This window comes from Streptomyces sp. NPDC104226, assembly GCF_055584085.1.
In genome coordinates this window covers 222018-599936 of record NZ_JBVJMS010000006.1, presented here as the reverse complement: position 1 = coordinate 599936, position 377919 = coordinate 222018, and the positions used below count along the sequence as shown (strand labels likewise).

The 377919-nt window shown below is 72.4% G+C and carries 322 protein-coding genes, 6 tRNA genes, 1 rRNA gene, 1 other RNA gene, 5 pseudogenes and 1 riboswitch (1 of these 336 cut by a window edge); of the genes and pseudogenes, 181 read left to right on the top strand and 154 right to left on the bottom strand.

Features of this window, described 5'->3' with window-relative positions; genetic code table 11:
- Positions 1–68, top strand: a 5S ribosomal RNA gene (rrf, locus tag ACZ60J_RS22005); the annotation flags it as partial.
- A 53-nt stretch (positions 69–121) separates the two neighbouring features.
- Here rrf and ACZ60J_RS22000 read toward each other — a convergent pair.
- From ACZ60J_RS22000 to ACZ60J_RS21970, 7 genes are all read right to left on the bottom strand, one after another.
- A complete protein-coding gene (locus ACZ60J_RS22000; protein WP_469684072.1) occupies positions 122–952 on the bottom strand; it encodes an alpha/beta fold hydrolase in 831 nt (276 codons plus the stop codon).
- 54 nt (positions 953–1006) lie between these two features.
- Positions 1007–2629 carry a hypothetical protein gene (locus ACZ60J_RS21995; RefSeq protein ID WP_469684070.1) on the bottom strand — a complete coding sequence of 541 codons (1623 nt, stop codon included), beginning with the start codon at positions 2627–2629 and terminating at the stop codon, positions 1007–1009.
- A 152-nt stretch (positions 2630–2781) separates the two neighbouring features.
- Positions 2782–4092, bottom strand: coding sequence for a DUF58 domain-containing protein (locus ACZ60J_RS21990; RefSeq protein ID WP_469684068.1), 1311 nt, complete (start codon positions 4090–4092; stop codon positions 2782–2784).
- Entirely contained in the window at positions 4092–5054 is a 963-nt protein-coding gene (locus ACZ60J_RS21985; RefSeq protein ID WP_469684066.1) for an AAA family ATPase, read from the bottom strand. The genes ACZ60J_RS21990 and ACZ60J_RS21985 overlap by 1 nt, the downstream gene beginning before the upstream one ends.
- Positions 5051–6772, bottom strand: coding sequence for a DUF4350 domain-containing protein (locus tag ACZ60J_RS21980; protein WP_469684064.1), 1722 nt, complete (start codon positions 6770–6772; stop codon positions 5051–5053). The genes ACZ60J_RS21985 and ACZ60J_RS21980 overlap by 4 nt, the downstream gene beginning before the upstream one ends.
- Complete coding sequence (locus tag ACZ60J_RS21975; RefSeq protein WP_469684062.1) at positions 6769–7431, bottom strand: DUF4129 domain-containing protein; 663 nt, start codon at positions 7429–7431, stop codon at positions 6769–6771. The genes ACZ60J_RS21980 and ACZ60J_RS21975 overlap by 4 nt, the downstream gene beginning before the upstream one ends.
- Before the next feature lie 7 nt (positions 7432–7438).
- On the bottom strand, positions 7439–8659 hold the full coding sequence (locus ACZ60J_RS21970) for a glycerophosphoryl diester phosphodiesterase membrane domain-containing protein (protein ID WP_469684060.1): 1221 nt from the start codon (positions 8657–8659) through the stop codon (positions 7439–7441).
- Positions 8660–8912: 253 nt separating this feature from the next.
- Here ACZ60J_RS21970 and mtrA point away from each other — a divergent pair, with 253 nt between their 5' ends.
- The 6 genes from mtrA to ACZ60J_RS21940 all read left to right on the top strand — a co-directional run bounded on the left by mtrA (position 8913) and on the right by ACZ60J_RS21940 (position 16439).
- Entirely contained in the window at positions 8913–9602 is a 690-nt protein-coding gene (mtrA, locus tag ACZ60J_RS21965) for a two-component system response regulator MtrA (RefSeq protein WP_274552971.1), read from the top strand.
- A gap of 1 nt (position 9603) precedes the next feature.
- Entirely contained in the window at positions 9604–11688 is a 2085-nt protein-coding gene (gene mtrB / locus ACZ60J_RS21960; RefSeq protein ID WP_469684058.1) for an MtrAB system histidine kinase MtrB, read from the top strand.
- Entirely contained in the window at positions 11678–13522 is a 1845-nt protein-coding gene (locus ACZ60J_RS21955) for an LpqB family beta-propeller domain-containing protein (protein WP_469684056.1), read from the top strand. Before mtrB ends, ACZ60J_RS21955 begins: the two co-directional genes overlap by 11 nt.
- Positions 13523–13603: 81 nt before the next feature.
- A complete protein-coding gene (locus tag ACZ60J_RS21950) occupies positions 13604–14380 on the top strand; it encodes a ComF family protein (RefSeq protein ID WP_469684124.1) in 777 nt (258 codons plus the stop codon).
- Positions 14381–14739: 359 nt separating this feature from the next.
- Positions 14740–15441, top strand: a complete 702-nt coding sequence (gene hpf, locus ACZ60J_RS21945; protein ID WP_469684055.1) for a ribosome hibernation-promoting factor, HPF/YfiA family — start codon at positions 14740–14742, stop codon at positions 15439–15441.
- A gap of 269 nt (positions 15442–15710) precedes the next feature.
- The gene (locus tag ACZ60J_RS21940) at positions 15711–16439 is read left to right on the top strand and encodes a response regulator (RefSeq protein WP_469684053.1); all 729 of its coding nucleotides are present in this window, start codon (positions 15711–15713) and stop codon (positions 16437–16439) included.
- A gap of 219 nt (positions 16440–16658) precedes the next feature.
- On the opposite strand, the gene ACZ60J_RS21935 is transcribed toward ACZ60J_RS21940, so the two are convergent.
- Both ACZ60J_RS21935 and ACZ60J_RS21930 read right to left on the bottom strand, forming a co-directional pair.
- Positions 16659–17837: a winged helix-turn-helix domain-containing protein gene (locus ACZ60J_RS21935; protein ID WP_469684051.1), complete on the bottom strand. Its 1179-nt coding sequence runs from the start codon at positions 17835–17837 to the stop codon at positions 16659–16661.
- 9 nt (positions 17838–17846) lie between these two features.
- Positions 17847–18428: a GNAT family N-acetyltransferase gene (locus ACZ60J_RS21930; protein WP_469684050.1), complete on the bottom strand. Its 582-nt coding sequence runs from the start codon at positions 18426–18428 to the stop codon at positions 17847–17849.
- A 250-nt stretch (positions 18429–18678) separates the two neighbouring features.
- On the opposite strand from ACZ60J_RS21930, the gene secA reads away from it, so the two are divergent.
- A complete protein-coding gene (secA, locus tag ACZ60J_RS21925) occupies positions 18679–21459 on the top strand; it encodes a preprotein translocase subunit SecA (RefSeq protein ID WP_469684048.1) in 2781 nt (926 codons plus the stop codon).
- Between the two features lie 118 nt (positions 21460–21577).
- Here secA and ACZ60J_RS21920 read toward each other — a convergent pair whose 3' ends face one another.
- Positions 21578–22222, bottom strand: a complete 645-nt coding sequence (locus ACZ60J_RS21920) for an Rv3235 family protein (RefSeq protein ID WP_469684046.1) — start codon at positions 22220–22222, stop codon at positions 21578–21580.
- A 407-nt stretch (positions 22223–22629) separates the two neighbouring features.
- Between ACZ60J_RS21920 and ACZ60J_RS21915 the strand changes: the two genes are divergently transcribed.
- The 3 genes from ACZ60J_RS21915 to ACZ60J_RS21905 all read left to right on the top strand — a co-directional run bounded on the left by ACZ60J_RS21915 (position 22630) and on the right by ACZ60J_RS21905 (position 29186).
- A complete protein-coding gene (locus ACZ60J_RS21915; protein ID WP_266878012.1) occupies positions 22630–23130 on the top strand; it encodes a DUF6912 family protein in 501 nt (166 codons plus the stop codon).
- Positions 23127–23816: an HAD family hydrolase gene (locus ACZ60J_RS21910; RefSeq protein ID WP_469684044.1), complete on the top strand. Its 690-nt coding sequence runs from the start codon at positions 23127–23129 to the stop codon at positions 23814–23816. Before ACZ60J_RS21915 ends, ACZ60J_RS21910 begins: the two co-directional genes overlap by 4 nt.
- A gap of 396 nt (positions 23817–24212) precedes the next feature.
- A complete protein-coding gene (locus ACZ60J_RS21905; RefSeq protein ID WP_469684042.1) occupies positions 24213–29186 on the top strand; it encodes an NAD-glutamate dehydrogenase in 4974 nt (1657 codons plus the stop codon).
- An 88-nt stretch (positions 29187–29274) separates the two neighbouring features.
- Here ACZ60J_RS21905 and ACZ60J_RS21900 read toward each other — a convergent pair whose 3' ends face one another.
- A complete protein-coding gene (locus ACZ60J_RS21900; RefSeq protein WP_469684041.1) occupies positions 29275–30087 on the bottom strand; it encodes an ABC transporter ATP-binding protein in 813 nt (270 codons plus the stop codon).
- Positions 30080–30994: an ABC transporter permease gene (locus ACZ60J_RS21895; RefSeq protein WP_469684122.1), complete on the bottom strand. Its 915-nt coding sequence runs from the start codon at positions 30992–30994 to the stop codon at positions 30080–30082. Before ACZ60J_RS21895 ends, ACZ60J_RS21900 begins: the two co-directional genes overlap by 8 nt.
- Before the next feature lie 134 nt (positions 30995–31128).
- On the opposite strand from ACZ60J_RS21895, the gene ACZ60J_RS21890 reads away from it, so the two are divergent.
- Positions 31129–31761 carry a TetR/AcrR family transcriptional regulator gene (locus tag ACZ60J_RS21890; RefSeq protein ID WP_469684040.1) on the top strand — a complete coding sequence of 211 codons (633 nt, stop codon included), beginning with the start codon at positions 31129–31131 and terminating at the stop codon, positions 31759–31761.
- A gap of 123 nt (positions 31762–31884) precedes the next feature.
- Here the strand turns inward: ACZ60J_RS21890 and ACZ60J_RS21885 are convergent, their stop codons facing one another.
- The 5 genes from ACZ60J_RS21885 to ACZ60J_RS21865 all read right to left on the bottom strand — a co-directional run bounded on the left by ACZ60J_RS21885 (position 31885) and on the right by ACZ60J_RS21865 (position 41988).
- Positions 31885–34134: a bifunctional glycosyltransferase/CDP-glycerol:glycerophosphate glycerophosphotransferase gene (locus tag ACZ60J_RS21885; protein WP_469684038.1), complete on the bottom strand. Its 2250-nt coding sequence runs from the start codon at positions 34132–34134 to the stop codon at positions 31885–31887.
- A 128-nt stretch (positions 34135–34262) separates the two neighbouring features.
- Positions 34263–35129 (bottom strand): carbohydrate ABC transporter permease, encoded by an 867-nt coding sequence (locus tag ACZ60J_RS21880; RefSeq protein ID WP_469684036.1) that lies wholly within the window; start codon positions 35127–35129, stop codon positions 34263–34265.
- Positions 35126–36496 (bottom strand): carbohydrate ABC transporter permease, encoded by a 1371-nt coding sequence (locus tag ACZ60J_RS21875; RefSeq protein WP_469684034.1) that lies wholly within the window; start codon positions 36494–36496, stop codon positions 35126–35128. Before ACZ60J_RS21875 ends, ACZ60J_RS21880 begins: the two co-directional genes overlap by 4 nt.
- A 4-nt stretch (positions 36497–36500) precedes the next feature.
- Positions 36501–37943, bottom strand: coding sequence for an ABC transporter substrate-binding protein (locus tag ACZ60J_RS21870; protein ID WP_469684032.1), 1443 nt, complete (start codon positions 37941–37943; stop codon positions 36501–36503).
- A 196-nt stretch (positions 37944–38139) separates the two neighbouring features.
- Positions 38140–41988 carry an FHA domain-containing protein gene (locus ACZ60J_RS21865; RefSeq protein WP_469684030.1) on the bottom strand — a complete coding sequence of 1283 codons (3849 nt, stop codon included), beginning with the start codon at positions 41986–41988 and terminating at the stop codon, positions 38140–38142.
- 427 nt (positions 41989–42415) lie between these two features.
- Here ACZ60J_RS21865 and ACZ60J_RS21860 point away from each other — a divergent pair, with 427 nt between their 5' ends.
- Together ACZ60J_RS21860 and ACZ60J_RS21855 are read left to right on the top strand one after the other, a co-directional pair.
- Positions 42416–44203, top strand: coding sequence for a serine/threonine-protein kinase (locus tag ACZ60J_RS21860; protein ID WP_469684028.1), 1788 nt, complete (start codon positions 42416–42418; stop codon positions 44201–44203).
- Between the two features lie 196 nt (positions 44204–44399).
- On the top strand, positions 44400–45647 hold the full coding sequence (locus tag ACZ60J_RS21855) for a serine/threonine-protein kinase (protein ID WP_469684026.1): 1248 nt from the start codon (positions 44400–44402) through the stop codon (positions 45645–45647).
- A 168-nt stretch (positions 45648–45815) separates the two neighbouring features.
- Here ACZ60J_RS21855 and ACZ60J_RS21850 read toward each other — a convergent pair whose 3' ends face one another.
- Positions 45816–46883 carry an isopenicillin N synthase family dioxygenase gene (locus ACZ60J_RS21850; RefSeq protein ID WP_469684024.1) on the bottom strand — a complete coding sequence of 356 codons (1068 nt, stop codon included), beginning with the start codon at positions 46881–46883 and terminating at the stop codon, positions 45816–45818.
- Between the two features lie 330 nt (positions 46884–47213).
- Between ACZ60J_RS21850 and prfB the strand changes: the two genes are divergently transcribed.
- Positions 47214–48323 (top strand): peptide chain release factor 2, encoded by a 1110-nt coding sequence (prfB, locus tag ACZ60J_RS21845; protein ID WP_469684022.1) that lies wholly within the window; start codon positions 47214–47216, stop codon positions 48321–48323.
- A gap of 111 nt (positions 48324–48434) precedes the next feature.
- On the opposite strand, the gene ACZ60J_RS21840 is transcribed toward prfB, so the two are convergent.
- Positions 48435–48629, bottom strand: coding sequence for a hypothetical protein (locus ACZ60J_RS21840; protein ID WP_469684020.1), 195 nt, complete (start codon positions 48627–48629; stop codon positions 48435–48437).
- 225 nt (positions 48630–48854) lie between these two features.
- Here ACZ60J_RS21840 and ftsE point away from each other — a divergent pair, with 225 nt between their 5' ends.
- The 5 genes from ftsE to ssrA all read left to right on the top strand — a co-directional run bounded on the left by ftsE (position 48855) and on the right by ssrA (position 52806).
- Complete coding sequence (gene ftsE / locus ACZ60J_RS21835; RefSeq protein WP_250741064.1) at positions 48855–49544, top strand: cell division ATP-binding protein FtsE; 690 nt, start codon at positions 48855–48857, stop codon at positions 49542–49544.
- A 17-nt stretch (positions 49545–49561) separates the two neighbouring features.
- Positions 49562–50485, top strand: a complete 924-nt coding sequence (ftsX, locus tag ACZ60J_RS21830; protein ID WP_274552953.1) for a permease-like cell division protein FtsX — start codon at positions 49562–49564, stop codon at positions 50483–50485.
- A 67-nt stretch (positions 50486–50552) separates the two neighbouring features.
- Complete coding sequence (locus ACZ60J_RS21825) at positions 50553–51785, top strand: S41 family peptidase (RefSeq protein WP_469684017.1); 1233 nt, start codon at positions 50553–50555, stop codon at positions 51783–51785.
- Positions 51786–51803: 18 nt separating this feature from the next.
- The gene (gene smpB / locus ACZ60J_RS21820; RefSeq protein WP_399384519.1) at positions 51804–52289 is read left to right on the top strand and encodes an SsrA-binding protein SmpB; all 486 of its coding nucleotides are present in this window, start codon (positions 51804–51806) and stop codon (positions 52287–52289) included.
- Positions 52290–52417: 128 nt separating this feature from the next.
- Positions 52418–52806, top strand: a transfer-messenger RNA (tmRNA) gene (ssrA, locus tag ACZ60J_RS21815).
- A gap of 58 nt (positions 52807–52864) precedes the next feature.
- Here ssrA and ACZ60J_RS21810 read toward each other — a convergent pair.
- Genes ACZ60J_RS21810 through ACZ60J_RS21800 form a run of 3 tightly spaced genes read right to left on the bottom strand, consistent with a single transcriptional unit; the run spans position 52865 to position 54728 of the window.
- Positions 52865–53122: a Txe/YoeB family addiction module toxin gene (locus tag ACZ60J_RS21810; protein WP_330330711.1), complete on the bottom strand. Its 258-nt coding sequence runs from the start codon at positions 53120–53122 to the stop codon at positions 52865–52867.
- On the bottom strand, positions 53119–53394 hold the full coding sequence (locus tag ACZ60J_RS21805; RefSeq protein WP_469684015.1) for a type II toxin-antitoxin system Phd/YefM family antitoxin: 276 nt from the start codon (positions 53392–53394) through the stop codon (positions 53119–53121). The genes ACZ60J_RS21810 and ACZ60J_RS21805 overlap by 4 nt, the downstream gene beginning before the upstream one ends.
- A 29-nt stretch (positions 53395–53423) precedes the next feature.
- Complete coding sequence (locus ACZ60J_RS21800; RefSeq protein ID WP_469684013.1) at positions 53424–54728, bottom strand: MFS transporter; 1305 nt, start codon at positions 54726–54728, stop codon at positions 53424–53426.
- Positions 54729–54812: 84 nt separating this feature from the next.
- On the opposite strand from ACZ60J_RS21800, the gene ACZ60J_RS21795 reads away from it, so the two are divergent.
- From ACZ60J_RS21795 to ACZ60J_RS21760, 8 genes are all read left to right on the top strand, one after another.
- Positions 54813–55805 (top strand): LysR family transcriptional regulator, encoded by a 993-nt coding sequence (locus ACZ60J_RS21795; protein WP_469684011.1) that lies wholly within the window; start codon positions 54813–54815, stop codon positions 55803–55805.
- Positions 55806–55918: 113 nt separating this feature from the next.
- Entirely contained in the window at positions 55919–57289 is a 1371-nt protein-coding gene (locus ACZ60J_RS21790; protein WP_469684009.1) for a nitrate/nitrite transporter, read from the top strand.
- Positions 57290–57483: 194 nt separating this feature from the next.
- A complete protein-coding gene (locus ACZ60J_RS21785; protein ID WP_469684007.1) occupies positions 57484–58644 on the top strand; it encodes a uroporphyrinogen-III synthase in 1161 nt (386 codons plus the stop codon).
- A gap of 83 nt (positions 58645–58727) precedes the next feature.
- The gene (locus ACZ60J_RS21780; protein ID WP_469684005.1) at positions 58728–59270 is read left to right on the top strand and encodes a GNAT family N-acetyltransferase; all 543 of its coding nucleotides are present in this window, start codon (positions 58728–58730) and stop codon (positions 59268–59270) included.
- Positions 59271–59380: 110 nt separating this feature from the next.
- Positions 59381–59950 carry a CGNR zinc finger domain-containing protein gene (locus ACZ60J_RS21775; protein WP_469684120.1) on the top strand — a complete coding sequence of 190 codons (570 nt, stop codon included), beginning with the start codon at positions 59381–59383 and terminating at the stop codon, positions 59948–59950.
- A gap of 127 nt (positions 59951–60077) precedes the next feature.
- Positions 60078–62408, top strand: a complete 2331-nt coding sequence (locus ACZ60J_RS21770) for a HelD family protein (protein WP_469684003.1) — start codon at positions 60078–60080, stop codon at positions 62406–62408.
- Positions 62409–62868: 460 nt separating this feature from the next.
- Positions 62869–64293, top strand: coding sequence for an NAD-dependent malic enzyme (locus tag ACZ60J_RS21765; protein WP_469684001.1), 1425 nt, complete (start codon positions 62869–62871; stop codon positions 64291–64293).
- 330 nt (positions 64294–64623) lie between these two features.
- The gene (locus tag ACZ60J_RS21760; protein WP_007264399.1) at positions 64624–64905 is read left to right on the top strand and encodes an HU family DNA-binding protein; all 282 of its coding nucleotides are present in this window, start codon (positions 64624–64626) and stop codon (positions 64903–64905) included.
- Positions 64906–65105: 200 nt separating this feature from the next.
- On the opposite strand, the gene murA is transcribed toward ACZ60J_RS21760, so the two are convergent.
- The gene (murA, locus tag ACZ60J_RS21755) at positions 65106–66449 is read right to left on the bottom strand and encodes a UDP-N-acetylglucosamine 1-carboxyvinyltransferase (RefSeq protein ID WP_469683999.1); all 1344 of its coding nucleotides are present in this window, start codon (positions 66447–66449) and stop codon (positions 65106–65108) included.
- A 273-nt stretch (positions 66450–66722) separates the two neighbouring features.
- Here murA and ACZ60J_RS21750 point away from each other — a divergent pair, with 273 nt between their 5' ends.
- The 12 genes from ACZ60J_RS21750 to ACZ60J_RS21695 all read left to right on the top strand — a co-directional run bounded on the left by ACZ60J_RS21750 (position 66723) and on the right by ACZ60J_RS21695 (position 81829).
- On the top strand, positions 66723–67283 hold the full coding sequence (locus ACZ60J_RS21750; RefSeq protein WP_469683997.1) for a YqgE/AlgH family protein: 561 nt from the start codon (positions 66723–66725) through the stop codon (positions 67281–67283).
- Between the two features lie 61 nt (positions 67284–67344).
- Positions 67345–67632: a DUF3039 domain-containing protein gene (locus tag ACZ60J_RS21745; RefSeq protein ID WP_243337322.1), complete on the top strand. Its 288-nt coding sequence runs from the start codon at positions 67345–67347 to the stop codon at positions 67630–67632.
- A gap of 187 nt (positions 67633–67819) precedes the next feature.
- Positions 67820–69469, top strand: a complete 1650-nt coding sequence (locus ACZ60J_RS21740) for a beta-N-acetylhexosaminidase (RefSeq protein ID WP_469683995.1) — start codon at positions 67820–67822, stop codon at positions 69467–69469.
- Between the two features lie 199 nt (positions 69470–69668).
- On the top strand, positions 69669–70601 hold the full coding sequence (locus ACZ60J_RS21735) for an FAD binding domain-containing protein (protein WP_382976312.1): 933 nt from the start codon (positions 69669–69671) through the stop codon (positions 70599–70601).
- Positions 70598–72739, top strand: coding sequence for a (2Fe-2S)-binding protein (locus tag ACZ60J_RS21730; protein WP_469683993.1), 2142 nt, complete (start codon positions 70598–70600; stop codon positions 72737–72739). Before ACZ60J_RS21735 ends, ACZ60J_RS21730 begins: the two co-directional genes overlap by 4 nt.
- 26 nt (positions 72740–72765) lie before the next feature.
- Positions 72766–75069: a xanthine dehydrogenase family protein molybdopterin-binding subunit gene (locus tag ACZ60J_RS21725; protein WP_469684118.1), complete on the top strand. Its 2304-nt coding sequence runs from the start codon at positions 72766–72768 to the stop codon at positions 75067–75069.
- Between the two features lie 153 nt (positions 75070–75222).
- Positions 75223–75723: a hypothetical protein gene (locus tag ACZ60J_RS21720; protein WP_469683991.1), complete on the top strand. Its 501-nt coding sequence runs from the start codon at positions 75223–75225 to the stop codon at positions 75721–75723.
- Positions 75723–77192 (top strand): WXG100 family type VII secretion target, encoded by a 1470-nt coding sequence (locus ACZ60J_RS21715; protein WP_469683989.1) that lies wholly within the window; start codon positions 75723–75725, stop codon positions 77190–77192. Before ACZ60J_RS21720 ends, ACZ60J_RS21715 begins: the two co-directional genes overlap by 1 nt.
- Positions 77193–77213: 21 nt before the next feature.
- On the top strand, positions 77214–78389 hold the full coding sequence (gene mycP / locus ACZ60J_RS21710; RefSeq protein WP_469683987.1) for a type VII secretion-associated serine protease mycosin: 1176 nt from the start codon (positions 77214–77216) through the stop codon (positions 78387–78389).
- A 44-nt stretch (positions 78390–78433) separates the two neighbouring features.
- Complete coding sequence (locus ACZ60J_RS21705) at positions 78434–78817, top strand: hypothetical protein (protein ID WP_469683985.1); 384 nt, start codon at positions 78434–78436, stop codon at positions 78815–78817.
- A gap of 16 nt (positions 78818–78833) precedes the next feature.
- Positions 78834–81131, top strand: a complete 2298-nt coding sequence (locus tag ACZ60J_RS21700) for a hypothetical protein (protein ID WP_469683983.1) — start codon at positions 78834–78836, stop codon at positions 81129–81131.
- On the top strand, positions 81131–81829 hold the full coding sequence (locus ACZ60J_RS21695) for a hypothetical protein (protein WP_469683981.1): 699 nt from the start codon (positions 81131–81133) through the stop codon (positions 81827–81829). Before ACZ60J_RS21700 ends, ACZ60J_RS21695 begins: the two co-directional genes overlap by 1 nt.
- 100 nt (positions 81830–81929) lie before the next feature.
- Here the strand turns inward: ACZ60J_RS21695 and ACZ60J_RS21690 are convergent, their stop codons facing one another.
- Both ACZ60J_RS21690 and ACZ60J_RS21685 read right to left on the bottom strand, forming a co-directional pair.
- Complete coding sequence (locus ACZ60J_RS21690; protein ID WP_469683979.1) at positions 81930–82184, bottom strand: hypothetical protein; 255 nt, start codon at positions 82182–82184, stop codon at positions 81930–81932.
- Between the two features lie 180 nt (positions 82185–82364).
- Positions 82365–82439 (bottom strand) — tRNA-Cys (locus tag ACZ60J_RS21685).
- Between the two features lie 204 nt (positions 82440–82643).
- Here ACZ60J_RS21685 and ACZ60J_RS21680 point away from each other — a divergent pair.
- The 6 genes from ACZ60J_RS21680 to ACZ60J_RS21655 all read left to right on the top strand — a co-directional run bounded on the left by ACZ60J_RS21680 (position 82644) and on the right by ACZ60J_RS21655 (position 89254).
- Positions 82644–84104 (top strand): MFS transporter, encoded by a 1461-nt coding sequence (locus ACZ60J_RS21680; protein WP_469683977.1) that lies wholly within the window; start codon positions 82644–82646, stop codon positions 84102–84104.
- Positions 84105–84498: 394 nt separating this feature from the next.
- The gene (locus ACZ60J_RS21675; RefSeq protein ID WP_469683975.1) at positions 84499–84699 is read left to right on the top strand and encodes a hypothetical protein; all 201 of its coding nucleotides are present in this window, start codon (positions 84499–84501) and stop codon (positions 84697–84699) included.
- Positions 84700–84941: 242 nt separating this feature from the next.
- Entirely contained in the window at positions 84942–85331 is a 390-nt protein-coding gene (locus ACZ60J_RS21670; RefSeq protein ID WP_469683973.1) for a type II toxin-antitoxin system death-on-curing family toxin, read from the top strand.
- Between the two features lie 201 nt (positions 85332–85532).
- Positions 85533–87317: a DEAD/DEAH box helicase gene (locus ACZ60J_RS21665; protein ID WP_469683971.1), complete on the top strand. Its 1785-nt coding sequence runs from the start codon at positions 85533–85535 to the stop codon at positions 87315–87317.
- Positions 87318–87711: 394 nt separating this feature from the next.
- Complete coding sequence (locus ACZ60J_RS21660; protein WP_054222485.1) at positions 87712–88353, top strand: IclR family transcriptional regulator; 642 nt, start codon at positions 87712–87714, stop codon at positions 88351–88353.
- Between the two features lie 103 nt (positions 88354–88456).
- The gene (locus tag ACZ60J_RS21655) at positions 88457–89254 is read left to right on the top strand and encodes a S16 family serine protease (protein WP_469683969.1); all 798 of its coding nucleotides are present in this window, start codon (positions 88457–88459) and stop codon (positions 89252–89254) included.
- Here ACZ60J_RS21655 and ACZ60J_RS21650 read toward each other — a convergent pair.
- From ACZ60J_RS21650 to ACZ60J_RS21615, 8 genes are all read right to left on the bottom strand, one after another.
- A complete protein-coding gene (locus ACZ60J_RS21650) occupies positions 89184–90488 on the bottom strand; it encodes an MFS transporter (RefSeq protein ID WP_469683967.1) in 1305 nt (434 codons plus the stop codon). The genes ACZ60J_RS21655 and ACZ60J_RS21650 overlap by 71 nt on opposite strands.
- Positions 90485–90739 (bottom strand): hypothetical protein, encoded by a 255-nt coding sequence (locus ACZ60J_RS21645; protein ID WP_469683966.1) that lies wholly within the window; start codon positions 90737–90739, stop codon positions 90485–90487. The genes ACZ60J_RS21650 and ACZ60J_RS21645 overlap by 4 nt, the downstream gene beginning before the upstream one ends.
- A gap of 65 nt (positions 90740–90804) precedes the next feature.
- Entirely contained in the window at positions 90805–91383 is a 579-nt protein-coding gene (locus tag ACZ60J_RS21640; RefSeq protein WP_469683964.1) for an ArsR/SmtB family transcription factor, read from the bottom strand.
- Positions 91384–91472: 89 nt separating this feature from the next.
- Positions 91473–92459, bottom strand: coding sequence for a glycine betaine ABC transporter substrate-binding protein (locus tag ACZ60J_RS21635; RefSeq protein ID WP_469683962.1), 987 nt, complete (start codon positions 92457–92459; stop codon positions 91473–91475).
- A complete protein-coding gene (locus ACZ60J_RS21630) occupies positions 92460–93326 on the bottom strand; it encodes an ABC transporter permease (RefSeq protein ID WP_469683961.1) in 867 nt (288 codons plus the stop codon).
- Positions 93323–94534 (bottom strand): betaine/proline/choline family ABC transporter ATP-binding protein, encoded by a 1212-nt coding sequence (locus ACZ60J_RS21625; protein ID WP_469684116.1) that lies wholly within the window; start codon positions 94532–94534, stop codon positions 93323–93325. The genes ACZ60J_RS21630 and ACZ60J_RS21625 overlap by 4 nt, the downstream gene beginning before the upstream one ends.
- 91 nt (positions 94535–94625) lie before the next feature.
- Positions 94626–95273, bottom strand: coding sequence for an ABC transporter permease (locus tag ACZ60J_RS21620; RefSeq protein WP_469683960.1), 648 nt, complete (start codon positions 95271–95273; stop codon positions 94626–94628).
- 42 nt (positions 95274–95315) lie between these two features.
- Complete coding sequence (locus ACZ60J_RS21615; RefSeq protein ID WP_112448141.1) at positions 95316–95786, bottom strand: Lrp/AsnC family transcriptional regulator; 471 nt, start codon at positions 95784–95786, stop codon at positions 95316–95318.
- A 133-nt stretch (positions 95787–95919) separates the two neighbouring features.
- On the opposite strand from ACZ60J_RS21615, the gene hppD reads away from it, so the two are divergent.
- Positions 95920–97071, top strand: a complete 1152-nt coding sequence (hppD, locus tag ACZ60J_RS21610) for a 4-hydroxyphenylpyruvate dioxygenase (protein WP_469683959.1) — start codon at positions 95920–95922, stop codon at positions 97069–97071.
- Between the two features lie 161 nt (positions 97072–97232).
- Here the strand turns inward: hppD and ACZ60J_RS21605 are convergent, their stop codons facing one another.
- Entirely contained in the window at positions 97233–98726 is a 1494-nt protein-coding gene (locus ACZ60J_RS21605) for a tetratricopeptide repeat protein (RefSeq protein WP_469683957.1), read from the bottom strand.
- A 96-nt stretch (positions 98727–98822) separates the two neighbouring features.
- On the opposite strand from ACZ60J_RS21605, the gene ACZ60J_RS21600 reads away from it, so the two are divergent.
- Entirely contained in the window at positions 98823–100253 is a 1431-nt protein-coding gene (locus ACZ60J_RS21600) for an FAD-binding oxidoreductase (protein ID WP_469683955.1), read from the top strand.
- 28 nt (positions 100254–100281) lie between these two features.
- On the opposite strand, the gene ACZ60J_RS21595 is transcribed toward ACZ60J_RS21600, so the two are convergent.
- The gene (locus ACZ60J_RS21595; RefSeq protein ID WP_469683954.1) at positions 100282–100761 is read right to left on the bottom strand and encodes an SsgA family sporulation/cell division regulator; all 480 of its coding nucleotides are present in this window, start codon (positions 100759–100761) and stop codon (positions 100282–100284) included.
- Between the two features lie 357 nt (positions 100762–101118).
- On the opposite strand from ACZ60J_RS21595, the gene ACZ60J_RS21590 reads away from it, so the two are divergent.
- Together ACZ60J_RS21590 and ACZ60J_RS21585 are read left to right on the top strand one after the other, a co-directional pair.
- Positions 101119–102726, top strand: coding sequence for an RDD family protein (locus ACZ60J_RS21590; protein WP_469683952.1), 1608 nt, complete (start codon positions 101119–101121; stop codon positions 102724–102726).
- Positions 102727–102804: 78 nt separating this feature from the next.
- Positions 102805–103575, top strand: a complete 771-nt coding sequence (locus tag ACZ60J_RS21585; RefSeq protein WP_469683950.1) for an RDD family protein — start codon at positions 102805–102807, stop codon at positions 103573–103575.
- 95 nt (positions 103576–103670) lie between these two features.
- Here the strand turns inward: ACZ60J_RS21585 and ACZ60J_RS21580 are convergent, their stop codons facing one another.
- Complete coding sequence (locus ACZ60J_RS21580; RefSeq protein WP_469683948.1) at positions 103671–103934, bottom strand: hypothetical protein; 264 nt, start codon at positions 103932–103934, stop codon at positions 103671–103673.
- Between the two features lie 460 nt (positions 103935–104394).
- Between ACZ60J_RS21580 and ACZ60J_RS21575 the strand changes: the two genes are divergently transcribed.
- Both ACZ60J_RS21575 and ACZ60J_RS21570 read left to right on the top strand, forming a co-directional pair.
- A complete protein-coding gene (locus tag ACZ60J_RS21575) occupies positions 104395–106800 on the top strand; it encodes an immune inhibitor A domain-containing protein (protein ID WP_469683946.1) in 2406 nt (801 codons plus the stop codon).
- Between the two features lie 111 nt (positions 106801–106911).
- Complete coding sequence (locus tag ACZ60J_RS21570; RefSeq protein WP_469683944.1) at positions 106912–107259, top strand: hypothetical protein; 348 nt, start codon at positions 106912–106914, stop codon at positions 107257–107259.
- A 26-nt stretch (positions 107260–107285) separates the two neighbouring features.
- Here ACZ60J_RS21570 and ACZ60J_RS21565 read toward each other — a convergent pair whose 3' ends face one another.
- Together ACZ60J_RS21565 and ACZ60J_RS21560 are read right to left on the bottom strand one after the other, a co-directional pair.
- On the bottom strand, positions 107286–107885 hold the full coding sequence (locus tag ACZ60J_RS21565) for an isochorismatase family protein (protein WP_469683943.1): 600 nt from the start codon (positions 107883–107885) through the stop codon (positions 107286–107288).
- Positions 107886–108135: 250 nt separating this feature from the next.
- Entirely contained in the window at positions 108136–109464 is a 1329-nt protein-coding gene (locus ACZ60J_RS21560; RefSeq protein WP_469683941.1) for a nicotinate phosphoribosyltransferase, read from the bottom strand.
- Positions 109465–109545: 81 nt separating this feature from the next.
- On the opposite strand from ACZ60J_RS21560, the gene clpS reads away from it, so the two are divergent.
- The 7 genes from clpS to ACZ60J_RS21525 all read left to right on the top strand — a co-directional run bounded on the left by clpS (position 109546) and on the right by ACZ60J_RS21525 (position 114275).
- Positions 109546–109860, top strand: a complete 315-nt coding sequence (clpS, locus tag ACZ60J_RS21555; protein ID WP_243337276.1) for an ATP-dependent Clp protease adapter ClpS — start codon at positions 109546–109548, stop codon at positions 109858–109860.
- A complete protein-coding gene (locus ACZ60J_RS21550) occupies positions 109860–110474 on the top strand; it encodes a DUF2017 domain-containing protein (protein WP_469683939.1) in 615 nt (204 codons plus the stop codon). Before clpS ends, ACZ60J_RS21550 begins: the two co-directional genes overlap by 1 nt.
- Before the next feature lie 319 nt (positions 110475–110793).
- On the top strand, positions 110794–112215 hold the full coding sequence (locus ACZ60J_RS21545; protein WP_469683937.1) for an amino acid permease: 1422 nt from the start codon (positions 110794–110796) through the stop codon (positions 112213–112215).
- 100 nt (positions 112216–112315) lie between these two features.
- The gene (locus ACZ60J_RS21540; RefSeq protein ID WP_469683936.1) at positions 112316–112738 is read left to right on the top strand and encodes a M67 family metallopeptidase; all 423 of its coding nucleotides are present in this window, start codon (positions 112316–112318) and stop codon (positions 112736–112738) included.
- A gap of 98 nt (positions 112739–112836) precedes the next feature.
- Positions 112837–112944, top strand: coding sequence for a putative leader peptide (locus ACZ60J_RS21535; protein WP_323182362.1), 108 nt, complete (start codon positions 112837–112839; stop codon positions 112942–112944).
- Positions 112945–113037: 93 nt separating this feature from the next.
- Positions 113038–113325 (top strand): MoaD/ThiS family protein, encoded by a 288-nt coding sequence (locus tag ACZ60J_RS21530; RefSeq protein WP_382976240.1) that lies wholly within the window; start codon positions 113038–113040, stop codon positions 113323–113325.
- A complete protein-coding gene (locus tag ACZ60J_RS21525) occupies positions 113325–114275 on the top strand; it encodes a PLP-dependent cysteine synthase family protein (RefSeq protein WP_469683934.1) in 951 nt (316 codons plus the stop codon). The genes ACZ60J_RS21530 and ACZ60J_RS21525 overlap by 1 nt, the downstream gene beginning before the upstream one ends.
- A 507-nt stretch (positions 114276–114782) precedes the next feature.
- Here ACZ60J_RS21525 and ACZ60J_RS21520 read toward each other — a convergent pair.
- Together ACZ60J_RS21520 and ACZ60J_RS21515 are read right to left on the bottom strand one after the other, a co-directional pair.
- Positions 114783–115163, bottom strand: coding sequence for a DUF488 domain-containing protein (locus tag ACZ60J_RS21520; protein ID WP_469683933.1), 381 nt, complete (start codon positions 115161–115163; stop codon positions 114783–114785).
- Positions 115127–115537, bottom strand: a complete 411-nt coding sequence (locus ACZ60J_RS21515) for a hypothetical protein (RefSeq protein WP_469683931.1) — start codon at positions 115535–115537, stop codon at positions 115127–115129. The genes ACZ60J_RS21520 and ACZ60J_RS21515 overlap by 37 nt, the downstream gene beginning before the upstream one ends.
- A 272-nt stretch (positions 115538–115809) precedes the next feature.
- On the opposite strand from ACZ60J_RS21515, the gene ACZ60J_RS21510 reads away from it, so the two are divergent.
- A complete protein-coding gene (locus tag ACZ60J_RS21510; RefSeq protein ID WP_250741135.1) occupies positions 115810–116562 on the top strand; it encodes an MBL fold metallo-hydrolase in 753 nt (250 codons plus the stop codon).
- 106 nt (positions 116563–116668) lie between these two features.
- Here the strand turns inward: ACZ60J_RS21510 and ACZ60J_RS21505 are convergent, their stop codons facing one another.
- Both ACZ60J_RS21505 and ACZ60J_RS21500 read right to left on the bottom strand, forming a co-directional pair.
- A complete protein-coding gene (locus ACZ60J_RS21505; protein ID WP_469683930.1) occupies positions 116669–117940 on the bottom strand; it encodes a PTS transporter subunit EIIC in 1272 nt (423 codons plus the stop codon).
- Between the two features lie 327 nt (positions 117941–118267).
- Positions 118268–119569: a PTS transporter subunit EIIC gene (locus tag ACZ60J_RS21500; RefSeq protein ID WP_469683928.1), complete on the bottom strand. Its 1302-nt coding sequence runs from the start codon at positions 119567–119569 to the stop codon at positions 118268–118270.
- Positions 119570–119743: 174 nt separating this feature from the next.
- On the opposite strand from ACZ60J_RS21500, the gene ACZ60J_RS21495 reads away from it, so the two are divergent.
- The 4 genes from ACZ60J_RS21495 to rdgB all read left to right on the top strand — a co-directional run bounded on the left by ACZ60J_RS21495 (position 119744) and on the right by rdgB (position 122123).
- Positions 119744–120088 carry a PTS sugar transporter subunit IIB gene (locus tag ACZ60J_RS21495; protein ID WP_469683927.1) on the top strand — a complete coding sequence of 115 codons (345 nt, stop codon included), beginning with the start codon at positions 119744–119746 and terminating at the stop codon, positions 120086–120088.
- A 129-nt stretch (positions 120089–120217) separates the two neighbouring features.
- Positions 120218–120949 carry a ribonuclease PH gene (rph, locus tag ACZ60J_RS21490; RefSeq protein WP_250741140.1) on the top strand — a complete coding sequence of 244 codons (732 nt, stop codon included), beginning with the start codon at positions 120218–120220 and terminating at the stop codon, positions 120947–120949.
- A gap of 122 nt (positions 120950–121071) precedes the next feature.
- Entirely contained in the window at positions 121072–121458 is a 387-nt protein-coding gene (locus tag ACZ60J_RS21485) for a hypothetical protein (RefSeq protein ID WP_469683925.1), read from the top strand.
- A 47-nt stretch (positions 121459–121505) separates the two neighbouring features.
- Positions 121506–122123: an RdgB/HAM1 family non-canonical purine NTP pyrophosphatase gene (gene rdgB, locus ACZ60J_RS21480; RefSeq protein WP_469683923.1), complete on the top strand. Its 618-nt coding sequence runs from the start codon at positions 121506–121508 to the stop codon at positions 122121–122123.
- 59 nt (positions 122124–122182) lie between these two features.
- Here rdgB and ACZ60J_RS21475 read toward each other — a convergent pair.
- The 4 genes from ACZ60J_RS21475 to bcp form a co-directional block, all read right to left on the bottom strand.
- Positions 122183–122257 (bottom strand) — tRNA-Leu (locus ACZ60J_RS21475).
- Positions 122258–122268: 11 nt separating this feature from the next.
- Complete coding sequence (locus ACZ60J_RS21470; RefSeq protein WP_469683921.1) at positions 122269–123138, bottom strand: HNH endonuclease; 870 nt, start codon at positions 123136–123138, stop codon at positions 122269–122271.
- The gene (locus tag ACZ60J_RS21465) at positions 123135–123758 is read right to left on the bottom strand and encodes an HNH endonuclease (RefSeq protein ID WP_469683919.1); all 624 of its coding nucleotides are present in this window, start codon (positions 123756–123758) and stop codon (positions 123135–123137) included. The genes ACZ60J_RS21470 and ACZ60J_RS21465 overlap by 4 nt, the downstream gene beginning before the upstream one ends.
- 140 nt (positions 123759–123898) lie before the next feature.
- Positions 123899–124366, bottom strand: a complete 468-nt coding sequence (bcp, locus tag ACZ60J_RS21460; protein WP_250741149.1) for a thioredoxin-dependent thiol peroxidase — start codon at positions 124364–124366, stop codon at positions 123899–123901.
- A gap of 114 nt (positions 124367–124480) precedes the next feature.
- Here bcp and ACZ60J_RS21455 point away from each other — a divergent pair, with 114 nt between their 5' ends.
- The 3 genes from ACZ60J_RS21455 (at position 124481) to ACZ60J_RS21445 (ending at position 125698) form a co-directional block, all read left to right on the top strand.
- Entirely contained in the window at positions 124481–124798 is a 318-nt protein-coding gene (locus ACZ60J_RS21455; RefSeq protein WP_469684114.1) for a DUF3618 domain-containing protein, read from the top strand.
- Positions 124799–124848: 50 nt separating this feature from the next.
- Positions 124849–125190, top strand: coding sequence for a GroES family chaperonin (locus ACZ60J_RS21450; protein WP_250741151.1), 342 nt, complete (start codon positions 124849–124851; stop codon positions 125188–125190).
- Between the two features lie 62 nt (positions 125191–125252).
- Positions 125253–125346, top strand: a riboswitch (guanidine-III (ykkC-III) riboswitch).
- 31 nt (positions 125347–125377) lie between these two features.
- Complete coding sequence (locus ACZ60J_RS21445; protein WP_362880371.1) at positions 125378–125698, top strand: DMT family transporter; 321 nt, start codon at positions 125378–125380, stop codon at positions 125696–125698.
- 12 nt (positions 125699–125710) lie between these two features.
- On the opposite strand, the gene ACZ60J_RS21440 is transcribed toward ACZ60J_RS21445, so the two are convergent.
- Positions 125711–128179 (bottom strand): transglycosylase domain-containing protein, encoded by a 2469-nt coding sequence (locus ACZ60J_RS21440; RefSeq protein ID WP_469683917.1) that lies wholly within the window; start codon positions 128177–128179, stop codon positions 125711–125713.
- A gap of 240 nt (positions 128180–128419) precedes the next feature.
- Here ACZ60J_RS21440 and ACZ60J_RS21435 point away from each other — a divergent pair, with 240 nt between their 5' ends.
- The 5 genes from ACZ60J_RS21435 (at position 128420) to ACZ60J_RS21415 (ending at position 133500) form a co-directional block, all read left to right on the top strand.
- Positions 128420–129262, top strand: coding sequence for an ABC transporter permease (locus tag ACZ60J_RS21435; protein ID WP_469683915.1), 843 nt, complete (start codon positions 128420–128422; stop codon positions 129260–129262).
- Positions 129255–130220, top strand: coding sequence for an ABC transporter permease (locus ACZ60J_RS21430; protein WP_469683913.1), 966 nt, complete (start codon positions 129255–129257; stop codon positions 130218–130220). The genes ACZ60J_RS21435 and ACZ60J_RS21430 overlap by 8 nt, the downstream gene beginning before the upstream one ends.
- Positions 130221–130222: 2 nt before the next feature.
- The gene (locus tag ACZ60J_RS21425; protein WP_469683911.1) at positions 130223–131215 is read left to right on the top strand and encodes an ABC transporter ATP-binding protein; all 993 of its coding nucleotides are present in this window, start codon (positions 130223–130225) and stop codon (positions 131213–131215) included.
- 74 nt (positions 131216–131289) lie between these two features.
- Positions 131290–132036: a DUF1707 SHOCT-like domain-containing protein gene (locus ACZ60J_RS21420; RefSeq protein WP_469683909.1), complete on the top strand. Its 747-nt coding sequence runs from the start codon at positions 131290–131292 to the stop codon at positions 132034–132036.
- Between the two features lie 84 nt (positions 132037–132120).
- A complete protein-coding gene (locus tag ACZ60J_RS21415; protein WP_469683907.1) occupies positions 132121–133500 on the top strand; it encodes a DUF445 domain-containing protein in 1380 nt (459 codons plus the stop codon).
- Between the two features lie 41 nt (positions 133501–133541).
- On the opposite strand, the gene ACZ60J_RS21410 is transcribed toward ACZ60J_RS21415, so the two are convergent.
- The 3 genes from ACZ60J_RS21410 to ACZ60J_RS21400 form a co-directional block, all read right to left on the bottom strand.
- Positions 133542–134300, bottom strand: a complete 759-nt coding sequence (locus ACZ60J_RS21410; protein WP_469683905.1) for a class I SAM-dependent methyltransferase — start codon at positions 134298–134300, stop codon at positions 133542–133544.
- Positions 134301–134367: 67 nt separating this feature from the next.
- Positions 134368–134667 carry a hypothetical protein gene (locus ACZ60J_RS21405; RefSeq protein ID WP_469683903.1) on the bottom strand — a complete coding sequence of 100 codons (300 nt, stop codon included), beginning with the start codon at positions 134665–134667 and terminating at the stop codon, positions 134368–134370.
- Between the two features lie 65 nt (positions 134668–134732).
- Positions 134733–134909, bottom strand: coding sequence for a hypothetical protein (locus tag ACZ60J_RS21400; protein ID WP_469683901.1), 177 nt, complete (start codon positions 134907–134909; stop codon positions 134733–134735).
- Positions 134910–135116: 207 nt separating this feature from the next.
- On the opposite strand from ACZ60J_RS21400, the gene ACZ60J_RS21395 reads away from it, so the two are divergent.
- From ACZ60J_RS21395 to ACZ60J_RS21385, 3 genes are all read left to right on the top strand, one after another.
- The gene (locus ACZ60J_RS21395) at positions 135117–135659 is read left to right on the top strand and encodes a GNAT family N-acetyltransferase (protein WP_469683900.1); all 543 of its coding nucleotides are present in this window, start codon (positions 135117–135119) and stop codon (positions 135657–135659) included.
- A 257-nt stretch (positions 135660–135916) separates the two neighbouring features.
- On the top strand, positions 135917–137032 hold the full coding sequence (locus ACZ60J_RS21390) for a hypothetical protein (RefSeq protein ID WP_469683899.1): 1116 nt from the start codon (positions 135917–135919) through the stop codon (positions 137030–137032).
- A 129-nt stretch (positions 137033–137161) separates the two neighbouring features.
- Complete coding sequence (locus ACZ60J_RS21385) at positions 137162–137584, top strand: very short patch repair endonuclease (RefSeq protein ID WP_469683897.1); 423 nt, start codon at positions 137162–137164, stop codon at positions 137582–137584.
- Between the two features lie 835 nt (positions 137585–138419).
- Here ACZ60J_RS21385 and ACZ60J_RS21380 read toward each other — a convergent pair.
- Positions 138420–139424 (bottom strand): SEC-C metal-binding domain-containing protein, encoded by a 1005-nt coding sequence (locus ACZ60J_RS21380; protein WP_469683896.1) that lies wholly within the window; start codon positions 139422–139424, stop codon positions 138420–138422.
- A 56-nt stretch (positions 139425–139480) separates the two neighbouring features.
- Between ACZ60J_RS21380 and ACZ60J_RS21375 the strand changes: the two genes are divergently transcribed.
- The 6 genes and pseudogenes from ACZ60J_RS21375 to ACZ60J_RS21350 all read left to right on the top strand — a co-directional run bounded on the left by ACZ60J_RS21375 (position 139481) and on the right by ACZ60J_RS21350 (position 144564).
- The gene (locus ACZ60J_RS21375) at positions 139481–140281 is read left to right on the top strand and encodes a class E sortase (RefSeq protein ID WP_469683894.1); all 801 of its coding nucleotides are present in this window, start codon (positions 139481–139483) and stop codon (positions 140279–140281) included.
- Positions 140282–140338: 57 nt separating this feature from the next.
- Positions 140339–140506, top strand: coding sequence for a DUF3311 domain-containing protein (locus ACZ60J_RS21370; protein WP_469683893.1), 168 nt, complete (start codon positions 140339–140341; stop codon positions 140504–140506).
- Entirely contained in the window at positions 140503–142068 is a 1566-nt protein-coding gene (locus ACZ60J_RS21365) for a sodium:solute symporter family protein (protein ID WP_469683891.1), read from the top strand. The genes ACZ60J_RS21370 and ACZ60J_RS21365 overlap by 4 nt, the downstream gene beginning before the upstream one ends.
- Before the next feature lie 96 nt (positions 142069–142164).
- On the top strand, positions 142165–142506 hold the full coding sequence (locus ACZ60J_RS21360) for a DUF6412 domain-containing protein (protein ID WP_469683890.1): 342 nt from the start codon (positions 142165–142167) through the stop codon (positions 142504–142506).
- Positions 142507–142627: 121 nt separating this feature from the next.
- Positions 142628–143009 (top strand): annotated as a pseudogene (locus ACZ60J_RS21355) (hypothetical protein); the annotation flags it as partial.
- Between the two features lie 697 nt (positions 143010–143706).
- Complete coding sequence (locus tag ACZ60J_RS21350) at positions 143707–144564, top strand: fumarylacetoacetate hydrolase family protein (RefSeq protein WP_469683888.1); 858 nt, start codon at positions 143707–143709, stop codon at positions 144562–144564.
- A gap of 106 nt (positions 144565–144670) precedes the next feature.
- Here the strand turns inward: ACZ60J_RS21350 and ACZ60J_RS21345 are convergent, their stop codons facing one another.
- Complete coding sequence (locus tag ACZ60J_RS21345) at positions 144671–145864, bottom strand: ALF repeat-containing protein (RefSeq protein WP_469683886.1); 1194 nt, start codon at positions 145862–145864, stop codon at positions 144671–144673.
- Positions 145865–145969: 105 nt separating this feature from the next.
- Positions 145970–147070, bottom strand: a complete 1101-nt coding sequence (locus ACZ60J_RS21340; RefSeq protein ID WP_469683884.1) for a Gfo/Idh/MocA family oxidoreductase — start codon at positions 147068–147070, stop codon at positions 145970–145972.
- A gap of 112 nt (positions 147071–147182) precedes the next feature.
- Between ACZ60J_RS21340 and ACZ60J_RS21335 the strand changes: the two genes are divergently transcribed.
- The 13 genes from ACZ60J_RS21335 (at position 147183) to ACZ60J_RS21275 (ending at position 160192) form a co-directional block, all read left to right on the top strand.
- The gene (locus ACZ60J_RS21335; RefSeq protein WP_469683882.1) at positions 147183–148253 is read left to right on the top strand and encodes an ROK family transcriptional regulator; all 1071 of its coding nucleotides are present in this window, start codon (positions 147183–147185) and stop codon (positions 148251–148253) included.
- Positions 148254–148478: 225 nt separating this feature from the next.
- Complete coding sequence (locus tag ACZ60J_RS21330) at positions 148479–149258, top strand: hypothetical protein (protein ID WP_469683880.1); 780 nt, start codon at positions 148479–148481, stop codon at positions 149256–149258.
- A 9-nt stretch (positions 149259–149267) separates the two neighbouring features.
- Positions 149268–150041: a GntR family transcriptional regulator gene (locus ACZ60J_RS21325; RefSeq protein ID WP_469683878.1), complete on the top strand. Its 774-nt coding sequence runs from the start codon at positions 149268–149270 to the stop codon at positions 150039–150041.
- 148 nt (positions 150042–150189) lie between these two features.
- Positions 150190–151311 (top strand): TIGR03364 family FAD-dependent oxidoreductase, encoded by a 1122-nt coding sequence (locus tag ACZ60J_RS21320; protein ID WP_469683876.1) that lies wholly within the window; start codon positions 150190–150192, stop codon positions 151309–151311.
- Positions 151312–151316: 5 nt separating this feature from the next.
- Complete coding sequence (locus tag ACZ60J_RS21315) at positions 151317–152054, top strand: phosphonatase-like hydrolase (RefSeq protein WP_469683874.1); 738 nt, start codon at positions 151317–151319, stop codon at positions 152052–152054.
- On the top strand, positions 152051–153100 hold the full coding sequence (locus tag ACZ60J_RS21310; protein WP_469683872.1) for an ABC transporter ATP-binding protein: 1050 nt from the start codon (positions 152051–152053) through the stop codon (positions 153098–153100). The genes ACZ60J_RS21315 and ACZ60J_RS21310 overlap by 4 nt, the downstream gene beginning before the upstream one ends.
- On the top strand, positions 153093–154076 hold the full coding sequence (locus tag ACZ60J_RS21305; protein ID WP_469683870.1) for a 2-aminoethylphosphonate ABC transporter permease subunit: 984 nt from the start codon (positions 153093–153095) through the stop codon (positions 154074–154076). Before ACZ60J_RS21310 ends, ACZ60J_RS21305 begins: the two co-directional genes overlap by 8 nt.
- The gene (locus tag ACZ60J_RS21300; RefSeq protein ID WP_469683868.1) at positions 154063–154860 is read left to right on the top strand and encodes an ABC transporter permease; all 798 of its coding nucleotides are present in this window, start codon (positions 154063–154065) and stop codon (positions 154858–154860) included. Before ACZ60J_RS21305 ends, ACZ60J_RS21300 begins: the two co-directional genes overlap by 14 nt.
- Before the next feature lie 125 nt (positions 154861–154985).
- Positions 154986–156065 (top strand): 2-aminoethylphosphonate ABC transporter substrate-binding protein, encoded by a 1080-nt coding sequence (locus ACZ60J_RS21295; RefSeq protein ID WP_469683867.1) that lies wholly within the window; start codon positions 154986–154988, stop codon positions 156063–156065.
- Between the two features lie 166 nt (positions 156066–156231).
- Positions 156232–157818 (top strand): alkaline phosphatase family protein, encoded by a 1587-nt coding sequence (locus ACZ60J_RS21290; RefSeq protein WP_469684112.1) that lies wholly within the window; start codon positions 156232–156234, stop codon positions 157816–157818.
- Positions 157819–157985: 167 nt separating this feature from the next.
- Entirely contained in the window at positions 157986–158765 is a 780-nt protein-coding gene (locus ACZ60J_RS21285) for an HAD-IIA family hydrolase (RefSeq protein WP_469683865.1), read from the top strand.
- 92 nt (positions 158766–158857) lie between these two features.
- The gene (locus ACZ60J_RS21280; RefSeq protein WP_469683863.1) at positions 158858–159517 is read left to right on the top strand and encodes a hypothetical protein; all 660 of its coding nucleotides are present in this window, start codon (positions 158858–158860) and stop codon (positions 159515–159517) included.
- A gap of 12 nt (positions 159518–159529) precedes the next feature.
- Complete coding sequence (locus ACZ60J_RS21275) at positions 159530–160192, top strand: class F sortase (protein ID WP_469683861.1); 663 nt, start codon at positions 159530–159532, stop codon at positions 160190–160192.
- Positions 160193–160299: 107 nt separating this feature from the next.
- Here the strand turns inward: ACZ60J_RS21275 and ACZ60J_RS21270 are convergent.
- Positions 160300–160373 (bottom strand) — tRNA-Lys (locus ACZ60J_RS21270).
- Positions 160374–160621: 248 nt separating this feature from the next.
- Here ACZ60J_RS21270 and ACZ60J_RS21265 point away from each other — a divergent pair.
- The 5 genes from ACZ60J_RS21265 (at position 160622) to ACZ60J_RS21245 (ending at position 167252) form a co-directional block, all read left to right on the top strand.
- Positions 160622–161977, top strand: coding sequence for a peptidoglycan-binding protein (locus ACZ60J_RS21265; protein WP_469684111.1), 1356 nt, complete (start codon positions 160622–160624; stop codon positions 161975–161977).
- 11 nt (positions 161978–161988) lie between these two features.
- The gene (locus tag ACZ60J_RS21260) at positions 161989–164481 is read left to right on the top strand and encodes an SPFH domain-containing protein (RefSeq protein ID WP_469683859.1); all 2493 of its coding nucleotides are present in this window, start codon (positions 161989–161991) and stop codon (positions 164479–164481) included.
- Positions 164482–164723: 242 nt separating this feature from the next.
- Complete coding sequence (locus ACZ60J_RS21255; protein ID WP_469683858.1) at positions 164724–165350, top strand: lytic polysaccharide monooxygenase auxiliary activity family 9 protein; 627 nt, start codon at positions 164724–164726, stop codon at positions 165348–165350.
- Between the two features lie 68 nt (positions 165351–165418).
- Complete coding sequence (locus tag ACZ60J_RS21250) at positions 165419–167092, top strand: AMP-binding protein (protein WP_469683856.1); 1674 nt, start codon at positions 165419–165421, stop codon at positions 167090–167092.
- Positions 167093–167178: 86 nt separating this feature from the next.
- Positions 167179–167252 (top strand) — tRNA-Lys (locus ACZ60J_RS21245).
- A gap of 90 nt (positions 167253–167342) precedes the next feature.
- Here ACZ60J_RS21245 and ACZ60J_RS21240 read toward each other — a convergent pair.
- On the bottom strand, positions 167343–168101 hold the full coding sequence (locus tag ACZ60J_RS21240; protein WP_469683854.1) for an IclR family transcriptional regulator: 759 nt from the start codon (positions 168099–168101) through the stop codon (positions 167343–167345).
- A 239-nt stretch (positions 168102–168340) separates the two neighbouring features.
- Between ACZ60J_RS21240 and ACZ60J_RS21235 the strand changes: the two genes are divergently transcribed.
- Complete coding sequence (locus ACZ60J_RS21235) at positions 168341–169510, top strand: LLM class flavin-dependent oxidoreductase (protein ID WP_469683853.1); 1170 nt, start codon at positions 168341–168343, stop codon at positions 169508–169510.
- Between the two features lie 19 nt (positions 169511–169529).
- Here the strand turns inward: ACZ60J_RS21235 and ACZ60J_RS21230 are convergent, their stop codons facing one another.
- Positions 169530–170654 (bottom strand): NADAR family protein, encoded by a 1125-nt coding sequence (locus ACZ60J_RS21230; RefSeq protein WP_469683851.1) that lies wholly within the window; start codon positions 170652–170654, stop codon positions 169530–169532.
- A gap of 329 nt (positions 170655–170983) precedes the next feature.
- On the opposite strand from ACZ60J_RS21230, the gene ACZ60J_RS21225 reads away from it, so the two are divergent.
- Entirely contained in the window at positions 170984–172687 is a 1704-nt protein-coding gene (locus tag ACZ60J_RS21225; RefSeq protein WP_469683850.1) for a glycosyl hydrolase family 18 protein, read from the top strand.
- A gap of 67 nt (positions 172688–172754) precedes the next feature.
- Here the strand turns inward: ACZ60J_RS21225 and ACZ60J_RS21220 are convergent, their stop codons facing one another.
- Positions 172755–173870, bottom strand: coding sequence for a serine hydrolase domain-containing protein (locus tag ACZ60J_RS21220; RefSeq protein WP_469683849.1), 1116 nt, complete (start codon positions 173868–173870; stop codon positions 172755–172757).
- 175 nt (positions 173871–174045) lie between these two features.
- Here ACZ60J_RS21220 and ACZ60J_RS21215 point away from each other — a divergent pair, with 175 nt between their 5' ends.
- Positions 174046–174894 carry a helix-turn-helix domain-containing protein gene (locus tag ACZ60J_RS21215; protein ID WP_469683847.1) on the top strand — a complete coding sequence of 283 codons (849 nt, stop codon included), beginning with the start codon at positions 174046–174048 and terminating at the stop codon, positions 174892–174894.
- Positions 174854–175114, top strand: a complete 261-nt coding sequence (locus ACZ60J_RS21210) for a DUF397 domain-containing protein (protein WP_469683846.1) — start codon at positions 174854–174856, stop codon at positions 175112–175114. The genes ACZ60J_RS21215 and ACZ60J_RS21210 overlap by 41 nt, the downstream gene beginning before the upstream one ends.
- Before the next feature lies 1 nt (position 175115).
- On the opposite strand, the gene ACZ60J_RS21205 is transcribed toward ACZ60J_RS21210, so the two are convergent.
- Positions 175116–176945 carry a putative bifunctional diguanylate cyclase/phosphodiesterase gene (locus tag ACZ60J_RS21205; protein WP_469683845.1) on the bottom strand — a complete coding sequence of 610 codons (1830 nt, stop codon included), beginning with the start codon at positions 176943–176945 and terminating at the stop codon, positions 175116–175118.
- A gap of 441 nt (positions 176946–177386) precedes the next feature.
- Here ACZ60J_RS21205 and ACZ60J_RS21200 point away from each other — a divergent pair, with 441 nt between their 5' ends.
- Complete coding sequence (locus tag ACZ60J_RS21200) at positions 177387–178586, top strand: M6 family metalloprotease domain-containing protein (RefSeq protein ID WP_469683843.1); 1200 nt, start codon at positions 177387–177389, stop codon at positions 178584–178586.
- A 61-nt stretch (positions 178587–178647) separates the two neighbouring features.
- Here ACZ60J_RS21200 and ACZ60J_RS21195 read toward each other — a convergent pair whose 3' ends face one another.
- From ACZ60J_RS21195 to ACZ60J_RS21180, 4 genes and pseudogenes are all read right to left on the bottom strand, one after another.
- Positions 178648–179793 (bottom strand): alpha/beta hydrolase, encoded by a 1146-nt coding sequence (locus tag ACZ60J_RS21195; protein WP_469683842.1) that lies wholly within the window; start codon positions 179791–179793, stop codon positions 178648–178650.
- A 166-nt stretch (positions 179794–179959) separates the two neighbouring features.
- A tRNA-Lys gene (locus ACZ60J_RS21190) sits at positions 179960–180033 on the bottom strand.
- Positions 180024–180606: pseudogene (locus ACZ60J_RS21185) on the bottom strand (bifunctional DNA primase/polymerase). Before ACZ60J_RS21185 ends, ACZ60J_RS21190 begins: the two are co-directional and overlap by 10 nt.
- A gap of 133 nt (positions 180607–180739) precedes the next feature.
- On the bottom strand, positions 180740–181087 hold the full coding sequence (locus ACZ60J_RS21180; RefSeq protein ID WP_469683840.1) for a hypothetical protein: 348 nt from the start codon (positions 181085–181087) through the stop codon (positions 180740–180742).
- A 114-nt stretch (positions 181088–181201) separates the two neighbouring features.
- On the opposite strand from ACZ60J_RS21180, the gene ACZ60J_RS21175 reads away from it, so the two are divergent.
- Complete coding sequence (locus ACZ60J_RS21175) at positions 181202–182464, top strand: M20 metallopeptidase family protein (RefSeq protein WP_469683838.1); 1263 nt, start codon at positions 181202–181204, stop codon at positions 182462–182464.
- Here ACZ60J_RS21175 and ACZ60J_RS21170 read toward each other — a convergent pair.
- Complete coding sequence (locus ACZ60J_RS21170; RefSeq protein ID WP_469683837.1) at positions 182454–183071, bottom strand: NADPH-dependent FMN reductase; 618 nt, start codon at positions 183069–183071, stop codon at positions 182454–182456. The two genes, ACZ60J_RS21175 and ACZ60J_RS21170, sit on opposite strands and share 11 nt — an antisense overlap.
- On the opposite strand from ACZ60J_RS21170, the gene ACZ60J_RS21165 reads away from it, so the two are divergent.
- Positions 183042–183374: a MarR family winged helix-turn-helix transcriptional regulator gene (locus ACZ60J_RS21165; protein ID WP_469684109.1), complete on the top strand. Its 333-nt coding sequence runs from the start codon at positions 183042–183044 to the stop codon at positions 183372–183374. The two genes, ACZ60J_RS21170 and ACZ60J_RS21165, sit on opposite strands and share 30 nt — an antisense overlap.
- A 40-nt stretch (positions 183375–183414) precedes the next feature.
- Here the strand turns inward: ACZ60J_RS21165 and ACZ60J_RS21160 are convergent, their stop codons facing one another.
- From ACZ60J_RS21160 to ACZ60J_RS21145, 4 genes are read right to left on the bottom strand one after another with little or no spacing between them, the layout of a single operon-like run.
- On the bottom strand, positions 183415–184758 hold the full coding sequence (locus ACZ60J_RS21160) for an AAA domain-containing protein (protein ID WP_469683835.1): 1344 nt from the start codon (positions 184756–184758) through the stop codon (positions 183415–183417).
- Positions 184755–186350: a hypothetical protein gene (locus ACZ60J_RS21155; protein WP_469683833.1), complete on the bottom strand. Its 1596-nt coding sequence runs from the start codon at positions 186348–186350 to the stop codon at positions 184755–184757. The genes ACZ60J_RS21160 and ACZ60J_RS21155 overlap by 4 nt, the downstream gene beginning before the upstream one ends.
- Positions 186338–187519, bottom strand: coding sequence for a hypothetical protein (locus ACZ60J_RS21150; protein ID WP_469684107.1), 1182 nt, complete (start codon positions 187517–187519; stop codon positions 186338–186340). Before ACZ60J_RS21150 ends, ACZ60J_RS21155 begins: the two co-directional genes overlap by 13 nt.
- Positions 187500–188504, bottom strand: coding sequence for a phosphatase PAP2 family protein (locus ACZ60J_RS21145; RefSeq protein WP_469683831.1), 1005 nt, complete (start codon positions 188502–188504; stop codon positions 187500–187502). Before ACZ60J_RS21145 ends, ACZ60J_RS21150 begins: the two co-directional genes overlap by 20 nt.
- Before the next feature lie 213 nt (positions 188505–188717).
- On the opposite strand from ACZ60J_RS21145, the gene ACZ60J_RS21140 reads away from it, so the two are divergent.
- Positions 188718–189311 carry a histidine phosphatase family protein gene (locus ACZ60J_RS21140; protein ID WP_266877800.1) on the top strand — a complete coding sequence of 198 codons (594 nt, stop codon included), beginning with the start codon at positions 188718–188720 and terminating at the stop codon, positions 189309–189311.
- A 30-nt stretch (positions 189312–189341) separates the two neighbouring features.
- Here ACZ60J_RS21140 and ACZ60J_RS21135 read toward each other — a convergent pair whose 3' ends face one another.
- Positions 189342–190691 (bottom strand): tetratricopeptide repeat protein, encoded by a 1350-nt coding sequence (locus tag ACZ60J_RS21135; protein WP_469683829.1) that lies wholly within the window; start codon positions 190689–190691, stop codon positions 189342–189344.
- Between the two features lie 329 nt (positions 190692–191020).
- On the opposite strand from ACZ60J_RS21135, the gene ACZ60J_RS21130 reads away from it, so the two are divergent.
- Both ACZ60J_RS21130 and ACZ60J_RS21125 read left to right on the top strand, forming a co-directional pair.
- Positions 191021–191437 (top strand): hypothetical protein, encoded by a 417-nt coding sequence (locus tag ACZ60J_RS21130; RefSeq protein ID WP_469683827.1) that lies wholly within the window; start codon positions 191021–191023, stop codon positions 191435–191437.
- Positions 191438–191485: 48 nt separating this feature from the next.
- The gene (locus ACZ60J_RS21125; RefSeq protein WP_469683825.1) at positions 191486–192400 is read left to right on the top strand and encodes a spermidine synthase; all 915 of its coding nucleotides are present in this window, start codon (positions 191486–191488) and stop codon (positions 192398–192400) included.
- Positions 192401–192407: 7 nt separating this feature from the next.
- On the opposite strand, the gene ACZ60J_RS21120 is transcribed toward ACZ60J_RS21125, so the two are convergent.
- Both ACZ60J_RS21120 and ACZ60J_RS21115 read right to left on the bottom strand, forming a co-directional pair.
- Positions 192408–193907, bottom strand: a complete 1500-nt coding sequence (locus ACZ60J_RS21120; RefSeq protein WP_469683824.1) for a class I adenylate-forming enzyme family protein — start codon at positions 193905–193907, stop codon at positions 192408–192410.
- A gap of 56 nt (positions 193908–193963) precedes the next feature.
- Positions 193964–194506: a hypothetical protein gene (locus ACZ60J_RS21115; protein WP_469683822.1), complete on the bottom strand. Its 543-nt coding sequence runs from the start codon at positions 194504–194506 to the stop codon at positions 193964–193966.
- Positions 194507–194585: 79 nt separating this feature from the next.
- Between ACZ60J_RS21115 and ACZ60J_RS21110 the strand changes: the two genes are divergently transcribed.
- The 5 genes from ACZ60J_RS21110 to ACZ60J_RS21090 all read left to right on the top strand — a co-directional run bounded on the left by ACZ60J_RS21110 (position 194586) and on the right by ACZ60J_RS21090 (position 198354).
- A complete protein-coding gene (locus ACZ60J_RS21110; RefSeq protein ID WP_469683821.1) occupies positions 194586–195275 on the top strand; it encodes a response regulator transcription factor in 690 nt (229 codons plus the stop codon).
- 10 nt (positions 195276–195285) lie between these two features.
- Positions 195286–196659, top strand: coding sequence for a sensor histidine kinase (locus tag ACZ60J_RS21105; RefSeq protein ID WP_469683819.1), 1374 nt, complete (start codon positions 195286–195288; stop codon positions 196657–196659).
- A 68-nt stretch (positions 196660–196727) separates the two neighbouring features.
- The gene (locus ACZ60J_RS21100) at positions 196728–196892 is read left to right on the top strand and encodes a DUF5993 family protein (RefSeq protein WP_250741276.1); all 165 of its coding nucleotides are present in this window, start codon (positions 196728–196730) and stop codon (positions 196890–196892) included.
- 11 nt (positions 196893–196903) lie between these two features.
- Complete coding sequence (locus tag ACZ60J_RS21095) at positions 196904–197545, top strand: disulfide bond formation protein B (RefSeq protein ID WP_469683818.1); 642 nt, start codon at positions 196904–196906, stop codon at positions 197543–197545.
- A gap of 134 nt (positions 197546–197679) precedes the next feature.
- The gene (locus ACZ60J_RS21090) at positions 197680–198354 is read left to right on the top strand and encodes an NADPH-dependent F420 reductase (RefSeq protein ID WP_469683817.1); all 675 of its coding nucleotides are present in this window, start codon (positions 197680–197682) and stop codon (positions 198352–198354) included.
- On the opposite strand, the gene ACZ60J_RS21085 is transcribed toward ACZ60J_RS21090, so the two are convergent.
- Together ACZ60J_RS21085 and ACZ60J_RS21080 are read right to left on the bottom strand one after the other, a co-directional pair.
- Positions 198317–199711, bottom strand: a complete 1395-nt coding sequence (locus ACZ60J_RS21085) for an MFS transporter (RefSeq protein WP_469683815.1) — start codon at positions 199709–199711, stop codon at positions 198317–198319. The two genes, ACZ60J_RS21090 and ACZ60J_RS21085, sit on opposite strands and share 38 nt — an antisense overlap.
- A 121-nt stretch (positions 199712–199832) precedes the next feature.
- Entirely contained in the window at positions 199833–200333 is a 501-nt protein-coding gene (locus tag ACZ60J_RS21080; protein WP_469683814.1) for a MarR family winged helix-turn-helix transcriptional regulator, read from the bottom strand.
- A gap of 102 nt (positions 200334–200435) precedes the next feature.
- Here ACZ60J_RS21080 and ACZ60J_RS21075 point away from each other — a divergent pair, with 102 nt between their 5' ends.
- Both ACZ60J_RS21075 and ACZ60J_RS21070 read left to right on the top strand, forming a co-directional pair.
- Entirely contained in the window at positions 200436–201278 is an 843-nt protein-coding gene (locus ACZ60J_RS21075; RefSeq protein ID WP_469683812.1) for an NAD(P)H-binding protein, read from the top strand.
- Positions 201279–201361: 83 nt separating this feature from the next.
- Positions 201362–203083: an FG-GAP repeat domain-containing protein gene (locus tag ACZ60J_RS21070; RefSeq protein WP_469683810.1), complete on the top strand. Its 1722-nt coding sequence runs from the start codon at positions 201362–201364 to the stop codon at positions 203081–203083.
- Between the two features lie 50 nt (positions 203084–203133).
- Here the strand turns inward: ACZ60J_RS21070 and ACZ60J_RS21065 are convergent.
- From ACZ60J_RS21065 to ACZ60J_RS21050, 4 genes are all read right to left on the bottom strand, one after another.
- Positions 203134–203206: transfer RNA gene (locus ACZ60J_RS21065), tRNA-His, on the bottom strand.
- A 96-nt stretch (positions 203207–203302) separates the two neighbouring features.
- A complete protein-coding gene (orn, locus tag ACZ60J_RS21060) occupies positions 203303–203905 on the bottom strand; it encodes an oligoribonuclease (RefSeq protein ID WP_469683809.1) in 603 nt (200 codons plus the stop codon).
- Between the two features lie 82 nt (positions 203906–203987).
- A complete protein-coding gene (locus tag ACZ60J_RS21055; protein ID WP_250741288.1) occupies positions 203988–205157 on the bottom strand; it encodes a helix-turn-helix domain-containing protein in 1170 nt (389 codons plus the stop codon).
- A 376-nt stretch (positions 205158–205533) separates the two neighbouring features.
- On the bottom strand, positions 205534–205812 hold the full coding sequence (locus ACZ60J_RS21050; protein WP_469683807.1) for a hypothetical protein: 279 nt from the start codon (positions 205810–205812) through the stop codon (positions 205534–205536).
- A gap of 517 nt (positions 205813–206329) precedes the next feature.
- On the opposite strand from ACZ60J_RS21050, the gene ACZ60J_RS21045 reads away from it, so the two are divergent.
- Together ACZ60J_RS21045 and ACZ60J_RS21040 are read left to right on the top strand one after the other, a co-directional pair.
- Positions 206330–206860: a universal stress protein gene (locus ACZ60J_RS21045; RefSeq protein ID WP_214951587.1), complete on the top strand. Its 531-nt coding sequence runs from the start codon at positions 206330–206332 to the stop codon at positions 206858–206860.
- Between the two features lie 99 nt (positions 206861–206959).
- Complete coding sequence (locus ACZ60J_RS21040) at positions 206960–207526, top strand: acetate uptake transporter (RefSeq protein WP_469683806.1); 567 nt, start codon at positions 206960–206962, stop codon at positions 207524–207526.
- Positions 207527–207616: 90 nt separating this feature from the next.
- On the opposite strand, the gene glmS (ACZ60J_RS21035) is transcribed toward ACZ60J_RS21040, so the two are convergent.
- From glmS (ACZ60J_RS21035) to ACZ60J_RS21025, 3 genes are all read right to left on the bottom strand, one after another.
- Positions 207617–209434, bottom strand: coding sequence for a glutamine--fructose-6-phosphate transaminase (isomerizing) (glmS, locus tag ACZ60J_RS21035; protein ID WP_469683804.1), 1818 nt, complete (start codon positions 209432–209434; stop codon positions 207617–207619).
- Between the two features lie 77 nt (positions 209435–209511).
- Positions 209512–209787 carry a hypothetical protein gene (locus ACZ60J_RS21030; protein ID WP_250741293.1) on the bottom strand — a complete coding sequence of 92 codons (276 nt, stop codon included), beginning with the start codon at positions 209785–209787 and terminating at the stop codon, positions 209512–209514.
- A gap of 107 nt (positions 209788–209894) precedes the next feature.
- Positions 209895–210827, bottom strand: coding sequence for a DUF4429 domain-containing protein (locus tag ACZ60J_RS21025; protein ID WP_469683803.1), 933 nt, complete (start codon positions 210825–210827; stop codon positions 209895–209897).
- A gap of 63 nt (positions 210828–210890) precedes the next feature.
- Here ACZ60J_RS21025 and ACZ60J_RS21020 point away from each other — a divergent pair, with 63 nt between their 5' ends.
- Positions 210891–212483: a beta-N-acetylhexosaminidase gene (locus ACZ60J_RS21020; RefSeq protein ID WP_469683801.1), complete on the top strand. Its 1593-nt coding sequence runs from the start codon at positions 210891–210893 to the stop codon at positions 212481–212483.
- Between the two features lie 33 nt (positions 212484–212516).
- Here the strand turns inward: ACZ60J_RS21020 and ACZ60J_RS21015 are convergent, their stop codons facing one another.
- From ACZ60J_RS21015 to ACZ60J_RS20990, 6 genes are all read right to left on the bottom strand, one after another.
- Positions 212517–213428, bottom strand: a complete 912-nt coding sequence (locus ACZ60J_RS21015) for a siderophore-interacting protein (protein ID WP_469683799.1) — start codon at positions 213426–213428, stop codon at positions 212517–212519.
- 123 nt (positions 213429–213551) lie between these two features.
- A complete protein-coding gene (locus tag ACZ60J_RS21010; RefSeq protein ID WP_469683797.1) occupies positions 213552–214586 on the bottom strand; it encodes an ABC transporter substrate-binding protein in 1035 nt (344 codons plus the stop codon).
- Between the two features lie 146 nt (positions 214587–214732).
- Positions 214733–215893 carry an acyl-CoA dehydrogenase family protein gene (locus tag ACZ60J_RS21005; RefSeq protein ID WP_250741300.1) on the bottom strand — a complete coding sequence of 387 codons (1161 nt, stop codon included), beginning with the start codon at positions 215891–215893 and terminating at the stop codon, positions 214733–214735.
- Between the two features lie 8 nt (positions 215894–215901).
- Complete coding sequence (locus ACZ60J_RS21000) at positions 215902–216834, bottom strand: hydroxymethylglutaryl-CoA lyase (RefSeq protein ID WP_469683796.1); 933 nt, start codon at positions 216832–216834, stop codon at positions 215902–215904.
- Positions 216831–218879, bottom strand: coding sequence for an acetyl/propionyl/methylcrotonyl-CoA carboxylase subunit alpha (locus tag ACZ60J_RS20995; protein ID WP_469683794.1), 2049 nt, complete (start codon positions 218877–218879; stop codon positions 216831–216833). Before ACZ60J_RS20995 ends, ACZ60J_RS21000 begins: the two co-directional genes overlap by 4 nt.
- 16 nt (positions 218880–218895) lie before the next feature.
- Positions 218896–220512, bottom strand: a complete 1617-nt coding sequence (locus ACZ60J_RS20990; RefSeq protein ID WP_469683792.1) for a carboxyl transferase domain-containing protein — start codon at positions 220510–220512, stop codon at positions 218896–218898.
- Positions 220513–220621: 109 nt separating this feature from the next.
- Here ACZ60J_RS20990 and ACZ60J_RS20985 point away from each other — a divergent pair, with 109 nt between their 5' ends.
- The 4 genes from ACZ60J_RS20985 to ACZ60J_RS20970 all read left to right on the top strand — a co-directional run bounded on the left by ACZ60J_RS20985 (position 220622) and on the right by ACZ60J_RS20970 (position 224344).
- The gene (locus tag ACZ60J_RS20985) at positions 220622–221200 is read left to right on the top strand and encodes an SACE_7040 family transcriptional regulator (protein ID WP_469683790.1); all 579 of its coding nucleotides are present in this window, start codon (positions 220622–220624) and stop codon (positions 221198–221200) included.
- A 65-nt stretch (positions 221201–221265) separates the two neighbouring features.
- Entirely contained in the window at positions 221266–222072 is an 807-nt protein-coding gene (locus tag ACZ60J_RS20980) for a phosphatase (protein ID WP_469683788.1), read from the top strand.
- Between the two features lie 1122 nt (positions 222073–223194).
- Positions 223195–223626 (top strand): hypothetical protein, encoded by a 432-nt coding sequence (locus ACZ60J_RS20975; protein WP_469683787.1) that lies wholly within the window; start codon positions 223195–223197, stop codon positions 223624–223626.
- A 286-nt stretch (positions 223627–223912) separates the two neighbouring features.
- Complete coding sequence (locus ACZ60J_RS20970; RefSeq protein ID WP_469683785.1) at positions 223913–224344, top strand: hypothetical protein; 432 nt, start codon at positions 223913–223915, stop codon at positions 224342–224344.
- A gap of 70 nt (positions 224345–224414) precedes the next feature.
- Here the strand turns inward: ACZ60J_RS20970 and ACZ60J_RS20965 are convergent, their stop codons facing one another.
- The 6 genes and pseudogenes from ACZ60J_RS20965 to ACZ60J_RS20940 form a co-directional block, all read right to left on the bottom strand.
- Positions 224415–225446 carry a cation diffusion facilitator family transporter gene (locus ACZ60J_RS20965; protein ID WP_469683783.1) on the bottom strand — a complete coding sequence of 344 codons (1032 nt, stop codon included), beginning with the start codon at positions 225444–225446 and terminating at the stop codon, positions 224415–224417.
- A 27-nt stretch (positions 225447–225473) separates the two neighbouring features.
- Entirely contained in the window at positions 225474–226352 is an 879-nt protein-coding gene (gene tesB / locus ACZ60J_RS20960; protein ID WP_469683781.1) for an acyl-CoA thioesterase II, read from the bottom strand.
- 18 nt (positions 226353–226370) lie between these two features.
- The gene (locus ACZ60J_RS20955; protein WP_469683779.1) at positions 226371–227528 is read right to left on the bottom strand and encodes an acyl-CoA dehydrogenase family protein; all 1158 of its coding nucleotides are present in this window, start codon (positions 227526–227528) and stop codon (positions 226371–226373) included.
- A 130-nt stretch (positions 227529–227658) separates the two neighbouring features.
- The gene (locus ACZ60J_RS20950; protein ID WP_469683777.1) at positions 227659–228096 is read right to left on the bottom strand and encodes an MmpS family transport accessory protein; all 438 of its coding nucleotides are present in this window, start codon (positions 228094–228096) and stop codon (positions 227659–227661) included.
- 170 nt (positions 228097–228266) lie between these two features.
- Positions 228267–228572: pseudogene (locus ACZ60J_RS20945) on the bottom strand (helix-turn-helix domain-containing protein); the annotation flags it as partial.
- Positions 228573–230132: 1560 nt separating this feature from the next.
- Positions 230133–230372 (bottom strand): annotated as a pseudogene (locus tag ACZ60J_RS20940) (PucR family transcriptional regulator ligand-binding domain-containing protein); the annotation flags it as partial.
- A gap of 717 nt (positions 230373–231089) precedes the next feature.
- On the opposite strand from ACZ60J_RS20940, the gene speB reads away from it, so the two are divergent.
- The 5 genes from speB to ACZ60J_RS20915 all read left to right on the top strand — a co-directional run bounded on the left by speB (position 231090) and on the right by ACZ60J_RS20915 (position 238560).
- The gene (gene speB / locus ACZ60J_RS20935; RefSeq protein ID WP_469683775.1) at positions 231090–232067 is read left to right on the top strand and encodes an agmatinase; all 978 of its coding nucleotides are present in this window, start codon (positions 231090–231092) and stop codon (positions 232065–232067) included.
- A 4-nt stretch (positions 232068–232071) separates the two neighbouring features.
- Complete coding sequence (locus ACZ60J_RS20930; protein WP_469683773.1) at positions 232072–233739, top strand: thiamine pyrophosphate-binding protein; 1668 nt, start codon at positions 232072–232074, stop codon at positions 233737–233739.
- A gap of 22 nt (positions 233740–233761) precedes the next feature.
- Positions 233762–233896 carry a hypothetical protein gene (locus ACZ60J_RS20925; RefSeq protein WP_469683771.1) on the top strand — a complete coding sequence of 45 codons (135 nt, stop codon included), beginning with the start codon at positions 233762–233764 and terminating at the stop codon, positions 233894–233896.
- Positions 233893–234576: a hypothetical protein gene (locus tag ACZ60J_RS20920; RefSeq protein WP_469683769.1), complete on the top strand. Its 684-nt coding sequence runs from the start codon at positions 233893–233895 to the stop codon at positions 234574–234576. Before ACZ60J_RS20925 ends, ACZ60J_RS20920 begins: the two co-directional genes overlap by 4 nt.
- 177 nt (positions 234577–234753) lie before the next feature.
- On the top strand, positions 234754–238560 hold the full coding sequence (locus ACZ60J_RS20915; protein ID WP_469683767.1) for an ABC transporter ATP-binding protein: 3807 nt from the start codon (positions 234754–234756) through the stop codon (positions 238558–238560).
- Between the two features lie 106 nt (positions 238561–238666).
- Here ACZ60J_RS20915 and ACZ60J_RS20910 read toward each other — a convergent pair whose 3' ends face one another.
- Positions 238667–239089: a hypothetical protein gene (locus ACZ60J_RS20910; protein ID WP_469683765.1), complete on the bottom strand. Its 423-nt coding sequence runs from the start codon at positions 239087–239089 to the stop codon at positions 238667–238669.
- Between the two features lie 388 nt (positions 239090–239477).
- Between ACZ60J_RS20910 and ACZ60J_RS20905 the strand changes: the two genes are divergently transcribed.
- Entirely contained in the window at positions 239478–240239 is a 762-nt protein-coding gene (locus tag ACZ60J_RS20905; protein WP_469683763.1) for a hypothetical protein, read from the top strand.
- Between the two features lie 82 nt (positions 240240–240321).
- Here ACZ60J_RS20905 and ACZ60J_RS20900 read toward each other — a convergent pair whose 3' ends face one another.
- The 3 genes from ACZ60J_RS20900 to ACZ60J_RS20890 all read right to left on the bottom strand — a co-directional run bounded on the left by ACZ60J_RS20900 (position 240322) and on the right by ACZ60J_RS20890 (position 242178).
- Complete coding sequence (locus ACZ60J_RS20900; RefSeq protein WP_469683761.1) at positions 240322–240744, bottom strand: hypothetical protein; 423 nt, start codon at positions 240742–240744, stop codon at positions 240322–240324.
- Positions 240745–241042: 298 nt separating this feature from the next.
- Complete coding sequence (locus tag ACZ60J_RS20895; RefSeq protein WP_469683759.1) at positions 241043–241447, bottom strand: hypothetical protein; 405 nt, start codon at positions 241445–241447, stop codon at positions 241043–241045.
- 176 nt (positions 241448–241623) lie between these two features.
- On the bottom strand, positions 241624–242178 hold the full coding sequence (locus tag ACZ60J_RS20890) for an EF-hand domain-containing protein (RefSeq protein WP_469683758.1): 555 nt from the start codon (positions 242176–242178) through the stop codon (positions 241624–241626).
- Positions 242179–242277: 99 nt separating this feature from the next.
- Between ACZ60J_RS20890 and ACZ60J_RS20885 the strand changes: the two genes are divergently transcribed.
- The 3 genes from ACZ60J_RS20885 (at position 242278) to ACZ60J_RS20875 (ending at position 245929) form a co-directional block, all read left to right on the top strand.
- A complete protein-coding gene (locus tag ACZ60J_RS20885; protein WP_469683756.1) occupies positions 242278–243891 on the top strand; it encodes an aldehyde dehydrogenase family protein in 1614 nt (537 codons plus the stop codon).
- A gap of 82 nt (positions 243892–243973) precedes the next feature.
- Complete coding sequence (locus tag ACZ60J_RS20880; RefSeq protein WP_469683754.1) at positions 243974–244375, top strand: hypothetical protein; 402 nt, start codon at positions 243974–243976, stop codon at positions 244373–244375.
- Positions 244376–244459: 84 nt separating this feature from the next.
- The gene (locus ACZ60J_RS20875) at positions 244460–245929 is read left to right on the top strand and encodes a S28 family serine protease (RefSeq protein ID WP_469683753.1); all 1470 of its coding nucleotides are present in this window, start codon (positions 244460–244462) and stop codon (positions 245927–245929) included.
- Between the two features lie 33 nt (positions 245930–245962).
- Here ACZ60J_RS20875 and ACZ60J_RS20870 read toward each other — a convergent pair whose 3' ends face one another.
- Together ACZ60J_RS20870 and ACZ60J_RS20865 are read right to left on the bottom strand one after the other, a co-directional pair.
- A complete protein-coding gene (locus tag ACZ60J_RS20870; RefSeq protein ID WP_469683751.1) occupies positions 245963–247834 on the bottom strand; it encodes a glycoside hydrolase family 3 protein in 1872 nt (623 codons plus the stop codon).
- Positions 247835–247844: 10 nt separating this feature from the next.
- Positions 247845–248801: a LysR family transcriptional regulator gene (locus ACZ60J_RS20865; protein ID WP_469683749.1), complete on the bottom strand. Its 957-nt coding sequence runs from the start codon at positions 248799–248801 to the stop codon at positions 247845–247847.
- A gap of 108 nt (positions 248802–248909) precedes the next feature.
- On the opposite strand from ACZ60J_RS20865, the gene ACZ60J_RS20860 reads away from it, so the two are divergent.
- Positions 248910–249944 (top strand): EamA family transporter, encoded by a 1035-nt coding sequence (locus ACZ60J_RS20860; RefSeq protein ID WP_469683747.1) that lies wholly within the window; start codon positions 248910–248912, stop codon positions 249942–249944.
- 63 nt (positions 249945–250007) lie between these two features.
- Here the strand turns inward: ACZ60J_RS20860 and ACZ60J_RS20855 are convergent, their stop codons facing one another.
- Positions 250008–250883 carry a helix-turn-helix transcriptional regulator gene (locus ACZ60J_RS20855; RefSeq protein WP_469683745.1) on the bottom strand — a complete coding sequence of 292 codons (876 nt, stop codon included), beginning with the start codon at positions 250881–250883 and terminating at the stop codon, positions 250008–250010.
- Positions 250884–251284: 401 nt separating this feature from the next.
- Between ACZ60J_RS20855 and ACZ60J_RS20850 the strand changes: the two genes are divergently transcribed.
- The 11 genes from ACZ60J_RS20850 (at position 251285) to ACZ60J_RS20800 (ending at position 266139) form a co-directional block, all read left to right on the top strand.
- Positions 251285–252088, top strand: a complete 804-nt coding sequence (locus ACZ60J_RS20850; protein ID WP_469683743.1) for a hypothetical protein — start codon at positions 251285–251287, stop codon at positions 252086–252088.
- A 232-nt stretch (positions 252089–252320) separates the two neighbouring features.
- Complete coding sequence (locus ACZ60J_RS20845; RefSeq protein ID WP_469683741.1) at positions 252321–252863, top strand: GNAT family N-acetyltransferase; 543 nt, start codon at positions 252321–252323, stop codon at positions 252861–252863.
- A gap of 371 nt (positions 252864–253234) precedes the next feature.
- A complete protein-coding gene (locus ACZ60J_RS20840) occupies positions 253235–253819 on the top strand; it encodes a cysteine hydrolase family protein (protein ID WP_254383158.1) in 585 nt (194 codons plus the stop codon).
- 58 nt (positions 253820–253877) lie between these two features.
- Positions 253878–254903: a hydrogenase expression/formation protein HypE gene (hypE, locus tag ACZ60J_RS20835; RefSeq protein WP_469683739.1), complete on the top strand. Its 1026-nt coding sequence runs from the start codon at positions 253878–253880 to the stop codon at positions 254901–254903.
- A gap of 22 nt (positions 254904–254925) precedes the next feature.
- On the top strand, positions 254926–257331 hold the full coding sequence (gene hypF / locus ACZ60J_RS20830; protein ID WP_469683737.1) for a carbamoyltransferase HypF: 2406 nt from the start codon (positions 254926–254928) through the stop codon (positions 257329–257331).
- 4 nt (positions 257332–257335) lie between these two features.
- Entirely contained in the window at positions 257336–258670 is a 1335-nt protein-coding gene (locus ACZ60J_RS20825; protein WP_469683735.1) for a diaminobutyrate--2-oxoglutarate transaminase family protein, read from the top strand.
- 46 nt (positions 258671–258716) lie between these two features.
- Positions 258717–259433, top strand: coding sequence for a hypothetical protein (locus ACZ60J_RS20820; protein WP_469683733.1), 717 nt, complete (start codon positions 258717–258719; stop codon positions 259431–259433).
- On the top strand, positions 259420–260829 hold the full coding sequence (locus ACZ60J_RS20815) for an MFS transporter (RefSeq protein ID WP_469683732.1): 1410 nt from the start codon (positions 259420–259422) through the stop codon (positions 260827–260829). Before ACZ60J_RS20820 ends, ACZ60J_RS20815 begins: the two co-directional genes overlap by 14 nt.
- Positions 260830–260839: 10 nt before the next feature.
- Positions 260840–262153, top strand: a complete 1314-nt coding sequence (locus tag ACZ60J_RS20810; protein WP_469683730.1) for an amidohydrolase — start codon at positions 260840–260842, stop codon at positions 262151–262153.
- On the top strand, positions 262150–263418 hold the full coding sequence (locus ACZ60J_RS20805; protein ID WP_469683728.1) for an ATP-grasp domain-containing protein: 1269 nt from the start codon (positions 262150–262152) through the stop codon (positions 263416–263418). The genes ACZ60J_RS20810 and ACZ60J_RS20805 overlap by 4 nt, the downstream gene beginning before the upstream one ends.
- A 108-nt stretch (positions 263419–263526) precedes the next feature.
- Positions 263527–266139 (top strand): ATP-grasp domain-containing protein, encoded by a 2613-nt coding sequence (locus ACZ60J_RS20800; protein WP_469683726.1) that lies wholly within the window; start codon positions 263527–263529, stop codon positions 266137–266139.
- Positions 266140–266151: 12 nt separating this feature from the next.
- On the opposite strand, the gene ACZ60J_RS20795 is transcribed toward ACZ60J_RS20800, so the two are convergent.
- Positions 266152–267315, bottom strand: a complete 1164-nt coding sequence (locus tag ACZ60J_RS20795) for an RNA-guided endonuclease InsQ/TnpB family protein (protein WP_469684105.1) — start codon at positions 267313–267315, stop codon at positions 266152–266154.
- 203 nt (positions 267316–267518) lie between these two features.
- Between ACZ60J_RS20795 and ACZ60J_RS20790 the strand changes: the two genes are divergently transcribed.
- The 3 genes from ACZ60J_RS20790 (at position 267519) to ACZ60J_RS20780 (ending at position 270560) form a co-directional block, all read left to right on the top strand.
- Positions 267519–268856: an MFS transporter gene (locus ACZ60J_RS20790; protein ID WP_469683724.1), complete on the top strand. Its 1338-nt coding sequence runs from the start codon at positions 267519–267521 to the stop codon at positions 268854–268856.
- Positions 268853–270103: an aminotransferase-like domain-containing protein gene (locus tag ACZ60J_RS20785; protein WP_469683722.1), complete on the top strand. Its 1251-nt coding sequence runs from the start codon at positions 268853–268855 to the stop codon at positions 270101–270103. Before ACZ60J_RS20790 ends, ACZ60J_RS20785 begins: the two co-directional genes overlap by 4 nt.
- Positions 270104–270185: 82 nt before the next feature.
- Positions 270186–270560, top strand: a complete 375-nt coding sequence (locus ACZ60J_RS20780) for a nuclear transport factor 2 family protein (protein ID WP_399379687.1) — start codon at positions 270186–270188, stop codon at positions 270558–270560.
- Positions 270561–270698: 138 nt separating this feature from the next.
- Here the strand turns inward: ACZ60J_RS20780 and ACZ60J_RS20775 are convergent, their stop codons facing one another.
- Entirely contained in the window at positions 270699–271286 is a 588-nt protein-coding gene (locus tag ACZ60J_RS20775) for a DUF937 domain-containing protein (protein WP_469683720.1), read from the bottom strand.
- A 289-nt stretch (positions 271287–271575) separates the two neighbouring features.
- On the opposite strand from ACZ60J_RS20775, the gene recD2 reads away from it, so the two are divergent.
- Positions 271576–273822: an SF1B family DNA helicase RecD2 gene (gene recD2, locus ACZ60J_RS20770; RefSeq protein WP_469683718.1), complete on the top strand. Its 2247-nt coding sequence runs from the start codon at positions 271576–271578 to the stop codon at positions 273820–273822.
- 183 nt (positions 273823–274005) lie between these two features.
- Complete coding sequence (locus tag ACZ60J_RS20765; protein WP_469683716.1) at positions 274006–275295, top strand: citrate synthase; 1290 nt, start codon at positions 274006–274008, stop codon at positions 275293–275295.
- A 305-nt stretch (positions 275296–275600) separates the two neighbouring features.
- Here the strand turns inward: ACZ60J_RS20765 and ACZ60J_RS20760 are convergent, their stop codons facing one another.
- Both ACZ60J_RS20760 and ACZ60J_RS20755 read right to left on the bottom strand, forming a co-directional pair.
- On the bottom strand, positions 275601–277886 hold the full coding sequence (locus tag ACZ60J_RS20760) for a heavy metal translocating P-type ATPase (RefSeq protein WP_469683714.1): 2286 nt from the start codon (positions 277884–277886) through the stop codon (positions 275601–275603).
- Between the two features lie 129 nt (positions 277887–278015).
- The gene (locus tag ACZ60J_RS20755; RefSeq protein WP_274553249.1) at positions 278016–278249 is read right to left on the bottom strand and encodes a heavy-metal-associated domain-containing protein; all 234 of its coding nucleotides are present in this window, start codon (positions 278247–278249) and stop codon (positions 278016–278018) included.
- Between the two features lie 177 nt (positions 278250–278426).
- On the opposite strand from ACZ60J_RS20755, the gene ACZ60J_RS20750 reads away from it, so the two are divergent.
- Entirely contained in the window at positions 278427–279683 is a 1257-nt protein-coding gene (locus tag ACZ60J_RS20750; protein WP_469684103.1) for a cation:proton antiporter, read from the top strand.
- Here ACZ60J_RS20750 and ACZ60J_RS20745 read toward each other — a convergent pair.
- Complete coding sequence (locus ACZ60J_RS20745; protein WP_469683712.1) at positions 279661–280449, bottom strand: TetR/AcrR family transcriptional regulator; 789 nt, start codon at positions 280447–280449, stop codon at positions 279661–279663. The two genes, ACZ60J_RS20750 and ACZ60J_RS20745, sit on opposite strands and share 23 nt — an antisense overlap.
- A gap of 140 nt (positions 280450–280589) precedes the next feature.
- Between ACZ60J_RS20745 and ACZ60J_RS20740 the strand changes: the two genes are divergently transcribed.
- A complete protein-coding gene (locus ACZ60J_RS20740) occupies positions 280590–282887 on the top strand; it encodes an MMPL family transporter (RefSeq protein WP_469683710.1) in 2298 nt (765 codons plus the stop codon).
- A 44-nt stretch (positions 282888–282931) separates the two neighbouring features.
- On the opposite strand, the gene ACZ60J_RS20735 is transcribed toward ACZ60J_RS20740, so the two are convergent.
- From ACZ60J_RS20735 to ACZ60J_RS20725, 3 genes are all read right to left on the bottom strand, one after another.
- Complete coding sequence (locus ACZ60J_RS20735) at positions 282932–283132, bottom strand: helix-turn-helix transcriptional regulator (RefSeq protein WP_469683709.1); 201 nt, start codon at positions 283130–283132, stop codon at positions 282932–282934.
- 269 nt (positions 283133–283401) lie between these two features.
- Positions 283402–284424 carry a Gfo/Idh/MocA family protein gene (locus ACZ60J_RS20730; RefSeq protein WP_469683707.1) on the bottom strand — a complete coding sequence of 341 codons (1023 nt, stop codon included), beginning with the start codon at positions 284422–284424 and terminating at the stop codon, positions 283402–283404.
- Between the two features lie 51 nt (positions 284425–284475).
- Complete coding sequence (locus ACZ60J_RS20725) at positions 284476–285390, bottom strand: sugar phosphate isomerase/epimerase family protein (RefSeq protein ID WP_469683705.1); 915 nt, start codon at positions 285388–285390, stop codon at positions 284476–284478.
- Between the two features lie 66 nt (positions 285391–285456).
- On the opposite strand from ACZ60J_RS20725, the gene iolC reads away from it, so the two are divergent.
- The 4 genes from iolC to ACZ60J_RS20705 are packed head-to-tail and all read left to right on the top strand — an operon-like array spanning position 285457 to position 290726.
- Positions 285457–286434: a 5-dehydro-2-deoxygluconokinase gene (gene iolC / locus ACZ60J_RS20720; protein WP_469683704.1), complete on the top strand. Its 978-nt coding sequence runs from the start codon at positions 285457–285459 to the stop codon at positions 286432–286434.
- 7 nt (positions 286435–286441) lie between these two features.
- A complete protein-coding gene (gene iolB / locus ACZ60J_RS20715) occupies positions 286442–287326 on the top strand; it encodes a 5-deoxy-glucuronate isomerase (protein WP_469684101.1) in 885 nt (294 codons plus the stop codon).
- Positions 287323–289215, top strand: a complete 1893-nt coding sequence (gene iolD, locus ACZ60J_RS20710) for a 3D-(3,5/4)-trihydroxycyclohexane-1,2-dione acylhydrolase (decyclizing) (protein WP_469683702.1) — start codon at positions 287323–287325, stop codon at positions 289213–289215. Before iolB ends, iolD begins: the two co-directional genes overlap by 4 nt.
- An 11-nt stretch (positions 289216–289226) precedes the next feature.
- Positions 289227–290726, top strand: coding sequence for a CoA-acylating methylmalonate-semialdehyde dehydrogenase (locus ACZ60J_RS20705; RefSeq protein WP_469683700.1), 1500 nt, complete (start codon positions 289227–289229; stop codon positions 290724–290726).
- 91 nt (positions 290727–290817) lie between these two features.
- Here the strand turns inward: ACZ60J_RS20705 and ACZ60J_RS20700 are convergent, their stop codons facing one another.
- The 7 genes from ACZ60J_RS20700 to ACZ60J_RS20670 form a co-directional block, all read right to left on the bottom strand.
- The gene (locus ACZ60J_RS20700) at positions 290818–292032 is read right to left on the bottom strand and encodes a hypothetical protein (RefSeq protein WP_469683698.1); all 1215 of its coding nucleotides are present in this window, start codon (positions 292030–292032) and stop codon (positions 290818–290820) included.
- Positions 292033–292104: 72 nt separating this feature from the next.
- Positions 292105–293124 (bottom strand): WxL protein peptidoglycan domain-containing protein, encoded by a 1020-nt coding sequence (locus ACZ60J_RS20695; RefSeq protein WP_469683696.1) that lies wholly within the window; start codon positions 293122–293124, stop codon positions 292105–292107.
- Between the two features lie 269 nt (positions 293125–293393).
- Positions 293394–294284, bottom strand: coding sequence for a succinate--CoA ligase subunit alpha (sucD, locus tag ACZ60J_RS20690; protein ID WP_469683695.1), 891 nt, complete (start codon positions 294282–294284; stop codon positions 293394–293396).
- Positions 294285–294305: 21 nt separating this feature from the next.
- Entirely contained in the window at positions 294306–295484 is a 1179-nt protein-coding gene (gene sucC / locus ACZ60J_RS20685; protein WP_469683694.1) for an ADP-forming succinate--CoA ligase subunit beta, read from the bottom strand.
- Between the two features lie 307 nt (positions 295485–295791).
- Positions 295792–296955 carry a VWA domain-containing protein gene (locus ACZ60J_RS20680; RefSeq protein ID WP_469683692.1) on the bottom strand — a complete coding sequence of 388 codons (1164 nt, stop codon included), beginning with the start codon at positions 296953–296955 and terminating at the stop codon, positions 295792–295794.
- Between the two features lie 67 nt (positions 296956–297022).
- The gene (locus ACZ60J_RS20675) at positions 297023–299332 is read right to left on the bottom strand and encodes a DUF5682 family protein (RefSeq protein WP_469683690.1); all 2310 of its coding nucleotides are present in this window, start codon (positions 299330–299332) and stop codon (positions 297023–297025) included.
- Positions 299329–300435, bottom strand: coding sequence for an ATP-binding protein (locus tag ACZ60J_RS20670; protein WP_250744079.1), 1107 nt, complete (start codon positions 300433–300435; stop codon positions 299329–299331). Before ACZ60J_RS20670 ends, ACZ60J_RS20675 begins: the two co-directional genes overlap by 4 nt.
- 134 nt (positions 300436–300569) lie before the next feature.
- On the opposite strand from ACZ60J_RS20670, the gene ACZ60J_RS20665 reads away from it, so the two are divergent.
- Together ACZ60J_RS20665 and ACZ60J_RS20660 are read left to right on the top strand one after the other, a co-directional pair.
- The gene (locus tag ACZ60J_RS20665; protein WP_469683688.1) at positions 300570–302018 is read left to right on the top strand and encodes an SWIM zinc finger family protein; all 1449 of its coding nucleotides are present in this window, start codon (positions 300570–300572) and stop codon (positions 302016–302018) included.
- A 253-nt stretch (positions 302019–302271) separates the two neighbouring features.
- Positions 302272–303822 carry a DUF5691 domain-containing protein gene (locus ACZ60J_RS20660; RefSeq protein ID WP_469684099.1) on the top strand — a complete coding sequence of 517 codons (1551 nt, stop codon included), beginning with the start codon at positions 302272–302274 and terminating at the stop codon, positions 303820–303822.
- A 329-nt stretch (positions 303823–304151) separates the two neighbouring features.
- Here ACZ60J_RS20660 and ACZ60J_RS20655 read toward each other — a convergent pair whose 3' ends face one another.
- Positions 304152–304559 (bottom strand): cobalamin B12-binding domain-containing protein, encoded by a 408-nt coding sequence (locus ACZ60J_RS20655; protein ID WP_469683686.1) that lies wholly within the window; start codon positions 304557–304559, stop codon positions 304152–304154.
- Positions 304560–304744: 185 nt separating this feature from the next.
- On the opposite strand from ACZ60J_RS20655, the gene ACZ60J_RS20650 reads away from it, so the two are divergent.
- Complete coding sequence (locus ACZ60J_RS20650; protein ID WP_469683684.1) at positions 304745–305521, top strand: esterase/lipase family protein; 777 nt, start codon at positions 304745–304747, stop codon at positions 305519–305521.
- 255 nt (positions 305522–305776) lie between these two features.
- Entirely contained in the window at positions 305777–307306 is a 1530-nt protein-coding gene (locus ACZ60J_RS20645) for a M23 family metallopeptidase (RefSeq protein WP_469683682.1), read from the top strand.
- 140 nt (positions 307307–307446) lie between these two features.
- Here the strand turns inward: ACZ60J_RS20645 and pcrA are convergent, their stop codons facing one another.
- Positions 307447–309975: a DNA helicase PcrA gene (gene pcrA / locus ACZ60J_RS20640; protein ID WP_469683680.1), complete on the bottom strand. Its 2529-nt coding sequence runs from the start codon at positions 309973–309975 to the stop codon at positions 307447–307449.
- 180 nt (positions 309976–310155) lie between these two features.
- On the opposite strand from pcrA, the gene ACZ60J_RS20635 reads away from it, so the two are divergent.
- The 4 genes and pseudogenes from ACZ60J_RS20635 (at position 310156) to ACZ60J_RS20620 (ending at position 312994) form a co-directional block, all read left to right on the top strand.
- Complete coding sequence (locus tag ACZ60J_RS20635) at positions 310156–311220, top strand: C40 family peptidase (RefSeq protein WP_469683678.1); 1065 nt, start codon at positions 310156–310158, stop codon at positions 311218–311220.
- Between the two features lie 14 nt (positions 311221–311234).
- Positions 311235–311426 (top strand): annotated as a pseudogene (locus ACZ60J_RS20630) (sortase domain-containing protein); the annotation flags it as partial.
- 21 nt (positions 311427–311447) lie between these two features.
- On the top strand, positions 311448–311801 hold the full coding sequence (locus ACZ60J_RS20625) for a hypothetical protein (RefSeq protein ID WP_469683676.1): 354 nt from the start codon (positions 311448–311450) through the stop codon (positions 311799–311801).
- A gap of 140 nt (positions 311802–311941) precedes the next feature.
- A complete protein-coding gene (locus ACZ60J_RS20620) occupies positions 311942–312994 on the top strand; it encodes a C40 family peptidase (RefSeq protein ID WP_469683674.1) in 1053 nt (350 codons plus the stop codon).
- Between the two features lie 5 nt (positions 312995–312999).
- On the opposite strand, the gene ACZ60J_RS20615 is transcribed toward ACZ60J_RS20620, so the two are convergent.
- Together ACZ60J_RS20615 and ACZ60J_RS20610 are read right to left on the bottom strand one after the other, a co-directional pair.
- A complete protein-coding gene (locus tag ACZ60J_RS20615) occupies positions 313000–313695 on the bottom strand; it encodes a LuxR C-terminal-related transcriptional regulator (RefSeq protein WP_243333471.1) in 696 nt (231 codons plus the stop codon).
- On the bottom strand, positions 313692–314987 hold the full coding sequence (locus tag ACZ60J_RS20610) for an ATP-binding protein (RefSeq protein WP_469683672.1): 1296 nt from the start codon (positions 314985–314987) through the stop codon (positions 313692–313694). Before ACZ60J_RS20610 ends, ACZ60J_RS20615 begins: the two co-directional genes overlap by 4 nt.
- Positions 314988–315118: 131 nt before the next feature.
- Here ACZ60J_RS20610 and ACZ60J_RS20605 point away from each other — a divergent pair, with 131 nt between their 5' ends.
- The gene (locus tag ACZ60J_RS20605; RefSeq protein ID WP_469683670.1) at positions 315119–316519 is read left to right on the top strand and encodes a PspC domain-containing protein; all 1401 of its coding nucleotides are present in this window, start codon (positions 315119–315121) and stop codon (positions 316517–316519) included.
- The gene (locus ACZ60J_RS20600) at positions 316506–316739 is read left to right on the top strand and encodes a hypothetical protein (protein WP_469683669.1); all 234 of its coding nucleotides are present in this window, start codon (positions 316506–316508) and stop codon (positions 316737–316739) included. The genes ACZ60J_RS20605 and ACZ60J_RS20600 overlap by 14 nt, the downstream gene beginning before the upstream one ends.
- Before the next feature lie 26 nt (positions 316740–316765).
- Here the strand turns inward: ACZ60J_RS20600 and ACZ60J_RS20595 are convergent, their stop codons facing one another.
- The 4 genes from ACZ60J_RS20595 to guaA form a co-directional block, all read right to left on the bottom strand.
- Positions 316766–317236, bottom strand: a complete 471-nt coding sequence (locus ACZ60J_RS20595; protein WP_469684097.1) for a DoxX family protein — start codon at positions 317234–317236, stop codon at positions 316766–316768.
- An 85-nt stretch (positions 317237–317321) separates the two neighbouring features.
- A complete protein-coding gene (locus tag ACZ60J_RS20590) occupies positions 317322–318578 on the bottom strand; it encodes a hypothetical protein (RefSeq protein ID WP_469683667.1) in 1257 nt (418 codons plus the stop codon).
- 102 nt (positions 318579–318680) lie between these two features.
- Positions 318681–319472: a class II aldolase/adducin family protein gene (locus tag ACZ60J_RS20585; RefSeq protein WP_469683666.1), complete on the bottom strand. Its 792-nt coding sequence runs from the start codon at positions 319470–319472 to the stop codon at positions 318681–318683.
- Positions 319473–319597: 125 nt separating this feature from the next.
- The gene (guaA, locus tag ACZ60J_RS20580; RefSeq protein ID WP_469683664.1) at positions 319598–321184 is read right to left on the bottom strand and encodes a glutamine-hydrolyzing GMP synthase; all 1587 of its coding nucleotides are present in this window, start codon (positions 321182–321184) and stop codon (positions 319598–319600) included.
- Positions 321185–321480: 296 nt separating this feature from the next.
- Between guaA and ACZ60J_RS20575 the strand changes: the two genes are divergently transcribed.
- Complete coding sequence (locus ACZ60J_RS20575; protein WP_469683662.1) at positions 321481–321738, top strand: chorismate mutase; 258 nt, start codon at positions 321481–321483, stop codon at positions 321736–321738.
- A 337-nt stretch (positions 321739–322075) separates the two neighbouring features.
- On the opposite strand, the gene ACZ60J_RS20570 is transcribed toward ACZ60J_RS20575, so the two are convergent.
- From ACZ60J_RS20570 to ACZ60J_RS20540, 7 genes are all read right to left on the bottom strand, one after another.
- Positions 322076–323734: an LPXTG cell wall anchor domain-containing protein gene (locus ACZ60J_RS20570; RefSeq protein WP_469683660.1), complete on the bottom strand. Its 1659-nt coding sequence runs from the start codon at positions 323732–323734 to the stop codon at positions 322076–322078.
- A gap of 186 nt (positions 323735–323920) precedes the next feature.
- Positions 323921–325726, bottom strand: a complete 1806-nt coding sequence (locus ACZ60J_RS20565) for a GMC oxidoreductase (RefSeq protein WP_469683658.1) — start codon at positions 325724–325726, stop codon at positions 323921–323923.
- Positions 325727–325920: 194 nt separating this feature from the next.
- Positions 325921–327549, bottom strand: a complete 1629-nt coding sequence (locus ACZ60J_RS20560) for a succinic semialdehyde dehydrogenase (RefSeq protein WP_469683656.1) — start codon at positions 327547–327549, stop codon at positions 325921–325923.
- Positions 327550–327722: 173 nt separating this feature from the next.
- Complete coding sequence (locus tag ACZ60J_RS20555) at positions 327723–329492, bottom strand: serine/threonine-protein kinase (protein WP_469683654.1); 1770 nt, start codon at positions 329490–329492, stop codon at positions 327723–327725.
- A 117-nt stretch (positions 329493–329609) separates the two neighbouring features.
- Positions 329610–332633, bottom strand: a complete 3024-nt coding sequence (locus tag ACZ60J_RS20550; RefSeq protein ID WP_469683652.1) for a protein kinase — start codon at positions 332631–332633, stop codon at positions 329610–329612.
- Between the two features lie 117 nt (positions 332634–332750).
- Entirely contained in the window at positions 332751–335246 is a 2496-nt protein-coding gene (locus tag ACZ60J_RS20545) for a serine/threonine-protein kinase (protein WP_469683650.1), read from the bottom strand.
- A gap of 206 nt (positions 335247–335452) precedes the next feature.
- On the bottom strand, positions 335453–337171 hold the full coding sequence (locus ACZ60J_RS20540; RefSeq protein WP_469683648.1) for a glycerol-3-phosphate dehydrogenase/oxidase: 1719 nt from the start codon (positions 337169–337171) through the stop codon (positions 335453–335455).
- Between the two features lie 362 nt (positions 337172–337533).
- On the opposite strand from ACZ60J_RS20540, the gene ACZ60J_RS20535 reads away from it, so the two are divergent.
- The 3 genes from ACZ60J_RS20535 to ACZ60J_RS20525 all read left to right on the top strand — a co-directional run bounded on the left by ACZ60J_RS20535 (position 337534) and on the right by ACZ60J_RS20525 (position 339903).
- Positions 337534–338763, top strand: coding sequence for a nucleotide sugar dehydrogenase (locus tag ACZ60J_RS20535; protein WP_469683646.1), 1230 nt, complete (start codon positions 337534–337536; stop codon positions 338761–338763).
- Between the two features lie 151 nt (positions 338764–338914).
- Positions 338915–339454: a hypothetical protein gene (locus ACZ60J_RS20530; RefSeq protein ID WP_469683645.1), complete on the top strand. Its 540-nt coding sequence runs from the start codon at positions 338915–338917 to the stop codon at positions 339452–339454.
- Between the two features lie 152 nt (positions 339455–339606).
- Entirely contained in the window at positions 339607–339903 is a 297-nt protein-coding gene (locus ACZ60J_RS20525) for a hypothetical protein (RefSeq protein WP_469683643.1), read from the top strand.
- A gap of 84 nt (positions 339904–339987) precedes the next feature.
- Here ACZ60J_RS20525 and ACZ60J_RS20520 read toward each other — a convergent pair whose 3' ends face one another.
- The 4 genes from ACZ60J_RS20520 to ACZ60J_RS20505 all read right to left on the bottom strand — a co-directional run bounded on the left by ACZ60J_RS20520 (position 339988) and on the right by ACZ60J_RS20505 (position 344580).
- Positions 339988–341112 (bottom strand): GuaB3 family IMP dehydrogenase-related protein, encoded by a 1125-nt coding sequence (locus ACZ60J_RS20520; protein ID WP_469683641.1) that lies wholly within the window; start codon positions 341110–341112, stop codon positions 339988–339990.
- 156 nt (positions 341113–341268) lie between these two features.
- A complete protein-coding gene (gene guaB, locus ACZ60J_RS20515) occupies positions 341269–342774 on the bottom strand; it encodes an IMP dehydrogenase (RefSeq protein WP_469683639.1) in 1506 nt (501 codons plus the stop codon).
- Positions 342775–342968: 194 nt separating this feature from the next.
- Positions 342969–343607 carry a sigma-70 family RNA polymerase sigma factor gene (locus ACZ60J_RS20510; protein WP_469683638.1) on the bottom strand — a complete coding sequence of 213 codons (639 nt, stop codon included), beginning with the start codon at positions 343605–343607 and terminating at the stop codon, positions 342969–342971.
- 361 nt (positions 343608–343968) lie between these two features.
- The gene (locus tag ACZ60J_RS20505; RefSeq protein WP_003948568.1) at positions 343969–344580 is read right to left on the bottom strand and encodes a response regulator transcription factor; all 612 of its coding nucleotides are present in this window, start codon (positions 344578–344580) and stop codon (positions 343969–343971) included.
- A 379-nt stretch (positions 344581–344959) separates the two neighbouring features.
- On the opposite strand from ACZ60J_RS20505, the gene ACZ60J_RS20500 reads away from it, so the two are divergent.
- Positions 344960–345295 (top strand): WhiB family transcriptional regulator, encoded by a 336-nt coding sequence (locus ACZ60J_RS20500; RefSeq protein ID WP_327305055.1) that lies wholly within the window; start codon positions 344960–344962, stop codon positions 345293–345295.
- Positions 345296–345444: 149 nt separating this feature from the next.
- On the opposite strand, the gene ACZ60J_RS20495 is transcribed toward ACZ60J_RS20500, so the two are convergent.
- A complete protein-coding gene (locus ACZ60J_RS20495) occupies positions 345445–346353 on the bottom strand; it encodes a LysR family transcriptional regulator (protein WP_469683637.1) in 909 nt (302 codons plus the stop codon).
- Between the two features lie 80 nt (positions 346354–346433).
- Here ACZ60J_RS20495 and ACZ60J_RS20490 point away from each other — a divergent pair, with 80 nt between their 5' ends.
- From ACZ60J_RS20490 to ACZ60J_RS20480, 3 genes are all read left to right on the top strand, one after another.
- On the top strand, positions 346434–347111 hold the full coding sequence (locus ACZ60J_RS20490; RefSeq protein WP_469683636.1) for an MOSC domain-containing protein: 678 nt from the start codon (positions 346434–346436) through the stop codon (positions 347109–347111).
- A gap of 9 nt (positions 347112–347120) precedes the next feature.
- Positions 347121–347894: an SDR family NAD(P)-dependent oxidoreductase gene (locus ACZ60J_RS20485; RefSeq protein WP_469683635.1), complete on the top strand. Its 774-nt coding sequence runs from the start codon at positions 347121–347123 to the stop codon at positions 347892–347894.
- A gap of 107 nt (positions 347895–348001) precedes the next feature.
- Positions 348002–348700: an ester cyclase gene (locus ACZ60J_RS20480; protein ID WP_469683633.1), complete on the top strand. Its 699-nt coding sequence runs from the start codon at positions 348002–348004 to the stop codon at positions 348698–348700.
- Between the two features lie 126 nt (positions 348701–348826).
- On the opposite strand, the gene groL is transcribed toward ACZ60J_RS20480, so the two are convergent.
- Together groL and groES are read right to left on the bottom strand one after the other, a co-directional pair.
- The gene (gene groL, locus ACZ60J_RS20475; protein ID WP_469683632.1) at positions 348827–350458 is read right to left on the bottom strand and encodes a chaperonin GroEL; all 1632 of its coding nucleotides are present in this window, start codon (positions 350456–350458) and stop codon (positions 348827–348829) included.
- Positions 350459–350594: 136 nt separating this feature from the next.
- The gene (gene groES / locus ACZ60J_RS20470; protein ID WP_008739621.1) at positions 350595–350903 is read right to left on the bottom strand and encodes a co-chaperone GroES; all 309 of its coding nucleotides are present in this window, start codon (positions 350901–350903) and stop codon (positions 350595–350597) included.
- A 596-nt stretch (positions 350904–351499) separates the two neighbouring features.
- Between groES and ACZ60J_RS20465 the strand changes: the two genes are divergently transcribed.
- From ACZ60J_RS20465 to ACZ60J_RS20450, 4 genes are read left to right on the top strand one after another with little or no spacing between them, the layout of a single operon-like run.
- Positions 351500–352183, top strand: a complete 684-nt coding sequence (locus ACZ60J_RS20465) for a response regulator transcription factor (protein ID WP_469683630.1) — start codon at positions 351500–351502, stop codon at positions 352181–352183.
- The gene (locus tag ACZ60J_RS20460; protein WP_469683629.1) at positions 352176–353567 is read left to right on the top strand and encodes a sensor histidine kinase; all 1392 of its coding nucleotides are present in this window, start codon (positions 352176–352178) and stop codon (positions 353565–353567) included. Before ACZ60J_RS20465 ends, ACZ60J_RS20460 begins: the two co-directional genes overlap by 8 nt.
- A gap of 57 nt (positions 353568–353624) precedes the next feature.
- Positions 353625–354890, top strand: coding sequence for an LCP family protein (locus tag ACZ60J_RS20455; RefSeq protein ID WP_469683627.1), 1266 nt, complete (start codon positions 353625–353627; stop codon positions 354888–354890).
- The gene (locus tag ACZ60J_RS20450; protein WP_469683625.1) at positions 354878–356305 is read left to right on the top strand and encodes an FtsW/RodA/SpoVE family cell cycle protein; all 1428 of its coding nucleotides are present in this window, start codon (positions 354878–354880) and stop codon (positions 356303–356305) included. The genes ACZ60J_RS20455 and ACZ60J_RS20450 overlap by 13 nt, the downstream gene beginning before the upstream one ends.
- Here ACZ60J_RS20450 and ACZ60J_RS20445 read toward each other — a convergent pair.
- On the bottom strand, positions 356296–357000 hold the full coding sequence (locus ACZ60J_RS20445) for a polysaccharide deacetylase family protein (protein WP_469683624.1): 705 nt from the start codon (positions 356998–357000) through the stop codon (positions 356296–356298). The genes ACZ60J_RS20450 and ACZ60J_RS20445 overlap by 10 nt on opposite strands.
- A 188-nt stretch (positions 357001–357188) precedes the next feature.
- Positions 357189–358154, bottom strand: coding sequence for a polysaccharide deacetylase family protein (locus ACZ60J_RS20440; RefSeq protein ID WP_469683622.1), 966 nt, complete (start codon positions 358152–358154; stop codon positions 357189–357191).
- A 100-nt stretch (positions 358155–358254) separates the two neighbouring features.
- On the opposite strand from ACZ60J_RS20440, the gene ACZ60J_RS20435 reads away from it, so the two are divergent.
- Positions 358255–359433 (top strand): class I SAM-dependent methyltransferase, encoded by a 1179-nt coding sequence (locus ACZ60J_RS20435; RefSeq protein WP_469683621.1) that lies wholly within the window; start codon positions 358255–358257, stop codon positions 359431–359433.
- On the opposite strand, the gene ACZ60J_RS20430 is transcribed toward ACZ60J_RS20435, so the two are convergent.
- Genes ACZ60J_RS20430 through tsaB form a run of 5 tightly spaced genes read right to left on the bottom strand, consistent with a single transcriptional unit; the run spans position 359413 to position 362776 of the window.
- Positions 359413–360078, bottom strand: a complete 666-nt coding sequence (locus ACZ60J_RS20430) for a hypothetical protein (RefSeq protein ID WP_469683620.1) — start codon at positions 360076–360078, stop codon at positions 359413–359415. The two genes, ACZ60J_RS20435 and ACZ60J_RS20430, sit on opposite strands and share 21 nt — an antisense overlap.
- 53 nt (positions 360079–360131) lie before the next feature.
- Positions 360132–360413 (bottom strand): hypothetical protein, encoded by a 282-nt coding sequence (locus ACZ60J_RS20425; RefSeq protein WP_469683618.1) that lies wholly within the window; start codon positions 360411–360413, stop codon positions 360132–360134.
- Positions 360410–361555, bottom strand: coding sequence for a tRNA (adenosine(37)-N6)-threonylcarbamoyltransferase complex transferase subunit TsaD (gene tsaD, locus ACZ60J_RS20420; protein ID WP_469683616.1), 1146 nt, complete (start codon positions 361553–361555; stop codon positions 360410–360412). Before tsaD ends, ACZ60J_RS20425 begins: the two co-directional genes overlap by 4 nt.
- Positions 361548–362069 (bottom strand): ribosomal protein S18-alanine N-acetyltransferase, encoded by a 522-nt coding sequence (rimI, locus tag ACZ60J_RS20415; RefSeq protein ID WP_469684095.1) that lies wholly within the window; start codon positions 362067–362069, stop codon positions 361548–361550. The genes tsaD and rimI overlap by 8 nt, the downstream gene beginning before the upstream one ends.
- A 29-nt stretch (positions 362070–362098) precedes the next feature.
- Positions 362099–362776 (bottom strand): tRNA (adenosine(37)-N6)-threonylcarbamoyltransferase complex dimerization subunit type 1 TsaB, encoded by a 678-nt coding sequence (tsaB, locus tag ACZ60J_RS20410; RefSeq protein WP_469683614.1) that lies wholly within the window; start codon positions 362774–362776, stop codon positions 362099–362101.
- A gap of 145 nt (positions 362777–362921) precedes the next feature.
- Here tsaB and ACZ60J_RS20405 point away from each other — a divergent pair, with 145 nt between their 5' ends.
- The gene (locus ACZ60J_RS20405; protein ID WP_469683612.1) at positions 362922–363479 is read left to right on the top strand and encodes a hypothetical protein; all 558 of its coding nucleotides are present in this window, start codon (positions 362922–362924) and stop codon (positions 363477–363479) included.
- A gap of 126 nt (positions 363480–363605) precedes the next feature.
- Here ACZ60J_RS20405 and ACZ60J_RS20400 read toward each other — a convergent pair whose 3' ends face one another.
- From ACZ60J_RS20400 to ACZ60J_RS20365, 8 genes are all read right to left on the bottom strand, one after another.
- Positions 363606–363803: a hypothetical protein gene (locus tag ACZ60J_RS20400; protein ID WP_469683610.1), complete on the bottom strand. Its 198-nt coding sequence runs from the start codon at positions 363801–363803 to the stop codon at positions 363606–363608.
- Positions 363804–363935: 132 nt separating this feature from the next.
- On the bottom strand, positions 363936–364466 hold the full coding sequence (gene tsaE, locus ACZ60J_RS20395; protein ID WP_469683608.1) for a tRNA (adenosine(37)-N6)-threonylcarbamoyltransferase complex ATPase subunit type 1 TsaE: 531 nt from the start codon (positions 364464–364466) through the stop codon (positions 363936–363938).
- Positions 364450–365595: an alpha/beta fold hydrolase gene (locus ACZ60J_RS20390; protein ID WP_469683606.1), complete on the bottom strand. Its 1146-nt coding sequence runs from the start codon at positions 365593–365595 to the stop codon at positions 364450–364452. Before ACZ60J_RS20390 ends, tsaE begins: the two co-directional genes overlap by 17 nt.
- Positions 365596–365618: 23 nt before the next feature.
- Positions 365619–366755: an alanine racemase gene (alr, locus tag ACZ60J_RS20385; protein ID WP_469683605.1), complete on the bottom strand. Its 1137-nt coding sequence runs from the start codon at positions 366753–366755 to the stop codon at positions 365619–365621.
- A gap of 308 nt (positions 366756–367063) precedes the next feature.
- Positions 367064–368461 carry an NAD(P)H-hydrate dehydratase gene (locus ACZ60J_RS20380; RefSeq protein ID WP_469683604.1) on the bottom strand — a complete coding sequence of 466 codons (1398 nt, stop codon included), beginning with the start codon at positions 368459–368461 and terminating at the stop codon, positions 367064–367066.
- A 57-nt stretch (positions 368462–368518) separates the two neighbouring features.
- Entirely contained in the window at positions 368519–368887 is a 369-nt protein-coding gene (locus ACZ60J_RS20375; RefSeq protein WP_469683603.1) for a holo-ACP synthase, read from the bottom strand.
- A 19-nt stretch (positions 368888–368906) separates the two neighbouring features.
- Positions 368907–370757: a glutamine--fructose-6-phosphate transaminase (isomerizing) gene (gene glmS, locus ACZ60J_RS20370; RefSeq protein ID WP_469683601.1), complete on the bottom strand. Its 1851-nt coding sequence runs from the start codon at positions 370755–370757 to the stop codon at positions 368907–368909.
- A gap of 112 nt (positions 370758–370869) precedes the next feature.
- Positions 370870–371664: a hypothetical protein gene (locus ACZ60J_RS20365; protein WP_469683600.1), complete on the bottom strand. Its 795-nt coding sequence runs from the start codon at positions 371662–371664 to the stop codon at positions 370870–370872.
- A 403-nt stretch (positions 371665–372067) separates the two neighbouring features.
- Between ACZ60J_RS20365 and coaA the strand changes: the two genes are divergently transcribed.
- Positions 372068–373003, top strand: a complete 936-nt coding sequence (coaA, locus tag ACZ60J_RS20360; RefSeq protein ID WP_274551790.1) for a type I pantothenate kinase — start codon at positions 372068–372070, stop codon at positions 373001–373003.
- A 43-nt stretch (positions 373004–373046) separates the two neighbouring features.
- Complete coding sequence (locus ACZ60J_RS20355) at positions 373047–373997, top strand: DUF389 domain-containing protein (RefSeq protein WP_469683599.1); 951 nt, start codon at positions 373047–373049, stop codon at positions 373995–373997.
- A 110-nt stretch (positions 373998–374107) separates the two neighbouring features.
- Here the strand turns inward: ACZ60J_RS20355 and glmM are convergent, their stop codons facing one another.
- The 4 genes from glmM to ACZ60J_RS20335 form a co-directional block, all read right to left on the bottom strand.
- Positions 374108–375466 (bottom strand): phosphoglucosamine mutase, encoded by a 1359-nt coding sequence (gene glmM / locus ACZ60J_RS20350; protein WP_469683598.1) that lies wholly within the window; start codon positions 375464–375466, stop codon positions 374108–374110.
- Positions 375467–375599: 133 nt separating this feature from the next.
- Positions 375600–376118: a 30S ribosomal protein S9 gene (gene rpsI / locus ACZ60J_RS20345; RefSeq protein ID WP_469683596.1), complete on the bottom strand. Its 519-nt coding sequence runs from the start codon at positions 376116–376118 to the stop codon at positions 375600–375602.
- 46 nt (positions 376119–376164) lie between these two features.
- Positions 376165–376608, bottom strand: coding sequence for a 50S ribosomal protein L13 (gene rplM, locus ACZ60J_RS20340; protein WP_469683595.1), 444 nt, complete (start codon positions 376606–376608; stop codon positions 376165–376167).
- A gap of 245 nt (positions 376609–376853) precedes the next feature.
- On the bottom strand, positions 376854–377919 hold the 3' portion of the coding sequence (locus ACZ60J_RS20335; RefSeq protein ID WP_469683593.1) for a glycosyltransferase family 87 protein. The gene runs 194 nt beyond the window's last position; only the last 1066 of its 1260 coding nucleotides appear in the window; the start codon falls outside the window, past its right edge; the stop codon is at positions 376854–376856.

The window sequence follows — 377919 nt, the reverse complement described above, 5'->3', positions numbered from 1 at the left end:
AAGCTAAGCCTTTCAGCGCCGATGGTACTGCAGGGGGGACCCTGTGGGAGAGTAGGACGCCGCCGAACAATCATTGTGGGAAAGCCCCGCACCAGGAAACTGGTGCGGGGCTTTTCTGCGTTTACAGGGTCTTCTCGAAATCGCTGAACGCGGATCGGACGGCCTTCGGGGCGTCGAGCCAGGGGAAGTGGCCGGCGCCTTCGATCCGGCGGTGGAGGATGTGCGCTGCGGTGAAGGCCGGGCTCGTGTGCCACAGGCTTTGGTCGACGATGTGGTCCTCCGTGCCGCTGATGATCAGGGTCGGCAGGGTGCTGGGTGCCCAGAGGGCCTCGTACGTGTCGTCGAAGTGGGCTGCGGCCCAGGTCGTCGCCGCGTTGTTGTACGGGAGGGCCTCCAAGAGGGCGCGGCCCTTGGTCAGCGACGTGGGGGTGAAGTTCCACGGGGCCGCGGCCAGGGTGAGAGCGCGGAGGGTCGTGTCCGAGGCAGTGCGGGTGTACGCGTCGGCGGCCTCGGTGACCCCGGGGAGCGGGTGGGTCTCTGCGTGGGCGGCGAAGGCGGGGCGCCAGCCCGCGTGGGGGGCGCTCTCCACCAGGACGAGGCCGGCCAGGAGCGGTTCGAGTGCCGGGGTGGCGAGGGCGAACATGCCCCCGGTGGAGTGGCCGACCAGGACGGCCTCGGGAAGAGCCCGCGCGGCTTCCGTGAGGACGGCCGGCCAGTCGGCGTACGGGTCGTGCGGGACGGTCGGCAGGCCGCGGTTCGAGCCGTCACCGGGCAGGTCCAGGAGCCAGGACGTCCCCGGGACCGAAGCCGTCCGTACGAGGCCGGCGAGGGACTCGGAGCCGAGGCCGGGGCCGCCGGGTACGAACAGCCAGTTCCTGCGGCCGGGCCGCTGCGCGGCCCGGCGCAGTCGCACGCCCGACGGGGTCCACCACTGGTGAGGTCGCTCGGTCACGGACCCCACCGTACGGACGGCCGGGCCGTCCTTGGGGTGGCCCCGCCGGGAGGGTCAGCGGACGTCCACGTAGTCCTCGCGTCCCTTGGACGCGTAGTGGGTGGAGGGGGTGTCGTCGTAGCGCATCTGCCAGGTGCCGTCCTGGTCCGCGGTGAACTTCCTGCTGAAGGTGCCGTTGGCCAGGGTCTTGGCGGTGCCCAGCTGCTTCCACGCGCCACCCGGCGTCGCCGGCTTGAAGTAGATCCGGACCGTCTGACCGGCGAACGGCTTCCAGGTGGTGCTGTACCTGTGGGTCAGCAGCCCCTTCGCGGTGATCGTCGTACCGCGGGCCACGCCCTCGGGGGTGACGTCGTCAGCCGTGAGCTGCGTGGGCCGGCGGATGAACTGGAAGGTCTGGCTGGTGGTCGGGCCCACGTTCGCGGTGCCGTGGCGCAGGCGCCACACACCGGGCTTGGCAGAGGAGTACGGGCTCTTCAGGGTGAAGGGCGTGTTGTACGTCGTGGTGGTGGAGCCGACGTAGGTCCAGGTCTTGCCGTTGTCGCCCGAGAAGTCGAAGTGGACCCGGGGGGCGGCGCCGGCCGGGACGGTGCCGTCCTTGACGATCAGCTTCCCGGTGTAGGTGATGTTCCGGTACTGGTCCACGTGTCCCACAAGGCCCTCGAAGGCGCTCATGTGGGTGGCGTGCACGGCGAAGGAAGAGGACGAGGCCTCGAACCAGGCACTGGAGAACCCGACGGTCATCTTCGCGTCACCCGTGACGCGAAAGTAACCCACTCCGTTGCCACAGTCCTCCCGGTACGCAACGACGCAGCCGTCCTTGGTCACCTCGAGGCCCTTGTTCAGTGGCTTCTGCGTGCCGTCGTCGGCCGTGCGCGTGAGAGTGCCGCGCACGGGGACCTCGGTGCCGAAGCGTGCCGTTACCGTCGCGGCGGGCGAGGTCACGTTCAGCTTCGTGGCCTGCTTGCGGATCGGCAGCGACAGCTTGCTCGTCACGGACTCGCTGCCCACGAGCGAAGCCCGCAGGGAGGCTTCCTGCTCATCGCCGTGGAAGGCGAAGGGACCGGCGAACCGTCCCGCCCCATCGGTGGTCAGCTCCGCGAGCTGGTCCCAGGCGGCCTGGACCTGGACTTCGGCGCCCGCCAACGGCCTGACTTCATGCGTCTTCGGATCCTCAGCGACCACCCGGCCCGAAGACTGCCCCGAACGACTGTCGTAGGACAGCGAGGGCAGCGAGGACGCGAAGCCCTCGATCTTCGGGTTGAGGGCGTAGTTCAGCACCCCCTTGTTGGCGGCGACCTGCTCGTTGCTCTGGCCGTCGTTGCGGACCACCTCGAGGTCGTAGACGGCCATCTTGTCCAGCTTGGCGGGCGCTGACGTGTAGATGCTGTAGCTGCAGTCCTCGTCCCCGCACACGCCGCTGTTGAAGCCGCCGACCCGCGCGACGACCGCGCTCGTGCCCTTCTCCCGCACCCGGACGGCGAGGCCGTTGCCGACCTTCCAGCCTTCATAAGACTCGAACTGGACGCGAAACGCCCCGTCGGACCCGACCGAGGAGGAGACTACGCTTATGTCCTCCAAGCCTCCGTCCACGGCATGTGCTGCTGGGGCGGCGAGGAACGTGGACGCGGCGATTCCGAGGGTGGCGCCAAGCGCCGTGATGAATCGTCTGGTTGACATGGTTGATGCCTTCCGAAGCGTGCAGGAGCGGGAAGCGTCGGCAGTACGGCCCCACGAGGGGGCCACTGCCACCCGTTCGACTTACGGCATCGGGAAATGGTTGTCCGGGCCCGGGGAAGTCACCGCAGCCACCCGAGTCATCGCCGGCGGCTCTAGAGGCGGCCGGCGGCCTTCAGGGCGAGGTAGGCGTCTGCCAGGGACGGGGCCAGGGTGTCCGGGGTGGCGTCGACCACGTGGACGCCGTGGCGGGTGAGTTGTTCGGCCGTGCGGTGGCGGGCGGACTGGGACTGGGTGCCCGCGGCGGCTTCGTAGACGGCTTCCACCGTGCCGCGGGACCTCGTCATCTCGGCGACGTGGGGGTCGGAGACCGAGGCCAGGAGGACCGTGTGGCGCTGGGTGAGGCGGGGGAGGAGCGGGAGCAGGCCCTCTTCTACGGGGGCTGCGTCCAGGCTGGTCAGGAGGACCACCAGGGAGCGGCGCGGGGCGCTGCGCAGGACGGTGGAGACCAGGGTGCGGAAGTCGGTCTCCACCAGCTCCGGTTCGAGGGTGGCCATCGCGTTCACGAAGGCGGGCAGGGTGTCGGCCGCCGAGCGGGCCTGGACCTGGGCGCGGGGACGGCGGTCGTGGGCCAGGAGGTCCACGCGGTCGCCCGCGCGGGTGGCCAGTGCGGTGAGGAGCAGGGCCGCGTCCATCGCGGAGTCCAGGCGCGGGGCGTCGCCGACGCGGCCGGCCGCGGTGCGGCCCGTGTCGAGGCAGATCAGGATGTGCCGGTCGCGTTCCGGGCGCCAGGTCCGGACGGCGACCTTGTGCTGGCGGGCGGTGGCCCGCCAGTCGATGGAACGGGTGTCGTCGCCCGGTACGTAGTCGCGCAGGCTGTCGAACTCCGTGCCCTCACCGCGGGTCAGGACGCTGGTGCGGCCGTCGAGTTCGCGCAGGCGGGCGAGACGCGAGGGGAGGTGCTTGCGGCTGGTGAAGGGAGGCAGGACGCGGACCGTCCAGGGGACGGTGTGGTGGCCTTGGCGGGCCAGGAGGCCCAAGGGGCCGTACGAGCGGATCGTGACGCGGTCCGGCCGGCGGTCGCCGCGGCGGGTGGGCCGCAGGCGGGTGGTGAGGCGGCGGCGCTCGCCCGGAGGGACCGTCAGGGTGTGGCGGGAGGCCTCGACTTCCGTCCCGGAGACCCAGCTGCTCGGGGGCCAGGCGTCGCGGATCCGGGCGCGGAGCCTGCGGGGGGAGGGGTTGGTGACCGTGAGGTGGACGTCGGCGGATTCGCCGAGGCGGACGGAGGTGTCGCCGGAGCGGGCCAGGTGGAGCGGCCGGACCGGGGCCGCGAGGGCGTAGTCGATCGCGCAGGCCAGGGCGATGGGGGCGTTGACCGCCAGCATCCCCGTCCAGCTCGGTCCGAGGATGCCGACGGGGATGCTGCCGAGGGCCGCGAGCAGGGCGGCGCGTCCGGTGAACGCCATCAGCGCGGGACGGGGACGTGGGTGAGGATCGCCGTGATGACGGCGTCGGCCGTGACGCCCTCCATCTCGGCCTCGGGGCGCAGTTGGACGCGGTGGCGCAGGGTCGGCAGGGCGAGGGCCTTCACGTCGTCGGGGGTGACGTAGTCGCGGCCGACGAGCCAGGCCCAGGCGCGGGCGGTGGCCAGCAGTGCGGTGGCGCCGCGCGGGGAGACGCCGAGGGTCAGGGAGGGGGATTCGCGGGTGGCGCGGCAGATGTCGACGACGTACGCGGTGATCTCGGGGGAGACGGCGGTGGCCTGGACGGCCTTGCGGGCGGCGTCCAGTTCGGCGGGACCGGCGACGGCGCGCAGGCCCGCGGAGTGCAGGTCGCGGGGGTTGAAGCCGGCCGCGTGGCGGGTCAGGACGCCGATCTCGTCCTCGCGGGAGGGGAGGGGGACGGTGAGCTTCAGCAGGAAGCGGTCGAGCTGGGCCTCGGGGAGGGGGTAGGTGCCCTCGTACTCGACCGGGTTCATGGTGGCGGCGACGAGGAACGGCTCCGGCAGCTTGCGGGGCGTGCCGTCGACGGTGACCTGGCGCTCCTCCATCGCTTCGAGGAGGGAGGACTGGGTCTTCGGGGGCGTGCGGTTGATCTCGTCGGCGAGGAGGAGGTTGGTGAAGACCGGGCCGTTCTGGAAGGAGAACTCCGCGGTGCGGGCGTCGTAGACGAGGGAGCCGGTGACGTCGCTCGGCATCAGGTCGGGGGTGAACTGGACGCGCTTGGTGTCGAGTTCGAGGGAGGCGGCGAGGGCTCGGACCAGGAGGGTCTTCGCGACGCCGGGGACGCCTTCGAGGAGGACGTGGCCGCGGCAGAGGAGGGCTACGACGAGACCGGTGACGGCGGAGTCCTGGCCGACCACGGCCTTGCCGATCTCGGTGCGGAGCGCCTCCAGGGCGGAGCGGGCGCTGTCCGTGGTGGCCGTCATGAGGTGCGGACCTCCCTTTCGAGGGCGTCGAGGTGGTCGGCGAGCGCGATGAGCGCCGCGTCGGTGGTGGGGGTGGTGCCGAAGAGCAGGGCGGCCGGGTCGTGCGGGTGCCCGGCCGTGAGGCGGGCCGCGACCGCGGGCACCAGGGCGGCCGGGTCGTGGGCCTGGGTGGCCGGTACGCCGACCAGGGCGGCCAGGCGTTCGCGGGCGGCGGCGCGCAGCACGGTGGCCGCGCGGTCGCGGGCGCCGGCCTTGCGGTACAGGCGGGCGCGGCCCTCCGTGGCCTCGGAGGCGCGGACGAGGACGGGCAGGCGTTCGGTGACGAGCGGGCCGAGGCGGCGGGCGCGCCAGAGGGCGGCGACGGCGGCGGCCAGGAACAACTGGAGCAGGGCCCAGCTCCAGCCGGCGGGGATCAGGTCGAGGAAGCTCTGCTCCTCGCCGGTGCCGGTGCCTTCGGCGCTGTCGGCGAGGGAGGGCAGGTACCAGACGAGGTGCGGGCGGGAGCCGAGGAGTTGGAGCGCGAGGGAGGCGTTGCCCTCGGCGGCGAGGTTCTTGTTGAGGAGGATGCGCTCGGAGCCGAGGAGGACGGTGTCGCCGCCGCGGACGCCGGTGGGCAGGACGAGGAGCGTGGGGTGGCCGGCGCCGGGGTAGCAGGCGGTGGCTCCGGCGCTGCCGGTGGTGTAGCGGTGGCCGCCGCCGGTGGCGGCGCGGCCCGCGGTGGTGGCGGCGGGGAGGGTGCAGGTGCTGCCCGGGTCGAGGTTCGTGTCCGGGGCGGGGGAGTCGTCGTCGGCGCGGGTGCCGGGGGCCAGGGCGGGGAGGCTGAGGGCGCTCGGGCCGAGCAGGACGGTCCGGCCGCCGGAGAGGTCGATCGCGGTGCGGATGTCGCGGAGCTGGCCGTCCCCGAGCCGGTCGGGGTCGGTGACCAGCAGGGTGGTGTCGGGGCCGGCGGCGTCGGCGGCCTCCGCGGCGGTGGTGACGACCCGGGTGGTGACCCCGCGTTCCCCGAGCAGCTCGGCCACGGCCTGACTGCCGGAGGGGTCGGCGGAGCGGGGGTCGAGGTAGCCGTGCCGGGCACCGGAGTTCAGGGCGGCGAGGGCCAGCCCGCCGGCGAGGAGCACCGCGAGCGCGATGAGGAACCCGCGGGAGCGGGCCCAGAGGTCCCGCGGCCTGGTACGGGTGCCTCCGGCGGTCGTACGGGGGGTGGTGGCGGCTGCGCCGGGCACCGGGGTCCCGGCTCCGCCGGACGCCGAGGTCCCGGCTCCGCCGGGGGGCGGGGTCGGGGCGGTGGCCCCGGCGGGGAGGGGCGTGGTGATTGCTGCCGCCTGGACGGGGGGCGTGGGGGCGCCGGGAGCCCCGCCCGGTCCGTCGGCTTCCTGGCTCGGGGGAGTGGGGGCCTTGCCGGGGGTGGGGTGGGGCGCGGGGGCCGCGCCGGGGGCGGGGTGGCCTGTGATCGGGGTCGCGCCCCGTCCGTCGGCTTCCTGGCTCGGGGGAGTGGGGGCCGCGCCGGGGGTGGGGTGGCCCGTGATCGGGGTCGCGCCCGGTCCGTCTGCTTCCTGAGCCGGGGGTGCGGGGGCGGGGTGGCCCGTGGTCGGGGTCGCGCCCGGTCCGTCTGGTTCCTGAGCCGGGGGTGCGGGGGTGGGGTGGGGCGGGGTCGGGGTCCCGCCCGGTTCGTCGGCTTCTGGGCTCGGCGGCGTGGGGGCTGCGGTGGGGTCGGTCATGGGGTGGGGCCCGTCAGGAGGGGCTTCGTGCGGGACAGGGCCTGGTCCAGGGTGGTGAGGGCGGCGTACATCTCGGGGGTGGCCGGGTGGGCGCCGTAGGTGACGTCGTCGAAGGTGCGTGCTGCCGTGCGCAGGGCCGTGGCGTGGGACGGGAGGGAGACGGCCGCTTCGGCCGCCGCCTCGTCCGCGGTGCGGCCCGGGCGGGGGTCGAGGAGGGTGCGCTCCTCCAGGGAGCGGACCACGGCGCGCATGCGCTCCTGGACGGCTTCGCTCCAGCGGCCCTCGCCGGCCAGGGCCTCGGCGGTGGCGCGGTGGTCCGCCGCGCTGCGGATGCCGTCGTCGAAGAGGGTGCCCGCGGCGCGGTTGGCCGTACGGCGGGGGGCGCCCAGGCGCCACCACAGGGCGGCGACGACGAGGAGGGCGAAGACGGCGACGGCCAGCAGGCCGAGGGTTCCGCCCGGGGTCGCGCCGGAGGCTTGGTCGAAGAGGTCGCCGACCCACTCCCAGAAGCGGTTCAGGGCCCGTTCGAACAACCCCGGGTCGTTCTGGTGGTACGCGGGCTTCGACAGCTCGGCGCGGGCCGCCTCGCCGGCGGCCTCGCGGCCGATGGTGACCGGTGGGGTGGGTGGTGGTGTGAGCAGGCCCCCCGTGCTCCTCATTCCCGCGTCAGCCTCCGGTCGGCGGCGTGGTCGTGCCGTAGTTCTCGATGCCCGCCGCCCGCGCGAGCTCCAGGTCGAGGGCCTCGCGGCGGATGCGCTGGTCGACGTAGAGGAGGACCGTGACGCCCGCCTGGATCGGCATGGTGATCGTCAGGGCGATGATCCCGCCGACGGCCGTGCTGATCAGGTAGCCCCAGCTCGTGGCGCCGGTGCCGTCGGCCATGCCTTCGAGGCCGCCGCCGAAGAGGAGGCCGCCGACGAGGGTGAGGGGGAGGACGATCAGGCCCGAGACGAAGGCCGTGATGATCCCGGTGAGGAGGGTGATGCCGAAGATCCGCCACCAGGAGCCCTTGACCAGCTTCGAGGAGCGGGTCAGGGCCTTGCGGATCGTGGCCTTCTCCAGCATCAGGGCGGGCGAGGCCAGGGAGAGCTTGATCCAGAGCCAGAGGATCAGGCCGAAGGCGATGAGACCGCCGAGGGCGGCGACGGCGGCCTGTCCGGCGAGGGCGCCGGGCAGGACCAGCACGGTGAAGACGAGGGCCGAGCCGAGGCCCAGGAGGAGGGTCAGGCCGAACAGCCGGGCCAGCTGGGGGCGGGCCTCGCGCCAGGCGGTGGAGATGGAGGAGCCGTGGCCGAGCACCGCGCGGCTGAAGATCATGGTGAGCATCGCGGTGGCCACGATGGCCCCGATGAGCTGGACGAACCCGTCCGCCGCGGACATGCCCACGAACGAGCCGAGGGCGTCGATCTGCTCCTCCACGGGAGCGTCGCTCGACTGGTCCAGTACGACGTCGCCGAAGGCGAACTTCTGCAGGAGCACGCTCGCCAGCTGGACGACGACGGCCACGGCCAGGGTGATGGGCAGGACCGCGCGCCAGTGCTTGCGCATCGTGGAGACGGCCCCGTCGAGGATCTCGCCGATCCCGAGCGGGCGCAGCGGGATCACGCCGGGCTTCACCGCCTGGTGCTGGTTGCCCCAGCCTCCGCTCGGGGGCGGGTAGCCGCCGCCGTGCGCACCCCAGCCGGTGCCCGGCCGGGGGGCCGCGGGCGGCTGCTGCTGGTTCGGCGGGGTCTGGCCCGGGGTCGGGCTCGACCACTGGCCGGGGGGAGGCTGCTCGGCGGACCACTTGGAATCGCCGGAACCGCCCGCGGGCGGCTGCGTACCGTGGGAGCCCTCACCGTCGGACGGGGAGGATCCGGGCGTGGCCCAGCCCGGAGAGTCGTTCATCGTCGCTCCTTCACGTGCACTGCGGGGTACGGGGCGCTTGGTCCGGCTGCCATCGTGCCATGTGACAACCTCGAACGGACCAGACGTCCCGAACGGACCAGGGCCCTCCCGGATCCCCGGACGTTCGTGCCTTCGTACGGCGGCCGGATCCGGGGCACACTGAGCGTCCTGATCTCCACGCAGGTCCGAGGGACGATTTCCAGCCCCTTTGGCTGTGGGACAGCTCACCGCCGGGTAACGATTAGCTAATGGGATGATGTCAACCATGAAGGGACGCGTCCTTGTCGTCGACGACGACACCGCGCTGGCCGAGATGCTCGGCATTGTGCTGCGTGGAGAAGGTTTTGAGCCGTCGTTCGTAGCGGACGGCGACAAGGCACTGGCTGCCTTCCGGGAGGCGAAGCCGGATCTCGTGCTGCTCGACCTCATGCTGCCCGGTCGGGACGGCATAGAGGTGTGCAGGCTGATCCGCGCCGAGTCCGGCGTACCGATCGTGATGCTCACCGCCAAGAGCGACACGGTGGACGTGGTCGTGGGCCTGGAGTCCGGGGCCGACGACTACATCGTCAAGCCGTTCAAGCCGAAGGAGCTGGTGGCCCGCATCCGGGCCCGCCTGCGCCGGTCGGAAGAGCCCGCGCCCGAGCAGCTGACCATCGGTGACCTGGTCATCGACGTGGCCGGGCACTCGGTCAAGCGGGAAGGCGCCTCGATCGCCCTGACCCCGCTGGAGTTCGACCTGCTGGTCGCGCTCGCCCGCAAGCCCTGGCAGGTCTTCACCCGCGAGGTGCTGCTGGAACAGGTCTGGGGCTACCGCCACGCGGCCGACACCCGCCTGGTCAACGTGCACGTCCAGCGACTGCGCTCCAAGGTCGAGAAGGACCCGGAGCGCCCCGAGATCGTCGTGACCGTGCGCGGGGTCGGCTACAAGGCCGGACCGAGCTGACATGACACCCGGCAAGCCCCGTGGCCGCTCCCGCTGGGGAGCGCTGCGGGGCGGCGGGCTGCTCCCCGAAGGAGCGCCCGGCGGACCCGTGCTGCGGCTGTTCGTACGCCTCGTACGCCGGCCGCTGCTTCCGGCTGTCCGGCTGTGGCGCCGCAACATCCAGCTCCGGGTGGTCGCCGCCACCCTGCTGATCTCCCTCGCCGTGGTCCTCGCCCTCGGGTTCGTGGTCATCGCGCAGGTCAGCAAGGGCCTCCTCGACGCCAAGGAGGAGGCCGCGCAGAGCCAGGCCGCGGGCGGCTTCGCGGTCGCACAGGAGAAAGCCAACACGCCCTATACGGCGGACGGGCCCGACGCCTCCGACAACAAGGTCGGCCGGGACGCCAGTACCTGGATGAACTCCCTGGTCAAGCAGCTCGCCAGTGGCGGGCAGAGCGCCTTCGAAGTGGCGGCGCTGGGCGCCGGCAGCGGAACCGGCGAGGAACGGCCGGCCCGCGGAGCCCTCGGCGGCGTCCGCGGAGCCCGTGCCTCCGGCAACGTGGACCCGAACGCCAGCGTGCCGCTGGGGCTGCGCCGCAACGTCAACCACGCGACCGGCGCCTTCAAGACCTTCTCGCAGATCCGCTACACCGACGCCGGGGACAAGCTGCCCGAGCCCGCGCTCGTCATCGGCAAGCGGCTCACCGACATCAACGGCGACCCGTACGACCTGTACTACCTCTTCCCGCTCACCCAGGAGGAGGAGTCCCTCAACCTGGTCAAGGTCACCATCGCCACCGCCGGGCTGTTCGTCGTGGTCCTCCTCGGCGGGATCGCCTGGCTGGTCGTGCGCCAGGTCGTCACCCCCGTGCGGATGGCCGCGGGGATCGCCGAGCGGCTCTCGGCGGGGCGGCTCCAGGAGCGGATGAAGGTCACCGGCGAGGACGACATCGCCCGCCTCGGCGAGGCCTTCAACAAGATGGCCCAGAACCTCCAGAACAAGATCGTGCAGCTGGAGGACCTCTCCCGGCTGCAGCGGCGCTTCGTCTCGGACGTCTCCCACGAGCTGCGCACCCCGCTCACGACCGTGCGGATGGCCGCCGACCTCATCTACGACGCCCGCGAGGACTTCGACCCGGTCACCGCACGCTCCGCCGAGCTCCTCGCCGGGCAGCTCGACCGCTTCGAGTCGCTCCTGGCGGACCTGCTGGAGATCAGCCGGTTCGACGCGGGCGCGGCCGCCCTGGAGGCGGAGCCGGTCGACCTGCGGGACGTCGTACGCCGGGTCATCGACGGGGCCCAGCCGCTCGCCGATCACAAGCACACCCGGATCCGCGTCCTCGGGGACACCCAGCCGGTGATAGCCGAGGCCGACGCCCGGCGCGTGGAGCGGGTCCTGCGCAACCTGGTCGTCAACGCCGTCGAGCACGGCGAGGGCCGCGACGTGGTCGTCCGGCTCGCCTCGGCGGGCGGGGCCGTCGCCGTGGCCGTACGGGACTACGGAGTCGGGCTCAAGCCGGGCGAGGCCACCCGCGTCTTCAACCGCTTCTGGCGCGCCGACCCGGCGCGGGCGCGCACGACCGGCGGTACCGGCCTCGGCCTGTCCATCGCCGTCGAGGACGCCCGGCTGCACGGCGGCTGGCTCCAGGCGTGGGGCGAGCCCGGCGGCGGCTCGCAGTTCCGCCTGACGCTGCCGCGCACCGCCGACGAGCCGCTGCGCGGATCGCCGATCCCGCTGGAGCCCGAGGACTCCCGGGCCAACCGGGCCAGGGCCGCGGCGGAGGGCTCCGCGGCCGCCGGGCAGCGGGCGCAGGAGGCGCAGCAGGCGGGGCGGGGCGACCGGGCGCCGATGCCGCCCCTGTCGCCCGTCGCGGGTGCCGTGCCGGTACCGGCCGACCCGACGGCGCTGCCGGGCAGCGGGGCACGGGTCGTGACCCGGCCGGGGCAGGCGGAGCAGGGACCCGGTTCCGGGGGCGGGGTGGCGGGCGCGCGGTCCGGCGGGACGGCGGGAGCAACCGACCGAGAGGGTGGCAGCGGTGGAGCGGGCGGAACCGGCGCGGCGGGCGGGCCGGGCGGAGCAGGCGGAGCGGGTGGATCGCATGGGCGCTGAGCCGGTTCGGTCGCGTCGGCTCGGGCCGCGCGGCCTCAATGCCCTCAGGGCCGGCGCCCTCGGGGCGGCGGGGCTGCTGCTCGCCGGCTGCGCCTCCATGCCCGACCACGGCGAGGTCCGTCCCGTGGAGGCCTCGCAGGGCGTCGACTCCCAGGTCCGCGTGTTCGGCGTGCCGCCGGCCGACAAGGCCAGTCCGCAGGAGATCGTCGACGGCTTCCTGGAGGCCATGACCAGCGATGATCCGCAGCTCCAGACCGCCCGCAAGTACCTGACCGAGGACGCGGCGAAGAACTGGAAGCCCGGAGCGGCCGTCACCGTGCTCGCCGCCGGCCTCGACCGGTTCTCCGTACAGGGCGAGAAGGACCCGGCGGCGCCCCGGTTCAAGATCACGGGCAAGATGCTGGCCACGGTGGACGAGCGCAGCGCGTACCAGCCGGAGACCGGCGACCGGCGCTACGAGGAGTTCCTCCAGCTCCAGCAGAAGGACGGCCAGTGGCGGATCGCGACCCCGCCCAGCAGCCTGGTCCTGAGCGAGTCCGACTTCCAGCGCATCTACCGGCCCGTCAACAAGTACTACTTCGCGGGCTCCACGCTCGTCGCCGACCCCGTCTACGTGCGCCAGCGCAGCGACCCCGATTCCCGGATGGACCCCACCACCCAGACCGTCACCTCGCTGCTCGAAGGCCCCTCCAAGTGGCTCGGGCCGGTCGTCGCCTCCAGCTTCCCCACCGGCACCCGGTTGCGCGAAGGCACCAAGTCGCTCTCGGTCGACGGCCAGAACTCGCTGCGGGTACCGCTGAGCGAGCAGGTGGACAACACCCGCGAGCCGCTGTGCCAGCGGATGGCCACCCAGATCCTGTACACGGTCAAGGACGTGACGGGCTCCCGGGTCGACCGGGTCGACCTGCTGCGCTCCGACGGCACCACGCTGTGCCAGGTGACCGAGGTGGGCGCGGCCACGATCGCCAACCGGCCGCCCTCGCCCAACCACCAGTACTACGTGGACGCGGAGAACCGGCTCCAGCGGCTCAGCCTGGACCCCAACCGCGAGGAGCAGCAGGACCCGCCGACACCGGCTCCCGGACCGCTCGCCGCGAACCCGGGCTTCAAGGTGGGCTCCGCGGCCGTCTCCTACGACGAGAAGCGCGCCGCGGTGGTCTCCGAGGACGGGCACGGGCTGTACGTGGTCAACCTGACCACCGCAGGCCCGATGCCGGCTCCGCTGCTGACCGGCAAGGGGGCCAAGCCCAACGGGCTCGCCACCCCGACCTGGGACGCGGCGGGCGACCTGTGGGTCGCCGACCCCGATCCGCAGGACCCGACGCTGTGGCGGATCCCCGGCGGCACCGGGGCACCCGAACGGGTCGAGGTGTCCGGGCTGGCCGGCGGGCGGATCACCGGGGTGAAGGCCTCGCCCGACGGGGTGCGGATCGCGCTGGTGGTGGCGCGGGAGAGCCGCAAGTCCCTGTACACCGGGCGGATCGAGCGGCCCGACGGGAAGGGCGACGCCTCGCCGGTCTCGGTGCGCGAGCTGCGTCCGGCCGCTCCGCAGCTGGCGGACGTGACGGCGATGAGCTGGGCGCCGCGGGGCCGGCTGCTGGTGGTGGGCCGGGAGAGCGGCATGGTCGTGCAGGCCCGCTACCTGCTGGCCGACGGCTCGATGGTCGGGGCCGGGCTGCCCGGGGCGACCGGGCTGGTGGCGGTCGCGGCGAGCGAGGACGAGAAGAAGCCGGTGGTCGCCGAGTCGCTGGAGGACGGCATCGTGTGGCTGCCGCCGGGGGCGCAGTGGCGCACGGTAGTGGCCGGCGGACGGGCGCCGATCTACCCGGGCTGACGGCGGCGGGCTGCGGGCCGGGCCCCGGTGGTCGTCCACAGGGGTGGTGGGGTGCCGCCCGCGCCCGGCAGGGTGGACGCCATGCGGGAGTGGTGGCGGGTGCTCGCCGGTGAGCTCGGCGGACTGGTGCTGCCGGTCGGGTGCACCGGCTGCGGCGCCGGGCGTGCGGTGCTGTGCGCAGCCTGCCGGTCGGCGCTCAGTGGGGCCGGGGCGGGGCCGGTACGCCCGTCTCCGTGCCCGGCGGGGCTGCCCGTGGTCCATGCGGCCACCGCGTACCGGGAGGCCGTACGAGCCGTCGTACTGGCCCACAAGGAGCGCGGCGCGCTGCCGCTGGCCGCCGTCCTCGGCGCGGCCCTGGCGGCTGCGGTCCGCGCGGGCGGTGCGTGCGGGGCCGCGGGAGGGGGCGTGGCGCTGGTCCCCGTGCCCTCCGCGCGGCACCGGGTGCGGGCGCGCGGGCACGACCCGGCGCGCAGGATCGCGCTGGCCGCCTCGGCGCGGCTGCGGCGGGAGGGGGTGCCCGCGCGCGTGACGCCCGTACTGCGGCTGCGGCGGGCGGTGGCCGACCAGGCGGGCCTGGGAGCGGCGCAGCGCCGGGAGAACCTCGCCGGGGCCCTGGAGGCGCGCCCCGGAGCCGGCCGGGTGACGGGGTGGGCGGACCGGATCGTCGTCGTGGACGACCTCGTCACCACCGGATCGACCCTGGCGGAGGCGGCGCGGGCCCTGCGGGCGGCCGGGATCGGGGCGCCGGGCGGGGTGCCTGCGGCTGCTCTGACGGCCGCCGTGGTGGCGGCGCCGGCGGACTCCTTCGTGCGCCGCGGGCCGGGTGCAACTCGTACAGACCAAAAAACGTGTGAATAGATTTGGAACTGGAAGGGAAGGCGCATCGTTGCAGGTAGTAAGAGGGAACGGCCACCTGAACGGAGGTACGTTCCGGTAGCGGGTGCCGACAACCGGCATAGAGGGATATGTTCGGTTGTAAGGAATTGGCGAACCTTGGGCCCCACGCATCGGAGCGCACGTTTCGAGCGTTTGTACGTTTCGGAAACTTCGTGTCAGAGGTTGTCCCTCGACTCCGAAGTCGGTGGGGTGTAGATCTTGCCGATGGGGGAGGAGGAGGTGGAAGTCGCCAAGTCCGAGGCTCCGGTGTTCACCGGGGTCTGGTGCGAAAGGGAGACGCCTCGCCCCTGAGGCGTGGCTATCCGGGAACGGAGTTCTGCGTGGACATCGTCGTCAAGGGCCGTAAGACCGAGGTGCCCGACCGGTTCCGCAAGCACGTGGCCGAGAAGCTGAATCCGGAGCGGATCCAGAAGCTCGACGCCAAGGTGATCAGCTTGGACGTCGAGGTGTCCAAGGAGCACAACCCGCGCCAGGCCGACCGTTCCGACCGCGTGGAGATCACCCTGCGTTCGCGGGGCCCGGTGATTCGAGCCGAGGCCGCCGCCGCCGACCCGTATGCGGCGCTCGACCTCGCTCAGGACAAGCTGGAGGCCCGGCTGCGCAAGCAGCACGACAAGCGCTACACGCGGCGCGGCGCGGGACGGCTCTCGGCGGCCGAGGTCGCCGACGCGGTCCCGAACGCCGCCACCCTCAACGGCAACGGCGAGCCGGTCAACGGCGAGAAGACGGACGCGATTCCGACCACCCGGATCGGATCGCTGGAAGTACAGGGCGACGGCCCGCTCGTCGTTCGCGAGAAGACCCACTCGGCCGCACCCATGTCGCTCGACCAGGCCCTGTACGAGATGGAACTGGTCGGTCACGACTTCTACCTGTTCGTCGATTCCGACACCAAGATGCCGAGCGTCGTCTACCGGCGCCACGGTTACGACTACGGCGTGATCCACCTCGATTCCTCCGACGCCGCCTCCAGCTCGGGTGAGCTCGACGGCGCGGGAGCGGGTGGCGCGCTCGGAGGCTGAGCCGCTGATTCCGGACTGATTCCGGACTGATTCCGGGCTGGATCCGGAGGTTCGTGCGGTGCCGGTGTGGTGCCCCCGCGTTCGCCCAGGCGGGCGCGGGGGCACTCGTGCGTGGCGACGGCTGCGAGACGGTGGCTTGTATGGATCGGCCGGTAACCGTCGGCCCCCGTTCGGTTACTCCGGCATGGAATCATGTCGGGCAGTCAGCCGGCGGCCGCTCTCGCCGGATCGACCCAGCAGCTCAGCACCGTGGTGCAGGGGGAGGAACGATGGCCGACAGCTTCGGGCCGGTGCGCGACGACGACGGTGCGGGCTGCCGTGAGGAGGACCAGGTGGCAGAGCCGATCCGGGTGCTCGTGGTCGACGACCATGCGCTGTTCCGGCGCGGGCTGGAGATCGTCCTCGCGCAGGAGGAGGACATCCAGGTCGTCGGCGAGGCGGGTGACGGGGCGGAGGCCGTGGACAAGGCGGCGGACCTGCTGCCCGACATCGTGCTGATGGACGTGCGGATGCCGCGCCGGGGCGGGATCGAGGCGTGCACCTCGATCAAGGAGGTGGCCCCCTCCGCGAAGATCATCATGCTGACGATCAGCGACGAGGAGGCGGACCTCTACGACGCGATCAAGGCGGGAGCCACCGGGTACCTGCTGAAGGAGATCTCCACGGACGAGGTCGCCACGGCGATCCGGGCGGTGGCGGACGGGCAGTCGCAGATCAGTCCGTCGATGGCGTCGAAGCTGCTGACGGAATTCAAGTCGATGATCCAGCGGACGGACGAGCGGCGGTTGGTGCCGGCGCCGCGGCTGACGGATCGGGAGCTCGAGGTCCTGAAGCTGGTGGCCACCGGGATGAACAACCGCGACATCGCGAAGGAGTTGTTCATCTCCGAGAACACCGTGAAGAACCACGTGCGGAACATTCTGGAGAAGCTGCAGCTGCACTCCAGGATGGAGGCGGTGGTGTACGCGATGCGCGAGAAGATCCTCGAGATCCGGTAGGGACGGGTCCCTGTCCCCGTCCCGGTGCGGGTGCGGGTGGGCGGGCCCTGCGGGGCCGTCCCCTACCCGCCCTTCCGCCGTTCCCAGGGCTGCGCCCTGACCCGTGAGGCCCGGGCTGCGCCCGGGCCCCTGGGGCTCCGCCCCAGACCCCGCGCCTCAAACGCCGGCGGGGCTGGATAGAACGCCGGACGGCTGTAGGGGGCCATGGCGGAGCCGGCGTCAGAGGGCGGACAGTTCCGCTGTGACGGCTTCCGCTTCCGCGGGAGTGCTCGCGCGGTCGATGCGGATCGTGTCGCAGCCGACCCAGGTGGCGGCTTCGCGGAGGGCTTCGGCCATGGGGCGGGCTGCCTTGGGGGTGGTCAGGGAGAGTTGGCGGGCCACCAGGGTGGTGCCCTCGCGGGCCGGGTCCACGCGGCCCTGGAGGCGGCCTCCGGCCAGCAGGGGCATCGCGAAGTAGCCGTGGATCCGCCGGGGCTTGGGGACGTACGCCTCCAGGCGGTGCGTGAAGCCGAAGATCCGCTCCGTGCGCGGGCGCTCCCAGATCAGGGAGTCGAACGGGGAGAGGAGGGTCGTGCGGTGGCGGCCCCGGGGCACGGAGGCCAGGGCCGCGGGGTCCGCCCAGGCCGGCTTGTCCCAGCCCTCCACCTCCACCGGTACCAGGCCCGCGTCCTCGACCACCGCGTCGAAGTCCTGCTTCTTGAGCCGGTGGTAGTCCGCGATGTCGGAGCGGGTGCCGACGCCCAGGGACTGCCCGGCGAGGGCCACCAGGCGGCGCTTGCACTCGCGGTCGTCCAGCTCGTCGTGGAGCAGGGCGGAGGGGACGGCGCGCCCGGGGAGGTCGTAGACCCGCTTCCAGCCGCGCCGCTCGGTGCAGACGACCTCGCCGATGTCGAGGAGCCACTCGACCGCGATCTTCGTCTCGGACCATTCGAACCATTCGCCGCCGTTCTTGGCGCCGCCCAGTTCGGTGGAGGTCAGCGGGCCCTCGGCCGCGAGGCGCTCCAGGACCGTCTTCGTCGAGCGGTGCTTGTCCTCCAGGACGTGCCAGCGGTGGCCGCGGGCCTTGTTGGCCCGGCGGCGGAAGGCGAAGTGCGGCCATTCCTCGATCGGCAGGATGCAGGCCGCGTGCGACCAGTACTCGAAGGCGTGGTTCTCCGACCAGTACGAGGCTTCGACCTCTTTGCGCCCGACGGCGCCGAGGCGCGCGTACGGGACCAGTTCGTGCGAGCGGGCCAGTACGGAGATGGTGTCGAGCTGGACGGCGCCCAGGTGGCGCAGGACCCCGCGGACACCGCCGCGCCGGTCGGGGGCCCCGAGGAAGCCCTGCGCGCGCAGCGCGATGCGGCGGGCCTCGTCGGCGGACAGGGACACGGTCGGCGGGGGTACGGGCGGCGTCATGACCGCACCCTAGACCCGGCCGCCGACAGACGAGGGCCGGTAGGGGAGACGGGAGGGGAGGCCGAGGTCGGAGGGGAGCAGGGCGCCCGCCCAGCAGTCCATCAGGGTGCCGCGCTGCTCCATGCCGGCGCGCTGGACGCCCTCGATGACGAAGCCGGCCTTCTCGGCGACCGCGCGGGAGGCGTGGTTCTCGGTGGCGGCCCGCCAGATCAGGCGGACGCAGCCGGCCTCGGTGAAGGTCCAGGGGAGTACGGCGGCCAGTGCCTCGGTCATGTAGCCGCGGCCCCGGTGGCCGGGGGCGGTCCAGTAGCCGATCTCGTGGGCGTTGTCGCCGTCCGGGGCGACGCCGATGCAGGCCACGAGGGGGCCGTCGGCGCCCAGGCGGACGGCGAAGTTGTACTCGGAGTCGTTCTGCCACCCGCCCGGGACCCGGTTCACGTAGGCCTCGGCGTGCTTGCGCTCGTACGGGAGGGGGACGGATATCCACCGCTGGATCTCGGGGTCCCCGCAGGCCGCGAACACCTCGTCCGTGTCCAGGGGGAGGTGGGGGCGCAGCACGAGGCGCTCCGTGGTCAGGGTGATCGGTTCCATGGGGGGATTCTGCTGGTGGAGGACGCCGTGGGCGAACATTTTTCGGGGAAGTCCGGCGAAGTCGGCCCGCCCATACCGGCACCTTCGGTGCCCTCCGCACGTTCTTATTCCGGGCAGTCCCGTCCCGTGGCAGTGCGGACCTCCCGGCGCGACCGCGTCCTCGCTTACGATGGCCGTTGCGGTGGGGCCCACCCTCCGTGCCCGTGCACGAAAACAGTGCCAGGCCCGACCGGCAAGGAGACAAACCTCGGTGTCCGTCTTCAACAAGCTCATGCGTGCAGGCGAAGGCAAGATCCTCAAAAAACTGCACCGCATCGCGGACCAGGTCAACTCCATCGAAGAGGACTTCGTCAACCTCTCCGACGCCGACTTGCGTGCGCTCACGGAGGAGTACAAGCAGCGCTTCCAGGACGGCGAGAGCCTGGACGACCTGCTGCCCGAGGCCTTCGCGACGGTCCGCGAGGCCGCCAAGCGCGTCCTCGGCCAGCGTCACTACGACGTCCAGATCATGGGCGGCGCCGCCCTGCACCTCGGCTACGTCGCCGAGATGAAGACCGGTGAGGGCAAGACCCTCGTCGGCACGCTGCCGGCGTACCTGAACGCGCTGTCCGGCAAGGGCGTCCACCTGATCACGGTGAACGACTACCTCGCCGAGCGCGACTCCGAGCTGATGGGCCGGGTGCACAAGTTCCTCGGCCTGGAGGTCGGGTGCATCCTCGCGAACATGTCGCCGGCGCAGCGCCGCGAGCAGTACGCGAGCGACATCACGTACGGCACGAACAACGAGTTCGGCTTCGACTACCTCCGCGACAACATGGCGTGGTCCCAGGACGAGCTCGTCCAGCGCGGCCACAACTTCGCCGTGGTCGACGAGGTCGACTCGATCCTCGTCGACGAGGCCCGTACCCCGCTGATCATCTCGGGCCCGGCCGACCAGGCCACCAAGTGGTACGCGGACTTCGCGAAGCTGGTGACGCGCCTGACCAAGGGCGAGCCCGGCCAGCCCCTCAAGGGCATCGAGGAGACCGGCGACTACGAGGTCGACGAGAAGAAGCGCACCGTCGGCATCCACGAGTCCGGTGTCGCGAAGGTCGAGGACTGGCTCGGCATCGAGAACCTCTACGAGTCGGTGAACACCCCGCTCGTCGGTTACCTCAACAACGCCATCAAGGCCAAGGAGCTCTTCAAGAACGACAAGGACTACGTCGTCATCGACGGCGAAGTCATGATCGTCGACGAGCACACCGGCCGCATCCTCGCCGGCCGCCGCTACAACGAGGGCATGCACCAGGCGATCGAGGCGAAGGAAGGGGTGGACATCAAGGACGAGAACCAGACCCTCGCCACGATCACCCTGCAGAACTTCTTCCGCCTGTACTCGAAGCTGTCGGGCATGACCGGTACGGCCATGACCGAGGCCGCGGAGTTCCACCAGATCTACAAGCTCGGTGTCGTCCCGATCCCGACCAACCGCGACATGGTCCGCAAGGACCAGGCGGACCTGATCTACCGCACCGAGGTCGCGAAGTTCGCCGCCGTCGTCGACGACATCGCGGAGAAGCACGAGAAGGGCCAGCCGATCCTCGTCGGTACGACGTCGGTCGAGAAGTCCGAGTACCTCTCGCAGCAGCTCTCCAAGCGGGGCATCCCGCACGAGGTGCTGAACGCGAAGCAGCACGAGCGCGAGGCCTCGATCGTCGCGCAGGCCGGCCGCCGCGGCGCCGTCACGGTCGCCACGAACATGGCCGGCCGCGGTACCGACATCAAGCTCGGCGGAAACCCGGACGACCTCGCCGAGGCCGAGCTGCGCCAGCGCGGCCTGGACCCGGAGGAGCACATCGAGGAGTGGGCGCACGCCCTTCCCGAGGCGCTGGAGCGGGCCGAGTCCGCGGTGAAGGCGGAGTTCGAGGAGGTCAAGGACCTCGGCGGGCTGTACGTGCTGGGCACCGAGCGCCACGAGTCGCGCCGCATCGACAACCAGCTGCGCGGCCGTTCCGGCCGACAGGGCGACCCGGGCGAGTCCCGTTTCTACCTGTCGCTCGGCGACGACCTGATGCGCCTGTTCAAGGCGCAGATGGTCGAGCGCGTCATGTCGATGGCGAACGTGCCGGACGACGTGCCGATCGAGAACAAGATGGTCACCCGTGCCATCGCGTCGGCCCAGTCGCAGGTCGAGACCCAGAACTTCGAGACGCGCAAGAACGTCCTGAAGTACGACGAGGTGCTGAACAACCAGCGCACCGTCATCTACAAGGAGCGCCGCCGGGTGCTGGAGGGCGAGGACCTCCAGGAGCAGATCCGGCACATGATGGACGACACGATCGACGCGTACATCACGGCCGAGACGGTCGAGGGGTTCGCGGAGGAGTGGGACCTGGACCGGCTGTGGAGCGCCTTCCGGCAGCTCTACCCGATCAAGGTCACGGTGGACGAGCTGGAGGACGCCGCGGGCGACCGTGCGGGCATCACCGCCGAGTTCATCGCGGAGTCCGTCAAGGACGACATCCACGAGCAGTACGAGGCCCGCGAGGCCACGCTCGGCTCCGACATCATGCGCGAGCTGGAGCGGCGCGTGGTGCTGTCGGTGCTGGACCGCAAGTGGCGTGAGCACCTGTACGAGATGGACTACCTGCAGGAGGGCATCGGCCTGCGGGCGATGGCCCAGAAGGACCCGCTGGTCGAGTACCAGCGCGAGGGCTTCGACATGTTCAACGCCATGCAGGAGGGCATCAAGGAGGAGTCCGTCGGCTACCTGTTCAACCTGGAGGTCCAGGTCGAGCAGCAGGTCGAGGAGGTCCCCGTCTCGGACGCGGCCGGTCCGTCGCTGACCAAGCCGGAGATCCGGGCGAAGGGTCTGGACGCCCCGCAGCGGCCCGACCGGCTGCACTTCTCCGCGCCCTCGGTCGACGGTGAGGGCGGCGTCGTCGAGGGCGACTTCGAGGCGGAGTCCGGTGACGACTCCGACGGGATGACGCGCGCGGAGCGCCGTAAGGCCGCGAAGGCCACGGGCGGCCGTCGCCGCAAGAAGTAACCCGAGCCCGCGCCGTTCGCGGGATCGCCTCCGGGGCCGGACACCACGCTGTGCGTGGGGTCCGGCCCCGGCCGCGTTCGGGGGCGGCCCGGCTGGGGTCCGGGGCCCGGTGTCCGGGTCACGGGCGGGGGCCGTGGAGCTCCACGGCGGCGCAGCGCCAGCGCAGGTCGGGGCCCTGTTCCAGCCGGAAGGCCAGCGCGGTGAGGCGGTCGCCCGTCGCGATGCGGGCGAAGGCCTCGATGATCCCCGGGCCGGGGACGAAGCGGCCGCATCCGTGCAGGACGGGGCTGAGCCGGCGGGTGTCGTACGCGGGCCCGTACGCGTGCCCGTGCGGGGGGTCGGCGGGGGCGAGGGTGATCAGCTGGTCGTAGGCCGGGCCGATGGTGTGGCCGATCAGGGAGTGCACGGGGCGGCGTCCGCTGAGGACGGCGAGCAGCCGTTCGGCGAACCAGTGGTGGGGGCCGCGCCGGATCCGGTCCGCCGGCCGGCGCCGGTCGCCCGGGCGACCGGGCCGCCCTGCGGCGGGGCCGGTGCCGGCGCGACCGGCCTGCCGCCCGGGGCCGCGTCCGGGGCCGGTGCCCGCCGCGCCCGAGGGGGTGCGGGGGGTCGGGCCGCCGGTGCCGCCCGGCCCCGTGGTGGCGGGGCCGGGGCCCGCGGGCTCCGCTGGGCGGCGGCCGGGGCGGGGGTTCGCGCCGCCGACGGCTGCGGGGGCGGTGCCCGCGGTGGCGCCGGGAGGCGTGGTGCGGGGGGTGCTGGTGGGCATCGCGGCCGTCCTGGGGGTCGGGCCCGGAGCGGTACCGGGCGGTAACTTCGTAGGGGACTTCTATGGGGCCGCGAACACGCTCCGCAACGGCTCCGCGGGGCCGCTCCGCACCCGGCCCGCCTTCACCTATCCGGGTCGGTCCCTGGCCACCGCGGGCCCCGCCCGGGATCCCCGCCCGGAGCGAGGTGGACGCGGGGCGCCCCCGCCCGGGCACCCCGAAGGGGGACGCGGGCCGTCACGGACGGAGTCCGGATCGCCCTCCGGGGGCGCGGGGGAGCCGGCCTCCGGGCCGGGCGGTCCGGCGTGGCGCAGGGGGCAGGAGCCGCGGGGGAAGGGGTATCGGGGAGGAGAGGGCGGGGGTGCGGTCGTATCCTGGGGGCGTTTCCGACTACCGAAAGCAGCCGGCCATGCGCGTGTACGTCCCCCTGACCCTGCCCGGGCTCGCCGAGGCGCACCAGGCGGGTGAGCTGGGCCCGGCTCCGCTGCGGGCGTACGCCGTCACGCCCGGACTGCGCGAGTGGTACGTGTCGGACGACATCGAGGAGCTGGAGTACGCCGCCCTGACCCGGGCCGCCGCCGCCTCCCTGCGGATGATCGCCGAGGACGGGGCCGCGCCCCGCAAGCGGGTCGTGGTGGCGCTCGACGTGGACGACAAGGCCGCCACCGCCACCCCCGGCGTCGACGAGGCCACGCTCGGCCAGGTGGCCCTGGCCGGGGCCGTACGGCTCTCGGTGGCGGCCGCGGTGCACGTGGACGCCGAGGAGGCCCTGGAGGACGTGAGCGCCGCCGTGGCGGCCGTCCCCGCCGCGGACGGGGGCGACGAGGACGCGCGCTTCACCGTCGACGGAGCCGAGGACCACGAGCTGCTCTGGTTCGGCATCCAGGAGATCCCGGGGCTGCTGAAGTGAGCGCGGCACCCGGAAACCCCGCGGCAGCGGCCCCGCACATCGTGTGGGACTGGAACGGCACGCTGCTCCACGACATCGACGCGGTGATGGCCGCCACCAACGCCTCCTTCGCCGAGCTCGGCCTCGCGCCGATCACGCTGGAGCGGTACCGCGAGCTGTACGTCGTACCGGTGCCGAAGTTCTACGAGCGGCTGATGGGCCGGCTCCCCACGGACGCCGAGTGGCTGGTCATGGACGAGGCGTTCCACCGGCACTACTGGGTGGCCGCCGAGGACGCCGGGCTCGCCGAGGGCGCCCGCGAGCTGCTGCGGGACTGGCAGCAGGACGGGCTCACGCAGTCCCTGCTGTCCCTCGCGCCCCACGACAAGCTCGTGCCTCTCGTCCGGGCGCACGGGATCGACACGCACTTCCTGCGCGTCGACGGGCGCACCGGACCCTCCCACACCAGCAAGGCCGGACATCTCGTACGTCACCTGGCGGCCCTGGACGGGACGGGCGTGACGGCCGGCCGTACGGTCCTCATCGGGGACGCCGTGGACGACGCGCTGGCCGCCGCGCACGTGGGCGCGCTGGCCGTGCTCTACACGGGCGGTTCGCACAGTCGAGCCAGTCTGGAATCAGCCGGTGTCCCCGTCGTGGACAGCCTGGCGGAGGCCGTACGCACCGCTCGCGAGCTGGCCGGATAGCGATCGGCGGATGAGCGCAGAGCGACCGCGCGGCGGTCCGGCACGCACGGCCGGGCCGGACCCTGTCCAGAGTGTCAAAGTTACCCCCCCTCTTTTGTACACATACAGCTCATGACGAGCCGGGGGTGGAGCGAGATAGCCTGGTACCCGTGATCAGCGCGATAGTTCTCGGAGGCACCGAAGCCTCCGCCCGGCGCCCGGCGCACATACGTGCCCGGGCCCTCGCTGATCCCCGCCCCCGGGACCTCCTGCCGATCATGGCCGATTTCCTCCCGGTGGGCTCTCTCGACGGCATAGCGTCGATCCCGAACGGACACCGAAACCCCGCCTCGCGGTGCTATGCCATTCCTTCCTTCACCTACGTCACGCAATGGCGCGCGACAGGAGCCAGAGGACATGCAGACCAAGCTGGACGAAGCAAAGGCCGAGCTGCTCGCGCGGGCGGCACGGGTAGCTGAGAACAGCCCGGCCGGGGGGCTACTTCCGACTGGGTCCGAGCAGGGGGAGCGTCCCGACCGGGACACCACTCTCGCCTACCTCCAGCGCTACTACCTGCACACCGCCCCGGAGGACCTGCTCGACCGGGACCCGGTCGACGTGTTCGGGGCAGCGCTCTCGCACTACCGGCTCGCGGAGAAGCGTCCGCAGGGCACCGCGAACGTTCGGGTGCACACGCCCACGGTGGAGGAGAACGGCTGGACCTCCAGCCACTCCGTCGTCGAGGTGGTCACCGACGACATGCCGTTCCTCGTGGACTCGGTGACGAACGAGCTGTCCCGCCACGGGCGCGGCATCCACGTCGTGATCCACCCGCAGGTCGTCGTCCGCCGCGACGTCACCGGCAAGCTCATCGAGATCCTCGGTCCCGACTGCGACGCGCACGGTCCCCGCACCGCGCGCCCCCACGACTCCCTCGTCGAGTCCTGGATCCACGTCGAGATCGACCGCGAGACCGACAAGGCCGACCTCAAGCAGATCACCGCCGATCTGCAGCGCGTCCTGTCCGACGTGCGCGAGTCCGTCGAGGACTGGGAGAAGATGCGCGACGCGGCGCTGCGCATCGCCCAGGAGCTCCCCGAGGAGCCGACCGCCCCGGACCTGCGCGAGTACGAGCTCGAAGAGGCCCGCGAGCTGCTGCGCTGGCTCGCCGACGACCACTTCACCTTCCTCGGCTACCGCGAGTACAACCTCGTCGACGGCGACGCCCTGGCCGCCGTGCCCGGCACCGGCCTCGGCATCCTGCGTTCCGACCCGCTGCACCACGGCCAGGACGAGGCGCACCCCGTCTCGCCCTCCTTCAACCGGCTGCCGGCCGACGCCCGCGCCAAGGCCAAGGAGCACCGCCTGCTGGTGCTGACCAAGGCCAACAGCCGCTCCACCGTGCACCGCCCCTCGTACCTCGACTACGTCGGCGTCAAGAAGTTCGACGCCGAGGGCAACGTCGTCGGCGAGCGCCGCTTCCTCGGCCTGTTCTCCTCCGCCGCGTACACCGAGTCGGTGCGCCGGGTCCCGGTCATCCGCCGCAAGGTCGCCGAGGTCCTCGAAGGCGCCGGCTTCGCCCCGTCCAGCCACGACGGCCGCGACCTGCTCCAGATCCTGGAGACCTACCCGCGCGACGAGCTGTTCCAGACCCCGGTCGACCAGCTCCAGGCCATCGCCACCTCCGTCCTGTACCTCCAGGAGCGCCGCCGGCTGCGGCTGTACCTGCGCCAGGACGAGTACGGGCGCTACTACTCGGCGCTGGTCTACCTGCCGCGCGACCGGTACACCACCGGCGTCCGGCTGCGGCTGATCGCGATCCTGCAGGAGGAGCTCGACGGCATCAGCGTCGACTTCACCGCCTGGAACACCGAGTCGATCCTCTCCCGCATCCACTTCGTCGTCCGCGTCCCGCAGGGCACCGAGCTGCCCGTGCTTACCGACGCCGACGTCGAGCGGATCGAGGGCCGGCTGGTCGAGGCCGCCCGCTCCTGGGCCGACGGCTTCGGCGAGGCGCTCGTCGCGGAGCTGGGCGAGGAGCGTGCCGCGGAGCTGCTGCGCAAGTACGCGAACTCCTTCCCCGAGGGCTACAAGGCCGACCACTCGCCGCGCTCGGCCGTGGCAGACCTGTGCCACCTGGAGCGGCTGTCCGCGAGCGACCGCGAGTTCGCGCTGTCGCTGTACGAGCCCGTCGGCGCGGGCCCCGGCGAACGCCGGTTCAAGATCTACCGCACGGGCGAGCAGGTCTCGCTCTCCGCGGTCCTGCCGGTCCTCCAGCGCCTGGGCGTCGAGGTCACCGACGAGCGGCCGTACGAGCTGCGCTGCACCGACCGCACCAACGCGTGGATCTACGACTTCGGTCTGCGGATGCCGCTGGCGAGCGGCACCGGCGACGCCGCCAACTACCTCGGCGACGACGCCCGCGAGCGGTTCCAGGACGCCTTCTCCGCGGTCTGGCAGGGCGACGCCGAGAACGACAACTTCAACACCCTGGTACTGGGCGCCGGACTGACCTGGCGCCAGGCCGTGGTCCTGCGCGCGTACGCCAAGTACCTGCGCCAGGCCGGTGCCACCTTCAGCCAGGACTACATGGAGGACACCCTCCGCAACAACGTCCACACCACCCGGCTGCTGGTCTCCCTCTTCGAGGCCCGGATGTCGCCGGGCCGCCAGTCCGCGGGCACCGAGCTCGTCGACGCGATGCTGGAGGAGCTGGACGGGGCCCTGGACCAGGTCGCCTCGCTGGACGAGGACCGGATCCTGCGGTCCTTCCTCACCCTCATCAAGGCGACGCTGCGCACCAACTTCTTCCAGCTCGACGCCGCGGGCGAGCAGCACTCCTACGTGTCGATGAAGTTCGACCCGCAGGCCATCCCCGACCTGCCGGCGCCGCGTCCGGCCTTCGAGATCTGGGTCTACTCCCCGCGCGTCGAGGGCGTCCACCTGCGCTTCGGCAAGGTCGCCCGCGGTGGCCTGCGCTGGTCCGACCGCCGCGAGGACTTCCGTACGGAGATCCTCGGCCTGGTCAAGGCGCAGATGGTCAAGAACACCGTCATCGTGCCCGTGGGCGCCAAGGGCGGCTTCGTCGCCAAGAACCTCCCCGACCCGTCGGTGGACCGGGACGCCTGGCTCGCCGAGGGCATCGCCTCGTACAAGATCTTCATCTCGGCGCTGCTCGACATCACCGACAACATGGTCGGCGGCGAGGTCGTACGGCCCAAGAGCGTGGTCCGCCACGACGAGGACGACACCTACCTCGTCGTCGCCGCCGACAAGGGCACCGCGACCTTCTCCGACATCGCCAACGGGGTCGCCGAGTCCTACGGGTTCTGGCTGGGCGACGCCTTCGCCTCCGGCGGCTCGGCCGGCTACGACCACAAGGGCATGGGCATCACCGCCCGCGGCGCCTGGGAGTCCGTCAAGCGGCACTTCCGCGAGCTCGGGCACGACACCCAGACGCAGGACTTCACCGTCGTCGGCGTCGGCGACATGTCCGGCGACGTCTTCGGCAACGGCATGCTGCTCTCCGAGCACATCCGCCTGGTGGCCGCCTTCGACCACCGGCACATCTTCATCGACCCGAACCCGGACGCGGCCACCTCCTACGCCGAGCGGCGGCGCCTGTTCGACCTGCCGCGCTCCTCGTGGGCGGACTACGACAGCTCCCTGCTGTCGGCCGGCGGCGGGATCCACCCGCGCAGCGCGAAGGCCATCCCGGTCAACGCGCAGGTCCGCGAAGCCCTCGGCATCGAGGCCGGCGTCACCAAGATGACCCCGGCCGACCTGATGAAGGCGATCCTCCAGTCCCCGGTGGACCTGCTGTGGAACGGCGGCATCGGTACGTACGTCAAGGCGACGGCCGAGACGCACGCGGACGTCGGCGACAAGGCCAACGACGCCATCCGCGTCAACGGCTCCGACGTCCGGGCCAAGGTGATCGGCGAGGGCGGCAACCTGGGCCTGACCCAGCTCGGCCGCATCGAGTTCGCGCACACCGGCGCCGGCGGCGAAGGCGGCAAGGTCAACACCGACGCCATCGACAACAGCGCGGGCGTGGACACCTCCGACCACGAGGTGAACATCAAGATCCTGCTGAACTCGGTGGTCGCCGACGGGGACCTGACCGTCAAGCAGCGCAACAAGTTCCTCGCCGAGATGACCGACGAGGTCGGCCGTCTGGTGCTGCGCAACAACTACGCCCAGAACGTGGCACTGGCCAACGGCGCCGCCCAGGCCCCCAGCCTGCTCCACGCCCAGCAGCGCTTCATGCGCCGCCTGGGCCGCGAGGGCCTGCTCAACCGTGAGCTGGAGTTCCTGCCCAACGACCGGCAGATCCGCGAACTGCTCAACAACGGCAGGGGCCTGACCCAGCCGGAGCTGGCCGTCCTGTTCGCCTACACCAAGATCACGGTGGCGGACGAGCTCATCCACACCGAGCTCCCGGACGACCCGTACCTCGACCGCCTGCTGCACGCCTACTTCCCGGGCGCGCTGCTCGCGAAGTTCCCCGAGCAGGTCGACGGGCACGCGCTGCGCCGCGAGATCATCACCACGGTGCTGGTCAACGACACCGTCAACAGCGGTGGCTCGACCTTCCTGCACCGCCTGCGCGAGGAGACCGGAGCCTCCCTGGAGGAGATCGTCCGGGCGCAGCTCGCGGCCCGCGAGATCTTCGGCCTGGCCGCCGTGTGGGACGCGGTCGAGGACCTCGACAACGAGGTCGCCGCCGACGTCCAGACCCGGATCCGGCTGCACTCGCGGCGCCTGGTCGAGCGCGGTACGCGCTGGCTGCTGAACAACCGGCCGCAGCCGCTCCAGATCACCGAGACCATCGAGTTCTTCGCCGACCGGGTGGAGCAGGTCTGGTCGGAGCTGCCGAAGCTGGTGCGCGGCGCGGACCTGGAGTGGTACGAGGCCGTCATGGCCGAGCTGATCGGCGAGGGCGTGCCGGAGGAACTGGCGGCCAAGGTGGCCGGCTTCTCCTCGGCCTTCCCGACGCTGGACATCGTCGCGATCTCGGACCGTACGGGTGTGGAGCCGCTGGCGGTCGCCGAGGTGTACTACGACCTCGCCGACCGGCTGGAGATCACCCAGCTGATGGACCGCATCATCGAGCTGCCGCGGGCCGACCGCTGGCAGTCGATGGCCCGCGCGTCCATCCGCGAGGACCTGTTCTCGGCGCACGCGGCGCTGACCGCGGACGTGCTGGCGGTCGGGAACGGCACCTCGACTCCCGAGGAGCGCTTCAAGGCGTGGGAGGAGAAGAACGCGGCGATCATCGGGCGTGCGCGGACGACCCTGGAGGAGATCCAGGGGTCGGACGACTTCGACCTGGCGAACCTGTCCGTCGCCATGCGGACGATGCGCTCGCTCCTGAGGACGCACGCGTAGCCCTGGCGGGGCTCGAACGGTAACGGGCCGGGCCCGGAACCCCCTTCCGGGGTTCCGGGCCCGGCCCGTTCGTCGTGCTGGACTGCCGTCAGCGGCTGTTCGTGAACTGCTCGTACGCGTCGCAGACCTCTGCCGAGGGGCCGTCCATGCGCAGGACGCCCGCTTCGAGCCAGATCGCGCGGTCGCAGGTTTCGCGGACCGTGCCGATGCCGTGGCTGACGAGGAAGACGGTGCCGGCCCGTTCGCGGAGCTCCTCGATGCGGGCCTGGCTGCGGCGCTGGAAGGCGGCGTCGCCGGTGGCCAGGGCCTCGTCGATCATCAGGACGTCGTGGTCCTTGGCGGCGGCGATGGAGAAGCGCAGCCGGGCGCCCATGCCGGAGGAGTAGGTGCGCATGGGCAGGGAGATGAAGTCGCCCTTCTCGTTGATGCCGGAGAAGTCGACGATGCCCTGGTAGCGCTCGCGGATCTGCTGCTTGGTCATGCCCATCGCGAGGCCGCCGAGGACCACGTTGCGTTCGCCGGTCAGGTCGTTCATCAGGGCGGCGTTCACGCCGAGCAGCGACGGCTGGCCGTGCGAGAAGATCCGGCCGCGCGCGACCGGCTGGAGGCCGGCGATGGCGGACAGCAGGGTGGACTTGCCCGAGCCGTTGGTGCCGATCAGGCCGATGGCCTCGCCCTTGTACGCGGTGAAGCTGACGCCCTTGACGGCGTGCACTTCGCGGATGCCGGGGGTCTGCTTGCGGGAGAACATCCGGCTCAGGGAGGCGGTGGCGCCGCCCTTGCGGCCGCCGGCGCCGTTCACCTTGTAGATGACGTGGACGCCGTCGGCGATGACGGTCGGGACCCGGGTGTCGATCGCGGGTGCGGGGGCGATCGCGGTGGTGGTTGCGGTGTCAGCCACGGCCGTACTCCTCCTCTGCCTTCCAGAAGAACAGGAACCCGCCCACGCCGACCAGGAGTGCCCAGCCGAGCGCGATCAGCCACACGTGGTGGGGGAGCTGGCTCGCCTTGTAGGAGTCGATGAGCGCGAAGCGCATCAGGTCGATGAACACGGCCGCGGGGTTGACCTTGAGGGCCGTGGACACCCACGACGGCAGGTGGTCGCTCCTCAGCATCTGGTCGATGGACCACATGACGCCCGAGGCGTACATCCAGGTGCGGATGACGAACGGCATCAGCTGGCTGATGTCCGGGCGCTTCGCACCGATCCTGGCCATGATCATGGCGCAGCCCGCGCAGAACGTGGCCATGAGGAGCAGGGCGGGGACGGCGAGCAGCCAGTTGGCGCGGGGGGTCTGGCCGAAGACCAGCAGCAGGATCACCAGCGCGCCCATGGTCACGAGCAGTTGCTGGAAGAGCTGCACCACGGTCGACAGGGGCAGCGAGGCACGCGGGAAGTGCAGGGCGCGCACCAGGCCGAGGTTGGACTGCACGGCCCGGGTGGAGGCGTTGACGGAGCTGCCGATGAAGTCCCAGATGAACACGCCGGTGATCAGGAACGGCAGGTAGTCCGCGACGCCGTGGCTGGCGTGCATGACCATGCCGAAGATGAAGTAGTAGACCGCCGCGTTCAGGAGCGGGGTCATCAGGTGCCAGACCTGGCCGAGGCTGGCCTGGCTGTACTGGGCCCTCATCCGGGCGGTGGAGAGCGCGGTCACGAAGTGGCGCCGGCCCCACAGCTGGGCCACGTACCGGTGGACCGGGGGGCGGGCGCCGCTGAGCGTGAGGCCGTGGGCGGCCGCCAGGTCGGCGATGGGGTCGGCCGGCCGACCCTTCGCCGGAGCGGGGGCCGGTGGCGCGGTGGTCACTGTCACGGGAGTCGCTTTCGACGGGGTCGGGGCGTCGGCTGGCGATGGGACGGGTCCGTATCGTCGCTACGGTGAGGTTAGGTCGTTCGACGTCGGAACGCAACCGTATCGTCGTGGCGGGTTATGCTCTGCTTATGACGCCTGAGCCTGCTGCCGCCCCCGCTGCCCCCGCCGCCCGTAGAGCCCCCGCAGGGGCCGCCGTTCTCCGCGAGGACGTGACCGAGGCGATCCGGGCGGCGGTGGTCGAGGAGCTGGCCACCGTGGGCTTCGCGCGGATGTCGATCGAGGGGATCGCGCGGCGGGCGGGCGTCGGCAAGACGGCCGTGTACCGCCGGTGGAAGTCGAAGCTGCACCTGGTGCTGGACCTCGTGGGCGCCTTCGCCGTGGACGGCCTGCCGGTGCCGTCGACCGGGTCGCTCTACGGGGACGTACGGGCGCTGCTGGAGGTGATGTCACACGTGCTGCGGCATCCGGTGGCCTCGGCGGTGATTCCGGACCTGCTGGTGGAGGCGGCGCGGAATCCCGAGATCGCGGATGCGGTGCGGGGGGCGCTGCTGGAGGGGCAGCGGCGGATGGCGGAGGGGATCATCACCGAGGCGGTGGCGCGGGGGGAGCTGCCGGTGGGGGTGGATGCGGGGAAGGCGCTCGATCTGGCGATCGGGCCGTTGTACTGGCGGCAGGTGGTCGTGCGGGACGCCGTCCCCGGGGGGTACCTGGACGACCTTGCGCGGTCGGTGGTCGCCGGGCTGACGGCCGGGCCGGCGTAGGGGCTCCCGCTGCGCGGTGCGGAGTCCCCTACCCGCCCTTCCACCGTTCCCCGGGCTGCGCCCGGACCCCCCTGGGGCTCCGCCCCAGACCCCGGTCCTCAAACGCCGGACGGCTGAGAACGGCTACGGCCAGCGGGACGTGGTGAGGTGGGCCAGGGTGGGTTCCGGGGGTGCGGAGGGGGCCGGGGGAGTGGGGCGGCGGTCTTCCAGGGGGGTGATGGGGGCCGTGGGCTGGCTCAGGAAGACGCGGCGGACCACGCGCTCCGCCGCCTGGCCGTCGTCGTGCGTGCAGAACCGGGTCCGGAAGGACGCGCGGAGCTGTGCGGAGCGCGAGCCCTGCCAGTGGCCGGTGGAGAAGATGTCCACCAGTTCGTCCTCGGTGCGGGCGATCGCCCCCGGGGGGAAGGCCCGCAGGTCGAAGTAGGTGCCGCGGGAGGCCTCGTACGCCTCCCAGTCGTCCGCGTGGATCACGATCGGGCGGTCCAGGGCCGCGTAGTCGAACATCAGGGACGAGTAGTCGGTGACCAGTGCGTCCGAGGCCAGGCAGAGTTCCTCGACCGAGGGGTGGGCGGACACGTCGAGGAGGCGCGGGTGGGGGTCGGGGGCGGGTGAGCCCGCGTACGTGAGGTGGGTGCGGGCCAGGATCGTGTAGCGCGGGCCGAGGTCGCGCAGGATGCGGTCGAAGTCCGGGTGGGCCGGGCGGCTGCGCCGGTAGTCGCGGTGGGTCGGCGCGTACAGGATCGCCGTGGAGCCCGGCGGGATGCCGAGGCGTTCGCGCAGTTCCAGGACGTCCGCCTGGGTGGCCCGGTGGAACACGTCGTTGCGGGGGTAGCCGTATTCGAGCGTCGTGTAGGAGGACGGGACCGCCCTCTCCCAGACCAGGGTGGAGTGGCGGTTGGAGGACAGCATGTAGTCCCACTGGTCCGCACCGCGGAGCAGGCCCGCGAAGTCCGGGGTGGGGGTGGCCGCCGGACGGTCCTGGAGGTCGAGGCCGACCCGCTTGAGCGGGGTGCCGTGCTGCGTCTGGACCAGGATCTGGCCGGGCCGCTTGGCCAGCGCACGGTCGAAGTTGACGTTCGTGACGAGGTAGGTGGCACGGGCCAGGGCCGTCCAGTACGCCGCCGAGCCGGGACGGAGCGGGGTGGTGCCGCGCGGCAGGGTCGAGGCGTGTGCGGGATCGCAGATCCAGGCCGTCCTCATGCGCGGGGCGAGTTCGCGCAGCTTGGCCTCGATCGCCGCCGGGTTGCAGGCGTAACCGCCGTGCCAGTACGCGGAGAAGACCGCCAGCTCCGGGCGGAGCGGGAGCAGGCGCTGGGTGCGGTAGTGCAGGCGCAGGGCGGTCTCGCGCAGGCCCCGGCCCAGGGTGGTCCCGGCGCGGGCCGCGGTGAGCGAGGCCGAGCGGAGCAGGGACAGGACGCGGTACGCACGCCTCGCGCCCAGCCGCATCAGGAGGTGGCGGGTGCGGTCCGTCCGGCTCAGGGACAGGGGCCGGGGGCCCGGCACCCGGTAGCGGCGCAGCAGGGCCGAGGCCCGGGCGAAGAACTCGGCCCGGGCGGCGCGCGGGAGCCGGCGCGGGTCCGCGTACAGGGCGCAGAAGTGCTCGGCCATCCGCCGGTGCACCGCGGGCCGCCAGCGCTCCAGTTCGGGGCGGGTGGCGAGGTAGCCGAAGACGCGGTCGTACTGGTCGAAGACGTCCAGGTGGCGTCGGGTGGAGGTGGTCAGGATCGAGCCCGTGCGGCGCTGGCGGTAGTGCACGCAGACCCGGTCGAGGACGGCGACCGACTCCGCCGCCAGGAGCGCCGGGTAGGTCCAGGGGGTGTCCTCGTAGAAGCCGGGCGGGAAGGAGAGGCCCTCGCGCTCCACGTACTCGCGGCGGTAGGCCTTGTTCCACACCACCATCAGCATGCCGAGGAGGGCGGGGCGGTCGGCGAGGCGGAAGCTGGCCGGGCCCTCCTCGGAGAGGCGGTGGGACTGGCTGTTGCGGACCAGCTCGCCGGTCCAGTAGGTGCGCGCGTAGTCGTAGACCAGGACGTCCGGGGAGCCGGTGGCCTTCAGCCGGTCGGTGATGGCCTCCAGGGCGCCGGGGGCCAGGGCGTCGTCGCCGTCGAGGAAGAGCACGTAGTCGCCGGTGGCCCGGGACAGGCCCGCGTTGCGGGCCGGGCCCAGGCCCAGGTTGTGCGCCAGGTGCACGGCGGTGACCCGGGGGTCGCGGGCCGCGCATTCGTCGATGATCGAACCGCAGGCGTCCGGGGAGGCGTCGTCGACCACGATCAGTTCGAGATCCGGGTACGACTGGGTCAGGACCGAGTCCAGACTCTCCTGGAGGTAGGCCTGGACCTTGTACGCGGGCACGATGACGCTGAACCGGGGCACGGCACATCCAGGGGTCGGCGCGGGCATATGGCCCAGGAACCCCCGGCGTGGTGATCGGGTTACGCAGGGTGCGGCATTCGGGTTACGGAGCGTCAACCACGCACGTCAACGCCGTGATCCACACCGCTCTACTTGATCGCTCCCGCCATCACCCCCGAGACGAACTGCCGCTGGAAGGCGAAGAAGACGACGAGCGGCACCACCATCGACAGGAAGGCGCCGGGCGCCAGCACGTCGATGTTGTTCCCGAACTGCCGTACCTGCTGCTGGAGCGCGACCGTGACGGGCGGGTGCGCCGAGTCCGCGAAGACCAGGGCGACCAGCATGTCGTTCCACACCCACAGGAACTGGAAGATGCCGAGCGAGGCGATCGCCGGACCGCCCAGCGGCAGCACCACCCGTGCGAACAGCCGCAGTTCGCCCGCCCCGTCGAGCCGGGCCGCCTCCAGCAGCTCGCGCGGGATCTCCGCGAAGAAGTTGCGCAGCAGGAACACGGCGAACGGCAGCCCGAAGGCGGTGTGGAAGAGGACCACACCCGCCGTCGTCTCGAACAGGCCGATGGAGCCGAAGAGTTCGGACACCGGGATCAGTGCCACCTGGACGGGGACGACGAGCAGGGCGACCACGATCAGGAACAGCCAGTCCCGGCCGGGGAACTCCAGCCAGGCGAAGGCGTATCCGGCGAACGCCCCCAGCGCCAGCACGAGCAGGGTCGCCGGGACGGCGATGGCCGCCGTGTCGACGAGCGAGCCCGTGACGGTGTCGTTGGCCAGCAGCCGCTCGTAGTTGTCTGCCGTCAGCCGGGAGGGCGCCGTGAGCGCCTGCCACCAGCCGCCGTCGTTCAGCGCGGTGGGGGAGAGGAAGGAGGAGACCAGCAGCCCGAGCGTGGGCAGCAGCCAGAACAGGCCCACCAGGACCAGGAAGACCCGCAGCGCCCCGCCGGCCGCCCGGGAGGCGAGGGACCGCGCGGTGGGCAGCGTGCTCATCGTGCTCATCGGCGGGCCTCCCGGCGCATCCGGCGGATGTTGTAGGCCATGACGGGAGCCACCAGCACCAGCAGCAGCACCGCGATGGCGCTGCCCAGCCCCGGATCGGCGTCCGTGCCGAAGGAGGTCCGGTACAGCTGGAGCGCCAGGACGTTGGCGTCGTCCTGCACGGCGCCCGGGGCGATCACGAAGACCAGGTCGAAGACCTTCATGACGTTGATGACGAGGGTCACCAGCACGACCGCCAGGACGGGCGCCAGCAGCGGCACCGTGATCCGCCGCAGCACCTGCCACTCGCTCGCCCCGTCCACCCGCGCCGCCTCCAGCAGTTCGCGCGGTACGGCGGCCAGCCCGGCCCCGATCAGCACCATCGCGAACCCGGCCCACATCCACACGTACGCCCCGATCACCGCCGGGGTCACCAGGGTCGGGCCGAGCCACTCGACGCCCCCGTAGGCCTCCCGGAAGTTCGAGGCGGGCAGTCGCAGCAGGGCGCCGTCGGCCGCGGCGGACAGGGTGAAGGTGCCGTCGGCCCGGGTCCGCGCCGAGTCGACCACCCGGCCGTCCTTGACCGCCTCGACGCGCAGCCCCGACAGGGCGGACTCGGTGGGGTCGACGGTGTTCGTCGTACCGCCCCCGCCCCGGGTGAAGTCCTGCCAGGCGGTGCCGGTGACCTTCCCGGCCCCGGGGGCTGCCGGCTTCGCCGTGGAGGTGCCCGCGGGCAGGGCCTCCGGGGCGATCCCGACCAGCGGGAGGAGGGCCGGCACGCCCGCCCGTACCGGATCGCGGGTCACGTACGCGCCCCCGTCGGCCGGGACCAGCGGCGAGTCCCGGCCGGGGCGGGCCTTGGGGAAGGCCGAGGACTCGGCGAAGGTGTCGTGGACGCCGACCCAGACGGCGTTGGCCACGCCCCGGTCCGGGTCGGCGTCGTAGACGAGCCGGAAGATGATGCCCGCCGCGAGCATCGAGATGGCCATCGGCATGAAGACGATCAGCTTGAAGGCCGTTCCCCAGCGCACCCGTTCGGTCAGCACGGCGAAGAGCAGACCGAGTGCGGTGGCGGTCACCGGGGCCAGCACCACCCAGATCGCCGTGTTCCCGAGCGCGGTGCGGATCGTGTCGTCGCGCAGGATCTCCCCGTAGTTCCCGGCGCCCACGAACTCCTCGCCCGAGCGGTCGAAGAAGCTGCGGTAGAGCGAGTAGCCGATGGGGTGCACGACGAGCGCGCCGAGCAGGACGAGCGAGGGCAGGAGGAACGCCGCGGCGGTCAGCCGGCGGCGCCGGGCCTCCCGGCCCTTCGGGGAGCGGGGGCCGGTGGCGGGGCCGGTGGAGGGGCCCGCCGCCGGGGTGGTCGCGGGGGAGGCTGCCGGGGTCACGGGGTCAGTTCCCGTAGGCCTTGGCCGCGTCCGCCTCCAGCCTCGCCTGCGTCCCCGCGATGTCGGCCGGGTTCGCCAGGAAGTCCTGGAGCGCCTTCCACTCGCCCGCGCCCGGGGTCCCGCCGAAGGCCGCCGGAGCCTGGTCCGACATGTCGAAGCGGAAGTCGTCGCCCGCCGCGATCAGGGCCTGGGCGATGCCGCGCTGGATGTCGTTCGGGTACGCGTCCGGGGGGAGCGCCTTGTTCGGGGAGAGGAAGCCGCCCTCACGGGCATGGATCCGCGCCGAGTCCACCGAGGCCAGGAACGTCAGCAGCGCCTGCGCGCCCTTCGAGGCCTTCAGCGCCACCGCCACGTCCCCGCCCGAGACCACCGGCGCCTTGCCGCCGACCGCCGGGAAGGGGAAGACCAGGGCGTCCTTGCCCACCTTCGCTTCCGTCTGGGCGATGTTGACCGCCACGAAGTCTCCCTCGTAGACCATCGCGGCGGCCGGCCGGTCGCCGCCGGTGAAGGTCTGCGTCACCGACTTCGGGAACTCGGTCGCCAGCGCCCCGCTCTGGCCTCCCGCCAGGAAGTCCTTGCGGCCGAACAGCTCGGCGAGCGAGGTCAGCGCCTGCTTCACGCTGTCGTCCGTCCACTTGAGCTCGTGCCGGGCCAACTGGTCGTACTTCTCCGGGCCCGCCTGCGAGAGGTAGACGTTCTCGAACCAGTCGGTCAGGGTCCAGCCGTCGGCCCCCGCCACCGAAACCGCCGGGGTACCGGACGCGGACAGGGTGTCGGCGGCCGTCAGCAGTTCCTTCCAGGTCGCCGGGGGCCGGACGCCCGCCGCCTCGAAGGCCTTCGCGTTGTACCAGATCAGCGACTTGTTGGCGGCCTTGTAGTAGACGCCGTACTGGGTGCCGTCGACCGCGCCCAGCTTCTTCCAGCCGGGCGAGAAGTTCTGGTCCAGCTGGGCCTGCGCATCGGTGCCGACCGGCTGCGCCCACTTGTTCTCGACCGCCGCGACCAGCGCCCCGACCTGCGGGAGCAGCGCCACGTCCGGCGGGGCCCCGCCCGCGATCTTGGAGCCGAGGAAGGTGACGATCGGGTCCTGCGCCGGGACGAAGGTGACCGTGGCGCCCGTCCGCCGCTCGAACTCCTTCAGGACCTTGACGAAGTTCGCCTGCTCCGCGCCCGTCCAGACGGCGGCGACCTCCAGCTTCTCCCCGTCGAGACGGGGTAAGGAGACGGACGGCCCGCCGGAGCCGCCGGGGGCCTCGGAGCCCTCCGTGCCCTTCGAGGGCTCCTTGCCGTCGCCGCCGCAGGCGCTGAGCGCGAGCGCGCCGGCCACGGCCAGGGCGGCCCATGCGTGCCGTCGGCGTCGGGAGGTGCGGAGTGGGGATGTCCCGAGCGGGGATGTGCGGAGTCGGGATGTTCCGGGTGTCGTGCGGCTCGTTCCGTGCGTGCGCATGGCGGTGCCCCCGATGCCTCGCTGGCGATGGTGTGTCCCGTGCCACAAGGTCTACGCCGCCCCGCCCACCCCCGCAATACCGCCTCGCGGCGTACGGGGGTGGGCGGGGGACCGCCCGGGGGGCGGCCCCGGGGGCCGGTCAGGGGCGGCCCGGGGGCGGCTCGGACGCCGGTTCAGGCGCGTACCGGACGCCGGTTCAGGGCGCCGGCGGGAACAGCACCGGGACCGCCGACACCAGGTGCGAGGCCCGGTCCAGGGCGCTGGCCAGGAGCGCCAGGTCGGTCGGACCGTTGCCCAGCTCGCGGACCGGGCGGCGGGCCGGCGGATCGCCCATCCGCTCCCACTCCACCGGGACCACCGTCGGCCGCAGCGTGGCCGTCCGGGGGATCCGGCCGGTGACCCGGCCGCCCTGGAACGCGGCCGTGCGCCCGTCGGCGTACCGGAGCACGCCCCGGCCCGGCCCCGGCTGGTCCGGGGCGTCGAGCTCCACGCGCAGGGTCGTCAGCCGGGCCAGCTCGGTGTCGGCCGTCCGCTCCGGCCGGGCACTGGTGGCCACCAGGTGCACCCCGAGCCGGGCACCCTCGCGGGCCACCGCCTCCAGCGCACGGACCACCGAACCGGCGGCGGGCCGGCCCGTACTGCCCAGACCCGGCGCGACCAGCGCGTCGAAGTCGTCCACCAGCACGACCAGGCGGGGCAGGGGGCTGGGCCCGGCCGGCTGATCGGTACGGGTGGCCGAGGAGCGCAGCCGCAGGGTTCCCGAACGCTGGGGTTCGAGATCACCGCGCAGCTCGCCCGGGGTGGGCTGGCGGGGAGAGACCATCCGGTCGGAGACCTCGCGCACGGCGTGCCACTCGGAGAACGGCACCCCGTCCAGGAGCTCGGACCGCCGCTTCAGCTCGGCCCCCAGCGCCTGCGCGAACTCCCGCATCCGCAGCGGGTCCGAGGCGACCAGGTGCGCCGAGACGTGCGGCAGCTCCGTACAGGGCAGCAGGCCGTCGCCGCGCTCGCCGCCGGCCCCGTCGAGCAGGACCAGGCCGAGGCGGTCGGGCCGGGCGGCCGCCGACAGGGAGGCCGCCACGGAGCGCAGCAGTTCCGTACGGCCGCTGCCGGCGGGCCCCTCGATCAGCAGGTGCGGCCCGTCCGTGACCAGTTCGGCGCCGACCGGCCCGCGCCGGCCGGTGCCGAGGACTATCTCCGCGAGCCCGCCGACGCGCTGCCCCTGGTCGGTGGCGGCGGCCCAACGGGCCATCAGCGAAGCCGGGGTGGCCCGGGCCAGCCCCAACTCGTCGAGCAGCCGCGACGTCTGGGGCAGGCTCGCCGCGGCCGGACGGTAACCGCCTTCCGCGACCGGGGAGTCGGCCTTGAGCGGGGCCAGGGCGCGGGCGAACCGCTCCGCCCAGGCCGCCGATACGGCGTCCGCCGTGGCCGTACCGCCGGACCCGGCCGGTGCGCCGCCCGAGACCGCGAAGGTCCGTACGGTCGTGGCCACGTCACCGCTGAGCAGGGCCGCGGTCGGGCAGTCCCGGAAGGCGGGGGCGGCCGCGCAGGCCGCCTCGTACGTCTCGGCGACGGGCGAGGCGGGCGTCGCGGCCGGAGCCTCGGCCAGGACCAGCACGTGGATCCCGGCGGCCGGCCCGTGCGAGGTCAGCCGGCCGGTGATGTCCCGGAGCGCCCCGGGACCGGGGTCCCCGTCGAGGACCAGGAGGGTGTACGGGCCCCGGTAGGCGTACGAGGCCTCGCGCACCGCGTCCGGGCCGGCCGCGGCCCAGTGGGTGCCGAGGGGGCCGTCGTCGAGCCGCCGGGTCAGCTCCCCGGCGCGGGCGGCCGCCTGATCGCGGTCGTACGCGAGCAGCAGCCGGCAGTCCTGCCCGTGCGCCGGGCGTACGTGGGGCAGCCAGCCGAGCCAGCCCCAGTCGCGGCGGCGTTCGGCGAGCGGGCGGGCCCGGTCGGCGGAGACCAGCACGATCTCCAGGCGCTGGCCCGGGGCGTGCAGGGCCGCCAGCCGGGCGATGACGGAGCGGGCCACACCGGTCAGCCGGGCCCGCGGGCCCGCGATGCCGAGCGCGCCGGTCTCGCGGAGCGCGACCTCGCAGCCCGCGCCGAGCGTGACGTCGAGCCCGGCGGGCCCGGCCCACAGCCGCGGGGCCGGCCCCAGGGCGGTGAGCAGCAGGGCCGCGGGATCGTCGGCGCCGGGCCGCGCGGTCACGGCGGCCGCGGGCCCGGCGACCGCCTCCGCCTCGGCGGCGTCCGCCCCGCGCACCCACTTGCGCGCCCAGGCGCCGATGCCGCGGCGCGCCGCGCGGCGGGGTTCGGCCTCGCGCGGCGCCCCGGGCTCCTCCCAGCCGCCGGCCCCGTGATGCTCGACCCCGGTCCACTGCGCGTCCCCGGCCCCGGCCGCCCGGTGCCCGTAGGGGTCGGAGAGCCCGCTCGGGTGGGCTGCGGAGTAGGGGTCAGGGGCTCCGGCCCCGTGGGCCGCTCCCGCATACGGGTCTGCGGCCCCGGCCCCGTGCTGTGCTCCCGCGTACGGGTCGCCGGCTCCGCTTCCGTGGGCCGCTCCCGCGTACGGGTCCGCGGCCCCGGTCGGGTGCTGTGCTGCGGCGTGCCGTCCCGGGGTGCTGTCGGGGTGTGCCGCCCCGGCGTGCTGCCCGGGGGCGCCGTCGGGGTGCTGTGCTCCGGCGTGCCGCGCCGAGGCTGCTCCGGAGTGGGCCGCGTCGCCGTAGGGGCCCGTGGCTTCCGGGGCTGCGCCCGGGTGTGCCGGTCCGCCGTACTGGCCGGCGGCGCCGGAACGGTCGGGGACCGGGTGGTGTCCGGCGTCCGGGGCGCCGAATCCGGACCCGGGCCTGGCGATGCGGCCGGCCCGCGGCGGCTCGGCCTCGCCGCCCTGGCCGGTGTCGCCGTACGGCCAGGGGGCCGGGGAAGCGGAGCCGGAGGCGTTCCGGCCGCCGCCGGTGTGGTGTTCGGCGCCGCGGGCGGCGGGGACCGCTCCGCCGCCGCCGTCCCGGTGTGCGCCGCCCGGGATCCCGTAGCCGGGCCGGACGGGGTCGGGGGCGGAGCCCCCGTTTCGGGAAGGGGCGGGGTGGGGGATCTGCCCTTGGGCCCCCAGGCTCTGCCCGCCGGGGTACGCCCCACGGCTCAGGGCCCCGCCGTCGGGGTACGACCCGGCCGGGCTGCCCGGCGTAGCGCCGCTCCAGGCTTCGCCAGGGCCGCCAGTGCGGGATCCCGCGTCCGGGGTCGGGCTGTCGGGAGTGGGGTGGCCCGGGAGGGTGACCGCGAGGTGGCCCTCCAGGTCCGGGGTGAGGGGGAGCGGGGTGGGGGCCGGGCCCACGGCCAGGCGGAGCGTCGATTCGCCGACCCGCAGCAGCGCCCCCGGCGCGAGCGCCACCCGCTCCGCACCGACCACCGCGCCGTCGAGCGTCGTGCCGTTCGTCGACCCGGGGTCGGCCACCGCCACCCGCCCGTCGGGGAGCACCGTCACGGTGCAGTGCAGGCGCGAGACGTCCGGATCGTCCAGCGGGACGTCCGCGTCGGCCGAGCGCCCGATCCGGATCGCCCCGGGGTGCAGCAGGTGCACCCCGCCGGCGTCCGGCCCGGCCACGACGTGCAGCCGGGGCCCGTCGCCGAGGGCGTTCGCGCCCGCGGTCCCGTCCGTCCGTACGTCGGGGCCGGGCACGTTCAGCGACAGCACCGCCCCGTCCACGAGCGGCGGTTCGCCGAGCGCGCAGCGCGCCGGGTCCAGGCGCTCCGTACCGGCGTACAGCACGACCGTGCCGCCGGTGTCGGGTCCGCCGACGGTCGCCGCGAGCCCGGAGGCCACCGCGGACAGGGCGGTGCCGGCGGGCGCGGTGACGAGTACGTCACAGCTCGCCGGTGCGCCTCCTCCGCCGGTGCCCCCGCCGGAGGCGGTCGCGGTCGCGGTGGCGGTCTGGTGGCCGCTGCGCGACCCCGACCCGAGGACGGTCAGCCGGATCTGCATCGCCGTCAGCGGTCCCTTCTGCGCGGTGCGCGGTGTGTGCGCCCGGCAGGGACCTGCGGGACGGATCACCCGTGCCCGTTCGCACGTGGTGCCCGCCCGTCCGCCCCCACCCGGCACGGACGCGTCGTCCGGTCAGGTCTGCCCGGAAGGCGGGGCTCCCGTCCCGGCCGTTCCGTACGGGTGCATCCTCGCACCTGTCGTCCTCAACACGCCCGCCACCCGCCGGTAAGTGATCTTGATCGGTCGCGGACCTGCGCCGGACCTGCAAGAGGGCCGATCGGAAATCGACAGGATGGCCGGGAAAAACGCCCCCGGCATACGCCGCAAACATCACCCTTCGTGCATATGTGCGGCAACCAACCTCCCTCGCCCAGCGTCTTCCTCCGGGACAAGCCCTAGAGTGGGCCGGAAAACCAATTCGCAGATCAGGCCTGGACCACGTGTGGATCATGCGTGGGCCACGCGCCGGAATCGACGACAGCAGGGAGCGCGCGACGTGCGGCCAGTCGGCAGCAAGTACCTGCTCGAGGAGCCGCTCGGACGCGGCGCCACGGGCACCGTCTGGCGCGCCCGCCAGCGTGAGGCGGCCGGTGCGGAGGCGGCCGTGGCCGGCCACCCCGGCGAGACCGTGGCCATCAAGGTCCTCAAGGAGGAGCTGGCCCAGGACCCCGACATCGTCATGCGCTTCCTGCGCGAGCGCTCGGTCCTGCTGCGCCTGACCCACCCCAACATCGTCCGCACCCGTGACCTCGTCGTCGAGGGCGATCTCCTCGCCCTCGTCATGGACCTCGTCGACGGCCCGGACCTGCACAAGTACCTGCGCGAGAACGGCCCCTTCAGCCCGGTCGCCGCGAGCCTGCTCACCGCCCAGATCGCGGACGCGCTCGCCGCCAGCCACGCCGACGGCGTGGTCCACCGCGACCTGAAGCCCGCCAACGTCCTCGTCGACGAGCGCGACGGCCAGATGAAGCCGATGCTCACCGACTTCGGCATCGCGCGCCTGGCGGACTCCCCGGGCCTGACCCGCACGCACGAGTTCGTCGGCACCCCCGCCTACGTCGCCCCGGAGTCCGCGGAGGGCCGTCCGCAGACCTCCGCCGTCGACATCTACGGCGCCGGCATCCTGCTCTACGAGCTCCTCACCGGCCGCCCGCCCTTCGCCGGCGGCACCGCGCTGGAGGTCCTGCACCGCCACCTCAGCGAGGAGCCGCAGCGCCCGCCGAACGTCCCCGAGCCGCTGTGGACGGTCATCGAGCGCTGCATGCGCAAGGAGCCCTACGAGCGCCCCAGTGCGGAGAGCCTGGCGCGCGGCCTGCGCGTGGTCGCCTCCGGCATCGGCGTGCACTCCACGGCCGCCGAGGTCGAGGCCGCCCTCGGCGTCGGCGCGCTCCTCGCGCCCGACCCCTCGCCCGCACCGGTGCCCGAGACCCCGGGCGCCGCGGACCCGACGCAGATGCTGCCCGGCCGGGGCGCGGCCGCCCCCATGGGGGCCTACGACCCCAACGCCATGACCAGCGTGATGCCGCCGGTCGGCGCGGCCGACGCGACCTCCGTGCTCCCGAGCACCGGTGCGCCCGGCGCCGACCCGACCTCGGTGATGCCGCCCGTGCAGCGGCCGGACCAGCCGCACCCGTGGCAGTCGCAGATGCAGGCGGCCCGCGACCGCAACGAGCAGACGCAGATGCACTACCTGGACCCGAGCGAGGACCCCCTGCGCCGCCGGCCGCAGCGCCAGGGCCCGCCGCCGCAGCAGCAGTACCAGCAGCCGCAGCGACCCCAGCAGCCGCAGCAGCGACCGCAGCAGCCTCCGCAGCAGCAGCCATACCGGCAGGCTCCGCCGCCGCAGCAGTACCAGCAGCCTCAGCAGTACCAGCAGCAGCAGTACGCGCCGCCGCCCCCGCCGCAGCACTATCAGCCGCAGCAGCAGCACCCCCAGCAGTACCAGCAGCCGCAGGGGCAGCCCCAGTACCGCCAGCCGCAGCCGCCGCCCCAGCAGCAGCCCCCGCAGGGGCCGCCGCCGGGCCGTCAGCGGGAGCCGCGGGAGCCCCGCGAGCCCCGCCGCAGCGCGAACCCGGTGCGGATCCCGGGGCTGGGATGCCTCAAGGGCTGCCTGGTGATGATCCTGGTGTTCTTCGTCGCGGGCTGGCTGGTCTGGGAGTTGACCCCGCTCCAGTCGTGGGTCGGCACCGGCCGCGGCTGGTGGGACCAGGTGTGGACCTGGGGCTCGGACGCCGTGGACTGGGTCACCACGATCGGCGACGCCGCGGGCGGTACGGGCTCCTGATCCCTGCCCCCTCGGCAGGGAACTCCGTACCGGCGCAATCCACTCGAACCGGGCCTTGTACCGGTGACTTCGTGGATTTGTCGACTTCTGGGACGTGATTTCGCCCGCAGAAGTGAAGGTCGCCGCGATCCGTGGGCTCCAACCCCCACCCGGCCGCGTAGCTTTGGTGCGTACGCCAGCCGCTGAGGGAGCAGTTGTGGCACGGAAGATCGGCAGCCGGTACACCGCGCACCAGATCCTTGGACGCGGCAGCGCGGGCACGGTGTGGCTGGGCGAGGGGCCTGACGGCCCCGTCGCCGTCAAACTGCTGCGCGAGGACCTCGCGTCCGACCAGGAACTCGTCGGACGGTTCGTCCAGGAGCGCAGCGCGCTCCTGGGCCTGGAGCACCCGCACGTCGTCTGCGTCCGCGACCTCGTCGTGGACGGCAACGACCTCGCCCTCGTCATGGACCTCGTCCGCGGTACGGACCTGCGCACGCGCCTCGACCGCGAGCGGCGGCTCGCCCCCGAGGCGGCCGTGGCCATCGTCGCCGACGTCGCCGACGCCCTGGCCGCCGCGCACGCGGCCGGGGTCGTGCACCGGGACGTGAAGCCGGAGAACGTCCTGCTCGACATGCAGGGCCCCCTCGGACCGGGCGGCGCGCACCCGGCGCTGCTCACCGACTTCGGCGTGGCCAAGCTCATCGACTCGCCGCGCCGCTCCACCGGCGGCCGGGCCTCGGCCCCCACCACCCGGATCATCGGGACGCCCGACTACCTGGCGCCGGAGATCGTGGAGGGGCTGCCGCCGCGCGCGGCCGTGGACATCTACGCCCTGGCCACCGTGCTGTACGAACTGCTCGCCGGGTTCACGCCGTTCGGCGGCGGGCATCCCGGGGCGGTGCTGCGGCGCCACGTGACGGAGACCGTCGTCCCGCTGCCCGGCATCCCCGACGAGCTGTGGCAGCTGATGGTCCAGTGCCTGGCCAAGGCCCCCGCCTCGCGGCTGCGGGCCTCGGAGCTCTCCCTGCGGCTGCGGGACCTGCTGCCGCTGCTGGCGGGGATGCCGCCGCTGGACGTGGACGAGCCCGACGAACCGGAGCAGGCGGAGTTCGCGGAACCGGAGGCCGTCGCCGATCCGGTGCGGCGGCGGGGCGTGGTCCCGCTGGTCCCCGGCTCCGCGACGGATTCCAACCGGGACACCCACACCTCGATGCGGGTGCCGGGGCCGGACGAGCTGGCGGGCGGCGCGCTGGGCACGGCCCGGGTTCCGCGTCCCGCCGGGGGGCACCGGCCCGGCTCCGCGCGGCACCGGGCGGAGACGGTCCGCAAGCGGCGGCTCGCGCTGTCCGCTGCCGCGGTGGCGCTGGCCGCGGCGGTCGGAGTCGGCAGCTGGCTGGCCACCTCCTCCGACTCGGCGCCCCCGCCCCAGGACAGCAAACAGTCGGGCTCGACGGCCCCGTAACCGGACGGGCTGGATACATCCAGCCTCGCCGGCGTTTGAGGCGCGGGGTCCGGGGCGCAGCCCCGGGGAACGGTGGAAGGGTGGGTAGGGGACAGCCCCGCAGGGGTCGCCCGCCACGGCCCACGCCCCTCGGGGCTCCGGGGGCCGTAGCCCCGAGGGGCTTCGGGGCTACGCCCCGGGGACCAGTTCCGGGTGCCAGCGCCGCGCCACCGCGGGGTGGGCCCGGACCCACCCCTTCAGCTCGTTGCGGCCGTACTCCGCGTGCAGCGGGTTCGACGCGTCGTGCGCTATCCCCGGCGCCGCCACCAGGTAGTCACCCGGGACCGTCTCGATGACGGCGTCGAGCCGCGGGTTGTAGAAGAACGGCACCGAGTACCGCTCCACGCTCCCCGCCGGACTCACCACCCGGTGGTCCGTCGCCGTCAGGTACCCCTCCGTCGCGATCTCCAGCAGCTCGCCCAGGTTGACCACGAAGGCCCCCGGCATCGGGGGGACGTCCAGGAAGGCCCCGTCGCGGACCACCTGGAGCCCGCCCACCGAGTCCTGGAGGAGGAGGGTGAGGAACCCGTAGTCCTTGTGGGCCCCGACCCCCTGGTCGGTGCCCGTCGGGGCGGATCCCGGGTAGCGGATCAGCTTCGTGTGCAGGTGGGGCCGGTCCGCGAAGGCCTCGTCGAAGAAGTCCGCCGGGGCGCCGATCGAGGCGAGCAGCTCGCGGAGCAGGCGGTGGGCCACCGCCGCCAGCCGGGACTGCCACTCCAGCACCGCGTCCCGCAGTTCCGGAAGGGCCGCGGGCCACTGGTTGGGGCCCTCCAGCCACAGGTACGCCGGGTCGTCCGGCCCCGGTTCCCGCGCCGCCCGCTCCGCGCCCACGTCGAGCTGGTCGCGCCAGTCGGAGGCGCCGCCGGTGAGCTCGTGCCCGATCCGGGTGTACCCCCGGAAGTGCGGGGAGTTGAGATTGCTCACGGCCAGCCGGTCAGCCTCCGGGAGGGCGAAGAACGCCCTGGTCAGGGCCAGGATGCGGGTGGTCTCGGCGGCAGTGACCCCGTGCCCCGTGAGGTGCAGGAAACCGCTGTCCCGGGCGGCCGCGTGCAGGTCCTTGCGGAAGGAGTCGCGCAGCGTCGGATCGTCTGCGTGAGAGAGGTCCAGGACCGGGAGGGAGGGGGCCTCGGGCGAGGAAGGAGACGCGGAGGAAGAGGCAGTAGAGGGAGAAGGAGAAGAAGGGTGCGCGGACGGCATGACGGCTCCGTTTCGGGATGTCACGGGGTCCTGTCCCCAGGGGTGGCGGGGGCCGCGGCCGGGGGGAGGGCCGCCGGCAGGGTTGGCGCCGGGACCGCGAGGCCGCGTACAGGACCAAGTCGGATCGGGGTGGATCAGGCTTGGGGATGGTCCGGCGGCAGACAGCTCGTCGTCGTGACACGCATGTGGTCCACATGGCGGCGCTTGACGAGGCGGCGCTTGACGGGAAGGGCGGTCATATCGTGAGCGTACGCCCGTCCGACCCGCCATTAGTACGGGTGATTCGGCCTGGCCGGAGAGCGCCCCCCGGGGACCGGCTACGCTGGACCCGTGGCAGTCGTCGATGTTTCCGAAGAGCTGAAGTCCCTCTCCTCGACCATGGGGTCGATCGAGGCCGTCCTGGACCTCGACAAGCTGAGGGCAGAAATCGCCGTGCTCGAGGAGCAGGCCGCCGCGCCGTCCCTGTGGGACGACCCGGAAGCCGCCCAGAAGATCACGAGCAAGCTTTCGCACCTCCAGGCGGAGGTCCGTAAGACCGAGGGCCTGCGCGGGCGCATCGACGACCTCGCGGTGCTGTTCGACCTCGCCCAGGAGATGGACGACGCGGACACCCTCGCCGAGGCGGAGACCGAGCTGGTCTCCGTGCGCAAGGCGCTGGACGAGATGGAGGTCCGCACCCTGCTCTCCGGCGAGTACGCCGAGCGCGAGGCGCTGGTCAACATCCGTGCCGAGGCCGGCGGCGTGGACGCCTCCGACTTCGCCGAGCGCCTGCAGCGCATGTACCTGCGCTGGGCCGAGCGGCACGGCTACCCGACCGAGATCTACGAGACCTCGTACGCGGAAGAGGCCGGCATCAAGTCGACCACCTTCGTGGTCAAGGCCCCGTACGCCTACGGCACCCTCTCCGTCGAGCAGGGCACCCACCGCCTGGTCCGGATCTCGCCCTTCGACAACCAGGGCCGCCGCCAGACCTCCTTCGCGGGCGTCGAGGTGCTGCCGGTCGTCGAGACCAGCGACCACGTCGAGATCGACGAGGCCGAGCTGCGCGTCGACGTGTACCGCGCCTCGGGTCCCGGCGGCCAGGGCGTCAACACGACCGACTCCGCGGTCCGCATCACGCACCTGCCGACCGGCATCGTGGTCTCGTGCCAGAACGAGCGCTCGCAGATCCAGAACAAGGCCAGCGCGATGAACGTCCTCCAAGCCAAGCTGCTCGAGCGGCGCCGCCAGGAGGAGAAGGACAAGATGGACGCCCTGAAGGACGGCGGAAGCTCCTGGGGCAACCAGATGCGGTCCTACGTCCTGCACCCGTACCAGATGGTCAAGGACCTCCGGACGGAGTTCGAGGTCGGCAACCCGCAGGCGGTGCTCGACGGCGAGATCGACGGCTTCCTGGAGGCCGGGATCCGCTGGCGCAAGCAGCAGGAGCAGACCGCGTAGGTCTCGGTACAGCAAGGGGAAGGGCCCGGACGCCGTCGAGGTGTCCGGGCCCTTCCGCGTATGCGTCTGTCTGATCGGGACGTGGCGGCTGAGGGACTACGCCGTCTGCGACTACATCGTCTGCTGGGCCACCAGTGCCAGCGCGGCCACCAGGATCACCAGCAGTGCGATGAGCGCCACCGGGGTGATGCCACCGGAGAAGGGGCCCTCCTGCTGGAGGCGCTCCCGGTTCGCCCGGCACACCCGGCAGCGGCCCTGACTGACGGGTCCGGCGCAGTTCGCGCACACGAGCCGGTCAAATGTCATGCGCTCCTCCTCTCGTCCCCTCGGTTACAACGGTTGCGGGAACCGGTCCGTTCCCCCTCCCACTGTGCCAGCTTCGATGACATTCGGCGCGGCCCCTCCGGGCAATCACGGTCGCCCACCTCTCGGACCAGGGGATATATCGGGCAACTCCGGACGCCGGGTCCACACCTCGCGCCTGTTCGCGTATGGTCACGCAGACCTACTCCCGGCGACCGTGGTGCACCCGTGATCCGATTCGACAACGTCTCCAAGTCCTACCCGAAGCAGAGCCGCCCGGCACTCAGAGATGTCTCCCTGGACATTTCGAAGGGCGAGTTCGTCTTCCTGGTCGGCTCCTCCGGCTCCGGCAAGTCCACCTTCATGCGGCTCATCCTGCGCGAGGAGCGGGCGAGCCACGGCCAGGTGCACGTCCTGGGCAAGGACCTCGCCAAGCTCTCCAACTGGAAGGTTCCGCAGATGCGGCGCCAGCTGGGGACCGTGTTCCAGGACTTCCGCCTCCTGCCGAACAAGTCGGTGGCCGACAACGTGGCCTTCGCCCAGGAGGTCATCGGCAGACCGCGCGGCGAGATCAAGAAGGCCGTTCCCCAGGTTCTGGAGCTCGTCGGCCTCGGCGGCAAAGAGGACCGGATGCCCGGCGAGCTCTCCGGTGGTGAACAGCAGCGCGTGGCCATCGCCCGTGCCTTCGTCAACCGGCCGGCCCTGCTGATCGCGGACGAGCCCACCGGCAACCTGGACCCCCAGACCTCCGTCGGCATCATGAAGCTGCTGGACCGGATCAACCGGACCGGCACCACCGTGATCATGGCGACCCACGACCAGCAGATCGTCGACCAGATGCGCAAGCGCGTCATCGAACTCGAGCAGGGCCGTCTCGTCCGCGACCAGTCGCGCGGCGTCTACGGCTACCAGCACTGAAAGGCTCCTGAGACGCGATGCGCGCCCAGTTCGTCATGTCGGAGATCGGGGTCGGTCTCCGCCGCAATCTGACCATGACCTTCGCGGTCATCATCTCCGTGTCCCTCTCGCTCGCCCTCTTCGGCGGGTCCCTGCTCATGCGCGACCAGGTGAGCAAGATGAAGGGGTACTGGTACGACAAGGTCAACGTCTCCATCTACCTCTGCAACAAGAGCGACGCCGAGGCGACCAACGGGGCCTCCTGCTCCAAGGGTGCGGTGACCCCGGAGCAGAAGCAGGCCCTGGAGACCGAGCTCAAGGGCATGGACCTCGTCGAGGCCGTCACCTACGAGTCCTCCGACGAGGCCTTCAAGCACTACAAGGAGCAGTTCGGGCACACCGCCCTGGCGGCGTCCATCACCCCGGACCAGATGCCCGAGTCCTTCCGGGTGAAGCTCAAGCAGCCGGAGAAGTACAAGGTCATCACGACCTCCTTCTCCGGGCGTGACGGGGTCCAGTCGGTGGAGGACCAGCGCACCGTGCTGGACAACCTCTTCAGACTCCTCGGCTACCTCAACTGGGCCGCCCTCGGCATCATGCTGATCATGCTGATCGTGGCCCTGCTGCTGATCGTCAACACGGTGCGCGTCTCGGCCTTCAGCCGTCGGCGCGAAACCGGGATCATGCGCCTGGTGGGTGCCTCCAGCTTCTACATCCAGGTGCCGTTCATCATGGAGGCCGCCTTCGCCGGCCTGATCGGCGCGCTGCTCGCCTGCGGGATGCTCGGCGCCGGCCAGTACTTCGTGATCGACCACGGCGCCGCGCTGCGCGACAAGATGGAGCTCATCAACTTCATCGGCTGGGACTCGGTCCTGACCAAGCTTCCGCTCGTCCTGGTCATCGGCGTACTGATGCCCTCCCTGGCCGCCTTCATCGCCCTGCGCAAGTACCTCAAGGTGTGACGAGCGCCCCGTGAGCGGTACGGCCAACCACCCGTACCGCCGCGGGCCTTGTCCTAGACTCGGCGCCATGCTGGGCTTGCCGAGTGGTTCCGACTTCTGTATCCGGCCCCGCGACGTGCGTCGCGGGGCCGTTCTGACGTTGGTCGTCCTCGCCGCCGTGGGGGCCGGTGCGGGTGCCGGGAGCGGGGGTTCCGGACCCGGTGCGTTCGCGGGCACCTCCGGGCTCGTGGCGCGTGCGGAGCCCGCCGGGCCCGGGCCGGTGACGCACTCCCCGCCGCCGCTGCCCGCGCAGCGGCGGGCGGCCACCGCCGACCGGGACGAGGTGGCCCGCGCGGCCGCCGAGGCCGTCGCGGAGGGCAAGTCCGCCAAGTCGGCGGCCCAGGACGTGGTCAGCCGCAGCGGGGACCGCTGGGCCGCGGTGTACGACCAGGGGGAGTACGAGGCCTTCGCCGAGGACCTGGACGGCCAGTGGACGGGCGTCGGCCTGTGGGCCGGGCGGCTGCGCGACGGCCGCATCGAGATCGACCGGGTGCAGCCCGACAGCCCCGCGGCGCGGGCCGGGATGCGGGCCGGGGACCGGCTGCTCAGCATCGACGGGCAGGGCGTGACCGGGCTGAGGGTGGCCGAGGTGGTGGCCCTGCTGCGCGGTGAGGCCGGCACCCCCGTGGAGCTGAAGCTGACCCGCGGCGGGGCCGACGTCACGGAGACCGTGCGGCGCGAGAAGCTGCGCAGCGAGCCCGTGACGGTACGGGAGCTGCCCGGCGGGATCACGGTCATCAAGGTCGCCTCCTTCACCCGGGGTTCCGGCGACCGGGTCCGTTCCGCGGTCCGGGCGGCCCCGGCCGGCGGCGGGGTCATGCTCGACCTGCGCGGCAACACCGGCGGCCTGGTCACGGAGGCCGTGACGGCCGCCTCCGCCTTCCTGGACGGCGGGCTGGTGGCGACGTACGACGTGCGCGGTGCGCAGCGCGCCCTGTACGCGGCCCCGGGCGGCGATACGGCCCGGCCGCTGGTGGCGCTGATCGACGGCGGCACGATGAGCGCGGCCGAACTGGTCACCGGAGCCCTCCAGGACCGCGGCCGCGCGGTGGCGGTCGGCACGCGCACCTTCGGCAAGGGCGCGGTGCAGATGCCGACGGAGCTGCCGGACGGCTCGGTGGCGGAGCTGACGGTGGGGACGTACCGCACTCCGGCGGGCCGCAACCTGGACGGTGCGGGCATCACCCCCGACCTGGTGGCGGCGGACCGGGTCGAGGAGCGGGCCCGCACGGTATTGGGTGGCATCGGAGTGGGTCCGTAGTGCGAAAATGACCGCACTATGGCTAAGGAAACAGGGCGCAAGCTGATCGCCCAGAACAAGAAGGCGCGGCACGACTACACGATCATCGACACCTACGAGTGCGGCCTCGTGCTCACGGGTACCGAGGTCAAGTCCCTGCGTCAGGGCCGCGCCTCGCTGGTGGACGGCTTCGTGTCGGTGGAGAGCGGCGAGGCCTGGCTCTACAACGTGCACGTGCCGGAGTACAGCCAGGGCACCTGGACCAACCACAGCGCGCGCCGCAAGCGCAAGCTCCTCCTGCACCGCGAGGAGATCGACAAGCTGGAGTCGAAGACGGGGGAGACCGGCAACACGATCGTGCCGCTCGCCCTGTACTTCAAGGACGGCCGGGCCAAGATCGAGATCGCGCTGGCGAAGGGCAAGAAGGAGTACGACAAGCGGCAGGCGCTGCGCGAGAAGCAGGACACGCGCGAGACGAACCGGGTGATCTCGGCCGTGAAGCGCAAGGAGCGCGGCCAGCTTTAATGTCCTGGCACGCGGTGGTCCACTTCGCGTACCATGGCGTCAGCACCACGCGCTTGCGGGTGGTGCGGGTCGAGCGGGACGCATGGAGAGCGCCTGCTGGATATCAATAACTGAACAGCGTGAAACATGGGGATGATCGGTTTCGACAGCGGATGTCGATGTAGGGGAAGCGAGCCGAGAAAGCGGCAATGATCTCGTTAACCATATGTCGCAAAAAATAATCGCCAACTCCAAGAGCGATAACTCCCGCTTCACCCTCGCTGCCTAATAACAGTGAGCTGAAGCCTCTGTGAGGAGCGTCAGCCCGGAAGTGGTCCCGGTCCGGATCCTGGCGTCAATTAGGGATCTAAACCTCTAACTCCGGTCACGGGGGATAGAGGGAAATCAAACAGTGACTGAGCCCGTCGGAGACTTGTCCGTGTGATCTCCGGGGCCGAGAAAAGCGCAGCGGAATGCGCTCGGAGAAGCCCTACTTCTGCACCGTTGGACGCGGGTTCGATTCCCGCCATCTCCACAACCCCCATGTTGGGCGAAGGCCCCGCGGCCGTCAGGCTGCGGGGCCTTTGTCATGCCCGTCAGTAGTGGTAGCGGGCCTTCAGGATCTTCACTTCCTTCTCGTCGGCCCGGTAGACGAGACGGTGTTCGTCGTCGATCCGGCGGGACCAGTAACCCGACAGTTCGCCTTTCAGGGGCTCGGGTTTACCGATCCCACCGAAAGGGTCGCGCTGGATCTCGCCGATCAGGCGGGTGATCCTGCGGGCCATCTTCCGGTCCGACGCGAGCCAGAAGAGGAAGTCGTCCCAGGCCGCGGGGTCGAAGTGGACGCTCCTCACTCCTCGCCCCCGGCCATCTCCTTCAGCTCGTCCAGGGTCCTGCTGACCGTGACCGCGCCCTCGCGGTCGCGCGCGACCGCTTCCATCAGGCGCTTCGCGTTCTCCGGCGACCGGAGGAGGTAGACGGTCTCCTGCCAGGAGTCGTAGTCGTCGGCGGCCATGAGGACGGCGTCGCCGCTCTTGGACGTGATGCGCACCGGAGTGTGATCGGTGTTGACGCGCTCGATGAGCGGGAAAAGGGTCGCTCGGGCCTCGCTGGCGCTTATGGACATGGCGTCACTCCATTCTCGACGGTACGTGACTACCGTACCAGTCTCGTACGGGAAAGTGGTACGAGTCGCTTGCTGCCCAGGAGGAGCGCCAGCAGGGCCGCGGTCGCGGGCAGGGCGTACGGGGCGGTCGTGCCCCAGTGGTCGATCGCCGCGCCGGCCGTCGCGGAGCCCGCCGAGATGCCGGCGAAGATCGCGGTGACGGCCAGGGTCATTCCCTCGTTGAGCCGGCCCGGCGGGATCACGGCGTGGATCCGGGACATCGCGGTGACCATGACCGGGGCGGTGGCCATGCCGGCCGCGAGCAGGGCCGCCGCGAGGGCCGGTACCGAGCCGGTGGCCGCCGCGGCCAGGGGCAGGGTCATGGCGAGGGCCAGCACGCCGAGGCAGACGGGCAGCCCGCGCGGGCGCAGGGTGCCGTAGAGCAGGCCGGCCAGGCAGGAGCCGGCCGCCTGAAGGGCGATGACCGGGCCCGAGAGCGCGCCGAGGCCGTGGCCGCCGAGGTGGGCGACGGAGGTGATCTCCAGCGAGCCGAACATCGCGCCCAGCACGAAGAAGAGGGGCAGGAGGCGGCCCAGGGTCCGCAGCGGGGACGTGCCGCGGACCGGCGCCGCCGCCGGCGGCTCCGTGGCGCGGTGGGCCGTGAAGACCAGCATCCCGGTCAGGAGCAGCGCGGCGCCGGCGAGCGTGCCCGCTTCCGGGAAGACGGTGGTGCAGAGGAACGCGGCGACCACCGCCCCGAGCATGTACGCCAGTTCGTCCGCGGCCTGTTCGAAGGACATCGCGGTGTGGTGCGCCGCGGGGTCGCCCTTCAGCAGGTGCGTCCAGCGGGCGCGGGACATGCCGCCGATGTTGGGGGTGGTCGCGGTCGCGGCGTAGGAGGCGAAGAGGGTCCAGGCGGGAGCCTCGGTGCGGACGCACGCCACGAGCGAGAGCGAGCCGAGCACGGCGATCAGGGTGGCGGGCACGGCGATGCGGGCCTGCCCGTACCGGTCGACCAGCCGGGCCGTCCAGGGGGCCACGACCGCGGTGGCCGCCAGGCCGGCGGCGACGACCCCGCCGGCGAGGGCGTACGAGCCGCGCTGGCCCGCGATCATCATGACGGCGCTGATCCCGAACATGCCCATGGGGAGCCGGGCGACGAGGTTCCCGGTGGTGAAGCCGCGCGTACCGGGGAGCGCGAAGAGCCGGCGGTACGGGCCCGGGGCGCGGGTCGGCCGCGTGCGCCGCGTCGGGGCGGCGGCGAGCACCAGGGTGGAGCCGGTGACGGCCATGAGCGGGGCGGCGGACGGCGGGCCGGACGGCGTGGACGTGGTGGGCATGGACGTGGTGGGCATGGGTCAAGGCTCGGGCCGGCGCCCGACCGCGGTCCAACACCTGTTCGGGGCCCATTCACCGCTTCCTGTTGTTAGTCTCCGCAGGTGACGCCCCGAGACGTGGAACCCCGCCTGCTGCGCGCCTTCCTCGCCGTGGCCGAGGAGCTGCACTTCACCCGTGCCGCCGCCCGCCTCTACGTGGCCCAGCAGGCCCTCAGCCGGGACGTGCGCCGGCTCGAACAGACCCTGGGCGCGCCCCTGTTCGTCCGCACCACCCGCGCCGTGGAGCTGACCCCGGACGGGGAGCGGCTGCTGCCCCTGGCCCGCGGCGTGCTGCGGGCCCACGAGGAGCTGGCCGGGGCGTTCGCGGGGCCCCGGCCGCTGCTCGTCGACCTCAACACCGATGGCCCCGGCACCGCCCGCACCGTCCTGGACCGGGCCCGCGAACTCGCCCCCGACTGCGAGCTGATGGCCCGCTTCGAGTCCGGGCTCACCCACGCCGCCGCCGAGATCGCCGCGGGCCGCCTCGACGTCTCCTTCGGGTACGCCGACGGCCTCGACCCGGCGCTGCGCGACCGCCTCGACCGGACGCCGGTACGGTACGAGCCCCTCGCGGTGCTGCTGCCCGAGGGGCACGCGCTGGCCGCGCTGGACGCCGTACCGCTGGACGCACTGCGCGGGGAGACGGTGTACACCGGGGCCGGGAACCCGCGGACCCGGGAGTGGACCGGGCTGGCGCGCGAGCTGTTCGCCGGCCGGGGCATCGCGTCCGCACCGCCCGCGCCGGTGGCGGTGGGCAAGGAGGAGTTCCGCCGGGTCATGGCCAAAACGGGCCGCCCCGTCCTCGCCACGGTGGGCTTCGTCGACCTGCCCGGCTGCGTCAAGCGGCCGCTGACCGCCCCGGTCCCGCTGTCGCCGCTCTCCATGGTGTGGCGGAAGGGAGCGGGCCATCCCGGGCTGGACGCGCTGCGCCGCGCCGCCGCGGAGCTCGGGGCGGGGCACGGCTGGCTGGAGGTGCCCCCGGACAGCTGGCTGCCCGCGCTCACACCGGCCGCCCTCAGCCCCACCACGCTCACACCCGGCCCCGGCAGCGGGTGAGTGCAAGGTTTCCCGCCGGTCATCCGGCGGGGACCGGGGCCGAAACGAGCCCTTCCTACGGTCGTCACCACGGACGAGACGCGACGTGATCGCAGCAGCTGTGGAGGCGTGTGATGACCAGTACGACCGCACCGCGCAAGGGGGGCCGCTGGATCGAGCGGTGGGACCCCGAGGACGAGGCCTTCTGGCGGGAGACGGGGGAGAAGACCGCCCGCCGGAACCTGGTCTACTCCGTGCTCTCCGAGCACATCGGGTTCTCGATCTGGTCCCTGTGGTCGGTGATGGTGCTGTTCATGGGCCCGCAGTACGGGATCGACCCCGCCGGGAAGTTCGCCCTCATCGCCACCGCCACCAGCGTGGGCGCCGTGGTCCGCGTGCCCTACACCTTCGCCGTGGCCCGCTTCGGCGGCCGCAACTGGACGGTCTTCAGCGCCCTGCTGCTGCTCGCCCCGACGGTCGCCGCCTGGCTGGTGATGGAGCCCGGGACCTCGTACACCACCTTCGTGCTGGTGGCCGCCCTGACCGGGGTCGGCGGCGGGAACTTCGCCTCCTCGATGACGAACATCAACGCCTTCTTCCCGCTGCGCAAGAAGGGCTGGGCGCTCGGCCTCAACGCGGGCGGCGGCAACATCGGCGTCCCCGTCGTCCAGCTCGCCGCCCTGCTGGTCATCGGCACGGCCGGGGCCGGGCACCCGCGGCTGCTGCTCTCCGCCTACATCCCGCTCATCGTGCTTGCGGCGACGCTCGCCGCCCTGCGGATGGACAACCTGGAGACCGTCCGCAACGACACCGGAGCCGTACGGGAGGCGGTCCGCGACGGGCACACCTGGATCATGGCGTTCCTCTACATCGGCACCTTCGGCTCCTTCATCGGATACAGCTTCGCCTTCGGCCTGGTGCTCCAGACGCAGTTCGGTCGCACCCCGCTCCAGGCGGCCTCGCTCACCTTCATCGGACCGCTGCTCGGCTCGCTCATCCGGCCCGTGGGCGGGGCCCTCGCCGACCGGTTCGGCGGCGCGCGGATCACCCTGGGCACCTTCGTGGCGATGGCGGCGGCGACCGGAGTGGTGATCGTGGCCTCCGTACGGGAATCCCTGCCGGTGTTCCTGGTCGGCTTCGTGGGGCTGTTCGTCCTCAGCGGGCTCGGCAACGGCTCCACCTACAAGATGATCCCCGGCATCTTCCAGGCGAAGGCGCTGGCCCGCGGGATGAGCGGCGAGGACGCGGCCGCGTACGGGCGGCGGCTGTCCGGCGCCTCCATGGGACTCATCGGTGCGATCGGCGCGGTCGGCGGGCTCGGCATCAACCTGGTCTTCCGGTCGGCGTTCCTCAGCTCCGGCTCGGGCACGGCGGCCTTCGTGACCTTCCTCGGCTTCTACGCGGTGTGCTGCGCCGTCACCTGGGCGGTATACCTTCGCCGGCCCGCCCGGGTGATGATCCCCACGGCCGGTGCGGAGGCGAAGCCGCAGCTCACCTCGGTGTAACGACGGCCACACGCCGGTTAACGGCACCGAAATACGCGTGAACCGAGCCTGATACGCCCCCAGGGCAGGCTCGGTTCACGCGAACGTCACGCATGCGGGTGACCGCGACCCCGGACCCCGATACCGGACCCGGACATCGGACCAGGACACCGGCCCCCGACACCGGACCCGACCACTGCGCGAGGCAGGTCACCATGCACGACCAGGACATCCCCACCGGTCCGCCGGCCGGCCCGCTCGCCGGATTCACCGTCGGGGTCACCGCCGCCCGGCGGGCCGACGAGCTCATCGCCCTGCTGCGCCGCCGCGGGGCCACCGTGCTGCACGCGCCCGCCCTGCGGATCGTGCCGCTCGCCGACGACGCCGAACTGCTGTCCGCCACCAAGGAGCTGATCGGCTGCGCACCCGACGTGGTCGTGGCGACCACCGCCATCGGCTTCCGCGGCTGGATCGAGGCCGCCGACGGATGGGGGCTCGGCGAGGAACTGCTCGGACGGCTGCGGGAGACCGAACTGCTGGCGCGCGGACCGAAGGTGAAGGGGGCGATCCGGGCCGCCGGGCTCGTGGAGACCTGGTCCCCGCGCTCCGAGTCGCTCGCCGAGGTACTGGACCGGCTGCTCACGGCCGGGGTGGCCGGCCGGCGCATCGCCCTCCAGCTGCACGGGGAGCCGCTGCCCGGGTTCGTCGAGGCCCTGCGGGCGGGCGGGGCCGAGGTGGTCGGCGTACCCGTCTACCGGTGGATGGCGCCGGAGGACCTCGGGCCGCTGGACCGGCTGATCGACGCCGTGGCCGCGGGCGGCGTGGACGCGGTGAGCTTCACCTCCGCACCGGCGGCGGTCTCCCTGCTGTCACGGGCCGCGGAGCGGGGCGTACGGGAACCCGTGCTCGCGGCGCTGACCGACGGGTCGGTGCTGTCGGCGTGCGTGGGCCCGGTGACGGCCCTGCCCCTGCAGGCGGAAGGCGTGCCCACCGTGCAGCCCGAGCGCTTCCGGCTCGGACCCCTCGTGCAGCTCCTGTGCCAGGAACTCCCCGGCCGGGCCCGGGTGTTCCCGGTGGCCGGACACCGGCTGGAGCTGCGCGGCCACGCGGTCCTGCTCGACGACGAGCTGCGCCCCGTACCGCCGGCCGGCATGGCCCTGCTCAGGGCCCTGTCCCGGCGCCCGGGCTGGGTCGTGGCCCGCTCCGAACTCCTGCGCGCCCTCCCGGGTGCGGGCCGCGACGAGCACGCGGTGGAAACGGCGATGGCCCGCCTGCGCGTGGCCCTGGGCGCCCCCAACCTCATCCAGACCGTCGTCAAGCGCGGCTACCGGCTGTCCCTGGACATGGCCGCCGACACGAAGTACGCGGACGCCTGAGGGGTGCGGGTGCAGGCGCGAGCACGGGCAGCGGTACGGGTGCGGGTATGGCCGGGGCCCGGACCGTCCGTTAGCGTGCCGGGATGATCGTTGACGGTGTGGAGATGAGGGAGATCCGGGAGGCGGACGCCGCCGGGGTCGCCGAGGTGCTGGACCGGAACCGCGCGTACATGGAGCCCTACGAGCCCTGGCGGGCTGCGGACTTCTACACCGAGGCGGCGCAGCGGATTCGGATCGGGGAGCTGCTCGCGGCCCGGGAGGGCGGGCGGGCCCGGCCGTTCGTCCTGGTCACCGCCGACGGGGTGGCCGGGGCGATCAACCTCCAGAACATCGTGCGCGGAGCCCTGTGCAGCGGCTCCATCGGCTACTGGATCGACGAGGCCTGGACCGGCAAGGGGCTGGCCACCGCCGCACTGCGCGAGGTCATCCGGATCGCCCGCGACGAGGAGGGGCTGCACCGGGTCGAGGCGGGCACGCGCGTCGAGAACCTGGCCTCGCAGCGGGTCCTCGCGAAGGCGGGCTTCGAGCAGTACGGGCTCGCGCCCCGCTACCTGCACGTCGGCGGGGACTGGCAGGACCACCGGCTCTTCCAGCTGCTGCTCAACGACGAGCCGCCCGCCCTCTAGTGCCGTGCCGGGCGCCGCGACCCGGTGGACCTTTCCGGTCGCGGCACTAGCCGCCGGCCCCGGAGACGGGCACTCTGGGGGCACGCCCCGAGAGGGAGGCGGTGACGGGCATGTGGTTCGACTCCGGGCGGGTCTGCCTGGACCTGGTGGCTGCGTTTGAACCTCTCGCGAAGACCGGGGGCATCCGTGACGGCGACGGGCTGTGCCTGTGGCTCACCGGAGCCGGGCTGGTGCCCGACCGGACGCCGCTGAGCTGCGTCGGGGACGACTGGGTGCACGCCTTCCGGGTGCTGCGCGCCGACGTCGAGAGCCTCGTACGGGCCGAGCTGGCCGGAGCCGCGCCGCCCGGGCCCGCGCTGGCCCGGGTCAACGCGGCGGCTGCCGGTCCACCCCCGAGACTGTGTGCAGTGCAGGACCAAGAAGGTCACCTCGTACGGGAGTTGTGCGGCGGCGTCGAATGCGCCGGCCTGCTGGCCGCGGTGGCCCGGGACGCCGTCGAACTGCTCACCGACCCCGGCGAACGGGAACTGCTGCGGGCCTGCGAGGGCGACGGCTGCGCCCGCGTCTACCTCGACACCTCGCGCGGACACCGCCGCCGCTGGTGCTCCAGCGAGCTGTGCGGCAACCGCGAGCGGGTGGCCCGGCACCGGCGCCGCGTCCTGGAATCCCGCCCGGGCTGACCCGGACCGCGGCCGCCGGGGGCGTGATCTTCGTCCTGATCCGCGAGCCGTCCCGGAAGGGGCGTGCGCGGGCGGGCCCCTTGGCGTACGGTTGACGGCTGCCCATGCACGTCAGAAAGGGGCTTTGGTGGCCGCGCAGAATGCCGCTGTCGACAGCACGGCGGATTCCGTCCGCGATCGGGAGATCGCGGTCGAGCAGACGCATCTCGATCACGTGTACCGACGCCTTGAGGAGAAGATCCACGAGGCGGAGTTCCTGATGAACGACGCCGCCAAGCGTGGCCAGGTCGGCACGCCCGGCGCCCTCGCGGAGCGGGACGCGCAGGTGTTCCGCGCCGGGATCCACCTCAACCGTCTCAACAACGAGTTCGAGGACTTCCTGTTCGGCCGCATCGACCTGGTCCTCGGCAAGGACGGGGAGCGGGGCCCCGACGGCGCCTTCACCTCCGTCGAGCCCGCCGACGACGCGATCCGCACCGACCTCACGGCCGACATCGCCGAGACGCTCCACATCGGCCGCATCGGAGTCCTCGACTCCGACTACGCGCCGCTCGTCATCGACTGGCGCGCCCCCGCGGCCGCGCCGTTCTACCGCTCCACCCCCAAGGAGCCCGGCCGCGTCGTGCGCCGCCGGGTCATCCGCTCCAAGGGGCGCAAGGTGCTCGGCGTCGAGGACGACCTGATGCGCCCCGAGGTCACCGCGTTCCTCGACGGCGACGAGCTGCCCGTCATCGGCGACGGCGCCCTGATGGCCGCCCTCGGCCGGGCCCGTACCCACTCGATGCGCGACATCGTCTCCTCCATCCAGGCCGAGCAGGACCTCGTCATCCGGGCGCCCGCCGCCTCGGTCGCCGAGGTCGCGGGCGGACCCGGCACCGGCAAGACCGCCGTCGCCCTGCACCGCGCCGCCTACCTGCTCTACCAGGACCGGCGGCGCTACTCCGGCGGCATCCTGATCGTCTCCCCGACCCCGCTGCTGGTCGCCTACACCGAGGGCGTCCTGCCCTCCCTCGGCGAGGAGGGCCAGGTCGCCATCCGGGCGCTCGGCTCGCTCGTCGACGGGGCCGAGGCGACCACGTACGACGACCCGGCCACCGCACGCATCAAGGGCTCGTCCCGGATGCTGAAGGTGCTGCGCAAGGCCGTACGGGGAGCCCTGGAGTTCGGCGGCCCCGGCGGGAACCCCGCCCCCGACCGGCTGCGCGTGGTGGCCTTCGGGCGCCGCCAGGAGCTGGAGGCCCCCGATCTCGACCGGATCCGGCAGAACGTCCTGTCCGGTACCGCCCCGGTCAACCTGCTGCGCCCGCGCGCCCGCAAGCTGCTGCTGGACGCGCTGTACTCGAAGTCCGGCGGGGCGGGCCGGCACAGCGACCCGGAGCTCGCCGCCGAGCTGCGCTCCGCCTTCGACGAGGACATCTCGACGGAGGACGCGTTCGTCGACTTCCTGAACGCCTGGTGGCCCGAGCTGACCCCGCGCGGGGTGCTGGCCTCCATGGCGGACGAGCGGCGCCTGGCGCGCTGGTCGCGCCGGGACCTCAACCCGCGCGAGACCCGGCAGGTGGCACGCTCCCTGCGCCGGGTGGGCCCGGACGGCAAGGGCGCCCTGTCGGTGCACGACGTGGCGCTGCTGGACGAGCTCCAGCAGCTGCTGGGCGCGCCCGCACGGCCCAAGCGCAAGCGGGAGCTGAACCCGCTGGACCAGCTGAGCGGGCTGGAGGAGCTGATGCCGGGCCGCGAGGAGACCCAGTGGGAGCGGGCCGAGCGGATCGCGGCGGAGCGCACCGAGTACGCCCACGTCATCGTCGACGAGGCGCAGGACCTGACGCCGATGCAGTGGCGGATGGTCGGCCGTCGCGGCCGGGGCGGCACGTGGACGGTGGTCGGCGACCCGGCGCAGTCCTCGTGGACCGACCCGGAGGAGGCGGCCGCCGCGCGCGACGAGGCGCTGGGCACGCGGCCGCGGCGCAAGTTCACCCTCACGGTGAACTACCGCAACCCGGCCGAGGTCGCGGAGGTCGCGTCGAGGGTGCTGAAGCTGGCGGCGCCGGGCACGGAGCCGCCGACGGCCGTGCGTTCCACGGGCCTGCAGCCGCGCTTCACGGCGGCGACGCCCGATGAGGGGGGTCTGCGCGCCACGGTGGTGGAGGAGACCCGGCGGCTGCTGGAGCAGGTGGACGGCACGGTCGGCGTGGTCGTGGCGATGGACCGGCGCGCCGAGGCCGCGGGCTGGCTCGCGGACCTGGGGGAGCGGGCGGTCGCCCTGGGCAGCCTGGAGGCGAAGGGCCTGGAGTACGACGCCACGGTGGTCGTCTCCCCGGCGGAGATCGCGGACGAGTCCCCGGCGGGCCTGCGGGTGCTCTACGTGGCCCTGACCCGGGCGACCCAGCAGCTGACGGTGATCTCCACCGAGCGGGACGCCCCGGACGCCGAGGGGGTCGCGGCGCTGCTGCAGCCGTAGGGGGTGCCCTGCCGATCAGGCCGTACGGCCGGTTGGTCGGCGGCCAGGGGCGTGGTCCCGCAACCGGTCGCCGGTGGGGGGATCACTTCGGGCGAACCTTTGTTAGCCTGGGTTACGGCACCGACTCGATCCAAGCCCCCGGGCCCAACCTTAGTCGCCTAGAGCGACCACTTGCCGCGAGGCGAGCATGGCGGGTCGGTGTCATAGACGTAGGAAGCACCAGGTCCGCGTCCTCCACTCAGTGGAGGGCGCGGACCTTTTTTGTATGGGCCACCCATTCCGCAGGCGCGACTTATCTCGTATGGTGGAAGAGTTCTTCCGAAATTTGTAGCTGGTTACCTTGTACCGGCTGGTAGGTGGGACGATCGGACAACAGGTCCTGCCGCACCTGCCATGTTTCGGCCGGAGCAGCGCCGGGCCCTGTGTAAAAAAGAACCAGGGACAGAAGAGGAACACGGCCATGGCAACGGCGCCCAGCGTCTCGTACTCGATGACGGTCCGCCTGGAAGTGCCCGCGAGCGGTACCGCGGTCTCCCAGCTCACCACCGCCGTGGAGTCCTCCGGTGGCTCGGTCACCGGCCTCGACGTGACCGCATCCGGCCACGAGAAGCTCCGCATCGACGTCACCATCGCCGCGACGTCCACCGCGCACGCCGACGAGATCGTCGAGAAGCTCCGCGGGATCGAGGGCGTCAGCCTCGGCAAGGTCTCCGACCGAACCTTCCTGATGCACCTCGGCGGCAAGATCGAGATGTCGTCCAAGCACCCCATCCGCAACCGCGACGACCTCTCGATGATCTACACCCCGGGCGTGGCCCGCGTGTGCATGGCGATCGCCGAGAACCCCGAGGACGCGCGGCGCCTGACCATCAAGCGCAACACCGTCGCAGTCGTGACGGACGGCTCCGCCGTCCTGGGCCTGGGCAACATCGGCCCCATGGCGGCCATGCCTGTCATGGAGGGCAAGGCGGCCCTCTTCAAGCGCTTCGCCGACATCGACGCCTGGCCGATCTGCCTGGACACCCAGGACTCCGACGAGATCGTGGCCGCCGTCAAGGCCATCGCCCCGGGCTTCGCGGGCATCAACCTCGAGGACATCTCCGCGCCGCGCTGCTTCGAGATCGAGGCCCGGCTGCGCGAGGCCCTCGACATCCCCGTCTTCCACGACGACCAGCACGGCACCGCCATCGTGGTCCTCGCCGCCCTCACCAACGCACTGCGCGTGGTGGGCAAGGCCGTTGGCGACGTCAAGGTGGTCATGTCGGGCGCCGGCGCGGCCGGTACCGCCATCCTCAAGCTGCTCCTCGCCGCCGGCGTCAAGAACGCCGTCAGCGCCGACATCCACGGCGTCGTGCACGCGGACCGCCCCGACCTCGTCGACGCGGCCGCGGACTCCCCGCTGCGCTGGATCGCGGACAACACCAACCCCGAGGGCTACACGGGCACCCTGAAGGAGGCCGTGGTCGGCGCCGACGTCTTCATCGGCGTCTCGGCCCCCAACGTCCTGTCGGGCGAGGACGTGGCCGCCATGGCGGAAGGCGCCATCGTGTTCGCGCTCGCGAACCCGGACCCCGAGGTGGACCCGGCGGTCGCCCGCCAGACCGCCGCCGTCGTGGCCACGGGCCGCAGCGACTTCCCGAACCAGATCAACAACGTGCTGGTCTTCCCGGGCGTCTTCCGCGGCCTGCTGGACGCCCAGTCCCGCACCGTGAACACCGACATGATGCTGGCCGCCGCGAGCGCCCTGGCCGACGTGGTCGGCGAGGACGAGCTGAACGCGAACTACATCATCCCGTCGGTCTTCAACGACAAGGTCGCCGGCGCGGTCGCCGGAGCCGTCCGCAAGGCCGCCTCCACGGCTGTGACGGCGCCCACCTCCGCCTGATCCCCGGCGCGTCGCGGGATGCGGGCCCCCCGAGCCGCCCATAGGGTTGCGGGGATGCCCGCGTGGCCCGCGGTCCGCGTCTGAGGACGTCTTCCGGAGACCATCCGGGCGTCTTCCGGTGCGGACGGAGCGTCACCGCGGCGTGACTGTGGCGCTTTTCGTGTGACCCCGGCGGGTGCCGGATTGGCTTTCCCGCCGGTGGTGGGGGCAGGATGCGTAACCGGGCGAGAGGGTCTGACGTCAGACCCGGGTCCGGGGACTGTCCTAGGGCCCTGGCAGCATCGGCTTCGATCTCACGCCTCTAAGGCACGTTGAACACGGGAGTACAACATGAACCGCAGTGAGCTGGTGGCCGCTCTGTCCGAGCGCGCCGAGGTGACCCGCAAGGACGCCGACGCCGTTCTGGCCGCGCTCGCCGAGACCGTCGGCGAGATTGTCGCCAAGGGCGACGAGAAGGTCACCATCCCCGGCTTCCTGACCTTCGAGCGCACCCACCGTGCCGCTCGCACCGCGCGCAACCCGCAGACCGGCGACCCCATCCAGATCCCGGCCGGCTACAGCGTGAAGGTCTCCGCGGGCTCCAAGCTCAAGGAAGCCGCCAAGGGCAAGTAGTCCGCCCTTGTGCCGGGGGCCCGCAGCGGCTCCCGGGACGGCAGTAGTACGTAGTACCGAGAGGCGGCCGCCCGGCACCGGGTGGCCGCCTCTCGGCGCTCCCGGGGCCGCACACGGCTCCCGGGAGCCAGAACGCCCCCACGGGCCCTGCACGGGGCCTGTGGGGGCGTTCTGGGTCGTTCTGTGCGGATCCGTGCCCGTCAGACGAGGTCGCCGCCCGGGAGCTCGACCTTGGCGCCCAGTTCCACGAGCTTCTCCATGAAGTTCTCGTAGCCCCGGTTGATCAGGTCGATGCCGTGCACCCGGGAGGTGCCCTCGGCGGCGAGCGCCGCGATCAGGTACGAGAACCCGCCGCGCAGGTCGGGGATGACCAGGTCGGCGCCCTGGAGCTTGGTGGGCCCCGAGACGACGGCCGAGTGCAGGAAGTTGCGCTGGCCGAAGCGGCAGGCGCTGCCGCCCAGGCACTCCCGGTAGAGCTGGATGTGCGCACCCATCTGGTTGAGCGCGGAGGTGAAGCCCAGACGGGACTCGTAGACCGTCTCGTGGACGATCGAGAGGCCGGTGGCCTGGGTCAGCGCCACGACCAGCGGCTGCTGCCAGTCGGTCTGGAAGCCCGGGTGGACGTCGGTCTCCAGCGCGATGGCGTTGAGCGGGCCGCCCGGGTGCCAGAAGCGGATGCCGTCGTCGTCGATCTCGAACGCCCCGCCGACCCGGCGGAAGGTGTTGAGGAAGGTCATCATCGAACGCTGCTGCGCGCCGCGCACGTAGATGTTGCCGCCGGTGGCCAGCGCCGCGGACGCCCAGGAGGCGGCCTCCAGCCGGTCCGGGAGCGCCTTGTGGTTGTAGCCGCCGAGGCGTTCGACACCGGTGATCCGGATGGTCCGGTCGGTGTCCATGGAGATGATCGCGCCCATCTTCTGCAGGACGCAGATGAGGTCTTCGATCTCCGGTTCGACGGCGGCGTTGCTGAGCTCGGTGACGCCCTCGGCCAGGACGGCCGTCAGCAGCACCTGCTCGGTCGAGCCGACCGAGGGGTAGGGCAGGCGGATCTTGCAGCCGCGGAGGCGCTGCGGGGCCTCCAGGTACTGGCCGCCCTCGCGCTTCTCGATGGTCGCGCCGAACTGGCGGAGCACCTCGAAGTGGAAGTCGATCGGCCGGCCGCCGATGTCGCAGCCGCCGAGGCCGGGGATGAAGGCGTGGCCGAGGCGGTGCAGCAGCGGACCGCAGAAGAGGATCGGGATGCGCGAGGAGCCCGCGTGGGCGTCGATGTCGGCGACGTTCGCGCTCTCGACGTGCGAGGGGTCGAGCACCAGCTCGCCCGGTTCGTCACCGGGGCGGACGGTCACCCCGTGCAGCTGGAGCAGCCCGCGCACGACCCGGACGTCCCGGATGTCCGGAACGTTGCGCAGCCTGCTGGGCTCGCTGCCCAGCAGGGCGGCGACCATCGCCTTGGGTACGAGGTTCTTCGCGCCGCGGACACGGATCTCGCCCTCGAGCGGAGTTCCGCCGTGGACAAGCAGTACATCGTCACTGATGCCGGTCATGAATCTCGCGTTCCGGAGAGGGGTGGGCAGGGGGCCAGTGAAAAGGGTAAGGGGCATGACCCCCCTGTTCGTAAGGCTGACGGGGCCGTAGGACTGTCATGAATTCGGTACAACACCCTGGGTGCCCGCCAGGTGGCGGAGCGTCTCCTTCCGGGTACGGTCCGGCCGTGGGGCTGTGCGCGCCCCGAACTGCCGCGGTGCGCCCTGGACTGCGTACGGCCCGGATGTGCCGCCCACTCCCCCTCACGGGCGAATGTGCGAGATCATGGCGCCATGACCGAGGTGTCCTCCCTCACAGGGCGGCTGCTCGTGGCCACCCCCACCCTCGCGGACCCGAATTTCGACCGCGCGGTGGTGCTGCTGCTCGACCACGACGAGCAGGGCTCGCTCGGCGTCGTCCTCAACCGGCCCACCCCGGTGGGCGTCGGTGACGTCCTGCTGCCGTGGGCTCCGCTGGCCAAGGACCCCGGAGTGGTCTTCCAGGGCGGCCCGGTGGCACTGGACTCCGCGCTGGGGCTGGCGGTCATCCCGGGCGAGGAGGGGCCGCTCGGCTGGCGCCGGGTGCACGGGGCGATCGGCCTGGTGGACCTGGAGGCCCCGCCCGAACTCCTCGCGGCGGCCCTGGGGGGCCTGCGCATCTTCGCCGGGTACTCCGGCTGGGGGCCGGGGCAGCTGGAGGAGGAGCTGGGCGTGGGCGCCTGGTACGTCGTCGACTCCGAGCCGGGCGACGTCTCCTTCCCGGATCCGGAACGGCTGTGGCGCGCCGTGCTGCGGCGCCAGCGCAGCGAGCTGGCCATGGTGGCCACGTACGCGGACGACCCGTCGCTGAACTGAGCCCGCGAGGGGGCGGCACCGCGGATCCCCCGGGCGCGGGGGACTCGGTACCCTGGCAGTCATGAGCACTCTTGAGCCCGATCGCGGGACTGGTACGGGGACCCTCGTAGAGCCGACGCCGCAGGTGTCCCACGGCGACGGCGACCACGAGCGCTTCGCCCACTACGTCCAGAAGGACAAGATCATGGAGAGCGCGCTCGGGGGCACCCCCGTCGTCGCGCTCTGCGGCAAGGTCTGGGTGCCGGGCCGGGACCCGAAGAAGTACCCGGTCTGCCCCATGTGCAAGGAGATCTACGAGTCCATGGGCCCCGGCGGGGACAAGGACAAGGGCGGCAAGGACGGTAAGTAGCCGTCCGGCAGCGACGGCGAGCAGCCGTCCGGCCCTCCCGGAGCGGGACCAAGGCCCCCGGTGCGCACTCGTGCGCACCGGGGGCCTTTGCCGTTCCCGGACGGCGGGTTAGGGTCGCCGCGTCAGCGCCATGTGCGCCATGCGAAACGTGCGTTGCACACAGTGCAACGGTGGAGGAGTCGAGGCCATGCCCGAGTTGATCCCGCAGCCGCGGTACGCGCGCTTCCCGTCCGGCGCCGCAGCCTTCGAGCTCGCGGCCCCGCTCCTCGAAACCGGGCCCGGCGCCGCCGGAGCGGCCCGCTGGCTGCGCCGCGAGCTCGGCGCGGCCACCGGCTGGGACCTGCCGGCCCCGGTGCCGGGGGAGCCGTACGACGGGCGCACGGTGATCCGGCTCGTCCTGCGCCCCGGCATCGCGCGCGGGACGGGCGCGGAATCGTACGAACTCCACCTGAAGCCCGGCCTCGTCCTGCTGGAGGGCGCCGACGAGGCGGGCCTCTTCTACGCCGCCCAGACGCTGCGTCAGCTGCTCGGCCCGGACGCCTGCCGGCGGGCGCCGCTGCCGGGCGCGGTGTGGCGGCTGCCGTGCGGGGACATCGCCGACGGCCCCCGCTTCGGCTGGCGCGGGCTGATGCTCGACGTGGCCCGGCACTTCCTGCCGAAGGACGCGGTGCTGCGGTACGTCGACCTGCTCGCCGCCCACAAGCTCAACGTGCTGCACCTGCACCTGACGGACGACCAGGGCTGGCGGGTCGAGATCAAGCGCTACCCGAAGCTCACCGAGGTCGGCGCGTGGCGCTCCCGCAGCCGGTGGGGGCACCGGGCCTCCCCGCTGTGGAACGAGACCCCGCACGGCGGCTTCTATACCCAGGACGACCTGCGCGAGATCGTCGCGTACGCGGCGGAGCGGCACGTGCGGGTGGTGCCGGAGATCGACGTGCCGGGACACTCGCAGGCCGCGATCGCCGCGTACCCGGAGCTGGGGAACGCGGACGTGGTGGACACGGCGGCGCTGGGGGTGTGGGACGACTGGGGCGTCAACGAGAACGTGCTCGCGCCCACCGAGGCGGTCCTGCGCTTCTACGAGGGCGTCTTCGAAGAGCTGCTGGAGGTGTTCCCGGCGGAGGTCTCGCCCTTCGTGCACGTCGGCGGCGACGAGTGCCCCAAGGCGCAGTGGAAGGCCTCCGGGGTCGCGCAGGCGCGGATCTCGGAGCTGGGGGTCGACGGCGAGGACGGTCTGCAGTCCTGGTTCATCCGGCACTTCGACGGCTGGCTCGCGGAGCGCGGCCGCCGTCTCATCGGCTGGGACGAGATCCTGGAGGGCGGACTGGCCCCGGGAGCGGCCGTCTCCTCCTGGCGCGGCTACGCGGGCGGGATCGCCGCCGCCGAGGCCGGCCACGACGTGGTGATGTGCCCCGAGCAGCAGGTGTACCTGGATCACCGTCAGGCGGACGGCGAGGACGAGCCGATGCCCATCGGGTACGTACGGACATTGGAGGACGTGTACCGGTTCGAGCCGGTACCGCCGAAGTTGTCCGAAGAGGCCGCCGCCCACGTACTGGGCGCCCAGGCCAACGTGTGGACCGAGGTGATGGAGGACCAGAGCCGCGTCGACTACCAGGTGTTCCCGCGCCTAGCGGCCTTCGCCGAGGTGGTGTGGTCCCGGCTGCCGCTGCCCGAGGAGCGGGACCACGCGGACTTCGAGGCGCGGATGACGACGCACTACCGCCGCCTGGACGCCCTCGGGGTCGACTACCGGCCGCCCGGCGGCCCGTTGCCGTGGCAGCGTAGGCCCGGGGTGCTCGGCCGCCCGATCGAGGGAGCGCCCCCGAACGTGTGACGGGCCCCTGCGTACCCCGCGCACGGGCCCGTGCGCGGGGTCCTGCGGGGGTGGTGCGCCGGTGGCGTGCGGGCGGTGGACCCTCGCGTCCGGTGCTCCGGAAGATGTGCCAGAGTTGCCACGTCCCGGCGGTGAGCACGTACCGTACGGCGGACAGGCGAGAGCGCCGGGACCGGGACATCGGGAAGGGGCAGCTGGGTTGACCACGCACGCACCGCACGCACCGCAGGCACGGGACTCGTCCCAGGGGCCCCGCAGCGACCCGCGGGCGGGGAACGCGGCGCAGTCCGTGACGCTGCCGGCCTCGCTCGACGAGGCCGTGGCGGCGCTCGCGGCCATGCCCGCCGCCGTCCCCGTGGCGGGCGGCACCGACCTCATGGCCGCCGTCAACGCGGGACTCCTGCGCCCCGCCGCCCTCGTGGGCCTCGGCCGGATCAACGAGATCCGCGGCTGGCAGTACCAGGACGGCCACGCGCTCCTCGGCGCCGGCCTCACGCACGCGCGCATGGGCCGGCCCGACTTCGCCGCTCTGATCCCGGCCCTGGCCGCCGCCGCGCGCGCCGCGGGCCCGCCGCAGATCCGCAACGCCGGCACCCTCGGCGGCAACATCGCCACGGCCGCGCCGACGGGCGACGCGCTCCCCGTGCTGGCCGCCCTGGAGGCCGTGCTCGTCATCGTCGGGCCGGGCGGATCGCGGCGCGAGATCCCGGTCTCGCACCTGCTCGCCGGCCGGGAGATGCTCCGCCCCGGAGAGCTGATCGGCTTCGTGCGCGTCCCGTTGCTGCACGCGCCGCAGGTGTTCCTCAAGGCCACGGGCCGTACGGGACCGGGGCGCGCGACGGCGTCCGTGGGGCTCGTACTGGACCCCGCGCGCCGGGGTGTGCGCTGCGCCATCGGCGCGGTCGCCCCGATGCCGCTGCGGCCGCTGGAAGCCGAGCAGTGGGTCGCCTCGTTGATCGACTGGGACGGGGACCGCAGTCTGGCCCCCGAGGCGCTCGAAGCCTTCGGCGAGTACGTCGCGGCGGCGTGCGTGCCCGACCAGGGGGAGCCGGTGGCTCCCGCAGTACTGCATTTGCGGCGGACGGTGGCCGTGCTGGCACGGAGGGCCCTGGGGAGGGCACTGAGCTCATGAGTGAGAACGAGAACACGGGTACCGCGGGCTCGACGGGACCCGCGGAACCCCACTGGGGCTGGGAGCCGGTGCCGCACGGCGGCGAGTACGACTCCGACGCGACGGCCTTCGTGAATCTGCCGCAGGACATGCTGGACGCGCTCGGCACCGGGGAGCCCCTCGCGGCCCCCGGGCACGGCTACGTCCCGCCCCCGATGATCGTGCCGCTCGGCACGGGAAGCACGGATCCTGCGGCGACGGGCACGTGGACGATCCCGGTGCAGTGGCCGGAGGCGGGCGCGACGGCCCCGGCGGACTCCGGGGCGGGGACTTCGGGAGCCGGAGCTCCGGGGGCGGCGGCGCGGGCGCCGATCCCGGCGTCGGTGCCCATTCCGGCTTCGGTGGCCGCGGCGTTCGCGGAGCCGGTGGCCGAGCCGGTCGCGGAGCCGGTTGCGGAGCCCTTCGGCGAATCCTTCGGCGAGTCCCTCGGTGACTCCTATGGGGAGCCTTTCGCCGCCGAGTCCTTCGGAGAGCCTTCCGCCGAGTCCTACGCCGAGCCCTTCGGCGGGGACGGGGCCGCCGCGCACGAGTCGGGGACGACCGCCGAGTGGCGGTTCCCCGAGGCGGCGGAGAGCGACGTGTGGACCCCGGGAGGCGCCGGCGACACGGGCAGCTTCGGGCAGCTCGCGGCCGCGGCCGACTGGAGCCGGGCCCCCGCGACGCTGCCCGGCGGGGCCGCGGCCCCCTGGGCGACCCATCCGGACTTCGAGGGCGCGCGCGGGTACGCGGCGCAGCAGCCGGCCTCCGACGGTGGGGGCGCCGGTTCCGACGGTGCGGGTACCGACGGGCAGGGATTCGCCGTGCCCGGTTCCGACCCGCTGGGCTCCGGGGTGTTCCCCGGGGTGTTCCCGGGCGTGTCCGCACCGGCCGTCGGCACCTTCGGCTCGACCCCGGGACGCGGACCGCGCGTGCTGGGCGGCCCGGGGGTCGGCACCCCGCTGGACGGGGAGCCGGGCTACCCGGCCCCGCACGACATCGAAGCCGCCCACGGCCCGGCGCAGGTCCCGGACTCGGGGGAGCGGCAGCACCCGGGGAACGAGGGCGAAGCCCGGGGTGGGGCCGAAGCCCGGGGTGGGGTCGAAGCCCGGGGTGGGGTCGAAGCCCGGGGTGGGGTCGAAGCCCGGGGTGAGGCCGGGGCAGGTGCGGCCGGTGACCCGGGTGCGGGCGAAGCCGGAGGCCAGGGCGCGCACGAGGAGCACGGGGAGTGGGGCGGGCCCGGAGCCGGGGTCGTCGAGGCGGAGCAGGGTGACGGCGGAGCCGTGCCGGCCGCCGGCGGAGCGGGGGCCGCGCCCGCGCCGGGTCCGGACGACGCCGACCCGGCTGTCGAGGCGGCTCCGGCGGGGACGGCCGAAGGGGTTCCGGGCGAGGGGGCTCCGTACGAGGAAGAAGCCGCCGAGGAGGCGGACGCCGCGGCCGTCGCCCATCACGAGCACCCGTCGGCCTCCTACGTCCTGCGCGTCAACGGGGCCGACCGCCCCGTCACCGGTGCGTGGATCGGCGAGTCCCTCCTCTACGTGCTGCGCGAGCGCCTCGGCCTCGCCGGCGCCAAGGACGGCTGCTCGCAGGGCGAATGCGGTGCCTGCGCCGTGCAGGTCGACGGCCGGCTCGTCGCCTCCTGCCTCGTCCCGGCCGCCACGGCCGCGGGCAGCGAGGTCCGCACCGTGGAAGGTCTCGCGACCGACGGGGAACTGTCGGACGTACAAGAGGCGTTGTGCAGGTCGGGTGCGGTGCAGTGCGGGTTCTGCGTGCCGGGCATGGCCATGACCATCCACGATCTGCTGGAAGGCAACCACGCCCCCAGCGAGCTGGAGACCCGCCAGGCGCTGTGCGGCAACCTCTGCCGCTGCTCCGGGTACTCGGGCGTCATCGAGGCGGTGCGCGAGGTCGTGGCCGAGCGCGGTTCGGCGGCCGAAGCGGCCGCCGCGGCCTCGGCCGAGGCCCGGATCCCGCACCAGGCCCTGCCGGGCGAGGGCGGCGTCCACGGCATGCAGGGCGTGCAGGGCGTGCCGGGTCTGCAGGGCGTGCCGGGTCTGCAGGGCAATCAGGGGAACCAGGGGAACCACGGGATGCAGGGGAACGACGAGGGAGGCACGGCGTGAGCGCCCACGACGCGGCGACGGTCCCGGTGACGGTCGCCTCACCGGCCTCCGAGGGCGCGGAGCCGTCGGAGACGGCGGTCCCGCGCGGCATCGGCGCGTCCGTCCCGGCGGCCGACACCCGCGCCAAGACCGAGGGCACCTTCCCCTACGCCGCCGACCTGTGGGCCGAAGGCCTCCTCTGGGCCGCCGTGCTGCGCTCCCCGCACGCCCACGCCCGCATCCTGTCCATCGACACCTCCGCCGCCACCGACATGCCCGGCGTGCGGGCCGTCGTCACCCACGCCGACGTCCCCGGCGCCACCACGCACGGCCGCCGCATCGCCGACCGGCCCGTCTTCGCCCACGACGTGGTCCGCCACCACGGCGAGCCCATCGCCGCCGTCGCCGCCGACCACCCGGACACCGCACGCCTCGCGGCCGCCGCGATCGCCGTCGAGTACGAGCTCCTCGACCCGGTCACCGACCCCGAACAGGCCTTCGGCGCCCCCGACCTGCACCCCGACGGCAACCTGATCCGGCACATCCCGCTGCGCTACGGCGACCCCGAAGCCACCGGCGACGTCGTCGTCGAGGGCCTCTACCGCATCGGCCGCCAGGACCCCGCCCCCATCGGCGCCGAGGCCGGGCTGGCCGTGCCGCGCCCCGACGGAGGCGTGGAGATCTACACCGCCTCCACCGACCCGCACACCGACCGCGACCTGGCCGCCGCCTGCTTCGGACTGGAACCCGACCGCGTACGGGTCGTCGTCACCGGAGTCCCGGGCGCGACCGCCGACCGCGAGGACGCGGCCTTCCAGCTCCCGCTCGGCCTGCTCGCCCTGCGCACCGGCTGCCCGGTGAAACTGGCCGCCACCCGCGAGGAGTCCTTCCTCGGCCACCCCCACCGCCACCCGACGCTGCTGCGCTACCGCCACCACGCGGACGCGGACGGCCGGCTGGTGAAGGTCGAGGCCCAGATCCTGATGGACGCGGGCGCCTACGCCGACGCCTCCTCGGAGTCCCTGGCCGCGGCGGTGGCCTTCGCCTGCGGCCCGTACGTGGTCCCGCACGCCTTCGTCGAAGGCTGGGCGGTCCGCACCAACAACCCGCCCTCCGGGCACGTGCGCGGCGAAGGCGCCCTGCAGGTCTGCGCGGCCTACGAAGGCCAGATGGACAAGCTGGCGGCCGCCCTCGGCATCGACGGCGCGGAGCTTCGCCTGCGCAACGTCCTGGCCACCGGCGACCTGCTCCCGACGGGCCAGACCGTCACCTGCCCCGCCCCCGTCGCGGAACTCCTGCGCGCGGTCCGCGACCACGAACTGCCCGCCCTCCCGAAGGACACCCCGGAGGAGGACTGGCTGCTCCCGGGCGGCCCGGAGGGCGCGGGGGAGCCGGGCGCGGTCCGGCGCGGCGTCGGGTACGGGGTCGGCATGGTCCACATGCTCGGCGCCGAGGGCACCGACGAGGTGTCCACGGCCACGGTGAAGATCGTCGGCGGTGCCGCGACCGTCATCTGTGCCGCCGTCGACACCGGCCAGGGCTTCTCCACGCTCGCCCGCCAGATCGTCCAGGAGATCCTGGGCGTGGACGAGGTCGTCACGGCCCCCGTCGACACCGACCAGCCGCCGGCGGGCCCCTCCGCCCACGGCCGCCACACCTGGGTCTCGGGCGGCGCGGTGGAACGCGCCGCGAAGATGGTCCGTACGCAGCTCCTCCAGCCGATGGCCCACAAGCTCGGCATGTCCACCGAACTGCTCCAGATCGCGGATGGCCGGATCACGTCGTACGACGGCGCCTTCTCGACGACGGTCGCGGAGGCGATGGAGGGCAAGGAACTCTGGGCCACGGCCCAGTGCCGCCCGCACCCGACCGAGCCGCTGGACGGCGACGGCCAGGGCGACGCCTTCGTGGGCCTCGCCTTCTGCGCGATCCGCGCGGTGGTCGACGTGGACATCGAGCTGGGCTCCGTCCGCGTCGTGGAACTCGCGGTGGCCCAGGACGTCGGCCGCATCCTCAACCCCCGCCAGCTGGAAGCCCGTATCGAAGCGGGCGTCATCCAGGGCGTGGGCGCGGCCCTGACGGAGAACCTCCGCACGGCCGCGGGCCTGATCCGCCACCCCGACCTGACGGGCTACGCCCTGCCCACCTCCCTGGACGCCCCGGCCGTCCGCATCGTCAAACTCGTCGAAGAACGCGACGTGGTGGCCCCCTTCGGCGCGAAGCCGGCCAGCGCGGTCCCGGTGGTCACGGCCCCGGCAGCAGTGGCCTCGGCGGTCCGCGCCGCCACGGGCCGCCCGGTCAACAGGCTCCCGATCCGGCCATCTGCGGCAGTGGCGGCGCCCAACTCGTAACCTTGTGACCCTGATTGCACCTGCAACCCGAAACTTGGGCCTGTCGGCCTCTGTCTATAGAGTGTTTACGGACACTGGCGACATGCGTGTGCGAATGCCGCTGCCGCGCGACGCCGGTGCGAACGGGGACGACGGGGAGTCGGGGAGGCCATCGTGGCAGTGGACTATGGGCCGGGCGTGCTCGGAGTGGACTTCGGCGTGGGCGTCGCCTCGCCGGCGGCTCTGGGCGCACTGCAGGTCGAGTACGAGTCGCTGACGGACTACAAGAAGCGCGTCGACGGCCTGCTGTCGAAGCTGAACGAATCCCCGGCAAGCGACAAACGCCTCGCGGACGGCACCCTCCCCTCCGCCTCCCTGGGCGAAGGCTTCGCAGAGGCGGACCGCCTCTTCAAGGCCTACACGAACGTCCACACGCAGCTGCTGGCGCTGTCGAAGGGCTTGGCGGACCAGATCGAGGGCCTCAGCATCGCCATCCAGACGAGCGGCCGTGGTTTCGAGGGCGTAGACGAGGACACGAAGCGGCGGATGCTGGCGATCAGCAAGCAGGCCGACGCGAACTACGTTCCGGAACGCGACCCGTTGGCACCGCAGCCTCCGCACAGTTCGGCTTCGCAGGGAAGTTCGTCGACCGGAACTCAGGGAGAGGGCTTCTGATGGCGACGAACTTCGAGAGCCACACGCACCAGCAGTTGCTGGCCATGCTCGCCTCGGCGAACGCGGAGACCCTCAAGGCGCGTGGAAGCCAGCTCACGGACGCCGCGGCGACCATCAAGGAGATCGGCGAAAGCCTCAAGGACCACCGGGTGACCGGCTGGGAAGGCGAATCGCACACGGCTTTCCAGGACTGGGTCAGCCGCACGGGCAACGCGACGCTGCGCCTGGGCGAGTACAGCGCCGAGGGCGGCAAGCAGCTGACGCAGGCCAGCCAGGTCGTCATCGAGGTCAAGGCCAACATGCCGACCTACGACGCTGCGGCGGCCGCCAACCTCGAAGCATCCCGCGAGTACCGCAACGACCCCGACGCACAGCAGATCGGCCAGCAGGCCCACTCGAAGCTGAGCGGCGACCGGCAGCAAGCGATCCAGCAGATGACGAAGCTGGCACAGGGGTACGAGGCTTCGGCTACTGGGATGGAGATGGCGGAGATCCCGACGTTTCCGAAGTTGCCGGAGACTTTCGTCCCCCTGGGTGTTGATGGTGGGCAGACGATTGCGCGCTCCGGAGAGCCCTCTGGTGCAGGCGGCTCCTCAGCCGGGCCCGTACCGTCGGGTTCCGGCGGTTCGGTGGGCTTCAGCCCTCCTCCTGGCTCTCCTTCTTCTGAGGCGCCAGCCGGGCCGGGTGGTATCTCGACAGGGGTGCTGGGCCCGCCGCCGGGCCCCGTTCCAGTGCCCCCGGACCGCAATATTGGTACCGGACTCGACACCGTCGGACCGGCGCCGAGCACGACTCTTCCGCCGGCAACGGGAGTACCCGGCAGCCCGGGCCCTGTAGGTCCTGGTGGTGGAGGTCAGGGCGTCACCCCCGGGGGGTTCATCCCGCCCGTGCCACTGCCACCGGGCGGTGGCGCGTCGAAGCCGATCGGAGGTCTCGGACCTGGTGGCATTGGCATTCCCGGAATCGGCGGAGTAGGCGGGAAGGGGAGTGTCGCAGGTCTGCCCCCGCGCGACAGCGGCATCACGGGCGGACGGCCGGTCACACCCGGTGGCCCGGGCGTGAGCATTCCCCGTGGCACTGTCATCGGTGCTGAGGGCGCCCAGGCAGGCGGTCGCGGTATGGGCGGCGGGATGGGTATGGGTGGTGGCGGAGCGCACGGCGGGCTCGGTAGTCCCATGACCGGTCGCCGTCTCGCCACCGAACCGGGAGGCATCTTCGGTGGGGCGCAGCCTGGTGCGGGCGGGCGCTCGCTCGCTGGTGGTCAGGCCTTTACCCAGGGCGGTTCAGGGTTGGTGCGCGGTGGATCCGGGACTGGTCCAGTGGGCGGTCCCATGGGCCACGGTGGTGCGGGTGCTCATGCTCCCGGCCGGCGAGGTGACGGCCGGCAGGGTGAGCGCCCTGACTACCTGGCTGAGGACGAAGAGACGTGGCAGGGCGATGGTCGCGTCGTTCCGCCGGTGATCGACTGAGTGGAGTGAACGTTGCACGGGATGCGTATGCGTAAGGCGAGCGCGGTCTTGACAGGATTCCTGCTAGCAGGGGTCGCGGCGACCCCCGCCCAGGCGGAGACCATTCGGTCGCAGCAGTGGCATCTCACGTCGATGAAGGCAGAGGACATCTGGAAGACCAGCACGGGCAAGGGCGTCACGGTCGCCATCATTGACAGTGGCGTTGACGCTATCCCAGAGCTGGAGGGCCAAGTCGTTCCGGGCAAGAACTATGCCACGAACTACAAGGGTGATGAGCGAACGGACTGGAACAAGCACGGGACAACCATGGCGGCGATTATCGCTGCTACTGGAAAACATCCCAGTGGTGACGGATCGTTCGGACTTGCGCCTGGGGTCAAGATCCTCCCGATCCGCGTGCCGCAGGGAGAGAACGCAGCTAATCCGCTTTGGACCGAAGCAATTCGGTATGCGGCCGACTCGGACGCGAAGATCATCAACATCTCCATGGCTACATCTGTGGAAGACCCGGAACGTCTCGCAGCGGTGAAGTACGCCCTATCTAAAGGGAAGTTGATTTTTGCTGGTGTGGGAAACAACGGTGATGCGGGAAATCAGGTTCTTTACCCGGCGGCAACGCCGGGCGTGGTCGGGGTTGGTGCCGTCGACAAGAATGGGAAGGTAACCGCAGAGTCGCAGCACGGATCTCAGGTCGACCTGACTGCCCCAGGCGCAGACATTGTTACGGCCTGTGCCAGCAGCACCCAACTATGCAAGAACCACGGCACAAGTGACGCCACCGCCCTCGCTTCGGCTTCTGCTGCGCTGATCTGGTCGGCCCACCCTGACTGGACCAACAATCAGGTGCTCCGGGTCATGATGAACACCGCGGGCAAGCCCACCGACGGCGCCGAGCGCAGCGATTTCATCGGCTACGGCACCGTCCGCCCCCGCATCGCGGTACCCAACCCCGGCGACCCCGGCCCCGCGGACGTCTACCCGCTCCCCGACCTCGCCGCAGCCGGCGGCGGCACGGGTACGAAGGCCCCCTCGGCCCCGGCCTCCTCCGCCGACCCCGGGGCTCCCGCCCCCCAGGCCGCCGCGAAGGCGGATGGCGACAGCAGCGGCAGCCTGCCCTGGCTCGCGCTCGGGCTCGGTGCCTGTGTGCTCATCGGGGGAGCCGTCACCGCGGTCGTCGTCCGGCGCAGGGCGCGCTGAGCCGCGTAAGGCCGTACGTACAGGTGGAAAGAGGAGTGCACGCCATGTCGTTCGACGAGGAATGGTCCATAGCCCGGAGCACCCGGAGCACCGCCGCCGGCGGCAGCGCCGATCTGGAGCTGAACCAGGACCACATAGGCGAGGTCGGCTCCGAGGCGTACACGCTGTACACCCGGCTCTCCGCCGACGGCAAGCACGCCGCCGCCTCCACCGCCGAGGCGGCCGCCGCGCTCACGCGCGAGGGCTTCGCGGGCGGCGCGGCCCTGCTGAAGGTCAACACCCGTTGGGAGAGCCAGCTCAAGACCCTGGTCGCCGCCTGCGCGAACATCTCCAACGGCTTGAACTACTCCCTCTCCTCCCACGCCAAGGAGGAGCAGCAACTGCACGCAGATTTCTCCGCCTCCAAGATCGACCAGCTCCTCAAGTAGTGAAGGCGGCGCACACGTGCTGACGTACGAGAACGTGGTGAACGCGCCCTTGGGCCCGCTCCAGACCGCGATCGACGACTGGTCCGCGATGGTCAAGAAGCTGGACGAGCTGGCGGAGTCGGCGCGGGCCGGCATGAAGGCCAAGTCGGACAAGGCCCAGTGGAGCGGTGTCACCGCGGGTGTGGCCCGTTCCTTCGTCGACAAGACGGCCAAGGAGTTCGACGACGCGGCCCGGGAGGCCAAGGGCATCCACCTCCTGCTCGTCGACGGCCACGCCACCATCAGGGCGGTCCAGGAGCAGCTCAGGAAGCTGGTCGCGGACGCCCCGGCCGCGGGCTTTCGCATAGACGAGAGCGGGCGGGTCTCCGCGATCCCGCTCGCGGATCCGCAGGACCGGTACGCGGCCCAGCACGACCCCGACTATCAGGTGACCCTGCGCACGAACCGCGACCTGTGGCAGGAGCGGGTGAACCGGGCCGTCGAGGACGCCCAGGACGCCGACGACTCCCTCGTGCGCGCGCTCCAGGCCAACGTCGCGGACGACCACGACTTCTCCGGGGCGAAGTTCACCACCCTGGACGCGGAGCAGGCCCACCGCGCCGCCGAACTGATGAAGAAGGTCACCGGCGAAGGGGGCACGGCCCGCAACCCCGAGGCGCTGCGCGAGCTGGAGGACCTGCTCGACGACAACCGGGAGGACCCGGAGTTCGCGACGGGCTTCTACCGGACGGTGGGTGCCGAGGGGACGCTGGAGATGTACGCCACCCTGTCCCTGGACGCCACGGGCCTCGGCCCGGCCGGCGCGGACCGGGCGCTGATGGCCGCGAACATCCAGAGCGACATGGGTGCGATGCTCGGCCTGGCGACCCACAAGGACGTCCCGAACCACCTCGACGCCGCCTGGACTACCCAGCTGATGCGGGCCGGGCGCAAGGAGATGCAGGTCACCGGCGGTGTGAACACGATCTACGGCTACCAGGCACTCGGTGCGCTGATCCGCGAGGGGACGTACGACAAGGAGTTCCTGACCTCGATCGGCCGCGACATGGTCGCCATGGACCGCAAGGACCCGAAGCTCTGGGAGTCCCACACCCCGTACGGCCTGGACCAGGTCCTCCACCAGGGCAAGGACGGCGGCGGCCGGGGCTTCTATCCGCTGACCGGCCTGATGGAGGCACTGGGCAACAACCCGGACGCGGCGACGGCCTTCTTCAACGAGCCGGTCCGGGAGGACAGCAACCACGACGGGATCGTCACCAAGGACGACAAGCCGGTCGGCGGGCAGCACGGCAAGGACCAGGGCATGGTCGACTACATGCTCGACAAGAAGCCGTACATGGACAGCTTCGACATCACCCGGACCGGCAGCGAGCTCCACCCGGCCCAGGACGCCCTCGGCGGCGCCCTCGAAGCGGCGGTGTCGGGCCGCGCGGCGGGCGACGAGGACGCGAAGCCCGTACCGCACACCAAGGAGATGGCCTCCGTCATGGAACGGGTCGTCGAGAAGATCGGCGACGATCCGGGCCTGGTGGCGCAGGATCCGGACGACCCTGACAAGAAGCCGGCCCTCGGTACGCTGGCCGGCCACCTCGGCAGCATGGCGGCGGAGTACATCCCGGACCTCCAGGCGGCGGCGGAGAACGGCGGGAACCAGATCAAGGTCGCGGGCTCCATGGCCGACTTCGACGAGGCGACGGTGGCCCGGTTCCTCGGCGGGGTCGCCCAGGACCCCGGCGCGTACGGCGCGATCACCAACGCGAACCAGGCCTTCACGGCGGTTCTTGTCAATGATGTGATCCAGCACCGGGGCGAAACCACCCTGCTGGGTGATGCGGTGGAGGTCGCGGTGCAGCCCGGTGGACAGATCGCCGGAATGATGACGGAGGCCCGCGCCCAGGGCATGCACGCCGAGACCGCGCACACGAACGAGGAGTACGTGAAGGGCGTCGAGGACGGGGCGAAGTGGATCAACCGCGGTATCACCGCTGCCGGCGGCAAGTACCTGGAACTGGTGCCGCTCGCCGGTGACATCGTGGAGTGGGTCCAGGAGGACGTCACCGAGCACTTCGTCGAGGAGGCCCAGGACAAGGGCAAGGAGAAGACCGCCGACACGGAGAAGGCCGTGGCGGAGATGTACTCCCGGAGCGATGCGAGTACCAGTGGCGCTGCCGCGAACGCGGTGCGCAACGCGGCCGCCGGTTCCGGACTGTCGGCCAAGGACATCGACACGCTGGCCGGTGCGGCTTCCGCGCAGTCCTCGGTCGCCCATTCGGTCGGCAGGGACATGGTGGACAGCTCGAAGGGGACGTCTTGATGACTGCGAAGAGGAAGGCCCTGAGGGCGCACACCGCCTGGTCTGCCCGCGCCCGCGGTGCGGCACTCGCGGTGCTCGTGGCGGCGGTCGCGGGATGCGGGTCGGCGAACCCCGAGCCTCAGCCGTCCCGTTCCGCGAAGCCACGTCCCGAAGTGGAGCGGACGGAGGCCTGCCCGGGGTTGATCACCGATGCGGCAGGCAAGGCGCTGATGGACGTGTTGCAGTCCTCGCAAGTGGTCAACAACGCCGCGCAGACCGTCGGCGTCTCGGCGATGGGCAAGGCTCTGGAAGAGGCCTACCGCGCGGGTGCCGGGCCCCGGGAGATGACCGCTCCCGTGTGCAGGATCACCGGATCCGTGGGCCTGGGAAAGCGGGTCGGGGAGATCAGCATCTCCGCCGGGCGCCCGGGCCCGGGGGAGCCGGGAGCCGGGGGAACGGGGGTCCAGGTGATGCGCGCGGACAAGCAGCGCAGCGTGGCCTTCGACTGCGTGAGCACCCGTGTCGGCTCCACGCGCGCCGTCCCGCTGCGGATCACCGCTTCGTACGGGGACAAGTACCAGAACAGCAAGGGCGACGCCGCCCTGGGCGAGGACTATCTGGTCCTTGCCCATTCCGCCGCGCTCGCGATCGCCGGGGAAGTCGGCTGCGAGAACACCGGCGGGCTCCCGGAGCAGGCCTCGGCGCTCCCGGCCGGCTGAGCGCTTCCCGCGGCGGCTGGTCGACGGGGTGGTCCGGAAGGTCGCGGCCGGTGGGCCAGCCGAGGACGCGGACGGTGGCATCGGCGCTTGACCGTGTGCGTCACCAGCCCATGTCTTTGGCCACCTCTTCTTGAGCAGCAGCGATTTCCTCCACAGTGGAACCTGTGATGTCGACATCGCATGCCCAGTCGAAGCGTCCCAGCAGGTCCACGAGCGCCTGCTTCTGGGCCGGATGTGTGATCGGAACAGTGTTCAGATCGGTGCTCATGAGCCAGTCGAACAGCACAACGGCGTCTGAGCGCCACAGCCGGACGTTGACGGTTGGCACCGGTTCCCATGAGTCATTGGCGTTCATCCGGACATCGTCGCAGGCCAGAAGGTGCTCCGGCCGTTGAGATTCAGCGGGCGGGCGGGCGGGCGTCGGTGCGGCCGGCGTTCCCCTACCGGCCAACGGGGAAGGGAACTGACACGAACAGCCGAATGGGCGGCACCCCGTGCGGGGTGCCGCCCATTCGTTCTGCCTGGTCGGGGCAGGTGGAAGCCGTGACCGGAATCGAACCGGCGTAACTCGCTTTGCAGGCGAGTCCCTCAACCACTCGGGCACACGGCTGGGTGGTGGTGATGTGTATGACCGTACGAGGGGGACGGAGGGCGGGGAAGGGAATCGGGGGGTGTGCAATGTGACTGCCATGCCGCGTTCACAGAGGGGGCGGCGGGAGGGTGGAGGGGGACCTTTGGCCTAGGGCTGGGGGAGGGGGTGGGATCGGTCGTAATGACAGGGTCGAAATAGGGATACGGCACTTACTCTGGGGCGATGAGCGTCGTTCCGCAGCGAGCCGCTGCGCCCTCCGCACCGATACCCGACGACCACGCGAAGGGCGGGATCTTCGGGCCCGCGTACCGGACGCTCAGCATCGGGATCATCTCCGTGATCTTCCTGATCGCCTTCGAGGCCACCGCCGTCGGGACCGCCATGCCCGTGGCGGCCCGGGAGCTGGACGGGATCGCGCTCTACGCCTTCGCCTTCTCCGCCTACTTCACGACCAGCCTCTTCGGGATGGTGCTCTCCGGGCAGTGGGCCGACCGGCAGGGGCCGCTGCGGCCGCTCACCGTGGGGATCGGGTCCTTCGCCGCCGGACTGGTGTGTTCCGGGGCCGCCGGGGCGATGTGGATGTTCGTGCTCGGGCGGGCCGTGCAGGGGTTCGGCGGCGGGCTGGTCATCGTCGCCCTCTACGTGGTCGTCAGCCGGGCCTACGAGGAGCGGCTGCGCCCCGCGATCATGGCGGCCTTCGCCGCGAGCTGGGTCGTGCCCTCGATCGTCGGGCCGCTGGCGGCGGGGACCGTGACCGAGCACCTCGGGTGGCGCTGGGTCTTCCTCGGGATCCCCGCGCTGGTCTTCGTACCGCTCGCGGTGGCGCTGCCCGCGATACGGCGGAACGCCTCCGGGCCGGTGGACCCCGAGGCGCCGCCCGTGGCGTTCGACCGGCGGCGGATCCGGCTGGCGCTGGGGATCTCGGTCGGTGCGGGGCTGCTGCAGTACGCCGCGCAGGACCTGAAGTGGCTGTCGTTGCTGCCGGGGCTCGCGGGGGCGGCTCTGCTGGTGCCCGCCGTGCTGGGGCTGCTGCCGCGCGGGACCTACCTGGCGCGGCGCGGGCTGCCGTCCGTGGTGCTGCTGCGGGGCGTGGCGGCGGGGTCGTTCATCGCGGCGGAGAGCTTCGTACCGCTGATGCTGGTCACCCAGCGGGGGCTCAGCCCGACGATGGCCGGGTTCTCGCTCGCCCTGGGCGGGGTGACCTGGGCGGCAGGCTCGTGGGTGCAGTCGCAGGGGCGGGTGGCGCCGTACCGGGAGCGGCTGATGGTGCTCGGCATGATCATGGTCGCCGCGGCGATCGCCGGGGTGCCGGCGGTGCTCGTGGAGTGGGTGCCGGTGTGGATCGTGGCGCTGGTGTGGGCGATGGGGTGCCTGGGGATGGGGCTCGTCATCGGCTCCACGAGCGTGCTGCTGCTGAAGCTGTCGGCGCCGGAGGAGGCGGGGGCGAACTCCGCCTCGCTGCAGATCTCCGACGCGCTGGCGAACGTGGTGCTGCTGGCGGCGGGCGGGGCGGCGTTTGCCGCGCTGGGCGGGGGAACGGTGGGGGCGGCGCACTCCGTGGCGGAGGGGGCCGGGGCTTCGCACCCCGGTGCGTTCGTCGTCGTGTTCCTGCCGATGGCCTGCGTGGCGCTGGTGGGTGCGTGGGTCGCCACCCGACTCGACGCGGAGCCCCGGCGGGGCTGAGGCGTGGCGGGGCCGAGCCGGCCCCGCGGCCCGGCCTGGCCCCCGCGGCCCGGGTTGGCCCCCGTGGTGCGGCTTGGCCCCGCGGCCCGGGTTGGCCCCCGGGCGCAGCTTGGCCTCCATGGTGCGGCCTGGCCCCGCGGCGCAGCTTGGCCCCCGGGGTGCGGCCTGGCCCCGCGGCCCGGCTTCGCCCCTGCGGCCCGGCTTCGCCCCCGTGGTGCGGCCCGCCCCGGCCCGGCCCGTGGCTTCGGGTCCGGCGCCGATTCCGGGGGCCGGCCCCCGGACCCCCGCTCCTCAAACGCCGGAGGGGCTGGAGATGGCCGGCGGCGGCCTTCGCGTGCGGGACCGGGACGGAAATGCGGGGCGTGCCCGGGGTGGGGCTGGCTAGCATCCGGGGATGAGTGAGCTGATCATCGACATGCCCGACGCCGAGCGGGCGGAGCTGGCCGATCTCGCCGATGCCACCGGGCAGAGCGTCGAGGAGGCCGTGCTCGCCGCCGTACGGGGCTGGGTGCGGGCGGAGCGGGAGCGGGCCGCGGGGGAGGCCTCGCGGCTGGCCGGACGCCACGCCGGACTGCTGAGGAGGCTCGGCGAATGAGCACCCAGCACCTGCCCCCGCACCCGGGTGGGCAGTCGGGTGGTCAGGCGAGCCCGTACCTGGGCGGGAAGTCGGCTGGGCAACCGAGCCCGCAGTCGGCCGGGCAGGCGAGCCCGCGCCCAGGCGGAGAGTCGGCTGGGCAGCCGAGCGCGCAGACGGCCGGGCAGGCGAGCCCGCGCCTGGGCGGAGAGTCGGCTGGGCAAGCGAGCCCGCACCCGGCCGGCCGCGCGACCCCGCCGCCGGTGCGGCATCTCACCCTTGCCGAGGTGCTCGATCTTGCGCGGCATGCCTGTCTGGCGCAGGAGCAGGCCGTCGAGTTGCGGGCCCCGGGGCTGCTGGAGTCCGCCGTGCACCGGCCGCGGGCGCGGATGTTCGGGACGGCGGCCTACGAGGACCCGTACGAACAGGCGGCCGCCCTGCTGCACGGGATCGCGACGAACCACCCCCTCGTCGACGGGAACAAGCGCACCGCCTGGCTCGCCGCCGCCACCTTCCTCGCCCTCAACGGCGTCGATCTCGGTGATGCCGACGAGGACGCCGCGTACGGCCTGGTCATCGACGTGGCGGCGGGCGACGAGGAGCGCGTCGGGCGGATCGCGGAGCGGCTGCGGGCCCTCGCCCCGCGAATGTGACGCTCGCCGCACGCGCCGAGGTCACGGGCCTGTCCCTCCGCGAGGGGCGGGCCCGGGCCGGTAAGGTGGCCCGGTTGTCCTACGTACGACCGCCTGCCCGTACTGCCGGCCGTACCGGTGCCCGGACTGCACGCCCCGAAGAGACCCGGAGCGCAGCCCGGAGCCGAGCCGGTACGCCGCCGAGAGACCGAACCGGAGACCGTGACTACTACCGCCTCCCACCACCTCTCACCCGCCTTCCCCGGCCGCGCGCCGTGGGGTACCGCCAGCGCCCTGCGAGCTTGGCAGCAGGGTGCACTGGACCGGTACCTGGAGACCCAGCCGCGCGACTTCCTCGCCGTCGCCACCCCCGGCGCCGGAAAGACCACCTTCGCGCTGACGCTAGCGTCCTGGCTGCTGCACCACCACGTGGTGCAGCAGGTGACCGTCGTCGCGCCCACCGAACACCTGAAGAAGCAGTGGGCGGAAGCCGCCGCCCGGATAGGGATCCGCCTCGACCCGGAGTACTCCGCGGGGCCGCTCAGCAAGGACTACCACGGGGTCGCCGTCACGTACGCGGGTGTGGGCGTGCGCCCGATGCTGCACCGCAACCGGTGCGAGCAGCGCAAGACCCTGGTGATCCTCGACGAGATCCACCACGCCGGTGACTCGAAGTCCTGGGGCGAGGCCTGCCAGGAGGCCTTCGACCCGGCGACCCGCCGGCTCGCCCTCACCGGCACGCCCTTCCGGTCCGACACGAATCCCATCCCCTTCGTGGCCTACGAAGAGGGGAACGACGGGATCCGGCGGTCCTCCGCCGACTACACCTACGGCTACGGGAACGCCCTCGGCGACGGGGTCGTGCGGCCCGTCATCTTCCTCTCCTACAGCGGCAACATGCGCTGGCGCACCAAGGCCGGCGACGAGATCGCCGCGCGCCTCGGCGAGCCGATGACCAAGGACGCCATCTCGCAGGCCTGGCGTACGGCCCTCGACGCGCGCGGCGACTGGATGCCGAACGTGCTGCGCGCCGCCGACCAGCGGCTGACCGAGGTCAGGAAGGGCATCCCGGACGCGGGCGGGCTGGTCATCGCCGCCGACCAGGACTCCGCGCGCGCGTACGCCAAGCTGCTGAAGGAGATCACCGGCCACAAGGCCACCGTGGTGCTCTCCGACGACACGGGCGCCTCGAAGCGGATCGACCAGTTCAGTGAGGACGGCAGCCGCTGGATGGTCGCCGTCCGCATGGTGTCCGAGGGCGTCGACGTCCCGCGCCTCGCGGTCGGCGTGTACGCCACCACCATTTCGACCCCGCTGTTCTTCGCGCAGGCCGTCGGCCGCTTCGTGCGTTCGCGCCGGCGCGGCGAGACGGCCTCGGTGTTCCTGCCGACCATTCCCTACCTGCTGGGCTTCGCCAACGAGATGGAGGTCGAGCGCGACCACGTCCTCGACAAGCCGAAGAAGCAGGGCGAGGAAGACCCGTACGCCGACTCCGAGAAGGAGATGGAGGAGGCGAACAAGCAGGAGGACGAGGACACCGGCGACGAGGAGCAGATGTCCTTCGAGGCACTGGAGTCCGACGCCGTCTTCGACCGGGTGCTGTACGACGGCGCCGAGTTCGGCATGCAGGCGCATCCGGGGAGCGAGGAGGAGCAGGACTACCTCGGCATCCCCGGGCTGCTGGAGCCCGACCAGGTGCAGATGCTGCTCCAGAAGCGGCAGTCGCGGCAGATCGCGCACAGCAAGCGCAAGCCCGACTCGGAGGCGGACCTGCTGGAGCTGCCGGCCGACCGGCGCCCCGTGGTCTCCCACAAGGAGCTGCTGGAGCTGCGGAAGTCGCTGAACACGATGGTCGGTGCGTACGTCCACCAGAGCGGCAAACCGCACGGGGTGCTCCACACCGAACTGCGCCGCGTGTGCGGCGGACCGCCGAGCGCGGAAGCCACGGCGGGACAGCTGCGCGAGCGGATCAAGAAGGTCCAGGAGTGGGCCACCCGGATGCGGTGATTTCCTACGGAATACGGTGCGGGGGGCGCGGGGAGATTTGTACGGTTCCCGCCCGCCCGGACCGCCGTAGCGGTGGCGCCGCACCCGTGGTCGCAGGCCTTGCGGGGCCGCCCGGGACCGGGGGCCGGGGTCGGGGGCCGAAGGTCACGAATTGGCGGCGATGCGCGTTTTCAACCGGCACAAAACGCCAGTAGGCGCCCGGATTCTGGACGAGCCCTTCCGCTGAGCGGACCCGCTCGCTAGTGTCCCCGCATCGAACGCCCCGTGGCAGCGCCGCTGCGGGAGCGCAGCCGGTGCCATGGCCGCTACCGGCGGCCTCTCCGTGCGTCGCCGAGGGACCGGCGGCGCTATCCCCAGAGAGTCACCGCCGCCCACCGAAAGAGGGAGAGGCGTCGTGACCGCGGAAACCTCCCAGACTCTCGACCGGGGACTCCGAGTCCTCAAACTGCTCGCCGACACCGACCACGGTCTGACCGTCACCGAGCTCTCCAACCGCCTCGGTGTGAACCGCACCGTGGTCTACCGCCTCCTGGCCACCCTCGAACAGCACGCCCTGGTCCGCCGCGACCTCGGCGGCCGCGCCCGCGTCGGGCTCGGGGTGCTGCGGCTGGGCCGCCAGGTGCACCCGCTCGTGCGCGAGGCCGCGCTGCCCGCGCTGCGCTCCCTCGCCGAGGACATAGGCGCCACCGCGCACCTGACCCTCGTGGACGGAACCGAAGCGCTCGCCGTGGCGGTCGTCGAGCCGACCTGGACCGACTACCACGTGGCCTACCGTCCCGGCTTCCGCCATCCGCTGGACCGCGGGGCAGCCGGCCGGGCCATCCTGGCCGCCCGTCAGGGCACGCTCATCGAGCCCGGGTACACGCTCACCCACGGGGAGCTCGAAGCGGGTGCCAGCGGCGCTGCCGCACCCCTCGTGGGCATCACCGGGCTGGAGGGCAGCGTGGGCGTCGTCATGCTGGCCGACGCCGTGCCCGAGCGGGTCGGCCCGCGCGTCGTGGACGCCGCCCGTGAGGTGGCCGACGCCCTGCGCTGAGCCGCGGAGCCGCACGCGCGGCACATCCGGAAACCGAGCCGCGCCCCCGACCGCCGGGGGCGCGGCTCGACCCGTTGCCGGGCACCCGCGCTAGATTGGCCCGGTGCTCTCTCGCCTCACACGTCTGCCGCGTCCCGCCGCCCTCGCCGTCTGCGCCGTGCCCGTGCTCGCGCTGTTCGCCGTCGCGGCCTTCGCCCCGCTGCCCTTCGTGATCGCGCAGCCGGGCCTGACGGCCGACGTGCTCGGCTCCCGCGACGGCAAGCAGGTCATCACCATCACCGGGGCGCCCACCCGCGAGACCACGGGCCAGCTGCGGATGACCACCATCCAGGCGACCGGCCCCTCCACCTCCGTCACCCTCCCCGAACTGGTCGGCGACTGGTTCGACACCACCCGGGCGGTCATGCCCAGGGAGTCGGTGTACCCGTCGGGCGGAAGCGACAAGGAGATCGAGGAGCACAACCTGGAGGAGATGACCAAGTCGCAGTCGACCGCCTCCCAGGCGGCCCTCGGCTACCTCAAGAAGGACCCGAAGGACGTGAAGGTCGAGCTGAACCTCGCCGACGTCGGCGGGCCGAGCGCCGGACTGCTCTTCTCGCTGGGCATCGTCGACAAGCTCGACGGGAACGGCAGCGGCGGCGATCTCACCGGCGGCAGCACCATCGCCGGTACGGGCACCATCACCGCGGCCGGCGAGGTCGGTGCGGTCGGCGGGGTGGCACTGAAGACCCAGGCCGCGCGGCGCGACGGGGCGAGCGTGTTCCTCGTACCGGCGGCGGAGTGCTCGGACGCCAAGTCCGAACTCCCCGAGGGACTCCGGCTGGTCCCCGTCACTTCGCTGACGGATGCGGTTGACGCTCTGCGGGCTCTGCAGAAGGGTGAAACGGTTCCGTCCTGCTGAGCGGGGCGGCCCCCTTGCCCGACTCCATGCCCCGCCAGGACGGGAACACCAGCGGGGACAGCGTGGCGAGCAGGTAGACCCCGGCGAACGCCAGCAGTGCCGGTGTGAGCCCGAACCCGTCGATCAGCAGCCCCGCGGCCAGCCCGCCCAGCGGCATGGTCAGCTCGCAGCCCGCCTGGGTCACGCCCGAGACCCGGCTGCGCAGGGCGTCGGGCACCTTCTCCAGCATCACCGTGGTCAGGATCGGATTGAGCACGCCCGCGCCCAGCCCCGACAGGGCCATCGTCACCGCGAGCGGCAGCGGGGTGTCGGTGAAGGCCGCGACCACGTAGCGCGGGGCCCCGCACAGCAGGAACGCCGCGGCAAATACCCCTCTACGGGGGAACCGCTCGCCCCAGGCTCCGTAGAGCAGGGCCCCCAGCAGTGCGAACCCGCCGAACAGGGCGATCATCAGGCCGAGCGCGGTGGCACCGCCGAGGGCCTCGCGGCCGTGCACGGGCAGCAGGACCGACGACCAGCCCTGGTCGAGGCCGTTGGTCGTCATCACCATCACCATGATGCCGAGCATCATGCGGCTGCGGGTCAGGAACCGCATCCCCTCGGCGAGTTCGGCCCGGTAGCCGGCCAGCGACACCTTCCCGGCGGCCCGCTGCGGCTCGGCGGCCGGTATCCCGCGCAGGAACGCGGTGACCAGCAGCGCCGAGGCGCCGAAGGTGGCCGCGTCGAGGAGCAGGACGGACTCGGCGCCGAGCGTGGCGATCAGCAGTCCGGCCAGCGCGGCCCCGATCATGCGGGCTCCGCGCGAGACGGCGTCGTAGAGGCTGGCGGCGCGGGCGACGGTGGTGCCGGCGTGCTCGGCGAGATGGGGGAGCAGGACGTAGCGCGCGGTCAGTCCGGGGGTGTGCACGAGGCCGCCGACGGCCATCAGCGCGCACAGCATCCAGAACTCCAGCAGCCCGGTGTGGTGCAGCAGCGGGATCGCGGCCACGGACAGTCCGCAGATCAGGTCGGAGACGGCGGAGACCCGGCGGCGGCCGAGCCGGTCGATGACCGGGCCCGCGACGAGGGCGGCCACCGCGACGGGCAGGGTGGCGCAGAAGGCGACGATCCCGGCCCGGCCGGCGCTGCCCGTGGTCTGGAGCACGAACCACGGGACCCCGATCAGGGTCAGTGAACTCCCGGCTATCGAGATGGTGTTGGCGATCAGGACGGCGGTGAAGGGGCGACGGCTCATGCGATGCCGCCGTGCGGGCGGGAGAGCGGGGTGTCGCGCGCGCTGCGGGTGATGCGCGCGGTCAGGTGCGCGGGCTGGATCAGGCGGATGCCGGCGCAGATCAGGGCTTCGCCGGCCCGGTTGCGCAGGGCGGAGGCCGGGTGGCGGCAGAAGTGTGGTGCGGCCTCCCGCGCGCGGCGCCAGGCGGAGGCCTCGGCGGTGCGGGTGGCGTGGATCGCGGCGTGGTTGTGGGCATGGCTGAAGGCGTGCACGGCAGGACTCCTTCTGCGAAGGGAGTGTGTGTGGGGCGCTGCTCGGTGGCGCTACACGGTGGGCGCTACGTGGTGCGCACCGGGAACGCGTGGGTGTGGAAGCGGACCGTCTCCGTGTCCTCGGAGGGCGGCAGGTCGCGGTAGCTGTTGATCAGGTCGTGGACCTTGAGGACCAGCTCGTGGCTCTGCTCGGGGGTCAGCTGCAACGAGAAGTCGCTGAGCTCGGAACTGCGGCGCCACTCCAGTGACCAGGTGTGCGCCTCGCCCAGCCAGGAGGACAGTTCCTGTTCGTGGATCTTCACGATCTCCGCGAGGAAGACCTCCGCGGCACCGCGCGTGACCGGGTCGGTGTCGTAGGCCAGCGCCTCGTCGAAGATCGTGCCGTCCTGGGACGGGCGCCACCAGCGCTCACGGCCCTTGCCGTGCTCGGGGGCGTCCTCGACGAACCCGTACGCGGCGAGCTGGCGCAGGTGGTAGCTGGTGGCCCCGCTCGATTCCCCGAGCCGCTCCGCCAGTTGCGAGGCGGTGGCCGGCCCGTGCAGGCGCAGGTCGCCCAGCAGGCGGATCCGCAGCGGGTGGGCCAGGCCGCGCAGGGAGTGGGCGTCGAGCTTGCGGAGCTGGGGTTCGGCGTTCTTCTCGGGCATGCCCCAACCGTAGAGTTGCAAAGAAGTCTGTGCAAGGGTTTCTTTGCAACTACTTCTTTGCATTCAGTCCTTCGGACGCACGCACCGGATCAGCCCTCCTTGATGAACCCCTCCGCCACCAGCCACTCCTTCGCCACGTCGTGCGGGTCCCGGCCCTCCACGTCCACCAGCGCGTTGAGCCGCTGCGCCGTCTCCGTCGTCAGCCGCTTCGACAGGGGGTCCAGCAGGCCCGCGATCGCCGGGTACTTCTTCAGGGTCTCGGCGTGGAGCTCCGGCGCCGCGTTGTAGTTGGGGAAGAAGTGCCGGTCGTCGGCGAGGGTGTCCAGGTCCATGGCCCTGATCCGGCCGTCCGTGGTGAAGGCCTCGCCCAGCAGGCAGGAATCGGACTTCGAGACCTGCGTGTAGATGATCCCGGCGTCCATCTTCATGACGTTGCCCGCCGGGATCTTCATCCCGTACGCCTTCTCCATCCCCGGCAGCCCGTCCTCCCGCGAGGCGAACTCGTTCTCCACGCAGACCGTCACCGCCCCGGGGTCGCGCCGGGACAGCTCCGCCACGTCCGACATGGTCTTCAGGCCGTACTTGGCGTTGTTCTTCTTGCTGATGGCCAGCGTGTAGGTGTTGTTGAGGGTGGACGGCGGCAGCCAGGCGACCCCGTTCTTCACGTCCGCGTCCCGCACCGCCCTCCACTGCGCGTACGGATCCGTGACCGGCTCGTCGTTGCCGAGGTAGGTGATCCACGCCGTGCCCGTGTACTCGTACATGGCGTCCGCGTCGCCCTGTTTGACCGCCTCGCGGGCGCTGATCGACCCGGGCAGGTTGGTGCGGTCCAGCACCTCCGCGCCGGCCGCCTTGAAGATCAGGCCGATCATCTGGCCGAGCACGATGTTCTCGCTGAAGTTCTTCGAGGTGACGGTCAGCGAGGCGCCCTTGAGGGGCTGCCCCTGCCCGACCGAGCCCGGTACGACGTCGTCCACCATCGGGGACCCGCTCTTGAGTCCGCAGCCGGAGAGCGTCAGCAGCGGCAGCAAGCCGGCAGCGCAGGCCGCGGCCGTCCGCAGGGCGATCTTGCCCATCTACGCCTCCAGCCCGCGCGGGGTCAGGACCGTCTCGGCCAGGGAGGCCAGCCAGTCCACGAGCAGCGCCAGCGCCACCGTCAGCACCGAGCCCAGCACCAGCACCGGCATCCGCTGGGTCTGGATCCCGGAGGTGATCAGGTCGCCCAGGCCCCCGCCGCCGCCGAAGGTGGCCAGGGTCGCGGTGCCGACGTTGAGGACGAGGGCCGTCCGTACGCCCGCCAGGATCAGCGGGACGGCCAGCGGCAGTTCCACCTTCAGCAGGGTGCCCGTGGAGGACATCCCGATCCCGCGCGCGGCCTCCACCAGCTGCGGGTCGATCCCGCGCAGCCCGGCGACGGTGTTGGACAGCACGGGCAGGACGGCGTAGGCGACCATGCCGATGATCGCCGTCGAGGGGCCGATGCCGAGCCAGATGACCAGCAGGGCCAGCAGGCCGATGGCCGGGGTGGCCTGGCCGATGTTGGCGACGGCGGTGACCAGCGGGGCCGCCCGGCGCAGGCCGCTGCGGGTCAGGGCGATGCCGAGCGGGATCGCGATGATCAGCACCCAGAACGTGGAGATCGCGGTGAGCTGGACGTGCTGCCACAGCCGGAGCTGGACGTTGCCGTTCGCGAGGGAGTTCTCGGCGATCGTGTCGAGGGTGGCGTTGGTGATCCACAGGTACGTGGCCAGCAGGACGAGGGCCAGGACGATCGGCAGGGTCACCAGCCGGGCCCAGGTGAGCCGGCTCCCGGGGCGCGGCGGGGTGGTGGAGGCCATGACCTCCGCGCCGGGCTCGGGCTCCTCCGGGTCCCGGAACACGTGCCCCTTGAGCTCGTGCTCGCCGGGCGGGCGTTCGGAGGAGACCGGGTTCCGGGGGCTCATGAGCCCTCCGAGCCGTCCCGGAGCCCCTCCAGGTCCCGGTCGACGCGGTGGTGGCGCAGCTCCTCCAGGTCGTGCGCGTGCTCGGCCGCCGCCAGCCGGTCGGCCTCCAGCATCTCGTGCACGGAGTTCATCAGGGTCTCCATGTCCACGACGCCGATGTACTCGCCGCGCCGCCCGGTGACGGCCACCCGGCCGCCGCTGTCGGTCAGTACGGCCTCCAGGGCGTCGTGCAGGGTCGCGTCCCGGGTCACCGTGTCGTGCACGAGCTGGCCGGCCCGGGCCAGGGAGCCCTTGGCGCGCATCAGGTCGCCGCGGCGCAGCCATTTGTACGGGCGGCCGCGCCGGTCCAGCATCAGCAGCTCGTTGCCCTGGCCGGCGCGCAGGGTGTTGAAGATCTGCTGGAGCGGGTCGTCCACGGACACGGTCGGGAACTCGGCGATCTCCACGTCCCGCACCCGGGTGAGGTTGAGCCGTTTGAGGGCCGCCCCGGCGCCGACGAATCCGGAGACGAAGTCGTCGGCGGGGTTGGTGAGGATGGCCTCGGGGGTGTCGAACTGGGCGATGTGCGAACGCTCGCGCAGGACGGCGATCCGGTCGCCCAGCTTGATGGCCTCGTCGAAGTCGTGGGTGACGAAGACGATCGTCTTGTGCAGCTCGTGCTGGAGCCGGATCAGCTCGTCCTGGAGGTGGTCGCGGGTGATGGGGTCGACGGCGCCGAAGGGCTCGTCCATCAGCAGGACGGGCGGATCGGCGGCGAGCGCCCGGGCCACGCCCACGCGCTGCTGCTGGCCGCCGGAGAGCTGGCGCGGGTAGCGGCCGTGGAACTCGCGCGGGTCCAGGCCGACCAGGTCGAGCATCTCCTCCACCCGGTCCTTCACCCGGGATTTGGACCAGCCGGTCATCTTCGGGACCAGGGCGATGTTCTCGGCGACCGTCATGTGCGGGAAGAGCCCGGAGGACTGGATCGCGTACCCGATCTTGCGGCGCAGTTTGACCGGGTCCATGTCGGTGACGTCCTCGTCGCCGATGCGGATCCGGCCGGAGGTGGGCTCGATCAGCCGGTTGATCATCTTCAGGGTGGTGGACTTCCCGCAGCCGGAGGGGCCGACGAAGACCACCAGTTCGCCCGCCTTGATCTCCATGGAGACGTCGTCGACGGAGGGGTTCGGGTTGCCGGGGTAGCGCTTGGTGAGGTTCTCCAGCCGGATGGGGGCGCCGGAGGCGGCGGCCGGCTGCGGGCCCGCCTCCGGCTGCGGTCCCTTCGTCGGCTGCGCACTCGTCGTCGGTGCGGACGTCGGCTCAGACACGGATTCCCCTCGGGATGGTGAGACGGCCGAGCAGGACGTACGCGGCGTCGAAGAGCAGGGCGAGGATGACGACGCCGAGCGTCCCCGCCAGCACCTGGTTGATGGCGTTGGCGCTGCCGAGCGAGGCGATCCCGCGGAAGATCTCGTTGCCCAGGCCGGGCCCGGAGGCGTAGGCGGCGATGGCCGCGATGCCCATCAGCATCTGTGTGGAGACCCGGATGCCGGTCAGGATCGGCGGCCAGGCGAGCGGCAGCTCCACCCGCAGCAGCTGGGCGCTGCGCGACATCCCGATGCCCTTGGCGGCATCGACCAGGGCGGGATCCACCCCGCGCAGTCCCACGATGGCGTTGCGGACGATGGGCAGCAGCCCGTACAGCGTCAGGGCGATCACGGTCGGCGCGACGCCGAGGCCGACGATCGGGATCAGCAGGCCGATCATGGCGAGGGAGGGGACGGTCAGCACCGTGGAGGTGGAGGTGACCGCGAGGTTCCCGGCCCAGCCGCTGCGGTACGTCAGGACGCCGATGGCGACGCCGAGGGCGGTCGCGATCACCATGCACTGGAAGACGGCGCTGGCGTGCTGGAAGGCGTCGGTGAGGAGCTGCTGGTGGCGGGTGGACAGGTAGGCCCAGAAACTCACGCCACGTCACCTCATCCGTCGTCAGTCATCCGTCGTCGGTGGTCAGTCGTCCTCGGCCGCCTGTTCGACCAGGGGGATGATCCGCAAGGGTACGGGATTTTCCATGACAATCGCCGTTGAAGCCCGAACAATCCCATCAAACGCGACAACCCGGTCGATCACCCGTTGAAGGTCCGCGTTGGACCGGGCCACGAGCCGGCACAGCATGTCCCCGTGCCCGGTCGTCGTGTGCAGCTCCAGTACCTCCGGGACCCCGTCCAAGTGGGCCCGTACGTCCGCGCCTTGACCCTGTTTGATCTCCAGCGTGGCGAAGGCCGTCACCGGGTATCCCAGGGCCGCCGGATCCACCTGCGGACCGAATCCGCGGATGACTCCGTTCGACTGAAGCCGGTCCAGCCGGGCCTGCGCGGTGCCGCGCGCCACACCGAGCCGGCGCGAGACCTCCAGGACGCCGATCCGGGGCTCGCGGGCGAGCAGGACGATCAGCCGGCCGTCGAGTTCGTCGATTCCCATGGGTGCCTCCTGGGCGGTCGGTCGGTGGTCATAGTGCACAGATATTCCAGCCATGGTGGGCAGACACTGGTCAGCCTGTACAGCAGAAATGGAAACTATTGCGCATCTTGTGGAACGGCGGGACTCTGCCGTCATGACTGAGACCCAGCCGCTCGACGCCGCACCCGCCACCGCCGCCAAGGCCGATCCCTTCCCGGTCAAGGGCATGGACGCGGTCGTCTTCGCCGTAGGCAACGCCAAGCAGGCCGCGCACTACTACTCGACCGCCTTCGGCATGAAGCTCGTCGCCTACTCCGGACCGGAGAACGGCACGCGCGAGACGGCCAGCTACGTCCTGACCAACGGCGCGGCGCGGTTCGTCCTCACCTCGGTCATCAAGGCCTCCACCGACCGCGGCCGCTTCCTCGCCGAGCACGTCGCCGACCACGGCGACGGCGTCGTCGACCTCGCGATCGAGGTCCCGGACGTCAAGGCGGCCTACGCCTACGCCGTCGAGCACGGCGCGCGCGGCCTGGACGAGCCCTACGAGCTCACCGACGAGCACGGCACGGTCCGCCTGGCGGCCATCGCCACCTACGGCCAGACCCGGCACACCCTGGTCGAGCGCGGCGACTACACCGGCCCCTACCTCCCCGGCTTCGTCTCCGTCGACCCGATGGTCGAGCCCCCGGCCAAGCGCACCTTCCAGGCCATCGACCACTGCGTGGGCAACGTCGAGCTCGGCCGGATGAACGAGTGGGTGGCCTTCTACAACAAGGTCATGGGCTTCACGAACATGAAGGAGTTCGTGGGCGACGACATCGCGACCGAGTACTCGGCGCTGATGTCGAAGGTCGTCGCGGACGGCACCCTGAAGGTGAAGTTCCCGATCAACGAGCCGGCGATCGCGAAGAAGAAGTCGCAGATCGACGAGTACCTGGAGTTCTACGGCGGTGCCGGCGTCCAGCACATCGCGCTCGCGACGAACGACATCGTCGGCACGGTCCGGGCGATGCGGGCGGCGGGCGTGACCTTCCTGGACACCCCCGACTCCTACTACGACACGCTCGGCGAGTGGGCCGGCGAGACCCGGGTGCCGGTCGAGACCCTGCGCGAGCTGAAGATCCTCGTCGACCGCGACGAGGACGGCTACCTGCTGCAGATCTTCACGAAGCCGGTCCAGGACCGCCCGACGGTCTTCTTCGAGATGATCGAGCGGCACGGGTCGATGGGCTTCGGCAAGGGCAACTTCAAGGCCCTGTTCGAGGCGATCGAGCGGGAGCAGGAGAAGCGGGGCAACCTCTAGCGGGTTGCGCTGACCGGGGGCCCGCCCCGGGGGCGGCGGCGTCGGTGCCCGGCCGGGCGGGCTGCGCGGGGGCGTCCCGCGCGGCGCCGCTGCCGGGGGCCCGGCCCCCGGAACCCCCGCGCCTCAAACGCCGGCGGGGCCGGATCTCCCCGCCGGCGCCCCTACGGCTTCGGCTTCGGCTTGGGTGACGGCTTGGCTGCCTTCGGGAGTTCCGGGGCGACCCACGGGGTGGTGGGGCGGATGTTCTCCGGGCCGCCCGGCGCGGGCTTGCCGATCGCCGTCAGGGCCTCCTTGGCCAGCGGTGCCCGGACCGGCGAGAAGCGCGGGTTCGTCCGCAGGGCCTCCTCCAGGTGCCGCCGGGCTCCGGCCACGTCGCCCAGGCCCCGCTCGATCACCGCCCGGTGGTACGAGAACTCCGCGAGCCGCAGCCCCTGCTCCGTGGCCTTCTTCGCGTACTCCAGAGCCCCCGCGTCGTCACCCGTCCGGTGCAGCGCCCAGCCCAGCGCGTCCGCCACCGGCAGGCTCTTGTGCCGGGCCCACTCCGCCGTCAGGCGCCGTACGGCCGCCGCCGGATCGCCGTGGTCCGCCTCGAACCGGCCCAGGAGCAGCTCCTCGTTCACCCCGCTCCGGGCGGCCTGCGCGGGGATCCCGTCGTACACCGCCTTCGCCTCGTCGCCCCGGCCCAGCGACTCCAGCAGCTCGCCCAGCTCCAGCGACAGCGCCGGCACCGCGGCCCGGCCCAGCGCCATCCGGTAGTCCCGTACGGCCTCACCGCCCCGGCCCAGCGCCGCCAGCACCCGCGCCCGGCCGCCCAGCGCCTGTGCCTGGCCGGGATCGGTGCGCAGCGCGGCCTCGTACTGCTTGAGGGCCTCCGTGTCGTCGCCGCGCTCCCACGCCAGCTCCCCGAGCCGGAACAGCACGTACGCCTTCTCCGCCGGGGCCTTGGCCGCGCCCCCCGCGTGCTCCATCGACATGGTCGCGTCCTCGCGCCAGCCCCGGTCCCGGTACACCTGCGAGGCCTTCATGAAGGCCGCCAGCCCCGGCCGCAGGTCGACCAGGCTCTCCATCGCCTTCTCCGCCGCCTTGTAGTCCCCGAGCCCGCCGTACGCGTCCACGAGCACCGGGTACGCCGTCCACCGCTTCGGCGCCTGCGCCCGTACGAGCTCGCCCCACTTCTTGCCGGTCCCGAAGTCCCGCCGGGCGTTGGCCAGCGTGCCCATGCCCGTCATCGCGTCGAAGTTGCCCTTCTCGGCCGGGTGCAGCTCCAGCGAGCGCTTCAGCGCGCCCTCCGCCTTCGGGTACCAGGCGGGATCGGCCGTCCGCCGCGCCTGCTCCAGGTACGCGGAGCCCAGTACCGCCCACGAGGCCTCGTCCTGCGGGTGCTCCGCGACCCACTTCTCCCGGTCGGCGACCAGCGCAGACAGGTCCACCGCAGCCACCGGCGCACCCATGCCGACCGCCGCGCGGGCCCGCTCGCTGGGCCCCGGCGGGCGCGCGTCGTCGCCCGTGCGGGCCGGGCGGATCAGCAGGGCCCCGGCGATCAGGACCACCAGGGCCGCCGCTGCCACGAGCGTCTTGCGGCCGGTGAAGGTCACGGGCGGGGCAGCCTGCGGCTGCCTCTCCTGGGAGACGGATGTGTCGCGCAGAGGGTCCATGGGGTCACTGTGCGTCAATATGAAGAGCTCGCCGAGATGTCCGAAGAACGTCGCGGGCGTGTTCACACCGATGGCCCCGGGTGTCACGCTGGCCCCATGGTTGACGATGCTGACGAAGTTTCCGGGCTTGCCGAAGTCGCCGACGGGGCGCGCGAACTCCACGAGCTGCTCCACGGGCGGCTCCTCGAAGGACTCCCGCCCGGGGCCCTGCTCACCGACCCCCAGGTGACCGCCTCCTACGCCACCGACATGGCCAGCTTCTGCGCCGCCGGCACCCCGGCCGCCGTGGTCCTGCCCCGGACCGTCGAACAGGTCCAGCACGTCATGCGCACCGCCCACGCGCTGCGCGTGCCCGTGGTCCCCCAGGGCGCCCGTACCGGCCTGTCGGGCGGGGCCAACGCCTCCGACGGCTGCATCGTGCTGTCCCTCGTCAAGATGGACCGGATCCTGGAGATCGACACCGTCGACCGGATCGCCGTCGTCGAACCGGGCGTCGTCAACGCCGTCCTCTCGCGCGCCGTCGCCGAGCGCGGCCTGCACTACCCGCCGGACCCCTCCAGCTGGGAGCAGTGCACCATCGGCGGGAACATCGGCACCGCCGCCGGCGGTCTGTGCTGCGTCAAGTACGGGGTCACCGCGGAGTACGTCCTCGGCCTCGACGTGGTCCTCGCCGACGGCAGGCTCCTGCAGACCGGCCGGCGCACCGCCAAGGGCGTCGCGGGGTACGACCTCACCCGCCTGTTCGTCGGCTCCGAAGGCAGCCTCGGCGTCGTCGTCCGGGCCGTGCTCGCCCTGCGCCCGGCCCCGCCCCGCCAGCTCGCGCTCGCCGCCGAGTTCCCCTCCGCCGCGGCCGCCTGCGCGGCCGTCTGCGCCGTCATGGAGGCCGGTCTGACGCCCTCTCTGCTGGAGCTGATGGACCGTACGACCGTCCGCGCCGTCAACGCGCTGGGCAAGATGGGCCTGCCCGAGACCACCGAGGCCCTGCTGGTCGCCGCCTTCGACTCCCCGCACCCGACCGAGGACCTGGCCGCCGTGGGCGAGCTGTGCGCCGCCGCCGGGGCGAGCGCCGTCGTGTTCGCCGAGGACACCGCGGAGTCCGAACTGCTCCTCCAGGCGCGACGGATGGCCCTGCCGGCCCTGGAGGCCCTGCGGCCCGCGACGATGATCGACGACGTGTGCGTACCGCGCACCCGGCTCGCCGAGATGCTGGACGGGACCGCCGCCATCGCCCGTACGCACGACCTGCTCATCGGGGTCTGCGCGCACGCCGGCGACGGCAACACCCACCCCATCGTCTGCTTCGACCCCGCCGACGAGGACGAGACCCGGCGGGCCCGCGCGTCCTTCGAGGAGATCATGGCGCTGGGGCTCGAACTGGGCGGGACCATCACGGGGGAGCACGGGGTCGGCGTCCTGAAGAAGGAGTGGCTCGCCCGCGAACTCGGCCCGGTGGGACTGGAGATGCAGCGCGCCGTCAAGCACGCCTTCGACCCGGAGGGACTGCTCAACCCGGGCAAGCTCTTCTGAACCGCAGGCCGTTGCCGTGCGGGGGCCCTCACAGCTCCCCGTCCGCCGACTCGTCCGACGGCCACGGGTCGCGCATCCACAGCTCGTCGGCCGGGGTCGGGGCGAGCAGCTCGGCCAGCGCAGCGTCCAGGCCGAGCCGGTCGGCCTCGGTGCCGGGCGGCACGATGCGCAGGGTCCGCTCCAGCCAGGCCGACACCGACACGGCGGGCGCCTCCAGCAGGGCGTCGCCGTCGGGGGAGCTCAGCGCCATGCACAGGACGGCCTGCTGGTCGACCTTCGTGGGCCAGATCCGCACGTCGCCGTGGCCGCACGGACGGAACACCCCCTCGACCAGCAGTTCCCGGGCGAAGGTCCAGTTGACCGGGGTGCTGGAGCCGGTGTGGAAGGTGATGTGCACGGCGTACGGGTCGTCCGTCAGGTACAGCAGGCGGGCGGGGACGGGGACGCTGCGCTCGGGGGAAAGGACCAGCTTCAGTTCCAGCTCGCGCTCGACGACGGGGTGGTGCATGGCGGCCTCACTTCGGTACGGGTACGTGTTTCGGGCGGTGCGCGGGGCCTTGCGGCGGCCCACACCCGGAGAGAGCGCCGAAGTGCCCGGGTATGACGCGACTTCGCGAGGGACTTCGAGGATTGGCCGAAATCAATCGGCTGACCGAAAACATGCGTACGGGGGCTGCGTTCGTCTGTGCGCGTCGATGTTCGATGGTGTTCGGCGGTGTTCGCCTGCGTTCGCCTGTGTTCGTCTGAGTTCGTTGAGGTTCCCCCGATCGCTTGGATTCTCCCGTTACCGGACCTGTCGGGGGGCGGTTCTTGGCTATGGTCCACCCCTGCAAGAAGCCTCAAGCCACGATCGGAGTTGGGGACATTGACGGCCTCCCCTGGTGACGGCGAGCACGCGGCCCGCGAGGGCTACTACCCCGATCCGTCCATCCCCGGGTACGTCAGGTTCTGGAACGGCCTGAACTGGGTTCCCGGTACGAGCCGCCCTGCGGCACCTGCCGACGAGACGGGTCCCGTGTTCCTCGACCAGACGGGCGTGAGCGAGGCGCTGCGCGAGCCGGAACACCGGCCGCAGGCGCGCCCCGCGCCGGTTCCCGTCCCCGCGCCGGTTCCCGCAGCGGCCGCGGCCCAGGCTTCGGCACCGGCTCCCGCGTCCTGGCCGGAGCCCGCCGGCTCCGCGGCGGCTCCGGCCGCGCGGTCCGGGGTGGAGGCCTGGTCGGAGTCCGCTTCGCGGTCGGACTTCGAGCCCTGGCCGGGGCCCGGGGCGTCCGAGCCCGGGTCGGGGTCCGCGAGCGGGTCGGGGCCGTCGGGGCTGTCGGGGCAAGGGGGCGAGGCCGCGGAATGGCAGGCCGATCCGCTCCATCAGTCCGGCTTCGGCGGGCCGCGCGACCACCGGGTGTCCTGGGGCCACGAGGAGGAGGCCGCCGCCCGCCCCGCCGGAATCTCCCTGGCCCGCCCGCCACACCAGGCCCCTGCACCGCACCAGCCCCATGCACCGGCACCGGCCCAGGCGGCGGCCCAACGCCCGGCCCAGGCCCAGGCACCGGCAGCGGCACCGGCCCAGCCCTATGCACCAGAACCGGCCCAGGCCCAGCCGGCCGCCCACCGCCCGGCCCAGGCGGCGCACCAAGCCCAGGCCGAGGCCCACCGTTCGGCGCAGCCCCCGTCCCGGCACCCGGCCCCGGCCGCCGTCGCGGCCGCCCTGCCCGGGCAGGTGTCCGGCTCCGCCGCCCCGGGCGGCCTCGGCATCCTGTCGGCGCCCTCCCCGGTCGCGGCCCATGCCCCCGCTCCCGCCCCCGTGTGGCCCGCTGCGCCCGCCCCGGACCCGGAGCCGGCGGAGCGCGTGCGGCGCCCCGCCCCGGCCGGCCCGGCGGAGCCCGCCCGGCGCGCGTCACCCGTAGAGCCGACGGACCGTGCGGAGCGGGCCGGAACCGCCGTGCCCGCGGCTCCGGCTCCGCGCTCCGAGAGGACCGGCCGCGCGGTGTTCGAGCGGATGGCGGAGCGGGCCGTGCGCCCCGCCGGGCTCGTGCGCCGCGCGACGGCCCGGCTGCTGGACTCCCTCGTGTACGCCGCCGTCGCGACCGGGGCGGCGCTGCCCCTGGTACCCGGGGCGACCGCACACCTCCAGGCCAAGGTGGACGCCGCCCGGGCGGGCGGCCGGACCACCACCGTGTGGCTGCTCGACGGGACCATCGCGGGCTCGCTGGGCCTCGTCCTGGGCGCCGTCCTCCTCTTCGGCGTCCTCTACGAAGCTCTGCCCACGGCCCGTTGGGGCCGCACCCCGGGCAAGAAGCTGCTCGGGGTACGGGTCCTGGCCACCGCCACGCTGCGCCCGCCCCGCTTCGGCGCGGCCCTGCGCCGCTGGCTCGCGTACGCCCTCCTGGGCCTCCCGGGGGCCCTGTGGGCCCTCGCGGACCGCCCCCGCCGCCGGACCCTCCACGACCGCGCCGCACGCACGTACGTGGCGCGCTAGCGGCCCTCCCGCCACCCGGTCCCCCCGAATGGCCGCGTCCCCGTTGCGGGCCGCTCCGGGCCGGGTTCGACTCGGGCCATGAGCACCGACCAGCCGCCGCCGGGCCAGCCGCCCGAGGACGACCCGTTCCTCAAGAAGCCCCAGGAACCGACGCCTCCGCCGTCGGGTGGTTCGCCGTACGGCTCACCGCCCGCAGGGGCCGGCGGAGCCTTCCCGCCGCCCCCGCCCGGAGGCGGAGGGGGCTATCCTCCGCCGCCCCCGCCCGGGGGAGGCGGCTACCCGCCCCCGCCGCCCCCGTACGGAGGCCCCGGCGGAGGCGACCCGTACGGCGGTGGCGGCGGCTACGGCATGCCCGACCCGCTCGCCGGGATGCCGCCGCTCGCCGACTTCGGCAAGCGGCTCGCCGCCCGCATCATCGACCTGCTGATCATCGCCGTCCCGCTGTTCGTCATCCAGCTCCTCGCCGGTGACCGCAACCGCTACACGGTGAAGACGAACGAGGGCGAGGACGTCACCGAGGTCATCACCAAGTCCTACAGCGGCAGCGGACTGGTCATGACGCTGATCTCGATCGTCGCCTACGTGGGCTACGACTGGTGGTTCGTCAAGAAGAACGGCCAGACCCTCGGCAAGAAGTGGATGGGCCTGCGCGTCGCGATGCTCAACGACGGCAGCGTCCCGCAGTCCAACGCCGCGCTCTCCCGCGCCGCCGTGCTCTGGCTGCCGACGCTGATCTGCTGCTTCTGCCTGTGGCCGATCGCACTCGTCATCTCGATGCTCGTCGACAAGCCCTACAGGCAGGGTCTGCACGACAAGGTCGCCAAGACCGTGGTGGTCCAAGCCACCTAGAAGGCCACCGAGCTGCGCGGTCCGGTGCGCGGGCGGTCTCCCCACGGGGGAGGCCGCCCGCGCCGCGGTGTGCGCGGCGTCAGTGGTGCGCGGCGTCAGTGGTGTACGGGGTGTTCGACCGGAGCCGGTACGGTGTCCGGCACCGGGGCGGAAGTCCGCGTACGGGTCGCCGCGTGGCGCCCGCGCCGGCGGGGCAGCGGGACGGTGAGTGCGACGAGGAGCCCGAGGGCGAGGGCGGCGGCGGAGATGACCGCGACACCGAAACCCGTACTCGTCTGCGAGAGCAGCAGCATGGCGATCGTCGACACGATGACGGTGGCGGACCCGTAGGCGAGCTGTGCGGCAGTCGGACGCGGCATGGCGATATCCGTCCTCGAAGCGGGAGGGGGAGTCGGCTCGACCCGGTCTGGCGCCGAGTGACTCTACGACGGTGGATGCCCGAGCGGAACTGTCGGTAAGCGTGACCTCACCCACGGGAGGGGAGGCAGCGGAGCACGGGGGGGCGCACGGGGGGCACCACCGGGGTTCGTGGGGTGGGGGAGGACGGGTGCGGCCGATGGTCCGTCGCGAGTCCGCGACGAGTCCGCGACGAGTCCGTCGGGGGAGGGAAGTCCCGTTCGCCCGCTATGGCCGCGGAACGTCCGAATAGCGGAACTCGGTGACCGCATAGTGCAGTTGTAAGGAACAAGTCAAGGTCTGTCTTTTCTTGCCGCTGTCCGGTCAAATGTCGTCACTTGAGACGCGCGCCGCACGGAACCCCCCACTCCTACGGAGAAGTTCCGCACCACCTTCGCGGCCGCGGGAGGGGAACGACATCAAGTGACCAGCAACTCGGCCAGAAGACGAGCGCTGCGCGCCGCCGCGATCGGCGTGACCCTGGCAGCGACGGCGGCCACCGGCGCCGCCTTCACGATGGCCACGGCAGACCCCGGTGCGAGGGTGTCTGCCGCGGACCGCCAGGACCCGACCGCTCCCTCCAAGGAGCAGGTCAAGCACAACCTCGAAGGCCCGTACAGCAAGCAGCAGGAGCAGGCCCGCAAGGCTGCCCTGGAGCAGGTGCTGAGCGGCAAGAAGGACGTCGAGCAGCGGGGCGCCTCCAAGGTCGTCAAGCTCGACGAGAAGAAGTACGTCGAGCTCGGCCGCGAGAAGACCGACAAGATCTTCACGATCCTCGTCGAGTTCGGCGACAAGGTGGACAACACCACCACGTTCGACCCGGACGGCCCCGGCCCCAAGCCGCCGGTGCCCAAGTACGGCGGCGAAGCGGGACCGCTGCGCAACCAGATCGCCCAGCCCGACCGCACCGTGAACAACAGCACGGCCTGGCGCAAGGACTTCAACCGCGCGTACTTCCAGGACCTGTACTTCGGTACCGGTGCCGGCAAGAACTCGCTGAAGACCTACTACGAGAAGACCTCCTCGGGCCGCTACTCGGTCGACGGCGAGGTGGCCGACTGGGTCAAGGTCCCGTACAACGAGGCCCGCTACGGCTCGAACTACTGCGGCCAGACCAACTGCGCCAACGTCTGGGACACGGTCAAGGACGGCGTGACCGCCTGGGCCGAGGGCCAGAAGAAGGCCGGCAAGACCGACGCCCAGATCAAGGCGCAGCTCTCCCAGTACGACCTCTGGGACCGCTACGACTTCGACGGCGACGGCAACTTCAACGAGCCCGACGGCTACATCGACCACTTCCAGATCGTCCACGCGGGCGAGGACGAGTCGGCCGGCGGCGGCGTGCAGGGCACCAACGCCCTGTGGGCCCACCGCTGGTACGCCTACGGCACCGAGGCCGGCAAGAACGGCCCGGCCAACAACAAGGCCGGCGGCACCCAGATCGGCAACTCCGGCATCTGGGTCGGCGACTACACGATGCAGCCCGAGAACGGCGGCCTCGGCGTCTTCGCGCACGAGTACGGCCACGACCTGGGCCTGCCGGACCTCTACGACACCTCCGGTGGCGGCGAGAACTCGGTCGGCTTCTGGTCCCTGATGTCGGCGGGCTCCTGGCTCGGCAACGGCAAGGACTCCATAGGCGACCTCCCGGGCGACATGACCGCCTGGGACAAGTTCCAGCTGGGCTGGCTGAACTACGACAAGGCCAAGGCCGCGACGAAGTCCACCCACAAGCTGGGCGTCTCGGAGTACAACACCAAGGACAAGCAGGCGCTCATCGTCGACCTTCCGAAGAAGAAGGTCACCACCGACATCGTCGCCCCCGCCGAGGGTGCTTCGCAGTGGTGGAGCAACATGGGTGACGACCTCAAGAACACCCTCACCCGCTCGGTCGACCTGACCGGCAAGTCCACCGCGGAGCTGTCGCTCAAGGGCTGGTGGGACATCGAGGCGGAGTACGACTTCCTGTACACCGAGGTCTCCACCGACGGTGGCGCCACCTGGACCGCGCTCGCCGGCACCGCCGACGGCGTGGCCATCCCGGTCGACGCTTCCAACAGCCCCTCGCTCACAGGCGTCTCGGGCGGCTGGAAGAACCTGAACTACTCGCTGAAGGCCTACGCGGGCAAGAAGGTCGACCTCCGCTTCCGCTACCAGACGGACGGCGGCGCGGGCGGCAAGGGCTTCACGGGCGACGCGCTCAGCATCACGGCGGACGGCGCCACGCTGTTCACCGACGGTGCCGAGAACGGCGACAACGGCTGGACCGGCAAGGGCTTCTCCCGCGTCGGCGCCGGCTTCACCAAGGAGTACGCCCAGTACTACCTGGCCGAGAACCGCCGCTACGTCTCGTACGACAAGACCCTCAAGGTCGGTCCGTACAACTTCGGCTTCGCCAACACGAAGCCGAACTGGGTCGAGCACTACGCCTACCAGGACGGCCTCCTGATCTGGCAGTGGGACACCTCCCAGAAGGACAACAACACCAGCCAGCACCCCGGCTCCGGTCTGATCCTTCCGATCGACGCCAACGCCAAGCCGATGAAGTGGTCGGACGGCACCCTGCTGCGCAACAAGATCCAGCCGTACGACGCTGCCTTCAGCGCCTACAAGACGGACGCGATCACCCTGCACAAGAACGGCCAGGAGCTCTTCCTGAAGCCGAAGCCCGCGCAGCTCGTCTTCGACGACCACAAGGGCAAGTACTACTACGACGAGAACCCGACCGGTTCGGTGAAGACCACTGACACCAACACCAAGATCAAGATCGTGAAGGAGACCTACGACGGTCTCGTCATGACGGTCGAGGTCGGCCCCTCCGTCAAGTAATTCGGTAAAACCGCAGGTCAAAGCATGATCGGCCGTCGCCCTCTAGCGGGCGGCGGCCGTTCGCGTTTAGATGCGTGGGCTGAGTTTCTTATTGACGGGGGAGATGAAGACATGCCCGGTGGAGGTTTCGTCCGATTGCCAGGCGGCAGCGTGGTCGTCGCGCTCACGCTGCCCAGACCGCTCCTGAAGGGGTCCGTGGCCGGCGGCATCAAGGGCGGTGTCGCAGGAGGCACCGAAGGTGGAAACGTCCGCGTGCTGGTGCACGCGGTGAACCGGGCCCGCGCCCTGACCAGGCTGCGGAACCTCGGACTGCGGGCCGTCTACCTGCGCGGCAACACCGAGCCGCCCTCCCCGGACGAGATCACCGCCGTCCTGCACCACCCCGACGGCCTGCTGTGGCGCTCCGCACCCGACCGGGCGGCGGAGCTGTGGCACCCGATCAGGGCCCTGCTGGGCTGACCGGGCGGGGCTGGGGCCCGCCGGCGTCAGCCCGCCACCACCGGGGTCCCGCTCAGCTCCACCCCGGCCTCCCGGAGCTCGGCGAGCGCACGGGTCGTGGTGTGCGGGGCCACCCCGGCCGTCAGGTCGAGCAGCACGTGGGTGCGGAACCCCGCACGGGCCGCGTCCAGGGCGGTGGCCTTGACGCAGTGGTCCGTGGCGATGCCGACCACGTCGACCTCGGTGACCTGCCGGTCGCGCAGCCACTGCGCGAGGCCGAGGCCGTTCTCGTCCGCGCCCTCGAAGCCGCTGTACGCGGCCTCGTACGCCCCCTTGTCGAAGACGGCGGCGACGGCCCCCGAGGCGACGGCGGGCGCGAAGTTCGGGTGGAAGCCCACGCCCTCGGTCCCGGCGACGCAGTGCACCGGCCAGGAGGTCTCGTAGTCCGGCTGGGCCGGGGGGTGCGCGAAGTGGGACCCGGGGTCGACGTGGTGGTCGCGGGTGGCGACGACGTGCCGGTAGCCGGCGGTGGCCTGGCCGATGAGCTCGGTGATGGCGGCGGCGATGTCGGCTCCGCCGGTGACCGCGAGGCTGCCGCCCTCGCAGAAGTCGTTCTGTACGTCGACGACGATCAGTGCGCGGTGCATGTCCGGTGCCCTTCGGTTGGGTGTTCCAGTACGGCGGAGCGGTCCTGGTGCGGCGGCGGGAGCCCTGCGGGGCCTTTCCCCCACCCCGCCCCTTCCCGAAACTGGGGCTCCGCCCCAGACCCCATGCGGGCCCGGGGGCGGACGTCCGGCGTCAGCCGAATCCAGCCTCGCCGGCGTTTGAGGCGCGGGGTCCGGGGCGGAGCCCCAGGGGCCCCGGCTGCGCCGGGCTTCCGGCGCCGCGCCCGGGGGCCTACGCGTACTCGGTCGGGATGACGGCCTCGCCGCGCGAGAGCTGCGTCGCGGAGAGCGGGAGGCCCGCCAGGGCTTCGCGGTGGCGGTCGCGGACCGTCTCCAGGGACTCGCGGGCCACGACCTCTCCCGCCTTGACCAGCTGGACCAGGAGCTGCGCGTCGGCCAGCGCGGCCGGCACCGGCCCGGTCCCCAGGACCTCCGCCTCGGCGATCCCCTCGGAGTCGGTCCGGCGGGCCGCCCACTTGCGCCCGCCGACGGAGGTCTTGCCGCCGGAGGACTTCTTCGCCACCGACACCAGCGGCGCCTTCGGATCGGCCGAGGCCGCCCGCGCCACCAGCTTGTAGACCATCGAGCACGTCGGGTGCCCGCTGCCCGTCACCAGCTGGGTGCCGACCCCGTACGCGTCCACCGGGGCGGCCGCCAGCGAGGCGATCGCGTACTCGTCCAGGTCCGAGGTCACCACGATCTTCGTCGCGGTCGCCCCCAGCTCGTCGAGCTGCTGCCGCACCCGGTGCGCGACCAGCAGCAGGTCCCCGGAGTCGATGCGGACGGCGCCCAGGTCCGTCCCGGCGACCTCTACGGCCGTCCGGACCGCCTCCGCCACGTCGTAGGTGTCCACCAGCAGCGTGGTGCCGCTGCCCAGCGAGGCGACCTGGGCGGTGAAGGCGTCCCGCTCGCTGTCGTGCAGCAGCGTGAAGGCGTGCGCGCTCGTGCCGACCGTCGGGATCCCGTACCGGAATCCGGCCGCCAGGTCCGAGGTCGAGGTGAAACCGCCGACGTACGCGGCGCGGGCCGAGGCGACGGCCGCCAGCTCGTGCGTGCGCCGCGCGCCCATCTCGATGAGCGGCCGGCCGCCGGCGGCCGAGGACATCCGGGAGGCGGCGGCGGCGATCGCGGAGTCGTGGTTGAGGATCGACAGGATCACGGTCTCCAGCAGCACGCACTCGGCGAAGCTGCCCTCGACGCGCAGGACCGGCGAGCCGGGGAAGTAGACCTCGCCCTCCGGGTAGCCCCAGATGTCGCCGGAGAAGCGGTACGAGGCGAGCCAGTCCAGGGTGCGGGCGTCGACGACGGCCCGCTCGCGCAGGAACTCCAGCACCGCGCCGTCGAAGCGGAAGTTCTCCACCGCGTCGAGCACCCGGCCGGTCCCCGCGATCACCCCGTAGCGGCGCCCCTCGGGGAGCCGCCGGGTGAACACCTCGAAGACCGAGCGGCGGTCGGCCGTGCCGTTGGCCAGCGCGGCCTGAAGCATCGTGAGCTCGTAGTGGTCAGTGAAGAGCGCTGTCGACGGCACGTCCACCGGCAGGCCCAGGTCCGCAGGGTTCATGCGACGGATGCTAGCGCACATCTCGTCAGAGTGACGAGATGTAGGGGCCCGTTTGTGCGACGGGCCCCTGTCAGTGGCAGCATGGGACAAGTGAGTGTTGCTCCCATTGAGATCGAACGCACCGAATCGGCCGAAGAGACCTTCGCGGTCCCCGAACCCGACGTCCCGTGGGTGACCCTGGTGCACAACGACCCGGTCAACCTCATGAGCTACGTGACGTACGTGTTCCAGGCGTACTTCGGCTACTCCAAGGACAAGGCGAACAAGCTGATGATGGACGTCCACCACAAGGGTCGGGCGGTCGTCTCCAGCGGCAGCCGCGAGGAGATGGAACGGGACGTGCAGGCCATGCACGGCTACGGCCTCTGGGCGACCATGTCCCAGGACCGCAACTGATGGGCGGCGTGTTCGAGCCCCTGAAGGCCGGCGGGGCCGCCATCGCGCTGGACGAGATCGAGATCTCGATCCTGCGCTCCCTGGCCGTGCAGCTGCTGGAGCTGATCGGCCCCGGCGAGCCGGAGCCCGAGCCGGACGCCGACCCGCTGGCCGCGCTCTTCGCCGCCTCCGACGGCCCGACCGAGCCCCCTTCCGACCCGGCGCTGGCCCGGCTCTTCCCCGACGCCTACGGCGGCCCGGAGACCCCCGCCGACGCCGACGCGGAGGAGCTGCGGGCCCACTCGGCCGAATTCCGCCGCTTCACCGAGAACGACCTGCGCACCCGCAAGCGGGAGGACGCGCTGGCCGTCGTACGGAGCCTGGACGGGCTGAGCCCGGCCGGCGACGGGGCGGCCGTCCTGGAGGTCGACGGGGAGCTGCGGCTGCGCTGGCTGGGCGCCCTGAACGACCTGCGGCTCACCATCGCGGCCCGCCTCGACATCACGGAGGACGACGAGAGCGCGGTGCTGTTCCGGCTGCCGGACGACGATCCGCGCAAGCCGATGGTGATGGCGTACCTCTGGCTCGGCGGCCTCCAGGAGACCCTCGTCGAGACGCTCGCGGACACCCTCTGAGGAACCTCAAGCCCCCGAGCCGTTCGCTCAGCGGACGCTCAAATCCGGATAACGATCAGATCACCACGATGTGGTGATCTGATCCATTTCAGGACGTCTGTCCTGATTTTTTTATGCCCTGCGTCACACTTTCTCCCCTCGTGGACCCGTAAGCACGTGATAAATCTTCACGACTGCCGAGGGGCGCCACCCATGTCCCCCCGGCCTGCTTGAACCGGCTGACCGCCGGCGTGCAACTCCATCCGTATCCGGGGGGATCGAGGACCCGATCCGCTGCCAGTCATGGCGCGGGTCGGCGTGGAGAAAGGCGCACCAAGACATGACCTCCGTACAGGTCGACGAGCAGCAGCACGACACCGGCGAGGGCGACGGCTACCACCGCGCGCTCGGAGCCCGCCAGATCCAGATGATCGCGATCGGCGGCGCCATCGGCACCGGCCTCTTCCTGGGCGCCGGCAAGGCCATCTCCAAGGCCGGCCCCAGCCTGATCCTGGCCTACGCCATCGCAGGCCTGGTCATCTTCTTCATCATGCGGGCCCTGGGCGAACTGCTCATGTACCGCCCGGTGTCGGGCTCCTTCTCGGACTACGCCCGCGAGTTCCTCGGCCCCTTCTGGGGGTACGTGACCGGCTGGACCTACTGGCTCTTCTGGGTGGTCACCGGCATCACCGAAGTCACCGCCGCAGCCCAGTACATGTCGTACTGGACCCACGACAGCTTCCCGCAATGGGCGTACGCGCTGATTTTCACGGTCATCCTCTACGGCGCCAACCTGATCTCCGTGAAGCTCTTCGGCGAGCTGGAGTTCTGGTTCTCCATGGTCAAGGTCACCGCCATCGTCGGCATGATCCTGATCTGCGCGGGCATCCTCACCATCGGCTTCTCCGACGCCGCGGACACCGCCACCGTCTCGAACCTGTGGAGCGACGGGGGCTTCTTCCCCAAGGGCCTCGGCGGCACGCTGATGACCCTGCAGATCGTGATGTTCGCCTTCCTCGCCGTCGAGCTGGTCGGCGTCACCGCCGGCGAGTCCAAGGACCCCGAGAAGACCCTGCCCAAGGCCATCAACACCGTGCCGTGGCGCATCGCCGTCTTCTACGTCGGCGCGCTGATCATGATCCTTTCGGTCGTCCCGTGGCACGAGTTCCAGCCCGGCGTCAGCCCCTTCGTCGCCGCCTTCGAGAAGATGGGCCTCGGCGTCGGCGCCGCGATCGTCAACTTCGTCGTCCTGACCGCGGCCCTGTCCTCCTGCAACTCGGGCATGTACTCCACCGGCCGCATGCTGCGCGACCTCGCCCTCAACGGCCAGGGCCCGAAGTTCTTCACCAAGCTCACCAAGAGCGGCACCCCGCTGATCGGCACCACCTTCTCGGCGGCGCTGATGCTGGTCGGCGTCTGGATCAACTACGTCGCCCCCGGCAAGGCCTTCGACTACGTCGTCTCCTTCGCCACCATCTCCGGCATGTGGGCCTGGATCATGATCCTGGTCTGCCAGATCCGCTACCGCGCGGCCTCCGACCGCGGCGACCTGCCCGCGTCGCCGTTCCGCGCCCCCGGCGCCCCGTTCACGAGCTACTTCGCCCTGGCCTTCATCGGCATGGTCATCGTGATGATGGGCATCGACAAGGACGCCCGGGTCTCGCTCTACTGCGCCCCGCTGTGGGGTCTGCTGCTGGGCGTCTCCTACCTGGTGATGAAGTCCCGCGACCCGCGCGGCGCGGCCTTCACCAAGGCTTCGTAAGGCGCGGTGTCCGTAGGCCCGGAAAGGGTCGTGTCCAGCATCCGGGCCCGCCCGTACCACTCCTCGGTACGGGCGGGCCCGTCTGCTTATCCTGTCGCTCATGCTGACCATCACCCAGGACCTGTACGACCGGATCGTCGAGCACGCCCGGCAGGACCACCCCGACGAGGCCTGCGGCGTGGTGGCCGGCCCGGCGGGCACGGACCGCCCGGAGCGTTTCGTGCCGATGCTGAACGCGGCCCGGTCGCCCACGTTCTACGAGTTCGACTCCAAGGACCTGCTGAAGCTCTACCGCGACCTGGACGACCGGGACGAAGAGCCCGTCATCGTCTACCACTCGCACACCGCGACCGAGGCCTACCCCTCGCGCACGGACGTGACGTACGCGAACGAGCCCGGCGCGCACTACGTGCTGGTCTCCACGGCGGACAAGGACGGCCTCGGGGAGTTCCAGTTCCGGTCGTACAAGATCATCGAGGGTGTGATCACCGAGGAAGAGGTGCAGGTCGTCGCGGCCTACTGAGGCGTCGCGCCGGACTGGTTCTCACGATGTGAGCGATATCCGTCCACGATGTGAAATCACACTCCAAACCAGGGACCGGGAATCGTTAACATGACCGCATGGTTTCCCACGACGTGAGCATCGAGACGCCCGGCAGGCTGCTGCTTGTGGCGCGGCTGCACGTCGACCTGTGCCGCCTCGCAAGCGCCATCTGTACTGCCGCCTGAGCCCCCACGGCCCCCTGGCGGGGCCGCGCGCGCTCGCGCCCGCTCCGCTTCGCTTCGCCCGCCTTCCCTTCACCATCCTGACTGGAGCCTGCCATGGCCATCGAGGTCCGCATCCCCACCATCCTCCGCACCTACACCGACGGCGAGAAGGCCGTCACCGGTGAGGGCGCCACCCTGGCCGACCTCTTCTCCGACCTGGAGACCCGCCACAAGGGCATCCAGGAGCGCATCGTCGACGAGGCGAAGGGCGGCGAACTGCGCCGCTTCGTCAACGTCTACCTCAACGACGAGGACGTCCGCTTCCTCGACGGCATCTCCACCGCCCTCAAGGACGGCGACAACGTCACCATCCTCCCGGCCGTAGCCGGCGGATCGAAGTAATGCGCTACGACTCCCCGCTGGCCGCGGTCGGCAACACGCCGCTGGTACGCCTGCCCCGGCTCTCGCCCTCGGACGACGTCCGCATCTGGGCGAAGCTCGAGGACCGCAACCCGACCGGCTCGATCAAGGACCGCCCCGCGCTCCACATGGTCGAGCAGGCCGAGAAGGACGGCCGGCTGTACCCCGGCTGCACGATCCTGGAACCCACCTCGGGCAACACGGGCATCTCCCTGGCGATGGCCGCGAAGCTCAAGGGCTACAAGATCGTGTGCGTCATGCCGGAGAACACCTCTCAGGAGCGGCGCGACCTGCTGGCCATGTGGGGAGCCGAGATCATCCCGTCGCCGGCGGCGGGCGGTTCGAACACGGCCGTCCGTGTCGCGAAGGAACTGGCCGAGCAGAACCCCACCTGGGTGATGCTCTACCAGTACGGAAACCCCGACAACGCGGGTGCCCACTACGCCACGACCGGCCCGGAGATCCTCACGGACCTCCCCTCGATCACCCACTTCGTGGCGGGCCTCGGGACCACCGGCACCCTGATGGGCGTCGGCCGCTACCTCCGCGAGCACGTCCCCGGTGTCAAGATCGTCGCGGCGGAACCGCGGTACGACGACCTCGTCTACGGCCTGCGCAACCTCGACGAGGGCTTCGTCCCGGAGCTCTACGACCCCTCCGTCCTGACGACCCGCTTCTCGGTGGGCTCGGCGGACGCGGTCACCCGCACCCGGGAGCTCCTCCAGCAGGAGGGCATCTTCGCGGGCGTCTCCACGGGCGCGGCGCTGCACGCGGCGATCGGGGTCGGCCGCAAGGCGGTGGCCGCGGGGGAGTCGGCCGACATCGTCTTCGTCGTCGCCGACGGCGGCTGGAAGTACCTGTCGACGGGTGTCTACACGGCGGCCACCACCGAAGAGGCCATCGAAGTCCTCCAGGGCCAGCTCTGGGCGTAGCCTCCGGCGGCGGAGGTGACCTGGTGACCCGACGCTCCGGGTCCGGGGCACCGCGTGTCCCGCTGCGCGGTCGAAGTCCCCTACCCGCCCTTCGCCCGTTCCCCGGGGGCCGGCCCCCGGACCCCCGCTCCACCGCGGCCACATCCAGCCCCGCCGGCGTTTGAGGCGCGGGGTCCGGGGCGGAGCCCCAGGGGGGTCCGGGCGCAGCCCGGTACCCCCCTCCAGCCCGTCCGGCGCTTGAGGACCGGGGTCCGGGCAGCGCCCGGGGCCCCACCCAGCCCCGCCGGCGGTTGAGGCGCGGGGTCCGGGCCCGGGGCCCCACCCAGCCCCGCCGGCGTTTGAGGCGCGGGGTCCGGGCAGCGCCCGGGGAACGGTGGAAGGGCGGGTAGGGGACCCCAGCCCCGCAGGGCCCACCCGGCCGCACGCGCCCACCGGGCTGAAGCCGGCCCACCCGGGCCGAAGCCGGTGCACCGGGGCCGATGCCCGCGCACCGGGGCGGGCTCCGCGTCAGGAAGGGCCCGCGGCCAGCAACGCGGCCAGCACCCCCGCGTGACTGCCCCCGGGATCCTTGACGGCAGTCAGCAGCGTGACCGGCCCGGCCGCCACCACCCCCCGCAGCCGCGCCAACTCCACCTCCGCATCCTCCGAGCGAAGCTCCACCGCGTACCGCTCCCGGAACTCCGCCACCGACCCGCCCGCGTGGAACCACTTCCGCAGCTCGCCCGACGGGGCAACCGCCTTCGCCCACTCGTCGACCCCCGCCGCCTCCTTCGACAGCCCGCGCGGCCACAGCCGGTCCACGAGCACGCGGACCCCGTCCAGCTCCGGCTCGGCGGGATCGTAGACCCGCTTCAGCCGGACTCCCCGAGTCCCTTCACCTCGTCCCACACCGCCGGATCCACCGTCCCCAGCGGCCGCGCCCTCGCGAACTCCCATACCGACACCTCCACCACCCGGTCCGCCTCCAGGAAACCGCCCCGCGCCCCGACCACCCCCGGCGGCAGCGGGATCACCCCGGCGCTCCGGTCGTCGTACTTCCCGGTGATCCGTGCGATCCGCGCCCGGTGGCCTCGTACGCCCAGCACCAGGACGGGCCGCCCGTCCTCCAGGGACCACAGCTCGCCGGCCTCCGGCCGCGGCAGCGGTCCGGGTCCGTGCGGCGGATCCGCGGCCCGCCGCACCCGTCGCGTCCGCCGGGGGAGGAGCACCAGCAGGATCACGACCAGCACGGCGGCGACGGCCGGCCACCAGGACGTGTCCATACTCAGACCGTAGTCCTGCCCGGCGCCCCCGGCATGGCAGCGGCACGCCCACCGCACCGCAGCCGCACGCCACCCGCCCTCCACCCGGAGGGCACCCGCACGACCCCCGCGCGGCAACGCGGGTCCGCCCCGTCGCTCCCCCGGGTGACAGCTCAGGTGATTCGCCCCACAACGGCCCGCCGCGGAGGAGCGACCGGACGTTTTGCGCCTTACGCTCGACCCACGCACGGCCCGCATTCCGTCCACGGACCGTCCACGGAGGTTCACGCTCCATGAAGCTCACCGTCGTCGGCTGTTCGGGCTCGTTCCCGTCCGCGGAATCGGCCTGTTCGAGCTACCTCGTCGAGGCCGACGGCTTCCGGCTGCTCCTCGACATGGGCAACGGCTCCCTCGGCGAGCTCCAGCGGCACATCGGGCTCTACGATCTCGACGCGATCTTCCTCAGTCACCTGCACGCCGATCACTGCATCGACATGTGCGCGTACTTCGTCGCCCGCTTCTACCGCCACGAGGGCGGCCGCTGCGGCACCATCCCCGTCTACGGCCCCGAGGGCACCGAGAAGCGGCTGTCCACGGCCTACGAGGACGTGCCCGACGAGCGCTCCATGAGCGAGGTCTTCGACTTCCGGACCCTGAAGTCCGGCTCCTTCGAGATCGGCCCGTTCCAGGTCCGCACCGAGAAGGTCTGCCACCCGGTCGAGTCCTACGGGATCCGCGTCGAGCACGGCGGCCGCTCGCTGACGTACTCCGGCGACACCGGCGTCTGCCCCGAGCTGGGCCTGCTCGCCGAGGACACCGACCTCTTCCTGTGCGAGGCCTCCTTCACGCACGGCAAGGAGGACATCCCGGACCTCCACCTGAACGGGCGCGAGGCCGGAGAGTTCGCCCGCGCCGGCCGCGCCGGACGGCTCGTCCTGACCCACATCCCGCCGTGGACGGACGCCGAACGCAACCTGGCCGACGCCCGCGCGGTCTACGAGGGCCCGGTCGAGCTGGCGTACACGGGCGCGGTGTACGAGGTCTGACCGTCCTGACGGGCCCGTGGACACGCGGATACGCGGATACGCGGATACGACGAAGCCCCGCCCTCCCTTCCGGGAGAGCGGGGCTTCGTCGTACGAACGGTGGTGCCTACTTGGCCTCGGCCTTGAGCAGCTCGGCGAGCTCCTCGTCGGACTCGCGGCCCGGGGTCGGCAGGTTCCACTTGGTGATGGCGAAGCGGAAGACGAAGTAGTAGACGACCGCGAAGCAGAGGCCGATGCCGGCCAGGCCCCACGGGTTGTTCGCGATGCCGAGGTTCAGGACGAAGTCGACCGCGCCGGCGGAGAAGCCGAAGCCGTCACGCATGCCCAGGGCCCAGGTCAGCGCCATGGAGACACCGGTCAGGACCGCGTGGATCGCGTAGAGGACCGGGGCGATGAACATGAAGGTGAACTCGATGGGCTCGGTCACACCGGTCACGAAGGCGGTGAGCGCGAGGGAGAACATCATGCCGCCGACGACCTTGCGGCGCTCGGGGCGGGCGCAGTGCACGATCGCGAGGCAGGCCGCGGGGAGGGCGAACATCATGATCGGGAAGAAGCCGGTCATGAACTGTCCGGCGGTCGGGTCACCGGCGAGGAAGCGGCCGATGTCGCCGTGGACGGCGCCGGTCGGGGTGTCGAAGGAGCCGGCCTGGAACCACGGGAAGGAGTTCAGCAGGTGGTGCATGCCGATCGGGATCAGCGCACGGTTGGCGACACCGAAGATGCCCGCGCCGACGGCGCCGGAGCCGGTCAGCCACTCACCGAAGCTGTGCAGACCCGTACCGAGGACCGGCCAGATGAGACCGAAGACGATGCCCGTGACCAGACCCGCGAGGGCGGAGAGGATCGGGACGAGGCGGCGGCCGCCGAAGAAGCCCGCCCAGTCCGGCAGCTTGGTCCGGTAGAACTTCTGGTAGAGCAGCGCGGTGATGACACCCATCACGACACCGCCGAGCACACCGGCGTTGACCGGGGCGTCCAGCATGACGATCTTGCCGCCGACGACCTTGGCGACCTGCGGCAGGTTGCTGTCCGTGAAGGTGGCGAGCACCTTCTGGAAGACCAGGTAACCGGTGACAGCCGCGAGGGCGGTCGAACCGTCCGACTTCTTGGCGAAGCCGATCGCGATGCCGACGGCGAACAGCAGCGCCATGTTGTCGAGGATCGCGCCACCACCGGCGGCCATGTACCCGGCGATCTTGAGGACGAACGTCGGGAAGACGTCCTTGTCGCCGAGCATGTCGTCCGCGCCGAGGCGGAGCAGGAGCGCGCCGGCAGGCAGCACCGCAACGGGGAGCATGAGGCTCCGGCCGATGCGCTGCATGACGGCCATCACGCCAGCGCCCTTCTTCTTTTCCGCAGCGGTGGCTGTGGACATGGTCTTCCTCCAGTGGACAAGGCTCTGCCAAGGCTGTGAAACGGGGGATTGGCAGCGTCTCGGAACGGGGGACCCCGGGGCCGAAAGGCCTACGTGGTCTACACCACTCAGTGGTGTAGACCAGTTGTAGCACGGTGAGGTCGGCGTAAGGAACCCGTCATTTCCGTGGGGGAGGACACAGTCGGACATACATGACAAAGGCCTTCGGACCCTGTGGGTCCGAAGGCCTCGTGTGCCGTCGGGTGGTGCGGGCGGGGCTTCCGGCGGCCCCGCGGCGGGCCGTTCGGTGCGCCGATCGGCGGGCCGCCGCGGGACGTTCGCCCCAGGTCAGGCCTTGGTGTTCTCCGCCTGCATGACCTCGATCTCCTCGTCGGACTCCCGGCCGGGCGTCTTGATGTCCCACTTGGTGATCGCGAAGCGGAAGATGCCGTAGTAGACGACGGCGAAGCAGAGGCCGATCGGAATGATCAGCCAGGGCTTCGTCGCCAGGCTCCAGTTGATGACGTAGTCGATCAGGCCCGCCGAGAAGCTGAAGCCGTCCTTGACCCCGAAGGCCCAGGTCACCGCCATCGACACACCCGTCAGCACCGCGTGGACCGCGTACAGCAGCGGCGCGAGGAAGAGGAACGAGTACTCCAGCGGCTCCGTGATGCCGGTGACGAACGAGGTCAGGCCGACCGACAGCATCAGGCCGCCGACCTCCTTGCGCCGCGCCGGCTTCGCGCAGTGCGTGATGGCCAGCGCCGCCGCGGGCAGCGCGAACATCATGATCGGGAAGAAGCCGGTGGTGAACTGGCCGGCGTTCGGGTCGCCCGCGAGGAACATGGGGATGTCACCGTGCACCGTCTGCCCGTCCGGCTTGGTGTAGCTGCCGAACTGGAACCACACCGGCACGTTCAGGAACTGGTGCAGGCCGATCACCAGCAGCGCGCGGTTCGCGAGGCCGAAGATGCCCGCGCCCAGCGAACCCAGACCCACCAGCCAGTCCGAGAAGCTCTCCAGCGCGTTGCCGATCGGCGGCCAGATCCACAGGCAGAGCACGGCGAAGACGATCGCGACGAAGGTCATGATGATCGGGACCAGGCGGCGGCCGTTGAAGAAGCCGAGCCAGTCCACCAGCTTCACGCGGTGGTAGCGCTGCCAGAACCAGGAGGCCAGCAGGCCCATGATGATGCCGCCGAACACCCCCGGGTTCTGGTACGTGTACTCGACGAAGGCGTCCCCGGCCCCCAGGCAGGCCCCCTTGATGTCCTTGGTCCCCTCGGGGCAGGACTTGGGGAAGGCGTGCAGCACGCTCCGGTAGACGAGGAAGCCGACCACCGCCGCGAGGGCGGTCGAGCCGTCCGCCTTCTTGGCCATGCCGATCGCGACGCCGATGCAGAACAGCAGCGGCAGGCCGATGTCCGCATTGAGCAGCGCGCCGCCGGCGGCCGCCATGACCTTGGCGACGTTCGTCCAGCCCAGGCCGTCCTTGCCGAACACGTCGTCCTGGCCGAGCCGGTTCAGGATGCCGGCCGCGGGCAGGACGGCGATCGGCAGTTGGAGGCTCCGGCCCATCTTCTGCAGCCCTTGGAACAAGCCGTTCCACCACTTCGGCTGTGGCACTGCTGCGGCGCTGCTCGCGCTCATCCGCGTCCTCCCTGACCGGCCCGTTTTTGGCAGTCGCGACACTTGCGGCACACTGGTGTAGACCACTTGTGATGCGATCGCATTTCACCCGCCCCAGGGCAGGTTGGTGCTGATCGTCATCATTCGGCAGATGCCGGGCATGTGCCCGCGTAGCTGCGCCAATCGTGGGCTACCGTGACAAAGCGGACCGCCCTGGTTGGACGGTCGGTCGGGCGGCAGGCGTCACGAACGCCGGACGCCGGATGTCAGTCGGACTCGTTCTTCGTAGAACTCAGGGAGAAACACATGGCCACCAAGGCTGAGAAGATCGTCGCCGGGCTCGGCGGCATCGAGAACATCGAAGAGGTCGAGGGCTGCATCACCCGCCTGCGCACCGAGGTCGTCGACCCGAGCAAGGTCGACGAGGCCGCACTGAAGGCCGCCGGCGCCCACGGCGTCGTCAAGATGGGCACCGCGATCCAGGTCGTCATCGGCACCGACGCCGACCCGATCGCCGCCGACATCGAAGACATGATGTGAGCTGAGCCCACCGGCTCACGCACACCGCCGTACGCGCGCCCCGCGCGCACCCGTACGCACGACAGGACCCCGACCGGACGCACCCGGACGGGGTCTTCTCGTACCTCCGTACCGGCTAGGCTCGGTGCCATGTCTCGCATCGACGGCCGTACGCCCGAACAGCTCCGCCCGGTCACCATCGAACGCGGATGGAGCAAGCACGCAGAGGGCTCCGTCCTCGTCTCCTTCGGCGACACCAAGGTCTTCTGCACCGCCTCCTTCAGCGAAGGCGTCCCGCGCTGGCGCAAGGGCAGCGGCGAAGGCTGGGTCACCTCCGAGTACTCGATGCTGCCCCGCGCCACGAACACCCGCGGCGACCGCGAATCCGTACGCGGCAAGATCGGCGGCCGCACCCACGAGATCTCCCGCCTGATCGGCCGCTCGCTGCGCGCCGTCATCGACTACAAGGCCCTCGGCGAGAACACCATCGTCCTGGACTGCGACGTCCTCCAGGCCGACGGCGGCACCCGCACCGCCGCCATCACCGGCGCCTACGTGGCCCTGGCCGACGCCATCTCCTGGGGCCAGGGCAAGAAGCTCATCAAGGCCGGCCGCAAGCCCCTGACCGGCACCGTCGCCGCCGTCAGCGTCGGCATCGTCGACGGCGTCCCGCTCCTCGACCTCTGCTACGAGGAGGACGTGCGCGCCGAGACCGACATGAACGTGGTCTGCACCGGCGACGGCCGCTTCGTCGAGGTCCAGGGCACCGCCGAGGGCGAGCCCTTCGACCGCAAGGAGCTCAACGCCCTCCTCGACCTGGCCGCCGGCGGCTGCGCCGACCTCGAAGCCCTCCAGCTCGGCGCCCTGGAACTCACCCTCTGACGAGGGTCGGCAACCGCGCGGGCCGTCCGCGCGTCTCCTGCTGTACGGGTGCACGGCGTCGAAGCCGTGCGCCCGTCCACGTATGTCCGTGTACGCGTACCGATCCGCTCCTGGGGGCCGAAGTGAAGTCGAAGTACCGCCTGGTAGCCGTTGCCCTGACGGCAGCTCTCGCCATACCCGCGATCACCTCCTGCGACGCGATCTCCACGGCCATGGACTGCGCGAGCACGGCGGTCGCCATCACGGACGGCGCCAACGACCTCCAGCAGGCGGTCTCGCAGGCCGGCAACAGCCCGCAGGACGCCCAGAACGCGCTCAACGCGATCGAGGCCAACCTCAAGAAGGTCGGCGACCAGACCGACAACGCCGACCTGAGCAAGGCCATCTCCTCGATGAACACGGCCGTCCAGAACGTCCGCACCTCGCTCGAAGGCGGCACCACGGCCCCCGACGTCACCCCGGTCGCGGACGCGGCGAAGGAGATCTCGAAGGTCTGCACCCCGGGCTGATCCCACTCCGGGCCCGGGGGCCGGTGGGCGGCCCGGATAATGGCCGCATGACTTCCACGCAGCCCAGCCGCCTGATCCTCGCCACGCGGAACGCGGGCAAGGTCACCGAACTCCGCGCCATCCTGTCCGCCGCCGGCCTGCCGCACGAGCTGGTCGGCGCGGACGCGTACCCGCAGATCCCGGACGTCAAGGAAACCGGCGTCACCTTCGCCGAGAACGCCCTCCTCAAGGCCCACGCCCTCGCCCAGGCCACCGGCCTGCCCGCCGTCGCCGACGACTCGGGCCTCTGCGTGGACGTCCTGAACGGCGCCCCCGGGATCTTCTCGGCCCGCTGGGCCGGCACCCACGGCGACGACGCCGCGAACCTCGCGCTCCTGCTGTCCCAGCTCGGCGATATCGACGACACCCACCGCGGCGCCCACTTCTTCTGCGCGGCCGCCCTCGCCCTCCCCGACGGCACGGAACGCGTCGTCGAAGGCCGCCTCCTGGGCACCCTGCGCCACACCCCGTCGGGCACGGGCGGCTTCGGCTACGACCCGATCCTCCAGCCCCTCGGCGAGTCCCGCACCTGCGCGGAACTCACCCCCGCGGAAAAGAACGCCATCTCCCACCGAGGCCAGGCCTTCCGAGCCCTGGTCCCGGCGGTACGGGAACTGCTGGGCTGAAGCCGCCCCGGACATGCCGACGGCCGGTCACCCCGTGAGGGGGTGACCGGCCGTTGCTGTGGGCCCGGTGGGATTTGAACCCACGACACACCGGACCTAAACCGGCGCCCTCTAGCCAGCTGGGGTACGGACCCGCAGCACCACCTTACTGGTCGGCGATGGTTCGTTGCGAAGGGATAGGCGCCCTTGATCGCTTGGCGAAGGTCGAGGTCTGACTGTGGCAGGACGGGCACAAGTAGCGGAGGTTCTCCCGGCGGTTGTCGAGCCGGTCGCCGTTGATGTGGTCGATCTCCAGAACGAGCCTCCGGCCGCGCCAGACGTCCCCGATTCCGCACTCCACGCACACCTGCGGTACGCCGAGATCGTTCAGGGCCCGGCGCAGTGTCACCGTCTTCGTTCGAGAGGAACCGGTTTCGAGGCGCCTGAGGATCTGGGCCGAGGGCATCCGTGCGGGGGAGGGGCGTCCGATGGCGTGTCCCTGGCCGGTGAAGTGCTCCGTGGACAGTCCGTACTCCGCGATGCTCCGCCTGGCCTTGGCACGTGCGGCACCGTCGAAGGGGTGGTGGCCGAGTGTGCGCACGACACCGGCCATGCTCATCGAGCCGGCGACGGCAGGCGTGATGTCCTCGCGGGCGAAGAGGTGACGCGGCGAAGGGGCGTGTCGAGGTGGGAAGTGCGACGTGTCTATCCCGAACCGGTCGAGGAGCTTGGTGATGTGGGAACGGGCGCTGTTGTACGGCTCGACGCCCATGTGGGCGAGCATTCCGGCGATGTCGGCCGAGCACGCGGCGGCTTCGCGCAGCCGTTCCTCCGTGTAGTGCTGCCGGACCCGCTCGGGGAGCGGCTCGTCGACGAAATGGGACGTGTCGATGGCGTAGTGAGCGAGCCTGTCGCGCAGATACCTACGCGGACCTGCCAGCAGGGGGACGTCCAGAACCCGCATGAGGTCGACCAGGCTGGTGGCCCGTGGCGCAGTCCGGCTCAGGAGGTCCCGCGTGTACTTGACCCGGCTCATGCCGCCCTCCTGGCTTTGCGGCCCCGGTACGTGTCCGTAGCCGCATGGCAGTTGGGGCACAGGAGCCGGAGGTTCCCCTGCCGGTTGTCCCACCACTCGCCATTGATGTGATCGACCTCGTGCCGGAGGGGCTTCCCGTTCCACACCGTGCCGACGCCGCATTCGTCGCATTCCTCGGGAACGCCGACCTTCCGCAACTCGCGGCGCAGCCGCTCGCCGGGGATCCGGCCTTCCTGCGGGTCCCTGAGTGACAGCGTCGGCCCGAGCGACCCCTTGGAGCGCCCTCGGGTCGTGACGAAGTGGGAGGTGTCGATGCCGAGAGTGGCGATGCGCCGCGAGATGTGGGTCTGGTTGCCGCCGACGTTGTTGATGCCGAGTCGGACGATCACCTCCGACATGGATGTGGATGCGGCCACCAGCTCGCGGAGCCTCTCCTCCGTGTGCCGTGCCCATCCCTTCGGAAAGTGGGAGCAGTCGATTCCCGCTTCCCGCATCTTCGCCCGTAGGTAGCGCCTGCTTCCGCTGGTCGCCGTGCCGCCGCACCAGCGGACGGCGTCGTCCCAGGTGCTCGTCTCGCGGGCCGCTGCTTCCAGGAGCTCACGTGTGTATCGGACCGCCATCGACTCCCCCTACCGGCCGCGTGTGCGGCCCTCGTACGGAGTAACGGGGCGATAGTCGGACAGTTACGGCTGGATTCGTCCGAAAAGCGGAGCGGCCCGCACCGGGTGGGTGCGGGCCGCTTCTGCCTGAGGGTGCCGGGTCAGATGCCCAGGTCCTTGATGATCTTGGCTACGTGGCCCGTGGCCTTGACGTTGTAGAGGGCGCGTTCGACCTTGCCCTCCTCGTCGACGATCACCGTGGAGCGGATGACCCCGGTGACGGTCTTGCCGTACAGCTTCTTCTCGCCGAAGGCCCCGTACGCCGTCAGGACCTCCTTCGAGGGGTCGCCGACCAGGGTGACCTTCAGGTGTTCCTGCTCGCGGAACTTCGCCAGCTTCTCCGGCTTGTCCGGGGAGACGCCGATGACGTCGTAGCCGGCCGTGGCCAGGACGGCCAGGTTGTCCGTGAAGTCGCAGGCCTGCTTCGTGCAGCCCGGCGTCAGCGCGGCCGGGTAGAAGTACACGATCACCTTGCGGCCCTTGTGGTCGGCGAGCGAGATCTCGTTGCCGTCCGCGTCGGGCAGGGTGAAGGCGGGGGCGATGTCGCCCGGCTCAAGCCGCTCGCTCATGTCAGGAGTCTCCTTGGGAGGGGATCGGTACGGTGTCGAGACTAAGCTGCTGACAGACTGTTCACGGTGGGCTACACCCGCCGAGGGACCGACCACGACGACGGAGGCAGCGCGGTGCCGGAAGCCAGGACCCCCGCACAGATCGAGGCGGACATCGTCCGCCGCCGCGAGCAGCTCGCCGAGGCGCTCGACGAGATCGGGGTGCGCCTGCACCCCAAGACGATCGTCGGGGACGCCAAGGCGAAGGTGGTCGGCGACATCGACCACGTCGTCGGCCGGGCCGTGGCGACGGTGAACCGCCTCGTCACCGACGCCCGCGACGGGCTGCGCCACGAGGACGGCGCCCCGCGCGTCGAGCGGATCGTGCCGGTCGCGCTGCTCGCCGCCGGTGTCGTGGGCCTGCTGGTGATGTCGGTACGACGCAAGCACTGAGTGGCGACCCTGCGGGGTCCGTGGGCCGTGTGGGCGGGTAGGTTCGGGGCGTGAGCGAGAACACCACCACCCACGACAAGCTGCCCATCCGCATGCTGCACGACCGCGTGCTCGTGAAATCCGATTCGCCGGAGGGTGAGCGCCGCTCGGGCGGCGGCATCCTGATTCCGGCGACGGCCGCGGTGGGCAAGCGGCTGGCCTGGGCCGAGGTGGTCGCGGTCGGGCAGAACGTACGGACGGTCGAGCCGGGGGACCGGGTGCTGTACGACCCCGAGGAGCGGGCCGAGGTGGAGGTGCGCGGGGCGACGTACCTGCTGATGCGGGAGCGGGACCTGCACGCCGTGGCCGCCGAGCGGCTGGGGTCGGAGGACTCCACGGGGCTTTATCTCTAGATCTCTGGATCTCCAGTTTCCGAGAAGGGCCGGTGACCATCGTCACCGGCCCTTCTCGTTGGGTTTTGCTACGGTGGTGGGGAACCCCCGACGAGACGCGCCGTACCGGGTGGCTGTCGCGCTGTTGCCGATGGCTGCATGACAAGACGACGCACCCCGTTCCGCTCTCGTTCCGGAGGTGCCTGTCATGGCCTGGGTTCTGCTTCTCATTGCCGGTCTGCTCGAAGTCGGCTGGTCGATCGGCATGAAGTTCACCGAGGGGTTCACGCGGCTGTGGCCGAGCGTGTTCACCGGTGCCGGCATCGTGGCGAGCATGGTGCTGCTGTCGTACGCGGCCAAGACCCTGCCGATCGGTACGGCCTACGGCGTCTGGGTCGGCATCGGCGCGGCCGGGGCGGCGGTGCTCGGCATGGCGGTGCTGGGGGAGCCCGTCACCGCCGCCCGGATCTTCTTCATCTGTCTGCTGCTGGTCGCCGTCGTCGGGCTGAAGGCGACCTCCGGTCACTGAGCGATGACCGGGCTACTCCAGTAGGTCCGCCGGTGGGCGCAGGGCCTCGGTGGTGCCGCCCTGGTTGCCGGTCGTGGTGCCGCCGCCGTCGGTCTGGCCTCCGGTGGTGTCGCCTCCGGTGGTCTGGCCGCCGGTGTTCTGGCCTCCGTTCGTCTGGCCGCCGTTGGTCTGACCCCCGTTGGTCTGACCCCCGTTCGTCTGGCCGCCGTTGGTCTGGCCTCCGTTCGTCCGGCCTCCGTTCGTCTGTCCGCCCGTGGACGGGGTCCGCGTCGGGCGGCTAGGCCGGCCGGAGGGGCGGTCGCCGGGGGTCTCCTCCTCGGACCGGCTCGGGTTCGGATCCACGGGCGGGGGCTGCGGGGGCCGGTTCGCGCCCGGCATGAGCTCCAGGTCGAAGTCGACGGGGTCGCTGTCCGCCAGGGCCGTCTTCGTGTACTGGGCCCAGATCCGGGCCGGGTAGCCGCCGCCCCCGATGCGGGCCTCGCCCAGGGCTCCGTAGAGGGATTCCAGGGAGCCGGTGTCCGGGTCCTGGCCCATCATCGACACGACCGTGACCAGGTTCGGGGTGTACGCCGCGAACCAGGCCGAGCGGTCCAGTTCGGCGGTCCCCGTCTTGCCGGCGGCCGGGTGGCCGGCGGCCAGGGCGGCCGTGCCGGTTCCGTTGTCCACGACGCTGACCAGCATGGACGTGGTGGTGTCGGCGGCTTCGCGGCTGACGGCCTGGACCGGGTCGCGCGCCGGGAGGGGGAGGGTGTCGTCCGCCTTGGTGATCTTCTCGACGAAGGTGTACGGGGTGTGGCGGCCGTGGGCGGCGAGGGTCGCGTAGGCCTCGGTCATGTCCAGGACGCTGGCCTGCATGGTGCCCAGGGCCATGGCCGGTCCCGGGTCGAAGTTCGGGGTGTTCTCGGGGATGCCGAGGGCGATGGCGGTCTGCTTGACCTTGTCCGTGCCGACGTCGACGACCATCTGGGCGAAGACGGTGTTGACGGAGAGGTCGGTGGCGGTGTTGACGGTGATGTTGCCGTAGCTGACCTGGCCCTCGTTCTCCGGTGCGTAGGGGATGCGGGTGCCGACGACGCGCCGCTTGTTGTCGCCGTTGTAGATCGTGAACGGGGTGATCAGGCGGCCGTCCTGGGTGCGGGAGTCGTTCTGCACGGCGGAGGCGAAGACGAACGGCTTGAAGGTGGAGGCCACTTGGTAGTCGTGCCGGGTGGCGTTGTTGACGTACTGCTTGGTGTAGTCGATGCCGCCGTACAGGGCGACGACCTTGCCGGTGGCCGGGTCGATGGAGACGGCTCCGGTGCGGACGTTGCGGTCGGCCTTGTTCTTCGCGGGGTCGAGCTTGCTGACCATCTTGTCGTTGACGGCGTCGACCATGGCGGTCTGGCGGGCCTTGTCGATGGTCGTGGTGATGCGGTAGCCGCCCTCGGCGAGGGTCTTGTCGTCGAGGATCTTGTTCTCGACGATGTAGTCCTTGATGGCCTCGACGAGGTAGCCGCGCTGTCCGGAGAGGCCGGCGGCCGGGCGGACCTTGCCGGGCTCGGGGAACTGGGCGGCCGCGCGGTCGGCGGGCGTCATCCAGCCCTTCTTGACCATGCCGTCGAGCACGTAGTTCCAGCGGGCGAGGGCGCGGCCGCGGCCCTGGGGGTGGGCGACCACGTCGAAGGCGCTGGGGGAGTTGAGGAGGGTGGCGAGGTAGGCGCCCTCGGCGGTGGTGAGCTTGCCGACGTCCTTGCCGTAGTAGGCCTGGGCGGCGGCCTGGATGCCGTAGGCGTTGCGGCCGAAGTAACTGGTGTTCAGGTATCCCTCGAGGATGTAGTTCTTCGACTTCTCGCGACCGAGCTTGATCGCGATGAAGAACTCCTTCACCTTCCGCTTGATCGTCTGTTCCTGGCCCAGGTAGTAGTTCTTGACGTACTGCTGGGTGATGGTCGATCCGGACTGGGTGCCCTTGCCGGTGGCGGTGTTCCAGGCCGCGCGCAGCATCGCCGCGGGGTCCACCGCCCGCTCGGAGTGGAAGTCGCGGTCCTCGGCGGCCAGTACGGCCTCCTGGACCGTCAGGGGGATCTGGGAAAGCGGTACGTTGACGCGGTTGACCTCGCCGTCGCGGGCGAGCTGGGTGCCGTCGGTGTAGAGGTAGACGTTGGACTGCGCCGTGGCGGCCGCGTTGGCGGGCGGGATGTGGACCAGCAGGTAGCCGGCCACGAGGCCGCCGCAGACGAGCAGGGCGAGGAGCAGGAACGCGCACAGGACCATGCGCCAGGTCGGGAAGATGCGGCGCCAGCCGGTGCGCTTGCGCTTGGCCTTCTTCGCCGCCTTCGCCCGCTGTCTCTCCGCGCGTTCGGCCTCCTTCGCCTCCTTGGCGTTCCGGGGCGGGGCCGGCGCTCCGGAGGGCGGGCGCGCGTCGGCGCCCGGAGCCTGCTGCCCGTCGGGGGTGTCGGGATCGCGAGGCGTCCAGCCGGGTGGGGGTGACGGGTCGCTCATCTCCGGGACTCCTCGGCGCCGTACGAAATATCCACATCTGTACCTCATGCTGTCTACCCGATGGCCGCCGGTTCCGCTCCGGACGGGCGTAATTCGTTCGCGTGGATCGCCCCTCCGCACTAAGCTCGCGCGCTTTGGCCGACGTGGGGCCGACGTAGGTCCCGGGCAGCGCCTGGGTAGGGCCGATGTGGGAACGACGTGGGAACGACGCAGCAACGACCTGGGAAACGGAGGGACGAGGTGCGCCAGCCGGTGGTGGGGCGAGCCGGGCTCTACGGGGCGGTCGCGGCCGGGGGCTTTCGCCGGTACGCCACCTACGGGACGGCCACCGCGGCCGGGGTGTTCACCAACACCGTGTTCGGCTTCATCCTGGCCTACACCTACATCGCGCTCTGGGACGAGCGGCCCGGGCTCGGCGGCTACGACCAGTCCGAGGCCCTCACCTTCATGTGGGTCAGTCAGGCGCTGCTCGCCGCCGGGGCGCTGATCGGCGGAGGCTTCCAGGAGGAGTTCCAGGAACGCGTCCGTACGGGTGACATCGCCGTCGACCTGTACCGTCCGGCCGATCTCCAGACGTGGTGGCTCGCGGGTGATCTGGGTCGGGCGGGGTTTCAACTCCTGGGCCGCGGCGTAGTACCGCTGATCGTCGGCGGGCTCGCCTTCCAGCTGGCGCTGCCCACGGCTCCGCTGCGCTGGCTGCTCTTCCTCGTCTCCGTGTTCCTCGGGCTGGTGGTGAGCTTCGCGCTGCGCTACCTGCTGGGGCTGGCGGCCTTCTGGCTGATGGACGGGGCCGGGATCAACATGATGGCCACGGTCGTCTCCATCTTCTTCTCCGGGATGCTGCTGCCGCTGACCGTGTTCCCGGGCGGCTTCGGGGAGTTCGTCCGCCTGCTGCCCTGGGCGGCGATGCTCCAGGTGCCGGTGGACGTGCTCCTCGGCGGGGGAAGCGGGGGAAGCGGGGGCGGGGCCGCGCGTACCGCGGGGTGGCTGGGCTTCCAGGCCGCGTGGGCCGTGGTGCTGCTCGGGCTCGGGCGGCTGCTGCAGGCGGCCGCGACGCGGAAGGTGGTGGTCCAGGGTGGCTGAGCGGGTGGCGGAGGACGGGCTCGGGAGGGCTGAGTCGGCAGGCGTGGCGGGGGCGGAGCCTGGCGCGGCGGGCTCGGCGTCCGGTGGGGCGGGAGCGGAGTCCGGTGGCGCGGGGGCGGAGTCCGGGCTCCTCGTCCCGCGGCGCAGCCGGGTCCTGGAAGGGCTGCGCGGCTACGGGCTGATCGCCGCGATGTGGATCCGGTCGACGATGACGTACCGCACGTCCTTCTTCCTCTCCACCTTCGGCAACGCGGCCATCACCCTTCTGGACTTCGTCGCGATCATGATCATGTTCTCGCACGTGGACGAGCTCGGCGGCTTCACGCTGCCCGAGATCGCCCTGCTCTACGGGTCCTGCTCGGCCTCCCTGGGCCTGGCCGACCTGCTGCTCGGCAACACCGACCGGATCGGCACCCGGATCCGCGACGGCTCCCTCGACACCATGCTGGTCCGCCCGGTCCCGGTCCTCGCCCAGGTGGCGGCCGACCGGTTCGCCCTGCGCCGGCTGGGGCGGATCGCGCAGGGGCTCGTGGTGCTGGGCTGGGCCGTCTCGGAGCTGGACCAGGTGGACTGGACGGTCGGGAAGGCCCTGATGCTGCCCGTGATGATCACCGCCGGGGCGGCGATCTTCGGCGCGGTGATGGTGGGCGGCGCGGCCTTCCAGTTCCTCGCCGGGGACGCCGCGGAGGTGCAGAACAGCTTCACGTACGGAGGCTGCACCATGCTCCAGTACCCGCCGACCGTCTTCGCGAAGGACCTGCTGCGCGGGGTCACCTTCATCGTGCCGCTCGCCTTCGTCAACTGGCTGCCCGCCCTGTACGTGCTGGGCCGGCCCGATCCGCTGGGGCTGCCGGGGTGGGTGGCGTACGCGAGCCCGCTCGTGGCCTTCGTGGTGTTCCTCCCCGCGTCGCTGGCCTGGCGCGCGGGGGTCCGTTCGTACCGCAGTACGGGGAGCTAGCCGTGTCGGATGCACTGAATTCGGATGCCCTGATCTCTCTGCACGAGGTCGAGAAGGTCTTCGACGTGCGGCGCCGGGTGGGCCTGGTGCGCCGGGAGAAGAAGCAGGTCAGGGCCGTGGACGGGATCAGCTTCGAGGTGGCCCGGGGCGAGGTGGTCGGCTACATCGGGCCCAACGGCGCCGGCAAGTCGACCACCATCAAGATGCTGACCGGCATCCTCACCCCGAGCGGCGGCCGGCTGCGGGTCGCCGGCATCGACCCGGCGCGGGAGCGGATGCGCCTCGCGCACCGGATCGGGGTGGTGTTCGGGCAGCGCACGACGCTGTGGTGGGACCTCCCGCTGAAGGACTCGTACGCCCTGATGCGGCGGATGTACCGGATCCCGGCGGCGCGGTTCGCGGAGAACATGGAGCGCTGCGTGGACCGGCTCGACCTCGCCGAGCTGCTCGACGTACCCGTACGGCAGCTGTCGCTGGGGCAGCGGATGCGCGGGGACATCGCGGCGGCGCTGCTGCACGACCCCGACGTGCTGTACCTGGACGAGCCGACCATCGGGCTGGACGTGGTGAGCAAGGCGAGCGTACGGGGCTTCCTGCGGCAGCTGAACGAGGAGCTCGGCACCACGGTGCTGCTGACCACGCACGACCTCCAGGACATCGAGCAGCTGTGCGAGCGGGTGATGGTGATCGACCACGGGCGGCTGGTCTACGACGGCTCGCTGGGCGGGCTGCACACGGCGGGCGCCGAGGACGGTGCGGCGGTGAGCGAGCGGACGCTGGTGGTGGACCTGGAGCGGGAGCTCCCGCCGATCGAGGTGGCGGGGGCGCGGGTGGTGAAGGTGGAGGGGGCCCGGCAGTGGCTGGCGTTCCCGGCGCGGGCATCGGCGGCTCCGCTGGTGGCGGCGGTGGCCGCGGAGTACCCGCTGCTGGACCTGTCGGTGCGGGAGCCGGACATCGAGGACGTGATCGCGCGGATGTACGCGGGGCGGGGATAAATCAGGGACAACCCTGACCAGGAGGGGGGTTCGGGCCGTACCGCTCTCCGGGGTGACTGCATAGGCTGGTCCGCATGAGTGATGAGCGGTCCGAGACGCCGCGGCCCGAGCAGCCCTTGCCCGAGAAGCCGTTGCCCGAGAAGCCGTTGCTGCCGGAGCTGAGGGCTTCGGACGCCGACCGGGAGCGGGTGGTGGACCGGCTGCGGGACGCCGTCGCCGAGGGCCGGCTCGACATGGACGAGTTCGAGGAGCGGCTGGACGCGGCCTACCGGTCCCGTACGTACGCCGAGCTCGAACCGCTGACGCGGGATCTGCCCGCGCCCGGCGCGACGGCCCCGATCGCGTCCGCCCCGGTCGGGCTGACCAAGGCGGCGGTACCGGCCGGGTCGGAAGCCTCCTGGCCGTCCCGGATCGTGGGCGGCGGAGGAGCGGCGGGCGGTCCGGCCATGGCCGTGGCGGTCATGTCGGGCTTCCAGCGCAAGGGCAACTGGACCGTGCCCGCCCGGTTCCACGCGGTGGCGTTCTGGGGCGGCGGTGACATCGACCTGCGCGAGGCGAACTTCGCGGAGCGGGAGGTCGTGATCAACTGCGTCGCCATCATGGGCGGCATCCAGATCACCGTGCCGCCGGGCGTCGAGGTCGACGTGCGCGGCATCGGCGTGATGGGCGGCTTCGACCAGCGCGACAGCCCCGGCCCGGTGGAGCCGGGGGCTCCGCGGGTGGTCGTGACGGGCCTCGCCTTCTGGGGCGGGGTCGAGGTGAAGGTGAAGGCGCCGAAGCAGCGGGCGGTCGCGAAGCAGAAGCCGCGCAAGGAGCTGTAGGGGAGGGGAGCTGTAGGAGAGCTCACAGAAGGGGGCGCGTACGGCGCGCCGGGAACTCCCCGGGCGCCCCGGGAGTCGGATGCTATGCGGACGAAACCGTCGCCCGGGGGAAGGCAGGAGCACGTGGAGCAGGGCAGCACGACCACGACGGCGGCTAAGGCCACGGCTACGGCCACGACGGCTACGGCTACGGCACGGGGCGGCTTCGTGTTCAGCGAGGCCGACGAGGATCGCCGGCGCGGCGTCCGCCGCATGAAGCGGACCGCGACCGGCCTGCTGATCCTGGTCGCGCTGATCTACGTGGCGGCGAAGTGGGCGGAGCACGCGGGCGCGGGCGGCTGGGCCGGGTACGTCGCGGCTGGCGCCGAGGCGGGCATGGTCGGCGCGCTCGCGGACTGGTTCGCGGTCACCGCCCTCTTCCGGCGGCCGCTCGGCCTGCCCATCCCGCACACCGCGATCATCCCGACGAAGAAGGACCAGCTCGGGGTCTCCCTCGGGGAGTTCGTGGGCGAGAACTTCCTCTCCGCCGACGTGGTCCGTACGAGGCTGCACGCCCTCGGCATCGGCGGCCGGCTCGGCGCCTGGCTGGCCGAGCCCGCGCACGCCGACCGGGTCACGGCGGAGCTGGCCACGGCCCTGCGCGGCGCGCTGACGGTCCTGCGGGACTCCGATGTACAGGCCGTCGTGGGCGAGGCGATCACCCGGCGGGCCGAGAGCGCGGAAATCGCGCCGGGCATCGGCAAGACCCTCCAGAAGGTCGTCGCGGACGGCGGCCACCGCCGGGTCGTGGACCTGGTGTGCGCGCGTGCGTACGACTGGCTGGTCACCCACGCCGACTCGGTGGAGGCGGCGGTACAGGGCGGGGCGCCCGGCTGGACGCCGAGGTTCGTGGACCGCAAGATCGGCGACCGCGTCTACAAGGAACTGCTCCGCTTCGTCCAGGAGATGCGGGACATGCCGGAGCACCCGGCGCGCGGTGCGGTGGACCGCTTCCTCGCGGACTTCGCCGCGGACCTCCAGTCGGACACGGAGACGCGGGCGCGGGTCGAGCGCCTGAAGGCGGAGATCCTGCAGCGCGAGGAGATCCAGGACGTGATCGCCTCCACCTGGACGGCGGTCCGCTCGATGATCATCTCGGCGGCGGAGGACGAGCGGAGCGCGCTGCGCCTGCGGGTCCGTTCCTCGCTGATGTCCCTGGGCGCCCGGCTGGCCACGGACGGCCGCCTCCAGGCCAAGGTGGAGGGCTGGATCGAGGGCGCGGTGGTCTACGTGGTCACCACGTACCGCGCGGAGATCACCTCCCTCATCACGGACACGGTGGCGGGCTGGGACGCGGAACACACCTCGCGCAAGATCGAGGCCCACATCGGCCGCGACCTCCAGTTCATCCGCATCAACGGCACGGTGGTCGGAGCTTTGGCGGGGCTGCTGATCTACACGGTGTCGCAGGCGTTCGGGGCGTAGGGGCGGGGCGGCCTCTGGGGGCCGCGGGGTACTCCCCGCGGTCAGCGGCGCCGGCGCCGGGCGAGGTGCACGACCACGTCGGCGACGATCTCGACGCGGGCCGGCAGGACCCGCGCGATCCGGCGCAGTACCTGGTCCCGCTCCACGGCCGGCAGTACGGCATAGGCCGAGACGGTCGAGAGGTAGCCCAGGTACTCGTCGCCGCTCATCGTCAGCCGGCGGTCGATCACGGCCTGCCGTACATCGGTGAACCAGGCGGAGGCGGCCCGCCGGAGCTCCGTCCCCGGCCACTGCATGGCGTGCTCGGGTGGTGTCCCGTCCGGGGACGGGACCTCGTCGCTGTCCAAGAAGGGCGCCCGTGCCGCGCGAACGGCCTCCCTCACGGCCGGGTCGGCCGGCTGCACCTGCCCGCCCGCCGAGGCGAACACGCCCCCGGGCTCCACCAGGGACGCCACCCGCGCCCACCGGCCCTCCGGGTCGGTCCAGTGCAGCGCCGCCACCGCGAAGACCAGCCCGTACCGGCGGTGGGCCGTGCGCAGGGCCGGGTCCAGGTCCGGATCCGGGTCTGACTCCAGGTCCGGGTCCGGATTCAGGTCCTCCAGGGAGGCCCGTACCGCCGTGACGTTCGACGGTACGTGCCTGCGCAGCTCGGCGAGCATGGCCCCGTCCGGCTCGGTGGCGGTGACCGCGACCCCGCGTACGGCGAACAGGCGGGTCGCCTTGCCGGTCCCGGCCCCGATCTCGAGGGCGCTCCGCACCGGACCGCCCGCGTACTCCCGCACGAGTTCGAACAGCTCCACGGGACACCCCGGCCGGAATCGCTCGTACGCCGCCGCCCTGTCTCCGAAGCTCAGCGCGCGACGGGGTTCAGCCCCGGTCGGCAACGGCCCAGGACGCGGCGGCGACCACGGCCGCGGCGCCGACGACGGCCGGCCAGGCGCCGACCTTCTTCGCCAGCGGGTGCGCACCGGCGAACCCGGCGAGGTACAGCGCCCCGAGTCCGGCGGCGGCGGGGGCGCCGCCGCGCTTGTGCCATTCCCGACCGGCGACGATGCCCGCGGCGCCGAGCACGACACCGCCGAGCGGCCGCTTCTTGGTCCACCGCGCGACGGCGTAACCGCCGACCAGACCGGCGGCCGCCACTGCAGAGCTCGGTACCCGTGCCATGCTGTCCAACTCCCTCAACTCATCGGTTCATCGGTTCATGTGCGCACACCTACTCGCCCCCCACGCTAACGCGCCCTCTTGACCACCCGTCGGGCGCCCGCCGCGCCCAGCACCAGTACGGCCCCGCCGATCACCGGCTCCGGCACCGCGTCCCGCACACCGCGCGGCAGCACCGCCACCACGCCCAACACGAGCAGGAACGCGAGCCCGGCCCGGCCTGCGGCTCGAAGCAGTCTGTCCACGTGCTGCTCAACGCGGCCGCCGGGCCGCCCGACACGGACCGTGCGGAGGGGATTTGTCGCACACTCGCCGGATCCGTGCGATGTCTGCTCAGGGAACCGGATGGGCATAAATTCAATCTCCCACCCAAAGGGGCAAACCACCTCGCCCCCTCCCGCCCCACCCACCCCATCCCCACCCCCCCATCCCACACCTGGAGCCAGGACATCGTGATCTGCTACGGACAGGCCGTCCTCGACCTCGCGGACGAACTGGTCGACGCCTACGCCGACGTCTTCTCCGCCCCGCCGTGGAACGAAGACGAAGAAACCATTCGCCAGTTCGCCGCCCGCCTCCCGGCCGACGCCCGACGCCGTGGCTTCCGTACGGCCCTGGCCCAGTCCGCCGCCGGCATCGACGGCTTCGCCACGGGCTGGATCACCCCCGCGGCCTTCCCGCGAGACCGCGCGTACGCCCAGGTCGCGGCGCAGCTCGGCCCGGCCCGGGTGAAGGAACTCCTCACCGGGGCGCTGGAGATAGACGAGCTCGCCGTACGCCCCTACGCCCGCGGCCGCGGCACCGCCCGGGACCTCCTCACGGAGATCACCACCGACGCCCCGGACCGCCGCGCCTGGCTCCTGACCAGCCGCCTGGCCAGGAACACGGTGGCCACGTACCGCCGCCTGGGCTGGCACGAGGTCACCCCCCTCCCCGGCACGCAGACGGGCGTCATCGTCTTCCTGTCCCCGCACCACCCGAACCGGGCGGCGTAGCCCCGGGACGACCCCGCCGAGAGACGAGGACGGCCACCTCCGCTTTCCGCCTCGCACTTCGGCGGCATGCGGGGCACACCCCGCCCGCCCCACGGGCTGAACCGGGGAGGCCTGAGGCGCGGACGCGAGCATCCGGCTCCCCCTGCACCGAAGAGCAGTGCACGGCACACGACGGCACACCACGGTGCGCCCGATCGCAACTCCGAAAGATCGCCCAGCGGGGCATTCGGCCCGCTCGCACGGGGCATACCGCGCCCATGAAGCCCACACAAAGCACCACACGCCCCACCAAGGGCACCACACGCCCCACCCACACCCCGTCCCCACCGAACCCGACCCGCTCCAGGCCCACCACCCGCACGACGACCTCGACCACGCGAGCCGCTCCTCCTCCCCCCGCGGCCCGGCGCCAGCTCAACCTCGCCACGCGCCACCAACTCACCACCACCGCCGGCGTCCCACCCGGCACGATCACCTCGCGCACCCGCCCCGGCGGCCCCTGGCAACGCCTGTTGCCCCGCGTCTACCTCCTCCAGACCGGCCCCCCGGACCACCGCCAGCGCGCCCTGGCCGCCGTCCTCTACGCCGCCGAGCCCGGCTCCGACCCGCTCTCCGGCGACACCGCGGCCCTCACCGGCGGCGCGGCCCTCGCCCTGCTCGGGATCCGCGAAGCCCCGTACACCCCGGCCGACGTCCTGATCCGCGCCCCGCGCAAGCTCACCGCTTCACCGGACGTACGCCCGTACCCCACCACCCGCTGGCCCCGCACCATCACGGTCTCCGGCATCCCGAGCACCCGCCCGGTCCGCGCGGCCGCGGACTTCGCGGCCCGGACCGACCAGCCGGCGGACCGGATCCGCTCGATCCTGGCCCAGGTCGTCCAGTCAGGCTGGTGCCACCCCCAGGACCTGCACACCGAACTCCGCGCCGCCCGCCTCCTGACCCGCCCCGCGATCCGCGAGGCGGCGGCGGAACTGGTGGCCGGCGTCCGCTCGTTCGCCGAGGCCCAGGCCCGCGACGTCCTCTCCACCACGGACCTGCCGACCCCCCTGTGGAACGCCCGCCTCCACGCCCCGGACGGCACGTTCCTGGCGAGCCCGGACGCCTACTGGCCCGACGAGGGCGTGGCCCTGGAGATCGACTCGGCGGAGTACCACTACACCCGCGACTCCTGGCACGCCACCCTCCACCGCCGCCTCCGCCTGGAGTCCCACGGCATCCTGGTGGTCAGCGCGACCCCATCGATGATCAGAGACACCCCCACGGAGGTCATCACAGCCCTCCGCACCCTCCTCACCCTGACCACCCCCCGCCCCACCCCACCCACAGCCCTGGCCCGCGGGCATGTCCAGCTGCTACTTCCCCTGGGCTAGTCGGGAGCCAACGACAGCCGGTGTGCCATCGACGGGGGGTATGGAGGTTGCATGCATCGGTCTGTGTCGCTGTGCTCCGGAACAGGCACGACGTGGCGCGTCCGGAGGTCGCGGCGTGAGAATGGCGGTGTGAAGCCCTTGGAGACGACACCTGACGTACGTGTTCGGATGAGCCGACAGAAGAGCCGGAACACCCAGGTGGAGGTCGCGCTACGACGGTCCCTCCATGCGGTGGGACTGCGGTACCGCGTGCATCGGCGCCCGGTAAAGGGGGTGCGTCGGGAAGCCGACATCGTCTTCGGCCCGTCGCGCGTCGCGGTCTTCGTCGATGGTTGCTTCTGGCACGGTTGCCCGGAGCACGCGACGTGGCCGAAGAGGAACGCGGAGTTCTGGCGATCGAAGATCGAGGGCAATCGAGCGCGGGACGTCGACACAGACGCCAGATTGGCGGCAGCCGGGTGGCTGTCCGTTCGAGTGTGGGAGCACGAGAGGATCGAGGATGCCGCTTCCCGGGTTGGCGAGATCGTGCGGAGCCGTCGGGTAGCGGCCTGACACCAGTCGTGCTCGGCAGGTGGGGCGGACGCCGTCTGTCGTCATGGTGTCCGCCCGAGGAGCTGTCAGGGCCGCCGGAATAGCGGGTGCTTCACCCGAGGAGGTCTCGATGAGCATGGCTCGATCCAGGAAGCTGTTGTTCGTCTCGCAGCTGTCCTAAGGGAGCAGCGGGCAGGCGTGGCAGGCAGCCAGGTTGATGCTGTCAGCGCCGCGGGCTTCGGATTCCATGCGCAGGTGATCGCTGGGACACCGGCTCGGTCGGTACAACACCGAGCGGAGGGTGTGTGCCGGGGGGACGAGGGGGGATGGTCGACGCGGAGGCCCCGCGATCTCGCAGCCGGGTCTCTGGGGGCCTGGCGCCGAGCCGACGGATGACGCAGGGGCCTGGTGGTCGGTCAGCAGGGTCGACGGGCCCTTGCCGGTGAGGTCCAGGACGCTTTCCAGGCCTGCGTGTCGGGCATCAACACCACAGCACCTCTCTGTACGGCCGAACCGCCGACGTTGCCGCAGCGCGGCCCCCCAGGTGGTGCCTCTGCCTCGCTCGCATCGATGATGGTGACGGGAAGGGTGAGCCTGTCGTGTGCAGAACGTGCCAACGTGACGATGCCTGGTCGGCCTGTGCTGCCCACTCCATGGAGCCGGACCATCCGTGAAGGCATAAATCCTGTCGTCTCTGAATGCCGCAAGAATGCCCCGCTTGCGATCTTGCGGTACTCGGTAGCCAGCCGTGTTGATCACGAACTACACGTGGCGGTAACCCATACCGGATAGGGACATGTGAGGCGAGTAGGCGGGTTCGCGCTCTGTGCGCGAAGCCGCCTTGGAGTTTGTCTATCTATCGCCCATTGCCATGGCACTCCCCGTAAGGTCGGCCCGACGTGCACCAGCACAGGGTCGTTGGGGTGGGGGGCCAGGGGGTGGCTTTGCCTCGGGCGGCCAGGGTGGTGGCGTATTCCGCCAGGAGGGACGGGGAGGACGGGGAGGTTTTCTCCGAGGCTGCGAAGGCTTCGTATGACGGGACGCTGGCCGTGACGATGCCGAGGTTCGTGGTGCCCGAGGCGGTCAGGGTGCGGAGGCTGGATTCCACCTGGGCCAGGTGGGCGTCGTGGGAGGGGTACTCCGCCGCGAGGGTGGGGTACGACGTCAGGAGCTCTGCCAGTTCGCGGGCCGGCCAGTGGAGGATGGCCACCGGGAAGGGGCGGGAGAGGGCGGCGCGGCGGTCGCCGAGTTCGGCGCGCAGGCGGGCGATCTCGGCGCGGAGTTCGGCGGGGTCGTCGGAGCCGAGGGCCCAGATGCGCTTGGGGTCGTGGAGTTCGTCCAGCGGGATCGGGCCGATGTGGCGGGTGTCCGCGACCATGTCCCAGTCGTCGTGGGGGAGTCCGAGGAGGCGGCGCACGCGGTGGCGGCCCGTGAGGAGCGCGGTCGTGGCCGGGGTGAGGGGGGTGTTGTCCGGGGCCAGGAGGGTGGCGGCCTCGGTGAAGCACTCGTGGGAGGCCTCGAGTTCGTCGTGGGCTTCGAGGGCCTCGGCGATGACCTCCCAGGGGGCGGGGTCCGAAGGGGCCGCCGCGCGGATGCCCTGGATGAGGGCGCGGGCCTCGGGCTCGTGGCCGTACTCCCAGAGGTTGGCCGCCTGGAGGGCCTTGATGAGGGAGGGGTCGTCCGTGGTGTCCGCGGCCAGGAGTTGGTCGTAGAGGGCGCTCGCCCGCTCGCGTTCGTCGGCCAGTTCGAGGTGGGCCGCGGCCTGGAGGAGCAACGGCTCCTGGTCCTCGGGGTAGCGGGTCGCCGTGCGGATGAGGCGCTCGGCTTCGGCGATGTGCTCGGCAGGCGTGTCGGGGCGCATGGTTTGCAGCGTACTGCTGCTGGTCAGTTGAGGGGGCAGGACTTAGGGTGCCGCCCGTGCGAGATCGCGTGCGGGTCGTGGTGCAGGGGAAGGGTCGGCGGGCCTGGCATGCGCGCCGGGTCGGTCTCGCGGGGGCGTTGTGGGCTGCCGGTGAACTGGCCGTCACCGTGGGCGTGGTGGTGATGTTGCTGGTGGTGCACCAGGTGTGGTGGACCAACCGGCAGGCGCTGAACGCCGCCCACGAGGTGGTGAGGGAGCTGGAGGAGGGGGCATGGGCCCCCGCGCCCGAGGAGGGTGCGGAGGAGGATCCGGCTGCCGGTCTCGAGGTCGCGCCGTCCGAGGCGCCGGACGGCGGCGGGTCCTCGGGGGGTGCGCCCGCCGGGAACTCCGGTCCGCGCGCCGCCAAGCCGCCGCCGCGGGAGTCCGCGTACGGCATCCTGCGCATTCCGCGCCTCGGCGTCGCCGTGCCCGTCGCGCAGGGCGTGGACAAGCGGTCCGTGCTGGACAAGGGGTACGCCGGGCACTACGCGGGGACCGCGCAGCCCGGGGCAGAGGGGAACTTCGCGCTCGCAGGGCACCGCAACACGCACGGGGAGCCCTTCCGTTACATCAACCGGCTCAGGGCCGGGGACGAGCTGATCGTGGACGTGCGCGGAAAGCGGTACGTGTACCTGGTCGGGCAGACGCTGGCGGAGACGACCGAGCGCGACACCGGGGTGATCGCGCCCGTCCCGCGCAGCATCGTGACGCCGGGGGCCGGGTACAGCGAGCCCGGCGCGTACATCACGCTGACCACCTGCACGCCCGAGTACAGCTCCAAGTACCGGCTCGTGGTGTGGGGGATCCTCAAGCGTTGACGCGTGACCGGCCCGTAGGGTGGGGCGGTGCGTCAGAAATGGGTGAAACGTCCGCAGTTGGCGTGGCTTGCCGTGCCGTTCGTGCTGTTCGTCGGTGCGCTGCCGTTCGCGAACCGGGTGGAGCCGGCGCTGGGCGGCGTACCGTTCCTGCTCCTCTGGTTCATCGGGGCGACCCTGCTGACCCCGCTCGCGGTCTGGCTGACCTGGCGCGGTGATCACCGATGAGCCAGGCGGCCGTCGCGACCACCGTCTTCGGCGTGTTCATGGTGGCCACCGTCGCGCTCGGGCTGCTCGCGGTGCGCGGGCGCGGCGGGGGCGGCGGCGGGCTCGCCGAGTGGTCGGTGGGCGGGCGCTCGCTCGGCACCGTGTTCATCTGGGTCCTGATGGCGGGCGAGGGGTACACGAGCTTCAGCTACCTCGGCGCGACCGGCTGGGGCTACAACTACGGCGCCCCGGTGATGTACGTGGTCGCGTACATGTCCTGCGGCTACGCGGTCGGGTACGTCGTCGGGCCCGTGCTGTGGGACTACGCGCGGCGCCACGGCCTCGTCGGCATCACCGACATGGTGAGCCACCGCTACGGGCGCCCCTGGCTCGGCGCCGCGGTCGCGGTCCTCGCGACCGTCTTCCTGCTCCCCTACATCCAGCTCCAGATCACCGGAATGGGCGTGGTGGTCTCGACGGTCACCTACGGGGCGGTCTCCCTGGAATGGGCCTACTTCATCGCCTTCGCCGTCACCACCGGCTTCGTCGTGGTGAGCGGGCTGCGCGGCAGCGCGTGGGTGTCCGTGCTGAAGGACGTGCTGGTCATCGGCACCCTCGGGTTCCTCGCCGTCTACGTCCCCCTGCACTACTTCGGCGGCTACGGAGAACTCTTCGAGCGGCTCACCGCCGAACGCCCGCAGTGGCTCACGCTCCCCGGCGCCGGGAGCGGCGAGGGCGGCCGGGGCGAGCTGGGGGTGGGGTGGTTCGCCTCGACCACCGTGCTGAACGCGCTGACCGTCGTCATCTTCCCGACCACCGTGGCCGGGTACCTGGGCGCACGCAGCGCCGACGCGCTGCGCCGCAACGCCATCCTGCTGCCCGCGTACAACGTGCTGCTCTTCGTGCCGATGCTGCTGGGCATGGCGGCGCTGTTCGTCGTCCCGGGGCTGGCCGGCGCCGAGTCCAACCTCGCGCTGTTCAAGCTGGTCGTGGACTCGCTGCCGGCGTGGGCCGTGGGGGTGATCGGGGTGGCGGCGGCGCTGTCGTCGATCGTGCCGATGGCGGTGTTCATGCTGGTCATCGGCACGATGTGGGGGCGCAGCGTGCTCTCGCTGCTGCCGCGCTGGAGCTCGGGCGAGCGGCAGAAGCTCGCCTCGCAGGTGGTCGTGGTGGCGGCCGGGACGATCGCGCTGGTGATGACGTACACGGCGCCGAACACGCTGGTCAGGCTCTCGCTCGTGTCCTACGAGGGCATGGCGCAACTGGTGCCGATGCTGCTGTTGGGGCTGGTGTGGCGCAAGTTCACGACGGCGGCCGCGGTGAGCGGGCTGGCGGCGGGGGTCGCGGTGGTCTGCGGGCTGGTCTTCACGGGCCACGACCCGGTGTGGGGCGTGAACGCGGGCATGGTCGCCCTCGCGGTGAACCTGGCGGTCGCGCTGACGGTGACCTGGCTCGGCCCGCGGGAGAGGGCGGCGGGCGGGGGACCGGACCCCCGGCCGGACGAGGAGGTGCTGGCGCGAGATCCGCTGCCCGGGGACGGGGACGAAAACGGGATCCCGTCCGTTGTCAGTGCGCGAGGCTAGTATCGATCGCGAGTACGAGTACGAGTACGGGGCAGCGCGAGTGGCGGGTCTCTTACGGGAGTTCGCGCGCGGGAGCGGCGGGAGGGGGCGGTTCGCATGGCAGAGCACAGCGGGCTTCGCCCTGTGCGGTTCCGGTTCGCGGCGCCGTCCGCGCGACTGCTGGCGCTGCTGGCCTCGCTCCTGGTGCTCGGAGGCTTCCTCGGGCTGTTCGCCGGTGAGGGCGGGCTCGGCGCGGTCGTGGTGGTCCTCGCGGCGACCTTCGCCGTGGGTGCCTCGGTGCTGGCCGCCCGGCTGGTCCGGCCGGTGCCGCCCCATCGCATACGTACCGCGATCCGTGATCGCGAGCAGCGCACGGCGTTCCTGCCGCAGCGCGATCCCGACGCTTCGGGCCGGTCGCGGCCCAGGGCGCCCGGCCGTGCCCTTCCGACGGCCGCGTAGGGGCGCGCAGCTCCTTCTTCGTTCCGATCGCTTCTGATCGCCACACCTTGCCGCCCCTCGCGGGTCGTCACGCCGAAACGCATCTCTTTCGACGTTCGACGAATCCCTTCGGAGGGCCCACGTGTCCGTTTTCATCGATCTTGTTGCTCTGCTGGGCCGGCTCCTGGAGCCGGTGCTGGCCGAGTCCGCGACCGCTGCCGCGATCGTGCTGTTCACCGTGCTCGTGCGGCTCGCGCTGCACCCCCTGAGCCGGGCCGCCTTCCGCGGGGCGACCCCGGTGGCGGGGATCCTGCCGGTGCTGCTCCAACTGCCGGTGTTCTTCCTGATGTACCGGGCGTTCTCCTCGGCGGAGATCGGCGGGGCCGCCAACGAGCTGCTTGGCCACCGGCTGTTCGCCGCGCCGCTCGGGGACCGGTGGGGTGAGGCGCTCGGGGAGGGCGGCCTCTTCGGCGAGCGGGGGCTCGTGTTCCTCGGACTGTTCGCGGCCGTCGCGCTGGTGGCCGCGTGGAGCGCGGCACGCGGACGCAAGGCGGCGGCGCTTGCGGCTGCCGCCGGGGGAGTCGCGGGCACGGCCGGTGGAGCCGAGGCGGGCGGGGCGAAGGCCGGTGGGGGCAAGGCGGGCGGGGGAAAGGCCGGCGGGGGCAAGGCCGGCGGGGCCAAAGCCGGCGGAGCGAAGGTGGGCGGTGCCGCGGCTGGCCGTGCCAAGGCCAGCGGTGCCACAGCCGGCCGTGCCAAGGCCAGTGGCGCCAAGGCCAGCGGTACTAAGGCCGGTGGCGGGAAGGGGGCGGCGGCCGGGGCTGCCGTTGCCTTGAGTGCCGAGCAGCAGGAGTTCATGCGCAAGGTGGGCGGCGTACTGCCCCTGCTGTCCTTCGGGACGCTGATCACGGCCGCCCTGGTGCCGCTGGCGGCCGGGCTGTACCTGGTCACGACCACCGCGTGGTCGGTGGCCGAGCGCGTCTGGCTCCAGTACCGGAAGGACCGGGCGGAGCGGAAGGACCGTGAGGACCGCGCGGGCCGTGAGGGCCGTGAGGCGCGTACGGAGGGGGCGATCAGCGGAGCCGCGCGTTCCGCCATGTGAACAGGGTCTTGCGGATGAGGCCGACATCTTGGAGGATCGACCAATCCTCCGATGGCCGCAACCCATCGTCCGGCCCGGGGCATGCCCATGGGCCGACCACCCTCGACCACGGGAGAATGCCCATGAAGCTGCTGCGTGTAGGACCCGTCGGGTCGGAGCGCCCCGCGCTGCTCGACCAGGACGGGACCCTGCGGGACCTGTCCGGCCTGATCACGGATGTGGACGGCACCCTGCTCGCCGACGACTCCGTGCTGTCCCGAGTACGGGACGCGGCCGGATCCGGCGAGCTCCCGGTGCTGGACGCCGAGGGTCTGCGGATCGGGTCCGCCGTCGGCCGCATAGGCAAGGTCGTGGGCATCGGCCTGAACTACCACGGGCACGCGGCCGAGGTGGGCGCCGAGGCGCCGGCCGAGCCGATCATCTTCCTCAAGGCCCCGGACACCGTGGTCGGCCCCGACGACACCGTGCTGATCCCGCGCACCAGCGTCAAGACCGACTGGGAAGCCGAGCTCGGCATCGTCATCGGCGCCACCGCCCGCTACCTGGCCTCCCCCGAGGAGGGCCTCGCGCACGTCGGCGGGTACGTGCTGGTCAACGACGTGACCGAGCGCGCCTTCCAGAACGAGCGCGGCGGCACCTGGGACAAGGGCAAGAACTGCGAGACCTTCACCCCGCTCGGCCCCTGGCTGGTCACCGCGGACGAGATCCCGGACCCGCAGGTGCTGGACGTCAAGCTGTGGGTCAACGGTGAGCTCAAGCAGGACGGCCACACGTCCGACCAGATCTTCCCGGTCGGCGAGGTCGTGCGGTACGTGAGCCAGTTCATGACCCTGCACCCGGGTGACGTCATCATCACCGGCACCCCGGCCGGTGTGGCCGCGGGCCAGCCGGAGCCGAAGCCGTTCCTGCGGGCGGGCGACGTGGTGGAGCTGGAGATCGACGGGCTCGGCCGCCAGCGCCAGGAGTTCAAGGACGCGTAGCCGGTCCCCGCGGGTCGACCCCGCGGATCGGTACGAAAGGGGCGGTGCCGTCGTCGACGGCACCGCCCCTTTCCGGTATGCCTGTGTGCCGTTCGGCCGTCAGCCGTCAGCCGCCGGACGGCATCCGGCGGCGCCGGTTGACGAGCACGAGCCCCGCGCCCGCGGCGAGCGCCGTGGCGGCCCCGCCGGCGATCCAGCCGTTCTCGGCGCCCGCGCCCGTGCTGGCGAGATTCCCGGTGGTGCCGCCCGCCGGGGTCGGCTGGTTGCCGGTTCCGGCAGGGGTCACCGTGCCGTTCCCCGAACCCTCGCCGCCGGTGCCCGAGCCGGAGCCCTCGCCCTTGTCCTCGCCCTTGTCGTCGTCCGGCTTCGCGGCCTCCTCGGCCGTCTTGTCCTTCTCCCGTGCCACGTGCTGGCCGGTCTTGAGGAACTCGACGCGATCCTCGGGCGTGCCGTTCAGCGCGGCCCGGGCGGCCTTCACCACCTCGGGGCCGCCCACGCTCGCGATCTGGGCGATGAGGACCCGGTTGTCGTTGTCGCGGTGCACGTGCTGTGTGGTCGTGACGAACTCCCGCAGCTGCGCGGGGGTCGGGTCGCTGCCGAGGAACTTCTGGATGGCCTCGGTCAGGCCCGGTCCCGCGTCCTTGAGCATCCGCAGGATCTCGACCCTGTCGTCGTCCGCGCGGATCGCGTGCTGCTCCGTCGCGACGAACGCGCGGATCTCCTCCCGGGTCCCGTGGTTGAGCAGGTAGTTGACCCGCTCGGTGATGCCCTTGCCGGCGCCGGTCAGCATCCGCAGCATCTCGAACGTGTCGTCCTCCAGGCGGGCCACGTGCTGCCCGTTCTTCAGGAACTCCGTGAGCGCTTCCTGCGTACCGATCCTGAGGGCCTTCTCGGCCTCGCGCCGTACGGCGCGACCTCCGGTGCTCAGGATCTGGGTGACCTTCACATCGTCGTCGATGAGCTGCTGCTGGGCCCAGACGACCTCCAGGAAGTGCCGCATGTCCGCGGCCGTTCCCTTGAGCGCCTTCTCGGCCGCCGCGCGCACGCCGGGACCGGACGCGGGATCCGCCAGGATCGCCTCGATCTTCTTCCGGTCCTTCGCTTCCTGTGCGTCCTCCTCCTGTGCGTCCTCCTCCTGCGAGCCGCTCCCGGCCTCCGACGGCGCGCCCTGATCCGGTGCAGAAGGTGCCGGGGGAGCGGAGGGTGACGCGGCGTCGGCAGCGAAGGCGGGGGAGGAGAACAGGACGGCCGGGGCCATTGCGGCGGCGGCGACGGCCGACGCGAGATGGGGGAGCTTCACAGGGGCACCACTCTTCGCAGATGTAACGATCTTTAACTTATGCAAATGTCAGATCGCGCCTCTGCCGCAAGAGGCCCGTTCTCGTTGCGGATTGGGTGCGATGGATCACATGTCCACGGCTCGCCCGTCCGCCGACGACCTGCGGGCCGCCTCCAGTACGTCCAGGCAGTGCGCCGCTTCCAGGGCCGTCACGGGGGCCGGGCCGCCGTCGTGCAGGGCCGCCGCCACGGCCGCGTAGTACGCCGGGTAGTCGCCCGGCGCCGTCCGCACCGGCGTGCCCCCGCCGGTCAGCGGTGATTCCCCGGAACCCAGCCGGCCCCACAGGTGTTCCGGCTCCTCGCCCCAGGTGCGCTCGGGGTCGCCGGGGCGCAGACCCTCGCGCAGGGCCCCCTCCTGGGGGTCCAGGCCGTACTTGACGTAGCCCGCGCGGGAGCCGAGTACGCGGAAGCGCGGGCCCAGCTGGGCCGTGGTCGCGCTGACGTAGAGGTGGGAGCGGACCCCGCTCGCGTGGGTGAGGGCGATGAAGGTGTCGTCGTCCGCCTCGGCGCCCGGGCGGCGCACGTCGGTCTCCGCGTAGACCCGTACGGCAGGGCCGAACAGCACCAGCGCCTGGTCCACCACATGGCTGCCGAGGTCGTACAGCAGCCCGCCGATCTCCTCGGGGGCACCCGACTCCCGCCAGCCGCCCTTGAGCTGCGGGCGCCAGCGCTCGAAGCGGGACTCGAAGCGCTGCACCTCGCCCAGCTCGCCGTCGGCGAGGAGGCCGCGCAGGGTGAGGAAGTCGTTGTCCCAGCGGCGGTTCTGGAACACCGACAGGAAGGTCCCGGTCCGCTCGGCGAGCGCGGCCAGCTCGCGGGCCTCGGCGGCGGTGGCGGCGAGCGGCTTGTCCACGACCACCGGGATGCCGGCCGTGAGGGCGGCCGTGGCGAGCGGGACGTGCGTCTTGTTCGGGGAGGCGATGACGATCAGGTCGGGGGCGGGGCTCTGGGCGAGCAGCTCGGCGGCGGTGGCGGCGATCCGGACGTCCGGGTAGGCCTCGCGGGCCTGGGCGGCGCGGCCCGGGTCGGAGGTGACGACCGTGTCGAGGACCAGGCCCTCGGTCGCGGAGACGAGCGGGGCGTGGAAGACGGAACCGGCCAGGCCGTAGCCGACGAGTCCGACGCGGAGGGGGGTGGGGGCGGGGGCGGAGGGGCTGGGGGCGTTCATGGTCCTACTTTGGCAACAGTGTTGCTTAAGTGCAAGGAGGGTGGACAATGGGCAGGTGGACAGCAGGGGTGGCAGGGGTGGCAGGGGCGGTACGAGCGGTACCGGTGGCGGCGTGAACCTTCCGGTGCTGCGCGGGCACAACGACGCGCTCGTACTGGACCTCCTGCGCGGAGCCGGCCCCGCCGGCCTCGGCCGCGGCGACCTCGCCGCGCGTACGGGTCTCACCCCGCAGGCGGTCAGCAAGATCGCGGCGCGGCTCCGCGACGAGGGGCTGGTGGCCGACGCCGGACGCGAGGCGTCCACCGGCGGCAAACCCCGCACGCTGCTGCGGCTGGTGTCGGAGGCGCGGTCCGCGGTCGGGCTGCACCTGGACCGCGACGAGCTCACGGCGGTACGGGTCGACCTGGCGGGCCGCGTCGTCGCCGACGGCCGCGTTCCGCTGGACTTCGGGGCCGGTCCGGAGGCCGTGGTCGAAGAGGCCGTACGGGCGGTCGCGCGGGTGTGCGGTGACCGGCCGCTCCTCGGCGTCGGCGTGGCCGCGCCGGGGCCGTTGGACTGGCGGACCGGGGTGCTGGGGCGGGTGACGGGGTTCCCGGAATGGGAGGGGTTCCCGTTGCGGGAGGTGCTGGAGGGGCGGTTGGGGGTTCCCGTGCGGGTGGACAAGGACACCAACGCGGGGGTTGCGGCGGGGGCGGGCTTCGGCGGAGCGGGCTTCCGCGGGGCGGGCTCCGGGGAGTCCGTGGCGTACGTGCACGTCGGCACCGGACTGGGCGCGGGGCTCCGGCTGGCCGGCAGCGGCGAGGTCTACCGGGGGCGGCGCTCGGCGGCGGGGGAGTTCGGGCACCAGGTGCTGCAGCTGGACGGGCCGGCCTGCCGGTGCGGGGGGCGCGGGTGCGCGGAGGTGCTGTGCCTCGACGCGGTCGCGGGGGGCCGGCTGGAGGAGGCGGCGCGGATCGTGGGGGAGGCGGCGGCGAACCTGGTCGCGCTGCTGGATGTGGACCGGGTGTTGCTCGGGGGGCGCGTGGTGGCGGGTGCGCCGGGGGTGTTCCTGGAGGGTGTGCGGAAGGTTTTGGGGGCGCGGGCGTTTGTGGGGGGTGTGGTGGGGGTCGGGCTTGCGGAGGGGGGTGTCGCGGAGGGGGCGGCGGAGCTGCTGCTCGGCCCGCTGTTCGGCCGCGGGCAGTAACCGTCCCGACCCCGACCCGGCTCTGGCCCGGCGGCGGATGCGGCCCCGGGAGGTGTCCGCCGAATGGGGGGAAATGGGGAGATGTGGGGCGTGGTGCTGGACAGGGGGTCGGGCGGGCGTGGGAGGGTGCGGGGCAAGGCCGGGGTGATTGTCGGGTTGTGTGGCAATCAGTTGGCGGGTCGTTCGGTTGTGGGTTGTTCCGGCGTCGGCGAGTAGGGGTTCTCCATGCGACTGCGCAAAGCCCTTGCCCTGGCAGCCGTCTTCCTGGCCGCAGCCACGGTCACCGTCACCGCCCCCGCCGTCACTACCGCGTCCGCGGACATCGGCAACGGCGGCGGCGCCCGGCCCGCGCCCGCGCTGCCTTCGCGGGTGGAGGCCGTCTGCGGGGACGGGAAGAGCACGCAGTTCCCCATCGGGGCCCGGATCCGCGGGGGACCGGCCGTGTACCGGACCGGCGGCGAGGCGCAGAGCTGGTACCTCGACCTGACCAACACCACGACGACCGAGTGCACCGCCATTCACCCCGTCGTGGTCTTCACCGACCCGGCCCACGCCCTGCGGCCCGCCCATTTCCGCATGGAGTTCGATGTCCAGGGCCACGCCCTCCCCGTCAGCCTGGAGCGCACCGACCGCGACGAGATCGTCGCCGTCTTCGACGGCGGCGACGCCTTCTCCGGCTTCACCGTCGGCCCCGGCGGCTCCGTGACCGTCACCGTGCGGCTCGCCTTCGCCTCCGACACCCCCCGCGGCGAAGCCGTCGCCGACGCGGCGCTGGTCCAGCGCAAGGGCGACGACGGCGACTGGATCGGCGAGGCGGGCGGCTACCGGTTCGAGATCCAGGGCCCGGACACCGAGACCGGTGAGGCCGGGGCGCTGGCCGAGACCGGCCGCCCCCCGGCGGCCTGGGCCTACGGGGCCGGCGCCGCGGCCGCTGTGGCCGGTGGCGGCGGACTGCTGTTCGGGGCCCGCCGACTGCGCAAGGGGCCCGGCCCGCAGGCCACGTAGAGTCCGAGGGTGGAAGAACCGACCGCCTACGCGCACCACCACCGACCCGGCCTGCCCGTCCGCTCCGGCATCCCCGAGCACGGCCGCATCCCGAAGTACTACGCCGTCAAGGCCCGCATCGCCGGGCTGCTCGACGAGCTCGGCGAGGGGGGACTCCTCCCCACCGAGCGCGATCTCGCCGAGCAGTACGAGGTTTCCCGCGAGACCGTCCGCCAGGCCCTGCGCGAGCTGCTGCTGGAGGGCCGGCTGCGCCGCTCGGGCCGCGGTACCGTCGCCGCCGGGCCGAAGCTCGAACAGCCCCTGTCGCTGGCGAGTTACACCGAGGGCGTACGCCGCCAGGGGCGCACCCCGGGGCGTCACCTCATCGGACTCGAACGCTTCCCCTGCCCGGCCCCCGTGGCCCCCGGCATCGGTGCCGAGCCCGGGGAGCCGGTCTGGCACCTGGAGCGGGTGCTGCTCGCCGACGAGGAGCGGGTCGGACTGGAGAGCACGTACGTCCGGGTCGCCCGCGCACCCCGTCTCGACGTCGATTTCCAGCCGGACTCCTCCTTCTACGGGTACCTCCACGACAGCCTCGGCATCTCCTTCGGCGACGCCGACGAGAAGCTGGAAACGGTCCTCGCCACCCCGCGCGAAGCCCTGCTGATCGGCACCCCGCCCGCGCTCCCGATGATCCTCATCCACCGCTTCTCCCGTGACCAGGACGGCAGGCCGCTGGAGCGGGTGCGTTCGCTCTACCGTGGTGACCGGTTCAGCTTCACGACCCACCTGCGGCCCGAATAGTCCCGCCCGAAGCCCTGGAAAAGACCTGAAAGGGGATGAAGCAATATCACGGAAAGGTAACGGGTCTAGTCCAAGCGTCGAGGGCTGTTCACCGGAGCGTCGCCCGCGGGATCCTCCCGGGTCACTGGCCGCCGTCACCTTGGAGCACGTGAGAGTCATAGTCGTCGGAGGCGGCGTGGTAGGCACCATGCACGCCTGGCAAGCAGTGGAACGCGGCCACGAGGTCGTCCAGATCGAGCGAGAAGCGGAGGCCCGCGGCGCGTCCTTGCGCAATTTCGGCCAGATCTGGGTCAGTGGCCGGGCCGGGGGCGAGGAGCTCGACACCGCCCTGCGGGCCCGCGAGCTCTGGGAGGCGATCGGTGAGCGGGTGCCCGGCCTGGGCTTCCGCGCCATCGGCTCCCTGACCCCGGTACGCAACTCCCGCGAGCACGCGGTCGCCGAGGCCGCCGTGGCCCGCGCCGACGCCGCCGCCCGCGGCTACAAGCTGGTCACCGCCGAGGAGGCCAGGGCGATCAACCCCGCCCTACGCGGCGCGTTCGAGGCCGCCCTGTGGTGCGAGCGGGACGCGGCCGTGGAACCGCGCACCGCACAGCTCCACCTGCGCGAAGCCCTCAGGGCGTCCGGCCGCTACACCTTCCTGCCGGGACGGGAGGTGCGCGAGGTCGTGGGGAACGGCGCCGTCCGCGACGACCACGGCGACGTCCACCAGGGCGACGCGGTGATCCTGGCCACCGGAGCCTGGCTCTCCGGCCTGGTCCGCGAACTGGTCCCCGACCTGCCCGTGCGCCGCGTCCGGCTGCAGATGATGCAGACCGCCCCGCTCGGCGAGCCCCTGACGACCTCGGTCGCCGACGCCGACAGCTTCCGCTACTACCCCGCCTACACGAGCGAAGCCCTCGACGAACTCAACGCCGAGCAGGCCCAGGCGCCGATCGCCGCCGCGCACAAGATGCAGCTCCTGATGGTGCAGCGGCAGGACGGCGGACTGACCATCGGCGACACCCACGAGTACGAGCACCCCTTCGCGTTCGACACCCTCGAAGACCCCTACACGCACCTCACCGAGGTCGTCGAGTCCTTCCTGGGCCGCCCGCTGCCGCAGATCCGCCGCCGCTGGGCGGGCGTGTACGCGCAGTGCACCGACACCACCCGCGTCGTCCACCGCGAGCAAGTGGCCGACGGCGTCTGGCTGGTGACCGGACCCGGCGGCCGGGGCATGACCTGCTCGCCCGCCATAGCCGAAACCACCGCGAACGAACTGGGCTGGTAAGCACCATGACGAACACGACCGACACGACCGTCAACCCCACCCACCGCGTCGACCCCGCCCACCGCCTGATCGTCCTCGACATGGCCGGCACCACCGTCGCCGACGGCGGCCTCGTCGAGCGCGCCTTCGAGCGGGCCGCCGAGCGCCTCGGCGTCGAGCCGGGCAGCACCGACCACGCCGCCAAGCTCCAGTACGTCCGCGACACCATGGGCGAGTCGAAGATCTCCGTCTTCCGCCACCTCTTCGGCACCGAGGAGCTCGCCCAGCGCGCCAACTCCGCCTTCGAGCAGGCCTACGGGGAACTCGTCGACGGCGGCCTCATCGCCCCGATCCCCGGCGCCCGCGAGGCCGTCGAAAAGCTCCGCGCCGACGGCCGCACCGTGGTCCTCACCACCGGCTTCGCCCGCGTCACCCAGGACGCCATCCTCGACGCCCTCGGCTGGCAGGGCCTGGCCGACCTCACCCTGTGCCCCGCCGACGCGGGCGGCCGCGGCCGGCCCTACCCGGACATGGTGCTGGCCGCCTTCCTGCGCACCGGCGCCGTGGCCGACGTACGCGACACCGTCGTCGCGGGCGACACCGCCTACGACATGCTCAGCGGGATCCGCTCCGGCGCCGGGATCGTGGCGGGCGTCCTCACCGGCGCCCACGACCGCGCCGCCCTGACCGGGCACGGCGCCACCCACGTCCTGGCCTCCGTCGCCGACCTCCCCGCACTCCTGGCAGGGGAGCCCGGAGCGTGAGCGGCATCCGCTTCGACTCCGTCTCGGTCGCCTACGGCGCCGCCACCGTCCTGGACTCCCTCGACCTGACCGTCGAACCCGGCGAGGTCATGGCGCTGCTCGGCCCCTCCGGCTCCGGCAAGACCACGGCCCTGCGCGCGGTCGCCGGCTTCGTCCGGCCCGCCTCGGGCCGGATCCTGATCGGCGGCCGGGACGTCACCGCCCTCCCGCCGCACAAGCGCGGCATCGGCATGGTCGTCCAGCAGTACGCCCTCTTCCCGCACATGCGGGTCGAGGACAACGTCGCCTTCGGCCTCAAAGCCCAGAAGGCGCCCAAGGCGGAGATCCCCGGCCGGGTCGCCGAGGCCCTGGAGATGACCGGGATGGCGGCCTACGCCAAGCGCTACCCCCGCGAGCTCTCCGGCGGACAGCAGCAGCGCGTGGCCATCGCCCGCGCCCTCGCCATCCGCCCCGGGGTCCTCCTCCTGGACGAGCCGCTGTCCGCGCTCGACGCGCAGCTGCGCTCCGGAATGCTCGCCGAACTGGCCCGGCTGCACCGCGAACTCCCCGACGTGTCGATCCTCTACGTCACCCACGACCAGGTGGAGGCCCTCACCCTCGCCGACCGGATCGCCGTCATGGACCGGGCCCGCCTGCAGGACTGCGGCACCCCGCAGGAGCTGTACCGGGCCCCGCGCACCGAGTTCACCGCCTCCTTCGTCGGCAACGCCAACCTGCTGCCCGTCACCGTGGCCGACGGCGGCGCGCTCTTCGCCGGGCACCCCCTCACCCTCGACCCCGGCCGTGCGGCCGTCGGCGCCGGCGCCACCCTGTGCGTACGCCCGCACCTGCTCGGCCTCGGCGCCGGCCCCAACGCGCTGAGCGGGACCATCACCGAGGTGCAGTGGCGCGGTTCGACGCACCGGCTCTACGTGGACATCGAGGGCCACCGGGTCAAGGCGGACCTGCCCGAACTGCGCGAAACCCCGGCCCTGGGCGACCACGTCACCCTGCACTTCGAGCCGCGCGACGCGGTGCTGCTGGCCGCAGGGGTGTCCGATGGCTGAGGCCACCGACCGGCGCGCCCCCGCACCCGGGTCGGCGGCCGGCCCCGAGGCCGCGGTCATACCCCACCAGCCCGTACGAAGCCCTGCCCCGGGCACCCCCGAAAGCCCGGCCGGAGCCCCAGACGGCTTCGCGGGGAAGGCCGCCGCCACGCCCCGTAGCGTTCCCGGCTGGCTGTGGGCGGTCCCTCCCGTCGCCGTGCTCGCCGCCGTCTTCCTCTACCCGCTCGCGCTGGTCGTCCAGCAGTCGCTGTCCCCCGAGAACGGGGGCGGCGCCTTCGACGCCTACGCCTCCGTCTTCGCCTCGCACTCCTTCCGCGAGGCCCTCGGCACCACGGTCTGGCTGGCCGTCGGTGCCACCGCCGGCTGCCTGGTCCTCGGCTTCGCGCTCGCGCTGGTCATCGCCTTCGTCCCGTTCCCCGGGGCCCGCGGCGTCGCCAAGTTCATCGACGTCTTCCTCTCCTTCCCCTCCTTCCTCATCACCCTCGCCCTCCTCTTCGTCTACGGCACCGTCGGCATGGCCAACGGCCTGTGGACCGACACCTTCGGCGTCGCGGACGGGCCCTTCCACTTCCTCACCACCCCGTGGGGCGTCCTCCTCGCGGAGATCACCTACTTCACGCCCTTCGTGATGCGCCCGCTGCTCGCCGCCTTCTCCCAACTGGACACCGCCCAGTTGGAGGTGGCCTCCTCGCTCGGCGCGAAGCCCGGCCGCATCATCCGCCGGGTGATCCTCCCCGAGTCCCTGCCGGCCCTCGCCGCCGGCGGCAGCCTCGTCCTGGTGATGTGCCTCAACGAGTTCGGGATCGTCCTGTTCACCGGAGCCAAGGACGTCACCACGCTCCCGATGCTCATCTACGGCAAGGCGATCCTCGAATCCGACTACGCCGCCGCCTGCGTGGTCGCCGTCGTCAACATCGTGATCTCCGTCGGCCTGTTCGGCCTCTACCGGGTGGTGAGCAAGCGTGCTGGTGCATAGCAAGGGCGGCCGCTGGGCCGCCTGGAGCCTCTTCGGCATCCTCTTCCTGCCCCTCTTCGCCCTGCCGCTGCTCGTCGTGGTGGCCGCGTCCTTCTCGACGCACTGGTCCGGGGCCTTCCCCTCCGGCCCCACCACCGGGAACTACGCCGCGGCCGTCCGGGGCGAATCCCTCCAGGCGCTGACCACCTCGCTGCTCACCGCCCTGGCCGCCAGCCTGATCGCGCTCACCGTCGGCACCTGGGCGGCGCTCGCCGCCGCCGGTCTGCGCAGGCGCGGAAAGAGCACCCTGGACGCGCTGTTCATGCTTCCGGTCGCCGTGCCGTCCGTGGTCGTCGGCCTCGCCGTGCTCGTCGCCTTCAGCAAGCCGCCGCTGCTCCTCAACGGCACCAGCTCGATCGTGATCCTGGCGCACACGATTCTTGTCACGGCGTTCGCCCACCAGTCGGTTTCGGCTGCCATCGTGCGTCTCGACCCCGCCTACGAGCAGGCCGCGGCCTCCCTCGGCGCCCGCCCCGCGTACGTGCTGTGGCGGGTCAAGCTCCCCCTCCTGCTGCCGTCGCTCACCGCGGCCGCCGGGCTCTGCTTCGCCCTGTCCATGGGCGAGCTCAGCGCCACGATGATGCTCTACCCGCCGGACTGGATGCCCCTCCCGGTCCGGATCTTCACCGCCACCGACCGCGGTTCGCTCTTCAGCGGCTCCGCCGTCGCCGTGGTCCTCATGGCCACCACCCTGCTCGTCCTGCTGGCCGTCTCCCGCGTCCGCACCAGGGCCACGTACCGCTAGACCCGGGGGCCACGTACCGCGGACCCGGGTCACGTACCGCCGGACCCGGGGGCCACGTACCGCCCACCCCACTGCCGCACCCCGCTGATTCCCCTGCTGACTCCCTTTCCCCGTAAGGAAGTTCCATGCCCAGCAACAGACTCCTCCGCATCACCGCCGCCGTCACCGGCAGCCTCGCCCTCACCGCCGGTCTCACCGCCTGCGGCGGCTCCTCCTCCGCGACCGACTCCAAGGGCGGCGGCGAGAAGGTCGTCACCGTCTACAGCGCCGACGGCCTCAAGAGTGACAAGGGAGACGGCTGGTACGACAAGGTCTTCGCCGACTTCACGAAGAAGACCGGCATCGAGGTCAAGTACGTAGAGGGCGGCTCGGGGGAGATGGTGCAGCGCGCCGTCCGCGAGAAGACCAACACGCAGGCCGACGTCCTGATCACGCTGCCGCCCTTCATCCAGCAGGCCGACGGCAAGGGCCTCCTCCAGGCCTACACCCCGCAGGGCGCCGACAAGGTCAACGGGGCGAACAAGTCCTCCGACGGCAAGTGGACCTCGGTCGTCAACAACTACTTCGGCTTCATCTACAACAAGAAGGAGCTGCCGGCCGCCCCCAAGACCTGGGAAGAGCTGCTGGACGCCAAGTACAAGGGCAAGCTCCAGTACTCCACCCCGGGCGTCGCGGGCGACGGCACCGCCGTGCTCATCAAGGCGATGCACGACTTCGGCGGCAAGGAGCAGGCGAACGACTACCTGAAGAAGCTCCAGGCCAACAACGTCGGCCCGTCCTCCTCCACCAGCAAGCTCGCGCCGAAGACCGACAAGGGCGAACTGCTCGTCGCCAACGGTGACGTCCAGATGAACTTCGCGCAGTCCAAGTCCATGCCGAACCTCGGCATCTGGTTCCCCGCCAAGGACGGTGGCAAGCCCACCACCTTCTCCCTCCCGTACGCGGCCGGCCTCGTCGACAAGGCCCCGCACACCGAGAACGGCAAGAAGCTCCTCGACTTCCTGCTCAGCGAGGACGCCCAGAAGCTGGTCAGCGATGTCGGCGGCGGCTTCCCGGCCCGTACGGACGTCAAGCCCACCGACGCCAACGCCGTCGAACTCACCAGGCTCATGACCGGAGTCGAGATCTTCGAGCCGGACTGGGCCGACATCGACAAGAACCTCACCGGGTACGTCGACGCGTGGAAGTCGGCAACCGGAAGCTGACTGGTCGCCTTCCCGTCACCCACGACCGGAAGAGTGACGTACGGATAACGGGTCTGGACCGAGTCTCGCCCTCGGTCCGGGCCCGCCGTACGCTCGCTCGCGTTGCCGCACGACCGTACGCCCGCACGACGGCATGCCCGCACCACCGCATGCCCCGTACGACCGCATGTCCCGTACGTCCCCTGCGCCTTCCCCACGATTACTCCCGGAGGAGTACGTGCCCACTGTCCTGTCCGGACGGACCCTCGCCGTGGCGGCCACCGCCACCGCCCTGCTCGCCACCGGCCTCGGCGCCCACGCCGCGACCGCCGACGAAACCGCTGCCGGCGCCGCCGCCACGAACAAGGTGCTCGTCATCGGCATCGACGGCACGGTCCTGGACCGCGTCAAGGTCGCCAACGCCCCGAACCTGAACGGCCTGATGGCCCAGGGCCTGACCGCCCGCAGCACCCTGTACGCGAACCCGATGGCCGCCACCTCCTCGGGCCCCGGCTGGTCCACGATCGCCACCGGCGTCTGGCCCGACAAGCACGGGGTGAAGGACAACTCCTTCACCGGCAAGAACTACACGGCCTACCCGGACTTCCTGACCCGCATCGAGAACGCCAACCCGGCGCTCAACACCTACGCGGCGGCCGACTGGGAGCCCATCACCTCCACCGACCAGAACGGCCCGATCTTCTCGGCCAAGGTCGACAAGCGGCTCTCCCTCAAGGGCGACCGCGACGGCTACCGCAACGAGGACCCGAAGATCGCGGCCGCGGCCGCGGCCGAGCTGCAGGGCCAGAACCCGGACGCCGCCTTCGTCTACCTCGGCGAGATCGACGCGGCCGGCCACTCCTACGGCGCCGCCAGCCAGCAGTACCTGGACACCATCGCCCGCGTCGACGTCCTCGTCGGCCAGCTCCTCACGGCCGTCCAGAACCGCCCGACCTACGCCCAGGAGAACTGGAAGATCCTGGTCACCACCGACCACGGCCACACCAACTCCGGCGGCCACGGCGGCTCCACCATCCAGGAGCGCGGCACCTTCGTCCTCGCCAAGGGCGCCGGCATCCCGGCCGGTTCGGTACGCAACGACGTGAAGCTCGTCGACGTCGCGGCGACCGCCCTCGCCCAGGTCGGGGTCAACCCCGGCTCCGCGATCGACGGCATCTCCGTGGACGCCCCCGACGACGGCGACGCCTTCGACACCCTGCGCCCGAACCTCCAGGCGCGCGTCGACGAGACGGGCATCCCGGCCGGCACCAAGGGGTTCACGCACACCCCGCCGGCCGGCTGGTCGGTCGACAACTCCAAGATGGGCACGGGCGGCGTCACCGAGTGGGCAGGATGGGCCTTCGCCACCGACGAGTTCTGGAGCCAGGCGCAGCGCGACCAGTGGCGCGAGCTGAACGTCCGCTCCCGTGACGTGTTCGCCGTCGCCGACTCCGACGAGTGGGACGACAAGAGCCACACCGGCTCCTACGACTCCACCCTCGTCACCCCCAAGTGGGCGGTCACCGGCGGCACCACGCGCAACCTGACCTTCCAGACGCACTACCACCACGAGGCCGGCCAGACCGCCCAGGTCCTGGTCTCCTACAACGGGGGCACGGCGTCGGTCGTCAAGAGCTACACCGCCGACGCGGTCGCCCGCTCCGAGTCGATCGCGCTCCAGGTCCCGGCCGGTGCCACCGACGTCCAGGTCCGCTTCCGCTACGCCGGCAGCAACAACTGGTACTGGACCGTCGACAACGTCAAGCTCGGCTGACGGGACCTTCTCGGCTGACGGGACCTTCGTACCCGCCCGTTCCGCCCCGCGGTCCGGGCCGTGGACGCCCTCCGCGTCCGCGGTCCGGCCCGGATAAGGTGGTAGAGACCAGAGGTCGCAGGTCACTGGTCCCAGAGGTCACGCCACCGAGAGCGGAGAACAGTCCAGTGGCAGAGCGCAAGCCGATCGAATCCTGGCTCACCGACATGGACGGGGTCCTCATCCACGAGGGCACCCCGATCCCCGGGGCCGACGCCTTCATCAACCGGCTGCGCGAGTCCGGCAAGCCCTTCCTCGTGCTGACCAACAACTCCATCTACACCCCGCGCGACCTCCAGGCCCGCCTGAGCCGGATGGGGCTGGAAGTCCCGGTGGAGAACATCTGGACCTCGGCGCTGGCCACCGCGAAGTTCCTCGACGACCAGCGTCCGGGCGGCACCGCGTACGTCATCGGCGAGGCCGGCCTCACCACCGCCCTGCACGACATCGGCTACGTCCTGACCGACCACGAGCCGGACTACGTGGTCCTGGGCGAGACACGGACCTACAGCTTCGAGGCCATGACGAAGGCCGTCCGGCTGATCAACGCGGGCGCCCGCTTCATCTGCACCAACCCGGACGAGACCGGCCCGTCCACCGAGGGCCCGCTGCCCGCCACGGGCGCGGTGGCCGCGCTGATCACCAAGGCCACCGGCAAGAAGCCGTACTTCGCGGGCAAGCCCAACCCGCTGATGATGCGGACCGGCCTGAACGCCATCGGGGCGCACTCCGAGTCCAGCGCGATGATCGGCGACCGGATGGACACCGACATCCTGGCCGGGCTGGAGGCGGGCATGCAGACCTTCCTCGTCCTGACGGGCCTCACGTCCGTCGCGGACACCGAGAAGTTCCCCTACCGGCCGACCAAGACGGTCAAGTCCATCGCTGACCTGGTCGAACTGGTTTAGGTCGTACGGCTGACACGTACGGGCCAAGAGGGCGCCGCTCCGGATGCGGAGCGGCGCGCCGCGCGTGAATCTCCTTGTTGAGGAGGTTCACCATGCGCAGTGATCAGATCGCTCTCCGTGTCACCGGGGTGGCCGTCGCCCTGACGGCCCTGTCCGCCGTGACCGCCCCCTTCGCCTTCGCGGGGGAGGACGACTGGAACCGGCAACGCGGCAGCGTCTCGGCCGACCCCAATCCGGCGGAGCCGGGGGCGCAGGTCAAACTGCGCGTCCGCGGCTGCGAGGAGGACTGGGCCGTCGCCTCGTCCGTCGTCTTCGTCTCCGAGGTCCGGCTCTCCACCGGCCGCGACGACCGCCGCACGCTGTGGGGCGACGCGATGATCCGGTCCTGGGCCGAGCCCGGCCGCCACGACATCAAGATCAAGTGCGGTGGCCGCGGCGGTGAGCGCGAGTGGGGCACGATCGAGATCGAGCGCCGCCGCGAGCACCGCCCCGACCCCCACCACACGCCCGTCTGGCCCGTGCACGCGGGCGGCGGAGGCATGTCCGAGGAGATCGCCGCGAAGTCGAAGGCCGGGGCCGCCGAGGCGGAGGCCTCCGACTCCGCGCAGCTCGCCGCGACGGCGAAGAAGAGCCACTCGGGTGACGGCCCGGGCCTGCCGCACACGGTGATCGGCGCCGTGCTCGCCGCCGCCGCCACCCTCGCGGTCGCCGGCCGTGCGCTGACCCTGCGCCGCCGCCGCAGCGGCGAGTGACCGGGTGATCGGGTGAGTGCGGAGCAGCGGAGCTCCGGCAGCTCCCGGCTGCTGACCTTCGCCGCCTGGTCGGTACTGGTCCTCGGCCTGTGGGTGTGGGGCAAGGAGATCACCGGTGTGGCGATACCCCTGCCCGGGCAGGCCGGCGGACCGGCCGTCCCGGGCCTGCCCGCGGCACACACCCCGCTGGGGCCGGCCGCGCCCGCGCGGGTCGACGTACCGTCCCTCGGGGTGCAGGCCCCGGTGATCGTCCGGGACCTGGACGCGAAGGGGGCGATCGAGCCGCCCCCGTACGAGAACCCGGGCACGGTCGGCTGGTGGCGCGGCGGAGCCCAGCCCGGCACGGCCGGGACGGCGCTGCTGGTCGGGCACGTGGACACGAAGTCGAAGCCCGCGGTGTTCTACGGCCTGAGCTCGGCGAAGACGGGCGACAAGATCCGCGTGGTGCGGGCCGACGGCTCGGTGGCGGAGTTCACGGTCGAGGACGTACGGGTCCACGAGCGCGCGGACTTCGATCCCGCCAAGGCGTACGGGCCCAAGGTCCGCGGCCGGGCCGAGCTCCGGCTGGTGACCTGCGGCGGCACCTACGACAAGGCGGCCAAGGAGTACTCGGCCAATGTGGTGGTGTCGGCGTACCTGACGGGCGTCGGTGTCCGCCCGGGAACGGCGGTCTGACCGGGAATCGCGGTCTGACCGGGCCCGACAAGGCCCGACCGGCTCCGTCCGGGCGGAAACGAAGAAGCCCCGCGCAGCTTTCGCTGCGCGGGGCTTCTTTGCGTCTGTGCGCCGCCAGGGACTCGAACCCCGGACCCGCTGATTAAGAGTCAGCTGCTCTAACCAACTGAGCTAGCGGCGCTTGGTGACAGGTGAAACTCTACCCCACCGCTGCGGGTGCTCGTGACAAGCCGCGCGCGTTCTGTCCGATTAACCCATGTTTGGGGGTTTTGTCGTGCACGATATGTCTGGGCCAGGCCGGATCTGATGCCCCGCCAGATGCGGTCCCGGCCGGCCGGCGACGAGCAGGGGAGTGGACGGAACCGCATGACGATGCAGCCTCCGACGCATGTGTACGAAGTGACGCCGACGGCCGAGGCGATGCCGCCGATGCCGCTGCCCTCCTTCGAGGAGTACGAACCCGCCGGCGACTGCCCGTGCCAAGGCTGCGCCCGGCGCCGCCGCACGCTGGCGCGCGCCCGGGCCATACCGCTGCGCGACGGCGGGCACCCCGCCGCGCGCGGAGCCCGCCGGGCGCTGGTGCTCGCCACCGCCGCGGGAGTGGTCCTCGGCGGCGGCGGGGGAGCCGCGGTGGCCGCGGCCACACCGGGCCCCGGCGGCCGGGTGGCCCTGGACGACCCGGGCACCCCCCAGGGCGGCCGCGCCCCGCTGCACGGGCCGAAGGCCGGGAAGGGCACCGCCGCGAAGCCCTCCGGGCTGCCCGGAGCGCCCTCGGCGGTCCGGCGGACCGACCGGGCGACGATCATCAACCGGGCGAAGCTGTGGCTGGACGCGCAGGTCCCGTACAGCATGGAGCAGTACTGGTCGGACGGGTACCGGCAGGACTGCTCCGGCTTCGTCTCGATGGCGTGGAACCTCGGCACGAACGAGTGGACCGGCAGCCTCGACAAGTTCGCGACCCGGATCACGAAGGACGAGCTGCTCCCCGGGGACATGCTGCTCTTCCACAACCCGGCCGACCCCAACAAGGGCTCGCACGTCGTGCTCTTCGGCGGGTGGGTGGACGAGACGCGCACGCACTACGTCGCCTACGAGCAGACGAAGCCGATCACGCGGAAGCAGGCCACCCCGTACGGCTACTGGAACAACGCGCTGAAGTACCTCCCGTACCGGTTCAACGGGGTGACCGGCGGAGTCGTGCCCGAGCCCCCGGCCACGGGCGAGCCGCCCGCGCCGGGCGGCACGGGCGGCGTCTCGGCCACCTTCCCCGGAGCGTCGAAGTTCGGGCCGGGCGCCGACAACGCCTACGTCGCCCAGCTCGGCCGGATGCTGTCCGACCGGGGCGGGCTGCGCTTCTACCCGAAGGGCGTCGGCACGAAGTGGACCGACGCCGACCGGCAGGCGACCGAGGCCTTCCAGCGTGCACAGGGCTGGACGGGCGCGGACGCCGACGGCCTCCCGGGCGCGCACACCTGGCGGCTGCTCGCCCAGCGCCAGGGCAAGGACATCCCGCCGACCACGGGCGGCGCACCGGGCCCGGCGGGCAAGCCGGCCTACCCCGGGGCGTCCTTCTTCCGGCCGGGCGCGTCCCACCCGGCCGTCACCGCCCTTGGCCGCCAGTTGGTGAAGAAGGGCTTCGGCAAGCACTACACGTCCGGACCGGGCCCCCGCTGGGGCGAGGCCGACCGCCGCAACGTCGAGGCGTTCCAGCGCGCCCAGGGCTGGCGCGGCGCGGCGGCCGACGGCTACCCGGGCCCGGAAACCTGGCGCCGGCTGTTCGCATGACGGAGGCAACGATGTACCCCACGCGCACCACCTCGACCACGGGCACCTTCGAAGTCCCCCCGTACCCCACCCCCCGCCCGACCCCCACGGAGGCCGAGCAGCCCACCCCGTACGGAGCCGGTACGGGTGCTGTCGCCTCTGGCGGAGCCATCCCGGTTGCCCCCGCAGAGGCGGGATCCGCACCGGCAGCCGCCGCCCCCCGGTGGGCCGTTGCGGCCGAGCACGACCGGGCCGCGGGAGCCGAGCCCGGCACTGAGCAGGGCTCCGACCGGGCCACGCCCGACCGGGCCACGTCCGAGCCGGCCCCTTCCAAGTGGGTTCCTGCCACGACCGCTGCCGACCCCCGTGCCGAGCGGACCTCGTACCCGTCGGGCGAGCATGACCGGGCCGTGGCGGGTGCTTCCTCGGTGGTCGAGGGGGTGTCGGCCGTGGTTTCCGCCGAGCCGTTGGCGGTCGGGGCGGCCGGTGGGGTGCCGGAGTGCTCCGGGGCCGTGCGCGGGGAAGCCGACGGACTCGTCGCCGTGGGTGTGGCGGCGCAGGCTTCGGGCGCTGCGCCGCACGGGCCCGTCGTACGGGTGGGGGAGGCGGCGCGCAGCGACGTACCCGCGGCGCGGGCGCAGGCCGAGGCGGGAGTGGACATCCCGCACCCCCTGGACGAGGCGGTCCACGCGGGTGCGGCCACGCTCCGGCTGCGGACGACCCCCGACGCCGAAGCCGCCCGCGCGCACCCGCAGGACGAGGCCTGGTCCCTGGCCGTCGCGGCCCCCGCCAGGGCGGAGCACGCCCCGCGGCACGCGGGTCCGCCCGCTGCCTGGGACCTGCCCGGACAGGGAGGCGCGGGCGCCGAACAGGGCCGCACCCCGCAGCACGCGGCCCCCGCCCCGGAGGCCGAGTACGCGGATCCGCACCCCGTACGGGACCTCCTGCCCGAGCCGGGAGACGCCGACCAGGCAGACCCGGCCGGCCGGCGGGAGCTGACCTGGTCCGTGCCCGCTCCGGGCACCGCCGGGGACGCCGCCCCCGTGGACGGCGGCCCCGCAGGCAACGGCCGACCCGGCCGGCCCGCCGCGGACGGGCAGCCCGCGACGGGCGAGCCCGCCATCGGCGAGGTCACCGGCTTCGAGCCCGCAACCCGCGAGCCCGCCACGGGCGGGGCTGCCACCGTCAGGGCTGCCGAAGGCGAGGCCACCGGCTTCGAGCCCGCAACCGGCATGACCACGGACAGCGAGCCCGCCCCCGGCGAAGCCGCGCTCGATCCGCAGGACGCGGCTACCGGCCACGGCATCGTGCCCGGGCCCGACAGCGCGGAAGGCGCGGACAGCGCGGCCGCCGCGGCCGGCGCCGACATCGCCGAGGTCGTCGCGCGAGCCGTGGCGCGGATCGCCGAGGACGATACGCAGGACCTGCCCCGGGTCACCGCGGCACGCGGGGTCGCGGTGACGGAGGTGCCGGTGCACCTCCCGTTCCGCGGCGCGACCCACCCGCAGCCGAAGCCGGAGCCCAAGCCGCAGCCGGAGCCCAAGCCGCAGCGCGAACCGGAGCCGAAGCCGGAGCCGAAGGCCAAGGCCGCCGTCCCCGCCCGGTCCGCCCCCGGACGCCGCGTGCCCCGTGGCGACGACCGGCTCCACGAGCACCGCGGCCCGGTGCTGCCCGGCTGGATCGCGGTCGCCGTGGGCGCGATCGCTCTCGCCGGCTGCGCGGTCGTGCTCTGGCGGGCCGGGGCCGTCCCGGACTCCCTCGCGCTGGCGTTCGGCGCGGAGCCCCGCCCCTACCGGGGACTGCAGGCGCGCTTCTGGCCCCCGCTCGCCTTCCTCGGGATCGTCGCCCTCCTCGCCCTCGGCGGGCTGGGCCGTGGCCGGGCCGGCCACGCCTGGGTGCTCACCCTCTTCGGCCGCTACCGCGGCACGGTCCGCCGTACCGGCCTGACCTGGATCAGCCCGCTCCTGCTGCGCCGCCGGGTCGACGTCCGGCTGCGCCACTGGCGCAGCGACCCGATGCCCGCCGTGGACTCGGGCGGCCTCGCGCTCCAGGTCGTCGTCCAGGTGGTCTGGCAGGTCAAGGACACGGCCCGGGCGACCCTGGCCGTGGAGGACCACGTCGACTACCTCGCCGAGCAGGTCGAGTCGGCCATGGCACGGGTCCTGTCCCAGCTCCCCGCGGACGCCTTCCACGAGGACGCCCCGACCCTGCGCGACGCCGAAGCCGTCGGCGACGCGCTGACCCGGATGCTGGCCTCCGAGACCGAGGCGGTCGGCGTGGAGGTGTTCTCGGCGCAGCCCACCCGGATCGAGTACGCCCCCGAGGTCGCGGACGCCATGCGCCGGCGCCGGGTCGCGGCGATCGACGCCAAGCACCGGGACACCGTCCTGACCTCGGTGGTGGACGCGGTGGACGACACCGTCCACCGGCTCACCTCGCGCGGGATCGTGGAGCTCGACGACTACGAGCGCAAGGCCCTCGTGAAGGACCTGACGGTCGCGTTCTACACGGGCCGCGCGGAGTAGTCCTCACCGGCGTGGTCCGGACCGATGGAGAACGGGTGGAATCCGGTTGGTCCGGACCACCCGTTTTTCCGTTGGTCTGGACATGGCCAACTCCCGTCAATACTGTGGGACTTGGTCTAGACCTAAAGAAGAGCAATTCAGATCTCGTGACCGGGCCGTGCCGCCGACACCGGTACGGCCCATCCCCACGCGTGCGCACGCTCTCTCCGGACATCCCCCCACGTTCAAGGAGCATCAGCCTCATGCGTTCCTTCCGCATGCCCAGAACCAAGCGGGCCGCCGCCACGGCCACCGCCACCACCGTCGGCCTCGGAGTCGTCGCCGCCCTCGCGCTCGTCACGGCCCCCACGGCCAGCAGCCACGGGTACACCGACACCCCGATCAGCCGCCAGAAGCTCTGTGCCAACAAGACCGTGTCCGACTGCGGCCCCATCCAGTGGGAGCCCCAGAGCGTCGAAGGCCTCAAGGGCTTCCCCGCGGCCGGTCCCGCCGACGGCCGCATATGTGCGGGCAACCACCCGGAGTTCGCCCAGCTCGACGACCCGCGCGGCGGTGCCTGGCCGGCCACCCCGGTGACCAGCGGGCAGAGCTACAGCTTCCGCTGGCAGTTCACCGCGAACCACTCCACCACCGACTTCCGGTACTACGTCACCAAGAACGGCTGGGACTCCACCAAGCCGCTCACCCGGGCCGCCCTCGACCCGCAGCCCTTCCTCACGGTCGCCTACAACGGCGCCCGCCCCGCCATGACCACCGTCCACCAGGGCACCATGCCGAGCGGCAAGACCGGCCGGCACATGATCCTCGCCGTGTGGACCGTCAACGACACCCCGATGGCCTTCTACTCCTGCTCCGACGTCCAGTTCTGACCGCAGGCGACCTCCGACTCCCCGCCCGACGTTCATTTCTGACAGAACGTCAGCTATCCTCCGGCGGCATGCGGACGACGACACCCGAAACCGTCGCGGAGCTCATCGCGAGCCAATGGGGCGACCACCGGCCCGGTCTGAAGTACGCCGACGGCGTCCTCAGCCACCACCGGACCGCCATGGAGGCCGCGGCGCGCGCCGCGCTCCTCGTCGACCTGCTGCCGCCGGGGGCGGAGCCGCACATCGGGGTGCTGCTCGACAACACCCCCGAGTTCCCGTTCTGGCTCGGCGCGGCGGCCCTCGCCGGGGCCGCCGTCGCCGGGATCAACCCGACCCGGCGCGGTCCCGAGCTGGCCCGCGACATCCTGCACACCGACTGCCGGATCCTGGTGACCGAGCGGACCCACCTGCCGCTCCTGCGCGGCCTGGACCTGCCCGGCGTACGCCTCCTGGTCACGGACACGCCGGAGTACGAGGCCCTGATCGCCCGGTACGCGGGGGCGAAGCCCGGTGACGCGACGCTCGGCGACGGCCCGACCCCGGCCTCCCGCCTGCTGCTCTACTTCACCTCCGGCTCCACCGGAGCCCCCAAGGCCGCCATCTGCACCCAGGGCCGCCTGGCCGCCGCCGGAGCCTCGCTCGCACGTCACTTTTCGGTCACCCCGGACGACGTCCACTACATCTGCATGCCCCTCTTCCACGGCAACGCCGTCATCGCCGACTGGCTCCCCGCGCTCGTGGCCGGGGCCGCCGTGGCCCTGCGCCGCCGCTTCTCGGCCTCCGCGTTCCTGGACGACGTACGCGCCTACGAGGCGACGTACTTCACCTACGTAGGCCGGGCCGTGCAGTACCTCCTCGCGACCCCGCCCCGCCCCGACGACCGCACCCACGCCCTGCGCCTCGGCTTCGGCACCGAGGCGGGCGCCGTGGACGCCGCGCGCTTCGCCGAGCGCTTCGGGGTCCGCCTCGTCGAGGGCTACGGGGCCACCGAGGGCGGCGCCTCCGTCCAGCGCACCCCCGACACCCCGCCCGGCGCCCTGGGCCGGGCCGGCGCGGGCGACGACCTGGCCGTCATCGACCCGGAGACGGGCCTCGAGTGCCCGCCGGCCGTGCTCGACCCGCAGGGCCGCCTCCTCAACGGCTCCGAGGCCATCGGCGAGCTGGTCAACAAGGGCCGCAGCCTCTTCGAGGGCTACTGGCGCAACCCCGACGCGGAGGCCGCCCGCACCCGCGACGGCTGGTACTGGACCGGGGACCTCTTCTTCCGCGACCCCGAGGGCTTCCTCTACTTCGCCGGCCGCACCGACGACCGGCTGCGCGTCGACAGCGAGAACCTGGCCGCAGCCGTGATCGAGAACATCCTGGCCCGCTGGACCCGGGCGGCCGCGGTCGCCGTCTACGCCGTGCCGGACGAGGTGGCGGGCGACCAGGTCATGGCCGCCGTGGCCCTGCGCGAGGGCGCCGTCTTCTCCCCGCAGGGCTTCGCGTCCTTCCTCGCCGCCCAGCCCGACCTCGGCACGAAGATGGCCCCGCGCTACGTACGCGTCGTCTCCGCCATGCCGACCACGGCGACCAACAAGGTCCACCGGGTCTCCCTGCGCGGCGAGGCCTTCCAGACCGCCGACCCGGTCTGGTGGCGGCCGCGCGGCGAGGACGCGTACCGGAAGCTGGAGCCGGATGACCTGCAGGGACTCCTGGCCGCCTACGAGGCCCAGGGGCGGGCCGGTCTGCTGGGGCGCTGACGGGGGCGGCCGGGGGGTGCTTCCGGAAGCGGGATCGGAACTGGTTTTGAGCACCCTGGAGGACCAGGTAGTATTTTCTCTGTCAGGCGCCGCTAGCTCAGTTGGTTAGAGCAGCTGACTCTTAATCAGCGGGTCCGGGGTTCGAGTCCCTGGCGGCGCACCTGTACTTCGGGCGGTTTCCGGTTCACCGGGAACCGCCCGAAGTGTTTTCCGGCCGTTCCCGGCCACTCCGGGCCGGCCCGGCCACCCCTCAGAGGGTGAGCGACAGCAGCAGCGGCGCGGCCTTGCGGTTCAGCACGTCGGCCGCGGCCCGCAGCCGGTGGGCGTGCTCCACGGGCAGCGACAGGGCCAGGCAGCCCACCGAGGCTCCCGCCGTGATCGGGACGGCCGCGCAGACCGTGCCGACGGCGTATTCCTGCAGGTCGAGCGTGGGTACCGTGGCCGGCTGGCTGTCCAGCTTCGAGAAGAGGATCCGCTCGTTCACGATGGTCTTCGACGTCAGCCGGGCGATCTTGTGCCGGGACAGGTGGTCGCGCCGTCCGTCCAGGTCGAGCTGGGTCAGCAGGCACTTGCCGACGGCGCTGGCGTGGGCCGCCGAGCGGAAGTCCACCCACTCGTGGACCTTGGGGGTGCGCGGGCTGTCCGCGAACTGGGTGATCCGGACCTCGCCGTCCACGTACCGGCTGATGTAGACCGCGGCGCCGACGGAATCGCGCAGCCGGTCCAGGGTGTCCTGAAGTTTGTCCTGCAGCGCCTGCTGGCGGTCGGCGCCGGAGCCGAGGAGGACGAGCGAGTCCCCGATGGCGTAGGCGCCGTCGGACACCTGCAGTACGTACCCCTCGCGGCGGAGCATGAGGAGCATGGGGGCGAGATGGGCCGAAGGCAGGCCCGTCTCGCGCGCGATCTGTATGTCGGTCACGCCGCCTGTATGGCGGGCGACCGTTTCGAGTACGCGCAGGGCGTACTGCACCGAGTGGAACGGCGCGGTCGGCTCGGGCTTCAGCGCCACGGTTTCCCCCTAGCAGGTTGTTACCGCTTGCTCTCACACGATAGCCATCAAGAAGGCCGTCCGGAGCGCCTGTTGATGAGATTGATGGCTCAATTACGTCGCTCTGCCTCGATCTACTCCTGTGGCATATGCCAAGGTCATGGACGGTGTCCGAGTGTGCCGGGAATGCCCGGACCGGCCGCGCGGTTCGGTTTCTTCGTAGGGACGAGGACGGACGGGCGAGCGGAGCGGGAGTGGCGATGAGTGAGCTCAGTGGCGCGGGGGACCCGGGGCGGCGACAGGGGAGCGCACCCGACTCCGGAACCGGAACGGCAACCGGAACCGGTACGGGGACCGAAACCGGTACGGGAATCCGCGGGACCGCCCAGGGCCGTGCGCCGGTACCGCTCTCCGTGCTCGACCTCGTCACCGTCGGCGCGGGCAGCACCGCCCACGCCTCCCTGCGCACCAGCGTCGACATCGCCCGGCTCGCCGAATCCCGCGGCTTCCACCGCCACTGGGTCGCCGAACACCACTCCATGCCCGGGGTCGCCAGCTCCTCCCCGGCCGTGATCCTGGCCCACCTGGCCGCCCACACCTCCCGGATCCGGCTCGGCTCGGGCGGGGTCATGCTGCCCAACCACGCCCCCCTCGCCATCGCCGAGCAGTTCGGCACCCTGGAGGCCCTGGCCCCCGGCCGGATCGACCTCGGCCTCGGCCGTGCCCCCGGCACCGACGGGCAGACGGCCGCCGCGCTGCGCGGGGCCGGGCGACGGGACGAGGCCGTGGACGAGTTCCCCCGGCAGCTCGCGGAGCTGATCCGCTTCCTCGACGACGACTTCCCCGACGGGCACCCGTACGCCCGCGTGCACGCCGTGCCCGGCCCCGTCCAGGGCCCCGCCGGGCGGCCGCCGATCTGGCTCCTCGGCTCCTCCGGCTTCAGCGCCCGCCTCGCCGGCGGACTCGGGCTGCCCTTCGCCTACGCACACCACTTCTCCCCGGCCGGGACCCTGCCCGCCCTCGACCTCTACCGGCAGTCCTTCCGCCCCTCGGCCGTCCTGGACGCCCCGTACGCCGTCATCGGAGTCGCCGCCCTCGCCGCCGACACCGGGGCGGAGGCCCGCGCGCAGGTGCTGACCGGCGCCCTGTCGATGCTCCGGCTGCGCAGCGGACGCCCCGGGCTGGTCCCGACGCCCGAGGAGGCGGCCGCGTACCCGTACACGCCGCTGGAGCGGGAGTTCGTGGACGACCGCCTCGCGAGCGTGGTCCACGGCACCCCCGACGAGGTCACGGCGGGCCTGGACGACCTCGCGAAGCGCACGGGCGCCGACGAGCTGATGCTGACCGCCAACGCCCACTCCGGCGAGGCCCGCCTCCACTCGTACGAGCTCGTAGCGAACGCATACGGCATGCCGGAGCTGAACGCCTGACCCGCCCGCCCCGGTCCCCTCACGGCCCGGGGAACCCGACCCGCCGCATGTGCAGTTCGGAGCGGACGAGTTCGAGCAGCCGCCCCATCCAGTTGCGGCCCCGGCCGGCGTTGTCTCCCCAGAAGTACGAGTCGAAGTCGTCGTAGCTCAGGGTGGCTTCGTCCGTCGCCAGCAGGACCTCGGAGAGGCCGGGGTGCTGTTCGTACTTGGCGCGCAGCAGGCCGGCCATGAAGGCGGTACGTGCTTGCTCCGAGCCCTCGCGGCGCGGCGCCGCCACCGCGAGTTTGCGTGCGGCGACGTACGTGTCCGCCGCCGCGATCGCGGCGCCGAGCCCTCGATCGGCGACGGACAGGGCCCAGTGGGCATGGGTGACGGAGGGGTAGGTGACCTTCCCGACGATCACAGGGGCGGGGTACTCGTTGCGCAGTCCGAGCAAGCCCGGGTCGGGCACGCGCTCGGGCTTGAACGTGTGGGGGAGTCGGACGGTCGGCGCGTACAGAGCCGCCGGCCCGTCCGCAGCCGGACGGGCGGCGCCCTGCTCACCCCTGAGGCGGGCTCGCCCCTCGAAGTGCGCGAGGGCTTCGTCGTAGCGGGCCTGAGTGACAGCCGGCTCCTGCGGGAACAGGTCGGTGTGGCCGCCGGGCCCTGCCACCAACACCCGCAGCTGCCAAGCCTTTTCGTCCCCGTCGCCCAGCGCCCACTGCCGCTGCGCGTGCGGGATGGCGAGGAAGGCGGTGCGGGCCGCCGCGCGGTTCTCCTCCGTCCGGTCTGCGAGGAAGACGTCCACGGCGGCCAGGCAGCGTGCGGTCGAGTCGGGCCGCCCGTTCAGCTGGTCGATGGTGTCGCGGACTTCGGCCACGAGCTGGTCCGGGGGCGTCCAGTGCCGGGGCTCGCCGAACCGCCACTCACCCATCCCCGGCGCGGCCGCGGCAGCGCCTTCGGGGACGGTGGTGGCCACCCAGCCGGTCCGCAGCTTCCCCTCGAACTCCTCGACGGTGCACAGGCCCCAGCAGTCGACGAGCCCGTCGGCGTAGATGAAGAGGTCGATCAGGTGGTGGTGGCCGTTGCGGACGAAGGCGGGACGCCAGGTGCCGGGTATGCGGACGCCGTCCACGGTGCGATGGGTGACTCGGTTGCCGGTCATCCCATGATTCTGCAGCCGGAAACCCGCCCGCCCGGAGGGGTTTACGCATGCGCACCAGCCCACATGCACTCGCACGAGGTGACATCCGGAGTTTGGCTGGTTTGTTGCCGAAACCTTGCCGGAGCATGAATGAAGGCAGCCTTAAATCGCTCGTCACGGCGGGTGGCGGGTGATTTCCGGTGGGGTGCCACGTCGCTGACGTGGGGTTCTGGCCCAGGAGTGGTCTAGTCCTTCTTTGGTCCAAACCATTGACTCGGGACCGGCGTGATCGCTATCACTATCCCCACCTGAAGTCTTGCCTTCCCCTCCCACTTCCCCGGAGGCAGTTCATGCACATCCGTAAATCCCTCATCGCGGCCGCCGCCACGGCCGCGCTGGCCGGCGGGACGCTGGCCGCCTTCGCGGGACTCACCACCGCCTCGGCCGCCGAGGCCGGGACCACCGCCGCGGCCGGCAACGTCAAGATCGCCTACTACGACCAGTGGTCGGTGTACGGGAACGCCTTCTACCCGAAGCACCTCGACACCCGTGGCATAGCGAGCAAGTTGGACGTCATCAACTACTCGTTCGGCAACATCCACCCCACCAACCTCACCTGCTTCGAGGCGAACAAGGCGGCGGGCGACGACAACAACCCCAACGCCGGTGACGGTGCGGGCGACTCGTACGCCGACTACCAGAAGTCCTTCAGCGCGGCCGACAGCGTCAGCGGCGTCGCCGACAAGTGGGACCAGCCGATCGTCGGCGTGTTCAACCAGTTCAAGCAGCTCAAGGCGAAGTACCCGAACCTGAAGATCAACATCTCGCTCGGCGGCTGGACCTACTCGAAGTACTTCAGCGACGCGGCCAAGACCGACGCTTCCCGCAAGAAGCTCGTCTCCTCCTGCATCGACCAGTACATCAAGGGCAACCTGCCCGTCGAGGGCGGCTACGGCGGCGCGGGCAGCGCGGCCGGCATCTTCGACGGCATCGACATCGACTGGGAGTACCCGGGCTCGTCCGGCGGCCACCTCGGCAACCACTACGCCCCCGAGGACAAGCAGAACTTCACGCTCCTGCTCAAGGAGTTCCGCGAGCAGCTCGACGCCTACGGCGCGGCCAACGGCGGCAAGAAGTACCTGCTGACCTCGGCCCTCCCGGCCGGCCAGGACAAGATCAAGTACATCGAGACGGACAAGATCGGCGCGTACCTCGACTACGCGAACATCATGACGTACGACATGCACGGCGCCTGGGACTCGGACGGCCCGACGTACCACCAGTCCCCGCTGCTGAACTCGGCGGCCGACCCGACCGACGTGATCGCCCCGGGCAACGAGAAGTACAGCATCAAGAACGCCGTCGACTCCTGGCTCGACGGAAACGCCGCCTACGGCATCACCGGCGGCTTCCCCGCCAACAAGCTGGTCCTGGGCTACGAGTTCTACTACCGCGGCTGGAAGGGCGTGCAGCCCGGCACCACCAACGGTCTCGCCCAGCCCGCCTCCCAGGCCTCCGGCGCCCGTCCGACCAGCCAGCAGGCCGGCATCGCGCTCTACAAGGAGCTCGGCGGCATCGTCGACAACCCGGCGACCACCTTCTGGGACGACCAGGCCAAGGCCTCGTACTTCTACAAGGACGGCGAGTTCTTCACCGGCCTGAACCAGCGGTCCATCCAGGCCCGTGTCGACTACGGCAAGCAGCGCGGCCTGGCCGGCGCGATGATGTACTCCCTGCTCGGCCTGGACGCCAACGCGACCCTGCTGAACCAGATCTCGGACTCCCTCGGCGGCACCACCCAGCCGCCGACCACCCCGCCGACCACGCCTCCCACCACCCCGCCCACGACGCCTCCGACCACCCCGCCGACCACGCCTCCGACGACGCCGCCCACCGGCTGCATCGCTCCGGCCTACGTCGCGGGCACCGTCTACAACGGTGGCACCGAGGTCTCGTACAACGGCCGCAAGTACAAGGCCAAGTGGTGGACGCAGAACGAGGTGCCCGGCACCACGGGTGAATGGGGTGTCTGGCAGGACCTCGGCGCCTGCTGATCCCCCCACCCCGCGCCGAGCGCCGGCAGCCCCCGCATCCCCCTCCCAGGGTGCGGGGGCTGCTGTGTCAGCACAGGGCGTGATCGATGAGGGTGCGCACCGCCTCCTCCTGGCGGGCCGCGACCTCAGGGTCCGCGGAGCGGCTGTGCGCGGACACGGTGACGGTGCGCCGCCCGTCGGTGGTCGTCGCCGCCTGGACCTCGTAGCCGAAGCCGTTCCCCCCGTGCCCGAGGTAGCCGCCGCCGCAGGACAGGGGCGTGAAGAACAGGCCAAGTCCGTCCCGGGTGCCCTCCGGGTGGCCGCTGTCCGGACCCACCGGCACGGTGTCGCGCAGGGCGGCGAGCTCGGCGGGCTTCAGCAGCTCTCCGCGGGCCAGGGCGGAGAAGAAGCGGTTGAGGTCGGCGGCCGTACCGGTCATCGAGCCGTCCGCCCCGCTGTCGAAGGGACGGTAGGCGATCGTCGTGTCGACCAGCGGGCCGTCCGCCGTGAACTGCTGGCGGTTGGTGGAGTGCGGGCGCGGAAGGAAGGACGAGGTGCCGGGGGTCGCGGTGTGCCGGAGGCCGAGCGGGCGCAGGATGCGGTCGTGGACCTGCTCCTCCCAGGTGCGGCCCGTGACCTTCTCGATGATCATCCCGGCCAGCACGTAGTTCGTGTTGGAGTACGCCCAGCCGGTGCCGGCCGGGAAGGCGGGCTCGTGGCGCATGGCCAGCGCCACCAGCTCCTCGGGGGCGTAGGCCCGCCACCGGTTGGCGAAGTAGCTCCGGGCACTGGGTTCGGGGAACACGTCGAGGATGTACTCGGGTAGACCGCTGGTGTGCTGGAGCAGCTGGCGGACGGTGATGGTCCGGCCGTCGTTCCCGGCGCCGGAGACGACCCCCGGCAGCAGCTCCTCCACCGTCTGGTCGAGGGAGAGCCGCTTCTCGCCGACCAGTTGGAGCACGACGGTGGCGACGAACGTCTTGGTGGTACTGCCCAGCCGCAGGTAGCCGCCCTCCGGAACCCCCGCCCCGGAGCGGGCCGTTACGGTCCCCCGCGGAGTGTCCACGCGGACCGCCACCCCGGTGACCCCGGCGTCCCGCACCGCGTCGGCGCCGCGCTGTACGGACCAGCCCGTGTCGGAGGGCAGGGCCGACACGGTGAGTGCCAGTGCGGCGGTGGACAAGAACATGTGACGAAGGATCATGAACCGAGGCTAGGAAGGGCCGTGGGGCGCCTTCCATCCTGCGTGCGCCCCGTTCGGGACGGGGGCCAGCCGGATGGACAACGGGTTGCGGGATTCCCCGTACCGCAGCGTGCGGGGGTCGCTACGCTCGGCGACGAGTTGGATTCGCACGCGTCCTCATGGGGGTGACCATCCCATGGTCAACATCCGCGCTCTCGATCCCAGCGCCTCGCCGCTGGACTACTACGGCAACGAACTCCGCCGCCTACGGGAGGCTGCCGGCCTGAAACAGCAGCAGCTGGGCGACATCATCTTCTGCGCAGCCTCCCTGATCGGTCAGGTGGAGACCGCGAGGAAGGTCCCGACCAGGGACTTCTCGGAGCGGCTGGATGCCGCGCTGGACACGGACGGGCATTTCTCCCGACTGGTGGGGCTGGTCCTGCGGAGCGTGCTGCCGACGTGGTTCCAGCCGTTCGCGGAGATGGAGGCTCGGGCTGCATTCATCTCCACGTATCAGGCTCAGTTGGTCTATGGACTCCTGCAGACACCCCGATACGCGCGCGCCGTACTGGCGACGGGTCTGCCTGATGACCTGGATGACTTGGTCGCAGGGCGCCTGGACCGTCAGCGCATCCTGGACCGAGCTCAACCGCCCATGGCGTGGGTCGTACTGGACGAAGCTGCCCTTTACCGGCCGATCGGTGGCCGGGGGGTCATGCGGGAGCAGCTCGAGCATCTATTGAGCTTCCAGGGCAGGCGGTGGATCAGGATTCAGGTGCTGCCGTTCTCGGCCGGTGAACACGCAAGTCTTATCGGCTCGTTCACCGCGATGAGGTTCGACGGTGATCCGGACATCGTCTACGCGGAGGACCTCATCTCGGGGCGCATGACGGCCAACCCAGAGACGGTGAAGGAAGCTGCCCTTCGTTACGCTCACCTGCAGGCCGCGGCTCTCTCCGTGGAGGACTCGGCGGCATTGATCATCCGCGTAATGGAGGAACGCTATGGGCACCAGCCAGAACCTGACCAGCGCGGCGTGGCGTAAGTCGAGCTACAGCGGCAACACCGGCGGTGAGTGTGTCGAGTGCGCCCCCCTCGGCAGCGCCGCCTGGCGCAAGGCTTCGTACAGCAGCACGAACGGCGGCGAGTGCGTCGAGATCGCCCCCCAGCCCTGCCGGATCGCCGTCCGCGACTCCAAGAACCCCGACGGCCCCGCCTTCACCATCGCGCCGGAGGCCTTCGGCACCTTCGTCCGGAGTCTCTGACTCACACCTCGGGGTGCGGCGCGGGTCCCTCCGGCTGGGCGGGGACCGTGCCCGTGCCCGCCGCCTGGCGGGCGATGATGGCGGCGATCGCCTCCGGGGCCACCGCCCGGGAGTAGAGCCAGCCCTGGCCGGTGTCGCAGCCGACGCGTCGCAGGCGGGCCGCCTGGCCGGCGGTCTCCACGCATTCGGCGGTGACCGTCAGGCCCAGTCGGTGCGCGAGCTGGACCAGGGCTTCGACGATGGTCTCGTCGGCCGGGTTCGGGTGGGAGCCGTCCTCGTAGCGGAAGCCGCGGACGAAGGAGCCGTCGAGCTTGAGGACGGAGACGGGCAGGCGGCTGAGGTAGGCCAGGTTCGAGTAGCCGGTGCCGAAGTCGTCGATGGCGATCCGCACCCCCATGTCGCTCAGGGCCTGGAGGGCCTGGAGCGGGCGGCCCGCCGAGCCCATGACGGCCGACTCCGTCAGTTCGAGCTGGAGCAGCTGGGGGGCCAGGCCGGTCTCCGCGAGGATCTCGGCGACGTCGCCGACGAGGTCGGAGTCCCAGACCTGGCGGACGGCCACGTTGACGGAGACGAAGACGGGGGCGTCGCTGGGCTGCTCGATCTGCCAGCGCCGGGCCTGCCGGCAGGCGGTCTGCAGCACCCAGCGGCCCAACTGGACGATGGAGCCGTCTTCTTCGGCAAGTCCGATGAACCGATTCGGCGTCAGTGTGCCGAACTGCGGGTGGTTCCAGCGCACCAGCGCCTCCACCCCGCGCACGGCCCCGCTCTCCAGGTCCACCAGCGGCTGGTACTCCACGAGGAACTCGCCGCGCTCCACGGCCGGGCGGAGCGTCGAGGACAGGGCCTGGCGGGTCATGCGGTGGGCGTTGCGCTCGGGGTCGAAGAGGGTCCAGCGGGCCTTGCCGTCCGCCTTGGCCCAGTACAGGGTCGTGTCCGCGGCCTGCATCAGGCCGGTCGCCGAGGTCCCGGCGGCGGCCCGCTCCACGACCCCGATCGACGCGGAGACGTCCAGCCGCTGGCCGGCCAGGTCGAAGGGCTCCTGTACGGCGGCCAGGACGCTCCGCGCCAGGTCCGCGAGCTGCTCGGTGCCGGTGGAGTCCTCGACCAGCAGCGCGAACTCGTCGCCGCCGAGGCGGGCCACCAGGTGGCCGCCGGTGCGCCCGTAGCCGGTCTGGTCGGCGCACTGGCTGAGCCGCTGGGCGACGGCGGTGAGCAGCCGGTCGCCGACCCGGTGGCCGAGGGTGTCGTTGACGGCCTTGAACCCGTCGAGGTCCAGGTAGCACAGGCCGATCCGGCCCGTCCCGCTCTGCCCGTACGAGGACGCTTCCAGGGCGGCGGAGAGCCGCTCGAAGAACAGCGCCCGGTTGGGCAGCCGGGTCACCGGGTCGTGCATCTGGAGGTGGCGCAGCCGGGCCTGGAGGTCGCGCCGGTCGCTGATGTCGGCGACGGAGAGGAGTACGTCACCGGTGTCGGTCCCGGCCACGGGACCGAGGGTGATCTCGGTCCACAGGGAGTGCCCGTCGGGGTGCTTGAGGCGGCGGGTGCAGCGGAGCCGGGCCTGCCGGCCGCGCAGCACCTCCTGGTAGGCGTGCCAGGTCCGGGCCTCGGAGGCCAGGTCGACGAGCTCGGCGGCGGACTGCCCGGCGAGGAGGTGCGGCTCGGAGCCGAGGAGCGCGGCGAGGGCCTCGTTGGCTCCGGCGATGTGGCCGGCGCGGTCGACGACGGCCATGGGGAGGTGGGCCGCGTTGAAGGCGGCCCGGTAGTCGGCCTGGTGGTCGGCGCGGTCCGGGGTTGCCGTCGCCGCCGGGGTCGCCGGGTGACGCTGTGTCATGGTCGGCCGGATGCTGTCGGCCGCCGAACCGGTTCCGTCTGGGGTTCCGCTCACCGTTGGCTCCCGCAGTGCGTGTGAGTGTCCGTGCAGGAAAGTGTGCCGATCATAGAGGCTCACGGACGGCCCTATCCAGCGGCGACGCCGCACGGGGCGCGGGAGTTCGGTGTGATGACGGTTCGTCGGCCTGACGACGAATGATCGTTTCCGCATGGCTGTGAGCATCCGGCGCCCACCCCTGACCCGACCTGATCGGTCGTGACTTTCCGTAGGCACATGTGCGAAACCCGACGTCACCGGCTTGCCCCAGTGCTCACTCGTGCGGGGTAGCGGAACAGGGCATTAGTAAGACAATCGCCTCAAGGTGGATGAACAGGTACCAATCCACCACCGGAGGTCGATGTGCCGCGACAGCAGACACCCGGGGGAGTGGACCGCTCCCGCATGCGAACCACGGCGGCAGCGCTCACTTCCCTCACGGCGCTCGCCGCCATGTCGCTCGTCGCGGGACCCGCAGTCGCCGCTCCCGGAGCCGGACCCTGCGCGCTGACCCGTACCGCGGCCCACCACTCCCTGGGCCTGGACACCTGGAACGGCGCCTACCCCAAGCCCGAGCGCACCCTCAACGCGGTCATGGTCTTCCTCTCCTTCCCCGACCACCGCACCACCCTGACCACCGACGAGCTCACCGCCGACTACTTCCCGGCGACCAGCGAGTTCTTCGAGCGGGCCTCCTACGGCCGCTTCCGGCTGGCCCCGCACCCGCAGAAGCAGTGGATCCAGATGCCGAAGCCGTCCGTCGCCTACGGGATACAGCGCGACTGGGCCCCGGCGGACCGGGCCGCCTACCTGCGCGACGCGGTAGCTCGCGCCGACCCGTCGGTGGACTTCAGCCAGTACGACGTCGTCTACTTCGTCGCCGACCCGGACGCGCCCGGCGTCGACTCCGACGCCACCAAGGTCGTCAACTTCGAGCAGCCGATCCGGGCGGACGGCACCGACCTGCGCCGCATCGTCACGGTCTTCGAGAAGCACCCGCCGGACCGCAACGTGCTGGCCCACGAGACCGGGCACGTCTTCGACCTGCCGGACCTCTACCACCGCCCCTCGGACGGCAAGGGCGACTGGGACACGTACGTCGGGGACTGGGACGTCATGGGCAGCCAGTTCGGCATGGCCCCGGACCTCTTCGCCTGGCAGAAGTGGAAGCTCGGCTGGCTGGACGCCTCCCAGGTGGACTGCGTGGGCTCCGGCTCCTCCCTGCACACCCTCCAGCCGCTGTCCGAGGCCCCGCGTCCGGGCGGCACGGGCGGCACCCGGCTCGCGGTGGTCCGTACGGGACCCGGCAGTGCGATCGCCGTCGAGGCGCGGGGCTCCGCCGGCAACGACGGGGACACCTGCACCGAGGGGGTCCTCATCTACCGCGTCCGCAACGAGGCGGCCTCGGGCGGCGGACCGATCGAGGTCGTGGACGCGCACCCCGACACCGAGGCCTGCTGGGACCGGTCGGTGTACCCGCCGCTGGCGGACGCCCCCCTGGAGGTGGGCGAGACCTTCACGGTCCCGGAGGAGGGGATCACCGTGGAGGTGGCGGACCGCACCCCGTCGGGCGCGTACACGGTGAAGATCACGCGGGAGCGGTAGCGCCGGCGGGAGACGGCGGGAGCCGGTGCCGGTACCCGTGCGGGCACCGGCGCCGCCGACGTCAGCCGCGGGTCCAGCGGAAGTCGATCTCCGGGTGGCGCGGGGAAGGGGCGTCCAGCAGGGGCGACGGCCGCCCCTTAAGGAACCGGTCGAGGCACAGGCGGGTGTACGTCCGGATCAGCTCCGTCGAGCGGGCCGGGGCCAGGGTCCCGAGCAGTTCGGCGTACAGTTCCGGCGGCCAGGCCTCCGCGAGGCCGCCCGGGACGGCGAAGTGCGGCAGATCGGTGTACGTGAGGTGGCCGGTGTCGCGCGCCCGCAGCTGGCGGCCCCAGCCGCGCTGGTGCTCGCGCCAGCGCCGCCAGGTGTCGTGGTCCTCCAGTGCGGTGAGCAGCAGGTAGGGGCGGTCCAGCCCGAGGTCGGCCACCGGGGACCCGAACAGGGCGCCGTCGAGGCCGATCCCGACGGCGAAGCGGTCGTCCACCCGGAGGAGCTCGGCGGCCGCGGCCCCGCCCATGGAATGCCCGAGGACGCCGATCCGGCGGGGATCCGCGCAGGGGGTGCGCCGCCGACGGGTCAGGGTCGTGGCGACGAACCGCAGGTCACCGACGCGCGCGGCTGTTTCGAGGCGTTCCTGGCGGTCCCAGTCGTCGGACTCCTCGGGCAGCACGCTGTGGACGGTCCGGCCGCCCGGGAACTCCACCACGGCGGCGTCGTAGGTGTGGTCGATGCCCGCGACCAGGTACCCGTACGAGGCGAGCTCCTCGGCGAGGGCGGTGCCATTGCTGCGGCCGCCCTTGCGCCCGTGCCCGAGCAGCACCAGCGGCAGCGCTCCCGGCACGGCCGGTGCGCCGGTCCGGGCGTGCGGGCGTACGGCGCCCACGGTGCCCGCCTTGAGCGGCAGGCTCGCCTCCATGGCTGCGGCGACCCGGCTCGTGGTGTACGGGGCCCGGCGGAAGCCGGTGGCGGTGAGCGCGGGGTACCAGAGCTGCACCATCAGCTCGCGCGGCCGGCGGTCCGGCGCGAGGGGGTCGTCGCGGTCGTGGTCGACCAGGTGCAGGTCGACGGTGCCCACCGGCTGCCGTGCGGTGGGCGCGGGCAGGTCGATGGCCTGCCCCCCGTGCCCGGCGGCCCGCGCGGGCACGGAGGGCAGGGCGACGGCCCCCGCGCTCGATCCGGCGAGGACCAGGAGGGACCGGCGCGTGACCATCAACCACCCCAAGGCGACTGCGTGCGGAAGGACGTGACGAACGCTCACCCTAGAAGGTCTGGACCATTCTGCCCAGGGGTGGGGTGGGGTGGGGTGGGGGTGCGGATGGGGATGTGGATGCACGACGAAAAAGGCCCCCACGTGAGTGGGGGCCTTTCTGCGTCTGTGCGCCGCCAGGGACTCGAACCCCGGACCCGCTGATTAAGAGTCAGCTGCTCTAACCAACTGAGCTAGCGGCGCTTGGTGACGAGAGAGACATTAGCACCCCGAGCGGCGATCGGAAAAATCGATATCCGCAGCTCGGGTGGCGCGGACGAACGCCCACAGCAGCGCCTCGGGTCCGGGCAGCCAGGGCAGCCGTGCGTCGGGCGCCACGAGCCAGCGCGAGGAGCCGCCGTCCGCGGCCAGCGGCGGCACGGTGACGGCGTCGCCGGGGCCGTGGCAGAGCGGTGCGGGGACGGGGGTGCTCCACTCCTCCCAGGCCAGCAGGGCCGGGAGCCGGTGGGCCGTGCCGGGGGCGGCGAAGAGCAGGGTCCGCCCGCGGTGCACGGCGGCCGGCCCGGAGCCGGGGCCTTCGGCCCAGAGCAGGTCGAGCATCCGGCGGCCGAGGACGAGGGGGACGTTGACGACGTCGAAGGCGGTCCCGCAGGGCAGCACGGCGGGCGCGGTGGGCCGGGCCTGCCAGGCGGCCAGCGTGCCGCCGGGCCGGGCGGAGGCCGACGCCAGCCAGGCGGCGCCGGCCGGGGTGACGTGGTTCGCGGAAGCGGTCGTCGGCCGCGGGTCGAGCGCGGGGCAGCTGGTCAGCGTCGTCATACGTCCAGGTCTACCCGCGGTAGCGAACCGATCTCCGGGAGTTACGGGAAACCGGGACAGGCCGGGTGGGACTGGAGTATCTTGCGCCCCGCATGATGCGCCTCGCATATGCCAGTGGCGGTCGGGTGCGCCCTCAGGCGCCCTCGGGGGAGGTGCCGCGCAGCAGGGACTCGCCGAACTCGATCATCTTGCGGGCGTAGTCCTCGGTCCACTCCGCCTGCTCCGCGATCGCCGCCGCCGACAGCCGGTCGAACCGCCGGGGGTCCGCGAGCTGCGCCGCCGCCACCGCCTGGAACTCCACCGCCCGCTCCTGGGCGGCGCGGAAGGCGAGGGTCAGCTCCGTCGCCCGGGCCAGCAGTTCCCGCGGGTCGTCTATCGATTCGAGGTCGAAGAAGTGCTCCGGGTCCGTGACGGTCTCCGACGGCTCGAAGAGCAACTGCGCGGGCCGCAGCCTCCGCTCGGTCCGCTCGGGATCTGCCATGCGTGTCCTCCTGCTGGACGTGAGAAACGTGGGAAAAGCTTCCGGGCCACCGTCCATTGTCCAGCTTCGCGCAAGGGCGCCCGAGGGCCGCGGCGCATGGGCTAGAACGTGCGTATGACCGATGGTGTGCACGAGACGCTGGACGAGCTCTGCGACGAGGGCATCGAGCAGGTGATCGGCTGGCGCCGTCACCTCCACCGCAATCCGGAGCTGCCGAACCGCGAGGCCGCCACCGCGCGGCTCGTGGCGCGGGAGCTCGCCGGCTTCGGACTGGACGAGGTGCGGACCGGCATCGCCGGGCACGGGGTGGTCGGGGTGCTGCGCGGCGGCCTGCCCGGGGACCGGGTGGCGGCGCTGCGGGCCGACATGGACGCGCTGCCCGTCCCCGACCGGTGCGGCGCGGACTTCGCCGCCACCGGGCAGGCCTCGCACGCCTGCGGCCACGACTGCCACACCGCGATGCTCCTCGGAGCCGCGCGCGCACTGGCCGACGTACGGGTGCGGGAGCGGCTGCCCGGAAGCGTGCTGTTCGTCTTCCAGCCCGCCGAGGAGGGCCCGCCGGTGGACGAGGAGGGCGGGGCGCGCCTGATGGTGGCCGAGGGAGCCTTCGCGGACCCCGTCCCCACGATGGCCTTCGGCATGCACGTCACCCCGCATCCCAAGGGCTGGGTGGGCTACAAGTCCGGCCCGATGTACGGGGCCTCCTGCCTGGTCCGCGTCACGGTCACCGGCCGGCAGGCCCACGCCTCCTCGCCCTGGTACGGCGTCGATCCGATGCCCGCCGTCGGGGCGCTGCTGACCGGGATCGGCCAGCTCTACCGGCAGGTGTCGGCGTTCTCCCCGGTCACTGTCTCCATCGGGCACATCGAGGACGTCGGCCGGTACAACGTCATCGGTGAAACCGTCACCCTGTCGGGCACGATCCGCTGCGCCGAGGAGCGGGACATGCCCGAGGTCAAGCACCGGCTGACCGCGCTCGCCGAGCACACCGCCGAGGCCTACGGGGCCTCCGCGACCGTCGAGCTGCTCCAGGACGTACCCGCCGTGCGCAACGACGCGGCCTGGGTCGAGGCCGCACTGCCCACCCTGCGCCGGGTCGCGGGCACGGACCGGGTGGTGGAGGTCGGCGGCACGCTCGGCTACGACGACGTCTCCGAGCTCATCACCCGCTTCGGCGGGCTGTACGTGATGCTCGGCGTCCAGGACACCGCCCTGGACCCGGCGAGCGGCGAGCCCGTGCCCGTCCCCGGCGGCCGGGGCCTGGTCGGCAACCACCACCCCGGCTTCTACGCCGACGACGCCACCCTGCTCACGGGCGTACGGCTGCACGCGCACGCCGCGTACGACCACCTGGCCGGCACGCTCGTCACGCCCTGACCGGCGTCCTCGTGAGGGCGGCGAGCTCCTCCAGTACGGCCGCCAGCTCGCCCGCGAGGCCCTCCGGGGCCCGGAACCCGTCGGCCGTGACCAGCTCCGTGATGCCCGGGACGGCCGCCGAGGCCCGGGCCGGCACCATGCCGACGGACTCCAGCACCGGACGCAGCATCCGGCCGGCCGGGGCGCCGCCGGAGCCGCCCGCGCTGTAGGAGAGCAGGCCGGCGGGCTTGCCCTGCCATTCGCGGTAGAGGAAGTCGACGGCGTTCTTGAAGGGGGCGGTGAAGCCGCCGTTGTACATCGGCAGGACGAAGAGGAAGGCGTCGGCGGAGTCGACCAGAGCGCTCCACGCGCGGGTGTGGGCGTGGGCGTAGATGCCGGTCGAGGCGTACTCGGGCTCGTCCAGGAAGGGCAGGGCGATCTCGGCGAGGTCGACGGGGGTGACCTCGAAGAGCCCCGGCCCCTGCTCGCGCGCCAGGTCGGCGGCCCAGCGGGCCAGGGGGCGGGCGGCGGAGGTGGGGCGGACGGAGGCGGAGATGACGTCCAGGACAGCGGGCTCTCCGAAGCCGACTACGACGTCCTGTCCGTCCTCGGCTCCACCGACGGCCACCGCATGCGCATCAGCGCCCTCGCCACCCTCATGCAGTGGTCCCGCAGCAGGCTCTCCCACCAGCTCACCCGGATGGAGCAGCGGGGCATCGTCCGCCGCGAAGAGGTGGCCGACGACGGCCGCGGCGCCGAAGTGGTGCTCACCGAGCAGGGCGTCACCACGATCATGACGGCCGCCCCGCTCCACGTGGAATCGGTGCGCCGCCACCTGATCGACATCCTGACCCCGGAACAGCTCCGCACCTTCGCGGAGGTGGGCGAACTGCTCCGCACTCGGCTCGGCGTGGAGCGGAAGACCCGCTGAGCCCGGCTACGGCCGCCGGACGGGCGCCGGGCCCCGGGGGTCAGGGGCGCCAGACCACCCGGTGCTCCGCCAGGTGGGCCAGGACCGAGTGGTTGGCCTCCCAGCCGTCCGGGAACTTCATCGTCACGCCCAGCTGCACCGGTTCCGAGGACGGGTGGGCGTCCAGGAGCTCCGCTATCCCCGCCCGGGCCACCACCACGCAGGCGTGCCGGTGCCGGGAGGCCAGCACGCACAGCCGGCCCGTCTCCAGGTGGAAGGCGGTCGCGTCCGGGCGCCCCGACAGGGGGTGCAGGACCACCGTGAGGTCGTACTCGCGGCCCTGGAGCCGGTTCGCCGTGTCCACGGTGACCCCCGTGACCCCGAGCGCGGACAGCGCCGCCCGGACCGCCGCCGCCTGGTCCCGGTGCGCGGTGCCCACCGCGATCCGGTCAGCCGTCAGCGGGGACGGGCCCCCCGCGTGCTCGTCCACCGTCACCGTGCCCCGGTCCAGCGACCGGCGCACCACCAGGGCCACCGCCCGCACCGCCTCCGGGTCGGTGCGCGGGGTGTGCCGGGCCGGCAGCTCCAGCAGCCCCCACCCCGACTCGGCCGCCTCGTCCAGCACCCGGTCGGGGCCCGAGCCGTCGCCCGCGACCCCGAACGCCATCCGCCGCTCGCCCGGACCCGTACCGCTGCGGAACTGCGTGTACGGGTAGAAGGCGCGGGAGACCAGCGGCGCGGCCGAAGCCGGCAGCCGCCAGGACACCGGCAGCCGGTGCTGCGGCAGGTCCGGGTTGTGCGCCAGCAGGGTCGACACCGCCGAGGCGGACGGGTCGTAGGACAGGCCCGCCCACTGCTCGGCCCCGACCACGCTGAAGGGGTCGAGCTGCCCCGGGTCGCCCACGAACAGCGCCCGGTCGAACAGCCCGGCCACGGCCAGCAGCGCGTCCGAACGCATCTGGTACGCCTCGTCCACGATGGCGTGCTCCCAGGGCTCCACGTCCTTGACCCACGCCCACTTGGCCGCCGTCGAGATCGTCACCGGCAGCCCGGCGAGGTCCCCCGGCTTCGCGGAGAGGACCACCGACTCCAGATCCCGCAGCGCCGGATCGTAGGCGTCGCCCTCGCTGCTGTGCAGCCGGCCCACCTTCAGCTCCGGATCCTTCGCGTGCAGCCGCAGCACCAGGTCGTCGACCTGCGCGTTGGTCTGGGCGACCACCATCAGCCGGCGCCCGGCCGCCGCCAGGTCCCGGGCCGCCCGCACCACCAGGGTGGACTTCCCGGCCCCGGGCGGGGAGTCGACCACCACGCCCCGGGCGCCGCCGTGCAGGGTGTCGCGCAGGATGGCGTCGGTGGCCCGGCCGGCGGCCGCGCCCGGATCGAAAGCGGTGCTCGCGGTGCTCACAGCAGGTCCTCGGCGGTCACGGGGTCGGGCAGCGGCAGCACGGGAGCGCCGCCGGTCAGGTGCGCGGGCGGCCCGCCGTGGGTCCACGGCGTCTGCTCGGGATCCGGCAGCTTCGGGCCGCCGCGCGCATCGTGCTCGAAGAGCGTCCAGCACACCCGGTCGCCCTTCTCCGGCACCGAGCCCGGCTCCGGGTCCTTGCCGCGGCCCATCTTGTCGAGGAGGCGCAGCACGAGCCGGCCGTCCTCCTCCCGGCGCACGAACTGCGCGCTCTGCGGGCGCCCGTCCAGCGAGCGGTACACCTTCTGGCCGCCGCCGTCCTCCGCGGAGTCGGCGAGCTGCGGCCGGTCCTCCGTCGCCACCCACACCAGCGGGCGCGGGCTCGGCCGCTTCGACTCCGTCCACTCCATGACCACTTCGGTGACCTCGCCGGCGAAGGCCTCGCCCGAGAGCCGCCGGCCCGCCATCACCAGCAGGTCGTCCAGCGCCTCCTGGGCGTCGAGCCGCACCTGCTCGGTCTCCCGCGCCGCGAGCTTGCGTGCGGCCGTCACCGCGTCGTCGCGGCGCGGCTGCGGGCCCTCGCCCGCCCGCACCCGGTCCCGGTGGCCGGTGTACGACCAGCGGTCCCCGGTCCAGCGGTCCCCGGCCCGCTCGCCCTCCGGCAGCTCGCGCATCAGGTCCAGCGCGTGCCACACCGCCCACCAGGTGCTCTGCATCTGGTCCACGACCAGCCGCCGGACCGCCCGCTCGGCGGACCGCGGACCGTCGCCGTCCCGGGGCTCCGTCAGGCGCGCCGCGTCGAACTTCGCGATCGCCGGTGCCAGCAGCTTGTTGTCGAAGGCCGGATCGGTGGCCGGACCGGCCGGTGGGAGCAGCAGCTGGCCGTGCTCGTCCCGGCCGAGCTCGGCCCGCAGCGCCTGCTCGGCGCCGGAGGTCCCCTCCTGCGGGTCGATCCACGCCAGCAGGGCCTGTAGGTGCTGGTCCTCCAGGTTGCTCTGGCCGGTGGCCCAGTGCCGGGAGAGCAGGTCCGTCGCCGACATCAGCAGCGAGGACCCCGGCACCCGGGAGCGCTCGGCGAAGTGGGTGAACCAGCGGCCCAGCAGGGGCACCTGGGTGGGGACCGGATACGGGTTCTCGGGGTCCTCCTCGGCGGTCCGCCGGAACCGCATGGAGCGCCCCAGCAGCCGGACGTACTCGATGCCCGCGCGGCTCGGCACGATCAGCTGCGGAGCGTCCAGGCAGAGCTCGGCCTCCACCTTGACCCGCTTGCCCGTCTCCGGGTCGGTCTCGGTGCGCTCCACCGGCTCGACGGCGTCCGCGAACCCGTCCACGTACGGCATCAGGTGCCGGGCGAGCTCGGCCAGGAACTCCCACCGCATGTCCCGGTCGCGGGGCTGCGGCACGACCAGGATCCGGGGGTCCTGCCGGTCGGTGCCGAACATCGCACCCAGCGGGGCCCCGGCCTCACCCGCCGTCGTCAGCGGTACGAAGACCAGCGGCTGCTCGCCGAGATGCCGGTGCCGTACGGTCGCCAGCGGCTGGGCCCGCCCGGCGCGGACGGCCTCCAGCCGGGCCAGGGTGGTCAGCAGGGACATGCGACGTTCTCCGGGCGGATGCGGGCGGGGGCGTGCTCCAGCGCCTCGGCGCGCAGCCGGGCGGCGTACCGCAGCGCGGCCGCGGTGGGGTCGTCGAAGGCGGTGTCGGCGGCCGGGTCGGCGGCCGGGTCGGAGGCCGCGGTGGAGTCGGCGCCGGAGCCCGCGGCCGCCGCGAGGGCGGCCTCGACCGTGGTCAGCCCGCCCAGCTCGCCCCGTACGGAGCGGCCGAGCGCGGTCACCTCGTCGGCCGAGCGCGCCCGCTCCCGGCAGTGGAAGGCCAGCTCGCAGGCGGCCAGGCACTCGGGGGCGTAGGAGGCCGACACGGCCGACACGGCCTCGGTCAGCTCCTCGGCGGAGCACGCCGGGTCGAAGGTGAGGCCCTCGGGCAGGGCCCCGGCCAGTTCCTCGACCCGGGTGAGCCGCTCCAGCTGGCGCCGGGTCACCGAGCGCTCGCGGCGGATGTCGACGGGGGCCGCGGTGGGCAGGTTCGAGAAGTCCTTGGGGCAGACGAGCAGCACGGTGTGCCCGACCTCGGCGCCGGCCACCTTCGCGGCGGTCGTCTCCAGGGCCAGCACGTAGACGGCGGCCTGCCGGGCGGCGGCGCCCACCTTCGCGGCGTCGGCGGCCCCGTCGATCATCGGGAACGACTTGATCTCCACCACGGTCCAGCGCCCGTCGGGGTGCACGACGACCGCGTCCGGCTCCAGGTAGGCGGGGGACCCGGCCACCTCCAGCGCGAGCATGGGGTGGTCCAGCAGGGTCCAGGCCCCGGCGGCGGTCGCCTCGCGCAGCGCGAGCGCGGTGCGGGCCGCGCGGCCCTGGGGCCCCGCGGCGGTCAGGTCGGGGGTGAGGGCGTCCGGTCCGGGCGGGCCGGCCGCGCCGCCGGATCCCGCGCCGAGGTGCTCGTACACCAGCCGCAGGAGCTCGGCCCCGCCGTCGCCCTTGACCTTGGCCTCGAAGGAGTTGCCGCGGACGATGGCGAACTGCGACTGCCCGAAGGCCGCGGGGGAGCCGAGGGCCGCCGCGAGGACGGTCTTGTCCACGCCGGCGCCGTCGAGCAGGGCCCGTCTGCCGCAGCCGGGGTTGGCGGCGAGGGCTGCCAGCGCGCGGGCGTCGAGCGGGCGCGGTGCGACGGCGGGGCCGCGCAGGTCAGCGAGCCGCTGCCGCAGCGTCCTCGGGGGATTCGGGGGACTCGTCGGCTGCGTGGCCGGTGCGGGCTGGGCGGCCTGCGTGGCCGGTGCGGCCTGCCATGCCGCCGGCCGCGCCGTCGGCCCGGGGGACGGCGGCGGGGTCTGCGGCGGCTGACCGCTGGACGGGTAGGAGCTCACCCGCGGAAGTGTCCCATCCGCCACTGACAATCGTGGACTTACCCGCGAAACCTGCTGTTCGGGTGGTATGAGGGGCGGGCCCGGGGGACCCGGCGGGCCGCCCCGTGATCCGGGCGGGCAGGGCGCGGGCCGCGAGGTAGCCGGCGCCCATCACCGCGGCCCCGGCGACGGCGTCGAGGAAGTAGTGGTTGGCCGTGCCCATGACCACGAGGGTGGTGACGGCGGGGTACGCGGCGCCCAGGGCCCGGACCAGCGGCCGGCGCGCGCAGCTCCACAGCACGATCCCGCACCACAGCGCCCAGCCCACGTGCAGGCTGGGCATGGCGGCGAACTGGTTGGTGAAGGAGCCGAGCCCGCGCGGTGCGCTGGCCTCCCCGCCCCACCAGCCGTAGGCGCTGTAGTAGGCCATCGTGTCGGTGAACCCGTACGAGGCGTCGAGCAGCCGCGGCGGACAGGTGGGCACCAGGGCGAAGCCGACGAGCCCGAGGAGGGTGGAGGCCATCAGCCAGGTGCGGGCGAAACGATACTGCTGGGGGCGGCGCCGGTAGAGCCAGACCAGCACCGCGGGGGTGACGAGGTAGTGCAGGGAGGCGTAGACGAAGTCGGCGGGTATGCCGAGCACCGCCTGCCGGGTGAAGAGCCGGTTGAGCGGCCGCTCCAGGTCGAGGGCCAGGAGCTCCTCGACGCGCAGGATCGCGAGCCCGTGCTCCACGGCCAGCCCGACGTCACCCCGGGCGAGGAGTCTGCCACCGGAGTACGCCGCGTAGACGACCCCCAGGAGCAGCAGTTCGGCCCACCATCGCGGAGGCTGCCGCCAATTAGTCATACGGCGTATGACGTGTGTGAAGGGACAAGGGTTGCGTGGCGTTCATCTGATGGATGATGGAACGGCGACGGAACCCCCGCAAAGCAGTGCGAATGGTCGGGCCGTCCCGCCCGACCGCCTCGCCCGCCCCGCTCACGTTGCCCGTCCCACCGCACAACGGCCCCACCGCCCCACCGCCCAACCGCCCCACCGCACTCGACCGGGAGAACTCACATGGCCCCCCGCATCCTCTTGGCCCGCCACGGCCAGACGGCGTGGTCCCAGCTCGGCAAGCACACCGGACGCACGGACGTGCCCCTGCTGGAGGAGGGGAAGCGCGGCGCCAAGCTGCTCGGCGAGCGCCTCGCCCGCGACCCGTGGGCGAGCCTGCGCGGCCTGGAGGTGCGCACCAGCCCCCTGGTGCGGGCCAGCGAGAGCTGCGACCTGGCCGGCTTCGGCATCCAGGCCGAGCCGTGGGACGCGCTGATGGAATGGGACTACGGCGACTACGAGGGCATGACCCCGGCCGAGATCCAGGCGATCCGTCCCGGCTGGCTGATCTGGCGCGACGGGGTCCCCGGCGGCGAGTCCGTCGCGGACGTCTCGGCCCGCGCCGACGAGGTCGTCACCTGGGCCCGCTCGGCCGAACGCGACGTCCTCGTCTTCGCCCACGGCCACATCCTGCGCACCCTGGCCGCCCGCTGGCTCGGCTTCGACGCCTCCTTCGGCGCCCGCATCCGCCTGGAGCCGACCTCCCTGTCGGTCCTGGGCTGGGCGTACGGAGCCCCCGCCCTGGAACGCTGGAACGACACGGGGCACCTGGAGTAGTCCGGCCCCCGGCCTGCCCCCCCCGCAGGGTCAGGCCATCGCGTGCTTGGCGAGGAAGGAGCCCACGCGGGGTGAGCGCTGGTGCGGGACCAGCGTGCGGGCCGTCGCCGACAGCATCGACTGGATCCGGGTCGACTGGACCTCCTCCAGCAGCTCCAGCACCCGGCCGCCCGCCCACGCGGCCTCGTCGGGGGCGCCCGCGTGGGCCAGGTCGTCGGCCAGCTCCGCGGTGTAGAGGGCGACGTTGCGGGCGAAGTGCGGGTCCTGGAGGTCCGCCGCCCGGCGGGCGTGCCGGGCGGCCCGGGCGTGCTCGCCGAGCGCGGCCCAGCAGCGTGATTCCAGGGACTCCAGCTCGGCCTCGCCGAAGAAGGACATCCACTCGGGGTCCGCACCGCTCTCGCCGCGGGAGAACTCCGTGTGCGCCCGGGTCAGCGCCTCCTCGCAGGCCTTGCGGTCGGACAGTCCCGCCCAGCCGCCGGCCTCCCGCAGGGCGAGCAGCGACAGGAGCCGCGGGGAACCGAGCGAACGGGCGGCGCGGCGGCCCGCCTGGGCCGCCCGTACCGACTCGCGGGGGCGCCCGCAGTCCCGGGCGAGGAACGCCATGTTGCTGAAGGCGTGTGCCTCCAGCCCGGCGTCCCCGGAGACCCGGGCCGTGGCCAGCGCCTCCGCGTAGTGCGAGCGGGCGTCGTCGAAGCGGCCCGAGTCGTGCGCGAGCCAGCCCACCGAGATGGCCAGCTCTCCCGCGCCCGCGTGCAGCCGGTCCTCGGTGGACTGCCGGGTGGCCCCCGCGTCGAGCAACGCGTAGGCGGTGCGCAGGGGTTCCGCGGCCCGCCGGTACAGGGCGTCGGCGCCGTGCCGGTCGTCCAGCAGCCGGATCTGGCGTACGGCGTCCTCGACGGCCGCCGCCTCGGACTCGCCGGCGCGGTGGGGGAGCCGGCGGGTGTCGCCGAGCAGGGTGAGGCTGAGGGTCGCGGCCGCCACGGTCGCGGAGCCCCCCGCCATGAACGCGCGACGCAACACGTCGCTCTCCTTGGAACGCGAAGGGGCGGGGAGGCCCGTGGGGTGGGGGCGCCTGGCGAAGGCGGAGGGGGGAGCGGCCTGTTCGCGCTGCGCCAGTCGGCCCCGTACCGTCTCGCGCGGGGAGAACCCCAGGTCGGCCAGGGTGCGGCCGGGGAACATGTGGAGGAAGACCCGCTCGTAGGCGTAGTTGGGGCAGCGGATCTCGCCGGACTCGACCCGGCCGATGTAACGGGCGTCGCAGGAAACCGTTTCTCCGATTTCCTTCGCCGCCCTGCGCACCATCGCGGCGAACTCGGCCGGGGAGTGCTGACCGCGCAGCCGCCGGAAGGTGGTGTTGGGTGAGTGGGGGGACGCCGCCATGGACGTGGCCTCTCTGGGCAAGTGATCGCGCTGCCGGTGCCTGTGCGGTGAAGCGGTGGTGCCTGTGTGCGGTGCTGTGTGACGCGGTGCCCGGCGGGCACGAACGTACCGCCAGTGATGGAGGGTTGACGCGGTGTTTGGCTACAAAACGGATATCTCACCCGCGATCCGCCATGAACTGCCATCCTTTGCAGCGTCTTGCCGCCGCACCTGTTGACGTTCCCGTGCGTTGAACCCATGCGGAGTGGGAGGAAGCCCGCGGGCTTCCCGGACCGCTCCCGCGAGGCTCGTACGCGGATCGAGGAGGGGTTCCCTTGGTGGAGGGCGGCATGGAGAGTACGGATGCGAACACCCCGCCCGAGCCGGGAGCAGCCCTCCTCATGGGCGCCCCGGACCTGGTGACCGTGCCCACCCGGCAGGGGCTGGAGGCCGTCGACATCATCCAGCGGGCCGCCGGCCAGGCCAGCCACGCGTGCGGCGTCGGCCCGGTCCTGCACGACGGCTCCGGCAGCACCCTCGGCTTCCTCGTCCCGCCCGGCACCGCCGACGCCTGGGACCTCCCGGGCAGCGCCTGTACGCACACCAACGGGCGCGGCATGCGCTTCGGCGACAGCTCCCCCACCGCGGGCGACACCGGCTGGCTGCTGCCCCCGGAGGCCGTCGGGCCGGTCACCGACCCGGAGGTGCTGCGCGCCGCGCTCGGCGAGGCGGCCCGGCTGATCGAGGCGGCCGACAACTGCCGCTAGGCCGTCTCTTGCGGCTCCTGCCGAGCCCTGACCAGCCATAATGAGGGCGTGGCGAGCAAGGGCAAGGGCAAGAGCAGCGACAAGGGCAAGAGCAGTGACAAGAGCAGTGACAAGCGGCGCGGGCGCGAGACCGCCGAGCCCCCGGCCGGGCCGGTCGACGGCGGCCACGCCGCGCTGGAGCCCGACCGGGAGCGGTCGCGCGCCTGGACCCTGCTGATCGACGGAGCCCCGCAGTCCCACGTGGACCTGGACGACCCCGGCCACCTGGACTTCTCCTACCAGCGCCGGATCGGCCACCTGATCGATCTCTTCGCCCCCGCGCGCCAGCCCCTGAACGTGCTCCACCTCGGCGGCGGCGCCTTCACCCTGGCCCGCTACACGGCCGCCTCCCGCCCCCGCTCGACGCAGCAGATCGTCGAGATCGACGCCGGGCTCGTGGCCTTCGTACGGGAACACCTGCCGCTGGACCCGCAGGCCCGGGTCCGGGTCCGGGCGGTCGACGCCCGGGCCGGGCTGGCGAAGGTCCCGGACGGCTGGGCCGATCTGGTGATCGCCGACGTGTTCAGCGGGGCCCGCACCCCGGCGCACCTGACGAGCGCCGAGTTCCTGGACGACGTACGCCGGGCCCTGGCGCCCGGGGGCTGGTACGTGGCGAACCTCGCGGACGGTCCGCCGCTCTCCCACCTGCGGGGCCAGATCGCCACCGCCGCCTCCCGGTTCGCGGAACTGGCGCTGGCCGCCGACCCCGTGGTGTGGCGGGGGAAGCGTTTCGGCAACGCCGTGCTGGTGGCCGCCGACCGGGAGCTCCCGGTCGCGGAGTTCACCCGCCGGGTGGCGAGCGACCCCCACCCCGGCCGCGTCGAACACGGCCGCGCCCTCATCGACTTCGCCGGCGGCGCCGCCCCGGTCTCGGACGCCTCGGCGGTGGCCTCGCCGGAGCCCCCGCCGTCGGTCTTCCGCTGAGCCGCGGCTACGGCTGAGAGGCCGCCGCCAGCTCCCGCAGCCGCCGCTTGTCCGGCTTGCCGCGGTCCGTCAGCGGGAGCGCCGGCAGCCAGAACACCACCGTCGGCCGCTGCCCCGGCGCCAGCTCCGCCGCGACCAGGGCGCACGCCGCCTCCGCCGCCTCCTCCGTCGGGGCGTGCCCGGGGGCCGCGACGAGGAAGGCGCACACCGCCTCCCCTGTGAGCGGGTCCGTCCGCCCGACGACGGCCGCCCGGGCCACGGCGGGGTGCCGGGTCAGGGCCGTCTCGATCGGGCCGCAGTAGATGTTCGCCCCGTGCACCATGACCACGTCCTTGACCCGGTCGTCGAGGTACAGGTACCCCTCGGCGTCGAAGTGCCCGACGTCCCCCGTGCGCAGCCAGCCGTCGTGCAGGACCTCGGCGGTCAGGGCGGGCTGGTTGCGGTAGCCGGCCATGACCATGGGGGACCGCACCCACACCTCCCCGGTGGCCCCCGGCGCGGAACCGCGGACCTCGACCTCCACCCCGGGCGCCGGGCGGCCGACGGAGCCGAGCAGGTGGGGGCGGTCGGCGGCCGCCGCGTCGTGGTCGGCCGGGGTGAGCCGGCTGAGCACCCCGGCCTCGTTCATCCCGTAGCCCTGGGTCCAGCGCACCCCGGGACCCCACCGGGTCAGGGCCCGCCGCAGCCGTTCCGGGTGGACGGGGGAGTCGCCGTAGGAGACGCGCACCAGGCCGGGCACGCCGTCGGCGGTCTCCGGGTCGTCGAGCAGCCGGTACAGCATCGAGGGGGTCAGGTACGTGGCCGCGGGCCCGAGCCGCCGGCAGGCCTCGGCGAACTCCCGGGTGCCGAAGGGGTGCAGGATCTCGGAGCGGCCGCCGATGCGCAGCTGCTCCAGGCAGCGGCCGCCGGAGCGCTGGGAGAGCGAGTCGGTCGACACGAAGGTGAGCGGGGCGGAGCCCGGGCCCGGGGAGTCGGTGCGGGTGGCCGTACGGGCCGCCATCGCGGCGAAGGTGGAGGACACCCCCTTCGGCCGGCCGGTCGTACCGCCCGTGTAGGTCACCCGGGCCACGTCCTCGTCGCGCGCCGCCACCTCGACGGGGCGGGCCTCCCGGGCGGCGGCCGACGCGAGCAGTGCGGCCAGGCCGATGCGGGCTCCCGGGCCCGGCGGCACCGGGGTGTCGTGGACCACGAGGGCGGGCGCGCAGTCCCGTAGGAGGTGGTCGAGTCCGTGGGTCGCGGGGCCGACGCACACGTGGGTCAGCCGGGCTCCGAGCACGTGCGCGGCCAGCCGTACGAGCAGGCTCTCGGGCGGGTTGCCCGCCGTGACGCAGGCCAGCCCGGAGCCGCGCCGGATCCCGAGCTCGGCCAGGGCGCCCGCCAGCCGGTACGTCCGGTCCAGCACCTCGGAGTACGTCAGCACCCAGGCCCCCGAGCCGAAGGCGGGACGGTCCGCGTACCGCTCGCAGGCGTCGATCAGGTCGGTGACGTAGCGCGCGCCGGTGCTCATGGCGCCACGGTATCCGGCCGACAAGATCCGAAAGAGACGGCCCAGGAGCCGGTCGCCTACGGGTCGACGATCTCCACCAGCGGCGGGTGGTCGTGCCAGGTGCAGAACACCGACACCTCGCGGCCGTCACGGGTGAAGGTGACGCGGATCCAGGACGGCTGCTTCCAGACCTGCATCCGCCAGCCGGTGAGCGGGGTCGCCGACACCAGCTCGGCGGAGGTGGACCCGAGGTCGAAGACGACGCGGCCGCCCGAGACGCTGTACGCCTTCACGTTCTCGCTCGGGGGCGGCTGCCGCCGCGGCTGCGGGGCGGTCGGCGCCGAGGGCTTGGCCGAGGAGGAAGGAGAGCCCGGCGCGGTGGACGCGGACGCGGACGCGGAGGGCGACGGCGACGGGGAGGGCGTCGGCTCCGGCGGCTGCACTTGGTGGGTGGAGGAGGAGAGGGGCTGGACGGCCAGCGGCACCGCGAGCGGCGGATCGTAGGCGGTACCGGACATGACCGAGTGCACGCCCCACCACGACAGCGTCACCGCCGCCCCGGTCGCCAGCAGCCACGCCCCCGCATGGCCGGCTGCTCTCCCGACATGTCCTCTTCGCATCGGTGGACATACTGCACCACCCGTCCCAGACCTGGCCCGCCACCCCTCGGGATCCCCCGAATGGGCTACGGTGCGGGCCATGGCAAGTGTGCTCGTGGTCGAGGACGACCAGTTCGTACGTTCCGCCCTCATCCGGCACCTGACCGAGGCCTCGCACACGGTGCGCAGCGTCGGCACCGCTCTGGAGGCGCTGCGCGAGGTCGCCCACCACCGCTTCGACGTGGTGATCCTCGACCTCGGCCTGCCCGACCTGGACGGGGCCGAGGCGCTCAAGATGCTGCGCGGGATCACCGACGTGCCCGTCATCATCGCGACCGCCCGCGACGACGAGGCGGAGATCGTCCGGCTGCTCAACGACGGCGCCGACGACTACCTGACCAAACCCTTCTCCGTGGAGCACCTCTCCGCCCGGATGGCCGCCGTCCTGCGCCGTGCCCGTTCCGCCGCCGGCGGCGAACCCCCCTCCCGCGTGCTGCGCGTCGGCGGCCTCGCCATCGACCCGCTGCGCCGGCAGGCCGAGCTGGACGGGGCCGTACTGGACCTCACGCGGCGGGAGTTCGACCTGCTGGCCTTCCTCGCCGGGCGGCCGGGCGTGGTCGTGGCCCGCCGGGAACTGCTCGCCGAGGTCTGGCAGCAGTCGTACGGCGACGACCAGACCATCGACGTCCACCTGTCGTGGCTGCGCCGCAAGCTCGGCGAGACCGCCGCCAGCCCGCGCTACCTGCACACGCTGCGGGGGGTCGGGGTCAAGCTGGAGCCGCCGGCGTGAGGGGCCTCCTGTGAGGTGGGCGCTGGTCAAGGTGTGCCTCGCGGTCACCGTGATGGTGGTCGTGGCCTTCGCCGTACCGCTCGGGTTGGTCGTCCAGGAGATGGCCAGCGACCGGGCGTTCTCCAACGCCGAGCGGCAGGCCGCCACCATCGGGCCGACGCTGTCCATCACCACCGACCCGGTGCAGCTGCGCAAGGCCGTGGAGTCCACGCAGACGGGCGCCGACCGGCGGATGGCCGTCCACGTGCCGGCCATCGGGGACGACCCGCGCGTGGACATCGGCGACGGCTGGGCCGGCGAGCGCGCCGTCTCCGAGGTACGGCGGATCGGGCGGGCCGCGACGGCCCCGGTGGCGGGCGGCGGCTTCGCGCTGCTCCAGCCCGTGGCGCTGGGCTCCGGGGACATCGCCGTCGTGGAGATCCACGTGCCGGAGCGCGAGGTCAGCAACGGCGTCGCCACCGCCTGGGTGGTCCTCGCGGCCGTCGGACTCGCCCTGATCGTGGGCTCGGTGGCGGTCGCGGACCGGCTCGGCGCCCGCCTGGTGCAGCCGGCCGAGCGGCTCGCGGACGCCGCGCACCGGCTGGGCGAGGGACGGCTGGGGGCGCGGGTCCCCGAGGAGGGGCCGAAGGAACTCCGCTCGGCGGCCGTCGCGTTCAACTCGATGGCGGACCAGGTGGTGGAACTCCTGGCCAACGAGCGGGAGCTGGCCGCCGACCTCTCGCACCGGCTGCGGACCCCGCTGACCGTGCTGCGGCTCAACGCGGCCTCCCTCGGCGACGGCCCGGCCGCGGAGCAGACCCGGGCGGCCGTGGAGCAGCTGGAGCGGGAGGTCGACACGATCATCCGTACCGCCCGCGAGCAGCGGCCCTCCGCCGCGCAGGGGCCGGGCGCCGGCTGCGACGCCTCCGAGGTGATCCGCGACCGGATGGGCTTCTGGTCGGCGCTGGCGGAGGACGAGGGCCGCGAGGTGCGGCTCGCGGGGGTCGACCGTACGGTACGGATCCCCGTGGCCCGGCCGGAGCTGGCCGCGGCGCTGGACGCCATGCTCGGCAACGTGTTCCGGCACACCCCCGAGGGCACGCCCTTCGCGGTGGACGTCCACGACGCCGGGGACGCGGTCATCGTGCTCGTCTCGGACGCGGGGGGCGGCATCGCCGATCCGGACGCGGCCCTGCGGCGCGGCAACGACGGGGGCCGCGACGGGTCCACGGGCCTGGGGCTGGACATCGTCCGGCGGGTCGCGGAGTCGACGGGCGGGGATGTGCGGCTGGGGCGTTCGGTGCTCGGCGGCACCGAGGTGCGGGTGTGGATCGCGCTGGACGGCCGGGCCCGGGGCGAGTCCGCCCGTACCGGCCGCGGCCGGCGCAAGCGGCGGCGCAACTGACGTAACCCCGGGGCGGACGGGGGCGCGCCGCGCGCCCGGTACGTCCCGCTGTCGGTACGGTCCGCGCCATGGACACCCTCATCTTCGGCGGGCTGCTCGCCACGCTGATCGCGATGTACCGGGACGCCCCGCGGTTCGTCGTGCTCGGCGCCTGGTGGCTCATGCTCCTCGCCGTGATCCTGCTGATGGCGCACCACATCACCAGCAGCCTCGCCCTCACCTTGAGCTACTGACCGTGGCCGCGATGTCGAGCCTCCTCCCGGAGCCGTCGCTGGAGGGCGGCCTGCTGGGCCGGGTCCAGTTCTGGTTCGCGTGCGCCTTCGCGATCGGCTGGACGGGCGTGGTGTGCGGCGGGCTCTACTACCAGTTCGGGCTGTGGGAGTACCCCTGCCCGCTCTGCATCGTGCAGCGGATGTTCATGCTGCTGGCGGCCATGGGGGCGGCGCACATCGTCCGGACGGCGCTCACGCGCGGGTCGGTGACCGGCCGCGACTACATGATGGGCTGGGGCCTGGCCCTGGTCGCCGTGATCGCCGGCTCGTTCGCCTCGTGGCGGCAGACGATGCTGCACGTCCTGCCGGGCGACAAGGGGTACGGCAGCGAGGTGTTCGGCCTGCACCTCTACGTGTGGGCGTGGATCCTCTTCCAGGCCTCGGTGGTCGCCGTGGGCATCGTCCTGGCCTTCGCCCACTCCACCGCGGACCGGGCCGTCCCCGCGCAGGACCCGGGACCGTACCGCACGGTGGGGTTGCTCGCGCTGTGGTTCCTGGGGCTGGTGCTCGCCGTGAACCTGGTGGCCGTCTTCCTGGAGGAGGGCTTCCACTGGTTCCTGCCGGACGACCCGACGCGCTATCAGTTCTTCTACGACGTGGGGATCCTCGGTTAGGGGGAGGGGGACTAGCTGAGGTTGGCGCGGAGTCGACGGCTCCCGCGCGGGAATCCGTACGACCTGCTTGAGTGGGTCCGCCCTCCTCGGGTTCTCCTCCCTCCGATTCCTTCGTCCAGCGATGGGAAGCCGTCATGCGCTACGCAGTCCTCGGCACCGGGATCGTCGGCCGTACGGTGGCCGCCCGGTTGCTCTCCCTCGGCCACGAGGCCGTCATCGGCACCCGGGATCCCGCGGCCACGCGGGAGCGCACCGAGTACGCCGCCTGGCAGCAGGCCCACCCGGCCGCGGGCCTCGCCCCCTTCGCGGAGGCGGCGCGGCTCGGCGAGGTGCTCGTCAACGCCACGGGCGGTCAGGTCAGCGTGGCCGCCCTGACGGAGGCCGACGCCGCGCACCTGGACGGCAAGATCCTGATCGACATCGCGAACCCGCTGGACTTCTCGCGCGGGTTCCCGCCCGGGCTCGAACCGGTGGACAGCGACAGCCTGGGCGAACTGATCCAGCGGACCTTCCCGGGGCTGCGCGTGGTCAAGACCCTGAACACGATGAACTGCCAGGTCATGGTCGACCCGACCCGGGTCCCCGGCGACCACACCGTCTTCCTCTCGGGCGAGGACGCCGAGGCCAAGAAGGCCGTACGGGAACTGCTCTACTCCTTCGACTGGCGCGAGCACACCGTCATCGACCTGGGCGGCATCGAGACGGCGCGCGGCACGGAGATGCTGCTGCCGATCTGGCTCCGGCTGATGGGGACGCTCGGGCACACGGACTTCAACTTCCACATCCAGGGCGCGAACCGGACGGAGTAGCCGGACGGAGCGGCCGAGGACCTGGAGGGGCCGGCGGCGATGAAGGGCTCGGGCCGAGCCCCGGCTGCGGGATCGGGGCCGGCCCCAGGAGCGGCCCCAGGACCCGGTCGGCGGCCGCCCACGCCAGCACCGCGGAGGCGGCCGCGGCCGCGCACGAGACGGCGAAGGCCGCCCGGTACCCGTAGGCGGCGGCGAGCGGACCGGAGACGGCTGCGGCCAGCGCCTGGCCGATGATCAGACCGCTGCCCGCCAGGGTCATGGCCTCGCCCATCCGCCGCGCGGGACCGGCCCGTTCCACGAGGCCGAACAGGGCGATCAGGTGCGGGGCGACCGCCAGTCCGATCCCGGCGACGGCGAAGGCCGCGCCCCACAGGCCGGAGACGGCGAGCAGCGTCAGCGTCAGCAGCGCCTGGGCGGCGATGGTCCAGCGCAGCCGGACGGTCAGCCGGGCCCCTCCGGGCCGGGCCACGGTCACGAAGCCGGCCACCGAGCTGGTCACGGCCATGGCGGCCCACACGAGCCCGGCGGCCCCGGGGGAGCCGACAGCCACGGCGAGCGCGTTGACCCCGGTGTTGGCGCCGCTCCACGCCGCACCCTGCAGGACGGCCACGACGAACAGCAGCGCGAGCCCCGGAGACCACAGTCGTACGTCGCCCCGCGCGGCGGCGCCCGGTCCCGTCGGCCCGGGCGCGGTGGGCCCGGGCGCCGTGGGCCCGGGCGCCGTGGGATGCAGGGCGAAGAGCGTCCCGAACACCAGCCCCAGGGCGGCTGCGAGGAGCAGCGCCGACGCGGGATGGACGGTCACCGCGAGGATCCCGGCCAGCGCGGGCCCCACCATGAAGCCGACCTCGTCGAGGGTGGTGTCGAAGGAGAGCGCGGCCCCGACCAGGGCCTTGTCCTCTCCGGCCAGCCGCGCCCACCGGGCCCGGGCCAGCGGCCCGACCTGCGCGGCCGTGAGGCCCGCGGCGACGGCGAGCGCGATCCGGGCGCCGAGCGGCAGCCCGCCGAGGACGGCGGCCACGAGGGCGAGGAGCACGGCGGCGTTCGCGGCGCAGGCGACCAGCAGGACGGGCCGGTGGCCGCGCCGGTCGGCGAGCCGGCCGATGACCGGCCCGCCGAGGGCCTGGCCGAGCCAGAGGGCGGCGGCGATGGCTCCGGCGTCGCCGATGCCGTCGCGTTCGTTGATGAGCAGGAGCGTCCCGATGGGGCACAGCGCGGCGGGGAGCCGGGCGAGGAACCCGTAGACGGGGAGGGCGCGGCCGCCGAGGGCGAACACCCCGCGGAAGCCGGCGGGGGCGGGGCCGGGCGCGGGTGCGGGCTCGGGGAGCGGCGCGGGCACGGGGGACGGGGTGGGCATGGACAACCTCCAGCCGCACGCCGACCCTCCCGTTTCTCCGGCGCGCGCCGTTGCCCGTTGGGCGGGAGGCTAGCGCGGGAGCGGCCGGTTCGGTAGGGCCTGCCCGGGGTCTGCGGGGTGGTCAGCCGTCTTCCCCCGAGGTCAGCCGCTTCGCCTGGTCGCGGCCGACCTCGGCGGCGCGGTGCAGGTAGTCGGCGATGACGGCGAGTTCGGTGTCGGAGTAGCTCGCCAGGACGGCGCCGAAGGCGCGGCCCGGGGTCTCCCAGGCGGCGCCGATCCGGTCGCGGGCGGAGGGGGAGAGGGCGACGAGGGAGCGGCGGCGGTCGTTCGGGTCGGCGTGCCGCTCGACGATGCCGGCCTTGACCAGGCGGTCCACCAGACGGGTGGCGGAGCCGGAGGTCAGTCCGGTGAGCCGGGCGATGTCGCCGGTGCTGACCGGTTCGGACTCCATGTCGAGGAGGGCGACGCACTGCATGTCGGTGGGGTGCAGGCCGACGTGGTCGGCCATGGCCTGGTTGAAGAGCGAGTAGTCGGCGTAGTGCCGCTGGCTCTCGGTGACGATGCGCGCGAGCAGCTCGGCGCGGGTCCACTCATCACTCGAACGAGCGTAATCGGTTGACATCGGCTTCTCCGCGGTCCAAATTTAACTGTGTGACGCAGAGATTGCGTCACACGGAATCTGTGTCACGTATTCAGTCTAGAGCAGGAAGAGCAGGAATCCGCCATGTCGAACATGCCCAAGGCCCCGCAGGTCCTCGTCACCGGTGGCCGCGGCGCGGTCGCCCGCGGCCTCTCGTCGCTCCTCGCCGCCCACGGCGTCCCGCACCGCCTCGCATCCCGCGAGCCGGACACACCCGGCACCGTCCACTGCGACCTCACCGATCCGGCGACCTTCCCCGAAGCCCTCGCAGGCGTCCGCTCCGTCTTCCTCTACGCCGAGGCCGCCGCCGTCGACGCCTTCGTGAAGGAGGCCGTCGGCGCCGGCGTCGACCACGTCGTCCTCCTGTCCTCCTCCTCGGTCCTCGCCCCCGACGCCGCCGACAGCCCCCTCGCCGCCGCCCACCTCGCGGTGGAGCGGGCCCTCCTCGCCTCCCCGCTGCGCACGACCCTGCTGCGCCCCGGATCCTTCGCGAGCAATGCCCTCGGCTGGGCCTGGGCGATGAAATCGGGACGCCCGGTGCACCTGCCGTACCCGGGGGCGTACAGCGACCCGGTCCACGAGGCCGACCTCGCCGAAGCCGCCTTCGCGGTCCTCACCGAGCCCTCGCTCGGGGGACGCGCGTACACCCTGACCGGGCCGCGGACGCTGACCTTCGCCGCGCAGCTGGCCCTGCTGGGCGAGGCCGTGGGGCACCCCATACCCTTCGAGCCCGTCTCGCGCGAGCAGTGGAAGTCCGAGGTCGACGGCTACATACCCGGCCCGTACGCGGAGGCCCTGCTCGACTTCTGGGCCGCTTCGGACGGCCTCCCGGTCGACCTCACCGACGACCTGGAGCGGCTCACCGGCCGCGCTCCGCGCACCTTCGAGACCTGGTCCGCGGACCACGCGGACGCCTTCCGGTCCTAGGACCGTCCAGGCGGGCCCTGGGCACGTCTGCCGGTGAAGGCACGTGCTAGCGTCCGCCGATTGATCGATTCGAGGGGGGAAGCGTGCGAAGGCTTTTGAGTGTCGGCAGCGCGGTGGCGCTGCTCGTCACCGGCGGTGTCGTGGGTGCGGGGGCGGCGGCTGCGGCCGGGGATCCGACGTTCTACTTCAGTCCGGTCGAGGACAAGGTCCTCATGCCGGGCGAGGGCTGGGTCGAGTTGTCCCCGCCGAGCACCGGCGGGCAGGGCGACGGGAGCTCGGACGGCACGTACGTCTACGTGGTGAGCAAGAAGCCGCTCACGGACGCGGGCTGGTCCGGCGGGGGAGCACCGGCCGGGTTGAAGGTGACCCTGACGGAGAGCTGTGCACCGAAGGCGGGCGTCGCCGGGGTGTACCTGTGCAACAAGAACGAGTGGAACAACCCGGGGGCCGAGATATCGGCGCCGAGCACGACGGCGCACGGTGTGACGGCCTACTACGGCCTCGTCTACGTTCCTCGCGGGGCGAGCGTGGACGCGGGCATCAAGGAGGCGCAGACCGCGGGCTCCAAGGCCATCGGTCCGCGCCGGGCCCACGCGACGGTCACGGTGAAGTCCAAGGCGCACGTCGCGCAGAACACCCTCACGCTGTCGACGCCCGCGCTGCCGGCCGGCGGTTCGGTGCAGCACACGGTGAAGCTGCATGCGGTCGACAAGGGCGAGCTGGCGCTGAGCCTGTCCCAGGCAGCGGGATTCCGCCCGTGGGACCAGGACGAGCTGAAGGTGACCGTCGCGGCTGCCGACGCGGGCGCCGCCGCCGATGCCTCGTGCCACCACTCGACGGGAGAGGTCGGCCGGGGCCACGAGATCACCTGTGACATCAAGAAGCCCGGCGACTACACCGTCACCTACACGCTGAAGGCGGAGGCGACCACGCCGGCGTGGAAGCTGAGGAACACCGCGGTCTACGAGGTGTACAGCTTCGGCACCGGCAACCCGGAGAAGGCGTCGGACTTCGCGATCGCCAGTTCGACCCCGGTGACCCAGAGGTTCCGGATCGTGGGCCGCAGCGCCGAGGGCGATCTGTGGGACTACCAGGGGACGGGCAAGACCGCCGAGCCCTTCGGCTGGACCAGCCCCGTGGGCGGCACCTTCGACTGGAACCAGTACACCGCGCTGACGCGGCTGGAGCCGGTGACGGTCCAGAGCACCGGGCGGGGTGCGGTGGCGCGGGACAAGGCCGGGGTGCTGTGGCTGTACCCGACCTCGGGCGACGGCGGCATCTACAAGGGCCGGATACGGGTCGGTGACGGCTGGAACGTCTACGACACGCTGGTCGGCGTCTCCGACGTGACCGGCGACAAGAAGGCGGACCTGCTGGCGCGGGACGCCGCCGGCGGCATGTGGCTCTATGCGGGCACGGGCCTGAACGCGAAGCCGTTCGAGAGCAAGGTGCAGGTCGGCCGTGGCTGGCAGGTCTACGACCAGCTGGTGGGCGGCACCGATCAGACCGGTGACGGCAAGCCCGACCTGCTGGTCCGCGACAAGACGGGGAACCTGTGGCTGTACCAGGGCACGGGGGTGGCCGCGAAGCCGTTCACGGGCAAGAAGCAGATAGCCACCGGCTGGCAGAGCTACAACGCGATCGTGATGCCGGGTGACCTGACGTCCGACGGCAAGGCCGACATGGTGGCCCGGGACAAGGCCGGGAACCTGTGGCTGTATCAGGGGACGGGCATCGCGGCGAAGCCGTACACCTCGCGGGTGAAGGCCGGCACCGGCTTCGGCGCGTACAACCTGCTGTTCTGAGAAACGCGGAAGGCCCCGGTCCGCTTTCGCGGGCCGGGGCCTTTTCGCAGGGTGAGTGACGGGACTTGAACCCGCGGCCACCTGGACCACAACCAGGTGCTCTACCAACTGAGCTACACCCACCATGTCCGGTCGGAAAACCGACCGGCCGAAGAAAAGGGTACAGGGTCCGGGAGGGTGCTCGCTCCCCCCTTGTTCAGCACCCCTCTCCGGTGGGTGTCAGGCGCCGGGGACGACGTGCTTGGCGGCGATGGCGCGTGCCGTGTCCGAGTCCGGACCGGGCTGCGGCACGAAGACGGCCTCCCGGTAGTAGCGCAGCTCGGCGATGGACTCCTTGATGTCCGCGAGCGCCCGGTGGTTGCCGTTCTTCGGCGGGCTGTTGAAGTAGGCGCGCGGGTACCAGCGGCGTGCCAGCTCCTTGATCGAGGACACGTCCACGATCCGGTAGTGCAGGTAGCCCTCCAGCGCGGCCATGTCGCGCAGCAGGAAGCCGCGGTCGGTGCCGACCGTGTTTCCGCAGAGCGGGGCCTTGCGGGGTTCCTTCACGTGCTCCCGTACGTAGGCCAGGACCTGCGCCTCGGCGTCCGCGAGGGTGGTCCCGCCGGCCAGCTCGTCGAGCAGGCCGGACGCCGTGTGCATCTCGCGCACCACGTCGGGCATGGTTTCCAGGGCCGCGTCCGGCGGGCGGATCACAATGTCCACGCCTTCGCCGAGCACGTTGAGCTCCGAGTCGGTGACCAGTGCGGCCACCTCGATAAGTGCGTCGTCCGTCAACGAGAGCCCGGTCATCTCGCAGTCGATCCACACCATGCGATCGTTCATGCGCCCCACCTTATGCGGAAGGTCCCCCGCAACGGTGACCACCGAGGTGACCACTCATGCGGGGGACCTTCCGGGGACCTTGTTACGCGTGCTCGCGCAGCACCCGGCCCGGGGCGTACAGCTCGGTCACCGTGGGACCGGCCGCGGCGAGTGCCGCTGCCGCGCGCTGCGGCTGCGGAGTGCGCTGGTGCGGGACCGGCGACTCGGACAGCTGAGCCACCTGGACCACGTCCGCCTGCGGGCGGCGGGCCCGGTAGGCGGAGCGGTAGGCGGCCGGGGAGGACCCCAGCTGGCGGCGGAAGTGCCCGCGCAGGGCGACCGGCGAGCGGAACCCGCAGCGCCCGGCGACCTCGTCGACCGAGTAGTCGGAGGTCTCCAGCAGCCGCTGCGCCTGAAGCACCCGCTGGGTGATCAGCCACTGCAGCGGCGCACTGCCGGTGAGCGAGCGGAACCGCCGGTCGAACGTGCGCCTGCTCATGTAGGCGCGCGCTGCCAGCGTCTCCACGTCGAACTGCTCGTGGAGGTGTTCCAGTGCCCAGGCGACGACCTCGGCCAGCGGGTCGGCGCCGATCTCCTCCGGCAGCGACCGGTCGAGGTAGCGTTCCTGGCCGCCCGTGCGGCGCGGCGGGACGACGAGCCTGCGGGCCAGTGCGCCCGCCGCCTCGCTGCCGTGGTCCGTGCGCACGATGTGCAGGCAGAGATCGATTCCGGCCGCGGTGCCCGCGGACGTCAGCACGTCGCCGTCGTCGACGAACAGCTCGCGCGGATCGACGTGGACGGACGGGTAGCGCTTGGCCAGCGTCGGCGCGTACATCCAGTGCGTCGTCGCGGGCCGGCCGTCCAGCAGACCGGCGGCGGCGAGCACGAATGCCCCCGTGCACAGTCCGACGATCCGGGCCCCCTCCTCGTGTGCCAGACGCAGCGCGTCGAGCGCCTCCGGCGGCGGCGGAGAGGTGATGGAACGCCACGCGGGCACGACGACCGTGCCTGCCCGGGCGATCGCCTCCAACCCGTATGGCGCGGTCAGTTCGAGTCCGCCGGTGGTCCGCAGCGGACCGTCCTCACCGGCGCACACGAGCAGTCGGTAGCGTGGAACTCCCGCGTCCTGCCGGTCAATGCCGAACACGGAAAGTGGAATGGAGCTCTCGAAGATCGGTCCGCCGCTGAAGAGCAGCACCGCGACGATCTCCCTGCGGCGACGCCCCGCGAGCTTCCTGCCGTCAACGACGACGGCGGTGGAATCCTGGCTCATGGCGCTAAGCCCCCCTTGGGTGTCGCGACTCCTTGGTCTGGTCGCACCTGCACGTATCCCCTCGGCCTTGCACGTGGCTCCCCCGCCGTAAATACATGATCGAATCTACTGCGTCCCGTGGTGTCGGCGTGACAAGTTCAGCACGCAGCGCTATGTCGACTTGGCAACTTGGCGAAAAGCATTCGATCAGGAAGCGTTCCACTCCGCTACCCGGGTGGAAAGCGCACTGTCCGGCCATGGCCAGTACTCGTAGGGTCAAGGACCCCTTGTGGCGCCGTAGTCGCTGATGGTGAGGGGGGTGGGGGGACATTCCGGCAAGGGGGGCGACCTGCCGGGAAGTTGGCTGAAAACATGCGGGTGTGGATGTGCGAATCGGTCAGTCGTGAGAGGACATCCCGCCGGAAACCTGACATCCGCGCTGACTTCCGCCTCCGGCGCGCGAGTGCCGGCCCCGCTGCACGGGCGTCAATCGGTCCTCCGAGAGGACCCGGGCGGCATTCCGCTCCGCCTGTTCCGAGTGGCGCAGCAGCACCCGGCAGGCCGCCGTGACGGCCGCCAGCCCGAGGGTGGCCACGGCGGCCCCGCCGAAGGAGGTCCCGTAGACGACGAGGACCACGGGGACGAGCAGGCAGCTGAAGGCGGCCCAGCGCACCACGTCACCCGCTGGATCCTCGTGGGGACGCCGGGCGGCCTGCACGGACGAGTGAAGGGGAGGGGGCGGCATGTGGACGGACTGCGTCGGCTGAGCGGGCGGCTGAGCGGGCTGGACGGGGTGAACCGGATGGCCGGGCACGGCGTGCTCCCTGCGGGCTCTTCCTGGACGGTCGGACTCGTGTCCAACGGCGTGCGGCGCGGCTCGGTCACTGCGCGCACGGGTGGCACCCACCCGATGGGGTGCACCTCGTCACTGGCTGTAGGGGGCAGCGGACATTGCCAAGCAGGCGTGGCTGCGGCATGCTCCCTGGGACGCTCTCCAAGGGCGGCATGACCTGTGCAGCACAGGAGTGTCGCCGTACCCTGGTGGGTATGGGCTTGGGAAGATGCTTCCCGGACAGAGCTCGGTCACACTGAGTTGTCGTTTTCTGGAATCGTCCCGCTTGAATCGTCGCTTCCGCCTATTGGCGCCCCGTCCCCTTGTCCCTTCCCCTGAGGACCTCTTCGCCGAGACACCCATGGCCGGTCACGAATTCTCCGAACCCGCGGACCGCAAGCGCAAACGCCTCGCCGACCCAGAATCGGCCGACCTGCGCGCGGTGGAACAACCACGTCATCCCTGCGACCCGGCCTTCCGGCACGGGGTCGTGGTGGGCTTCGACGGATCCACGTCCAGCGAGCGCGCCCTCGCGTACGCCATCGGCATGGCCCGTCGCTCGGGCTCCGGTCTGATCATCGTCCACGTCGCGAACCGGCTGCCCACCACCGTGTGGGCCGGCTGCGAGCCGCCGGTCTTTGTGGACGTGCCGGACCACCGGACCGAAGTGCTGGGGCTGGAGCTGGCCTGCGCGGACTACCTGTCCGAGGTTCCGTGGATCCTCGTCGAGCGGGGCGGGGACATCTGTCACGAGCTGGAGGAGGTCGGCCGGGAGTACTCGGCGGACGCCATCGTGGTCGGCTCCACGCACGGGATCGTCGGCCGGATCTTCGGATCGGTGGCGGGCCGGCTGGCGAAGCGGGCGCAGCGACCCGTCGTTGTCATCCCGTAACCGACTGTATGTCGATTGTGCGGTTGTGCACCCCCATGTAAGGGGTAGATAAAGGCTGCTGGGACGCAGCAAACAACTGCAGATCGAAGGGAGCCCGCCGTGGACAATGGTGTCTCTGCGGGAAGCACGGCCTCGACTTCGACCCTCGGGCACATCGCCCTGGGTCTCACCCTTCTCGCATTCGGTATCGGCAACACCGGCATCATCGACGGTGTGACCGCGGCCAACTCCGTGTCGCTCGCGATGTACCTGGGCGGACTCGCCCTGTTCGTCCTCGGAGTCCTCGAGTACCGCGGCGGCAACGGCTTCAACGGCACCGCCTTCGCGGGCCTCGGCACCTTCTGGTTCATCTGGGCCAACGGGGCCGACGGAAAGGTTTCGGCAGACGCGGCCGGAATGTTCCTCGTGCTCTTCGCCATGCTGGCACTGACCCTCACCGTCGCCGCCTCGGGCGGGCTGTTCGGGCAGGGCGTGTACGGCCTGTTCACCCTCTCCCTGCTGCTCCTGGCGATAGGCACCTTCGCCGAGAACGGCGGGCTGGCCAAGGCGGCCGGCTGGGTGGCGGCGCTCTCCGGACTGCTGGCCTGGTACGGGGCCACCGCGGCGCTGGCGAGCTGGCCGATGGCCTTCGGAAAGGGCTCGCGCGGCGCCGTCGCCGCGAGCTGACGGTTCACGCACCACACGCGGAAGCCCCCGGGGGGGAAGACCCCCGGGGGCTTTTGCGTGCAAAGACTTGCGTGCAAAGACCTACCGGACCTACTCGACCGTGACGGACTTCGCCAGGTTGCGCGGCTTGTCGATGTCCCGGCCCATGGCGAGGGCGGTGTGGTACGCCAGCAGCTGCAGCGGGATGCCCATCAGGATCGGGTCCAGTTCGTCCTCGTTCTTGGGCACGAGGATCGTGTGGTCGGCCTTCTCCTGCTGGGTGTGGGCGACCGCGAGGATCCGGCCGCTGCGGGCCTTGATCTCCTCGAGCGCGGCGCGGTTCTTCTCCAGCAGGTCGTCGTCCGGGACGATCGCGACCGTCGGCAGCGAGGGCTCGATGAGGGCGAGCGGACCGTGCTTGAGCTCGGAGGCCGGGTAGGCCTCGGCGTGGATGTAGGAGATCTCCTTGAGCTTCAGGGAGGCCTCCAGGGCCACCGGGTAGCCCCGGACGCGGCCGATGAACATCATCGACTTGGCCTCGGCGTACTCGGCGGCCAGCTTCTTGATGTCCTCCTCGCCGTCCAGGATCTCCTGGATCTGCGAGGGCAGCTTGCGCAGGCCGTCGATGATCCGCTTGCCGTCGGTGACGGACAGGTCGCGGATGCGGCCCAGGTGCACGGCGAGCAGTGCGAAGGCCACGACCGTGTTGGTGAAGCACTTGGTGGAGACGACGCAGACCTCGGGGCCGGCGTGCACGTACACGCCGCCGTCGGCGGCGCGGGCGATCGCGGAGCCGACCACGTTGACCACGCCGAGGACGCGGGCGCCCTTGCGCTTGAGCTCCTGCACCGCCGCGAGCACGTCGTACGTCTCACCGGACTGGGAGACCGCGATGTAGAGGGTGTCGGGGTCCACGACCGGGTTGCGGTAGCGGAACTCGGAGGCGGGCTCGGCGTCGGCGGGGATGCGGGCGAGGCTCTCGATGAGGCCCGCGCCGATCATGCCGGCGTGGTACGAGGTGCCGCAGCCCAGGATCTTGACGCGGCGGATGCCGCGCGCCTCGCGCGGGTCCAGGTTCAGGCCGCCCAGGTGGACGGTGCTGAAGCGGTCGTCGATCCGGCCGCGCAGGACGCGGTCGACCGCGTCGGCCTGCTCGGAGATCTCCTTGTGCATGTACGTGTCGTGGCCGCCCATGTCGTAGGAGGCGGCCTCCCACTCCACGGTCTCGGGAGTGGCGGTGGTCGTCGTACCGGAGGTGGTGTAGGTCCGGAAGTCGTCGGCCTTCAGGGTCGCCATCTCGCCGTCGTCGAGGGTGACGATCTGGCGGGTGTGGGCGACGAGGGCGGCGATGTCCGAGGCGACGAACATCTCCTTCTCGCCGATGCCGAGGACGACCGGGGAGCCGTTGCGGGCCACGACGATGCGGTCGGGGAAGTCGGCGTGCATCACGGCGATGCCGTAGGTGCCCTCGACGACCTTGAGCGCCTCGCGGACCTTCTCCTCGAGGGTCTCGGACTGGGCGCGGGCGATGAGGTGGACGAGCACCTCGGTGTCGGTCTCCGAGAGGAAGACGACCCCGTCGGCCTCCAGCTTGGCGCGCAGCTCGGAGGCGTTGTCGACGATGCCGTTGTGGACGACGGCGACCTTGTTGTCGGCGTCCAGGTGCGGGTGGGAGTTGATGTCGCTCGGGGCGCCGTGGGTGGCCCAGCGGGTGTGCGCGATACCGGTGGTGCCGGCGAAGCGCTTGGGGACCCGGGACTCCAGCTCGCGTACGCGGCCCTTGGCCTTGACGACCTTCAGGGCCGCGGCCTTCGGGCTGTTGACGACGATGCCCGCGGAGTCGTATCCGCGGTACTCCAGCCGCTGCAGGCCCTCCAGCAGCAGCGGTGCCACGTCACGCTTGCCGATGTAACCCACGATTCCGCACATAAGGTCTTTCCCCTCCTGAAGTTCCGTTGCTCTTGCCGCTGCCCCTGCAGCGCCCCGGCGCGTGGCCGGGGTGGTGCTCAGCCGTAGACGATGCGGCGCAGCTGCCGGAGCGAGAGCTCCGGCGGTGCGACCGCGCGGTGCGGCAGTTCGGCCGCGATCCGCTCGAAGATGTCCGCGTTGACCGCGCCCCCGGACTGGAGCTCACGGTGGCGCCGACGGACGAACTCCTCGGTGCTCTCGTCGAAGTACGCGAGGACGTCGAGCACCACTCGGGCGGCTTCGCCCCGCTGGAGCGAGGTGCTGCGCACCAAGTGGTCGACGAGGTCCTCGTGCGACGGGCGGCGGTCGGGCATCCGTCGATATTGGCGGTACGAAGGGAAGAACGCAAAAATCCTGCCCGAAATCGGGCAGGATCGCGCTGGTCTGGACCAGAGAGGGTGCGAATTCCGGTCTCTGATGGTTAGAAACGACCCAAAATCGCCGCTTTCGCCGTCGTGAACTCCTCGGCCGTGAGGATGCCCGCCTGATGCAGTTCCCCCAGCTCGCGCAGCCGGCGCAGCAGGGCGTCGTGGTCCTCCGCAGGAGCCGCGGTCGGGGCCGCGGCGGAGGCCGGGGCCCCGACCGGGGCGGGACCCGGATCGGGTTCCGGCCGGGCGCCCGCCCCGGACGTGAGCTCCGGCGGGGAGGCGAGCGCCGCCGGGTGCGGCATGCGCACCGCGACCGCCGCGGCGACCAGCGCCATCAGGGGGTCCTTCTTGAAGCCGAACAGCTCCACCGTGTACGGGTCGTACTTCGGCGCCGCGCTCTGGCCGGCGCCGGCCAGAGCGAAGCGGATCCACCCGTTCTCCAGCCCCCGGGACGGGGCCCACTCCACCGACCGCAGGTCCGCGACCCGGAACTCCCGGGCCCCGCCGGACCGTTTCGCCTCCTCCGTCGTCCAGTTCCACTCCAGGGACACCCGGTCCCCGTCGAAGGCCGCCGTCCCGTCGCCCGCGCCGACCGTGATCGGCACCGCCGGGCCCGGCAGGAGGTAGGAGTCGGCCGGCCCGGGATCCACCTGGTCCAGCAGCAGGGCGTTGCGCACCTCGTCCACGAAGTACTCCGCCACCCCGCCGCGGTCCGGCTCCACGGTCAGCCGGTACGGGTCGGAGGCCTCCGGCAGCCGGCCGCCCGTCACCTGGAGCAGCGGGTCGGCGCCGTCACGCAGCCGCAGGCGCAGCCGGCCCGCCTTGCGCCCCGGTTCGTAGGAGATCCCGGCCAGCGCGCGCAGCGGGACGAGCACCTCGCCCAGCGTCTGGCGCAGCAGGCCCACCCCCTTGTCGCGGCCCGGCACGATGCGCACCGCGTCCCCGTCGAAGGTCCATGTGCCGTCCTTCTGGATGATTTCCGCCATCCTTGGATTCTTGCACCGGCTGGACGGCTTCCATCGGGGCCCGGTTGGCCTATACCTATGCGCATGAGAGTCCCGCGACGCATGCTCGCCGCCCTCCTCGTCCTCGCCGCCGTCCCCGCGGCCGCCTCCTGCAGCAGCGCCGCCAGGGGGGACGACGCCCGGCCGGGCGACGAGCCCCCGGCCGCGCTCGCGCCCTACGAACGGCTCCTGCCGGCGCCGGTCTCCGCCCGGGCCGGAGGCCCGGGGTACGCCTTCGGCCCGGGCACGGTCATCCGTACGGGCCTCACCGGCGACGAGGAGGTCCGCAGGGTCGGCGAACTCCTCGCCGAGCAGCTGCGCGGCCCCAGCGGGCTGCCGCTGCCCGTGGTCGACGGAGTCGAGGGGGACGGGATCCGGCTGCGGATCGACGCCGAGGCCGAGGGCGCGGGGGAGGAGGGCTACCGGCTGGAGTCCGGGCCCGGCGGGGTCACCCTCACCGCCCGTACGCCCGCGGGCCTCTTCCACGCCGGGCAGACGCTGCGCCAGCTCCTGCCGGTGTCCGGGCCGGGGACGGTTCCGGGCGGCACGGTCACGGACGCGCCGCGCTTCGGGTACCGGGGGGCGATGGTGGACGTGGCCCGGCACTTCTTCACGGTCGAGCAGGTCAAGAGGTACGTCGACCAGCTCGCGCAGTACAAGGTCAACACCCTGCACCTGCACCTGACCGACGACCAGGGCTGGCGCCTCGCGATCGACTCATGGCCGCGGCTGGCGGAGTACGGCGGCGCGAGCGAGGTCGGCGGCGGCCCCGGCGGGCACTGGACGAAGGACGAGTACCGGGACCTGGTGGCGTACGCCTCGGAGCGGTACGTGGACGTGGTCCCGGAGATCGACATGCCCGGCCACGTGAACGCCGCGCAGGCCGCCTACGCGGAGCTGAACTGCGACGGCACGGCGCGCGAGCGCTACACCGGGATCAAGGTCGGCTTCAGCTCGCTGTGCGTGGGCAAGGAGCGGACCTACGAGTTCATCGACCAGGTGCTGGGGGAGCTCGCGGAGCTCACCCCGGGCAAGTACCTGCACATCGGCGGCGACGAGGCCCACTCCACGCCCGCGGCGGACTACGCGGCCTTCATGGACCGGGCCCAGGCGGTCGTGGCCAAGCACGGCAAGACGGTGGTGGCCTGGCACCAGCTCGCGACGGCCCGCCCGGCCCCGGGGGCGGTGCTCCAGTACTGGGGCCACGACCGCACGGCGGCCGCCGAGAAGGCGGCGGTGACCGCGGCGGCCAAGGCGGGCAGCCCGGTGATCCTGTCCCCGGCGGACCGGATCTACCTGGACATGAAGTACGACAAGGAGACGAAGCCGGGGCTGGCCTGGGCCGGGTACGTACCGGTGCGCCGCGCCTACGACTGGGACCCGGGCAACTACCTGCCGGGCCTCCCGGAATCCGCGGTCCTCGGCGTGGAGGCCCCGCTCTGGACGGAGAACATCGCGACGCGCGGGGACTGGGAGCTGATGGCCTTCCCGCGCGTCCTGGGCCTGGCGGAACTGGGCTGGTCCCCGGCCACCACCCACGACTGGCCCTCGTACGCCCGCCGGCTGGCGGCCCAGGCCCCGCGCCTGGACGCCCAGGACGTCACCTACCACCGGGCGTCGGACGTGCCCTGGCAGTAGGCGGCCCGGACCCGGTGGTGGCGCAGGACGCCCCTACAGGGCCGCCGTCGGCTCCTCGTCGGGGGACTGGCCCGCGTAGGCCTCGGCGAGGAGCTGGTCCTCGCTCGCGCCGAGGCGCCAGTAGCCGGTGAAGCGGACCGCGCGGCGGTCGATGCCGCAGTCCTGGACGAAGTGCCTGCGGACCGCGCGGATCGTCGCGGACTCGCCCGCGATCCAGGCGTACGGGGACGTGGCGGCGGGCCGTCCGGCCGCGCGGAGCGCCTCCAGCACCCGGTCGGTGCGCTCCCGGCCGGCGCCCGGCTCCCGTACGACCCAGGTGACGTCCGCGGCCGCGGACGTCGGCAGGTACAGCCGGTCGTCCTCGTGCGGGACCTCGAACCAGGCCTGGACCGGGGTGCCTTCGGGGAGCCGGTCCAGGATCGCGGAGGCCGCGGGCAGGGCGGTCTCGTCGGCGTACATCAGGACGGCGTCGGAGCCGGCCGGCGGCTGGAAACGTACGGACTTGTTCTCCGCGACGGCCGGGCCGATGGCCATGATCCGGCGGCCGGTCACCGCGCGCCCCGCCCAGGAGGAGGCGGGGGAGGAGGCGCCGTGCAGGACGAAGTCGATGTCCACCTCGTCCACGCCGCCGGGGGTCCGGCGCTGCTCGCGGACCGTGTACGAGCGCATCACCGGGCGTTCCTCGTCCGGCATCCCCCGCCAGTCCGCGAACCAGGTGTCCTCCCCCGTGGAGGGCAGCACCGTGTGCTCCCGGCCGGCGGGCGGCAGGAAGAGGGAGAGGCTCTGGTCGTAGCCGCCCGAGCGGAAGCCGGCGAGGGACGGGCCGCCGAAGGTGATCCGCAGGAAGGAGTGGCCGAGGCGGCGCGTACGGAGCACTTCGAGCTCGAAGAACCGGAAGTGCGGGACCTCGGGCGCGGCGGTGTCGGCGGTGTCGGTGGCGGTCATGCGGAGGGTCCCCCCTGGGATCGGCGATGACGGGCGAGGCGGAAGGAGCAGCAGAAGGAGCAGAAGCAGAAGGCCCCGGCGCCTGGGTGAGGCGCCGGGGCCGGTGGTTCAGGGGTCAGGGGGTCAGCTGACCTTCTTGGCGTTCTGGATGGCCTTGGTGAGTTCCTCGACGATCTGCGCGCACTTCTCGTAGGAGTAGATCGGCTCGGTCACGCGGGGGGTGATCTGGCCGGCCTTGACGGCCGGCATCTCGGCCCAGGTCGGCTTGGCCTTCAGCTCCTCCGGCTGGAGGGTGCCGGTGCGGTTGTCGAGGAGGATCACGTCGGCCGGGTACTTGCCGGCGTTCTCCCAGCTGAGGCTCTCGAAGAAGCCGCCTTCGACCTTGTCCGGGGTGACGAACTCGACGCCGAGGGACTGGAAGTACTTCAGGTCGGCGGAGGTGGCCGGGGTGGAGACGTAGAAGAGGTCGGCGGCGCCGGAACCGACGAGCACCTTGATGCCGGGGTTCGCCTTCGTGGCCTCGCGGAGCTTCGCGGAGGCGGCCTCGAAACGGGCCTTGGCGTCGACGGTCTTCTTGTCGTTCAGGTCGGCGCCCAGGGACTTCGCGAGGTCCGCGGTGCGGGCCAGGGCCTTGTCCATCGTGACGTCGCCGCCCACGCCGATGGCGGCGGCCGGGGCCAGCTTCAGGATCTTGTCCTTGGAGGCTTCCGGCAGGTACCAGTAGCTGTCCTTCTCCCAGGTGTTGGTCACCAGGAGGTCGGGCTGCAGCGAGGCGTACTTCTCGACGTTGAACTCGTCGTAGACGTTGCCGATGACCTCGACCTTGGAGACGTCCATCGAGCCGGCCTGCACGTCGGCCTTGCCGTCGGCGGTCTTCGTCGGGCCGAACACGCCCTTGACGCCGACGCCGTAGTCGTGGAGCGCGGCGGCGGTGCCGGTGAAGGCGACGATGTTCTTCGGCGTGGACTTGGCGGTGACGTCCTTGCCCGTGTCGTCCTTGAAGCTCCAGGCGGCCGCGGCGCCCGTGCCCTTGTCGCCCGAACCGTCCTTCGCGGAGTCGCTGCCGCCGCAGGCGGTGAGCGCGGCCACCAGGCCGAGGGCGCCGCCTGCCGCGATCAGGCCGCGGCGCGTGAGGAGGGAGGAACGGGACTTGGGCATGGGGTGTCCGCTTTCGTGCGTACTGGGGTGGCTCGGGCGTTCGATAGGAAGGTTAGCCTAACCTTGGCTGGAAACGGCAAAGGGCCCTCCTGGTGGAGGACCCCTTACCGCACTTACCGCACGTCTTGCCGTGCCGTCGGCTGCCGTCAGCCGGAGAGTCCCAGCTCGCGGGCGATCAGCATGCGCTGCACCTCGCTCGTGCCCTCGCCGATCTCCAGGATCTTCGAGTCGCGCCACATGCGGGCCACCGGGTACTCGTTCATGAAGCCGTAGCCGCCGTGGATCTGCGTGGCGTCGCGCGCGTTGTCGACCGCCACCGTCGAGGAGTACAGCTTCGCGATGGCCGCCTCCTTCTTGAAGGGCTCCCCGGCCACGAGCCGGGAGGCCGCGTCGCGCCAGCCGATCCGCGCCATGTGGGCGCGCATCTCCATGTCCGCCAGCTTGAACTGGATGGCCTGGTTGTCGCCGATCGCCTTGCCGAAGGCGTGCCGCTCCTTGGCGTACTTCACCGACTCGTCCACGCAGCCCTGCGCCAGGCCCGTCGCGAGCGCCGAGATGGCCACGCGGCCCTCGTCGAGGATCCGCAGGAACTGGGCGTAGCCGCGGCCCTCTTCGCCGACCAGGTTGGCCAGGGGGACCCGTACGCCGTCGAAGGACAGCTCACGGGTGTCCGAGGAGTTCCAACCGACCTTGGAGTAGGGGGCGGCCACGGTGAAGCCCGGGGTCCCGGAGGGGACGATGATCGAGGAGATCTCCGGGCGCCCGTCGGCCTTGCGGCCCGTCACGGCGGTGACGGTGACCAGACCGGTGATGTCCGTACCGGAGTTGGTGATGAAGCACTTGGAGCCGTTGATCACCCACTCGTCGCCGTCGCGGACGGCGGTCGTGCGCGTGCCGCCCGCATCACTGCCCGCGCCGGGCTCGGTCAGGCCGAAGGCGCCGAGGATCTCGCCGGAGCACATCCGCGGCAGCCACTGCTGCTTCTGCTCCTCGGTGCCGAAGAGGTACAGGGGCATCGCGCCGAGGGAGACGCCGGCCTCCAGGGTGATGGCGACCGAGGAGTCGACGCGGGCCAGCTCCTCCAGGGCGATGCCGAGGGCGAGGTAGTCGCCGCCCATGCCGCCGTACTCCTCCGGGAAGGGCAGGCCGAACAGGCCCATGCGGCCCATCTCGCGGACGATCTCGTACGGGAACTCGTGCCGCTCGTACAGATCGCCGATCTTGGGCGCCACCACGTCGTGCGCGAACGCCTCGACGGTGCGGCGGAGTTCCTCGTGCTCGGGGGTGAGCCGGTGGTCGAGGGCCATGGTCTTCGTTACTCCTTGTGGGAGAGGGCGCGGACGGTACGGGAGGGGCTGGGACGCCCCAACTGCTCGGCCATCCACACGCTCGTGGCGGTGAGGGCGGCCAGGTCGACCCCGGTCTCGATGCCGAGGCCGTCGAGCATCCAGACGAGGTCCTCGGTCGCGAGATTGCCGGTGGCGCTCTCGGCGTACGGGCATCCGCCGAGGCCGCCCGCGGACGCGTCGACGGTGGTCACGCCGTGCTGGAGCGCGGCGAGGGTGTTGGACAGGGCCTGGCCGTAGGTGTCGTGGAAGTGCACGCCGATCCGGTCCGTGCCCACGCCCTCCTCGTTGAGGGCGGAGAGCAGGGCCTGCACGTGCCCCGGGGTGGCGACGCCGATGGTGTCGCCGAGGCTCAGCTCGTCACAGCCGAGGTCGAGGAGGGCCTTGGCGACGCCGACCACCTGGTGGACCGGGACCGGGCCCTCCCAGGGGTCGCCGAAGCACATCGAGAGGTAGCCGCGGACGTGCACCTTGTGGTCCTTGGCGCGGGCCACGACGGGCTCGAACATCGCGAGGGACTCGGCGACGGTGCGGTTGAGGTTGCGGGCGGCGAAGGTCTCCGTGGCCGAACCGAACACCGCGATGCGGCCGGCCCCGAGGGCGAGCGCGCGGTCGAGGCCGGCCTCGTTGGGGACCAGGACCGGCAGCGCGGCCGGCACGTCGGCGAGCAGGGGGAACAGCTCGTCGGCGTCGGCCAGCTGGGGGACCCACCGGGGGTGCACGAAGCTGGTGGCCTCGATGGTGGTGAGCCCCGCGGCGGCCAGCCGGTGCACGAACTCGGCCTTCACGTGGGTCGGTACGGACGCCTTCTCGTTCTGCAGCCCGTCGCGGGCGCCCACCTCGTGGATCCGGACCCGGGCCGGGAGGCCCTCGTACGGGAAGCTCATCGGAAGCCCGCTCATGCGTCCTTCTCCTCCTCGTCCGGGGTGACCACGGCCAGTACCTGGTCCATGGCGACCGTGGTGCCGGGGGTGACGTCGAGCTCGGTGACGGTGCCGGCGTGCGGGGCGGAGATGACGTGCTCCATCTTCATGGCCTCGACGACGAGCAGGCTCTGGCCGGCCTCGACCTTCTCCCCGACGGCCACCTTGACCACGGTCACGGTGCCGGGCATCGGGGCCGCGAGGGTGTCGGCGCCGGCGCGGCCGGCGCCGCGGAGGCCGGCCTCGACCGGGTCGTGCGTCTGGACGTGCCAGGAGTCGCCGTCGCGGCCGAGCCAGGTCCCCTCCGGGGAGGTGGCGTGGGCGAAGCGGTGCGTGACGCCGTCGAGTTCGACCGTGAGGTGCTCCGGGGTGAGCCGCACGATCCGGCCCCGCGCCCCAAAGGCCGGCGAGCCTGGATTCGGCTGGGTTCCGTCGTCCAGGAGGAGCTCCGTGTCCGGGCCCGTTCCGGCGGGCCGGGTGCGGACCGTGACCGGGTCCTGGCCCGGGAGGCGGAAGTGGTGGACCGTCCAGGCGGGGGTGCCGCCGAGGCGCCAGCCGGTGGCGGCGTCGAACGGGTCGATCCAGCCCCCGGCGGGGTTGCGGGAAGGGGCGGGGTGGGGGACGGAGAGCATGGCCGCAGCCGCGTACACCTCGTCCGGGACCCCGTCGGGGAGCAGCTGGGACAGGTCCCGCTCCACCAGCCCGGTGTCCAGGTCGCCGGACACCACGTCGGGATGCGCGAGCAGGCGCCGCAGGAAGCCCGTGTTGGTCTGCACGCCCAGGATCACGGTGTCGGCCAGCGCACCCCGCAGCACGCGCAGGGCGGCCGCCCGGTCGGGGCCGTAGGCGATGACCTTCGACAGCATCGGGTCGTAGGTGGAGCCGGTGTCGACCCCCGCCGCCAGCCCGGAGTCCGTACGGACCGATCCGCCGTCCGGCTCCGACAGGGCCAGCACCGTGCCGCCGGAGGGCAGGAACCCGCGCGCGGGGTCCTCCGCGCAGACGCGGGCCTCGATCGCGTGCCCGGTCAGCCGGACCTCCGACTGGCCGAAGCCCAGCTCCGCGCCCGCCGCGACCCGGAGCTGCTGCTCCACCAGGTCCAGTCCGGTGACGAGTTCGGTCACCGGGTGCTCCACCTGGAGCCGGGTGTTCATCTCCATGAAGAAGTACGAGGAGGGGTCCCCGCCGGGGACGATGAACTCCACCGTCCCCGCGCCGACGTACCCGCAGGACCGCGCCGCCTCCACCGCCGCCGCGCCCATCGAGGCCCGCAGCTCGGGCGTCAGCAGGACCGACGGCGCCTCCTCGATCACCTTCTGGTGGCGTCGCTGGAGGGAGCACTCGCGCTCCCCGAGGTGGACCACGTTCCCGTGCGCATCCGCCAGCACCTGGATCTCGATGTGCCGGGGCCGGTCCACCCAGCGCTCCACGAGCAGGGTGTCGTCGCCGAAGGAGGACCTCGCCTCGCGCCGGGCCGCCGCGATCTCCTCGCCGAGCAGCGCGGAGTCCCGTACGAGCCGCATGCCCTTGCCGCCGCCGCCCGCCGAGGGCTTCAGCAGGACCGGCATGCCGATCTCCTCGGCGGCGGAGACCAGTTGGGCGTCGGACAGGCCGCTGCCCGAGGAGCCGGGGACGACGGGCACACCCGCGGCCCGGACGGTCTCCTTGGCGCGGATCTTGTCGCCCATGAGGGAGATCGCCGCCGCCGGCGGTCCGATGAAGGCCAGGCCCGCGTCCGCGCAGGCCGCCGCGAAGGCGGCGTTCTCCGCGAGGAAGCCGTAGCCGGGGTGGACGGCCTCGGCGCCGGTGCGGCGCGCCGCGTCGAGCAGCCGCTCCACCGACAGATAGCTCTCGGCGGCGGCCGCCGGGCCGATGCGGACGGCCGTGTCGGCCTCCCGTACGTGCCGGGCGTCCGCGTCGGCGTCGCTGAAGACGGCCACGGAACGGATGCCGAGTTCCCGCAGCGTGCGGATGACACGGACCGCGATCTCGCCCCGGTTGGCGACCAGAACAGTGCTGAACATCAGTGAGGTCCTCACGTCACATGCGGAAGATGCCGAAGCCCGAGTCGCTCAGGGGAGCGTTCGCGCACGCGGTCAGGGCCAGTCCCAGCACCTGCCGGGTCTCCATCGGGTCGATGACCCCGTCGTCCCACAGCCGCGCCGTGGCGTAGTAGGCGTTGCCCTGCTCCTCGTACTGCGCCCGGACCGGGGCCTTGAAGGCCTCCTCGTCCTCGGCCGGCCACTCCTGGCCCGCGCCCTCGATCTGGTCGCGCTTGACCGTGGCCAGGACGGAGGCCGCCTGCTCGCCGCCCATCACCGAGATCTTGGCGTTGGGCCACATCCACAGGAAGCGGGGGGAGTACGCCCGGCCGCACATCGAGTAGTTGCCCGCGCCGTACGAGCCGCCGACCACCACGGTCAGCTTCGGGACCCGGGTGCAGGCCACGGCCGTCACCATCTTGGCGCCGTGCTTGGCGATGCCACCCGCCTCGTAGTCCCGGCCGACCATGAAGCCGGAGATGTTCTGGAGGAAGAGGAGCGGGATGCCGCGCTGGTCGCACAGCTCGATGAAGTGCGCGCCCTTCTGGGCCGATTCGGAGAACAGGATGCCGTTGTTGGCGACGATCCCGACCGGGTGCCCGTGGATCCGGGCGAAGCCGGTGACCAGGGTCTGCCCGAACTCCGCCTTGAACTCCTGGAAGCGGGAGCCGTCCACGATCCGGGCGATGATCTCGCGGGCGTCGTAGGGGGTGCGGGAGTCGACGGGGACCGCGCCGTACAGCCCGTACGGGTCCACCTTGGGCTCCTCCGGAGCCTCGACCGACCAGGGCAGGGCCTGGCGCTCGGGCAGGGTCGCCACGATGTTCCGTACGATCCGCAGCGCGTGGGCGTCGTCCTCCGCGAGGTGGTCGGTGACGCCCGAGGTCCGGGAGTGGACCTCGCCGCCGCCCAGCTCCTCGGCCGTGACCACCTCGCCGGTGGCGGCCTTCACCAGCGGCGGGCCGCCGAGGAAGATCGTGCCCTGGCCGCGGACGATGACGGCCTCGTCGCTCATGGCGGGGACGTACGCGCCGCCCGCCGTGCAGGAGCCGAGGACGGCGGCGATCTGCGGGATGCCGGCCCCCGACATGCGGGCCTGGTTGTAGAAGATGCGGCCGAAGTGGTCCCGGTCGGGGAAGACCTCGTCCTGCATGGGGAGGAAGGCGCCGCCCGAGTCGACCAGGTAGAGGCAGGGGAGACGGTTCTCCAGCGCCACCTCCTGGGCGCGCAGGTGCTTCTTCACGGTCATCGGGTAGTACGTGCCGCCCTTGACCGTGGCGTCGTTCGCGACGATCACGCACTCGCGGCCGCTGACCCGGCCGATGCCGGCGATCACCCCGGCGGCCGGGGCCGCACCCCCGTACATGCCCTCGGCGGCCAGCGGGGCCAGCTCCAGGAAGGGCGATCCGGGGTCGAGGAGGGCGTCCACGCGGTCGCGCGGCAGCAGCTTCCCGCGGGCCGTGTGCCGGGCACGGGCCTTCTCCCCGCCGCCGAGCCGGGCCGCCTCCAGCCGGGCCCGCAGGCCCTCGGAGAGCTCGCGGTGGGCGGCCTCGTTGGCCCGCCAGGCGTCGGACGCCGGGTCGGCGGCGCTCGTCAGCACTGGTGCCTGCTGCATCGGTCGAGCTCCCTTGCTCGGTGCGTTGTGCTTCACTCGGTTAATGAGCGTTAACGCATGTGGGACTTAGGTTAACGAGCGCTAACGGCGCTGTCTAGAATGGATTCCCATGAGCACCAGAGCAGCCGCCCCGACCCGGCGCGAGCAGATCCTCGGCGAGGCTGCGCGCCTCTTCGCCGAGCGCGGTTTCCACGGCGTGGGCGTGGACGAGATAGGGGCCGCGGTGGGCATCAGCGGCCCCGGCCTCTACCGGCACTTCGCCGGCAAGGACGCGATGCTCGCCGAACTGCTCGTCGGCATCAGCGAGCGGCTGCTCACGGGCGGCCGACGCCGGGCGGAGGAGGCGGCCGGTGACCCGTCCGGAGTACTGGCCTCCCTCATCGACGGCCACATCGACTTCGCGCTCGACGACCGGGCGCTGATCACCCTCCACGACCGGGAGCTGGACCGGCTGCGCGAGGCCGACCGCAAGCTCGTACGGCAGCTCCAGCGCAAGTACGTCGAGCTGTGGGTCGACGTCGTACGGGAGCTGCACCCCGAGGTGGGCGAGGCGGAGGTACGCGTCTCCGTGCACGCGGTCTTCGGCCTGCTCAACTCCACCCCGCACCTGGCGGCGCTCGGCCGGGACGCGACGGAGTCCCTGCTGCGACGGCTCGCGAACGGGGCCTTCGGGGCGCTGTCGGGATGAGGCGGGGCGGCCGAGGTGTCCGGCGGGCGGGATGGAAGGGACGGCTCCGGGCGCGCGGCGGCAGAATGGGCCGCATGCCGATGCCGATAGAGACGCCTGTCCCCAGCCGAGCCGAACTCATCGACCACCTGGTCCGCACGCGGATCGCGGGAGACGTCGCCACCCCGCGCGACAACAACCTCTCCCACTACCGCAAGCTCGCCAACGGCGACCGCCACTACTGGCTGGGCCTGGAGCTGGGCGACCGCTGGACGGACGAGCAGGACGTGCTCGCGGTGATGGCGGAGCGCTGCGGAGTCGTGGACGACCCCGCGCACCGCGCCGGCCAGGACACCATCGACCCCGAGCTCACCGTGGCCGCCCTGGACCGGATGGCGACGCGGCTGCGCAAGGCCGCGCTGGACCGGCAGAGCGTGCTGCTGGCCACCGGGCACCCCGGCGGGCTGCTGGACGTACACCGGGCCACCGCCGATGCGCTGCGCGGCGCGGGCTGCGAGATCGTGGTGATCCCGCCGGGGCTCGTCGCCGACGAGGGCTCCGTGTGGCAGTTCGCCGACGTCGCCGTCCTGGAGCGGGGCGCCACGCTGTGGCACACCCACTCCCCGGCGCCGATGGCGGCCATCCTGGACGCCCTGGCGGCCCACGGCCGCCCCCAGCCCGACCTGGTCGTCGCCGACCACGGCTGGGCGGGCTGCGCGGCGCAGCGCGGGCTGGACGCGGTGGGCTACGCCGACTGCAACGACCCGGCGCTGTTCCTGGCCGAGGCCGAAGGCACCCTCCAGGTGGCGGTCCCGCTGGACGACCACGTCCGCGACCCCCGCTACTACGACCCGATGGTCGCGTACCTCCTCGCGGCGGCGGGCCTGCACTAGCCGGGACGGCGCCTTCGGCCGGCCGGGGCCGTGCCCTTGCCCGGCCGGTGCTGCCCGTACGCGGCCCGCGCCCCTGCCCGTAGGTGGCCCGGGCGCTTGCCCGTACGTGGCCCGGGCGCCTGCCGGCGCGGGCCCGGCCCCTGCCCGCATGCGGCTGGGCCCCTGCGGTACGCGGCCCAGCCCCCGCCTGTACGCGGCCCAGCCCCCGCCTGTACGCGGCCCAGCCCCCGCCTGTACGCGGCCCAGCCCCCGCGGGTGCGAAGCCGGGCCCCTCGCCCGTGCGCTGCCCGGTGCCCTGCGCCACACGCGCAGGCGGGGCCCTTGCGGTACGCGGCCCAATCCCCGCCTGTACGCGGTCCAGCCCCCGCCGGTGGGAGGCCGGCCCCCGGCTGTACGAGGCGGGGCCTTGGCCCGCGCGCTGCCCGGTGCCCTGCGCCTCGCGCGCAGCGGGGCCCTGGGGCGTGCCGCTGCGCGGTGCCGAGTCCCCTACCCGCCCTTCCACCGTTCCCCGGGGCTCCGCCCCGGACCCGTTGCCGGGCGCGGCGCCGTTGCGGGGGCCAGCCCCCGCGCCCCCGCGCCTCAAACGCCGGCGAGGCTGGATGGGGCTGGGCTGGCTCGTATCAGCCGTCCGGCGTTTGAGGACCGGGGTCTGGGGCGGAGCCCCAGGGACTCCGGGCGCAGCCCGGTACCCCGTGTCAGCCCGTCCGGCGTTCGAGGCGCGGAGCCCCAGGAGGTTTGGGCTCAGCCCGGTACCCCGTGTCAGCCCGTCTGGCGTTCGAGGCGCGGAGCCCCACGGGGTCCGGGCGCAGTCCAGGACCCCCTTCCAGCCCCGCCGGCGTTTGAGGCGCGGGTCCGGGCAGCGCCCGGGGAACGGCGGAAGGGCGGGTAGGGGACTTTGCCCCGCAGGGCCGCCCCCCCCCCCCCGTAGCCCCCGGCGAATAGGGGAATTATCAAGATCGGCTGTCTCCGTCAAGCCCCGAATGTGAGTGGCGTGACGCGATTCCCGCCATCGGGTTTATTTGAAGTACGCCCTCACCGGGAAACACCGGAAGAACTGGAGGGCAGGGAGTTCTCTCGAATTCCTCCCCCTTCCTTCTTTCCTTTTCCGAATGGAGAACGGTCATGTTCAAGCTTCTGTCGACCCGCCGCATCGTCCTTGCTTCTGCTTCTGTCGCCCTGTTGGGTGGTGGCATCGCCCTCCCCGCCACGGCGATGGCCGCTCCCGCGGCGGCCCCGCACCACGCGGTGTCCGTCCTCCAGGACGACAGCGCCGACGGCATCGGCACCGGAGGCGACGCGAATGCGGGGAACACGACCGTCGGCGGTGACTCCCGTGGTGGTGACGCCAACAGTGGTGTCGGTAGCTGTAAGGGCAAGTGCACCATCACCACCGGCGACGCCCGCGGTGGCGACTCCAGTGCCGATGCCATCAACAGCGGTGACGCGACCGCGGTCGGCGGCGACGGCGTCGGCCAGGGCGGAAGCGTGAAGAAGGTCAACAAGAACACGGTCAAGAACCAGGTCAAGAAGGACCTGAAGGCGAAGCTCGGCTAAGCCCAGCAAGCCACACTGAAGGCCGGCGCCCCGGGATTCCCGGGGCGCCGTCGTGTGTCATGGACGCCGGAGAGAGGCCCAGCCCCTCCGGCGTCCGCCGCGTGTTCGGGAGTTATCAAGATCGGCTGTCTCCGTCAAGCCCCGAATGTGAGTGGCGTGACGCGATTCCCGCCATCGGGTTTATTTGAAGTACGCCCTCACCGGGAAACACCGGAAGAACTGGAGGGCAGGGAGTTCCTTCGAATTCCTCCCCTTCCCTCTTTCCTTTTCCGAATGGAGAACGGTCATGTTCAAGCTTCTGTCGACCCGTCGCATCGTCCTCGCTTCCGCTTCCGTCGCCCTGCTGGGTGGTGGCATCGCCCTCCCCGCCACGGCGATGGCCGCTCCCGCGGCCGCCCCGCACCACGCGGTGTCCGTCCTCCAGGACGACAGCGCCGACGGCATCGGCACCGGAGGCGACGCCAACGCGGAGAACACGACCGTCGGCGGTGACTCCCGTGGTGGTGACGCCAACAGTGGTGTCGGTAGCTGTAAGGGCAAGTGCACCATCACCACCGGCGACGCCCGTGGCGGCGACTCCAGTGCCGATGCCATCAACACGGGTGACGCGACCGCGGTCGGTGGCGACGGCGTCGGTCAGGGCGGGAGTGTGAAGAAGGTCAACAAGAACACGGTGAAGAACCAGGTCAAGAAGGACCTGAAGGCGAAGCTCGGCTAAGCCCGGCAAGCCCCCCCGCACCACCCCACAGAACGGCGCCCCGGACCTCCCGGGGCGCCGTTCTCGTGCGTCAGGGGGAGGGGGGAGAGGACGGGGACGGTGACGGGGTCGGGTCCAAGTACACCCGGCGGATCGCCGGGAAGCGGTCCCTGAGCTGCTCCTCGGCGATCTCGCAGGCCGCCTCCACCTGCGCCGCGGACGCCAGATCGTGGAAGTCGATCTTCGCGGCGATCAGTACCTCCGACGGCCCCTGCACCAGCGTGGTCAGCTCCAGCACGCCCTCGATGTGCAGCACCGACAGCAGCTCCTCCCGCACCTGCGCCCGCATCACCTCCGGCAGCGGCCGCCCGATCAGGTACTGCGCGTTCGAGCGGCCCAGCTCCCACGCCACCCACACCAGCAGGAGTCCGATCAGCAGCGAGGCCACTCCGTCGTACACGCCCGATCCCGTGAGCTGCGCCCCGAGCAGGCCGCCCGCGGCCAGGGCCAGCCCGATCAGGGCGGCCACGTTCTCCAGGAGGACGGCCTTCACCGCCGTGTCCGGGGTGTGTTTGACGTACAGCCCCAGGGGTGCGCTCATCCGTGCGGCCTCGCCCTTGACCTGCCGCCAGGCGACCAGCAGGGAGTAGCCCTCCAGGACGGCGGCGACGGCCAGGATGATGTAGGACGCCGTCGGGTTCCCGGGGTCCTCCCCGTGCATCAGGGTGTGGATGCCGTCGTAGACGGCGAACACCGCGCCGCCGACGAAGGTGGCGATGGACGCCAGCAGTGCCCAGATGTACCGCTCCGGTCCGTACCCCAGCGGGTGCGCCTCGTCCGCCGGCTTCGCGCTCCGCTTCAGTGCGGTCAGGAGCATCACCTCGGTCACCGTGTCGGCCACCGAGTGCGCCGCCTCGGAGAGCATCGCGCTCGATCCGCTGACGACCCCGCCCACCGCCTTGGCGGCGGCGATGCCGAGGTTCGTGATCACGGCGACGACGACCGTGCCGACGCTCTCGCTCTCGCTCCCGCCCGCGCCGGCGTCCTCGCCCGGGCCGCCGCTTCCGCTTCCGCCCCCGGTTCCGGTTCCGCTTCCGTTCACCATCGCATCGCTGCTGGACATGGTGTGACGTTATGCCGGACGGCCGTACTACGCGCGCGGGACGCGCACCACGCCCTCCTGGATGACCGTCACGGCGAGCCTGCCGTCCTGGGTCCAGATCCGGGCCTGGCCCAGACCACGCCCGGCGGCGGCCGAGGGGGACTCCTGGTCGTACAGCAGCCATTCGTCGGCGCGGAACGGCCGGTGGAACCACATCGCGTGGTCGAGCGAGGCGCCGACCACGTCGCCGACCGCCCAGCCGCCCTTCCCGTGCGCGAGCAGCACCGAGTCGAGCAGGGTCATGTCGGAGACGTACGTGGCCAGGCAGGTGTGCAGGAGCGCGTCGTCGCTCTCCAGCTTGCCGGCGGTACGGAACCACACCTGCGAGCGCGGTTCGACCGGTTCGCCGACGCTGCCCCAGGGCGGGACGGTCGCGTACCGCAGGTCCACGGCGCCGCGCGCTTCGATGAGCCGTTCCACGGTGCCCGGGTTGCGGAAGACCTCCCGGTAGAGCGGGAGGGATTCGGCGGCCGTCGGAAGGGTCTCCGGATCGGGGGCGTCGGGCATCGCGGTCTGGTGGTCGAGCCCCTCCTCGTACGTCTGGAAGGACGCGGAGAGGTGGAAGATCGGCTGGCCGTGCTGGACGGCGACGACGCGGCGCGTGGTGAAGGAGCGTCCGTCGCGGATCCGGTCGACCGAGTACACGATCGGCGCGCCCGGGTCACCGGCGCGCAGGAAGTACGAGTGCAGCGAGTGCGCGGTGCGGTCCTCGGGCACGGTGCGGCCGGCCGCGACCAGGGCCTGGGCCGCGACCTGACCGCCGAAGACCCGCGGTACCAGCGCGGAACGACTGGTACCGCGGAAGATGTTCTCCTCGATCTGCTCCAGGTCGAGCAGGTCGAGGAGAGTCGTCAGTGCCTCGTTCATGGGGGAAGGGTAGGACCCTTACAGGCCCATCGACTTGGCGATGATGGACTTCATGACCTCGCTGGTGCCGCCGTAGATGCGGTTCACGCGGTTGTCGGCGTACAGGCGGGCGATCGGGTACTCGTTCATGTAGCCGTAACCGCCGTGCAGTTGGAGGCACTTGTCGATGACGCGGTGCGCGACCTCGGTGCAGAACAGCTTCGCGGAAGCGGCCTCGGCGGCGGTGAGCTCACCGGCGTCCAGGGCCTCCAGGGCGCGGTCGGCGACGGCCTCGGCGGCGTCCACCTCGGCCTGGCAGGCGGCCAGTTCGAACTTGGTGTTCTGGAAGTGCGCGACCGGCTTGCCGAAGACGGTGCGGTCCGTCACGTACTGCTGGGCGAACCGGACGGCGGCCTTGGACTGCGCGTACGCGCCGAAGGCGATGCCCCAGCGCTCCGACGGCAGGTTGGCGCCGAGGTAGTAGAAGCCCTTGTTCTCCTCGCCGAGCAGGTCCTCGACCGGGACCTTCACGTCGACGAACGCCAGCTCGGCGGTGTCGGAGGTGCGCAGGCCGAGCTTGTCGAGCTTGCGGCCGATGGAGTAGCCCTCGGACTTGGTGTCCACGGCGAAGAGGGAGATGCCGAAGCGGCGGTCGTCCTCGCTGGGGGCGGAGGTGCGGGCGCAGACGATCACGCGGTCGGCGTGCACGCCGCCCGTGATGAAGGTCTTGGAGCCGTTGAGGACGTAGTGCGTGCCGTCCTCGGAGAGCTTCGCGGTGGTCTTCATGCCCGCGACGTCGGAACCGGTGCCCGGCTCGGTCATCGCCAGGGCCCACATCTCCTCGCCGGAGACGAACTTCGGCAGGAAGCGCTTCTTCTGCTCGACGTCGGCCAGCATCTTGATGTACGGCAGGGCGAGCAGCACGTGCACGCCGGAGCCGCCGAAGTTGACGCCCGCGCGGGAGGTCTCTTCGTAGAGGACGGCCTCGAACTTGTGGGTGTCCAGGCCCGCGCCGCCGAACTCCTCGGGGACGTTGATCCCGAAGATGCCGAGCTCGCCGAGCTTGTAGTAGAAGTCGCGCGGGGCCTGGCCGGCCGCGAACCACTCGTCGTAGACCGGGACGACCTCGGCCTCGATGAAGGCGCGGATGGTCTCGCGGAACGCCTCGTGGTCCTCGTTGAAAACGGTACGGCGCACGGCCGGCTCCCTTCGGTCGCGGCAGTCCGCCGCCTATACCTAAGCGCTTGCTCAGATTAAGTTACCGGCGAGTTGGTCCCGCTGTCCAGAGTGAGGTGGGGCACGTCGGCCCGAATCCCCCGGACGCCCCTCAGAAACCGTTGCAGACGGCCGACGCGAACGGGCCGGTGGCCGTCGCCGTGATGGGTGCGGAGTCGTCCACGGTCACCGAGCAGGTGGCGGTGCCGCCGTCGGGGCCCAGCGTGACGACGAGGGAGCCGCCCTTGACGAAGCCCTTCGTGGTGATCTCCTCGGTCCAGGGCAGGGTCCGGTCGCCGACCTGGCTCGTGGACAGGTTCCCGTCGCGCCAGGTCGAGTAGGTGATGGCCACGCCCGAGGCGCTCCCGGTGACCGCGTACGCGACCCGGGCGGGCCGCGCGGCCTCCTCGGACACCTCCCCGACGAAGACGGCGAAGAGCGCGGCGCAGCCGCCGACCATCAGGAGGAGCAGGCCGAGCAGCACCCAGGGCCAGCGGCGGCGGCGCCGGGGCGGCGGGGGATACGGATACGGGTACGGGGGCGGTGGCACAGGCGGCTGTTGGGGCGGGTGCGCGGGTGGGCGCGGGCCCCAGCGCGGGGGCTCCGAAGACCCCGAGGGGTCTGGGGGGCCCGGAGGTTCCGAAGGGCTGTCCGGCGGCCGGTTCATGCCCTCAGCGTCGCCCCGCCCGCCGCCCGCCGCGACACGGCCGGCGATACCCCCTAAGGGGCGGCCGGGCCGTCGAGGTGCCGCAGTGCGAACCACAGCTCCATCCGGGTGTCCGGATCGTCCAGGTCGGAGTCCAGCAGCGCGGCCGCGCGGGCGATGCGCTGGCGGACGGTGTTGCGGTGGATCCCGAGCGTGGCCGCGCTGCGGTCCCAGCTGCCGTGGTGGGCCAGCCAGGCGCGCAGGGTGTCGCGCAGGGCGGGGGAGAGGGGGCCGAGCAGGGCCTCGGCGTGGGCCCGGGCCTCGGCCGCGCCGACCAGGCCCGCGAGGCCGGGCTCCGTGTGGCGGGCCAGCGGGGTACGGGCCGCTTCGGCCCGTTCCAGAGCCCGCCGGGCCTGCGCGTCGGCGCCGGGCAGGGCCTCGGGGCGGGCCGGGGCGCTCACCCCGAGCCGCCATCCGGGCTGCGGGCCGGGCTCGCGGTCGGTGAGCAGCCGTACGGAGTCCGCGTGCGGGGGGCCCGTGTGCGGGCCCGGGTGCGCCGGGTCCGGGTGCGGGGGGTCCTCGCGTACGGAGTCCCCGCGCGGGTCCAGCAGTACGGTGCCCAGCGCGGCCGCCAGGGCCCGCGGGTCCCCGGTGCCGCGGGCGTGGACGGCGTACCAGGGCCCGGGGCCCAGCGCCCCGGCCGGATCGCCGCCCAGCAGCAGCCGGGTCAGGGAGGCCGCCTGCGCCCCGGCCGGGTGCCGGGCGGTGAGCAACGCCAGCAGCACGGCCGCCACCGAGGCGATGGTGTGGTCCCCGGGCGCCCGCGCCGGAGTCGCGACGGCCAGGACCCACCCGTCGCCGAGGGCGTGGACGCTGAGGTGGAGGCCGTCGTGCGCGGCCGTGGCGGTGACCGCGGAGCCGGGCGCGACCCGTCGGGCGAGCGCGCCCAGCGCGTCGAGCACCTCGGGGCCGGGCACGGATCCGGCCGAGGCGCCGAGGGCGACGGGGCCGGCCCCAACCGGCCTCCCGACCGCCGATCCGGCCGCCGCCCCGGACGCGCTGACACCGAGCCCGACCGCCGCCCCGACCGCCATCCCAGCGGCCGCCCTGGCTCCCGTCCCGGCCGCCGCCCAGGCTGCCGTCCCAGCAGCTGCCCTCGTCCCAGCAGTGGCCCCGGCTCCCGTCCCGGCCGCTGCACCGGCTTTCGTCCCGGCTCCTGTCCCAGCAGCCGCCCCGGCCCCCAGCCCGGCTGCCGTCCCAGCTCCCGTCCCGGCTGCCGTCCCGGCTCCCGGCCCGGCCGGCGGAACTGCCGCCGCCCCGGGCGCTGCACCGGCTCCGGTCCCGGTCGCTGCCCAGGCTGCCGTCCCAGCAGCTGCCCTCGTTCCCGTCCCAGTAGGGAGCCCGGCTCCCGGCCCGGCTGCTGCCCCGGCTCCCGGCCCGGCTGCTGTCTCGGGCTTGGCCCCGGCTCCGGTCCCGGCCGCCGTCCCAGCAGCCGCCCCGGCTCCGGTCCCGGCCGCTGCACCGGCTGCCGTCCCGGCTCCCGTCCCTGCTCCCGGCCCGGCTGCTGCCTCGGGCTCGGACCCTGTGGCCTGCTCCTGGCCGGTAGCGGCGGCCTCGGGTGCGGAGGGAGTCGGCCCGGGCGCTGTCCTCGTGGTGGGCGGGGGAGCGGTCGGCGTCCCGGTCGGTGCGGGCCTCGGGGCGCTCGGCGCGGTGGTGGGGCCCGGCGTGGCACCGGCTTCGCCCGCCGGAGGGACGGCCCGGGGCGCGTCCGGCCGGGCGGCGGGGAGGAGTCCGGCCCACCCGCCCAGGGTCGCCGCCAGGCGGCGCAGGACCGCCGGGACCGGGTCCGGGCGGGCCGCGGCCGCCGCCAGCGACTGCTGGGCCTCGGTCACCCGGCGGAGCTCCGCGGTCCGGGCCTGCTCCATCAGCCGCCAGACACTCCGGCCGACCGCGGTGAACGGGGTCCCGGGCGGCACCTCGATCAGCGGCAGCCCGTACCGCTCGCACGCCTCGATCAAGGCCGCGGGCACGGTCTCGTGCACCGGGGTCACCCCGAAGCCGACGGCCCCGACCCCGGCCCGAACCAGCCGCGCCACGTACGCCCCCGCCCCAGCGGCCAGCACCCCTGCCGACCCGGCCCCGGCAGAGGACGCGGCTCCTGCCGGCCCGGCTCCGGCCATCCCTGCCCCAGCTCCGGCTTCGGTGGTCCCGGCTCGGGCCGACCCGGACCCAGCGGTCCCAGCCCCAGCGGTCCCCGCCCCGGCCGACCCGGCCCCGGCGGTCCCGGCCTCCGCCGACCCGGCCCCGGCGGTCCCGGCCTCCGCCGACCCGGCCCCGGCGGTCCCGGCCTCCGCCGACCCGGCCCCGGCGGTCCCGGCCTCCACCGACCCGGCCCCGGCGGTCCCGGCCTCCGCCGACCCGGAGCCAGTGGTCCCAGCCCCAGCGGTCCCGGCCCCGGCCGTCCCGGCCCCGGCGGTTCCGGCACTGGCGGTCCCGGACCCGGCCTCGGCCGACACGGCTCCGGCGGTCCCGGACCCAGCCGTCCCGGCCCCAGCCGTCCCGGCCCCCGCCCCCGCCGGCCGGGCCTCCGCCCCCGGGAGGCCTTCGCCTGCCGTGAGGAGGAGCTCGCCGCCCAGGAGGTACGGCGACGGGTCCGTCATCTCGGAGGCGTGGACCCCGTGCACCGCGCCGTCGGCGGGGCCGGCCAGGTGGCGCAGGCCCAGCTCGCGGTCGGCGAGCAGGCGGGCGAGCGGTACCGGCGGGGTGGGCGGGGCTTCCATGGGTGGATACTCCGTACATGTAAGGGGAGCCAGGTGGATGAAACGTACACTTCGCGTGCCCGGGGTGTCCGTTTACGCTCGAAGGACCGCACCGCACACCTCCCCGGAAGGCCCCTCATGAGCACGCAGCCGCGCGGCCCCGTCGACTCCTCCCGCATCCCGCGCTACGCGGGCCCCGCGACCTTCGCCCGGCTGCCCCGCCTCGACGAGGTCGGCGGCAAGGCCGACGTCGCCGTCGTCGGCGTGCCGTTCGACTCCGGAGTCTCGTACCGCCCCGGCGCGCGCTTCGGCGGCAACGCCATCCGTGAGGCCTCCCGTCTGCTGCGCCCGTACAACCCGGCGCAGGACGCCTCCCCGTTCGCCCTCGCGCAGGTCGCCGACGCCGGCGACATCGCGGCGAACCCCTTCAACATCAACGAGGCCGTCGACACGATCGAGGCCGCCGCCGACGACCTGATCGGCAACGGCTCCCGCCTGATGACCCTCGGCGGCGACCACACCATCGCGCTCCCGCTGCTGCGCTCGGTGGCGAAGAAGCACGGCCCCGTCGCGCTGCTCCACTTCGACGCCCACCTGGACACCTGGGACACCTACTTCGGCGCCGAGTACACGCACGGCACCCCGTTCCGCCGCGCCGTCGAGGAGGGCATCCTCGACACCGAGGCGCTGTCCCACGTCGGCACGCGCGGCCCGCTGTACGGCAAGCAGGACCTGGACGACGACGCCAAGATGGGCTTCGGCATCGTCACCTCGGCCGACGTCTACCGGCGCGGCGCCGACGAGGTCGCGGACCAGCTCCGCCAGCGCATCGGCGACCGCCCGCTGTACATCTCCATCGACATCGACGTGCTGGACCCCGCGCACGCGCCCGGCACGGGCACCCCGGAGGCGGGCGGCATGACCTCCCGCGAGCTGCTGGAGATCATCCGCGGGCTTTCCTCCTGCAACCTGGTCTCGGCGGACGTCGTCGAGGTCGCCCCGGCGTACGATCACGCGGAGATCACCTCGGTCGCGGCCTCCCACACCGCGTACGAGCTGACCACGATCATGAGCCGCCAGATCAATGCGGCGAAGGCGCAGGCGAAGGGCAAGTAAGAGCGTGACGCACGACCACGACCTGGTACTCCGTCCCACCGAAGCCCAGAAGGCGGCCGCGCTCGCGCCGCCGCCGGGCCGCACGGGCGGGGACCTGGTCGTGGAGACGCTCCGCTCGCTCGGCGCGACCACCGTCTTCGGGCTGCCCGGCCAGCACGCGCTCGGCCTCTTCGACGCCGTCGGCCGGTCCGACCTGCGCCTGGTGGGCCTGCGTACGGAGAACAACGCCGGGTTCGCCGCCGACGCGTACGGCCGGATGACCGGAGAGGCGGCCCCCCTCCTGCTGTCCACGGGCCCGGGCGCGCTCATGGCGCTCCCGGCCCTGGCCGAGGCGGCGGCGGCGTCCGCACCCGTCCTGGCGATCTCCTCGCAGGTCCCGACCCCGGGCCTGGGCGGTGGCCGGCGCGGTCACCTGCACGAGCTGCGCGACCAGGCGGCCTCCTTCCGGGACGTGGTCAAGTCCGTGCACACCGCCCGGACCCCCTCCCAGGTCCCGTCCGTGATCGCCGAGGCCTGGGAGTCGGCGCTGACCGCCCCGCACGGGCCGGTGTGGGTGGAGATCCCGGAAGACGTCCTGCGCGCGGAAACGGTCGTCCCGCAGGTCACGGGCATGGACGCGACCCCGCACGAACTGGCCCCGCGCCCGGAGCTGACCGCGCTGGCCGCGCACTGGCTGGAGAACGCCGAACGCCCGGTGATCATCGCGGGCGGCGGGGTGGTCCGCTCGGACGCCGCGGGCAAGCTCAGGCAGCTCGCGGAACGCCTGAACGCCCCCGTCGTCACCACCTTCGGCGGCAAGGGCGCCTTCCCGTGGACCCATCCGCTGTCCCTCCAGTCCTGGCTGGAGGACCGCCACATGACGGACTTCCTGGAGGACGCCGACGTCCTGCTGGTGGTCGGCTCGGGCCTGGGCGAACTGTCCTCGAACTACCACACGTTCTTCCCGGAGGGCCGGGTCGTCCAGATCGAGGCGGACCTCGGCAAGCTGGAGTCCAACCACGCGGGCCTCGGCATCCACGCGGACGCCCGGCTCGCCCTGCAGGCCCTCCTCGAAACGGTCGCCGAGCGCCCCGACCCGCAGGCTCCCGAGCGGGTCCGCCTGCTCCTCGCCGACATCGCGGCCCGGCTGGGCTCCCAGGACCTGACCCTGGAGCAGCAGCTGCTGGCCTCGGTCCGCCGGGCCCTGCCCCCGCGCTCCCCGTCGTTCTGGGACATGACGATCCTGTCCTACTGGGCCTGGTCGGCCTTCGACCCCAAGCACCCCAACACCATGCACTCGGCGCAGGGCGCGGGCGGCCTCGGCTACGCCTTCCCTGCGGCCCTCGGCGCGGCCGTGGCGGAGCCGGGCACCCCGGTGCTCGCGGTCTCCGGCGACGGCGGCGCGATGTACTCGATCGCCGACCTGGCCACCGCCCGCCAGCACGACCTGGACGTCACCTGGCTGATCGTGGACGACGGCGGGTACGGCATCCTGCGCGAGTACGGCTGCGAGACGGGTACGGCCCTGACCCGCCCCGACTTCGTGGCCCTGGCGGCCGCCTTCGGCGTCCCGGCGGCCACGACCACCCCGGAGTCCCTCGGCGAGGACCTGGCCAAGTCCCTGAAGACCCCCGGCCCTTCGCTCCTGGTCCTTCCGGCCACCCTGAAGATGTTCGCCCCCACCCACGTCTGACGGGCAGGCGGGCCGGGTTAGGTTGGTATCGATCAGTCCCGGTCATCGCCAGACCACCCTCACCTACCTCATGGCCCGCCGCGTCACCGACGCCCTCGGCTGCGAGAACAAGCCGCGGGAGCAGGCTCCCGCGGTGACGTCGGGAGACACCCAGTGAACGCCATCTCGACCGCGGCCAAGCGGTCCGTACTCGCCCTCGTCTGCCTGGTGGCGGCTGCCGGGTGTTCCGCGAAGCAGCCGGCGGGGCCCCGAGCCGCCGACCCCTGTGCGATCGCCGATCCGTCGGCCGAGAGGGACCTCCTCAAGCAGATCACCGGGTCCGATGCCTTCGACACCCGGGTCAACGCCACCACCGCGCACCTCGTGGACAGCCTGAAGGGGGATCTGCACTCGCTGCCCTCGACGCCGTGGCTCATGTGCGGGTACGTCCCCACGCAGGGGAAGGACGGCGGCCGCGTACAACTGCAGGTCCGCTGGCTGCAGCAGGATTCCAAGGAGCAGAACCCGCTGGGCAGCGTCCTCGTCGACGCGAACGGGGCCGTCGGCTGGGCCGGCGACACCGGGTCGCAGCTGCGCATGCGCTGCGACATGCCCGGCGACCTCCGCGGACTGTCCGACCGGGCCGTGCTGGCGGTGGAGGAGTCCTACCGGATCGGCGACCCCCGGCCGAACACGACCCAGGCGGACCGGGACCGGCAGACGGCCCTCACCTATCTCATGGCCCGCCGCGTCACCGAGGCGCTCGGCTGCGAGAACAACCCGCTGAAGAAGGCGCCCACGGTGAAGGTGCGGCCGTCGCCGCTGCCCTCGGCCTCGGCCACGCCCAGGTCCTCCTGACCCCGGCCCGGAGGTCCCTGCCGACGCCGTAGGCCCCGTAGGCCTCCCCCGGCCCCCGTAGGCGCAACCCCGCGCGCGGAACCCGCGCAACCCAGTTCGAATTGTTGCGGCGGGATGAAATCCGCCGGTCGGAGCGTTGGCGCTTCCGGTAGAGCAGGACGAACGGGGAGGCAGTACGTGGCTACGGCGACGGCGGAAGCGGCGGCTGGAAGCAAACAGGGGTGGGGGAGGCGGCTCGCCGCCTACACCTGGCGGTACAAGGCCAACGTGCTGCTGGCCCTCGGGTCCTCGCTCGGCGGCATGGCCGTCATGGCGCTCGTGCCGCTCGTCACCAAGGTGATCCTCGACGACGTCATCGGCGACCACAGCAAGCCCATGACGCCCTGGGCCCTGATGCTCATAGGCGCCGCGGTCCTCGTCTACGTCCTGACCTACATCCGCAGGTACTACGGCGGCCGGCTCGCCCTCGACGTGCAGCACGACCTGCGCACCGACATGTACGACACCATCGCCCGGCTGGACGGCCGCCGCCAGGACGAGCTGTCCACCGGGCAGGTCGTCGGACGGGCGACCACCGACCTCCAGCTGATCCAAGGGCTGCTCTTCATGCTGCCCATGACCATCGGCAACTTCCTGCTCTTCGGGATATCCCTCGGGATCATGCTGTGGCTCTCGCCGCTGCTGACCCTCGTCGCGCTGCTCATGGCCCCCGCCCTCTGGTTCATAGCCAAGCGCAGCCGCAAGAAGCTCTTCCCCGCCACCTGGTACGCCCAGAGCCAGGCCGCCGCCGTCGCCACCGTCGTCGACGGGGCCGTCACCGGCGTCCGCGTCGTCAAGGGCTTCGGCCAGGAGGAGCAGGAGACCGGCAAGCTCCGCGACGCCGGCCGCCGGCTGTTCGCCGGACGGATGCGCGGCATCCGGCTGAACTCCCGCTACACCCCCGCCCTGCAGGCCGTACCGGCCCTCGGCCAGGTCGCCATGCTGGCCCTCGGCGGCTGGATGGCCACCAAGGGGCAGATCACCCTCGGTACCTTCGTCGCCTTCTCCACCTACCTCGCCCAGCTCGTCGGCCCCGTCCGCATGCTCGCCATGGTCCTCACCGTCGCCCAGCAGGCCCGCGCCGGCGTGGAGCGGGTCTTCGAGCTCATCGACACCGAGCCGGTGATCCGGGAGGGGACGAAGGAGCTCCCCGCGGACGCGACCGCCACCGTCGAGTTCGACGACGTGCGGTTCGGGTACGACCCCGAGCGGCCCGTGCTCGACGGGTTCCACCTGTCGATCGCCGAAGGGGAGACCGTCGCCCTCGTCGGGTCCTCCGGCAGCGGGAAGTCCACCGTCTCGCTCCTGCTGCCCCGCTTCTACGACGCGGACCAGGGCACCGTCCGGGTCGGCGGCCACGACGTGCGCGAGCTGACCTACGACTCCCTGCGCGACGCCATCGGACTGGTCCCCGAGGACTCCTTCCTCTTCTCCGACACCATCCGCGCCAACATCGCCTACGGTCACCCCGGCGCCACCGAGGACCAGATCCTGGCCGCCGCCCGCGCCGCCCGCGCCGAAGGGTTCATCGAGGCCCTCCCCGCCGGGTACGACACCAAGGTCGGCGAACAGGGCCTGACCCTCTCCGGCGGCCAGCGCCAGCGCATCGCGCTCGCCCGCGCCATCCTCACCGACCCCCGCCTGCTGCTCCTCGACGACGCCACCTCGGCCGTCGACGCCCGGGTCGAGCACGAGATCCACGAGGCGCTGCGCGCCGTCATGGCCGGCCGCACCACCCTGCTCATCGCACACCGCCGCTCCACGCTCGCGCTGGCCGACCGGATCGCCGTACTGGACGACGGGCGGCTCTCCGACATCGGTACGCACGAGGAGCTGGAGCGCCGCTCCGCCCTGTACCGGCGGCTGCTCACCGACCCGGACGCGCTGGGCGCGGGCTCCCCGCGGACGCCGGAGGCGCCGCTGATGGAGGAGTTCGAGCGCGCCCTCGCCGCGGACGTGGAGCGGAGCATCGAGCTCGAAGCCGAGATCGACTCCGAGCCCGTCAACGCCAAGCGCCGGGTGGCCGGCGGGATCACCCCCGAGCTCTGGCAGCGCCAGGAGGAGGCGGACGACAAGACCACCGCCCCCCCGGGGACGTCCGCCACGCCCGAACTGCTCGCGCAGGTGGCCGCACTGCCGCCCGCCGACGACACCCCCGACGTGGACGAGACCCGCGCCGCGTCCGCCGAGGACAGCTACAACCTGGGCCGCCTGCTGCGCGGCTTCTGGGCCCCGCTCGCGATATCCCTCGGCCTCGTCGCCCTCGACGCCGGCTCCGGACTGCTCCTGCCCATCCTGATCCGCCACGGCATCGACAAGGGCGTCGAAGCGGCCGCGCTCGGCGCCGTCTGGGCGGCCTCCCTCCTCGCGCTGGGCGTGGTCCTGGCCCAGTGGGCGGCGCAGTTCGCCGAGACCCGGATGACCGGCCGCACCGGCGAGCGCGTGCTCTACGCCCTGCGCGTCAAGATCTTCGCCCAGCTCCAGCGCCTCGGCCTCGACTACTACGAGCGCGAGCTGACCGGCAAGATCATGACCCGGATGACCACCGACGTGGACGCCCTGTCCACGTTCCTGCAGACCGGGCTCGTCACCGCCGTCGTCTCCGTCCTCACCTTCTTCGGCATCCTGGTCGCCCTCCTCGTCCTGGACGTGGAACTGGCGCTGATCGTCTTCGCCACGCTGCCCCTGCTGGTCATCGGCACCGTCTTCTTCCGCCGGAAGTCCGTGGCCGCCTACGAGCTGGCCCGCGACCGGGTCAGCCTGGTCAACGCCGACCTCCAGGAGTCCGTGGCCGGACTGCGCATCGTCCAGGCCTTCCGCCGCCAGCGCGCCGGCGCCGTCCGGTTCGCCGAGCGCAGCGACTCGTACCGCGAGGCCCGGGTCCGCGGCCAGTGGCTGATCTCGGTCTACTTCCCCTTCGTGCAGCTGCTGTCCTCCGGGGCCGCGGCCGCCGTGCTGATCGTCGGCGCGGGCCGGGTGGAGGCGGGCACGCTCACCACCGGCGCGCTGGTCGCGTACCTGCTCTACATCGACCTGTTCTTCGCCCCCGTCCAGCAGCTGTCGCAGGTCTTCGACGGCTACCAGCAGGCCACCGTCTCCCTCGGCCGGATCCAGGACCTGCTGCGCGAGCCCACCAGCACCCCCCGCCCGGCCGACCCCCGGCCGGTCCCCGAGCTGCGCGGCGAGATCGCCTTCGAAGGGGTCGAGTTCTCGTACGGCACGGCCGCCGAGCGCGGGGAGAAGGAACCGGCGCTCAGCGGGATCAGCCTGCGCATCCCCGCCGGGCAGACCGTCGCCTTCGTCGGCGAGACCGGGGCCGGCAAGTCCACGCTGGTCAAGATGGTGGCCCGGTTCTACGATCCGACCTCCGGCCGGGTCACCGCCGACGGGGTGGACCTGCGCGAGCTGGACCTGACGGGCTACCGACACCGGCTCGGCGTCGTCCCCCAGGAGCCGTACCTCTTCCCGGGAACGGTCCGCGACGCCATCGCCTACGGGCGGCCCGAGGCGAGCGACGCCCAGGTGGAGGCCGCCGCCCACGCGGTCGGCGCCCACGCCATGATCGCCACCCTGGACGGCGGCTACCTGCACACCGTCACCGAGCGCGGCCGCAACCTCTCGGCCGGCCAGCGCCAGCTGATCGCGCTGGCCCGCGCGGAGCTCGTCGACCCCGACGTGCTGCTGCTCGACGAGGCCACCGCCGCCCTCGACCTGGCCACCGAGGCCCTGGTCAACCAGGCCACCGACCGGCTCGCGGGCAAGCGCACCACCCTGGTCGTGGCGCACCGCCTGACCACCGCCGCGCGTGCCGACCGGGTCGTGGTCATGGACCGCGGCCGGGTCGCGGAGGACGGCACCCACGCCGAGCTGCTGGCTCGCGGCGGCCGGTACGCCGAGCTGTGGCGCACCTTCGTGGGCGAGGACGAGCCGGCCGCGGCGGCGTAGGACCGCTCTCCGGCCACGGCACACGACGGCGCCCCCGGGGTTTCCCGGGGGCGCCGCTGTGCGGGACGGCCTGCTGAGCGTGCTGGGCCTGCTGGGTGTGCCGGGCCTACTTGCCGAGCTTGGCCTTGAGCTCGTTCTTGATCGTCTGCTTGTTGACCTTGTTCAGGTTTCCGCCCTTGCCGGTGCCGTCGCCGCCGACGGCGGTGGCGTCGCCGGTGTTGATGGCGTCGGCGCTGGAGTCGCCGCCACGGGCGTCGCCGGTGGTGATGGTGCACTTGCCCTTGCACTTGCCGACGCCGCTGTTGGCGTCGCCGCCGCGGGAGGTACCGCCGACGGTGGTGTTCTCGGCGTTGGCGTCGCCGCCGGTGCCGATGCCGTCGGCGCTGTCGTCCTGGAGGACGGACACCGCGTGGTGCGGGGCGGCCGTGGGAGCGGCCATCGCCGTGGCGGGGAGGGCGATGCCACCGCCGAGGAGGGCGACGGAAGCGGAAGCGAGGACGATGCGGCGGGTCGACAGGATCTTGAACATGGTCGTTCTCCATTCGGAAAAAGAAGGGGGATTCGGGAATCTTCCGGAGAAAGGATCCGGGGTGATTTCCTGCCCTCTGGTTTTTCCGGTGTTTCCCGGTGAGGGCGTACTTCAAATAAACCCGATTCCGGGAATCGGGTCACGCCACTCGCATTCGGGGCTTGACGCACAGGGTCGATCTTGATAATTTCCGGCCGCTTCGCCGGGCAACACGCCGTGCGCGGACGCATCCGTACGGTGACCGTATCCGCGCGATAGCGTCGGCCCCGATCAAACCCCAGGGGATCCCCGCGTCCGTATGTCACGGGCGTATCCGATCGGCGGCCCCGGCGCGCGCACGCCCGGCCGCAGTCGAATTGCTCCGCACGACAACCCCGGAGAATTTCCCATGAACCAGCGTTCCTGGACCCGTCGCATCGTGCTGGCCACGGCATCCGTGGCCCTGGCCGGCGGCATCGCCCTGCCCGCGACCGCGATGGCCGCACCCGCAGGCCCGTACGACGGCTACAGCAGCATCAGCGCCCTCGCGGAAAGCGCCTCTCCCGGAGCCTGCGAAGGGTTCTGCGAGGGGAGCAACAACATCGCCGCGGGCGACGGAGTCTCCGGCAGCTGCACGGGTCTGTGCCGTGACAGCACCAACACCGCCGTGGGTGACCGCGTCTCCGGCCTGTGCACGGGCCTGTGCGGCGACAGCACCACCACCGCGGTCGGGGCGGGTGCGTACAACGAGTGCACGGGCCTCTGCGGCACCAGCACCAACACCGCCGTGGGCGACGGCGCCTCCAACCGGTGCAACGGCCTCTGCTTCGACAGCGTCAACACGGCCGTGACCGCCGACGTGCTGAGCCAGAGCAGCCACATGGCCTCCAGCTCGACCGGGAGGACCGTGCGGGGCGGGGACGGGGGGCAGCAGGGAGACCGCAGGGGCGGTGACGCCGTCGCCGTCAGCGGCTCCGCCAACGCCGAGAACACCACCGTCGGCGGCACGGCCACCTCGGGCTCCGCCGCCTCCGGCGTGGGCACCTGCATCGGCCGGTGCACGATCACCACCGGGAACGCGACCAGCGGCAACGCGAGCGCCGACGCGATCAACACCGGTGACGCGACCGCCGTGAGCGGCGACGCGACCGCCACGGGCGGCAACGCCTGATACCGGCACGAGGACACGCAGGCACGACAACGGCGCCCCGGGGGATCCCGGGGCGCCGCTGTGTGTGGGTGGCCTGCTGCGATCAGTTGCCGAGCTTGTTCTTGAGCTGGTTCTTGATCGTCTGCTTGTCGACCTTCTTCAGGTTTCCGCCCTTGCCGGTGCCGTCGCCGCCGACGGCGGTGGCGTCGCCGGTGTTGATGGCGTCGGCGCTGGAGTCGCCACCGCGGGCGTTGCCGGTGGTGATGTCGCACTTGCCCTTGCAGTTGCCGACGCCGCTGTTGGCGTCGCCGCCGCGGGAGTCGCCGCCGACCGTGGTGTTCTCCGCGTTGGCGTCACCGCCGGTGCCGATGCCGTCGGCGCTGTCGTCCTGGAGGACGGACACCGCATGGTGCGGAACGGCGGCGGGTGCGGCCATTGCGGTGGCCGGGAGGGCGATGCCACCACCCAGCAGGGCGACGGAAGCGGAAGCGAGGACGATGCGGCGGGTCGAGAGAATCTTGAACATGACCGTTCTCCATTCGGAAAAAGAAGGGGGATTCGGGAATCTTCCGGAGAAAGGATCCGGGGTGATTTCCTGCCCTCTGGTTTTTTCCGGTGTTCCCGGTGAGGGCGTACTTCAAATAAACCCGACGGCGGGAATCGCGTCACGCCACTCACATTCGGGGCTTGACGGAGGTCGGCTCTCCTTGTAAAAGCCGGCCCGAATGCCCCCGTACACGCGCCGGAGCCCCGGGTCCGTCGTGCGGACCCGGGGCTCCGGTGTGGTGGTGTCCCTCTCGGGCGGCAGGGATCGCGGTCGATCCTCACGTCCTCGCAGTGTTGGCAACCGTGTTCTGTCCCTCCGGCACTCCGTGGCTGATCCCGTCGCCGCGGGCCTCCTCGGGGGGCCCGCAGGGGGCGGTGATGCACTGCCACTCCGGACGGCCGGGAGCGTTGATGGAGTCGTCCTTGCCGGAGCCCTTGCCGTGCTTTCGCTTCCCCCACTTGCCGGGAGTGTCCTCGGTGGGCCGGTCCTGGCCGATCACGATGTCGTCGGGGCCGCTGCGGTGCAGCAGGGTGGACTCGTTGCCGGTGTCGTCGGCCCTGACCGCGTGCGTACTCGCGGGAGTGGCGGCGAGCGCGGTCGCGGGTGCGAGCACGCCGCCGGCGACGATGGCCGCCGATGCGGCGAACAGGACGAGGCGGGGCTTCCTGGAAACGTGGTTCATGACTGCTCTCCTCCGGTGGACGGGGCGGATGGGGGGTGGTCCCAGTACGCCCCGCCGTCCGGGCGGCGTCACGCCCCGACATCTCGCGGCTTGACGGGATCCGGCTCCCCGGCTACGCCGCTCCCGGGCCTGCCCTCTCCCGGGCCTGCCCCTCCCGGCCCGGGCTGCTCCCCGGCCTAGAGCTCGCCGAAGAGCAGGTTGCCCGGGGCGTCCTCCTCGGTGCCGGTGTAGTACTCCCGTACCGCGCCGAGGAGCTCGTCCACGGACAGGAACCCGTCGTGGTCCGCGTCGATCCGGGCGAAGAGCGCCTCCGCGTCCTCGCGGCCCAGGTTCGTGTCGAAGGCGGTCTGGGCCTGCTGGAACTCCTCGGGGCTGATCCGCCCGTCGTCGTCCTTGTCGACGACCAGCAGCATCGCGTGCACCATCGGCCGGAAAGACTTGTCGTAGGCGGCGACGTCGTCCCGGAAGAGGCGGGTCATGCCCTGCCGGTACTCCTCCGGCGTGACCTTCCCGTCCCGGTCGATGTCCAGCTCGGTGAAGAGCTCCTGCCAGAAGTCGACCAGCCCGCCCATCACCTGGGTCGCCTTGGGGGAGGTGGCCGGCTCGCCGAGGGCCGACAGCAGGCGGGAGCCGAGCCCGATGATGTCGTGCTCGTCGATCACCCGGTCCTCGTTGACGTCGAGGTGGGTGAAGGCGCGGTCCAGCTTGCGTTCGAGCAGGTCGTTCGTCATTTCAAGTGCCTTTCACGGCTACAGTGCGGGGTCTCGTGCTCACCTAGCGTAATCTCCTGCGTGATCACGAACTCCCGTTATCCCGCTAGGAAGTTGTCGATGCACTCTTACGAGGTATGGGTCAACGGCGTCGAGGAGCCCGGCACTCGATGGGTCTACTGGCCGCGCGTCGGTCAACTCCTGCGCGAGCCCTTCGAGGTGCTCGGGCTCAAGGCCCGTTTGGAGCGCGGAGAGGACCTGCCCTACGACGACCGGCTGCTGGCCGGCCGCGTCGCCCTGTCCGCCCCCGGGCAGGGGATGCGCGCCCTGGCCGCAGCCCGCGCCGCCCAGCCGGGATGGGCGGCGGTCCCGCTCGCCCACCGGATGGAGCTGCTGCACGGCGTCCACCGGGCCGTCGTCGAGCGGCGCGAGGAGCTGACCGGGCTGCTGGTCGCCGAAGGCCACCCCGTACGGCTGGCGTCCTGGGAACTGGACTCCGTGGCCGCCTCCTTCCACCCGGACTCGGTCGCCGACTTCGCCGCGCGGCTGCGGGAGCCCGAGCGCACCTCGGCCGGCCGCCGGACCCGCATGGTGCGCAAGCCGGACGGGGTGGTGTGCCTGAGCCCGCCGCGCAACGCCCCGACCTCCAACTCCTTCTACGGGGCGCTGGCGCTCGCCGCGGGCAACGGCCTGGTCGTCAACGCGCCGCCCACCGCCCCGCTGGGCGTCAGCTTCGTCTACCGGGAGATCGTGGCCCCGCTCCTGGAGCGGCTCGGCGCCCCGCCCGGCACCCTGAACGTGGTCTGCACGCACGCCCGCGCCGTCGTCCGCCAGTGGCTGGACAGCCCCGACTGCGACGACCTCGTCTTCTTCGGCGGCTCCGAGCAGGGCCTCAAGCTGGAGCGGGAGTGCGTGGCCGCGGGGAAGAAGCCCGTACTCGAACTGTCGGGCAACGACGGGGTGCTGGTGTGGCACGACGCCGAGGCCGACCTCGCCGCGCGGGCCCTGTGCGAGCGGTACTACGGCTCCGGGCAGATCTGCATGACCCCGAAGTTCGCCATCGTCCATCCGGAAGTGGCCGACCGGCTGCTGAAGGAGCTGATGGAGCAGGTGCGGGAGATCCGGCCCGGGCCGCCGGAGGATCCGCGCACGGTGCTGAGCCCGGTGGTCAAACGGGCGGAGTTCACCGAGTTCGTCGGCGAGGTGCTGGCGGCCGGCGGGGAGCTGCTGTGCGGCGGCGAGTTCGTCGACGTGGACGACGAGCCCTCGGCGGTGGGGCCGTTCATCCGTCCGGCGGTCGTCCGGGTGGACGGGCTGGCCGCGGCCGGCCGGCTGCGGGCCTTCCGCGAGGAGACCTTCTTCCCGCTGCTGTGCGTGGTCGTGCCCGAGGCGCCGGTCCGGCTGGAGGAGGCCATCGGCTTCCTCAACGCCAACCGCTACGGTCTGCGCAACTCCCTGTGGACCCAGGACGAGCGGGTCGTGGAGCGGTTCTGCGAGGAGGTGGTCAACGGCGGCATGCTCAAGGTCAACGACTCGCACATCGGCTGCCTGCCCACGATCCCGTACAACGGCGGCACGGGAGCCACGGGCGGGATCTTCGGCGAGGCCAACCTGCCCGCCGTGCGCACCACCCACCTCCAGTCGATCGCCGTCGCCACCCTGGTCCGGCCGCGCGAGTCGGTCTTCGACCACGCGGCGGCCCGCGCGGTCGCCCCGGAGGGCTCCGCGGGCTGAATTCTTGTTCCGAGCAACCATGGAGGGCTGCCCGGCGTCGTACGAACGTACGCACGTTGTACGTACGACCGATGGGGGCAGGGTGTTGAAGGCGCGGAACCCGCGGAGGCGATGGGCCGTCCGCGCGGGGGCGATCACCACGACGCTGTGGCTGGCCGTGGGCGGACTGCTGACGGCGCAGCCCGCCCAGGCGGCGACGGGCGGGTGCGGGGGGAACCTGGTGCGGACGCTGCCGTTCTCCACGGGCGAGGTGCGCCTCTACAAGACCCGCGACCGGGCCTGCGCGGTGGCGGTGGCCCGGGAGCCCGGACAGCGGCGGGCGATGTCGGTGAGCATCCAGCCGCGCGGCGGCTACCCGGTGCGCGACGCGGGGCAATTCACCCGTTATGCCGGACCTGTCACCGTCCATGCGATCAACCGCTGCGTGTATGTAAAGGGGAGCGTGGGGGCCGGATCCGTCGATTCCGGCTGGATCCTTTGCTGATGGAGCGGCCCAACTAGGTCTGTTCAGCCGCATGTTCCCCCAGCTAGGTTCACGGCGACCGATGTGAACTCATGGGGAGTGTGAATGCGCAAGAAGCTCGGATGGCTGCTGTCGCTCGCGGTGCTGATCGGCACCACGGGTGCGGCCGGCACCACGGCGCAAGCGGCCACCGCCGCGGAACCGTCCGCCGTCACGGATGCCACCGCCAGGGATGCCAAGGCCGCCACGGAAGACATCAAGGACCGGATCCTCGCGATCCCGGGGATGAGCCTGATCGAGGAGAAGCCGTACCCCGGCTACCGCTTCTTCGTACTGAACTACGAGCAGCCGGTGGACCACCGCGCGCCGTGGAAGGGCACCTTCAAGCAGCGCATCACCCTGCTGCACAAGGACGTCACGCGGCCCACGGTGTTCTTCACCTCCGGCTACAACGTCAACACCAGCCCGCGCCGCAGCGAGCCGACGACCATAGTCGACGGCAACCAGGTGTCCCTGGAGTACCGATTCTTCAACCCGTCCCGCCCCGACCCGGCGGACTGGTCGAAGCTCGACATCTGGCAGGCCGCCAGTGACCAGCACCGCGTCTTCACCGCCCTGAAGCGGATCTACAAGAAGAACTGGCTGGCCACGGGCGGCAGCAAGGGCGGCATGACGGCCACCTACTTCGAGCGCTTCTACCCGCGCGACATGGACGGCGTCGTCGCCTACGTCGCCCCCAACGACGTGGTGAACAAGGAGGACTCGGCCTACGACCGGTTCTTCGCCAAGGTCGGCACCAAGGAGTGCCGCGACAAGCTGAACGCGGTGCAGCGCGAGGCGCTCGTGCGCCGCGAGCCGCTGGAGGCCAAGTACGCGGCCGCCGCCGCCGAGAACGGCTGGACCTTCACCACCGTCGGCAACCTCGACAAGGCCTTCGAGGCCGTCGTCCTCGACTACACGTGGGCCTTCTGGCAGTACAGCCTGCTCGCCGACTGCGCCTCCATCCCGGCTGCCGCCACCGCGAGCGACCAGGAGATCTGGGACACGGTCGACGCGATCTCCGGCTTCTCGGCCTACGCCGACCAGGGCCTGGAGACGTACACCCCGTACTACTACCAGGCCGGCACCCAGCTGGGTTCCCCCGACATCAAGCAGCCCCACCTGAACGGCCTGAGCCGCTACGGCTACCAGCCGCCGCGCAACTTCGTGCCCCGCGACATCCCGATGACCTTCCAGCCGGCGGCGATGCGGGACGTGGACACCTGGGTGAAGCACAACGCGAACCAGATGCTCTTCGTCTACGGGCAGAACGACCCGTGGGGTGCCGAACCGTTCCACCTCGGCTACGGGGCCCGCGACAGCTACGTGATGACCGCTCCGGGCGCCAACCACGGAGCCAACGTCTCCAAGCTCATGGAAGCCGAGAAGGCGCTGGCCACCGAAAAGATCCTCAAGTGGGCCGGAGTGGCCCCGGCCACCACGCCTAACGGCGCGGCGAAGGCCGCACCGCTGGCGAAGCCGGACGCGCAGCTCGACCAGCGCGACATCGAGCGCGAGCCGATGCTGCGCCCGTAGCTCCGCAGCGGGCCGGGGTGCGGGGTACGCGGACTACGCGTACCCCAGCCCGTGGCCCAGCGGGTAGCGGCCCGGCACCGGGACCGGCAGGCGGCCCGTGGGCCGTACGGTCCCGGTGAGCACCCGGGCCGCCGCCCGCATCTCCACGTCCGACCAGGTGTAGGTGGCCAGTTCGGCCGCACAGGCCGGCAGCCGGGCCGGGTCGTAGGGGTTGCGGATCGCCACCAGGACCACCGGCACACCGGTGGCCAGCAGGCTGGTGACCAGCTCGCGCTGCGGGCTCTCGCCCTCGGGGACGTTGTACGTGCACACGAGCACGGCCGCGTTGCCGGGGGCGGCCGCCACCGCGCGAGCGGGCGGCAGGGCCGTCGCCCGGCAGCCCAGCGCGGACAGCTCCCGGGCCAGTACCGCGGTAGGGGGTCCCGTCGTACCCGTGGGGGAGACCGGGTCGGTCCCGGTGACCAGGAGCAGCGGCCGGTCCGCCGGATCCAGCGGCAGCAGCCCCACCGGATTGGCCAGCAGGGTCGTCGTCCGGTCCGCGATCTCCCCGGCGGCGGCGAGGTGCGCCGGGATGCCGACGGCCGCGTCCACCGCGTCGGCCGCCCGCGCCGGATCAGCGGCCCGCGCGGCGGTATCGAACAGGCCCCGGCGGGCCTTCAGTTCCAGGATCCGCAGCACCGACTCCTCGATCCGGGCCCGCGTCAGCTCGCCCGACTCCACGGCGGCCAGCACGCTGCGCACGGCCAGCCCCAGGTCCGGCGGGTTCAGCAGCTGGTCGCAGCCCGCCTTCAGGGCCAGGACCGGGACCCGGTCGTCCCCGTACTTCTGGCGGACCCCGGCCATGTCGAGGGCGTCGGTGACCACCACCCCGCGAAAGCCCAGGCGTTCGCGCAGGATCCCGGTGACGATGGGCCGCGAGAGGGTGGCCGGATCCCCGGAGGGATCGAGCGCGGGGAACACGATGTGCGCCGTCATCACCACGTCGACGCCCGCCTCCACGGCCGCCCGGAACGGCGGCTCGTCCAGCTCCTCCCACTGGGCCTGGGTGTGCTTCATCAGCGGCAGCCCGACGTGGCTGTCGGTGCCGGTGTCCCCGTGCCCCGGGAAGTGCTTCGCCGTCGCGGCCACCCCGGCGCCCTGGTAGCCGCGGACCTGGGCGGCGACCAGGGCCGCCACCGCCTGCGGGTCGGCGCCGAAGGACCGTACGCCGATGACCGGGTTGGCGGGGTCGACGTTCACGTCGGCCACCGGGGCGTAGTTGTGCCGGATGCCCATGGCCGCCAGCTCGGAACCGGCGATGCGTGCGGCCCGGCGGGCCTCGGCCGTGGACCCGGCGGTCCCCAGGGCCAGCGCGCCCAGCGCCATGGCTCCCGGGAGCAGGGTCGCGGGCCGGCCCACGCGGGCGACGGCGCCGTGCTCCTGGTCGATGGAGAGCAGCAGCGGGACGCCCGCGCCGGAGTCCGCGGCCGCCCGCTGGAGGCCGGCCGACAGTTCGGAGATCTGGCGCGGGGAGCGGGTGTTGTGCGCCCAGCCGAAGTAGACGATCCCGCCGAGGTGGTAGCGGGAGACCAGCTCGGCGGGGGTGCGCACCCCGAACGCCTGCTGGTTGAGCGCGACGTCCTCGGAGTCGGGCTCGGTCGCCGCATGCCCGTACGCCCGCGACACGAAGAGCTGCCCGACCAGTTCGGCCAGGCTCATCCGGTCCATCGTCTCGCGCGGCCCGGCCCCCGACGACTGACGGGCGGGGGAGCGCCCCGGTGCCCGGTCGCCCGGCCGGGAGTCGTCGGGGACCGGGCCGTCGGGGTCCCGGGCGGTGCCCACGGCGGCGGAGGCGGCCCCCGCGGCGGTGACGGCGGCCACGGCGGCCACGGTGAGCAGGGTCCGGCGGGAGGCGTGGTTCGGCACGCGCCGGACGCTACTGCGGGGCGGGGCCCGCGGCGCGGGGGACACTCGGGGAGTCCCCCGTACGGGGTGCGACGTGGGGCCAGTGCTCGCGCAGGGTCCGTACGGCCTCGGTGATCGCCGGCCGGCGGGCGGCCCCGGTCCGCCACAGGGCGTACAACCGGCGTACGGGGCCCGGCTCCAGCGGTACGGCCACCGCGCCGGGCGGCAGCGTCCCGGTGCCCAGCCGCGGTACGACGGCCACCCCGAGCCCGGCGGCGACCAGCGAGACGATGGTGTGGTTCTCCTCGGCGACGTGCGTGATGTCGGGCTCGAACCCGGCCGTGCGCAGGGTCCGCACCAGCCAGTCGTGGCAGACCCGGCCGGGCGGCTGGCACACCCAGCGCTGCCCACCCAGGTCCGAGCGGTGGATGACGTCGCGGGAGGTGAAGGGGTGCCCGGCGGGCACCACCAGGTCGCAGCGGTCGTCCCCGATCACGGCCTGCTCCACGCCCTCGGGGGCGGGCAGCGGGGCGATGTCCCAGTCGTGGGTCACCGCCAGGTCGGTGACCCCGCGCGAGACCAGGTCCATCGACAGGTGCGGGTTGATCTCCGTGAGCCGTACATCCAGGGCCGGGTGACGGCGGGCCAGGTCGGCGAGGACCCCGGGGAGCAGGCCGCGGGCGGCCGAGGCGAAGGCGGCGACCCGCAGCCGGCCGACGGGCTGGCCGCGGGACTCCTCCAGAGCGGTCTCCGCCTGCTCCGAGATGTCCATCAGCTGCTGGGCCGTCGCGGCCAGCAGCTTGGCCTCCTCGGTGAGGGCGACACCGCGGCCGTGGCGTTCGAGCAGGGTGGTGCGTGTCTCCCGTTCCAGCTTGGCGATCTGCTGGGAGACGGCGGAGGGGGTGTACCCGAGGGCGGCCGCGGCCGCGCCGACCGAGCCGTGGACGGAGACGGCGTGCAGGGCGCGCAGCCGGGAGAGGTCGAGCATGCCAGGCAGCTTAGGGCGCGGGCGCCGCCGGTGGATGAAGCAACGCTACATCCGACCCTGAAGACATCCGCGCTGGTGCTAAACGGTCGAGGAGTCGATGCTCGGAGCATGCGACCCATTCACACCGCCCTGGCGGTTCTCGTAGCCGCGGTCTGGGGTTTCAACTTCGTCGTCATCGAGTTCGGGCTCGGATCCTTCCCGCCGCTGCTGCTGTCCGCCCTGCGCTTCCTGGTCGCGGCCCTGCCCGCGGTGTTCTTCGTCGGGCGCCCCAAAGTGGCATGGAAGTGGATCGTCGCGGTCGGCGTGGTCCTCGGCATCGCGAAGTTCGGGCTGCTGTTCTCCGGCATGGCCAACGGGATGCCCGCCGGGCTGTCCTCGCTGGTCCTCCAGGCGCAGGCGGTGTTCACGGCCGTGTTCGCGGCCGTCGTGCTCAGGGAACGGCCGGGCCGGCTGCGGATCGCGGGCATGACGGTGGCCTTCGCCGGGATCGCCGTGGCCGCCGTGGACGAGGGGGCCTCCGGGCCGGTGCTCGGCTTCACGATGGTGATCGCGGCCGCCGCGTGCTGGGGCGTGTCCAACGTGCTGACCCGCAAGGCGTCCCCGCCCGACGCCCTGAACTTCATGGTGTGGGTGAGCGTGGTGCCGGTGCTGCCGCTGGCGGGGCTGTCCCTGCTGATCGAGGGCCCCGAGCGGGACCTGGCGGCGCTGCGCGGGCTCGACTGGAGCGGGGTCGGGGTCATCGTCTACCTCGCCTGGATCACCACGGTGTTCGGCTTCGGGGCGTGGGGGTTCCTGCTGCGCACCTATCCCGCCTCCTCCGTGGCGCCCTTCTCGCTGCTGGTGCCGGTCTTCGGGATGAGCTCGGCGGCGCTGGTGCTGGGGGAGCAGGTGAGCGGGCTGCGCTGGGTGGCGGCCGTCCTGCTCGTCGGCGGGGTGGCGGTGACCTCGCTGGTCCCCCCGAAGCCCCGTCCCGTGGTGGCGGAGGCGGGCGCGGCGGCCGGTCCCGGCCCTGCACCCGAGCCCGCGGCGGTGGCCGATTCCCGCCCTGATGCGGGCCGTGATGCGGGCCCCGATTCCGGCCCCGCGCCCGAGCCGGCACCCGAGCCCGCGGCGGTTCCGCTTCCGGCGGCGGGGGGCCGCTAGGAGCCGTCCGCCGCGGACCCCGGCAGCCCGGGCCGCTCGCTCGCGGCGCGGGCTGCCGGCAGGTCAGCCGCCGTTGAAGGGCTCCTTCGCCAGCAGATATCCGGCGTGGAGCCGGTTGCGGGCGCCGATGCTCTTCATGATGTTCGCAATGTGGCGTTGACAATTTCGCAAAGAAATGCCGACCACGTGGGCTATTCGGTTGTCCGATTCGCCCTGAATGAGCAGCGACACGATGGTCTGCTGAATGTCGGAGGTAATCGCGGCCCGTGCCGGTCGGTCGTTTTCCGAGGTGAATTTCTCGGCCCCGCTCCAGGCCCGCTCGAAGGCCTCCGAAAGGAATGAGACAAGGTGGCTATTTCTCGATACCGCCGCCCCGTGCGATCCGTCCGAGAGCGGGATGATCGCCACTTCCTTGTCGAAGATGATGCAGCGCGGAAAGCCGCCGGCGAGCGTGCAGACTTCCGCGCCGAGCGGTGTCACGCGCCCCACGAAGGAGGCCGTGGCCGGGCTGAACCGGGCCGTGTGCTGGTAGAGGGTCCGCATGTGCACGCCCCGCGCCAGCAGGCGTTCGGTGCGCTCCAGACTCTCGGAGAGCACCTCCTCGTCCCGTGCGCCGCCGGGCTGGGAGGTGAGCACCTCGGTGCGGCAGCCGTTCGCGAGCCCGGCGATCAGCTTGCGCACGTCGCCCAGACCGGGCACGACCTCCAGTGAGGTGTCGTTCTGGACGTCCGCCGTTCTCATCAGCAACTCATCTAATTCTCCGCGTAGTTGATCGAGGACGGACTGGCTCTCGTTCAGGCTGTGCTGCGCCGGGTTGAGGACCTTGATGCGTGCGTGCTCCACGGGATACGGGGTGTAGATGCCCGTCACGGGGCACATGCTGAGCAGCCCCAGGAGGTCGAGCGCGTCCGCCGCTTCCTGCACCTGTGCGGCGCTCATGTCCAGAGCCAGGGCGGCTGTTTCGCACGTTGTACCCGGTGTTCGGGTGACGAACCGGTAGAGACGGTCCCCGGCGTGGGTGAGCCGGGGCACTGCAAAAGGATGGACTTGTCTGATTGAGTTCAATTCATCCCCCTGTCATGTTTTCGCCAGCGGCAACATGATCCCAGAAAGGGATGGCTCCGGATGTCGTCGAACGGACAGGATGAGGCCGAAGCTGATCCGGACCGCAAGACATCTTGAGGGGCAGGCAAGCATGCCACGTATAGCGAGTTTCCTCATCGCCATTGCGGCAACTTTCGCGGTGACCGTCTTCCTCGCCCCGTCGACGAGTGGTGCGGCGAACATCGCCGCTCCCGCTGGTCCGGGTCAGGTAGTCAACGATCTCGGCTGGGGATGAGATGCCTCGTAGTAAGTCGTACAACACGTACTCCAACCTGCAACGCCCTGAGTTCCGCAAGCGCGTCGACGAGCTCCTGCTGAAGTTCGAGCGGGACTTCTACGAGCGCAGCGCGGGCGCCGACGGGATGCTCGACAAGGACAAGTTCGACCTCGAGCTGTACAAGCGGCACAACGTCGAGACGATGATCCGGATCGGCCTCAAGCGTGCCGTCGACCCGCTCATCGCCAACTACTGGGCCACCCGGGACCCGCAGCTCTGCAAGGAGTGGGGCCTGTACGGCGCGGAGGAGGGCCGCCACGACCGCATGTTCGCCGGCGACCTGCACAAGGTCGGCATGACGGACGAGGAGATCTACGCGATCCGTCCGACCTTCGCCACCGAGCTGCTCAACGGCTACTTCTACTACACGATGGCCACGGAAGGTCCGCTGGCCGCGATGATCAGCGGGTTCTACCTGGAGTACATCGCGGGCAAGACCCAGCCCGACTGGCTCGACATCATGGAGCAGCACGTCGGCGCCGACAAGACCAAGGGTGCCCGCGCCCACCTGGCCCTCGACGATGACGACGACCACGTCGACATGGTCTGGAACCTGATCATGCGCATCATCAAGGACGAGGCCGACGAGGAGCGCTTCGTCGAGCACCTCATCAAGATCAACTCCCTGTTCGTCTCCTACTTCGTCGAGGTCTACGCGGCCACCGTGCTCGGTGCCGGCGCGGACGCCTCGCTGCTGACCCAGGCCGCACCGGCCGCCGCCGTACAGACCAACCTGCAGACGAAGGCCACCGCTTCGGTCTGACCGGCCGGCGCACACCTGCCGGCGAAGCTCTGAAGGGCCGAGGCCCCGAAGGGCCGAAGCCCTGAAGGGCCGACACTCCCGCAGTCCGGCGATCCCGGGCATTGCGATCCAGATGTGCCGCGCAGCTCCCACGGGGGCGGCGCCGCGATGTCCGGGGTCCGGCTGCTCCACCGTCTACTCACCAAGGAAGACGATGCACTATTCATGGCCTCGCGAACTGTCCGAACAGGACATGCGCGAAATGATCGAACTGATGGACGCCGTGGCGGTCAAGGAGAAGACCCTCGGCTTCTACGAACCGGTGGGCCTGGAGAAGGGCCTGCCCCTGATGCGGGCCTTCGAGGCCGACCTGCGCAAGGGCGCCGTCGACCTCCTCCACGTCCGCACCGACGAGGGCCGCATCGTCGGCATGGTGACGCTCGCCCGGGCCCCGCTGCCCGCCCGGCGCCACATCGTCGAGATGCGCCGCTGCGTCGTGGCCCCCGACTACCGCGGGCAGTTCCTGCTCGAAGGCTGGGCCGAGGCCCTGCGCAAGGTCGGCGAGATGGGCTGCGACGTCATCACCCTCGAAGTCCGCGACGACGGCCCCGCCGGGCTCTGGGAGCGCCTGGGCTTCCGCGAGTACGGCCGGCTTCCCGACTACGCCCGCGCCGACGGCCGCCCCGTCACCGGCTTCTACATGCACGCCCGGCTCGCCGACATCACGGCCCACTTCGAGGCCACCGGCACCTGGCTGCACGAGCTCGAATCCGACCGGGTCGCCGTCGCGAGCTGACCTCGGCACCGACGGGCCGTACGCACCGACGGGCCGTTCGCACCGTCAGGCCGTGTGCACACCGAGCCGTGCGCACACCGCGCCCCAGCCGCGCCACGCCTGACGCACGCCCCGCCTGACGCGCACCGCGCCCAACCCCCCTCCCGCGCACCCGCGCCCCTCCCTACCGCCGCGCCGCCCGCCCGGGCCGCGCAGGCCCCCGCACCGAGCACGCCGTACACCGACCCGGGCCGATCCGCCCGTGCGGTACGGCCCTTCGCGGCCGACCGGCCGGTGCACCCCCTCGTACTTCACCCACCGCCCGCCGGGGCGCACGTCGACGTGCGCCGGACGGGCCCCGGGACCACACCACTCCACCGAAGGGCACAGCCATGTCCAAGATCGCCGTCCTGACCAACGACCTCCAGTACGAACTGGTCGAGAAGAACCCGGAGCGCGTCGCCGCCGTCGAGGCCGCGACCCCGCACTTCACCGGCTTCCTCGACGAGATGCGCAGCCGCGGCCACCACATCTTCCACCTGCAGCTCGTCAACGACCCGGACGACCCGAACGCCGAGCGCTACGACGGCTACCTCCCGGTCCAGCGCGGCACCCACGGCGCCGACATCATCGAGGCCTTCCTGGCCCCCGAGGACGTCGTCATGGAGAAGAGCAAGGACTCGGGCTTCTACGAGACCGACCTGCACGAGCGCCTGCAGGCCCTCGGCGTGGACACCGTGCTGATCACCGGCATGCAGACGCAGATATGCGTCCAGACCACCGCCGCCGACGCCTTCTTCCGCGGCTACAACATCTGGGTCCCCTCCGACTGCGTCGTCTCGGCCCGCCTCGACGACAAGCAGCGCGCCCTGGACTGGCTGGAGGGCTACTGCGCCACGGTGACCGACTCCGCCGAGGTCATCCGCGTCCTCGACGCCGAGGGCGGACTGCCCCGCAAGAACATCAAGACCCCGTGACCACGCCCCTCCCCCCGACGAACCGTTCCGGCCCCACCCCTGAAAGGAACGAACCGGCATGACCACGAGCGTGGATCCCACCGAATTCATCGTCCTCGACCACGGCACCGGCGCGAAGCTCAGCCAGGACCTCCTCCAGGTGATCGCCTCGACCCTCGGCGACGTCTACATCGGCATCATGGAAGACAGCGCGATCCTCAAGATCGAGGGCGACCGCATCGCGATGACCACCGACTCCTTCGTGGTCGACCCGCCGTTCTTCGGCAACGGGGACATCGGCAAGATCGCGGTCTGCGGCACGGTCAACGACCTGGCCGTGGCCGGTGCCCGGCCCAAGTACCTCACCCTCGGGATGATCCTGGAGACCGGGCTCCCCATCGCCAAGCTGGTCCGCGCCCTGGAGTCGATCCGCGACACCGCCCGCGAGGCCGGCGTACAGATCGTCGGCGGGGACACCAAGGTGGTCCGCAAGGGCGAGGCCGACCAGATCTACCTGAACACCGCGGGCGTCGGCGTCTTCGAGCGCGAGCCGCTCACCATGACCGACGTGCGCCCCGGCGACAAGGTGATCCTCAGCGGGCCCATCGGCAACCACACGGTGCACCTGCTCTCCATCCGCGAGGGGCTCGGCTTCGAGCAGCGCGTGGACAGCGACTGCGCCCCGCTCAACGGCCTCGTCGACGGCGTCCTGTCCAGCGTGCCCGCCGGAGCCGTCCGCTCGATGCGCGACGTGACCCGCGGCGGCCTGACGGCCGTGCTCCACGAGTACGCCGGCAAGCTCGGCCACAGCATCCGCGTGGTCCAGGACGACCTGCCCATCCAGCACGAGACGGCCATGGCCGCCGACATGCTCGGCATCAACCCGCTGCACTGCGCCAACGAGGGCTGCCTCGCGGTCTTCGTGGCCCCGGAGGCGGAAGCCGACGTACTGGCCGCCCTGCGCGCCCTGCCGTACGGCAAGGACGCGGTGACCATCGGAGAGGTCTCCGAGGACACCGAGGCCCTGGTGCTGCTGCGCGACAAGGACGGCCGCGAGACCCAGCTGGAGGAACTCCTCGGCGCCGAACTCCCCCGGCTCTGCTGAGAAAGGGACCGAGGAAACCGCCATGAGCAGCAGCACCGAGCAGCAGACCGTCACGGAGCGGCCCGCCGAAGGCGCCACGAGCGCCGCCGGCACCTCCGAGGAGTGGCGCATCCGCGTCACCGGAGTGGTCCAGGGCGTCGGCTACCGGCCGTTCGTCTACAAGCTGGCCCGTGAACTCGGCCTCTCCGGCTGGGTTCGCAACGACCCCGAAGGCGTGCTGGTGGAGGCGTCCGGACCGGTCGCCGCCCTGGAGGAGTTCGCGGCAGGCCTCAGCGGCCGCGCCCCCGAACTCGCCCGGGTGGACGAGGTCCGGCCGACCCGGGGACTGGCTCGCGGCACCGTGCCCGCGGGTCCGTTCACCATCGTGCACAGCGAGCACACCGGAGCCCGGTCCGCGCTGCTCCCGGCGGACACCCACGTATGCGGCGACTGCCAGGCGGAACTTCGCGACCCGAAGGACCGCCGGCACCGCTACCCCTTCATCAACTGCACCAACTGCGGGCCCCGGTACTCCATCATCCAGGACCTGCCGTACGACCGTCCGATGACCACCATGGCCACCTTCACCATGTGCCCGGACTGCAAGGCCGAGTACGAGGACCCGATGGACCGGCGCTACCACGCACAGCCCAACGCGTGCCCGGACTGCGGCCCCCGGCTGCTGCTCCGGGACCGCGAGGGGGGCACGGCCGAAGGGGACCAGGCCCTCCTGCGGGCCGCCCGGGTGCTGGCCGACGGCGGGATCGCGGCCATGAAGAGCGTCGGCGGCTTCCACCTCGTGGTGGACGCGACCAACGCGGAGGCCGTGGCCCTGCTGCGCAGCCGCAAGCGCCGCGACTCCAAGCCGTTCGCGGTGATGGTCCGCGACCTCGCCACGGCGCAGGAGCTGGTGGAGCTCTCCGAAGCGGAGATCGACGTCCTGCGCTCGCCGGCCCGGCCCATCCTGCTGGCCCGCAAGCGCGCGGGCTCCCTCCCGGAGTCCGTGGCACCGCGCAACCCCAACCTGGGGATCATGCTGCCCTCGGCACCCCACCACCACCTGCTGCTGGACGAGCCCGGCCTCGAAGCGCTCGTCGCCACCAGCGGCAACATCTCCGGCTACCCCATCGCCTACCGCAACGAAGAGGCCCTGGAACAGCTCTTCGAGATCGCGGACGTGATCCTCTACCACGACCGCGACATCGAGATCCGCGTCGACGACTCGGTGGTCAGGCTCTCCGACCACCCCGAACTCGACGAGCCGCTGCTCCAGTTCATCCGCCGGGCCCGCGGCTACGCCCCCTACCCCGTGGACGTCGGCCGCGAGGTGGCCCCCGTGGTCGCCCTCGGCGCCGAACTGAAGACCACCGTGGCCCTCACCAACGGCTCCCAGGTCTTCCTCAGCCAGCACATCGGCGACCTCAAGAACGACGAGACCTTCGCCGCGCACCACCGCACCGCCCGGCACCTGGCGCAGCTGTACGCGCTCAAGCCGGAGGTCACCGCCCACGACATGCACCCGCAGTTCCGCTCCACCCGGGCCGCACTGGACGACGACGGCACGGGCCCGGCGCTGCCGACCGTCGAAGTCCAGCACCACCACGCCCACATGGCCTCCTGCATGGCGGAGAACCACGTGAGCGGCACCACCCTCGGCGTGATCTTCGACGGCTTCGGCTACGGCGAGGACGGCACGGTGTGGGGCGGGGAGTTCCTCCTCGGGGACTTCGCCGCCTACCGCCGGGTCGGCCGGATGCGCCGGCTGCCGCTGATCGGCGGGGACCAGGCCGTGCGCGAACCCATCCGCACCGGGTACGCACTGGCCCTGGACGCCTTCGACGGGGACGGGGACCGGGCCCTGGCGGGCTTCCCCGCCCTCGCCGCCCTCGACGGGCAGCGCCGCCAGGTCTACGCGACGATGGCGGCCCGCGGGATCAACTCCCCGCCCACCTCCAGCATGGGCCGCCTCTTCGACGGGGCCGCCGCCCTCGCCGGGGTCTGCGCCAAGGCCGAGTACGAGGCCCAGGGCCCGATCGAGCTGGAGGGGCTGCTCGACCGCGACGCCACCCGCGAGCCGCAGGCCGCGTACCGCTTCGGGTCCTACGAGGCGGACGGGCTGACCGAGGTGGACCCGCGGCCCGTGATCCGGGCCATGGCCGCCGACATCGCCGCCGGACTGCCCGTGGACCGGATCAGCCGCCGGTTCCACACGGCCGTCGTCGACATGGTCCGCGAGCGCTGCAAGGCCCTGCGGGAGGAGACCGGCGTCAACCAGGTCGCCCTCTCCGGAGGCGTGTTCCTCAACGAGTTCCTGCTGCTCAACTGTCTGACCGGGCTGACCGCCGACGGGTTCGACACCTATGTCCACCGGCTCGTTCCGACCAATGACGGAGGCATCGCCCTCGGTCAGGTCATGGTCGCCGACGCCCGCTCACACCTGAGGAAGTGACGACGTGACCACCCTCACGCCGGACGAGATGTACACCTTCGTCGAGGCGCGCGAATCGGGCGCCCGGACCTACGCCAACGCCTTCGGCAAGCTCCTCGCCGAAGGCCACGGCGCACGCATCCGCGACGGGCACGGCCGCGGATACCTGGACTGCCTCGCCGCGGCGGGCACCCTCGCCCTGGGGCACAACCACCCCGACGTCCTGGCCGCGGTGGGGGAGTACCTCGCCTCCGGTCAGGTCCAGCAGGCTCTGGACCTGACCACCCCGGCCAAGTACGAGTACCTGCGGGCGCTGTACGCCAATCTGCCGGGGACCATGGCGGACACCTTCAAGACGCAGTTCTGCGGACCGGCGGGCACCGACGCCACCGAGGCCGCGATCAAGCTCTTCAAGATCGCCACCGGCCGCCGGACGGTGCTCTCCTTCCACGGTGCCTACCACGGGATGACGGCGGGCGCCCTCGCCCTCACCGGCAACCTGGGCGCCAAGGAGTCCGTGCCCTCCCTCATGCCGGACGTCCACCACCTCCCCTACCCCTACGACTACCGCTGCCCCTTCGGCATCGGCGGAGAGGCGGGCATCCGGGCCGGCCTCACCTACATCGAACGGCTGCTCACCGACCCGGAGAGCGGCATCACCAAGCCGGCCGCCGTCTTCGTCGAAGCGGTCCAGGGCGAGGGCGGGGTGATCCCGGCGCCGGCCGCCTGGCTGCGCGGGCTGCGGGAGATCACCGCCCGGCTGGACATCCCGCTGGTCCTGGACGAGATCCAGGCCGGTTTCGGCCGCACCGGCACCATGTGGGCCTTCGAGGAGTCCGGGATCGAGCCGGACGCCGTCCTCGTGTCCAAGGCGGCCGGCGGCGGCTTCCCGCTCTCGCTGCTGCTCTACCACGGCAAGTACGACGCCTGGACGCCCGGAGCCCACGCCGGCACCTTCCGCGGCAACCAGATCGCCCTCGTCGCGGGACTCGCCGCCATGCGGGTCACGGAGTCCGAGGGACTCGTCGAGAAGGCGGCCGCCAAGGGCCAGCTGATCGCCACCCTGCTCGGCCGGCTCGCCGCCGGCCACCCCGAGATCGGCCAGGTCCGCGGCCGGGGACTGATGTGGGGCATCGAGATCGTGGACCCCGAGGGCCCGGCCGACCAGCTCGGCTCGCTGCCCGCCGACGGGGCCCGGGCCAAGCGCATCAAGCGCGCCTGCCTGGACCACGGGCTGCTGCTGGAGAGCGGCGGCCGGCACGGCGCCGTGCTCCGGCTGCTCCCGCCACTGGTGATCACCGACGAGGAGATCCACGAGATGGCGGCGGCCCTGGAGAAAGCTCTGATCGACTGCGCCTGACAGAGCAGGACAGAGCACGGATCCACGAAGAGTAGGGACAACGAACATGGCCACGGGAACGAACAACGGCGGCGAGTGGCGGGTCGACTTCGACGCGGAGGTCGTCTTCAGCAACGGAGGCGCCCTGCAGATGCAGGGGTTCCGCCTGGACATCCCCGGCGACGACATCGCCGACGGGGAACTGGGCGAACTGATCGTCCGCCACCTCGGACTGCTGATGGTCGGCAGTACGAAGATCACCCGCCGGGAGCTGCTCCAGGAGCCCCACAAGGGCTCCCGGAACACCGGCGCCGCCGGTTCGGGCCGCACCACGGCGGACCTGACCGGCCCCGCGACCCGGGCCGCCTGGCCGACGGGCCCGGGCGGCGCCGCACCGGGCCTGGCCGGCCTGGTGGACCTTCCCGTGGTCCTGGTCCGGCTCCTCGGAGCCGGACAGCCCGTCGCCGACCGGCTGGCACTGGCGCCCTTCGACCTCGCGGGGCACGCCGTGGTCGTACAGACCGGCCGCGCGGCCGGCCCGTACCTCACCGAGGACGCCGTGGAGCTGCTCGCCGGTCAGGGCGCACTCCTCGTCGCCACCGACAGCCGCGAGGGCAACGGGCCGGTGGCGGCGGCGCTCGCCGCCGCCGGCCTGCCCGCCCTCACGGGCCTGACCGGCCTGGACGCCCTCCCGGCGACCGGGGTCCGACTGCACGCCGTGCCCTTCCCCGGGCAGGACACCTCATTGATCAGGGTCTACGGAGTCACAGATGACCAGCACTGACCGAGCGGGCCTCGCAGAAGCCGGTGCGGCGGCGGTCGCCGCCGCCGCACCGGCGCCGGCCCGGCGCCCCCGCAGGGAACTGGCCGCCGCCACCGTCGGCTCGGTCGTCGAGGCCTACGACTGGACCATCTACGGCATCCTCGCCCCCTACTTCGCCGAGGCCCTCTTCCCCGGCACCTCACCCACCGCGAAACTCATCGCCGCCTACCTCGGCTTCGCCCTCGGCTTCCTGGTCCGGCCGCTGGGCAGCGTGCTCATCGGCCGCCTCACCGACACCCGGGGCCGGCGCTACGGACTGACCCTCACCGTCGGCCTGATCGCCGCCGGCTCCCTGTTCCTGGCCGTCATACCCGGCTACGCCTCCATCGGCCTGGCGGCTCCGCTCCTGGTGGTCGGCGCCCGGCTGGTGCAGGGGCTGTCGGTCGGGGCGGAGAACCCGAGCGTGGCCGCGTACGTCACCGAGACCGCGCCGGCCGGCCACCGCTACTTCTACAGCGCCGTCTCCTACGGAGGCGTGGTGCTGGGCAGCGCGCTCTCCTTCATCGTCATGAACGTCCTGCTCGGGGTGTTCGGGGAGAGCGGGGTCGAGGACGGCGCCTGGCGCTACGGCTTCGCCTTCGGCGGACTGCTCGGGCTGACCGCCCTGTGGATCCGGCGCGGCGCGGCCGAGAGCGCGGTCTTCACGGCCGCCGCGGGCAGGGCCGCGCAGGGAGCGGCCCCGCCCGCGGGAACGGCGGGGGAGGCCGCGGCAGGGAAGGCTCCCGAGCCGAAGGCCCCCAGCCCCTGGCCGGTACTGCGGGCCCATCTCGGCCGGCTCGCCGTGGTGTTCGCCATCACCTCCGGGGCCACCACCGCCTTCTACTTCGTCACCGTCGACTTCCCCTCGTACGCCGAGAGCGCCGGAGCCGCCACCAAGGAGGAGACCTCCGCCGCACTGCTCCTCGGCATGGTGGCGCTGCTCGCGGCCATGCTCGGCGGCGGCAAGGCCGCCGACCGGCTCGGCGCCCTGCCCGTGCTCCGCCTCGGCTTCGCAGGGCTCGCCCTGGGCAGCGTGCCGCTGCTGCTGGCCATGAACGCCGGACGGGTCCCCGTCCCCGTCGTCACCGTGGTCCTGCTCTTCCTGCTGGGCCTCCCGCTCGCGGTGAGCAACGTCTTCGCCGGGCAGCTGTTCCCGCCCGCCGTGCGCGCCGTCGCCGTCGGACTGCCCACCGCGGCCGCGATCAGCCTCTTCGGCGGCACGTTCCCGATGCTCGCGGAACTCCTGAGGTCGGCCGGCCACAACGCCTGGCTGCCGTGGTGGCCCGCACTGACCGCCGCGGCGGCGCTGGCCGCCTCGTGGGCCGTACACGAACACCCCGGTCGCGAACACCCCGTGTCCGTCACCCCTCATGCCTGAGAAGGACGCCATGACTGCACTGCTCGAAGGTCTCGACTCGCTGATGCCGGCCCTGGAGGCCGACTACCGAGAGCTGCACACCCACCCCGAACTCGCCTTCCAGGAAAAGCGGACGGCGGCCCTCGTCGCCGAGCGCCTCGCCGCCCAGGGCGGCTGGGAGATCACCACCGGCGTCGGCCGCACCGGCGTCGTCGCCGTCCTGCGCAACGGCGAGGGACCCGTGGCCATGCTGCGCGCCGACATGGACGCGCTGCCCGTCAAGGAGGCCACCGGGCTGCCCTACGCGAGCACCGAGACCGCCACCGACGAATCGGGCGCCGAGGTCCCGGTGATGCACGCCTGCGGACACGACCTGCACGTGGCCGCGCTGATCGGGTCCTGCGCCCTGTTCGCCCGCAACCGCGAGGCCTGGCGCGGCACCGTCGTCGCCGTCTTCCAGCCGGGTGAGGAAAGCGGCTACGGAGCCCGCGAGATGGTCGAGGACGGCCTCTTCGAGCGCTTCCCGCACCCCGACGTGATCCTCGGCTCGCACGTGGGCCCCGGCCCGGCCGGGCTCATCGCGACCCTGCCCGGGGTGGTCATGGGCGCCACCGACTCGATCACCGTCAAGCTCTTCGGGCGCGGCGGCCACGGCTCCAAGCCCGAAGCAGCCGTCGACCCCGTGGTGATGGCGGCCTCGCTCGTGCTGCGGCTCCAGACCGTGGTCTCCCGCGAGATCGCCGCCCAGGAACCGGTGGTGGTCACCGTCGGCAAGCTGCACGCCGGCACCACCGCCGCGGTCATACCCGACACGGCCGAGCTCGGCATCAACGTGCGCACCAGCTCCGCCCCGGTCCGCGAGAAGGTCCTCGCGGCCGTCGAGCGGCTCGCACGCGCCGAATCGGCCGCCGCGGGCGCGACCGCCGACCCGGAGATCACCTCCGTCTACCACCTGCCGATGACCGTCAACGACACCGCGGCCGCCGAGCGGGTGGCCGACGCCCACCGCGAGCACTTCGGGGACGGCGCCGTCATGACGATGGGCCCGACCACCGCCAGCGAGGACTTCGGACTCCTCGCCACCGCCGCCCAGGTCCCCTCGGTGTACTGGTTCTACGGCGGCCTCGACCCGCAGGCCTTCGGCGAGGCCTTCGCCGCGGGCAAGCTCGACGAGCTCCCGCAGAACCACTCCTCCACCTTCGCGCCCGTCGCCGGACCCGCGCTCTCCATCGGCGTCCGCACGATGGCCACGGCGGCACTGCCCTGGCTCGCCGCCGACTCCGCCACCGCCACCGCCACCGCCACCGCCAAGGACTCCACGGGCGAAGGGGGCGAGGGGGCATGAGCGCCGACCTGCCGCACATCATCGTCCTGCACCGCTGGCGGGACACCCACGCGCACTACGCCGACTACCTGGACCACGCCGCCGCCCACGTCACCTACGTGAGCACCGGGCTCGGCCGCGCCTCGTTACCCGAGACCGCCGCCGCGGTCACCACCGTCGCGCTGACCGACGACCTGCCCGCCGTCCGCGCGGCCGTCACCGGGCTCGTCGCCCGCTTCGGCGCACCGGCGCGGCTGATCGCCCTCAACGAGGGGGACCTCGACACGGCCGCGCTGATCCGCGAGGAGTTCGCGATCCCCGGCCAGCACACCGCCGAACTGGCCGTCTTCCGCGACAAGCTGACCATGTGCCGCACCGCCGAGGCCGCCGGCCTGCCGGTCCCCGCCTTCGCCCCCGCACCCGATCCGGCCGCCGTACTCGCCTTCGGCGAGGCCCACGGCTGGCCACTGGTCGTCAAACCGCACCGCGGCACCGCCAGCCGGGGCGTGGTCCAGATCGACTCCGCCGCCGAACTGGCCGCGCTGGACGGCCTGGACCGGGCGCTCGCCGCCGAACCGCACCTCGTCCAGAGCTACGTGGACGGCCCGATCCTGCACATCGACGGCCTGTGGGAAGGCGACTGCCTCGGCAGCTGGACCGTCTCGCGCTACGTGGGCGGCACCTGCGCCGACTTCACCCAGGGCACCTGGCTCGGCTCCGTCGAGGAGGACGACCCCGCCCTCCTGGAAGCGGTCGAGGCCTTCGCCGCCGCCGTCGGACCCGCCCTCGGCGGCTCCCAGCCCTGGGTCTTCCACCTGGAGGCCTTCGTCACCCCGGCGCCGGACGGCGGACCCGCCCTGGTCTTCCTGGAGTGCGGGGCCCGGGTGGGCGGCGGAGAGATCCCCTTCACCTGGCGCGACGTCCACGAGGTCGACCTGATGGCCGCCGCCGTGGACATCCAGCTCGGCCGGACCCCGGTCCTGCCGCCGCTCAAGACCGGCGAGGTCGGCGGCTACCTGCTGCTCCCGCTGCCGGTCCCCGCCCCCTGCCGGGTCGAAGCGGCCGGCTGGGTACGGGAACCCGCGCCCGGCCGGCTCCCGTACGCCGTCAAGCACACCCCGGTCGGCTCCACGGCCCCCGCGATCAGCGGCTACGAGCACGTCGGGACCCGCTTCCGCTTCCGCGGCGCCACCACCCGGGACGTCGAGGCCGCCATCACCGAGTCCGCGAACTCCTTCCGGCTGACCTGCGTCCCGGTCGGGGCCCCGCCCGCCGACGGGGACTGACCCGCCCCACCCCCCCACCGAACCTGTCGTACCCCCTCTCGCAACCCCTGTTCTCCGGGGCGAACCCGCTCCACGCCCCGCATCGGAAAGGAACCCACCGTGGTCCTCATGACCCCCGAACGACAGCGCGTCATCCTCGTCGGCAGCCGCATACAGCAGTACCGGGAGTACGCCCTGGCCTCCCTCGCCCGGCACTACGAGGTCACCCTCGTCGCGCCGGAGGCCCCCACCTGGCAGGCCCGTTACGTGGAGACCCACCGGATCGCCGACACCACGGACGCCGCCAAGCTCTACGCCCCCGTCGCCGACCTGCGCGGCGAGGTCGCCAACGCCGCGATCGTCACCTGGGACGAGTGGTCGCTGGTCGCCGTGTCCTCGGTCGCCAAGAAGCTCGGCATGCGGGCCATGGACCCGGCCGCCGCCAAGATCTGCCGCGACAAGTACGCCACCCGCCAGGCCCTGGAAGCGGCCGGCATGGCCGCCGTCCGCTACATCCCGGCCACCACCGAGGACGAGGCCGTCGCCGCCGCCGAGTCCATCGGCTTCCCCGTCGTCGTCAAGCCCCGCACCCTCGGCGGCAGCTTCGGCGTGATGATGGCCCGCGACGTGGACGGCCTGCGCCGCGCCTTCCGGCTCGCCTCCACCAGCCGGCTGCGCGGCGCCGGCACCACCGCCTCGGTCCTGATCGAGGAGTTCATCGAGGGCCCCGAACTGAGCGTGGACAGCGTCGTCGTGGACGGTGTGGCCACCCCGGTCTGCGTGGCCCGCAAGCGCCTCGGCGCCCACCCGTACTTCGAGGAGGTCGGGCACCTGGTCACCGACTGGCGCCACGAGCCCTGGGCCGACGCCGTCACCCAGCTCGTCCAGGACTCGCACCGCGCGGCCGGAGTCGACTACGGCGTCACCCACACCGAACTGCGCGTCGCCGCGAACGGCCCCCGCCTGATCGAGCTCAACGGCCGCCTCGGCGGCGACCTCATCCCGCACCTGAACCAGCTCGCCACCGGCGTGGACCTGCCGCTGGCCGCAGCCCGGATCGCCTTCGAGGAGACCCCGGACGTCACCCCCACCCGCGCCCTCAGCGCCGAGGTCCGCTTCCTCTACCCGGCCTACGACGGCGCCGTCGACCGCGTCGTCCTGCCCGCCCCCGAGGACGTCGAGGACCTCGCCGAGGCCGTCGCCCTCGTGGAGCCCGGCGACGAACTGCTGCTCCCGCCCCGCGGCCTGACCCCCCGCTCCGCCGCGCTCATCGCCGTCAGCGAGACCCCGGCCGGCACCCGCCGCGCCCTGGACCGCGCCGAGGCGCTCTCCCGCACCGAGGTCTCCGGAGTCGCCGCGCACCGGCTCGGCGCCCGCGTCGAGAACGCCGTGACCCGCCGCTTCTTCGACCACGAGCGCACCGCGGCCCGCCAGACCGTCTCCGGAGTCCGCGGCGTGGAGTGGTTCCGCTACGGAGCCGGCGGCGGCGAGGGGCTCAACCGCCCCGTCTTCCTCAGCGAAGCCGACGTCACGGGCCTGGAGAACGACCTGAACGGCCTCTTCGAACTGCTCAAGGCAGTGCCCGCCCGGCTCTTCGGCGGCGACCTGCGCGCCTTCGCCACCGCCGTCGGCATGTCGCCCACCCAGGCCGACCTGGTGCTGCGCGGCTCCGTGGACGAGCTCGCCCCGCTCTCCCGCGCCGACCTGTACCGGGAGACCGGCGGCTTCCGCGTCATGGAGCTCAACACCGGCTCCTCGCTGGGCGGCTGGCAGATGGGCGAGTTCGCCCGCGCCCTGATCCAGGACGCCGAGTTCGCCGAGTTCGCGGCCACCGAGAACCTGGTCTACCCCGACCCGCTCGCCCGCATCACCGAGGTGCTGCGCCGCCAGGCCCCCTCCCTCGAAGGCGTCGAGCGGCCGTACCTGGCCATCACCGACTGGCCCGAGGGCTTCGAGAAGTCCAAGTGCTGGATGGAGTTCGTCGTCCCGGCCTTCGAGCGCCTCGGCTTCGAGACCGTCGTCTGCCACCTGGGCGACTTCGCGTACGAGGACGGCAACGTCCTCCACCAGGGCCGCAAGGTCGACGTGGTCTACCGGATGTTCCTGCCCGGCGAAATGCCCGACGAGCCCCGCACCTACGACCTCGTGAACCCGCTGCTCGACGCCGTCGAGGCCGGCACGGTCGAACTGTTCGCCCCGCTCGACTGCGAGCTGTACGGCAACAAGGGCAGCCTCGCGATGCTCAGCGACGAGCGCAACCGCGCCGTCTTCACCGAGGCCGAACGCGAGCTCATCGACCGGATCCTGCCCTGGACCCGCTTCGTCCGCGACGAGAAGGTCACCTTCGGCGGCGAGAAGATCGACCTGCTGCCCTACGCGATCGCCAACAAGGACCACCTGGTCCTCAAGCCCACCCTGCTCTACGGCGGCGTCGGCGTCACCCCCGGCTGGACCACCGACCAGAAGGAATGGGTCGCCAAGCTCCGCCAGGCCGTCGACGGCCCGTACGTCCTCCAGCACCGCCTGCTGCCGACCACCGAGCGGTTCCTCTCCGAGGACGGCGAGACCTGCGAGGACATGGCCGTCGCCTACGGAACGCTGATGGTCGACGGACGCTACGCCGGCACCCTGGCCCGCGGAGTCACCGACCCGGCCGTGGGCATCGTGAGCATGCTGCGCGGCGCCCAGATCGGCTGCGCGTTCCACGTCGACCCGGCAGCCGAGGGAGTGGAAGCCAATTGAGTCCTCCCCGCCCTAACGGGCGGGGATTCCTGGCTCACGTTGGCTGTGGACCGGCGGTCCGTCAGCTCTTACACGATCGGTACCAGCCGGGTTGAGACCAGCCCGGACGAGCATGACGCGTGCGGAGTTCTTGTCTCTGGGGGAGACGGCTCCGCATGCGGTGCACGTAAACGTTCGCATCGAGAGGGGTAGCGCGTGCTTGGTTCTCGCTCCGCACTGTGCGCAGTCCATGGTGGTGTGCGCGGGGTGGACAAGGTGCACGATGCGTCCGTGCTTGCGGCTCATCTCGATCAGAGCCGTCTTGGTCGCGGCCATCGCCGCGTCGGCTGCCTTACGGGCCAAGGTGGATTTGGCGAGGAAGTTCGGCCGGAAGTCCTCGACCGCGAGGGCGTCATGGTCTCGAACCACAGCCTTGGCCCACTTGCGGGCGGTGTCCTGGCGTTGCCGGGACACCTTCTTGTGGAGCTTCGCCGTCAGCCTCTTCGCTGCCCGGTAGCCCCGCGAACCGGGCTTGCCCTTCACCGGTTTCCGGCGGGCCATCATCCGTTGGTAGTGGGCGAGCCCAGCGGCGGCCTTCCGCCCGTGCTCGGGGTGCGGGAGGTCGTGGGCGTCGCTGGTGGTAGTCGCGGTCTCCCTCACGCCCCAGTCGATCCCGATCACCGCACCCGTCTCCGGAAGCCGCTGCACCTCGGCGGCGACGACGAAGGACGCGTACCAATGGCCAAGGGTGTCGCGGTAGATCCGTACCGAGGTCGGAGGCTTGGGCAGGTTCCGGGACCACACGATCGTCACGACGATGCCGCCCGCCAGGTGCAGACGCCCATCCTTCAATCGGAATCCGCGCTTCGTGTAGTTCAGGCTCGGGTCAGCCTGGTTCTTCCTCTTGTACCTCGGCATCCCTGCCCGCTGGCGCAGCGGCAGCCGTGCCTTAATGTCCTTGAGCGCCTTCGCACGGGATCTCCCGAAGTCCCGGATCAGTTGCTGCTGCGGAACGCTGCTGCCCTCACGCAGCCACGCGTTTGCTGTGCGGGCCACGGTCAGCAGCTTGTCGAGTCGAGCCGGACCGCACTTCTCGTCCTCGGCGTGGGCCTTCTTCGACCGGGCCACAGATTCGTTCCAGATCCACCGGCACCGCGCCCACTCTGCCTCCAGCGCGACGCAGGTAGTGGCCGACATGCGAAGCCGATATGTGTACCGGGCGTGCCCGGGCTCCTCGGTCACCTGCGCTGTCGTCACGCGGTCAACTTAACCAAGGCCACTGACAATCCAAGAAGGTGCAGGTCGCAACAGATGTGCAGCGCGCTCAGTCGCTTTGCGGCTCCGTGTCAACGACCCATTCTTCCCCTGGCCGAAACCCAGGGCGTCCAGGGAGAGGCCAAGTGACCGACATCGGGAACGGGGCCGCCGGGCCGGTGGAGGAGACGGCGGCCGCAGCACCGGCCGCCGCGCCCACCACCCTCTGGCGGGACCCGGAGTTCCTCAAGTTCTGGTCCGGGGAGGCGATCTCACAGGTCGGGGCCCAGGTCACGACCCTGGCGCTGCCGCTCACCGCGGTGCTGACGCTCGACGCCAGCTCCTCCCAGGTGGGCTTCGTCAACGCGGCCTCCTACGCCCCGTTCCTGATGGTCACCCTCCTGGTCGGCGTCTGGGTCGACCGGGTGCGGCGCAGGCCCCTGATGATCATGGCCAACGTGGGGCGGGCGCTGCTGGTCAGCGCGGTGCCGCTGCTGGCCGTGCTCGACCTGCTCCGCATCGAGTACGTGTACATCGCCGCGCTGCTCGTGGGCACCCTCACGGTGGTCTTCGACGTCTCCTACCAGTCGTACCTGCCGACCCTGGTCGGCAAGGAGCACCTGGTCGAGGGCAACAGCAAGCTCCAGGGCACCAGTTCGCTGGCCCAGATCGGCGGGCCCGGCCTCGCCGGTCTGCTCATCGGCTGGGTCACCGCCCCCTACGCCCTGCTGATCAACGGGGCCTCGTACGCCGTCTCCGTGCTCACGCTGCTCGCCGTACGGCGCGTCGAGCCGGAGCCGGTGCCCCAGCAGGAGCGGACTGGGATCCGGACCAGCATCGCCGACGGCATCCGGATCATCTGGGACAGCGCCCACCTGCGGGCCTGCGCCCTCCAGTCCGGTCTGTACAACCTGTGCTGGATGTCCCTCCAGACGGTCTTCGTGCTCTACGCGGCCCGCACGCTCGGCATCTCGCCCGGCGGCATCGGGCTGCTGCTGGGCACCGGGGCGGTCGGCTCGCTGGTCGGCTCGATGCTCGCGCAGTGGCTCAAGCGGAAGATCGGCCTCGGCCACGCCATCCTGGCGGCCCTGCTGCTGTGCTGCCTGGCCCCCGCGGCCATCCCGGCGGCCCCCGCCGACAACGGGGTGCTCTCGCTGGCCCTGTTCGTCGCCGCCTTCGGCCTGATCGGGGCCGGCGGCACCATGGCCAACATCCACATCATCAGCCTGCGCCAGTCCATGACCCCGGACCAGCTGCTGGGCCGGATGAACGCCGGGTACCGCTTCGTCTCCTGGGGGACGCTCCCGCTCGGCGCCCTGCTGGGCGGCTGGCTCGGCGACCTGATCGGGCTGCGCGAGACCCTCTTCGTCACCGCCGCGCTCTTCCTGACCGCGGTCCTGGTCGTCCTGAAATCGCCGGTGTGGCGGCTCAAGGAGTTCCCGCCGCAGATCGTCGCGCAGCCCCGGAAGGCGGATGCAAGGTGAGTCCCGAAACGCAGGCCGGAGCCGCCGTGCCCGGCGCCATCGCAACCCTGCTCGCCCGTCGGACCGGCTGGGGCCGCTCCGACGCGGTGAGCCGGATCCTGGCGGCCGCCGCCGCCCCCGGGGTGCTCTCGATGGCCGGCGGGATCCCGGCCCCCGACAGCTTCCCCGTCGCCCGGCTCGCCGAGGCCACCGACCGGCTGTTCGCCAGGGCGGAGGGGTCGGGCGGGTCGGCCGTACGAGCGCTCCAGTACGCCCCCACGGACGGCATCGCCCCGATGCGCGAGGTGATCGCGGCCCGGGCGAGCGCGACCGGGGCGCCCGTCGGCCCCGACCGGGTGATGGTCACCGCGGGCAGCCAGCAGGGCCTGGACCTCGTCGCCCAGACCCTCATCGACGAGGGCGACGAGGTGGCCCTGGACGACCCGAGCTACCTGGGCGCCGTACAGGTCTTCCGGCGGGCCGGCGCCCGGCTGCTGCCGGTGCCCGGCGACGCGGACGGGATGCGCACCGACGTACTGGAACAGCGGCTCCTCGCCGGGGCCCGGCCCAAGCTGGTCTACGTCGTACCGCACTTCCACAACCCCACCGGAGCCGTGCTCTCCGAGGAGCGGCGCCGCCACCTGGCCGCGCTGGCCGAGCGGTTCGGCTTCCTCGTCGTCGAGGACGACCCGTACGGGGACCTGGCCTTCGAGGGGAGCAGGCTGCCGTCCACCGACGTCCACAGCGGGCGGGTGGTCCGGCTGATGAGCCTCTCCAAGACGGTCTGCCCGGGGCTGCGGGTGGCGGGACTGGTCGCCCCGGCCGAGCTGATCGGGGAACTGGTCGCCGCCAAGCAGTGCGGGGACCTCCAGACCAACACCTTCGGCCAGTACCTGCTCGCCGACCTGCTGGGGGACCCGGAGTTCCTGCCGGCCCACCTGGCGGGCCTGCGCACCCTGTACGGCGGCCGGGCCCGCGCCATGGAGACCCTGCTGCGCGAGCGGCTGCCCTGGCTGGAGTTCGAGCGGCCGCGCGGCGGGCTCTTCTTCTGGTGCCGGCTGACCGACCCCCGGGTGGGCTCCGACGCGCTGTACGCGCACGCGCTGGCGCAGGGGGTGGCCATCGTGCCCGGGACGCCCTTCTGCATCGAGGAGGACGGCTCGCGGGTCCTGCGGCTGTCCTTCGCCTCCCTGGACGACGCGCAGCGCCGGGAAGGGGTCTCGCGGCTGGCAACGGCCTGGGAAAAGGCCCTTGCCGACGGGCCGTGACCCGTCTTCCGTCCTCTGCGCCCCTCTCGCTTCTGTCCCTCTCGTTTCCGTCTTTCCGTCCACACCCTTAAGGAGCATGGCCGTGACAACGACGTCGCCCGCACCGGTGACCGCCGAATCCCTGGTGGCCCGGCTGTTCCAGGTGATCGACACCCGCTCGTGGGACCGGCTCGGCGAGGTCTTCGCGCCGGACGCCGTGTACGAACGGCCGGGTTACCCGGCACTGGAGGGTCTCGACCGGATCCGCCGGTTCTACGAGCACGAACGGATCATCACCTCGGGCGCCCACGAGGTGAGCCAGGTGACCGGGGGCCTCGCCGCGGCCGCCTGCTGGGGGCGGTTCCAGGGCGCCGACAAGGAGGGCGCGGCCCTGGACGAGGCCTTCGCCGACACCTACCTCGTCCGCGACGGCAGGATCGAGCGCCGCAAGACCTTCTTCTTCCGTCCGGCGATCTGACACCCGATCCGGCCGGTGACGTGCAGCCGATCCGGCCGGTGACCGCATCCGGGCCGGGTCCGGACCGCTGGGAGGCGGTCCGGACCCGGCCCGGGGCCGTTTCGTCCGAACGGGTGAGGCGCTGCTCGAAGGCCCCGGCTACTTCTTGCCGCCGCCGAGGATCTGGCCGAGCAGGTCGCCGAGGCCGCCGCCGGCCCCGGGGGCCCCGGGGGCCGCGCCCGCCGCTCCCGGTACGGCTCCCGGCGACGGGATCGGGGACTCGGCGCCCGCCGCCGACGGCGCCCCGGCGCCCGCGCCCCCGGCCTTCCCGGCGGCACGCTTGGCGAAGACCGCCAGCAGGACCGGGATCAGCATCTCGATGACCCGGGCAACGGTGGGCGCGGGGATGCCGGTCTTCTTGGAGACCGCGTTGGCCACGGGCTTGCTCACCTTGGCGAGCACCCCGGCCATCATCCCGCCGCTGAGCAGGCCGCCCAGGCCGCCGCCGAGGGTGGCCACGCCTTCCAGCGGGGCCTGGGTGACCTCGGCGAAGGCCTGGCGGACTTCGTTGCCGTCGTCGTCATCGGCGTCGGCCTTCTGCTGGAGGTCGCCGGTCATCGCCCCGACCGTTTCCGCGACGGTGTCGCGGGCGCCGTTCGTGTCGGTGCCGAGGAGGCCGGCGATCTCGGTCAGTTTGTCGTCGCCGAGTTCGGCCAGCACGTCGTCCTGGAAGGAAGGTTCGCTCATGCCTGAAACGCTACTTCTGTGGTGATTGGGCGGCACCTCGGATGGCGTCCGGAGCCCCCTGAGGTAATGGAAAGGTAAAGTTCCGGATCCGCGTGCAACCACGGACGGGGGTGGCGGGTCGTATGGTGCGTCGGGACTTCCGGGGGGGATCCGGGGGGATCCGGGAAGTCCGACGAGGGAGGGGTAACCGTGAGGGGGTCCGGCCGAAAGGCAGGACCCCCTTCTGGTTGTCCGCCGGGATGTCCACAGGCCCTGCGGAACTGTCGCACCCGGGCTGTAGCTTCGGGCCATGACGACGAACGCGGCCGCGGCGCCGGCGGTGGTCGAGGGGGTGCTGGAGCGCATCACCTACGCCAATGAGGAGAGCGGGTACACGGTCGCCCGGGTGGACACCGGCCGTGGCGCAGGCGATCTGCTCACGGTCGTCGGATCCCTCCTCGGGGCCCAGCCGGGTGAATCGCTGCGCATGGAGGGCCGCTGGGGCTCGCACGCCCAGTACGGCAGGCAGTTCACCGTGGAGAACTACACGACGCTGCTGCCCGCGACCATCCAGGGGATCCGGCGCTACCTCGGTTCCGGCCTGATCAAGGGCATCGGCCCGAAGATCGCCGACCGGATCGTGGAGCACTTCGGCCTCGACACCCTCGACGTCATCGAGGAGCAGCCGAAGCGGCTGATCGAAGTGCCCGGCCTCGGCCCCAAGCGGACCAAGCTGATCGGCGCCGCCTGGGAGGAGCAGAAGGCCATCAAGGAGGTCATGGTCTTCCTCCAGGGGGTCGGCGTCTCCACCTCCATCGCGGTGCGCATCTACAAGAAGTACGCCGACGCCTCCATCTCCGTGGTCAAGAACCAGCCGTACCGGCTCGCCGCCGACGTCTGGGGCATCGGCTTCCTCACCGCCGACCGCATCGCGCAGGCCGTCGGCATCCCGCACGACAGCCCGGACCGGGTCAAGGCCGGCCTCCAGTACGCGCTGTCCCAGTCCGCCGACCAGGGGCACTGCTTCCTCCCCGAGGACCGGCTCATCGCCGACGGGGTCAAGCTGCTCCAGGTGGACACCGGGCTGGTCATCGACTGCCTGGCCGAGCTCGCCGCCGATCCGGAAGGGGTCGTACGGGAATCCGTGCCGGACCCGCAGGGCGGCCCGGACCCCCTCACCGCCGTGTACCTGGTGCCGTTCCACCGCGCCGAGCTGTCCCTGGCCGGCCAGGTGCGCCGCCTCCTGAACACGGACGAGGACCGGCTGCCCGCCTTCCGGGACGTGGACTGGGACAAGGCCCTGGGCTGGCTCGCCGGCCGGACCGGAGCCACCCTGGCACCCGCGCAGCGGGACGCGGTCCGCCTCGCCCTCACCCGCCGGGTCGCGGTCCTCACCGGCGGGCCGGGCTGCGGGAAGTCCTTCACCGTGCGCTCGATCGTGGAGCTGGCCCGGGCCAAGAAGGCCAAGGTCCTCCTCGCCGCCCCCACGGGCCGGGCGGCGAAGCGGCTGGCCGAGCTCACCGGGGCCGAGGCCTCCACCGTGCACCGGCTCCTGGAACTGAAACCGGGCGGGGACGCGGCGTACGACCGGGACCGGCCGCTGGACGCGGACCTTGTCGTCGTGGACGAGGCCTCGATGCTCGACCTGCTGCTGGCGAACAAGCTGGTCAAAGCCGTGGCACCGGGTGCCCACCTGCTGCTGGTCGGGGACGTGGACCAGCTGCCCTCGGTCGGGGCGGGGGAGGTGCTGCGCGATCTGCTCGCCGAGGGCGGGCCGGTTCCGGCCGTGCGGCTGACCACCATCTTCCGGCAGGCCCAGCAGTCCGGGGTGGTGACCAACGCCCACCGGATCAACACCGGCCTGCCGCCGATCACGGACGGGCTGCCGGACTTCTTCCTCTTCCCCGAGGAGGACACCGAGGAGGCCGGAAAACTCGCCGTCGACGTCGCCGCCCGTCGAATTCCGGCCAGATTCGGTCTCGACCCGAGGCGGGACATCCAGGTCCTGGCCCCCATGCACCGCGGTCCGGCCGGCGCCGGAAACCTCAACGCGCTGCTCCAGCAGGCCATCACGCCGGCCCGGCCGAACCTGCCCGAGAAGCGGTTCGGCGGCCGCGTCTTCCGCGTCGGCGACAAGGTCACGCAGATCCGCAACAACTACGACAAGGGCGCCAACGGCGTCTTCAACGGCACCGTCGGCGTGGTCACCGGCCTTGACCTGGAGGAACAGCGGCTGACGGTGCGCACGGACGAAGACGAGGACGTGGCCTACGAGTTCGCGGAGCTCGACGAGCTGGCCCACGCGTACGCGGTCACCATCCACCGCTCCCAGGGGAGCGAGTATCCGGCCGTCGTGATCCCTGTCACCACCGGCGCCTGGATGATGCTCCAACGGAACCTGATGTATACGGCCGTCACCCGGGCGAAGAAATTGGTCGTCCTGGTCGGGTCCCGCAAAGCCCTTGCCCAGGCCGTGCGTACCGTTTCCGCAGGCAGGAGGTACACGGCCGTCGCGCCGAGACTGTCCGGCCGCATACCGGTGGGAAACATCACCTAGATGATCGATCATTTGGGGTTCCTACAACGGTTGCGGAGGGGGCAGGATGTGCAGGCTGGCGGCACTGAGTGCCGTCAAAATCACCAAAGCTCGACCCCGAGTGCACTCACCTGTGCCAAATGGGGGAAGGTAGAGGCAGTCAGGGCACCTCGAAGAAGAGGCACTACGTCGGTGAGGGATGACGTGAGCGACAACTCTGTAGTACTGCGGTACGCGGACGGTGAATACACCTACCCGGTGGTCGAGAGCACCGTCGGTGACCAGGGCTTCGACATCTCGAAGCTCAGGGCTCAGACCGGGCTGGTCACCCTGGACAGCGGCTACGGAAACACCGCCGCCTATAAGTCCGCCATTACCTACCTCGACGGTGAGCAGGGCATCCTGCGCTACCGCGGTTACCCGATCGAGCAGCTGGCGGAGCGCTCGACCTTCATCGAGGTCGCCTACCTGCTGATCAACGGGGAGCTGCCGACCGTCGACCAGCTCGCGTCGTTCCGCAACGAGATCACCCAGCACACGCTGCTGCACGAGGACGTCAAGCGCTTCTACGACGGCTTCCCGCGCGACGCGCACCCGATGGCGATGCTGTCCTCCGTGGTCAGCGCGCTGTCGACGTTCTACCAGGACAGCCACAACCCGTTCGACGAGAAGCAGCGCCACCTCTCGACGATCCGGCTGCTGGCCAAGCTCCCGACGATCGCGGCCTACGCGTACAAGAAGTCGGTCGGCCACCCGGTGGTCTACCCGCGCAACGACCTCGGCTACGTCGAGAACTTCCTGCGCATGACCTTCTCCGTGCCGGCCCAGGAGTACGACCTGGACCCGGTCGTGGTCGCCGCGCTCGACAAGCTGCTGATCCTGCACGCGGACCACGAGCAGAACTGCTCGACCTCCACCGTGCGTCTGGTCGGCTCCTCGCAGGCGAACATGTTCGCCTCGATCTCCGCCGGCATCTCGGCGCTGTGGGGCCCGCTGCACGGTGGCGCCAACCAGTCGGTCCTGGAGATGCTCGAGGGCATCAAGAACGACGGCGGCGACGTCGACGCCTTCATCCGCAAGGTGAAGAACAAGGAAGACGGCGTCCGCCTGATGGGCTTCGGACACCGCGTCTACAAGAGCTTCGACCCCCGGGCGAAGATCATCAAGGCGGCGGCGCACGATGTCCTCTCGGCGCTCGGCAAGGACGACGAGCTCCTCGACATCGCCCTGAAGCTGGAAGAGCACGCGCTGGCCGACGAGTACTTCGTCGAGCGCAACCTCTACCCGAACGTCGACTTCTACACCGGCCTGATCTACCGGGCCATGGGCTTCCCGACCGAGATGTTCACCGTGCTCTTCGCGATCGGCCGGCTGCCCGGCTGGATCGCCCAGTGGCACGAGATGATCAAGGAGCCCGGCTCCCGCATCGGCCGCCCGCGCCAGATCTACACCGGCGAGGTCCTGCGCGACTTCGTCCCGGTCGAGTCCCGCTGACCCGAGGGCCGAGCCGCAGTAACCGCAGGACCAGTAGGACGCGCAGTACAGGAAAAGCGCCCCGCCATCGATCCCCCCACGGGTCGAAGGTCGGGGCGCTTTCCTTACCCCGGAACGGATTCCCCCCACGGGACCCGGACCGGGTGTCTTCGTGCCGCGTGCACGTGTAAGCGAACGTGTAGTCGTCCCAACACGTTTTCGGCATCGCCCCATTAGACCCGTGGCCCTGCCCGAAGGTTACGCCGGGGTCCCTGTGATCTGCGTCTCGTGTGAAGAGGGTGTGCGCGAGACGTGAAGGGTGATCACTAGCGGAAGGACCGCAGCCGCAGGCTGTTGGTGACCACGAAGACCGAGGAGAAGGCCATCGCGGCCCCCGCGATCATCGGGTTGAGCAGTCCGGCGGCGGCCAGCGGCAGCGCCGCGACGTTGTAGCCGAAGGCCCAGAAGAGGTTGCCCTTGATGGTGGCCAGGGTCCGGCGCGAGAGCCGGATCGCGTCGGCCGCGACCCGCAAGTCGCCCCGTACGAGGGTCAGGTCGCTCGCCTCGATCGCCGCGTCGGTGCCGGTGCCCATGGCCAGGCCCAGGTCGGCCTGGGCCAGCGCGGCCGCGTCGTTGACCCCGTCGCCGACCATGGCGACCGTACGGCCCTGCGCCTGCAGCCGGCGCACGACGTCCACCTTGTCCTGCGGGAGGACCTCGGCGATCACCTCGTCGATGCCCACCGCGCGGGCCACGGTCTGCGCCACGGCCTGGTTGTCGCCCGTCAGCAGGACCGGGGTCAGCCCCAGCGCCCGCAGCCGGGACACGGCCTCGGCGCTGGTCTCCTTGACCGCGTCGGCCACGGTCAGCACGCCGCGGGCCTCCCCGTCCCAGGCGACCAGCACGGCGGTCGAACCCTCGGCCTCGGCGGCGGCCTTGACCTCGGCGAGGGCGGCGGGCAGCGGGATCGACCAGTCGGCGAGCAGCTTCTCGCGCCCCACCAGGACGGCGTGTCCGTCGACCACGCCCTGGACGCCGAGGCCTCCGTGGTTCTCGAAGCCCTCGGGAACCGCCAGACCGCCGGGGAGCTCCGCGGCGCCCGCCGCGACGGCCCGGGCGATCGGGTGCTCGGAGGCGTGCTCCAGGGACCCGGCCAGGCGCAGCAGTTCGGCGGCGTCCACACCCTCGGCGGGGTGGGCGGCGGACAGGGTCATCCGGCCGGTGGTCACGGTGCCGGTCTTGTCCAGGACGACGGTGTCCACGCGACGGGTGGACTCCAGCACCTCGGGCCCCTTGATCAGGATGCCGAGCTGCGCGCCCCGGCCGGTGCCGACCATCAGCGCGGTCGGAGTGGCCAGGCCCAGGGCGCAGGGGCAGGCGATGATCAGGACGGCCACGGCGGCGGTGAAGGCGGCCGTCGGGTTGTCGGTGATCAGCAGCCAGGTGACCCAGGTGCCCAGGGCCAGGACGAGCACGACCGGGACGAAGACCCCGGAGATCCGGTCGGCGAGGCGCTGCACCTCTGCCTTGCCGTTCTGGGCGTCCTCGACCAGCTTGGCCATCCGGGCCAGCTGGGTGTCCGAGCCGACGCGGGTGGCCTCGACGACGAGCCGTCCGGAGGTGTTGACGGTGGCCCCCGTGACGGTGTCGCCGACGGTGACCTCGACCGGGACCGATTCACCGGTCAGCATGGCGGCGTCCACGGCGGAGCTGCCCTCGACGACGGTGCCGTCGGTGGCGATCTTCTCGCCGGGCCGGACGAGGAACCGGTCGCCCACCGCGAGCGCGCTCACGGGGATCCGCACCTCGGTCCCGCCGCGCAGGACCGCCACGTCCTTGGCGCCGAGCCGCATCAGGGCCTTGAGGGCCGCGCCGGCCTTCCGCTTCGAGCGGGCCTCCAGGTACCGGCCGAGCAGGATGAAGCTGACGACTCCCGCCGCCACCTCCAGGTAGATCGCCGAGGAGCCGTCCGTGCGGGACACGGAGAAGTCGAAGCCGTGCCGCATGCCGGGCATGCCGGCGTGGCCGAAGAACAGGGCCCACAGCGACCAGAGGAAGGCCGCCCCGGTGCCGACCGAGACGAGGGTGTCCATGGTGGCCGCGCCGTGCCGGGCGTTGGTCCAGGCGGCCTTGTGGAAGGGGAGCGCGCCCCAGACGACGACGGGGGCGGCCAGGGTCAGCGAGAGCCACTGCCAGTTGTCGAACTGCAGGGCCGGGACCATCGCGAGCAGGACCACGGGCAGCGAGAGCGCCACGGAGACCAGCAGGCGCTGGCGCAGCGCGGCCAGTTCGGGGTCGCGGGCCTCGGTGGGGGCCTGCGCCTCCTCGGCCCGCTCGGGCTCCGGCGGCGGGGGCTCCTCGGCGGTGTAGCCGGTCTTGACGACCGTCGCGATGAGGTCGGCGACCTGGACGTCTGCGCCGTAGGAGACCTTGGCCTTCTCGGTGGCGTAGTTCACCGAGGCGGTGACCCCGTCCATCCGGTTCAGCTTCTTCTCGATGCGGGCCGCGCAGGAGGCGCAGGTCATCCCGCCGATGGTCAGCTCGACCTCGGCGGCGGGCGCGGTGGCGCCGTCCGCCGCTATGGGTCCGTCGTGCACTGTGCTGCTGCTCATGATCCGGGCTCCAGGGGGAGGGCCGGGCCGTACGGAACCAGTATGAGCTGGCCGGTACGGCCCGGCGGGGTGCTGCGGGTGCTGCCTAAGCAGGTGGTGCCGAAGCGGGTGCTGCCGAAGAGGAGGTGCTCAGGCCTGGCCTGCGAACTCGTAGCCGGCCTCGTCGACGGCGGCGCGTACGGCGGCCTCGTCGAGCGGGGCGGCCGAGACCACGGTGACCTCGCCGGTCGCGGCGACGGCCTTGACCGAGCTGACGCCCGCCAGGGCGGAGAGCTCGGCGGTGACCGCGCCCTCGCAGTGCCCGCAGGTCATGCCGGTCACCCGGTAGACGGTGGTGGTCTGGGTGTCCGTGTCGGCGCTCATGTCGTTCTCCTCTTCAAGGGCGTGTCCGGGGGCCGGGAGGGGGTGGCGGATCGCCCGTAAGGAGTCCACCGTTCGTCCCGACACTTCGAGACTATACCCCTAGGGGGTATCGACGCGAGCATCCGACGAGATCTTTTGCGGTGGACAATCCGTGCGAAGCGTATGTAAATGGCACCCATGGCGCACTCGGGGACCACTCTCATCCTGATCATGTCGATCGCGGTGCTCGCGCCTCTGCTCGCGTACGGGGTCTCGCGCTGGCTCCCCGTCCCGCTGGTGATCTTCGAGATCGCCCTGGGCGTCCTGGTCGGACCCGACGTCCTCGGCTGGGCGCACTCCACCGACGTCGTCGACGTGCTCAGTGAGCTCGGGCTCGCGATGCTGATCTTCCTGGCCGGGTACGAGATCCAGTTCGCCCAGGTCAAGGGCGACACCCTGAAACGGTCGGTGTGGGCCTGGGTGGCCGCCCTCGCGCTCGGGCTCGGCATCGGGCTGCTGCTGTCGGGCGGCGGGTTCGACAAGGGCGTCTACATCGGCACCGCGCTCACCAGCACCGCCCTCGGCACGATCCTGCCGGTCCTGCGGGACTCGGGGGACCTCCAGAGCCGGTTCGGCTCGGTGATGATGGCGATGGGCGCGGTCGGCGAGTTCGGGCCGATCATCGCCATGGCCCTGCTGCTCAGCGGGCGCGCGCCGGGGCAGTCGGCGGCGCTGCTGATCGGCTTCGCGGTGCTCACGGCCGGCGCCGTGTTCTGGGCGATGCGGCCCAAGCCGCCCTGGTTCGCCCGGGTCATCGCCAAGACCCTGCACAGCAGCGCGCAGTTCGCGGTGCGCCTGGTGGTGCTGATCCTCGTCGCGTTCCTGGCGCTCTCCGAAGTGCTCGGCCTCGACGTCCTGCTCGGCGCCTTCGCCGCCGGGCTGATCACCCGGCTCGTGCTGCACGGGGCCGCCCCGGAGAGCAGCGAGGCCGTGCTGTCGAAGGTGGAGGCCATGGGATTCGGCTTCCTGGTGCCGCTGTTCTTCGTGGTCACCGGGATCGAGTTCGACCTGGCCGCGCTGCTCGGGGGCGGGCGGGCGCTCCTGCTGCTGCCGGTCTTCCTGCTGCTCTTCCTCGTGGTGCGCGGCCTCCCGATGTGGCTGCTGGCCCCCCGGGACCTCGGGCGCCGGGACCGGTCGGCGCTGGTGCTGTTCGGCTCCACGGCGCTGCCGCTGGTGGTGGCGATCACCACCCTGGGCGTGCAGGAGGGAAAGCTGGGGTCGGGGGAGGCCGCGGCGCTGGTCGGGGCCGGGATGGTGTCCGTCCTGGTCTTCCCGCTGGTGGGGCTGCGGTTGCGGGCGGGATCCTCCGGTGACGGCTCCGGTGCGGGATCCGGAGCCGCCGGGCCGGGATCCGGGGACGTCGGGAGGATGGTCAGCGAGGAGGAAGCGTGGTGAACATCGGGTCCAGGTAGCGGAGCAGGACGGACTTCAGTTCCGCGACGTACGCCTCCCGGTCCGCGCCTTCGGCGGCCAGGATCAGTTCGAGCGAGGCCTTGACGATCCCGAGCACCGTGTGGGCGACGTGGGTGAGGTGCGTGTCGGCGGCCGCGGCGTCGGTGGCCGCGGCGGCGGGGGCGCCGGGTGCGGCGGGGGCGCCGAGGGCGCGCAGCACCTCCTCGACGCGGGTCAGCATGCCGACGTGCAGCTCGTCGTGCTCCTGGGAGATGCCGGGGATGCCGGCGCCGTGCATGAGCGCCCAGAAGGCCGGGTTCTCGCAGTTGAAGGCGATGACCGGATCCAGGACGGCGTCGAGCAGCTCGGGCAGCGGCCGGTTCAGGTTCTCGGGGAGGAAGGCCCGGCCGTGCGCCTCGTGGGCGCGCTGGAGCAGCTGTCCGCCCAGCTCGACCGCGATGGCCTCCTTGTTCGGGAAGAACTGGTAGAGCGTGCCCGGGGAGACGCCGGCCTCGCGGGCGATCGCGTTGGTGCTGGCCGCCGCGTAACCCGTACGGCAGAACACCCCCGCGGCGGCCGACAGGAGCTGGGCGATCCGGCGCTCACCGCGGGCCTGGCGGCGGCGGGGGGCGGCTTCCGGCGCTGCCTCCGGCGTGGCCTTCGCGGCCTTCGCAGGCTTCGCGGCCCCGGCGGCTGCCGCGGCCTCCACAGCTTCCCTGGTCAGTTCTCCCGCTTTGTCCAGATTTTTGGTCCGCGAGGTCTCCCGCATGTCCAATCCCTTGCTCCCGTTGCTTCCCGTGGGTGATTGACAAACGCGAGAGGTCGCTCGCATTCTTGAGAAACGCGAGCGACTGCTCGTGTTTGCCAGTCTAAGTGGCCTGGCAATCACGGTGAAGGGGACACCGAGTCATGTCTCAAGTCAAGAAACCGCCGTCGCCTGGGGAGGGCGGCCGGTGGACCGGGTTCGTCACCACACGGCCGAGGCTCTCGCTGCTGCTCGCCCTCGTGGTCACGGCCCTGGCCGTCTTCGCGGGCGGAGGCGTCGCGGACCGGCTCGGAAGCGGGGGCTGGGAGGACCCCGGTGCCCGCTCCACCTATGCCACCAAGGCGCTGGAGCGCGAGTTCCCCGGCTCCCAGCCCAATCTGCTGCTCCTCGTCGACGTCGGGGCCGCGGGGGCCACCGGAGCCGCCGGGGCGGCCGGGGTGGACGACCCCGCCGTCGCCGCCGAGGCCGAGCGGCTGACGGCGCGGCTCGCCGCCGAGCCGGGGGTGACCGGCGTGGGCTCGTACTGGCGGACCGGGATGCCCACCCTGCGCTCCGAGGACGGCCGCCAGGCCCTGATAGCCGCCCGGGTGCTCGGCGACGAGAAGACGGCCAACGCCCTCCTGGACCGGATCGTGCCGAGCTACCGCGGCGAGCACGGACCGCTGAAGGTGTCCCTCGGAGGCCAGGCCGCAGTCCAGCGCGAGGTGACCTCCACCATCCAGGAAGACCTGCTGCGCGCCGAGCTGATCGCCCTGCCCGTGACGCTCGTCCTGCTCGTCCTCGTCTTCGGCAGCGCCATCGCGGCCCTGCTGCCCCTCGGTGTCGGCATCGTCGCCATCATCGGAACCAATGCCGTGCTGCGCGGACTCACCGAGTTCACAGACGTCTCCGTCTTCGCCCAGAACCTGACCACCGCCCTCGGGCTCGGCCTGGCCATCGACTACGCCCTGTTCATCGTGCGGAGGTTCCGCGAGGAGCTGGCCGCCGGGCGCGACCCGGTCGCGGCCGTCGGAGTCACCCTGCGGACCGCCGGGCGGACCGTCCTGTTCTCGGCGCTGACCGTGGCCGTCGCCCTCTCGGCCATGCTCTTCTTCCCGATGTACTTCCTGCGCTCCTTCGCCTACGCCGGAGTCGCGGTCGTCCTGCTCGCCGCCGCGGCCGCGCTCATCGTGCTGCCCGCGGCCCTGGTCCTGCTGGGGGAGCGGGTCAACTCCTTCGACCTGCGCCGGCTGTGGCGCCGCGGCGGACGGGCCGGGAGCGACCCGGGGCAGGCCGGAGGCGGGCGCGGCTGGGCCCGTCTGACCGGCCTCGTGATGCGCCGCGCCCCGGTGTTCGCCGTGGCCACCACGGCCGGACTGCTGCTGCTCGGACTGCCCTTCCTCGGAGTGAAGTTCGGCACCGTCGACGACCGGCAGCTGCCGGCGACCGCCGAATCGCACGTGGTGCAGCAGCACATCCGCGAAGGCTTCCCCGGCACCCCCGGCGGAGCACTGACGGTACTGACCGAAGGCGCCCCCGGCGCCGCCGATCTCGACGCCTACAAGCAGCGGGTGGCAGCCCTGCCCGGCGTGCTGGGGGTGGAAGGACCGGTGAGTTCGGCCTCCGGCACCGGATACGCCTACTTCTCGGTGCTCACCAAGGGCGAGGAAGTGGGACAGGAGGCCCAGGACCTGGTGGGCCTGGTCAGGGCGGTGGACGCCCCATTCGAAAGGGCCGTGACCGGACAGGCCGCGGTGCTCGTCGACGCCCAGGACGCCATAGCCGGGAAACTGCCCCTGGCCCTGGCCGTCGTGGTGCTGGCCACGCTGCTCCTGGTCTTCCTGCTCACCGGAAGCCTGCTGATACCCGTCCAGGCGGTGCTCCTCAACGCGCTGAGCCTGACCGCGATGTTCGGGGCGGTGGTGTGGGTGTTCCAGGAGGGCCACCTCTCCGGACTGCTGTCCTTCACCTCCACGGGAGACATCGAGACCACCCTGCCCGTGCTGATGTTCTGCATCGCCTTCGGACTCTCCATGGACTACGGGGTGTTCCTCATATCCCGGATCAAGGAGGAGTACGACCGGACCGGTGACCACGAGGGCGCGGTGCGCACCGGGCTGACCCGCACGGGCGGACTGATCACCGCGGCAGCCGTGATCCTGGCGGTGGTGATGGTCGCCATCGGCAGCTCGCGGGTGACCAACACCAAGATGCTGGGCCTGGGCATCGCACTGGCCGTGCTGATGGACGCGATGGTCGTGCGGAGCCTGCTGGTGCCGGCGGTGATGAAGCTGACCGGGAAGGCCACCTGGTGGGCGCCGGCGCCGCTGCGCCGACTGCACGAACGCTTCGGGCTGAGCGAGGGGGAGCCGGCACCGACCGCCGGGCCGACCGGGCCGACCGGGCCGTCCGGGCCGTCGGAGCCGTCCGAGCCCGTGCCCGTGCCCGCAGGGAGCCGCTAGCGGACGGGGCCCGGGAGGGTCCCGTCCCTGGACCGGACGCCGCGTCAGTCCTCGCGGCGTCCGCGGTTGCCGGGCCGCTGCGCCACCCAGGTGCGGATGGTGTCGGCGTACCAGTAGGGCTTGCCGCCCTCCACGTGGTCGGGTGCGGGCAGCAGCCCGTGCTTGCGGTAGGAGCGCACCGTGTCCGGCTGGACCCGGATGTGAGCGGCGATCTCCTTGTACGACCACAGCTGTCGGTCGCTCATCCTCGACACCTCCTCGTCCACGCCGCGGGGCCGGCCGGGAGGCCGTCGGGGGAGCCGGCGCGTGGACACTGACGATCACTCAGGTTCTGCCCGGGGAACGACGCAGGGTGAGGTCAGGGGAGGGGCTGTCGTCCGGCTGTGACGGAAAGCCCGCGTAATGCGGACATGCGTGACATGCCGGCGACCCTCGTGACACACGTGACACAGGTGGCGGACGGCACACGGGGTACAGGTGGAGCCCTCGGTGTGACGGGGCCGGGGCGGCCGGGTCAGCGGTAGAGGGTCGGGCGCGGGGCCAGTTCCACCTGGGTCCGTACGCCGCTGCGGGCCGCGGTGAGGCCCGCCTCGGAGACGGCCGCCGCCGCATAGCCGTCCCACGCGTCGGGACCGTCCACGCGGCCCCGCGCGGCCGCGGCGACCCAGCGGCGCAGCTGGCGGTCGTAGGCGTCGGCGAACCGCACCGTGAAGTCCTGGTCGATCTCCCCGCCCCACCGGCCCGCGGACTGGACGACCATCGCGTGGCCGTCGCCGATCCGGGCGGTGCCGGACTCGCCGACCGCCTCGCACTGCACCTGGTAGCCGAAACCGCAGTTGACGAAGATCTCCACGTCGACCACGGCCCCTCCGGAGGTCTCCATGAGGACGAACCGGGGATCGCGCAGCCCCTCGCGCGCGGCAGAGGCGGCCGAGGAGGGCGTCGGGGAGAGCACGGTCACCGCGGTGATCTCCTGGCCCAGCAGCCAGCGGGCCGCGTCCACCTCGTGCACCACCGAATCGCTGATCAGCATGTCGCTGGTGAAGAAGGACGGCGAGGCGGCGTTGCGGTGCCGGCAGTGCAGGAACAGCGGCCGCCCGATGCCGCCCGCGTCGAGCAGCTCCTTGAGCCGCGCGTACTCGGAGTCGTAGCGCCGCATGAAGCCGACCTGGACGAGCCGGCGGCCCAGCCGCGCCTCCGCATCCATGATCCGCAGGGCGCCCGCCGGATCGGGGGTCAGCGGCTTCTCGCAGAGCACCGGCAGCCCCCGCTCCAGGGCGTGCAGGATCGCTTCCTCATGGGCCGGCCCGGGCGAGGCGATCAGGACCGCGTCCACCCCGGGCGCCGCTATCGCGGTGGCCGGATCGGTGTGCGCGCCCGCCCCCTCCAGACCGGCCGCGACCTCCTTGACCCGGTCCCCGTCCGGGTCGGCCACGGCCACCACCCGGGCACCGCCGACCGACCGCCCGAAGCGGCGGACGTGGTCGGAGCCCATCTTCCCGGTACCGATGACGGCGATGCCGAGCGTGCTGGTCATGTTCTGTTCCTCCACGGGGGTTCGTACGGCAGGTGCGGCCGGGGGCTCTGTTCAGCGGGCGCCGCAGGAGCGCAGGTAGGCGCGGGTGCGGCGGGCGATCGGCAGCGGACGGTCGGGCGGGCACGGGTACATGTCCTGCTCCACGATGGCGAACAGGTCCACGCCGAGCCGCTCGGCGGCCGCCAGCACCGGTTCCAGCGCGGGCACCCCCGCCGGCGGCTCGCACATCACCCCGCGGGCAACCGCCGGCCCGAAGGGGACCTGGTCCCGCACGACTTCGGCGAGGATCCGCGGGTCGACCTGCTTGAGGTGGAGGTAGCCGATCCGCTCGCCGAAGGTCTCGACGGCCCGGACGCTGTCGCCGCCGCAGTACGCGTAGTGCCCGGTGTCCAGGCAGAGCGAGACCAGCGCGGGATCGGTGGCGTCGAGGAAGCGCGCCACGTTCTCGGGGGTGTCGATGTGCGTGTCCGCGTGCGGGTGCACGACGATCCGCAGCCCGTACTCGTCCTGGACCCGCTTCCCCAGCCGCTCGGTCTGCGTGGTCAGTTCGCGCCAGCCCTCCGGGGTGAGCGTGCGGTCCTCCAGCACCTCGCCGGTCTTGTCGTCCCGCCAGAAGGACGGGATCACGACGAGGTGCGCCGCGCCCATCGCCCGGGTGAGTTCCGCGATCCGCGACACGTGCTCCCAGGTGTCCTCCCACACGGCGGGCCCGTGATGGAGTCCGGTGAAGACGGTTCCCGCGGAGACCCGCAGGCCGCGCGCCCCGACCTCGTCGGCGAGCCGGACGGGATCGGTGGGGAGGTAGCCGTAGGGGCCGAGTTCGATCCACTCGTACCCGGCTTCGGCGACCTCGTCGAGGAACCGCTCCCACGGGGTCTGCCGGGGATCGTCGGGGAACCAGACCCCCCAGGAGTCCGGAGCCGAGCCGACGCGGATACGGGTCAACGCGGTGGGTGAGGACGTCATACGGCCACCTTAGGGTGCGAGGCTCTTGGGTACGGGGAGCACTCGGGCGGGAGGAATGGTGTGGTGATGGCTGCGGATCCGTTGGCGTTCGACCTGATCACGATGGGCCGGATCGGGGTGGATCTCTACCCCCTGAAGACGGGCGTACCGCTCGGCGAGGCGGACACCTTCGGGAAGTTCCTGGGTGGTTCCCCGACCAACGTCGCCGTCGCGGCGGCCCGGCTGGGCCGGCGGACGGCGGTGATCACCCGGACCGGCGCGGACCCCTTCGGCGCGTATCTCCGGTCGGAACTGCGCGGGTTCGGGGTGGACGACCGGTGGGCCGGGCAGGTGGCGGCCTATCCGACGCCGGTGACCTTCTGCGAGGTCTTCCCGCCGGACGACTTCCCGCTGTACTTCTACCGGTACCCGAAGGCACCGGACCTGGAGATCGCAGCGGACGAGCTCGACCTCGACGCGGTGCGGGCGGCGCGGGTGTTCTGGATGACCGGGACCGGGCTCAGCGCGGAGCCGAGCCGGACGGCCACCCTGGCCGCGCTGGAGGCGCGCGGGAGGAGCCCGTTGACGGTCTTCGACCTGGACTGGCGCCCGATGCTGTGGCCCTCCGGGGAGGGGGCGGGGTCCGAAGCCGGGGAGTGGTACCGCCGGGCGCTGTCCCTTGCCACCGTGGCCGTGGGCAACGCCGAGGAGTGCGCGATCGCCACCGGGGAGACCGAGCCGTACGCGGCCGCGCGGGCGTTGCTCGCGGCCGGGGTGGAGCTCGCGGTGGTGAAGCGGGGCCCGGCCGGGGTCCTGGCCGTCCACCGCGACGGGACGGTGGCCGACCTGCCACCGGTGCCGGTGACCGTCGTCAACGGGCTCGGCGCCGGTGATGCCTTCGGCGGCGCCCTGTGCCACGGGCTGCTCGCCGGATGGGAGTTGGAGCGGGTGATCCGCTACGCGAACGCGGCCGGGGCGATCGTGGCCTCGCGGCTGGCCTGTTCGACCGCGATGCCGTTCGCGGGGGAAGTCGAGGAGGTGCTCGGCCGTGCCGGTGGTGTCTGAGTGGGCGATGGACTGGACGAGGCTGCTCGTCCTCGACCTCGCACCGGGGGAGGTGTACGCGCACGCGTGCGGGGAGTCGGAGTGGATCGTCCTCCCCCTGGCAGGCGGCTGCGAAGTCCGCTGTGCCGACGCCGGCCGCGGGGCAGCCCCTCCGGCGTTCGAGGAGCGGGGTCCCGGGAGCGGCCCGCAGGTCTTCCGGCTGCGGGGGCGGCGCGGGGTGTTCGACGGCCCGGCCGACTTCGCCTACCTCCCCCGGGACGGGCACGCCGAGGTCAGCTCCGCGGGAGGGGGCCGCTTCGCGCTGGCCGGAGCGCGCTGCGAGCAGCGCCTCCCCGCCCGGTACGGGCCCGCCGCCGAGGTCCCCGTAGAGCTCCGCGGAAGCGGACAGTGCTCCCGCCAGGTCAACAACTTCGCCGCCGCCGGAGTCTTCGACTGCGACCGCCTCATCGCCGTGGAGGTCCTCACCCCCGGCGGCAACTGGTCCTCGTACCCACCCCACAAGCACGACGAGCACCATCCCGGCGAGGAATCCCGGCTGGAGGAGATCTACTACTACGAGATCGCCCCGCACCGGGACCCGCACGGGGATGTGCACCGGGACACGCCCGGTCTCGGCTATCAGCGTGTCAGCCCGTCCCCGGCGGGGAAGACCGACATCCTCACCGAGGTGAGGACCGGTGACGCGGTCCTCATCCCGGACGGCTGGCACGGTCCCTCCATGGCCGCGCCCGGCCACGACATGTACTACCTCAACGTCATGGCGGGACCCGGCGAGACCCGGGAGTGGCTCATCCGGGACCACCCCGACCACGGGTGGATCCGCTCCACCTGGACCGACCAGGACGTCGACCCCCGGCTGCCCTTCCACGACCGAGCGGAGGACCCCGCATGACGCCGCAGCAGGCGCACACCGTCCGGCTCACCGTCGCGCAGGCCCTCGTCCGCTTCCTCGCCCGGCAGTACACCGAGCGCGACGGGCACCGGCAGCGGCTGATCGCCGCCACCTGGGGGATCTTCGGCCACGGGAACGTCGCCGGGATCGGCCAGGCGCTGCTGGAGAGCGGCCGCGGGGAGATGCCGTTCCTGCAGGGCCGCAACGAGCAGGCCATGGTGCACGCCGCCGTCGGGTACGCGCGGCAGAGCGGGCGGCTGTCCGCGCACGCCGTCACCACCTCCATCGGCCCGGGCGCCACCAACCTCGTCACCGGGGCCGCCCTCGCCACCATCAACCGGATCCCGGTGCTCCTGCTCCCCGGGGACGCCTTCGCGACCCGGCCCGCCGACCCCGTGCTCCAGCAGCTGGAGGTCCCCCATGCGGGTGATGTCTCCGTCAACGACACCCTGCGGCCGGTGTCCCGGTACTTCGACCGCGTCACCCGCCCCGAGGCCCTGATCCCCGCAGCCCTGCAGGCGGTACGGGTCCTCACCGACCCGGTGGGCACCGGCGCCGTCACCCTCGCGCTGCCGCAGGACGTACAGGCCGAGGCGTACGACTGGCCGGAGGAGTTCTTCGCCGAGCGGGTGTGGGGCGTGCGCCGGCCCCGGCCCGACCGCACCGAGCTCGCGGCCGCCGCCCGGGCCGTACGGGGCTCCGCCCGGCCGCTGATCATCGCCGGCGGCGGGATCCGGCACAGCGCCGCCGGCGCGGCGCTCGCGGAGTTCGCCGAAGCCACCGGGATCCCGGTGGCCTCCACCCAGGCGGGCAAGGGGGCCCTGGCCTGGGACCACCCCGCCGACGTGGGCGGGATCGGGCACACCGGCACGGCCACCGCCGACGCGCTGGCCCGCGAAGCCGATCTGGTGATCGCCGCCGGGACCCGGCTCACCGATTTCACCACCGCCTCCGCGACCCTGTTCCAGCACCCCGGCGTGCGGTTCCTCGGGCTCAACCCGGACCCGTACGACGCCCACAAACTCGCCGCCCGCCCCCTGGTCTGCGATGCGCGGACGGGCCTGGAGGAACTCCGGGCGGAGGTCGCCGGGTACCGGGTGGATCCCGCGTACGAGGCGGCGTACACGGAAGGGAAGAGGGCGTGGGAGCGGCTGGTCGACGGGGCCTACGCGGCTCCCGACGAGGACGCCGTCCCGACGCAGGCGCAGGTCCTGGGTCTGCTGGACGGGCTCGTCGACGGCGACGACATCCTGATCAATGCCGCCGGTTCGCTCCCCGGGGACCTGCACAAGCTCTGGCGGGCCCGCTCCGCGGACCAGTACCACGTCGAATACGGGTACTCCTGCATGGGCTACGAGATCCCCGCCGCGATCGGCACCGCCCTGGCCGCCCCCGGTCGGCCGGTGTGGGCCCTGGTCGGCGACGGGACGTACCTGATGAACCCGACCGAGATCGTCACCGCCGTGCAGGAGGGGATCCCGGTCCGGCTGGTGGTGCTGGACAACCACGGATACGCCTCGATCGGCGGCCTCTCGGAGGCGGTGGGCGCCGAGGGGTTCGGTACCGCCTACCGCTTCCGGGCCGAGGACGGTTCGTACGGCGGCGCGCCGCTGCCGCTGGACCTGGCGGCCAACGCGGCCTCCCTCGGGATGGCCGTCCACCGCCCCCGCACCATCGGTGACCTGCGCAAAGCCCTCGTGGAGGCGCGGGATGCGGACCGTCCCACATGTGTCTACGTGCAGACCCGAACACCCGACACTGTGTCGGGCCCGCCCCCCGCACAGGCGTGGTGGGATGTCCCTGTGGCCGAGACCGCGACCCGTGCGTCGGCGGCCCAGGCCCGAGAAGAGTACGACCGGCAAGCCGCGCAGCGACGTCGCCATCTGTGAAGGAGTCAGTCATGAAGACCGTCAACCACTGGATCGGTGGCAAGACCGTCGAGGGCGCGTCGGGCAACTACGGCCCGGTCACCGACCCGGCCACCGGCGAGGTCACCACGCAGGTCGCCCTCGCGTCCGCCGACGAGGTCGACGCGGCGGTACGGGTCGCCAAGGAGGCGTTCCTGTCCTGGGGGCAGTCCTCGCTGGCCGCCCGCACCAAGGTGCTGTTCGCCTACCGCGCCCTGCTGGACGCCAACCGCGACGCGATCGCCGAGCTGATCGTCGCCGAGCACGGCAAGGTGCACTCCGACGCGCTGGGCGAGGTCGCCCGCGGCCTGGAGATCGTCGAGCTGGCCTGCGGGATCACCGTGCAGCTCAAGGGCGAGCTGTCCACCTCGGTGTCCAGCCGCGTGGACGTCTCCTCGATCCGCCAGCCGATCGGCGTCGTCGCGGGCATCACCCCGTTCAACTTCCCGGCGATGGTGCCGATGTGGATGTTCCCGCTGGCCGTGGCCTGCGGCAACACCTTCATCCTCAAGCCGAGCGAGAAGGACCCCTCGGCCTCCACGCTGCTGGCGCAGCTGGCGAGCCAGGCCGGCCTGCCGGCGGGCGTCCTCAACGTCGTCCACGGTGACAAGGTCGCCGTCGACGCGCTCCTCGAGCACCCCGACGTCGCGGCCGTCTCCTTCGTGGGGTCGACTCCGATCGCCCGCCACATCCACGCCACCGCCTCCGCCAACGGCAAGCGAGTCCAGGCCCTGGGCGGCGCCAAGAACCACATGCTGGTGCTGCCGGACGCCGACCTGGACGCCGCCGCCGACGCCGCGGTCTCGGCCGCCTACGGCTCGGCCGGCGAGCGCTGCATGGCCATCTCCGCGGTCGTGGCCGTCGGCTCCATCGGCGACGCCCTCGTGGACAAGATCCGCGAGCGCGCCGAGAAGATCAAGATCGGTCCCGGCAACGACCCGACCTCCGAGATGGGCCCGCTGATCACCGCCGCCCACCGCGACAAGGTCGCCTCGTACGTGACGGGCGCGGCCGCGCAGGGCGCCGACGTGGTCCTGGACGGCACCGGCTACACGGTGGAGGGCAACGAGAACGGCCACTGGATCGGCCTCTCGCTGCTGGACAACGTCAAGACCGACTCCGACGCCTACCGCGACGAGATCTTCGGCCCGGTGCTGTGCGTGCTGCGCGTCGACACCTACGAGGAGGGCGTGGCGCTCATGAACGCCTCGCCGTTCGGCAACGGCACCGCCATCTTCACCCGCGACGGCGGCGCCGCCCGCCGCTTCCAGCTGGAGATCGAGGCGGGCATGGTCGGCGTCAACGTGCCGATCCCGGTGCCGGTGGGCTACCACTCCTTCGGCGGCTGGAAGGACTCGCTCTTCGGCGACCTGCACATCTACGGCAACGACGGCATCCAGTTCTACACCCGGGGCAAGGTCGTCACGACCCGCTGGCCCGACCCGTCGGACGCCCCGGCCGGTGTCGACCTCGGGTTCCCGCGCAACCACTGATGACCGCTTGGTAGGACCGCTCGCCCCCCGCAACCCTCACCGCGGGGGGCGAGCCCGTTTCCGGGCCGCCCCGGGGCGGGAGCGGCTCGGATCAGAGCAGCGGCCAGACGTCCGCCGCCGCCGTCTGCGACCAGAGGGGGTCGCCGTGCCCGTAGCCCGGGACGACGGCGAAGCGGACCCGCTGGTTGCCGCCGGCCCGGATCAGCCGGGGCCCGCGGGTGTGGTCGCCGCGGCCCAGCTCGGTGTTGATCCACACCACCTCGGCGGAGATCGCCCCCCAGTCGATCGCGTACGTCTTGTCGTCGCCCGCCCAGATCGCCGCCAGGTCCCGTGCCAGCGCGTTCGGGACCAGCCCGCTGCCCAGGCCGGCCGTGGCCTCGTGCCAGGTCGCGAGCGTGGTGTGGGTGAGGCCGAAGCGGTCCCCGGCCGGGGTGGCTCCGAAGGCGTACGAGCCCGCGGTGTGGCCCTGGATGTCGGTCCAGTTCGCCGGGCCGGGCAGCAGGGAGGTGCGGACCAGCACGAAGTGGGCGAGCCCGGCGTGGGTGAAGCGGAGCCCGGGCTCCGGGGGCCAGGGGACCTCCGAGGAGCCCGCCGGGTCGGTGACGGCCCGGGCGAGCAGCGCCGCCAGGCCCGGGTCCGTCGCGTACGCACCCCGCTCGATCAGGGCCTCGTACGCGTCCCGGGTCTGGGCCGCCCGTACGGCCAGGTCGCCGGAGTAGGGGCCGGTCGTGTCCAGCGCCACCACCCGGGTCAGGCGGGGCGAGCCGTCGTGCGCGGCCGCGTCCAGGGCGAGCAGGGCCCCGGCGCAGTGGCCGACGTACTGGTACGGCAGCCCGAGCGCCCCGTCCAGCGCCTCCACGACCGCGGCCAGGTCCCGGCGGTGCGCCGCGAGCCCCCAGTCGGGGCCGATGTCCTGCGCGGCCGCGGCGTCCTCGCGCGGGGTGACGCCGACGACGAGCAGCCCCTCGCGGCGCAGCCGGTGGGCGAGGTTCTGGTCGGACGGGGTGAAGAAGGAGGAGCCGAAACCCAGTCCGGCACCCGGCAGGAGGTACGCGATCCCGCGCGGGGTCCGCCGGGTGTCCGTGACCACGTCCACCGTGACCGGGGCCGGACCGCCGTCGTCGAGCGGGAGCGTGAGCCGGATCCAGCCGTCCCCCGGGACGTACACCGCGGTGCCGGTGCCCAGCGTCCGCTCGACGAGGGTCAGCAGCCCGATCCCCGCGCTGCCGGCGTCCGCCGGCGGACCTGCGGGGGCGGTTTCCCGCACCGGCCGGCCGGGCCCCGCTTCGCCGTGCTGTCGTGCCATGTGTGGTGCCCCCCGGCGCCGTTGCCTGCCCGGCGATGGCCGGATGCCGTCACCTGGGGACACCTTTGCCGATCAGCGCGCTTCAGCCAAGTCCGGTGCCGGTTCCGGCCGTTCGGCGGCGGCCCGGCGGCGCCGGCGCAGCACCCGGGCGGCGATGGCGGCGCCGGCCAGCACCAGGAGGGCGCCGAGTGCGGTCCACGGCACGGCGAGGAAGCCCGTAGTGGAGGAGGAGACGAGGTCGGGGTAGTCGGAGGCGCCCGCGGTGATGTCGACGGTGACCCAGTCCGACTGGGGTGCGTCCGCCCACTCCTCGGTCAGCTCGATCCGCTGGCCCGGCAGCAGGACGAGCTTCAGCTCACGGGACGGCCGGTCGAGCACCCGGCGGCCGAAGAGCCCCTCGGCGGAGACCGTCACCTTCGGCTCGACGACCACGTTGCCCCGGTTGACCAGGGAGTACGTGATCTTGGCGCGGGCGTCCTTGACCCAGGGCAGCAGCGGCGCCGACCGGTTGACCTTCACGTCCTCCACGCTCAGCCCCGGGGTCACCGGTCCCGGAACCCGGAAGTACAGCCGGGCGCCGACCTGGCGCTTCACCCCGACCTGGACCTTGCCCTCCTGCTGGATGCCCTCCACCTCGGTGTTGAGGGCGACGATCCCGCCCACGTGGTCACCGGGTGTCGCGTCCGCCGGGACCTTCACGGTGAACGGGAAGTCCTTGCGGCCCTTGGGCGGCACGGTGACGGTGGTCTTGGCCTCGGGCGGCAGCGCGATCCAGGTGCCCACGTCCTTGGGCTTGGTCTCCACCGGCAGCAGCGCGAACCCGCCGCCCACCGGGGTGTTGACGGCGTCGGTGGCGAAGACCTGGAACGTCAGCTCCTTGTCGGAGGAGTTCACGATCGTCGCGCTGTCGCTGATGGTGCTGCCGGCCTCGCCCTGATGGAAGAAGTACGCCCGGTCGGTTATCGCCGCACCGGCGGGCGGGGTCGGGAAGACGCCCCAGGTGCCGTTGTCCGCGGCGGTCGCGGGGAGGGCCGGGAGCAGCAGGGCGGCGAGGCCGAGGAGCAGGCCGAGGAGGAGGGTGCGGGTGCGCATGGGCGGTTCTCCAGTCGGGCCGGTCGGGGTGGTGGAGGTGGTGGTGGAGAGGGGGAGAGCGGCGGTGGCTGCGGATGCGCGGAAGGGTGGTGGGGGGGGGGGGGGGGGGGGGGGGCGGGGGGGGGGGGGGGGGGGGGGGGGGGGGGGGGGGGGGGGGGCGCCCCCCCACCCCCCCCCCTCCCACCCCCCCCCCACCCCACCCCCCCCCCCCCCCCCCCCCCCCCCGCCTCCCCCCACGCCCGTCTGCACGTACAGCCGAAGGCCGCTGCCTACTGCGCGGCGTTCAGGATCTCGCGCGCCAGCTTCGCGGTCTCGGTCGGCGTCTTGCCGACCTTCACGCCCGCGGCCTCCAGGGCTTCCTTCTTGGCCTGTGCGGTGCCGGAAGAACCGGAGACGATCGCACCGGCGTGACCCATGGTCTTGCCCTCGGGGGCGGTGAAGCCCGCGACGTAGCCGACGACCGGCTTGGTGACGTTCTTCGCGATGAAGTCCGCCGCACGCTCCTCGGCGTCGCCGCCGATCTCGCCGATCATGACGATCAGCTCGGTCTCCGGGTCGGCCTCGAAGGCCTCCAGGGCGTCGATGTGCGTGGTGCCGATGACCGGGTCGCCACCGATGCCGACGGCGGAGGTGAAGCCGATGTCGCGCAGCTCGTACATCATCTGGTAGGTCAGCGTGCCGGACTTGGACACGAGGCCGATCTTGCCGGGCTTGGTGATGTCGCCCGGGATGATGCCGGCGTTGGACTGGCCGGGGGTGATCAGACCCGGGCAGTTCGGGCCGATGATGCGGGTCTTGTTGCCCTTGGCGGTGGCGTACGCCCAGAAGGCGGCGGAGTCGTGCACCGCGATGCCCTCGGTGATGACCACGGCGAGGGGGATCTCGGCGTCGATCGCCTCGACCACGGCGGCCTTGGCGAAGGCCGGCGGGACGAAGAGCACGGACACGTTGGCGCCCGTCGCCTTCATCGCCTCTTCGACGGTGCCGAAGACCGGGACCTCGGTGCCGTCGAAGTCGACGGTGGTGCCGGCCTTGCGCGGGTTCACGCCGCCGACGATGTTGGTGCCGTCAGCCAGCATCAGCTTGGTGTGCTTCATGCCCGTGGCACCGGTCATGCCCTGGACGATGACCTTGCTGTCCTTGTTGAGGAAGATAGCCATGTGAGTCTGTGACCTCTGCCCTTACTTCGCAGCCGCGAGCTCGGCGGCCTTGTCGGCCGCGCCGTCCATGGTGTCCACGCGCTGAACCAGCGGGTGGTTGGCGTCCGAGAGGATCTTGCGACCCAGCTCGGCGTTGTTGCCGTCGAGGCGGACGACCAGCGGCTTGGTGACCGCCTCGCCCTTGTCCTCGAGCAGCTGCAGCGCCTGGACGATGCCGTTGGCGACCTCGTCACACGCGGTGATGCCACCGAAGACGTTGACGAAGACGGACTTGACGTCCGGGTCGCCGAGGATGATCTCGAGACCGTTGGCCATGACGGCGGCGGAGGCGCCACCGCCGATGTCCAGGAAGTTGGCCGGCTTCACGCCGCCGTGGTTCTCACCGGCGTACGCGACGACGTCGAGGGTGCTCATGACGAGACCCGCGCCGTTGCCGATGATGCCGACCTCACCGTCGAGCTTGACGTAGTTGAGGTTCTTCGCCTTGGCGGCGGCCTCGAGCGGGTTCGCGGCGGCGTGGTCCACGAACTCCTCGTGGCCCGGCTGGCGGAACTCGGCGTTCTCGTCGAGCGAGACCTTGCCGTCGAGGGCCAGGATGCGGCCGTCCTTGGTCTTGACCAGCGGGTTGACCTCGACGAGGAGCGCGTCCTCGGCGACGAAGGTCTTCCACAGGGTCACCATCGCCTCGGCGACGCCCTCGGCCACGTCGGCCGGGAACTTCGCCAGGGCCACGATCTCGCGGGCCTTGACGATGTCGACACCGTCGACCGCGTTGACCGGAACCTTCGCGAGGGCCTCGGGGGTCTTCTCCGCGACCTCCTCGATGTCCATGCCGCCCTGCACCGAGGCCATGGCCAGGAAGGTGCGGTTGGTGCGGTCGAGGAGGTACGAGACGTAGTACTCGGCCTCGATCTCCGGGGACAGCTCGGCGATCATCACCTTGTGGACCGTGTGGCCCTTGATGTCCATGCCGAGGATGTCCGTCGCACGGGCGACGGCCTCGTCCGCGTTGGCGGCCAGCTTGACGCCACCGGCCTTGCCGCGGCCTCCGACCTTCACCTGCGCCTTGACGACCGACTTGCCGCCCAGCCGCTCGGTGGCCTCGCGAGCCGCCTCAGGCGTGTCGATCACTTCACCGGCCAGCACCGGTACACCGTGCTTGGCGAAGAGGTCCCTCGCCTGGTACTCGAACAGGTCCACGCGCGTCCGTCCCTTGTCTTCAAAGATTCGCAGTGATTCGCGGTTGTCTGCTATCTGCGTGGGCGTGCCGCGGAGGGCAACGTGACGGCGCTGTCACAAGGAAGGCGCACACGGTGACCGTGGACGCGGCATGTCCGTCCCGCAGGTTATCCCCGTGGGACGTAGGTCCCTAAATCGCAGATCACACCTGAGCGGTGATACCTGTCACAGATCGCCTCACGGTTGAACTGCATCTTCGTGCGATCCGCCGATGTACCGCGGCCGCGAGGACCCGCCTACGGGGCTGCGCCCGGCGGTCGCCGCCGGGTCACGGGACGGGCAGGGGCCGCTTCTCCAGCGCCGCGGCCATCACCTCCGGAAACAGGTCCGGCGTGCAGGCGAAGGCCGGGGCGCCGAGTGCGGCGAGAGCGGCGGCGTGGTCCCTGTCGTAGGCGGGAGCGCCCTCGTCGGACAGGGCGAGCAGCGCCACGAACTCCACGCCGGCCGCCTTCATGGCCGCGACCCGCTTCAGCATCTCGTCGCGTATGCCGCCCTCATAGAGATCACTGATGAGGACGACGACGGTGTCGGCGGGGCGGGTGATCTTCGACTGGCAGTAGGCGAGCGCGCGGTTGATGTCGGTGCCGCCGCCGAGCTGCGTGCCGAAGAGCACGTCGACGGGATCGTCGAGCTGATCCGTCAAGTCCACGACGGATGTGTCAAATACGACGAGCCGGGTCGCGATCGAACGCATCGAGGCCAGCACCGCCCCGAAGACGGAGGCGTAGACGACGGAGGCCGCCATCGAACCCGACTGGTCGATGCACAGCACGACCTCCTTCTTCACCGCCCGCGAGGCGCGGCCGTACCCGACCAGCCGCTCGGGAACGACGGTCCGGTACTCGGGCAGGTAGTTCTTCAGGTTCGCCCGGACCGTCCGGTCCCAGTCGATGTCCGCGTGCCGCGGCCGGCTGATCCGGGCGGACCGGTCGAGCGCGCCCGTCAGCGTGGCCCGCGTCCGGCTCGCGAGCCGCTTCTCCACCTGCTCGACCACCTTGCGCACGACGGCGCGGGCCGTCTCGCGGGTGGTCTCGGGCATGGCCTTGTTGAGGGAGAGCAGGGTGCCGACGAGGTGCACGTCCGGCTCCACCGCCTCCAGCATCTCGGGCTCCAGCAGCAGGGCGGACAGGCCGAGCCGCTGGATCGCGTCCCGCTGCATGACCTGCACCACCGAGGTGGGGAAGTACGTCCGGATGTCCCCGAGCCAGCGCGCCACCTGCGGCGCCGACCCCCCGAGCCCGGCCGACCGCTCCCCCGCCCGCTTCCTCCCTCCGCCGCCGTCGGCCCCGTACAGCGCCCCGAGTGCCGCATCCATCCCGGCGTCGGCCCCGCTCAACGCCACCCCGGTCCCCTCCCCCTCTCCCCCGCCCAACACCATCCGCCACCGCCGCAGCCGCTCGACGTCGCCCTCACTCACTCCGACCCCACCCATCCGGCACCCCTCCCCTTCCCGAACCCACACCGCCAGGCCCCGCCGGGGCCCCTCACGCCGGTGCCCCTCACACCGGCGCCCCGGCAAGCAACAGCCGGACCACGTCCACCACCGCATCCGCCCGGACGGGATCCAGCTCCGGACCGAACCCGGCCGGAGCCTCCCCGGCTCCCACCCCGGCCGGCCCAGCCCCGGGCCCCCTCCGCACCAGCTCCCCCAGACTCCGCCGCACCCCCGCCTCGTACCCCCCGAAGGTCCTCCGCAGGAGCGGCAGCACATCGACGAACGCCCGCTCCGGCACCGACACCAGCCACGCGTCGATCAGCCCCAGCAGCCGCTCGTCGTGGACCAGCAGCGTGCCCCCGCCCGAGGCCCCGCCCGCGAACCCCTCGATCCAGCCCGCCGCGTCGGCCGGCGCGCACGCCGGGGACAGCGAGAGCCCCATCAGCCGCGCGGTCTCCTCGGGCGGCAGCCGCCCGTCGTCGAGCAGCAGCCGCGCCGCCCGCCCGCGGATCAGCCCGGGGACGGTGTCCCGGCCGGCCAGGGTCCGCAGCACCGCGGCCCAGCGCTCCCGCAGCCCCTCCGCGTCGAGCAGTCCGATCGCGCCGTGCACGCCGTCCACGTGCCCCCGCAGCTGCTCCGCCGCCTCGGCGTCCAGCCCCGCCGCGCAGGCGGGCGGCAGCGCCACGCATATCCGCTCCGCGAGCCCGGCCGCCACCGTCGCCAGCGCCGCCGCGTCGGTGCCGCGTACGTCCCCGTAGCGCAGCGAACGGGCCAGCGCGGGCAGTGCCTTGGCCAGGCCCGCCACATCGGTGTCCAGTGCCGCCCGGTCGGCGAGGGCCCGCAGGACGGCGGGCAGCGCCCCGGAGAGCCCGGCCAGCAGGCACCGCTCCGCCAGGGCGGTTACCTCGCCCAGCTCGGCCGCGCCCGCCGCGTCGGCCTCGGCCCTGGCGGTGGCCGCCCCGAGGACGGTGGTCCCCCAGATGCCGGCTTCGGCCACCCGCACCGAGAGCTCCGGCTCCCAGCGCAGGCGCCAGGTCTCGCGGAAGGTGCCCGTGCTCCCCCGGGAGGCCGTCGGGACGCCCCAGTCGATGCCGAGCAGCCGCAGCCGGTGCAGCAGCAGGGACTTGGCCGCGTCGGTGTCCTTGCGCAGGTCGAGCTCCAGCTCCCGGTCCTGCGCCTCGGCCTTGAGGCGCAGCGAGCGCTGCTGCCGGGTCAGGTCGCGCTGGAGCGGTACGACGGGCGCCGCGTCGGGGACTTCGCCGAGCACGTCCCCGACGACGAGCCGGTCCTCGATCAGCGCGAGCGGTATGTCGGAGCCGTCGCACATCACCGCCCGGACCGCTTCCAGGGTTTCCGTCAGCCCCGGCTCCGGCCGGCCCCGCAGCGCGGCCAGGGTGTCGGCGAGCCGGACGGCTTCGATGACGTGGGCCGGGGAGACCTGCCGGTCCTCCTCGCGGAGCAGGCCCGCGACCTTGGTCAGCCAGCGCTCGACGGGCCGGTCCCGGGCCGCGAAGAGGTGTGCGTACCAGCCGGGCGAGGCGATGCCCGCGCCGTACCCTCCGGCCCGGGCGAGGCGCCGGTGGGTCCAGGGCACCCAGGTGGTCTCCACCTTGACCTTGGGCAGCCCGGTGAGGAGCGCCCTGTCGGCGGCCGCGGTGGTCCTGGCCCGCAGGGCCGGGACGTGCCAGGCGCCGCAGACGACCGCGTAGCCGTCGCCGAACTCCCGGCGCGCGGCCCGCATCCGCTGCCGCATGTGGGCCTCGCGCACCAGGTCCCGGTGGTGGCCGCCCGCTCCGTAGGCCTCGCGGAGGGCGCCCATGGCCTCGCCGAGCGCCTCGAACACGGCCTGCGGGTCGGCCGCCGGTCCGGACCCGCCCCGGTGCTCGACCACGTCCTCCCACCACCGCTCGGGGTCCTCGTACCCGGCGGTCTCGGCCAGGACGGCCAGCGGGTCCAGCCGTACGGACCCGGGCGCCGCTCCGCCCCCTTCCCCGCTCTCCTCCCCACTCGCCTCCCCGCTCTCAGGCAGGGCCAGCGAGTGCGCCGCCGGGAGGTCGATGAACCGGACGGGCAGGTCCCGCTCCTGCGCCCACCGGATGGCGGTCCATTCCGGGGAGAAGTCGGCCAGCGGCCAGAACGCGGCCCGGCCGGGGTCGTCGGCCGCGTGGGCGAGCAGGGCGACGGGCGGCCGCATCCCCGGGTCCGCGGCCAGCGGGAGCAGGGCGTCCCCCTCGGGCGGTCCTTCGATCAGCACCGCCGCGGGCCGGGCCGCGTCCAGGGCGGCCCGCACCGCACGGGCCGAGCCGGGCCCGTGGTGCCGTACGCCCAGCAGCAGCGGGCCGGTGACGCCCTTGCCGGTGGTCCCCGGGCTCATGCCGTCACCTCCCGGCAGGCCCGGTAGAAGTCCTTCCAGCCGTCGCGCTCGCGGACCACGGCCTCCAGGTACTCCTGCCAGACGACCTGATCTGCCGCCGGGTCACGGACGACGGCCCCGAGGATCCCCGCCGCCACGTCGGAGGGGCGCAGGACGCCGTCCCCGAAGTGCGCGGCGAGGGCGAGGCCGCCCGTGACCACCGAGATGGCCTCCGCGGTGGACAGGGTGCCGCTGGGCGACTTGACCTTCGTGCGCCCGTCGTCGGTGACCCCGCCGCGCAGCTCGCGGAAGACGGTGACCACGCGGCGGATCTCCTCCAGGCCCTCCGGGGCGGCGGGGAGGTCCAGGGCGCGGCCCATCTGGTCGACGCGGCGGGCGACGATGTCGACCTCGGCGTCGGCGGTGGCGGGCAGCGGCAGGACGACGGTGTTGAAGCGCCGGCGCAGTGCGCTGGAGAGCTCGTTGACCCCGCGGTCGCGGTCGTTGGCGGTGGCGATGAGGTTGAAGCCGCGCACGGCCTGCACCTCCTGGCCCAGTTCCGGTATCGGGAGCGTCTTCTCGGACAGGACGGTGATGAGGGTGTCCTGCACGTCGGCGGGGATGCGGGTGAGCTCCTCGACGCGGGCGGTCATGCCCTCGGCCATGGCCCGCATGACCGGGCTCGGTACGAGCGCTTCGCGGCTCGGGCCGTGGGCGAGGAGGCGGGCGTAGTTCCAGCCGTAGCGGATGGCCTCCTCCGGGGTGCCCGCGGTGCCCTGGACGAGGAGGGTGGAGTCTCCGCTGACGGCGGCGGCGAGGTGTTCGGACACCCAGGTCTTGGCGGTGCCGGGCACTCCGAGGAGCAGCAGCGCGCGGTCGGTGGCGAGGGTGGTGACGGCCACTTCGACGATCCGGCGCGGGCCGACGTACTTGGGCGTGATGACGGTGCCGTCTTCGAGCGTGCCGCCCTGCAGGTACGTGGCCACGGCCCACGGGGAGAGTTTCCAGCGGGCCGGGCGGGGCCGGTCGTCGACGGCGGCGAGGGCTTTCAGTTCGTGCGCGAAGGCGTCTTCGGCGTGCGGTCGCAGCGCCTCTGCGGTGGTCTCGTTCCCGGTCGTGGCCATGGTCCCCCTCCAATGCTCCGCAGCCGCTTCCGACTGCTGCAACCACGATGCACCCGACCACTGACAACGCCCGCCAGGAGATGCGTTGTTGCAGGTCAGAGCGATTGTCAGTGGGGGTCTCTACGGTGGAACACATGACTGAGCAGGGGGTCCGCTGGACAGCGGAACAGGTACTGGCTCTGGCTCCTGACGACGCCTCACACAAGGCGGGGGCCAAGCTCGGCGCGGCGGGGCCGTGGTCACAGACCGGAGGTTCCGCTTCCGGTGCGGTGTGGGGGTTGTGCAAGGGCAGCGGCAGCAAGCCGTACCGGACGGTCGTCGACCTCTCCGGGCCGGCGTACAAGTGCTCCTGCCCGAGCCGGAAGTTCCCGTGCAAGCACGCGCTGGGCCTGCTGCTGCTCTGGGCCGCGGAGGGACTCGGCACCCCGGCCGAGGCTCCGGACTGGGCGGACGAGTGGCTCGTGGAGCGGGCGGCGAAGGCCGCGCGCCCCGCGGCCGACGGCTCCGGCCGGGCCGGACCGGCGGACGAGGAAGGAGCGCGCAAGCGGGCCGAGCGGCGGGCGGCCCGGATCGGCGCGGGCGTCACCGAGTTGGAGCGCAGGCTCGCCGACCTGGTGCACGGCGGCCTCGCAGGTCAGGAGCGGGCGGGATATGCGGCCTGGGAGGAGACCGCCGCCCGCATGGTCGACGCCCAGGCGCCCGGACTGGCCGCCCGGGTGCGGGAGTTGGGGACGATACCCAGTTGCGGCGCCGGCTGGCCCGCCCGGATGCTGGAGGAGGCGGCGCTGCTGCACCTGCTGGACCGGGCCTGGCTGGGGGTTTCGGGACTGCCGGAGCCGCTGGCCGCGACGGTCCGCAGCCGTCTGGGACTGCAGACCCGGACGGAGGCCGAGACCGTACGGGACCACTGGCTCGTGCTCGCCCAGTACGACACGGCGTCTCCGGACGGCCGTCTCACCACCCGCCGGATATGGCTGCGCGGGCTGGCGAGCGGGCGGCCGGCCCTGGTCCTGGACTTCGGCCCGCCCGGGCGACCGCCGGGGCTGGCACTGCCCGTCGGCTTGGTGCTGGAGGCGGAAGCCCGCTTCCGACCCGGCTCCGCAGGACTGCGGGCGGACCTCGGGGAGAGGTTCGCCCCGGCCGAACCGTGCCGGTCCATGCCGGTCGGCATGAGCACGGGCGCGGCACTGGAGGCGTACGGCGCGGCACTGCGCGAGGACCCCTGGCTGGAGTCCTGGCCGGTGGTGCTCGGCCCGGTGGTGCCGATACCGGGAGGCCGACAAGGGCAACGAGGAAGACAAGGGGGACCGGAGGGACCACGGGAAGGAGCGCACGGGGATGGACAGCAGGGCACTCACCAGACCTCGGCGGCATGGCAGTTGGCGGACGCGGAGGGGACGTCCGCCCTGCCCGTGCCCCTGAGCGGGACCGGGGCCGGGAGCCGGCCCGGGACCGGGTTGTGGCAGCTGGCCGCGCTCTCGGGGGGCGGCCCGTTGACGGTGTTCGGCGAATGCGGACACCGCGGATTCACCCCGCTGACGGCCTGGCAGCCGGGCTCCTCGGAGCCGGTGGTGCTGGGCTGAGCGGGCGGACAGGGGAAGGCGGCGGCGCGGGGGCGCCGACGTATTCGAGACGAGTGAGCCGGGGGGCTTTCGTGGACGACAACCACGCCAGTTGAGGCCGTAGGTACGGCCGTGTGTGCCACAGGGAGATCGAGCTGCTCCGGTCCCGCGGAGGGGGCGGGACCGGAGCAGGCACCTGCACACGGCACGGCACGCGAAGGAAGAGGGAGGGGATCCGGTGAACACGACGACGAACACGACGACGGACGGGTCGATGGACCAGGCCTACGGGGACGCGGCCTGGGACGAGCTGGTGGCCGCCGCACTGCTGGGAACCGAGCGGCGCCGGGGCAGTCCCGGGGCGCTGCTCGGGGCCGCGGCCGTGCAGACGGTACGGCGCCGGGCCGGGCTGATACCCGCCGAGGCGGGCCCCCGGCCCGAGCCCGCTCCGCGCGACCCGCGTCCCGAGCCTCCGGAGCCGGCCCGGCGGCGGCTCGCGCAGCTGCTGGCGGGCCGCGCGGGTGCGGGCAGCGGCAGCGGGCGGCGGGGGGCCGCCCCGGACCTGACGGAGCTGCTGCCGCAGTGGCTGGCCGCCGCCGGACAGCACGGGTACCGGGCTCCGGCTCCGCTCGTGCCCGCGCTGCTGGACGTCGCCCGGGCCCGCAGCGACCTCAGGCCGCAGGCGCTGGCCCTGGCGGGGGCGCGCGGGCTGTGGCTGGCCCGGCTCAATCCGGACTGGCGGTTCGCGCTGCGCGGGGGATCCGGGGGCGCCGGCGAACTGCCCGACCCGGAGGACTCGGCGGGAGTGGAGCGGCTGTGGCAGGAGGGGCTGTTTGCGGAGCGGGTCGCGCTGCTCGGCCTCGTACGGGCCCACGAGGCGGCCGCCGGTCAGCGGCTGCTGGAGACCACGTGGAGCACCGAGCGGGCCGAGGACCGGCTGATGTTCCTCGACTCCCTGCGGGTGGGGCTGTCGGCGGACGACGAGCCCTTCCTGGAGGCGGCTCTGGGCGACCGCAGCCGCAATGTCCGGGCGACCGCGGCCGAACTGCTGTCCGCGCTGCCGACCTCGGCGCTGGCCGGGCGGATGGCGGAGCGGGCGCTGGCCTGCGTCGGCCCGGAGGGGGTGACGCCGCCGTCCGCATGCGATGCGGGGATGCTGCGCGACGGCGTGGTGAAACGGCCGCCGGCCGGTCGCGGGGAGCGGGCCTGGTGGCTGGGCCAGTTGGTGGAGTCCGCGCCGCTGTCGTGCTGGCGCGAGCGGTTCGGGGGGCTCGGCCCGGCGGAGATCGTGGCGCTGCCGGTGGCCGAGGGCTGGGCGGAAGAACTGCACGCGGCCTGGTGCCGGGCCGCGGTGCGGCAGGGCGACCCCGCGTGGTCGCAGGCCCTGCTCGGCTCGGCCTCCGCACCGCCCGCTGCGGGCCCGGCGACGGCCTCGCTGGCGGAGCGGGCGAAGCTCCTGTCGACCCTCGGGGACGAGGAACGGGCGGCGTGGGTCGCGGAGTTCATACGTGCGCACGGGCTGTCGGAAGCGTTTCAGCTGCTCGGGGTGTGCGTGGTGCCGTGGGCGGGGGCACTGGGGAGAGCGGTGATCGAGGCGCTGGACTCCGCACGGGAGACGGGCGGCTACCCGTGGAGCTTCAGCGGGGTGATGGGGCTGGCGGAGCGGTGCCTTGATCCTGCGGAGGCGGGGCGGCTCGATGCGCTGGCGGCGGAGCCGGTGGAGGAGGGGGGTGCGGCGGCCTACTGGTCGGAGGCCTTCCAGCGACTGGTCGCCACCCTGCGGCTGCGGGCCGCGCTGCACGCGGAACTGGCCCCGCCGCCCTGACCCCTTCCGGTTCCCAACGCGCGCAGACCGGCCCTGCGGGGCGAGTCCCCTACCCGCCCTTCCACCGTTCCCCGGGCCGGCCCGGCCCCGCGCCTCAAACGCCGGCGGGGCTGGAGTTAGCCGGGACCGGGAAAAGGCCCCACCCCAGCTGGAATGGCTGCGGTCGGCCGGGGCGGGGACGGGGGCGGGGTGGGGTGTTGTCCGGGACGTAGAGCGTGATTTGTGGCGCGAGGTAGAGCCTGGCTGTCGAATGTCGGGGTCAGGGCGCCTAAATCATGCAGTCCCGGACGACACCCCACCCCGCCCCCGGCACCGACCCCCACCCGCAGCTACGCAGGCTGCCGCACGTGCGCCCGGACCCAGTCGACGATGGCCGTCGTGGTCGCGCCCGGAGTGAAGATCTCGGCCACGCCCTTCTCCTTCAGCGGAGCGATGTCGTCCTCCGGGATGATGCCGCCGCCGAACACCTTGATGTCCTCCGCGTCGCGCTCCGCAAGGAGTTCCAGCACGCGCGCGAACAGCGTGTTGTGCGCGCCCGAAAGGATCGACAGGCCGATCGCGTCGGCGTCCTCCTGGATCGCCGTGTCGACGATCTGTTCGGGGGTCTGGTGGAGGCCGGTGTAGATGACCTCCATGCCCGCGTCCCGCAGGGCCCTCGCGATCACCTTGGCGCCTCGGTCGTGGCCGTCGAGGCCCGGCTTGGCCACCACCACACGGATCGGACCGGTCACACCCATCGCACTGCCTCCCGAGTGAACGAACGTTAAGTACAGCATTGCGCACACCCCCGTTTCGCGGTCAACCACGAGGGGGAAATCACACGTGGGATGGCGTACCACCGCTCCGCGCCGACAGCCGCACGGCACGGGGCGGTCGGACGCCCCGGTCCCTAGTCGCCAGGACCTACGGGGGGGGGCCGTCGATGGGGCTGACCATGTCCGGCGCCGCGCTGCGAGCCGGCGTACTCGAAGCGATCGTGCTCGGCGGGCACATCCTGCTGTATCCCACCGGAGTCCTGCCGGAGCGACCCGCCGCCGTCACCCCCACCGCCGCCACCCACGAGCGGCCGCCGGTACTGCTGCTCCACGGGTTCACCGACAACCGCTCCGTCTTCGTCCTGCTGCGCCGCTCCCTCGGGGCCGGCGGCCGGCGGCACGTGGAGGCGTACAACTACTCCCCCTTCACCCGCGACCTGCGCGTCACCGCCCGGCACCTGGCCCGCCGCGTCGAGGAGCTGTGCGCACACACGGGGCAGGACCGGGTGGACCTGGTCGGGCACAGTCTCGGCGGGCTGGTCGGGCGGTACTACGTCCAGCGCCTCGGCGGCGACGCACGCGTCCGCACGCTCGTCACGCTCGGCACCCCGCATTCCGGCACGCGCGTGGCGCCCTTCATGGACGCGCACCCCCTGGTCCGGCAGATGCGCCCGGATTCCGAGGTGCTCGCCGAACTGCGCGCGCCCGCGCCCGGCTGCCGGACCCGGTGCGTGGCGTTCTGGAGCGAACTCGACGAGCTGATGGACCCGACCGAGACGGCCCGTATCGAGCACCCGGACCTGCTCGCGGAGAACGTGCAGGTCATCGGCATCGGGCATCTCGCCCTGCCCGCGCACCCCACCGTCATCGGGGCGGTCCGGCGCGCGCTCGACGGCCCCAGGCCGATCGCCGTCCCGCACCCCGGGGCCGCTTCCGTCGCCTGAGCGGGCCCGGCCGGACCCACCCCGATCGCGGATCGAAACACGGCCTCCAGTCGAACGGTTTTCGAACTCAAGGCCAAGGGTGGGTCTGCAGCCGACCGAAAGGCGGCCGAATGCCCGGTTCCACCGAGCACAAAACCCTCCGAAGATTGTCGTTGCGTGTAACCGCCGGGTACAGTCACGCCACTGCTCTCCTCCGGGGAACCCCACGTTCCCCGGCCACCCAGGCCCCCCGCTGCCGAGGCGAAAGAGAAGTTGGTGAACGACCGCCCCCCGTCGGGCCAGTACCCCGATTTTGGGTACGACGGCCTTTCCACCACCACTTTCGCTGGCGATTCAGCGTTTGCGTCCTATGAAACGCAGGGTCAGGGCTACAACTACGGCACTGCCTACGGTTCCTACGACACCGGCTCGTACGACACCACGGCGTGGACCGCCCCCCAGAACGGCTACGCGCAGCCGTCCGCCGACGGGTACGCCGGCTACGACGGCTACCTGTCGACCGTCCCCTCCCAGGGCGGCGTCTCCCTGGACTACCAGTCCACCGCCTTCGGTTACGAGACCTCCGCCGAGCAGACCGGCCACTGGTCGGTCCCCGGCTACGGGACCGAGACCGGCGCCTACGACGCCACCGCCTGGAACACAGCCTCCGAGCAGACCTACGGGTACACGGGCTACGAGCAGCCACAGACGCAGCCGCAGCAGGCCCCCGAGTCCGCGCAGGAACAGGCCCCCGAGCAGCAGTACGCCTACGACTACGGCTACGAGCCCTACGCCACGACCTCTCCCGAGGGCGAGACGGCGTACACCGAGACCGCCGTCTTCGAGTACCTCCCCACCGCTGCGCATGCCGATGGCGCCGACGCGGACTTCGACGCGGACGCGGACTTCGAGGCGAACGCGGACGCCCGGGTGCACGATCTCCCCACCCAGACCATGCCGGTCACCCCGGCCGGCACCACCGAGCCGCGCCCGTCCCGCCGCGCCGGTTCCAAGCCCGGCTCGAAGCCCGTCGCCAAGGCGAGCACCGCCAAGGCCGGTGCCAACAACCGCCGTCGTACCCCGACCAAGCGTTCCGCGCTGCTGACCGTGGCCGTTCCCTCGGCCTGCGTGATGGGCGTCGCAGGTGTCGCGGCCGCATCCGTGGGCGGGCTCATCGGTACGGACAAGCCGTCCGGGGAGACCACCACCCTGGCCGCACCCGACCCGGCCTCCATCAAGCCGGTCGCCGCGAACAGCAAGCTCGACACGCAGCTCACCGCCCTCAGCGCCGACGCCGGCGACTTCGCGGACCGCGCGAGCCGCACCCAGGAGCGCATCGACCTGCGCCTGCGCCAGGACGAGGAAAAGAAGAAGAAGGCGGAGGAGGAGGCGGCCAAGGAAGCGGCCCGCCCCAAGTTCGCGCTCCCCGTCGCACGGCACGGCCTCAGCGCCGGCTTCGGCCAGGCGGGCGTCAACTGGATGTCCGTGCACACCGGCATCGACTTCCCGGTGGGCCTGGGGAGTTCGGTCATGGCCGCCACCGACGGCACCGTGCGCAGCCAGTTCAACAGCGCCTACGGCAACATGGTGATACTCACCGCGCCCGACGGTACCGAGACCTGGTACTGCCACCTCAGCAGCGCCAAGATCCGGTCCGGCAAGGTCAAGGCCGGCGACGTGATCGCGTACTCCGGCGACACCGGGAACTCCACCGGCCCGCACCTCCACTTCGAGGTGAGGCCGAACGGCGGCTCCCCGGTCGACCCGCAGGCATGGCTGCGCTCCAAGGGCCTGAACCCGAACTAGGCCCTCGCCCGCACAGCACGAACGCAAGCACGAACGCAAGCACGCACGAACGTGGAAGGGCCCGCCCCCAGAGGGGCGGGCCCTTCCACGTAGTCCGCGGGCCGTCCCGCGACCAGCGACCGCGTCCCCCGACCCGCCCGCTAGAGCTTCTGCACCGGCGCGTACCGCAGCAGGAGCCGCTTCGGCTTCTCGTCCCCGAAGTCGATGGTGGCCTGCGCGTCCGCGCCCGCCCCCTTGACCTCCATGACCGTGCCCAGCCCGAACTGGTCGTGCGTGACCCTGTCCCCGACCACCAGCGCGATGACCGGCTTGTCGGCGGCCCGCCGCGTCGCGAACCCCGACGGGCCCGACTTCGTACGCGACGAGGACAGGAAGGACTCCGGCGAGGTCCCGAAGGAGGCCTTGCCGCCGCCCGAGCCCGAGGACCCGTACCCCGAGCCGGAGCTGCGCATCGGGCCCGCCGGCTTCTGCGCCGCGCCCGTCCGCTTCCACTGCAGGTACTCGGCGGGGATCTCCTCCAGGAACCGCGACGGCGGGTTGTAGGAGGGGGTGCCCCAGGCGCTGCGCATGCTGGAGCGCGTCAGGTACAGCCGCTCGCGGGCCCGCGTGATGCCGACGTAGGCGAGGCGGCGCTCCTCCTCCAGTTCCTTGGTCTGGCCCAGCGCGCGCATGTGCGGGAAGACCCCGTCCTCCATGCCGGTCAGGAAGACCACCGGGAACTCGAGGCCCTTGGCGGTGTGCAGGGTCATGAGGGTGATGACGCCGTTGCCGTCGGTGTCCTCGTCCGGGATCTGGTCGGAGTCGGCGACCAGCGCGACCTGCTCCAGGAACTCGGAGAGGGTGCCGGGGCCGACCGGCGGGGCGCCGTTCTCGGCGGCCTCGGCCGCCGCCGCTTCCCTCGCCTGCTCGAATTCGAGTGCCACGGCGGCGAGTTCCTGAAGGTTCTCGATGCGCGTCTCGTCCTGCGGGTCGGTCGAGGCCTGGAGTTCGGCGAGGTAGCCCGTACGCTCCAGGACCGCTTCCAGGACCACCGCCGGGCCGGCGCCCGAGTCGACGATGGTGCGGAGCTCCTCCATCAGCACGTTGAAGCGCTTGACGGCATTGGTCGACCGGGCGGCCATCCCGAAGGCCTCGTCGACCCGGCGCAGCGCCTGCGGGAAGGTGATCTTCTCGCGCATCGCGAGCGCGTCGATCATCGCCTCGGCGCGCTCGCCGATGCCGCGCTTGGGGACGTTCAGGATCCGGCGGAGCGGGACGTTGTCCTCGGGATTCGACAGGACGCGCAGGTACGCGAGGACGTCGCGGACCTCCTTGCGCTCGTAGAACCGGACGCCGCCGACGACCTTGTAGGGCAGTCCGACGCGGATGAAGATCTCCTCGAACACACGGGACTGCGCGTTGGTCCGGTAGAAGATCGCGACGTCGCCGGCCTTCGCGTCGCCCGCGTCCGTCAGCCGGTCGATCTCGTCGGCGATGAACTGCGCCTCGTCGTGCTCGGTGTCCGCGACGTAGCCGGTGATGACGGCGCCGCTGCCGGCCTCGGTCCACAGGTTCTTCGCGCGGCGGTTCTCGTTGCGCTCGATGACCGCGTTGGCGGCGGACAGGATCGTCTGGGTGGAGCGGTAGTTCTGCTCCAGCAGGATCGTGGTCGCGTCCGCGTAGTCCTCCTCGAACTGGAGGATGTTGCGGATGGTCGCGCCGCGGAAGGCATAGATCGACTGGTCGGCGTCACCCACCACGCACAGCTCGGCGGGCGACAGGTCCGGGTAGCCGGTGCCGACCAGCTCGCGCACGAGCGTGTACTGGGCGTGGTTGGTGTCCTGGTACTCGTCGACCAGCACGTGCCGGAAACGGCGCCGGTAGTGCTCCGCGACCTCCGGGAAGGCCTGGAGCAGGTGGACCGTGGTCATGATGATGTCGTCGAAGTCGAGGGCGTTGGCCTCGCGCAGCCGCCCCTGGTACATCGCGTACGCCTGGGCGAGGGTCTTCTCGAAACCGTCGGCGGCCTGACCGGCGAAGGCGTCCTCGTCGATGAGCTCGTTCTTCAGGTTCGAGATCTTGGCGCTGAAGGCCTTCGGCGGGAACTTCTTCGGGTCCAGGTCCAGGTCGCGGCAGACGAGCGCCATCAGGCGCTTCGAGTCGGCCGCGTCGTAGATCGAGAAGGAGGAGGTGAAACCGAGCCGCTTGGACTCGCGGCGCAGGATGCGCACGCACGCGCTGTGGAAGGTGGAGACCCACATCGCGTTCGCACGGGGGCCGACCAGGCCCTCGACGCGCTCCTTCATCTCGCCGGCGGCCTTGTTGGTGAAGGTGATCGCCAGGATCTGGCCGGGGTGGACCCCGCGCGCTCCCAGCAGGTGGCCGATGCGGTGCGTCAGCACGCGCGTCTTGCCCGATCCGGCGCCGGCCACGATGAGCAGCGGGGAGCCCGCGTGCACCACGGCGGCGCGCTGCTCCGCATTCAGCCCCTCCAGGAGGGCCGCCGGGTCGATGACGGGCCGGGGGGCGCCGTCCCGGTAGTACGCGTCCCCGCTCATGGGCACGTCGAACCGGCCCCCGAAGAGGTCGTCCGCGCCCGCCTCGGGGGCGGCGTGGTCCTCGGGCGGCGGGGGGACCTCTTCGGAGGGGGAGAGGTCGGCCAGGAAGCTGTCGTCAAAGAGGCTGCTCATCGCCTTCCGAGTTTAGGGGGCGGGACCGACAGCCGGTCCCGCCCCCGGAAAATCGCCGTCCCCCGCCCGGAAAACACCGGACCGCGCGGCGGCATATGCCCTACGGAGGCGTCCCGCCCCCTTCCGGCGGGGCGCCTCCGGCGCTAGCGTGCTCCGCCAACCGGAAGGAGGTGCCGGCCCGTGTACGCGTACGGAATCCCCTCGTCCCACCCCTCCCCCCACCACCGCAAGCCGCGCACCCGAAGACATCCGAACGCCCCCACCGCGGTCGTCACGACCGCGGCCCTGTCCTCCTTAGGCCTGCTCCTCCCCCACCAGGCCGCGGCGGCGCCGACGCCCCGCCCCTCGGTGGAGGAGGTACGGACCCGCGTGGACGAGCTGCACCGGCAGGCGGGCACGGCCACCCAGGCCTACGACGCCGCGGCCGCGCGGACCGAGGAGCAGCGGGCCCTGCTGTCCGCGCTCATGGACCAGGTGGCCGGCACCACACAGAAGCTGAACGAGGCCCGGCGGCTGCTCGGCAGCTACGCCGCCGACCGGTACCGCGGCGCCGGCGGCCTCGGCGGGACCGCGACCCTGCTGCTCAGCGACGATCCGCAGGCCTTCTTCGCGCAGACGCACCTGCTGAACCGGCTCGGCGGCCGCGAGGACGCACTGCTCACCCAGTACACCCGGGCCAGGGCGGAGACGGCCGCCAAGCGCCGGGACGCGGCCGTGGTGGTCGCGGAACTGGAGCGGGCGCAGGAGGAGCTGCGCGGGCGCAAACAGGACGTGCAGGCCCGGCTCGCGGAGGCGAACGCCCTGCTCGCGCAGCTCACCGCGCCGGAGCGGGCGCGGGCCCTGGCCCCCCGGGCCCCGGCCGCTCAGGGACCGCTGCCCGCGGACGGCCCCGTGTCGGCGGCCGGCGCCAGGGCGGTGGCCTTCGCCCGGGCCCAGCTGGGAAAACCGTACGTCTGGGGCGCGACCGGCCCGCGCTCGTACGACTGCTCCGGGCTGACCCAGGCCGCCTGGCGGGCGGCGGGGGTCACGCTGCCGCGCACCACCTGGGACCAGGTGAAGGCGGCCCCGCGGATCGCGACGAGCGCACTGCGCCCGGGGGACCTGGTCTTCTTCTACTCGGACATCAGCCACGTCGGGATCTACATCGGCGGCGGCCGCATGATCCACGCCCCGCGCCCGGGGACGTACGTCCGCGAGGACTCGGTCTACTACCAGCCGATCTACGGGAGCGTCCGGCCGGGGTGAACGCGGCGGCGCTCGGCCGCACCGCCGTGTTCACCGTGTACGGCATCGAGGTCGTCGGCGAGAACGACTTCCCGGCGGCGCGGATCTACGGCCCCAAGGGCGCTCCGGAGCTCCGCGTGATCACCTGCGGCGGCGGCTTCTCGAAGAAGGACGGGTACGACGGCAACGTCGTCGTCTTCGCCCGCCTGACGGAAGTCCGCGGATGACCACCACCTAGGCTCGTCGCCATGAACGTACTCATCAGCGTCTTCCTCGGCCTGCACATCATCGGGATCGCCTCGCTCCTCGGCGGGTTCCTGACCCAGATGAAGGCGATGGGCGCGGGCACGGCCCGGTTCGTGCCCGCGATGCTGCACGGTGCGTTGACCATGCTCGTCACCGGCGTCCTGCTCGTCGGTTTCCGCGAGATGGACGGGGGCACCGTCAACAACATCAAGATCGGCATCAAGCTCGCGATCCTCTTCGTGATCCTGGCGATCGTGTACGTCAAGCGCGACGAGGAGCGGGTGGAGAAGGCCTTGTTCGGGGCGGTCGGCGGACTGACGATGGTCAATATCTTCATCGCCGTTCTCTGGCACTGACACCGGGCGGCCCTCGATCACCCCGTCGACGGCCAGGTCCGGTCACGTCCGGCCACTTTCGACCATCTCGTCATCTGCCCGTTACCTTCGGGTCTAGCGTCCTCCCCCAAGCACCGACGGAGGAAGGACGTGAGGCCCTCGTGGCCAGTCATCGAAAGCCCAGGCAGCGCCCGCTCACCGGCGGCACGGCACGGAGCACCGTACGCACCACCGCCGCCACCCTCGCCCTCGCGGGCGCTGCCACCGCCACTGCCTTCGAAGGCACCTCCCACGCCGATCCGCAGCAGACGCCCTCGCAGATCAAGGCGGAGATGGACCGGCTCTACGAGGAGGCCGAGGCGGCGACGGACCAGTACAACGGGGCGAAGGAGAAGGCCGACGAGGCGCAGCGCGCGCTCGACGGGCTGCGGGACGAGACCGCCCGCAAGACGGACCAGCTCAACACGGCCCGCAGCGCGCTCGGTTCGCTGGCCGCGACACAGTACCGCAGCGGCACGCTGGGCGCCGCCGTCCAGCTCGCGATGTCCGCCGATCCGCAGGAGTACCTGGACCGGGCCGCCCTCATCACCCGTGCCGGGAACCGCAACGCGGCGGAGGTCTCGGCCGTACGGCGGGGGCTCGACGAGGTCGGGAAGCTCAAGGACCAGGCCGCCGGACGCCTCGCCGACCTGCGGGCCCGGCAGGGCGAACTCGCCGGCCACAAGGTCGCGATCGAGGAGAAGCTGACCGCCGCGCAGCGGCTGCTGGCCAAGCTGACGGCCGAGGAGCGGGCGGCCTACGAGGCCCGCTCGGCCGGCCCCGCACCGGCAGCCCCCGCCACCCAGGCCCCGGCGCCCTCCGACGGCTCGCGCGCGGCCCGCGCGGTGGCGTTCGCGTACGGGGCGATCGGCAAGCCGTACGTGTGGGGCGCGACGGGCCCGGGCTCGTACGACTGCTCCGGTCTGACCCAGGCGGCCTGGCGGGCGGCCGGGGTGTCGCTGCCGCGCACCACCTACACGCAGATCAACGCGGGCCGGCGGGTCTCGCGCGATGCGCTGGCCCCCGGTGACCTGGTGTTCTTCTACTCCGGCGTCACGCACGTCGGCATGTACATCGGCAACGGCCAGATGATCCACGCCCCGCGCCCCGGCTCCACGGTCCGCGTCGCGCCGATCGACTCGATGCCCTGGGCCGGAGCCTCGCGGCCCGCCTAGATCCCTCAGATCAGCCGGCGGGCCGTCGCCCAGCGGGTCAGCTCGTGGCGGTTGGAGAGCTGGAGCTTGCGCAGCACCGCCGAGACGTGGGATTCCACCGTCTTGACCGAGATGAACAGCTGCTTGGCGATCTCCTTGTACGCGTACCCGCGCGCGATCAGCCGCAGCACCTCGCGCTCGCGCTGGGTGAGGCGGTCCAGGTCCTCGTCGACCGGCGGGGCGTCCGTCGAGGCGAAGGCGTCGAGCACGAAGCCGGCGAGGCGCGGCGAGAACACCGCGTCCCCGTCCTGGACGCGGAAGACCGAGTCCACCAGGTCGGTGCCGGTGATCGTCTTGGTGACGTAGCCGCGGGCGCCGCCCCGGATGACCCCGATGACGTCCTCGGCCGCGTCCGACACGGACAGGGCGAGGAACCGGACCGGGTCCTCGACGGCGCCCATCAGGGGGGCGCAGCGGCGCAGCACCTCGACGCCGCCGCCGCCGGGCAGGTGCACGTCGAGGAGCACCACCTCGGGGCGGGTGGCGGTGATGACGGTGACGGCCTGGTCCACGTCGGCGGCCTCGCCGACGACCTCGACCCCGGTCCGCTCGGTCTCGCCGATCTCGGCCTGCACCCCGGTGCGGAACATCCGGTGGTCGTCGACGAGCACCACCCGGACCCTCCTGGTCACGCCGCCGGTGCTCGCGCTGTCCTCGGTCATGCTGCCTTCGCCGCCCTCTCCATCTCCAGCTCGACTTCCGTGCCGCCGTCCGGGACGGACCGCAGTCGCGCGGTCCCGCCGTTCCGCTGCATCCGGCCGATGATCGATTCTCGTACGCCCATGCGGTCGTCCGGTACCGCGTCCATGTCGAAGCCGGGTCCGCGGTCCCGTACGGACACGAACACCGTCTGGCCCTCCACCTCGGCGTACACCTGGACGGGGCCGCCGTCGCCACCGTACTTGGCGGCATTGACCATCGCTTCGCGCGCGGCCTGCATCTGCGCGGCCAGCTTCTCGTCGAGGGGGCAGTCGCCGACGACGACCACCTCGATCTGCACCCCGTGGTGGTCCTCCACCTCGGCGGCGGTCTTCTTCACGGCCTCGGCCAGCGTCGTCGGCTCCTCGCCCTCGTCCTTGCCGGTGCCCTCGGGCTTGTACAGCCAGTTGCGCAGCTCCCGCTCCTGGGCCCGGGCGAGGCGGCGCACCTCCCCGACGTCCTCGGCGTTGCGCTGGATCAGGGTGAGGGTGTGCAGCACCGAGTCGTGGACGTGGGCGGCCACCTCGGCGCGCTCCTGGGCGCGGATGCGCATCAGGCGCTCCTCGGAGAGGTCCTGGGTCATGCGGATCAGCCAGGGTCCCGCGAGGAGGGCGACGCCGACGAGGACGGCGAGGGTGGCGGTCAGTACGTTGCCGAGCTGGGCGGCGGAGCCGCGGACCACGATGAAGACGGTCAGGCCCACGCCGACCAGGGCGACGCCGGCGAGCGCGCGGGCGGCCTGCAGCAGCCGGGCGTGCCGGCCGGCGGCGGCGTTCCAGTGGGCGCGCCGGGCGTTGTCGGCCTGGCGCCAGACGAGGACCACGCCGGCCCCGACGAGCAGGGTCGGCCACACGTACCGTCCGGAGCTGCCGCCGACTTGGACCTGGGAGATGAAGATGCCCGCGCCGACGCACAGCGCGATCAGCGCGATGATCTGGCCCCGCTCGGGCTTGCGCAGCCGCCGGGTGCCGTCGGGGAGGGTGTCGAAGTAGGAGCGGTGGCCGCTGCGGCCGCCGACGCCGAGCGGTACGAAGACCCAGAACGCGGCGTAGAGCAGCACGCCGAGGCCGTCGCCCCACATGAACAGGCCGAGGAAGGCGAGCCGGACCCAGACGACGGGCAGGCCCAGGTGCCCGGCGAGGCCGCGCGCGACTCCGCCGAGCATCCGGCCGTCGGCGCTGCGGTAGAGCTTGCGCTGCGGCGTCTCGTCGGAGTCCGGTGCGTACGGCGTGCGGGGGGCGGCTGCTACGGGCATGTCACCGATGGTCACACGCGCGCGGCGGCCGCGGCATCAGGGCAGCCCCCCAGTTCTCTCGGGGGGATATCAGGGTTGCGCCAGGGTAGATCCGGATGCCTGCGGCGACGGCGGACCGTCACCATGTACGCATGACCGAAGTACACGATTCCCCGCCGCCGGACGCAGGAGCCGGCAGGAGCGCGGCCGACGCGGGCCCCGGCTCCGCTTCGCCGCTCGCCGAGCGCCCTCCCCTGCGCCGCGGCAAGCGCGACAAGGTGCTCGCGGGCGTGGGCGGCGGTCTGGGCCGGTACTTCGATCTCGACCCGGTGATATTCCGTATCGTCCTCGGCGTCCTCGCCGTCACCGGCGGCGTCGGTCTGATCTTCTACGGCTTCGCGTGGCTGCTCCTGCCCCAGGAGGGCGAGGAGGACAGCGAGGCGAAGAAGCTGCTGACCGGCCGGATCGAGGGCTCGACGCTGGCTGCGGTGTTCGCCGCGCTGGTGGGCTGCGCCCTGTTCCTGTCGATGCTGGACAACGGTGGGCTGGCGGTCTTCTCCGTCCTCGCCGTGCTGGCGCTGGGCGGAGCGGCGTACTGGTCGCAGCGGCGGCGGAGCGGGTCCGGCGGGCGGCTCCATCCGGGAGACGTGGAGCAGCCCCCCGCGGGCGCGGAGTTCGTGTACCCGGCGGCGACCCGCACCGGGCACCGCACCGCGCACAGTCCGGCGCCGCCGGAGACCCAGGCGCCGCCGGTGCCCGGCGGCCCGTCGTGGTGGCGGGATCCGCTGGTCAAGGACGGCACCACGGGGCCGGTCGGCTCGACGGGGTACCTGTGGGGTCCCGAGGACCCCGCCGATGCCGTCCGCGGAGACGGCCCGCCGGCGCCTGCGCCGTCCGGGAAGAGCCTCCCCTGGGAGTCCCGCGGCGGAATCGGCGGCCGGGTGTTCGTCCTGGCCGCGCTGGCCGGGAGCATCGCCACCGCCGCGGTGTGGGAGGGGAGCAACCTGAGCCACGCCCTGCAGGTCGGCTTCGCCGCCGCCCTCGCCGTCTTCGGCCTGGGGCTCGCGGTGAGCTCGGTCAGGGGCCGCACCGGCTTCGGCACCATCCTGCTCTCGGTGACCACGGCCGCCCTGCTCGCCGCGTCGGTCGCCCTGCCCAAGGACATCGGTACCGACTGGCAGGTCGTGGACTGGCATCCGACCGCGGTGGCCGAGGTGGCGCCGGTGTACGAGGCGGGTACCGGGCTCGCCACCTTGGACCTCAGCCACGTGGACGTGCCCAAGGGCACCACCGTGCCGGTGCGCGCTTCCCTCGAGGCGGGCCGGCTGCGGGTGATCCTCCCGCGGGAGGTCACCGCGAAGACGGTGGCGACGGTCCGGCTGGGCGACATCCAGATGCCGGGCGACACCGGCGAGGACGTGCGCATACGGAACCACGAGGAGACCCGGAGGGCGACGCTGCCCCCCGAATCGGGCACCCAGGCCGGCGGCACGATCGAGTTGCACCTGAGCGCGGGTGTGGGACAGGTGGAGGTGGCCCGTGCGGCGTCATGAGTTCCAGCCGGGACGGCTGATCGCGGGTCTGGTCCTGATGGCGGCCGGGGTGCTCTATCTCCTCGGCGCGGCGGGCGAGGCCGATCCGCCCTGGTTCTTCGTCCTCATGATGACGGCGGGCGGTCTCGCGTTCGCCGCCGTCACCGGGCTGGTGACCTACGCCATGCGCCGCGACCGGCGGGAGCGGATCGAGGAGGCCCGCGGGTCCGACGGAAGGTGACGGACCGACCGGACCGGACCGGTTCCTCAGCCGGCAGCCCGCCGCCGGCGCCTGATCAGGGCGTCCAGTGACCACAGGGGCGCTCCGGCGAGGATCAGCGGGGTCCAGGCCATCAGGTAGACCAGGTCGTTGCCGTAGTAGTAGGGGGTCACCGCCCAGGACACGGTGAGCCACAGGCTGAGCGAGATCAGGGCTCCGCCGACGGCCGCGATCCGGGTCAGCAGTCCGGCCAGGACCCCGAGGCCCACCAGGAGTTCCCCGATGGCCAGGGCCACGGCGAAGCCGACGGGCGCCTTCAGGGCCAGGTCCACCATGGCCGGGATCGCCGAGGTGTCGCGCACCCCTTGCATCAGCTCGCCGATGGAGCCGCTGCCGGTGGCGGAGAGGAAGGCGGAGTCGGTCAGCTTGTCCAGGCCCGCGTAGACGAAGGTCACGCCGAGGAAGATCCGCAGGGGCAGGAGCGCGTGGCGGGCGGCGAGCTCGCGCAGGCCGTGCAAGCCGTGCGAGCCGCTCGGTCCGGTGGGAGCGTCAGGGGCGCCGGAGGGGACGTCAGTTCGGGTCACGCGCTATGTGTACCCCGCTTCACTCCGCCACGTCGATGGTGCACCGGTTGGATTCCACTCCCGCGGCGGTGACGACCTGGATCTCGATCCTCCCCGGCTCCACTTCCGCCGGTACCGGCACGGTCAGTACGGCGTCGGAAGGGTTGGTGAAGCCGCCCGCGACCGGGACCAGCGGTACGTGCACATGGACCGCGCCCACCCGGACCACCAGCCGGGCCAGCATCTCCGGCGTCTGCGCCCCCGGTGGGACGAAGCCGACGCCGCGGATCTCGATGTCGTCCCCGGGGCGGATCGCCGCGTCCAGATCCCCGGGCTCGCGTCGGCGCACCACCGACAGGACCAGCGGGCGGCTGCCCTCGGCGTACTTCGCCGCCAGGTACACGGCCGCCGACAGCGCCACCAGCAGCGCGAGCGCCCACGGCAGGGCCGGCAGCCGGTCCGGGAAGCGGGCCAGCGAGGCCCCGGCGAAGCCCAGCACCACCGTGGAGACCAGTACGTACTGGGCGTCCGGGAAGGAGCCCCGGCCCGCGTCGTCCGTCAGCAGGTCCGCGCCGCACGGCCGGTCCGCCGGCAGCTTCTGCAGCCGCTGCCCCACGATCCGTACGGAGACCACCCGGCGCACCAGCACCGCGACCCCCGAGGTCAGCCCGAGCACCGCCAGCAGCGGCAGCGCCCGGTCGAGCGCGAGGCCCTCGTACAGCGCCTGGCGCTCGGGGCCCGGCGAGGAGGCGGCGAGCCGCAGCGCGGGCAGCAGCGTCGCGAAGGCGGTGAGCACCAGCCAGGCGCTCGGTACCGCCTTCGAGGTGGAGAGCCGGTTGTCCTCACCGACCAGCGGGGCCAGCAGCCCGCCCCGGAGCGTCTGCGCGCGGGCCGCCACCGTCAGCAGGGCGGCCAGCACGAGCGCGGCCAGCAGCCCGGCGGTGCGCGCCGTGGACCAGCCGGTGCCGAGCGCGGTGCCGACCTGGACCAGGAGCAGCACCCCCGCGGCGATCCACACGGCGAGGACGGCCCGCCGGGAGAACAGGTAGAGCCAGGAACTGCCGGCCTCCCGGCCCCGGTCGGCGACCGTCCGGGCCGACAGGGTCAGCTCGTCGGAGACCCACTGGCGGGAGGCTCCGAGGGAGTGGGCCACGGCGGCCGGGACCCCCTGCCCGGAGGCGAACTCGTCGCGCTTCGCCAGGAACGCTGCGACCGCGCGGCGGTGCCCCTCCCGTGTGCAGTCCTCGCAGGCACAGGCCGCGGTATGGGTGCTTCTGGACATCTCTTGGACAGCCACGAACGTGCCGCCTCTCTGAACTACGGTGCAATGCCAGCGAATTGTGCACCACTGCGGCAGTGTTCCGGATTGCGCACGATGTCAGAGCAGGTGATTAACCGTTCATGATGTTGACGGACCCGCCCCGCCGGTCTCCAGGAGCGGCTGGCAGTTGGCCCAGGCGGCCAGGTCCGACCCGAACCGCTCCCGGGTGGCGAGGGCGCTGTGGTGGCTGATGAGCACCGCCTTCCCGGCCGCCCGCGCGATCAGCTGCACCTGCGCGGCCCGCTCCGCCGCGATGAACCACCACGCGGCGGCCTCCACCGAGTCGCCGACGGTCAGCAGCCCGAGGTTGCGCAGCACCAGCGCCTTGTAGGGGCCGAGGGCATCCGCGATCCGCTCGGCGTCCCCGCCCCCGCCGCCGCCCAGGAACTCGTCGGCCAGCGCGTGGTCCTCGTAGAAGGCGCAGGCCTCCTGGGTGACGGGGGCGAGCAGTTCGCCGAGCGCGGCGAGCGCCCTGCCGTACGGGGCCTGCGTGCGGACGACGGCCACCACGGCGGGCCGGGCCCGGTGGACGGCCGCGTGCACGGCGAAGGCCAGCTGGTTGACCCTGCGCTCCCCGTGGCGGACCCGCCCCTCCCCGTCGACCAGCAGCAGGTCGTCGGGGCCGATCACGCCGAAGGCCCGGCCGAAGGGGTTCACCCAGTAGCAGTCCTCGAACTCCGGGTCGCGGGCGCTGACGTGCCCGCCCACCCCGTCCTCGTACCCGAGCCTCCCCAGCAGCCGCAGCACCGCGGCGAGCCGCTCCTTGCGGTGTGCGCGTTCCTCTCCGGGGGTGGCGAACACCGGCGGCATCTCGAAGCCCAGCCGCTCCACGGGCACGGGTGCGGGTGCGGACGCGGGTCGCTCGGTCATGGCCCCTCCTTCAAGGTCGCGGCGCAAAGTACCGGCGACCGGCCGAAGAGGCCATACACGCGGCGAGGCCGCCGCTCCCCGAGCGGGAGCGGCGGCCTCGTCCTACAGCGGGGCGAGCGGGAGGACTACTCCCACTCGATGGTGCCCGGGGGCTTGCTCGTGCAGTCCAGGACGACGCGGTTGACGTCCGGGACCTCGTTGGTGATGCGGGTGGAGATCCGCGCGAGCACCTCGTACGGCATGCGCGTCCAGTCCGCGGTCATCGCGTCCTCGGAGGAGACGGGGCGCAGCACGATCGGGTGGCCGTACGTGCGGCCGTCGCCCTGGACGCCGACGCTGCGGACGTCGGCCAGCAGGACGACCGGGCACTGCCAGATCTCCTTGTCCAGGCCGGCCGCCGTGAGCTCGTGGCGGGCGATGGCGTCGGCCTCGCGGAGCAGGTCCAGGCGCTCCTTGGTGACCTCGCCGACGATGCGGATGCCGAGGCCGGGGCCGGGGAACGGCTGGCGCTGGACGATCTCGGCGGGCAGGCCGAGCTCCTGGCCGACCATCCGGACCTCGTCCTTGAACAGCTGGCGCAGCGGCTCGACGAGCTCGAACTCGATGTCGTCGGGGAGCCCGCCCACGTTGTGGTGGGACTTGATGTTGGCGGTGCCGGTGCCGCCGCCGGACTCGACGACGTCCGGGTACAGGGTGCCCTGCACCAGGAAGGCCACCGCCGGGCCGTCCTCCTGGAGGATCTCCAGCTGGGCCTGCTCGAAGACGCGGATGAACTCGCGGCCGATGATCTTGCGCTTGGTCTCCGGGTCGGAGACGCCGGCCAGCGCGTTCAGGAAGCGCTCCTGTGCGTCGACGACCTTCAGCTGCACGCCGGTGGCGGCGACGAAGTCCTTCTCGACCTGCTCGGTCTCGCCCTTGCGCATCAGACCGTGGTCCACGTACACGCAGGTGAGCTGCGAGCCGATGGCCTTCTGCACGAGGGCCGCGGCGACCGCGGAGTCCACGCCGCCGGACAGGCCGCAGATGGCGCGCTTGTCGCCGACCTGCTCGCGGATGAGGGCGACCTGCTCCTCGACGATGTTGCCGGGGGTCCAGGTGGGCTGCAGGCCGGCACCGCGGTAGAGGAAGTGCTCCAGGATCTGCTGGCCGTGCGTGGAGTGCATCACCTCGGGGTGGTACTGCACGCCGTAGAGCTTCTTCTCGTCGTTCTCGAAGGCCGCGACCGGGACGACGTCGGTCGACGCGGTGACGGTGAAGCCCTCGGGAGCGGCGGAGCAGGCGTCGCCGTGGGACATCCACACCGACTGGTTCTCGGGGGTGCCCTCGAAGAGGGTGGAGCCGGCCTTGGAGACGGCCAGCGGGGTGCGGCCGTACTCGCGGGAGCCGGTGTTGTCGACGGTGCCGCCGAGGGTGACCGCCATGAGCTGGAAGCCGTAGCACATGCCGAAGACGGGGATGCCGGCCTCGAAGATCGCACCGTCGAGCTGCGGGGCGCCCTCCTCGTACACGGAGGACGGGCCGCCGGACAGGATGATCGCCTTCGGGTTCTTGGCGAGCATCTCGGCCACGGGCATCGTGCTGGGCACGACCTCGGAGTAGACCCGTGCCTCGCGGACGCGGCGGGCGATCAGCTGCGCGTACTGGGCGCCGAAGTCGACGACGAGAACCGTGTCCGGGGCGCTGTCGTGGGTGGCGAAGGTGGCTTCTGGCACGGGGCAGGCCTTCCGGCGGAAGAGGGGGTTGTTTTGTCGATTCTAACGGGGGGCGGATACCCCTCTTCGTCTCACCGTCCGAACCGGCTTGGCACGGAGCGGGACAGAGGGTCATAATCCCTCCATGCGCAAGCAGCTGAGCTTCCTCTTTACCTATGGCACCGGCCGGTCCGGTCGCCATGGGTCATCGTGATGCTCGCTTGAGCCGCTGACTTCCCAGAGCGCCCCGGTCCGACAGGACCGGGGCGCTCTGGCGTTTCCCGCTCCGGTCGGACCCCCACCGACAGGAGAACCCCGTGTCCGTCACCACCCCCGAGCAGCTCATCGCCGATTCCCGCGAGCGGATCGACGCCATCGACGACCGGATCATCGGCCTGATCCAGGAACGGATGGCCGTCTCGACCGTCATCCAGGAGGCCCGGATCGGCTCGGGCGGGCGCCGGGTGCACCTGTCGCGGGAGATGGAGGTCCTGACCCACTGGAGCGACGCCCTCGGCAAGCCGGGCACCGCACTCGCGATGACCTTGCTGGAGCTGTGCCGCGGCCGGGTCTGAGGCCCGCGGAGGGGCCGGCACCCGCGCCGGTGCCCGCGTCGCTGTTCGTCACCCGTCCGGACCGTGACCGCCCCCACGGCCCTTCGTTGATGCGGATGACCGTGCCAGCCAGGTGCGGGACCGCAGCACCACGCGTGGCTCCTCGGGAGCGATGAGACGCACCCCCTGCCGGGCGTGCGTCGTGGGACCTCGCTCCTTCATGTGACCGGACGGCAGGGGACAGCAGCCCGGTCACCACACAGAGGACGGCCGGCCCGGGGGACGCCCCGGACCGGCCGTTCTTCTGTTTCCCCCGTGGCGTGCGTCCTGCGCTTCCCCCGTGACGCGCGCTTCCCCGTTACCCCCGGCCGGTGGACCGGCGCCGGAAGGCGAGGAACACCGCGCCGCCCGCGGCCATGAGCGCCGCACCGGCGATCAGGACCGGCCCGGTCGCGGCGCCGGTCTCGGCGAGGCCGCCGTTCGGCGACTTGCCGTTGCCCGTACCGGCGCCCGGGCTCGGGGTGGTGCTCGTACCCGGCGTGGCCGCCGGGCTCGTGGAGGACGTCGGCTTCGGGCCCGGGGTGGTCGGGGCCGGGGTCGGCGTCGGGAGGGGGTCCTTGCCGTTGATCACGACGGCGGCCAGGTTGTTGGCGTGGTTCGGGTCCCATTCCTGCGGGTCGGCGCCCTGCGGGGACCACTGCCCGACCGAGACGGAACCGGTGGCGGCCTCGACGACCTTCTCGATCTTCATCTCGAACGGGAAGCCGTACGTCTGCTTCTCGCCGATGACGTGCGTGGTCGAGCAGAAGTAGCGCGGAGCGCCGAGCTGCTGCTCGCGGTAGCCGCCCGATGCCGTGACGCCCGTGCAGCGGTCCGGCTTCTTGGTGACCTTCGCGCCGGCCGGGACCACGATGTCCGCCATGGCCACGTCCTCACCGGAGCGGAGGTAGGCGACCCAGGCCGGGCCCTCGTTGCGGAAGCCGAGTTCCGCCTTGACCGTGTCGCCCGCCTTGCCCTTGAGGGAGACCGGCGAGGCCACGAGGTCGGCGGTGTTTCTCACCTGGAGGTCGAACTCGTGCTGGTTGTTCCACGGGTCGAGGTCGGCCGCCCGCGGCGCCGCCTTGGCCGCGCGCGACTTGAGGCCCATCTTCTTGCCCGTCCGGGGCGTGCTGGACTTCTGGACGGACTTCGCCTCGGAGCCCGCCTGGTGCACCCCGTAGATGAATCCCTCGATCAGGCCGTGCGGGGCGGCCCGGAGCGTCAGCGCGTCGGCGATCTCCCAGACCTCGCCCGGCTTGATCTCGTTGTCGAAGGTGCAGACCGTGGTGCCCCAGCCCACGTTCCACGGCTGGCTCTCGCTGTCGTCCTCGCTGAAGGCGCAGTTGTCGTACTGCTCGACCAGCCCCAGGCCGTGCGTGGTGCGCAGTTCCAGCGCCACGCCCTTGACCGACTCGGTGCCCGTGTTGCCGAAGACGATCGGGACGGGCTGCTGCTCGCCCGGATTCACCTTCGCCTTGAGCCGCGCCTTCTCCATGACCAGGTCGGGGCCGCCGATCTTGACCTTGGTGGTGGTCGGCGTGAAGGTGGCGCCGTCCGCCGCGCCGGTCATCGTCAGGTCGGCGACCGTGCCCACCGTGCTGCCCCGGGCAGCGGTCAGGTCCAGGGACACGACCTGGCTCCCGTGCCAGAGCCCCCAGTCCTTGCAGGTGACCTTCGACGCGGAGAGGGTGCAGCCGCTGGACTGCTCCCGGGTCAGCGCCACGTCGACGACGCCCTTGAGCGCGCTCAGGTCGATCGTGTAGGTGGTCTCGTGGTCGAAGGGCGCATCGCCCTCGTTCTCGACGCGGAAGTCGACCGTGCTCTTCTGCGGCTTGCCGCCCTGCCCCGGGTGCGGGAACAGGCCGATCTCCGCCGGGCTCGTCAGCGTGAACACCGGGTCCGCGGCGTTCGCGGGAGCGGCGGCCAGACCGACGGCCACCAGGCCGGCTGCCGCCAGCAGGGAGATGCGCTTTCTCATGACCGTGATGACCGGCGAAGGCCCTCCACGGTTGCCCCCTTCACCATGTGACGGACGCCACAGCTCCACTCCCGGATTCCGCTACAACCATCCGGGCCCGACGGCTGTCATCCATAGCGTTCGGCGGGCACCGCATTCGGAGGGGGATTGCGGTGCCCGCCGCAGTCGTTTACCCACAGGGGTCGTTCACTCGGTGGGCGCCGCCGGGCGCGGCGGAACCTCCGGTACCGCCAGGAACGGCAGGCGCAGCGCGCCGAAGGCCTCCTTCGGCACCGCCGGACGGGCCGGTTCCACGGCCGTCATGCGGGTGTACGCCGCCCCCTGCTCCGGGCGCGGGTCGTGCTCGCCGTTGTTCGGCCAGTAGGACATCGCCCGTTCCGCCTGCGCGGTGATCGTCAGCGACGGGTTGACCCCGAGGTTCGCGGAGACCGCCGATCCGTCCACCACCGAGATGCCCGGGTGCCCGTAGAGCCGGTGGTACGGGTCGACCACGCCCTCCTCGGGCGAGGCGCCGATCGGGCAGCCGCCGAGGAAGTGCGCCGTCAGCGGGGTGCCCATGAGCTCGCCGATGTTGCTCCCCGGGAAGCCGTTGATCTCCTCGGCCAGCAGGGTCGCCGCCTGCGTGGCCTCGGCGATCTGTACGGGGTTGGGCGCCCCGTGGCCCTGGCGGGCCGTGAGCAGGCCCTTCCCGATGCCGCCGGGCTTGCGGTAGGTGGTCAGGGAGTTGTCCAGGGACTGCATGACCAGGCCGATGATGGTCCGCTCCGACCAGCGCCGGTTGGAGAGGGACCGCAGGAGCTGCACCGGGTGCCGGACGGTGCGCCCGAACCAGGCACGGACCCGGTGGGGGGAGTAGGGCACCTGGAGGATCGTCATGAACCCCATCGCGTTGGAGCCCTTGCCGTAGCGCACCGGCTCGATGTGCGTGTCGGCGTTGGGGTGCACCGAGGAGGTGATGGCCACGCCCCGCGTGAAGTCCGCCCGCCGCGCCGTGCCCGGTCCGGTGCCGTGCCGCTTGCGGTAGCGGCGGTCGTCGGTCTGCGCGCCCACGAGGCCTTCGGAGTTGGTCCGGGTCAGATCGCCGAGCCGGTCCGAGAGGCGGGGCAGCTCGCCGAGGTCCTTCATGGTGTGCAGGAGGGTCTGGGTGCCGTACGTACCCGCCGCGACGACCACGTAGCGGGCGCGCAGCACCTTGGCCTTGCCCCGGCGGCGGCCGTCGGTGGGGACCGTACGGACGCGGTGGCCGCCCTCGGGATGCTCGGAGAGGGCGGTGACCGTGGTCATGGGGTGGATGACGGCGCCGGCCTGCTCCGCGAGGTGCAGGTAGTTCTCGTTGAGGGTGTTCTTCGCGCCGTGCCGGCAGCCGGTCATGCACTCCCCGCACTCGGTGCAGGCCTTGCGGGCGGGCCCGGCACCGCCGAAGTACGGGTCGGCGACCTCCTCGCCGGGGCGGACCTTGCCCTGTCCCTCGGCATCCTCGCCGTCCCCGAAGAAGACGCCGACCGGGGCCATGTGGAAGGAGTCGGCGACACCCATCTTGGCGGCGGCCGCCTTGAGGTGGACGTCGGAGGGGGTCGTCGTCGGATTGAGCCGGACCCCCAGCATGCGCTTGGCCTGGTCGTAGTAGGGGGCGAGCTCGTCGTGCCAGTCCGTGATGGACGCCCACTGCCGGTCCTCGAAGAAGGCGGTGGGGGGCACGTAGAGGGTGTTGGCGTAGTTGAGGGAACCGCCGCCCACCCCGGCGCCCGCGAGGACCATCACGTTGCCGAGGAGGTGGATGCGCTGGATCCCGTACAGGCCGAGGGCCGGGGCCCACAGGTAGTTGCGCAGGTCCCAGCTGTTCTTCGGCAGGCTCTCGCGGGTGAAGCGGCGTCCTGCCTCCAGGACGCCGACCCGGTACCCCTTCTCGGAGAGCCGCAGCGCCGAGACCGACCCTCCGAAGCCCGATCCGATGACGATGACGTCGTAGTCGTAGTCGGTGTCGTACGACACTGCGGTGCCTCCCAAACGGAACGGACTGACGGACTGGTGCCTCGGCCGGAAAGGTTTGCCGGGGCGCGGTGTCCGGTGCGGTGGATCGCAAGGCGGAGGACCGCGGCTCGTACTGGACGTACCGCCGCGGTCCGACAACGCGGCGAGGTGCCGTGCCGGGCGCCGCGCCCCGGTGAACCTTTCCGGTCAAAGCACTAGCGGAGCCGGAACGCCTTCATTACTTGGAGGCTGCGGGTCATGAACGCCGCGTACTTCTCGTCGTCCATCCCGAACGAGGGCGCCATCGGCAGCAGCCGCTGGTGGGCGACGGTCTGGGCCTCGGTGTACTTGAGGATGCCCTCGGAGCCGTGGCGGCGGCCGAGGCCGGATTCCTTCATGCCGCCCATGGGCGCCTGGGCGGAGCCGTAGGCCGGGGCGTAGCCCTCGTTGATGTTGACTGTGCCGGTGCGCAGGCGGGCCGAGACGGCGTGGCCGCGGCGGGCGTCCTTCGTCCACACGCTGGAGTTCAGGCCGTAGGAGGTGCCGTTGGCCTCGTCGATGACCTGGTCCTCGTCGGTGAAGCGGTAGATGGAGACGACCGGGCCGAAGGTCTCCTCCCCGCACACCGCCATGGCGGCCTCGACGCCGTCGAGGATGGTCGGCTCGTAGAAGAGCGGGCCGATGTCGGGGCGGGCGACGCCGCCGGTGACGAGGGTGGCGCCCTTGGCCACGGCGTCGTCCACGTGCCGCTGTACGGCTTCCAGCTGGCGTTCGCCGGCCAGGGAGCCCATGTCGGCGCCGTAGGCGAGGGAGGATCCGAGGCGCATGGCCTTGGTACGGGCCGCGAACCGGGCGACGAACTCGTCGGCGATCGAGGCGTGCACGTACAGCCGCTCGATGGAGATGCAGAGCTGGCCCGCGGAGGAGAAGCAGGCGCGGACGGCGCCGGCGGCGGCCTTCTCAACGTCGGCGTCGCGCAGGACGAGCATGGCGTTCTTGCCGCCGAGTTCGAGGGAGGCGCCGACCAGGCGGGCGGCCGCGCCCTGGGCGACCTCGCGGCCGGTACGCGTGGAGCCGGTGAACGAAACGTAGTCGGCGTGCCGGACCACCTCGGGGCCGACGACCGGGCCCTCGCCGAGGACGATCTGGAACACCTCGGCCGGCAGGCCCGCCTCGATCATCAGGTCGCGGGCCCACAGGGCGGTGAGCGCGGTCTCGGTGTCGGGCTTCATCACGACGGCGTTGCCCGCGACGAAGGCGGGCAGGGCGTCGCCGATGGAGAGTTCGAGGGGGTAGTTCCAGGGGGCGATCTGGCCGATGACCCCGCGCGGCTGGCGCAGCTCGGTGACCTTGGTGAGGGTGGGCATGGCGCCCGTGTGGCCCTTGGGGCGCAGGTACGAGGGGGCCTTGCGGCCGTAGTGCCGGGCCGCGATCGAGACGGCCTGGACCTCCTCGTGGGCGTGCAGGCGGGCCTTGCCGGTCTCCAGCTGGATCAGGTCGAGCACCTCGGCCTGCCGGGCGAGGACCAGGTCGTGGAAGCGCAGCAGTACGGCGGCACGCGCGCGGACGGGCACGGCGGCCCAGGCGGCCTGCGCGGCGCGGGCGGCGGCGAAGGCCTCCGCCACGTCCTCGGGGGTGGCTTCGGGGAGCTCCGCGAGCCGGTCCCCGGTGAAGGGGCTGTGGTTGGCGGTGCGGCCGGAGCCGGCCACTCCGCGGGTCAGCCGGGCGACCAGTTCGGGGGTCACCACGTCGGCGGCGCTCCGGGCGCCGGCCGGGGCGGGGGCGACCGGGTTGGTGGGCTGCGGGGCGCTGCGGAGGGGGGCCGGGGCCTGCGTGTCCGTCATGGCCGTGAGCGTATTGCGCCGGAGGGTGCTTTGGGTACCCGCCGGTAACCGGATTTTGCCATTTCTGCCAGTGATCGCTGGCAGGATGGCGCGAATCCGGACACCCCGGCACCCGGCACCCGGCACCCGGCGGACGCCGGGATCAGCCGGGATCCACCGGGCGGGGCCGGGGATCAGCCGGACTGGGCCGGCGCCCAGCCGCTGAGCACCACGTCGAACTGCTCCCGGGTCGTGTCCCAGTCCGCGACCGGACCCGACATGTACACCGCATACTCGGTGCCGTCCGGTGCGTAGTACATCTGCTCGATGGCCTTCCGGGGCCCGGGGAACGCCCCGGTCTTCTCCGTCCAGACGAACTCCCACAGGGCGGCCTTGACCTGCCCCCGGAAGGTGTTCGGGTGGAGGGTCAGACGCTGGTAGTCGGAGCGCTTCTGGACCTGCTTCTCCAGGTCCAGCAGGTGCGCGTACGGATCCTTGAACGTCGGCCTGCGATCCATCGCGATCCGGATGAAGTGCTTGCCGCCGTCCCCGGTGTAGTCGATCTGCGACCCGTCCTCCCGGCGCTTCCAGCCGTCCGGGACGAAGAGGGTGAAGCCCTCCTTGTCCACGACCTTGTTCCAGCCCGCCGGCGGAGCCTTCACCGCCTTCCCCTTGGCGTCCTCGACGCCGGTCGAGGCGTCGGCCGAAGCACCGGCCGACGCGTCCGGCGAACCGGCCGTCCGGCCCTGGATCCCGCCGCCCCCGGGCGAGCCGCCGGTGTACTTCAGGATCCCGAACACCCCGCCGCCGCCGAGCAGCGCCGCCACCACGGCGACGACCGCGGCCCGCCTGATCCGGCCGGGGGCCCCGGCATCCCCGCGGCCCGGCCCGGCCGCACTGCCCGGTCCGGCCTCGGACCGCGCGGCGAGCACCGGCTCCGGCTCCGGGGCCCGGCCCTGCTCCGGCCCCTGGACCTGGCGCTGCCCTTGGTCCTGGCCGTGGCCCTGTCCCGGCCCCTGGCCCCGCCCCGCTTCACCGGGCAGCTCGGCCGTGTCCGCCGGCTCGTTCCGGGCCGCGCCCAGCTCCTCGGAGCCCATCGCGCGCGTGGGGACGTACGCCTGCGCCGCCTTCGGCTCCCGGCCCTCCATCGCCTGCAGGAACATCTGCTCTGCCTCGTCGGCCGACGGCCGCTGCGCCGGGTCCTTGCGCAGCAGCGCCGTGATCACCGGGGCCAGCGCGCCCGCGTGGGCCGGGGCGGGCGGCTCCTCGTTCACCACGGCCTGGAGGCTCTCGATGGGCGAGGTGCGGCGGAACGGCGAGAGGGCCTCGACGGCCGTGTACAGGGTCGCGCCGAGCGACCACAGGTCGGAGGCCGGGTCGGGGGATCCGCCGGTGACCCGTTCGGGGGCCAGGTAGTCGATGGAGCCGATCAGTTCGCCGGTGCGCGTGATGGAGGAGTCGCCCTCGATCGCGGCGATGCCGAAGTCGGCGAGCATCACCCGGCCGTCCTTGGCGAGCATCACGTTGCCCGGCTTCACGTCCCGGTGCAGGACCCCGACCGCGTGCGCGGCGCGCAGCGCACCGAGCACGTGCAGCCCGATCCGGGCGGCCTCCCGGGGTTCGATGCGGCCGGCCGTCTTCGCCGCGTCCGCGAGGGAGGGGCCGTCGATGTACTCCATGACGATCCAGGGCCGGTCGTCGTGTTCCAGTACGTCGTGGACCGTGACGACCGCCGGATGCTGGATCCGGGCCGCGGCCCGGGCCTCCTTCTGCGTCCGGGCGTGCAGGACGTCCCGGTCGGCCTGGGCGACGTACAGCCCCGCCGTCAGCTCCTTGACGGCGACCGTCCTGTGCAGCAGCTCATCGTGCGCGCGCCACACCTTGCCCATGCCGCCCCTGCCGATGGGCTCCACGAGCCGGTACCGGCCCGCGAGCACCGCACCTGCACCTGTCTGCTGTTCCACGAATCCCCGCCGCCGCTCTGTGCACTTCCGGTCAGACTACGGAGATCCCGGGCGACGGCGGAACCACTCGGCCGCACCTGGGCCGCACTGTGACGCAATCGCCGTACTGATACCGCGTCAGCCGCCGCTCTTGTAGCTGGCCGTCGCCTGCTCGAAGGTCTCGGTGACCTTGCCCTCCTGGTCCTGCGGGCCGGTGACCATGACCACGTGGTAGGAACCTCCGAGCGCGACGACGAAATTGCGGGCCACGACGGAACGGCCGTTCCCGTCGATCCAGGTGTACCGGCCGGTGACGCGGAGCTGGTTCCCGACCTTGGTCGACTTGATGTCGCTGACGCTCGACCAGGTGGAGGAGCGGTACGGAGCCAGCTCGGGCTCCTTGTCCTTCTGGTAGGTCGCCGGGTCGGGGTTGCCGTCGACCTTGTCCCGGCCGGGGACGATGGTCAGCGCGAAGTCCCCCTCCGTGTAGCGGACCTGACCGGACTCGTTCATTCCGCGGCGCTCCCAGCCGTTCGGAACGTTGATCGAGAAGTGCTCGGCGTCCTGCTGGGCCGTGTACCCGGACGGAGCGGGAGCGTTGGTCTGCGGAGCGGGCTTGGACTCGGGCGGGTTCGCGGAGGGGCTCGGCGCCTGGCCGGACCCGCTCGGCTTCGCGCTCGGCTTCGGGCTCCGGCCCGGGCTCTGCGACGGGCTCGCGGCGGGCGGCCGCATGCCCGCGGCCTTCTGCCCGCCCTGCGGATCGGTGGAGCGGGGCATGAAGAACAGGGCGTAGGCCACGGCTCCCGAGAGCAGGACGAGGATCCCGAGCAACAGGGAACGCCCCAGCGAGCGCGGCTTGCGGGGGTGTTCGGCACTGCGGTGCCGGCCGTGCAGGTCGGCGCGGCGCCGGGCGGCCGGCAGCCTGGCCGGGTCCGGGGCCGCCGCCGGCGGGAGCATCGCGAAGCCGCCGTCGGGCTCCGGAGCGGACCGCACGAGGGAGCGCAGCCAGCCGCGAAGCTCCTCGAAGTCGGGGCGCTCGGTCGGGTCCTGGCGCAGCAGGGACTCCACGACCGGACGCAGCGGGCCGCACTCCTCGGCGAAGGCGGGGGGCTCGGCGCAGACCATCTCCACGAGCTCGGCGACGCTGTCCTCGGGGTACGGGGCATGCCCCTGCACGGCGCGGTACAGGAGCGCACCGAGCCCCCACAGGTCGGTGGCCGGCCCGACCGGCGCGGCCAGCTGCCACGGCCCGTGCACGGCCTGCGCCTGCTCGGGAGCCCACCGCTCGGTGACGGCCCCGACCACGGCCATCCGCGTCTGCCGGGCCCGTTCCGCATCGAGCCCGCTCCGCGGCCCGCTCCCCCACCCGGCGGCCGCCGGAGACCGAGCGGCCCCCTGCGGTTCGCCCTGCGGACCCGCCTGCCCGTGACCACCGGCCCCGGACACCGCGGGATACCCGGCACCGGCCGGGTGGGTCTGGCCGGTCCGGCCGTACCCGTCGGCGCCGGGCGCCAACGCGTACCCGGCGGGGCCCTGCGGGCCGGCCTGGCCGAACCCGTCGGCCCCCGGCGCCACCGCGTACCCGGCGGGGTTCTGCGGGCCGGCCTGGCCGGTCCGGCCGGTGCCCGCCGGGTCCGGGCGGCCCGGTCCGAGCTGGGGCTGCCCGCCGTAGCCGGTGCCGTCCCGCTCGACCGGCCGGCCGGAGCCCGCCTGGTCCTGCTCCGGATGGCCCGGTCCCGGCGAAGGCTGCCCGGGGATCCGGCCCCCGGGGGTGTCCGCCTGCTGGTAGCCCTGGGGCAGGGCGAGTTGCGCCGGCAGCTCAGCACGGGCCGTCGGCTCCGCTTCGGCCGGGGGCAGGGCCTGGCGGCGCGGAGTGGCGCCGTGCCAGGTCGCGCCGCTGTCCGGGCCGCCGTACGGGTACGAGTACCCCTGCGGCAGCTTCGACCCCTCGGGCCTCGGCTCCGCTTCCGGCTCCGGCACGGGCTCCGAACCGGCCCTGCGCTGCTCGGTGATCCGCGCGGCGGCCTGGGCCCCGGCCCGGTACGCCGCGATGGCCCCGGCCCGCGCGGCGGCCTTCAGATCGGGTCGCTCCCCCGCTGCGCCCGCGGTCCCGGCGGCGCCGGCAGGGGCAGCAGCGCCGGAGACGCCGGGGGAACCGGCCGCACCGGGAGCACGGGAAGCATCAGGGGCGCCGGCCGCGCCAGGAGTACCGAGGGCACCAGGAGTCCCGGAAGTGTCGGGGCCGTTCGCGGTCCCGGGGCTTATGTGGTCCCGGTAGCGTGGCCCGGTGTCGTACCCCGGGGCCACGAGCGGCGCGTACTGCGCCGTGTTCCCGCCGCCCTGGACGCCCGTACCCGCACCGGCGCCTTCGTGACGGCCGTCGTACCGGCCTCCGGGCTCCCCGCCGACCGGCCCCGCGCCGGGCCCGGACGCCTGCCCGGCCCCCTGCACATATCCGGCATCGGCCGCCGGCCCGCCCCAGGAGCCGCCGTACCCCGCTCCCGCCCCGGACCGTCCCGGGGCTCCGCCCGCCTCACCACCCGGCCAGGGACCCGCGGAGGGGTCCGTACCGTCCCGCGGGGGAACCGGGTCGTACCCGCACAGGGCGTCCTCCGCGGCTCCCGCCGCCAGCCCCGTCAGGACGACCCGCCCGTCCTCGCAGATCAGTACCGTCCGCATGGTGATGTTCCGGTGCGTCCACCCGTGCGCGTGCAGCACCCGCAGAGCGGTCAGCACGTCCGCCGCCACCTCCGCGGCCCGGTACGGGGTCAGCGGTTCGTCGGCGATCAGCGCCGCCAGCGGCCTGGCCGGGACGAGTTCGCTCACTATCCAGAGCGACCCGCCCTCCGCGAACACGTCGAAGACCTGGTCCAGCCGCGGATGGTCCGGTACGGACGCCGCCGCCTGCGCGGCCTCGATCGCCCGGCGCACGGCGGGCAGTTCACCGTGCGGGAGCCGCCGGCCCGCGGCGGCCGGCGGGCCTCCCCGCGTGCCGTCCAGCAGCTCCGCGTCGACGACCTCCGGCAACGGCACCTGCCGTACGAGGACTTCCTGGCCGCTGCGCGTGTCGAAGGCCCGGGTCTCGATCAGTTCGTAGGCGTCGGACGGCGGCAACGGCAGACGGTAGCGCTCGGCCAGGATCCGGCCCGCGTAGTCCTCCACATCGCCTCCCCCGAGAGCTGCGGACCCGTCCCCCAGGCCCCGCTGACACGATACGACGCCCAGGGCGCCCGCGTCCCGGCCCTGGCGAGGCTGACCCCGGCTCGCGCCGAACCCGTGTCAGCCCAGCGGCTGGAAGGTGTCGAACGCCGTGGTGCGCAGCTGCGTGCACTCCTGGGCGTCCCACTGGTCGGCGAGGCAGCTGATCATGATGGCGTAGCCGTGCGTCGCGTCCATCCTGAACCCGCGGTCGAGCACCCGGACCCGCGAACCCTTCTGGTCCCGCTCGAACTCCCAGTCCGCGACGGTCGGGTACCCGCGGTACTCGACCTTTTCGAGGCGCAGCAGCTTGTAGTTGCTGCTGCTGCCCGCCACGCTCGGCGCCAGTTCCATCCAGGCGGCGCGGGCGTCGTCCTTCGGCGAGCTGTTGAAGTCGATCTGGACCCGCGGGAAACCGCCGTCGCGGCTGTATATGACGCCGTCGTTCTTGCCTATCACGCCGGTCTGCTTGAAGCCGACGGGCAGACCCATCGCGAAGTGGAACCCGGGGTCGTTGACCTGGCCGTACCCGGGCGGGAGCCCGGGCAGGGCGCCGCCGGGCGTGGCGCCCTGGCCCTGGCCGGGGTTGGTGCCCGAACCGGGCAACTGGCCCGACTGGCCCGGGTCCGGCGACGCGGCCCCGCCGGGCACCTCGCCGGTCTTCGGCGAGGGGGAGGGCGAGGGCGAAGCCGGGGGCGGGGTCGAGGAACCGGACGCGGGGCTCGACGCGGAGCTGGCCTTGCTGCCGTCCTTGCCGTCCTTCGGGACACCGCCCTTCTCGTCGTCACCGCTGAAGGCGTACGCGACGATCGAGCCGATGACGGCGAGCGCCACGACCACACCGGCTATCGCGAGCGCGATGGTGCGGCGCGGCACGACGTCGGTGAGCGGGGCGGCGACGGGCGCCGGGCGCGGCGACGGGGACTCGGCCGCGGTCGCGGCCGTTGCCGTGGCGGCAGCCGCGGCGGCGCTGGCGGCCGCTGCCTTGCGGGCCGACTTCAGCGCCGCGCGGGCGCGGTCGCGCTGCTCGCGCTCACGGCGCTCGCGTTCCTTCTTCTCCGCCTTCTCCGCGGCCTTGGCCGCCTTGTCGGCGGCCGCCTGCTCGGCGGCGTCCCGGGCCTCTGCGAGCGATATCTGCCGGGTCTCCTCGGCGCTCGGGGCGGCCACGGGAGCCGGCGGCGGCTCGGGTGCGTCGATCACGGCGGTGAGCAGCGCCCGCGCGCGGTCGTCGTCGAGCCGGTGGGCGGGGTCCTTGACGAGGAGGCCGTAGATGACCTCGGTCAGCGGGCCGGCGTTCTTGGGCGGTTCGACCGGCTCGGTCATCACCGCGGTGAGCGTCGCGAGGGCGGACCCCTTGTCGTACGGGGGCACCCCCTCGACGGCTGCGTACAGCAGGCCGCCGAGCGACCACATGTCCGCCGGCGGGCCGGGGCGCTGGCCGCGGGCCCGCTCGGGCGAGATGTACGAGGGCGCGCCGACGAGCATGCCGGTGGAGGTGACGGAGGGGTCGCCCTCGACCTGGGCGATGCCGAAGTCGGTGAGGACCACGCGGCCGTTGCCCCGGTCGGCGAGGAGCACGTTGGAGGGCTTCACGTCCCGGTGCAGGATGCCCTGGCGGTGGGCGGCACGGAGCACGTCGAGCACGGCGAGGCCGACTTCCGCGGCGCGGCGGGGGGTCAGCGGGCCGCTCTCGCGGATGAACTCCGCGAGCGAGGGGCCCTCGATGAGCTCCATGACGATCCACGGCCGGCCGTCTTCGTCGACGACGTCGTAGACGGTCACCGCGCCACCGCTGCGGATCCGGGCGATGGCCTTGGCCTCGCGCAGGGTGCGGGTGATCAGGCGGCGCTTCTCGTCCTCGTCGACGCCGCTGCCGAAGCGGAGTTCCTTGACGGCGACGGTGCGGCCGAGGGTCTCGTCCTCGGCGCGCCAGACCGTGCCCATGCCGCCCTTGCCGAGGACGTCCCCGAGCCGGTACCGGCCCGCGAGCAGCCGGCCCTCGTCGTGGGCGCCCTCTCCCGCCTTGGCCGCGGCGGCCTTGACGGCGGCGGCCACCTCGTCGGCCTTGCTCACCGCGACGGGCTTGGCCTCCGCACCCTCGGCGGCCTTCGCCCCCGCAGGCTCACCCTTCCCCAGGACGGGCTTCGCGTCCTCGGGCCCGACACCCGACACCGCAGGCTTCGCGCCGACGGCCGCGGCCGGCTTCGCGTCCTCGGGCTCGGCGCCCACACCCGCAGGCTTCGCGTCCTCCGGCTCGGGCTTCGCGCCCACAGCCTTCGCGTCCTCGGGCTCGGCCTCGCGGGCGGGCTTCGCCGCAGCCGGCTTCCGGAGCTCGGGCTTGCGCGGCTCCGGCTCCGCCGCGGCAACACCGGGCTTCGCGTCCTGCGGTTCCGCCGCCCCGGTGGCTTCGGGGGCGGCCGGGGGCACGGCGGCCGGGGCGGCCTTCGCGGCCCCCCTGCCGGCGGGCTTCGCAGCCTGCTTGGCGCCCGGCTTCGCCGCGGCAGCGCGCTTCGCGGCTCCCGCCGCGGGTGGCTCCGCGGGAGACTTCGGCTCCGTCGGGGGTGCAGCCGGAGGCACCGGCGATCCCGTCCCGACAGACGGATCCGGCGACTCGGTGTGCTCCGGCTTCGACATGCGTCCCCTCTGCGTTCGTGCCGCCTGCTCCGGTTGCCCTGGCAGCGGCCGGGGTGCCCGGTAACCCGCCCCGGCAGAACCCTCATTGTCCCTTACTCCGCAACGGACGGGAGCCCCGGGTCCGCGGTTCCGCCCGCGAAGTGACGGAGTTACAACGGCACGATGTCCGGCGCCCCCAGCCTCGCCGCGTCCGCCGTCTGATCGTCCGGCTGACGCTGCGACTCCCGCTCCGCCTGCACCCTCTTCTCGTAGTGTTCCACTTCCTTCTCGATCTGCTGCTCGTCCCAGCCCAGGACCGGAGCCATCAACTCCGCACACTCGCGCGCCGACCGCGTCCCCCGGTCGAAGGTCTCGATCGAGATCCGCGTCCGCCGGGTCAGCACGTCGTCCAGGTGTCGCGCCCCCTCGTGCGAGGCCGCGTAGACCACCTCGGCGCGGAGGTAGTCGTCGGCTCCCGCCAACGGCGTCCCGAGCGAAGGGTCTTCCGCGATCAGCGCGAGCAGTTCCTCCGCCAGAGAGCCGTACCGGTTCAGGAGGTGCTCCACCCGCACCACATGGAGCCCCGTCCGCGCGGCGATCCGCGCCCGGCCGTTCCACAGGGCCCGGTACCCCTCGGCCCCGACCAGCGGCACGTCCTCCGTCACGCACGGCGCGACCCGCTGGTCGAGGCCGTGCACCGCCTCGTCCACCGCGTCCTTGGCCATCACCCGGTACGTCGTGTACTTGCCGCCCGCCACGACCACCAGCCCCGGCACCGGGTGCGCCACCGTGTGCTCGCGCGAGAGCTTGCTCGTCGCGTCCGACTCCCCGGCCAGCAGCGGCCGCAGGCCGGCGTAGACCCCCTGGACGTCGTCCCGGGTGAGCGGGACCGCCAGCACCGAGTTCACGTGCTCCAGCAGGTAGTCGATGTCCGCGCTCGACGCCGCCGGGTGCGCCTTGTCCAGGTCCCAGTCGGTGTCCGTGGTGCCCACGATCCAGTGCCGGCCCCACGGGATGACGAAGAGCACCGACTTCTCGGTCCGCAGGATCAGCCCGGTCGAGGAGTGGATCCGGTCCTTGGGAACGACGAGGTGGATGCCCTTCGAGGCCCGGACGTGGAACTGGCCGCGCTCTCCGATCAGCGCCTGGGTGTCGTCCGTCCACACCCCCGTGGCGTTCACGATCTGCTTCGCCCGGATCTCGTACTCCCCGCCGCCCTCCACGTCCTGGACCCGCGCGCCGACCACCCGCTCGCCCTCGCGCAGGAAGCCGACGACCCTCGCCCGGTTGGCGCACTGCGCCCCGTACGCGGCGGCCGTCCGGACCAGGGTCGCCACGTACCGCGCATCGTCCATCTGGGCGTCGTAGTACTGCAGGGCGCCCACCAGCGCGTCCTTGCGCAGGGCCGGCGCGATCCGCAGGGCGCGCTTGCGCGAGAGGTGGCGGTGCGTCGGCAGCCCGCGTCCGTGGCCGCTGGAGAGCGACATGGCGTCGTACAGCGCGACGCCCGACCCGGCATAGAACCGCTCCCACCCCTTGTGCTGCAACGGGTAGAGGAAGGGCACCGGCTTCACCAGGTGCGGGGCGAGCCGCTCCAGCAGCAGGCCGCGCTCCTTGAGCGCCTCGCGCACGAGGGCGAAGTCGAGCATCTCCAGGTATCTGAGCCCGCCGTGGATGAGCTTGCTGGACCGGCTGGAGGTGCCCGAGGCCCAGTCCCGGGCCTCCACCAGCCCGGTCGACAGGCCCCTGGTCACGGCGTCGAGGGCGGTACCGGCGCCGACCACTCCGGCCCCGACCACCAGCACGTCCAGCTCCCGCTCGGCCATCCCGGCGAGCGCCTCGGCCCGCTGCGCGGGCCCCAGCGAGGCCCGCCCACCGACTCCGCCCATGCCCGCACCCATGCCCATGCCGGTGGCCGGCCCCGCCCCCGCGCCTGCCGCTGCGCCCGTTCCTGCCCCTGTCCCAGTCATCACGGCTGCCTGCCTCCCGTTGACGCGGGTCGCCCCGTCCGCCCTGTGCGGTCATCCCACCCGTTGTGGGTGATCCCGCTCACATCGCCCGTTCATGATTCTCACCGGCCGCACCCACATCAGCCACCGGCTGTGGATAACACGGCGGCGACCAAGACCTCTGAATACGACATATCTGTCATATATACGCCTAGTCTGACATTGCGCCAGCTTTCCTCCTCCACAGGACTTGCGCGCTCCGCCCCCTCATGCATGTCAGGGAAGGGAAGGGACGGCACCCCATGCCCGCAGATCTCGCCGTCATCGGACTCGGCCATCTCGGCCTCCCGCTCGCCCAGGCAGCCGTGGCCGCCGGGATCGAGACGGTCGGCTACGACAGCGGTCCGGTCACGGACTCCACCCTCACCGCCGCAGAGATCCGCCGCATGTCGGCGGCCGGCTTCCGGGTCACCACCAACCCCGTCGAACTCGGCCGGGTCCGCACGGCCGTCATCTGCGCCCCCACCCAGCTCGGCGCCGACCGCGCGCTCGACCTGTCCGCGGTCGGCGAGGCGGGCCGCACGCTCGCCGCCCGGCTGCGCCCGCACACCACCGTCATCCTCGAATCGGCGGCCCACCCCGGCGTCACCGAGGACTACCTGCGCCCGATCCTCGAATCGGGCTCCCGCCTGCGCGCCGGCCGCGACTTCCACCTGGCCTACTCCCCCAGCCGCCTCGACCCGGGCAACCGCACGCACGGCATCGCCAACACCCCCAAGGTCATCGGCGGCCTCACCCCCGCCTGCACCGAGTCCGCGCACGCCTTCTACGCCCGCCTCACCGAGAAGGTGGTCCGCGCCCGCGGCCTGCGCGAGGCCGAAACGGTCCAGCTCCTGGAGACCAACTACCGGCACGTCAACATCGCCCTCATGAACGAGATGGCCGTGCTCTGCCACGACCTCGGCGTGGACCTGTGGGACGTCATCCGGTGCGCCGAGACCAAGCCGTACGGGTTCCAGGCCTTCCGCCCCGGCCCCGGAGTCGGCGGCCACGGCGTCCCCCTGGACCCCAACTACCTCCCCCACACCACCCGCACCCCGGGTCACCCGCTCCGCATGGTCGGCCTGGCGCAGGAGATCAACGACCGGATGCCGCAGTACGTCATCCAGCGCAGCGCCACCCTGCTCAACGAGCACGGCAAGTCCGCGCGCGGCGCCCGCGTCCTCCTCCTGGGCGTCACCTACAAGCCGGACCTCGCCGACCAGGAGGGCTCCCCGGCGCACGAGATCGCCAGCCGCCTCCTCGACCTCGGCGCCCTGATCAGCTACCACGACCCGTACATCGCGGGCTGGCGGGTACGGGACCAGCCGGTCCCCCGCGCCGAATCGCTGTACGAGGCCGCGGCCAACGCCGACCTGACGATCCTGCTCCAGCACCACCGCACCTACGACCTGCAAGGCCTCGCGGTGAAGGCCCAGTTGCTCCTGGACACCCGCGGCGCCAGCCCGGCAGGCGCCGCACACCGCCTCTAGGTCACGCCCCGCACACAGCGCCTGCCCACCGGAAACCCCTCCACGGATGTCACAAGCTGCTGCTAGCCTGCGGCGACTTATCTCGCGCATACATCCCCACGTCAGCCGTGCGGGTCCCGTGTGCCCCAAAAATCCCTGGGGGGGATTTTCCATGAGCCAGCAGTTCCCGTCGCCCGCGCCCGACGCCGGTACGCCCGCGACGCCCGCGCCCGAAGCCGCCGCCACCCCGGCCCCCTACCCGGGCCCGTCCGGCGCCGACTTCCTCCAGGCCCCGGCCCCGGCCCCGGTACGCCCCGCCAACGTGGGCCTCGGGATCGCCGCGGCCGTGGGCGCCGCCCTGGTCACCGCCGCCGTCTACGGCACGATCATCGGCCTGACCGAGTACCAGATCGGCTTCGCGGCCGTCGGTGTCGGCGCCGCCGTCGGTTTCGCCGCCGGCAAGCTCGGCGGGTCCAACCCCCTCCTGCCGGTGCTCAGCGCCCTGCTGTCGCTGGCCGCCGTGTTCGCGGGCCAGATCCTCGGCATCGCCATGATCGGTGCGGACGAGATCGGCGTGAGCACCCTGGACGTCCTCGACCTCGGCACCTCCCTGCTCGTCGACGCCTGGACGGAGACGTCGGGCCCGATGACGTACCTGTTCCTCGCCCTCGGCGGCTACACCGCCTTCCAGTCGGCCCGCAAGGCCGCCTGACCCCTCGTCCCGCACGGCTGGCCCCGGACTCCGCACAGGAGTCAGGGGCCGTCCTCGTCCGCGGCCGCCGTGCGGCTCCGAGCAGGCAGGACCATGATCGTGCGGGGGCGGAAACCTGTCTTCCGCATGGCCCCCGGCCCTATGATCCGCGCGTGTCCCCGAACCCCCCGAACCTCCCGAGCGCCCCGAGCGCCCCAGACGCTCCGGGCGCCCCGAACACCCCCGACCGGGAACGCGCCGCCTGGTTCACCGTCCTGCTGTGGGTGCTCGGTGTCCCCGGAATGGTCACCCTCGTGGGGGTGGTCCTGGCCGGCACGTTCATGGGCGACCGGCACGGCCAGCTCTCCCACGACGACGGGTACGCCCTGCTGCCCTGGCTGCTCGTCGCGGCGGCTTTCCTCGTCCCGTGGGCCATCTGCGTGAACCGCCGGACCAAGGGCAGGAACTGACCGCCGCCCCGCCTGCACCCCCGTACGCCCGAGGCCCGGCTCCCCCGTGGGGGAGCCGGGCCTCGGAAGGTGCGGTGGCGGGTCTCAGCGGCTGTGCTGGGAGTCCGCGATGGTGACCTCGACCCGCTGGAACTCCTTGAGCTCGCTGTAGCCGGTGGTGGCCATCGAGCGGCGCAGCGCGCCGAAGATGTTCATCGAGCCGTCCATGGTGTGCGACGGACCGGTGAGGATCTCCTCGGTGGTGCCGACCACGCCCAGGTTGACCTTCTTGCCGCGCGGCACGTCCTCGTGGACGGCCTCCATGCCCCAGTGGTGGCCCTTGCCGGGCGCGTCGGTGGCACGGGCCAGCGGGGAGCCCATCATCACGGCGTCGGCGCCGCAGGCGACGGCCTTCGGGATGTCGCCGGACCAGCCCACGCCACCGTCGGCGATGACGTGCACGTAGCGGCCGCCGGACTCGTCCATGTAGTCGCGGCGGGCCGCGGCCACGTCGGCGACGGCGGTCGCCATCGGGACCTGGATGCCGAGCACGTTGCGCGTGGTGTGCGCGGCGCCGCCGCCGAAGCCGACCAGGACGCCGGCCGCGCCGGTGCGCATCAGGTGCAGGGCCGCGGTGTAGGTGGCGCAGCCGCCCACGATGACCGGGACGTCGAGCTCGTAGATGAACTGCTTGAGGTTCAGCGGCTCGGCGGCGCCGGAGACGTGCTCCGCCGACACGGTGGTGCCGCGGATCACGAAGATGTCCACGCCCGCGTCGACGACGGCCTTGGAGAACTCGGCCGTGCGCTGCGGGGAGAGCGCGGCGGCGGTGACGACGCCCGAGTCGCGCACCTCCTTGATCCGCTGGCGGATCAGGTCCGCCTGGATCGGAGCGGAGTAGATCTCCTGGAGGCGGCGGGTGGCGGTCTCCTCGTCCAGCTCCGCGATCTCGTCGAGCAGCGGCTGCGGGTCCTCGTACCGGGTCCACAGGCCCTCGAGGTTCAGCACGCCGAGGCCGCCGAGCTCGCCGATGCGGATGGCGGTCTGCGGGGAGACGACCGAGTCCATGGGGGCGGCCAGGAACGGGAGCTCGAAGCGGTAGGCGTCGATCTGCCAGGCGATCGAGACCTCCTTCGGGTCCCGGGTACGGCGGCTGGGGACGATGGCGATGTCATCGAACGCGTACGCCCTGCGGCCGCGCTTGCCGCGCCCGATCTCGATCTCAGTCACGTGTGGTGGCCTTTCCTGTGGGTCTGCCCGTCCAGTATCCCCGAACCCCGGCGCGCCGCGTTCCGGTGACCGCTGTACGGACGCACGCACCGGGCCCGCCGGGCACGGCGAAGGAGGCGGACCCGGCCGGGTCCGCCCCCTTCAGCAGCGCTTCGTTCAGCCCTTGCGGCTGTAGTTCGGCGCCTCGACCGTCATCTGGATGTCGTGCGGGTGGCTCTCCTTGAGGCCGGCCGAGGTGATCCGGACGAACCGGCCCCGGTCCTGGAGCTCCGGCACCGTGCGGCCGCCGACGTAGAACATCGACTGGCGCAAGCCCCCGACGAGCTGGTGCACGACCGCGGAGAGCGGGCCGCGGTACGGGACCTGGCCCTCGATGCCCTCGGGGATGAGCTTGTCGTCGCCGCCCACGCCCTCCTGGAAGTAGCGGTCCTTGGAGAAGGACTTGCGGTCGCCGCGGGACTGCATCGCGCCGAGCGAGCCCATGCCGCGGTACGACTTGAACTGCTTGCCGTTGATGAAGAGCAGCTCGCCCGGGGACTCCTCGCAGCCCGCGAGCAGCGAGCCGAGCATCACCGTGTCGGCGCCGGCGACGAGCGCCTTCGCGATGTCGCCGGAGTACTGCAGGCCGCCGTCGCCGATGACCGGCACACCGGCCGCCTTGGCGGCGAGGGAGGCCTCGTAGATCGCCGTGACCTGCGGGACGCCGATGCCGGCGACCACGCGGGTGGTGCAGATGGAGCCGGGGCCGACGCCGACCTTGATGCCGTCGCAGCCGGCGTCGATGAGGGCCTGGGCGCCGTCACGGGTGGCGATGTTGCCGCCGATGACGTCGACCGTCGAGTTCGACTTGATCTTGGAGACCATGTCGCCGACGAGACGGGAGTGGCCGTGGGCGGTGTCGACGACGATGAAGTCGGCGCCCGCCTCGATCAGGGCCTGGGCCCGCTCGTACGCGTCGCCCGCGACGCCGACGGCGGCGCCGACGAGCAGCCGGCCGTCCTTGTCCTTGGCGGCGTTCGGGTACTTCTCGGCCTTGACGAAGTCCTTGACCGTGATGAGGCCCTTGAGGATGCCGGCGTCGTCGACGAGCGGCAGCTTCTCGATCTTGTGGCGGCGCAGCAGCTCCATGGCGTCCACGCCGGAGATGCCGACCTTGCCCGTGACCAGCGGCATCGGGGTCATGACCTCGCGCACCTGGCGGCTGCGGTCCGACTCGAAGGCCATGTCGCGGTTGGTGACGATGCCGAGCAGCTTGCCCGCCGGGTCGGTGACCGGGACGCCGGAGATGCGGAACTTGGCGCAGAGCTCGTCGGCCTCGCGCAGGGTCGCGTCGGGGTGCACCGTGATCGGGTCGGTGACCATGCCGGACTCGGAGCGCTTGACCAGGTCGACCTGGTTGGCCTGGTCGGCGATGGAGAGGTTGCGGTGCAGGACGCCGACGCCGCCCTGGCGGGCCATCGCGATGGCCATCCGGGACTCGGTGACCTTGTCCATCGCGGCGGAGAGCAGCGGGACGTTCACGCGGACGTTGCGGGAGATGAGCGAGGACGTGTCGATGGCGTCCGGGGACATGTCCGACGACCCGGGGAGCAGCAGCACATCGTCATACGTGAGGCCGAGCGTGGCGAATTTGTCGGGCACTCCGTCGGCGTTCACAGTCATGACACCTTCCAAGATGGTCTTGCTCAGCGCGGATGTCCATGCTAACGGGAGCGCGACGCCTCTCATTCCACGACGAAGATCGATGGCGAGATTCGTATCTTCCTACGGGAAAAACCTCGTACGGCCTAGCCTTCGACGCTCACTGCTCGACCACTGCCCGGCGACTGCTCGGCTACTGCCCGACGACTGGACGCCTACTGCTCGGCGAGCGCACGGAGCCGGCTCAGCGCCCGGTGCTGCGCGACGCGCACCGCTCCGGGGGACATGCCGAGCATCTGGCCGGTCTCCTCCGCGGTCAGCCCGACGGCCACGCGCAGGACGAGGAGCTCGCGCTGGTTCTCCGGAAGGTTGGCGAGCAGCTTCTTGGCCCAGGCGGCGTCGCTGCTCAGCAGTGCGCGCTCCTCCGGCCCAAGGGAGTCGTCGGGCCGTTCCGGCATCTCGTCCGAGGGCACGGCCGTACTGCCCGGATGGCGCATGGCGGCCCGCTGGAGATCGGCGACCTTGTGCGCGGCGATGGCGAAGACGAAGGCCTCGAAGGGGCGTCCGGTGTCGCGGTAGCGCGGCAGGGCCATCAGGACTGCGACGCAGACCTCCTGCGCCAGGTCCTCCACGAAGTGACGAGCGTCACCGGGAAGTCGCGACAGGCGGGAGCGGCAGTAGCGGATGGCGAGGGGGTGCACGAAGGCGAGCAGATCGTGGGTGGCCTGCTCGTCGCCTTCCACCGCACGGCGTACGAGCGCGCTGACGGTACCGTCGCCGCTGTTTCGGGAGGCGCCGCCGCCTCCTGTGGTCGCGGGTGACCCCGGGGCCGGGCCTTCGCGGTCTTCGCGCATCAATCCATGGTGCCTTGGCGCCGGAGTATTCGCGGCACTGCGGCCCGTGTTGTACGTCGAAGCGTTATGCGTCGACGGGTTGTGCGGGGTGGGTGCACCGGAACTCATGCTCTGGCCCCTCCCCTCCCGCTCGGCCGAATCGTCCCCGCGGCGACATCTCCAGGATGCGCCACACCCTCAAGCATGCGGCATCGCGCCCGAAGCGACACGTCCCCCGGATTGTGCACCGTCAATCCCCGGTGCGCACCCGGGTGCGGCGGATCGGGCGGCGGGAGATTCCGGAGGGCGGTCCGGGCCGCGGGATCCGGGGGGCCGGCCCGCCGGCGGCACCGCCGGCCGGTGAGGGCCGGCGGTCGCGCGGTCAGCGGACCAGGCCCCAGCGGAACCCGAGTGCCACGGCGTGCGCCCGGTCGGACGCGCCCAGCTTCTTGAACAGCCGGCGGGCGTGCGTCTTGACCGTGTCCTCGGAGAGGAAGAGCTCGCGCCCGATCTCCGCGTTGGACCGGCCGTGGCTCATGCCCTCCAGCACCTGGATCTCGCGCGCGGTGAGCGTGGGCGCGGCGCCCATCTCGGCCGAGCGGAGCCGGCGCGGGGCCAGCCTCCAGGTCGGGTCGGCCAGGGCCTGGGTGACCGTGGCCCGCAGTTCGGCGCGCGAGGCGTCCTTGTGCAGATAGCCGCGGGCGCCGGCGGCGACCGCGAGGGCCACGCCGTCCAGGTCCTCGGCGACCGTCAGCATGATGATGCGGGCGCCGGGGTCGGCCGAGAGGAGACGGCGGACCGTCTCCACACCGCCGAGCCCGGGCATCCGTACATCCATCAGGATCAGGTCGGAGCGGTCGGCACCCCAGCGGCGGAGGACTTCCTCGCCGTTGGCAGCCGTCGTCACACGCTCGACGCCGGGCACGGTGGCAACCGCGCGACGGAGCGCCTCTCGGGCAAGCGGGGAGTCGTCGCAGACGAGGACGGAAGTCATGACCGCCCTCCGCAGCTGCTGATGCGCGTCACCTTGAGCCTCCAGGCTGGTACGTATCGTCACCTGTGCGGTCGATGCTCCCGGACACCTGTCCGAGAACTTCTTGGTTCAACCGCCTTCGCACTCTCAACGATGGTCACTCGAAAGAGTTACGGGTCGGACGGACACCTTCGGCACTCTACGTGAGGAAGCGAACACACGGCAGGAGCCACTCGCCGCGTGTCCTCCAGATGACGGTATGCCCTATTTGGCGGCTTTCCTTCCGTTTGGCGCATGTCTGAGGCTAGATTCGCAATCAGTCATATTTACATCTACTACGACAGTAGATGTGGAGACATGGACCGTATCCGCCTCAGTACCGGCACCAAGAGGACTACCCATGGCAGATTTCTCCCGCCTCCCCGGACCGAACGCCGACCTCTGGGACTGGCAGCTGCTGGCTGCCTGCCGCGGGGTCGACAGCTCCCTCTTCTTCCACCCGGAAGGCGAGCGGGGCGCGGCCAGGAGTGCGCGCGAGACCTCGGCTAAAGAGGTCTGCATGCGCTGCCCGGTGCGTTCTGAATGCGCCGCGCACGCACTCGCCGTCCGCGAGCCCTACGGGGTGTGGGGCGGCCTCACCGAGGACGAACGCGAAGAACTGATGGGCCGCGCGCGCCATCGCCTGATCCCGGCCACGACCGCGATCGGACCGAGCGCGCCGATCGCCCCGCACTGAACGGGCTTCCCGCCGAAACGACCGAAGGAACGTTTCTCCGAACCTTCTCCGAACCATCCGGGCTCGGCAGCCACCCGACCGGCCGTACCGCCGTACGGTCCTTCGGGTGGCGCCCGTCCGGCGCGGATGCTCCGGCGCCGGACCGGCCGTCAGCGCCGGGCGGCCCGCTCCAGCTGGGCCAGGGTCGCGGCCACCGCCGGGACCCGCGCCAGGTCGGGCAGGGTCAGCGCGACGATCTCCCGCTCGACGGCCGGTTCCACGGCGAGGGTGCTCACGCCCTTGGCCCGTACGGACTCCACCGCGAGCTCCGGCAGCACCGCGACCCCGAGCCCGGCCCCGACCAGGCCGACCACGGCCGGGTAGTCGTCGGTGGCGAAGTCGATGCGCGGGGTGAAACCGGCGGCCTCGCACACCTCCACCAGATGGCGGCGGCAGCGCGGACAGCCCGCGATCCAGGGCTCGTCGGCCAGCTCCGCCATGCCCACCCGCTCCGCCCCCGCCAGCCGGTGCCCCTCGGGAACCAGTCCGACGAGCCGGTCGGTCAGCAGCGGCCGGACCACGAGGTCCTCCCACTCGGCCGCCGAGCCCCGCCCGTCGCCGTCGCCGCCGTAGCGGAAGGCCAGCGCGAGATCGCAGTCCCCCTCGCGCAGCATCTCCACCGAACGCGGCGGCTCCGCCTCGACCAGCGAGATCCGGGTCCCGGGATGTTCGCCGCGCATCGCCGCGAGCGCGGTCGGCACCAGCGTGGAACTGCCGCTGGGGAAGGAGACCAGCCGGACCCGGCCGGCGCGCAGCCCGGCGATGGCCGCGACCTCCTCCTCGGCGGCCGTCAGCCCGGCGAGGATCCCGGCGGCGTGCCGGACCAGCGCCTCACCGGCCTGGGTGAGGCGCATTTCGCGCCCGGTGCGGATCAGCAGCGGGGTGCCCGCGGACTGCTCCAGGGCCTTCATCTGCTGGGAGACGGCCGGCTGGGTGCAGCCGAGCTCGCGGGCGGCGGCGGAGAAGGACCCGGTTCCGGCGACAGCGCGCAGAACTCGGAGATGGCGTGCCTCGATCACCCTTCGAGCATAAGGGGTGCTTTGACCTGGGCGCACATAATCCCCGGCAGCCTTTGAGGCCATTCCGCTAGCGTGGGGCCATGCATCTGATCTCCGTGAACCTCGGCCGCGCGACGGCCGTCGACTACACCGACGCCCCGGACGGTCTGACCGGTCACGGCAAGATCCCCGCGCCGGGGCCCGTACGGGTCTTCGCGCCGGGCCCCAAGGGCGTCGGTGCGAGCGGTGTCGAAGGGGACGACGTCTGCCATCTGCGCCATCACGGCGGGGACCACCAGGCCGTGTACGCGTACGCCCGCGAGGACCTGGAGTGGTGGGAGCGCGAGCTCGGCCGCGAACTGCCCGGCGGCATCTTCGGCGAGAACTTCACCACCGCCGGCCTCGACGTGAACGGCGCGCTGCTCGGCGAGCGCTGGCGGGTGGGCCCCGACCTGCTCCTGGAGGTGGCCTCGGCCCGCATCCCGTGCCGGACCTTCCAGGGGATGCTCGGCGAGAAGGCGTGGGTGAAGCGGTTCACCCAGGAAGCCCGGCCGGGCGCCTACCTGCGGGTCCTGCAGGAGGGCTCGGTCTCCCCCGGCGACACCATCGAGGTCGTGCACCGCCCGGACCACGAGGTGACGGTGGAGTTCTGGTTCCGTGCCTTCACCACCGAGCGGGAGCTGCTGCCGCGCACGCTGGCGGCGGGCGACGCCCTGGAGCCGGAGGCTCGGGACAAGGCACTGGCCCACGTGGAGAAGTACGGGAAGCAGGGCGACTAGGTTGCGCCTATGACGACTGCGTTGATTACGGGATCCACGGCGGGCATCGGCGCCGCCTTCGCCCGGCGGCTCGCCGCCGAGGGGCACAACCTCGTCCTGGTGGCCCGGGACACCAAGCGGCTCGGCGAGCAGGCCACCGAGCTGCACGACCGGCACGGGATCGAGGCCGAGGTGCTGGCCGCCGACCTCTCCACCGAGGACGGCATCGCGGCCGTCGAGGAACGCCTCGGCGACCGCAAGCACCCGGTGGACCTGCTGGTGAACAACGCGGGCTTCGGCAACAAGGGCCGCTACCTCGAAGTCTCCATGGCCGACGAGCTGACCATGCTGAAGGTCCACATCGAGGCGGTGCTGCGGCTGACCTCGGCGGCCGTGGAGCCGATGCGCTCGCGCGGACGCGGCGGCGTGATCAACGTGGCCTCGGTGGCCGCCTTCCTGCCGCGCGGCACCTACGGGGCGAGCAAGGCCTGGGTCGTGCAGTTCACCCAGGGCGCGGCCAAGGACCTGTCCGGCTCGGGCGTACGGATGATGGCGCTGTGCCCGGGCTTCGTGCGCACCGAGTTCCACGAGCGGGCCGGCATGGGCACGGACAACATCCCCGGCTGGATGTGGCTCGACGCCGACAAGCTGGTGGCGGCGGCGCTGGCCGATCTGGCCCGGGGCAGGACGGTGTCGATCCCGGACCCGCGGTACAAGGCGCTGATGGGCCTGGTGAAGGTGGCCCCGCGGGGGCTGCTCGGCGGAGTGTCCTCGCGTACGGGGCGCAAGTACGGGCCGCAGTAGCCGCACCTCTGCCACCTGCGGCGGCCTGGCGACCTGCGAGTAAACGCGGCAAATGGGTGAAATCTCCCTAGACTGGATGTGTCCCATCCAGCGCGGGAGGCGACGCGATGACATTCGTACAAGTGATCGACTACGAGACCACGCGCTTCGACGAGATGAACCATCTCATCGACCGCTATGCCGAGCAGACCGCGGGCAGGCGCACGGTCACTCACACGCTCATCGGCAGGGACCGCGACTCCAGCACCCACTACCTGGACCTCGTCGAGTTCCCCTCGTACGAAGAGGCCATGAAGAACTCTCAGCTCCCGGAAACGGACCGGATGTTCCAGGAGATGGTGGCGCTCTGCGACGGCATGCCGAAGTTCATGAACCTCGACGTGGTCCGCGACGAGTACCTCAACAAGCTCGTCGTGAACCGCTTCCTCGAGGAGGTCGTGGGCAAGGGCGACTTCGACGCCGTCGAAGAGTGCATCGCGGCCGACTACATGACCCACGACATCATGGAGCGCCCCGGCGAAGGCCACGGCCGGGAGGGCATCCGCAAGACCGTCGGCATGTGGCGGGACGCCTTCGACATGACCTTCGACATGACGCGCCAGCTGGCCGAAGGCGACTGCGTCACCACCCTGTGGGACTGGAAGGGCACCCACAAGGGCGAGTTCATGGGGGTCGCGCCCACCGGCAGGGAATTCACCATGTCGGGCTGTACGACCTGCCGGATCGAGAACGGCCAGATCGCCGAGGACTGGTGGTACTACGACGCCCCGGGCCTGATGCGCCAGATGGGCATGATGCCCGGCTGACGCTCCACGCGGGGCGGGCCGCACACGGGAAAGCCCCGGTCACCACCGCTTGGCAGCGGTGACCGGGGCTTTGCCGTGCTTACTGCTTACCGACTCACTGACTCTCTGACGAGGTCAGCGGCCGAGTCAGTGGCTGTGGCCGTGGCCACCGTGGCTGTGACCGGCGTCGGCCTCTTCGTCGGCCGGCTTCTCGACGACCAGGGTCTCGGTCGTGAGCAGCAGGGACGCGATGGAAGCGGCGTTCTCCAGCGCGGAGCGGGTGACCTTGACCGGGTCGATGACGCCGGCCTTGACCAGGTCGCCGTACTCGCCGGTGGCGGCGTTGAAGCCCTGGCCCTTCTCGAGCTCGGCGACCTTCGAGGTGATGACGTAGCCCTCGAGGCCGGCGTTCTCGGCGATCCAGCGCAGCGGCTCGACGGCGGCGCGGCGCACGACCGCGACACCGGTGGCCTCGTCGCCGGACAGGCCGAGGTTGTCCTCCAGCACCTTCACGGCGTGGACGATCGCGGAGCCACCGCCGGAGACGATGCCCTCCTCGACCGCGGCGCGGGTCGCCGAGATGGCGTCCTCGAGACGGTGCTTCTTCTCCTTGAGCTCCACCTCGGTGGCGGCGCCGACCTTGATGACGCAGACGCCGCCGGCGAGCTTCGCCAGGCGCTCCTGCAGCTTCTCGCGGTCCCAGTCCGAGTCGGTGGACTCGATCTCGGCCTTGATCTGGTTGACGCGGCCGAGGACCTCGTCGGAGGAGCCGCCACCGTCGACGATGGTGGTGCCGTCCTTGGAGATCGTGACGCGGCGGGCGGAGCCCAGGATGTCCAGACCGGCCTGGTCGAGCTTGAGGCCGACCTCCTCGGCGATGACGGTGGCACCGGTGAGGGTGGCCATGTCCTGGAGCATCGCCTTGCGGCGGTCACCGAAGCCGGGCGCCTTGACGGCGACGGCGTTGAAGGTGCCACGGATCTTGTTGACGACGAGGGTGGAGAGCGCCTCGCCCTCGACGTCCTCGGCGATGATCAGGAGCGGCTTGGAGGCGCCGGCCTGGATGACCTTCTCCAGCAGCGGCAGGAGGTCCTGGATGGAGGAGATCTTGCCCTGGTTGATCAGGATGTACGGGTCATCGAGGATGGCCTCCATACGCTCCTGGTCGGAGACCATGTACGGGGACAGGTAGCCCTTGTCGAAGGCCATGCCCTCGGTGAACTCGAGCTCCAGGCCGAAGGCGTTGGACTCCTCGACGGTGATGACACCGTCCTTGCCGACCTTGTCCATCGCCTCGGCGATGAGGTCACCGACCTGCTGGTCCTGCGCGGAGAGCGCGGCCACGGCGGCGATGTCGGACTTGTCCTCGATCGGACGGGCGGTCGCGAGGAGCTCCTCGGAGACGGCCTTGACCGCGGCGTCGATGCCCTTCTTCAGGGCGGCCGGGGAAGCACCCGCGGCGACGTTGCGCAGACCCTCGCGGACCAGCGCCTGCGCCAGGACGGTGGCGGTGGTGGTGCCGTCGCCCGCGACGTCGTTGGTCTTGGTCGCGACCTCCTTGACGAGCTGCGCGCCAAGGTTCTCGTACGGGTCGTCGAGCTCGACCTCACGCGCGATGGTGACACCGTCGTTCGTGATGGTGGGAGCGCCGAACTTCTTGTCGATGACGACGTTGCGGCCCTTGGGACCGATCGTCACCTTGACGGTGTCGGCGAGCTTGTTGACGCCACGCTCAAGGGCGCGACGGGCGTCCTCGTCAAACTTGAGAATCTTCGGCATGGGAGCGGTTCAGCCCTCTCGTTGCTATCCCCGGCCGCTCACCGCGACCGCCTGTCCAAAACGAACTACGCCCCTCGCCGCCCGGCTTCAGCAGGGGTGACCAGGGGCGTAGCTCACAACACAACTGGAGAAGTGATTACTTCTCGACGATCGCGAGCACGTCGCGGGCCGAGAGGACGAGGTACTCCTCGCCGTTGTACTTCACTTCGGTGCCGCCGTACTTCGAGTACAGGACGACGTCGCCGACGGTGACGTCCAGCGGGAGACGCTGGCCGTCCTCGAAGCGACCCGGGCCCACCGCGAGGACGACGCCCTCCTGGGGCTTCTCCTTCGCGGTGTCCGGGATGACCAGGCCAGAGGCCGTGGTCTGCTCGGCGTCGAGCGGCTGGACCACAATGCGGTCCTCGAGCGGCTTGATGGCAACCTTGGAGCTGGTGGTCGTCACGATCTGACCTTCCGCTTCGGAGATCCGGAGTTAACTGTCTGGGTGGCGAGCTTGTCGATCCGTCGTCGCGGGTGCCGGATCCACTGTCGCAGGGTTGGCACTCACCAGGGGCGAGTGCCAGACGCGAGACTATTCCGGGGATTAGCACTCGGTCAAGCGGAGTGCCAATACGCGCCGCTGGGTTTCGCAGCCGGACCCGCCTGCCGGGGCCCCGGACCCCGCTCCCCGGGGGCGCCGCCGGCCCTTGGCTCCCTGCGGCACCGTTGCCGGGGACCAGTCCCCGGACCCCTGCTCCTCAAACGCCGGAGGGGCTGGATGAGGCGTTTGAGGCGCGGGGTCTGGGGCGGAGCCCCAGGGGGGTCCGGGCGCAGCCCGGGGAACGGGCGAAGGGCGGGTAGGGGACTCCGCCCCGCAGGGCCCACCCACCCGCACGCGCCCACCGGACCGGGGAACGGGCGGCCGTGGCCGCACCCCCGCCCCACCACCGCCGGACGGAGTCCGGCGCAGCGGCGCGAAGCCGGGGAGGCCCTCCAGGGCCGAGCCGCGCGAGCGGCGCGTGAAGGAGGAACGGGTGCCCGGTATGTGACGCTTGGGGGATGCGGATCCTGGTCGTCGAAGACGAAGTCAGCCTCGCCGATTCACTGCGGCGCGGCCTCTCCGCCGACGGCCACTGGGTCGACCTCGCCCACGACGGCCACCGCGGCCTGGACCTGGCCCTCACCGGAGGCCCGTACGACGTGGTCCTCCTCGACCTGATGCTCCCGGGCCTCTCGGGCTACGAGATCTGCACCCGGATGCGGTCCCACGGCGTCGCCACCCCCGTGCTGATGCTGACCGCCAAGGACGGCGAGTACGACGAGGCCGAGGGGCTGGACTCGGGCGCGGACGACTACCTGACGAAGCCGTTCTCCTTCGTCGTCCTCGCCGCCCGCCTCCGCGCACTCACCCGCCGCACGGCCACCGCCGCCCGGCCCGCCGTCCTCCAGGCCGGCGACCTCGTGCTCGACGCGCAGGGCCGCCGCTGCCGCCGGGGCACGCACGAGATCGAGCTGACCGCCCGCGAGCTCGGCGTCCTGGGCTGCCTGATGGAGCAGCCCGGCCGGGCCGTCGCCAAGCAGGACATCCTCGACGAGGTCTGGGACGGCCCGCACGGCATCGACCCGAACATCGTCGAGGTCTACGTCTCCTCGCTCCGCCGGAAGATCGACGTCCCCTTCGGCCGCCGCTCGATCCTCACCGTGCACGGCACCGGCTACCGGATGGCCCCCGACGGTGGCTGAGCCGCGCGGGCGGGGCAGCCGCCTCGGCAGCCTCCGCGCCCGCGCCGCCGCGGCCGCCGCCCTCGCGATGGCCGCCGTCCTGGCCGCCGGCGGGCTGTGGCTCTACACCCTGCTGCGCGCCAACCTCATCGAGAACACCACCGGCCGCACCGAGCTCGCCGCCCGCAAGGTGGCCGCCCAGTACGACACGGGGAGCCTCCCGGCCGCCGGCCGGCTGCCCGCGCCCGAGGACGGGGTCGACCTGGTCCTCGTACGGAACGCCGCCGGGACGGTCGTGGCCACCAGCGGGGACCTGAAGGACACCCCGGAGCTCACGGAGCTGAGCCCCGCGCCCGGCCGGGACATGCGCTCGGCCGTGCTGCCGCCCGCGCGCCCCGGCGCGCAGCGGCGCGTGGTGGTCGCCGTGGACGCGCCCGGCCCGCCGGGGGCGCACGACCCGCACACCGTCTACGCCGCGACCGTGCTCGGCGACGTCGACGACGCCAACCGGGCCGTCGCGCTCGGCCTGCTGGCGGGTGCGCCCCCGCTGATCGCCTTCTCGGCGGCGCTGGCCTGGTGGGTGACGGGCCATGCGCTGCGCCCGGTCACCGCGATCCGCACCGGGCTGGCGGCGGTCACCGGGAGCGAGCTGGACCGGCGGGTCCCGGACCCGGGCGGCGCCGACGAGATCGCGCAGCTGGCCCGGACGGTCAACGAGACGCTCGACCGGCTGGAGCGCAGCGACGCCCGCCAGCGGCAGTTCACCGCCGACGCCTCGCACGAGCTGCGCAACCCCCTCGCGGCCGTCCGGTCCCGGCTGGAGGTGGCGCTGCGGGACCCCGACCGGGAGTCGGTGGCGGCCGCGCTGGCCGATACCGAGCGGCTGCAGGGCATCGCGGCCGATCTGCTCCTGCTGGCCCGGCTGGACGGCGGGCCCGCGCCGCGCACCGAGCCGGTGGACCTCGCGCTGCTGGCCGCCGAGGATGCGGCGCGGCGCCCGGAGCCCCGGGTGCCGCTACGGCTGGACGCGCGGGCTCCCGTACCGGCCGCCGGGGATCCGGCGCGGCTGGAGCGGGCGCTGGCCAACCTGGTGGACAACGCCCTGCGGTACGCCCGTACCGGGGTCGTGGTCCGGGCCTTCGCCGAGGACGGCTGGGCGCTGCTGGAGGTCGCGGACGACGGGCCGGGCATCCCGGAGGCCGACCGGGACCGGGTCTTCGAGCGGTTCGTGCGGCTGGACGCGGACCGCAGCCGGGCCGGCGGCGGCACCGGCCTGGGGCTGGCCATCGCCCGGGAGATCGCCCGGGCGCACGGCGGCGAGGTCGGCGCGTTCCCCGCACCCGGCGGCGGCGCCCGCCTGGTGCTGCGCCTGCCCGCCCCGGCCTCGGACCGCCCCCGCCTCTGAAGGCGCCTTCAGGACCCTCAGGTTTCCTTCAGCACCGCTCCCCCAGCATCGGGATGCATGAGCGCCCACCGCAGGAAGACCCGTGCCCCGAAGCCCCCGGTCCGCGCGTCCCGCCGCCGCAGGCTCACCCGCACCCTGCTGGCGTCCGGCTGCGCCCTGGTGGTGCTGGCGGGGGCGACGGCCTGGTACCTGTACGACGACCTCGCCTCCAGCATCGGCAGTTCCAAGGCCCTGGAGGGCGCCGAGAAGTCGCAGCACGGCGACACCAACATCCTGCTGATGGGCCTGGACAGCCGCCGGGACCAGAACGGCGAGGACCTCCCGCCGGCGGTGCTGGAGAAGCTGCACGCGGGCGCGAGCTCCGACGTCGGCGGCTACAACACCAACACCCTGATCCTGCTGCACGTCCCCGGCGACGGGAGCCGGGCGCAGGCCTTCTCGGTGCCGCGCGACGACTCCGTCGTCCTGCACGGGGTGCCCGGTTTCACCGGCAAGGCCAAGATCAAGGAGGCGTACGGCCGGGCGAAGGCCAAGGCCGAGGAGAAGCTCTCGGCCCAGGGGGTCACGGACCGGCGGCAGCTGGAGCGCGAGGGGCGCGAGGCGGGCCGCAAGGCGGAGCTGGATACCGTGCGCGCCTTCCTGGGGGTGCCGATCGACCACTTCGCCGAGCTGAACCTGGCCGGTTTCTACCACCTCGCGGATGCGCTGGGCGGCGTACCGGTGTGTCTGAAGAAGCCGGCGAAGGACAGCTACTCGGGGGCGGACTTCCCGGCGGGGCGTCAGACGCTCGACGGGCAGCAGTCGCTGGCCTTCGTACGGCAGCGGCACGGCCTGACCATGGGCGACCTGGACCGGACGAAGCGGCAGCAGGCGTTCCTGGCGGGGGCCACGTACAAGCTGAACCAGGCCGGGACGTTCACGGATCCGGTGAAGCTGATGAAGCTGATCGACGCGGCGAAGCAGGACGTCGTCACCGATCAGGGATGGGACCTGCTGGCGTTCGTGAAGCAGGCGAAGAACCTCTCCGGGGGCAACGTGGAGTTTGTGACCCTTCCCATCGAGGGCTTCGATCGGAACCAGAGCGGGGAGATAAACGTCGTAGACGATATGAAGATAAAGCGGTTCATAGCCGAGCGGATCGGGCCCGGGGCCCCTGCGAGCCCGAGCTCGCCTGGCGCCGCTCCTTCCTCCCCGGGCACGCCCCCCGCACCCCAGGGCTCCGCCCCGGGCTCCGCGAGCTCCGCACCGGCGCCCGCGCCTTCACCCTCCCGAAGCAGCGGCACCCCCGCCATCGACGGCGGCGGCGTCCCGTGCGTGGACTGAGACCCCTGACGTCGGCGGGCGCGCGCCGCCGCACGGAAGCACTGCTCCTCGTCCTCGTCCTCGCGGTGACCATTTCCGGCCACGTCTGCGCGAGCCTGGCGATGAACGACGCCCTGCCGCCCAACCTCAGCGGCTTCGTGATCAGCATGACCCTGCTCGCGCTGGTGGGGCACCTGGCCATCCGCCGGTTCGCGGCGTACGCGGATCCGCTGGTCTTCCCGCTGGCCCTGCTGCTGACCGGGCTGGGGCTGGTGCTGCTGCACCGCCTCGACCAGGGGTACCTGGAGCGGTACGGGCCGAAGACCGCCCTGACCGCGCCCGGCCAGCTGATATGGGCGGTGGTCGGCGTCGCGGCCTGCATCGCGGTGCTGGGACTCCTGCGCGACCACCGGCTGCTCCAGCGGTTCATCTACATCACGATGGTCGTCGCGCTGGTGGCCCTGATCGCGCCCGCCTTCTTCGGCGCGGACACCTACGGGGCGAAGCGCTGGATCAAGCTCGGCGGGCTGTCGGTGCAGCCGGGCGAGTTCGTGAAGATCATGATCGCGGTCTTCTTCGCGGGCTACCTGGTGATACACCGCGATGCGCTGGCCCTGTCGGGACGCAAGTTCCTGGGCATGCGGCTGCCGCCGATGCGCCAGCTCGGCCCCCTCATCACGGTGTGGATCGTCTCGCTGCTCGTGCTGGTCTTCGAGCGCGACCTCGGCACCTCGCTGCTCTTCTTCGGCGTCTTCGTGGTCATGCTCTACGTGGCCACCGAGCGCACGAGCTGGATCGTCTGCGGCCTGGTCCTGGCCTCGGCCGGCGCCTTCGTCGTGGGCACGACGGAGCCGCACGTCAAGGCGCGCGTGGCCGCCTGGCTGAACCCGCTGTCGTACTACTGGAAGGACCGGCCGCCGGGCGTCATCTCGGACCAGTCGGCGCAGGCGCTGTTCAGCTTCGGCACGGGCGGCGTCTCCGGCACGGGCCTCGGCATGGGCCATCCCGAGCTGATCAAGTTCGCGGGCCGCAGCGACTTCATCCTGACGACGGTGGGCGAGGAGCTCGGCCTGGCCGGGGTCATGGCCGTCCTGGTCCTCTACGCACTCCTCGTGCAGCGCGGGCTGCGGATGGCGCTGGGCGCGCGCGACCCGTTCGGCAAGCTGCTGGCGGTGGGCCTGTCGTCCGCCCTGGCCCTGCAGGTCTTCATCGTGGCGGGCGGCGTCACGGGCCTGATCCCCCTGACGGGCAAGGCGCTGCCCTTCCTGGCGGCGGGCGGCTCTTCGCTGCTGGCCAACTGGATCATGATCGCCCTGCTGCTGCGCATCTCCGACAGCACCGAACGACAACGCGAGGCGGACGCCCGGGGCCCGGCGGAGACGACGATCACCCCTCTGGTCGAGCCCGCGCCCGAGCCCGTCCCGTCCTACAGGTAGTCCTCCACGCGGCCGATCCGGTAGCCCTGCTCCTGTATGCGGCGGAGCATCCGGGTCGTCATCTCGGTCTCCGTCGTGCCCTTCAGCTCGGCGGGGCCGCGGAAGTGGGCCAGGATGATGTCACCCGGTTTCAGGGCGGAGCCTTCGGCGTACTGGAAGTTGTTGATCTGCATCGACACGCGCCACAGGAGGATCTGGGACACCCCGCACTCGTGCGCGGCCCTGAGCGTGTCGTCGTTGTGGTTGCCGTAGGGCGGGCGGAAGAGCGTCGGCCGCTTGCCGAAGCGCTTCTCCAGGCGTTCCTGCTGCCCGCATATCTCCTTCTTCTGTGCCTCGAAGGACAGGGTCCGGAGATTCGGGTGCGTCAGGGTGTGGTTGTTTATCGTGCTGTCGGAGCCGTTGTCGCGGAGCTTTTCGAAGTGGCCGTAGTCCGACGAGGCGATGTCGTCCGTCAGGAACATGCTGATCGGCAGCTTCAGGTCGGCGGCCATCTTCAGGAACTCGGGGCTCTTCTCCGCGCCGTCGTCGAACGTCAGGAAGACGACCTTGTCGTCCGCCGGGACGGGTATTCGGTCGACGACCTGGACCCGCCCCGCCTTGGCCGGCGGGATCTGGGGTTTGACGGCCGGCTTGGGCGCGTACTGGAGGGGGCCGCTGAGGCCCCACTTCTTGTAGGCCTCGTCCGCCGCGGCCACGGATCCACTGCCCGCGGCTGAGGGGGAGGCCGCCCCCGAAGGCGCCCCCGAGGGCGCCGGAGTCGACCTCGTCTCCGTCGCCTTGCGTCCCATCCGTTCGATCGGATCCACGCTGTCCCCGCACCCCGTCAGGGACAGCGCGAGCGCGCCGGCCGTCAGCGTTCCGGCTACCAACCGGCGCGCGTGCTTCACAAGTAGTCCTCCAGGCGGGCCACGGCATACCCCTTGTCCGTGACGGTCTTCATGACGTGACGGATCATGTCAGTCATGCTGCCCTTCCAGTCTTCCTTGCCCCGGAAGTGGGTGAGGATGATGTCGCCGGGGTGCAGGTCCTTGTCCCACTCCCGCCAGTCCATCCGGTTCGGGAAGGCCTCTTCGTTCCACAGCGGAACGGCCTTGACCCCGCAGGACTTGGCCGCGCGCAGCGTGTCCTCGTTGTAGTTCCCGTACGGCGGCCGGAAGAGCGTCGGACGCTTGCCGAAGGTCTTCTCGATCGTGTCCTGCTGCCCGCAGATCTCCTGGCGCTGCTTCTCGTAGGAGAGCGCCGGCATGTAGCGGTGGTTGAGCGTGTGGTTGTTGAGCGTGACGCCCGCCGCCTGCATCTCCTTGAAGTACGGGTAATTGTCCCGGACCAGGTAGTCGCTCAGGAAGGCGGTGTACGGGAGCTTCAGCTCCTGCATCATCTTCAGGAACTCGGGGTCCTTCTCGGACCCGTCGTCGATCGTCAGGAAGACGACCTTGTCCTCCGTGGGGACGGTCGTGAAGACCGGGGGCAGCTCGTCCTGGCCCTCGACCTCGAAGCCGTCGCGGGTGGTGATCTCCGGCTTCTCCTTGGGCGCCTGCGGGGCGACGAGCGGCGGCTTGGCGAGCCCCCACTTCTTCGCGGCGACGATCCTCGCCTGCTGGAGGGCCTTCAGCTTCTCGGCGTAGGTGCCGAGCGCGCCGGCCGCTCCGGCCTGCTCGCCCGCGGCGCCCGCGGCGGCCTTCGCCTTGGCCGCCTTGTCCGGAGTCTCGGATCCGCCGGCCCCGCACCCCGTGGCGAGTGCGGCGACGAGCAGTGCGGCCATCGCGGCCGTACCCAACCGGCCGCGCGCGACTGCCGCGATCCGGTGACCGTGTTGCGTCTTATGTTCCGTTTGTCGGACTAGCTGCATAGTCGGGGATCTTTACACCCTTCACGCACGCGCCGCGGGCGACACCGCGAGGGGAATCCGACCTTCCTCCGAGTGGCCCACCGTGGCCGACAATGGACCCGTGACCCCCGAAGACTTCGCCGCGCTCCTCACCCCCGAGGGCCACGCCCTCCTCGACTCGCTCCGCGACTACGACCCCGCCCAGGAGCTCGCCGTCGCCACCCGGCTGCGCCGCGAACACCCCGCCGCGCTGGTCTCCGCGGCCCTCGGACAGGCCCGGCTGCGCCAGCGCGCGGCCGCGAAGTTCGGCGCCGAGGACGCCCACCGGATGTACTTCACCCCCGGCGGCGGGGAGATGGCCACCCGCGCCTCGGTGGCCTCGTACCGCGCCGAGCGGCTCGCCGCCCTGGGCGTACGGAGCCTCGCGGACCTCTGCTGCGGGATCGGCGGCGACGCCCTCGCCCTGGCCCGGCTCGGCATCCGCGTCCTGGCGGTGGACCACGATCCGCTGACCGCCGCCGTGGCCCGTGCCAATGCCGCGGCGCTGGGGCTGGCGGACCTGATCGAGGTCCGGGAGGCCGATGTGACGGAGGTGGACACCGCGGGCTACGACGCCGTCTTCATCGACCCGGCCCGGCGGGGCGGGCGCGGCCGGATCTTCGACCCGGAGTCCTACTCCCCGCCGCTGTCCTGGGCGATCGCCACCGCCCGCTCCGCGAAGGTCGCCGCCATCAAGATCGCCCCCGGGATCCCGCACGAGGCGGTGCCCGCCGAGGCGCAGGCCGAGTGGATCTCCGACCAGGGGGACGTGAAGGAGGCCGTGCTGTGGTTCGGGACGGCGCCGGGCGAGGTCCGCGCCACCCTGCTGCCCGGCCCGCGCGCGCTGGCGACCGCTGATCCGCTGCCCGATCCCGAGGCCGGCCCCGTCGGCCGCTACCTCTACGAGCCCGACGGCGCCGTGATCCGGGCCCACCTCGTCGCCGAGGTCGCCGAGCAGCTGGGCGGCCGGCTGATCGACCCGACCATCGCGTACATCACCGCCGACGAGCTGCACGCGACCCCGTACGCGACCTCGTACGAGATCACCGACGTGCTGCCGTTCGGGCTGAAGAAGCTCAAGGCGCTGCTGCGCGAGCGCGGGGTCGGCATCCTCACGGTGAAGAAGCGCGGCTCCGCGATCGAGCCGGAGGAGCTGCGCAAGAAGGTCAAGCCGCAGGGGCCGAACTCCGCCACGGTGTTCCTGACCCGGGTCTCCGGGGCCCCCTCGATGCTGATCGGCTCACCGACCGGCCGGCCCTGACGGTCCACCGCCCCCGGGGACCGCACCCGTACTCCCGGCCCCGAAGGCCCGCAGCGCCCACCGGTAGTGCGCGCCCGCCTTGCCGAGGCCCAGCAGGGCGGTGATCCACAGGATCATGCCGAGGCCCATCGTGTAGGCGACCTCCCCGTAGGTGTCGGCTCCGGGCCGGGCCGAAGCCGCCGATCCGAAGGTCACCCAGAGACCGAAGGCGCCCAGGGCGAAGGAGGCCAGCAGCCAGACCAGGCTGCGCCCGGGTGCCCGTACGGCGGCGTCCACGGCCGGGTCCCGGTCCAGCTCGGCCCAGGCGCACAGCAGCCGGCGCACCTGGCGGTCCCGCTTGGCGCCCCAGACGAACCAGAACCCGGCCGGTATCAGCACACCCACGCCGAGCACGGCGAAGATCAGGCCGAAGAGGTACGCGAACGGGTCGTGCGTCTCGATGGCCATCAGGGCCATTCCGACGAAGGACCAGCCCAGGGCGAAGACCGCCGAGACCGCCCAGAGGAGCAGGAGCCGGCCGAAGCCCAGACTGCGCCGCCCCAGCTCCCCCAGGAAACGGGCGCGGTCGGCCCGTACGGCATTCGCGTCGAGCCAGGCGCGCAGGTGCGCGGGAGGGGGTGGCGGCGGCAGGTCACGGCGGGGCATGCGCATGACCATATCCGCACGCCACGGCACCCGGCGGACCACCTGGCGGAGGATCAGATTCCGCCCGGCTCCCCGACCTCCACCGATTCGAAGCGCCAGCGGTGGACCGCCCGCGTGATCAAGTCGGCCGCGGGTTCCGGCAGTTCGGGAAGGTCGGCGCCGATCCCCTCGGGGCTCTCCCACCAGGTGATGACGAGCACCCGGTCCTGCGGGGCGCTGAACACCTCCCGGCGCACCGGGTCTTGGGCCAGGATCTGCGAACGGGCCCACTCCAGGAGCTCGTTGGCCCGCCCGGGCACGGCCCGGGCCTCCCACATCAGCGCGACGGTGCTCACGAGTACAGGTTGTCCTTGCTCAGCTCGTGCACGTGGTCGTGGTCGTGCGCGTGGCCGTGCCCGTGGCCATCGCTGTCCCCGTCGGAATGGCCGTGCGAATGGCCGGGAACGTGCGGGTCGGTCACCGGAAGCGAGGAGTCCGCCGACAGGTCCCAGTCCGAAGGGGCCCTGTTCCGCTTGACCATCTCCGCGCCCAGCGCGGCGACCATCGCACCGTTGTCCGTGCACAGCTTCGGCCGCGGCACCCGCAGGATGATCCCCGCGTCGTCGCAACGCTCCTGGGCGAGCGAGCGCAGCCGGGAGTTGGCCGCGACGCCGCCGCCGATCATCAGGTGGTCGACGCCCTCGTCCTTGCACGCGCGGATCGCCTTGCGCGTCAGCACGTCCACCACGGCCTCCTGGAAGGAGGCCGCCACATCGCGCACCGGCACGTCCTCGCCCGCCTTGCGCTTCGCCTCGATCCAGCGGGCGACCGAGGTCTTGAGCCCGGAGAAGGAGAAGTCGTACGGGGCGTCGCGCGGACCCGTCAGCCCGCGCGGGAAGGCGATCGCCTTCGGGTCCCCCTCGCGTGCGAGCCGGTCGATGACCGGACCGCCGGGGAAGCCCAGCTGCAGGACGCGCGCGATCTTGTCGAAGGCCTCGCCCGCCGCGTCGTCGATGGTCGCGCCGAGCGGCCGTACGTCCGAGGTGATGTCGGGGGCCAGCAGCAGCGAGGAGTGACCGCCGGAGACCAGCAGCGCCATCGTCGGCTCGGGCAGCGGCCCGTGCTCCAGCTGGTCGACGCAGATGTGCGAGGCCAGGTGGTTCACCCCGTACAGCGGCTTGCCCAGCGCGTACGCGTAGGCCTTCGCGGCGGAGACGCCCACCAGCAGGGCTCCCGCGAGGCCGGGGCCGGCGGTGACGGCGATGCCGTCGAGGTCGCGGGCGCTGACCCCGGCCTCCTTCAGGGCGCGCTCGATGGTGGGGACCATCGCCTCCAGGTGCGCGCGGGAGGCCACCTCGGGCACGACCCCGCCGAAGCGGGCGTGCTCGTCGACGCTCGACGCGATGGCGTCCGCGAGCAGCGTGGTGCCGCGGACGACGCCGACGCCGGTCTCGTCGCAGGAGGTCTCGATGCCGAGGACGAGCGGTTCGTCAGCCATGGGTCGTCTCACCTTGCAGGGGTACGGAGTCGGGAAGTACGGAATCGGGGTCGGCGGGAACCGCCGGATCCGCAGGGTCGGAGAGGCGGCGCATCACCAGCGCGTCCACGTTGCCGGGCTGGTAGTAGCCGCGCCTGAAGCCGATGGGCTCGAAGCCGAAGCGCGCGTAGAGCTTCTGGGCCCGGACGTTGTCGACCCGCACCTCCAGCAGCACCTCGGCGCACTCGAAGGCGGTGGCGGCGCGCAGCAGCTCGGTCAGCAGCCGGGCGCCGAGCCCGGTGCCCCACTGGTCGCGGGCCGCGGCGATGGTCTGTACGTCGGCCAGGTCCCCGGCGGCGGCCAGCCCGGCGTAGCCGACCACCCGGCCCGCCTCCTCCGCCACGAGGTACCGGCGCGTGGCGCCGGGGCCGCGGGCGTGGGCGAGCTCGGACCAGAACATTCCGGCGGACCAGGCGTCCTCGGGGAACAGCTCGTGCTCCAGCTCCAGCACCGGCTCGATGTCCCACCAGCGCATCTCGCGCAGGACGACTGCTGAGGTGGCCGTCACTGCGGGGTGACCACCTTGTAGTTCTTGGGCACCTCGGCGTCGGGCCGGCGCAGGTAGAGCGGGGCCGGCGGCAGGCCGTCGGCGTTCTCGAAGGGCTCCCCCGCCGCCAGCCGGTGCGCGGCCAGGGCGGCCAGCGCGCCGGCGCTCTGGTGCTCGGGGGCCCGGGCGTCGGTGAAGACCTCCGGGTACAGCTGCGCCCCCTGGCCGACGGCGGGCAGTCCGGCGACGCGCTCGGCGATGTCGGCCGGCCGGTCCACCGCGGGCTCGCCGACCCGGGTGCGGGGGTCCTCGTAGCGGGCCCAGTAGACCTCCTTGCGGCGGGCGTCGGTGGCCACGACGAAGGGGCCCTCGATCCCGGCCGCGCCGGCCGCGTGGGCCAGGCCGTCGAGGGTGCACAGCCCGTGGACGGGCACGCCGAGCACGGAGGCGAAGGTGGACGCGGTCACGAGCCCGACGCGCAGTCCGGTGTAGGGGCCGGGGCCGACCCCGACGACGATGCCGGTGACGGCTTCGAGCGTGACCCCCGCCTCGGCGAGGACCTTGTCCACGGCGGGCAGCAGGAGCTCCCCGTGGCGGCGGGCGTCGACCTGGTTCGACTCGGCGAGGACGGACTCGCCGTCGTGCAGGGCGACGGTGACGGCGGGCGTGGCGGTATCTACAGCGAGCAAGAGCACGCGAACAGCCTACGACTCCCGGGCCCCCGGCCCTTGCGGCCGGTCTGCGGGCACCCCTGCTGCTACCTTCGGACCAGGTGTCGGGTGGTGATCGTCCGCCCGGCGTCCGAAGACGTCGACTGACCATGCGGAGAGGTGGAGCAAGGTGGCACGCAGCAGCTCGGGAATCGTGGCCGGGCTCACCGTCGGGGCGCTCGCCGTCGTCGGTTTCCTCGGCTACCAGGCCTCCGCCTCCGCTCCCGCGCTCCCGCCGAAGGCCGCCGCGCAGACCCCGGCGCCCGCTCCGAGCGACTCCGGGCCCGCCAAGACGGACCCGGGCAAGCCGGTGGCCCTCCCGGCCGGATCCGGTACCGGCGTGCGCGTCGTGTACTCGCTGGGCGCCAAGCGCGTGTGGCTGGTGGGAGCCTCCGGGGAGCCGAAGACCTTCGCGGTCGTGCCGAGCACGGTGCACCCAGCGCCCGGCAGTTACACGGTGGGCGGCCGCACGGGCGCGGTGACCGGCTCGGACGGGGTGCCGATCGAGCACGTCGTCCGGTTCGCGAGCCCCCAGGGGGTCACCGTCGGCTTCAGCGCCCGCGTGGACAACACCCTGCCGGCGCCCGACCCGGCCAAGAAGACCGGCGGTGTCCGCATGCTGCGCGCCGACGGGGACGCGATGTGGGCCTTCGCGACGATCGGCTCGAAGGTCGTCGTCGTTCCCTGACCCGGCCGCGACACGCCGAATTCACTCGTACGAGAACTCCGCCGTCGGGGCGGCCGCCCGCTTCGGGCCGCTCCGGGAGCCCCTTCGGGCCGCTCCGGGAGCCCCTTCGGGCCGCTCCGGACGGCTTCAGGCCGCTTCGGACTCCGGGGCGGCCTGTTCCTCGTCCTCCGCGTGCCGCGCCCCGTCCCGTACGGGATCGGGCTCCGGGGCCCGCTCGCGCGCGGGCGGGGTGGACACGGCGCTGGCGGCGACGCCCGCGGCGAGCAGCGCCCCCATGGACACGGCGGACGGACGGGGTGCGCCCGCTGCTCCTGTTGCCGACATGGCTGCCTCCTGGCCGGGGCCAGCCCGTACTTAGGTACGCCTAACCAGCCCTCCGTACCATGTGACCACGCGCCCCGCCGCCCGCGCAATATCTTCCCGACGACTTGTCGGAACGTTTCTCGCCGTGCCGGGCTACGCCTGCTCCGCCGCCGGCACGCCCGCGAGGCTCTCCAGACCCGCCCCGGCCGCCCAGCGGGTACCGATCCCGCGGACCAGGACCTCGCGCACGTCGTCCAGGACCTCCTCGTGGCCCACCGCCCGGCGGATCAGCACGTGCAGCCGGTCGTCGGACAGCTCCTCGACCTTGCCGTCGCCCCACTCCACGACGACGACGGACTCGGGCAGCGAGACGTCGAGGTCAAGGTCCTCCATCTCGTCCAGCCCGCCGCCGAGGCGGTACGCGTCCACGTGCACCAGCGCCGGACCGCCGGTCAGCGAGGGGTGGACCCGGGCGATCACGAAGGTCGGCGAGGTCACGGCCCCGCGCACGCCCAGGCCCTCGCCGAGGCCGCGGGTCAGGGTGGTCTTCCCGGCGCCGAGCTCCCCGGTCAGCAGGACGAGGTCGCCGGGGCGCAGCAGCCCGGCGATCCGGCGCCCGAGGTCCTGCATGGCGTCGGGCGAGCCGACGGTGACGTGCGTTTCCGTCTCAGGTACTTCTTCCATGCGCGCCAACGTTAGCCGCTGCGGACACCGTCCCGGTGCGCGCGAGCAGCTCGCCGAGCAGCCGGGTCACGGCGTCCGGACGCTCCATCATCATCAGGTGCCCGGCGGACTCCAGGACCACCAGCTCCGCGGACGGCAGCGCGTCCTTGATGGTCTGGCTGTGATCGGGAGGGGTGACCATGTCGCCGTCCCCCGCGATGATCGTGACGGGGATGTCGGCGAACCGCTGGAGCGCGGCGGTCTTGTCGTGCGCCTGGAAGGCCGGGTAGAACTCCGCGACCACGTCGATGGGCGTGGCCTCGATGAGCCGCTCGGCGAAGCGGGCGACGGCCGAATCGACGTCGCGCGAGGCGAAGGAGTACATCCTCACCATGCCGGCGAACAGGTCGGCGGTGGCGCGTCGGCCCTTCTCCACCAGCTCCACCTGGGAGCCGAGCGCCTTGAGCACCCCGGGCAGCAGCTTCCGTACCGTCGAGAAGCCCAGGGAGGGCAGCCCGTACGTGACCTCGTCCAGCCGGCCGCTGGAGGTGCCGACCAGCGCCACCCCGGCCACCCGGTCCCGGATCAGGTCGGGGAACTCCTGGGCCAGCCCCATGACGGTCATCCCGCCCATGGAGTGGCCGACCAGGATCAGCGGGCCCTCGGGGGCGGCGGCGTCGATGACGGCCTTCAGGTCGCGGCCGAGCTGTTCGAAGGTGACGGGCTCGCCGTCGGCCTGCGACAGGCCGCGCGCGCTGCGGCCGTGGCTGCGCTGGTCCCAGTAGACGGCCCGGACCAGACCGCGCAGGGCGGCGCGCTGGAAGTGCCAGGAGTCCTGCGAAAGGCAGTAGCCGTGACAGAACACCACGGTCGGGCGGATCGGAGCCCGGCGGCGCAGCCGGCGCCGCTTGCCCTCCTCGGGCAGCTCGTCGACCTCGTAGTACAGCGCGGTGCCGTCCTCGGCGCGCGCGGTGCCGGGAGCGCCGCGCAGGGATCCGTAGTCCGCGGTCGAGTCGAGCGCGAGGCGCGCCTTCATGCGCATGCCCCGGCCGACGGTGATCCGTTCGACCGCGACCCCGGCCGCCGCTCCGGCGGCTATCACGCCGATGGCAGCGCCGGCCCAGCCCGCCTTGCGCCAGTTCTCACTCACGCCGCCACCCCTCACTCACCCGGTCAGCCGTTGAGGTACACGCGGGGGACCCGGCCCCCGATACGGGTGACGATCTCATAGGCGATCGTATGCGCCGCTTGAGCCCAGTCCTCGGCCGTGGGTTCGCCGCGCTCCGCGTCCCCGAAGAGGACGGCCTCGTCGCCGACGCGGGCCTCGTCCCCGTCCAGGTCGACCACGAACTGGTCCATGGCGACGCGCCCGGCGACGGTGCGGATGCGGCCGCCGACGAGCACCGGGCCGCGCTCGGACGCCTGCCGCGGGACGCCGTCGGCGTAGCCCGCCGGGATCAGCGCGAGGCTGGTCTCCCGCTCGGTGACGTAGTGGTGCCCGTAGCTGACCCCGTGCCCGGACGGCACGCTCTTGACCAGCGCGACGGAGGCCTTGAGCGCCATCGCGGGCCGCAGGCCGAGCTGGGCGGGGGTGCCGAGCTCGGGCGCGGGCGAGACCCCGTAGACGGCGATGCCGCAGCGGACCAGGTCGAAGTGGGACTCGGGGAGGGTGAGCGTGGCCGGCGAGTTGGCGATGTGCCGGACCTCGGGCTCGACGCCCTCCTTCTCCGCGTACGCGAGCATGTCGCGGAAGGCGGTCAGCTGGAGCGGGACGGACGGGTGACCCGGTTCGTCCGCGCAGGCGAAGTGCGACCAGACTCCGGTGACGCGGACGGTCCCCTCGGACTGGGCGGCGACGGCCGCGGTCACCAGCGCCTCCCAGTCGGCGGGCTGGCAGCCGCCCCGGCCCAGGCCGGTGTCGGCCTTCAGCTGGATCCTGGCCGTCATTCCGGCGGCCCGGGCGGCCTCCCGTACCTCCTCCAGGGCCCACAGCGCGCTGACGGACACGTCGATGCCGGCCTCGACGGCCTCCCGCCAGGGCCCGCCGGGGGTCCACAGCCAGCACAGCACGGGCCCCTCCAGCCCGGCGGCGCGCAGCGCGAGGGCCTCCTCGGGCGTGGCCGTCCCGAGCCAGCTCGCACCGGCCTCCTGGGCGGCCTTGGCGCAGGCCACGGCCCCGTGCCCGTAGGCGTCCGCCTTGACCACGGCCATGAGTGCGGAACGGGGCGCCCGCTCGCGCAGGGCCCGTACGTTCGCCCGGACGGCGTCAAGATCGATCTCGGCGTACACGCGCGCGGCTGTCTCGTTCATCCCCCCCAGTCTCTCAGAGCCCCGCCGACCAGACCGAACAGGCGGGGCCTCGGCGGGCCGCCCGGACCGCCGGCGAATCCAGCCCCGCCGGCGTTCGAGGCGCGGGCTCCGGGGCGGAGCCCCGGGGGCCCGGACCGCCGGCCGACTCCAGCCCCGCCGGCGTTTGAGGCGCGGGGTCCGGGGCGGAGCCCCGGGGGCCCGGGCGCAGCCCGGGGCCGGGCGGGTCAGGGCGGAGCCCTGGGAACGGTGGAAGGGCGGGTAGGGGAACCCCCGCGCAGCGGCTCCTGCCCCGGCCCCGGACCCCGCACCTAGCGGCTAGCGACATCGCTCCAGGCCCGCGGCAGCGCTTCGGCCACCTGGTGCGCCAGGAGGGGACCGCCGGTGAGCCGGGCCGCCAGCCCGTGGAGGTACGCCGCCACCGACCCGGCGTCCACGGCCGGCAGCCCGGCCGCCAGCAGGGACCCGGCCAGCCCGGACAGCACGTCCCCGCTCCCCGCGGTGGCCAGCCACGGGGTCCCGGTCGGGTTGACCCGGACGGGGCCGGGCCCGGCCGGGGCGACCAGGGTGGTCGACCCCTTCAGCAGGGTCACCGCCCCGTACCGCTCCGCGAGCCCCCGCACGGCCGCCAGCCGCCCCGCCTCGACCGTCTCCCGGGCGACCCCCAGCAGCGCCGCCGCCTCCCCCGCGTGCGGGGTCAGCAGGGTGGGGGCGGCCCGGGCCCGCAGCTCCCCGGGGTCCAGCCCGCGCAGCCCGTCGGCGTCCACCAGTACCGGTACCGGCTGCGCCAGCGCCTCCCGCACCTCCGGGCCGCCCTCGTCGCCGAGCCCCGGCCCGACCACCCAGGCCTGGACCCGGCCGGTGCCGATCAGCGTCTCCGGGTAGCGGGCCAGTACCGCCTCGGCCACCGCGGGCGGGCCCACGTAGCGCACCGCGCCCGCGCCGCCCCGCAGCGCCCCCGCCACCGCGAGCACCGCCGCGCCCGGGTAGCGCGCGGACCCGGCGACGACCCCGAGCACGCCGCGCCGGTACTTGTCGCTGGACGCCGTCGGCTGCGGCAGCAGCCCCGCCACGTCGGCGTGCTGCAGGGCCTGCAGGTCGGGGGTCCCGAGCTCCAGCCCGATGTCCACCAGGTGCACCGCACCCGCCCGGGAGGCCCCCGGGTCGATCAGCAGCCCCGGCTTGTACGCCCCGAAGGTCACCGTCACGTCCGCCGTCACGGCCGCTCCGGCCACCTCCCCGGTGTCCGCGTCCACCCCGCTCGGCAGGTCCACCGCGACCACCACCGCGCCCGCCGGGATCCGCTCCACCAGTGCGGCGGCGGCCGGCCGCAGCGCGCCCCGGCCGCCGATGCCGACCAGCCCGTCGAGGACCAGGTCGGCCCGCCCGGGCACGGCCGCCTCCAGGCGTCCGCCGGCGGCCCGCAGCGCGGCCAGCCCGCCCGCGTGCACCCGCTCCGGGTCCATCGCGACGGCCGTCACCTCGGCGCCGCGCCGGGCCAGCTTCGCGCCCGCGTAGAGGGTGTCGCCGCCGTTGTCCCCCGGGCCGACCAGCAGGACCACGCGGGATCCGTACACGCGGGGCAGCAACCGGACGCAGACGGCGGCCAGTCCGGCCGCCGCCCGCTGCATCAGGGTGCCTTCGGGCAGCCGGGCCATCAGCTCGCGCTCGGCGGCCCGTACGGTCTCCACGCTGTAAGCAGTACGCATGGCACCAGCCTGCCCGAAGGACCCCCGGGAGGCGGCCGTCCCCCGGCCGTCCCCCGGCTACCCCTCGGCGATCACCACCGCGGAGGCGACGCCCGCGTCGTGGCTGAGCGAGATGTGCCAGGACTTCACGCCCAGCGCCCGCGCCCGCGCCTCCACGGTGCCCGACACCCGCAGCCGCGGCTGTCCGGTCTCCTCCACGTACACCTCGGCGTCGGTCCACAGCAGCCCGGCGGGCGCGCCGAGCGCCTTGGCGAGCGCCTCCTTGGCGGCGAACCGGGCAGCGAGCGAGGCGGTACCGCGCCGCTCGCCGCCCGGCAGGGTCATCTCCGCGTCGAGGAACAACCGCCCGGCCAGGGCCGGCGTGCGCTCCAGCGCGGCACCGAACCGTTCGATCTCGGCAACGTCGATCCCCACACCGATAATCACAACCACAAACTCGCTTCGCTCACTCCACGGTCACGGACTTCGCGAGGTTACGCGGCTGGTCCACCTCGTTGCCGCGCGCCGTCGCCAGCTCGCACGCGAACACCTGCAGCGGCACGGTCGCCACGAGCGGCTGGAGCAGCGTCGGGGTGGCCGGGATGCGGATGAGGTGGTCGGCGTACGGGACCACCGCCTCGTCCCCCTCCTCGGCGATCACGATGGTCCGTGCCCCGCGCGCCCGGATCTCCTGGATGTTGGACACGATCTTGTCGTGCAGCACGGAGCGCCCGCGCGGCGACGGGACGACGACCACGACCGGCAGGTCCTTCTCGATGAGCGCGATCGGCCCGTGCTTGAGCTCGCCCGCCGCGAAGCCCTCGGCGTGCATGTACGCGAGCTCCTTGAGCTTGAGCGCGCCCTCCAGCGCCACCGGGTAGCCGACGTGCCGCCCCAGGAACAGCACGGTGTTCTTGTCGGCGAGCGACCGCGCCAGCTCCCGTACCGGCTCCATGGTCTCCAGTACGGTGTCCACCGCCGCGGCGATGTCCGACAGCTCCCGGATCACGGACCGGATCTCGTCGCCCCACTTCGTGCCCCGGACCTGCCCGAGGTAGAGGGCGACCAGGTAGCAGGCCACGAGCTGGGTCAGGAAGGCCTTCGTCGAGGCGACGGCCACCTCGGGTCCGGCGTGCGTGTACAGCACGGCGTCCGACTCGCGCGGGATCGTCGAGCCGTTGGTGTTGCAGACGGCCAGCACCTTGGCGCCCTGCTCGCGGGCGTGGCGCAGCGCCATCAGGGTGTCCATCGTCTCGCCGGACTGCGAGATCGCGATCACCAGCGTGCGCTGGTCCAGGATCGGGTCGCGGTAGCGGAACTCGCTGGCCAGCTCCGTCTCGCAGGGGATGCGGGTCCAGTGCTCGATGGCCAGCTTCGCGATCATGCCCGCGTGGTACGCCGTACCGCACGCCACGATCACGACCTTGTCGACCTCGCGCAGCACCGAGTCGGGGATGCGCACCTCGTCGAGGGTCAGCAGGCCGTTCGCGTCGATCCTGCCGAGGAGGGTGTCGGCGACGGCCTTGGGCTGCTCGGCGATCTCCTTGAGCATGAAGTAGTCGTAGCCCCCCTTCTCGGCCGCCGAGGCGTCCCAGTCCACGTGGTACGCCCGCACGTTCGCGGCCGTGCCGTCGAAGTTGGTCACCGTGACCCCGTCGCGGCGCAGCTCCACGACCTGGTCCTGCCCCAGTTCGATCGCGGAGCGGGTGTGGGCGATGAAGGCGGCCACGTCGGAGGCGAGGAAGTTCTCGCCCTCCCCGACACCCACGACGAGCGGCGAGTTGCGGCGCGCGCCGACCACCACGTCCGGCGCGTCGGCGTGCGCGGCGACCAGGGTGAAGGCCCCGTCGAGGCGCCGGCACACCTGCCGCATCGCCTCCGCCAGGTCCCCTCCCGCGCCCTCGAACCGCTCGGCCAGCAGGTGCGCCACGACCTCGGTGTCCGTCTCGGACTCCAGCCGGTGCCCGCGCTCGGCGAGCTCGGCCCGCAGCGCGGCGAAGTTCTCGATGATCCCGTTGTGCACGACGGCCACGCGCCCCGAATTGTCGAGGTGCGGGTGGGCGTTGACGTCGGTGGGCCCCCCATGGGTGGCCCACCGGGTGTGTCCGAGCCCCGTGGAACCGGCCGGCAGCGGGTGCCCGACCAGCTCCTTCTCCAGATTGACCAGCTTGCCGGCCTTCTTGACGGCGGCGAGTTCCCCGTCGGCGAGCACGGCGACGCCCGCCGAGTCGTAGCCGCGGTACTCGAGCCGCTTGAGTCCGGCAATGACCACATCGAGCGCCGACTGCGCTCCCACGTAACCTACGATTCCGCACATAAGCCGCAGGGTACGCCGTAGTTGGCCGTCTGCCCGGTACCTGAACCGGACGAAAAAACCGCCCCGGCGCGGATGCCGGGGCGGTTCGGTCGGCCGCGTGTGCGGGCGGGGGTCAGCCGAGCTTCGCGGACTGCGCGGCCACCAGCGTCACCGGGGACTCGGCCTTCCCTCCCAGGCTGATGGAGCTGAAGGTGGCCGTGGTGGGGCCGTGGCGCAGGACCGTCAGGTAGGTGACGGCCTTGTCGCCGTCCTCGAGGTCCAACGTCAGCTCGAAGCTGACGCTGTCGTCGGCGGAGCTGACGGGGGCGCCCGTGCCGGCCGTCACGCCGAGGTACTTCGTGGACTCCCCGCCGACGGTGGAGGTGAACCCGCCGGCGCACGCCTTGCCCGCCGCCTCGAGCGAGGCGATCAGGTCCTGCGCGCCCTTGCCGTCGTACGAGGCCAGGCCGATCGTCGTGGCCGTGACGCGGAGCGCGTTCTGGATCTTCTGGTCCGGCGAGGCGTTCGGGTCTTCCGCGGGCTTGGCGGTCACAGCCGTACGGGCGGTGCCGGTCGGCGTACCGATCTTCTGCTGGGCCTGGCTCTGGACCAGGACCTTGCACTCGGGCTTGTCGGTGGAGACCGCGTCCTTGTCGCCCGCCGCGAGCTTGGCCTCCGCGTCGGGCGCCACGACGAATCCGGGGGCCTCCGCCCCGGTGACCAGCAGGGGCACCAGCTCGGCCTCCGTCTTCCCCTTCTCCGCCGGAGCGGACGGGGACGGGGAAGCCGGGGCGGACGCCTTCGCGTCCGACGTGGCGCCGTCCTTCGCGTCGGACTCCGAGCCGGACCCCCCGCACGCCGACACGAGCAGCGCCAGGGACACGGCCGAGGCGGACAGGACGGTACGGCGGACCAATGCGTTGCGCATGACGGTGTTTCCCCCCACAGGAAAAGATCTACGGAAAACGGCGGCGCGAGCTGCCGCGATCATCACCGTACGGCGCCCCCGAGCCCGGACTCCGCCGTTCCGTGGCGCCTGCCGCCCATCGTGATGCCGAAGTGACCGCAAGGGCCTCCAATCGATACGGCCCCCCGTACAACCCACCCACCCCGTGCCATAAGACCCGGGTCCACGTGACCGACCACACCACCCACGGCGGGCCGTCACCCGTGACAATGGCCGTGTGATCTCTTCGCCGCCACGAAGCACGCCGGACCGCGCAACGGAGCGCCCCGACGGACCGGAGCACCGGACGCAGCCCCACGACCCCGAGCACCCCGCGCACGCCGCGCACCCCACGCGCCGCCGGGGCCACGAGGCCTCGCCCTACGTGGACCTCACCCGTGCCGAGTGGAGCGCCCTGCGCGAGCGCACCCCGCTCCCGCTGACGGCCGACGAGGTCGAGCGGCTGCGCGGGCTGGGGGACGTCATCGACCTCGACGAGGTCCGCGACGTCTACCTGCCGCTCTCCCGCCTCCTGAACCTGTACGTCGGCGCCACCAGCAACCTGCGCGGCACGCTCAACACCTTCCTCGGCGACGCCGGCAACGGCCACGGCGCCCAGCAGGGCACGCCCTTCGTCATAGGGGTCGCCGGATCGGTCGCCGTGGGCAAGTCCACCGTGGCCCGTCTCCTCCAGGCCCTCCTGGCCCGCTGGCCGGAGCACCCGCGCGTGGAGCTGGTCACCACCGACGGCTTCCTGTACCCGATGAAGGAGCTGGAGCGCCGCGGGCTGACCGCCCGCAAGGGCTTCCCGGAGTCGTACGACCGCCGCGCGCTGACCCGTTTCGTCGCCGACATCAAGGCGGGCAAGGACGAGGTCACGGCCCCGGTCTACTCCCACCTGATCTACGACATCGTCCCCGACGAGCGGCTCGTCGTCCGGCGTCCCGACATCCTGATCGTCGAGGGGCTGAACGTCCTGCAGCCCGCCATGCCGGGCAAGGACGGCCGCACCCGGGTCGGCCTCGCCGACTACTTCGACTTCAGCGTGTACGTGGACGCCCGCCCCGAGGACATCGAGCGCTGGTACCTCAACCGGTTCCGCAAGCTGCGCGAAACGGCGTTCCAGAACCCCTTCTCCTACTTCCGCAAGTACACCCAGGTCTCCGAGGAGGAGGCACTGGAGTACGCGCAGACGATGTGGCGGACCATCAACAAGCCCAACCTGCTGGAGAACGTGGCACCGACCCGCGGCCGGGCCACCCTCGTCGTCCGCAAGGGCCCGGACCACAAGGTGCAGAAGCTGAGCCTGCGCAAGCTCTGAGCGCCGCGCGGGCGGCCCGGGGCCCGGAAGCTAGGGTGCGGCCATGCTGCATCTACGGATGATCGTTCCGTCGGACCGGACGGACGCCGTGGTCCGGATCGTCGAAGGGACGGTCGGCACCACCCATCTGGCCGTGCTGCCCGGCGCCGCCCGCGTCCCCGCGGGCGACATCGTGCTGTGCGACGTCGCGCGCGAGGCGGGTGACGAGCTCCTGAACGAGCTCCGGGCACTGGGCATCGAGAAGGACGGGGCGATCGCGGTCGAGAACATCGACCTCTGCCTCTCGGAACGTGCAGACCGGGCCGAGGAGGAGGCTCCGGGCGAGGCGGCCGACGCCGTCCTGTGGGAGCAGCTGAGCGAGGCGACCCACGAGGAGTCCACCCTCACCATCACCTACAGCGCCTTCATGATCATCGCAACGATGATCGCGGCCTGCGGCGTGGTCCTCGACAACGCCATCCTCATCGTGGGCGCGATGGCGGTCGGCCCGGAGTTCGGCCCGCTCGCCGGAATCTGCACGGGCCTGGTGCGGCGCGCCCCCAGGCCGGCCGCCCGCTCGCTGGTCGCCCTGCTGGTGGGCTTCGCCGCCGCGATGGTCGCGACCACCGTCTTCACCCTGGTCATGGACGCGCTCGGGCTGTTCGAGCACGGCATGCTCGACAAGCCCCGCCCCAACACCAGCTTCATCTGGCAGCCGGACCTGTTCTCCTTCGTCGTGGCGCTGCTCGCCGGTGTGGCCGGGGTGCTCTCCCTGACCTCGGCGAAGTCCGGCGCCCTGGTCGGCGTCGCGATCTCGGTGACCACGGTCCCGGCGGCGGCCAACGCGGCCGTGGCGCTCGGCTACGGCGAGTTCGGCCAGATGTGGGGCTCGATGGAGCAGCTGCTGCTGAACCTCTTCGGGATCGTGCTGGCCGGGGTCCTGACCCTGTTCGGCCAGAAGCAGCTGTGGCGCACCCAGCGCGGCCACTGGCGCCGCGCGGCGTCCAAAGCCTGAACGGCCGCGACCCGAAGGACCCGCCGACCCGCCGACCGCGCCCCCGGCACGACAGCGGCCCCGCGCTACGGAGCTTCGTAGCGCGGGGCCGCGGTCATGCCGGTCGGGCTCTAGCCGAGCGCCGACTTCACCACGTCCGCGAGGCGCCCCGCGACCGAGCGGGCCTGCTCGATGTCGGCGGCCTCCACCATCACCCGTACGAGGGGCTCCGTGCCCGACGAACGGAGCAGCACGCGCCCGGTCGTGCCGAGCTCCCGCTCCGCCTCGGCGACGGCCGCGGCCAGCTCGCCCGAGGTGGTGACCCGCGACTTGTCCACGTCGGGGACGTTGACCAGGACCTGCGGCAGCCGCGTCATGACCCCGGTCAGCTCGGCCAGGGACTTGCCGGTGGCCGCGATCCGGGCCGCCAGCATCAGGCCGGTCAGGGTGCCGTCACCAGTGGTGGCGTGGTCGAGGATGATCACGTGGCCGGACTGCTCGCCGCCCAGCGCGTACCCGTGCTCCTTCATCGACTCCAGGACGTACCGGTCGCCGACGCCGGTCTGCACGACGTTGATGCCCTCGGACTCCATGGCCAGCTTGAAGCCCAGGTTCGACATCACGGTGGCGACGACGGTGTCCTCGCGCAGGTGCCCGGCCTCGCGCATCGCCAGCGCGAGGACCGCGAGGATCTGGTCCCCGTCGACCTCTTCGCCGTTCGCGTCCACGGCGAGGCAGCGGTCGGCGTCCCCGTCGTGCGCGATGCCCAGGTCGGCCCCGTGCTCGACGACGGCCTGCTTCAGCAGACCGAGGTGGGTGGAGCCGCAGCCGTCGTTGATGTTCAGGCCGTCGGGCTCGGCACCGATGGTGACGATCTCCGCGCCGGCCCGGGTGAAGGCCTCGGGCGAGACGTAGGCGGCCGCGCCGTGTGCCTCGTCCAGGACGACCTTGAGGCCGTCGAGGCGGTTGGGCAGCACGCCCATCAGGTGGGCGACGTACCGGTCGAAGCCCTCGGTGTAGTCGGAGACGCGGCCGACGCCGCCGCCCGTCGGGCGGTCCCAGGGAGCACCCGTGCGGTGGTCCTCGTAGACCGTCTCGATCCGGTCCTCCAGCTCGTCGGCGAGCTTGTGGCCGCCGCGCGCGAAGAACTTGATGCCGTTGTCGGGCATGGCGTTGTGGCTGGCCGAGAGCATGACACCGAGGTCGGCGCCCAGCGCACCGGTGAGATACGCCACCGCCGGGGTGGGCAGCACACCGACGCGCAGGACGTCCACGCCCGCGCTCGCGAGGCCCGCGACGACTGCGGCCTCCAGGAACTCACCCGAGGCGCGGGGGTCCCGGCCGACCACGGCCGTCGCCCGGTGGCCCTCGAAGGTGCCCGCCTCGGCCAGTACGTGTGCGGCCGCCACGGAGAGACCGAGCGCGAGCTCGGCCGTCAGATCCGCGTTGGCGACGCCCCGTACACCGTCCGTCCCGAAGAGTCGTCCCACAGTTGTCCTCCCGAGTTCACACTTCACTATGAGCAGTTGTGCCAGATATTTTGCCGCTTTTGGCGGTAAACGAACCGCCCCGGCAGCACACAGAGTGCTGCCGGGGCGGAATCGTGCTGAACAGCGGGCGTGATTAACGCTTGCTGTACTGCGGAGCCTTGCGGGCCTTCTTGAGACCGGCCTTCTTGCGCTCGACCGCACGGTCGTCGCGGGAGAGGAAGCCGGCCTTCTTCAGCGCCGGGCGGTTGTTGTCCACGTCCGCCTCGTTCAGCGCACGGGCCACACCGAGGCGCAGGGCGCCGGCCTGGCCGGACACGCCGCCACCCGAGATGCGGGCGATGACGTCGTAGCGGCCGTCGAGCTCGAGGAGCTTGAAGGGCTCGTTGACTTCCTGCTGGTGCACCTTGTTGGGGAAGTAGTCCTCAAGGGTGCGACCGTTGATCTTCCACTTGCCGGTGCCCGGAACGATCCGGACGCGGGCGATGGCGTTCTTGCGACGGCCCAGGCCGGCGGCCGGCTGCGGGTCGCCGAAGCGGCCGGCGAGAGACTCGGACGTGTAGTCACCCTCGACTACGTCCGCGGTCTCGGTGGTGTATTCCTCGACGTTGCCCTCGAACTCTTCGACGACAGTCTCGGCGGTGGTCTCGGCCACGATGCTCCTCAGAAGTTTCTTGTCTTAGGGGGTGTGGTGGCCGGAACTACTGCGCGACCTGGGTGATCTCGAACGGCACCGGCTGCTGAGCAGCGTGGGGGTGCACATCGCCCGAGTAGACCTTCAGCTTCGAGATGATCTGACGGCCCAGGGAGTTCTTGGGGATCATGCCCTTGATGGCCTTCTCGACGGCCTTCTCCGGGTTGTTCGCCAGGAGGTCGTCGTAGCGCACCGAACGCAGACCGCCCGGGAAACCGGAGTGGCGGTACGCCATCTTCTGGGTGGCCTTGTTGCCGGACAGGTGAACCTTGTCGGCGTTGATGATGATGACGAAGTCGCCCATGTCCATGTGGGGGGCGTAGGTCGGCTTGTGCTTACCCCGCAGGAGGGTAGCGGCCTGGGTCGCCAGACGGCCGAGGACGACGTCCTGGGCGTCAATGACGTGCCACTGGCGCGAGATGTCGCCGGGCTTGGGGCTGAACGTACGCACGCGTATGCCTTCGCTTCTTCAGTGGTGGGTCATCCCATAGGGCGCTAGCCCCGCGGGAAGGGTCCTGACAGGGTCACCACGGACGATCACGACAGCCCTCGTTCGCAACAGGGACTGGAGCCCGTGCGAACTGTTTGAACTGCTGGTCATCGGTCCGGTGGACCGGCGTAAGGCCCTTTCACGTGAGAATGAGAAAGCCAATACGCATAACAAACCAGCAGAGTACCCAGAAGGACCCGTACGGGTCAAAACGCGGTCCGCGAAGCCGTTTGAGCTGGCGTCGCGGCGCACTCCGGTTCGGTCCTGGGTGGGGACCCCGCAGTTGTTACGGGTTCCAGAGTAACCCGGATCGGGCGCAGTGCTCGACGCGCCAGCAATCCGGCGAGCGCGCACAGGGTCACCATGTCCCGGAATGCCCGCCTCTTGGCCTCGAACTCCGAGGGCCACGGAATGCCCGCGGTCTGCGGCACCAGGGCCAGCCAGAACCAGGGCGAGCGCGGCATCGAGCCTGGTCGCACCCCCGACGCCAGCAGGAGCGGGAGCACCACGATCAGGTAGTGGTCGAAGGAGGGACGCGACACCAGGAATGCGGCGAGCATCACCATGCAGGCCGTCTCCACGAGCCGCAGCTCACCCGCGTCACCGTCCGCCGCGACGGGCCGCCGCCAGCGCCGCCAGGTCGCCCACAGCCCGCATCCGGCCCCCGCGAAGGCGAGGGTCACTGCCAGAGCGGCGGGCACCCCGAGCCGGGGCAGCGCCGCGATCGGCGAGGCGTCCCAGGGCAGTGCGTAGGAATCCTGGCCCTGGAGCAGGAACGGCAGGGTCTTGGTGAAGAACAGCATCGGGTGCGGCATCATCAGCGCCCCCGCCAGCGAGAGCGCCACCGGTACCCCCGCCGCCAGGGCCAGCCCCCGCCACTGGCGGGCCAGGAGGAAGAGCAGCCCGATCGGGACCAGCATCGGCTTGCACGCGATGGCCAGGCCCACGACCAGGCCGGCCGCGGCCCAGTGCTTGCGGTGCGCCAGCAGCAGCGCCACCGGCAGGGCGGCGGCGGAGATGGCCGTCCAGTTCGCGATGAGCACGAGGTTGATGTACGGCTTGTAGGCCAGCGCGAACAGCGCGAAACCGCCGACCGCGAACCGCGAGCGCACCGGGACCGAGAACAGCCTCAGCGAGGCCCACCAGCCGAGGCCGACGAGCCCGGTCATCCCCAGCGGCAGCAGGCAGCGCAGCAGCGGCGCCGGCAGCAGGGCCTCGGGAATCGCCATGATCACGGCACTGGGCAGGTAGAGGAACCGCTTGTCCTCGTAC

What these genes read in the sequence shown, in the direction of transcription:
- ACZ60J_RS21995 (WP_469684070.1), bottom strand. Translation starts at nt 2,629, where the DNA reads ATGTCAACCAGACGATTCATCACGGCGCTTGGCGCCACCCTCGGAATC.
- ACZ60J_RS21990 (WP_469684068.1), bottom strand. Translation starts at nt 4,092, where the DNA reads ATGGCGTTCACCGGACGCGCCGCCCTGCTCGCGGCCCTCGGCAGCATC.
- ACZ60J_RS21985 (WP_469684066.1), bottom strand. Translation starts at nt 5,054, where the DNA reads ATGACGGCCACCACGGACAGCGCCCGCTCCGCCCTGGAGGCGCTCCGC.
- ACZ60J_RS21980 (WP_469684064.1), bottom strand. Translation starts at nt 6,772, where the DNA reads ATGACCGACCCCACCGCAGCCCCCACGCCGCCGAGCCCAGAAGCCGAC.
- ACZ60J_RS21975 (WP_469684062.1), bottom strand. Translation starts at nt 7,431, where the DNA reads ATGAGGAGCACGGGGGGCCTGCTCACACCACCACCCACCCCACCGGTC.
- ACZ60J_RS21970 (WP_469684060.1), bottom strand. Translation starts at nt 8,659, where the DNA reads ATGAACGACTCTCCGGGCTGGGCCACGCCCGGATCCTCCCCGTCCGAC.
- mtrA (WP_274552971.1), top strand. Translation starts at nt 8,913, where the DNA reads ATGATGTCAACCATGAAGGGACGCGTCCTTGTCGTCGACGACGACACC.
- mtrB (WP_469684058.1), top strand. Translation starts at nt 9,604, where the DNA reads ATGACACCCGGCAAGCCCCGTGGCCGCTCCCGCTGGGGAGCGCTGCGG.
- ACZ60J_RS21955 (WP_469684056.1), top strand. Translation starts at nt 11,678, where the DNA reads ATGGGCGCTGAGCCGGTTCGGTCGCGTCGGCTCGGGCCGCGCGGCCTC.
- ACZ60J_RS21950 (WP_469684124.1), top strand. Translation starts at nt 13,604, where the DNA reads ATGCGGGAGTGGTGGCGGGTGCTCGCCGGTGAGCTCGGCGGACTGGTG.
- ACZ60J_RS21940 (WP_469684053.1), top strand. Translation starts at nt 15,711, where the DNA reads ATGGCCGACAGCTTCGGGCCGGTGCGCGACGACGACGGTGCGGGCTGC.
- ACZ60J_RS21935 (WP_469684051.1), bottom strand. Translation starts at nt 17,837, where the DNA reads ATGACGCCGCCCGTACCCCCGCCGACCGTGTCCCTGTCCGCCGACGAG.
- ACZ60J_RS21930 (WP_469684050.1), bottom strand. Translation starts at nt 18,428, where the DNA reads ATGGAACCGATCACCCTGACCACGGAGCGCCTCGTGCTGCGCCCCCAC.
- ACZ60J_RS21920 (WP_469684046.1), bottom strand. Translation starts at nt 22,222, where the DNA reads ATGCCCACCAGCACCCCCCGCACCACGCCTCCCGGCGCCACCGCGGGC.
- ACZ60J_RS21915 (WP_266878012.1), top strand. Translation starts at nt 22,630, where the DNA reads ATGCGCGTGTACGTCCCCCTGACCCTGCCCGGGCTCGCCGAGGCGCAC.
- ACZ60J_RS21905 (WP_469684042.1), top strand. Translation starts at nt 24,213, where the DNA reads ATGCAGACCAAGCTGGACGAAGCAAAGGCCGAGCTGCTCGCGCGGGCG.
- ACZ60J_RS21890 (WP_469684040.1), top strand. Translation starts at nt 31,129, where the DNA reads ATGACGCCTGAGCCTGCTGCCGCCCCCGCTGCCCCCGCCGCCCGTAGA.
- ACZ60J_RS21880 (WP_469684036.1), bottom strand. Translation starts at nt 35,129, where the DNA reads ATGAGCACGATGAGCACGCTGCCCACCGCGCGGTCCCTCGCCTCCCGG.
- ACZ60J_RS21870 (WP_469684032.1), bottom strand. Translation starts at nt 37,943, where the DNA reads ATGCGCACGCACGGAACGAGCCGCACGACACCCGGAACATCCCGACTC.
- ACZ60J_RS21850 (WP_469684024.1), bottom strand. Translation starts at nt 46,883, where the DNA reads ATGCCGTCCGCGCACCCTTCTTCTCCTTCTCCCTCTACTGCCTCTTCC.
- ACZ60J_RS21840 (WP_469684020.1), bottom strand. Translation starts at nt 48,629, where the DNA reads ATGACATTTGACCGGCTCGTGTGCGCGAACTGCGCCGGACCCGTCAGT.
- ftsX (WP_274552953.1), top strand. Translation starts at nt 49,562, where the DNA reads ATGCGCGCCCAGTTCGTCATGTCGGAGATCGGGGTCGGTCTCCGCCGC.
- ACZ60J_RS21825 (WP_469684017.1), top strand. Translation starts at nt 50,553, where the DNA reads ATGCTGGGCTTGCCGAGTGGTTCCGACTTCTGTATCCGGCCCCGCGAC.
- smpB (WP_399384519.1), top strand. Translation starts at nt 51,804, where the DNA reads ATGGCTAAGGAAACAGGGCGCAAGCTGATCGCCCAGAACAAGAAGGCG.
- ACZ60J_RS21805 (WP_469684015.1), bottom strand. Translation starts at nt 53,394, where the DNA reads ATGTCCATAAGCGCCAGCGAGGCCCGAGCGACCCTTTTCCCGCTCATC.
- ACZ60J_RS21800 (WP_469684013.1), bottom strand. Translation starts at nt 54,728, where the DNA reads ATGCCCACCACGTCCATGCCCACCACGTCCACGCCGTCCGGCCCGCCG.
- ACZ60J_RS21790 (WP_469684009.1), top strand. Translation starts at nt 55,919, where the DNA reads ATGACCAGTACGACCGCACCGCGCAAGGGGGGCCGCTGGATCGAGCGG.
- ACZ60J_RS21785 (WP_469684007.1), top strand. Translation starts at nt 57,484, where the DNA reads ATGCACGACCAGGACATCCCCACCGGTCCGCCGGCCGGCCCGCTCGCC.
- ACZ60J_RS21780 (WP_469684005.1), top strand. Translation starts at nt 58,728, where the DNA reads ATGATCGTTGACGGTGTGGAGATGAGGGAGATCCGGGAGGCGGACGCC.
- ACZ60J_RS21775 (WP_469684120.1), top strand. Translation starts at nt 59,381, where the DNA reads ATGTGGTTCGACTCCGGGCGGGTCTGCCTGGACCTGGTGGCTGCGTTT.
- ACZ60J_RS21765 (WP_469684001.1), top strand. Translation starts at nt 62,869, where the DNA reads ATGGCAACGGCGCCCAGCGTCTCGTACTCGATGACGGTCCGCCTGGAA.
- ACZ60J_RS21760 (WP_007264399.1), top strand. Translation starts at nt 64,624, where the DNA reads ATGAACCGCAGTGAGCTGGTGGCCGCTCTGTCCGAGCGCGCCGAGGTG.
- murA (WP_469683999.1), bottom strand. Translation starts at nt 66,449, where the DNA reads ATGACCGGCATCAGTGACGATGTACTGCTTGTCCACGGCGGAACTCCG.
- ACZ60J_RS21750 (WP_469683997.1), top strand. Translation starts at nt 66,723, where the DNA reads ATGACCGAGGTGTCCTCCCTCACAGGGCGGCTGCTCGTGGCCACCCCC.
- ACZ60J_RS21745 (WP_243337322.1), top strand. Translation starts at nt 67,345, where the DNA reads ATGAGCACTCTTGAGCCCGATCGCGGGACTGGTACGGGGACCCTCGTA.
- ACZ60J_RS21740 (WP_469683995.1), top strand. Translation starts at nt 67,820, where the DNA reads ATGCCCGAGTTGATCCCGCAGCCGCGGTACGCGCGCTTCCCGTCCGGC.
- ACZ60J_RS21730 (WP_469683993.1), top strand. Translation starts at nt 70,598, where the DNA reads ATGAGTGAGAACGAGAACACGGGTACCGCGGGCTCGACGGGACCCGCG.
- ACZ60J_RS21715 (WP_469683989.1), top strand. Translation starts at nt 75,723, where the DNA reads ATGGCGACGAACTTCGAGAGCCACACGCACCAGCAGTTGCTGGCCATG.
- mycP (WP_469683987.1), top strand. Translation starts at nt 77,214, where the DNA reads ATGCGTATGCGTAAGGCGAGCGCGGTCTTGACAGGATTCCTGCTAGCA.
- ACZ60J_RS21705 (WP_469683985.1), top strand. Translation starts at nt 78,434, where the DNA reads ATGTCGTTCGACGAGGAATGGTCCATAGCCCGGAGCACCCGGAGCACC.
- ACZ60J_RS21695 (WP_469683981.1), top strand. Translation starts at nt 81,131, where the DNA reads ATGACTGCGAAGAGGAAGGCCCTGAGGGCGCACACCGCCTGGTCTGCC.
- ACZ60J_RS21690 (WP_469683979.1), bottom strand. Translation starts at nt 82,184, where the DNA reads ATGAACGCCAATGACTCATGGGAACCGGTGCCAACCGTCAACGTCCGG.
- ACZ60J_RS21680 (WP_469683977.1), top strand. Translation starts at nt 82,644, where the DNA reads ATGAGCGTCGTTCCGCAGCGAGCCGCTGCGCCCTCCGCACCGATACCC.
- ACZ60J_RS21675 (WP_469683975.1), top strand. Translation starts at nt 84,499, where the DNA reads ATGAGTGAGCTGATCATCGACATGCCCGACGCCGAGCGGGCGGAGCTG.
- ACZ60J_RS21650 (WP_469683967.1), bottom strand. Translation starts at nt 90,488, where the DNA reads ATGAGCCGTCGCCCCTTCACCGCCGTCCTGATCGCCAACACCATCTCG.
- ACZ60J_RS21640 (WP_469683964.1), bottom strand. Translation starts at nt 91,383, where the DNA reads ATGCCCGAGAAGAACGCCGAACCCCAGCTCCGCAAGCTCGACGCCCAC.
- ACZ60J_RS21635 (WP_469683962.1), bottom strand. Translation starts at nt 92,459, where the DNA reads ATGGGCAAGATCGCCCTGCGGACGGCCGCGGCCTGCGCTGCCGGCTTG.
- ACZ60J_RS21630 (WP_469683961.1), bottom strand. Translation starts at nt 93,326, where the DNA reads ATGAGCCCCCGGAACCCGGTCTCCTCCGAACGCCCGCCCGGCGAGCAC.
- ACZ60J_RS21615 (WP_112448141.1), bottom strand. Translation starts at nt 95,786, where the DNA reads ATGGGAATCGACGAACTCGACGGCCGGCTGATCGTCCTGCTCGCCCGC.
- hppD (WP_469683959.1), top strand. Translation starts at nt 95,920, where the DNA reads ATGACTGAGACCCAGCCGCTCGACGCCGCACCCGCCACCGCCGCCAAG.
- ACZ60J_RS21605 (WP_469683957.1), bottom strand. Translation starts at nt 98,726, where the DNA reads ATGGACCCTCTGCGCGACACATCCGTCTCCCAGGAGAGGCAGCCGCAG.
- ACZ60J_RS21600 (WP_469683955.1), top strand. Translation starts at nt 98,823, where the DNA reads ATGGTTGACGATGCTGACGAAGTTTCCGGGCTTGCCGAAGTCGCCGAC.
- ACZ60J_RS21595 (WP_469683954.1), bottom strand. Translation starts at nt 100,761, where the DNA reads ATGCACCACCCCGTCGTCGAGCGCGAGCTGGAACTGAAGCTGGTCCTT.
- ACZ60J_RS21585 (WP_469683950.1), top strand. Translation starts at nt 102,805, where the DNA reads ATGAGCACCGACCAGCCGCCGCCGGGCCAGCCGCCCGAGGACGACCCG.
- ACZ60J_RS21580 (WP_469683948.1), bottom strand. Translation starts at nt 103,934, where the DNA reads ATGCCGCGTCCGACTGCCGCACAGCTCGCCTACGGGTCCGCCACCGTC.
- ACZ60J_RS21570 (WP_469683944.1), top strand. Translation starts at nt 106,912, where the DNA reads ATGCCCGGTGGAGGTTTCGTCCGATTGCCAGGCGGCAGCGTGGTCGTC.
- ACZ60J_RS21565 (WP_469683943.1), bottom strand. Translation starts at nt 107,885, where the DNA reads ATGCACCGCGCACTGATCGTCGTCGACGTACAGAACGACTTCTGCGAG.
- ACZ60J_RS21560 (WP_469683941.1), bottom strand. Translation starts at nt 109,464, where the DNA reads ATGAACCCTGCGGACCTGGGCCTGCCGGTGGACGTGCCGTCGACAGCG.
- clpS (WP_243337276.1), top strand. Translation starts at nt 109,546, where the DNA reads ATGGGACAAGTGAGTGTTGCTCCCATTGAGATCGAACGCACCGAATCG.
- ACZ60J_RS21550 (WP_469683939.1), top strand. Translation starts at nt 109,860, where the DNA reads ATGGGCGGCGTGTTCGAGCCCCTGAAGGCCGGCGGGGCCGCCATCGCG.
- ACZ60J_RS21545 (WP_469683937.1), top strand. Translation starts at nt 110,794, where the DNA reads ATGACCTCCGTACAGGTCGACGAGCAGCAGCACGACACCGGCGAGGGC.
- ACZ60J_RS21540 (WP_469683936.1), top strand. Translation starts at nt 112,316, where the DNA reads ATGCTGACCATCACCCAGGACCTGTACGACCGGATCGTCGAGCACGCC.
- ACZ60J_RS21535 (WP_323182362.1), top strand. Translation starts at nt 112,837, where the DNA reads ATGGTTTCCCACGACGTGAGCATCGAGACGCCCGGCAGGCTGCTGCTT.
- ACZ60J_RS21530 (WP_382976240.1), top strand. Translation starts at nt 113,038, where the DNA reads ATGGCCATCGAGGTCCGCATCCCCACCATCCTCCGCACCTACACCGAC.
- ACZ60J_RS21525 (WP_469683934.1), top strand. Translation starts at nt 113,325, where the DNA reads ATGCGCTACGACTCCCCGCTGGCCGCGGTCGGCAACACGCCGCTGGTA.
- ACZ60J_RS21515 (WP_469683931.1), bottom strand. Translation starts at nt 115,537, where the DNA reads ATGGACACGTCCTGGTGGCCGGCCGTCGCCGCCGTGCTGGTCGTGATC.
- ACZ60J_RS21510 (WP_250741135.1), top strand. Translation starts at nt 115,810, where the DNA reads ATGAAGCTCACCGTCGTCGGCTGTTCGGGCTCGTTCCCGTCCGCGGAA.
- ACZ60J_RS21505 (WP_469683930.1), bottom strand. Translation starts at nt 117,940, where the DNA reads ATGTCCACAGCCACCGCTGCGGAAAAGAAGAAGGGCGCTGGCGTGATG.
- ACZ60J_RS21500 (WP_469683928.1), bottom strand. Translation starts at nt 119,569, where the DNA reads ATGAGCGCGAGCAGCGCCGCAGCAGTGCCACAGCCGAAGTGGTGGAAC.
- rph (WP_250741140.1), top strand. Translation starts at nt 120,218, where the DNA reads ATGTCTCGCATCGACGGCCGTACGCCCGAACAGCTCCGCCCGGTCACC.
- rdgB (WP_469683923.1), top strand. Translation starts at nt 121,506, where the DNA reads ATGACTTCCACGCAGCCCAGCCGCCTGATCCTCGCCACGCGGAACGCG.
- ACZ60J_RS21470 (WP_469683921.1), bottom strand. Translation starts at nt 123,138, where the DNA reads ATGAGCCGGGTCAAGTACACGCGGGACCTCCTGAGCCGGACTGCGCCA.
- ACZ60J_RS21465 (WP_469683919.1), bottom strand. Translation starts at nt 123,758, where the DNA reads ATGGCGGTCCGATACACACGTGAGCTCCTGGAAGCAGCGGCCCGCGAG.
- bcp (WP_250741149.1), bottom strand. Translation starts at nt 124,366, where the DNA reads ATGAGCGAGCGGCTTGAGCCGGGCGACATCGCCCCCGCCTTCACCCTG.
- ACZ60J_RS21445 (WP_362880371.1), top strand. Translation starts at nt 125,378, where the DNA reads ATGGCCTGGGTTCTGCTTCTCATTGCCGGTCTGCTCGAAGTCGGCTGG.
- ACZ60J_RS21440 (WP_469683917.1), bottom strand. Translation starts at nt 128,179, where the DNA reads ATGAGCGACCCGTCACCCCCACCCGGCTGGACGCCTCGCGATCCCGAC.
- ACZ60J_RS21420 (WP_469683909.1), top strand. Translation starts at nt 131,290, where the DNA reads ATGAGTGATGAGCGGTCCGAGACGCCGCGGCCCGAGCAGCCCTTGCCC.
- ACZ60J_RS21415 (WP_469683907.1), top strand. Translation starts at nt 132,121, where the DNA reads ATGCGGACGAAACCGTCGCCCGGGGGAAGGCAGGAGCACGTGGAGCAG.
- ACZ60J_RS21405 (WP_469683903.1), bottom strand. Translation starts at nt 134,667, where the DNA reads ATGGCACGGGTACCGAGCTCTGCAGTGGCGGCCGCCGGTCTGGTCGGC.
- ACZ60J_RS21390 (WP_469683899.1), top strand. Translation starts at nt 135,917, where the DNA reads ATGAAGCCCACACAAAGCACCACACGCCCCACCAAGGGCACCACACGC.
- ACZ60J_RS21380 (WP_469683896.1), bottom strand. Translation starts at nt 139,424, where the DNA reads ATGCGCCCCGACACGCCTGCCGAGCACATCGCCGAAGCCGAGCGCCTC.
- ACZ60J_RS21365 (WP_469683891.1), top strand. Translation starts at nt 140,503, where the DNA reads ATGAGCCAGGCGGCCGTCGCGACCACCGTCTTCGGCGTGTTCATGGTG.
- ACZ60J_RS21360 (WP_469683890.1), top strand. Translation starts at nt 142,165, where the DNA reads ATGGCAGAGCACAGCGGGCTTCGCCCTGTGCGGTTCCGGTTCGCGGCG.
- ACZ60J_RS21350 (WP_469683888.1), top strand. Translation starts at nt 143,707, where the DNA reads ATGAAGCTGCTGCGTGTAGGACCCGTCGGGTCGGAGCGCCCCGCGCTG.
- ACZ60J_RS21340 (WP_469683884.1), bottom strand. Translation starts at nt 147,070, where the DNA reads ATGAACGCCCCCAGCCCCTCCGCCCCCGCCCCCACCCCCCTCCGCGTC.
- ACZ60J_RS21330 (WP_469683880.1), top strand. Translation starts at nt 148,479, where the DNA reads ATGCGACTGCGCAAAGCCCTTGCCCTGGCAGCCGTCTTCCTGGCCGCA.
- ACZ60J_RS21315 (WP_469683874.1), top strand. Translation starts at nt 151,317, where the DNA reads ATGACGAACACGACCGACACGACCGTCAACCCCACCCACCGCGTCGAC.
- ACZ60J_RS21305 (WP_469683870.1), top strand. Translation starts at nt 153,093, where the DNA reads ATGGCTGAGGCCACCGACCGGCGCGCCCCCGCACCCGGGTCGGCGGCC.
- ACZ60J_RS21295 (WP_469683867.1), top strand. Translation starts at nt 154,986, where the DNA reads ATGCCCAGCAACAGACTCCTCCGCATCACCGCCGCCGTCACCGGCAGC.
- ACZ60J_RS21290 (WP_469684112.1), top strand. Translation starts at nt 156,232, where the DNA reads ATGTCCCGTACGTCCCCTGCGCCTTCCCCACGATTACTCCCGGAGGAG.
- ACZ60J_RS21280 (WP_469683863.1), top strand. Translation starts at nt 158,858, where the DNA reads ATGCGCAGTGATCAGATCGCTCTCCGTGTCACCGGGGTGGCCGTCGCC.
- ACZ60J_RS21265 (WP_469684111.1), top strand. Translation starts at nt 160,622, where the DNA reads ATGCCGCTGCCCTCCTTCGAGGAGTACGAACCCGCCGGCGACTGCCCG.
- ACZ60J_RS21260 (WP_469683859.1), top strand. Translation starts at nt 161,989, where the DNA reads ATGTACCCCACGCGCACCACCTCGACCACGGGCACCTTCGAAGTCCCC.
- ACZ60J_RS21255 (WP_469683858.1), top strand. Translation starts at nt 164,724, where the DNA reads ATGCGTTCCTTCCGCATGCCCAGAACCAAGCGGGCCGCCGCCACGGCC.
- ACZ60J_RS21250 (WP_469683856.1), top strand. Translation starts at nt 165,419, where the DNA reads ATGCGGACGACGACACCCGAAACCGTCGCGGAGCTCATCGCGAGCCAA.
- ACZ60J_RS21235 (WP_469683853.1), top strand. Translation starts at nt 168,341, where the DNA reads ATGAGTGAGCTCAGTGGCGCGGGGGACCCGGGGCGGCGACAGGGGAGC.
- ACZ60J_RS21230 (WP_469683851.1), bottom strand. Translation starts at nt 170,654, where the DNA reads ATGACCGGCAACCGAGTCACCCATCGCACCGTGGACGGCGTCCGCATA.
- ACZ60J_RS21225 (WP_469683850.1), top strand. Translation starts at nt 170,984, where the DNA reads ATGCACATCCGTAAATCCCTCATCGCGGCCGCCGCCACGGCCGCGCTG.
- ACZ60J_RS21220 (WP_469683849.1), bottom strand. Translation starts at nt 173,870, where the DNA reads ATGATCCTTCGTCACATGTTCTTGTCCACCGCCGCACTGGCACTCACC.
- ACZ60J_RS21215 (WP_469683847.1), top strand. Translation starts at nt 174,046, where the DNA reads ATGGTCAACATCCGCGCTCTCGATCCCAGCGCCTCGCCGCTGGACTAC.
- ACZ60J_RS21210 (WP_469683846.1), top strand. Translation starts at nt 174,854, where the DNA reads ATGGGCACCAGCCAGAACCTGACCAGCGCGGCGTGGCGTAAGTCGAGC.
- ACZ60J_RS21205 (WP_469683845.1), bottom strand. Translation starts at nt 176,945, where the DNA reads ATGACACAGCGTCACCCGGCGACCCCGGCGGCGACGGCAACCCCGGAC.
- ACZ60J_RS21200 (WP_469683843.1), top strand. Translation starts at nt 177,387, where the DNA reads ATGCGAACCACGGCGGCAGCGCTCACTTCCCTCACGGCGCTCGCCGCC.
- ACZ60J_RS21195 (WP_469683842.1), bottom strand. Translation starts at nt 179,793, where the DNA reads ATGGTCACGCGCCGGTCCCTCCTGGTCCTCGCCGGATCGAGCGCGGGG.
- ACZ60J_RS21180 (WP_469683840.1), bottom strand. Translation starts at nt 181,087, where the DNA reads ATGGCAGATCCCGAGCGGACCGAGCGGAGGCTGCGGCCCGCGCAGTTG.
- ACZ60J_RS21175 (WP_469683838.1), top strand. Translation starts at nt 181,202, where the DNA reads ATGACCGATGGTGTGCACGAGACGCTGGACGAGCTCTGCGACGAGGGC.
- ACZ60J_RS21155 (WP_469683833.1), bottom strand. Translation starts at nt 186,350, where the DNA reads ATGTCCCTGCTGACCACCCTGGCCCGGCTGGAGGCCGTCCGCGCCGGG.
- ACZ60J_RS21145 (WP_469683831.1), bottom strand. Translation starts at nt 188,504, where the DNA reads ATGACTAATTGGCGGCAGCCTCCGCGATGGTGGGCCGAACTGCTGCTC.
- ACZ60J_RS21140 (WP_266877800.1), top strand. Translation starts at nt 188,718, where the DNA reads ATGGCCCCCCGCATCCTCTTGGCCCGCCACGGCCAGACGGCGTGGTCC.
- ACZ60J_RS21135 (WP_469683829.1), bottom strand. Translation starts at nt 190,691, where the DNA reads ATGGCGGCGTCCCCCCACTCACCCAACACCACCTTCCGGCGGCTGCGC.
- ACZ60J_RS21130 (WP_469683827.1), top strand. Translation starts at nt 191,021, where the DNA reads ATGGAGAGTACGGATGCGAACACCCCGCCCGAGCCGGGAGCAGCCCTC.
- ACZ60J_RS21120 (WP_469683824.1), bottom strand. Translation starts at nt 193,907, where the DNA reads ATGAGCACCGGCGCGCGCTACGTCACCGACCTGATCGACGCCTGCGAG.
- ACZ60J_RS21115 (WP_469683822.1), bottom strand. Translation starts at nt 194,506, where the DNA reads ATGCGAAGAGGACATGTCGGGAGAGCAGCCGGCCATGCGGGGGCGTGG.
- ACZ60J_RS21110 (WP_469683821.1), top strand. Translation starts at nt 194,586, where the DNA reads ATGGCAAGTGTGCTCGTGGTCGAGGACGACCAGTTCGTACGTTCCGCC.
- ACZ60J_RS21100 (WP_250741276.1), top strand. Translation starts at nt 196,728, where the DNA reads ATGGACACCCTCATCTTCGGCGGGCTGCTCGCCACGCTGATCGCGATG.
- ACZ60J_RS21095 (WP_469683818.1), top strand. Translation starts at nt 196,904, where the DNA reads ATGTCGAGCCTCCTCCCGGAGCCGTCGCTGGAGGGCGGCCTGCTGGGC.
- ACZ60J_RS21090 (WP_469683817.1), top strand. Translation starts at nt 197,680, where the DNA reads ATGCGCTACGCAGTCCTCGGCACCGGGATCGTCGGCCGTACGGTGGCC.
- ACZ60J_RS21085 (WP_469683815.1), bottom strand. Translation starts at nt 199,711, where the DNA reads ATGCCCACCCCGTCCCCCGTGCCCGCGCCGCTCCCCGAGCCCGCACCC.
- ACZ60J_RS21080 (WP_469683814.1), bottom strand. Translation starts at nt 200,333, where the DNA reads ATGTCAACCGATTACGCTCGTTCGAGTGATGAGTGGACCCGCGCCGAG.
- ACZ60J_RS21075 (WP_469683812.1), top strand. Translation starts at nt 200,436, where the DNA reads ATGTCGAACATGCCCAAGGCCCCGCAGGTCCTCGTCACCGGTGGCCGC.
- orn (WP_469683809.1), bottom strand. Translation starts at nt 203,905, where the DNA reads ATGAACGATCGCATGGTGTGGATCGACTGCGAGATGACCGGGCTCTCG.
- ACZ60J_RS21055 (WP_250741288.1), bottom strand. Translation starts at nt 205,157, where the DNA reads ATGAGCCAGGATTCCACCGCCGTCGTCGTTGACGGCAGGAAGCTCGCG.
- ACZ60J_RS21045 (WP_214951587.1), top strand. Translation starts at nt 206,330, where the DNA reads ATGGCCGGTCACGAATTCTCCGAACCCGCGGACCGCAAGCGCAAACGC.
- glmS (WP_469683804.1), bottom strand. Translation starts at nt 209,434, where the DNA reads ATGTGCGGAATCGTGGGTTACATCGGCAAGCGTGACGTGGCACCGCTG.
- ACZ60J_RS21030 (WP_250741293.1), bottom strand. Translation starts at nt 209,787, where the DNA reads ATGCCCGACCGCCGCCCGTCGCACGAGGACCTCGTCGACCACTTGGTG.
- ACZ60J_RS21025 (WP_469683803.1), bottom strand. Translation starts at nt 210,827, where the DNA reads ATGGCGGAAATCATCCAGAAGGACGGCACATGGACCTTCGACGGGGAC.
- ACZ60J_RS21020 (WP_469683801.1), top strand. Translation starts at nt 210,891, where the DNA reads ATGAGAGTCCCGCGACGCATGCTCGCCGCCCTCCTCGTCCTCGCCGCC.
- ACZ60J_RS21015 (WP_469683799.1), bottom strand. Translation starts at nt 213,428, where the DNA reads ATGACCGCCACCGACACCGCCGACACCGCCGCGCCCGAGGTCCCGCAC.
- ACZ60J_RS21010 (WP_469683797.1), bottom strand. Translation starts at nt 214,586, where the DNA reads ATGCCCAAGTCCCGTTCCTCCCTCCTCACGCGCCGCGGCCTGATCGCG.
- ACZ60J_RS21005 (WP_250741300.1), bottom strand. Translation starts at nt 215,893, where the DNA reads ATGGCCCTCGACCACCGGCTCACCCCCGAGCACGAGGAACTCCGCCGC.
- ACZ60J_RS21000 (WP_469683796.1), bottom strand. Translation starts at nt 216,834, where the DNA reads ATGAGCGGGCTTCCGATGAGCTTCCCGTACGAGGGCCTCCCGGCCCGG.
- ACZ60J_RS20995 (WP_469683794.1), bottom strand. Translation starts at nt 218,879, where the DNA reads ATGTTCAGCACTGTTCTGGTCGCCAACCGGGGCGAGATCGCGGTCCGT.
- ACZ60J_RS20990 (WP_469683792.1), bottom strand. Translation starts at nt 220,512, where the DNA reads ATGCAGCAGGCACCAGTGCTGACGAGCGCCGCCGACCCGGCGTCCGAC.
- ACZ60J_RS20985 (WP_469683790.1), top strand. Translation starts at nt 220,622, where the DNA reads ATGAGCACCAGAGCAGCCGCCCCGACCCGGCGCGAGCAGATCCTCGGC.
- ACZ60J_RS20980 (WP_469683788.1), top strand. Translation starts at nt 221,266, where the DNA reads ATGGGCCGCATGCCGATGCCGATAGAGACGCCTGTCCCCAGCCGAGCC.
- ACZ60J_RS20975 (WP_469683787.1), top strand. Translation starts at nt 223,195, where the DNA reads ATGTTCAAGCTTCTGTCGACCCGCCGCATCGTCCTTGCTTCTGCTTCT.
- ACZ60J_RS20970 (WP_469683785.1), top strand. Translation starts at nt 223,913, where the DNA reads ATGTTCAAGCTTCTGTCGACCCGTCGCATCGTCCTCGCTTCCGCTTCC.
- ACZ60J_RS20965 (WP_469683783.1), bottom strand. Translation starts at nt 225,446, where the DNA reads ATGTCCAGCAGCGATGCGATGGTGAACGGAAGCGGAACCGGAACCGGG.
- tesB (WP_469683781.1), bottom strand. Translation starts at nt 226,352, where the DNA reads ATGAACGAGGCACTGACGACTCTCCTCGACCTGCTCGACCTGGAGCAG.
- speB (WP_469683775.1), top strand. Translation starts at nt 231,090, where the DNA reads ATGAGCACGCAGCCGCGCGGCCCCGTCGACTCCTCCCGCATCCCGCGC.
- ACZ60J_RS20910 (WP_469683765.1), bottom strand. Translation starts at nt 239,089, where the DNA reads ATGTTCAAGATCCTGTCGACCCGCCGCATCGTCCTCGCTTCCGCTTCC.
- ACZ60J_RS20905 (WP_469683763.1), top strand. Translation starts at nt 239,478, where the DNA reads ATGAACCAGCGTTCCTGGACCCGTCGCATCGTGCTGGCCACGGCATCC.
- ACZ60J_RS20900 (WP_469683761.1), bottom strand. Translation starts at nt 240,744, where the DNA reads ATGTTCAAGATTCTCTCGACCCGCCGCATCGTCCTCGCTTCCGCTTCC.
- ACZ60J_RS20895 (WP_469683759.1), bottom strand. Translation starts at nt 241,447, where the DNA reads ATGAACCACGTTTCCAGGAAGCCCCGCCTCGTCCTGTTCGCCGCATCG.
- ACZ60J_RS20890 (WP_469683758.1), bottom strand. Translation starts at nt 242,178, where the DNA reads ATGACGAACGACCTGCTCGAACGCAAGCTGGACCGCGCCTTCACCCAC.
- ACZ60J_RS20885 (WP_469683756.1), top strand. Translation starts at nt 242,278, where the DNA reads ATGCACTCTTACGAGGTATGGGTCAACGGCGTCGAGGAGCCCGGCACT.
- ACZ60J_RS20875 (WP_469683753.1), top strand. Translation starts at nt 244,460, where the DNA reads ATGCGCAAGAAGCTCGGATGGCTGCTGTCGCTCGCGGTGCTGATCGGC.
- ACZ60J_RS20865 (WP_469683749.1), bottom strand. Translation starts at nt 248,801, where the DNA reads ATGCTCGACCTCTCCCGGCTGCGCGCCCTGCACGCCGTCTCCGTCCAC.
- ACZ60J_RS20860 (WP_469683747.1), top strand. Translation starts at nt 248,910, where the DNA reads ATGCGACCCATTCACACCGCCCTGGCGGTTCTCGTAGCCGCGGTCTGG.
- ACZ60J_RS20855 (WP_469683745.1), bottom strand. Translation starts at nt 250,883, where the DNA reads ATGAGCGCCGCACAGGTGCAGGAAGCGGCGGACGCGCTCGACCTCCTG.
- ACZ60J_RS20850 (WP_469683743.1), top strand. Translation starts at nt 251,285, where the DNA reads ATGCCTCGTAGTAAGTCGTACAACACGTACTCCAACCTGCAACGCCCT.
- ACZ60J_RS20845 (WP_469683741.1), top strand. Translation starts at nt 252,321, where the DNA reads ATGCGCGAAATGATCGAACTGATGGACGCCGTGGCGGTCAAGGAGAAG.
- ACZ60J_RS20840 (WP_254383158.1), top strand. Translation starts at nt 253,235, where the DNA reads ATGTCCAAGATCGCCGTCCTGACCAACGACCTCCAGTACGAACTGGTC.
- hypE (WP_469683739.1), top strand. Translation starts at nt 253,878, where the DNA reads ATGACCACGAGCGTGGATCCCACCGAATTCATCGTCCTCGACCACGGC.
- hypF (WP_469683737.1), top strand. Translation starts at nt 254,926, where the DNA reads ATGAGCAGCAGCACCGAGCAGCAGACCGTCACGGAGCGGCCCGCCGAA.
- ACZ60J_RS20820 (WP_469683733.1), top strand. Translation starts at nt 258,717, where the DNA reads ATGGCCACGGGAACGAACAACGGCGGCGAGTGGCGGGTCGACTTCGAC.
- ACZ60J_RS20815 (WP_469683732.1), top strand. Translation starts at nt 259,420, where the DNA reads ATGACCAGCACTGACCGAGCGGGCCTCGCAGAAGCCGGTGCGGCGGCG.
- ACZ60J_RS20810 (WP_469683730.1), top strand. Translation starts at nt 260,840, where the DNA reads ATGACTGCACTGCTCGAAGGTCTCGACTCGCTGATGCCGGCCCTGGAG.
- ACZ60J_RS20805 (WP_469683728.1), top strand. Translation starts at nt 262,150, where the DNA reads ATGAGCGCCGACCTGCCGCACATCATCGTCCTGCACCGCTGGCGGGAC.
- ACZ60J_RS20800 (WP_469683726.1), top strand. Translation starts at nt 263,527, where the DNA reads ATGACCCCCGAACGACAGCGCGTCATCCTCGTCGGCAGCCGCATACAG.
- ACZ60J_RS20795 (WP_469684105.1), bottom strand. Translation starts at nt 267,315, where the DNA reads ATGTCGGCCACTACCTGCGTCGCGCTGGAGGCAGAGTGGGCGCGGTGC.
- ACZ60J_RS20775 (WP_469683720.1), bottom strand. Translation starts at nt 271,286, where the DNA reads ATGAGCGAACCTTCCTTCCAGGACGACGTGCTGGCCGAACTCGGCGAC.
- recD2 (WP_469683718.1), top strand. Translation starts at nt 271,576, where the DNA reads ATGACGACGAACGCGGCCGCGGCGCCGGCGGTGGTCGAGGGGGTGCTG.
- ACZ60J_RS20760 (WP_469683714.1), bottom strand. Translation starts at nt 277,886, where the DNA reads ATGAGCAGCAGCACAGTGCACGACGGACCCATAGCGGCGGACGGCGCC.
- ACZ60J_RS20755 (WP_274553249.1), bottom strand. Translation starts at nt 278,249, where the DNA reads ATGAGCGCCGACACGGACACCCAGACCACCACCGTCTACCGGGTGACC.
- ACZ60J_RS20750 (WP_469684103.1), top strand. Translation starts at nt 278,427, where the DNA reads ATGGCGCACTCGGGGACCACTCTCATCCTGATCATGTCGATCGCGGTG.
- ACZ60J_RS20745 (WP_469683712.1), bottom strand. Translation starts at nt 280,449, where the DNA reads ATGCGGGAGACCTCGCGGACCAAAAATCTGGACAAAGCGGGAGAACTG.
- ACZ60J_RS20740 (WP_469683710.1), top strand. Translation starts at nt 280,590, where the DNA reads ATGTCTCAAGTCAAGAAACCGCCGTCGCCTGGGGAGGGCGGCCGGTGG.
- ACZ60J_RS20735 (WP_469683709.1), bottom strand. Translation starts at nt 283,132, where the DNA reads ATGAGCGACCGACAGCTGTGGTCGTACAAGGAGATCGCCGCTCACATC.
- ACZ60J_RS20730 (WP_469683707.1), bottom strand. Translation starts at nt 284,424, where the DNA reads ATGACCAGCACGCTCGGCATCGCCGTCATCGGTACCGGGAAGATGGGC.
- ACZ60J_RS20725 (WP_469683705.1), bottom strand. Translation starts at nt 285,390, where the DNA reads ATGACGTCCTCACCCACCGCGTTGACCCGTATCCGCGTCGGCTCGGCT.
- iolC (WP_469683704.1), top strand. Translation starts at nt 285,457, where the DNA reads ATGGCTGCGGATCCGTTGGCGTTCGACCTGATCACGATGGGCCGGATC.
- iolB (WP_469684101.1), top strand. Translation starts at nt 286,442, where the DNA reads ATGGACTGGACGAGGCTGCTCGTCCTCGACCTCGCACCGGGGGAGGTG.
- iolD (WP_469683702.1), top strand. Translation starts at nt 287,323, where the DNA reads ATGACGCCGCAGCAGGCGCACACCGTCCGGCTCACCGTCGCGCAGGCC.
- ACZ60J_RS20705 (WP_469683700.1), top strand. Translation starts at nt 289,227, where the DNA reads ATGAAGACCGTCAACCACTGGATCGGTGGCAAGACCGTCGAGGGCGCG.
- ACZ60J_RS20700 (WP_469683698.1), bottom strand. Translation starts at nt 292,032, where the DNA reads ATGGCACGACAGCACGGCGAAGCGGGGCCCGGCCGGCCGGTGCGGGAA.
- ACZ60J_RS20695 (WP_469683696.1), bottom strand. Translation starts at nt 293,124, where the DNA reads ATGCGCACCCGCACCCTCCTCCTCGGCCTGCTCCTCGGCCTCGCCGCC.
- sucD (WP_469683695.1), bottom strand. Translation starts at nt 294,284, where the DNA reads ATGGCTATCTTCCTCAACAAGGACAGCAAGGTCATCGTCCAGGGCATG.
- ACZ60J_RS20680 (WP_469683692.1), bottom strand. Translation starts at nt 296,955, where the DNA reads ATGGGTGGGGTCGGAGTGAGTGAGGGCGACGTCGAGCGGCTGCGGCGG.
- ACZ60J_RS20675 (WP_469683690.1), bottom strand. Translation starts at nt 299,332, where the DNA reads ATGAGCCCGGGGACCACCGGCAAGGGCGTCACCGGCCCGCTGCTGCTG.
- ACZ60J_RS20670 (WP_250744079.1), bottom strand. Translation starts at nt 300,435, where the DNA reads ATGGCCACGACCGGGAACGAGACCACCGCAGAGGCGCTGCGACCGCAC.
- ACZ60J_RS20665 (WP_469683688.1), top strand. Translation starts at nt 300,570, where the DNA reads ATGACTGAGCAGGGGGTCCGCTGGACAGCGGAACAGGTACTGGCTCTG.
- ACZ60J_RS20660 (WP_469684099.1), top strand. Translation starts at nt 302,272, where the DNA reads ATGGACCAGGCCTACGGGGACGCGGCCTGGGACGAGCTGGTGGCCGCC.
- ACZ60J_RS20655 (WP_469683686.1), bottom strand. Translation starts at nt 304,559, where the DNA reads ATGGGTGTGACCGGTCCGATCCGTGTGGTGGTGGCCAAGCCGGGCCTC.
- ACZ60J_RS20650 (WP_469683684.1), top strand. Translation starts at nt 304,745, where the DNA reads ATGGGGCTGACCATGTCCGGCGCCGCGCTGCGAGCCGGCGTACTCGAA.
- pcrA (WP_469683680.1), bottom strand. Translation starts at nt 309,975, where the DNA reads ATGAGCAGCCTCTTTGACGACAGCTTCCTGGCCGACCTCTCCCCCTCC.
- ACZ60J_RS20625 (WP_469683676.1), top strand. Translation starts at nt 311,448, where the DNA reads ATGAACGTACTCATCAGCGTCTTCCTCGGCCTGCACATCATCGGGATC.
- ACZ60J_RS20615 (WP_243333471.1), bottom strand. Translation starts at nt 313,695, where the DNA reads ATGACCGAGGACAGCGCGAGCACCGGCGGCGTGACCAGGAGGGTCCGG.
- ACZ60J_RS20610 (WP_469683672.1), bottom strand. Translation starts at nt 314,987, where the DNA reads ATGCCCGTAGCAGCCGCCCCCCGCACGCCGTACGCACCGGACTCCGAC.
- ACZ60J_RS20605 (WP_469683670.1), top strand. Translation starts at nt 315,119, where the DNA reads ATGACCGAAGTACACGATTCCCCGCCGCCGGACGCAGGAGCCGGCAGG.
- ACZ60J_RS20585 (WP_469683666.1), bottom strand. Translation starts at nt 319,472, where the DNA reads ATGACCGAGCGACCCGCGTCCGCACCCGCACCCGTGCCCGTGGAGCGG.
- ACZ60J_RS20570 (WP_469683660.1), bottom strand. Translation starts at nt 323,734, where the DNA reads ATGAGAAAGCGCATCTCCCTGCTGGCGGCAGCCGGCCTGGTGGCCGTC.
- ACZ60J_RS20560 (WP_469683656.1), bottom strand. Translation starts at nt 327,549, where the DNA reads ATGACGGACACGCAGGCCCCGGCCCCCCTCCGCAGCGCCCCGCAGCCC.
- ACZ60J_RS20540 (WP_469683648.1), bottom strand. Translation starts at nt 337,171, where the DNA reads ATGGGCGGAGTCGGTGGGCGGGCCTCGCTGGGGCCCGCGCAGCGGGCC.
- ACZ60J_RS20535 (WP_469683646.1), top strand. Translation starts at nt 337,534, where the DNA reads ATGCCCGCAGATCTCGCCGTCATCGGACTCGGCCATCTCGGCCTCCCG.
- ACZ60J_RS20530 (WP_469683645.1), top strand. Translation starts at nt 338,915, where the DNA reads ATGAGCCAGCAGTTCCCGTCGCCCGCGCCCGACGCCGGTACGCCCGCG.
- guaB (WP_469683639.1), bottom strand. Translation starts at nt 342,774, where the DNA reads ATGACTGTGAACGCCGACGGAGTGCCCGACAAATTCGCCACGCTCGGC.
- ACZ60J_RS20510 (WP_469683638.1), bottom strand. Translation starts at nt 343,607, where the DNA reads ATGCGCGAAGACCGCGAAGGCCCGGCCCCGGGGTCACCCGCGACCACA.
- ACZ60J_RS20505 (WP_003948568.1), bottom strand. Translation starts at nt 344,580, where the DNA reads ATGACTTCCGTCCTCGTCTGCGACGACTCCCCGCTTGCCCGAGAGGCG.
- ACZ60J_RS20500 (WP_327305055.1), top strand. Translation starts at nt 344,960, where the DNA reads ATGGCAGATTTCTCCCGCCTCCCCGGACCGAACGCCGACCTCTGGGAC.
- ACZ60J_RS20490 (WP_469683636.1), top strand. Translation starts at nt 346,434, where the DNA reads ATGCATCTGATCTCCGTGAACCTCGGCCGCGCGACGGCCGTCGACTAC.
- ACZ60J_RS20485 (WP_469683635.1), top strand. Translation starts at nt 347,121, where the DNA reads ATGACGACTGCGTTGATTACGGGATCCACGGCGGGCATCGGCGCCGCC.
- ACZ60J_RS20480 (WP_469683633.1), top strand. Translation starts at nt 348,002, where the DNA reads ATGACATTCGTACAAGTGATCGACTACGAGACCACGCGCTTCGACGAG.
- groL (WP_469683632.1), bottom strand. Translation starts at nt 350,458, where the DNA reads ATGCCGAAGATTCTCAAGTTTGACGAGGACGCCCGTCGCGCCCTTGAG.
- ACZ60J_RS20465 (WP_469683630.1), top strand. Translation starts at nt 351,500, where the DNA reads ATGCGGATCCTGGTCGTCGAAGACGAAGTCAGCCTCGCCGATTCACTG.
- ACZ60J_RS20455 (WP_469683627.1), top strand. Translation starts at nt 353,625, where the DNA reads ATGAGCGCCCACCGCAGGAAGACCCGTGCCCCGAAGCCCCCGGTCCGC.
- ACZ60J_RS20440 (WP_469683622.1), bottom strand. Translation starts at nt 358,154, where the DNA reads ATGCAGCTAGTCCGACAAACGGAACATAAGACGCAACACGGTCACCGG.
- ACZ60J_RS20430 (WP_469683620.1), bottom strand. Translation starts at nt 360,078, where the DNA reads ATGCCCCGCCGTGACCTGCCGCCGCCACCCCCTCCCGCGCACCTGCGC.
- tsaD (WP_469683616.1), bottom strand. Translation starts at nt 361,555, where the DNA reads ATGGCTGACGAACCGCTCGTCCTCGGCATCGAGACCTCCTGCGACGAG.
- rimI (WP_469684095.1), bottom strand. Translation starts at nt 362,069, where the DNA reads ATGCGCTGGTGGGACATCGAGCCGGTGCTGGAGCTGGAGCACGAGCTG.
- ACZ60J_RS20400 (WP_469683610.1), bottom strand. Translation starts at nt 363,803, where the DNA reads ATGTCGGCAACAGGAGCAGCGGGCGCACCCCGTCCGTCCGCCGTGTCC.
- tsaE (WP_469683608.1), bottom strand. Translation starts at nt 364,466, where the DNA reads ATGGAAGAAGTACCTGAGACGGAAACGCACGTCACCGTCGGCTCGCCC.
- alr (WP_469683605.1), bottom strand. Translation starts at nt 366,755, where the DNA reads ATGAACGAGACAGCCGCGCGCGTGTACGCCGAGATCGATCTTGACGCC.
- ACZ60J_RS20380 (WP_469683604.1), bottom strand. Translation starts at nt 368,461, where the DNA reads ATGCGTACTGCTTACAGCGTGGAGACCGTACGGGCCGCCGAGCGCGAG.
- glmS (WP_469683601.1), bottom strand. Translation starts at nt 370,757, where the DNA reads ATGTGCGGAATCGTAGGTTACGTGGGAGCGCAGTCGGCGCTCGATGTG.
- ACZ60J_RS20365 (WP_469683600.1), bottom strand. Translation starts at nt 371,664, where the DNA reads ATGCGCAACGCATTGGTCCGCCGTACCGTCCTGTCCGCCTCGGCCGTG.
- ACZ60J_RS20355 (WP_469683599.1), top strand. Translation starts at nt 373,047, where the DNA reads ATGCTGCATCTACGGATGATCGTTCCGTCGGACCGGACGGACGCCGTG.